Raw genomic sequence first — 446,190 nt, 5'->3', positions numbered from 1 at the left:
TGCGGGTGGGCGGCGTGCGCGAGGCGTCGTTGGGGCCAAGCGGCATGGTCGGGATCAAGACCGTGGCCGGGAAACCATCGCGCGCGGCGGCGAGCACGGCCATTTCCGCCTCGCGCTTGCTGCGCGCGTAGGGGCCGATGACGTCGTCGGGCGTCAGCTCCAGGCTTTCGTCCAGGTGGTCCGGCAGGGGGCGGCCGGCCCGTGGCACCAGCACGGTTTCCGAGGAGGTGTGGACGAAACGCTCGAGCGTGGGCGTGCAGCGCGCCGCATCCAGCACGGTCTGCGTGCCCCTGCGGTTCACGCGGTCGAAGGCCGTCTTGTCGCGTGCCCAGAGTTCCGGAATTGCGGCCAGATGGAAGACCCGCCGGACGCCGTTCAACGCTTGGCGGACCGCGCCCGGATCGGTGACCGAGCCGACGCAGCGTTCCACGTCCGCCGGCAGGTCGCGCGGAGCCTGCAGGTCCAGGATGCGCACCGGCCGCCCCGCCGCGCGCAGGGCGTTGACGACGTGCCGGCCGAGAAAGCCCGCGCCACCCGTGACGAGGTCCATCACGCCTCCGTTTCGGCCATGCGCGCGTAGCCCCAGTGGGCCCGGTGCCGGTCCCAGTGCGTGTTCACCGCCGCGATCGTTTCGACGGAAACCTCCCGCGTGCGCTTGCTGTAGCGCGCCACGTGGTCGAGGTGCCGCTGCGCCGCCGTCAGCATCGCCTCGCGGTCGGGCAGGGCGAGGCGGTCGGCGACGTGTGCCACGGTGTCGAGCGGCCGCGCTTCCAGCGACTCGAAATCGACCTGGACGAATTGATGCGCGGGCAGCCCGGTCGTGTCGGCGAGCAGCGCGTCCATCATCCGCGGGTAGGTTTCGTTGGTCACGTTGTCCACCGTGCCGGGCGGCGTGTCCTGCAGCGCCAGCATGTCCAGCAGGTCGGTGAACATGCGGCGGGTGGAACTGTACACGTGATACGGGTTGCGGACGATGTGCACGATCCGCGCGTCGGGCCAGATCTTCAACAGCTCGCCGACGTGGGCTGTGTGCGCGGGGTTCTTCACCAGCACGCGCCGACCGCCGGCCGCGATGGAGACCTTGTCGGTGTAGCAGTGTACGGCCCGACGCCAGCGCGCGCGCTCGGCCTCGCCGCAGCCGTCGAAGAACAACCCCGCACGCATATGATCCCGGAGCCGACTGGGAAAGTAGACGCCGTGGTAGTAGGACGGCTGCGTCATCGCGGCCAGGCCGATTTCGTCCTCCTGCGGCGCCGTCTCCGTCACCTCCATCGGGTCGATGTGGCGCTCCTGCGGGATCGCCCGGCGCAGCAACGGTCGCAGCGCGCGCCCCAGCAGCAGGAAGTCCCACGGCAGCCCCGCCGGAATGGGCGTGGCGTAGGTGAACGCCGGGCTACCGCTGAGCAGGTTGAAGAGGTGCGTGGTGCCCGAGCGCCAGTGCCCCAGGATGAACACGGGCGGCTCGCCGCTCGCGCGGCCCCGCATGGCCGCGGTGTAGGCGCGTTCGGCCAGCGAAACCGGCGTGCGCCCGAGCCCGGAGCCGATCATGCCCGCCGCGGCCGGCCAGTGGCGCGGCGCCGGCGGGCCGTTGGCGGCGAAGAGGTGCGCCAGCGTGGCTGGGTTTGCGCCGGTCAGCGGGTGGATGGGGCGCGTCATGGATCCGGGTCGACGAGGTCGGGCCGGCGCGATCGTGGCAGGCCGGGCGGGGTGCGCCAAGCAGTGCCCGGTCACACCGTCGTCATTGGCAGAAGGCCACCGTCCGCGGCATCCTTCGCGAACGACGCGCGAGGCAGGCATGATTCCCCTGCGGGAGTTGATTGCTGTACTGCCCTCGCGTTACGTGATCAAATGATTCCAAGGAGCGCGGGAATCGCGGTATCCCGCTCCGCGCTTCGCGTACGGCGGTCCGCCCGGTGGGCGCGCCGATGCCGCGCGGTGCGTCCGCCCGGCGGACCAACTGAGCAAGACTTGAGGAGGCGCCGTGTCCGTCCCGCTTCGCCAACAAGCCCGCGTGGCCGCGTACATCATGAAGAAGCGGCTGCAGGGCCAGAAGCGCTACCCGCTGGTGTTGATGCTGGAGCCGCTGTTCCAGTGCAATCTGGAATGCCCGGGCTGCGGCAAGATCCAATACCCCAAGGAGATTCTCAAGCAGCGCCTGTCCGCCAAGGAATGCGTCGAGGCGGCTGAGGAATGCGGCGCGCCGGTGGTGTCGATCCCGGGCGGCGAGCCGCTGATTCACAAGGAAATCGACACGATCGTGAACGAGCTGGTGAAGCGCAAGTACTACGTGTACCTCTGCACCAACGCCATGCTCTTGAAGAAAAAGCTTCACCTGTTCGAGCCTAGCCCCTATCTGAACTTCTCGGTTCATCTGGACGGGCTGAAGGACGAGCACGACCGCGCCGTGAACCAGGAAGGCGTCTTCGAGACGGCCACCGAGGCCATCCAGGAGGCGACGCGGCGCGGCTTCCGTTGCACGGTCAACGCGACGCTGTTCGACGACGCGACGGCCGAGCGCGTGTCCGAGTTCCTGGACTACGTCTCGACTCTCGGCATCGAGGGCGTGACCGTCTCGCCGGGCTTCGCCTACGAGAAGGCGCCGGATCAGGAAAACTTCCTCAACCGTGCGCGGACCAAGACGCTGTTCCGGGACATCTTCCGCCGCGGCAAAGGCAAGGGTTGGAAGCTGGCGCAGTCCAGCCTATTCCTGGACTTTCTGGCCGGCAACCAGGACTATCGCTGCACGCCGTGGAGCAACCCGACGCGCAACGTTTTCGGCTGGCAGCGGCCGTGCTACCTCCTCAACGAGGGCTACGCCGACTCCTTCAAGCAGCTGATGGAGGAAACGGACTGGGCCCTGTACGGGACGGGCAACTATGAGAAGTGCGCCAACTGCATGGCCCACGTCGGCTACGAGGGCACGGCCGTCGAGGACGCGGTGCGCAACCCGCTGAAGGCGCTGTGGGTGCGCCTGCGCGGCGTAAAGACCGAAGGGCCCATGGCGCCCGAGATCCCGTTGGATCAGGCTCGGCCGGCGGAGGATCATCTCATCGATCTGATCGAGAGCGAGGGGGTGCCTGCCCCCGACAAGAGCCGCGACGCCGGCCGGACCCAGGAGCGCGAGCCCGCTCAGGAGGCCGGCTAACCGCCCCGCACGGCGGCGGCGTCCGCGGGGCGTCCGCCGCCCTGTTGTGAGCCGCCGGCCGTTGTGTCGAGAGGGAGCCGCCGCATGGCATCCACGAGCACGACCCCGTTGCTCGACCGCGTCCACGATCCCGAGGATCTGCGCGGGCTGGCCGACGACGACCTGCGTCAGTTGGCCGACGAACTCCGCCAGGAGGTGATCGACGCGGTCTCGCACACCGGGGGGCATCTGGGCGCCGGGCTCGGCGTGGTCGAGCTGACGGTTGCGATCCACTACCTCTTCAACACGCCCAAGGACCGTTTGATCTGGGATGTCAGTCACCAGTGCTATCCGCACAAGGTGCTGACCGAGCGGCGCGACCGCATCCGCACGCTGCGCCAGGGCGGCGGGTTGTCCGGCTTCACCAGCCGCAAGGAAAGCGACTACGACCCCTTCGGGGCGGCGCACTCCTCCACATCGATCTCCGCCGGCCTCGGGTTCGCCGTGGCACGCGACCTGCGCGGCGGGGACGAGAACGTCGTCTGCGTCATCGGTGACGGCGCGATGTCCGCCGGCATGGCCTACGAGGCCATGAACAACGCCGGCGCCATGAACTCGCGCCTGATCGTCATCCTCAACGACAACGACATGTCCATCGCCCCGCCGGTGGGTGCGATGAGCGCCTATCTTTCGCGCACGATCTCCTCGCGCTCCTACCGCACGATGCGCAACGCCGCGCGCGAGCTGGCGGATCAGTTCCCGCGCGCCTTCTCCACGGCCGCGCGCCGGGCGGAGGAGTACGCCCGCGGGCTGCTGACGGGCGGCACGCTGTTCGAGGAGATGGGCTTCTACTACGTCGGCCCCATCGACGGGCACAACCTTGACCACCTGCTGCCGGTGCTGCGCAACGTGCGCGACGCCGAGGGCGGCGGTCCCATCCTGGTCCACTGCGTGACGCAGAAGGGCAAGGGCTACGCGCCCGCCGAGGGCTCGGCGGACAAGTACCACGGCGTCGCCAAGTTCGACGTCGTCACGGGCAAGCAGAGCAAGCCCACGCCCCAGGCGCCCCAGTTCACCAAGGTCTACGCCGAGAGCCTGATCCAGGAAGCCGAGGACGACGAACGCGTCGTCGCCGTCACCGCCGCCATGCCCGGCGGCACGGGCGTCGACAAGTTCACCGAGCGTTTCCCCGACCGCGGCTTCGACGTCGGCATCGCCGAGCAGCACGGCGTCACCTTCTGTGGCGGGCTCGCCGCGGCGGGGTATCGGCCGTTTGCAACGATTTATTCGACCTTTCTGCAGCGTGCGTACGACCAGATCGTCCACGACGTGGCGATCCAGCAGCTTCCGGTGCGCTTCGCCATCGACCGCGCCGGCATGGTCGGCGCCGACGGCGTGACTCACCAGGGCTCCTACGACATCACCTACCTGGGCACGCTGCCGGGCTTCGTGCTCATGGCCGCCGCCGACGAGGCGGAGTTGAAGCACATGGTGGCGACGGCCGCGAGCATCGACGACCGGCCCAGCGCGCTGCGGTATCCGCGCGGCGAGGGCTTCGGGGTAGAGATGCCGTCACGCGGCGAGCCGCTGGCGATCGGGAAGGGCCGCGTGCTGCGCGAGGGCAGCACAGTCGCGATCCTGTCGTACGGGACACGGCTGTACGAAGCGCTCTCGGCAGCCGATTCCCTGGAAGCGCGCGGCCTGTCGACCACGGTGGCGGACGCACGTTTCTGCAAGCCGCTCGACACCGAACTGGTGGAGCGCTTGGCGCGCCAGCACGACGTCCTCGTCACGGTCGAAGAAGGGGCGGTCGGCGGCTTTTCGGCGCACGTCCTCACGCACCTGGCGCGTGCCGGCATGCTGGATCGCGGCCTTGCGGTGCGGCCGATGACGCTGCCGGACGCGTTCATCGACCACGGCAAGCCGTACGAGCAGTACGAGGAAGCGGGGCTGAATGCGCACCACGTCGCCGCGCAGGCCCTTCAGGCCCTCGGCTATAGCGACGCCGACGCCGCGCTGCTGCGCTCCGTCAGCGCGTGACCGCTGAGGGCCGTTATCCCGAGCCCTCGCCGTCGCTGCGCATCTCGGCGATGCGGCTTTCGATGCGGTCCAGCAGCGCCTGGAAGCCCTTGCGCTCCAGCACGCTGGTGTACTCCGAGCGCTTGGTCGCCATCTCGGAGTACTTCCCGTCCAGATAGATGTCCACGGCCTGCCAGCCCGAATCGCCTTGCCGCGTGAGATACTCGATCGTCACCGTGTCGCCGTTCGCCTTGGTCAGCTGCGTTGGCACCAGGATGCTGTCGCGCGGGCCGGGGCGGGGATCGAGCACCTCGAAGCTTTCCCCGTTGTAGCCGTCGAAGCGTGCGGCGAAGGTTGCCACGCTCATGCGCGCGAAATGGTCGACGAGGGTGTCGCGCTGTTGCTCGTTGAACGTCTTCCAGTGCGAGCCCACCGCCAGGCGCGTCATGAAGGTGAAGTTGAAGGCCTCCTGCAGCACAGGCGAGAGCTTGTCGTAGCGGCCCTGGAACCCGAGGCTCCCGGCTTTCTGCATCGTTTCCAGAAGGGTGTCGGTCAACGTCCGGATGGGCGCGGTGGCGGCGTCCGGCACATCCGCCGCGGCGCGCGGCGCCGTGGGCGCGGTCACGGCAAGGAACGCGGCGGCAATGATCGCGAGCACAGCGCGGCGGCGCATGGGCGCTCTCCTCTGGACACGACTCAGGATGGGCCGGGGCCGCGCGCGACCCCGCCGAACACGGTAGTCGTAACATCGGTGACGCGGCGCGTGCGCACAAGATGCGGTGAACAGGTGAGGACATGACCGACTGGATGATGCGCACGTGCCCGGCGTGGCTGGGCGCCTGGGCCGCGTGGGTGCAGCGCTGGCGCTACGGCGTGCTGGCCGTGGCGGTGGTGCTGACGCTGGCCGCTGTGGTCGGCGTGCAGCGCAACCTCGGCATTTCCACCGACACCGTGGACATGATCTCGCCCGAGGAGCCCTTCCGCCAGCACGCCAAGGCCTTCAACGACGCCTTCCCGGGGCTCAACAACGCCATCCTCGCCGTGGTGGACGGCCCCACGCCCGAGGCCGCCGACATCGCCGCCGAACGTTTCGCCGACCGCATGCGCGGGGCCGAGAGCGTGCAGCAGGTCTACCAGCCGGCCGGCAGCTTCCTGCGCCAAAACGCTTTCCTCTTTCTCAAGCAGGACAAGCTTGGACGCGTGCTCGACCGCCTGGCGTCGGCGGAGCCCGTGCTGGCCGCACTCGCCGAGCAACCGAACATGGCCGGCTTGGCGGACATGCTGCGCCTCGCCGCCGAGCGGCGGGAGGAGTTGCCGCCGGACGCGCTGAGCGCGCTGCTCTCGGAAATGGCCGTGAGCACCGAGGCCATGGCCGAGGGCCGCCCGCGCAAGCTGTCGTGGCAGGCGCTCTTCGCGCCGGCGGACGGCGAGCAGCTGGCGCGCACCCAGCAGTTCGTGATCGTCCAGCCCGAGCTGGACTACGACCGCCTCAAGCCCGCCAGCGAGGCCATCGCCGCGGCGCGGGCCGCCCAGGCCGGCGTCAACGAGGGCGGCGCCGGTCGCGTGCGCCTGACCGGCGAGGCCGTGATCGAGCACCAGGAACTGATCACGGTGGAGTCCAGCGGCGTGCGCGCAGCCCTGCTGTCGCTCGTCGCGGTCGCCGCGATCCTTCTCATCGGCCTGCGCGCGCCCCGGCTGGTGACGTGCAGCCTGATCACGCTCGTCCTCGGGCTGATCTGGACAGCCGGGATCGCGGCCGTGGTCGTGGGCGAGCTGAACCTGATCTCCGTCGCCTTCGCGGTGCTCTTCCTCGGCCTGGGGATCGACTTCTGCATCCACTTCGCCCTGCGCTACCGGGAGGAGCGGCGCAACGGGACGGCCGCCACGATCGCCGCCACGGGGCGCGGCGTGGGCTGCGCGCTGCTTTTGAGCGCGGTGTGCGCGGCGCTCGGCTTCTTCTCCTTTCTGCCGACGGCGTATCGCGGCTTGGCGGAACTGGGGCTCATCGCCGGGATCGGGATGTTCGTGGCCGTGGGCGCCAGCCTGACGGTGCTGCCCGCGCTGCTGGCGGTATGGCGCCCGCGCCGCGGCTTCGGCGAGCCGCCGCACGTCGTGGCGAAGGAACGGCGGCTGGTCGCGAACCACGGCCGCAAGGTGCTGCTCGGCGCGCTGATCGTCGGCGTCGTCGGCCTGGTGCTGGCGTCGCGCACCACCTTCGACTTCAATCCAATGAACCTGCGCGATCCCGACGCGTCCTCCATCCAGGTTTTCAACGAGATCGCCGGCGACCCGGACACGACGCCCTACGTCGTCAACGTCCTGGCCGAGAGCCCGGACGCGGCGCAGCGGGTGGCCGAGCGCTTCCGCACGGCCGAGGGTTTCGGCCGGGTGCGCACGCTCGCCAGCTACGTGCCCGAGAACCAGGACGCCAAGCTCGCCGCCATCGAGGAAGCCAGCTTCTTCCTCGCCCCCCTCTTCGGGGCGCGGGGCGAGCGAAACCTGGAGCCGGCCGCGCGCCGCGACGCCTACCGCACGATCCGGGAGTCCCTGGCAACGCTCGCGGCCGGCGAGGACGCCAACGCCGAGGCCGCGCAGCGCGTCCTCACGGAACTGGACAGGCTCGGCGATCCGCCGGATCTGGCGGCGCTGAACGCGCGCTGGACCGATTATCTGCCGCGTACCCTGGACTTCGTGCGCGGCGCGCTCTCGGTGGAGGGTGTCGAGCGGGATGATCTTCCGGCCGATCTGGCCGAACGCTGGGTCAGTGCGGATGGCCAGGCCCGCGTGCAGGTGCAACCCGCCACCGCGCTCGAAGACAACGCGGCGCTGCGCGCGTTCGCGCAACGCGCCCTCGATGTGGACCCGCGCGCCACGGGCGCCCCCGTCATCATCCACGAGGCCTCGAACGCCGTGGTGGCGGCGTTCCGGCAGGCGACGACCTACGCGGTGATCGCCATCGTGCTGTTGCTGGCCGTGACACTGCGCCACCTGCCGGACGTCCTGCTGGCGCTCGCCCCGCTGGCGCTGGCATCGGTGCTGACGCTGGGGACGGCCGTGCTGGCCGGCATCGCGCTGAACTTCGCCAACGTGATCGTGCTGCCGCTGCTGCTCGGGCTTGGGGTGAGCAGCGGCATCCACCTCGTCCTGCGCGCGCGGCAGGTCGCGGCGATCGACCAGGTGTTCGCCACCTCAACGCCGCGCGCCGTGCTGCTGAGCGTGCTCACCACGCTGGCGTCCTTCGGCACGCTCGTCCTCTCCGACCACAAGGGCATGAGCAGCATGGGCGCGCTTTTGACCCTGGCGATCACCTTCATTCTGATCTCCGTCCTGGTCGTGCTGCCGTGCCTGATCGCGGCGGTCGCGCCGTATCACGCCCGGGGAACCGGCGTGCGGGCGGCGCGCAAGGACTGACCGGAGGACGGCATGCAGCTGTTCGGGGTGGCCCTCGTGGCCGTGGCCGCGCTGGCGTGGGCGGTGCTGCTGCTGGACCGGGGCGGCTTCTGGCGCCTGCGCGAATGGCTGCCCGAGCCGGCGGAACGGCGGACGTGGCCGGGCGTGGCCGTGCTCATCCCTGCCCGCAACGAGGGGGCGACGATCGCGGCGACCGTGGAGAGCGTGCTCGGCCAAGCCTACGCGGGCGAGCTGCACGCGATCGTCGTCGACGACCAGAGCGACGACGGCACGGCGGCGCAGGCGCGCCTGGGCGCCGAGCGGGCAGGGGCCGCGGGCCGACTTGCCGTGATCGGCGGCACCACGCCGCCGCCGGGCTGGACGGGCAAGCTGTGGGCGCTGGAGCAGGGCTGGGGCGCGCTCGACGAGACCGGCTGGCGGCCCGATTACCTCTGGCTCACCGACGCCGACATCACGCACGTCCACGACACCCTGGCGCGGCTGGTGACGAAGGCCGATGCGGACCGGCGCGATCTCGTCTCGCTCATGGTGCGGCTGTCCGCGGACGGCCCGTGGGCGAAGCTGGCGATCCCGGCGTTCATCTTCTTCTTCCGCAAGCTCTACCCCTTCGCCTGGGCCAACGATCCCAAGGCGCGCACGGCCGCCGCGGCGGGCGGCTGCGTGTTGCTGCGCCGGCGGGTGCTGGCGGCGGCGGGCGGCTTCGACGCCATCCACGACGCCCTGATCGACGACTGCGCCCTTGCGAGGGCCATCAAGCGCGCCGGCAGCGGGCGCATCTGGCTCGGCATGGCGGACCGATCGCACAGCCTGCGCCCCTACACCGCGCTCGGCGAGGTGTGGCACATGGTCGCGCGCACGGCCTACGCGCAGCTGCGCAACAATCCGTTGCTGCTCGCGGGCACGGTGACCGGCATGCTGACGCTCTACGTCGCGCCGCCGCTCGCTGCGCTGACGTGGCCGTGGCACGCGAACCCCGCGGCCGGTGCACTGGGATTGGCGGCCTGGCTGGCGTCAGCCGTGGCCTTTGCGCCGACGCTGCGGCACGACGGCCGCTCCCCGGCGCTTGCGCCGCTGCTGCCCGTGGCGGCGGCGGCCTATACGCTCATGACCCTGGATTCCGCCCGCCGCTACCATCTTGGACGTGGCGGCCTGTGGAAGGGCCGGGCGCAGGCGGCCAACACGCGCGCATCACAAGGCCGCGAGACCGGTCCGTCGGACTACTCCTGACGATCCCGGCTCTTGTGGGTGCTGCAAGCTTTTCTTAACGTTCCCCACGTTCTCGCGGCCGCGCGTTCACGGCGTGGTGCCGCCATTCCCCGGATCGCGACGACCCGGTCCCCACACGACGGAGACGAGCCTTCATGGACACACAGCGAGCCGACCACGCTACAGCGACCGTCCGCGAGGCGTCCGCGCACGCGCACGCAGCCGGCGCGGCGGGGGACCTGCTGAGCGAGGTGGACTCGCGGATCGAGCGCGCCGCGCAGGCCCTGCGCGAGCGCCAGAAGGCCGACGGCCACTGGATCTGGGAGTTCGAGGCCGACGCCACGATCCCCTCGGAATACATCCTGCTGCGCCACTTCCTGGGCGAGGAGGACGACGGCGAGACCGAGGCCAAGATCGGCCGCTACCTGCGCCGCATCCAGAAGTCGGACGGCGGCTGGCCGCTGTTCCAGGCGGGCTTCACCGACCTCTCGGCGACGGTGAAGGCGTATTACGCCCTCAAGATCATCGGTGACGATCCCGAGGCACCCCACATGCGCCGGGCGCGCGCGCACGTCCTGGCGCTGGGCGGCGCGGCCAAGGCGAACAACTTCACGCGCATCACGCTGGCGTTGTTCGGGCAGGTGCCGTGGCGGGGCGTGCCCACGATGCCGGCGGAGATCGCGCTGCTGCCGCGCTGGTTCCCCTTCCACATCGACAAGGTGTCCTACTGGTCGCGCACGGTGATCATGCCGCTGGCGATCCTGATGGCGCGCAAGCCGCTGGCGGCGAACCCGCGCGGCGTGCATATCCGCGAGCTCTTCACCACGCCGCCGGAGCAGGAAACCGACTACATCGACAACCCCACGGGCAGCACGATCGGGGACATCTTCGTCGCCGCCGACAAGCTGGTGAAGGTCATCGACCGCGCCATGCCGCGCCCCATCCGGCGCAAGGCCGAGCAGCGCGCCGTCGACTTCATCCGCCCGCGCCTGAACGGCGAGGACGGCCTGGGCGCGATCTTCCCGGCCATGGCGAACGCGGTCATGGCGTTCTCGGCTCTCGGCTATCCGGAGGATCATCCGGACCGCGTCACCGCGCGCCAGAGCATCGAAAAGCTGCTGCTCGACCGCGGCGAGGAGATGTACTGCCAGCCCTGCCTCTCGCCGGTCTGGGACACCGCGCTCACCGCCCACGCCATGATGGAGGCGAACGAGCCCGGCGCGCACGAGGCGGCGAAGGCGGCCTGCGACTGGCTGGCCGAGCGCGAGATCACCCACGTGAAGGGCGACTGGGCCGTGCGCAAGCCGGACCTTGAGCCCTCCGGCTGGGCGTTCCAGTACCGCAACGACTACTATCCGGACGTGGACGACACGGCCGTCGTGGGCATGCTGCTCGACCGCGTGGACCCGGACGCCTACGCCGAGCCCATCCGGCGCGCAACCACCTGGATCGAGGGCATGCAGAGCAGCAACGGCGGCTGGGGCGCCTTCGACGTCGACAACACCTACCACTACCTCAACCACATCCCGTTCTCGGACCACGGCGCGCTGCTGGACCCGCCGACCGCCGACGTCTCCGCGCGCTGCCTGGGGATGCTGGTGCAACTCGGCCACGAGCGCGGGCACCCGTCCGTCGATGCGGCGATTCAGTACCTGCTCAACGAGCAGGAAAAGGACGGCTCCTGGTACGGGCGCTGGGGCGTCAACTACGTCTACGGCACCTGGTCCGCGCTGAGCGCGCTCACCGCCGCCGGGCTGGAGCCCTCCCACCCGGCCATCCGCGACGGCGTCGCCTACCTCAAGGCCTCGCAGCGCGCCGACGGCGGCTGGGGCGAGGACTGCGCCACCTACTGGGACGAGGCCCGCGGCGAGTCCAAGGACAGCACCCCCTCGCAGACCGCGTGGGCCCTGCTCGGCCTCATGGCCGCCGGGGAGGTGGAGAGCGAAGCCGTCCACGAGGGCGTGCGCTTCCTGCTGCGCCAGCCCATGCAGGGGCCGAACTGGGAGGAGGTGCTTTGGACCGGCATCGGCTTCCCGCGCGTCTTCTACCTGAAGTACCACGGCTACAGCGCCTACTTCCCGCTGTGGGCGCTGGCGCGCTACCGCACGCTCATGCGCAGCAACACGCGCGCGCTCGGAACTGGCGTGTGAGGCAGCCGTGAGCCGCATCGCCGCCGTCACCGGGCTGGCGTCGGAGGCGGCGGTTCTGCGCGCTGCGGCGGAGAGGGGCGGCGTCGAGCTGACGGTGCGCCCCGCCGGCGCCGATCCCCAGCGAACGAGCGAGGTGGCCGCCGAGCTGCTGGCGCAATCGCCCGATCTGCTGGTCAGCTTCGGCCTTGCGGGCGCCTTGTCCGGCGCGCTGCGCTCCGGTGACGCGCTCCTGCCGGAAGCCGTCATCGACCCCGAGGGGACGCGCCGGCCGGTCGATGCCCGCTGGCACGCGGCCGTGGCGGCGGCGTGCGATCGGCCGCCGGTGAGCGGCGATATCGCCGGCGCCGACGCGGCCGTGACCACCCCGCAGGCGAAGCTGGCCCTGGGCGAGCGCACGGGCGCGGCGGCGGTGGACATGGAAAGCCACATCGTCGCCCGCGCGGTCGAGCGGGCCGGGGTGCCGTGGCTCGTGCTGCGCGCCGTCAGCGATCCGGCGAACCGGGCCGTGCCGCCCGCGTTGCTCGATCTGGTGCGGCCCGACGGCGGGGTGCGCTGGCAGGGTATTCCCCGCGCGCTGCTGCATCCGCTGGCGCTCCGGGCTTTGGCGCGCGACAGCCGCACGGCCCATGCCACGCTTAGCGCGTTGGCGGACGCCTTGATGCGCGCACCGCATCACCTGCGCGAATCCTGACCAACCCGATCCACTTGTTCCGGCTCGCGAAAAGGCACATATCGTCCACGGCAAGCGGGTTGCGCCCGGGCGCGCCCGCCGGACGAGGGAGCCGGCCGTGGAGACCCCTTTTCCCACCGCGATCCGTCACCGCCCGCACACCGCCGTCATCGGCGGCGGGGTGAACGGACTCGGCATTGCCTGGACGCTGGCGCGGGCCGGGTGCCGTGTGGACGTCTACGACGCCGGGGAGCCCGGCACCGCCGCGTCCTGGGCCGCGGCCGGGATGCTCGCCGCGGGCGCGGAAGCCGAGCCGGGCGAGGAAGCGCTGACGAACTTGGGCCGGCTGAGCCAGCGCCTGTGGCCCGACTTCGCCGAGGCGGTGCGCGCGGCCAGCGGCATCGATCCCGAATACCGCACCGACGGCCTGCTGATCGCGGCGATCACGCGCGACGAGGCCGAGCGCGTGCGCTGGAATTACCAGTACCAGCGCGAGCAGGGCATCCCCCTGGATTGGCTGACTGGGCCGCAGCTTCGCGAGCGCGAGCCGCACCTGACGCGCCACGTCCAGGGCGGGGTTGCCAGCCACGACGACCACCAGGTCAACAACCGCGCCCTGACGCGGGGGCTGCGCAAGGCCGCCGAAGCCGCCGGCGCGTGCGTGCATGCCAACACGCCGGTCGAGGCGGTCGTCACCGAGGGCGGCCGGGCCACCGGCGTCCGCGTGGGCGGCGAAACCGTGTCGGCGGACGCCGTGGTGCTCGCCGCCGGGGCGTGGAGCCACGGCGTCGCGGGCGTGCCCGAGGCCGCGCGCCCGCCGGTGCGCCCGGTGAAGGGGCAGATGCTCAGCCTGCGCATGGATCCCGAGGCGCCGCTGCTCCGCCACGTGCTCTGGGCGCCCACGGTCTACCTCGTGCCGCGGCGGGACGGCACCCTGGTGATCGGCGGCACGGTGGAGGAAAACGGCTTCGACACCACGATCACGGCCGGCGGGCTGTACGCCATCCTGCAGGCCGCCTGGCGCGCGGTGCCGGCGATCGAGGATCTGCCGGTGCAGGAAACCTGGGTCGGCTTCCGCCCCACCAGCCGCGACGACGCACCGATCCTGGGGCGGTCCAGCGTCGACGGCCTGTGGCTCGCCACGGGGCACCACCGCAACGGCATCCTGCTGGCGCCGCTGACGGCGCAGGCGGTGGCCGCCGAGATCCTGAGCGGCGAGCGCGTGCCCGAGCTGGCGCCCTTCGGGCCCGAGCGCTTTACGCGCGGCCGGCCGGCTGCGATGGAGGCAACATGAGCGCGAGCAGCAGCATCACGGTCAACGGCGAGGCGCGTGATCTCGCCGAGCGAGCCGTGCGCGAGATCGTGGAGCACGAAGGGCTGGACCCCGAGCGCCGCGGGCTGGCCGTGGCCGTCGACGGCGCGGTGGTGCCGCGTCGTGACTGGGCGACCACGCACGTGCCGGCGGGCGGGCAGGTGGAAATCGTCAAGCCCTTCGCGGGAGGCTGACCGGCCATGACGCAGCTCAATCCGACGCCGGAGGAGGCGGCGGAGGCGCCGCCTGCGGGCCTCACCATCGCCGGCTGTACGTTGGAGTCGCGTCTGCTCATCGGAACGTCCGGCTATCCCAACCGCCAGATCATGCTGGACGCCATCGAGGCCAGCGGCGCGGAACTCGTGACCGCCGCCATCCGGCGCATCTCGCTGGAGGGCTACGCCGAGAGCGTTCTGGACCTTCTGCGCCACAAGACCATCCTGCCCAACACGGCCGGCTGCGAGACCGCGCGCGACGCCGTGCTGACGGCGCAGCTCGCCCGCGAGGCGCTGGAGACGAACTGGGTCAAGCTGGAGGTCATTGGCGACCGCGAAACCCTCTACCCGGATGTCGAGCAGCTGGTGAAGGCGGCCGACGAGCTGGTGCGCGACGGCTTCGTGGTCCTGCCCTACACGACGGAGGATCCCGTCGTGGCCCAACGGTTGATCGACGCGGGTTGCGCGGCCGTGATGCCGCTGGGCTCGCCCATCGGCTCGGGGCAGGGCATCGCCAACCCCTGGGCGATCGAGTTGATCTGTTCGCGCAGCCCCGTGCCGGTGATCCTGGATGCCGGGATCGGAACCGCCTCGGACGCCGTGCAGGCGATGGAACTCGGGTGCGAGGGCGTGTTGCTGAACACCGCCGTTGCCAAGGCGCGCGAGCCGGTCCGCATGGCCCGGGCCATGCGCGCGGCCGTGGACGCGGGCGCCGACGCGCGCCGGGCAGGGCGGATGCCGAAGCAGGCGACGGCCGAGCCCTCCAGCCCGCAACTGGGACTGATCGGATCATGATCCTGCCGCGCCCCCGCCTGATGCTGATCACCGACCGCCACCAGGCGCGCCACGGTCTGGACGCGGCCGTCGAGGGCGCGCTGGAAGGCGGCTGCCGCTGGATCAGTGTCCGCGACCGCGACATGAGCAGCCGCGATCGCCGCAGCATGGCCCGGCGCATCGTCAAGCTGGCCCAGCGCTACGGCGCGGTGACGACGCTGCACGGCGACGTCGCCGGGGCGGAAGCCGCCCGCGCCGACGGCGTCCACGTGGGGCAGGGCACCTCGCCGGGGGCGGTCCGCGACATCCTGGGCGGCACCGCCTTTGTCGGCGCGTCCGTCCATTCCTGGGACGAGGCCGAGTACGCTCAGGCCCACGGCGCCGACTACGTGACCGTCAGCCCCGTCTTCGAAACCCGCAGCAAGCCCGGCTACGGTCCCGCGCTGGGACTCGACCTCCTGGAAGAGTTCTGCGACGCGCTCAGCACGCCGGTCGTGGCGCTGGGCGGCATTACCCCGGACAACGCGCGCGACTGCCTGGACGCGGGCGCGCAGGCCGTCGCCGTCATGGGCGAAATCATGCGCGCCGACGATCCGCGCGCGATAACGGCGCGCTACATCGAGGGGTTGCGGGTCGTGTGAACCGGACCCGGGGCAACCGGTGCGCCGTCTTCACGGCTTGTCAAGAAAGGCTTGCTTAACCTCGATATCATCCGTATATGCGGGTTCCACAGTAAAGAACCGGGTTGTTCAGAAAAACGACGCCGAAGGGGTGTAAAATTGACCATGCAGCGGCTGGATCAGCTCGAGGCGCAGTCCGTGTATATCCTGCGCGAGGCGTACGCGAACATTTCACCCCTCGGCATGCTGTGGTCGTTGGGGAAGGACTCCAACGTCATGGTCTGGCTGTGCAAGAAGGCGTTCGGCGGCCACGTTCCCTTCCCGGTGATCCACGTGGACACCGAAAAGAAGTTCCAGGCCATGTACGAGTTCCGCGACGGCTATTCGAAGGAATGGGGCCTGAACCTTCAGGTCTACACGTGCCCGCCGATCGAGGAGGTCGACCCGACGCTCCCGCACGCCGCGCGCTCGGCCGCGCGGAAGACGGAGGGCTTGAAGCGCCTGATCCGTGAGTACGGCTACCGCGGCATCATCGCCGGCATCCGCCGCGACGAGCAGGCCACGCGCGCGAAAGAGCGCGTCTTCTCGCCGCGCGACGAGAACATGCAGTGGGACTTCCGCGACCAGCCCCTGGAGTTCTGGGATCAGTTCAAGACGGACTTCCCGCCCGAGTCGCACGTGCGCATCCACCCCCTGATGAACTGGACGGAAGTGGACATCTGGCGCTACGTCCAGCGCGAGAACATCCCGGTGGTGCCGCTCTACTTCGCCAAGGACGGCTGGCGCTACCGCTCGCTGGGCGACCACGACATCACGCACCCGGTCCAGTCGGACGCCAGCTCGATCGAGGAGATCATCGCCGAGCTGGAGACGACGAAGGCGCCCGAGCGCGCCGGCCGCGCCATGGATCACGAAAGCGAAGACGCTTTCGAGCGTCTGCGCTCCGCCGGATATATGTAAGGAGGCCGCCACGATGGCGATCGCGCAGCCCAACGCGCCCTGGCAGGCCCGCGAATTGGCGAAACTGGTTTTCGTGGGCCACGTCGATCACGGGAAGTCGTCGCTGATCGGCCGGCTGCTCTACGACACGGACAGCCTTCCGGACGGCAAGTTCGAGGAGCTGAAGGCCATGAGCGAGCGGCGCGGCATGCCGCTCGAGTGGTCCTTCCTGCTGGACGCCTTCCAGGCCGAGCGCGATCAGGCGGTCACGATCGACACGACGCAGATCCAGTTCAGGACGGAGCAGCGCGACTACACGATCATCGACGCGCCGGGCCACAAAGAGTTCCTGAAGAACATGGTCACCGGCGCGGCGAACGCGGACGCGGCGGTGCTCGTGGTCGACGCGCGCGAGGGCGTGCAGGAGCAGACGCGCCGGCACGGCTACCTGCTGCACATCCTGGGCATCAAGCAGGTCGCCGTGGCCGTGAACAAGATGGATCTGGTGGACTTCGACGAGCAGCGCTTCGCCGAGGTCTCCCAGGAGGTCACGCACTACCTCAACAGCATCGGCGTCGATCCCACCTACATCGTGCCGATCTCGGCGCGCGACGGCGACAACATGGCCACGCGCTCCGAGCGCACGCCGTGGTACGACGGCAAGACGGTGCTGGACGCGCTGGACAGTTTCCACGTCCTGACCATCCCCACGGAGCAGCCGCTGCGCTTCCCCGTGCAGGACGTCTACAAGTTCGACGACCGCCGTCTGATCGCCGGGCGGATCGAATCCGGCATCCTGCGCCAGGGCGACACCCTGCTGTTCTCGCCGTCGAACAAGACGGTGCGCGTGCGCTCGATCGAGGCGTTCAACCGCGATCCAAACCCGGTGGAGGCGCGCGCCGGCGAGTCCGTGTCCATCACGCTGGACGAGCAGCTCTTCCTGGAGCGCGGCGAGATCGCCAGCCACGAGGACAATGCGCCCAAGCTCACCAACGTCTTCAAGGGGCGCATCTTCTGGTTCGGCCACGAGCCGCTGGAAGCCGGCAAGACGCTGAAGATGAAGCTGGCCACGCGCGAGGCCCGCGTGACGGTGCAGGCGATCGACAGCGTCATCGACACCGACACCCTGGCATCCAGGCCCGCCGAGCAGGTCGGGCGCAACCAGATCGCCGAGGTGGTCCTGCGCAGCAAACAGGTGCTGGCCGTGGACGAGTTCCACGACATCATGCGTACGGGCCGCTTCGTCCTCATCGACGGCTACGACGCGGTCGCCGGCGGCGTGCTCTCCATGGAGGGCTACCCTGACCAGCGCCGGGCGCTGCAGGTGAAGTCCACCAACGTCTACAGCGTCGAGCACCGCGTGCCCGCTGAGGCCCGGCACGAGCGCAACGGCCACATCGGCGGCGTGCTCTGGTTCACCGGGCTGTCCGGCGCGGGCAAGTCCACGCTGGCGATGGAGGTGGAGAACCACCTCTTCCGCAAGGGCTATCAGGTCTATGTGCTGGATGGCGACAACGTGCGCCGCGGGCTGAACGCGAACCTTGGCTTCTCGCCCGACGACCGCGCGGAAAACATCCGCCGGGTGGGCGAGGCCGCGGCGCTCTTCGCGGATGCCGGCTTCATCGTCATCACCTCCTTCATCTCGCCCTACCGGGCCGACCGCGAGCGCGCCCGGGCGGCGGGCCGTGGCCAATTCCACGAGATCTACGTCCACGCCGATCTCGAAACCTGCGAGAAGCGCGATCCCAAGGGGTTGTACCGCCGCGCCCGGGCCGGCGAGATCCAGGATTTCACGGGAATCCACGCGCCCTACGAGCATCCGGTCGATCCGGAGTTGGTTGTCGATACCACGGGCGAGGCTGTCGAGGCGTGCACGCAGCAGGTGCTGGACTACGTCGAGAGCAAGTTCTCGCTTCATCCGTCAAAGCGCGTCGAAGTCGTTTAAAGGTGTGATCAAATGAGACTGACCGGCCGTTGGGCTGGTCAGTCTTTTTTATTGCTATCCTGTTGGGTAACCCTACCGAATCCGTTTAGCTTGAACTGCCATAAGGGCGCTGGTAGCCTTCCTACCCGTTGATCGACGCGCCGCTGTCTTGCCGTGCGGCGTGCTCGGCGGACCATCCGGCGGCGGCGTGCCGCGTGTTCAACGGATCGGGGGGCCGGTGATGGTGCGGATTTCAGGCGGAGCGATCCGAAGCCGGCTGGACAGGACATTTCGCGATCGCACCCTGCTGCTCCGCGACAACGCCGGCATCCGCAGCCTCCACATCAGCGCGCGCGCCCAGAAGATCGCCGCGGGGTCGGTGTGTGCGTGCGCCCTGACGCTTGTTGCGGCCCTCGGGGGGATGGCCTGGCAGCACGAGGCGCTGGAAAGCCGCCAGGCGGAGATTGCGAGCCTGCGCGCCCAATACAGCGACCTTCAGGGCCGTATCGCGGGTTTGCGCGACACCGCCGACGACATCGTGGCCAACGCCGACATCGAAACGACGCAGGACGGGCAGCCCGACGGTGGCCCGGTCGCCGCCGTGCGCGACAACCTGACGGACCTTGCCGCCGCCAACCGCAAGCTGACGCAACGCATCGCCCGCGTTCGGGCGGGTGTTCGCGGCGCCGACGCGCGGGCCGAAGAACTGGCCGCGGAGCGCGACCGCCTGCGTCGGCAACTCGCCAACGCCGAGGCGGCGCTTGCCAAGGTCACCCGCCAGCGGGAAGAAGCGCGGCAAGCTCGCGCGGACCTGGGAACGGAATTGACCGCGCAGCGCGCGCACCGGCAGGCGGAGGCGGCGGGGCGCGCCCACGCGGAAGCGCACGCCGACCGGCTCACGGCGCGCTTGGACATGGCCCGCGACCGGGTTACGGCGCTGCGCGACGAACTCAAGGCGGTCGAGGCGCGCTTGACCGCGAGCCGCACGCGGCATCAGGCGCTCCTGGCCGAACGCGCGCGGCTGGCGGACAACGTGCGCGCGCTTGAGGGACGCCTGGGGCTGTCGTCCGGCGACGGCCGCAACCTCATGGCGCGCGTCAGCGCTGTCGCGAAGGCGCTGCGCGACGCGCAACAGGACAAGCGGTCCCTCGCCAGCACACGCAACAAGCTTCGCAAGCGCGTGGCCAGCCTGGAAAGCGAGCTGTCCAAGCTGCGCGAGCGTGATCTCGGCCTGTTCAAGCACTTTGCCGAGCGCACCGGCTCGGGGCTGACGCGCGTTCGCGAAACCGTGGCCATGACGGGCGTAGACGTGGACAAGCTCGTGCGCCGCGTGAAAACCGCGCACGCCGGCGCCAAGGGCGGTCCGCTGGTCAAGCTCGACGCACCGGTGAACGACCCGATCGCCAAGCACGCCAGCCGGCTGAGCCGCAAGATGCGCCGCATGCTGGCATTGCAGGAAGCGCTGGGCTCGATGCCGCTGACGGCGCCGGTGGAGTCGTACTGGATCAGCAGCTACTTCGGAAAGCGCCGCGATCCCTACACCGACGAGTGGGCCATGCACGAAGGCCTGGATTTGGCCGCGGATGCGGGCTCGGCCGTGAAGGCGACCGCGCCGGGCAAGGTGGTGTTCGCCGGGCACCGTGCCGGCTACGGCCGCATGGTCAAGGTTGACCACGGCCTGGGGCTGGTCACGGTGTACGGCCATCTCAAGGAGATCCGCGTGCAGCAAGGCGAGCGCGTCGGCCACCGTGAAAAGGTCGGCGAACTGGGCAACACCGGCCGCAGCACCGGGCCGCACGTTCACTACGAAGTGCGGATGGACGGCGATCCGGCGGACCCGATGAAGTTCCTGAAGGCGGGGAAGCATGTTTTCAAAGGGTAAGCCCGCGGCACACGAGCCGGCTCCGGCCGAGCGCTCCAGCCGCAAAGCCAGCGACGTCCCTTCGATCATCAGCCCGGACATGGCCGTTACCGGCAACCTGACGAGTTCCGGGGACATCCAGGTGGACGGCCGCGTCGACGGCGATGTCGAAGCCGCCAACCTGACGATCGGCGAACACGGCGCGATCGAAGGCACGATCCGGGCGCGGACGGTTCAGGTTCACGGCAGCGTGTCCGGCGAAATCCAGGCCAGCTCGGTTACGCTGGCGGCGACCGCCCGCATTCACGGCGACATCGTCCACGAGAGCCTGGCGATTGAGGCGGGGGCGTATCTCGACGGTCACTGTCGGCGCCGGGATACCAGCCAGCAGCAGCCGGCCGCCGCCAGTGCCGGCGACAGCGCCGCTGCGCGCCCCAAGGCCGGCAAGCGGTCGGGTGGCGCGTCTCAAGGAAGCCGGAGCGCGAACGGCGATAGCGGCAGCGGTCCGGGCGAGGAAGCGGCGACCACCGCCGACGGCGCCACGGGGACCGCCGCCGGATCGGCGAAGAGCGTCCAATAGGCGCCGCGTATACCGCGGTTAGGCGCCGGCGATGGTGTCGGCGTAGGCCCCCGCATCGACGTTGCCGCCGGACAGCACCACGCCGATGGTTCCGGCCGGCTGCCCAAGCTTGCCGGTCAAAGCCGCGGCCAGGGCCACGGCCCCGCTCGGCTCCACCACCAGCTTGAGCGAGGCGAAAGCCGTCCGGACGGCCGATCGGACCTCGGTGTCGCTGACCGCCAGCCCGCCGGCAAGGCGGGATTCGTTCACCGCGAACGTCAACGCACCCGGCGTGGGCGCGAGCAGCGCGTCGCAGATGGATGGCGGCGCATCCGCATTGGCGACGCGATGACCGGCTGCAAGCGAGCGGGCGTGGTCGTCGTGGCCCTCGGGCTCCACAGTGTAGACGGCCGTCGCGGGGCTTAGCGCCGAACAGGCGAGGGCGGCTCCCGCCGACAGCCCGCCGCCCCCGGCACAGACCAGCACGGTGTCCAGCCGCTCGCCGGCCGCCCGGGCTTGCTGGATCATCTCCAGGCCCACCGTTCCCTGACCGGCAATGATGGCCGGGTCGTCGTAGGGCTTCACCACCGTCGCCCCGCGCTCGGCGGCGATCTCTTCGGCGATGCGCTCCCGGCACTCGAAAAAGCGTTCGTACTGGCGGATCTCCGCGCCGTAGGCGCGCGTGCGCTCGACCTTTGTTTCCGGCGCGTCCGCGGGCATCACCACCACTGCGGGTATCCCGAGCAGCTGCGCCGCGTGGGCGACGCCCTGGGCGTGGTTGCCGGACGAGTAGGCCACGACGCCGCCGCGCGCGCCCGTCACGCCCAGTTCCGTCAGCCGATTGTAGGCGCCGCGAAACTTGAAGGAGCCGGTTCGCTGCAGCGTTTCCGGCTTGATCAGGACCTTGGCGCCCACCTCGGCATTCAGGGCCGGGTTGGTCAGCAGCGGCGTCCGCACCGCGGCCCCGTGCAGCCGTGCCGCGGCGAAAGCGACGTCGGTGTAGCTGGGCAGGCGGGCATGCGGCGCAGCGCTCATGCAGAGCTCCGTTTCCCGGCGCGGTGCGGTTACAGGCAGCAGGAGGTCCCGGCCTGCTGCTGAGGACCGGCCTGGGCGTCGCCCAGCAGAGTCGCGTGATCGAGGTCCAGTGCAACCCGCGTGGGCGCCCGGCGGTGCCGGTAGACCATCATGGATTCCATGACGCGCTGAACGTAGTTCCGCGTTTCTCCGTAGGGTATTTGCTCGATCCAGGTAACGGGGCTGATGAAGCCCGTGCGCGGGTCGCCGTAGCGGTGCAACCAGCGGTCCACGGCGGACGGTCCCGCGTTATAGGCCGCGATCGCCAGCATCACCGCGCCATCGTAGCGGGCGATCAGTTCATTCAGATAATGCCGGCCCAGGCGCATGTTGTAGTTGGGATTGCGGCGCAGACGCTGGCGGCTGAACGGCATGTCCAGCTCATCGGCCAGGGTTCGCGCGGTCGCCGGCATGAGCTGCATCATCCCGTAGGCGCCCGCCGGGCTGACGGCGTGGCTGTCGAAATTGCTCTCCTGACGCACCAGCGCGAGGATCGTGGCGCGGTGACCGGCTGTGCGCGGGGAACGGAGCGCTGGCAAGCGCGGGATGGGATAGAGATGGTCCGGCAGAATGATGCCCTCCCGCCGCGCGTCGCGGGCCACGCTCACCGCGAGGTCGCGCCGGTCGATGCTGCGCGCTAGGTCGGCGATGAGCTGGTAGGTGACGCTGTTGCCTGCCTGGGCGCTGAGGTGCTGGACGAAGCGATCGACCCGGCCGGCGTGCCCCATCCGCGCGAGCGTTCGCACGACCCGGACAAGTTCTCGTTTCGCGAAGGAGTCGCGGGCCTTCTCCCCCGGCTCCGGTCCCTCGGGCAGCGCCAGGAATAGGTTGTTGTCGAGCTTGGCCGCCGCAAGTTGGCCATAGTAGGTGGTCAGGTTGGTGGCCGCGGTTTCGTACCACCGCCGGGCGGTGCGCCGATTGGCTAGAGCTGCGGCCGCGCGTCCCGCCCAGTAGGCTGCCCGGGCGCGGCTGACAGGGGTGCTGACGCCTTCGTGAAGCGTGCGGAAGTGATCCAGCGCCTGCTCCGGCATGCGCAGAAACCGCAGCGCGACGAAGCCGGCGAGCCATTCCGCCTGGGCGAAGCCGATACCCTCGCTCATGCCGTGGTTGGCGGCCACGCGGTAGGCGTCGGAGTAGTGGCCTTTCTCCATGGCCTCGCGGACCGCCCAGTGCCGGACTTCCCACCAGCGGCGCGGGTGCGGCACGTTGGCGCGGGGAGGCAGGAGCAGCTCCATGGTGTCGGCGTAGCGGCCCTTCATGCGCCGCCAGCGGGCGCGCTCGAACACCAGGCCCGGATGGTCGCGTAGCTCCTCGGGAACCTTGTCGATGGCCTTATCCACGCCGTAGGCCATGCGCGCCAGCCGGATGCGCGCGATCGCCAAGCGCCGGTGCGGTTCCCCGACGCGCCAGAGCTGGTTCTCGGCCGCGTCGAGGTGACGCGTCCAGATCAGCCGGTCCAGGCGTTCGCGTTCCAACTCCTGGCTGAACAGCTTATGGTAGCGGTCGTGAAAGCGCTCGGCGTCGCCCTTGGGAAACGTCTCGTGCGACCAGGCACGGCGCAGCACGGCCTTGGCCTCGGCGGTTCGGCCCACGCTGCGCAGGGCGTCGGCATAGCGCTCGGCCCCGTAGGGACTGTATGGCTCGATGTCGCGGAAGAACCGCAGGACCTCGTCGTCCGGCAGGCTCGCCGGCATCACGCCTTCGGCGCGGTAGCGCAGGGTGTCGCGACCGGGCCAGTCGGGGTTGTCGCGCAGGAAGGCGCGGTAGGTGTCGAATACGCCGCCGCCCTGTTGCGCCAGCAGGACCCGCCACCGGATCGCCTTCCGGGCGAGCGGTGCGTCGAGGTGCCGGGCGATGCGGCGGGCGCGGTCGAAGGCGTAGGAATCGATGGCGCCGAACGCCATGCCCAGCTGAACGCGATCCGGCGCTTCGCGCGGCACGGGTGGCGCGGCGTGCGCGCCCGGTAGGCACGCCCCGAACAGCATGGCCGCGCAGAGGATGGGACGCATCCCCCCGCGGAGCACGGCGCCGATTCCCGCAACCGCCCCCGGCATCCCGTGGTCACTCCTACCCGGATCGTTTGACCAGGGTAAGCCTAGGGACTGAGCGTTAACAATCACTCAAGGGGACAGGCGGCTTGCCGCATGGGGACGGGACGGCTAGGACTGGCACCCAGTGCTGGGGTTCACAGGATCCGGGATGGAGACGGTCATGGCTGGGCCGATGTTTTCGGGCTCGTGCTGCGCGCTCATCACGCCGTTCCGCGACGGTCAGGTCGATGAGCGCGCCTTCCGCGAGTTCATCGAGTGGCAGATCGCGCAGGGCACGCAGGCGCTGATTCCGTGTGGCACGACGGGCGAGTCCCCGACGCTGAGCCACGAGGAGCACCGCCGCGTCACCGAAATCGCGATCGCCACGACGGGCGGGCGCGTGCCGGTGATCGCCGGGGCGGGCTCCAACAGCACCGAGGAGGCCATCGGGCTGACACAGCACGCCGCCCACGCGGGCGCGGACGCGGCGCTGGTGGTGGTCCCCTACTACAACAAGCCCAGCCAGGAAGGCATCTACCAGCACTTCAAGGCCGTTCACGACGCCGCCGACATCCCCATCATCATCTACAACATCCCCGGGCGCACGGTGGTCGAGATGACCTCCGAAACCCTGGGCCGGCTGGCGAAGCTGCCGCGCATCGTGGGCATGAAGGATTCCACCAAGGATCCCGTGCGCCCCCACGCCACGCGCGAGGTCGCCGGCGACGATTTCGCGCAGCTTTCCGGCGAGGACGGGACGGTGCTGCCCTTCCTGGCGATGGGCGGGCACGGGTGCATCTCGGTCTCCGCCAACGTGGCGCCGGCGCAACTCGCGGAGATGCACGCCGCCTGGCAGCGCGGCGACGTCGCCACCGCGCAGGCGATCAACGCGCGCCTGATGGCGCTGCACGACGCCATGTTCTGCGAGCCCAGCCCGGCGCCGGCGAAGTACGGCGCCAGCCTGCTGGGCCTGTGCTCGGCGGACGTGCGCCTGCCGATCGTGCCGTGCGGCGACGCGGCGAAGGCGCAGATCCGGCAGGCCATGCAGCACGCGGGGTTGATCGCCTGAGCCCGCCTGCGCACGTGGCGTCCCGGAAATGTGAGACGAGCCGCCGCGGAGGGCGATGGGCATGGCGCAGAAGAAAAAGAAGGACACCAAGCCGTTTACGGAGTTCGGCACCGTCGCCGTCAACCGCCGGGCGCGCTACGACTATTCGATCGAGGAGGAGATCGAAGCCGGCCTCGTGCTCCACGGCAGCGAAGTGAAGGCGCTGCGCGAGGGCAAGTGCTCGATCAAGGAGGCCTACGCCGCCGAAAAGCACGGCGAGCTGTGGCTGATGAACGCGCACATCGGCGAGTATTCGCCGGCGATGTTCAACCACAAACCGCGCCGGCAGCGGAAGCTGCTCATTCATCGGCGCGAGCTGAAGAACCTGCTGGGCCAGATCAACCAGAAGGGCTACACGCTCGTGCCAATGCAGGTTTACTTCAACAACCGCGGCTTGGCGAAGATCAAGCTCGGGCTGGCGCGCGGCAAGCGCAAGGTCGACAAGCGCGAGACGGAGAAGGAGCGCGACTGGCAGCGCCGCAAGCGCCAGGTCATCCGCGAGTACAGCTAATGGGCGGCGCGACGCTCACGCGGCATCCAGCAACCCCGAAAGCCGCGTGAGCACGTCCCGCAGCATCGCGGGCGTCATGCGCCCCGTGTTCACGTTGTAGCGCGAGCAGTGGTAGCAGTCCGCCAGGGTCAGCCCGTTCGGGAGGCTGTGCTCGCGTCCGTGGGCGAAGGGGTGGTGCGCCTTCACCAGCCCCTGCGTTCCCAGCACGGCGTCGTGGGCGACCTTGCCCAGCGCCAGGATGGCGCGCAGCCGGGGCAGGGCAGCAATCTCGCCCGCGAGGAAAGCGTTGCTGCACGTGCGGATTTCCGCCGCCGTCGGCTTGTTGTCGGGCGGCACACAGCGCACGGCGTTGGTCACGCGACAGCCATTCAGCCGCAAACCGTCGTCGGCGCGGGCGGCGTAGGTGCCGCGAGCGAAGCCGGTGTCGAGCAGGGCTTGATAGAGCACCTCGCCGGCGTAGTCCCCGGTGAAGGGGCGGCCGGTGCGGTTGGCGCCCTTGAGCCCCGGGGCGAGTCCGACCACGAGCAACCGCGCGTCCGTGCCGCCGAACGCGGGCACGGGGGCGTTCCAGAAGCTCGGATGCGCGGCCCGGTTGGTTTCCCGGAACGCCGCCAGCCGCGAACACTTGGCACAGGCCGCGGCCGGCTCCGGGGGTTCGGTGGCGGCCACGACGCTCAGCGATCGTCCTGCGGGGGCTCGCCCTCATCGGTTCGAGGGCGAGGGCGGCGTCCCTCGGACGCATTGGTGTGCACCCGCTCGATCTCGCCGCGCAGGTTGTCCAGGTCGATGAAGGTGTCGGCGGTGCGGCGCAGCTCGTCGGCGATCATGGGCGGCTGCGTGCGGATCGTGGAAATCACCGTGGTGCGCACGGCCTTTCGCTGCACCGCTTCGATCAGGCGGCGGAAGTCGCCGTCGCCGGAGAAGAGGACGACGTGGTCGAGGTAACTGGATATTTCGAGCATGTCGATCGCAAGCTCGATATCCATGTTGCCCTTGACTTTCTTGCGCCCGGTGTCGGAGTCGTGGAACGACTTCGTGGGCTTGGTGACCATCGTATAGCCGTTGTAGTCGAGCCAGTCGATCAACGGCCGGATGGGCGAGTATTCCTGGTCTTCCAGAAGGGCGGTGTAATAAAAGGCGCGAACCAAACGGGTTTCTTGAACGAACAAATCAAGCAATCGTTTGTAATCAATATCGAACCCGAGGGACCGGGCGGTGGCGTAAAGATTGGCGCCGTCGATGAAAAGCGCGGCCCGTTCTTCACGGTAGAAATGCCAATCCATGTTGAAACCTCTTGCGAAGGGTGCAGCAAACGCGTGATACCGGAGCAGACTGACCGGGGCGTTATCAATCCCGTGTAACGCAAGCGGACGGGTGAAGAAACCGCTTCCCACGAGTGGAGTGCCGAAACGTGGTGGTGATCGGGCTTGGCGCGAACCTGCCGTCGGCGCACGGCGGCCCGCGCGACACCCTGATGGTCGCGCTCGACCGGCTGGCCCGCCGGGGACTTCCCGTGGGGGCGCGCTCGCGCTGGTACCGCAGCGCGCCGGTGCCGCCGTCGGGGCAGCCGTGGTTCGTCAACGGCGTGGCGCAGCTGGACACCGCGTGGCCCGCCGGCGAGGTGCTGCGGGCGCTGCACGCGGTCGAGGCCGAGTTGGGGCGCGTGCGCTCCGACACCGAACGCTGGCCGCCGCGTGCCGTGGACCTCGACCTGCTGGACCACGACGGCGCCGTGACGGCGGAAGACGACTGGCCATGCCTGCCGCACCCGCGCCTGCACGAGCGCGCCTTCGTCCTGGCGCCGCTGGCCGAGCTGGCACCCGAGTGGCGGCACCCGGTGGGCGGGGGGACGGCGGCCGAGCTGTTGGCGTGCCTGCCGGGCGATCAAATCTGCGAGCCCGACGAGGCGGGTGCGCTGGACGCTTGAACAGTGGCCGCCACATCCCTATACAAGCACATCGCGCTGCGGCCCGTCCGCGGCGCGTCGGTCATGCTGTGCAGCCGCGCGCACGCCGATCCGGCGGCCGGCGCCGCTGCCAGCCCGGTTTTTCAGCACGGTCGAGGCATGGACACATGGCGCGCGTCACGGTCGAGGACTGCATTCTTCGTCTGCCCAATCGCTTCGAGCTGGTCATGATCGCCTCGCAGCGGGCGCGGGACCTCGCCAGCGGGGCGCCCCTGACGGTCGACCGCGACAACGACAAGAATCCCGTCGTGGCTCTGCGCGAGGTTGCGGCCAAGACGGTCAGCTTCGAGCAGCTCGAAGAGGAACTGATCCGCACGCAGCAGAAGTACCGCGTGCGCGATGAGGCCGACGAGGACCTGCCGGAGTTCGACGCCCTCGAGGGTGAGCCCGAGAGCGGCGAGAGTCCGGCTGCCCCTGCCGCGGCGGAGGCGGCGCCCGCAGCTGATGAGGCCGCCGCCGGCGACTCCGAGGAGGCGGCGTCGGCGAGCGTCAGCGAAGAGGGCGCCGAGTCCCTGGAGGAGCTGGCCGAGGCCGAAGCCGACGACGACGCCGAGGCCGGGCTCGGCGGCGAAGGGGAGGACTAGGCGTAACGCCTCCCCCGCCTTGGCGCAGCTTCCTGCCGACCGTACATTGTTGGTAGCGATGATTACACGCCATTGAACGGTCGGGTGGCGGCGCGCGCGCCATGATGCGGCAATTCGAACTGGTCGAGCGGGTCAAGGCCTACGACCCCCAGGCGGACGAGGACGCCCTGAACCGGGCCTACGTCTTCGCCATGAAGGCGCACGGCTCGCAGACGCGCGCGTCCGGCGACCCCTACTTTTCGCATCCCCTCGAGGTCGCCGGGATCCTCACGGATCTCAAGCTCGACACCAGTTCCATCATCACAGCGCTGCTCCACGACACCGTCGAGGACACCAACACCTCGATGGAGGACATCCGCAAGTCCTTCGGCGAGGACGTGGCGCGGCTCGTGGACGGCGTCACCAAGCTTTCGCGCCTGGAGCTGCAGTCGGAGCAGACGCGCCACGCCGAGAACTTCCGCAAGCTTCTGCTGGCGATGTCCGAGGACATTCGCGTGCTGCTGGTGAAGCTGGCGGACCGTCTGCACAACATGCACACGATCGGCTATATCGACTCGCTCGACAAACGCCGGCGCATCGCCAGCGAGACGATGGAGATCTACGCGCCGCTGGCCGAGCGCATCGGCATGCAGCGCTTCAAGGACGAGCTGGAGGATCTCGCCTTCCGCCAGCTGCACCCGGACGCACGCGAGTCGATCGTGCGCCGGCTGGAGTTCCTGCGTGAACGCGGCGGCGACATCGAGAACCAGATCGTCGAGGAGTTGCAGGCGGCGCTGCAGGCCGATGGTCTGCACGCCGAAGTCACGGGGCGCATGAAGACGCCCTATTCGATCTGGCGCAAGATGCAGCGCAAGAGCGTCGGGTTCGAGCAACTCTCGGACATCATGGCGTTCCGCGTGGTCGTGGACGACATCCACGATTGCTATCACGCGCTGGGCACGCTGCACGCGCGCTATCCGGTCGTGCCGGGGCGTTTCAAGGACTACATCTCGACGCCCAAGCCCAACGGCTACCGCTCGCTGCACACGGGCCTGATCGGGCCCAAGCGCCAGCGCATCGAGGTGCAGGTGCGCACGCGCGAGATGCACGAGATCGCCGAGTACGGCGTGGCCGCGCACTGGGTCTACAAGCAGGCGGACGAGGCGGTCGACGGGCGCCAGTACCGCTGGCTGCGCGAGCTCCTGGACATCCTCGACCACGCCTCCACGCCGGAGGAGTTCCTGGAACACACCAAGATGGAAATGTTCCAGGACCAGGTGTTCTGCTTCACACCCAAGGGCGATCTGATTTCGCTGCCGCGCGGGGCGACGCCGGTGGACTTCGCCTACGCCGTGCACTCCGAGGTCGGCGACACCTGCGTGGGCGCCAAGGTCAACGGCCGCATGGTTCCGCTGAAGACCTCGCTGGAGAACGGCGCCCAGGTGGAGATCATCACCTCCAAGGCCCAGACGCCCTCGCCGGACTGGGAAAAGTTCGTCGTCACCGGCAAGGCGCGGGCGCGCATCCGCCGCTTCGTGCGCGCCCGCGAACGCGAGCAGTACCAGGAGCTGGGCCGCCAGATCCTGCAGAAGACCTTCCGCCAGGATGGGCGAGAGTTCAGCGAAAAAGCGGTGGAACAGGCGCTCGGCAAGCTGCGGATGGAATCCGTGGCCGACGTCCAGGTTGCCGTCGGACGCGGCGAGCGCACGGCGCGCGAGGTGCTCAACGCTGTCTTCCCGAGCGAGAGCGAGGCCCAGGACGACAACGTCGTCCCCATCAGCCGCGGGCGGAAGAAGAGCGGCGGCGACAGCGCCATCCCCATCCGCGGCCTGATTCCCGGCATGGCGGTCCACTTCGCGCGCTGCTGCCACCCGCTGCCCGGTGAGCGCATCGTCGGCATCGTCACCACCGGCAAGGGCGTGACGGTGCACACGATCGACTGCGAGACGCTGGCCAACTTCCAGGATTCGCCGGAGCGCTGGGTGGATCTGGCCTGGGACGTCGAGGAAACGGGCCAGCCCTACACGGGGCGGCTGCACGTCATCGTCGCCAACGAGCCCGGCAGCCTGGGCTCGCTGTCCACGGTGATCGGCAAGAACAAGGCCAACATCTCCAACCTCAAGATCACCAACCGCTCGGTGGACTTCTTCGAGATGCTGGTCGACCTGGAGGTGACGAACGTGAAGCACCTCACCAACGTCATGGCCGCGCTGCGCGCGACTCCGGTGATCACCTCGGTGGAGCGGGCGCGCGGATGAAGGCCGGGGTGGGTTAGCGCATGCTGTTCAGCCGGCGCCATCGCGTAAGCCCGCTGCGCCGCGCGCGCGAGTTCGTGTGGCCGCGAAGCGGTGTGCGCCGGGCCGGCACCTATCTGGCCCACCGGGTGCGGCGTCTGCCCGGCACGCCCTACAGCATCGCCGCCGGGCTGGCGTGCGGCGCCGCGGTGTCCTTCACCCCCTTCATGGGGCTGCACTTTCTCCTGGGCGCGCTGCTGGCGCTGGCGATGCGCGGCAACATCGTCGCGTCGGCCATCGGCACGGCGACGGGCAACCCCTGGACCTTCCCCCTGATCTGGTCGTGGATCTACACCTTCGGCAACTTCCTGCTCGGCGCCTCGGCCACCCGGCATCTGCCGGCCGAGCTGACGCTGTCCTTCGTCTTCGAGCGGCCGCTGCACGTGCTCTACCCGATGGTGGTGGGCAGCGTGCCGTCCGCCGTCACGGCCTGGATCGTCGTGTTCGCGCCGTGTTACGTGGCGATCGCGCGGTATCGCGCGCATCGCCGCAACCGGCTCCGGAAGCGGGCGCGCCCCGCGGTGGCGCGGCGATTGGACTCTCGAGCGGCTGAAGGAGAGGGCTGATGGCGCGGCCGCTTCGCTTGGGCGTGAACATCGACCACGTGGCCACGCTGCGCAACGCGCGGGGCACGAGCTACCCGGATCCGGTCCGGGCCGCGCGGATCGCGGCGCAGGCGGGTGCGCAGAACATCACCGCCCACCTGCGCGAGGACCGCCGCCACATCGTCGACGACGACATCGCGCGATTGATGGACGAGGTCGAGCTGCCGCTGAACATGGAGATGGCGGCAACCGAGGAGATGCTGGCCATCGCCGCCCGCCACCGGCCCTACGCCGTTTGCCTCGTGCCCGAAAAGCGGGAAGAGCGCACGACCGAGGGTGGCCTGGACGTCGTGGGGCAGGCGAACAGCCTGCGCGAGGCCATCGCTCAGCTCAGCGCGGCGGGCTCGCGCGTGTCCCTCTTCATCGAGCCCGATTCCAAGCAGGTGCGCGAGGCGATGACGCTGGGTGCCTCGGCGGTGGAGCTGCACACCGGCGCCTACTGCGACGCGCGCCTGGCCGAGGGCGACGCGAACCGCGCGGAAGCCGAGTTGGACCGCATTCACGCCGCCGCCGAGGAAGCCGAGGAGCTCGGCGTGGAATGCCACGCCGGCCACGGCTTGACCTACGACACCGTCGGCGCCATCGCGGCCGTGCCCAACATCGTGGAGCTGAACATCGGCCACTTCCTGATCGGGGAGGCGGTGTTCACCGGCCTGGAAACCGCAATCCAGCGCATGCGCGCCGCCATGGACGCCGGCCGCGCCCGGGCGCCGGAGGCGGCGACGTGATTCTCGGCCTCGGCAACGACCTGGTGGACATCCGGCGGATCGAGCGCTCGCTGGAACGCTTCGGGCCGCGCTTCGTCCGGCGCGTCTTCACCGACCACGAGCAGGCACGCGCCGAAGGCCGTGCCAACCGCGCCGCGACCTACGCCAAGCGCTTCGCCGCCAAGGAAGCATGCTCCAAGGCGCTGGGAACGGGCGTGCCGCGTAACGGCGTCCATTGGCGCCACATGGGCGTGGTGAACCGGCCCACCGGCCAGCCCACCATGGACCTCTCGGGCGGCGCCGCCGAGCGCCTCGCGGCGATGACACCGGCCGGCATGACCGCCAGGATCGACGTAACGATCACGGACGAGTATCCGCAGGCGCAGGTGGTCGTGATCATCTCGGCTGTTCCCACCGGCAACGGACCAACGAACACATGAGCGACAAGACCAAGGCCGCTGCCAAGAGCAAGGGCGGTTTCTTCGATACCGTGAAGACCATCCTGATCGCGGTGGCGATCGCCCTGGTGATCCGGACGGTGGCGTACGAGCCCTTCTCCATCCCTTCCGGCTCGATGAAGCCGACGCTGCAGGTGGGCGACTACCTCTTCGTCTCGAAGTTCGCCTACGGCTACAGCCGCTTCTCCATGCCCTTCAGCCCGCCGGTGTTCGACGGCCGCATCCTGGCCGACGCGCCCGAGCGCGGCGACGTTGCGGTGTTCAAGCTGCCCTCGGACAATTCCACCGACTACATCAAGCGTGTCATCGGCCTGCCCGGCGACCGCATCCAAGTGCGCGAGGGCGTGCTGCACATCAATGGCGAAGCGGTGGAGCGCGAAAAGGTGCGCACCGAGGGCGACGGCCCGACCGCGGAGACGATCTACCGCGAGACCCTGCCGAACGGGCACACCCACCTGATCCGCGAGATGAGCGACCAAGCCTATTACGACAACACGCGGGTGTTCGAGGTGCCCGAGGGTCACTATTTCATGATGGGCGACAACCGGGACGCCAGCCAGGACAGCCGCGTGCTGTCCAAGGTCGGCTACGTGCCCTTCGAGAACCTGGTGGGCCGGGCGTCGTTCATCTTCTTCTCCTACGAGGAGAGCGTGGCACTGTGGGAGGTCTGGGCCTGGCCGACGGCGGTTCGCTTCGGACGCATGTTCAATGACATCGTCTGACGCAACGGTTGATCTGAGCGCGCTCGCCGAGCGCCTGGGCCACGCCTTCGCCGAGCCCACGCTGCTGCGCCAAGCGCTGACACACTCCAGCGCCGCCGGCAGCGCGCGCAGCGAAGTGGCGAGCTACGAGCGCCTGGAGTTCCTGGGCGACCGCGTGCTCGGCCTCATCGTGGCGGACATGCTGCTGGACGCCTTCCCGTCGGAGGCCGAGGGCGCGCTGGCCCGCCGCCACGCCTTCCTGGTCAGCCGCGATGCCCTCGCCGAGGTTGGGCGCGAGCTGGACCTGAGCCGTTTTCTGCGCGTCTCCAAGGGCGAGGCGGAGAGCGGCGGCCGCCACAACCCGGCGATGCTGGCGGATGTCTGTGAGGCCATCATCGGGGCCATCTACCGCGACGGCGGCCTGAACGCGGCGCGCGCCTTCGTCCAACGCCACTGGCAGCCGCTGCTGCGTCAGAACCGGCGTCCGCCGCAGGACGCCAAGACGGCGCTGCAGGAATGGGCCCAGGCGCGCGGCCTGCCGTTGCCAAGCTACCGCGAGGTCGGGCGCGAGGGGCCGTCGCACGAGCCGCGCTTCACCGTCGAGGCGGTGGTGCAGAACCACGACCCGGCCCGCGGCTCGGGCCGGTCCAAGCGCGCCGCCGAACACGACGCGGCGCAACGGCTTTTGACGCAGGTGCAGGGAGAGGACGCATGACCACGGGCGAGCCGGTCGCCATCCGGCACGAGCCGCCGCAGGACACTAGCCGCTGCGGCGTGGTGGCGCTGATCGGCGCGCCCAACGCGGGCAAGTCGACGCTGCTCAACGCGCTGGTGGGCGGCAAGGTGTCGATCGTCACGCACAAGGCGCAGACCACACGAACGCGCGTGCGCGGCGTCGCCATCGACGGCACGGCGCAGATCGTCTTCACCGACACGCCGGGGCTGCTGACCAACGCCAAGGGCGGTCTGGAAAAGGCGATGGTGACCGACGCCTGGGCGGTGGCCGAGGACGCCGACGTCATCCTGATGCTGCACGATGCCTCGCGCCGCAGCCTGGATGAGCAAACGCTGGCGACGGTCCGCGAGCTCAAGGCGCTGGGCAAGCCCTGCGTGCTGGCGCTGAACAAGATCGACCGCGTGCGCCGCGACAGCCTGCTGGCCCTCGCGCAGCGCTTCAACGACGAGGGCGTGTTCGAGCGCATCTACATGATATCGGCGGAAACCGGCGACGGCGTGGCCGATGTGCGCAGCGACCTCTCGCACCGCATGCCGGAAGCGCCCTGGCTCTACCCGGAAGACCAGCTTTCCGACCTGCCGATGCGCCTGCTCGCAGCCGAGGTCACGCGCGAAAAGCTCTTCCTGAACGTGCACGAGGAAGTGCCGTATTCCGTCACCGTCGACACCGACGCCTGGACGGCCTTCGACGACGGCAGCGTGCGCATCGACCAGACGATCTACGTTCAGCGCGAACAGCAGAAGCGCATCATCGTCGGGCGCGGCGGCGCGACCATTCGCGCCATCCGCACGGCCGCGCAGCGCGACCTGGAAGCCGAGCTGGAGCAGCGCGTGCACCTCGTTCTCTTCGTGAAAGTGCAGGACTGGCTGCGCAACTGGCAGCGGTTCGTGCGGATGGGCGGCACGGAAACCTGATCGCGACGCGATGACGCCGAGCTGTCCGCTGTGCGGGGGGCGTGATGGGCGCGTCTGGGCCCACGCGATGGGCGCCGCCTACCATCGGTGCGGCAGGTGTGCGCTGACCTTCCTCGACCCCGACCGTTGGCCGTCGCCCCAGGCGGAGCGGGCGCGCTACGAGGAACACGACAACCGCCCGGACGATCCGGGCTACCGCCGCTTTCTCGCCAAGCTGGCCGATCCGCTCGACGCCCGCCTGCCGCGCGGCAGCGAGGGGCTGGACTTTGGCTGCGGGCCGGGGCCCACGCTCTCCGGCATGCTCGAAGCGCGCGGCCACGTCGTGCGGGATTACGATCCCTTTTTCGTTCCCGATGAAGAGGCACTCGCGCGGACCTACGATTTCGTCACCTGCAGCGAGGTGATCGAGCACGTTCACGATCCCTGGTCCGTGTTGAGGCGCCTGCACGGCCTGCTCAGGCCCGGCGGTGTGCTGGGCGTGATGACCGGTATGGTCGACGACCGCGCCGATTTCGCCAACTGGTACTACGTCCGCGACCCCACGCACGTCTGCTTCTACCACCCGGCCACGATGGCCTGGATCGCCGAGCGCTTCGGCTGGGCGATGGAACGCCCGCGCTGGACGGTCACGCTCTTCCGCGTTTGACGGGTTCGAGCCGCCGGCTCCACACCAAATGCGAGAAATTTTTGGGCTTCTTTGTCCGTTGTTTACGCGTCGCGGTTAAACTCAGCGTCGTGAACGTGGCGAATCGAACGACGGGTGGGGACGATGACGGCGACGCAGGACGATCGGGGCATGCTCGCGCGCTTCAGCATCGGCAAGCGCCTGGGGGCGCTCGCGGCCGTGGCCTTGCTGGGCATGGTCGGCGCCATGACGGCCAGCCTGACCGATCTCTACGACAGCATGATGGCCGAGCGACGCGCCAAGGTGCGCCACATAACCCAGACCGCGCACGGCGTGCTGGAGCACTACCACGGGCTTGCGCGGGCCGGTGACATGCCGGTCGATCAGGCGAAGCAGGCCGCCCTCGATGCGCTGGCGGCGATGCGCTACGGCGATTCCGGCTACGTCTTCGTCGGCAACATGCAGGGCCAGATGGTGATGCATCCCATCAAGCCCGGCCTGACCGAGAAGGACGTGATCGACGTCACCGATCCCAACGGCAAACCGCTGTTCAAGGCGCTGCGCCGCAAGGCGCGCGCGGGCCACGGCATGGTCACCTACATGTGGCCGCAGCCGGGCCACGATGCGCCGCAGCCCAAGATAACCTACGTCAAAGGCTTCGAGCCGTGGGGCTGGTACGTGGCACATGGCATGTACGTGAACGATGTCGAGGCCGCCTACTGGAACAGCGCGTGGTGGCTCTTCGCCATCAGCGGGCTCACCGTCGCGGTCTTCGCCGCGATCGCCTGGCGCATTAACCGCAGCATCACTGTGCCCTTCGCCGCCGTCACCGACCGGTTGCGCCGGCTTGCCGACGGGGACACCGAGGTCGAGGTGCCCTACGCCGACGCCCGCGACGAGATCGGCGCGATCGCACAGAGCATGGACGCCTTCCGCCGCGCGGAGGTGGAGCGCAAGCAGGTGATCGCCGAGCAGGAAGCCGAGGCACGGCGCAAGGCCGAACGCTCGCAGGAAATCCTCGAAGCCACCCAAGCGTTCGAGAACAAGATCCACAACAGCCTGCAAACCCTGAAGGAGTCCGCGGACGACCTGACGGCCACGGCGCGCGAGATGGCGTCCACGGCCGGCACCGCCAGCGAGCAGAGCGCCAATGTGGCTTCCTCGGCGGCGCAGGCGGCGTCGAACGTGGAGACCGTGGCCTCGGCGACGGAGGAGCTTTCGTCTTCGGTGCAGGAGGTCAGCAGTCAGGTCGAAAAGACCTCGGGCATGGCGGAACAGGCGGACAGCCAGGCCCGCGACGCCATGCAGCGCGTGGAGGGGCTCCGCGACGGCACCAACCAGATCGGCGAGGTCGTCACGCTGATCCAGGACATCGCGGAGAAGACGAACCTGCTTGCCCTCAACGCCACGATCGAGGCCGCGCGCGCGGGCGAGGCCGGCAAGGGCTTCGCCGTCGTCGCCGACGAGGTCAAGACCCTGGCCAACCAGACCCAGAAGGCCACGGAGGACATTCGCCAAAAGATCGCGGAGATGCACGAGGGCGTCGCCAACACCGTGCCCGCGATGCAGGGCGTTGCCGAGATCATCCAGCAACTCAACGAGATCGCGGGCTCGGTTGCCTCCGCCAGCCAGCAGCAGAACAGCTCGGTGCAGGAGATCGCGCGCAACATTCACGAGGCATCCGACGGCACGCGCCACGTCTCGCAAAACGTCGAGGGGCTGAAAGAAGCGGCGGAGACCACGAGCGCATCGGCCGATCAGGTGAAGGATACGGCCGATCGCCTTGCCGGGCAGCGCGACGAGCTGCGCCGGGAGATCGAAAGCTTTCTCGAAACCGTGAAGGCGAGCTGACGGCCACGGCCACACCGCCGTCACGCGTGTGCAGCGCAATCTAAACGGGCCAAAAACGGCGGAAGAGCCACATTGTTTGGTAGGTGCAGCGCACAATGGAGGTTCGCCGTGGCTGAATCTCAGTTTCCCGACGGCGCGGTGGTCCGCCGGCTTTGGCCGCCCGAGCGCCCGCTGCTTGAGGCGCACCTCCTGCGCCTGGATGCGTGCGACCGCCGCATGCGCTTCTGCGCGCCGACGGGTGACGACGCCATTCGCCGCTATGTTCACGCCATCGATTGGATGAACAGCGACGTCGTCGGCTGCTTCCTCGATGGCGAACTGCGCGGCGCGGCGGAACTGGTCCGCATGCCGGGCGCGGCCGTAACCACGGCGGAGGCGTCAGTGAGCGTGGAGCGCGCGGTGCGCGGGCGCGGTCTGGGCACCGCGCTGGTGGGGCGGCTTCTGCTGATCGCGCGCAACCGCGTGGTGCGCCGGGTGGAAATGCTCTGCCTGGCCGAGAACGCCATGATGCGCCGCATCGCCCGTCGCCACGGCGGCGAGATCACCCACGACAACGGCCAGCTCGCCAGCCGCATCGCAACGCCGTGGCCGAGCCTCAGCTCGCTCCTCGAAGAAGCGACGGCGGAGAGCACGGCGCTGGCCCGCGTCGGCTTCGATCTCACGGCCCCGCGGCCGCAGGCCGACGCGGCGGAGGCCTGACCACACTGCTGGAACTTTCCGCTGCACAGCGCCATCTTGCGGGCATGATCGAGTGGCTCGACGAGGGCATCGTCCTCTCCACCCAGCCGCACGGCGAGGACGCGGCCATCGTCCACCTGCTGACCCGCGAGCACGGTAAGCACGCCGGGCTGGCGCGCGGCGCGCAGGGCAAGCGCAACCGCGCCACCTATCAGCCGGGCACGACGGTGCAGGCGCGCTGGCGCGGCCGGCTGGCCGAGCACCTGGGCGCCTACACCTGCGAGCCGCTGCACAGCCCCTTCGCCAACCTGCTGGAGATGCCGGACCGGCTGACGGCCCTGGCGTCGGCGATGGCGGTGGCCGACCGTGCGCTGCCCGAGCGCGAGGTGCACACGCCCATCTATGACGGCACGCAGGCGCTGATCGAGGCGCTGCACCACGACGCCTGGGCGGAAGCCTACGTGCAGTGGGAGGTGCAGGTGCTGCGCGAACTGGGCTTCGGGCTGGATCTGCGGCGCTGCGCCGGCGGCGGCAGCGGACGGCTTGTCTACGTCAGCCCGCGCTCGGGCCGCGCCGTCTCGGCAGACGCCGGCGAACCCTACAGCGCCAAGCTGCTGCCGCTGCCGGGGTTCCTCGCGGGATACGGCGGCGGCGGGCCGTGGGAGGTCGCGCAGGGCCTGCGGCTGACGGCGTTCTTCCTGGAGCGCCACATCCTCGAGCCCGCGGATCTCACCCTGCCGCCCGCGCGCGAACGGCTCGCGGCCACGATGCGCCGGCTCGCCGACGAGGGGTAAGACGATGGACGCGGCGGTGGCGCCCCGCTAGACCGGAGGCCCGAACAGCACGGAGCCGTTGATGACCGACCTGCTCGGCGAGGAGCCGGGCGGCGAGGTGCGCGACGTACGCCTCGCCGACGCGCTCGCGGACCGGTACCTCAGCTACGCCCTGTCCACGATCGTCTCGCGCTCGCTGCCCGACGTGCGCGACGGCCTGAAGCCGGTGCACCGCCGGCTGCTTTACGCCATGCGCCAGCTGCGCCTGCGCCCGGACCAGGGCTTCAAGAAGGCCGCGCGCGTGGTCGGTGACGTCATCGGTCAGTACCACCCGCACGGCGACCAGGCCGTCTACGACGCGCTCGTGCGCCTGGCGCAGGACTTCGCCCAGCGCTACCCGCTCGTCGAAGGGCAGGGGAACTTCGGCAACATCGACGGCGACAACCCCGCGGCCATGCGCTACACGGAAGCGCGCCTGACCGACGTGGCCATGGCGCTGCTGGAGGGGCTGGACGAGGACGCCGTCGACTTCCGTGCGACCTACGACGGCGAGGGGCAGGAGCCCGTGGTCCTGCCGGGCGGGTTCCCCAACCTGCTCGCCAACGGGGCTCACGGCATCGCCGTCGGCATGGCGACCAACATCCCGCCCCACAACGCGGGCGAGGTGCTGGACGCCGCGCGCCACCTGATCGCCGAGCCCGACGCCGCGATCGCCGATCTGGTCGCGCACATGCCGGGGCCGGACCTGCCCACCGGCGGCGTGCTGGTGGAATCGCGCGACACGCTGGTGGAGGCCTACGCGGCCGGGCGCGGCTCGCTGCGGCTGCGCGCGCGCTGGCACACCGAGACGTTCAAGGGCGGCACCTATCAGGTCGTCGTCACCGAGATGCCGTATCAGGTCGCCAAGGCGCGCGTGGTGGAAAAGATCGCGGACCTGATCGCCAACCGCAAGCTGCCGGCCGTGAACGACATCCGTGACGAGTCGGCGGACACAGTGCGCGTGGTGCTGGAGCCGCGCAGCCGCAACGTGGACGCGCAGGTGCTGATGGAGTCCGTGTTCAAGCAGACCGAGATGGAAACGCGGCTCGGCCTGAACATGAACGTGCTGGACAAGGACACCACGCCGCGCGTCATGGACCTCAAGGAGGTGCTGTCCGCCTTCCTCGACCACCAGCACACCGTGCTCGTGCGGCGCACGCGCCACCGGCTGGCCGAGATCGCGCGTCGGATCGAGGTGCTGGACGGCTATCTGGCCGCCTACCTGAACCTGGACGAGGTCATCCGCATCATCCGGGAGAACGACCAGCCACGTCCGGAGTTGATGCAGCGCTTCGAGCTGACCGAGGTGCAGGCGGACGCCATCCTGAACATGCGCCTGCGTGCCCTGCGCAAGCTGGAAGAGCAGAAGATCCGCGACGAGCGCGCCCAGCTGGAAACCGAGCAGGCCGACCTGCAAACGCTCATGGACAGCAGCGAGGCCCGCTGGACGCGCATCGACGGCAAGCTGGGCGAGATGCGGGCGCGTTTCGGCCCCGACACCGAGCTGGGCCGCCGCCGCAGCGAGGTCGCCGATCCGCCGGAGCCGGTGGAGGTGCCCACCGAGGCCGTGGTGTCGCGCGAGCCCATCACTGTACTCTTGAGCGCCAAGGGCTGGGTGCGCGCGCTCAAGGGGCACAGCGGGGACACCTCGGACGTGAAGGTCAAGGAGGGCGACCGCCACCGTTTCGCCGTGCACGCCCACACCACGGACAAACTGCTGATCCTCACCAACGACGGCCGCGTCTACACCCTGGGCGCCGACCGCCTGCCGGGCGGGCGCGGCTACGGCGAGCCGCTGAACCTCCTGCTCGACCTGCCGGACGCGGCGAACATCGTGACGATGCTGGTGTATCAGGGCGGGCGGAAGCTGCTGCTCGCCTGCGACGACGGGCGTGGCTTCGTGACCGGCGAGGACGGGCTCGTGGCGCAGAAGAAGGGCGGCAAGCAGGTGGTCGACCCGGCCGAGGGTGCGCGCGTGGTGCTGTGCCGCCCGGTGCCGGCGGACGCCGATCACCTGGCGCTGGCGAGCACGCAGCGGAAGCTGCTGGTGTTCCCGCTGTCGGAGGTGCCGGAGCGCAACAAGGGCCGTGGGCCGTTGCTGATGCGGCCGGGCAAGGGCGCGCTGGCCGATGCGTCCGCGTTCAACGCGGCCAACGGGCTGACGTGGACGACGAGCAGCGGCCGCACGCGCACCGTGACCGAGCTGGACGCGTGGCTGGGCCGGCGCGGGCAGACCGGCCGCCAGGTGCCGAGCGGCTTCCCGCGAAGCAACAACTTCGGATGACGGCCGGCGGGGCGATCACGCCCCGCCGTCAGCCGTCCCTATCAACGTTGTGCCAGGGCCGCTCCGGGTTGTTCCGATGCGGTCGCCTGCGTCTCCTGACAGACGTTTCCAGAGATTATCTTTATTCCAAGGATCGCCTTCGGTCGCGAGTGACGCAAACGCGTCGGATGGACGTCAACATCTGCTGACAGATGTTCCCAAAGATCATCTTTGGTTGTGAGTGTCCCGTTCGTCAGCAGCGGGACACCGGTGTCGAGTGACAGACGTTTCCAAAGGTCATCTTTGGTCATGAGTGTCCCATTCGTCAGCAGCGGTACACCGGTGTCGAGTGACAGACGTTTCCAAAGATCATCTTTGGTGGTTAGCTGCTGACGACGAAATCCGCTTCGCCGAACTCACGCTCGTAGTGGCGCTTTTGCAGCTCGGCCGCCTTGGCGACGTTCTGCATGAGCACGGAGACGGTCACCGGGCCGACACCGCCGGGGACGGGTGTGAGCCAGCCGGCGACATCGTAGCAGCTGTCGTGATCGGCGTCGCCGACGACCTTGGTGTTCCCCTGCTCGTCCTCGATCTGGTTGATGCCGATGTCGATCAGCGCCGATCCGGGCTTGATCATGTCGCCGGTAATGAGCTGCGGCTTGCCCACGGCCACGAACACGGCGTCCGCCCGCCGCGAGTGGACGGTGAGGTTGCGCGTCATGTGGTGGCACACCGTGACCGTCGCCCCCTCGGACATGAGCAGGAAAGCGATCGGTTTGCCCACGATGACGGAGTGGCCGACCACGACGACCTCCAGGCCCGGCAGGTTGAGGCCCGTGGACTTGAGCATCTCCACGGCGGCGACGGCGGTGCAGGGGCCGAGCACGAGGTCGTCGTAGACGATGTTGCCGATGGAGGAGGGGTGCATGCCCTCCACGTCCTTGAGCGGGTGGACGGCCGACTGCAGCTCCTTCATGGGCAGGTGGTCGGGGAGGGGCCGCTGCAGGATGATGCCCGTCACGCTCGGATCGGCGTTGAGGGCCTGGATCGTGGCGAGCAGCTCTTCGCGCGTGATGCTCTCGTCGTAGTAGCGGTCGTCGAATTCGATGCCGAGCTTGTCGGCGACCTTGCGCTGGTTGCGGATGTAGAGCTTGGCGGGCTCGGCGGCGCCGACCGCCAGCGAAACCAGGCGGGGCTGCCAGTTGGCCTCGCGCAGGCGTGCAATGCGCTTGGCGACGCCGTCGCGGATGCCCATCGCGACGCCGCGGCCGTCGATCAGTTTGTGGTCGGTCTTCGGATCCTGCTTGTGCGCGGTGGATGTCGACATCAGCGGCCTCCCCCAGGTTCGCGGATTGCGTGTCGTGGCCGGCCATACTCCGGCAGGTGGGCCCCGTTCAAGCGCGCCCACCTGCCGGCGCGTGTTCAGCCGTAGATGACGTTGGGCAGCCAGGTGGCGAGGCCGGGGAATACAGCCAGGAGTCCCAAGCCAATGAGCTGGATGATCACGAACGGCAGGGCACCCAGGTAGATCGACTTCGTGTGCACCTCCTCTGGCGCGACGCCGCGCAGGTAGAAGAGCGCGAATCCGAATGGCGGCGTCAGGAAGGAGGTCTGCAGGTTCACCGCCATCATGATGCCCAGCCACACGGGCGAGATGTCGCTTTGCAGCAGCACCGGCGCGACCATGGGCACCACGACGAAGGTGATCTCGATCCAGTCGAGGAAGAAGCCCAGGAAGAACATCACCACCATGACGATGAAGATGGCCGTGGGCAGGCCGCCCGGCATGTTGCTCAGCACGTGGTGGATCATCTCCTCGCCGCCGAAGCCGCGGAAGACGAGCGAGAACACTGTCGCGCCGATCAGGATCACGAACACCATGGCGCTGACCATCATGGTCGAGCGCATCGAGGAAACGAGCACGCCGCTGCGGTAGACCCGCAGGAGGGAGACGAGCATCCCCCAGGCGAGCACCGCGCACGCGAGCAGGGCGATGCCGATCGCGATCGCGTCGTCGACGGGGATGACGTCGCGTTTCACGCGCAGGTCCATTGTTCCGGACAGCACCAGCATCACGACCAGCGCCAGCGCCGCGTGGATGGGCGGGCGGCGGCCCCCGCGGTCGATGAAGGCCAGCACACGCGTGTGCAGCTTGCGGCCCGCCACGGGAGCGGAAACCTCGCCGAGTTCCACCTGGCGCACGCCCGCGAGCAGCGTCGCGCCGACGGCACCGACCGAGGCCGCTTCGGTCGGCGTGGCGATGCCCATCAGGATCGAGCCCAGCACCGCGACGATCAGCGCGACCGGCGGCACCAGCGCGCGCATGACCTTCCTGAACATGAACCAGCCTTCTTCCCCTTCCTCGCGGGGAACGGTCGGTGCGGCGTCCGGTTTCCAGAAGGCCACGGCGATGATGTAGGCGATGTAGAGGCTGACCAGCAGGAGGCCGGGAATGAGCGCGCCGGCGAAGAGGTCGCCGATCGAAACCGGCTCGGGCGACCAGTTGCCGACCGCGCGCTGGGCGTCGACGTAGGCGTTCGAGATCTGGACGCCCAGAATCACCAACACGATGGATGGCGGAATGATCTGGCCGAGCGTCCCCGAGGCGCTGATGGCGCCGCACGCCAGCTTGGGGTCATAACCGCGCTTGAGCATCGTGGGCAGCGACAGCAGGCCCATCGTGATGACCGTCGCGCCGATGATCCCGGTGGAAGCGGCCATGAGGGCGCCCACGACGGCGACCGAGATGCCGAGGCCACCGCGAAGGTTGCCGAAGAGCTTGCCCATCGTGTCGAGCAACTCCTCGGCTACGCGCGAGCGCTCCAGCATCACGCCCATGAAGATGAACAGTGGCACCGCAATCAGCACCACGCTGGTCATCGCGCCGCCGTAGATGCGCGAGGGCAGCGCGCCGAAGATCGAGGGGTCGAACGCGCCCAGAGCCAGACCGATGCCGGCCCAGACCAGGGCGACGCCCGCCAGCGTGAAGGCCACCGGAAAGCCGGCGATGAGCGTCCCGAAGATGGACAGAATCATCAGGACGTTAAGGGTGTCCCCGAGCGCCATGACCGCCCCTTACGCGTGTTCTGGTGTTGCCTGGCTGGAATCCGCGAGCGGCCGACCGAGCAGCCGCAACAAGGACCGCGCGGCCAGCGAAAGCGCTTGCAGCCCGACCAGGACCGCAAAGGCGAGAATCACGGTTTTGAGCAGGAAAACGGCCTGGATGCCGCTGGTTTCCTCCGAGCCTTCGAAACTGGCCCAGGCGTTCGCCACGTAGGGGTAGCTGTAGAGGAAGATCAGCACACAAACGGGGATCAGCAGAACGATGCTGCCCAGGAGATCCACCCACGCTTTGTGGCGCATCGCGGCCCCGCGATACAGGATGTCGACGCGCACGTGGCCGTCGTGCAGCAGCGTGTAGCCGGACCCGAGCATGAAGTTGAAAGCGTGCAGGTAGACGATCAGCTCCTGCAGCCACAGCGAGCCGACGCCGAAGACATACCGGAGGATGACGACGACGAACTGGACGAGGACCAGCAGGATCGTCAGCCACGCAGCCCCACGGCCCACGCCCTCGTTGAGCCGGTCAATACCCCGTACCAAGCTGGCGAGCGCGTTCACGTCAGCCCCCTCCCCGTCGGGCAGAGCCGGCCGGACCGCGCGGGACGATCCGGCCGGAATGCGTTTTTACGATTTTGTGTAGTCGAAAGGCAGGTCGCGGATGTTCATGTAGCCCTGGTCCGCGCGCTTGGACCATGCGACCGCCTTCTTGCGGAAATCCATGTAGCTCTCGTAGACGCGGCGCGTGATGTCGTCCTCCTTGGCCGTGTCGGCCATGACGTCACCGGCGGCCTCGCCGAGTTGCTTCATGATTTCGTCGGGCATCCTGTGCAGCTGGACGCCGTGCTCGTTGATGAGCGTCTGCAGGGCGTCGTTGTTGCGGGAGTTGAACTCGGCCAAGCTGTTGTTGTTCTCGGCCCCGCAGGCGGCCTCGATGATGGCCTTATCGCTTTCGGAGAAGCTGTCCCACACCTCTTTGTTGATGCCGCAGGACAGCGTCGTGCCGGGCTCGTGCATGCCGGGCCAGTAGTAGTGTTTGGTGATCTTGTAGAAGCCGAAGGCCAGGTCGTTCCAGGGGCCGACCCACTCGGTGGCGTCGATGTTGCCGGACTGCAGGGCCTGGAACAGCTCGCCGCCGGGCAGGTTCACGACCGAGGTGCCGATCTGGCGCAGGACCTCACCGCCGAGGCCGGGCATGCGGAACTTCAGGCCCTTCATGTCCTCAAGCGAGCTGATGGGCTCGCGGAACCAGCCCGCCATCTGAACGCCGGTGTTGGCGGCCATGAAGGGCTTAATGTTGAAGTCCGCGGCCAGCTCGTCCCAAAGCTCCTGACCGCCGCCGTGATGGATCCAGGAGTGCATCTCGGTGGCCGTGAAGCCGTAGGGGACGGCGGCGAAGAACGGGAACGCCTGGGACTTGCCCTGCCAATAGTACTCCGCGCCGTGGTACATCTGCGCCGTGTTGTTGCGCACCGCGTCGAAGGACTCGAACGCCGGCACCAGCTCGCCGGCGGCGAAGAGCTTCACGTTGATGCGGCCCTCGGACATCTTGGAGATGCGGTCGGCCAGCCGCTGCGCCGAGGTTCCCAGGCCCGGGAAGTTCTTGGGCCAGGTGGTAACCATTTTCAGCTCGCGCTTGTTCTGCGCGATCGCAGGCGCCGAGAAGCTGGACGCGGCCGCGGCGGCGCCGGCCACCGTGGCGGCACCGGTCCCCCGAAGAAACTTTCTCCGTTCCATGTCACCCTCCCGTTCGGAGTTGGTTTGCTTGTCATGCATCGAACGCATGGCAGGGTCAAACTTTGGGACAAGGCGCCGCACCGCACAACCCGTTGGGCGTGCGGAGCCGCATCGGGTCGCTTACAGCGCCGATCATAGCCTTGTGAGGCGTTCCGTATCGTCGCCGGAATGTGCACCACCGGGCGCCGGCGTGGTCAGCGGCTCCCAAGTCCCGTCGCGCAACAGCTCGATAGGCCGGAATCGGATCTTGTAAGCCATCTTGGGGGCCTGGGGCACCCAATAACCCAGGTACACGTTGCGCCCGTAGCCGTCCGCCGTGGCTCGGATCAGCCAGTCGATGACCGCGGTGCCCAGGCTGCGCCCCGGCTCCGAGGTGTCGTAGAAGCTGTAGACCGCCGAGGTGCCGTCATCCAGAAGGTCCACCACGCAGCCGGCCGCCAGGGTGCCGTCCGGCCGCCGGAACTCGGCCACGCGAGTCGTCACGGCGGAATCCTCCACCAGCGGCTCGTAGTCGGCGAAGGTCATGCGCGCCATGTCGCCGCCCGCGTGCCGGGCCTGAACGTAGCGGGTGAACAGCCGGTACTGCTCTTCCGTGGCCACGGGCGGCCGCAGACTCACGGCGAGGTCGGCATTCTTGCGCGCGATCCGGCGCAGCGACTTCGAGGGGGCGTAGGCGGGCGCGACCACCCGCACCGGGATGCACGCGCTGCACCCCCGGCAGGCGGGTCGGTAGGCGAAGAGGTGGCTGCGCCGGAATCCCGCCCGCGACAGCTCGCCGTACGCGGTGTTGGCGTCCGGCCCGTTCAGGTCGGTGATGACCTTGCGCTCGTTGCGATCCGGCAGGTACGGGCAGGGCGTTTCACGCAAGACCACAAACCGGCGCAGCACCGGCCGCTGGCCGGCCAACGGCAGCACGTGTCCAGGGATTGTGCGGCGCTCGGTCATCGTTCCCGTAGGGTGGCGCCGGCCCGGGGCCGGCGTCCAGAAGGTGTTTCGGCAGCCGGCAAGCGAGCCGCGGCCCCGCTTCCACCGGCGCGGTCGGCCAGCGTCAGGCCGCCGGATGACGCGGCGCGTGGCCGAAGAAGGCCTCGCCCAGTTCGCGCGAAACCGCGTTCAACTCCTGCTGGAGCCCGTCGAGGTATTCGTGCAGCCCGCGCCGGATGATGTCGGAAATCGTTTCGTTGTCCAGGCTCCGGCGCACGGCCTGAATGCGCTCGAGGGCCGCGGCCCCGTTTTCCAACTCGTAGCGCCGGCGCAGGTCGGCGATGTTGGCCTCGATGGCATCGACGTTGGCGGCGATGGAGCGTGGGAAGGTGCGGTGGAAGATCAGGAAGCCGGCCACGTCCGCCGCTGTCATGCCGCTGGGGTGCATGCGCCGGAAGGCGTGGTAGGCCGCCGCCGAGCGCAGCAGCGCGTTCCACTGGCTGACGTCCAGGGGCGAGCCCACGTGCTCCACGGACGGCAGCAGCAGGTGGTATTTGACGTCCAGCAGACGCGTGGTCTGGTCGGCACGCTCCACGGCGCGGCCCAGGCGGTAGAAGTGCCAGCCCTCGTCGCGGTAGAAGGTGCCTTCCGTGATGCCGGTGTGAGCCTGGCAGTTTTCCTTCACGAAGCCGCAGAACCGCGACAAGCGCGGCTCCGCGACCTCGCGCGAGGACATCTGGCGCAGGCGGTTGTAGAAGATGTTGAGCTGCGTCCACATCTCCGTGGAAATCAGCGGCCGCAGCATGCGGGCGTTGGAGCGCGCCTGGCCGATGTCGTTGAGGATCGAGGCCGGATTGCTGGCGTCCAGGGTGTAGAAGTGGATCACGGCCTCCGCCGTGGCCTCCTCGTGCGCGGCGAAGAAGCGCGGCTGGTCCGCGTAGATCTGCAGCACCGAGCGCCAGTTCTGATCGCCGCGGCTGTCGCGGGAGAAGGTTTCGTTGACGTCGAGGATGCGCGCAACGTCTTCCGCGCGCTCCACGTAGCGCGCCAGCCAGAAGATCGCGTCGGCGTAGCGGGCAAGCAGGTTACTCAAGAATCCAGGTGTCCTTCGATCCGCCGCCCTGGGAGGAATTGACGATCATCGAGCCGCGGCGCAGCGCCACGCGCGACAGCCCGCCCGGCAGCACCCAGGTGGCGCGGCCCGTCACCGCGAAGGGCCGCAGGTCCACGCGGCGCGGCTGAATGCCCTCCTCGGTCAGCGTCGGGCACACCGAGATGTTGACCATGGGCTGGCTGATGTAGGCGTGCGGCGTGTCCAAAAGGCGCTGGCGGCAGGCTTCCAGCTCCGCCGCCGAGGCGTGGGGGCCCATCGTGATGCCCTTGCCGCCGGCCTCGTTGACCGGCTTCACCACCAGTTTGTCCAGGTTGTCCAGGGTGTACTGCAGGCCTTCCCGCTCGCGGCAGATGTGGGTTTCCACATTCGGCAGAATGGGCTCTTCCCCGGTGTAGTAGCGGATGATTCGCGGCATGTAGGCGTAGACGGCCTTGTCGTCCGCCACGCCGGTGCCGACGGCGTTTGCCAGCGCCACGGTGCCCTTGGCGTAGCAGCGCATCAGCCCGCGCACACCCAGCAGGCTGTGCGGGTTGAAGGCGTCGGGGTCGAGGAAGTCGTCGTTGATGCGGCGGTAGATCACGTCCACGCGCTGCAGGCCGCGGATCGTCTTCATGTAGACGTGGTCGTCCTCGACCACGAGGTCGCGGCCTTCCACCAGCGGCACGCCCATCTCGCGCGCCAGGAAGATGTGCTCGAAGTAGGCGGAGTTGTACGTGCCCGGCGACAGCACCACCACGACCGGCTCTTCGATCCCGGCGGGCGCGATCTCGCCGAGCGCTTCGCGCAGGCGCTGGCCGTAGTTCGACACGGGCCGCACGGGCAGGGCGTTGATCAGGTCGGGGAAGCCCCGGAGCATCAGGTGGCGGTTCTCCACCACGTAGGAGACGCCCGACGGGTTGCGGCAGTTGTCCTCCAGCACGCGGAATTCGCCATCGTGCCCGCGCACGAGGTCGGTACCGTTGATGTGGACGTAGGTGCCGTGCGCGACGTCCAGCCCTTCCATTTCCGGGCGGTAGTTCTCGTTCCCCAGCACGAGGTCGCGCGGCAGCGTGCCGTCGTTGAGGATGTGCCGGTCGTGGTAGATGTCCCAGAGGAATGCGTTGATCGCGGTTTCGCGCTGGCGCACGCCGCGTTCGATCCGGTCCCAGTCGCCGGCCGTGATGATGCGGGGGATCACGTCGAACGGCAGGATGCGGTCGATGTGATCCTTTTCCGTCTGCACCGTGAAGGTGATGCCGAAGTTGTAGAGGTCCAGCTCGGCATCGCGCGCGCGTTCGCGCAGCGTTTCCAGGTCCATCCGGTTGATGCGGTCCAGGATGGCCGCCGTGTTGGCGCTCACGCTGGACTTGAGGCCCAGGAACTCGTCGTAGGCATCCCCCGGCTCGTAGTCGGCCAGGAGGCCATCCTCGAGAAGGGGATCGTGTCCGGATTCAGCCGTCTCGTTCGCCATGCCCCCGCCCGGTCTTGAAGGCGATTCCGTCGTATCGCCGGATCGTGCCGAGGCCCTCAACGACGTGCAAGCGAACATCGCCGCTCGGCGGGCTCCAGGCCCCCGGGCACGACCGATGATTCAGCCGCCGTCGGCGTCCTCGAACAGACTCGGCCCGCCGGGCTGCTGGCTTCCGTCCGGCGGCGTTTCGTCGCCGGCTGGCTCCCGGCCCTCGCCCGCGTTGGTGGCGCCATTTGTCGCCGCGCCGTTGGCCGGCGTGCTGACCGGGCCTTCCTCGGCCACGGTCTTGCGCTCCTGGCGGACGAGCAGGATGGAGATGCGGCGGTTGCGGGGATCCGTCGGATCGTCGGGCAGGAGCAGGTTCTGATCGGCCGCGCCCACGACCTGATCGATGCGGTCGGCCGTTATCCCCGCCTCCACGAGGATGCGGCGGGCGGCGTTGGCGCGCTCGCTGGACAGCTCCCAGTTGCTGTAGCCCGTGGCGCCGTCGCCGAAGCTCGTGGCGTCGGTATGGCCCTTGATCACGAGCGGGTTCGACGAGCCCGAGATGTTGTCGGCGATTTCCCGGAGCAGCGTGCGCGTCTTCTCGCGCGGCTCGGCGCTGCCCTGCTCGAACATCGTTTCCTCGATGCGGTCCATGATGCGGATGCGCAGGCCCTGATCCGTGCGCTCCAGCTCGACGTGCTCTTGCAGGTCCTGCAGGTCGGCGGACTGCTGGATGGCTTCCTTGATCTTCAGCTCTGCCTGCTTGAGCTGCTCCGCGCCCTGCTCGCCGCTGCCGCCGCCCTCGTCGCCTTCGCTCTGCGAGCCGCTCGTCGGCGGTGCCGCCGGAACCTGCATGTTCATGCCCACCGGCGCCGTGCGGCTGGTGAGGGCGCCGTCCTTGGCCGCGGTCTGGCCGCTCAGCACGCCGCCGCCCCCGCTGGTGCTGTCGCTGGCGCTGACGGGCGAGAAGTAGTCGGCGATGCCCGAGCGCTGCTCCTCCGTCGTGGCGTTCAGCAGCCACATCAACAGGAAGAAGGCCATCATGGCGGTCACGAAATCCGCATAGGCGACCTTCCAGGCGCCGCCGTGGCCTTCCTCTTCCCCGCCTCGCTTCTTTTTCTTGATGACGATGGGAGGCTGGTTGTCGTCTTTCTCGGCCATCTTGCGATTCCGAAACCGTGCACGCGCGCCCGCGCACTTTAGGGTGTGTGAGCGTTAACATCGCGTTGAGGTGCCCGCCGAAACCGTCAGGAATCGGAGCAGTCGCGCTCGCTGGCGGCGGCGCGGGGTGTGAACCAGAGATAATCAAAGGCGGGGGTTGCCGTCGTCGCCGGTAGGTAGGCGGCGGCGTCGGTCGTGTCCGCGCGGACCTCGCGGAAGGCAACCGTGACGACCCCGGTTTCGCCGCGCTGGCGCAGGTACCAGGGAACGCCCCAGTCCGCCCGCACGTGGCCGCTGCCAGCGATGAGCACGGCGCTGCCGGCGTCGTCCGCCGCGTTCAGCAGGGAATCCGCCAGGGTCGCGTCGCGCAGCCGCTGCATGGCGAGCATGGCATCGATGGCCGAGGCGGGCATCTGCCCGCAGTGCGCGGCTTCCAGGCGCTCGCGGAGACCCGCCGCCGACGGCTCCGGGAGCGGGGTGTCGAGTGCCAGGGACCGCCGCCGTTCAAGATCCAGGGCTGTCAGATCCTTGTGTGCCACAGCTGAGCGCTCCGCGCGGCCGGCGGCGCCCGCGTGCATCGGTAGGCCGTGGGCGAGTGCCGTTTCCGCTATGGGCTGATACAGTCGCCACGCCGGCCAGCCGCTGTCCGACCAGTCGAGGGCGTTGCCGAGCACAGCCGCGCGCGCACTCGGCTCGTGCTGGTAACGGCGAAGCACATCGTCCTGAGTTTGATCGATCATTTCCCAGATGACGGCGGGATGCTGACCTTGCGCCACAAGCGCCCGCAGCATCCACGCCTGCAAACGGTGGTGGTCGGGGTTGGTGTGCGTCTCGCCCAGCAGGACGAAGCGCGCGCCCGCGGTCCGCTCGATCAGCGTGGCCGGGGCGATGCGTTCGCCGGCCGCCACGTCGTGGATCGTGCCGACAAGGGGATGGCCGCGGCCTTGCTCGCTGCGCCATGCTTCCGGCAGCGGCGGCGGATCGCCCGCGCTGGCGGGCGCGGCGCCCACGAGGACGGCGAGGCAGAGCAGGAGGCGGGAGATGCGCGTCATCATCGGCCAACGATGGGCGCCGGGGCGTAGCCCGGCAAGGCGGGAGCGCAGCGCATGACCGACCCCCGCATGGGTGGCCGCTGCCTGGTCGATCAGTTCGTGGCCAACGGCGTCGAGCGCGTCTTCTGCGTGCCCGGGGAGAGCTATCTGGCCGCGCTCGACGCGCTCCACGACACGCCCGCCGTGGACCTCACCGTGGCGCGCCACGAAGGCGGCGCGGCGATGATGGCGGAGGCTCACGGCAAGCTCACCGGCCAGCCGGGCATCTGCTTCGTCACGCGCGGGCCGGGCGCGACGAACGCCGCGAGCGGCGTCCACGTGGCGCAGCAGGATGCCACGCCCCTGATCGTGCTGGTCGGGCAGGTGGCCCGGCGCCAGCGCGACCGCGGCGCGTTCCAGGATCTCGACATCTCGGCGCTTTACGGCGGCATGGCGAAGTGGACCGCCGAGGTCGACGACCCGCACCGCATTCCCGAGCTGTTCGCCCGCGCGGTGGCGACGGCCACCTCGGGCCGGCCCGGGCCCGTCGCGCTGGCGCTGCCGGAGGATGTGCTGACGGCCGCAACCGAGCGTCCGGACGTCCGCGCAACGCCGATGCAGCCCCCTGTGCCCGCGCCGGAAGCGATGACCGCCCTGCGCGAGCGGCTGGCGGCGGCCGAGCGGCCCATCGTGATCGCCGGCGGCCCGCACTGGAGCGAGCGCGCCCGCGCCGGTGCCGAAAAATTCGCGAAGGCCAACGATCTGCCGCTCGCCGTTGCCTTCCGTCGCCAGGACGCGGTGGACAACGACCACCCCTGCTACGCGGGCGAGTTGGGCCTCGCGCCCAATCCCGAACTGGCGCAGCGGGTGCGGGAGTCCGATCTCGTTCTGGCGGTGGGGACGGAGCTGGGCGATGTCACGACCGGCGGCCACGGCCTGATCGAATCGCCCGGGCCGCGGCAGACGCTCATCCACGTCCATCCGGCCGACGCTTGCCTTGGGCGCGTGCATCAGGCCGCGCTGGCGCTTCAGGCCGATCCGGCGTGCTTCTTCGACGCGGCCAATGCACTGGCGCCGATTGCCTCGCCGCCGTGGGCCGGGGCCGCCGAGGCCGCGCACGCCGCCTACCGGGACTGGATTCGGCCGCTGGCGGTGCCGGGCGAGGTGCAGCTCGGCGAGGCGCTGGCATGGCTGGCGGAGCGCCTTCCCGAGGACGCGGTCGTCACCAACGGCGCCGGCAACTATGCGGCCTTCGTGGGGCGCTACATGCGCTTCCGCCGCCACGGCACGCAGCTCGCGCCGACCTCGGGGTCGATGGGCTACGGCCTCCCGGCCGCCATCGCCGCCAAGCTCCACGCGCCGGATCGGCCCGTGATCGCGTTCGCCGGCGACGGCTGCTTCCAGATGACGGCGCAGGAGATGGTGGCCGCCGTCCAGGCGGGCGCGAGCGTGGTCGTGATCGTGGTGAACAACCGGATGCACGGCACCATCCGGATGCACCAGGAAAAGCACTATCCCGGCCGCCCGGTGGCGACCGACCTGCACACCCCGGATTTCGCCGCGCAGGCGCGGGCCCAGGGCGCGCACGCGGAAACGGTTACGGAAACGGGGCAGTTTGCGCCGGCGGTGGAGCGCGCCCTGGCGGCGGACGGCCCCACGCTGATCGAGGTGCGCACGGACCCGGAGGCGATCACGCCCCAGCGCAGCCTGAGCGCCATCCGCGCGGCCGCGCTGGGGCAGAAGGCTGGCGGTTAGCGGCCAGCGGTCAGTAGCTAGCGGTCAGTGGCTGCCTTCGCCACCCTCACCGCCTTCGCCGCCGTCGCCGCCTTCGCCGCCTTCACCGCCTTCGGCGGCGACGGGGCGGCCGCCGACGTAGAGGCCGCTCATGCTCAGCTCGATCTGCGAGACCGTGGCCGACACCTCGCCCGGCTCGGTCGGCGTGCTGTCGGGGCCGGTCGGGCTCGGGAACGCGGCCATGAGGGTCGCGAACTTCTCCAGCAGGCCGTCGAAGGCGTCGGCGTCGCGCCCGCGCAGCTCGCCGGCGGCGGTGCCGATCAGGTCGCGCGCCGTCCAGACGAAGCCGCGCGCGTCCTGGTATTCGGCGCGGTTGACGAGCTGGCGGTCCTGCACCGCAGCGGCGTATTCGGCGTTCGCCTTGCGCAGCAACGCTGTCGCCACGGACATGACGTAGTCCGGGTCCTGCTGCTTGATCGCCGGAATGCCGAGCTTCAGCTCGCTCAGCGCGTGGATGGCGCGGCCCCAGCCGGCGTGGATGGCCTCGGTGCCGGCGCCGTCCTCCATGCGCTCGACCAGTTCCTCGGCGGCGTCCTTCAGGTCGTCCGTGTCGAAGCCGTATTCGTCCAGCTCGTGGCCGATGTGGCCGTCCAGGTGCTCGACGACGTGCCCGGCGTGCGTCTTGGCCTGGTCGATGGCGCCCGCGTCGACGAGCTGCTTCGATACACGCAGGTGGCTCTCGAAGAAGAGGATGCGGTAGAGGTTCTTCTGGTCGTCGGGCAGGGCGGTGCCGCCTTCACCGCCTTCGCCGCCCTCGCCGCCGGCGCTGGCGAGCTGGATGGCGGCGGGCATCTCCCCGGCCGTGGCCGGGCTGCCGGTGTCGGCGGCGGCCGCCTGCGGGCCCGCGCCCGCCGCGAAGGCCGCGGCGCCGAGCCCGACCCAGAGTTTGACGCGGTTGTTGGCCATCGTGTCCTCCCGTGCTTGCTGCGCCCGTCATGGGCGGTCCCGCGAACCGTGCTATTGAGAATGAATTGCATCTGCAATAGAAGATCGCCGGTCAGGCCGCAAAAACGCGCGCAGCGAAGGGGGCAGCGCCGTGATCGTGTGCATCGCCGATGTCTTGTCCGCCGAGCAACTCGCCGAGGTGCGCGAGCTGCTGAGCCGCGGAACCTATGTGGACGGCAAGCAGACCGCCGGCTGGCACGCCCGGCTGGTCAAGGACAACAGCCAGCTCGCCGGCGGCGAGGTCGCCACCCGCGCGAGCGCCATCATCCACAACGCCCTGATGGAAAGCGCGGTGTTCCAGGCGGCGGTGCGCCCCCGCCACCTGCGCAGCATGCTGTTTTCCAGCTACAGTGGCGGGCAGACCTACGGCTCGCACGTGGACGACGCGCTCATGCGCACGGAATCCGGCACGATGCGCTCGGACGTTTCCATGACCGTCTTCCTCAGCGATCCGGCGAGCTACGAGGGCGGTGAGCTGGTGATCGAAGGGCCGGGCGGCGAGCAGACCTACAAGCTCGATGCCGGCTCGGTGATCACCTATCCCTCAACCACGCTGCACCACGTGGCGCCCGTGACCAGCGGCACGCGGGAGGTCGCGGTGTCGTGGGCGCAGAGCCTCGTGCGCGCGCCCGAGCACCGCGAGATCCTGTTCGACCTGGACACGGCGCGGCGCTCGCTTTTCCAGCGCGAGGGCAAATCCGCGGAGTTCGACCAGCTCTCCAAAAGCCACGCCAACCTGCTGCGGATGTGGGCCGAAACCTGACCGTATGTGGGGTCAAACCGGCCTTGACGGCACGCCCTGCGCGTGCTCACCTGCAAATGCAATTCGTTCGCAAGACTGAGGGATCGGCCGCCGTGCTCGTCTGTCTCTGCAACGCGCTTTCCGACAAGCATGTCCGTGCCTGTGCGGGGCAGTGCTCCGTGAGCGAAGTCTACCGCCAGTGCGGTTGTCAGCCCCAGTGCGGCAAGTGCGCCGGTGCCATCCGCGACATCCTGCGCGAGCACCAGCAGCCCGCGAACGCCGGCGGCGCGTTTCTGGAAGGCGCGGCCGCGCATCCCCCGTCCGAGGGGTAGCGCCCACAGCCCAAGTTTCCGCCCTTTTGGCTCAGCCCTCTCCGCTGGAGAGGCCGAACGTCTTGGGGTTCGGCGCCATCCGTGCTACGCCGTGCCTGGAACCACGGTGCACGAACACGCAGCGGTCAGAGGCATCTCCATGAAGGGCGACCAAAAAATCGTCGAATACCTGAACAAGTCGCTGAAGCGCGAGCTCACGGCGATCAATCAGTTCTTTCTGCATTCCCGGATGCTCCACGATTGGGGCGTCTCCAAGTTGGGAACGAAAGAATACAATGAAAGCATCGAGGAGATGAATCACGCCGATCGGCTGATCCAGCGGGTTCTTTTCCTGGAAGGTGTGCCGAACCTTCAGGATCTGGACAAGCTGATGATCGGTGAGAACGTGAAGGAAATCCTCGAACTCGATCTGAAGCTGGAATACAGCGCGCTGCCCGAGCTGCGCGAGGCCATTCCCTACGCCGAGAAGATTGGCGACTTCCCCAGCCGCGATCTCTTCCAGCAGATCCTGCGCGACGAGGAAGAGCACATCGATTATCTGGAAACCCAGCTCGACCTGCTGGAGCGCGTGGGCGTGGAACGCTACACGCAGCTCAATGCGGCCTCGGCGGACCAGGCCGAGTAAGCGCAGCTTTCACCGGACCGGCTACGCGACGTACGGCGCGGCGGGCTTCCAGCTCGCCGCGCCGTTTTTCGTTGCCGCCGCGGCGCACGCCGCCGCCGAAACCGGATGCCTCGGGTCATCATCCACTATTGCGAATGATTTGCAATTGCAGTAAAGACTCCCCCAGCACCGAAGCTGGCAGGGGAGGCGACCGTGACCGGGCTGTTTGCGGATCGGGACGTGAAGACGCTGAGCGCCGGGGCCCAGCTCACCCTCTGGTGCGTGCGCGTGTGGGTGCGCCACATGCACGAACGCGAGCCCGCGATGCCGTGCCTGCGGCGCGGCCTGGACCTCGCCGGCGTTCCGGATGGGCTGGAGGAGATTCACGCCGTGCTGGACCTCATCGGCCGCACGGCAGAGGGCAAGCTGTCGTTCGGCGGCTGCCGCTGCCGCCCGGTGACGGCGGATGAAAGCTGTGTCCTGGCAGCGATCCAGACGGCTCAGGCCGGGGACCGCGTAACGGCCACCCGTTACTTCGGGGCCTGGATGCCGCCGGTGGCGGCCCGCGATGCCGCGCTGCACGCGGCGCGCTTCGGACGGTGTCTGGATGCGGCGGAAATGCCCGTGGGCCTTGCCTGGGACCGCAGCCCGGCCCGACGGCGGCTGCATTGATCTTTGGCCCGTCGAGAGCCTTGCAAGTGAGTTGCAGTTGCACTATCCTGCGAATGGTTCGCAAGGAGGCTGGGCCATGAGCCAGACCACCATGCACGCCCCGGACCGCGCGAATGTGCAGGCGTCCGCGAAGAGCGACGGCCATCGCCGTGGCTGCTGCCGCGCCAGCCTTTTCGTCGCCGCGCGCGAGGTGTGCACCACGAACCGGACGATGTGCTTGGCCGTTGGCGCGATGACGGGGCTGGCGGCGCTTGTGGTGGCGCTGGCAGTCGGCGTGGACGTGATCGGGGCGGTCTGATCCACTCCTGCGCGCTGGCGGGGTTCAAACACCGCGCGCACCGGCTACGCCCTCACCAAAACGTGGATGCGAAGCGCCCGGCCTCCATTGGGCCGGGCGTTTGCGTGTGAGTTGACGTTACCGCTCGCGCGTGGCCGAAAAGCGGATCTTCGGGTTTTCTTCCTGGATGCGGTTCAGGTCGAAGAAGTTGCGCGCCATGTAGACGGGCGCGCCGTCGCGGTCCTCGGCGATGGCCGAACGGTTGCGGTCGATGAAGCGCTGCAGCTCGTCCTCGTCGTCCGCCGTCACCCAGCGGCAGGTGTCGAAGGGCGAGGGCTCGAAGCGCGCCTGCACCTTGTATTCCGTCTCGATGCGCTGGGCGAGCACATCCAGCTGCAACTGCCCCACCACGCCGACGATGTAGCTGGAATCCACCACCGGCCGGAACACCTGCGTCACGCCTTCCTCGGCCAGGTCGGTGAGGGCGCGCTGGAGGTGCTTGGCGCGCATGGGATCGGCCAGGCGCACGCGGCGCAGGATTTCCGGCGCGAAGTTGGGAATGCCGGTGAAGCGCAGGTCGCTGCGCTCGGAAAGCGTGTCGCCCACGCGCAGCGTGCCGTGGTTGGGAATGCCCAGGATGTCGCCGGGCCACGCCTCTTCGGCCAGGTCGCGGTCCTGGGCGAAGAACATGATGGGGTTGTGCACGGCCGTCGTCTTGCCGGTGCGCGGCTGCTTCAGCTTCATGCCGCGCTCGAAGCGGCCGGAGCACAGGCGGAAGTAGGCCACGCGGTCGCGGTGGTTGGGGTCCATGTTCGCCTGGACCTTGAAGACGAAGCCGCTGACCTTCTGGTTGGTCGGCTCCACGGGCGCGGGCTCGGCCGGCTGGGTGCGCGGCGGCGGCGCCATGCGGCCCAGGTTCCACAGCAGCTCCTCGACCCCGAACTCCTTGAGCGCGCTGCCGAAGAAAACGGGCGTCATCGTGCCGGCCCGGAAGGCCTCGGCGTCGAAGGCCGGGCAGGCCTCCTGCACCAGCTCGGCTTCCTCCAGGAACTGCTCGGCCTGATCCGCGGGCAGGCGCTCGGCGATCTCGGCGGGCTCGGCCTGGACGGGCTCGGGGTGCTCGCCGTGGCGTGCGTAGGGCAGGAAGCGCCGGCCGGCGAGGTCGTACATCCCCTGCAGGATGCCGCCCATGCCGACGGGCCAGCTCATGGGCGTGGCGTCGAGGGCCAGCGTTTCCTGGATCTCGTCCAGCAGCTGGAAGGCGTCCTGGCCTTCGCGGTCGATCTTGTTGATGAAGGTGACGATGGGGATGTCGCGCAGGCGGCAGACCTCGAACAGCTTGCGCGTCTGCGTCTCGATGCCGTTGGCGGCGTCCAGCACCATGATGGCCGCATCCACGGCCGTCAGCGTGCGGTAGGTGTCCTCGCTGAAGTCCTCGTGGCCCGGCGTGTCCAGCAGGTTGAAGGCGTGGCCGTCGTAGTCGAAGCGCATGACGGCCGTGGAGACTGAGATGCCGCGCTGCTGCTCGATCGACATCCAGTCCGAGCGCGTGCGCCGGCGCTCGCCGCGCGCCTTCACCTGACCGGCCAGGTGGATCGCGCCGCCCAGCAGCAGCAGCTTCTCGGTGAGCGTGGTCTTGCCGGCGTCCGGGTGGGAGATGATGGCGAAGGTGCGCCGACGCGCGACCTCGCGCTCAAGATCCGACCCGGCGCCGTCGTGCGAAACAGCGGCGTCCAACGGGCGCTCTCCGTCTTTTGGGAGTGTTCGGGCTGTCCCGCATATGGGCCGCCCGGCCGTGCGGCGCAAGAAATTGCCGCCCGCGCCGGGTTGTGTCTAGAGTCCGCGCGGGCGGGTGCTGCGACCGCGCCCCCGCCCCCGCCCCGTTTCCCCGGGACAACCCGTGCCGCCGCGGCCGTCCGCCCGTTTCGGGCGGGGGGCGGCGGTGCCATAGGATCGTAAGCATGACGGACCGAACCGACATCGACGCCGAGGCCATGCGGCAGCGCCTGGAAGAGCGCCGCGACGAGTTGAAGGCGCTCGCGGAAACCAACCAGGAAGCGCGCGACACCGTGGACCTGGACCCGGTGCGCGAGGGGCGCCTGGCGCGCATGGACTCGCTGCAAAAGCAGGCCATGTCCCAGGCAGCGGACCGGCGCCGCAAGCAGGAGCTGCAGCGCGTCGAAGCCGCCCTCCAGCGCATCGAGGAGGGCGACTACGGCTTCTGCGCCACCTGCGACGAACCCATCGGCAAGCGCCGGCTGGAGGTCGATCCGGCCGCGCCGCTGTGCATCCAGTGCGCGGAAAAGGCGGGCAGCTGACCGTGCTTTCGGGATACTGGCACGAATTCACCACGCGGGATTTCGCCGCGGTCGACGCGGATCGCACCGTGGCCGTCTTGCCCGTGGGCGCGATCGAACAGCACGGCCCGCACCTGCCGCTGAACACGGATGCGTGCATCAACGCCGGGATCGTGGCGCGCGCCTTCGACCACGTGCCCGACGACGCCGGGCTGGTGGTGCTGCCGGACCTGCAGGTCGGCGATAGCACGGAGCACACGGCCTTTCCGGGCACCATCTCCGCGCGCCCCGAGACGCTGATCCGGCTGTGGACCGAGATCGGGGAGAGCGTCGCCGCGGCGGGGATCGCCAAGCTGATCCTCTTCAACACCCACGGCGGCCAGCCCCAGGTGGCCGACATCGTGGCGCTCGACCTGCGCAAGCGCTGGGGCATGCTGGTCGCGGCGGCCAATCTCTCCGGCTTCGGGGTGCCGGACGGCGTCTTCGACGACGGCGAACTGAAGCACGGCATCCACGGCGGGGCGCTGGAAACCTCCATCATGCTGCACCTGCGCCCGGATCTCGTGCGCTGGGAGGAGGCGCGGGACTTCACGCCGCTGTCGCGCGAGATGGCCGAGAGCTACCGCTACCTGCGCCCGCACGGGAAGCTGGGCTTCGGCTGGATGGCGCAGGACCTGAACCCGGCCGGCGTGGTCGGCGACGCGACCCGCGCCGATCCCGACACCGGCCGCCGGATCGTCGAACACGTGGCGCAGGGGCTGGCGCAACTCGTCGCGGAAACCGCGCGGTTCCCCCTCAGCCGCTTGCGGGACGGGCCGGGCCCATGAGCGAGGCGGGCGCCAGCCGGATCGATCCCGAAACGGCCTGGCGCCTGCTGCGCGGGCTGCGCGAGCACGGGTGGGATGGCGGCCCGTGCGGGCTCGCGCTGGGGCCGGATGGCGCGGCGGCCGTGACCGGCCCGGACAGCGGCGATGTTCGCGTCGACGGCCAGTTCTGGCACGCGGCTGTCGATATCCATCCCGACGCCGCGCAGCTCTTCGACCTGCATCTGCCGCTGCTGTGCCGGGCTGCCGTCCACGGCGCGGTGACGGTTGGGCAACTGGGCCAGAGCCTCGACGGCCGCATCGCCACCGAGGGCGGCTCGGCGCAGGTCGTCAACGGCGCCGCGAACCTGGATCACCTGCACCGCCTGCGCGCGCTGGCGGACGCGGTGGTCGTGGGCGCTGGCACGGTGTGCGCCGACGACCCGCAGCTCACCACGCGGCGCGTTGCCGGACCCAACGCGGTCCGTGTCGTGCTCGACCCCAAGGGGCGCGTGCCCGCGCATCATGGCCTCTTCCGCGACGGCGCGGCGCCGACCCTGGTGCTCAGCGGCCGCGACGCGGGGCCGGCGGGCGCGGAGACGAAAACGCTGCCGGTCGGCGCCGAGGGGTTCGCCCCGCAAGCCGTGCTCGCCGCGCTGCATGCGCGTGGGCTGCGGCGGGTGTTGGTGGAGGGCGGCGGCGTGACGGTCTCTCGCTTTCTGGCGGCGGGGGCACTGGACCGCCTGCACGTCGGCGTCGCGCCCTTCTTTCTGGGCTCGGGCCACCCCGCGATCAGCCTGCCGCGCATCGACGACCTGAACGAGGCGCTGCGCCCCGGCGCCGTGCGCGTCCACGCCATGCCGCCGGACACGCTGTTCGACTGCGACCTCGTGAGGGAGGTGGGTTAACCGCCCGGCAGCGCCAGCACGTCCAGGTGTCCCACCTCGACCGAGCCGATCCCGGCCGCCAGCAGATCCATGCGGTGCGCCAGCCAGTCATGGATGGCCGCTTCGCGGTCGGGCGCGACGGCGCTCGCGGCCGAGGCCCAGCCGGCGTGCAGGTGCTGTTGCAGCTGCGCGTCGCCGGGGCCCAGGCGCCAGGGACTCGCCGCCGTTTCCACGCCGTAGCCGTGGCGCTCGAACGCGGCGACGGCGGCCTGGGGCGCATGCGGGCCCAGCGCGGGGCCGAAGCCCTTGTCGCGCTGCTGGTGCCGGTTGACCAGGGCGCGCACCTCGCCGTCCAGTTCAGCGACCGGCTCCCAGGCGAGCGTGCCATCCACCGAGAGCGTCAGCAGCGCGGCGGCCCCGCTTGCCGCGCATGCCGCCGCCAGCCGGTCGATCCAGGCCCCGGAGACGAGGTCCAGCAGCGCGGAGGCCGTGACCAGATCGGCGTCCGCCGGGACGGCATCGCGGGCGAGGTCGCGCGCTTCCGTCGCGATGCGGGCGCGAACGCCGTGGCCCTGGGCGAGTCGCCCGTCGTCGGCCAACTCCCAGCCGTGCGCCGCGAGGTGATCCGACACGGCGGCCAGGAGGTCCGCATCCGCGTCCACCAGCCGCCACGCCTGCGATCCGCCCAGGCGCGGGGCCAGGTAGCGCAGGTTGCTGCCCGTTCCGGCCGCCAGATCGATGATCGAAAGCGGCTCGCGGGCGGGCAGGGCGGTTTTCAGCAGGCGCTCCAGCACGGATGCCCTGGCGGCGCTGTCGGCGGGCTCGCGCAGGCGCAGCCACGCGGGGTCGAACGTGCTCATTCGGCGAAACCGCTCATGAGGTCACGCGGCTGAGTTCGTCGGCCAGCTTCGCCGCCGCTTCGGGCCAGGTGACGAGCCGGCCGCGCGCCTTCTTCGCCCCGTCCGCGAGCTGCTGGTAGAGGTGCGGTTCGTCCATCACGCGCGCCAGGGCGTTGTGCAGGTCGGCCACGTCGCCGGGTTCGGCGAGGATGCCCGCGCCGCTGGGCAGGGTGTGTTCCACCGCGCCGCCCGCTGTCGCCACGACGGGCAGGCCGTGCGCCACGGCCTCGGTGATGACCATGCCGTAGCCCTCGTGATGGGAGGGCAGCACGAAGAGGTCCACGTGCTGGTAGAGCGATTCCAGCACGCCCGCGTCCATCTCGCCGTGGAAGCGCACCCGGTCGTCCAGCTGCATGCGCGTGCACAGCCGCCGCAGCCCGGTGGCGTGGCGCGGGTCCTGGGTCTCGCTGCCGACGACGTCGAGCGTCCAGCGCCGGTCCGGCAACCCCGCCAGGGCGTTGAAGAGCACGTCGTGGCCCTTGCGCGGGATGAGGGCGCCGACCGTCAGCAGCCGCATGCCCGGTCCCTCCGAGCCCTCGGCCAGCGGCGCCGGGTCCACGCCGGGCGGGACGACGCCGATGTCCTCGCTGTCCAGGCCGTAGTCCAGCAGACTGTGCGCCGTGAAGGCGCTGGCGGCGATGACGCGCTTGCACTGGGCGAGGGCCGCGCGCTCGCTGCGCTGCAGGCGGTCGCGCGTCGCCGCGCTCAGGCCCGTTTCCGCCGCCAGCGGGTGGTGCACCAGCGCCACCAGCGACAGGCGCTCGCCGTGCTGGCGCGCGAGTTCCGGCAGCGCGCCGAGCGCCAGGCCGTCCACCACCACCAGCGCGCCGTCCGGCATGCCCGCGACCACGTCCTCGGCACCCCGAATGGCGGCCCCGTCGGCGAACGGCCAGCCGGGCGGCAGCTCGTGCACGGCGATGTCCCACCCCTGCGCGCGCAGCTCCCCGACCATGCGGCGGTCGTAGATGAACCCGCCGGTCCGGGTTTCCAGCGCGCCGGGGACGATGATGTGCAGATCGGCCATGCGGTCACGTCCCCGCCGTGAGCGGTCCTTCGTAGGACGCCGAGGCGATGTCGGATTCGTTCAGTGTCACGCGCAGCGCCGTCAGCGCGTGGCCGTCGCCGCCCAGCGCCCCGTCGCGGATGCGCGCGGCCAGGCGGTCGAACACGGCTTTCGCCAGCACCTCGGTCGTGGTGTTGCGGCCGGCGAAGGCGGGCTCGTCGTCCAGGTTGCGGAAGGTCAATCCCCCGACAACGCTTGAGAGCAGTTCACCCGCCGCCGCGATGTCGACGGCCACGCCGTCGGCGTTCAGATCGGGGCGCCAGAGCGTCACGTCCACGACGTAGGTGGCGCCGTGCAGGCGCTGGGCGGGCCCGAAGGCTTCGCCCTGAAAGCTGTGGGCGATCATCATGCGATCGCGCACGGTGACGGCGTACATCGGGGCCTCGCGGGTCGTTCGGGCGCGGCGGTCCGGGGTGTGGCGGGATCAACTCCCGTACACCACCCGGTGACACAGCACGCCGCTCGGCTGCTCGGCGAGCCGCGCCATCGCGGCGGGCAGGTCCGCGAACCGCGTTTCGCCCGTGATAAGTGCATCCAGCGCCGGGTCGTGCAAGAGGGCGATTGCCATTTCAAGCCGTTCACGGTGCGTCCGGCGCGCACGGCGGGCGGGACTGACGCTGCCGACCTGCGAGGAGACGAGCTGCAGGCGCTGGCTGTGAAACGCGCCGCCGAGGCCGGTGGGCACCGGCTCGGTCCCGTACCACGACAGCTCGACGACCGTGGCCTCGAAGCCGGCGGCGTCCAGCGCCGTCTGCAAGCCGGCGGCAGTTCCGCTGGCGTGAAAGATCAGGTCGCGCTTGCCGGGTGTGTCGGCAGGATGACTCAGCGGCACGCCGAGCGCATCGGCTGCCGGTTGCTTCGCCGGGTCGGGGTCGACGAGGGTGACGTCCACGCCCGGCATGGCGCGCAGGAAGGCGGCGCACAGGCAGCCCACGGTGCCGGCCCCAACCACAGCGACGCGGTCGCCCACGCGCGGCGCGCCGTCCCAGAGCGCGTTGACGGCGGTTTCGGCGTTCGCGGCCAGCACCGCGCGCGCGGCGGGCACCTCGGACGGCAACGGCACGACGGCCTCGCCCGGGACGACGTAGGTGTCCTGGTGCGGATGCAGGCAGAAGACGGTCTGCCCGAGTAGGTCGGGTTCCCCGGCCTCCACGACGCCGACGCTGGCGTAGCCGTACTTCACGGGAGCGGGGAAGTCGCCGGCCTGGAAGGGCGCGCGCATGCGCTCATGCTCGCCCTCGGGCACATGACCGCGGAAGACCAGGGTTTCGCTGCCCCGGCTGATGCCGGAATACAGCGCGCGCACGCGAACCTCGCCGGGGCCGGGCTCGCCCACGGTCTCCGACCGAATGGCGCCGGTGCCCGGCTCCGTTACCCAGAACGCGCGCGCCATGCCTGGACTCCTCTCGCTTGGTGCGCCGGGATGGCCGCCGGCCGTGACAGTTTCATCGCAGCCGTCCGCGTCAACTTTTTCGAAGTTCCAAATCCAGTTGGGGCGGACGCGCGTACACACCCTGTGCGGAGGGCATCGGCCCGATCGCGAACCGCTGCAACCCCCTCGTCCCGACACGGGATGCGACCATGACCGGTGCCCTCCGTTTCGTCCTCGGCGACCAGCTTTCCCACGCGGTGGCCAGCCTGCGCGACCTGGACCCGGCGCGCGACCGCGTGCTCATGGCGGAAGTGCTCGGGGAAGCCACCTACGTTCGCCACCATCCCAAGAAGATCGCCTTCGTCTTTTCGGCCATGCGCCACTTCGCGGCGGAACTGGCTGCCAATGGCGTTACCGTCATCTACGTCCGCCTCGACGATCCCGGTAACACCGGCAGCCTCTCCGGGGAGTTGGCGCGCGCCGTCGCCGCCGATCCGCCCGAACGCGTGGTGGTGACCGAGCCCGGCGAATGGCGGCTGTGGGACGCCATGCGCGGTTGGGAAGCTGAGCTCGGCGTTCCCGTCGAGGTCCGCGACGACGACCGCTTCTTCACCACGCCGCGCAGCTTCCGCGCCTGGGCCGAGGGGCGCAAGTCGGTGCGCATGGCGTCCTTCTACCAGCAGATGCGCAAGCGCACCGGTTTCCTCATGGATGCGGCCGGCGCACCGGAAGGCGGCAAGTACAGCTTCGATCCCGACAACCGCGAGCCCATCCCGGGCGAGGTCGCCTCGCCGCCGCGCCACACGGTCGAGCCCGACGCCGTCACGCGCGAGGTGCTCGACCTCGTCGCCGCGCGCTTCGGCCACCACTTCGGCACGCTGGACGGCTTCGACTTCGCCGTCACGGCGGGCGACGCGGAAGCCGCGCTGGAGCACTTCATCCAGCACGCGTTGCCGGGCTTCGGCACCTATCAGGACGCCATGCGCCACGGCGACCCGCTGCTGTTCCATTCGCGGCTGGCGGTCTACATGAACGCCGGGCTGCTCGATCCGCGCCACGTCTGCCGGCGCGCACAGGCGGCCTGGGAATCGGGCCACGCGCCGCTCAACGCCGTCGAGGGCTTCATCCGCCAGATCCTCGGCTGGCGCGAGTTCGTGCGCGGCATCTACTGGTGGCGCATGCCCGCCTACGCCGAGACCAACGCGCTGGACGCGCACCGGCGGCTGCCCGAGTTCTACTGGACGGGCGAGACGGACATGGTGTGCCTGCGCGACGCCATCGGGCAGACCCAGCGCGAAGCCTATGCGCACCATATCCAGCGCCTGATGGTGATGGGCAATTTCGCGCTGCTGGCCGGTGTCGAGCCCGCGCTGGTAAACGAATGGTACCTCGTGGTCTACGCCGACGCCTACGAATGGGTGGAGCTGCCGAACGTGCAGGGCATGACGCTCTTCGCCGACGGCGGCTTCCTGGCGACTAAGCCCTACGCGGCCAGCGGCAAGTACATCGACCGCATGTCGGATTACTGCCGCCACTGCCGCTACGACCCGAAGAAGCAGCTGACGGACGACGCGTGCCCCTTCAACGCGCTCTACTGGCACTTCATCGACCGCAACCAGGCCAGGCTGCGCGGCAACCCGCGCATGGCCTTTCCCGTGAAGACGCTCGACCGCATGGGGCCTGACAAGGTGGCGGCCCTGCGCGAGCATGCCGAGCGCTTCCTGAACGCGCTCACCTACGCGGAGCCCGGAGCATGGTAACGCCCGCGCCCGAGCAGGGCTGTGTCTGGATCACCGGCGCAAGCAGCGGCATCGGCCGCGAGCTTGCCCTGCGCATGGCCGCGCACGGCTGGATCGTCGCCGCCTCCGCGCGGCGCGAACAGGCGTTGGAGGAGCTGCGGCATGACTCTGGGGGCGCCGTTTACCCCTATCCCCTGGACGTCACCGACGGCGAGGCGCAGCGGGCCACGGTGGAGCGCATTGAGGCGGAGCTGGGGCCCATCGCGCTGGCCGTGCTCAACGCCGGGACGCACATCGAAACGCTCGCGACCGACATCCAGCCCGACGTTCACCGCAAGCTGATCGAGCTGAACTACCTGGCGGTGATCGACGGGCTGGCGGCGCTGGTGCCGCGCATGCGCGAGCGCGGGCAGGGCCGCATCGCCGTGGTCGCCTCCGTGGCCGGGTATCGCGGGCTCCCCTCGGCCGCCGGCTACAGCGCCAGCAAGGCCGCGGCCATCGCCGCCACGGAGTCCTACGCCGCGGAGCTGGCCGGAACCGGCGTCAGCCTGCAGGTGGTGAACCCGGGCTTCATCGAAACGCCGCTGACGGCGCGCAACACCTTCCCCATGCCCATGCTGATGCCGGTGGAGAAAGCCGCGGAAAAGCTGGAAAAGGGCCTGCTGTCGCGGCGCTTCGAGATCGTCTTCCCAGCGCTGTTCTGTTGGATCGTCAAGCTTTACCGCTGTCTGCCCTATATCCTCGCCATGCCCATCGCCCGGCGGATGCGGCGATGACCGGGAATACGGATATCATCGGGCGCTACCTGGCGCATTTCGCCCGGCTCACGCCCGAAAATCTGGACGAGCTGGACGCGGTGTGCGCGCCGGACGTGCGCTTCGTCGATCCCTTCAACGACGTCACCGGGATCAACGCCTTCAAGCACGTCCTCGCGGAGATGTTCGAGACGCTCGACGCACCGGCCTTCCGCATCGACGACCGCGCGGACGGGGCGCACGCGAGCTACGTGCGCTGGACCTTCACGGCGCGGCTCAAGGGCGGCAAATCGCTCACGATCGCGGGCATGAGCGAGCTGCACACCGACGCTGACGGTTCGGTTTCCGCGCACATCGACCACTGGGACGCCGCCGGGCAGCTCTACGAAAAGCTGCCGGTGGTGGGCGCGTTCATGCGCTGGCTGCGTCGCCGGGTGGCGGCGTGATCGCTGCGTCCGGCGGCGCGTCCGTGCGGGTGAAGAAGGTTACGGCCGTGCCGAGCGTGACGCCCATCTTGCTGACGGTGGCGCGGTTGAGCAGCACGCCCGCGTCCACCCGGATCATCCAGTCGTCGAAGGTGAGCGCCCAGGTGCGCCCGGCGATGGGCACGCGCAGCCGGTAGCTCAGGTGGACGGCGCCGGCCTCGGTGGTGCGGATGTCCGCCGTGCCCACGACGTCGCCCGCGCTGCCGCGGTAGACCCCGTCGGCCAGCTTTTCCACCACCCAGACGCGCTCGTCCGCGCCCGCGCCCAGGTCGTGAAAGCGTTCGGTCAGGGTGAGCGTTTGCGCGGCGTCGTCCCAGGCGCCGTGCACATCGGCGCGGAAGCGCTGGCGCGGTGTGCCGAAGCGGTCCTGGAACGCGCCCCAGGCGCGCGTCCAGCCGGTGAAGAAGTCCTCCAGCACCAGCCGAGTGGCCGCGGTCGCCGGCGCCGCGCTCATGCGGGCACCTCGCCGGTGTGGTCGAGGGCAAGCTGTTCCAGGTCGATGCGGCCGGTGTCGAACCCGGCCTCGCAGTAGGCCAGGTAGTACCGCCACGTGCGGCGAAAGCGCTCGTCGAAGCCCATCTCGGCGATGCGGGGCCAGGCGCGCTCGAACGCGGCGCGCCAGCGGCGCAGGGTTTCGGCGTAGTGCGCTCCGTAGCGGTGCCGGTCCGCGACCGCGAGTCCCGCGCGCTGCGCCTGCTCGGCGATCACGGCCGGCGCGGGTAGCATGCCGCCGGGGAAGATGGAGCGCTGGATGAAGTCCACACGCCGCCGGTACTGCGGAAACACCGCATCGGCGATGGTGATGGCCTGGAGCACCGCCCGGCCGCCGGCCGCGAGGCGGTCGCGCAGCGTGTGGAAGAAGGTGGGCCACCACGCTTCGCCGACGGCCTCGATCATCTCGATGGAGACGATGCGATCGAAGGTTCCCTCGGTGTCGCGGTAGTCGGTGAGCGTGACTTCGACGCGGTCATCCAGCCCGGCGCTCCGGACCCGCTCGCGCGCGGCCTCGTACTGCGCCTGGGAGATTGTGATCGCGGTGACGTGGCAGCCGATCTCGCCCGCCGCGTAGAGCGCGAAGCCGCCCCAGCCGCAGCCGATTTCCAGCACGCGGTGCTCCGGGCGCAGGTCCGCCAGCTCGGCGATGCGGCGATACTTCTCGCGCTGCGCGACGTCCAGCTCTTCGTCCGCCTGCGTGAAGACGGCGCTGGAGTAGGTCAGGCTGGCATCGAGCCAGGCGCTGTAGAAGGCGTTGCCCAGGTCGTAGTGGGCCGCGATGTTGCGGCGTGAGCCCGCGCGCGTGTTGGGCGTCAGACGGTGCACCAGCCGCGCCGGAAGCTGGACCCACGGGCGCTCCGCCAACGCCGGCGCCAGCGCGTCCTCGTTCGCCGCCGCCAGCGCCAGCAGGGCCGCCAGGTCCTGGCTCTCCACGTCGCCGTCGATGTAGGCGTCGGCGAAGCCCAGCGCGCCGCCCAGGAGCAGGCGGCGCAGGAAGCGAACGCGCTTCACCGTCAGTTCCGCCGACGGGCCGGGCTCGCGGCCCGCGAGCATGTGCGTGCGCCCGTCGGGCAGGGTCAGGCGCAGGCGCCCGCACCGCAGCCGTCGGGCCAGGCGCGGCAGCACGTGCAGCTGCGGCGCCGCCGCGATCCGGGGCAGCAGGCGGAGCTGAGGGCTGTCGTCAACGCTCATCGGCTGGCCTCGTCGCAGGGAGTCCCGGGATCGATCACGGAGACCGGCTCGCTCGGCGGGGCCGGCCGCCGATGGAAACTCGCGCCCTTGCGCCAGATGTGAAGGGCCTGCCAGTGGATCGCCGCCATCACCTTCGCCGTCATGGCGGGGGTGCGCGCCAGCACGCCCAGCAGCGCGCCGTCCGTGAGCGGCCGGCGGCGGCCCGTCTGCGTGGCCACCAGGGTGTCCTCGCCGTCCACCGCGTAGCGGATGGCCAGGCGCAGGCGCTCGCCCGGCTCGTGGACGCGAAAGGCGTAGTGGCCCGCGAGCGGCAGGAAGGGCGAGACGTGGAAACGCTTGGCGCAGCCCTGGCGCAGCGGCTCGCCGGGTGCCGGCTCCCCGGCCGGGATCAGGTAGGTGTGGTGGTCGCCGAAGGTGTTGGCGACGGCGTAGAGCACCGCGCGCAGCCCGCCGTCGCGGTGGTAGCAGAACCACACGGACAGCGGATTGAACACGTAGCCCCACATGCGCGGGAAGCACAGCAGCCGGATGGACCCGCCGTCGAGGTCGATCCCGGCGCGGGCGAGCTGCGCTTCCGCCCAGGGGCGCAGTGGCCCGCCGTCGCGCGGGCCGTGGTCGCGGTCGTGGACCGAGAAGACGTTGAAACGGTTGTGCGAGAACAGCCACAGCCGCCGGCTCAGCGCAGGCAGGTCGTCGATGTCGACGTAGAGCGAGGCCACGCGCGCCGTGAAGCGGTGGCGGAACGGGCGCAGCCGGTTGTGCATGATCCCGCCCGTGTAGAGCGCCGGGGTCGTCATGCTGCCGCTCGCTCCGTCGCTGCCTCGATGCGGTCGCGGGCCGGTGTGGCGTTCGCCGCCGCGGGGCTGACCTCGTTGACGCTGTCCGCCCACGGTGCCGGGCTGCCGAGCGCCCTGGCCACCGCCAGGCCCGATGCCAGGCCGTCCTCGTGGAAGCCGTAGCCGCAGTGCGCGCCGCACAGCCAGGTCCGGTTGCGCCCTTGGATCTCCGGCAATCGACGCTGTGCAGCCACGGCCGCGCCGTCCAGCACGGGATGGTGGTAGGTGGTGCGGGCGAAGACGGTCGCCGGGTCCGGCTCCGTGAGCGGATTGAGGCTGACGAAGATATCCGGGCGGGCGAGGTTCTGCAGGCTGTTCATCCAGTAGGTGACGGACACCTCGCGCTCGACGCCCTGCATCGGCGTGGCCATGTAATTCCAGCTCGACCATACGCGCCGACGCCGCGGCATGAGCGCCGGATCGGCGTGCACGATGGCCGTGTTGCGGGAATAGCGGAAGCCGCCGAGGATTTCGTGCTCGTCGCCGTCCGCGTCCGCGCCGAGCAGCGCCAGCGCCTGATCCGCATGCGTGGCGAAGACGACCTGATCGAAGTGCTCGTCCTGCGCGGCGGCGCTGTCGATGCGCACGCCGCTGGGTGTCCGCCGCACAGCGTGGACTGGGGTGTTCAAACGAACGCCGTCGCCCAGCTCGGTCAGGATGCGGTCGACGTACGCCCGACTGCCCCCGGTGACGGTGCGCCACTGCGGCCGGTCGCGGAATTGCAGCAGGCCGTGGTTGGCCAGAAAGGCGACGAAGCTTGCCGCCGGGAACGCGCGGATCGCCGCCGTGGGCGCCGACCAGATCGCCGCCGCCATCGGCAGCAGGTGGTCCTCGACGAAACCCCGGCTGTACCCCTTGCGGTCGAGGTAGTTGCCCAGCGGCTCGGCGTCGCCGTCCGGCGCGTCGAGCAGGCCGGGCGCCTCACGGTAAAAGCGGACGATGTCCGCGAGCATGCGCCAGTGGCCCGCGCGCAGGAGGTTCGCCGGCTGCGCGAAGAGGCCGCCGAGATGGCCGGCGTATTCGCGGCGCCGTCCGTCCAGGGATACGGCGAAGCTCATGGTGCTCGGCTCGGTCGCCACCCCCAGCGCGTCGAACAGGCGCATCAGGTTGGGGTAGGTGCGCGTGTTGTAGACGATGAAGCCGGTGTCGACGCCGCGCGGCCCATCCGGACCCGGTGCGTCCACGGTGTTCGCGTGCCCCCCGGCGCGGGATTGCGCTTCAAACAATGTGACACGGTGTATGCGGGACAGCGCCCAGGCCGCGCCCAAGCCGCTGATCCCGCTGCCCACGACGGCAATCTGCATGTGGTTCTCTCACAAAGGGCAAACGTTTGGTGAAGATACGTTTTGTGGACGTGGACGGATTACGCACGGCGGTCAAATTTTTTGGGCGCACCGGGTGATCCGGCGAGGGATCGTGCGCGTAAAGTTTGACCAAAGAGCGGGAAGGTGTGTCCGCCGATCGGGTTGTGAGCGGGGCGTGATGCGATCTACAAGGCAGTATGGATCGAACGGGCGCCGAGCCGACAACCTCATTCGCGGACCTCTTGGAAGCCGTGGCGCAGCGCCGCGACAAGCAGGCATTCGCCGCGCTGTTCAGCCATTTCGCGCCGCGGGTGAAAGCGTATCTGCGCCGCATGGGCGCGGACGATTCCCTGGCCGAAGAGCTTGCCCAGGACTGCCTGCTGACGGTGTGGCGGCGGGCGCACCTCTTCGACCGCCGGCAGGCAGGGGTGAGCACCTGGATCTTCACGATCGCGCGCAACAAACGCGTCGACGCGCTGCGCCGCGAGCGCTGGCCCAACGTGGACCCGGACGATCCCAGCTCACTGACGGACAAGAGCGCCAACGCGGACAGCGTTATCGAAGCCGCGCAGCGGGAAGGCCGGCTGCGGGAAGCGGTCGAGACCTTGCCACAGGAACAGGCAACGTTACTTCGTATGGCGTACTTTGACGAAAAGTCGCACAGCGCGATCGCCGCGGAGCTGGAGTTGCCGCTGGGAACCGTCAAGTCCCGGCTCCGCTTGGCCCTGGGGCGATTGAAAACCTGCTTGGAGGACATTCGCTGATGGCGCCGCATGCGCCGCCCGAAGAAATGCTGGTGGACTACGCGGCCGGGAACCTGGCCGAGCCGCTGGCGTTGCTCGTGGCGACCCACGCAAGCTTGAACCGCGAAAGCCGTCGCGAGGTCCAGCTCCTGGAGAGCGTGGGCGGGGCCATGCTCGAAACCCTGCCGCCCGCGGAGATGAGCGACGGCGCGTTGGACTCAGTGCTCGCGCAGATGGACGACACGGATGCCGGCGGCGATGGGGACGGTGCGTCGTCCAGCATGGTCGGCGAGGCCGCGCCGCCGTCCGGCGGTTCGGCGCCCACTCAGGTTCAGAATGACGGCGTGCCGGCGCCCTTGCGGCCCTACGTCGGCTCCGATCTGCATGCGCTTCCCTGGCGCGAGCGCGGCGGCAGCGTGGCGGAATACCGCTTCCTCGACGGCCGAAACGGCTATCGCACGCGGCTCATGCGCATCCGCGCCGGCTGCAAGGTGCCCAGCCACACCCACCGGGGCTGTGAATACACGCTGGTCATCGAGGGCGGCTTCAGTGACACGCAGGGTGACTATTTCCCGGGCGACGTCGCCGTCGCCGACGCGGACGTGACGCACCAGCCCGTGGCGTGGCCGGACCGGGACTGCATCTGCCTGACCGTGTTGGATGCGCCCGTGCGCATGACCGGCCCGATGGGCCGCATTCTCAACCTCTTCGTGGATTTCTGAACCGGAAACCGGCATTTTTTGGGCGCTCGTCGCCGTGCGCCGTGATCCAGCCACGATCACCCTGCGTAATAAGGGATACAAACCCACGAACCGCAGGATCACGGGCCATGACGGCGAGAGAGCTTTCCGACAGTCAGGCGGCCACCCAGCGCTACATCCGGGAGGCCATGAAGGCCCCGCTGCTCACGCGGGAACGCGAGCACGAACTGGCCATGCTCTGGGCCCACGACCAGGACCAGGACGCGCTGGACGAACTCGTCAACGCGCACGCCCGGCTGGTCGTCAGCCACGCCACGCAATATCGCGGATACGGCCTGAACATGTCGGACCTGTTGCAGGAGGGCAACCTGGGCCTGATGCAGGCCGCTGCGCGCTTCGATCCCGACCGCGAGGTGCGGTTCTCCACCTACGCGGTGTGGTGGATCCGGGCGGCCATTCAGGATTTCGTGCTGCGCAACTGGTCGATGGTGCGTCTGGGCACGACCACGCAGGAAAAGGCCCTCTTCTTCAACCTGCGCCGCCTGCGCGCCAAGATCGCTGGATCGGACCAGGGCATCTCCGACACGGATGCGCGGCAGCAAATCGCGGATCAGCTGAAGGTCCAGCTCGGCCAGGTCGAGAATATGGAGTCTCGCCTCTCGGCCCCCGACCAGTCGGCGAATGCGCCGTTGGGTGAGGACGGCAGTTCGGAGTGGCAGGACCTGCTGGTCGACGACGCCGCCTCGCCGGAGGAGGTGGCCCAGCGGAGCCACGACAGCTCGCTGCGCGAGCGCTGGCTCAACACGGCGCTGACCCACCTGCCGGCGCGCGAGCAGCACATCATTCGCCAGCGCCACCTCAAGGAGGAAAGCGTGACGCTTCAGGAGCTTGGCGAAGAGCTGGGCATCAGCAAGGAGCGCGTGCGACAGATCGAGCACCGCGCCCTACAGGAGTTGCGCAAGCGCGTGCTGGAAGGGGCGGAACAAGACCGCACACGCGCTCAGCGCGCTCCCGCATAACGTCCCCCTCTGTGCTGGCCTGAACGCGCCGGATCGGTTTCTCCCGATCCGGCGCTTTTCTGTCGCGGACACGATGGTGCCCGGCGCGAACGGTGCGCAGCCCGGCCGTTCCGCTCGTCGCCTACATCCCCCTACGGAGCCCGGGCGTTGGCGGAACCTGGGCGGGGCGGGCAGAGGGCGCCGTTCGCCGGCCTGGTCCAAGATCGACGGCGAAATCGTGACCCTCCTCTTGGCCGATACCGACCCTGTCGCGGGTGGTGCGTGCCCGCTTCCGGGGCATGGCAAAGAACCGCGCCGTGTGTAACAGTTTCGCTCCGAAAATCTCACAACCCGGTTCACGCGCGTTATGTCAGGCTACGGACTCCCGGTTTCGGCGCGGCAGTGTCGAGGGCATCCGGCCGAGCCGTTCCGTCGCCGGCGGCAACCGATACGGGAGCGAAGCGAGATGACCCTTGGCGCCAACGGCTCCGTGCTCTCCCAGGCAAAGTGGGCGTTCACGACCCGGCGGGTGGCGACTGCCGACGTGGCCGGCCTGGAAAGCGACCTGACGCGCGCCCGCTCGGGCGATCTCGTGCTGGCCCGCGTTGGATCGGTTGGCCAGCACAAGAACCTGCAACTGCGCACGGGCCGGATGGCGCAGCTCTACCGCGGCGATCTGGTGGTGGCGGCCTGCGGCGACCGGTATGCCCCCGATCAGTTCGAGGCCGTCGCCAGTCTCGACGGGGAAGGCGCGGATCTCGTGGCCGGCGGTGGCATCATCGGCCGGATGCGCCACGCCCACACGGACATGAGTGCGCCGACCTCGGTACGACCGCTGGGGCTGCTCACCCACGCGACCGGCAAGACCGTCAACGTCGCCAGCTATGGCTTGCCGTTCCGGCGGTCGCGCGCCCGTGTGCCGGTGATCGCCGTGGTCGGTTCGGCCATGAACGCCGGCAAGACGACGGTGGCGGCCTCCCTGATCCACGGGCTGAGCCGCGGCGGCCTGGCGGTGGGCGCGGCCAAGGTGACCGGGACCGGGGCGTCCAAGGATGTTCACGCCTTCGCCGACGCTGGCGCGCACCGCGTGCTGGATTTCACCGACGCCGGCATGGCCTCCACCTATCGCCAGTCCCCGGCCCGCATCGGGGCCGCCATGGAAAGTCTGGTGGCGCACCTGATCGCGGACGGGGCCGAGGCAGTGGTCATGGAAGTGGCCGACGGCGTCTATCAGGCGGAAACCGCCGCGCTCATGCGCCGGGCGGCGTTCCGGCGGCGCGTGGACGGCGTGGTGTTCGCGGCGACCGATGCGCTCGGTGCCGTCGCCGGCGATCAGGCGGTGCGGAGCTGCGGGCTGTCGATGCTGGCCATGTCGGGGCTGTTCACCAACGGGCCGCTGGCGAGCCAGGAAACCCAGACCGCGGTCGCCGCGCCCGTGAAGCCGACGAGCGAACTCCTCGACCCCGCCTGTGCGCTGCGCATCCTCGACGGTGGCCACAAGGTTCCGGGACCGGTGGAAAGCGCCGCGGCGGTCGAGCCCGAGGTCCGGATCGCCGCGAGCGAGGACCCCTCCGCCAACGCTGCCGGCGCCCCCGCATGAGCGCGCCGCCGCCCATCTTCACGCGCGGGCGCACGCGGCGGATCGCGGTGCTGGTTGGGCTTGCCTGGGTCGAGGCCGGGGCCGCGGCGGTGGTCGCCGCCGCCACGCGCAGCGTTTTCGACCATGTTGGCGGCAGCGGGGCGGGGCTTCCATGGTTGGCGCTCGCGGGGCTCGTCGCGGCCGGCGCGCTGACGGCCGGGCTGCGCGTCGCCGAGCGCGGGATCGGTGAGCACATCGGCCAGACGTACGCCGCCGACCTGCGCCGCCGGCTGTTCGCGCACATTGCCCGCCTGCCGGCGCGCACCCTGGCCCATCGCCGCAGCGGCTACCTGGCGATCCGCTATATCGGCGATCTGCGCGTCTTCAAGGTTTGGGTCAGCGAGGGGGTCGCGCGGCTGATCTCGGCGGGGTGCATGCTCCCGGTGATGCTGGGCCTGCTGGCGGTGATGAGCGTACCGCTGGCGTTGGCCGCCGCCGGGCCCCTGCTCGTGGCCGTGATCGTGATGGCGCTCGCTTCCCCGGCGTTGATCGCGCCCAACCGCGAGGTCCGCCAGGAGCGTGGCCGCATCGCCGCCGACATGAACGAGCGCATGCCGGTGGCGCCCGAGCTGCGCCTCATGGGGCGGCTGAATGCCGACTTGCGGCGGCTGAACGGGCGCATGCGGGCGTTGCGGACCGCGGCGGTGCGGCGCGCCGTGGCCATCGAAACCATCCGCGCGATCCCGGAATTGATCGGCGGCGCCGCCGTGGCCTGTGTGCTGGGCACCGCCATCGTGACGGATGCCCCGGTCGGCACCGCGGTCGGTGTGATGACCGCGTTGGGCCTGGCGACCACGCCGCTACGCGATCTTGCGCTGGTGTGCGACCGCTACCGCGCCTGGTCGGTGGCCCATCAGAAGGTGCACAAGTGGCTGACACTCCCGGCGCTGCCGGATCCGGCCGAGTCCGACGCGCCGACGCCGGAACCGGCGGCGCAGCCCGCCGCGCTCGCGTTCGAGGATGTCGAGGTGCCGGGCGCGCTCGACGAGCTGACAGCATCGGCTTCCGCCGGGGATCGGGTGGCTGTGGTAGGGCCCAACGGGGCGGGCAAGTCGACGCTGCTGGACCTCGCGGCGCGCCTGGACGACCCGGCGAGCGGGCACGTTCGGCTGGACGGCGCGGATTTGCGCCACGTCCCGCCCTCGCGGCGGGCGCGCGAGATCGCGCTGGTGCGCGCGGCGACGCCGATCCTGAAAGGCAGCCTGCGCGCCGCGCTGGCGGCTGCCTGTGCCGAGCGCCCCGACGACGACGCCATCGAAGCGGTCGCGCATGCGCACGGGCTCGCCGGCGTCCTGGACCGCCTGGGCGGGCTGGACGGCAAGCTCGCGGAAGGCGGGCGAAACCTCTCCGCCGGGGAACGGCGGCGCGTGCTGCTGGCGCGGGCGGCGCTGGCGCAGCCGCGGCTGCTGCTGTTGGACGAGGCCGACGACGCGCTCGATCCGGCCGGCCGTTCGGCGCTGCGAACGCTGCTGCGAACGACGCCGGCGACCGTCCTCATGGTCACGCACGACCGCGACGCCGCGCTCGCCGCGGACACCGTCTGGTTCGTCCGCGACGGCCGCGTGGTGGAGCATGGGGCGCCGCGCGCGCTGCTGGAGGCCGGCGGGCCGGCGGCGGCGATGTTGGGCGGTCCGCCGGCCGCGGCGGCGTGAGGCTGGATCGCGCGGGAGGCTGGCAGGCGCGGGGCCGCTTGCGTACAGTCCGGCCATGGTCGGCGAACGCGGACAGTTTCCGGATCTCCTGCGCGGATGGGTGTGGCTCGTCGGGGCGGGGCCGGGCGATCCCGGCCTGCTGACGCTGCTGGCCTATCATGCCCTCCAGCAGGCCGATGTCGTGGTCTACGACGCGCTCGTGGACGAAGGCGTGCTCGACCTCGTGCCGGCGGGCGTCGAGCTGGAGCACGCTGGCAAGCGCGGCGGCCGACCCTCGGCCAAGCAGCGCGACATCTCCTTGCGGCTGGTGCAGCACGCCCGCGCCGGCCGGCGCGTGGTGCGCCTGAAGGGCGGCGATCCGCTGGTCTTCGGACGTGGCGGTGAGGAAGCCCTGGCCCTCGCCGACACCGGCGTGCCCTTCCGCATCGTGCCGGGCATGACGGCCGGCCTGGGCGGGCTGGCCTACGCGGGGATTCCGCTCACGCACCGGGAAACCAACTCCGCCGTCACCTTCGTAACCGGCCACGACGTCGGCGGGGCGCTGCACACCAGCCTGGACTGGGACGCGCTCTGCCGCGCGCCCGTGCTCGTGGTCTACATGGGCATGAAGCACCTGGAGCCCATGTCGGAACGGCTGCGCGCGGGCGGCCGGCCGCCCGACGAGCCCGTGGCGATCGTCAGCCGCGCCACCACGCCGCGCCAGCACGTGCTGGAAACCACGCTGGTTGACGCGGCGGCCGACGTGACCGCCTCGGGGATCGAGCCGCCCGCCGTCATCGTCGTGGGCGAGGTGGTGCGCCTGCGCGCGGGACTCGACTGGCTGAACGCGCTGCACGGCCGCACCCTGGTGCCGGACCCGCTCGGCGAACGCGGGACGGGCTGAGGCCGGGCGTTCCTATTCGCCGTCGCGCTGGCGGCGCTCGGCCTCGCCGATGAAGGAGTCGGCGTGCAGGTTGTCCGCCGCGATGCCGAGTTCGGGCAGGCGCTGGAGGGCGGCTTCCACCATGGGCGGCGGCCCCGCCAGGTACGCCTTGGCGCGGCTCAGGTCCGGCAGGTCCGCCGCGACGGCATCGGGCACCATGCCCGTGCGGTGCGCCGTCGGCCCGCTGGGATGGGACAGCACGGGGATGAAGCGGAAGTTCGGGTGCCTGGCTTCCAGCGCCCGGAAGTGCTCGACGAGATAGAGGTCCGGTTCGTCCCGCACGCCCGCGTAAAGGGAGATCGGTTGCGTCATGCCGCGGGCGAGGGCTTCCTCGACGATCGCCTTCATGGGCGCGAGGCCGGAGCCGCCGCCGATGGCCACGATGGGGCCGCTGTGGTCCGTGCGCAGATAGGTCGCGCCGAACGGCCCGCGCACCGTCGCGCGCTCGCCCGGCTTGAGCGCCGTGGCGACGTAGTGGCTCGGCCCGCTGTTCATGTTGCGGATGTGGAACTCGAACTCGCTGGCCGATGGCCGGCTGGCGATGGAGTAGTCGCGCTCCGGCTGGTCGTCGAAGGCCACGCGCGCGTACTGCCCCGCCGTGTGGGTCAGCGGTTCCCCACCGTCGCGTGCGAGACGCACGACGTAGATGTCGCGCGCGGCCTGCTCCACGGCCGTGACGCGGCACACGATCGTGCGGGGCTCGGCCTGCCCGGGTGCGGGGGCCGTTTCGGGGCCGGACGGCATGGGCGGGTCCTGATCGGTGAAACCGGGTTCGGCGCGGAAGAGGGTGTGGCCAAGATGCCGGCGGATCAAGGCGCCGTGGACCAGCTTTCCGATGCCGGCGGGCCGCGCCGCCGCGATGACGGCCTTGTGAGTGCCGCCCGGCCTTTCTACGATCCTGCCACGATCGGCGTGTCCGATCGGGCCGGGACCCACGACGGCGGAAACCATGCTGAATGAGTGACACTTCCTCTTCGCGCGGGCCGGGCACCGGCCCCGACGCGGCGCCGCAGCCGGCGGCTCACGGCGCCTTTCCCACGGTGCGCCTGCGGCGCAACCGCAGCGAGCCCTGGACCCGCCGGCTGGTCGCGGAGACCCGCTTGACGCCGGCCGATCTGATGTGGCCGCTCTTCCTGGAAGACGGCACCGACGTGTGGCGCGAGGTGCCCTCGATGCCGGGCGTGCACCGGCTGTCGATCGAGCGCGCGGTGGACGCGGTCGCTCGCGCCCGCGATCTCGGCATTCCCGTGGTGGCGCTCTTCCCGCACGTCCCCTCGGAGCGCAAGACGGCCGACTGCGCCGAGGCGTGGAACCCCGACAACCTCGTCTGCCGCGCCGTGCGCGAGATCAAGCGCCAGGTCCCCGACATCGGCCTGATGTGCGACGTCGCGCTCGACCCCTACAACGCACTCGGTCACGACGGCCTGGTCGAGGACGGGCGCATCCCCAACGACGCCACGATCGACGCGCTGATCCGGCAGGCGCGCACGCTGGCGGACGCCGGCTGCGACATCATCGGCCCGTCCGACATGATGGACGGGCGCGTGGGGGCCATCCGGCGGGCGCTGGACGCCGCGGGGCACCAGGACGTGAAGATGATGGCGTATTCGGCCAAGTACGCCAGCGCCTTCTACGGCCCGTTCCGCGACGCCGTGGGCTCCGGCGGATTCCTCGCCGGGGACAAGAAGACCTATCAGATGGACCCGGCCAACACCGACGAGGCGCTGCGCGAGGTCGGCCTCGACCTGCAGGAAGGCGCCGACATGGTGATGGTGAAGCCGGGGATGCCGTACCTGGACGTCCTGCGGCGCGTGAAGGACGCGCACCGCGTGCCCACCTTCGCCTACCAGGTCAGCGGGGAGTACGCGATGATGAAGGCCGCCGTGGAGCGCGGCTGGCTGGACAACCGTCAGGTTGTGCTGGAGAGCCTGCTGGCCTTCAAGCGGGCCGGGGCCGACGGCGTGCTGACCTACGCCGCGGTCGAGGCCGCGGAATGGCTGCGCGAGCCCTGACCCTCAGGCCGACTTCCGGCCGCGCCGGCCGCCGCTGGCTTCCGGCAGCTCGATGTTGACCTCCAGCGTGGAGACGTCCTCGCCGCGGTCCACCTGCACCTGAACCTTGTCGTCGTCCACGGCGATGTATTTCTTGATCACGGCCATCAGGTCGCGCTGCAGCGCGGGCAGGTAGTCCGCCCCTTCGCGGCCGGCGCGCTCGTGGGCCAGCACCAGTTGCAGGCGCTCCTTCGCCTGGGGCGCGGAGGCCTGTTCCCGGCGGAACAGCTTGCTCAGCCTCATGCCGACCTCCGGAAGAGTCGCTGAAAGACGCCGCGCTTCTCGCGCTTCAGAAAGCGGTGCGGCACGTCCTCGCCCAGGAAGCGCGACACCGCGTCGCCGTAGGCGGCACCCGGCGTGCTGTCGTTGTCGAGGATGACGGGCTGGCCGATGTTGGACGCGCGCAGGACGGCCTGATCCTCCGGGATGACGCCGAGCAGTTCGATGGAGAGGATGTCCATCACATCGTCCACGGTCAGCATCTCGCCGCGCTCGACGCGGTCCAGGTCGTAGCGCGTGACCAGGAGATGCTCGCGCACCGGCTCCAGGTTTTCCTCGGCGCGCTTCGACTTGGACTGCAGGATGCCCAGGATGCGGTCGCTGTCGCGCACCGAAGACACCTCGGGGTTGGTGACGATCACCGCCTGGTCGGCGTGGTAAAGCGCCATGACCGCGCCGCGCTCGATACCGGCGGGGCTGTCGCAGACGATGTAGTCGAACTGCTCCTTCAGGGACTCCAGCACCCGGCCCACGCCGTCGGGCGTCAGCGCATCCTTGTCCCGCGTCTGGCTGGTGGGAAGGATGTAGAGGTTTTCCGAGCGCTTGTCCTTGATCAGCGCCTGGCTGAGCTTGGCGTCGCCGTTGATGACGTTGACGAAGTCGAACACGACCCGGCGCTCGCAGCCCATCACCAGGTCGAGATTGCGCAGGCCCACGTCGAAATCGATGACGACGGTGGCATAGCCCCGCTGGGCGAGGCCCGTGGCAAAGGCGGCAGCGGAGGTGGTCTTGCCCACACCGCCCTTGCCCGAGGTCATGACCACGACTTCGCTCACCAGCACGCCTCCTTCATGATCCGCGCACGGAGCGGGGAAGCGGCTCGACCTCAACCCGCTCGCCATTGAGATAGATCTGGACCGGCTGACCGATCAGGGATTCGTCGATGTCGTCGCGGACGAGGTAAGCGCCCGCGATGGACACCAGTTCGGCTTCCAGGCTCTGGCAGAAGATGCGCGCGCCGTGGTCGCCCCGCACGCCGGCGAGGGCGCGGCCGCGCAACGGGCCGTAGACGTGGATGTGGCCGTCCGCGATGAGTTCCGCGCCGACGCTCACGGGCGCCATGGCGACCAGGTCGCCGCGCGCGTGGATGCGTCGCCCCGAGCGGACGGGGGTGGTGACCAGCTCGGCCGGGCGGCCGTTGTCGTCCGCGCCGCTGTCCCCGCTCTCCTCGCCGCGCTCACGCTTCGGCTCGCGCCGGGCGTCGCGGCCTTCGGGATCGGCGCTGGTGGCGCGCCCGGGCCGCTGGCGGCCGGAACGCCAGGACGGGAAGGGGCACAACCCGGCCTGGAGCGCGGCCGTGTTCTGGGCCTCGCTGCCGTTCTGCACCCCCACGGCGACGAGGTTCAACTCGCGCAGCCGTGCGGCCAGCTTGCCGAGATCCAGGTTGGCGTCGTCCGAGACGTCGTCCAGGTCCAGCACGATGGGGGCGCTTTCGAAAAAGCTCGGCGCTTGGGCGATCTTGGCCCGCACCCCCTCGAGCGCGTCGCCCTCGGCGGGCACGTCCAGAATCATCATGGTAAACGTGCCGCCGCGCAGGCGCGCGGGCGCGCTCGCCGGAGCAGCCCGGCCGGCCGTGGAACGTTGCACGGGGTCCCCTGCCACTTTTCGCGATCTCCGCCCTGGGATGCGCTGCCGGCGGCAGCTGTGCGGCGCAGGTCACGCGTCCTTCGGGATTCGAGCGCACAACGTAACGGTGGTAACCCGGGCCGTCGAGCATGGTCCGCACCCATCGCCGAAGCGGGCCTGGTGCGCTAGATTCAGGGCGAATTCGGATGTTTGCGCACGGCCCACTGCGGGAGGCGAGCGATGGCGACGGCGACGTTTGGTGCGGGCTGTTTCTGGGGCGTCGAGGTCACCTTCCGTCGCACGCAGGGGGTGACCGACGCGGTCGTCGGCTACATGGGCGGCACGGTGCCGAACCCGACGTACGAACAGGTGTGCACCGGCCGCACGGGGCACGCCGAGGTGGTGCAGGTCAGCTACGACCCGGCAGTCGTCACCTACGATGCGCTGCTGGAGGTCTTCTGGGGCTGCCACGACCCCACGCAAGTCAATCGGCAGGGCCCAGACGTGGGGACGCAGTACCGCTCGGTGATCTTTTGCCACGATGACGATCAACGTGCGCGGGCCGAGGCATCCCGCGCCCGGCTGGATGAGTGGGGGGTGTACCGCGCGCCCATCGCCACCGCGATCGAACCGGCCGGCACCTTCTGGCCCGCGGAGCCCTACCACCAGCGCTACCTGGAAAAGCGGGGCTTGGCCGATCCCGTCGAGTGGCTTTAAGACGTGCGTGCGAGGAGCGGCCCGGCCACGCCCGCAAGTCGTGCCAAATTCAAGCATCTAAACGAGACGTTAACCGTGGGCTGTTTTCCTGCCTCACAGAATGAGCCATGCCCTGCGCTGGCTGGCGGCATGATGCGCCACGTCGGCGCGGGACCGTAGGGACACCACAGGGGGGAGCGGCGCCGTGAAACCCGCTTATCTCGAGACGATCGCGCTGATCGAGCGTCTGCACCGCCAGTGCATGGAACTCGTGAAGACGGAGCTGGACCGCCTCGGCGTTCGCGACCTCAACGCGGTCCAGGCCATGATCCTGTTCAACCTGGGGGATTCGCAGCTCACCGTCGGCGAGCTGACGCAGCGCGGCTACTACCTCGGCTCGAACGTGTCCTACAACGTCAAGAAGATGGTGGAGAACGGCTATCTCCACCAGGAGCGGTCGCCGCACGACAAGCGCGCCACGCACCTGCAGTGCTCCGAGAAGGGCATGGAGATCTGCAACCGGCTGGACGAGCTGTTCGACCGCCATGCCCGCGAGTTGGCGAACAGCGGCGTCGACGAAGGCGCGCTCGGCACCACCAACGACTCGTTGCAGCGCCTGGAAGGCTTCTGGGCGGCCGCGCGCGTCACCGGCGTAAGCTCCGTCGCGTAACGACCGGCGGCGCGTGATGACCGCGCCCGGCGGAGCGTCCGCCGGGCGCGCGGAATGTTACCCGAAGGCCGACCAGCCGGTTTGGGCGCGGCCCAGGATGAGGGCATGCACGTCGTGTGTGCCCTCGTAGGTGTTGACGGCCTCCAGGTTCACCATGTGCCGGATCACGTGATACTCGTCGGAGATGCCGTTGCCGCCGTGCATGTCGCGCGCCATTCGCGCGATCTCCAGCGCCTTGCCGCAGGCGTTTCTTTTCAACATCGACACGGCTTCGGGCGTGGCCTCACCGGCATCCATCAGGCGGCCGAGGCGGAGCGCGGCCTGCAAGCCGAGCGCAACCTCGGTCTGCATGTCGGCCAGCTTCTTCTGTATCAGTTGGGTCGCGGCCAGCGGCTTGCCGAACTGGTGGCGCTCGAGCGTGTAGGAGCGCGCGGCGTGCCAGCAGAACTCCGCCGCGCCCATGGCACCCCAGGCAAGGCCGTAGCGCGCCGAGGTGAGGCAGGAGAACGGGCCCTTCAGGCCCTGCACGTTCGGCAGGCGGTTTTCGGCGGGCACGAAGACGTCGTCCATGACGATCTCGCCCGTCGGCCAGGCCTTGAGCGCCGCCTTGCTTTCGATCTCCGGCGTCGACAGCCCCTCCATCCCGCGCTCCAGGATGAAGCCGTTGATGCGGTCCTCCGGGGCCGTCCGCGCCCAGACCACGCAGATGTCCGCGATGGGGGCCGAGGTGATCCAGGTCTTGGTGCCGCGCAGGCGGTAGCCGCCGTCCACCGGCTCCGCGCGCGTGCGCATTGATCCGGGATCCGAGCCCGCGTCCGGCTCCGTGAGGCCGAAACAGCCGATTCGCTCGCCGCTGGCGAGGCGGGGCAGGTGGGTCCGCCGCTGGTCCTCGCTGCCGAACTTGTAAATCGGGTGCATCACCAGCGAGGACTGCACGCTCAAGGCCGAGCGGTAGGCGGAATCGGCGGCCTCGATGGCGCGCGCGATCAGGCCCTGGGCGACGTAGCTAACACCGGCGCAGCCGTAGTCTGCGGGCAGGGCGGCACCGAGCAGGCCCAGCTCGCCCATCTCCGGCATGATGTCGCGGTGCGTGCGACCGTAGCGGTGCGCCTCGACGATGCGGGGGATCAGCTTGTCGCGCGCATAGCCCTGCGCCGTCTCCCAGACCATGCGCTCCTCTTCGGTGAGCTCGTCGGCGAGGCGCAGCGGATCGTCCCACGCGAAGGGCGGGCGGCTCTTCGTGCCGGCGGTCTCGCCGCTGGCCTGGTTGGCGTCGATCTGGCTCATGGCGCTTTCTCCGTTTTGGCGGCCGCGCGCGATGCTTTGGCGCGCCGGTGGCGGGGCGCATGCAATCAGGTTATCATCGCCCGCATGCGCGAGGGTGGCGTCATCATCGAGTTTATTCCACGCGGACGCTTCGTGAAGGTGTCGGCGATGGACGTGAAGACCCTGACCGAGGTGTGCATCGTCGGGGACGCGCAGCAGTCCGAGGACGAGCTGAAGCGGACGGCGAAGCAGAAGCTTCGCTATGTGCTGGACCGCGACCGCAAGCCCAGAGGCAGCGGCAAGGGCGGCATCGTGGTCTGACGGAACGCGCCGGCCGCTTGTCCACCCGACCCCGATGAGCTAGCTGTTGGCGGCATTCGCGCCGTGGTTCGTCAGGGGGATCGGATGATCGAGGTCCGCGACATCGTGAAGCGCTTCGGCGGGCTGGTGGCCGTGGACCACTGCTCGCTGACGGTGGGCAAGGGGACGATCACCGGCCTGATCGGACCGAACGGCGCCGGCAAGTCCACGCTGTTCAACATCGTGGCCGGCTTCCTCCAGCCGGACGATGGCAGCGTCCTGCTCGACGGCGAGGACGTGACGAGCGTCTCGCCGCACCGGCTCTTCCGCAAAGGCCTCGTGCGCACCTTCCAGATCCCGCACGAGCTCGCGCGCATGTCGGTGCTGGAAAACCTCATGCTCGTCCCAGCCGAGCAGTCCGGGGAAAACCTTTTCAACGCCTGGTTCCGGCCGGCGCGGACGCGCGGTGACGAGGCGCGGGTGCGCGAGCGCGCCGAGCAGGCGCTGGAAACGCTGCAGCTGACCCACGTGCGCCACGAGCTCGCGGGCAACCTTTCCGGTGGCCAGAAGAAGCTGCTGGAAATCGGGCGCACGATGATGACGGACGCCCGTGTCGTGCTGCTGGACGAGCCCGGCGCCGGCGTGAACCGCACGCTCATGGCCCAGCTCACCGACGTCATCCGCACGCTCAACCGCGAGCACGGCTACACCTTCTGCATCATCGAGCACGACATGGACATGATCGGGGAGCTGTGCGACCCGGTCATCTGCATGGCGCAGGGGCATGTGCTGGCCCAGGGCTCAATGGCCGAAATCCGCAGCAACGAAGCGGTGCTGGAAGCCTACTTCGGTGGCGGCGCCGCCACGGCGGCCGATGCGAGTGCCTGATTGCGTAATCGCATTGCGCGACCGGTCGTCTTTTAAATTTGACGAATATTCGATTCGAATAATGCTGCCGTGTGGTGTTCCGTAATCAAGTTATTTGTTTATTTTATTAACTTAATTTAAATCCGAATTTGCGTCCCTGGCGGTGTTTGCATCCGATGTCATCCGGAAACAGCCGGAATCGACAACAAAACACCGTCAGGGAGACTCCACATGACCACATCTCGCTTGTTCGCCGGTGTCGCCATGGCCGCCACCGTCACGGCGGTGGCTGCGACCCCGTCGGCAAAGGCCGCCACGATCGAGTTGACCACCGTCAATTGGGCGCCGTTCTACGGCGAGTCGCTCGAGAAGGGCGGACCCGTGGCGGCGCTGGCGAAAGCCGCCGCGAAGGAAGTCGGCCACACCGTGACCGTCGAGTTTCTGCCGTGGAAACGGGCCATGGCCATGGCCAAGCGCGGCGAGAAAGACGGCATGCTGGGCGCCTATTACACCGAGGAACGGGACAAGGCGTTTCACTTCACCGAGGAATCCTTCTACACGGTCAAAGTGGGCCTGATCGCCGACGAAAGCCTGGGCGTGACATCCTACGGGTCGCTCAAGGACCTCACGCAATATACCATCGGCTATCAGCAGGGCTGGGCCTATCCTGAAAAATTCGACAACGCCGACTTCCTGGAGAAGGATCCGGCGCCCAACCAGACCGCCAGCGTGAAGAAGCTGGTCCATGGCCGCGTCGACATGGTGGCCATGTCCCACGGCATCTTCCGCAACGAACTCGACAAGTTGCCGAACGCGAGCCTGGACGACTACGTCTTCCTGGAGCCGCTGCTGATGGAGGGCACGCTGCACATGGCGATCTCGAACAACGCCGAGAACGCGGCGCAGCTGGCTCGCGACCTCGACGCCGGACTCGAAGCCATCCGGGAAAACGGCACCTACGAGCGCATCATCTCCAAATACAACATGTGATTCCGTCGCGCCGGCGGGTCAGGCGGTTTGACCGCCGGCCCGCCATCGGCCAATCTCCGCCAGCCTCAATCGAAAGGGGTGCCCGCCGCCCGCGTGGGCACCCTTGTGATTCTTCGAAAGCAGCGCGGCGGACGGGCATGAGTTTGCTGACCGTTGACGGCCTGTATGCCGGGTACGGCGACGTGGACATCCTCAAGGGCGTGGATGTGCGCGTCGAGCCGGGCGAGATCGTGGTGCTGATCGGCCCCAACGGCGCCGGGAAGTCCACTGTGATGAAGGCGATCTTCGGGCTGATCCGCGTCTCCGGCGGCCGGATCGCCTATCGCGATCGCGATATCACGGGGCTGCGCCCGGATCAGGTCGTGCGCTCGGGCATCTGCTACGTGCCCCAGGAAAAGAACGTTTTCCCGACCCTGACGGTCGAGGAAAATCTGGAAATGGGCGCGTTCATCCGCAACGACGATTACAGCGCCGAACTCCAGCGCGTGTACGAGCTCTTCCCCGCCCTCTACGAGAAGCGGCGCCAGCCGGCGGGCGCGCTCTCGGGCGGCCAGCGGCAGATGGTGGCGATGGGCCGCGCGCTGATGCTCGATCCCGGCCTGGTGCTGATGGACGAGCCCACGGCCGGCCTGGCGCCAGCCATCGTCGACCTGATTTTCGAGAACATCCGCAAAATCAACGACCTCGGCGTGAGCATCCTGATGGTCGAGCAGAATGCCAAGCAGGCGCTGCGCATGTCCCATCGCGGCTACGTGCTCACGACGGGGCGCAACCGTCACACCGACAGCTCCGCCAACCTGCTCGCCGACCGCGAGGTGGCGGAGATGTTCCTGGGCGGCTGACGAGGGCAAACGGGCCGGCGATGACGGAATTTCTGCAGCTTACGGTCTACGGCCTCGTGCTCGGGAGCATCGTTTCCCTGGGCGCGATCGGGCTCTCGCTCGTCTACGGCATCCTGCGCTTTCCGCACTTCGCCCACGGCGATTACATCACCCTCGGCGCCTATCTCGCGCTGGCGGTGGTGCAGGGCGTGAGCGTGTCCACGCTGGTGGCGCTGCCCGTGGGCGTGGCCGGCACCGCGGCGACGGCCATCGCGATCGATCAGGTGCTCTACCGGCGGCTGCGCCGGGTGGCGCCGGTGATCCTGCTGATCGCATCGGTGGGCGTGGCGCTGATCCTGCGCAGCCTTATCCAGATCGTCTGGGGGCCGAGCAACCAAGTTTACGAAACCGGCATCACGATGCCCTACCGCGTGGGCGGGGTGAACGTCTCCCCCGACCACATCGTCATCTTCCTGGGCGCGATCGCGCTCATGGTGGCCCTCCACCTCTTCCTGCAGAAGACGAAGATGGGCAAGGCCATGCGCGCCATGAGCGACAACGCCGACCTGGCGCAGGTGACGGGCATCCGGGTGAACACCGTCATCATCTGGACCTGGATCATCGGCGGCGGGCTGGCCGCGGCGGCCGGGATCTTCCTGGGCATGGACACGCGCCTGCACCCGGTCATGGGCTGGCGCATCCTGCTGCCGGTGTTCGCCGCCGCCATCCTGGGCGGCATTGGCCGGCCCTACGGCGCCGTCGTCGGCGGGCTGATCATCGGGTTGGCGCAGGAGTATTCGACGATCGCCATCCCGCCGTCCTACAAGCCGGCGGTGGCGTTCGCGATCATGGTCATCATGCTGGTTGTGCGCCCGACGGGCCTGTTCGCTGGACGGAAGGCGTAAGATGGAAGGGATCATCGACTACGCCGTTTTCTCGCTGTGCCTCATCGGCATCTACGGGCTGCTCGCGCTCGGCCTGAACGTGCAGTGGGGCATGACGGGGCTGTTCAACATCGGGGTCGCGGCGTTCTTCGCCGTCGGGGCCTACACCAGCGGCATGCTAACCGCGCCGCCGAGCGAGGCGCACTGGGGCGGCTTCGGCCTGCCGATCCCGGTGGGCATGGTCGCCGCGATGGTGACGAGCGGCGTGCTCGCGGTGCTCGTGGGGCTGGTGACGCTCAAATTGCGGGCGGACTATCTGGCGATCGCCACGATCGGCATTGCCGAGATCATCCGCCTGGTGATGAAGACGGAAACCGAGATCACGGGCGGCGTTCGCGGTATGCCGGACATCCCGCGGCCGCTCGCCTGGATCGAGGGGGTGAGCTTCGAGGTCACCTTCCTGGTTATCATCGCCGTGGTCGTGGCGATCGTCTACGCCGCCCTGGAAGTGGCCCGCCGGGCCGCCTGGGGGCGCGTGCTGCGCAGCATCCGCGAGAACGAAGACAGCGCGTTGGCCGCCGGCAAGAACGTCATGGGCTTCCGCATTCAGGCCTTCGTCGTCGGCGCGGCCGTGATGGGGCTGGCCGGCGCGCTGTACGCGCACTTCATCTCCTTCATCAGCCCCGAAGCCTTCAAGCCCATGCTGGCGACCTTCCTGGTGTGGGTGATGCTGATCGCCGGCGGCAGCGGCAACAACAAGGGGGCGCTGCTGGGTGCGCTCGTTATCTGGGGAATCTGGTCGGCCAGTGAGATGGTCACGGGGCTGCTGCCCGGCGCGCTCGCGACCCAGGCCGGGGCCGTGCGCATCCTGCTGATCGGCGTGCTGCTGGAGATCATCCTGGTGACGCGGCCGGAAGGCATGCTCAGCGAGGCCGGCGAGCGCATGCGCGGCATCCGCAAGGAGTCCCGGCGCGAGAAGCGGTGAAGCCAGCTTCTCAGGCGATCAGCAGGACCAGGTACACGGTCAGCGCCCCGCCCAGGGGCGCGCCCACGAGCAACGCCAGCGCGATCAGCAGCCACTGGCCGATCCGGGCAGGCGGGGGCCATTTTGGGGCTCGCGTGGTGCGGCCGGCCGGCGCCGGCGCGTGAGACGACCGCGTCGCCGGCTGCACCGCGGCTATCTCGGTGGAGCCAGGGGAGGCCGAGCTGGTCGTCGGTCGTGGAATTTGTTCCGGCCCCGCGGCTTCCAGCAGCGTGTTCCGGTTCAATCGGCCGCTATCCGGCCACCAGGTCAGCGAGACGACCCGGCAGCGTCGGGGCTTGCTGCCCGAAGCCATGCGGATGGCGCAGGCCAGGGCGTCGTTGCGGTCCAGACAGAAGCCCTGAAGCAGCCAGTCGCCGTCGTCCAGTTCGACTTCGATCTCGTACATCAGCGCCGCCCCCGCTCGGCGCCGGATCGTGGGTCTGGTTTGCGCGCGTTGGCCGCCGTAAGCGCTTGCGCGATCCGTGTGCATGCGGAAGCGTGCCCGGAAGCTTTGTCTGGATCAACCTATAGCCTATTAAACGCATTTCGGATCGGCCCGCGCGGAACGGCGTCGGCGCGGGGCGCACCGGAAAAAGCCCGCGATCCCGAAGGACCGCGGGCTTGAGCCAAAAACCGGCCTGTCGGCGCCGGTTAGAGCTCGGGCTTGATGCGCTGGATCGTGGTGACCTCGGTGCCCTTGAAGCTCCACTGCTGGAAGATGCCGGGCACGTCGCCGTTCTCGTCGAAGTCGTGCGAGCCGGCGGCGCCGTCGTAGTTCACCTGCTCACCGTTCTTCAGCGCCGTCAGCGCCGCCTCCCACTCGCCGGGGCCGACCTCCTTGCCCGGCGGGTTGGCGACCTCGGAGAGGGCGTCGCGAACGGCCTCACCCTCGGTGGAGCCGGCTTTCTGCATCGCCAGCGCGAGCAGGTAGGCAGCGTCGTAGGCCGTGTCGATGAAGGGCTTCGGCGGCAACTCGCCGTAAGCGTCCTTGAACGCGCTTTCGAAGTGCGCCGCGCCCTCGCCCTTGGGGGCCGCGGGCACCGTGCCGAGGCTGTCGTCCAGATAGGTGCCGCCGATCTGCTTCGGCACCTCCGGCGCCTTCATGCCGTCGGTGAAGATGAATTTCTGGAACAGCCCCTGCTGCAGGCCCTGGCGGATGATGGTGGTGCCGTTCTGCGGATAGCCGATGAGCGCCAGCGCCTCGGCGCCGCCCTTCTTGGCCTCCGACAGCTCGCCACGGTAGGAAGCCTTGCCCTTCTCGTAGGGCAGGGAGGCCGGCACGGTACCGCCGCGTTTCTCGAACTGCTTCTTGAAGGTGTTGGCAAGGCCCTCGCCGTAGGCGTTGTTCACGTAGAGCGTGGACACGGACCGGTAGCCCTTGTCGTAGGCGAGGTTGCCGAGCACCCGGCCCTGAAGCGCGTCCGAGGGCACCGTGCGGAAGAGATAGCCGTTGTCCTCCAGCGTCGTGATCGTCGGTGAGGTGGAGGCGTTGGAGATTTGCGGCACGCCCTTGGAGCTGGTCACCGCGCGCGCCACGGAGATGGAAACGCCCGAAGACATCGCGCCGACGATGCCGGCCACGTTTTCCACGGAGACCAGCTTGTTCGCGGCGTCGACGCCGGCCTGGGGCGTGGTCTTGGTGTCGGCGAAGGCGGTCTTCAGGTCCTCACCGAGCACGCCGCCGGCGGCGTTGATCTCCTCGACCGCGAGCTGAAGGCCCTGCTTCGAGGTGGAGCCGTAGGCCTGCAGGTCGCCCGTCAGCGGGAAAAGCCCGCCGATCTTGACGTCCTGCGCCATCGCCGGGCTGGCTACGAGCGCCCCCGCCATGATCCCGGCGAGGGCGAGCCGCGGGGTGCTTGGCATGCTGTACCTCCCTTGCGTGCTTTCGCTTGTGGGTTAGTGCCTTGCTACTGTGGCAGCGACACGGCGGCAACGCCAGCGAACCCGCACGGGGTTGTCAGAAGGACTCCCGCACATGGGCGCGCCCGGCGGCTGGTTTCCCGTTGCTTCCACCGCCCGCGCCTGTTTAAACACCGTGACACCCGCGGGGAGTCGGCAAAGCCGGAAAGGGCCGGGAAGCGGACATGTCGGATCGTGTGGTCGCCATCGCCTCGGATCATGCCGGGTACCGACTGAAGCAGGAGCTCGCCGAGGAGCTCGGCAAGCTGGGGGCGCAGCCGCTGGACCTGGGTACCCACGATGAGGAGTCCGTGGACTACCCGGACTTCGGCCGGGCCATCGCGGAGGCGATCGAGAACGGACGCGCCGAGCGCGGCGTGCTGGTCTGCGGCACCGGCATCGGCATTTCCATCGCGGCCAACCGCAACCCGGCCGTGCGGGCGGCCCCGTGTCACGATGCCACGATCACGCGGCTTGCCCGGCAGCACAACGACGCCAACGTCCTGGCCCTCGGCGCCCGCACGATCGGGGCCGAAGTCGCGAAGGATTGCCTGCGGGTGTTCCTGGAAACACCTTTCGAGGGCGGACGCCACGAACGCCGCGTCGCGAAGCTGGGAAACGGGGCGGCAAGGACCTAGAGGGGACGACGGACGATGACGGCGGATGAGGCTCAGCAACCCGACGTGAGCGCCGACGGCTTCTTCACCACGCCGCTGGCGGAGCGCGACCCCGAGATCATGGGGTCGATCAACAAGGAACTCGGCCGGCAGCAGAACCAGATCGAGCTGATCGCGTCCGAGAACATCGTCTCGCGCGCGGTGCTGGAAGCCACCGGCAGTGTGCTGACGAACAAGTACGCCGAGGGCTACCCCGGCAAGCGCTACTACGGCGGCTGTGAGTTCGTCGACATCGCCGAGGAAAAGGCGATCGAGCGCGCCAAGCAGCTGTTCGACTGCGGCTACGCCAACGTGCAGCCGCACTCCGGCGCGCAGGCCAACCAGGCCGTGCTGCTGGCGCTCGCCAAGCCCGGCGACACCGTGATGGGCCTGTCGCTGTCCGCCGGCGGCCACCTGACGCACGGCGCCGCGCCGAACCTCTCCGGCAAGTGGTTCAACGCCGTCCAGTACGGCGTGCGCCAGGAAGACGGCCAGATCGACTTCGACGAGGTGCGCAAGCTCGCGCACGAGCACAAGCCGCGCATCATCATCACCGGCGGCTCGGCCTATCCGCGCTTCATCGACTTCCAGCGCTTCCGCGAGATCGCGGACGAGGTGGGTGCCATCTTCCAGGTGGACATGGCGCACTTCGCCGGGCTGGTCGCCGGCGGCGTGCACCCGAACCCGCTGGATCACTGCCACGTCGCGACGACCACGACGCACAAGACGCTGCGTGCGGCCCGTGGCGGCATGGTGCTGACCAACGACGCCGACATCGCCAAGAAGGTCAATTCGGCCGTCTTCCCGGGCCTGCAGGGCGGGCCGCTGATGCACAGCATCGCCGGCAAGGCCGTCGGCCTGGGCGAGGCGCTGACCCCCGAGTTCCGCGCCTACACCCAGCGCATCGTCGACAACGCCAAGACGCTGGCCGGCCGCCTGCAGGAGCACGGCTTGGAGATGGTCAGCGGCGGCACGGACACGCACGTCATCCTGGTCGACCTGCGCCCCAAGGGCCTGACCGGCAAGGCCGCCGAAGCGAGCCTCGACCGCGCGGGCATCACCTGCAACAAGAACGGCGTCCCCTTCGACCCGGAGAAGCCGACCGTGACCTCGGGCATCCGCCTGGGCACGCCGGCCGCCACCACGCGCGGCTTCGGGCCGGAGGAGTTCCGCCAGGTCGCCGATCTGATCGCGCGCGTGCTCGACGGCCTGCGCGACGATCCGGACAACATCGCCGAGACCGAGCGCGCGGTCCGCGACGACGTCCTGACGCTTTGCCGCCGCTTCCCCATTTACGGGCAGTAAGCGGGGCGGACGCCGGCCCGGAGACGAGGGTGAATGCGCTGCCCGTTCTGTAACGAAGACGACAGTCAGGTGAAGGACTCGCGGCCGACGGATGACGGCTACGCCATCCGTCGGCGGCGGGCCTGTCCGCACTGTGGCGCGCGCTTCACCACCTTCGAGCGCGTGCAGTTGCGCGAGTTGACGGTCGTCAAGGGAAACGAGCGGCGCGAGCCCTTCGACCGCGACAAAATCATGCGCTCCATGCTCATCGCGTTGCGCAAGCGGCCGGTGGATCAGGAGCGCCTGGAAGGCGAGGTCAACGCCATCGTCCGCCGGCTGGAAAGCCGGGGCGAGAGCGAAATCTCGTCCGACACCGTAGGGGGCATGGTGATGGAGGCGCTGGCACGGCTTGATCAGGTCGCCTACGTCCGCTTCGCCTCCGTCTACAAGAACTTCCACGAAGCCCGCGACTTCGAGACCTTCGTCGGATCCCTCGGTGACGAGTCCGAATCCCAGTGAAATCGACCGCGCCTGGATGGGCTCGGCCCTGGCGCTGGCGCAGCGCGCGCTCGGCCGGGTCGCGCCCAACCCGGCGGTGGGGTGTGTGCTCGTCCGCGACGGGCGCGCGATCGCGCGCGGCTGGACGCAGCCGGGCGGGCGACCGCACGCCGAGCAGGAAGCGCTGCGGCACGCCGGCTCGGATGCCGCGGGCGCGACCGCCTATGTCACGCTGGAACCGTGCGATCATCACGGCACAACGCCGCCCTGTAGCGAAGCCCTGATCGCGGCGGGGGTCAGCCGCTGCGTCGTCGCCATGCGCGATCCCGACGAGCGGGTCGCCGGCCACGGCATCGCGCGGCTGCGCGACGCCGGGATCGAGGTGGTCGAGGGCGTGCGCGATGCCGAGGCGGCGGCGCTCAACGCGGGCTACGTGCGCCATCGCCGCGAGGGACGGCCCGAGGTCACGCTCAAGCTCGCGACGACGCTGGACGGGCGCATCGCCACGCGCACCGGCGAGAGCCAGTGGATCACCGGGCCCGAGGCGCGTAGCCGCGCCCACCTGGAGCGCGCCCGTCACGACGCGGTGCTGGTCGGCAGCGGCACGGCGGCGCGCGACGACCCGCGCCTGACGGTGCGCCTGGGCGGCGGCGCGGCGCGGCAGCCGACCCGTGTGGTGTTGGACAGCCGCCTGCGCCTTCCGCTGACGCACGCGCTCGTGCGCGACGCCCATACCGTCCCGACGGTGGTGCTGACGCGCTGGGACGCGCCAAGCGACCGCACGGCCGCGCTCAACGACGCCGGCGTGAGCGTCGCCCACCTGGCCCCGGACGACGACGGCGAGGGCACCGGCGTTTCGCTCACCGGGGCGCTGGCGGCCCTGGGCAGCCGTGGCCTGACGCGCGTGCTCGTGGAAGGGGGTGGCCGGCTTGCCGGCGCCCTGATGCGCGCCGATCTGGTGGACCGCCTCATCTGGTTCCGGGCGCCCAGCCTCATCGGCGGCGACGGTGTGCCCGCCATCGCCGGGGCCGGGGTGACGGGACTCGACGCCGTGCCCACGTTCCGGCAAACGAGCACCATCCGGGTGGGCGGCGACACCATGGAAACCCACGAGCGCGTGCGGGAGTCGGGATGTTCACGGGCCTGATCAGCGATTGCGGCCGCATCCGCAAGGTTGCGCCCTCGGCGGACGGCAGCGGGCGGCGCATGGTCATCGAAACGGCCTGGGACACCGCCCGCATTGCGACCGGGGCGTCGATCGCCTGTTCGGGCGTCTGCCTGACGGCCGTGGAACTGGGGTCCGGCTGGTTCGCGGTGGACGTGTCCAGGGAAACGCTGGATTGCACGACGCTGGGCGCGTGGCGCGAGGGCACGCGCGTGAACCTGGAGCGCTCGCTGACCGCGGGCGATGAGCTGGGCGGGCATCTCGTGTCGGGCCACGTCGACGGTGTCGGCGAGGTGACGGCGCACACGCGTGAGGGCGACTCCTGGCGCACCACCATCGCCGTGCCGCCGCGCCTGATGGCGCTGATCGCGCCCAAGGGCTCGATCGCGGTCGACGGCGTGTCGCTCACGGTGAACGAGGTCGGCTCGGCCAGTTTCGGCGTGAACATCATCCCCCACACCGCCGCGGTGACCACCTTCGGGGCGCTGGCCGCCGGCGACCGGGTCAATCTGGAGATCGACATGCTGGCGCGCTACGTTGCCCGCCTTGTGGAGGCGCAATGGACGACGCGGCGGATCTAGCCTTCAGCGAGGTCAAGTCGCCCATCGAGGACATCATCGCGGACGCCCGCAACGGGCGCCTCTTCATCCTGGTGGACGACGAGGACCGCGAGAACGAGGGCGACCTGGTCATCCCGGCGCAGATGGCGACGCCGGCGGCCGTCAACTTCATGGCGAAGTACGGGCGCGGGCTGATCTGCCTGGCGCTGACGAACGACCGCGTGGGCGAGCTCGGCCTGCCCATGATGGCGCGGCAGAACCAGGCGCGCCACGGCACGGCCTTCACGGTCTCGATCGAGGCCCGCGAGGGCGTGAGCACGGGCATCTCCGCCCCGGACCGCGCCCACACCATCGCCACGGCCGTCGACCCGGAGAAGGGCGCCGGGGACATCGTCACGCCCGGCCACGTCTTCCCGCTGGCGGCGCGCGACGGCGGCGTGCTCGTGCGCGCGGGCCACACCGAGGCGGCGGTGGACGTGGCGCGGCTCGCCGGGCTCAACCCCTCGGGCGTGATCTGCGAGATCATGAATGACGACGGCTCGATGGCCCGGCGCGACGATCTGGTGAAGATGGCGCGCGCACACGGCCTGCGCATCGGCACGATCGCCGACCTGATCGCCTATCGCCGCCGCCACGACCGCATCGTGGAACGCCGTCTGGAGACGGATTTCGAGTCCGTGTTCGGCGGGCAGTTCCGCATGGCGCTGTATGTGAACACCGCCGCCTATGCCGAGCACCTGGCGCTGTGGAAGGGTGATCCGGCCGACGGCGAGCCCATGCCGGTGCGCATGCACGCCCTCAACGTCATGGACGACGTGCTGGGCGACGCCCAGGCCGGCAAGGTGGGCGAGGTGCAGGCGGCGATGCGCATGATCGGCGAGATGGGCCGCGGCGTTGTCGTGCTCATCCGCGAGCCCACGCCCACGGCGCTGTCCGACCGCATCCGCGCGCGCATGGGCGAGGGGCCGCGCACCCAGGCGGAGTTGCGCGACTACGGCGTGGGCGCGCAGATCCTGCTCGACCTGGGCGTGCGCGACATGGTGTTGCTGTCCAACACCCGGCGCACGGTCGTTGGGCTACAGGAAGGCTACGGCTTGCGCATCGTCGAGCAACGTCCCATTGAACGCCCCGAGAGCCTGCCCATCCGCACGAAGGGGGACGGATGACCGCGCCCCACATCCTTATCGCCGAGGCGCGCTACTACGAGGACGTCGGCGAGCATCTGCTTCAGGGCGCCATCGACACCATCGAGCGCGCCGGCGCCACCTGGGAGCACGTGCGCGTGCCCGGTGCCTTCGAACTGCCGGCCGCCGTGCAGATCGCCGTGCGCTCCCTCGACTTCTACGCCCTGCGCCGGCGCGCCGACGGCTACGTGACGCTGGGCTGCGTGATCCGGGGCGCGACCTCGCACTACGATCACGTCTGCGAGCAGACGACACGCAAGCTGCAGGATCTGGCCTGCCACTACACCTTGGCGCTGGGCTACGGCCTGCTTACGTGCGAAAACCACGAGCAGGCGCTGGAGCGCGCCCGCACGGACCGCCGCAACAAGGGCGGCGAGGCCGCGCAGGCCTGCCTCGACATGATCGAACTGAAGCGCGCCTATCACCTCTATCCGCGCTAGGAGATCCCGGCATGAGCGCCGCCAGCGCCCGACCGCACGCGCCCGACCGCCGCACGCAGGCCCGCTTGGCCGCCGTGCAGGCGCTGTATCAAGTCGAACTCGGAGAACTCGACCCCGGGACGGTGCTGCTGGATTTCCTGCAGAACCGTCTGCACGAGGACATGGAAGGGCTCAAGATCGGCCGCGTCGACCGCACGCTGTTCGGCCAGCTCGTCAACGGCGTGCCGGGGCGGCGTCGGGAGCTGGACGACATGGTGTGCGCCGTGCTCGATCCCGATTGGCCGCTCGACCGCCTGGAGACCGTGCTGCGCATCATCTTGGAATGTGGCGCCTACGAGCTCTCGGAGAACCAGGATGCGCCCGTCGGCGCCATCATCAACGAGTACGTCGAACTCGGCCGCGCCTTTTTCGACGGCGGTGAGGCCGGGCTCGTGAACGGCGTGCTCGACCGCCTGGCGCGCACGCTGCATCCCGAAACGGCGCGCGGCGGCGACGCGGCCGGGGATTTCGCCTGAGCCGGCCGTGTGGGACGAGTTCGACCTCATCGCCACGCATTTCGCGCCGCTGGCGCGCGATTCCGACGCCGCGCTGGGGCTGCGCGACGACGCCGCGCTGCTAACGCCGCCAACTGACGGCGATCTGGCGCTGACGCTCGACACCATCACCAGCGGCGTCCACTACCTTCCCGACGACCCCCCCGATCGCATCGCGCAGAAGCTGGTGCGTGTGAACCTCTCGGACTTGGCCGCGATGGGCGCGCGCCCGCTCGGCTATCTGCTGAGCACCGCGTTCGCGCGCGAGCTGGACGGCGCCTGGGTCGCCCGCTTCGCCGAGGGGCTGGGGCGGGACCAGGAAACCTACGGCATCGAGCTGCTGGGCGGCGACACCACGGCCATGCCGGGCCCGAGCTGCCTGACGCTCATCGCCGTTGGGGCGGTGCCGCGCGCGTCGGCGCTGCGGCGTTCCGGGGCTCGGGTCGGGGACTGGGTCTACGTCTCGGGGACGATCGGTGACGCGGCGCTCGGGCTGCGCGCGTGCCGCGGCGAGCTGTCGGGCGACGGCGCGGATTTGGCGGTGCTGTGTGATCGCTACCGCCTGCCACAGCCGCGTGTTGCTCTGGGCAGGGCCTTGCGCGAGCAGGGCCTCGCCACGGCCGCCGTCGATGTTTCCGACGGTCTGGTCGCGGATCTGGGGCACCTCGCGACGGCATCCGGCGTCGGGATCGTCATGGACGCCGAACATGTGCCGCTGAGTTCAGCGTCGCGCCGCGTGCTGGACACCGGGATGGCCACGCTGGCGGCGCTGTTCACCGGTGGCGATGACTACGAACTGGCCTTCACGGCGTCGCCTGAGCACGACTCCGAAGTCCGGGCGGCGGCCGAAGCGGCGGGCGTGACGATCGCGCGGATCGGGGCCGTGACCGACGGGCAGGACGTGGAGATGCGTGACCGGGCCGGTCAGCGGCTCTCGGTGGACGGTATGGGCTGGCGCCACCATTAACTTTTACGCGCAGTTTACCGAGACGGCGCACGCTGGCGCCGCATCCAACGGAGAGATCCGCGCCGCATGGCCCGTCTGCTTCTCATCCTGGCTCTTGTCGTGATGGCCGTTGCCGCCGGCGGTGGCGGTTGGTGGTTCGGCGTGCGCGGCGAGCCCGTCCCCTTTCTCGACAGCGGCTCGGACTCCGGGTCTGCAAAGAAAAAGCAGGCCTCGGACGACCCCGTTCAGTTCGTGGAGATGGACCCCATTTCCGTTCCGGTCATGGACGAAGGCCAAGTGGTCCGGATTTTGAGCGTCGTGGTGTCGGTGGAGGTGCGACAGGCGAGCACCGAGATTATCGACAGCCACGGCCGCGAGTTGCGCGATGCGTTCATCAAACAACTCCACGGCATGTACTCCCTCGACTACGTTCGGGAGCACGAGAACCGCGACAAGCTGGTGAAACAGCGGCTGACGCGCACCGCCAGGGACATCATCGGCCCGGCGGTGAAGGGGATCTTCTTCAAGGAAGTCAACCGGCGCGAGACGGCCGGATAGCGCCTCGAAAACCCGCGCGGGCACACCGGGTGCCCGCACAGGTGATACCGCACATTATTGCGGCCTGGGGGTGGTCGGCCCGCGGCCCGGACCCGGCGACGCACCGCCGCTCGACCCGGACTGATTGAATCGGCCCAGGTTCCCGATGAGCTGCTCGAAGACATTCAAGTCGCGGCCGGCCGTCGGTGTGATGTCGTCCACCGGGTCGATGGCGCGGCCGTCGGTCTTGGTGAGCACCTTCGTGTCGGCAACCGTGTTGTCGTCGCGGAAGGAAACCTTGAAGACGCGCCGCGTGACCACTTCCGGCTCGAAGAAGGCGATCTGCTTTTTCTCCGCGCCGATGTAATACCAGGTTTCATTCGCGAATGGGGCGCGCGTGGACGGCGCTCCCAGGACGTCGACGACATCGTTGCGCGTGTCTTTACCCGCGCGGATTTTGGCGATCTCGTCCTTCTCGGGCATGTTCCCGTGGACACGTTTGGGCGCCTCGCACCCGGCGGCTGCCAACGCCGTGCCCGCCACGAGAGCCCACGCCACCACGCGTGCCGTCCTGCCGCGCTGCACCATCGTTCGATCCTTGCCTTGGACGGAAACGACTTGATTATGCGCACGTGGTGGACCACTTCAAGCCCACTGCCGGGCAGAGCGACACGAGCACGCATGTTGGGACGGATGTTCCGGCGCAAGCAGCCGGAGGCGGACATGGCGCGGGCCCTGTACGACCGGGTGGTCGAGCAGGCGCGAGCACCCGTGTTCTACAGGGACCTGGGCGTTCCGGACACCCTGGACGGGCGTTTCGACGCCATCGTGCTGCATGCCACGCTGGTAATCCGCCGGCTCCAGCGCGCCGCCAACCCGCTGGCCGAACGCGGCCAGGCGCTTTTCGACACGCTCGTTGACGACATGGACCGCTCGTTGCGGGAAATGGGGGCGGGTGATCTCGGTGTCGCCCCGCGGGTGAAGCGCATGGCGCAGGGGTTCTACGGTCGCTTCGACGCCTACGGCCGGGCGCTGGACGGCGAGGGCGATCTGTGCGATGCGCTCGCGCGCAATCTGTATGGAACGGTCGCCACGCCGGACCCGCGCGCCCTTGAGCTAATGGCCGCGTACGTGCGCCGCGAGGCCGAGCGCCTCGACAGCATGCCGGATGATGCGTTCCAGGGCACCGCGCAGGTGTTCGGCGATCCGCCTGCGGTCGGCGCGGAAGTGGGCGGCGCCGTCGATTGACCGGCTTCGCGCCTGCCACGTACCGTTTCCTTCACGCCATCCTGCTGGAGGCTTGTGGCCAATGACACTCGCGCCCGATGGCACGACGGAATTCTCGCGTCCACTTCGCCTGGACCGCCTGTCCGCCGGCACGTTCGACGCGGATTACGAGGCGAGCGCGAGCGAAACCGCGGCGCTGGCAACACGGTTCGATCTGCCGGGCATCCAAAGCCTGTCGGGCTCGCTGCGCGTCCGTCGGCCCGGCAACGGGCCGCTGATCCGCGTGGAAGGCCGTGTGCGCGCCGAGGTGACCCAGGTTTGCGTGGTGACCCTGGAAGAGGTCGCCAACCGGATTGAAGAATCCTTCGTGCAGCTTTACACCACGGCGCCGCACCCGGAAGACAGCGAGGTGTTCGTCTCGCCGGACGACGAGGACACGCCCGAGCCACTGACCGGCAACAGCCTGGATCTGGGCGAAATCCTGGCCGAACAGCTCGCCCTGGCCCTGGACCCGTATCCGCGCGCGCCAGGTGCCGAGTTCGGCACCGCCAGCGCGGAAACCAGTCCGGACGAGGAGCGCAACCCCTTCGCGAAGTTGGCGGAGCTGCGGTGGCGCCACTGAGGGGTGCGCCGTGGAAGGCGCATCTGCTGGCCTTGTCGCAGCGGGTGTCTTCCTTTATCACGTCGGCTTCAATGCGGTCGCGAGGAAAACAGGAGCACACACCATGGCGGTCCCGAAGAAGAAGAAATCCAAGTCCCGCCGCGACAAGGGCCGCTCCCATCTGGGGCTGAAGGCGCCCGCCTATGTCGTGGATCAGGACAGCGGCGAGTATCGCCGTCCCCATCACATCGACCTCAAGACCGGCATGTATAAGGGTCGTGAGGTCATTGAGCCGAAAGACGATTCCTGACGCGACATCCGTGTCGTTTGAGGGCGGCGGCCGGAACGGAACCGGCCGCGCGACGGCGCGTGCGCGAGTTCAGGCCGTATCCTTCCTGGGTACGGTTTGTGCGCGCGCGTGCGCGTGGCCGGACCGGCCGAGCACGGCTGGCGAGCAAGCCATGGAGATCGGGCTGTGAGCGGGCGTCTCACGATCGCACTGGACGCCATGGGGGGAGACCACGCGCCGCGGATGGTGCTGCGCGGGGCCGACCTCGCCCGCAAGCGTCACCCCGATGTCGACTTCTTGATCTTCGGCCGCGAAAGCGAGGTCGGGCCGCGGCTCGACAAGATGAAGCGGCTCAAGCAGGTCACAACGCTCGTCCACTGTGACGATGTGGTCAGCGATTCGGAGAAGCCCTCGGCTGCCCTGCGTGGTAGCCGCGACGCCTCGATGCGGCGTGCCGTGGAGGCTGTGCGCGACGGCCGCGCCGGCGCGTGCGTGTCCGCCGGCAACACGGGCGCGCTGATGGCGATGTCGAAGCTCGTGCTCAAGATGCTGCCGGGCATCGAGCGCCCCGCCATCGCGTCCTTCTTCCCCACGCTGCGCGGTGAATCCGTGATGCTGGATCTGGGGGCGAACGTGCAGTGTTCGGCCCAGAACCTGGTCGATTTCGCGGTGATGGGGAATGTCTTCTGCCGCACGGTGCTTGGCACGGTTGAGCCCGCGACAGGGCTGATCAACGTGGGTTCGGAAGAGTTGAAGGGTCACGAAACCCTCTGGGCCGCGCGCGATCAACTCAACGAGTTGGATCTGCCCGGGCGCTTCTACGGCTTCATCGAAGGCGACGACATGGCGAAAGGCACGGTTGACGTCATCGTGACCGACGGCTTCACCGGCAATGTCGCCTTGAAGGCGAGTGAAGGAACCGCCAAGCTGGTCAGCGTCTACCTGCAACGGACGTTCAAAAGTTCGGTGTTCGCGCAGATCGGCTACCTCTTCGCACGGCGCGCCATGCAAAAACTCCGCCAGCGGACCGATCCCCGGCGCTACAACGGGGCCATCTTTCTGGGGTTGAACGGGATCACCGTGAAGAGCCACGGCGGTACGGATGCTGTCGGCTTCGCCAACGCGATCGACGTGGCCGTGGACATGGTCCGCGAGGACTTCCTGGAGCGGATCCGCTCGGATCTGGCCAGCATCGACCGCTCCGTTCCGGCGGCACAGGCGGCGGGGTAAAGCATGAAGCGCGCGCTGATGACGGGCTGCGGCGCCTATTTGCCGGAGCGCGTTCTAACCAACGACGAGATCGCGCAGCGCCTCGACACCTCGGATCAGTGGATCCGCCAGCGCACGGGCATCTGCGAGCGCCGCATCGCGGCAACGGGCGAGACGACGGCCGATCTGGGCACGACGGCCGCCCAGCGCGCGTTGGCTCAGGTCGGCATGACGGCCAACGACGTGGATCTCCTGGTCGTGGCCACCGCGACCCCGGATGAGACCTTCCCGGCGACGGCCACCCGGATTCAGGCGCGGCTGGGCATGACGCGCGGCGCGGCGTTTGACGTGCACGCGGTCTGCACGGGTTTTGTCTATGCGCTGGCCGTGGCGGACAACTTCATCAAGGTGGGGCAGGCGCGTACGGCCCTCGTCGTGGGCGCGGAGACGTTTTCCCGCATCCTCGATTGGGAGGACCGCGGCACCTGTGTGCTCTTCGGGGACGGGGCCGGCGCCGTCGTTTTGGAGGCGGTCGAGAACGGCGAGGCGGACGGCCGCGGCGTGCTTTCCACGCACCTGCATTCCGACGGTCGCCACCACGATGCCCTCTACGTGGACGGCGGCCCCTCGAGCACACAGACCGTTGGCCACCTGCGCATGGAAGGCCGTGAGGTGTTCCGCCACGCGGTTTCGCGCATGGCGGAGGTGATCGACGAAGCTCTGGACGCCAACGACCTGACCCCGGGCGACGTGGACTGGCTGGTGCCGCACCAGGCCAACATGCGCATCATCGAGGCCATGGGCCGGCGGCTGAACCTGCCGCCGGATCGCGTTGTTTCCACCGTGGACCGCCATGCCAACACCTCCGCGGCCTCCATCCCGCTGGCGTTGTGCGAAGCCGTGGACGACGGCCGCATCCAGCGCGGCGATCTGGTCCTCATGGAAGGCATGGGCGGCGGCTTCACCTGGGGCTCGGCGCTGGTCCGCTGGTAACGCTGTCGCCTAACCACGTATCCAAGCTCTCAAAATTGACGCGTGTGCCGGGGACCAGTAGCGTGCGGACGTCCACCGGCGAGGGGGTATGGGCCTATGGCGGAGGATACCGTCACGCGTGCCGATTTGACCGAGGCCGTGTATCAAGAGGTCGGGCTGAGCCGGAACGAGTCGGCGAAACTCGTCGAAGACGTTCTGGAAGAGATTTCCAGCGCGCTGCTGCGGGGGGAAACCGTGAAGATTTCCTCGTTCGGCAGCTTTGGCGTGCGCAACAAGGGACACCGCGTCGGCCGCAATCCCAAGACCGGCGAGGAAGTCCCGATTCAGCCCCGGAAAACGCTGGTCTTCCGGGCCTCGCACGTGCTCAAGAATCGCTTGAACGAGGTCCTGCGCGCACAACGCAGCGCTGGCTGAGCCAGCGGCTGAGACAGCAGGGGCACCCCGTCGCGATGGCAAGGCGCCGTGCAGGAAGCAAATCGGCCGCCGCGTTTCGCACAATCAGCGAGGTGGCGGAAGAGCTTCAGTTGCCCCAGCATGTGCTGCGGTTCTGGGAAACGAAGTTCGACGAGGTTCAGCCCCTGAAGCGGGGCGGTGGGCGGCGGTACTACCGGCCTGAGGACATCGATCTTCTCCGGCGGATTCGCGACCTCCTCTACAGCGACGGCTACACCATTAAGGATGTCCAACAGTTCCTTGAGGACGGCCAAATCGAGGTCCCGCGCAACCTTCGCCGCGCGCGCCAGGGCGGGCGCCCACAATCCGACCGCGGCCAGACCGCACAGGGTGACGGGGAAGGCGCATCCGGTGGAACGGATGCGTCGTCGGCGCCCGCCGAGCTGGACGCATCCCATCGTCACGAACTGGAACAGGTGCTTGCCGAGTTGACGGCGGCGCGCGACGAACTGCGTCGCGCTGGATTGGACGCTGGGGATTGAAGCCGCTCCCGGAGGTTTGTATATGGGCGGAGACGTAGCGGTGCGATTCACCGCTGAAGGTCGGTCGGAGCGTGGCGCAGCTTGGTAGCGCACTCGGCTGGGGGCCGAGAGGTCGCAGGTTCGAATCCTGCCGCTCCGACCATCTTTCTCCTGATATCCCGAGATTCTGCCGTGATTCCGGCGGCGCGACGGACCCGTTCTCGGCGCCTGGGCTAAGCGCTTGCTGACAGCGCGTCCAACGGGAAGTCCTGCTTGCCTGGCGTTTTACACGCAGTGAATCCGGGGCAGGCGGCGCAGGCCGGGATGTGTGCCCAGCCGTCGGTGGGCCATGGCCTGGACAGCTTTACGGTTGTGGTTGTCATGGCGGCCACGTTGACCCACCCTCGCCGGACAATCCGGGGGAGCCCGCGTATTCCGGGCTGAGAGTGTGCCGAAGGGCACTGACCCCTCGAACCTGACCAGGTTCATACCTGCGTAGGGAGCGTGACATGCCCGGTGTTTCGTCCGTCCTCGCGGCGGCACTGCTGGTTGCTGTGCTGGCCGCGTTCGCTTGGATCGGCCTGCGTGCCCGCCGGTCCCGCACCTCACTCGACGACTATCTCACAGCCCGCCACTCTCAGCCGGCGACGGCGCTGGGGCTGTCTTTTCTCGCCTCAGGAGCGGGGGCGTGGATTCTCTTCGCGCCGCCGGAAGTGGGAGCCTTCGTGGGCCCGCTCGGCATCGCCGGGTACGCCGTGGGGGCGGGCGCGCCCTTCCTGGTGTATGGGCTGGCCGGGCCCCGGTTGCGCCGCCTCGCGCCCAAGGGGCACGGGCTGACGACCTTCCTGCATGCGCGCTACGGCCCGGCGTTCCACGCCTATGCCGTGGCCCTCTCTGTGCTCTACATGCTGACCTTCGTGACCGCCGAGCTGACTGCGGCGGGCTCGGTGACGGCATTGCTGAGCGGTGTGCCGGCCTGGGTCGCCGTGGCGCTGGTCGCGGGCACGACGCTGCTTTACACGGCGAGCGGCGGTCTGCGCGCCAGCCTCCGCACGGATCGCTGGCAGGCTGTGGTGCTGGTGGTTCTGCTGCTGGCGGCCGCATTCGCCGGGGCGTCTGCGCTACCGGATGCGCCGGAACCGCGTGGTGCACAACTGGGCGGTTGGCACGCAGCTATCACGCTCGTGATCGCCGTGACGGCGGCCAACCTTTTCCACCAGGGCTACTGGCAGCGCGTGTGGTCGGCAGCCTCCGACCGTGCGTTGGTGCGTGGCGGCCTCTGGGGCGCATTGGTGTCGGTGCTGGTGATCGCGGTGACCGGAACCCTGGGGCTGCTGGCCGCGGGCGCCGGGCTGCCGCTGGGCGAGCCGCCGGCGCCGCTGTTCGCGCTCTTCGGGGCGGGGCCGGGCTGGCTGGGGCCGGTTGTGTTGGTGCTCGCGATCACGCTCGTCGCCTCGTCCGTGGATACCCTGGAAAGTGGCTTGGCCGCGCTGGTGGGGTCGGAGCGCCCGACCCTCTCGCTCGGTGCGGCGCGTTGGCTTACGGTGGCGTTGATGGTGCCGGCGATCGCCGTCGCACTGCAGGGCTACTCCGTGTTGCGCATCCTGCTGGTCGCGGACCTGCTGTGCGCCACGGCCGTGGTGCCGGCGTTGGCCGGTCTGGGTACGCGCTTGACCGGCGCCGGCGCGCTCGCGGCCGCGCTTGCGGGTGTGGCCGGCGGTGTCGGCGGCGCGCTGGTCCAGGATGGCACGCTGTTGGCGGTGACGTTTCCGGGCGGGGTGCCGACGCTCGGCCCCTTCCTCGGCGCGCTGCTCGCGTCCGCGGCCGTGGTCGCCGGCGGTGCCGTGTTCAGCAGCCGCCGTACCGATCCGGCTGCCGCAGGCGCTCGCGTGACACCACTGGAAACCGGCTAGGATCACGGCGAGCATGATGGACGCGGTCCCCCGAGCCCGGACGGCGGAGATTCGCAGCAAACGCTGCGGTCCTCCCCTTTCCGGGCACCTCTGGCGGTGCGCGAGGGCCGGGCGCACGATCGGTCGCCGCCCGGCGTGTTGGTGCAGGGCCGTCACCGTTTCAGCAGACGCCGTGGCATTTTGCGATGTCGGGCTCATTTCGGCGACCGAAAGAGGCGCCACGCTCATGCCGTCGAGACGTGGTTGGGGCGGCGGTTGTCTCCTAACCTCCGGGCATGGATCGAATTCGGAGAACAGCAAAACCATGGCGCTGGCTGAGCGGTATCCGGTTCTGCGTCCATCGGCACTGGGGCGGACGGCCGGGTCTCCCTGTTTCAGTCCTGTGCCTCGCACTGGCGCTGGCGTTGCCGCTTTCGGGTTTCGGTGCTGAACGAGGCGGTGGTGACATCGTACGGGTCGCGAGCGCCGTTGCGTTGGAGCGCGCGTTTGCTCGGGCGAGGAGTGGTGCCGAGATCGTCCTGGCGCCGGGCCGATACGGCACCGTCAGCCTGACGCGCAAAGCGTTCGACGACCCGATCGTCGTGCGCAGTCGCCAGCCCTGGTCCGCCGTTCTGACAACGCTGCGGCTCCGCGATGTTCACGGCGTCGAGATCCGCGGCGTCCGCATTGATGCCGCCGGACGGCCATCGGGTCGTTACGCCAAGCCCCGCAATGCCGCCATAGAGATCACTCGGTCCAGCCGGATCCGGCTCACGCAGAACCAGATCCGTGGGACGCCGGACGGCGATTTCGAAAACGACCGGATGGGGGTGTTCGTTTCCAAATCCACCAACATTCGGGTTGAGCGGAACGAGATCCACAATGTGCTGATCGGCGCGCGCTTTCGTGAAACCGACCATCTCAAGGTCGTTCGCAACAGCGTCTCAGACGTCGCCAAGGATGGGATGAATTTCGTCGGGGTTCGCCACGTATGTATCGCGAACAACTGGGTGTTTGCGACGCACCCGAACGAAGTTGCGCATACGGATTTCATCCAATTCTGGAACACCAAGTCGGACGTTCCGACATCGGACGTTATCCTTCGCGGCAATATCCTTTTTCAAAACAACGTTCATTCGACCCAAGCGCTGTTTATCGGTGATCCCCCGCCGTCCGGATACGCCCGTTTCACGATCGACCACAACGTCATCTACACGAGCGCATTTCACGGGATAACGGCGAGCGGTCTCAGGGATAGCTCGATAAACAACAACACGGTGATCACCTATCCGCGCTTGCAGTGGCGCGCACACATCAGCACCGAAGGCCAAAACCTGCGTGTGGCCGGGAACGTCACCACGGGACTTCGGCTCGGAACCGGCGTGACGGCAGGCGGAAACATGAAGGTCCAGTCCCGTGACTCCAACGCGGACGGCTACTACGGCGCTGTCTTCGCGGATGGGTTCGCCCGGTCGCGTGTTGTGCCCGATCTTCTTCTTCCGCCGGAAGGCGCTGCGGCGCCCCGAGCTACAAAGGCGGGCGCGACGACGCATTTGCAGGCCATGCTGGCCGGCGGGGCGTTACCAGGATGCGAGACCTCGTGACATGTGGAACCGGATCGTGTGGCGGCCATCAATCGTCAAGTTCGGATCGGCGCGGCGCCTGGGCGCAACGTATCTTTTTTCGGAACACTGAATGATTTGGAAATTCGTCGATTCAGCCAAGCGCGCAAACAAGTTCGATTTGCTACGAGCGGGCGGACGCTCGTTCATTACACATGCGGCCGCGGCGGCTTGCGGGCTCGCGATCAGTTTGTTGATCGCCCGACAATTCGGCGCCGAGGGGGCGGGCCTGTATGCGCTGGCCATGATGCTGACCGGTGTTCTCGGCGGTGTGGCCTCCCTGGGGCTCGACCTGGGAGCGGTCAAGATCTTCGCCCGCGACGAAAGCGGGGAGACCGCGCCGTGCGGTGCCGCGGTCCGACGCGCGATGGCGCTCGCGCTCGGGGTTGCCGTGCTGCTGGCGGCCGGATTGTGGGCTGGCGGCGGGTGGATCGGCGAGGCGGCCTTCAACAGCGCGGCCCTTGCGGCTGTCATGCCGCTTATTGCGCTCGGCGTCGTGTTCCGCGGCATGACCCATTTCTTCGCCGCGCTGGCCCGGGCGTGGCACTGGGTGGTCTGGCACAAGGTTCTGACCCAGCTGCTTTTCCGGGCGGTTTTGCTCGTCGCACTGCTTCTCGGCATTCCCGCGACGGCAAGCGGCGTGATCAGCGTGTTCACGGCGGCGCTGGGGCTCAGCGCGCTGGTCGGGGCGTTTGTCGTCTGGCGGTTCCTGACCGCAACGTCCGGCGGAATTGGGGAAACGTCCGGCGTTCGCGGCATGCTGGCGCTGTCGCTTCCACTGCTTGGCGTGGGACTGGCCAACCACGCCTCGGACTGGCTGTCGGTGCTTCTTGTCGGCGTCGCCACCGATGAGGCGACGGTCGGCGTTTTCCGGGTGTGCCTCCAACTGATCTGGATCCCGGGCATGATGCTGGCGGCGATCAACACCATACTGGCTCCCAAGGCGGCGTCCCTGAGCCGGGCCCAGCGGTTCGATGACCTCGCGGAGATGACGCGCTCGGCGACCGGCATTCTGGTGGTCGGCACAATCCCGTTCTTCGTCCTGTTTTTCGCAGTGCCGACCCTGCCGCTCGGGCTGTTCGGCCAGGCCTTCGAAGCCGGCGACGCGGCGCTGCGGATCCTGGCGGTGGGCCAGCTTCTGAACCTGGCCACCGGGCCCGTCGGCATGCTGCTGGCGATGATGGGGCGCGAGCGCGTGCTGCTGCTGATCGCGAGCTTCGAGATGGTGCTGCTCGTGATCCTCGGCCTCTGGCTCATTCCGATGCTCGGCCTCGAAGGCGCGGCCATCGCCACCTCGGTCACGCTGGCTGCGCGCAACATCGTCACCTGGGTGCTCGCCATCCGCCTTCTCGGTATCAACCCGGCGATGGGGCGCTATCGCGCGCCTTCAACATCTTGACCGACCAACATTCATCAGCAGTTTTCAGTTGATTTCCGACCCAGTCGGTTATTGAGTTCAGGCTTTTTGGGATCAGTCGCATTTCAAGAAGGGTATGCCAAATGGCATTCTCTTATTGCGAAAGCGACATGGCCTGGACTTTGTGCTCCGCGGTAGCGTCCGTGTGTCGACGAGGTGTCGTGGTTCGAGCGCTCGTGGAGCGCCTCGTCATACAGGGTGCAGGCCGTGAGCGATCTCAAGGGGCGACGGGCAACGGAACAGCCTATCCGCCAAGCGGGTCCCATTCCGGGGGCGCGGCTTCTGCGAACCGGCGCTGCCGCCGGGGAAATCGGCGTGGTCGGGCTCCTGGCCGCTGCGTTCGTCGTCGCCGTGCGCGACAGTTCGGGGCGAGCGCAGGTGGAACCGCTGTTCGCCACGATCTGTGCCGCTGTCGTCGTCCTGATCTACGTTCTGGCGGAGAGTCGGTCGGATCGCTCCACTTCGTCGCTGGCGGCGCTTCCTAAGGCGGCGCTGGCATGGACGCTGGCGGCGGTGACCGGTGCCGTTTTGCTCGCCGCAGCCAGCGGGGGCGCGGTCGCGCAACCGGCTTTCGTCGCGGGATCGTACGCCGCCGGCCTGGCGGCGGTGGTCGCCTATCGGGCGACCGTCACCGGCACAATTGGGGGCAGGGGGGACAGCAATCGGCTTCACGAGGCCCTTGCGGTCATTGCCTTTGACCAGCCGGATCGCGCCACGCTCTGGCTCCGCCGTGTCGAGGAGCGTGGACGGTCGCAGGGCGTGTACGTGAGCGCGTTCTGTGTACCCGGACGTACGGTGGCCGTCGGCGGCATCGCGTCGGCGGCGAGCGTGGCGGATCTGGCCGAGTTGCTCGCCCAACGGCCGGTGGATCGGGTTCTCGTTGTCGCACCGGGCATGACCGGGGCCGAGTTGACGGCGAACCTGCACGCCTTGCGCCGCATCGCGGTCGATGTGGATGTTGTCGCCAACGGGTACGACGATGTCTTTACCGATCGGCCGCTCGGCACGCTGGTCGGCATCCCCACGGTGCGCCTGCTCCGGCGCCCGTTGTCGGCGCAGCAGGCGACGGTCAAGCGGCTGGAGGATCTGGCGGTCTCCGCCGTGGCGCTTCTCCTCCTGGCACCGCTTATGGGCTTGATCGCGGTCGCGGTGCGCGCGGAGACGCCGGGCCCGGTGCTTTTCCGCCAGCACCGTCGCGGCGTCAATGGACAGCCGTTCCAGATCTGGAAGTTCCGGACGATGCATGCGCAGGCGTCGGCCGGTGGCGAAGAGGTCAAGCAGGCCGTGCGCGGCGATCCGCGCGTGACGCGCGTTGGCCGGTGGTTGCGCCGGACCAGCCTCGACGAACTTCCGCAGGTGTTCAACGTGCTGCACGGCGAGATGTCGATCGTGGGCCCGCGGCCCCATGCGATTCAGCACGACGAATGGTATGGAAGCCGCATTCCGGCCTACATCGAGCGCCACCGCATGAAGCCCGGAATCACGGGATGGGCGCAGGTCAACGGCCTGCGCGGGGAGACCGAAACGCTGGCGAAGATGCGCACCCGCGTGGCGCATGATATCTGGTACATGACCCACTGGTCGCTCGCGCTGGACCTCTGGATCCTGATCCGCACCGTCTTCGTGTTGGGCCACCGCAACGCATATTGACCCCATACCCCATTGGCATGAGTTCACTTCGGATGAATTGACAGCACACGCAATTCACCGGATCTTTGTTTCCACAGGGAATTCAGAGTGTGAACTCGCCTGTCCTTTAGGGGGATATCGTGGCCCAACCGAACCCGACGCAGAAACGTGGCTGGTGGCTCGTCGCTCTCGGCATGGGGCTGCTTCTCCCGTTGCCGGCGTATGCGCAGGACGATGGATCCGCGGCACAAGGAACCACGGCTTCGGGCGAGGCCACGGGGACGGAAAGCGGTCGCGCCGAGCGATTTCTGGAAGCGGGTCAAACCGTCCGGGACCGGTCCCGCCCCCGCGTGTCGCCTCGCGGCGGACGGCTCGGCGCATTCATGGTGTTTCCGTCGCTTGCGGTGACCGAAGCGTACGACGATAACATCTTTCGGCAGAACAACAACGAAGAAGACGACTTGATCACCTTCATCCGGCCGGAGATTTCGTTGAATTCGCTTTGGTCCCGGCATTCGCTGAACGTGACACTTCGAGGCGAGCAGACCCTGTACGCAGACAACACGGACGAGAACTACACGAACTTCTCCGCCCTGGCGGACGGCCAGATCGATATTCAGCGAAGCTCCAACATTTATGTCGAAGGCTCCTTCGAACGTTTGCACGAGGAACGCGACTCCCCGGAAGATGTTTTTGGTGAGGAGCCGACGGAGTACGACCGGACACGCGGCGTGCTCGGTATCGTCCACGAACTGAACACGATCACGCTGGACGTTCAGGGGAATGTCACGGATCTGAATTTCAAGGATGTCGATGCGCGCAACGCGGTCGGGGAGATCAACAACGACGACCGCGACCGCACGATATACGAGGCGGTCGGCGAGGTTTCCTTTTCCACGTCGCCGCGCTATGACCTCTTCGTGCGTGGATCGTACAACATCCGGGACTACGACGCGGCAGTCGACGATCGGGGCCGCGACCGAGATTCCGAGGGGTGGCGCGCCGCCGGGGGCGTGGATTTCGAGATCTCAGCGAAGACGTTCGGCAACATCTTCGCTGGATTCCAGTCGCAGGACTTCGACGGCCCCACGCTGAGCACGGTCGACGGGTTGGACTTCGGGGCGGAAGTGACCTGGAACGCCACGCAGTTGACCACCTTCAGTCTCGCCGTCGAGCGAGCCATCGAAGAAACGACCCGGCAGAACGCCAGTTCGCGGGTTCGCTCGGCGGTCTCGCTGTCGGCCGACCACGAACTCCTGCGCAATCTCCTCGTCGGCGTCGACGGCCTGTATCAGAAGGAGGATTTCGAGGGCGTGAACCGCGACGACGACCGGTTCGAGGCCGGCGCCTCGATCGACTACCTGTGGAACCGGCATCTCGACGCCAGCCTCAGCTACCGCTTCTCCAAGCGGGCCTCGACGCTCGACCGCGAAGACTTCACGGCCAACGTCGTGATGCTGACGCTTGAGGTGGCGCTGTAAGACCGGTCGTCACCGGCGCACGCATCACGCCACGAAGCTTCCGTAGAGAAGGCGGCCGGAGGCCACCAACAGGAAGATCCCGAAGAGGACGCGCAAGGCCGTTTGGGGAATGGTGTGGGCCACACGCGCGCCAAGTGGCGCGATCGTGACGGTGACCGGGGCGATGATGGCGAAGCCCAGCAGGTTCACGTAGCCCAGCGACAGCGGCGGTACACCCGGCGTCTGCCAGCCCGCGACGATAAAGCCCAGGGTTGCCGGAACGGCGATGAGGAAACCCACGGCGGAGGCAGTGGCGACAGCGTTCCGGGTGGGGTAGTTGCACAGGCGTAGCGTCGGCACCGTCAGCATCCCGCCGCCGATGCCCATCATCGTGGCGATCATGCCGATCACCGTCGCCATCAGGCTGCGCACGGGTTGGCCGGGCAGGCGGTCCACCAGCCGGGCTTCAGGCCGCACGACCGTCATCTGCAGCGCGATCCCGAGTGCCACCACGGCAAACACGGCCGTCAGCGTCGCCCCGGTGACGAGATCGGAAATGACGCTGCCGGCGACGGCACCGGCAATGATGGGGATCAGCCACTGCTTGAGCAGTTCCAGATCCACGGCGCCCCGACGATGGTGGGCCCGCGCCGAGCGAAAGCCGGTCGCCACGATCGTGGCCAGCGAGGTGCCCACGGCCACGTGCATGCGGACGTCGGCCGGCACCTCCAGCACGCTGAAGACCTGGTACAGCGCCGGCACAATGATGATGCCGCCGCCGATGCCGAGCAGCCCGGCGATGAAGCCCGCGCCGGCACCGGCCACGAGCAGCGCCCCGAGCATGACGAGCAGCTCGGTTAGCGGGGGAAGGGTTTCGATCATCATGACGCGCCGTGTGTAACGAACACGGGCGACGTGTTCCAGCCCGCGCGGCGAGCCGCGCTCACGACGCGGCCTTTTGATCCTCCCGATACCGGATCACCCGGTCGGTCGGCATGCGGATCTCGACGCGCGTGCCCGAGCCGGGCGTGCTGTCGATGGTCATCGTGCCCCCGTGCAGCTCGACCAGGGAGTTGACGAGCGGCAGGCCCAGCCCGGTGCCTTCGTACTTCCGGTTCATCGAGGTGTCGACTTGCGCAAAGGGCTGCATGATCCGGTCCAGGTCTTCCTTGGCGATGCCGATGCCGTTGTCTTGAACGGACAGTACCGGCTCTTGGCCCGCCCAGTCCACGCACACGCGGACCTCGCCTCCGCTTTCGGTGAACTTCACCGCGTTCGTCAGGAGGTTGAGCAGGATCTGCTTGAGCTTGCGCTGATCGGCGTAGAGGACCGGCGTTTGCTCCGGCATGGTTTCCGTGAGCTGAACACCGCTGTTGTCAGCGCGCGGCTTCACCATGGCGATGCTCTGGCGCACCGCGCTGCCCAGATTCACCTCGTCCTCATTCAGCTCCAGGTGCCCGGCTTCGGCCTTGGAGAGGTCCAGTAGATCGTTGATCAGCGCGAGCAGGTGCTGCCCGCTCTCGCGCACGTCCTTCGCATAGTCTTTGTAGCGGTGGTGCCCAAGTTCGCCCATCACCTCGTTTTCGAGCACCTCCGCGAAGCCGATGATGGCGTTCAAGGGCGTGCGGAGTTCGTGGCTCATGTTGGCAAGGAAGCCGGTCTTGGCCTTGTTCGCCGCTTCGGCGGCGTCGCGGGCGCGTGCCAACTCCGCCGTGCGTTCGGCAACGCGGCGTTCCAGGTGGTCGCGTGCTCGCCGCAGTTCGGTTTCGTAGCGCTGCTGGTGCGCCTGCATGCGGTTGAAGGCTTTGACCACGGCGCCGATTTCGTCGTTGCTGTCCCATTGCACGGCCTGACGGCCGCCGCGTTTCTCGGTGCGCGCGATGGAATTCAGCAGCCGCTGCAGGGGGATGCCGATCACCCAGCGATTCGCGAGGAGCGCGCTGACGATGGCGCTGAGCAACAGCAGCGCGGCCAGGACGCTTGCCCAAACGAGGCGTTCCGCCGCCGCGGCTTCCAGTCGCTTGTTGGTCAAGGCGACGGTGAACTGCCCGATCACGCGGCGCTCGTCGTGGCGCTCGTAGACGATGTCCTTGGACGCGACGAGGTGCGGCATCCGTGTGCGGTCGAACTCGCCCACCGCCGCCAGCATGTTGCCCATGTTGTCGTAGACGGCGGCGCCGCGGATGTCTGGGTCCGCGCCCGCCGCCGTGAGAATGAGGCGGATGCGCTCGTGATCCAGCGTCCAGAGCGACTCCTTCAGCACAGCCGACTGATTGTCCAGTATCCGCTGGAGCTTTTGCTGCAACTCGTGCCGGGCATGCGTGTAGGCGGTGTACTCGTACAGCCCGAAGAGCGTGAGCATCGCCACCACGATGAGCGGAATGTTGATGGCGAGAAAGTTGGCGCGGATCGACCGCAGGCGCGGCACGGGCATCGCCAGCCGCCGCAGCGCCCGGCGCGGATCAAAGCGCGCCATCACCGGTTCTGCCTGTTGCAGCGTGGGCGGAACCAATCACGCCTCCTGGCGCACGCGAAAATCGGCAAGACAGATCGTCCAACGCGCGAGATGAGCATCCAGAAGCCGGTTTGTCCATCCATGGCGACCGATCGCGTCCGCCGACCGTCACGGGCATCCATTCAGCCGGTCTCGCGTGCGGCGTTCTCGGCGTGAGCTCGTTCGACATCCCCCGGCCTTCCAAGCTCGAGCGGGTGGCAGGCAAAGCGAAGGCGGCGCCGCCACGCCATCGTATCACGAGCATCAGCGAAAGCCGTTAATAAAGCCTAAAATCTTAACGTGCTTCGAGTTTCCTTTGTTCCGCAAAAATCCGGACAGCCAGCCGAATTTGCCACACATTGGCCACAGCATGGTTGTATCCACGACCCGGTTGGGCCGTTATCCCGATCCCCATGCGAAACGAGAGCGAGAGGTTCGCGACGGTGTCTCACACGCCAACGTCCTCCTCGAAACAAGGCCCCACCGAGCCGCAGCCGCCCCGCCGGCTTCTTCCCGGTGTTCCGGCCCGAGCCGTCAACGCGCGCGGGGGCGTGAAAACCAGCGGGGCTGATCGTGCCCGTGCCGATGCTGGTGGCGACACGCCCATGGGCCAACTGGTGATCGGCCGCAGCGTTCGCTTCCGCGGCACCATCGACAACACCCGGCACGTCATCGTTCATGGCCGGGCCAACGCCACGTTGCCGTCCGGCAGCCTGGAGGTGGCCGAAGGCGGCCTGTTCACCGGCCGGGTCGATGTCGAGTTCGCCACCATCGCCGGCACGTTCGATGGAACCCTGACGGTGGCCGGCCGCCTGACGGTGGCCGCCACGGGGGTCGTCACCGGCACGGTCCGATATGATGAACTGGTGGTGGAGGCCGGCGGCGAGATCTCCGGCGATATTGCACGGACAAGCGCACCGGCGCAGGCTCCGCCACCGGCCGAGGCGGCCACGGAGGATCTGCAGAACGATCCACCGACGGCCGGACCGGCGGTCGACCGCGACCGCACGCCGGAACTCGTTTGATCCCGTGCCACAAGGGGTTGGGCGGGGATCCCGCATACCCAGGGGCTGAGCCGCGCATGAGCCTGATGACGGGCGTGGCCTGGACCGTGGCCACGGGAATGGGGCTGTACGGCCTCCTGGTCTCCGGCCTTCATCTCGGCCAACGTCGGCTGTTGTACCGGCCCAACCCCGAACCGCCCCGCCTGAGCGCGCCGTACGAGTCGATCGGGACGCGTACGGCCGACGGCGTGACGCTCCGCCACGCGCTTGCGTCCGCTGACTCGGCCGACTTTGGCGTGCTCGCCTGTCACGGCAACGCGGGCCATCTGGGTCACCGCCTGGACAAGTTCGCCCCCCTGCACGCTGCCGGCTGGAACGTCGCGGTCGTTGGCTACCGGGGGTTCGGCGGCAATCCCGGGCAACCGAGCGAGGCCGGCCTGATCGCCGACGCCGAAAGCGTGCTGGAGCGTCTGGCCGTCCTCGGCATCCCGCCCGAGCGCGTCGTCCTTTACGGCGAATCTCTGGGCACGGGCGTGGCGACCGCGCTGGCCGCCCGGCGCCCGGTAGCCGGCCTGGTCCTGGAAGGCGGCTTCACCGCGATCGCGGATGTGGCGCAGCGCCACTACTGGTACGTGCCGGCCCGGCGGCTGGTGCGGGACCGCTTCGAATCGCGGGCGCGCATCCGGACGGTGACGGCGCCGTTGCTCATGCTGCACGGCACCGCGGACAGCGTGGTGCCGCCGGACCTGGGCGAGCGGCTCTTCGCGGCGGCGAATGCGCCCAAAACGTGGCATTCCGTCCGCGGCGCGGGCCACACCGGGGTCTGGGACCAGGGCGGCCGCGAGGCGACGCTGCGCTTTCTGGCGCGCGTTGCCGGTGGGAACGCGTCCAGGGCGGCTCAGCCGGCGCTGGAGCGCGTGTAGGCGGCGAGCGCCTCGGCCGTATCCAGGTCGTGCAGGATGCCGGCGTCCGGCATCGCAACCTCGCGCACCGCCTCAGCGTGCGCGTGCAAGAGCGGCTTGGCGCCGACGTCGCCCTCGATCTCCAGCATCTCGGGCAGGAACCGCTTGGCGAACAGCACCGGGTTGCCCCGCTTGCCCTGCCAAGTTGGGACGCAGATGGCCGCCCCGTGGTCCGGTGCGAAAGCGGCCACGAGGCGGTCGATGACCGTGGCCGTCAAATCGGGCATGTCCGCCAGCACGACGACGACGCCGTCGATGTCCGGCGGCAGCGCCTTGACCCCTGTGCGCAGCGAGCTGGCCATGCCGCTGGCGTGGTCGGGGTTGTAGACGGTCGCGACCTCGGCGCCGTTCAGCGCAGCCTCGACGGCCTCGCGGTCGTGGCCGGTTACCACCGTGACCGGGTTCGCGTGCGAGGCGAGCACGGTATCCACGGTCCGGCGCACGAGCGGCGTGCCGTCGATCGCCGCGAGCAGCTTGTTGTGGTCGCCGGCCCGCCGGGATTGCCCGGCGGCGAGCACCAGCCCGGCGATGCGCGGCGGTGTTCGGGGGGCGCTCGTCGACGCGGGCGCCGCGTGGGTGCGCGGCAACGGCCGGCTGTGGATCTCCTTCAAGCGCCCACCGCTGCCCATGCGCGCGATTTCGGCCGAGGTCACGTCGAAGCCGGCGCACAGCCGCCACAGCACCCAGTCGTTGCCGCCGATGCGCGGCGAGCGCGCCGACCCCGGCATGCCGAGGACCGCCGCGCCCTCCAGGTACCCAAGCACCAGCAGGTTCCCCGGATCGACGGGCATGCCGAAGCGCTCGACCGTGCCGCCGGCTTGCTCGATCGCGGCGGGCAGGGTGTCGCGCCGGTCCACCGTCGCCGAGGCGCCCAGCATGAGGATGAGGTCGCAGCCGCGCCCGAGCAGGCGGGAGAGGGCGCCGGCCACGTCATCCGGCGTGTGCGCCGTCCGCTCTTCCGCGGCCAGCGTGCTGCCCAGCGACTCCAGGCGCGTGCGCACGGTTTCCGTGGTCTTGGCCAGCACCTTGTCCCGCGTACCGGGGAGGGTGGTCTGGACCAGCCCCGCCGACCGGGCCCGGAAGGGGGCGACGCGGAGCAGAGAAGGCGCTTGGGCCGCCGCCATCTCGGCCGCCTGGGCCACAGTGGCGGCGGGAACGGCGATGGGAATGATCTTGATCGTCGCCACGATTTGGCCGGCGCCGACGCGCGCGTACGGCTCCAGCGCGGCGATCGTGACCGCCTCGTCCACACCGTTCACGCGGTCCAGCGCGGTGCGGTCGTATACCAGCACGCCGTCGTGCTCGGCGAAGAGGTTCACGCGGCCGGTGGCGGCGGTGCTCGCGCTCATGTTGGCGCCCTGGCACGCCTCCGCCATGCGCCGCGCCGCCGCGTCCTCGTCCAGGTCGCCGTCCTCCAGGCGCGCAGCGATCACGGCGTTCACGCCCGCCGCGCGCAGCGCCACGACATCGGCGGCGGAAAGATGCCGGCCTTTCTTGAAGGTGGTGTCGCCGACCTGCTGACTGTGCGCGAGGATGGTTCCCTCGGCCTCGGCGACGGACACGGTGCCGAAGCGCATGGCTCAGTCCGCCGCGGCATCGGCCGAAGCGCGTTTTTCCAGCGGCGGCGCGCCGTGGAGCACCTGCGTCATCTGGGCAAGCGCGGCGATGGCGATTTCCGCGGGTGCCCGGCCGCCCAGTGGCAGGCCGAGCGGCCCGTGGATGCGGCGGAGCTGATCGTCGCTCAAGCCCTCGTCCGCCAGCCGTTCCAGGCGCTTGGCGTGCGTGCGCGTGGAACCGAGCGCGCCGATGTAGAAGGCCGGGCTCGCCAGCGCGGTCCTCAGGGCCGGGTCGTCCAGCTTGGGATCGTGGGTGAGCGTGATCACGGCCGTGCGCCGGTCCGGCTGGAGCGCTTGCAGGGCCTCGTCCGGCCAGTCGTGGCGCATGGCGACCCGGGGGAAGCGCGCGTCCGTGGCGAAGGCGCGCCGCGGGTCAACAACGGTTACCTCGTAGCCCGCGATCTGGGCCATGGGCGCCAGGGCCTGGGCGATGTGCACCGCCCCCACGACGACCAGCCGCAGCGGCGGGTTGAAGACCTCCACCATCAGGTGGTCGTTGGGATCGGGCAGGCGGCCGCTGCGGTCGCGCTGGATCGCATTCGCCACGGCATGCAGGGCCGGTGCCGACAGCATCAGGCTGCCCGCGACCACCTCGCCGTCGTCGTACACGGCGGCGTGGCCCGTCTCCAGGTCCGTGACCAGCGCCACAGGGCGCTTGTGCGCCCGCGCCTGCTGGAGCGTGTCGAGAACCGCGCGTTTCATGCCACCTTCTCGACCCAGACGTGGACCGTGCCGCCGCAGGCCAGGCCGACCTCCCAGGCGCGCTCGTCGCTGACGCCGAATTCCAGCAGCTTCGGCTGGCCGGTCTTCATGGCCTGCTTGGCCTCGTGCACGACGGCGCCCTCGATGCAGCCGCCCGAGACCGAGCCCACCATGTTGCCGGTCTCGTCGACCACCAGCTGACTTCCCGCCGGCCGCGGCGAGGACCCCCACGTGGAAACCACCGTGGCGCGCGCGACCGTTCGCCCCGCGTCCAGCCAGGCCTGGGCCGTGGCCAGCTCGTCGCCCTCGGGAAGGGCACTGTCCGTTACGCGATCATCGCCCGCCATGCCGCCATCCCGCTGGTCCGGTGCTCGATGGGCGCGCTAAGCACGTCCGCCAACTCGCTCAGGCTCGCCAAGTTGTGCACAGGCCGGAAGTCATCGACGTACGGCAGCATTGCCCTGGCTCCCAGGGATTTTGGTGCATACCCGGAATACCGCAAGAGCGGGTTGAGCCACAGCACGTGGCGCGCCGACTTGTGCAGCCGCTTCATCTCCGCGCGCAGGCCCTCGGCGTTGTCGCGGTCGAGGCCGTCGGTGATGAGCAGCACCACCGCGCCCTGGCCGAGCACGCGGCGCGCCCACAGGCGGTTGAAGGTGTGCAGGCAGTGCCCGATGCGCGTGCCGCCTTCCCAGTCAGTGACCGTGCTGCCCACCTTCGCCAGCGCTTCGTCGACGTCCTGATGGCGCAGGTGGTGGGTGATGTTCGTCAGTTCCGTGCCGAAGACGAAGCTGTGCACCCGGTCGCGGTCGCGCGTGACGGTGTGCATGAAGTGCAGCACCATGCGCGAGTACTGCGCCATGGAGCCCGAGATGTCGCAGATCATCACCAGCGGCGGCGGGCGGTGGCGCTGGCGCCGCCACTGCAGCGGGATGTCGTCGCGCCCGGCGCGCAGCGCGGCCCGCATGGTGCGCCGCAGGTCCGCCTGCCCCGGATGCTGGGCGGGGCGGTGGCGGCGCGTGCGAATGGGCCGGACGGGCAGGCGGAAGCGGGCAATGGCACGCTTCGCGTCCTCGATCTCGGCACGCCCCATGGACTCGAAATCCATGGTGCGCAGCACCGCCTCGCGCGACCAGGTTTCGGCCGCGTCGATCTCGATCTCTTCCCGTTCCTCGCGCGCGGTGTCGCGCTCGCTGCCCGATGAGAGGGCTTCCGCCAGCCGCCGGGCGATCTCGCGCCGGTCCTGGTTCTCTTCGGCGCCGCCGGGCGTTTCCGGCAGGACCAGTTGGCGCAGGCGGTCCAGCAGGCGCGGGTTGCGCCAGAACACCTGGAAGGCCTGATCGAAGAGCGCGTGTTCCTCGCGCCGGTTCACGAAGACGGCGTGCAGCGCCCAGTAGAGGTCGTCGCGCCGGTCGATACCGACGGCCCGCATGGCATCCACGGCCTGCAGCACGCGCCCGGGCCCGACGGGCAGGCCGGCCGCGCGCAGCGTGCGCGCGAACAGCATCAGGTTCTCGACCAGGCGGCCGTCGCTGCCGGCCGGCTCGGGGGTGCGGTTGTTGTGCGCCGTGGCCGTCACCGGGCGCTCCCCGCGATCAGGAGGCCGAGCGCGCGGCCTGGCTGGTCAGTTCCTGCTTGACCTCGTCCAGGATGCGCCGGGCCTCGCTGCCTTCGATCTTGGCGATATCGTCCTGGTATTTCAGCAGGGTGCCGAGGGTGTCGTCGATCGCCTCGGGGGTAAGCGCGACCTTGTCGAGCTGGGTGAGGGCGTCGGCCCAGTCCAGCGTCTCCGCCACGCCGGGCTGCTTGTAGAGGTCCATGCCGCGCAGCTTCTGCACGAAGGCGACCACCTGCTGCGACAGTTCCGCGGGGGCCCCCGGCGCCTTCACGCGCAGGATGTCCAGCTCGCGGTCCGCCGCGGGGTAGGGCACCCAGTGGTAATAGCAGCGGCGCTTGAGGGCGTCGTGGATCTCACGCGTGCGGTTGGAGGTGATGATGACGATCGGCGGTTCCGGCGCCTTGATCGTGCCCAGTTCCGGGATCGTCACCTGATAGTCGGCCAGCACCTCCAGCAGATAGGCCTCGAAGGGTTCGTCCGTGCGGTCCAGCTCGTCGATCAGCAGCACGGGCGGGCCGGCCATGTCCGGCTTAAGGGCGCGCAGGACGGGGCGTTCGATCAGGAAGCGCTCATCGAAGATGTCGGCGGCGAGCTGCTCCCGGTCGCGGTCGCCCACGGCTTCCGACATGCGGATTTCCATCATCTGCCTCGGGTAGTTCCACTCGTAGACCGCGGAGGCGACGTCGAGGCCCTCGTAGCACTGCAGGCGCACGAGCGTGCGCCCGAGGGTCGCGGCGAGCACCTTGGCGATCTCGGTCTTGCCCGTGCCGGCCTCGCCTTCGAGGAAGAGCGGCCGGCCCAGCGTGAGCGAGAGGTAGAGGACGGTCGCCAGACTGCGGTCGGCGACGTACTGGCCGTCCTTCAAGAGCTCCTGGGTGGCGTCGACGGACTGGGGCAGCGTGCGCGTCATCCGGCCCTCGTTTCGCGGTTGGCCGCGTGTGGCATCCGCGGCGACCACGGCGCCTTTGCTCGTCGGGACGCGGTCGCATCGCCGGCTTGCGGCTCACAAGCCGGCATCGGCGCTACTTCTGGACGTAGCTGCCGTCCGGCTTCTTGAAGTAGGTGCCGTCGGGCGCCCGCTCCACGATCTGTTCGGCGTAGACCTTGCCGACCGCCTCCGGCGCGACGCCCTGGTTCTTGGCGCGTTCCTGGTAGATCTGGCGGCGTTTGGCGTTGACCTGGTCGACCACCTGCTTGGCGCCGCTGGGTGGGTCGTCCACCCGGATCTCCACGTAGCCGTCGTAGCGCTCGGCGATCACGCCCTGGGCGCGCAGGCTGTCCAGCGACGGCGTTCCAGCCACCGGCGCAGCGACCGCTGCCAGCAGCACGGCCGGAACGAGAGCCAAAAGATGACGGCGCACCAACATCCTGGATGCGATCCTTCAAAAGATGTCCGGGTTCTTTTCGATGTCCTGCTCGGCCTTTTCTTCCAGCTTCACGCGCACCTCGGCATCCAGCTTCACGTTGAGGTTGATCGTGATGGGCTCCTCGGGCGCTTGCATGCGCACCGTTGGCTGGCACGCCGCCGATGCCAGACCCAGCGCCAGGGCGATCAGGATGGATGCACGAGTCACGCCGGCCAGCCTCCATAACCGCTACGGAAGGATGCGCCCGCCGCCCGAACACGGCAAGGGGGAGCGGTCATTGCACGGAGATCGCGTTGTTCAGCAAGTCCGCCGACAGCGCGCGCCCGCGCCGGAGCGCTTCGAGGAGTGGGCGCATGTCGCCCGAGATGTTGACGTTGAAGCGGAAGGGATAGCCGTCGAGCACGTCGGGATTCCGCCCCCCAAGCGTCACGGTCGCTTTCATCTCTCCGGGCGTCGGCCGGTTAACGCCAATCGATAGAACATCGTACTGGAAATTCTCCAGGGCCCGCAGCATGAGCGTGACATGCTCGCCGCCGGCGGCCTTGAGGCTTTCCGCCGCGCCGAGGCGTACACGAAGCTGGCCCGGTCCGGTCGCCCTGAGCGTGCCGTCGTCCACCAGCGCCGCACCGTCTTCGACACGGACTGGGATCGTGCCGACCAGGTTTCCGGTGCCACTGATATCCTCGACGCCGATTTCCTCGATCAGCTTGCTCAGCGACATGCCGCTGATGTGGACCGGCGCGTCCACGCGGGTCGCGCTCTGGGTCCAGACGATGTTGCGAAGCGACACCTCGCCCTCGGCGAGCTTTCCAGTGGCTTCGGCCACATGAACGATCGGCTTGCCGTTGGCCGCGGCATCCAGGCGCACGCGGGCTTCCACGTCGGCGAGCGGCAACGCGGCCGTGATCGTGTCGGCGGTAACGGTTTGCACCCCGGCGGTGCGTGGCGGGACCAGGCTGTCCAGCGCAAGGGTGCCGTTGAGGTTGCTGATCGTGCAGAAGGGCAGAGTGGCGTCGAGCCCGTCGATGGCGAGTTCGCCCGTGCTGGACAGGCCGTTCGCGCCCAGGCTGAGCGTCGCCGCCGGCGTCAGCGTGCCGGAAACCTTGGTCGCGTCGGCGAGCAGCGGGCTGAGCGCGGCCGGCTGCAGGCCGCCCGGCGCGAAGCGGATGGGCGTAGGGGGCACGCGGAGCCGCCCCGTCCCCGTGGCCGGGTCGAAGCGGCCTTCGACCGGCACCTCCAGGGTCGCGTCCGCAAAGGATACGGCGCCGTCCAAGCGGTACGCGCCCTCGCTCGCTGTCACCGCTGCATTGATGCTCAGGGGCTTGAACGCCGGCGTTGCCGCCGTGTGGCGGAGCGATGCGACGGTAAGGTCGCCGCGTGGCGCGGCCCCGGGCGGCATCGCCACGGTGCCGGAGATTCCGCGCGCGGCCAGTGCGGCGCCCGGTACCGTGGCCGAAGCGTCGGACACGGCCCCGTCCAGCCGCAGACCGCTGCCTGTTTGCGCCACCGAAACCGTGATGCGGCCGCCGTTGGTCCGGATGGTGTCGCCGATCCGGATCGTTCCGGGCCGCGTGACGGCGCTGACGCGCACGCCCGCCGGACTCAGCGCGGCTGAGGCGTCCGGCACAGCGATGCGCTCGGGCATCGCCACGGAAACCCCGCCCGGCGCCGTGACCTCGACGAGGTGTAACCAACCGGGCGCGCGCAGCGCGATTTCCGCGTCGTCGCCGCCGGCAAAGCGCGCGGTCAGCGGGGCCTTCATCCGGATGTCGCGCGCGCTTGCTTCGCCGATCCGCGCCGATGCCGCCGTCGCGGAAAGCGTGCCCCTCGCGGTGTACGTGCCCGATGTGAGCGCCGCGGTCCCGCGATACGTGGCGGTGTTCACGGCGCCCCACGGCAGCGGCAGGCCCGTGGCCGTGAGCGTCACGGGATCGGCTTTGGCCCGGCGCAGGCCCAGGTCGGCGTCCAGCATGGCCACCGCGTCGACCCCGCCGGCCAGACCGCCGGTGGTCCCGATCTCACCCCTTGCCGCCGCGGCCGCATCCAGCCGCCACCCGGCCGCCACCGGCCGCACCCGCAGCAGCGGCGCCCCGGCTTCGCGCGGGGTAATCTCGGTGCGGGTCTTCGTCGTGAAGAGGCGGGCAAGCTCGTCCGGCAGCCCGAGCCGTTCCCAGGCTGCAGCGCGCCCGCCTTCGGTACGGAGCGTGATCGGATCGGGCGCTGTGATGCGCAGCTCGCCGTCCGTGGCGTGCGCGGCCAGTGTTCCCGAAGCGGTGAGCCCCTCGGCATAGGGCTCGCTCGTGGCGTCGCGCAGTTTGGCCGTGATTTCCAGCTGGCCGGTATCGGGGATGCGCCGCTCGGGCCCGGTCAAGGTTTGGAGGGCCGGCAGCCGCCCCTCGTGTCGGAGCCGAAGCGAAAACCGGCCGGTTGGGATCGCCAGGGCGTTCCGCCACGCCACCGGGAGCGTCGCCAAGTCGGCGTTGATGGCCCCGTCCAGTTGGCCGCTGGGTTCCGTGGCGAGGTCGGTCAACGTGCCCTCCAGCCGGGCTTGGGCGAAGCGTTCGCGTGCGTTCGCCTCGAAGGTGACGGCCAAGCCATTCTCGGGGCGCAGCTGGCCCTGGAACTGAACGGGAATGTCCGGCGTGCCGGGAACCTGAACCACGATCCTGGCATCGCGGAGCGCGATGCGCGGCAGGCTGTGGGACCAGGCGCCATCTCCGGTCTCCGTCTCCGTCGCGGTCGTGGCACCCGTCGAGCGCGGAAGCCACGGCGAGCGGTCGCCGCTCAGCGGATCGACCGTGGCGCGCAAGCCCCTGATTTCGAGTGATTTTAGTGTCCCGTGCAGCAGGTCGTTCGCGGTAAACGTGGCGCTGATCCGCTCGGCCTGCGGTGCGCCGGAGCCCAGGTCCACGTCCGTCACCACCACGTGGGACAGGCTGAGCCGTTTGACGGCGAAGTCGGCCTTGCCAAAACCCTGCGCGGCGAGCCAGCGCGTGCCGGCGACCTCGGCGAGTTGCGTGCGCCAGATGACAGCGCTGACAACGAGCACCGCCAGGATCAGGACAACGCCGGCAAGCGTGCGCGCGAGGTGCCGCATCGGGGACAAACCCGGTTCGCGTAGGATGGCGCAAGCATGGGTGGGCGTGGGCGGCAAAGCAAACGCCCGGGACGGCGGACCGCCCCGGGCGTCGGGAAAATGGTTTTGCCCCGGTTTTTAGCCCGCGGCCTGCACTGCGCGGCGGGCCATGACAGTCACGAGGTGGGCCCGGTACTCGGCGCTGGCGTGCAGGTCGGTGTTCAGCTCGTCCGCGCTGACGCGGATGCCGTCCACTGCCTCCGGCTTCCACGCCGAGGCGAGCGCCTGCTCCATCTCCGGCACACGGAAGACGCACGGGCCGGCGCCCGTGACGGCCACGCGCGTGCCCTGGGGCCCGCTGCTGACGAAGGTGCCGACGATAGCGTAGCGCGAGGCGGGGTTGTGGAACTTCCGGTAGCCCGCTTTCTCCGGCACGGGGAAGACCACCTGCGTGACGATCTCCCCGTCTTCCAGCGCCGTCTCGAACAACTCCTCGAAGAAGTCGTCCGCCGCGACCTCGCGCTGGTTCGTGCGCACCGTGGCGCCCAGGCCGACGATCGCGGCCGGATAGTCGGCGGCCGGGTCGTTGTTGGCGATGGACCCGCCGATCGTGCCACGGTTGCGCACCTGGGCGTCCCCGATCTGGCCGGCAAGCTCCGCCAAAGCCGGAATTTTTGAACGCACGGTCGCGTCCGAGGCGACCTCGTTGTGGGTGGTCATGGCGCCCACGACCACGCTGTTGCCCTCGGTGCTGACGCCCTTCAGCCCTGGAATACCGCTGAGGTCGATCACGGATGTGGGCGCCGCGAGGCGCTGCTTCATCGTGGGCAGCAGCGTCATCCCGCCGGCGATGAGCGAGGCGTCTTCCTCGCTGCTCAGCAGCTTGGCCGCTTCCTCGAGGCTGCCGGGCTTGTGGTAGTCGAATTCGTACATGGCGCCGCCTCCTTATTGAGCCGCCTGCTGCAGCCGGCGCTGGGCCGTCCGCCAGACCTTTTCCCGCGTCGCCGGCATGGAGATCTCGTCCGTGCCGAGCGCATCCGTGATGGCGTTCATGAGCGCCGCCGGGGCCGCGATCGTGCCGGCTTCGCCGCAGCCCTTGGCGCCCAAGGGATTGTGCGGGCAGGGCGTTTCGATCATGCCGATGCGGAAGGACGGCAGATCGTCCGCGCGCGGCATGCAGTAGTCCTGGTAGGAGCCGGTGACGAGCTGACCGTCGGCGTCGTAGACACCTTCCTCCATCAGCGCCTGGCCGACGCCCTGGGCGATGCCGCCGTGGATCTGTCCCTCGACAACCATCGGGTTGATGACGGTGCCGAAGTCGTCGACGGCCACCCAGTCCGCGATCTCGGTGTCGCCCGTGTCGGGGTCGATCTCCACCTCGGCAACGTGCACCCCGGCCGGGTAGGTGAAGTTGGACGGATCGTAGAAGGCCGTCTCGTCCAGGCCGGGTTCGACGCCCTCGGGGTAGTTGTGCGGCACGTAGGCGGCGAAGGCGATCTCGCCGATGGACTTGGCCTTGTCCGTGCCCGCCACGCGGAAGCTGCCGCGGTCGAACTCGATGTCGTCCACGGACGCTTCGAGCAGATGGGCGGCGATCTTCTTGCCCTTGTCGACCACCTTGTCACAGGCGCGCGAGATCGCGGAGCCGCCCACGGCCAGGGAGCGCGAGCCGTAGGTGCCCATGCCCATCGGGATACGGCCGGTGTCGCCGTGGACGATGTCCACGTTCTCCACCGGCAGGCCGAAGCGCTCGGCGACCACCTGGGCGAAGGTCGTCTCGTGGCCCTGGCCGTGGCTGTGCGAGCCCGTGAACACCGAGACCGTGCCGGTGGCGTTGAAGCGCACCTGGGCGGACTCCCACAGGCCCACGCCGGCGCCGAGCTGCCCGACCACCTGCGAGGGAGCGAGCCCGCACGCCTCGATGTAGGCGGAAAAGCCGATGCCGCGTAGCTTGCCGCGCTTTTCGGAGTCCTGCCGGCGCCGATCGAAGTTGGCGTAGTCGATCATGCGCAGGGCTTCGTCCAGACCCTTTTCGTAGTTGCCGCTGTCGTAGGTCAGCGCCACCGGCGTCTGGTAGGGGAACTGGTCGGGCTGGACGAAGTTGCGCCGGCGGATCTCCGCCGGGTCCATGCCGAGATCCCGCGCCGCCCGCTCGACGATGCGCTCGACCACGTAGGTGGCCTCCGGGCGCCCGGCGCCCCGGTAGGCGTCCACCGGCGCGGTGTTGGTGAACACCCCGCGCACGTTGCAGTGGATCGCGGGCGTCGTGTACTGGCCAGCCAACAGCGTGGCGTAGAGGTAGGTCGGGATCGAGGTGGCGAAGTTGGACAGATAGGCGCCCAGGTTGGCGATCGTGTCCACCTTCAGCCCCAGGAAGTGGCCCTGCTCGTCCAGCGCCAGCTCCGCGTGGGTGACGTGGTCGCGCCCGTGCGCGTCGGCGGCGAAGCTTTCCCCGCGCTGGGCCGTCCACTTGATGGGCTTGCCGCCCAGCTTCTTGGACGCCCAGACGCAGGTCGTCTCCTCGGGATAGGCGTAGATCTTGGAACCGAAGCCCCCGCCGACGTCGGGCGAGTGGACGCGCAGCTTGTGCTCGGGGATGCCGAGCACGAAGGCGGACAGGATGAGCCGCTCCAGATGAGGGTTCTGGCTGGTGGTGGTAAGGTTGTATTCGTCCGTGCCCGGATCGTACTCGGCGAGGCAGGCGCGCGGCTCGATGGCGTTGGGGATGCAGCGGTTGTTGCGCAGGTCCAGCTTCGTGACGTGGTGGGCCTGCTGGAACGCCTGCGCGGTCGCCGCCTGGTCGCCCAGCTCCCAGTCGTAGCAGAGGTTGTCGGCCGCGTCGTCGTGGACGGCGGGCGCGCCCTCGAGCGCCTTGGCCGGGTCGACGTTTGCCTCCAGCGGCTCCGTCTCCACCTCGACCAGTTCGGCGGCGTCGCGCGCCTGGCTGTAGGTTTTGGCGATAACCACCGCCACGTGGTCGCCGACGTAGCGCACCTTGTCGCGCGCCAGGGGATAGTGGGCAGGGGCCTTGTTCGGGTTGCCGTGCTTGTCCGTGACCACCCAGCCGCAGGGCAGAGAGCCCACGCCGTCGGCTTCCTGATCCTTGCCCGTGAAGATCGCCACGACGCCCGGCTCGTTCCGCGCCTCCTCGGTGTGGATGGCGGCGATGCGGGCGTGCGGCTGCTCGGCGCGCACGAAGACTGCGTAGACCTGACCGGCGCGGTTGAAGTCGTCGGTGTAGCGCCCGGTGCCGGTCAGGAAGCGGTTGTCTTCCTTGCGCAGAACGGTCGTGCCACTGTCCGGCATGGCGTCACCCCCTCATCTCCCGGGCCGCGTGTTGAACGGCTTTCACGATGTTGTGATAGCCGGTGCAGCGGCAGATGTTGCCTTCGAGCCAGGAACGGACGGTGGCCTCGTCCGGATCGCCCGTCCGGTTCACCAGGTCGATGGCGCTCATCACCATGCCGGGCGTGCAGAAGCCGCACTGCAGGCCGTGGTGTTCCTTGAACGCCGCTTGCATGGGGTGAAGCTCGCCGTTCTCGGCCAACCCCTCGATCGTCGTGATCTCGCAGCCGTCGGCCTGAAGGGCCAGCATCGTGCACGCCTTGGCCGAGACGCCGTCCACGTGGATGACGCAGGCGCCGCACTGGCTGGTGTCGCAGCCGACGTGCGTGCCGGTCAGGCCCAAGTCTTCGCGCAGAAAATCGGTGAGCAGCGTGCGCGCTTCGACCTCGCGCGTTACCTGCTCCCCGTTCACGGTCATGGTCACCTCGGGCATCGATCTCTCCCTGTCGATCGCCGTGTCGGGAATGCACGGGCGGCGCGGCGTTGCCGGATCTTTGGTCGTTCGTGGGGTGTCCCGGTTCTTCGCCGCCGATGCTGCCGGTGGAATGTTGTGGCCGCGGGGCTAGCCCGGTCAACCGCGCTCACGCCGGGGAATGCGCGTCTTTACGCGCTCAGGATCGCAAGGAGAATCACGATCAGGGCGATGAGACCCGGAACCCAGATCTTCGGGTCCAAGCCGCGCCGATTTTCGGGCGCTGCGCTCGGCTCCTGGGCGGGCTGGGACTCCGATCCCGGCTGCGTGGTGCCGCCCGCCGTTTCCGCCACGGTTTCCGCGGCTTCCTGCGGGGCTTGCGACTGCGCGCGGGCCGTGGTGCCGGCGCCGGCGGTTGCCTCCGCTTCCGGGGACGGGGCGGCAGTCTCGCCTGCGGGCGCCGCAGCCGGCGCTTCCCCGGTGGCCGGCGGCTCGGTCGCTTCGGCTGCCGGGGCGGTTTCCGCTTGCGGTTGCTCGGCTTCGGCCGCGGTTTCCGCCGCCTGGGCGGCGCCCACTTTCTCGGTGAAGCTGTCGAAGAACTGCTTGGCGTACTTGTTGGCCGTGGACTGGATCAGGCGCTGGCCCACCTGGGCCAGCTTGCCGCCCACCTGCGCGTCAACGGTGTAGCGCAGGATCGTCTCGCCGCCGTCTTCTTCCAGCGAGACCCGGGCCGAGCCCTTGGCGAATCCCGCCGCACCGCCGGAGCCCTGGCCGGAGATGGTGTAGCTTTCCGGCGGGTTGAGGTCGGACAGCGTCACCGTGCCCGAGAAGGTGCTGTTCACCGGCCCGACCTTGGCCTTCACCTTCGCCGCGAAGCTGTTCTCGTCGCTCTTTTCGATGGACTGGCAGCCCGGGATGCACTGCTTGAGAATCTCGGGATCGTTGAGCGCTTCCCAAACGCGCTCGCGCGGCGCGGCGATGCGCTGCTCGCCCGTCATTTCCATGGCGGCGTCCTCCCTGACTGCTGCTCGCCCCCGCGAAAACCGCGGCCATCCTTGGTCGGTCTAATGATGGCGCGGACCGGCGGCAACCGCGGGGCTGCGAACAACTTGCATGCCCCGTCCGGGGGGCCATAAGGTGCGCGCCCGATAACCGCGACCGTGCGGACGCGCCGCTGGTGCGAGCCCGGGTCTCCTCAGGTTCCATCCTTGGGTGCCAAGCGCCATGATGCTGCCCGCCGTTCTTTCCGGTTTCGTGCTCGGCGCGTTCGCGCCCACCATCCTGCGCACGCTGGGTGAGCGCGCGTCGTGGCTGCTGGGGCTGCTGCCGGCGGCGCTCTTCGTTTACTTCCTGAGCTTCCTGCCGGCGGTGGCGGCCGGAGAAACCCTCCGCTTCGCCACGCCCTGGGTGCCGGCGATCGGGGTGTCGCTCTCCTTCTTCGTGGACGGGCTGGCGCTGCTGTTCGCGCTGCTGATCAGCGGCATCGGCACCTTCGTCGTCATCTACACGGGCGCCTACCTTCACGGCGACCGGCAGATGGGGCGCTTCTACCTCTACCTGCTCAGCTTCATGGCGGCGATGCTGGGCGTGGTGCTCGCGGACAACATCATCACGCTCTTTGTGTTTTGGGAGCTGACGTCGCTCACATCCTTCCTGCTGATCGGCTACAACCACAGCGAGGGACCCTCGCGCCGGGCGGCCATGCAGGCGCTGGTCGTGACGGGCGCCGGCGGGCTGGCGCTGCTGGCCGGGCTGCTCATCATGAGCGCCGTGGCCGGCGGCAGCATGGCGCTGTCGGACCTCAACCAGGCCGGCGAGGTGCTGCGCGAGAGCCCGATGTACGCCGCGATGACGGTGCTGGTGCTGCTGGGGGCGTTTTCGAAGTCGGCGCAGGTGCCGCTGCACTTCTGGCTGCCCAACGCGATGGAGGCGCCCACGCCGGTCAGCGCCTACCTCCACAGCTCCACGATGGTGAAGGCGGGGGTCTACCTGCTGGCGCGGCTGAGCCCGTCGCTGGGCGGCACGGCGCTGTGGTTCGACGCGCTTGTCATCTTCGGCGGCGCCACGATGCTGACAGGCGCGGTGCTGGCGCTGAGTCAGACCGACCTCAAGCGCATCCTGGCGTATTCGACGGTCGCGGGCCTGGGCACACTGGTGATGCTGATCGGCATCGGCACGCCGCTGGCCTACAAGGCTGCCGCCGCGTTCCTCATCACGCACGCGCTCTACAAGGGCGGGCTGTTCCTGATTGCGGGCACCGTGGACCACGAGGCCGGCACGCGCGATGTCCGCGCGCTCGGCGGGCTCCGCTCGGCCATGCCGATCAGCTTCGCGGCGGCGGTGCTGGCGGGCCTGTCGATGTCGGGGATCATCCCCTTCATCGGCTTTATCGCCAAGGAGGTGATGTACGAGGGCGCGCTGCACACAAACGGCATCGTCGCGCTGGCCGCCGTGCTCGGGAATGCGCTGACCGTCGCCGCCGCCGGGCTGGTGGTGGTCCGGCCCTTCTTCGGCGCGCAGCCCGACCTGCCCAAGCATCCGCACGAGGGGCCGCCGGCGCTCACCATGGGCGGGCTGACGCTCGCCGTCCTGGGCTTCCTGGCGGGCATCTTCCATCCCGTCACCTCGGCGACCTTCGTCTTTCCGATGATGCAGAGCCTCAGCGAAGCCCCGCTGGAGCACGGCGCCGGTCACCTCTACTTGTGGCACGGCATCACCTGGCCACTGGTTTTGAGCGTCGTGACGCTGGCCATCGGCATCACCACCTATCTAACCTGGGACCGGGTGCATGCCGGCATCACAGGTGCGCTGCGGAGAATCGGCTGGGGCCCGGACCGCGGCTACGATCAGGCCGTCGCCGGGCTGGAACGGTTCGCCGCGATCCAGACGCGCGTCCAGCAAACCGGCTATCTGCGCCAGTACCTCTGGGTGTCGTTCGCCGTGATCGTGGCCGGTGTCGCCGGGTCGTTGCTGACGCTCGGCGGCGGGCCCGGGGCGTTCGCGTGGCCGGCGGGTGAGCTGATGGAGTGGTTGGCGCTGGCCCTCCTGATCGCCGGGGCACTGGTCACGACCGTGGTGCGCAGCCGTGTGGCCGCCGTGGCGGCACTCGGGCTCGTCGGCTATGCGGTGGCGCTGATCTTCCTGCTTTTCTCGGCGCCCGACCTCGCGTTCACGCAGTTCATGGTGGAGACGCTGACGGTCGTGATCCTGGTGCTCGTGCTCATGCGCGTGCCGCTGGAGGTGACGGCGTTCCGCCGGCGCGCGGGGCACATGCGCGACGCGGCGCTGTCCCTGGCCGTGGGTGCCACGGTGACGGTGCTGCTGCTCGCGGTCGTGCAGACGCCGCTGGATCTGCGGCTTAGCGAGTACTTCGCGGAAACCTCGGTGCCGGAGGCGCACGGGCACAACATCGTCAACGTCATCCTCGTCGACTTCCGCGCGCTCGACACCCTGGGCGAGATCTTCGTCGTGACGGTCGCGGGGCTGTCCACGGCCGCGCTGCTGGGGATGCTCAAGCGCCGCCGGCGCGGCGGGGAGGAAGCCGGCTGATGCATTCCATCATCCTCCACACCGCCACGCGCCTGCTGATGAGCCTGATTCTGATGTTCTCGGTGTACATCCTGTTCCGCGGGCACAATCAGCCGGGCGGTGGCTTCATCGCCGGCCTGATCGCGGCGAGTGCGGTGATCCTCTACTCCGTGGCGTTCGGGCCGCAGTGGGCGCGGGATGCGCTGCGCGTGCCGGCGCTCTCCATCGCCGGGTTCGGGCTATTCGTCGCGGCGCTGTCGGGTGTGCTCTCGCTGATCGGCGGCGAGCCATTCCTGACCGGGCTGTGGTACGAACCGCACCTGGGCCTGAGCATGCACGTCGCGCTGTCCACGCCGCTCATGTTCGACATCGGGGTGTACCTGGTCGTCGTGGGCGCGTTGACGGCGATCGCGCTGGAACTGGAAGAGGCCTCGGCGTGACCATGGAGCCTGTGCTCGCAATCGCGATCGGCATTCTCGTGGCGTGTGCGGTCTTCCTGCTGCTGGCGCGCGATCTGGTGCGCGTGCTGCTCGGGATCGCCATCTTCTCGAACGCCGTCAATCTGGTGATCTTCACCGCCGGCGGGCTGACGCGCAACGCGCCGCCGCTGGTGCCGGACGGACTCAAGGAGCCCGCCGGGCCGGTGGCGAACCCGCTGCCGCAGGCGCTGATCCTCACGGCCATCGTGATCGGTTTCAGCCTGCTGGCGTTCGCGCTGGTGCTGACGTACCGCGCCTATGCTTCGATGGGCACCGTCGACGTCGATGCCATGCGCGAAGCCGAGCCGCCCTACGCCGATCAGAGCCCACCCTCCGGCGCCGCCGGTCAGGAACGCGCCCGAGGGGCGGACGTGCGTGCCGAGCAGCGGGAGGCGGCGCAATGACGTGGCTGCTGATCTGGCCGATCGCCGTTCCCGTGCTGACGGCGGCCCTGTGTCTTGTCGCCTGGTCGTCGGGCCGGGCGCAGCGCTGGATTTCGCTCGTCGGCATGCTGGCGCTCGTGGCGGGAACGCTGCTGCTGTTGCAGGGCGTCCTCAGCGGCGGTGTCGCATCCGTCCAGATGGGCGGCTGGGCCGCGCCCTTTGGTATCACGCTGGTCGCCGACACCCTCAGCGCGGCGCTGGTGTTCGTCACCGCCGTGATCGGGCTGGGCGTGGCGGTCTACGCGCTCACCGACCTGGACCCGGGGCGCGAGGTCTTCGGCTTCCATCCCCTGTTCCACGCGCTGCTGACGGGCGTGGGCGGCTCCTTCCTGACGGGCGACATCTTCAACCTCTACGTCTGGTTCGAGGTGATGGTGATCGCCTCGTTCGGCCTCATGGCCCTGGGCGGCGAGCGCCGGCAGGTCGACGGCGCGGTGAAGTACGTCGTGCTCAACCTCGTGGCCACGGCCACGCTGCTCGGCGCCATCGCGCTGCTCTACGGCGTCACCGGCACGCTGAACATGGCCGATCTTGGGCGCACCGTCGCGGACCACCAGGCGCCCGCGCGCATCGCGGTGATCGCCACGTTGTTCCTGATCGCCTTCGGCATGAAGGCGGCGGTGTTCCCGCTCTACTTCTGGCTGCCGGCGAGCTATCACACGCCGGCCGCCGCGGTGTCGGCGGTGTTCGCGGCGCTGCTGACCAAGGTGGGCGTCTACGCCGTGGTGCGCACCTTCACGCTGATCTTCACTGTGGGCGAGAGCTACACGAACGCCCTCATCCTCGTGATCGCCGTGCTGACGATGCTGACCGGCGTGCTGGGCGCGATCGCGCAGACCGAGGTGCGGCGCGTGTTGTCCTTCAACCTCGTCAGCGGCATCGGGGTGATCCTGGCCGGCGTGGGGCTGGACACCCAGGCGGGGCTGACGGGCGCGCTGGTCTACACGCTGCATCACATCGTGGTCATGGCGGCGCTCTTCATGGCCGCCGGCGTGATCGAGCGCGCAACCGGCACCGGCAACCTGAACCGGCTCGGCAGCCTGTACCTGGAGCGGCCGTGGCTGGCGGTGATCTTCTTCGTCGCGGCGATGTCGCTTGCCGGGGTGCCGCCGCTGTCGGGCTTCTGGCCCAAGGTGCTGCTCGTGCAGGCAAGTTTGGATGCGGATGCCTTCATCATCGCCGCGGCCGTGCTCGTGACCGGGCTTCTGACGCTGTATTCCATGGCGAAGGTCTGGGCGCTCGGCTTCTGGCGCAACCGCCCGGCGCCGGGCGAGGCCCCGGGACCCGTCTCCGGGGGCGGGCAGGTGGCGATGTCCGCCGTCCCGTTGGCTGTGATGGCGCTGCTGACTGTCCTGATCGGGCTGTGGGCGCAGCCCGTGGTCGGCGTGGCGCAGCGATCGGCGGGGGAGCTCATGGCGCCATCCGACTACATCGGCGCCGTCCTGGGGCAGGCGACGTGACCGGGCGCGGGAGGCGAGACATGGACAGCCGGATCGAACAGCCGCCCCTGCGCAGGCAGCCCGTCAACCTGTTTGTCCTGCACGCAATCCTGACCCTGGCGTGGGTGCTGGTGACCGGCACGCTGAGCGGGCTGAACCTCGTGATCGGCTATGTCCTGGCGGGCATTGCGCTGTGGATTCCGCGCGGGCTGTGGGGGGACACCTTGTACTTCGCGCGCTTCCGGCGCGTGCTGTCGCTGGCCGGGACCTTCATCTACGAACTGGTGGTCTCTGCGATCCAGGTTCTGCAGCTCGTTTACACGCCGCGCCTGCAATTCCAGTCGGGAATCATCGCCGTGCCGCTGGATGCGCGTGACGATCTGGAGATCATGGTCTTCGCCAACCTGATCTCGCTGACGCCCGGCACCTTGAGCATGGACGTCTCGGACGACCGCGAGACGCTTTACGTCCACTCCATGGCCATCGAAGATCCCGAAGCGGACAAGCACGACCTCAAACGCACCTTCGAGGACCGGATCCGCGAGGCGTTCGAATGAGCCCATTCTTCGGCAGCAACGGCTTTCTGGGCATCGCGGTCGCGATCTCCCTGGTCCTCGTGGTCGCGGCCCTGTTGCTGACCCTGGTCCGTCTCGTGCGTGGACCGAGCCTGGCGGACCGCGTCGTGGCGCTGGACATGCTGGCGATCCTGGCCATCGGCTTCATCGCGCTGCGCGTCCTGGCCACCGGCGAGACGCTTTATCTCGAAATCGCCATCGCCTTGGGACTGGTGGCATTCCTGGCGACCGTCTTCTTCGCGCGCCTGATCGAGCGGCGCGGCGGTGAGCTGGACCACGGCTACGACAGCCTCGGTGGCCGCGACGGAGGGCGCGAGGGATGAGCCTGATCGCGGAGATCCTGGCCGGGTTGGCCGCGATGACCGGCGCGGTTTTCGTCTTCAGTGCCGCGCTGGGCCTCGTGCGCATGCCCGACGTCTACCTGCGCATGCACGCGGCGACGAAGGCGGGAACGCTCGGCTCCGGCCTCGTGCTCGTGGGCGTCGCCGTCTGGTCCGGCGAACCGGGGGTGGTCCTGCGCGCGCTGGCCGCCATCCTCTTCCTGATCATGACGGCGCCGGTGGCCGCGCACCTGCTCGGCCGGGCCGCGTACATTTCCGGCGTACCGCTGTGGCGCGGCACCTCGATCGACGAGCTGCGCGGCCGATATCAAGGGTCGGAGCACCGGCTGCGCTCGCGGCCGCGCGACAACGACGACGCGTGAGCGGGCCGGGCGCTGGGCCAGGCCGAAGGTTGCAGCTGAGGGAAAACGCGAGGGACGGTGAGCGCGCCGCAGTTCATCGCCAGCGAGATTTACCGGCATTCCAGCTACGGCCGGAAGCACCCGCTGGCCATTCCGCGCGTATCGAGCTGCCTCGACCTGTGCCGCAGCCTCGGCTGGCTGCCGGATGCGGTCTATCACGACAGTCCGCGGGCCACGCCTGCCGAACTGGCCCGCTTCCACGATCCCGCCTACATCGCTGCCGTGCAGGCGGCGGAACGTACGCAACAGGTCTCGGACGCCGTGAAGATGCGCCATCACCTGGGCGCGCGTGGCAACCCCGTTTTTCCCGAGATCTTCCGGCGGCCCGCCACTGCCTGCGGCGGATCGTTGCATGCCGCGTCGCTGCTGCTGGCCGGTGTGCGATGCGTCTACAGCCCGGCCGGCGGCACACACCACGGGAGGCCCGACCGGGCAAGCGGCTTCTGTTATTTCAACGATCCCGTTTTGGCGCTGCAGGCGCTGTTGGACGGCGGGCTGACGCAGATCGTCTACCTGGACATCGACGCGCATCACGGCGACGGCGTCCAGGATGCGTTCGCCGAGGACGACCGTGTGCTCACGGTTTCTGTCCACGAGGTCGGGCGCTGGCCAATGACGCGGAACAGCCGCGATCCCGCCGCCAGCGGCGGTCCTGCCGACCGGGCCGGCGGCATGGCGCGGAACATCCCGGTCCCGGCGGGGTTTAACGACAGCGAGATGGCCTACGTGTGTGAAGCTGGACTCATTCCGTTGGTGGAATGGTTCGAGCCGGAGGCCGTGGTGGTGCAGGGCGGCAGCGACGCCGTCGCCGAGGACCCGCTGTCCGGCCTGATGCTGTCGAACACCGCGCTGTGGAGCGTGGTCGCAGCCGTGAAACGCTTGGCGCCGCGGCTGTTGTGCCTGGGTGGCGGCGGCTACAATCCGTGGTCCGTGGCACGCTGCTGGACGGGGATGTGGGCTGTGCTGAACGATCTGGAGGTGCCGCGCCGCCTGCCGCCGGAGAGCGAACGGCTGTTGCGGGGGCTGGAATGGCGCCACAGCTGGGTGCGCCGGGCGGATGCTGGCTGGTTCACCACGCTGGCGGACGCGCCGCGCCATGGGCCCGTGCGCGAGGACGTTCGTGCCGCGGTGCGGGCCGCAATGGCGCCGTGACGGGCGGGTCGGCCGTTCTTGCTGCGATGCTCAGCGTTGTTGGCGGCCTCTTGCTCGCCGTCTCGACCCCGCAACCGCTTCAGGCGCAGGGTGCGCCCAAGTTTCCGACGGACAGCCTCACCATCGTCGCGGCCCCGGACGAGCGTCACACCTTCACGGTCGAGGTTGCGCGCACCGAGGATCAGCGAGCGTGGGGGCTGATGTACCGGCGCGAGCTGGCGCGCGACCACGGGATGCTCTTCGTCTACCCGCGGGTGCGCCGCGTGGCCATGTGGATGAAGAACACCTTCATTTCGCTCGATATGCTGTTCATTGGGCCGGATGGGCGCATCCGCCGCATTCACCGCGACGCCGAGCCGGAATCGCGGGCCAGCATCCGCTCCGGCAAGCCCGTGAAGGCGGTCCTGGAAGTGCGCGCCGGAACGGCCGCTCGCCTCGGCCTCGAGCCCGGGGACCGTGTGCGGCACCCGGTTTTCGGTGGCGGCGGTTAGCGTTTGCGCGCCAGCGTCAGGCCGTCGCCGATCGGCGTCATGGCGAGGGTGACGCGGTCGTCCTCCCCGAGCTTGGCATTGAACGCGCGGATGGCTTCGGTGGCCGTATCGGTTTTGGCCGGATCGACCACCGAGCCGCCCCAGAGGGTGTTGTCCGCCAGGATCAGGCCGCCGGGACGCAGCAGCTGTAGGCAGCGCTCGTAGTAGGCTTGGTACCTTTCCTTGTCGGCATCGATGAAGGCGAGATCGTGGGCGCCGGCCTGGCCGTCGTCCAGCAGCGCGTCGAGGGTTTCCAGGGCCGGCGCGATGCGCAGCTCGACGCGGTCGTCGACGCCCGCTTGCCGCCACGCGCGCTGGCCAATCGCCGTCGCCTCGGGATCGACGTCGCAGGCCAGGATTTGCCCATCCGACGGCATCGCCAGCGCCATCCAGAGTGTCGAATAACCCGTGAACGTACCGATCTCGATGACGCTGCGCGCGCCCATCAGTTCGACAAGGAGGTGCATGACCTGACCCTGTTCGGGCGCGATCTGCATGTGCGCGTCGGACCGCGCCGCCGTCTCTTCGCGTAGCCGTGCCAGAACCTCCGTCTCGCGCGAGCCGACCCGGTGGACATACGCCGTGAGCGCGTCGTCGAGCCCGATGGAGCGCGTCGACATGCTATCCTCCGTGTGCTGTGGGAGGCAGCCTAGAAACGCGCGCGCTGAAGCCGCAAGCGCCACATCTTGCCGGGCACCGTGCCGGTTTAGTATGCACGGAGCCAGCGCGGGGCGTAGCTCAGTCTGGCAGAGCACCTGCTTTGGGAGCAGGAGGCCGCAGGTTCGAATCCTGCCGCCCCGACCAGCACATGCGCTCCACAGCACGGGAATGGCGCCGCCATGCAGGCCCGCATCTATCAGCTGCCGAAGTCCGCGACACAGTCCGGCAAGGCCCGCACCGACCACTGGGTTCTCGAGTTCGAGCCCGAGCACAAACGCGAGGTCGAGCCGCTCATGGGCTGGACGACCAGTTCCGATACGCAGACGCAGGTGCGGCTGTTTTTCCCGAGCAAGGAAGACGCGATCCGTCACTGCGAGCGCGAGGGCTACATGTACTCCGTGGAACCGGAACGCCGCCGCACGGTGAAACCCAAGTGGTACGGGGACAATTTCACCTACGGCCGTTTGGGGATGTGGACCCACTAACGCCCGCTGCGATTGTGCGCCCATAGCTCAACAGGATAGAGCGCGGGACTTCTAATCCCGGGGTTGGAGGTTCAAGTCCTCCTGGGCGCACCACCTCCGCTGGGTCATTTCAAGCGGCCTTCTTATTTGGCTTATTCGCCAAATTCGCGGTATCCGGTCGATTGGGCGCGATGGCGCTTGGTGAGGCGGAGCAGTCAACGTCGCGCGGTCAAGCCGCCACGAATCGCCACCTTGCTGGACGGCGCGCGTTTGGTTTTTTTATCGGAACAAACGAATTGCTATAGCATTTATTACACGAAAAATTTTAAATCGAATAAGTTAAAAACGCCATTCCCGTTTCTCTGTGATCCATCCCTTTGTGGGATACGGCCAATCCTGATCCCTTCCCTATATTACCGGAAGAGCGCTATGTTGATCGAATTAAGCCTAAAAAGGCGAGGAATGTCGTTCGGAAAATCCAAAAATTGCTGCCAATGAGAACAACCATATTTGCCGCACATTCTCTATGCTGCTCATCTGGGCGGTGAAGTTGGCGCGCTCGCCGGATGCGGCGACACCGTGCGGTCCAGTGGCTCCAGGTCCGCCGCCAATGGCATCGCACGTTCGCGATGCAAGCGGAGGTAACAGTGCCCGCGAGCACCCAGGGAACGGCACCGCAACTGCGCGCGGCGGTCATCAGCGCTGATCCCGACTTGGCGAAAGAGGTTGCCTTCGCCGTGGAACGCGGGCCGCAGTGTACTGCTGAAAGCTACGATGGCATTTCTGCGTTCTTCGAGCGCAGCGGCGGAAGCTACGATGTCGTGCTCGCGGATCCGGAGAGTTTGCGAAGTCTCTCCGAAGAAAAGTTCCAGTGGCTGAGCCGCGGCCACACGGTCGTTCTCATGGTTCCGGAAGCGGACATCGCGCGGGTTCCCCGGCTGATCGAGCAGGTGGACGCAATCCTCGTGCGGGACCGGCAGCTCGAGGTGGCCGGGGCGGTGATCTATCTGGCTCACCATGGCTACGCCGTGATGCCGCGCGGCGCGTCGGCCGTGCCGGTTGCCGACGCCCTGCGTCTGCGCCTGATCCATCATCTGACATCGCGCGAAATGGCGATCCTGGCGCTGCTGGGGCAGGGGGCCGACAACCGGACGATTTCTTCCATGCTCGGGATTTCAGAGGCCAGCGTGAAGGGGCATCTGCGCTCACTCTTCCGAAAGCTCCACGTTCGCAATCGGACGGAGGCTGCGATTCTCTACACACACATGGCCGACAAGGTGCCCCGGTACGAGCGTTGAGGCGTTGGGCCCGATCATGGCTGCCGCTCGTCTTCAGGCGAAACGCCGTAGTGCAGGGCCCAGATCGCTGCTTGCGTCCGGTTGCGGGCATCGATTTTGCGCATGATGCTCTTGAGATGGACTTTGACCGTGGACTCGGTGAGGTCCAGACGGTTGGCGATTTGCTTATTGGACCAACCTGCCGACAGGCATCGCAGGATGTCTTGCTCCCGATTCGATAGCCGCGCAGCGGCGGGGGTTGGCCCGGTATGGGGCCGCGGACCAGCCGTGGCCGTGTGCATCACGGACGCCAGCAACTGGGTCGGGAAGATCCGCTGACCCAGCGTGGCCAGATTGAGGCTCGGAATCAGCGCTGCCCCCGAGATCGTCTTCAGAATGCAGCCGTCGGCGCCGGCATTGAAACACGGATAGAGAAGCTCGCCTTGCCGAGCTGTGGCCAGCACAACCAGGAACGCACCGCCCGTGACCTGGCGCAACGCGCTGAAGGTCTCCGCGACATCCTCGGGAAGGGCGTTCGCATCGATCATGAGCAGCGATTTGGGATTCTGACCGTCTTTGGTGGCACGGTAAAAGGACTCCAAGTCTGAGTGTTCCCCAGCCACAAAAAACCGTGAGCCGGCGAGAATTCGCGCTGTCCCGTCCCGTGAGAGGCGGTCGGCATCGATGATATGCGTGTGTATTGTCGTTTCGATCTGGGCATCCTGCGGAAGCTGGACCATGTGCATCGTTTTTGATCCTCGCGTTGGAGCATGGTCATCTGATGCCAGTTAAGTGCCGCGGCTAACGTTGAGCCCGCACGCGTCACGCCCCTGGTGGTTTATGAGCATACTGCGGGTTCCACCAATGATACGAGCATAAAATTTGGGTAATGCGTTTTTTCCGAAAACGGGATGACGTTTTCGAGAAATGCGCTCCGTGAACGATGACCAGAATAGGTATTTTTGGGAACATCCTGTCATTCTTTGTGTTCGGACCTGTCTGGCTAAGATTAGAAGGCTCATTTGGAGCCTTCCAAACAAAAGCAGCTTCGGTGTCTCAGCCAAACGCAGCCCGGAGGTGGTATGAATGGACAGCTTTTGTCCGCATGGCGGCCTAACGACGATGGTATCGCCCCCTTTTTCGACCTGAGTGCCTTTCGTTTGGAAAGAGTTATCCGTATCAAGGTCATGCAGGCATCCCGCCATCTGCGGCGAGCCTGACGAAGGAGAGGTGCGCGATGATGACGAAGTGGTTCAAGAACTGGTTGGATCTGCTTTTCTGGTGGCTGCCGAAAACACCGGACGCGCCGGGCGAACAGCACAGCGCGCGAACGGAATCGCAAGCGCCCGGCCAGGCGCACGAGGCGGAACCCGCTGCACCCGCGACCGAGGCGGGTGATGACTTGACAGCCATCAAAGGAATCGGCCCCGCCACGCAGGAAAAGCTGCAAGCGCACGGTGTCTCGCGTTTCGCCGACCTGGCGGCGGCCGATCCCGGGCAGTTGACCGCTCAACTGCGAAAGGACCAACCGGGCATCTCCGAAAAGCGTGTCCGGGGATGGATCGACGCGGCGCGCGCTCGCACTGCCGGGGAACAAGGCCGTTAAGCGCTAATGAGCGCAGGGTGTTTGCGTGCCTGCGGACCGGTCGCGGAGTCGCGCAGCCGGGCCATGTTGTGCGGGACCGACCCGGGTAGGTGTTTCGGTCGCGAACCGGGCGTACGCGCTTATTCCGATGTGTAGCTCCGAAACACGGCGGCGTCTGCAATAATCTCCCCCCGCAATCGCGGGCCATCGGGGTGCTCTCCCGGTTCGAACCATCGCGGGAGGTTTTGGACGGCCGGGCCAACGGCCGTTCCGCCCAAGGTGAGTGCCGGCAGTCCGATGAACACAGCCTTGTTCCGGCTCCCGCTCGGGATGCCGCCGACCTGGGTGGGCCAATGACACGGGCATTCTCGCGTACACACGCTGCCGCCGACGCGTGCGGGACCTGTGCCGCGGTTGACCGGCCCCCATTTCCCGGGATGTCGGAGACGGAACGGGCCGCCCTGGACCCGAGCCGGAAGCCCGCCCGGGGGTATGGGGCAGGGGCGCTCCTCTTCAGCGAGAACGAACCCTGCACCGAGATCTTTCAGGTCCGTGAGGGATGGGCGCTGACCTCGCGACTGCTGGCCGATGGGCGGCGCCAGGTGATCGACATCTTCTTGCCCGGGGACGTACTCGGGCTTTTCCCGCACGCACGGGCCACGATGCCGTGTGCCGCGGAAGCGGTGACGCCGGTGTCCGTGTGGGTCTTCGACCACGCACGCCTCTTGACGTGCCTGACAGCGTCACCGCGCATGAGCCGCCACGCCCTCTCGCTCTTCGCCGGCCACAATGCCGCGCTGAGCGAACACCTCGTCAACATCGGCCGGCGCACGGCGATCGAGCGGGTTGCCGCGTTCCTCCTGGAGCTCTTCGACCGCTCCCAGCGCGCCGGACTGACCGATGGGCCCGTGTGCCCGTGTCCGCTGACACAAACAGACATCGGTGACGCCCTGGGCCTGAGCAATGTCCATGTCAGCCGCACGCTCACGCGCTTGCGTCAGGCGGGCATTGCCCGGGTGGCGAACGGGACGCTGCATCTCCTGGATCGCCCCCGGCTGCACGCCCTGTACAACAGCTGACCCCTTTGACCCGCGGGCGGCGCGTTTCGGGTAGGCCGCCCGCAGTACGCCGAAAGACAGGTTTCGTTTCCCTCGAAATTGGTGCATCACCGACATAACGAGGGACTGCTGACCGATATCAAAAACCACAAGCGGTCAGGAACCTGTCGACCGACCAAACACAAGACAGGGGTCCGTCTGAATGGGCGGCAAACGGGGCGCCGGTCATCCGCACGACGTCGCCGTGACAGGCGGTGCGCAACGGGGAGGTTGTCCAGATGCACGCCCAGGATGCCGACGCCGCGCCGGCCTGCCGATCGCTCACGGAGAGCGCCATTCGGGAAAGCGTGAAGCAGCGCTTCCGGGCCGCGAAGCTCCCATACTTCCGCATTAAGGAAATCGAACTCGTCGACGACCAGGTGGCTCGCGTGCATCTCGTCGGCCAGTCTGGCGCAACGGCGCTGTGGCTCACGGTGGACCGAATAACCGGACATATCCGCCAGTACCGTTAAAGGCCATCGCTGACGAATGGCGGCCGTGTCACGCGATGCCAGGGCGCCGAGAGGATCGCTGAAAAGTGCAGCCAAGACGCGCGCATAATCCATATTATGCTAAAACTTTGGTCGCTGAGGGTGGCGGATTGCACCGGCCGCAGGCGGTTTTGGTCGACGGCCGTTGCGCCGAAGAGCTATATGCGCGGCGATGCGACTGTGGCTAGGTTGACGGCCATTCGGTTCGGCACCAGGAGCAAGCCGGATGGTATCCGTTACGTCGCTGGCGATCCCTGAGATCAAAGAGGTTGTTCCACGGATTTTCGCGGATAGCCGCGGCTTCTTCTCGGAAGTGTTCAACGCCGCCAGGCTGGAAGCACACGGCATCGAGGCCGGATTCGTGCAGGAAAATCACTCGCTGTCCCGAACGGCCGGCACGGTCCGCGGGCTCCACTTCCAGATCCCACCTTACGCGCAGGCGAAACTGGTCCGCGTGGTGCGTGGCCGGCTTTTGGATGTTGCCGTCGATCTGCGGTCCGGCGCACCCACGTTCGGCCAGCACGTAAGCCATACCCTGAGCACCGACGCCTGGAATCAGCTCTTCATCCCGGAAGGCTTCGCGCACGGGTTCTGCACGCTGACCGACGATACCGAAGTCGTGTACCTCGTTACCGCCGGATACGCGCCGGAGCACGAGCGCGGCGTGCGCTGGGACGACCCGGACCTCGCGATCAATTGGCCCGTTCGCGGCGACAATGCGGTTCTGTCGGACAAGGACCGCAGCTATCCGCGTTTGCGGGATCTGCCACATTTCTTCACCTGAGCCACGGACACGGTGGTCCCGACCATGACCTCGACATCCGCCATCCTCGTCGTGGGTCGCAACGGTCAGCTCGCCCGGGAACTCGAGCGCACGGCGCGATATCGGGGGCGTGCGCTCGCCATCCTCGGCCGGGACCAGGCGGACGTGACGGACGCCACAGCAATTTCCGAAGTGGTCGCCGCCATCAATCCGAAGGTGGTGATCAACGCCGCGGCGTACACGGCCGTGGATCAGGCCGAGAGCGAGCCGACGGCCGCGTTCCGGCTCAACGACGATGGCGTGGTTCATCTCGCAAACGCGTGCCGCGACGTGAATGCTGCCTTGATCCACGTTTCCACGGACTATGTCTTCGACGGTCGGAAACGCGCACCTTACACGGAACAGGACGAAGTTTCGCCAATTAACGTCTACGGCCAAAGCAAGGCGGCCGGCGAAGCAGCGCTGCGCAGCATCCTGGCGCAGCATGTGATCCTGCGCACCTCGTGGCTGTACAGCGCGTTCGGCCACAACTTCGTGAAGACGATGCTGCGGGTCGGTGCGGAGCGCCGTGAGCTCCGAATCGTCACCGATCAATATGGGAACCCGACGGCCGCGCACGATCTCGCGGCCGCCTGCCTCGACATTGCGGACCGTCTAATGAATGGGCCGAACAACACCCTGTACGGCACGTTTCACTGCACCGGCAGCGGCTGGACGTCGTGGTACGGCTTGGCAGAACACGTCTTTGCGGTCGCGGAACGGACGCAACCCGGGCGCGCCATCCCGACGCTGGAACCCGTGACGACCGACCAATGGCCGACGGCCGCGGCGCGGCCGCAATTCGCCCGTCTCTCGTGCGACCGCCTCTCCGCCATGTACGGCATCACGGTGCCGCCATGGCAGGACAGCCTCGCCCGTGTCGTCACGGAGCTCCTCGACAGCGGCTGGTGATCCAGCCCGACTTGGCGGGATCTCGTATCAAGCGGACGGGCTGACTGCGTGATTCCGCCCGATATCGGCCCGGTTGCCGGCCCCAGTTCCGACACGATCGCCTGCAGTTTCAGCGATTTTCAACAGATGGGCGCCGTAGCCGGATTTCGCCTGCCGAGCGCCGAGGTCGCGCAATGCGTCGGCGCTGATGCGGTCAGCACGGTACGCGGCTTCCTCGACGCAGCCGATTTTTCCGCCGTCTTCCCGTTCCAGGGCCCGGATGTGCGAGGCCGCAGCCAACATCGCGTCGTGCGTGCCGGCGTCGATCCAGCTGTCCGGCGTTTCGAGCCGATGGACCGTCAGTTCCCCGCGGTCCAGATACCACGCGTTCAGGTCCGTGATTTCCAGCTCGCCGCGGCCCGACGGCGTCAGGTTCGCCGCTACCTCGCTCGCGCGAGAGTCGTAGACGTAAACGCCCGTCACGGCCCAATTCGAAGGCGCCGGATCAGGTTTTTCCACGAGTTCCAGCGGCCGACCCTGGGCATCGAGCGTGACCACCCCGTAACGTTCGGGGGACCGCACCCACGTGGCCACCACGTGGCCGCCGGGCTTGCCGGCGGCGGCGCGAAGGTGTGCCGGAAGATCGGGGTCGAGGAAGATGTTGTCCCCCAACATCACGGTCGCGCCCTCGCCGTTCAGATGCGGCCGCGCAACGATAAGGGCGTGGGCGATGCCTTTGGGTTCCGCCTGCACGGCGAAGCGGATTCTGATGCCGAGATGGCGGCCGTCGCCGAGCAGCTGCTCGAACCGCGCCTGATCCTCCGGCCGCACGACCAGTAGGATGTCGTCGATCCCGGCGGCAATGAGGGTGCTGAGCGGATAATAGATGAGCGGCTTGTCGTAGACGGGCAGCAACTGCTTGTTCACCGCAAGGGTGGCCGGATACAGCCGCGTGCCGCTCCCGCCGGCGACGATGACGCCCTTCATGCCACGCTCCCTCGATCGTTCAGCTTGCGGCCTGCCCGAGGCGTTCGCCCGCGTAGCGGTTCGTGCGGATGTCCCGCCACCAGGTTCCCTGCCCCAGGTACCAGCGCACGGTCTCGTGGAGGCCAGCGTCGAAGCCGTGTTCCGGCTGCCAGCCGAGGTCTGTCCGGATGCGCGCGGGATCCACCGCGTAGCGGAGATCGTGGCCGGGCCGGTCCACCACGAAGGTGATTTGGTTCGCGTAGCCGTGGCCGTCCGCTCGGGGTTCGAGCTCGTCCAAGCTGCTGCAGATCGCCCGAACCACGTCGAGATTGCGCAGCGGCCCCGAGGCCCCGATATTGTAGTGCGATCCGGGCTCGGCGCGCGTCGCGGCGAGCACAAGCGCGCGCACGTGGTCGTCGACGTGCAGCCAGTCCCGCCGGTTCTCGCCCGTCCCATAAACGGGTAGCGCCTCGCCGGACAGCGCCTTGGTGACCATCAGCGGGATCAGCTTTTCCGGGAACTGCCACGGTCCGTAGCAGTTCGAGCAGTTCGTGATCACGGTGGGCAGCCCGTAGGTGCGATTCCACGCCCGCACGAGGTGGTCGGCGGCTGCCTTGCTCGCGGCGTACGGGGAATTGGGCGCGTACGGCGTGTCCTCGCTCGCGAGGTACCCCGCCGGCATGGAGCCGTAGACCTCATCCGTGGACACCTGGTGGAAGCGGAACGCGGCCCGCGACGCGGCCGGCAGGTGGTGCCAGTGGGTCAACGCCACGTCCAAAAGGGTCTGAGTCCCAAGAATGTTCGTTCGCGAGAACGCCATCGGCGCGTCGATCGAGCGATCGACGTGGCTTTCCGCTGCCAGGTTGATGACGATATCGGGGGGATGCCGCCGGAAAATCTCGCGCATCCGCTCCGCGTCCGCGATGTCGCCACGCGCGAACACATACCTGGGCGATGCGGTAACCGCTTCCACGGCGTCCGGGTTCGCGGCGTAGGTCAGCTTGTCGACGTTTACCACGGCGTGAGAAGTATCCGTGATGAGGTGCCTGACCAGCGCCGAACCGATGAACCCCATGCCGCCAGTTACCAGGATGCGCATATGCAAGCCCCTTTGACTTCGTGCGGAAGGAAGCACTCGCACCTCGTCATGGTCACGTGATCCGCCGAGTCCCGGTCCACGATTCCGGATTTCGTGGTACGCGATCACCGGCAAATCATCCATCGCCCTTGTGTGTTCGGTGAAAACAAAAAAAGCCTACCCTCTATGACGTATTCATGACCCGACCGAGACGGAAGTTCATTCCATTTTTACTGTTGCTTTAGTGTTCTTAAAGAAAGACGATGATTGCTGGGTTCAATAGGAAAAAATTTGCAATATGAGGCGCTTCAAAAGCGATCGCGTCTCGTTGTTACAGGGTGTCTGCCGAGGGTCGTTGTTTCAAAAATCCAAATCTCCGGAACATCTGATCAATCGATGCGACGGATTGGGCGGTGGAGTCAGCAAGGTGAACAGCATCTTTTCACCGGAAGGTGTGCGGGGCACAGCGAACCGTGACCCGCTCACCGCCTCGGGTGTCGTCAAACTGGCCATGGCTGCGATCGCTCACATGGTCCGCGACCATGACGGCGTGACGGTCGTTGTCGGTCGCGACACGCGACTGTCGGGCGGCATGCTCGAACAGGCACTGGCGGCCGGCTTCATGGCTGTCGGGGCGCGCGTGAAGCTGTTGGGGCCGGTGCCCTACGGCGCTGTTGCGCTGGAGACGCGTGTGTCCTGCGCCAGCCTTGGCGTGATGGTTTCGGGTGGCGACGAGATGTACTCCATCAACGGGCTTGCCTTCGTGAATGCGGAGGGGCGGCCCATCCGTGCTGCCGAACAGGCCGCGATCGAGGCCGGCTTGGCCGATGGCGATCACGAGATGGGCATTTCGTCTGCCGAGTTGGGCAGCATCGACGTCCATCCCGCGCCGACCGCCGCGTACGACGCGGCGCTTCGCGCCCTCCTGCCACCCGGGATCGGGCTGGACGGCATGCGCGTGGTCCTGGATGGAGCGCACGGCGCGGCCTGTGCCATTGCCCCGACCCTGCTGCGCAGCCTCGGCGCCGAGGTTGTCGAACTCGGCTGTCAGCCCAACGGCAGGAACATCAATCGCGGCGTTGGCGTGGAAGCCCCGTGGACCCTCCAGGATGCCGTAACCGCGCACCGGGCGGACGTAGGCGTGGCCATCGGTGGCGACGGACAGCGGGCGCTTGTGGTTGACGAAACGGGCGAGCTCGCCGAACCCGATGAACTGTTCGCCGTGATCGCAGCGTTCGCGCGTGATCACGGCCATTTGACCCGTCCGGCCGCCGTCGGTTGCGACAAGGCCAACATCGGCCTGGAGCGCTGGTTGCAAGCCAATGGCCTCGGGTTGATCCGCACTTCGGCGGAGCCACCCCACCTGCCGCATACGCTCTGGACGAGCGACTGCGGCCTGGCGGCCAGCACCTCGGGTCACTACATTCTGCGCGACCACGTTCCGGTCGCGGACGGGCTGATGGCCGCTCTGGTGGCGCTCGCCCGGCTGGCCGAAGCGCGGTGTCCGGCGAGCACCCTGCTCCACCCCTTCGAAATGGTGCCCCAACACGAGGTTTACGTTCCGGCGGACCCCGCCGTGCTGGAACTGGACGCGACGCGTGGCGTAATTGCCCGTGTCCGCGCGGCACTGGGAGCCAGCGGCCGGCTGCTCGTCGCCCCCGCCTTGGCCAACAGTCACGTGCGCGTCGTCATTGAGGCCGACGACGGGGGCCGCGTGGATGCGCTGATCTCACAGCTTGTGGCGGGCCTGCGCAGCGCGATGGGCCGGGACAGGGCCAAGCCGCCGAACCCGGCGTTGCGGTGAGCACGCCTCAGCTGACGACGCTGCGAACCTGGGGGTGAAGGTCCAAATCCGCGAGCGTACGGCGCACCTCGTCGAGGTAGAGCGGGTTCATGACCAGCACAACGTCCGGATCGAGGCGTTGAAGCTGGTCCGGCGCGACGATTTCGTGGCCGCTTTCCGGGATGTATTTGCCCTGCTTGTGCGGGTTGACGTCCACCACGGCGCGGATGCTGCGGCTTTCCGGGCGCGTTAAATTCAGGAAGGTCACGCTCTTGGACCCTGCACCCCAGACGACCACAGTGCCGGACGCGCTCGCGAGTTCGAGGCTCTCGCGCCAGCTAGCGATCATCCGGTCCAGATGGCCTTGAAAAGCTGCCACGTCCGCCCGTGTCGGCGCTTCCCCACGGACCAGCCCCGGGGCCGCGTCCTCGGCCGGCCCGACCAGAGCCGACAGGAACTGCCCGCCGAAGGTCGCCTCGACCCAGTATGTCGACAGGCCACGTCGGGCCAGCAGCATCCGGAGCGAGCGTTCACAAAAGTACCAGACGTGCTCGTAGATCAGGTCCCAGATGGCCCCGTGGCGAACTGTCACAAGCCCGTTCGGAACCTCGATGTACAAGCACGATCGGGGAGTCTTCAGCGCATCCGCGAGGAGGTCGACAAATGCCGCGGGGTCGTCGACGTGCTCCAGCACGTGCTGGCAGATCACGAGATCGCCTCGGCTGCGCGGGTAGCTCTCCGGGCTGAAGTAGTCGCGAACGAACGTGACCCGATCCGTTGCACCGGGGTCGTCGGCCAGGGGCGCACTTGGATCGAAGCCCAGCCCGGTATTGGCGCCGGCCTTGCAGATCTCTTGCAAAAAATCGCCGCGCCCGCAGCCGACCTCGAGGACGTCTTTACCCCGCAGATCGCAGTCCGCAATCAGCCGTTCGGCCAAGCGGGTGGCGTAGTCTTGAAAGCGCGGTGACCAGTGAAGCGAATTCTCGTAGACCCCTTCATAGGTCATGCGGCGGGCGTCGAACGCCCGGTTGAAAACGTGGCCGCAGTCGCCGCACGCGACCAGCTCCAGAGTCCCGGTCGGGCTTTCGAGGGCTTCGCGTTGGCTCTCGAGCAGGACATTGCAGTGCGTGGGCACGCCGGTGATCGTTGCCATGCCCTGAATGGTTTGCGAAGAACAAATTGGGCACGACTCCATAATCCACAACTCCGCCATTTCTTCACGTTGGCGCGAAGTGCGTCACTGGGATCAGTTCCGCTGTGTGGCCGCGATGTGCCAGTTCGTCGCGGATCTCCGGCATGTAGATCGGGTTCATGACGACGATCTGGTCGGGCCGGATTCGGTCCAGTGCTTCCGGGGTCATGACGGGGCACGCGGACTGGGGAAGATATGTGCCGGCCTTTCGCGGGTTGACGTCGAACGCACACGTCACGTCTTGGTGGGCGCCGATGCTGGTGAGGAAGGCGACGGCCTTCGACCCGCCGCCCCAGAGCGCCGTGCGCAGCCCTTGCGCGCCCGACGCGTCGAACCAAGTCCGCCACGCCGCGATCTGGCGCGCACACCGCTCCGCAAAGCCGCGCAGGTCGGGAAGTTGGTCGCTCGCGGATGCCGGCGTCGTTGCGTCGCTGGATGGACTTGGCGTCGGCCGTGCTTCAATCATGAGGTACTGGCCATCGTATTCGACCCGGCTGGCCTGAACCTCGAAGCCGGCCGCCTCGAACAGGCGCACGAGCGCCGGCTGTGTGAAGTACGAGCAATGCTCGTAATAGACGTCCCAGAACGCTCCTTCGTCGACAATCCGTTGAAAATCAGGGACTTGGAAGAAAACGCCCGTGTCCGGCCTGTCGCCGATCGCCCGCCGTACCATGTGCACGAAATCGAAGGTATCCGGGATGTGTTCCAGAGTCTGCTTGCAGCACACGAAGTCGGCACCGATGGTGCCGCTTGCTTCGGTGAAGAAGTCGGCGACGGCGTGGACCGTATTTCCCGCCACCACCTGTGTCGCCGGACCGCGATAGGCGGGGTCGAAGCCGTAGACCGGGTTGGCCCCGTGGTGCGCCAGGATGTGGAGGAATTCCCCCTGCCCGCACCCGATTTCGAGCACGCTGCGACCGGCCAGATCGTGGCGTGAAACCAAATCCTCCGCCAGACGCTCGTGGAAGGTGTTGAACGTCGGCGAAAAGCTCTGGCTTGCTTCGTAGTCCGCGCCGTAGCGTTCGAGTGCCGGATCGAAGGCCGTGTTGGTGACGAAACCGCAGGTGCCGCAGGCCGCAAGGCGTATGGTCCCCGTGGGAAAGGCCTGCGCTTCCACCGGATCGCGCAACAGGATCATGCTGTGGATCGGTACATCCCGCAACTCGTAGATCGGCGTCATGCCGCTGTCGCCGCAGTTCGGACAGGAATCCGGCCGGTTTTTCGCATGCCCGTCCTGGCGCCCGCCGTACACGTCCGGGTTGTGGTCCACCGTCTCCATCCCCATGCCAACAAACCCTTCGATCATGGCACGCGAGCAGCTTTTTGCATCACGCGCGGGAACGTCCCGGTGCGTCAGGCGATCGCCGGCGCGTTGACGAGGCGCGGCTCCGGCAGCGGCACGATGAACTGACCGCCTACGTCGAGGTACTGTCGTTGCTGGGCGATGATCTCGTCCGCGAAGTTCCACGCCAGGATCAGCGTGTAGTCCGGGCGGTCCGTCACCAGGCAGTCCGGTTTCCGGATCGGCAGATGATTGCCGCCCGTGTACAGGCCCTGTTTGTGCGGACTGAGGTCCACGATGTAGTCGAGATGGCGGCCGTCGATGCCGCAGAAATTCATCAAGGTCGTGGCCTTGGCAGCCGCCCCGTAGCCGACGATCCGGCGCCCTTCCGCCTTGATGCCGTCGAGCAGCGTCATGAGCTGCCGGCGCAGGTTTTCTGTGCGCGCGGCGAAATCGGTGAAGTACGCCAGCGTGGTGATGCCGCGCGTCCGCTCCCACCGCAGGAGATCGGTGACAGAGGTGTCGGGGCGTTCGGTGTGTTCCACGAAGAGCCGGAGCGAACCGCCGTGGATCTCGGTGCGGTCGACATGGTTCAGGTACAGGCCGTGCCGACGGAACAGTTGGTCGAGCGCCGTGACCGTGAAGTAGCACAAATGCTGGTGGTAGATCGTGTCGAATTCCAGCTTGTCGACCAGGTCGACGGCGTAGGGAACCTCGATGACGGCCTGCCCGTCCGGCTTCAGCAGAGTTCGGATTCCGGCCACGAAGCCGTTCAGGTCCGGCACATGGGCCAACACGTTGTTGGCGAGGATGATGTCGGCCCGAAGACCTTCCTCGTCGCGCAGGCTCTTGGCCAAGCCCTGAGTAAAAAACGTGGTGCGCGTGGGGATGCCCGCCCCCTGAGCTGCCCTGGCGGGGCCGTCGGCCGGGTCGATGCCCAGCACCGGGATGCCGGCCCGGTGGAAGTGGCGAAGCATGTAGCCGTCGTTGCTGGCCAGCTCGACGACGAGCGAATTGGCGTCGAGCCGCCGGTCCTCGATGATCGCCTCGGCGCTGGCTTGAAAATGCGCGAGCAGCGTGGGCGACACGGAGGAGTAGTAGGGGTAGTCGCGGCAGAAAAGTTCTTCGGGGGGCACCGAATGAGTCAGCTGCATCAGTGAGCAGGCGGAACAGAGCACGACGTCCAGCGGCGCCGTGGGCTCGGGCTCGTGGCACTGTTCCGGCGTCAGCAGGCGATCAGCCAGCGGGCTGTCTCCCAGCGACAGGATTTCGTGCAGCGGGCCTGTCCCGCACGACCGGCACGTCACCTCCGTTGTCGCCATTCCCAACCCCTTTTTGAACAATCCATGCGCAGGGCCCTGCGACCCGGCGCCTTAGCCGGCCGCCCATGGCAGGGTCATTGCAAAGCTTCGGCGTACCCGCGCTGGAGCCGCAGGCTCGGGTCGACCCGCCCGTCCCGCATGAGCTTTTTCAGGTAGTGGATCCGGCTGTAGCGCTCGCCTTCGAACTCTTCGAGCTTTAGGCCCACGCGGCGATAGGTTTCGTACAGTTCGGCAATGCCGTCGCGCACGCTCCAGACGGGCTCGAAACCCGTGGTGCGGGTCAGCTTGCCGGGATCGACACGGTAACAGCGGGCATCCGCCTGCGCGCCCTCGGCCAGGGTGACCTGCGCGTTCGGGACGATCTCGGCGACCGCCTGGGCGATGTCGCGGATTTGCAGATTGTCTGCGGCGCGCGCCACGTTGAACGCTTCATTGTGAACCACTTCGCGACGCTCTTCGACGACGCGCGCGAACGCGGTGGCAACGTCGCGGACGTGGACCACCGGCCGCCATGGCGTGCCGTCGCTCTTCAGATGCACGTCACCCGTGGTGAAGGCCCAGGCCGTGAGGTTGTTCACCACCAGGTCGAAGCGGATCCGCGGCGCCACGCCGTACACCGTGGCGTTGCGCAGGAACGTGGGACTGAAGGACTCGTCCGCCATCGCGCCCACGTCGCGCTCGACCGCCACCTTGGAGCTGCCGTAGGGGGTCACCGGATTGAAGGGGCTCGTCTCGTCCAGAAGATCTGCGCCGCTGGCGCCGTAGGTGCTGCAGGACGACGAGAACACGAAACGCGGCACCCCGGCGGTCTTGGCGATGCGCGCCAGCCGCACCGAAGCCGCGTGGTTAATAGCCGCGGTCAACGTGGGGTCGAGATCGCCGAGGGGGTCGTTCGACAGTCCCGCCAAGTGGATGACGGCGTCGAAGCCGTCGACGTCCTGCGGGCAAACATCCCGGATGTCCCGGTCGATGGTGGGGACGCTGACCGCCGGCTCCAGGTATGTGCAATCCCGGAACAAGCCGCAATCCAGCCCGACGACGCTGTGTCCCCGCTCCAGCAGCATCGGAACCAGGACGCCGCCGATATAGCCTTCGTGCCCCGTCACCAAGATCCGCATGGCATCATTCCCAAATCTTCCACGGCGCCTGATTGCTTTCCCACAAGCGCTCGAGGATGTGTTTTTCCCGAAGCGTATCCATGCACTGCCAAAACGAGTCGTGCTTGTACGCCATCAGTTGCCCGTCACGAGCCAGGTTTTGCAGCGGCTCGTGTTCGAACATCGTGTAGTCGCCGGGGATGTACTCCAGCACCCCTGGTTCGAGGACGAAGAAGGCGCCGTTGATCCAGCCTTCGCGCGCCTGCGTCTTCTCCTCGAATGCTGTCACCTCGTTGCCGTTGAATTCCATGTAGCCGTAGCGTGCCGGCGGACGAACCGCCGTCACCGTCGCGAGCCGACCGTGGGACCGGTGGAAGGCCAACAGCTTGTCCAGATCGACATCGGCCACCCCGTCCCCCCACGTCAGCATGAAGGTTTCATTGCCAAGATACGGTGCCAGACGCTTGATTCGCCCGCCCGTCAGGGTCTTTTGGCCCGTGTCGACGAGTTCCACGACCCAATCGAATGTGCTTCGGCGCGTGTGTTCGATCGATCCCGTCTCGAAATCCAATTTAACGTTTGCGTTGTTTTTGCAATAATGTTCCATGTATTCTTTTATATAGTCACCCTTGTAGCCAAGAGCGACGATGAATTCCTTGAAATTGTAGTGATAGTAATGGCGCATGATGTGCCAAAGAATGGGGTGGCCGCCGATCTCCACCATCGGCTTCGGCTTCACCTTCGTCTCTTCCGCCAGGCGTGTACCCGCACCGCCTGCCAGGATCACAACCTTCATGGCCCTACCCTATCGCTGACGTCTCTAAATCCGGTGTATGCTCATTGCCGCAAATGCTGAACTGCACGAGCGGTGAATGGCCGGGGCAAAATGGCTGTAATCCCGAGGCATCAGGCGGTGATTAGCCTCTATTGAATTATGTCAAAAGAAAACCTCCTACGTCGTTTGGACCCGTTATGGGCGTGACTGTTTTTGTATACATTTCCGTTTGTAAAAATTGCGATTAACCGGGCGATATGGGGTCGGGCATGCGATTTGGGTCTCGGATGGAACGCAGCTGCGGAAAGCCCCGTGCGGTCATCGTGTCCCCGCGCGGATTGACCCATCAGTTGTCGCGCTGCTGCAGCTATGAGTTCGAAGACGCGGTTGCCGCGATGGAGGACGCTGATCTTTACACGCCTGTCCACACGCGCTCGTCCCGCTTCCTGGAGAAGCTGCGCAATCGCTTGGCGGATGGTACCGCCGCCTACCGTCTCGTTCCGACGGGAACGGCGATTGAAATCGAGCGCAATTACGAGATCGGGTTTTTCCTCGTGCAGTTCGCCCGCGATCTCGTAAGCTTCGACATGATCCGCCGATGGCGCCAGCGTACGCGGATCGCGGTGTGCGTGATCGAAGAACTCTGGGCTGCGGATATTGAACGTTTTCGGCACAAGCTGAAAAGGCTTCAGGCGTTCGATCATGTTTTTTGTGGCTGCGCTGGAAGCGTGGCGCGTCTGTCTGCGGCGATCGGGCGGCCCGTGCATTACTTGCCGCCGGGGGTGGACGCGCTGAAATTCGCGCCAAACCGCGACGACAACCTTCGCGCCATTGACGTGTGCGCGATCGGGCGCCAATCACGCGAAACCCATCGGGCGCTGGTTCAGCTATCCCGCGAAGCCGGGCTTTATTATCACCACGACACCCTGGTCGGCCCGTTCACGGCGCGTGAGCCGAGCGAGCACCGGCGGCTGCTGGCGAACACGATCAAACACAGCCGCTATTTTCTGGCGAACACCGCGAAGATCGATCAGGCCCACGAAACCCAGCATCAGGCCGAAGTTGGATTCCGCTTCTTCGAAGGCATGGCCGGCGGGGCTGTCCTGTTGGGAACGCCGCCGAAAACGCCGGTTTTCGACGAGCTGTTCGATTGGCCGGATGCGGTGATCGAGATCCCGTTCCATCATTCCGGTATTGGCGAAACGCTTGCCGAGCTCGACCGGCAGCCGGAGCGCTTGACGCGGATCCGCCGTGACAACCTGACGGGCATTCTGCGCAGGCACGACTGGCTGTATCGCTGGCGAAGGATCCTTGAGCACGCCGGCCTACCCGAGACGCGTCAGATGGCCTTGCGGGAGCGCGAGCTGGAGCGCCTCAAGCAGCGCATCGTGTCCACGGCCGGCGCGCCCACGCGGCCGAACGGCCTCCAGACCGTCATCGGATCGAACCACAGTGTCACACCCGCCAAGACGTGACCTTGTCCCCGAACGGGCACACGCCCAGCGGAGTGGGCGTGAGGACGTGGGGCGATTCACGCCAAGACGCTACGGCCGCGTTGCTGCGATCCGCCGCACGCGTTGCGAGGTGTCACGAACGAGGGTCGTCGATCAGCACGTTCGGTTGGGCGAGCGCGTGCAGCGCGTCGAGATCGGTGATCGCCACTTCCTTGCCGCGAACCACGGCACCGTGATCTCGGATGGTCGACAGACTGCGGGACAGGTTCTCGCGGGTCATGCCGAGCAGTGAGGCCAGGGTGGCCTTGTCGAGAGTCAAGTGAAAACGGTCGGCGTCCCCGTGCTCCGCACGTAAGCGCAGGAGATAGTTGGCAATTCGCTCGTTGGCAGGGCGCAGCTTCTGGTCCTTCACCGTCTTGACCATCGTGCGGAAGCCGCGCGCCAGTTCGTCGATCATCGCGCTCGCAAACGCGGCGTCCGCGCCGATGAGGTCCTGGATCACGGTGGCCGGAATGATGAGCACGCGCGAGGTTTCCAGGGTGCGCGCGGACATCAGGTTGACCTGGTCGCGCACGACCGCGGCCAGGATGAACGCCGTGACCGGTTCGAAGACGGCCACCGTCGTCCGCCGGCCGGCATGGGTGCTGCTCATTTCCACGCGCCCCTCGACGATCACGCAGAGCGTATCGGCCGGCTGCCCCTCTTCCAGCAGCACCGTTTCGCGCGGAAATCGCTGCATGAAGCTGGCTGTCACCAGCGTGTCGAAACTGTCGGATGCCATCGTGGCGAAGACCGGCAGGCGCCGGACCGCCTCAATGTCGTCGGTTCGAATCATGGCGCCGCCCCATTTCCTTAACAGCCAAACTGTTCAGGTTTGTGATATATGTCAATCGGATAAGTAAAAAAAGTCATATATGAAAATGATTCCTGTGTATTATCCGAATAAAGAAAATCCTATACATTTGTGGTATTTATGAAATTTCAATTCCGTTTGACTCAGATCATACGCTTGCGCCCCAATTCTCCGTAGCGCTCGTGGCGATAAGGGGTGCGCGCACCCCGGTTCATTCCTGGGAACGGCGCAAGGACCGCACCGATGAACACCTTGGACGGGGTCACCCCCAAGCAACAATATCGGGCACTTGGGTTGAGCACGCTGGGGTTCACGATCTGTTTCGCAGTCTGGACGATCTTTTCCATCATCGGCGTGCAAATCAAGGAAGACCTGGGCCTGTCGGAAACCCAGTTTGGCATCCTGGTCGCCACGCCGGTGCTGACGGGGTCGATCAGTCGTATCTTCCTGGGTGTGTGGACGGAGCAGTTCGGCGGCCGCCTCGTCTTCACCATCCAAATGCTCACGACGGCTGTGTGCACTTGGCTCCTGTCGATGGTGGAGACCTACTTGGTCTTCCTCGTCGCGGCCCTGGGCGTTGGGCTGGCCGGCGGCTCCTTCATTGTCGGCATCGCCTACACCTCGAAATGGTTTGAGAAGGGACGCCAGGGCACGGCGCTGGGCATCTTCGGCGCGGGCAACGTCGGCGCCGCCGTAACCAACTTCGGCGCGCCCTTCCTCGTGGTCGCGCTGGGCTGGGAGCAGACGGCGCAGGTCTACGCCGTGGTGCTCGCCATTATGGGCGTTGCCTTCTTTATCTTCGCCAAAGAGGACCCGACGACCATCGCGCGGCGAAGGGGAGAAGGTTCCACGGCCTCGACGATGATGCAGCTGGAGCCGTTGAAGTACATCCAGGTGTGGCGCTTCGCCACGTACTACTTCTTCGTCTTCGGCGGCTTCGTCGCGCTCGCCTCCTACCTGCCGCGCTACTACACGGGCGCGTACGACACCTCGCTGGCGCTGGCGGGCACGCTCGCCGCCGTGTATTCGCTCCCCGCCTCGGTTTTCCGCGCTCTGGGCGGGTGGATGTCCGACCGCTGGGGCGCGCGGGCGGTGATGTACCTCACCTTCATCGTCTCGCTCGTCTGTCTCTTCCTCATGAGCTATCCGCAGACGCAGTACGTCGTGCAGGGCGTGGACGGGCCGATCCGCTTCAGCTTCGGCGTGCCGCTGTGGATGTTCGTCGCGCTGAGTGTGGTGCTCGGCTTCGTGATGTCGCTCGGCAAGGCGGCCGTCTACAAGCACATCCCCGTCTACTACCCGGACCACGTCGGGTCCGTGGGCGGCCTCGTGGGCATGATCGGCGGCCTGGGCGGCTTCGTCCTCCCCATCGCCTTCGGCGGCCTGATCGACGTGACGGGCGTTTGGACCTCCGCCTTCCAGCTGATGTTCATCATCGTCGCCGTCAGCTTCGTGTGGATGCACGTCGCCATCCGCCTCATGGAGCGGCGCAAGTACCCGCAGCTCGCCAAGGAAACGCAGCTCTCCGACCTGCCGGACCAGCCCGTGCGCGTGCGCCGGGCCGGAGAGCGCGGCACGAGCGGTAAGACCGGCTCCAACACCACCCAACCCGCCCGCTGACGGCGCCACGAGAACGGAAAGACGTCCATCATGACCAACGCAACGAGCCACGCGGTTCCCAAGGGCGGCCAGGTGCTCACCGACTGGCGGCCGGACGACGAGCAGTTCTGGGAGGACGCCGGCTACAAGGTCGCCCAGCGCAACCTCTGGATCTCCATTCCCTGCCTGTTGCTGGCGTTCTGTGTCTGGCTGGTGTGGAGCGTCGTGGTCGCCAAGCTCGGCGCGATCGGCTTCAACTACACCACCAACCAGCTCTTCTGGCTCAGCTCGCTGCCGGGGCTCTCCGGGGCCACGCTGCGCATCTTCTACAGCTTCATGGTGCCCATCTTCGGCGGCCGGCGCTGGACGGCGATTTCCACGGCCTCGCTGCTGATCCCGGCCGTGGGGATCGGGATCGCCGTCCAGAACCCGGACACGCCCTACTGGGTGTTCCTGGTGCTGGCACTGTTGTGCGGCTTCGGCGGCGGGAACTTCGCCTCGTCGATGGCCAACATCTCCTTTTTCTTCCCGCGCAAGTCGAAGGGCAACGCCCTCGCCCTCAACGCCGGCCTGGGCAACGCGGGCGTCAGCGTCATGCAGCTGATCGTGCCCATCGTCATCACCTTCTCGGTTTTCGGCAGCCTTGGCGGCCCACCGCAGGAGGTGTCCGAGGGCGGCAAGATCTGGCTGCAGAACGCCGGCTTCATCTGGGTGCCCTTTCTGGTGATCGCCACGATCGCCGCCTGGTTCGGCATGAACGACATCGCCAGCGCGCGCGCGTCCTTCTCGGATCAGGCGGTGATCTTCCGGCGCAAGCACAACTGGATCATGTGCGTGCTCTACACCGGCACGTTCGGCTCCTTCATCGGCTATTCGGCCGGCTTCCCACTGCTGGCGACCAACCAGTTCCCCGACGTGGGTGCGCTGCAGTACGTCTTCCTGGGCCCGCTGGTGGGCGCACTCAGCCGCGCGGCGACGGGCTGGATCTCCGACAAGTTCGGCGGCGGGCGCGTCACGCTTTGGACCTTCGTGGTGATGATCGCCGCCGTCCTGGGTGTGCTCTTCTTCCTGGGCATCCGCGAGCAGCCCGGCGCCTTCTGGGGCTTCTTCGCGATGTTCATGATCCTCTTCTTCGCCACGGGCGTGGGCAACGCCTCCACCTTTCAGATGATCCCCGTGATCTTCCGCAAGGAAGTGCCACGGCTGATGCCCGACACGAGCGCGGCGGAGCAGACGCGCGAGGCGGAGCGGGAAAGCGCCGCCACGATCGGCTTCACCTCCGCGATCGCTGCCTACGGTGCCTTCGTCATCCCCAAGGCCTACGGCACGTCGATCGAGTACACGGGCGGCGCCGAGCCGGCGCTCTACCTCTTCATCGCCTTTTACGCGGTGTGCACGGCCCTGACGTGGTGGTTCTACACCCGCCGCAACGCCGAGATCCGCTGCTGAGCCCGCGACCTGGAGACTCCTGATGAGCCACTTTCTCGACCGGCTGACCTTCTTCCGCAAGAACGTGGGCCAGTTTTCCGACGGCCACGGGATCGTCACCAACGAGGACCGCTCGTGGGAGGACGGATACCGCAACCGTTGGCAGCACGACAAGGTCGTGCGTTCCACCCACGGTGTAAACTGCACCGGATCGTGCTCGTGGAAGATCCACGTGAAGGGCGGGATCGTTACCTGGGAGACGCAGCAGACGGACTACCCACGCACGCGCCCGGACATGCCCAACCACGAACCGCGCGGTTGCTCCCGCGGGGCGAGCTATTCCTGGTACATCTACTCGGGCAACCGCCTGAAGTACCCCATGATGCGCCAGCAGCTCGTGGCGCTGTGGCGCGAGGCGCGCAAGACGCACAGCCCCGTAGCTGCGTGGAAGTCGATCGTCGAGGACCCGGAAAAGGCGCAGTCCTACAAACAGCGCCGCGGCCTTGGCGGCTTCGTGCGCGTGGACTGGGACGAGGCGACCGAGCTGGTGGCGGCAGCCAACGCTTACACCGTCCGGTCTTACGGGCCGGACCGCGTGGCGGGCTTCTCGCCCATCCCGGCGATGTCGATGCTCTCCTACGCGGCGGGCACGCGCTACCTCTCGCTGCTCGGCGGGACGTGCCTGTCCTTCTACGACTGGTACTGCGACCTGCCGCCGTCCTCGCCGCAGACCTGGGGCGAGCAGACCGACGTGCCCGAGAGCGCGGACTGGTACAACGCGGGCTTCCTGCTGATCTGGGGCTCCAACGTGCCGCAGACGCGCACGCCCGACGCGCACTTCTACACCGAAGCGCGCTACAAGGGCGCCAAGAGCGTCGTCATCACGCCGGACTACTCGGAAGCCTCGAAGTTCGGCGACCTCTGGCTCTCGCCCAAGCAGGGCACGGACGCCGCGCTGGGCATGGCGATGGGCCACGTCATCCTGCGCGAATTCCACCTGGATCGGCAGTCCGACTACTTCCAGGACTACTGCCGGCGCTACACCGACTTCCCCAAGCTGGTGCGCCTGGACCCGCAGGGCGACGGCTACACGGGCGGGCGCCTGCTTCGCGCGAGCGACTTCGCCGATGCGCTGGGCGAGCAGGAGAATGCCGACTGGAAGACGGTCGCGTACGACCGCAAGACGGGCGAGATCGTGGTTCCGCGCGGCTCCATCGGCTTCCGCTGGAGTTCGGACGGCCACTGGAACCTGGAGGAGAAGGACGGCCGGGACCGCGACGTCGAGCTGCGCCTGACCACGCTGCACGACCGCGACCACAGCGCGCCCGTGCGCTTCCCCTACTTCGGCGACCGCCACCACGATTACTTCACCGGCACGGATCACGACGAGGTGCTCACGCGCCAGGTGCCGGTGAAGCGCGTCACCCTGGCCGACGGCACGGAAACGCTCGTCACCACCGTCTTCGACCTCTTCGCCGCCAACTACGGCGTGGACCGCGGCCTGGGCGGCGAGAACGCCGCGACCTCCTATGACGACGACGTGCCCTACACCCCGGCGTGGCAGGAACAGGTCACGGGCGTGCCGCGCAAGCGCGTGATCGAGGTGGCGCGCGCCTTCGCCAAGAACGCCGACCGCACCGAGGGCCGCTCGATGGTCATCCTCGGGGCGGGCCTGAACCACTGGTACCACCAGGACATGATCTACCGCAGCATCATCAATCTGTTGGTGATGTGCGGCACGGTCGGCAAGTCGGGCGGCGGCTGGTCGCACTACGTCGGCCAGGAAAAGGTGCGCCCGCAGACGGGTTGGGCGGCCGTGGCCTTCGCGCTGGACTGGCACCGCCCGCCGCGGCACATGAACGGCACCAGCTTCTTCTACGCCCATACCAATCAGTGGCGGTACGAGAAGCTGCCGGTGTCCGAGCTGCTGTCACCCACCGCGCCCGAGGGCGAGTGGAACCGCGACAGCCTGATCGACTACAACGTCCGCGCCGAGCGCATGGGCTGGCTGCCGTCGGCGCCGCAGCTCAACCGCAACCCGCTGAACGTGGCGCGCGAGGCCAGGGACGCGGGTACCGATCCCGTCTCCCACGTCGTGGACAAGCTGACGCGCGGCGACCTGGGCTTCGCCTGCGAGGACCCGGACCACCCCAACAACTTCCCGCGCAATCTCTTCGTCTGGCGCTCCAACCTGCTGGGCTCCAGCGGCAAGGGCCACGAATACTTCCTCAAGCACCTGCTGGGCACGACGCACGGGCTTCAGGGCAAGGATCTGGGCCATACGGGCGAGCAGAAACCGCGCGAGGTCGCCTGGCACGAGGAGGCGCCGGAAGGCAAGCTGGATCTGCTGTGCACGCTCGACTTCCGCATGTGCACGACCTGCCTCTATTCCGACGTCGTGCTGCCCACGGCCACGTGGTACGAGAAGTCGGACCTCAACACCTCCGACATGCACCCCTTCGTCCATCCGCTGAACCCGGCAGTGGACCCGGTGTGGGAAAGCCGCACGGACTGGGACATCTACAAGTCGATCGCCGCCAAGTTCTCCGAGGTGGCGCCGGAGGTGCTGGGCAAGGAGCAGGACATCGTCCTCAGCCCGCTCCAGCACGATTCCCCCGCCGAACTGGGCCAGCCCAAGGACGTGAAGGAGTGGCACAAGGGCGAGTGCGAGGCCCAGCCGGGCGTGACGATGCCCGCCATCAAGGTCGTCGAGCGCGACTATCCCAACGTCTACGCGCGCTTCACCTCCGTCGGGCCGCTGATGGACCAGCTCGGCAACGGCGGCAAGGGCCTGTCCTGGGACACGAACGAGGAGATCGACTACCTGCGCAAGCTCAACGGCAGCGTGCGCAAGGGGCCCACGGCGGGCCGGCCGGTGATGGAAACCGACCGGCAGGCCTGCGACACCGTGCTCTCGCTGGCCCCGGAGACAAACGGCGGGGTCGCGGCGAAAGCGTGGCACGACCTGGAAAAGCGCACGGGCCGCGAGCACGCCCACCTCGCCGACGGGCGCGAGGAGGAGCATATCCAGCTCCACGACATCACGGCGCAGCCGCGCAAAATCATCTCCTCGCCCATCTGGTCCGGCGTTGAAAGCGAGAAGGTCAGCTACAACGGCAGCTACACGAACGTCCACGAGATGATCCCGTGGCGCACGCTCAGCGGGCGGCAACAGCTCTACCAGGATCATCCCTGGATGCGGGCGTTCGGCGAAGCCCTGTGCGTCTATAAGCCGCCGGTGGACACCAAGACGATCGCGCCGGTCCAGGGCACGCACGACAACGGGCACGGCGAAATCGTGCTCAACTTCATCACGCCGCACCAGAAGTGGGGCATCCACTCAACCTACACCGACAACCTCTTGATGCTCACGCTCTCGCGCGGCGGGCCCATCGTGTGGATTTCCGAGCGCGACGCCCAGAAGGTGGGCATCGAGGACAACGACTGGATCGAGGCCTACAACGCCAACGGGGCGCTGACGGCGCGCGCGGTGGTCTCCCAGCGCGTCAAGGAGGGCATGGTGCTCATGTACCACGCCCAGGAGAAGATCGTGAACGTGCCGGGCTCCGAGCTTACGGGCACGCGCGGCGGCATCCACAACTCCGTTACGCGTGCGGTCGTGAAGCCGACGCACATGATCGGCGGCTACGCCCAGCTCAGCTACTTCTTCAACTATTACGGCACGGTGGGCTCCAACCGCGACGAATTCATCGTCGTGCGCAAGATGGCGACCGTGGACTGGCTGGAAGATCCGGAAAGCACGAAACAATACCAGTCCGCCGGCCACGTCCAATCGGGCGCGTGAAGGGAGAGTATCGATGCGTGTGCGCGCGCAAATCGGCAAGGTCCTCAATCTGGACAAGTGCATCGGCTGTCACACCTGCTCGGTGACCTGCAAGAACGTGTGGACCAGCCGCGAGGGCATGGAATACGCGTGGTTCAACAACGTCGAGACCAAGCCCGGCATCGGCTATCCCAAGGACTGGGAGAACCAGGACCGCTGGAAGGGCGGCTGGCGGCGCAAGAAGAACGGCAAGCTGGAGCCGCGTCTGGGCGCGAAGTGGCGCATCCTCGCCAAGATCTTTGCCAACCCCGACCTGCCGGAGATCGACGACTACTACGAGCCCTTCACCTTCGACTACGAGCACCTGCACACCGCCCCGGACATGCAGGCGCCGCCCACCGCGCGCCCGCGCTCGCTCATCTCCGGCCAGCGCATGAACGACATCGAATGGGGGCCGAACTGGGAGGAAATCCTGGGCGGTGAATTCGCCAAGCGCTCGCAGGACTACAACTTCCAGGACGTCGAAAAGGACATCTACGGGCAGTTCGAAAACACCTTCATGATGTACCTGCCCCGGCTGTGCGAGCACTGCCTCAATCCGTCCTGCGTCGCCGTCTGCCCGTCCGGCGCGATCTACAAGCGCGAGGAGGACGGCATCGTCCTCATCGACCAGGACAAGTGCCGCGGCTGGCGGATGTGCATTTCCGGCTGCCCGTACAAGAAAATCTATTACAACTGGTCCACGGGCAAATCCGAGAAGTGCACCTTCTGCTATCCGCGCATCGAGGCGGGCCAGCCCACGGTGTGCTCGGAGACCTGCGTCGGGCGCATCCGCTACCTGGGCGTGATGCTCTACGACGCCGACAAGATCGAGGAGGCCGCGAGCAAGGCCGATGAGCAGGACCTCTACCAGGCCCAGCTCGACGTCTTCCTCGACCCCTTCGATCCCGACGTCCAGGCCGCCGCCAAGCGCGACGGGATTTCCGAGTCCTGGATCGAGGCGGCCAAGCACTCCCCGGTGTGGAAGATGGCAATGGAGTGGAAGGTCGCCTTCCCGCTCCACCCCGAGTACCGGACGCTGCCCATGGTCTGGTACGTGCCGCCGCTTTCGCCGGTGCAGCAGGCCGCGGAGGACGGCGACCTGCCGCTGGACGAGGGCATGCCGGACGTGCGCCAGCTCCGCATCCCCGTGCGCTACCTCTCCAACATGCTCACCGCCGGCTGGGACGAGCCCATCGTCACCGCCCTGGAGCGCATGCTTGCCATGCGCCAGTACATGCGCAGCCAGACGGTGGAGGGCGTGATCGACGAGGGCGCGGCGGAGCGCGTCGGCCTGACCGGGAACGAGATCGAAGAGATGTACCGGATCATGGCCATCGCCAACTACGAGGACCGCTTCGTCATCCCCACCAGCCACCGCGAAACCGACGAGGACGCGGAGCAGCTGCGCGGCGGCTGCGGCTTCTCCTTCGGCCACGGCTGTTCGGGCACGCCCTCCAGCCCGAAGGAGAGCGTCAACCTCTTCGCCATGGCGAAGAGTCCGGGCACCTGAGGGGGCGCGTCATGTACACCTGTGCCGCGCTCGCCGCGCTTTTGAACTACCCCACGGCCGAGCTACAGCAGGCCGTGCGGGACGGCGAAATCGCCCGCGCCCTGCGGCGGGAGGGGCTGGTGCCCCGCCGCCAGCGCGAGGCCCTGAAGCCGCTGCTGGACGAACTGGCCACCTGGGACCTGCTCGACCTGCAATCGCGCTACGTCGCGCTCTTCGACCGCAGCCGGGCGCGCTCGCTGCATCTTTTCGAGCACGTCCACGGCGAGTCCCGCGACCGCGGCGAGGCGATGGTCCAGCTCCAGCAGATGTACGCGCAGGCGGGCCTCGAACTCGCCGCCAAGGAGCTGCCCGACTACCTGCCGCTGTACCTGGAGTATTGCTCCGTCCTCGCGCCCGAGGAGGCGTGTCAGCGCCTGAGCCAGCCCATCCACGTCATCGCCGGCATCCGCTCGCGGCTGAAGGAACGCGGCTCCAGCTACGCGCCCGTGTTCGAGGCGCTTGAGGCGTTGTCCGCGCAGCCGGCGGACGCCGCGTCCCTGGAGCAGATCCTCAAGGAAGGCGACGACGAGCCGGACGACACCGAACGCCTGGACCGCGAGTGGGCCGAGGACCCCGTGTCCTTCGGTCCCGACGCACCCGGCACGGGCGGCAACAGCTGCGGGCGCATCAAGCAGATCGCCGAGCGCGTGGCCGCCGCCACCACCGGCAAACAGGCCCACCACGCCGATCGGGAGACGCCGCAATGACGAGCGACATCCACACCCTGCTGTTCGGCTACTTCCCCTACATCGCCGTGGCGGTGCTGGTGGTCGGCAGCATTATGCGCTTCAACACGGACCAGTTCGCCTGGCGCAGCGGCTCCAGCCAGCTCCTGCGGCGCAAGCAGCTGCGCTGGGGCAGCAACCTCTTCCACGTGGGCATCCTCATCATCTTCCTCGGCCACCTCTTCGGGTTGCTCGTGCCCATCGAGGTCTACGACTTCCTCGGGATCGGCCACACCTTCAAGCAGCTCTTCGCGATGACGCTCGGCGGCATCGCCGGGCTGATGGCGCTGGTCGGCGCGACGCTGCTGCTCAACCGGCGCCTGACCGACCCGCGCATCCGCCGCCAGACGCAGTGGGCGGACCTGGCGATCCTGGTGCTGCTCTACGTCCAGCTTTTGCTGGGCATGCTCACCATCCCCTTCTCCGCCCAGCACCTCGACGGCGCCATGATGGTCGTCTTCATGGAGTGGGCGCAGGGCATCCTCACCTTCCAGGACGGCCTGGGGCAGATGATCGTGCCGGCGCCGCTGGTGTTCAAAATCCACCTGACGCTGGGGCTGCTGATTTTCCTGGTCTTCCCCTTCACGCGCCTGGTGCACGCCATTTCGGCGCCTGTCTGGTTCCTGGGGCGCACCGGCTATCAGATCGTGCGAAGCCGGCACCCCAAGGGCCGCCGCGGCACCGCCACGCGCACGGCCCGGCCCATGAGCTGAACGGAGGCTGCCATGTCGATCACCGTCGAGGGCCGCGAGATCAGCGAAGAGGCGATCGCGACCGAAACCCAGAACCACCCGGCGGAGACGCTCTCGGACGCGCGGGCGCAGGCGGCCGAGGCCCTGGTCGTGCGCGAACTGCTGCTCGCCGAAGCCGAGCGCCAGGGTCTCGTGCCCGAGCCGCAGCCGCTGGCGGACGGCAAGCGCGAGACCGACGAGGACGCCCTGATCCGCCAGCTTCTCGCGCGCGAGATCGCCGTGCCGGAGCTGGATGAGACGATGCTGCGGCGCTACTACGACAACAACCGCGGCAAATTCCGCACGCCGGACACCTACCGCGCGGCGCACATCTTCTTCCCGGCGCCGCCCGGCGACACCGAAGTCCGGACCCAGGCCGAAATCCAGGCCAACGAAGCGATCGCCGAGCTGCAAACCGAGCCGGATCGCTTCGCCGAGCTGGCACGGGCGCGCTCGCACTGTACGTCTGCTTCGGACGGCGGCGACCTGGGATGGGTCGCGCGCGGGCAGACGGTCAGCGAGTTCGAGAGCTTCCTGGACGCCTTGGAGCCGGGGCAGCTCTGCCCCGCCCCCGTGCCGACCCGCTACGGCATCCATGTCGTGCGCCTGGACGACCGGCGCAGCGGCGAGGATCTGGCCTTCGAGGCGGTGCGTGAGCGCATCGCCCACTACCTGCGCAGCCAGTCGTGGAACCGGGCCGTCGCACAGTACATCTCCATCCTGGCCGGCCGCGCGGACATCCGCGGCCTGGACATTGCCGCCGCGTCCAGTCCGCTGGTGCAGTAATCGGGGAGGCCGTCATGCATCTGGGACGACTGCTGGATTCCGTGGAGTGCGCCGACCCCATCGAGCTGCTTGGCGAGCGCTTCGACCTCGTCACCGTGGCGCGGGCGCGCCACGCCGCCGACGCCGCGGGGGAGAGCCTGCCCGCCTACGCCCAGCTCGCCGTGCGCCAGTTCGTTGTGAGCGCGGACGAGGAAGCCTGGGCCCAGGTGGTCGGCCGCATGCAGGACGGCGAGTCGCCCGAAGGCGCCTGCCTGGAGGCCATGCTGCGCCACCGGCTGGACGGCTAGAGCACCGTGCGTGAAATCGTGTTGGCGGAGAAAGCCGGAAACCTCAGCATAGGTTCGTGTTTTTCCGGTGCGAGCAGTTTCAGCGCCTGCGGCGCTCAGTGGCCTGTCGGCCGCTTGCGTGCTGCCAGCACGCGAGCCTTCCGGCTGTCCACGCACGAGCAAGCAGAATCACCCCCGGGACGGCCACGGCGGCGTGGGCATAGGGAAAAGGTGATTCTGCTCTACGGCGAGCTGCTCTATCCGGAGGGTCTGCGTATGTCGCGGCCTGCGTTGGTGCCGTTTGAGCACGGCGTCCCGTCGTTGTTCCGACTCGGTGCGCTCTGTCCGGCGGCCGCGGCAGCGTTCGGCCTCGTGATGGCGATGGCCACGGGTTGGACCCGAGCCCAGCTTTACTGGCCCTCTCGCCAGGTGCGTCGATCGCCGCATTTGGTGGATACGCCCTGATCTACATGCCCGTGCTGGTGACGGCGGGTGCCGAATAGGACGATCCCTTCCCGCAATCTGACGACACCTCGCCCACCGGCCAAGATCCACTGATCCCGGAAAGCAGGGCAACGTTTTTCTGGGGGTGTCGCAGCCGTGGTATTTGCCGTCTCGCCCCGGAGCAGCAAGGCGCACCCTTGGTCCAGCGAGCGCCCGGAGCAAAGAAAGTGGTGTCCCCAGCGGGATTCGAACCCGCGTCGCCGCCTTGAAAGAGCGGAGTCCTAGGCCACTAGACGATGGGGACACCGGCTGTCGCCATGACGGGAACTAACGGAGACGGCGGCGTGTTTCAAGGGGAGCGGCCTAGCTTCCCGACGTCGCGACGTCGTCGACGATCAGCTGCACGCCGTTGCGGCCCGCCCACCGGTCCAAACGCAACTTTCCCGCGACGTGAACCGTGCCGCCGCGTGTGTTCAGAAGCGCCTGCCCGACCGGCTCGTCGACGGCGCGGAACGCGATGGCCTTCAGGCGCGCCCCCGTCTCGTCCGTGAGCGTGCAGCGCACGTGGTTGCCGCCCACCACGTCGGCTCCCACCACGCGCGCGTCGGCGACGGCGAATCGCGGCTCCGGGTTGCCCGTGCCGTACGGGCCGAGGTCCTCGAGCGCGCGCACGGTGTCGAGCGTGGCGCCCCGCGGGCGCACCGTGCCGTCCAGCGACATCGAGGGCACATAGCCGCTGGCCGCGAGCGCGCTGCTGAGTCGCTCCGTCAGGAAATCCTGGGCGGCCCGGAGCTTGTCGGCGGAAACCGATAGTCCGGCCGCCATGGGGTGGCCGCCGCCGGCGTCCAGCACACCGGCCTGCCGGGCCGCGATGACCGCTGCGCCGAGGTCCACGCCCGGTACCGAGCGGCCGGACCCCTGCCCGCGTCCCTCCTCGTCGAACGCCACCACAATGGCCGGGCGCTGATAGCGTTCCACCAGCCGGCTGGCGACGATGCCGATGACCCCCGGGTGCCAGCCCGAGCCGGCGACGAGCACCAGGCCCGGCGGCAGCGCGTCCGCCTGATCGACCTGCGCCATCGCGGCGTCGAGGACGGCGGACTCCATCTCCTTGCGCTCGGTGTTCAGGCGGTCCAGCTCGCCCGCGATCTCGGCTGCCTCGCCGGGACGGTCCGTGGACAGCAGTCGAGCGCCCATGTCCGCGCGCCCGATGCGGCCCCCCGCGTTGATGCGCGGACCCAGCACGAAGCCGCAGTGAAACGGCGTGGGCCGCTCGTCCAGCCGCGCCAGATCGCCCAGCGCCGCCAGTCCGGGATTGCCGCGGCGCGCCGCCACGTCCAGCCCGCGCGCCACGAGCGCCCGGTTGACCCCTGTGAGCGGCACGACGTCGGCGACGGTGCCAAGCGCCACCAGATCCAACCAGCGGCGCAGATCCGGTTCCGGCCGGCTCGCCCCGTAGAACCCGGCCTGTCGCAGCGCGCGGTTGAGCGCGACCACCGTGAGGAAGGTCACACCGACGGCTGCGAGCTGGCCGTGTGCGCCGGACTCGTCGAGCCGGTTCGGGTTCACAACCGCAACGGCCGGCGGCAGGTGCGGCTCGGCCTGGTGGTGATCCACGACGATCGTGTCGACGCCGAGCCGCTGGGCGTGCTGGAGGGGTTCGAACGCCGTGATGCCGCAGTCGAGGCAGACGATCAGGCTGTGCCCCTCATTGTGCAGCGTTTCGACGGCGGCTTCGTTGGGACCGTAGCCTTCGGCGATGCGGTCGGGCACGTAGATGCGGGGCGTGAGCCCGACATGGCGCAGGAAGCGGTTCAGCAGTGCCGCGGAGGTGGCACCGTCCACGTCGTAGTCGGCGAAGAGCGCCACGGACTCGCCGCGCTGTGCGGCCTCGACCAGCCGCGCGGCGGCGCGATCCATGTCCTGAAAGCCGGCGGGATCGGGCAGGTCGCTGCGCAGCGAGGGGTTCAGGAAATTCTCGGCCTCCGCGAGCCCGACGCCCCGGCCCGCCATGACGCGCCCGACCAGCTCGGACACCCCGAGGCGCTGCGCCAGGGCACGGGCGAGCCGGTCGTCGTCGCCGCGCGCATACCAGCGCTTGCCAGAAACCGAGCGTTCGACCCCCAGAACCGCGGGGCGCTCAGACGCGACCGCTTCCGACATGCCGGTCAGGCGTTCACGTGCGACCAGATCTTGCGGCGCAGATCGTGTTCGGCCCGGATGTGGCGCACCGTGCCGGTGGCCGCGCGCATGACCACGGACTCCGTGCTGGCGCGCTGGCCGTCCCAATGCACGCCGTGCACCATATTGCCGTCGGTAACGCCGGTCGCCGTGAAGATGACGTCGCCGCTGACCATGTCCGGCAGCTCGTACTTGCGGTCGAAGTCGGTGATGCCCCAGCGCTCGGCCCGCGCGCGCTCGTCGTCGTCGCGGAACACCAGCCGGCCCTGCATCTGCCCCCCGATGCAGGCGAGCGCCGAGGCCGCCAGCACGCCCTCCGGCGCGCCGCCGGTGCCGATGTACATGTCCACCGAGCCGGCAAAGCGCGTCGTGGCGATGACGCCGGCGACGTCGCCGTCCTTGATCAACATGGCGCGGGCGCCGACACGGCGGATGGTGTCGATGATCTCGCTGTGCCGCGGCCGGTCGAGCACGCAGACGCTCAGGTCTTCCACCCGCTTGCCCTTGGCCTCGGCCAGCGCCTTCAGGTTGGCTTCCAGGTCGGCGTCCAGATCGACCACGCCGGCCGGTAGGTCGCCGCCCACGGCGATCTTCTGCATGTAGGTGTCGGGCGCGTTCAGGATCGTGCCCTGCGGCGCCAGCGCCAGGACAGCGAGCGCGTTCGCGCCGCCCTTGGCCGTGATCGTGGTGCCTTCGAGCGGATCCAGGGCGATGTCCACGCCGGGGCCGCCGGCGCCCACCTGCTCGCCGATGTAGAGCATGGGCGCCTTGTCGCGCTCGCCCTCGCCGATCACCACCGTGCCGTCGATGGCGACCTCGTTGAGCGCGTCGCGCATGGCGTTCACGGCCATCTGGTCCGCGGCCTTCTCGTCGCCGCGCCCGGTCAGGCGCGAGGTGGCGAGGGCGGCGTGCTCGCACACGCGAACGGCATCGAGAGCAAGGTTGCGGTCGAGCGTCGCGCTGTCGGCCATGGCTGGCAGTCCTCTGTTGAACGCGCGGTCGTGTGTGCGGGAGCCGTGACGGCTGTCAGGGATTCTCGATCCGGATCAGGCGCGGCGCCTCCAGCACGGCATCGAGTTGCTCAATCGCCTTCAGCGCCCGCATCATGCCCGCCTCGCGGGTTTCGTGCGTGGTGATGACGATCGGCACCGGCTCGCCCGAGGGGCCGCGGCCGCGCTGAACCATGGATTCCACCGAGATCGCCTCGTCGCGCAGTGCCGCTGTGATCTCCGTTAGCACACCGGGCCGGTCCAGGCACATCAGGCGGAGATAGTAGCCACCCTGGTGCTCGTGCATGCCGCGCGAGGCCAACGGATGCAGGTTCGAGGCGGGCACGGCGAAGGTCGGCAGGTTCGTGCCGCGCGCGATGTCCATGATGTCCGCGACCACGGCCGACGCTGTCGGCCCGGCGCCGGCGCCCGCGCCCTCGGTGAGGATGTTGCCGACGAAGTCGCCTTCGGCGACGACGGCGTTGTTCACGCCCTCGACGTTCGCGATGGGCGCGCTCTTGGGCACCATGCAGGGGTGGACGCGCTGCTCGATGCCGCCGTCGGCCCGGCGCGCGATGCCGAGCAGTTTGATGCGGTAGCCCAGCTCTTCGGCGTAGTTGATGTCGAGCGCGCTCACCTCGCGGATGCCCTCGACGTGGATGCCCTCGTAGTCGACCCGGGTGTTGAAGGCGAGCGCGGTGAGGATCGCGAGCTTGTGCGCGGCGTCGATCCCGTCGACGTCCAGGCTGGGATCGGCCTCGGCGTAGCCGAGCTTCTGGGTGTCGGCGAGCACCTCGCCGAATTCCCGGCCCGTCTCGCGCATCGTCGTCAGGATGTAGTTGGAGCTGCCGTTGAGGATGCCGTAGATCGCCTCGACGGCATTGCCGGCGAGGCCCTCGCGCACCGTCTTGATGGCGGGAATGCCGCCGCACACGGCTGCCTCGCACGCCAGCACGGCGCCCGATTCCTCGGCGCGGCCGGCCAGCTCCGTGCCCGCATGGGCGAGCATGGCCTTGTTGGCGGTGACGACGTGCTTGCCGTGGGCGAGCGCGGTTTCCACGACATCCTTCGCCACACCGGCCTCGCCGCCGATCAACTCGACGACGACGTCGATCTCGGGGTCGCTGGCCATGGCGGTCGGGTCGTCGAACCAGCGCACGGCGGAGAGGTCGACTCCCCGCTCCTTGCGCCGGTCGCGCGCGGACACGGCCGTAACCATCGCGGGCCGGCCGCAGCGGTCGGCGATGAGTTCGTGATGGCGCTCCAGGACCGTCAGCGTGCCGGTTCCCACCACGCCGAGACCGGCCACGCCGATGCGCAGCGGTTCACTCACAGGGCCACCTTCCTGTCTTTCTGGGACTGGCCGTCGGCCCGTGTCTGGTAGCCCAGTTCACGGCGCATGAAAAGTTTGATGTTGCGGACGGCCTGGCGCGTGCGGTGCTTGTTCTCCACGAGGGCGAGGCGGACGTAGTTGTCGCCGTACTCGCCGAAGCCGACGCCCGGGCTGACCGCGACGTTCGCCTGCTCCAGCAGGTACTTCGAAAAGGCCAGCGAGCCCATGTGGCGGAACGGCTCGGGAATGGGCGCCCAGGCGAACATCGATGCCGGCGGTGCCTTGACCGGCCAGCCCGCGGCGTTGAGCCCATTGATCAGCAGGTCGCGGCGGGCGCGATAGCGCTCGCGCATCTCGTCCAGGCAGTCCTGCGGACCGTTCAGCGCCGCCGTCGCCGCGACCTGGATGGGTGTGAAGGCGCCGTAGTCCACGTACGACTTCACGCGGCCCAGCGCGTTGATCAACTTCTCGTTGCCGGCGCAGAAGCCGACGCGCCAGCCGGGCATGGAGTAGCTCTTCGACAGCGAGGAGAACTCGACGGCCACCTCGCGCGCGCCAGGGATCTGCAGGATCGACGGCGGCGGGTCCACGTCGAAGTAGACCTCGGCGTAGGCGACGTCGGAAATGATGTAGATGCCGTGGTGGCGGCAGAACTCCACCACCTCGCCGTAGAAGTCCAGATCGACCGTGCGCGCCGTCGGGTTGTTCGGGAAGTTGAGCACCACCGCCAACGGCTTGGGCACGGAATGCCGCACGGCGCGCTTCATCTGCTCCATGAACGCGCGGCGGAAGGCCGCCTCGTCGTCGTCGAACCCGGCGACCGGCAGCGCCCGCACGGCCGCTCCGGCGATGATGAAGCCGAAGGCGTGAATGGGATAGCTTGGGTTCGGCACCAGCAGGACGTCGCCCGGGCTGGTGATCGCCTGGGCCAGGTTCGCCAACCCTTCCTTGGAGCCGATGTTGACGATGATCTCGCGCTCCGGGTCCAGCTCGACCCCGAACCGGCGTTGGTAATACGCCGCTTGGGCCCGGCGCAGGCCGGGGATGCCGCGCGAGTTGGAATACCCGTGAACGTTCGGGTTCTGCACCGACTCCGTCAGTTTGTCGATGATGTGCTGGGGCGGCGGTTGGTCGGGATTGCCCATCCCGAAGTCGACAACGTCCTCGCCGCGCCGGCGTGCGTTCGCTTTCAGCGCGTTCACCTCGGCGAACACATAGGGCGGAAGGCGCTTGATCCGGTGAAACTCGTTTTCCATGGCTGCCGCATCGTTGTCTGCGAATGGGACCGGGGGCGCTCAAGCCGCGATCGCGGGGGCACGCGAATCAGCGCGACGCTCGGAGATAGATCTCAGCGCGCCGGTTGCCCGCCTGCCCGCTCGGCATGAACTCGTGATACAGCGGATCGCGGTCGCCGCGCGCCTGGACGCGGATGGCGTCCGCGCCCACCCCCATGGCCACGAGCGCGTTCGCCACGGTTTCCGCCCGTTTGATCGACATGTCGAAGTTGGCGATCCGGTGGTCGATCGGGCTGAGCGTGCGCGTGAAGCTGCTGGAGTGCCCGACCACGCGCAGACGGCGCCCGGTGCGCTCCTGGATCGTGGCGACCTTTCGCAGCACGCGCCGGTCGCGGCCGTCGAGCCCCGCTTGGCCGTGGCCGAACTGGATGACGGCGATGCGCCGCACCTCGCCCCGGCCCGTGGCATCGCCGCTCGGCTGGTCGTCGCCGGCATCGTCCGCTGTCCCGGCGGGGACCTGAACCGGCTGCCCCTCCCGGCTGGGCGCCATCTGGGGGATTTCGTCCCGGTTGATCTCGATGCGCTCGTCCGCCGGGTCGCCACCTTGAGCCTGTGCAAGCTGCACCGCGCCCGGCGTATCGCCGGCGGGCGCGCGACGCGCGCCCTGCCCGGCTGCGCCGGTCTTCTCATCGCCGGCCGGTTTGCCTTGCAGCTCGTCGATCAGGCGCTGGCGCTCGGCGCGGCGGCTGGGCCGGCGCGGCGGGCCGTCGGGCACCGTCGACAAACGCGGGTACGCCGCCTCGGCCGCATCGCCCTCGAGCTGTACACGCTCGGGCGTGACGTCGTCGCCCACCAGGGCGTTCGTGCAGCCGGTCAGAAGCAGCCCCAGCGGCAAAACGACCGCCGCAACACCGCCCGGGACGCGCCAGCCGTGAGCCGGTCGCGGGCGTTCGGACGCAGATATGGGCGTGTGCTCAACCACCGTGCTACGGTTTCGATCCCAAGGTGTTCAACGACCTGATGTGGAGCGGCCTGCCCCGCTCGCGCTGACGGGCTTGCACCAAAGGTGCCGACCCGTATTATGTGCACCGCACAATTCGCGGGATACGCGCCCGCCACGGGACCGGCAGCCCGGCTGATGCAGTCCGAGTTGAAACCATAAGGATGGGATCATGGCAGAGCAACAGGGCGGATCGAACGAGAGCCCGGAGATGCCCGATGCCGCCGAGTTGGCCCGGACAATGGCCAACATCGCTACCAAGAGCCAGGAACTGGCGCGGAACTTTCTTTCGCGCGAAAAGCTGAGTTCACCGCTTGAAGGCGTCGATCCGTTCACGATCGCGAACGCCTACGCCGAACTCGGCCGCCAGGCGGCGCAAAACCCGGAAAAGGTGGTCGAGGCCCAGTTCCAGTTCTGGCAGCAGGCCGTCAACCTCTGGGGCGTGACCGCGAAGCGCATGCTGGGCGGTGAGCGCGAGTCGGTGGTGGAACCCGATCCCAGCGACCGCCGCTTCAAGGACGAGTCCTGGGCCGAGAACCCGATGTTTGACCATATCAAGCAGTCCTACCTGCTCTCGGCGCAGTGGCTGTTGGACACAGTCAACGACATCGAAGGGCTCGACCAGCAGACCGCCAAGAAAGTCGATTTCTACACGCGGCAGTTCGTCGACGCGCTCTCGCCCTCCAACTTCATGATGACCAACCCTGAGGTCCTGCGCACGACCGTGGAAACCGGCGGCCAGAACCTCCTCGACGGGCTGGAGAATCTGCTCCAGGACATGGAGCAGGGCCGCATCAGCCAGACCGACTACGATGCCTTCGAGGTCGGCACCAACTTGGCCGTCACGCCGGGTAAGGTGATCTACCAGAACGAGCTGATGCAGCTCATCCAGTATTCGCCGAGCACCGAGGAAGTCTACAAGACGCCGCTGCTGATTATCCCGCCGTGGATCAACAAGTATTATATTCTCGATCTGCGGGAGAAGAACTCCTATGTGAAGTGGTGCGTCGACCAGGGCTATACCGTCTTCATGATTTCCTGGGTCAATCCGGACGAAAAACTTGCCCAGAAATCCTTCGAGGACTACATGCGCGAGGGGCCGCTGGCGGCGCTCGACGTGGTCGAAGAGGTCACGGGCGAAAAGCAGACCAACGTGATCGGCTACTGCCTGGGCGGCACGCTGTTGGCCTGCACCCTCTCTTACCTGGACCAGCACGGGCAGAGTGACCGCGTGAAGGCGTCCACCTTCTTCACGACGATGGTGGACTTTAGCGAGGCCGGCGAGCTGGAGGTCTTCATCGACGAAGAGCAGATCCAGGCCCTGGAAAACAAAATGGCGGAACAGGGCTATCTGGAAGGCTCCGCGATGGCGACGACCTTCAACATGCTGCGCGCCAACGACCTGATCTGGTCGTTCGTGGTGAACAACTACCTGCTCGGCAAGGAGCCCTTCCCCTTCGACCTGCTATACTGGAACTCCGATTCCACGCGCATGCCCGCGGCGATGCACAGCTTCTATCTCCGCAAGATGTACCTGGAGAACAAGCTGATCGAGCCGGGCGGAATCGAGCTGCTTGATACGCCGATCGACCTGCGCGCGATCAACCAGCCGTCCTTCGTCCTTGCCACGAAGGAAGACCACATCGCGCCGTGGAAGTCGGGCTACGCCCTGACCCAGCACCTCAAGGGCTCGGTGCGCTTCGTGTTGGCGGCATCGGGGCATATCGCGGGCGTCGTGAACCCGCCGGCCAAGCAGAAATACTGCTACTGGACCAACGCGAAGAACCCGAAGGACCCGGACACCTGGCTGAAGAACGCCACGGAGCACAAGGGCTCCTGGTGGCCGGAGTGGCACAGTTGGTGCACCAAGACGGTCGGGACCGAGACGGTTACCGCGCGCCAGCCCGGCGGCGGCGTTTACACGCCGATCGAGGATGCACCGGGTTCGTACGTGAAGATGAAGGGCCAGTCCTGACGACTTCACGCGGCACGACCGGTCGCGTCGGCCGCCGACAGCCCGGCTGTCGGCGGCTTTTTCTTGCCGAGGGGGCTTACAGCCCTTCCGTCAGGTAGGCATCCGCCAAGTGCGCGTAGTGCCGGGCTTGGTAGGGCATGTTGGCGCGCTCCTCGGCCGTGAGGTCGCGCATCTTCTTGGCGGGGCTACCGCCCCACAATTCGCCGGCGGGAACGCGCTTGTTCGGCGTGACGAGCGCGCCCGCGGCAACCATGGCGCCGCCTTCCACCACCGCGCCGTCCATGACCGTCGCGCGCATGCCGACAAAGCCGCCGCTTTCGATCGTGCAGGCGTGGATAAGCGCCATGTGCCCGATGGTGACGTCATTGCCGATCCAGGTCGGCTCCCCGCCCCCGGTTTCCCGGTAATCGCCGTGGGGGTCGTGGTTCACGTGGATGACGGTGCCGTCCTGCACGTTCGTGCGCGCGCCGATCCGGATGCGGTTGACGTCGCCGCGGATGACGCAGCCGTACCAGACCGAGCCTTGCTCACCGATTTCCACATCGCCGATGACGACGGCATTCTCGGCGATGAACGCATCCGTCGCCACCTTCGGGGCCATGCCCTTGAAAGGCAGCACATAACCGCTCATGGCGCGCTCCGCGATCCGTGTGGCCGGCCGAGCCGTTTCGGCGTTCGACGGGGATCAGGGGAACATCGGCTGAAGCTCGAGGCCACGGGTTTCGTGCAGTGCGAGCATGACGTTCATGTTCTGGATCGCCTGCCCGCTGGAGCCCTTGGCGAGGTTGTCGATGGCCGCGACCACGACCGCGCGGCCCGGCAGCCGGTCGGGGAACACGCCGATCTCGGCCATGTTGGAGCCGCGGACGTTGCGCGTCGCCGGCGTGGCCCCTTCGGGCAGCACGCGCACGAAGGGCTCGGCATCGTAGCGCTCGCCGAGCACGCGGCGCACATCGCCGGCCGTCGCATCGCCCGCCAGCCGGACGTGACAGGTCACCAGCTCGCCGCGGTTCATGGGGATGAGATGCGGCGTGAAGTTTACGCGCACGTCCGCGCCCGCGGCCAGGCTGAGTTCCTGCTCCATTTCCGGCGCGTGACGGTGCTTGCCGACGCCGTAGGGGTGGATGCCCTCGCCCACCTCGGCAAACAGCAGCCCTTGGGTCACCTTGCGGCCCGCGCCCGTGACCCCCGACTTGGCATCGATGATGAGATCACCCGGCTCGACCGTGCCCGCGTCGAGCAGTGGCGAAAGCGCGAGCAGCGCAGCCGTGGGGTAGCAGCCGGGGCACGCGACCAGACCGGCGTGCCCGATCGCGGTACGGTTCAGTTCCGTCAGGCCGTAGACCGCGTCGCGCTGACGCTCCGGCGCTTGGTGCGCCTTGCCGTACCAGGCGGCGTACGTGTCGACATCGCGCAGCCGGAAGTCCGCGGAGAGGTCCACGACCTTCAGCCCCGCCGGCATCTGCGCGACGATTGCCTGACTCGTCCCGTGCGGTAGGGCGCAAAACGCGACATCCAGCGCGGACCAGTCGGCTTCCTCCCAGGTCACCAGGTCCGGCAGGTCCATGCTGCGCAGGTGCGGATACACCGCGTGCATGGGCTGGCCGGCCTGCTGATTGGCAGTGAGCACGCGAATCTGTGCGTCCGGGTGCCCGGCGAGCAGGCGCACCAGCTCGGCGCCCGTGTAGCCGCTTGCTCCCAGGATGCCGATGCGGATGGGATCGCTCATGCTCGCCTCCCTCGTCGGCTGCACGCCGATGGTCTCATAAAAACGGGGCTCGCCCCGGCCGAGCGAGCCCCCTGGAGAGTCCAGCTTCGTCTTGCCCGGCTATCAGCGCTTGGAGAACTGGAAGCTGCGGCGCGCCTTGGTGCGGCCGTACTTCTTGCGCTCCACGCGGCGGGCATCGCGCGTGAGATAACCACCCTGCTTGAGCACCGGCCGCAGGCTCGGCTCGTAGCGCGACAGCGCCTTCGCCACGCCGTGCCGGATGGCGCCGGCCTGCCCGGACAGGCCGCCGCCCGTCACGGTGCAGTAGACGTCGAACTCGTTGTCGCGGCCCGCGGCACGAAACGGCTGGCCGATCATCATCCGCAGCACCGGGCGGACGAAGTAGTTCTCCAGCGTCTTGCCGTTCACCTGCATCTGCCCGGAGCCGGGCTTGATCCAGACGCGGGCCACGGCCTGCTTGCGCTTGCCCGTGGCGTAAGACCGGCCGAAGTCGTCGATTTGCGGCTCGGGCAGCGCGCCGGCCTCGGGCTCCTGGGCTTCGGCGGCGCCGCCGAGCTCGGAGAGATCGGAAAGGGTCTGCTCGTCCTGCGCCATGGGGTTACGCGCTCCGGCGGTTCTTGCGGTTCATCGCCCCGACGTCGAGGGGCTCCGGCTGCTGCGCGTGGTGGGGGTGCTCCGGCCCCGCGTAGACGCGCAGATTGCGCATCTGCGTCTCGCCCAGCGGCCCCTTGGGGATCATGCGCTGGATGGCCTTCTTGACCACGCGCTCGGGGTAGCGGCCGCTCAGGATCTCATCGGCCGACCGGTCCTTGATCCCGCCGGGATGGCCGGTGTGCCAATAGTAGATCTTGTTGGTGCGCTTCTTTCCGGTCAGCTTGACCTTGTCGGCGTTGACGACGATGACGTTGTCGCCGCAGTCGATGTGCGGGGTGAAGGTCGGCTTGTGCTTGCCGCGAAGGACACTCGCCACCTTCGCCGCCAGCCGCCCAAGGACAACGTCCTCGGCGTCGACAACGTACCACGTCTTCTCGACATCGGCCGGTTTGGCGGAATAGGTCTTCATCTGCAGCCGTCCGGTCCTGACTGATGGGATCGTTTTGGGATCGCGTACGTGGCCGCTGGACAGCGCCTGCCGCCGTGAAGCTGACGACGCCTGCCCTCGGACACAGCGGCGGCCCAAGCGACCGCCGCCCGCGAAGTAGGCGCCTATCTATGGCATCCCGCGGACCGTGTCAACAGCTACCGGCCCGAAAAAACGCCGTAAGATGAGCGCCTTAACAGTGGGGTATTATTTTACCGCTTGATCGTGCCACGGGAGATGTTCACCCTTCCGTCCTGGTTTCGCTGTCGATCCAGTCCAGGAACTGGGCGTTGCCCGCGCGCACCGGGATCGCCAGGACCGCGGGGCAGTCGTAGGTGTGCCGGTCTTTTACGAACGCGATGACCTGGTCGACGAGGTCGTCGCGCGTCTTGGCGATCAGGACCGCCTCGGCGTCCTCCTGAACCTCGCCGTCCCACCAGAAGATCGGGACCATGCTCGGGAAGACGTTGGCGCAGGCGGCGAGATGGGCTTCCACGAGGCCGCGGCCGAGACGCTTGGCTTCCTCGGCGTCACCGGCCGTGACGTAGACAAGACTGTAGCTCATCGGTTCCTCCGTCGTGTTGGTGTCTCCGGCGGCTTAAGGGCGCCTCATGTGCGGACGGCTTGCCTTGCGTGCCTGCCCGAAGCGCGGCGCATCGTCGACCGCGATGCACCACATGCGCGAAGTTTCGAAGCAAAGACACGCAGCAAGTATTGTTCGTTCGTGGTGATTGCCGTATCCTGCCGCGACCAAGGACTTTTTCACTGCGAACGAACATGCAGCAGCATGTGACCGATTCTTTGTAGAATCTTTACAGACAAGACATAAGCCGGAAGCCGTGTCGATCAGCGTAACGGAACCAACATGGAAGCGGATCGGGGCGACCAGGCGGAGGACCCCTCGCCGTCCGCGAATCCGGGCGCGCGCGCAACCGGGCCGGACCGGCGCGGCATGATGGGCGTCCAGGCCCGACTGCTGCTGGCGTTTGGCCTCGTTGCCGGCCTCACGGTTCTGGCGGGCGGGATCGGTTGGTGGTCGTACACGCGCGTTGGCGATTCCGTGGACACGGTTGCCCAGACTCACATCCCGCGTATGCAGGCCGCCTCGCAGGTAGCGCGGCACAGCGCAGCGCTGTCGGCCGCTGCCCCGGTTCTGGCCGGCGCGGATAGCCAGACCGAGCGGCGCAAGGCGCTGGAGCGGCTCAACACCCGGACGGACGAAATCAAGAGCCAGCTTTCGCATCTGCACGCGGACGCGGAAGCCACGGCCGCGGTTCGCAGCCAAGTGGAGCGGCTGAGTTCCACGGTCGCAACACTGAACACGGCCGTTGAGCACCGTCTTGAGGCCCGCGACGAGGTCGACGAGGCCGTCGACACCATCCGCACGCGGCATCGAGAGCTGCTCACGGCGCTGGAACCGCGCGCGAAGCAAGCCAAGTCGGCCCTGCTGGAGGGGTCTGGGCGCGCCAGCCGCAAGAGCTCCGAGGCGCTGCAGGCCCTCGTTCAGGAAAATCTCGGCGAATTGCGGGATCTCCTGGTCCTGATCGCCGACGCCAACCGTGTGATGGCGCTGCTCGGGCTCGTCCAGGGCGCCGAGTTTCCGGCCGCGCTCAACCCCGTCAAGCGGGATCTGGCTGTCGCCGCCAAGCAGATGCGCGAGCAACTCGACGTCGTGCCGCGCGGCGGCGACACCCGCATGATCCGCGTGGCCGCGGACATGCTCGTGGGCGCGTCGGTGGGTGACAACAACGTCGTCGCGCTGAAGAAACAGGCGCTGGACGGGGCCGAGGGCGCCGACGACAAGCTCAAACAGAAGCTGAACACCGCGCGGCGCATGCATTCCACGTTGTTGAACAACGTGAACACCCTGGCCGACGCGGCCGAAAACACCTTCAAGACCAAGGCGCAACGCCTGGCCACGGGCAACGCCGACCGCATCTCCAAGCTCGTCGATCAGGAGATGGCGCGGCTCGGTGCCGTGCTGCGCATCCATTCCGCGGGCAATCGCGCGGCCGGTCTGTTGGCCACGGCCGCCAACGTGGACTCGGTCGGCGCGCTCAAAACGCTCAACATGCGTTTTTCGAGCGCGGTTGCGACCTTGCGGGAAAACATGGGCGCGTTGGAGGACGGGGCGTCGCAAGCGGCCATCAAGCAACGCGTCGACGCGCTGATCGGCATGGGGACGGGCGGCCGGAACCTCTTCGATCTCCGGCGCGAGCAGCTCGATGCGGCGGCGAAGGCGAACCGGGCACTGGACCAGGCACGCGAGGTGACGGGAACGCTCTCCGAGCGCGTCGATGCGGTCGTCGCCGCCAACCGGGCGGACGTGCGCGAGGATGTCCGCTCCGTCAGTTCCGCGTTCTACCAGGGTCGCGTCGCGCTGGCGCTCGTTGCGGCGGCCAGTCTGTTGACGGTCGCCGCCGTCGGCTACTTCTACGTGAACCGAAACCTGTGTGCGCGCCTGAAGCGGTTGGCGCGCGCCACGCGCTCGATCGCCTGGGGGCGGCGCAACGCCGTGATCGACGTGGGCGGCGACGACGAGATCGGCGAGATGGCGGATGCACTCGCAACGTTCCGGGAGGGGCTGGACGCCAAGGACCGCGCCGAAGAAGCCAGCCGGGCCAAGTCCCAGTTTCTCGCCACCATCAGTCACGAGCTTCGCACACCGTTGAACGCCGTGATCGGCTACGCCGAGATGATGTCGATGGGGGTGCTCGGGCCGCTGGGCAACGAGCGCTATGCCGAGTACGCGGAAGATATCCGGCGCAGCGGCGTTCACCTGCGAGATCTGCTCCAGGACCTGATCGACCTGTCGCGCATCGAGTCCGGCAATTACGAGCCCACCATCGAGGAGGTCGATCTCAGCACCGTGGCCCAGGAAGCGGCCACCATGCTGGAGATGCGTGCGCGCGAAAAGGGGTTGCAACTGAAAGTAGATACCGAAGAGGCGGTGTCGATCTGTGCCGATGCCCGGGCGATCCGGCAGATCGTGCTCAATCTCCTCGCCAACGCCGTGAAGTACACGGATCGCGGCAGCGTGTCGCTGGATGTCCACACGGACCGCGGCGGCGCCTACATCCGCATCAGCGACACGGGACCGGGCATTCCGGAGGAATTGAAAGGTCGGCTGTTCGAGCCCTTCGTCCAGCAGGACAGCCGCGTGCGCCGCGAGGATTCCGAAAGCACGGGGCTCGGCTTGTCCCTTTCGCACCGCCTGGCCACGGCGCTGGGCGCCAACCTCGAGATCGACAGCCGGCCGGACGTGGGCACGACGGTGGACGTGCGATTCCCGCCCGACCTCTTCCCCACGGAAGCCGGCTGCACCGAGGCGCACGGAGCCAAGCTGCCCGCGCTTGCCGACCAGCAGGACGATCCGGCCGCCTGACCGTCAGGCCGCGAGCTCCGCTGGCACGGCGACACCGCTGCGTGTCAGCTGATCGCTCACCGCAGCTTTGAGCCGCTCCAGCGCATCAGCATCCCAGCCCTCGCAGCGCGCCACGAGAACGTCCTGCGTGTTGGATGCGCGCAGCAACCACCAGCCATCGGCCGTGTCCACGCGCACCCCGTCGATGGCTGTGACCTGCGCGCCGGCTTCCGCCAGGCGCTGTTCCGCCTCGGCGATGGCCGCCCACTTCCGCGACCCGTCGCAGGGGATGCGGATTTCCGGGGTGTTGGCCACGGCCGGAAGGCTGTCCTTGAAGGCGGCAAGGTCCTGGTCCGTTCGGGCGAGGATGTCCAGCACGCGCACAGCTGCATAGAGGCCGTCGTCGAAGCCGTACCAGCGGTCGGCGAAGAAGAGATGCGCGCTCATCTCGCCCGCGAACGGTGCGGACCGACGGCGCATCTCCGCCTTCACCAGCGAATGGCCGGTCCGGCCCATCACGGGCTCACCGCCGGCTTCCGCGATTCCGTCGAACAGCACCCGACTGGCTTTTACGTCCGCGATAATGGGGGCGCCCGGCCGGTCGGCCAGGATATCGCGGGCGATCAGCAGCATGATCTCGTCGCCCCAGAGCACGCGGCCCTGCCGGTCGACCACGCCGAGCCGGTCTCCGTCGCCGTCGAAGGCGAAGCCGAGATCGCACCCGCGCTCCTGCACCGTGGCGCGCAGCTGCTCCAGGTTCTCGGGGACGGTCGGGTCCGGGTGATGCGCCGGAAAGCGGCCGTCTACTTCCCCGTTGATGACATGGTGCTCCCCCGGCAAGCCCGCGAGCACCTCGGCGAGGACAGCCCCTGTGGCGCCATTGCCGGGATCCCACGCGACGCGGAGCCCGCCCCGTCCGGGCGCATCGGCAAGCACGCGCGCCACGTAGCGATCGTGAACCGGCATTGCGTGCCGCTGGCCGCTACCGTCGGTGTACGCGCCTTCCGCCGCGATGCGGCCGAGTTCCTGGATGGCGTCGCCGTGCAGGGTTTCCAGCCCGCGCATGAGCTTGAAGCCGTTGTGCTCGGGCGGGTTGTGGGACCCGGTGACCTGGATGCCGCCGTCCGCCTCGGTCTCGTGTACGGCGAAGTAGAGCATCGGCGTCGGGCCGCGCCCAATGTCGAGCACGTCGACGCCGCCGGCGCACAGCCCGTCCGCGACCGCCGCCGCGAGGTCCGGCGACGACAGGCGACCGTCGTAACCCAGCGCCACGCGCGCGCCGCCCTCGCGGCGGATCGTGGTGGCGAAGGCGCGGCCGAGCGCGCGAGCATCCCCCGTGGTCAGCGTCTCGCCCACGATTCCGCGCACGTCATAGGCACGCAGGATGCTCGGGTCCAGCCGGTGGGCGGTGCCCATCTCGTTCACGTCGTTCATGCCGACACCGTTTGCTTGAGCGCGTGGCGGGCCATTTCGGCGCGGGCCGCGGCGGCCGTGTCGGGATGTTCAAGTGCCACGGCCAGGAACGCCTGGACGAAGCCGGCCTTGCTGCCGCAGTCGTAGCGGTGTCCGCTGAAACGCACGCCGTGGAGTGGTGTTTGTGGCAAGGTGCGCGCGATGGCATCGGTCAACTGGATTTCACCGCCCGCGCCGGCCGGCTGGTCGGCCAGCGCGCGCATGACACCCGGATCGAGCACGTAGCGCCCGACCACCCCCAGCCGGGACGGCGCGACCTCGGGGGCCGGCTTTTCCACGACGCCCTGGGAGGCTGCCACCGTGCCGTCGTCGGCGGTGACGTCGAGGATCCCGTACCGGCTTGTGGCCTCGGCAGCCACCTCCTCAACGCTGACCACGTTGCCGCCCAGCCGGTCGTGGACGGCGACAAGCTCACTGAGGCACGGCGGCTCGCCCAGGATGAGGTCGTCGGGGAGCATCACCGCGAAGGGCTCGTCGCCGACAACGCGATGCGCGCACCACACGGCGTGGCCGAGCCCCAGCTTTCTCGCCTGGCGGACGCTGATGATTTCGCCGCCGCGATCGGCGTGCCGGTTCGTTTGCTCAAGGGTCTCCGTTTTGCCCGCCTTTGAGAGCGCGTCTTCGAGTTCCGGCGCGCGATCGAAGTGGTCAACCACGGCGGACCCGCCCTGCCCCGTCACGAGGACGATGCGCTCCATGCCGGCGGCACGCGCTTCGGCCACGGTGTGCTCGATCAGCGGCCGGTCCACGACCGGCAGCATTTCCTTCGGAATCGCTTTGGCGGCCGGAAGCATGCGGGTTCCCAACCCCGCGACGGGGATGACGGCGGTGCGTACCCGAGCCATGCGCGCTCTCCCTGATGGCTTCTTCGATCCGGTCTTGCCACAGCGAGAGCGCGGTTCACAACGCCGCCTGGAAGGTACTCCATTGGACCGCTCGGCGGTCGAATGGGTAAGGACAGGCCGGCGGCCAGCGGATCAGAAGCTGCGCGACACGCTGCCCCGCCGGCGGCTCGCGGGTTCGGCGTTCGCCGCATCGGACTGGGGCTTGGTTGCCTGCCCGTCTTGCCCCCGCGTGCCGTCAAAGGCCGCACTCCAGTCGGAGGCCGTTTGGCCATCGATATAATTTGTGTCGGCAAGCGCCTGAATCGCCTGACTCATCGTGCGCATGCCAGCTTGCTGGCCCAGCTCCATGCTCTGATGCAGCTGCGGGATCTTGCCCTCGCGGATCTGGTTGCGCACGGCCGAGGTCCCCAGCATCACCTCCATCGCGGCCGCGCGGCCGCCTCCCTGCGCGGGCAGGAGGCGCTGGGTCACCACGGCCGTCAGCGCCGTGGAGAGCATGGAGCGGATCAGCTCCTTCTCCTGACCTGGGAAGACGTCGAGGATACGGTCGATTGCCTGCGGCGCCGTGGGCGTGTGCATCGACGCCAGCACCAGCTGCCCTGTTTCGGCCGCCGTCAGCGCCAGCGAGATCGTTTCAAGATCGCGCATCTCCCCAACCAGCACGACGTCGGGGTCCTCGCGCAAAGCCCCGCGCAGCGCCGTATGGAAGGAGGCCGTGTGTCGGCCGACCTCGCGCTGATTGATGAGGCTTTCCTTATGCGGGTGCACGTATTCGATGGGGTCTTCGATGGTGATGATGTGCTGGCGGCGGGAGGTGTTGATGCGATCGATGAGCGCCGCGAGCGTCGTCGACTTGCCCGAACCGGTCGGCCCCGTCACCAGGATCAGCCCGCTTTCCCGCTCGCCCAGGTCGCGCACCACGGCCGGCGCCGGCAGGTCCTCCAGGGGTGGCGGCGCCGTGGGCAGGCGCCGGATCGCCAGCGCCGAGCCGTTGAGGGTTTGATATGCGTTGATGCGGTAGCGCTCGCCGTCGTTGAGCGTTCGGGCGAAGTCCATGTCGGTGTCCTCGCCCAGCACGTTGCCGCTTCCCGCGGCGAGCAGGCTTTCGCGCACACCGCGCACCGCCGACTCGTCGAGCGCCGGATGGTCCATCGGCTCCAGGCGGCCCTCGAGGCGCATCAGGGGCCGGTGGCCGGCGGCGATGTGGATGTCGCTGACGCCGCTGGTCCGCGCCCGTTCCAGCAGGAGGTCCAGGACGTTGTTGCCGGTGCTCATCGCCTTTCCTCCACCGTGCCCGTTCAGGCGGCGCGCCCGCGCCCCAGTCGCAACCAGCCGGCCGGGCCGTCGGGCACGAGCCCGGCGTCGCGTACCGCCCGGCGGGCGTGGCGGCGGGTAACCCGCGGGCTGTCCGCCGCGTAGGCAGCCAGGAGCGCGCGGTCCGCAACCAGATTGATGGCACGCGGGATACCACCCGCCGCTTTAACAAGCACTTTCATCGCGCCGCGCGTGAAGACATCGTTGGGGGCGACACGGCTGCGCTGTTGCACGCGGTAGCGGATGTAGCGAACCCCGGCCCGGGTATCGAACGGCTTCGTGGTGAAGCTGAAGGTGATGCGCTGGCGGATCTGGCGCATGCCGTACTCGTCCACGAGGCGGTCGAGTTCCGGCTGGCCGAAGAGGACCACTTGCAACAGCTTGGCCTCGTCGGTTTCCAGGTTCGAGAGCAGACGGATCGTCTCCAGCCCCTTGCGCCCCAGTGCCTGCGCCTCATCCACGACGAGGATGGGCCGGCGTCCCGCCGCGTGCTCCTGCATCAGGTGGTTGGACAGCAGCGGAAAGATATCGTCGTCGGTGGCCGGGTTCAGCCCGAATTCGCGCGCGACGCCGCGCATCGTGGCGTGGTAGCCGGCCTGCGGCAGCGCCAGGAAGGCCACGCATTCACCCTCCTCGCTGAAGCTGGTCATCAACAGGCGGCAGAGCAGGGTTTTCCCGGTGCCGACCTCCCCGGACACCTTCACGATCGGCTCGCCCCGCTGGACCGCGAACCGGGCGGACTCCAGGACGTGCTGGTGCTGGTCGGGGAAGAACAGCCCCCGGTTCGGGGTCAGCGTGAACGGCCAGCCCGTGAAGCCGAAGTGGTCCAGATAGGGCATGGATCACCTGCTCAAGTACCGCAGACGCCGTCGCACCGCGCTCGCCGCGACGCCGGCATCCTGCAGGGCGCTCGCGCCGGCTTGAAGAACCCGGCGATAGGCGTTGGCGGCGCGCTGGCGGTTGCCGGCTCGATCGTGCAGCACCGCCAGGTCGTAGCGGTAGCGCACGCTGGACGGCGCCAGCGCCACGGCCCGCTGCATCGCCTGCGCCGCAGCGGCTGCTTTGCCCGCGCGGAGGTGTGTGCGGGCGATGCGGGCGTGGACGCGCGCAACATTCGGATGCGCTTCCCGAACCCGCTCCAGCCGCTTCAGGGCCTGCTCCGGCGGTCCCAGGCCCGCAAGGTTGATCAGGTTGCGCAGGGCACGCTGATTGCCGGGCTCCACCTTCAGTAGCTTGCGGTAGGTCGTCCGGGCCTCGGCCGTATCGCCCATGCGCTGCTGGGCGAGCGCCAGCCCGAGCAGCGCGTCCGGCCTGTTCGGCGACTCACCCAGTACGCGGCGGAACAGCCGGGCGGCTTCCCCGGGCGCGCCGGTTCGCAGGGCGCGCGCTGCTTGGCGGTGGGTGGCGGTGATCGTCGGCGCGTCGATGCGGCGCGTCGTGCTGACTGTCGGTTCACCTGATCTCGGTTCGCCCGCGCCCGCTTCGTCGGGCACCGTGTCCTTGGCGCGGTCCGCGGACAGGCTTTCTCCTGCACTGCGATCCGGCGAGGTGTTCCGGTCGCTGCTGCCGTCCTGCTTGCCGGGCAGCGTCATCGTCCCGTCGGGGACCAGCCGCGTGGGTTCCCTGGCATCGCTGCTGGTGCCGGGGCCGTCGGTGTCGCGGTCGCCGGCGTTGCGGCCGCTCGCCTCGCCGTCCGTGACCGTGACCTGAATGGCGTCGGCGTTCCGGTCGTCACCACGCGTCGCCGTGGTGTCCGCCGCCTCCCCGGTCCCGCTGCTCGGGGTGCCGCCGTCCGGCGGCCCGTCGCTGGCCATGGCCTCGATGGTCTCGACCAGCCGCGCCGAGGGTTGGGCGGGCGTCACCGTCGTTTTGCCAGCGACGTTCAGAGCGATCGCCGGTGACTGCACCACCCTGGCGTCGGCAACTTCGGCCCCTGCCTGCCCCTGATCCGCAAGGGCCGACCGAACGGCGCCGGCAACGCCGGCGGACTTGGATGCCTCGCTGTCGCCGGGGCGCGCCAGGACCCGGCGGACGTGGTCCGGCAACGGGCGCGGTTCCGGGCGATCCAAAGCCCTGAAATCGATGGCCGGGGGGTCCGGCCGGGGCGCAATCGCCAGGACCACGCCGGTCTGGTCACGAACCACCTCGGCGACGGGCGCCAGCCAAGCGCGCACGTCGCGCGGTTGCGGCAGCGGCGCATTCGTCTGGGTCAAAGCCAGGCCGGTCCCCGCAGCGGAGCCAAGAAGGGTCAGGCCGAGTAGTTTGAAAGGGCCGAGCCGCCGGTGGCCCCGGTGGTCCGCCGCCGCACGCAGATAGCTCTGAACCTGATCTTGGCTGATATCGGGGCCGACGGCCGGACCGGCCTCATCCTCGCCGTTGCCCCGGCTGTGGGACGCGGCGACTTCGCTTGCGCCGGGCGCAGCCTTCTTGTGCCGCGATTTCCGCAGCGCTGCGTGGATCACGCTCATCGTTGCGCTTCACCGATCGCTGTCCCACAACCGAAGCGAGGAATGGTCTTACCCTGGGTCACCCGTATATACCAAATTCGAAGGGATTAACTTCCGCCTAACCACAGGCATGCAACCCCGATCCGGCCGCGAAGAAGCCTACCCCTGGTGGCGGCCGAACCACGACAGGACGTGAACGATGCTCAGCGATTCCGCGCGCCGACGCCGCGATCCGCGCGCCTCCCGTCGAGCGGCGGTCGCGCTGATGTGCGCTGCGGGCCTCGCGCTCGCCGGCTGCAATCAGATTCCGGATGACGAGCACGACAAAGGCGTGGACAAGAGTCGCGAGCAGTTCAAGCAGCTTCTCGAAAATCCCCCGCCGGTCCCGGACGAGCGCGGCCGGCAACGCAGCGCCCCGGCGGTGCCCGAGCTTTCCCCGGCCGAGCCAGAGGCGGACACGCCGGAGCTGTTTCCCAACCCGCGCGTCAGCGTGTCCGTAACCGAAAAGGTTCCCATCAAGGACGTGCTGTTCCAGCTGGCACAGCAGGCCGGCGTGGACATTCAGATCGACCCGCGGATCACGGGCGGGATCATCTTTTCGGCCAACGACACCCCCTTCCTGAAGGTGGTCGAGCGCATCAGTCGGCAGGCGGGCCTGCGCTACAGCGTGAAGGACAACGTGGTTCGTGTGCGCGTTGATACGCCGTACATGAAAACCTACAACATTTCCTACATCACGCAGACGCGCGAAACCCAGAGCCAGGTGTCGATCTCGACGCAGCTGTCCACCGGCGCCGTTGGCGAAGGCGGGGCCCAGGGTGGGGACACCTCGTCCAGCACGACGATATCCGGCGAGGCATCGTCGAACGTCTATGCGCAACTGGAAACCGGGCTGCGCACCGTGCTGGCGAACACGGCCCCGCGCGGGCTGCGTCAGCAGCAACAGGGCGAGGGCAGCCCCGTCGTCATCACGCCGCAAAGCGGAACGCTGAGCGTCTTCGGCACGTCCAAGCAGCACGAGGCGGTGCAGAGCTATCTGCGCCGCGTCCGCCGCGCCATTTCCGCCCAGGTGCTGATTCAGGCGAAGATCATCGAAGTGGACCTGAACCGGACCTTTCAGAGCGGGATCAACTGGAACGCCGTGGCGGACCAGCTCACGGCGAGCGTGAACTTCAGCAACCTCGCCACCTCGGCCGCCGGCACCGCCACGTCGGGCCTGTCGACGCTCACCTTCAACGGTGACAACTTCAACGCGGTTCTCAACCTGCTGGGCCAATTCGGCACGACACGCACGCTCTCCAGCCCGCGTGTGACGGTGCTCAACAACCAGAGCGCCATCCTCAAGGTCGCCGAGAACGAGGTCTTCTTCGAGCTGGACGCCGAGGAGGAAGAAGACGAGGAAACCAACCAAACCACTCTGGAGGTGGACAGCGAAATCCGCACGGTGCCCGTCGGCCTCGTCATGAACGTTCGCCCGGCCATCGATCTGCGGGAGAACCGCGTGACGCTGACGCTGCGGCCGACGGTTTCGCGCGTGGACCGCTTCGTCGAGGATCCCGCGGTCGCCATCATCTCCGAACGCCTGACCGGCACCGGGACTGACATCACCTCCCAGATCCCGGTCGTGGAGACGCGCGAGATCGACAGCGTTCTCGACATGAGATCCGGCCAGACGGCGATCATGGGTGGGCTCATGCAGGAACGCACCTCGAACGAGGATTCCGGCGTTCCGGGCCTGTCGCAGATCCCCTGGATCGGGCGCGCGTTCAAGCAGCGAAACGAAAACACCGACATGGTGGAACTCGTCATCCTGCTGAACGCGCAGATCGTGCGGAACGCGCGTCCGGACGCCGCCGACAGCCGGATTTATCAGGACTACACGCGCGATCCCCGGCGCATCCCCATGCCGGGCTCGGGGAGCGGTTCGCGGCAATGACCCTGCCCTACCTCCTGCTGAGCGCGCTTCGGGATCGCCTGGTGGCGGCGATGGCCATGGGGCTGGTGGCGATCTGGCTCGTGGCGGCGTTCGCGGGCGGCACCTCCATCGCCGAAGAGGGCGCCGCCGCGAGCGTGTTCGCCGCCTTTGGTGCGCGGCTTCTGGTGATCGGCGGGCTGGTGCTGTTCGTGGCGCTGCAGGTCCGGCGGCTCTCGGAGTCCGGCGAACTCCATCTGCTGCTGGCCACGCCGGTTTCGCGCGGGCGCTTCGTGGTCCAGGCGTGGGCCGGATTCGCCACGCTGGCGGTTGGCTTCGCCCTGGCCGCCGGGGCGATCGCGGGTGTCGCGGGGTGGCCGCCGGCCCAGCCCGCGGGTCTGGCTGTCTGGACGGCCACGCTGGCGCTCGAGGGCATCGTGATGGCGGCGCTGGCGTTGTTCGTGGCGCTCGGGCTGCGCGGCGTGATCGCGGGCGTGCTCGTTGCGCTCGGTCTGTACGTCGTGGCGCGCATGATGGGCGTGCTGCTGGCCATTGCGAACTCGAAGTTCGCCCCGACGGACGGCTGGATGGGGCAGTTGGTCGACGTGCTGGGCCTGCTGCTGCCCCGGCTGGATCTGTTGGCGCAGAGCCGGTGGCTGGTTCACGGCCTGGAATCGCCTTACACCATTGGGATCGCCGCCGCACAGGCCGCCGTCTATACGGCGGCGTTGGTCGCGGCCGTGGTATTCGACGCGCAGGGACAGTCGCTTTGACGGTGCGGGCGGCCGCGCTTGCCGTGGTGGTGCTGGGACTCGGCGCCTCGGCGCTGCTCGGCGCGCACCTCGATGAGCGCGAGCCCCGGGGTGACGTCGTTCCGGCGCCACCCTCGCCGTTGGCGCTGCGGGCACAGGCGCTGGGGGACGGCCAGTTCGCCTTTCGCGCGCGCAGCCTTCAGCTGCAGCATCTGGGCAATCTCGGCGGGCGCGTCGTGCCCTACAAGGCGATGGATTACGGCCGCCTGGAGGAATGGTTCCGCACCCTCGACCGGCTGGACGCGCGCTCGGATGTCGTCCCCATGAGCGCCGCCCTGCTCTATTCCGGCACGCAGACGCCGCCCGACGTGCGCCACATCGTCGCCTATCTCGCCGACCACGTGCGCCGCGCGCCGGGGCGCGAGTGGCGCTGGATGACGCACGCCATCTATCTGGCCCGGTTTCGGCTGGAGGACTCCGAGCTGGCGCTGGACCTGGCGCGGGAGCTGGCCGCCTTCGAGGCCGGGGGCATTCCGGCGTGGGCGCGCAACCTGCGCGTCCTGGTGCTGGCGGACATGGGCCGGACGGAGGCTGCCCGCGCGCTCGTGCGCAAGCTCGTCCAGGCGGAGGGGATGCCGCGGGCCGAGCGGCGCTGGCTGCGCTACTACCTGAAGCGCGAACTCCAGGCGGACACGAGCCCCCTCCGGCGGTGAGCGAACGGCATGGCGTGGGACGCAATCGCGACGGGTGTGCGGCTGGCGGGGGCCATCCACGCGGTGCTGCTGGGCGCATACGCCGTGCTAGCGCTGCGACCGCGCGCGCGTGCCGTCGTGCCGGCGGTGTACGCCGCATGCCTGCTGGGGGCCCTGCTGGTGCCCGTTCTCGGCTCGGGGCCGGCGGGCGCGCTGGCGGCGGCGTTGTGGCTGGCGCTGCCGGCGGCGACCTATCTGCTCGTGCTGCAAGTGGTCACGCAAGCGCCGCCGCAGCGGCGCCATCTGGCGGTCCTGGTCGTGCCCGTGGTGGCCCTGCCCGGTGTCGTGCTGCGGGGAAACGGGGTCACTGCGTTCGCGTTCGCGAACCTGGCTGTGCCGGTTCAGCCGGCGCTGCACCTTTACGCCGTGATCACGGGCGCGGGCGTGCTGGCGCTGGTGCTGATCACGGCTCGCCGGCAGCTTCGTGCGTTGGCTGCGAGACGGGCTGAGCGCCCGCGCTATGCGCTCGCGGTGGCCATCCTCGGCGTGCAGGCGGTGGCGCTCGGAGTCGGCCTGCTGGCCCTGAGCGAGCTGGTGCCGCAGGGCCGCGCCAATCTCGCGGCGGCGCTGGTGCAGGTGACGATGCTCTACCTCGTCGGCTCGGCGCTGTTCCGCCTGCCCGTCTCGACCGTGGAGGAGGCGCCGGAAGCCGATGAGCCGGCCGGGAATGGCGCCGGCGCCACGCCAGAACCGCAGGCGGAACCGCTGTCGAGCTGCGAAGAAGAATTGCTGCGTGAGGCCCGGACGCGCATGGCCGAGGAGGCGCTGTATCGCGCGCCCGGCCTGAGCCGCCGCGATCTGGCCGAGAACCTGGGCGTGCCGGAGCACCAGGTGACGCGCATCCTCAACGTGGGCCTTGGGCAGAGCTTCACGCAGTTCGTCAACGGCTACCGCATCGCCGAGGCACAAACGCTGCTGACCGGCAGCGACCTGCAGATCACCGAGATCGCCTTCCGCGTCGGCTTCAACAGCCTCGCCACCTTCAATCGGGCTTTTAAGGAGGGCACCGGGATGACGCCGCGGGCGTATCGGCAAACAGCGGCACAGGCGGCTAGCGTCACTGTATAAAGGGGTTGCTGGTCGCCGGGAACCTCAAAACAAGAACGCCAGAGCGCACCGGCCGTCGCTGGCGTATCCGCTCTGGGTTTCGTCATCCCGGCATCCTCCATCCGAGCTGCTCGATCCGCCGAGCATGTCGCCCGATGTGGCGCGGCCATCGTCGACCTTTGCGTCCAGGCTCGCTGCATCGCGAGAGGACAGGATGGGCTTGTCGTTGGCCTGACTGCTCAGATCGTTGGCCGTGCCGACCATCATCAAGAGGTCGTTGGGCCGCTCGGTATCGAGGAAATTTTGCGTGTCGATGCCGTGTTTGATCGTAAAAACACCATCGAACGAGGTACGAAACGCTGTATCGGCGGTAATACCATTTTCGTTGAGAGCGTTCGCCTGGGTTTCCAGAATTCCCTGCGTGCCCAGATGAACCCAGAACTGTACGGCCTCGTCATTAGCAGAGCCGAGGCGGCAATCGCCCGCTGCACCGTCGGCGCAACGTATCCGGCCGTCGCCGTTTCCACCGGTCGGCGGGTTGTCGAGCGGGGTGGTGTCGAGGATGCCAACCTCTTCGAAATCGCCCGGCAAGGCGCGGAACTTTTCCTGAAATGTGAATGTGGCCGTGCGCACCCGATTGGCGTCGGTTTGGATGCTGTTCAGCTGGGCGCTGGTGATCAATTCCTCGCCGCGCAAAACGCCGCCGACGATCAGCCCGATGATCAGGAGAACGACCGCCAACTCCACCAGCGTAAAGCCGCGCTGACGGTCGAGCCCGCGTTGTCTGTTGAAAAGGCTGATCGTTGGCATCGAACCAATACACCGCCGCTCGTACGTATTGTGGGCTCGGAGCCCCATCAACGACCGCTTCGGCGGCTAGATGATGTGGCTCCGAGCATTTGGAAGGTGACCTTACAGACGCATCGCGAGGCCACAGTCCCCATTGCTATCTACGTCATAGTCGCCGTTGCCGCCGACGCAGCTGCCGCCAGACGCGCCGCCCCGCACGTTGCCGGCATCCGCGTTGCCGTCGTCCATCTTGCGGTCGAGCTGCGCGGCGCCTTCGGGGTCCAAGACGCCGACATCGTGGGATGTCACGTTGCCGGCATCGTTGGCCCCGCCAGTCGCCAGCACGAACCAGGGATCGCGGTTGGAGATGTTGCCCGCGAACGCACCTGGGGCACCCTGACCGATGCTGTAGAACCCGCCGACAGCGGCTTCGAAGGCATTGGCGCCAGACAAGCCGTTCCCGGCGATATCGTCCGCGTCGACACCATCCAACAGGCCTGACGCGCCGAGATGGGCCCAGAACTGATTGCCTTCGTCACCCGCTGTCCCCACGCGGCTGCCATCGATCCGGCCATTTTCGTTGCCATCGTCGAGAGCGTTGTTGAGGCCGCTCTGATCGATCAGGCCCGCGTCCGAGAAGTCTCCTGGCAGCGCCTGGAAGCGGTCGCGGAAGGTATTGGTTGCCGTGCGAATTTGGTTAGTTTCGGTCTGGACCGAGTTCAACTGGGCGCTCGTGATCAGCTCCTGCCCGCGCAGGATGCCGCCGACGATCAGACCGATGATGAGAAGAACCACGGCCAGCTCCACCAGCGTGAAGCCGCCCTGGCTGGTGCGTTTGCGGACAGTCATACGCTCCCTCCTGTCGCGTCGCGGCCGGGCCGTTACCCTGCCGCGCATGTACCACTAGCCCGAATGTGGTTCCTCGCGGGCGTGCGCGCTCCTCAATTCGCGGAACGCACAAAAAATCTGGTCCAGGTTAAGGGGTGTACGTGTGCATACGGCGGGCGTACAGCCTACGAGCCGCCGCCATCGTCATCGAGGCATTTACCGCAGCGATCGTTCAACGCGCCGCGGCGGAGAAAGCGCACCTGATCGTCGAACTCATCCTCGCGATCCACGCTCGGTCCCGCCTTGTAGGAACTGGCGTGGAACGTGGCCGGCGTGCCGCCGTCGCCGTCCACGTTGTCTTGCTCATCCTGCGAACTTCCGCCAACCCCCGGAACGTGCGTCCCGTTAATCGTGTGGGCGCCCAAACCGTTGGCGCCGTGGCTCACCAATACAAACGCGACCGCATCATCCGCACCGGTCACGCTCGCGATTTCGGCATCGCGATCCGGCAGGTTCGGAAAGTAGCTAATGCGCCGATCCCACCCATCCAGTGCCTTGGTGGGTTGGAGGCCGAGCTCGGCCCATGGCAGAACCGCGTTTTCCGGATCGATGGTGCAATTATCCGAAGTGGCAGCGGTCTGCTCCGTAGAGCCGTCTTCCGAACGCAGACCGACCGTCCCATCCGCCGGACACGGCAGCTTCCCCTTCCGGGTGGCATAGCGCACCAGGGCGCGTTCCGCCGCCGCCAATCTCTCCGCGGTCACCGCGCGGTCGCTGGTGTCGGCCGCGGTGCGGCGCTGCACGGCCTCGGTGGCGAGCTTCAGGCTGCCGAACAGCGCGATCACCGTCGCCAGCGCCACCAGCGCCACACCGCTTTGTTGGTCCCGGCGGGTCGTCACGGGGCGATCCACTCCCAATTCGGGGCTATCCGACCATTGTACCTTTTTTGTGGGTCACGCTCGACACGCGTAAGCTGCACGGGCGCGATGTCGAGCCGACACGCGCGCCGAACGGGAGGCCGCCCCATGATCTGGAAACGCGCGATCCTCGCCGCCGCCGTGGCCGTCAGCACCTCCCCGGCCCTGGCGCAGAGCGGCGAGCGCGTCTGGGACGTGACGCGGCAGTGCTGGCGGCCCGCCGAGCAGCAGACCTGCGGCGCGTCCTGGGACGCGGGCAGCGAAACGCTGAAGACCGGCGGCAACGGCTCGGCTGGGGGTGGAAACGGAAGCGCGCAAGCCGCCTCGGTGTCGGCGCCGAACGAACCGGACTCGCCCACCGTCGAGTCGCCCGAGTCGGCGCAAACCGGCCAGACCGGCAATCAGGCCAACGACCCGGCCGAGGCGGTCGCGGAAAAGGCGGCGCAACGCGCGGATCAGCTCCGCAGCCTGATGGAGTCGGGGCAGTCGCTCCAGAACGCGCTGGACAGCCTGCGCGAAGCCGCCGGCCAGGGCGGCGGGTCCGAATCGCCGTGAGCGTGGCCGCTGTCGTCCAGGCGCTGGTGGTCTTCGCGGCCGGGGCGTGCCTGGGCAGCTTCGCCGGGCTGGTGGCGCACCGTCTGCCGCGCGACGAGCCGTGGCTGACCGGCCGGTCGGCGTGCCCGGCCTGCGGGCGGACGCTGCGGGCGCGCGAGCTGATCCCCATCGTCTCCTGGCTGCTGGCGCGCGGGCGCTGCCGGCACTGCGGCGCGGCCATTCCCGTGCGCGATCTGGCGATCGAGGTGCTGACCGGCGCGGCCGTGCTGGCGGCGTGGCTCGCCTTCGGGCCGCACGCGGCGACGCTCTGCCTCGCGGTGCTGGCGACGGCGCTGGCGGTGATCGTGGCGGTGGATCTGGACTGGCTGATCGTGCCGGACGAGATGGTGGCGCTCGCCGCCGGAACGGGGCTGGCGTGGCGCGGCGTGACCGACGGCGCGTTTCTGCCGGCCGTCCTCGCCGCCGCCGGCCTGGGGCTGATGGCGCTGGCGCTGCGGTGGGTTTTCACGAAGTGGCGCGGCGTGGAGGCGCTGGGGCTGGGCGACGTGAAGCTGATGGCCGTGGCGGGCGTGTGGCTGCCGGTCGGCGCGTTGGCGCATTTCCTTGTGGCCGCTGGCGTGGCCGGGATCGCGCTCGGGCTGGCGTGGCGAGCGGCCGGGCGCGGGGCGCAGTTTCCCTTCGGCCCCGGCCTCGCCGTGGGGCTTTACGGTATTCTCTTGGCCTTGGGTTCCGGGCTTTTGCCCTGGCCCGCGATGCACGGATTTTAACGTTTTCTTGGATGGTCGCGCGTAGATTGGAGAGCATGACCCGTCGCCCCGACCATGTCGCGCGGCGCGGCTTCAGCCTGCTGGAGCTGGCGATCGCGCTCGCCATCATCGGCCTGCTGGCCGGCGGGACGATGCAACTCGTCACCGCGTTTTCGGCCGAGCAGCGCCTGGACGTGACGCGCCAGCGCCTGAAGGCCGTGGAACAGGCGCTGGTGCGCTACGCCTCCCGCCACGGCCGCCTGCCCTGCCCGCGCGATGCCTCGGCGATGACGGTTGCGTCGGTTGACGACGGGATCGTCTCGGCTGGTTTTGGTGGTGGTGATCCGGGTCGAATCCAGCTTGCCGAAGGTAAGACAAGCGATAACACGATTGACATCAGCGAAACACTGGACAACAGCGACCCCGTTTCTGTGGAGATGAGCATCACGCTTTCCAATCCGGGGGACAACAAACCGAAAACTGGAACGAAGACTTTTCAAGTTGATGGCACCGGTGACGCATCGAGCATCGCGAGTGAAATCGGAGATGCGATTGAAAGTGCGGGCGGTTCCGCCTTCTCCAAAATCGACGACGTTGACGAAAATGGGACCACCCTTACGCTAAATCCAACGGGAAACTGGTCGCTTAGCTCCTCCAGTTGCGACAGCGGCGACGGCGCGGTGACCTGCGACGGACCCGGTGGGGGTGGCTCTACAGGCACCAGTATGACAATTGCAAATGGTAGCGACCCGTCGGGCACGGACCCGAATTGGAACGACGCCGCTGCTGCGTGCACGCGGGGCAGCGCGTATGCCGGTGTTCCCTATCGCCAGCTCGGCATACAAAAGAGCGCAGCACTGGACGGCTGGAACCGGCAGATCACCTATGTCGTGTTCGACGGCGATGCGGGCATGACACGGCAGAATGGCTTGAACCTCAGCTTGGCGGTAGCGGCTGAAGATAGCGACCCTGGCAAGAAAGATACCAGCTTAACGAAAAGCGGCCTTGGTTCACCAACACTGCAAACGGACTATTTGCCGTTCCTGCAAAAATGGCTCACGGCAGACGCCGATTTGACGGATAGCAATCAAAACCCCGACGAGGCGGTGGGCCTGCGCGTGAGCACAGACGAGGCGGATACCGGGCCGTACAGTCTCGATCCCGTCCAAGGCGGTGGCGCCGCCTTCGTGCTCATCAGCCACGGCCCGAACGGCGTGGGCGCCTTCACGCGCAATGGTTCGCAGATCGTCGATGGTGGGGTCGCGTTCGGCGACGGCGAGGAAACCAACCGCGACACGGCGGAACGGCTCGCGAACGGGTCGGCCGATTCCGAAGACATCGACGATCGCACCTTCATCGACCGCGCCCGCAACGAAAGCGAGAGCGGCGAGCACTACGACGACATCGTGCGCGCGATGAGCGTCCACGAACTGGCGCGCCGCGCGGGCTGGACGCCGCTCGCCGGGCGGTAGCTTTATACCGCCGAGGTGATGAAGTCATCGACCCCAACCCCCTCTGTCAGCTCCCCCGCCCCTGCCAGGGCTACGGGGTTCACGGATTGTCACTCGGAAGTGTGGCGGCTCAACCCAAACCGTCACCACCCGCTCATCGCCACCGGGCCCCGATCCGGTGGTCAAGCGGGTGGTCTCACCCGGTTCGGTTTTTCCCGGCGCCATCGGGGAGGTCGAGGAGGGTGGGGTCACCCGGTCAAGCCGGGTGACGACGAGCAGTGGCTACCTGACACACAATAAAGATGTGTGAATCCCGTAGCCCTGCCAAGGGAAGGGGTAGACGGGTTTGGGGCGATAGCCCGAAACCCAGAGGGGGATGGGGCTATGCTCTCGGAGCTGATGCCTTGATTGGCTCGCTGGCATTATAAGTGACGAGGCTCGCACTTCCCCTCGCGGCCATGCTGCTTATCCCCGCTCGGGCGCGCCGCCGCCGATGGCGCTGAGGAAGGCCTGTTCCAGATCGCCGCCGTGCTCGGCGCGCAGGCTCGCGGGCGCGCCTGTGAACGCCAGCCCGCCGCTGTCCACGATCCCGATGCGGTCGCACAGCGCGTCCACGTCCGCGAGGATATGGGAACTCAAAACGATGGTGGTCCCGGCCACCCGCCGCGCCAGCACCAACTCCTTGAGCCGGCGGCGCGCCAGGGGATCGAGCCCGCGCGTCGGCTCGTCCAGGATCAGCAGCGGCCGCTCGCTGAGGAAGGTCGCGATCAGCCCCAGCTTCTGCCCCATCCCCTTGGAATAGGTCGCCACGCGCCGGTCCAGCGCCGCGGGGTCGAGCGCCAGGGCTTCCGCCATGCGGTCCGCGTCGGCGCGGCGCCAGCGCACGCCGTGATGGCCGAGGATGAGGCGCACCCACTCGCGCCCCTTGAGCGTGGGCGACGGCAGCACCTGTTCGGGCAGGAACGCCAGGTGCCGCCGGCTGGCCGGCCGCGTGTGCGCCTCCCCGAACAGCGCGATGCGCCCGCGCGCCGCCGGCACGAGGTCCAGGATCGTCTTGATGAGCGTGGTCTTGCCCGCGCCGTTCAGCCCCACGAGCCCGAAGATCTCGCCCTCGCCGACGCCGAAACTGACGTCCGAGAGCACGCTGTGCCGCTTGTAGCCCGTGGCGAGGCTGTCCACGGCCAGGGCCTGTGTTTCACCCATCGGCGGCTCTCCCGTCGGCGTCGCTCGAGGTGTCGGTGCGCACGGCCTCATTCTGTCTTTCTCCTGAAGGAGAAAGGACCCTGACGCGATTCCGCTGATACGATCCCCATTCGCCGTGGGTTTCGTTCCTTAAGCACGCGTCTCACCCATCGGCAGCCCCCGAGGTGCCGGTCCGCGCCGCGCCGTCCACGACCTTCCCGCGCGCGGGGATGAAGGTCTGGCGTGGGCGCAGCGTGAAGCGATAGCTGCGCTGCCCGCCGGGCCGCCAGCGCAGCGTTACCGAGCGGTTCGTCACACGCTCGACGGTGAAGCCGCGCGGCGCCCGCCCCGGCGTGAAGCGCTTGCCGTCCAGCCAGAACGTCCAGGTGCCCGGCCCCAGGTAGACCAGGGCGTCGAGCTGCACCGGCCCTGGCGGCGGCGCGGGGTCGGCCGGCTCGCTCGCGCCGTTGCTGGTCGGCGTCGTGTTTTCCAGCGCGAGCGCGGGTTTTTGCGGCGCTTGATCAGCGGCATCCCCGCCTTCGGTCTCGGCTGTCTGTTCAACCAAAATGGCGCGCAGCCGCTCCGCCTCCGCCGCCGTCAAGAGCACGCGCGGCGTGCCGAAGCGCTGATTTAGCGCGTCGCGGTCCTGGGCTGCCGCCGTCGCGGGTACCGCCGCCAGGGCCGCTGCCGCGAGGATGGCCCCTGTCCGCAGCCTAGCCATCCGCGCCGTCCTCCTGCGGGAAGGCCAGCCGCACCCAGGCCAGGGAAAGCGTGGCGCTCACGACGTTGGGCCGCCCGTTCGCGGCAAGATCGGCGGGCGCGTCGGCCAGATCGCGCGCAAGCACGCGCTGCATGCTCCCCTGCCGCAGCACGACGTAGCCGGGAAGCTGGTCCCGCAGCTTGTCCAGAAAGGCGAAGATGTCCTGGTCGAAGCTCGCCTGCACCTGGATGTCGAGCGGTGTCGCCGCCAGCGCCGGGCCGTCGTCACCGCGGCCCAGTGGCGCCCGCCGCGCCGCGGCGAAGGTGTAGTCCACGCTGTTGAGGTCGGTCTCGACCGCCAGCTGTTCCAGCAGGTCCCCGGCGGCGAGCCGGTCCTGCGGCGCCAGGAAGCCGGCTTCGCGCGCCGCCCGGTGGCTGTCGCGGTGGGCGCGCACGAAGTCGAGGCCGGCGCGCTTGCGGCGGATCTTGCCCACCTTGTCGGCGGTGTCGCGTTCGACCTGGGCGATGCGGCGATCCAGCCGCTCCAGGCGTGCCGTCAGCTCGCTTGTCGCAAGCGTCACCGCGGCCAGCACCAGAACGAGGCTGCCGACCGGAACCGCCAGCCGGCGGATCAGGCGCGTGGCTTCCGTGCGCGTCATTGGTCCGGCCCCGTTACCACGTAGGTGCCGGTGACGTCCGTGGGGGCGCCGGCGCCGTTGGTGCTGGTCAGGCCCGCGCTGCCCGCGAGCTGCCCGGACTCGTCCGTTTCGAAGGGCGGTTCGCGCAGGGCCACCGCGTAGCCCGGCAGCCGCTGCGTCAGGCGGCGCGTCAGCTCGCGGTAGCGGCGCATGATGGCGCGGCGGTCCGCAGGCGGCTGGCGCAGTCGGACGGTGGCCGTGAGCGCGCCCTGCCCTGCTTCGTTCACGGCAAGCTCGCCGCGCGGTGGGCGTGTAGGGTTCCGGCCGACCGTGGCGGCTGCGCGCTCCACCAGCGGCTCATTGGCCTCGGCGGCGACCTGGAACTGCAGGTCGGTCACGATCATGCCCGTCGGCAAGGCCTGCGCCAGCCCCCTGAGCTGGTCGGCATACATTGGCGTCGTTCGGGCGAGCGCCGCGCGGCCGCGCACGGTCGCGATGAAGCGCGGCAACCGCACGTCCCGTTCCGCCAGTTTGCGGTCCAGGTCCTGGAGCGTGGCGGTTCGCCGCTGGTTCTCGGCACGGGCGTCGGCCAGCGCCCCGGTGCGGTGCCGCAGGTCCAGCACTAGCATCCCGTCGTAGACCAGGCCGGCAATCAGCGCCGCTGCCGTCGCCGCAGCGATCGGCTTCGGCGCCATGCTGATCAGCCGCGCGCGGCGCAGCGGCGGCGGCTCCAAGTGCAGCTCCGGCCAACGCTGGCGGGCGAACCAGTCCGCGACCAGGGAGTCGGTGAAGGCGTCCTCGGCGTACTGCCGTCCGTCGAGGCCCAGCGCATCGGCGAACTGGGCAGGGCTGAGCGTGCGCACCTCGCGGATGCGCATGCGCCGGGCGTTGAGCTGCTCGCCGACCTCTTCCGGCACGACGACGACGAGTTCCAGCCGATCCGCATCGGTGAAAGAAAGCCGGCGCAGGTAGCTCATCGTCGAGCGGAACTCGCCCTCGATGGTGTCGACCTCGTCGGCGACGTCGGCGTCCGCCTCCTGGTTCGGCGTGAGGCGCGTGAACACCAGCTCGCCGTTGTAGAAAACGAGCTGGCGGTAGCCGCTCGCGCGGTGGCGCAGGACCAGAACCTCCCACACGGCCTGGGCGGCCGAGGTGGTCATGACCGCGCGCACCAGCCGGTGCGCCTCCATGGGCAGGAGCGACAGCCCGGCCACGGGGTTGCGGGCGCCGGCCACCGCGTCGGTCCAGGTGCGCAGCTCCTCGGTGTCGGGCAGCCCGACGAGCATGTGCGTTTCCTGGCCGCGGCCGCCGCCTTCGTTACTGAGCGCGGGGCGCGCTAGCCGGACGTGGCTGGTGATCGTCCCCGCCTCGAAGGTCTGGCGGAGCTTGCGCGCCAGGATTTTGCGGCGGTCCAGCGGGTTCAGGCGCGGGAGCTGTGCTTCGCGGTAGTGCTGCTCCAGCACGTCAAGCAGGATGGAAACCGGTGCCTTCGGGTCTTCGTGGAGAAAGGCGTGCAGCTCCTGAACCCCTTGGGCGTCCGCCGCCGGCACGTAGATGCGGTTGGCGAGACGCCCGCGCGCGAAGCGCACGAAGACCGCACCGTCGTTGCCCACAATGCCGACGACGCGCCGGCCGGCGCTGCCGCGCGCGAAGCTGCCGATCCACCGGCGAAGCTGAACGAGGCTGGGCACGGCGGCCATTGAGGTCCTCCGCCCTCAGATCGGCATCTTGGAGAAGCTGTCGTACATCGGCCCCAGGACCGCGAGCACGATCCAGGCCAGCAGGGCGCCGATGACGAGCGTCAGGGTCGGCTGGACCGAGTCCACGAGCTGCTGAACCGCGTCGCGCACGTCGCGGTCGTAAAAGCCGCTGACACTTTCCAGGGCCTTGTCCAGACTGCCGGCCTGCTCGCCCACGCGCACCATGCGGACCACCATGTCGGGAAACTCGCCCGTTTCGCGCAGGGCGTCCGTCAGGGTCGAGCCCTGCTCCACCCGCGTCCGGGCATCCGCCAGCGAATTCGCCAAGGCGCGGTTGACGACCACCCCGCGCGCGGTTTCGAGGCATTCCAGGATGCCGACGCCGCTTTTGTACATGATGGTGAAGAAGTGGGCGAAGCGGGACATGGCGATCTTGCGCAGCGTCACCCCGATCACCGGCAGGCGCAGCATGAGTTGGTCGATGGCGGTGGCGATGCGGTGGTCCCGGCGGTAGCCCAGCACGAACAGCATCACGGTCACGGACGGCACCAGGAGGATCAGCCACCAGAAGGCCTGCACGAAGTCGGAGGTGGCCATGAGCGCGCGCGTCATCAGCGGCAGCTCGATCTGCATGTTCGTCAGGAACGCCTGAAGCTGGGGCACCAGAAAGATCATCATCGCGCCCGCCAGCGCGATCGTCGTTACCAGCGTGAACGCTGGGTAACGCGCGGCGGCGCGGATGCGCTTGTTCATCTCGTCGCTCCAGCGCAGGTGCTGGGCGAGATGGTTGAAGGCGTTCTCCAGATCGCCGCTTCGCTCGCCCGCGCTGATCACCCCGACGAAGAGGGTGTCGAAGGTCTCCGGGTGGTTGGCGAACGCGCCGGAAAGCACGATGCCGTTGCCGAGGTCGCGCGCCACGTCGCTGAGCACGTCGCGCAGTTTGTCGGAACTCGTTGAATCGCGGATATCCTGCACCGCATCCAGCACGGGCACGCCGGCGCGGATCAGCTCCTCCATATCGATGCAGAACTCGATAAGCTCGCGCGTGCGCACGCGCTGCGGCAGGAAGGACCGGCCGCCGCCCCGGCCGCTGATGCGGCGGGAATCGATGAGTTCGTAACCCAGCTCCTCGACGTGCTGGTCGAGATCGGCCTCGCTCGCCGCGGCGAGCTTGCCCGTGACCTTGCGGCCGGTGTCCGAGATGGCGCGGTAGCGGAAGGTCGGCATGGGAGCGCTTCGTTCCGGTGTTCCCGTTCGTTGCCAGAATTGAGCCAGCTGCGATGCGTGCCCTTTTTCTCCAGCCGCGAGCCGATTCACGCGGGCGCAAACGGAACCAACCCGAACGGCTTCGGAACCCGCTCACAAAGTGATCGAGCTTTGGTACCGTTTGGCTGCGATCTGCTCTAGAGCCTGTCGATCAAGTTCACGGTCTTGATCACTTCTTCGACGCTGGTTTCGCCGTTGCGCACCTTCGTCAGCCCGCTTTCGGCGAGCGAGACGAAGCCGTTTTCGCTGGCGGCCTGCATGATTTCGCGCCGTGTCGCCCCCTTCGCCATCAACTCGTCGATCTCGTCGGAGAACGGCAGGGTTTCGACCACGGCCGTGCGGCCCGCGTAGCCCGTGTTGTTGCAGTGTTCACAACCCACGGGCTCGTAGACTGTCGGCGGGGCCTCGGGGTCGGCGCGAAGCACGCTGCACTCCTTGGCCGTCGCCGGGCGCGGGCGTTTGCACTGCTCGCACAGCGTGCGCAACAGGCGCTGGGCCAGCACGCCGATGACGTTGCCGGCCAGCATGTTGGCGGAGAGGCCGAAGTCCAGCAGGCGGTTCACGGCCCCCACCGCGTCGTTGGTGTGCAGCGTGGTGAAGACTTTGTGGCCCGTCATGGCCGCGCGCAGGGCCATGTTGGCGGTGTCTTCGTCGCGCACCTCGCCGATGAAGACGATGTCGGGGTCCTGGCGCAGGATGGAGCGGACGCCCTCGCCGAAGCTCATGCGCTCGCCCACGTGCGACTGTCGGATGACCGGCAGCTCGTACTCCACCGGCTCCTCCAGCGTCATGATGTTGGCGTCCATCGTGTTGAGGTAGTTGAGCAGCGAATACAGCGTCGTCGTCTTGCCGGAGCCCGTCGGCCCCGTCACCACGATGATGCCCTCGGGCCGCAGGGCCATCTTTTTGATCTGGCGGATGCGCTCCGCCTCGTAGCCCAGGCTTTCCAGCGATCGCAGGGACTTCGCCTTGTCCAGGATGCGCAGGACGATGTTCTCGCCGTAAACCGTGGGATGGCTGGCCACGCGGAAGTCGACCTCGCGACCGGCTACCTGGAAGGTAAAGCGGCCGTCCTGCGGCTGGCGCGATTCCGCGATGTTCATCCCCGACATAATCTTCAGCCGGACGCTGAGCGCCGACCAGAACTGCTTGTGGAACGCCTTGCCCGGCGTCATCACGCCGTCGATGCGGTAGCGCAGGCGCACGAAGAGGTTTTCCGGCTCCAGGTGGATGTCGGAGGCGCCGCGTTTCACCGCGTCCAGGATGATCGCGTTGGCCAGACGGACCGTCGGGTTGATGAAGCCTTCCTCGCCCGTTTGGACGGAGGCCTGTTCCGCGCCCGCCTCCTCGATCTCCTGCAACACGCTGTCGATCGTCATCTCGTAGCCGAAGTAAGCGTCGATCGCCTCCGAGATCTCGGAGCGCGACGCAACCATCGGCACGATTTCACGATCGCGCGGGAAATAGCGGCGCAGCTGGTCGATGGCGACGACGTCGTAGATGTCCGCCATGGCGACCTGGACGGAATCCTCGTCCATCGCCACCGGCAGAACGGCATACTTGTGCGCGACAGACTTGGGGATTTTTTTGACGATCTCGGTGTCGAGGACGGTGTTCTTAAGGGAGAAGCGCGAAAAGCCGGAGCTTTCCGCCAACGTCGCCGCAAGCGTGACGTCCGTGATGAAGCCCAGATTGACCAGCGCCTCGCCCAGCATCGTGCCGGTGCGCTTCTGCTCGCGCAGCGCCACCTCGAGCTGGTCCGGCGCGATCACGCCCTCCTGAATCAGCCGTTCCCCAAGCTTCACCGTACGCTGCGAAGTTCCCGCCGCCGGGGCGGTGGTGCTCTGGGTGCTGTCGTCGGATTGGGTCGTGTCTTCCCGCAGGAACTCGTTCATAGGGCCGTCCAACAACCGCGTGCGTGGGGAATCCCACCATATCTACCACGGATGAGAGGATGGCCGCGAAACGCCAACACGTCGTTAAGATTGATCGAATTCGCGTGAGTTGCGTGGACCGCCCGGACGCAAGCCCGGCGCCCGGCCCCATCGATCAGGGGAGCGCCAAGCCGCCGGGGCCGTGCCGGTTGATTGCGCCCTTGCGTGCGTCAAGCGGCTGACACCAGCGAAACCGACGCTTGTCCCGACGCGTCCGGCTCGGTCGGCAAACGCGATGTCCCGCGCGACGGGCTACAGGCCTCGCACCCCGCCGTTCATGAGGCGTGCACGCGCGAAGTCGACTGCCCCCATCAGGGCCGGCGGGCTGTGCCGGCAGAACTGCCAAGTTGCACTGCAGGCATTGGCAATGCGCAGGTCTTTGGCGTGACGGACGATTTCGATTGGTATCCACTGCCCGAAAAGCCGTGACCATGTTTTTCGCCCAATCGATTGATCGGCGATACGTATAGGATCGTCGCCGATGACGTCGCGCTGGCTGTCGATAACATCCAGCGTGGCTTTAAGTATTCTGCTGACGCCGTAACTGCTCTGACCCCTATGTTGCCGATACTCCATCGTCACAGCATTGTGGCAATACCCGTCGGTCAACCGGCATATGCGGAAATAAAAATCCAAGTCTTCGGCATACCTGATTTTGGGGTCAAAGCCGCCGACTGCTGTAACAAGCTCCCGTGGAAAAAGCGCAACGCCGGGAGGACCAACAGAGGCACCACGCAACAACGTGCGATATGTGAGGCTTGGTGACCGGGGCGGTTGAAGTCTGATGGCCTTGCCATCCACGGTGATTCGTCGGAAGCGGCCAAAAACAAATGGTGCATGTTGGGCCGATCCCCATGCCGCGGCCACAGCATGCTCAATCGCCGTTTGGATGGCGTCGGGTAAGAGCCGGTCGTCACCGTCCAGAAAGACGATGTAATCCCCGTGGCTCGCCGCGAAGCCGGTATTGCGCGCTGCTGCTGACCCGCGGTTGGTCTGTCGGATTACGCGCACGCCGTCGATTTGTTCGGCCAAGTGTGCGCTGTCATCCGTCGATCCGTCGTCGACAACGATCATTTCGATCGGTGCATAGGACTGATCGAGGATGCTCTGGATTGCTTCGGGAAGGTAGTCAGCCTGATTGAAGCACGGAACAATGACGGAGATCAAGGGACTGGACATGCACACGCTCATCGTCATTTTTGGGGCCGACCATGGCTCGGCCTCGGCTTCACGACAATCTGCCTTTCAGATTTCGACCGCCCGCTTTGACCATCGTGAGAGCGGTCGTTGACGGCAAATGCGCATGCGGAGATGCCCGGAAGAAGGGTGGCCGGTCGGTTCTTTTGCCGATGAGCGGTCGTGAACCAACGAAAAGCGGGCCCACAACTCGCCTGTGGGCCCGCAAGATGCTCGGCTTTACGGCCTGGTTCGGTTACGCGAACGCGAGGCTGTCCACGCCGAAGGCACCTTCGAAGGTGCTCGTGTCGGCGATGCCGCCGTCGGCCTCAGCACTGATGCCCGTGACGGTGACACCCACTTCGCCGACGGCAAGGCTGACAGAGCCGTCGCCACCATCCGCGTTACTGACCACGACGTCGTCTTCCGTGACCCCGTCCGTGAAGAGCAGCTGATCGTCAGCCGAGAAATCGGTGATCTCAACGTCGGTTTGCTGCTGGCCGAAGACGAAGCGGTCGTCACCGCCGTTCCCGGCGATCGTCCCGTCCTGGTTGCCGTCGATGTTCTCGCCGGCCGAGGTCCCAGTTTGCACCGGCGCCGGGCCGCCCTGGGAGGGCATCGCCGGCATGGCGTCGTCGCCGGAGACCTCACTGCCGTCGAGGTTGACCTCGGAGCGGTCGAAGTCGGATCCGACGGCCTGGCCACCCAGCGTCAGTTCGACGCCGTTGTCGGTCAGGCCGATGTCGGCGTTCGCCATGCCGTCGCCGAAAACGATCTCGGTTTCGGCGTTCAGCGACACGTCGGCCCGCGTGTCGCCGTTGACGAACGACAGCGTGTTGCCGCCGGAGGTCAAGTCGTAGTCGGCAAAGTCGCCGGCCAGCTCGATGCTATCGCCGTCGTTGGCGCCGAACTGCACGTGTGCGCCCTCGCCGACGTTCACGGTTTCGGGCGCGCTGGTACCCCGCACTTGGGCATCGAACGGCACCTCGACCGTCTGATCTTCGCCGCCCAGCATCAGGACGTTCGACGGGCCTTCGGCTTCGCCGGGATCGGCGGGCGCATCGTCATCCGGGGCGGACGACTCGCCGTCGGCGCCGTCCTGGGTGCCGCCATCATCGCTGGTGCCCCCGTCCCCGGTCTCGGCGGTGTCGTCCTGGGACCCGCCGTCGCTGTTGCCGAGGTTGCTCACCTCGTCTTGGGTGAGCGCGCGGGTGAACAGCTTCGTGCTGGCAATGGTGCCGTCGAAGCCCTCTTGAATGACGTCGGCGCTTTCGTTGCCGCTCGCCCACTGATTGGCGCCGATCACCATGGGCTCGGCGTTGTTCGCCATGCCGCCGCCGTAGCCCGCGCTGTCGGCCAACTCGCCATTAACGTAGAGCTGCATGCCGTCGTTGCCGAAGGTCAGCGCCATGGTGTTCGTCTCGCCGGCGGACACGGCCTTGGAGGCCACGACTTCGTGGGACGCACTATCGCTCTGCAGGCGGACCTCGATCGACCCATCAACCAAGCGCACCGTCAGGTGCCCGCCATTGTCGAAGCCGGTCGAGTCCTTGGAGAATAGCCCCTGAGCCCCGGACGCGCTGTCCGGCGTGAAGGTCATCGCCAGGGTGCCTTCCTCGGTCGCGAACGCGGGATCGTGCGGCACGACCACGGCAGAGCCGGTGGAGCCGTCAAAGGTACGCTCGCCCAGCTCGTAGGCCACGCCGTCGCCCGTCTGCCCACCGTCGGTCGTCTCATCGCCGCCAGTGCTGCCGCCGTCCGTGGAACCGGAATCGCTCCCGTCGGTCGAGCCGCCGTCGCTGGAGCTGTCGTCCGTGGTCGTATCGTCGCTCGAGGTTGTGTCGTCCGCGTTGCCGTCGGTCGCGCTGCCATCCTCGACGCGCCCGCCGACGTTCGCCCCGTTTGCGATCTCCTGCAGCCGTTCCTCGGCGCCCATGCCGGAGCCGAAGTCGACCTTGCTGCCTGCGACCGGCATCAGGTCTTCGACCGAGATGCCCGAATTGTCGAAGGCGTTCTGGAAAAGGTCGCCGTAATAGTTTTCGCCGTTCGGGTCTGTATATTGGACAACGAGATTTCCACTCGCGTCGTCCGCGCCCGACTTGTTTCGAAAACCGGTTGTCACGTTGTTTTTGAGTTCGATGTTGTCGCCACTCGGGCGAATTGTCGCGTCCCAATCTACACCCGGGGCCGTCAACACAGTGTTGTTGCTGACACTGCTGTTTTGCAGGTTTGCCCCAGTAATGCCGTGGACGTGGCTTGTGTAGATGAGGTTATCTTCGATCGTGAAGTTCTGATAACCACCAGACGGCGGGTCGCCGATGAACATGCCCTGTGTCTGGAATTCATTGCCCTGAAGAAGGGCGTTTCCGCGAATGGTAACGTCCGACGATTTCATGTCCGTCTGGATGTTCCAGAACTGGATGAAGTCCGTGTGCGCGGATTCCTCCACAGGGTGCATGTCGCGGACGAGATTGTTTTCGACCAGGACGTCTTGGACGCCGACGAAGTTCAACCCGTCTTTCTGCATGTCGTGGACGTTGTTCTCACGCACCGTCAGATCCGTGGTCTCACGGAACTTGGCACCCTTGAAAAAGTTGTGCATCTCATTGTTTGACACGTTGATCGAGCTTGAATTCTCGACCTTCATGCCGAGTTCGTCGTTCGTGAAGTTGCCATCAACCGAACCTTTGAGTTCGGAGTTGACGATGTCGATGTCGTCGCTGTTGCGGATCCAGACGGCACGGTCCTGGTTGCCGTTCGGGACATGAACCGTGACGTCCGACAGCGTCATGCCGCTGGAGCCCGACATGTCGATGTGGTTGAACGTGGCGCCCAGCTGCTCCTGCGAGGTAATCGTTACCTTCTCGGAGAAGTTGAAACCGCTGAGATCCACACTTCCGTAGTTCCCCGAAGCGAGCTCGATGGTCTCGCCGCCGCTTGTGCTGTTGAGCGCCGACCGGAGCTCACTGCCGTTGGAAACTGTGATCGCCATTGACGTTCCTCCCGTATCGGGGAAGGCTCGGCGCTAAAGACGCACACCCCCTTTGGCGCCGTGCTTGAAGACGACGGCGTGCGGGGCGGTCGCGGCCGCCGGGGTTGGTGCCGAAATTGCCGGAGGGCCGTCGGTGCAACCTGCACGTGTTTCTGTGCAGAGCGCGTGCCGGTGGTCCTCACCGTTTCACTGAGGGACGGTTATGCTGCGCCGATGCCTGTCATCCCGAGGTTCCCTCGATCTCTGCTCAGCCCCGCTGCCCGTCCGATCCGCGTGCGGCACGTCTGCGTCTTTCGGTCGGGCGTTCATCTTTCGGGGTAATGCCTTCGAGCCAAGGTGTATCGAAAGAGGTGTGGCGATCGTGTGACACGCGAATATCGTTTGTCGGTATTCGGTTTCTCGGGAACCAAGAGACAGGTGAATCTTTAAGATTTCGTTTTCCGTATGCTTGGCGACAATATGGTTATTGGCTATTTTGACGTTAAAAATAATAATGCGATTTTGAAAATCCGGTTACGCCACCCCCCTTCCCGAGGCGCGTGGCAGACGAATCGGCCCGGTTCGTGCCCGGCTGAGTGTTCAGTTGGGCGGGTAATGGTGAATCGGTCAGGATTACCGTGCTGAGCGATGTCGACGCGCACGGGACAGCGGATCGCCCGGGCGCCGGCAACGGGCCGGTGAACCGGAACGGTGAATGGGGGATTCGGAGAGCTGTCGGAAGCATCGGGCTGGGATAGATGCCCCCCGCGAAAGGGTGTGTGCCTTCCGCGCAAACGGTCACTTTTAACGGAAAGCGGCTTCGCGCCTGAGCCGGCCGAATCAGGGGAACGGGCTGGGGGTTGGAGAGGCTAGACAGGATGAGCGGACGGCCGTACCTGCCATGCGTGGCGATGGTGGCGCCGGAGGCGCGAACGTGTGGGTGCACCGTTCGGGGAGGCGCTGTTTCCGCGTTATGGTAATCTTGGCTAGGTTGCCGAGTTGAGCCGATCCGAGCGACCGTAGATGTCGGCGAAGCGTTCGATGTCGTCCTCGCCGAGATAGGCCCCGATCTGAACCTCGATCAGGTCCAGTGGCTCCTCCCCGGGGTTGGCAAGCCGATGCACGGCGCCCAGCGGGATGGAGGTCGTCTGGTTCGTGTCCAGGTGGAAAACCGCATCGTCGCAGGTCACTTCGGCCACGCCGCGCACCACGACCCAGTGTTCGGCGCGGTGCCGGTGTCGCTGGAGCGAGAGGACCTGCCCCGCTTCGACCCGGATGTGTTTGACCTGAAAGCCGTCACCCCAGTGGACGCTGCGAAAGCTCCCCCAGGGACGGAAGACGGCCGAGCGCTCCATGGAGTCCGCGCTGGAAAGGCCCTTGATGCGCGCGCTGACGCCGGCGTGCGGTGTGTCCTTACCAACCATGGCGAGTTTCCTCCTGGTGCAGCTACAAACGGGCTTCGCGGGTGGTTTCGTCCCGCGCCCAGCGCTCGACCAGTGCGTAGCGGCGCGCGCGCCAGCGGGCCGCAACAGTGACCGCGGCATAGACCAGGGCGTCTACGGCGGCAGGGCTTGCCAGCATGCGCGTCCACCTCGGCCAGAACGATGCGACGGGCGCCGGTGGCGGCAGACGGCCTTCGCGGGTCATCAGCCGGGCCCCTCGGAGAGCCCGGCTCCGGGTGCGCACCAGCGCCCTGAGGGTTGCCGGCGGGAAGACGCGCACCGACGCCGCGTCGGTCCAGACGGCGCCGTCAAACAGCTGCCGGCGCACGTATTCATCGTCGGCGATCACGTCTGGAAACGTGCCCAGGTCAGCGCGACCGGCGGGACTGAGCGCGTAGGCGTAGGAGACGCGGGTTTCATTGTAGGGATTGCGCCGCCACGCCCGGAGGTGGGCCCGGACGAGGCTTTGCGCATGATCCGTCGCGTAGATCACCCGTGGCTGAACAACCGTGACGCCGGGCTTCGATGCTTCGCTGGCCAGCGCGATGGCGCCGGAACCGGTGAGCACGACATCGGCATCGGCGATGATCGTGATGTCCGCCTCCGCTTCCCGCAGCCCCCGGTTGATGGCTGCTGTCTTGCTCGGTGTCGGGATCTCGACGACCCGAACGCCCGGGTGCGTTGCCCTGGCCCGGTCCGCCGTGTCATCGGCGCAGCCGTTGCAGACGACAATCACCTCGATTGGTGCATCATGGTCCGTCAGCGCAGTCAGGAGCCGCCCGATGACCGCCGTCTCGTTGTAGGCGGGCACGATGACACTACAGATCGGCTTTCGATCGTTCATGGCTGGGGCGCCTTCAACCAGTCGTTGATCCGGTCGGAGATCCGCTCGCCGCTAACCGGGGGTAACGTCCGTCTCGGGATGAGCTGCGACCAGGCCGTGTTGAGGAGACGGGCCAGTTGCTCACTGTCCCGGGCGGCAGCCAGCGACAACTCCTCGCCGAGCCGGTTCACCGTCGCGATCTGATGATCCGTCCGGTGTTCGCCCAGGGCATGGGCTCGTGGCATCACCACCAGGGGCTTTTCCCGTGCCCAGCACGCCAGGACTGTCCCGATGCCGGCGTGACTGACCACCAGGTCGGCTTTGTCGAATGTACGGGCGAATGCAGGGCCGTCGAGAAACGGCACTGAGGGAAACGGGGGCGCGGCCGTGGACGCCCCGACCTGGGCGAAGATTTCGTGGTCCGCATGCTTGCGATGCCATGCCGCGACCGCCGATACCAGCCGGTCGAATGGGAGCTGCGTGCCGACGGTGACGAAGATCATGCCTGTTCTCCGAAGACCGTTCCGGCGTACTCGATCCCGTCGATGTCGCTGAGATGCGGCCACTGCGTGAAGGTTCTGGCGCCGAGGCGAACCGCGATCCGGCCAGAGCGCGACAACGCCTCCGCATTGGCAATGCTGTCGATGAAAATGGCCGGAATTCCGTGCAATCGCGCGATCCCGACCGCCGCGGCGCCGGGAGCTGCTCCCGTGGTGACGAGGTAATCGGGACGTTCGCGGCGCACGATGCGCCACAACACCCATGCGCATCGCGCCAGGTCGACGGGACGGGATGCATTGGCGTCTGGAATGCGGTGAACAGGGTCGTCCGTCACGTCACTCGGCGCGAGTGTCGTGGCATAGACAACAGGCACGTCCAGATTGGTGGTGATCGCCCGAAGTTGGGCCCAGTGCCCGCCGCCCGACGCGACGGCAAGAATCCGGTCCGTTTGCCTCGTCCGCGCCTGCAGATCTCGCCGTGCCCAGGGGGGCGCAGGCCTTGTGGCAAGAGAGTCGCAATCCTCGCGGTGCGTCGTGGCCATCGTTTCCCCGCCACCCGGGCTGCATCCAGTCGACCGGGCTGAGTCCGGACGCTTCTGATCGAGCGTCATTTCTGCTCTGGTCTGAGCCTGCGCATTTAGCGCGGAACCGGCAATTGGAGCATTGGCGGCAATCTGAAAGGGAAAGGGCATTTGCACAATCGTCATAAAAACGAAAAAGGAGGTATAGATAATAAATACAACAACCCGTCATCTATATCTTTTTTCATGTTCCGCAAAATTTGAAAACTACATTTTCATTATGAGGAAGGTGGCCGGCATGTGGTTAAAGGGGTTTTGGTAGACGCTTTGGATAGGGCGCTAACCTGAACGCACAATACCAATCCGGATTTCTTTCACCTTATAATCAGGGCAGTCGTCGAGCGGTCCGCGTTGGCGAGAGTGGGATGACGCTTGAAGTCGACGGCAAGCAGACGGCTGCCGTCGAGATCGCAGTGTCCGCCTCCAAAGGCATCATCCGCCAAACGGGACCCTTCGAATACGACACCGACTTGCGCAACGGAGGTATCGATGCGTCTGGTGATTGCGCTCGTCGCCGCGGCCCTGCTTGCGACGGCGCAGAGTCCTGTGGCGGCGGGATCCGGAAATGGTCAAGCGGCACCCGAGAGTAACGCCTACACCCTCGGCCCCGGTGATCGGATCGATTTGCGGGTGTTCGGCCACGACGATATATCCGGGGAATATCAGGTCGACGGATCGGGCGCGATATCTGTCCCGCTTGCCGGTAAGGTCAACGTTAAGAACATGACCGTAAGTGCAGCGGAAAAGGCCGTCAAAGATGCCCTGCAGCCGGATTATCTGGTTGATCCGAGCATCAGCATGGAGATCCTCAACTACCGGCCGTTCTACATTCTTGGCGAAGTGCGGAAACCGGGAAGCTACGATTATGTCAGCGGGCTGACGGTGGTCGAAGCCGTGGCCCTTGCGGGTGGCTACACCTACCGCGCCGACAAGGACGACGTAACGGTCGTGCGCGCCGACGATCCCAAAAACAAGGAACGCGAGGTGAGCCAGGACGCCCGCATCATGCCTGGCGACAAAATCCATGTGCCCGAGCGCTTTTTCTAGAACCGGATGCGAGCGGGTGGCGCCGCCGCCTGCCGGATCCGCTCCCGTTTTTTTGGTGCGCGGGCATGATGCGCGCCCCGGCGCGAAGACGGACCGCATCATGTCCGGGCGGTTTCAGGTGGTAAGGACCCTGCGATGAACGACGACCGCGACCTTCCGTTGCCCAGCCCCGACCGGCGCGGCTACCCGTCGACGCGCCTGCAAGGACCGTCCCAACCGGAAACCGAGACGGGAGACATCGACCTTCGTGCGATCTTCCAGACGTTGTGGCGCCGCAAATTCTACATCCTGATTCCGGTTATCATCGCCGCGGGCCTTTCGGCCTATGTGGCGAGCCAGATGCAGCCCACTTACAAGGCGTTCGCTGATATTCTCATCGACCCACGCGAGAAGCAGGTCGTGAGCTTCGAGGACGTCGTCGGCGAGATGAGCGGCGATGCGGCGACGATCACGACGGAAATGGCGGTCATTACGTCGCGCAAACTCGGGCACCAGGTCGTCGACCAGCTGAATCTCGCCGAAAATCCGAACTTCAGCGGCAAGTCGTTTAGCCAGAACCTCGTCAATTCCACCGGCCTGAAGGAGGTGTTCACCGCGGGGGTAACGGCGTGGAACGAGCTGGTCGGGGAAGGCCACGGCTTGGCCATCGCGAACGCGGCCCAGGAGGCGCCCGCAGCCGATGAGACGGAAAAGCCCACCCACAGTGACCTTGTCGACAGCCTGATCAAATCGCTCGAGGTGTCTCAGGTCGCGGGCAGCTCGTTCTCGGAAGGACACTCGCGGGTTATCCGCGTGTCGGCGGAGGCCACCTCGCCTGAGTTGGCTAAACGGATCGCGAACACCACGACCGAAATCTACCTCGAGGAACAGCTTGCGTCGAAGCGTGAGGCTGCCACCAGGGCCCAGGACTGGCTACAGCAGCGGGTGGAGGAATACCGCAAGAAGGTGGAAAAAGCCGAGCGTGAGGTGGCGGAATACCGGCGGGAGGCCGGGCTGATCGAAGCCGACGAGCGCACGGTCACGGGCGAACACCTTGGCCAGCTCAACAACAAGCTCGCCGAGGTGCGCACGCAGATCGCGGAAAAACAGGCCGAGCTTCAGGAAATCGAGCAGCGTTATGGCAACCGCGGGCTGGATGGCGCCATCGAGGTTATTTCGTCCGACCTGATCGGTGAGTTGCGCAGCCAGGAAGCGAGTCTCAAGCGGCGGCTGGCGGAACTTTCGACCGAGTACGGCTCCAAGCATCCGAAGATGGTCAACCTGCGGGCCGAACTGAAGGACACGCAGGAACGCATTCACGAAGAGGTCAAGAACCGGCTGGCGGCCTTGCGCAACGACGTGAATGTGCTCAAGGCACGCGAACGCTCGCTGACTGAGCAGCTTCAAACCGTCGAGGGCGATACGGCCGGCCTGAACAGCAAGCAGGTTGAACTGCGCGCGCTCGAACGCGAGGCGGAGGCGAACCGCACGATCTTCAAGACCTTCCTCTCGCGCCTGAAGGAGACGTCCGCGCGCCAGTCCCTGCAACAGCCCGACGCGCGGGTGATTTCTCGCGCCGATGAGCCCTCCGATCCCTCCGGGCCGAGCGGTAAGCTCCTCGTTGTCGGGGCCTCGGGCCTTACGTTCGCGTTTGCCTGCGCGTTCGTCCTGCTCGCCGAGCAGTTCGACACGACCGTTCGCAGTCCCGAGCAGGTCGAGAACGCCATGGGTGTCACGACCCTGTCGCTGGTGCCGAAGCTGCCCCGGTTGGCGCGGATGTCGCTGGACCCGGTGTTCTATTGCACGAGATATCCAAGATCGACGTTCAGCGAGGCCGTCCGCAACATCTACGCGGCGGCGGTGCTGCTCGACCGCGAGAACCCGCCGCGCACGCTGGTGTTTACCTCGTGCGCACCGGGGGACGGGAAGAGCACCCTCTCTGCCAGCGTGGCCCGGTTGCTCGCAAGCTACGGCTACAAGGTGCTGCTGGTGGACGCGGACCTGCGCAAGCCGCGCCAACACGGTGTCTTCGGCTTCCACTCGCGCCCCGGCCTGACGGAACTCCTGCGCGGCGACGTGAGCCCGGCGGCGTGCGTTCAGACCGAGGAGGCGTCGGGGCTGGACGTCATCACCGCCGGCGCGACCGCGGAGCGCGAGCCCGGGCTGTTCACAATGAAGCGCACGCAGCCCCTGATGGAGCTGTTCAAGGAGCATTACGAGATCGTGATCCTGGACTGCCCGCCCGTTTCCGGGCTGTGCGACACCCGCGTGGTCAGTGCCCTGGCCGACAAAACGGTGCTGGTGGCCAAGTGGGGCGAGACACGGCGCGAGGTCATCCGCAACAACCTGGTGCGGTTGGCGGAGACGGGCGGCGACATCGCCGGAATCGTGCTCAACATGGTCGATCTGCGCAAATACGGCCAGTACGACTACGCTGACTCCGTGGGCTATGACCGCCGCCTGATCACAGGTGATCGCAGTCGCGTCTAGCGCCCTTTCCACTGCACGCGGCAGTTCACGCACGCTGCCGCAGCCGTCGGGTGCGCGACCAATCCATCGGTCGCGCACCCGTTTCGTTCAAAAAAGGAACCGCAGCTCGCCGGGCGTATCGTCGTCCGCATGGACTGGTTTGAGCCGAGCGCGGTGTCCCCTCTCGCACGGGCGTCGCGAAACCGGGGCTGATCGGTCCAAGCCCCGGACCGAGCCGAAACGTTGTCTCCCCCCTCGTAAACGCGTGTACGCGTCGGCAGCCGGTGCACCCGCCTTGGGATCGACGCTGCCTCGGCGCGGGCCGGACAGCGTGACCATCCGCGTCGGCCGGGTGCCGTTATCGCGCCCCTCAAATCATGGGAAAACTTGCTTCTGCCTGAAGTCGTGTTCACGGACGGCGCGCATCGGCAACGCGTTGCTGGGAACGCTCGGGTCAGGTTTCGCCGCCTGTTTTTCCTCTGTCCGGGTGATACATGTTTATGTATCCGGGTAATATGAAATTTTGGTTCAATCTCATATGGTCGATGTGATGATGTAATCCGGAACGGAAATGTTGTTGGAAAAGAATAATGAGTTCGTGAAAGACGCTATCCAATTGGTTTTGGTTTTATTCTGGATATTCAAAATGGAAAAGGGGGCTCAGTATCACGATGGTATCAGCGGCGAATGTGGACTACTATGAGCGCAACACCCTCGGCTTTCGGCTTCGGCAAAGGCGGTTCGCCCAGTTTCGCCGTCTTCTGGAGCAAGTCTACGATGAACGTGGACAGGTAAACATTCTGGACATGGGCGGAACCGGAACGTATTGGCGGATCGCTGGCAGCACGCTCACCGATTACAATTGCCATGTACACTTGGTGAATCCCGATTTGACAGAGGTACCGGCGCATCCCAACTTCCGCCTGGAGCGCCGTGACGCTCGGGATCTGCGGCACCTGCCCGATCAGGCATTCGACGTCGTTCATTCCAACTCGGTCATCGAACACGTTGGCGGCTGGCAGGACATGCGCAGCTTTGCCCGGGAAGTGAGACGGTTGGCGCCTCGTTATTTCGTGCAGACGCCCAACTTCTGGTTCCCCGTCGAACCCCACTTTCGGGCCCCGCTGTTCCACTGGTTGCCGGAGCAGCTTCGCGCGCGAGCCCTGCAACACATCCACCTCGGGTTTGCGGACCAGAAACAGGCCGACATGGATGAAGCCATGTGCCGGGTCCACGGCGTGTGCCTCTTGGACAAGGCACAGATGGCCACGCTATTCCCCGATGCTCGAATTGAAACGGAAACCTTTGCCCTGCTCACGAAATCGCTGATCGCAGTCCGCGACGGCCTGTCGTGAACAACCATGCTCACTTTCTGTTCGCGTGAGAGGGGGCTGCTGTGCCCTCAGCCGTGCTCGCACTCCAGGGCGCGGTCAGGCGAGGTTCCATTCGCGGCGCTTGGGCGTACCTTTGTTGGCGTGCGCGCGCCGACGCCATTTCGGGCAGTCGGACCATTTGCACACCGCATCCGAGCAGGAAGAACCAGTATACGTAAATGTTGTGCCAGAAGTGCACGGTTGTCGCGACGACCCCCGTCGCCAGCAGGGTCACCACCAGCCCACGAACGAGCTGCTGGTGCTCCGGGGGAAGCTGCAAGCGATCCAGCCGTTCCAGATCGGCAATGACCAGGATGAACGCAAGCAGCAGCACGGCCAGCGCGATCACCCCGAACTCGATCCCCACATAGAGCCAAAGGCTGTCGATGCTGTCGGTGAAGTATTGCGGCTTGTCGTGTGGCAAGAGGCCGACGCCCAAAAGCGGACGAGCGGCCATGTTGTCGAGCCCGATTTCCCACTGCCACAGCCGGTTCATGCCCGTCTGCGGTTCGATCGTAAACCCCTGAATGATATACAAAAGCGGGTTCTTCCCGATCATCCCCCAGACAGCGCCAAACACGGCGCCGCCCCCGACGATCAGGCCGGTGAACTTGCGCGTCATTCCCATGCTGAGCTGGCGCCAGAAAATGAGCAGCAGCTGAACCACAATCGCCAGATACGGCGCGCTGGACAGCGAGAGCATGGCCGAAAACGCGACGCTTCCCATCAGAAACAGGCGCTTGTTGGGCGTTGGCGCGTAGAGGTACCAGGTCAGCCCGATCGCGCTGGAACAGAACATGCCGTACAGGATGGGGTGGTCGAAGGTGGTCAGCGCGCGCGTGAAGCCCAGGCGCTGCTCATAGGGCAGGCTTTCCGGGTTTCCGAATATGGCGCCGAGCGTTTCGCGTATGAATAAATGGCCGAGCACGGCCTCCGGAAGGGCCAGCACCCACAACGCCGCCGCCACCACGACGATCCAGCTGAACGCGCGCTTGAAGTGGTGCGGCCGCAACATCAGGGTGCGCGCACAGAAATACGGCACCAGTGTTTCCATCGCCATAACGCCGCCGGATTCCAGCCCATTCTTGAGCCCCTGGTTGGCGATGACGCTGGCCGGGATCCACAGGGCGTAGATCACGACAAGCGTGTCCGGCAGGGCCGGACGCCACCGCAACAGGCGCATCAACACCAGCGGCAGCAGCGCGATCAGGATCAAGCGGTACGGCGTCAGACGCAGGCCGCCCAGGTAGATGGAGATGTCTTCCGGGATCAGCAGCGTGCAAAGCAGCAGCAGCGTGATGGCGCTAACCCGCAGGCTCATCAACTCGATCCGGCTCCGGCAGCGATCGAACGATTCCGCGTGTGGCGGACGCTTCCCCACACCTCCCGCCAGCAGGCTTGCGCGGCCTGTGCGCGGGTAACGCCCAGCGCCCGCGCCGTTCGCGATGCCAAGTAGCGGCTGTAGGGCCACGCCAGCAGCAAGCGTTCCTGGCGCGCCGCGGCGCGCGGCGGCGCGTGTTTGCGCACGAGCTGCACCTTGGCCGTCAGCAGGCGGCTCATCTTGCCGGCCTTCACTGGCTCGGAACTGCCGCCCGTGTGGATGACGGTCGCATCCGGCGTGAGCCGGGGATGGTAGCCGAGCTGCGCCGCGCGCAAGCAGAGGTCCGCATCCTCGCCGTAGACGAAGAAGCGCTCGTCGAAGCCGCCCAGGTGGTCCCAGAGATCGCGGCCGATGAGCAGAAAGCACCCCGTGACCACCTCCACGGGCCGCTCGTCACCGCGCGACCAGCCCCCATAGCCTTCCCGATTGAGCAGGGGATTGTTGTGAAACAGCCGGTCCAGCGCCGCGACGCGGCAGAGGAGCGACCACGTCGTCATCATCCGCCAGCACGAGCCTGGATTCAGGGAGCCGTCGGGCTGGACGGTGCGCGCCCCCACGATCCCGGCGCCCGGATGACGGCCGGCGCACGCCAGCGCGCCCTGGATGGCCCCCGGCAGAACCACGACGTCGGGGTTGATCAGCAGCAGATGACGACCGCTCGCCCGTTCAGCTGCAAGGTTGCAGGCGGCGCCGAAGCCAAGATTGCGGGACGGTGTCAGCACCGTGGTGGACGGGTCGACCACCTCGCCGACCCCGTCGGTGTGCGAGTTGTCCACAACGAGGATCTCGTGCTCGATCGGTCCGATCGTGTCGGCAATGCTGCGAACGCATTTGCGCACGTAATCCCGGGTGAAGTAGTTGACGATGATGATGCTGACCGTCGTCATCCTGGCACCCGTTCCGCTGTGGCTGGCATCGCCGTGTGGCCGCGGCCCGTCCGGCTTCACCGAACTCCGAGGTCGGGGACATTCCCGTTGATTTCGCGCAATAGAACAGGATGCCCGCGCCGTTCATTGTTCGGGCGTGGCGACAGAAGTCCATGCTTCGAACGGTCAGCCGGCTCGGCGTTCCGGGGTATCCTGTCCATGGAGGCACAGACCCGGTCGGGCGATCGGCCGCTGACCGGCGCGCATCTCGCTCAGCTGGTGCCGGTCATTCGCCGCGCTGCTGCACTGGCGACACGGTCGACACCCGGGGAGCGGGCCGCGGGAAGCTGGTCGGCCGCAAACCATGCCGTCTCGTCGACGTCACTGGCCGCCCGGCCCTCGCCGGCCGTCCAACGCGTCAGGACCGCAATGAGGACGTAATGGTGGGCGGCTGTCTGCGGGTCGATGACGTCGACGGCGTCGATCACCGCGACCGGATCGGCGGTGACGCCGGTTTCTTCGCGCAGCTCGCGCACAGCCGCGTCCATCATCGGTTCACCGAATTCGATCTTGCCGCCCGGAAAACCCCAGAGATGCGCCTGTGGCGGCTTGGCGCGGCGGGCCAGCAGCACACGGCCCGCCCGCCAGACGACCGCCAGCACGGCCGGTGTGGGCGTGCCGCTCGCCGTCATCGGTTTTCAGTCCAGTCGGGAAATCGGACCGCCATCCGCCGGCACCTCAAATTCGAGGCCATCCACGCCCGGTTCCACGCCCGGCGGGCAGTTGGCCGCGAGATCGGCATAGTCGAGCGTGTGGTTCATGTGGGTCAGGATGGCCTGCTGCGGTTGCACGCGCCGGACCCAGCTCAGCGTGCGGTCGAAGTGGGCGTGGCTGGGATGCGCGGCGTAGCGCAGACAATCCACGACCCAGACGGAAATGCCGTCCAGGGCCGCGAAGCCGTTTTCCGGGACCGTGTGGGCGTCCGGGGAATAGCCGATGGGCCCGATGCGGTACCCCAGGGTCGTGATCGGGCCGTGCTGCTGCTCGAACGCCACGCACGACAAGCCCGCCACCTCGAATGGCGTGTCCAGCGGGATCTCCCGCGCGTCCAGCAGGGCGGAATACAGCGCCCCGGTGGTGTGGGCGGCCTCGAAGGCGTAACCGAAGCGCTGGCGCAGGTTGGCCAGGGTTTCGCCGTCGCCGTAGGCGGGGATGGGATGATCGCGCGTGTAGACCAGCGGCCGCAGATCGTCGAGACCGTGGCAGTGATCGGCGTGGCTGTGCGTGAACAGCACGGCGTCCACCTTCGTGACCCGCGCGTCGAGCAGTTGCTCGCGCAGGTCCGGCGAGGTGTCCACGAGGATCGTGACCCCCTCGTGCTCGATCAGGATGGACGGCCGCCGGCGCCGATTGCGCGGGTCGCCCGGATCGCACGCGCCCCAGATGCCGCCGACGAGCGGCACCCCGCCGGAGCCACCGCACCCGAGCACGCGCAGCTTCATGCCGCCCGGTCCAGGCGCGCCGCGCTGAACAGCCGGAAGAAGTTCTCGGTGGTCAGGGCCTCGAAGTCCGCGATCTCGTAGCCCAGGTGCTCGGCCAGATAGTCGGCCGTGTGGCGCGTGTAGGCCGGCTCGTTGGGCTTGCCGCGCTTGGGCACGGGCGCGAGGAAGGGCGCGTCCGTCTCCACCAGCAGCTTATCGCGCGGCACGTCCTGCGCGATCGCCCGCAGCTCCTGGGACTTCTTGAAGGTCACGATGCCCGAGAAGGAAAGGTAGAAGCCGAGGTCGAGCGCGGCTTCCGCCAAACCGCGCCCCGAGGAAAAGCAGTGCATGACGCAGCCGTACGGGCCGCCGCGCTCGTACTCGTCGCGCAGGATGTGGGCCACGTCATCATCCGCGTCGCGGGCGTGGACGATCAGCGGCAGGCCCGTGCGCTGCGCCGCGCGGATGTGTTGGCGGAAGCTGGTCTGCTGCGCCTCGCGCGGCGAGGCGTCGTAGTAGTAGTCCAGGCCGCTCTCCCCGATGCCGACGACCAGCGGGTCGTTGGCCGCCAGCTCGATCAGGCTCTCGGGATCGGTCAGCCCCGCCTCCCCGGCATCGTGGGGATGCACGCCCACGCCGCACCAGACGTTCGGATAGCGCTCGGCGATGGGGCGCACGGTGTCATAGCGCGCCGGGGTCGTGGCGATCGTCACCATGCCCGCGATGCCCGCGCTTTTGGCGCGCGTCATCGCGTCGTCGAGATCCGTGTTGTTCGCCACCATGTCCAGGTGGCAGTGGGAATCGATCAACATGGCGTCCGTGTCCGTCCGCGTGATCGGGGCCCGTCAGGCCTTCTGTTCCTCGGCCTCCACGTAGCGCGGGAACACGCCCTTCGGTTTCGGAATGGCGCGCCCCGGCTGCAGGCGCTGCTCCAAGTCCGCAAAGGTGCGCTCGTCGCGCGGCTGGTCCATCTGGTCCAGAAGCTGCGCCGGCCCGTTCGGCATGAAGGGCTGCGTCAGGATCGCCAGCCGGCGGATCACCTCGGCAGCGACGTAGAGCACTGTCCGCATGCGCGCGCGGTCCGTCTTGCGCAGGATCCACGGTGCGGTGTGCTCCATGTAGCGGTTCGCTTCGCCGACGACCTCCCAGATCGCCTCAAGCGCGGTGTGGAAGGACTGCGTCGAAAGGCTCGCCCGCACGCGGTCCAGCAGGGCCGCGGACGAATTGAGCAGCGCCTCGTCGGCGGCCATGAGCCGGCCGGGCTCCGGCACGGCGCCCTCGCAGTTCTTGTGGATCATGGACAGCACGCGCTGGCCCAGATTGCCGAAGTCGTTGGCCAGGTCGTTGTTGATGCGGCCCACGATGGCGCGGTGCGAGAAGTCGCCGTCGTTGCCGAACGGCACCTCGCGCAGCATGAAGTAGCGGACCTGATCCAGGCCGTACTGCTCGATGATGTCGTAGGGATCGATGACGTTGCCCAGCGACTTCGAGATCTTCTGGCCCTCGTTCGTCCACCAGCCGTGGGCGTAGACGCGCTTGGGCGGCTCCACGCCCGCGGCCATGAGGAAGGCCGGCCAGTAGATGGCGTGGAAGCGCAGGATGTCCTTGCCCACCATGTGCAGGTCGGCGGGCCAGAACGCCCGGAACAGCTCGCTTTCCGTCTCCGGATAGCCGACGGCCGTGATGTAGTTCGTCAGCGCATCCAGCCAGACGTACATGATGTGGTCCGGGTCGTCCGGCACCGGGATGCCCCAGGAGAAGGTCGTGCGCGAGATCGAAAGGTCGCGCAGCCCGCTCTTGACGAAGCTGATGACCTCGTTGCGCCGCGCCTCCGGGCCGATGAAGTCCGGGTTGCGCTGGTACAGGTCCAGCAGGCGGTCCTGCCACTCGGACAGGCGGAAGAAGTAGCTGGGTTCCTCCACCCAGTCCGCGACCGCGCCGGAGGGGGCGTACATCTGCCCGTCCTCGCCGCGGGTCAGCTCGTCCTCGCTGTAGAACGCCTCGTCGCGCACGGCGTACCAGCCGGCGTAGGCGCCAAGGTAGATCTGCCCGTTGTCCTTCAGCCGCTGCCACAGCGCCTGCGCGGAGCGCACGTGGCGCGCTTCCGTGGTGCGGATGAAGTCGTCGTTGGAGAACTGCCAGCTCGCGGACAGCTCGCGGAAGTTCTGCGACATGCGGTCGGTGAAGGCCTGCGGCGCCATGCCCTGGGCCTGCGCCGAACGCTCGACCTTCTGGCCGTGTTCGTCCGTGCCGGTCAGGAAGATCACCCGCCGCCCGTCGAGCCGCATGAAGCGCGCCAGCACATCGCAGGCCAGCGTCGTGTAGACGTGACCGATGTGGGGATTGTCGTTCACGTAATAGATGGGCGTGGTGATGAAGTATGCCGGCTTCTCGAACTCGGCCCCATCCGTCATCAAGCTGTCCTCTTGTCGGCCGACTGACCGCCCGAGCCGCGCGATGCCGCTTCCACCTCCAACAGCGCGCTCAGGAATACCTGGCGCTTGTCGAGGTTGCTGGTCTCGGCACGGTCGAACAAGCGGGCGGCCTTGTCCCACACATCCAGCCAGTCTTCAAGGTGGGCGCGCCCGGCCAATGCCTGCAAGGCCGCCCCCTCGCCCGTCACCAGCTCGTCCCCGGCGGTGCCGGTCGCGCCCGTGCGGATGACCCGGCCCAGCCACTGCCGCAACAAGCCCGCGGCCACCGCGAAGGTCGCGTGGTCGGCGGCCAACCGGTCGGCCAGATCCGGCAGCGCGCCCGGCTCGCCGTTCGGCAGCGTGCCCAGCGTGGCCACGATCTCGCGGTAGATGCGGCCCGCGTGCATCTCCGCCAGGGTCTGGGCCCGGCCGGGCGCGCCGTCGCTCAGCCGCGCGACCAGCTCGGCTTCGGGCGCCGAGAGCTCGGGCAGATGCCCGCGCACGATGTCCGCCGTCTGCGCTGCCGACAATGGCGCCAGCCGGATGGGCGTGCAGCGGGAGCGGATGGTGTCGTGCAGGCGCGCGGGCTGATGGCTGATCAGGAAGAAAAGCACCCGCCCCGGCGGTTCTTCCAGGTCCTTGAGCAGCGCGTTGGCGGCGCTGGCGTTGAGCGCGTCGGCCGGGTCCACCACGACGATGCGCCAGGGCGAGCGCGCGCTCTGCATGGCGCAGAAGCGGCTGGCGCGCCGGGCCTCGTCCACCTTGATGACGGCCTGCGTGCCCTGCCCCGCCTCCGGCGGCTCCAGCGCCAGCAGGTCCGGGTGTTCGCCATGCGCGATCTGGACCGCGCCGTCCGAACCGGCGGGGTCTCCGGCCGCGAGAATGTGGCGCGCCAGCCGGTAGACGAAGGTGGCCTTGCCGACACCGTCCGGCCCGCTCACCAGCCGCGCGTGCGGAAAGCGGCCGCGGTTCCACGCCGTCAGGGCGTCTTCGAACGCGGCGTCGTGGCCGATCAGGGCCTCGGTTTCGCGGGGATGCGCGACCATGCGGTCCTCAGTGCGACAGGCCGAACCGATCGTTCACCGCCGCGACCACGTGGCGGTGCACCGTTTCTGCGTCCGCCCGAGCGTCGATGACGCGGCAGCGGTCCGGCTCCGCCGCGGCGATTTCCAGAAAGCCCGCGCGCACGCGTTCGTGGAAGGCCATTGGCAGCGTTTCGTAGGGATTTTCCTCACCGCGCGCCCGCGTGCGCGTCAGGCCCACGTCGGGCGGCACGTCCAGCACGAGCGTGAGGTGCGGGCCGGTTCCGCCCGTGGCATGACCGCTCGCCTGCCGGAGAAAGGACGTGTCCAGCGCGTGCCCGTACCCCTGGTAGGCGACCGTGGAGTCCGCGAAGCGGTCGCTTACAACCCAGGTTCCGGCCGCGAGCGCGGGCGCGATCGCGGTGCGCACGTGCTCCGCCCGCGCGGCGCAGTGCAGGAAGGCCTCCCCCGCCGGCGACCACGTGTGCGTGCCGTCCACGAGCAGCCCGCGCACCGCTTCCGAGGCGGGACAGCCGCCCGGTTCGCGGGTGGCCAGCACGTCCATGCCGCGCGCGCGCAGCCACTCGGCGAGGCGCCGCACTTGGAGACTCTTGCCCGCGCCCTCGCCGCCTTCGAATGTGATGAACGCGCCGGCTGTCATGCCGCGTTACTTGGTCTCCGGTGTCGGCGGCCCGAAGAGCAGGAACTGGAGGCCGCCCGCCAGGCGTCCCACGGGCCCGAGTTGGTCGACGCTGCGCGCGGCCACCAGCGGGATCGTCGTGGTGTCCTTATCCGGCGCCTCCAGGCGCAGCGTGGCCAGCCGCTCGCCCTTCTCGACCGGCGCGGGGACGGGGCTGTCGTAGATCACCGTGGCGGTCAACTCCTCGCGCTTGTCACGCGGCAGCGTCATCTTCACGTCCTTCCGCGTGACCAGCGGCACGCTGCCTTCGGTGCCGAGCCAGAGGCGCGCCTTTTCCACCGTTTCGCCCTTGGCGAAAAGCGTGTAGGTGCCGAACTCGCGGAAGCCCCACTTCAGCAGACGGGCGGCCTCATTCTCGCGGCCCGATGGCCGGTCCAACCCCGCGACGACGACAATCAGCCGACGCCCGTCGCGCTCGGCCGAGGCCGTCAGGCCGTAGCCAGCGTTCTGCGTGTGGCCCGTCTTGAGGCCGTCCACACCCATGCCGCGGCCCAGCAGCGGATTGCGGTTGAACTGCCGGATGCCGTTCCAGGAGAACTCCCGCTGGCTGAAGAACTCGTACAGCTTCGGGAAGTCCTCGATGATGTGCCGTGCGATCTGGGCCAAGCCGCGAACGGTGACGCGGTGATCCGGGTCGGGCCAACCGGTGGCGTTCTGAAAAGTGGACTTGTCGACGCCAATTTCACGCGCCTTGCGCGTCATCAGCTGGGCAAAGGCCTCCTCCGTGCCCGCGACACCCTCGGCCAGCGCGATCGAGGCGTCGTTGCCGGACTGGACGATCATGCCCTTGAGGAGGTTCTCGACCGAGACCTCGTTGCCCACCTCGACGAACATCTTGGAGCCGCCCTTGCGCCAGGCCTTCTCCGAGATGGTGAAGGTGTCGTCCAGGCTCAGGTCGCCGTTGCGGATGCGGTCGAAGACCACATAGGCCGTCATCATCTTGCTCATGGACGCCGGCGGGATGCGCCGGTCCGGATGCTTGGCGTAGAGCACCTCACCCGTCGTGTGGTCGAGGACGATCGCTTCCTCGGCCTTCGTCTCCAGCGCACGCGCGGCCGGCTGGCCGAGGGTGAGCGCGGCGGCGAGAACGGTCAGCGCAAGCCAGGAACGGCGTAGCATCATCTCGGCTGGACTCCATCATCACGTCACGGCCATCACGTCACGGCGCGCTCGCTTTCCGTGGCACGCGAGCACGCCAAGAATATGACGGCACCAGGGACTCTTTCCACGAAGGTTTGGGTGCGAACCAAGCGGAAAGAGGCCCATCTCATTCATGTTCGGGTAAATTTTCCGCCCAAGGCGTACCACCTTGACAGAATTCACCCTAGCGGATCACGACCTCGGCCGTGGGCACCCCGGCCCCAGCCAGTTGGTCCAGCAAGCGGTTAACGGCCGACACGCCACCGAGCGGGCCGAAGCGCACCCGGTAAAAGCGCTGCCCGTCGATCACGGCCTCCGCAATGAAGGGCTCGCCGAGGCGCTCCAGGCGGCCGCGAATCCGTTCCGCGTTGGCTTCCCGCACGAACGCGCCCGCCTGCACGAACAGATCGGCCGCCGCCAGGTTGTCGGGGCGCTCGGTGCCGTCGCTCCAGGCCTTGACCGAGAGCGTGCGGCCCTGATCTCCGGCTGCGCCGGTCCGGACGGCATCCGGCGCCGTGGAGGCCCGCTGCACGTCGAGATCGGTGTTCGCGGCCGCCCCGCTCCCGGTCGAGCCGTCCGTCGTTCCATTTGTCGCGCCGCCGCCTTCCGTGGAGCCGCCGCCGTCGCCGCCCGAGACGACGCCGGGCTCCGCCGCGGCGACGCGCGTGCCGCCCTCGCGTTGTTTCGCGGCAGCGGCCATGCGCCGGCTTTCGTCTTCCAGCACCTCCACGCGAACGCGGGTGGTGCCCTCGTCCTTGAAGCCGAGCAGCCGCGCGGCGCGGCGTGTCACGTCGAGAATGCGGTCGCGGGCGAAGGGGCCGCGGTCGTTCACGCGCAGCTTCACCACCCGGCCGTTCTCCAGGTTGGTGACCCGCACCATGCTGGGCAGCGGCAGCGTGCGGTGCGCCGCCGTCAGCTTGGTGCTGTCGAAGATTTCGCCGTTGGCCGTGCGCCGGCCGTCGAACTTGCGACCGTACCAGGAGGCGATGCCCGTCTCGGTGTGGTCGTAGTCGACGTGCGGTTCGTACCACTTGCCGTTGATCTTGTACGGCACACCCACCTTGTAGGTGCCGCCGGTCACGGTTTCGGCGCTTCCGCCCGGCACGTTGCCTTCGACGCGCGTCTCCGCCGGCCGCTCGGGCCCGGCGCAGGCGGCCAGCACGATCCCGGCGCCCAGCATGCCGACGAGAGTGCGCGGTCCTGGCCGCATCAGCCGCTCCGAAACGGTCGCGATCCTCATCCGGAACGATAAGCCGGGGTGGCGGCGGCGCGCAATCGGGATTACCCCTTCCGGTCGGCGATGCGCGCTTCGAGCTGCTTCAACAACGCCGGCGAGGCATAGCCGTCGGCGGGATAGCCGTTCGCGGCCTGGAAGCGGCGGATGGCCGCGCGGGTGCTTTCACCCGGTACGCCGTCAACCGGCCCCGCCTCGTGCCCCAGCTTGTTCAGCAGGGTCTGGATGCGCTCGACCTCATCGAAGGAAACCGCACCCGAGTCGGCGTCCCGGCCCGTTTGCAGCTTCGGCATCCCGGCGATGCGGTCGGCCAGATGCCCCACCGCGACGCCGTACTTGATCGAGCGGTTCCACGAGAGGATGTGGCGGAAGTTCTCGTAGACCAGGAAGGCCGGGCCCTCGTGGCCCTGCGGCAGCACGATCGACCCCTGCCAGCCGTCGGGTGTGGGCAGCGGATCGCCGTTCGCTTTGCGCACGCCCATCTCCGCCCAGGTGTCGAGCGGCTTTTTCACGTCCAGCTGCGCCTGCTTCCAGGGGAAATCTCCCGGCAGCCGCACCTCGCGACCCCAGCGCTCGTCGCCTTCCCAGCCCATGTCGCTGAGGTAGTTGGCCCCCGAGGCGAAGACGTCGTGCAGGTCGCCCCAGATATCCTTGCGGCCGTCGCCGTCGGCATCGACAGCATGGCGTGTGAAGGTGGAGGGCAGAAACTGCAGGTGGCCGGTCGCCCCGGCCCAGGAGCCCGTGAACGAGCCGGGCTCGACGTGGCCTTCGTCCACCATCTCCAGCGCGTGGAAAAGCTGCGTGCGGAAGAAGGCGCTGCGCCGGTCGTCGTGCGCCAGCGTGGCAACGGAGCCGATCACCGGGAAGTCGCCCAGATAGCTGCCGAATCCGGTTTCCATGCCCCAGAAGGCGACGAGGAAGCGCGGCTGAACGCCGTGCTCGCGCTGGACCGCGTTCAGCAGCTCGCGGTGCTTGTCGAGCAGCTTCCGGCCCTTTTCCACGCGTCCCGGCGTGACGCGGTCGTCCATGTAGGACCAGAAGGTGCGGATGAACTCGGGCTGGCTGCGGTCCAGCTCGATCACGCGCTCAATCGGGCTCAGGCCCGAAAGCGTCTTATCCAGCGTGGCCTTGGCGATGCCCTGCTCGCGTGCTTCCGCACGCACCCCGTCGAGCCAGGCCTTGAAATTGTCCTGCTGAGCGGTGGCCGGCGTGGCCGCCACGGTCGCGGCGAGTCCAAGGACACTCGCCAGCGTTCGCATTCCGCGCATGCGCGTTTTGCCTCGTCGCTGCTGCTCCGTCGATCGCGGGAGCCTAGCATTGCACCTTCGGGGCGCCAGCCCGTTTTCGTGTCCTCCGCCGCAGGACGTGAGGGATGGACGGCCCGTGCCCGGCCTTGCTAAAGGTCGGATCGTTCTCGCGCGGAGGGGTGGCAGAGCGGTCGAATGCACCGGTCTTGAAAACCGGAGAGGGTTGCACCCTCCGTGGGTTCGAATCCCACCCCCTCCGCCAGAAACGCTGGCGCCTTTCATCGGGTCTTTTCGCCACCGCTTCCCGTGAAGAGCGACACCTGACGCGTTGAATCGTGCAGCTGATGTAGGCGCGACGCGTTCGCCAGCGGGCAATGCGTCGCGTGCCAAACAGCGGCGGTTTGCGACCCTGGGGCCGCGAAACCGCCGTACGAAACACCGCGATCAGTACGTCAGCACCGTGCGGATACCCTCGCCGCGCTCCATCATCTCGAAGCCTTCGTTGATGTTCTCGAAGGGCATGACCTTCGTGATCATCGTGTCGATGTCGATCAGGCCTTCCATGTACCAGTCGACGATCTTGGGCACGTCGGTGCGGCCCCTGGCGCCGCCGAAGGCGGTGCCCGTCCAGTGCCGGCCGGTAACCATCTGAACCGGGCGGGTAGAGACCTCTTCGCCCGCGCCGGCAACGCCGACGATCACGGACATGCCCCAGCCCTTGTGGGCGGACTCCAGCGCCTGGCGCATCAGCGCCGTGGAGCCGACGCATTCGAAAGTGTAGTCGCCGCCGCCCTTGGTCAGCTCGACCAGGTACTTGGTCAGATCGCCGTCGATCTCGTTGGGGTTGACGAAGTCGGTCATCCCGAACTTCTCGCCCCAGGCCTTCTTGTCGTTGTTGATGTCCACGCCGACGATCTGGCGCGCGCCAACCATGCGGGCGCCCTGGATGACGTTCAGGCCGATCCCGCCGAGGCCGAAGACGATCACGCGCGCGCCCGGCTCCATCTTCGCGGTGTTCACCACCGCGCCGATACCCGTGGTGACGCCGCAGCCCACGTAGCAGACCTTGTCGAAGGGCGCGTCCTCGCGGATCTTCGCCACCGCGATCTCGGGCAGCACGGTGTAGTTCGAGAAGGTCGAGGTGCCCATGAAGTGGTGCACCATCGAGCCGTCCTTGAGCGAGAAGCGCGAGGTGCCGTCGGGCATCACGCCCTGCCCCTGCGTCTCGCGGATGGCCTGGCACAGGTTCGTCTTGGGGTTGAGGCAGTACTCGCACTCCCGGCACTCGGGCACGTAGAGCGGGATGACGTGGTCGCCCGGCTTCACGTCCTTCACGCCCGGCCCGACGTCCTGAACCACGCCGGCGCCTTCGTGGCCGAAGATCGCCGGGAACTTGCCCTCGGGATCGCGGCCCGAGAGCACGAAGGCATCGGTGTGGCAGATGCCGGTCGCCTTGTTCTCGACCAGCACCTCACCCTCCTTCGGGCCCTCCAGATGCACCGTCTCGATCGACAGCGGCTTATTGGGCTCGAAGGCAACGGCTGCGCGTACGTCCATGACAAAGCTCCCTGATGCAGCAAACGGCGATGGTGGGCCGTGGTCTCCCCCGCGGCTCAGCCCGTCAGGCCGCGATAATGATGGTTGAGGTGGTCTTCAACGAACGTCTGAATGAAGTAGTATGAGTGGTCGTAGCCGGGCTGCATGCGCGTTTGCGCCGGCTGGCCGGCTTCCTGGCAGGCCTTGCTGAAGATCTCCGGGCGCAGCTCGCGGCTCAGGAACTGGTCGTCATCCCCCTGATCGATCAGGATGTTTGCGCCCGAGGGCTGCTGCTTGACCAGCTCCGTGGCGTCGTACGCGCGCCAAACGTCCCGGTCCGCGCCCAGGTAGTTGCTGAACGCCTTTTCGCCCCACGGCACCTGCATGGGCGCAGAGACCGGAGCGAAGGCGGAAACCGTGCGGAACAGCCCAGGATTGCGCAGATGCAGCGTCAGCGCGCCGTGGCCGCCCATGGAGTGGCCGAAGATGCCCTGGCGGCCCGTGTCGACGCTGAAATTCTCGGCGATAACATGCTGAAGGTCCCGCGTGATGTAGGTCGCCATGTTGTAGTGGGACGACCACGGCGTCTGCGTGGCGTCCAGGTAGAAGCCGGCGCCCGTGCCGAAGTCGTAGGCGTCGTCCTCGCCCGGCAGGCCGCAACCGCGCGGGCTGGTGTCCGGCATGACCAGGGTGATGCCGAGCTTCGCGGCCACACGCTGCGCGCCCGCCTTGATCGTGAAGGTCTCGGGCGTGCACGTCAGGCCCGCCAGATAGGTGAGCATCGGCGTTTTCACGCCGTCGAGCGCCTGCGGCGGCTCATAGACGGCGAAGCTCATCGTGCACTGCGTCGCCTCGGACCAGTGGCGGTAAAAGCCCTGCATTCCCTCGAAGCAGCGTTGCCGGCTGACGGTTTCGACCATCTGGCTCTCCAATCCTGCGTCGTGGCTTTCGTTATGTGCCGGTATGGCTGGCGACAGGCCGCACGAGGGTGCCGCCGCTCATCGCCGGACGCCTGCCCAGAGGCGACATCGCGGTTTGCATGAGCGCACGGCGGACCGGCGCGCAGCCCGCCAGCGCCCGCACGCCCAAGTGCCGCGCCGCCCGCAGGGCCGGGTTGCGCGTCATCACCGCGCGGTTCAGTGCGTCCACCCCCGCGACGCGCGCGACGACATCGGGCCGGCGGCGCCGCTCGTAGCCGCGCAGAATCGCGTGCGCCCCGATGTCCTGGCCGTTGCGGCGCGCTTCGGCAAGCGCTTCCGTCAGCACGGCCACGTCGGTCAGCCCCAGGTTAAGGCCCTGCGCGCCGATGGGCGGCAGGCCGTGCGCCGCCTCCCCGATCAGCGCGACGCGGTGCCCGGCGTAGGCATCGGCCAGCAGGGTCGTCACCGGGTAGGTTCCGACCCGGCCGATGTCCTCGATCCTGCCCAGCGTGCCGTGGAGGCGCTCGGCAAAGATGCGGCGGAAGCTGGCGCGATCGAGCTGCGAGAAGGTTTCGGCGGCGCGCTCGCGCTCCACCCAGACGACGCTCGAAGCGTTGCCGCGCATGGGCACCAGCACCAGCGGCCCCTGTGGGCGGTGAAATTCCGTGGAAATGCCCTCGTGCGCGCGGCTGTGGGCGACGGAAAAGGCCATCGCCGTCTGCCCGTAGGCCCAGGCGCGCGCCGCGATCCCGGCGGCGTCGCGCGTCATGGATTTCTTGCCGTCGGCGCCGATGACGAGCGTGGCGTGGATTTCCCGCCCATCCGAAAGCGTGGCCTCGGCGTGCGGGCCGGCGAAGCGCAGCTCTTCGACCGTGCGGCCGCTGAGGTGCTCGGCGTTCGGCAATTCCGCGAGGCGCGCGATCAGGGCCTGGCGCAGCGTGGCGTTCGGGACGTTCCAGCCGAAGGGGCCGCCGCCCGGCAGGTCGCGGGACTCGAACGTGGCGGCGTGCTTCGGGCCGCCGGGGCCGTCGTCCACGATCCGCATGGTCCACAGTCCGGCCGAGACATCCGTGCAGGCGTCCCAAGCTCCAACCGCGCTCAGCGTGCGCACGGCGTCGGGGAAGAGCGCGGTGGTGCGGCCGTCCAACCTCGGCGCCGCCGCCATGTCCGCGGGCGCCGGATCGACGCAGCCCACCTCGAAGCCCGCGCCGGCCAGCGCCGCCGTGGCCGCCAGCCCTGTGATGCCGCCGCCGATCACCAGGATGTCCGTTGCCGTCATGCGCCCTCCCCGTGCCCGGTTGCCGCAGGCAAGATGGACGTGTGGGACACCCCGATCCAGGTCTGCGCGTATTGCAGGCTGCGGCCGGTGCCCGCAGGCTCATGGTGCAGCCGAGACGCGCCCACCGAACAAGAACCAATCAGGCAGGTGACGTGTGACGTTTTCCGGCCACGCCCCGCCCCGCAATCCGCGCCCGTCGCAGCCGCCCGTGAACCTGCCGCGCGCGGTGGGCTATCTGATCGCCATCAACGCCGCAGTGTTTGCGCTGCAGAACGTCGTGCCCTGGCGCTGGGCGAACTGGATCGTCACGCACCTCGGCTTCGTGCCCATGCGCTACGCCGGCGGGCCGGCCGAATGGGACCTCTGGGCCTACGTCGGCCCCATCACCCACCAATTCCTGCACGGCGGCGTGGTCCACATCCTGGTGAACATGGTGATGCTCGCCGCGTTCGGGAGCGGCGTGGCGCGCACCCTGGGCAGCCGCCGCATGCTGGTGATGTACCTGATTTCGGGCCTGGCCGGCGCCCTGGCGCACTGGTTCGTCTACCCGATGGACAGCGCGCCGGTCGTGGGCGCATCGGGCGCGATCAGCGGCCTGTTCGGGATGGTGCTGCGCCTACTGGCCCGGCATCCGCACGGCGGTGGGCTGTCGCGGATCTGGCCCGTGGCGCTGATCTGGGTGGGGATCGCCGTGTTCACCGGGATCGGCGGCATGCCCGGCGCCGGCGACGCCCGCGTGGCGTGGGCGGCGCACCTCGGCGGGTTCGCGGTGGGCTTTCTGGCCTTCGATCTCGCCCTGATCGGCTTCAAGCCGTGGCGGGTGAAGTAGCACAGACCGTCGGCCAATCCCGCGCGACATGCGCCGCGACCGGCCGCCGTGTCAGCGCGAGGAATCGGCCCAGGAGCGTTCCACCGCTTGCTGGTCCTGGATTTCCGTCAACTCCTTGCCGATGAAGTCGCGCAGGCTGACGATGCCGACGACCTTGTTGTTTTCCTTCACCGGGAGGTGGCGGAAGCCCTTGTCCTGCATCGTCTTCAGGGCGTCCACGGCCTTCATGTCCGGATCGGCCGTCTCGATCTGCGCGGTCATGACATCGGCGACGGAGGTCGACTTCGGGTCCAGCCCGGCGCCGACAACGCGCTTCACCAGATCGCGCTCGGTGAAGATGCCTTCCAGCTTGCTTCCGTTCATCACCAGGACGGCGCCCGCGTCGGTGCGCATCATGATGCGCGTGGCCTCGACGACATTGCTGCCGCCGTCGACGCTGACGGGCCGGTTGCCGCCCAGAATGTCCCGCAGCACACGCTCGCTCATCCGCTCGTCCTCCCCTTGCACGGCCTCTTTACGGAATCTTACCGGTTTCGCCGAAGTAGCCGCAAACGTTGCGATACCGCGGGCCTTCGTGCAAACATCTTTGTAATGGACCGGACAGTCCAAAAATCGGGGACGCACCATCGCGCGGCCCGGCCAACGCACGGAGGCAGCATGCACCTGGACATCTTTTCCGACCCGATCTGCCCCTGGTGCCTGATCGGCAAGCGGCGCCTCGAACGCGCGCTGGCGGAGCGCCCGGAGCCCGAGTTGACGATCCGTTGGCGAGCCTTCCAGCTCAACCCGGACATGCCGCGCGCGGGCATGGACCGCACGGACTACGTGGTCCGCAAGTTCGGCAGCATGGACAACGCCAATCGTGTCTACGACGCCGTAAAGGCTGCGGCCGCCGAGGAGGGCATTCCGCTCGCGCTCGACCGCATTCAGCGCACGCCCAACACGCTGCCCGCGCACCAGCTGATCCACCTCGCCGGGGAGCGAGGCGTGCAGGACACGGTCGTGGAGGATCTCTTCCAGGCCTACTTCATGCGCGGCGAGGACGTCGGCGAGCAGGACGTGTTGCTGGCCGCGGCGCGGCGGGCTGGCATGGACGAGGATGTGGTTCGGGACGCGTTGGATCGGGAAAACGCGCTCGAGATCGTGCAGGCCGAGGACCAGGAAGCGCGCTCGGCCGGTATCCAGGGCATCCCCACCTTCATCCTCAATGGCGAATACGCGCTGTCCGGCGCGCAGGAGCCCAAGGTCCTCCACAACCTCTTCGACGTCGGTCGCACGGGCTCCACGGAAGGCGTAGCCGCGTCGTAAACGCCTTGGCCGGCGGCGCGGGCGATGCTGCCATGGCGGTGCCATGCCGGATGATCTCCCTGCCCGGCTGACGGGGCTTGCCACGACCGTTCCGCCGCACGTGCTCGACCAGGCGGCCGTGCGCGCGGCGGCTGCCGAGATGCTTGCCGGCGGCGCGGCCGATACGGACCGCTTGCTCACGGTTTTCGACAGCGCGGGGATCGAGCGCCGTTTCGCCACGCGCCCGCTGAATGTCCTGCGCCAACCGAGCGGCTGGCGCGAGCGCAGTGCGCACTACGAAGCAGCGGCGCTGGCGCTGATCGAGACGGCGGCGAAGCGGGCCCTGGCGGACGCCGGCCTTGGGGCGGGCGAGATCGACGCCATCGCCGTCGTGTCCACCACGGGCATCGCCACCCCCAGCCTGGACGCGCGGCTGATGAACCGCCTGGCGTTCCGGCCCGATGTCGAGTGTCTACCCGTCTTCGGGCTGGGGTGCGCCGGCGGCGTGCTGGGACTCGGCCGCGCCGCGGCGCTCGCCCGGGCGGTGCCGGCCCGGCGCGTGCTGCTGCTGGTGGTGGAGCTGTGCACGCACACCTTCCGCCCCGACGACGCCAGCAAGAGCAACCTCGTGGCGGCGGCGCTGTTCGGCGACGGCGCGGCGGGCGCGGTGGTGAGCACGCACCCGGACGATGCCGGGCCCGCGATCACCGGCTGGGGCGAGCACACCTGGCCGGACAGCCTGGACGTCATGGGCTGGCGCGTGGCGGACGACGGGCTGGCCGTGGTCTTCGACCGCGCCATCCCGTCCTTCGTTCGCAGCGATTTCGGCCCGGTGCTCGATGCTTTCCTGGCGCGGAACGGCTTGGCGCGGGGCGACCTGGCCGGGCTGGCGTGCCATCCCGGTGGCCGGAAGGTGATCGAGGCCCTGGAAGCGGTGCTCGGCGTGACGCCGGGCGGAATGACGGCGGCGCGCGAGGTGTTGCGCCAGCACGGCAACATGTCCGCGCCAACGGCCCTTTTCGTGCTGCGTGACCTCATCACCCACGGACCACCCGACGGACCCATCCTCGCCAGCGCCCTCGGCCCCGGTTTCACCGCTGGGTTCGCCCTGCTCCACCCGGAGAGCGCGGCGTGATCGGGCTGGCGCAGGCGGTGGCCGGGCTCGTCGCGGTCCAGCGCCTCGCCGAGCTGGCGTACAGCCGCGCCAACGAACGTCGTCTCCGCCACCAGGGCGGGCGCGAGCACGGCGCCGGCCACTATCCGCTGCTGGTGGGGCTGCACGCGGCGTGGCTGGCGGCGATCGCGGTCACGGTCCCACCGGACGCGCCCGTCTCGATTCCACTGCTGGCGGTGTTCGTAGCGCTCCAGGGCGCGCGCGTGTGGATCATCGCCAGCCTGGGGGCGCGCTGGACGACTCGTGTGCTTGTCGTGCCGGGGGAAAAGCTGGTCAGCCGCGGCGCGTACCGCTGGCTGCGGCACCCGAACTACGCGGTCGTGGCGGCGGAAATCGCGGTGCTGCCGGCCGCCTTCAATGCCTGGGAAATCGCTATCCCGTTCGGGATTGCCAATCTCGCCGTGCTCGGTTGGCGCATCCGTGTCGAAGAGAACGCGTTACAGCGGTAACGGGGAAGGATAACGGGAACAGGGAAGGAAAGTGGTGCGGCTGGGGAGACTCGAACTCCCACGGGCTTACGCCCACATGCACCTGAAGCATGCGCGTCTACCAATTCCGCCACAGCCGCACGGGCGGTATGTCGTCGCTCTTTCCTTCGTCACCCGGCGAGTGGTGCGGCTGGCAGGACTTGAACCTGCACGGGGTTACCCCCACAGCGCCCTCAACGCTGCGCGTCTACCAGTTCCGCCACAGCCGCACCGGTATTCGGCACAACGGTGAAGGTCGGCCGTGCCGCCATTTCACCTCTCGCCGTGCACCGGGCGATGTAAGGAAAGGCGTCGTTTTGTGCAAGGGCCTTCCGCCCCCTGCCGAGACGGGCATGTATCGCACCGCGCGCCGGGGATCAAGGGGGCGTGGGCGCTTGCCGTGCGCGGTTCGCCGTGCTTCCGTCCGGGGGCGACACACAAACCCTTGGAGTTGTCATGCGCACGGGCATCATTGCCCTCGCCTTCGTGGTCGTGCTCGGCGCCGTTTCCGCCCTGGTGGCCGATTCCTGGCTCGCCATGGGAGGCGTCAGCATGGGGTGGACCGGGATCGTGGCGATGATCGTCGGGATTCTGCTGACGCTCGGCCTAGGAATCGGCCTCATGGCCCTGTCTTTCTATTCGAATCGCAGCGGCCACGACGCCGAGGTGGACGCCTATCATCGCGAGCAGGGCGGCCCGGTGCGTCCCGATCAGCGCGATTCGTAAGCGCGTGGGGCGGGCCGCGTGACCGATTCCGGGTGCGCAAGCGGCCACCCGATTCCCGCTGTGGCCGTGCCCAGGGCGGTGGCGCAGCACTGGCTGTGGCACGACGTGCTGGCGCCGTATCTGCGCCGGGTTCCGCCGGACGATCCGGCGCCTGACGGCCGAATCACGAACGGTGTTGACCCTCCGCCGGACGCGCCGGCGATTTCCCTGGCGGCGCTCGCGCATCCGCCTACGCGCGACGCTTTCCTGTCGGCCGTGTTCGCCAACCGGCGCCTGCGCGCTGCCCGGATCGAGCGCCAAGCCGACCTTCAGGCGCTGCACGCGCGCGAGAAGTACCTGATCATGGCGCACGCGCCGGAAACCTATCGCCGCGTCGGCAAGCTGATCGCCGGCCCGGCCGAAGCCCCGTTGTCGGCGCTGGCGGAGCGGTACTGCCAGGCCGTCTGGGGGGGTCTCCTGGTCCCGGCGCGCCGCGGCCGGCACGCAAGCGCGCTGGAGCACATGGCGGGCTACTTCAAACGCGGCCTGCCCGAGCCGGCACGGGCGCGCATGCACGCCGCCATCGCCGACTTCCGCGCCGGCCTGGCACCCCTGACCGACCCCCTGGCGCGGATTCGAGGGGCGGCGGCGACCACGGGAATGGTCTACATCGCTCAGCAGACCTATCTGGCGCCCTACCCCATTCCGCTGATGCTGCGCACGTGGCTTTAAAGCGAGCGGCCGAAGCGCCCGGCCACGAAGCGCACGACGGCGTAGACCGCGAGTCCGGCGAGTACGACCAGGGCAATCACGGCAAGGATCTTCAGGATCTCCCACCCGAGCAGCACGGGCCAGAATGCCATGACGACGTAGACGAATGCCTCGTTCCAGGCGACGTCGCCGTAGGCGATCAGGTGAAACGCCAAGCCGGTGGCGGCATAGAACAGCAACGCCACCAACGCCCCGATGCCGCGCGGGTCCAGCATGCCCGACCTGTCCTCCTCGTCGCGCTTGTGAGCCGGTTTGTGCCAGACCGTCGCGGCTTTCGCGATCCCTCGCGGGCGGCGCGCGCATGCTTCCACGCGCCGCACCCCCGCGAAGCGCCAGGGAATGTGACCCGTACCACCCTTGATCGAGCATCCCGTCGTGGCGTTTCATCCCCCAATCGCGTGACCAAGGGGGTGTGGGTGGCGCGCTTCAGGACGACTCCTCGGATCGGACCCGGCACGGCGGTGCTGGTTGCCTTTTTGGCCGGGCTCGCCGGCTGCACGGTGCCGGAAGACGCCGAAGAGCGCCGCACCTTGCCGGCGGACGCCATTGCGACGGACACCGCCGACAAGGCCGCGGATGCCGGTCAGGCCGCCGAGGGCGAGGACCTCGGCGACGACACGGAAACCGAAACCCTGGAGGAGCCGGAAGTCTATACCGGCTCCGGCGAGTTCGTGGGCGAGACGCGCACGCGTGCCGAAGCCGGGCAGACGGCTGGCGGCTACACGCTCAACTTCGTCGGGGCGGACCTGCGTGAGGTCGTCGACGCCGTGCTCGGCGAAGCGCTTGGTGTGAATTACAGCATTCACAGCGATGTCGGCGGCGCCGTGACGGCGCGCACCACACGCCCGCTGACTCGCGAGCAGGTCGTCCCGGCGCTCGAGGACGTGCTGGCGATGAACGGCGCCGCGGTCGTCGAGAAAGGCGGCATGTATCACATCGTGCCGCTGGAAGACGCGCGGGTACCTCCGCCCATCGGGCCGGGCGACACGGGTGCGTCCAGCTACGGCACGCACATCATCCCCGTGAACTACGTCTCCGCCGCCGCGCTGAAGGACAATCTCGACGAATTCGTCACCCCTGGCCGGACGCTGCGCGTGGACCGCGCGCGCAACCTGCTGCTCTTCGTGGGGCCCGGCAGCGAAGCCGGCGATCTCGCGGAGATGGTCGATCTTTTCGACGTGGACTGGATGAAGGGCAAGTCCTTCGCGCTGCTGCCGCTGGACAGCGCCGCGCCCAAGCGCGTCGTCACCGAGCTGCGCTCGGTCTTCGGCCGGCAGCAGGGCAGCGACGGCACGGATGTGCTGCAGGACGTGATCCGCTTCATGCCGATCCAGCGCATGAACGCGGTGCTCGTCATCACCAAACAGCGCGGCTACCTGGAGCGCGCGCGCACCTGGGTCGAGCGGCTGGACCGGGGCGTGGCCCAGCAGGAACGCAAGCTCTTCGTCTACGACGTGGACAATGCCCGCGCCCAGGATCTCGCCCGCGTGCTCGGGCAGATGTTCAGCGTGCAGGTGTCCAGCGGCTCGCGGCAGCAGCAGGGAACCGTCGCGCCGGGCCGGCAGTCCGTCTCGCTGTCCAGCCGCGGCAATCAGAGCGGAACCGGAACCGGCACCACCGGTTCGGGAAGCGGCGCCGGCACCAGAGGCAACAATTCCAGCACCGCGAACACGAACGGTTCGGACAGCGGTTCCACGACCGGCACGGGCACCAGCGGGACCGGCGACAGCTCGCTCGGCGGCGCCGATGGCGGCGGGGGCAGTGCATTCGGCGGCCGGCAGCGCGGCGGTCAGGTCACCGCCCAGGGCGGCCCGCCCGTCCAGCTCGGCAATGGGCGACAGCCCCGGATCATCGCGGACACGCGCAACAACGCCCTGCTCGTTCTGGCCACGGGCGAGCAGTACCAGATGATCCGCTCCACGCTGGACCGACTGGATCAGGTACCGTTGCAGGTGGTGATCGAAGCGACGATCGCCGAGGTTCGGCTCGAAGACGAGCTGCAGTACGGACTGCGCTTCTTCTTCGAGGACGACTCCGGCAGCACCACCGGCAACGTCACCTTCAGCGACCTGAGCAGCGGCGGGGTCGCGCAGAGCTTCCCGGGCTTCTCCTTCCTGCTCGAGAGCGGGGACACGCGCAGCGTTCTCAACGCCTTGAGCGACGTGAGCGATGTCAACGTCATCTCCTCGCCGCACCTGATGGTGCTGAACAACCAGTCGGCCCGCATCCAGGTCGGCGACGAGGTGCCCGTCGCCACGCGCAGCGCCCAGTCCACGACCGACCCGGACGCGCCCGTGGTCAATCAGATCGAGTTCCGCAATACCGGCACCATCCTGGAAGTCAGCCCGCATGTGAACGAAAGCGGGCTGGTGACGCTGGATATCCGGCAGGAGGTGTCGGATGTCACGCAGACAACCACGTCCGGCCTGAACTCGCCGACCATCCAGCAGCGCGAGATCACCAGCAACGTCGCGGTGCAGAGCGGTCAGACGATCGCGCTCGGCGGCCTGATCGAGGACAGCCGGGACCGCAGCGAAGTCGGCGTGCCGCTGCTCAAGGACATCCCGTACGTCGGCAACGCCTTCAAGAATGTCACGGTGACGAAGAGCCGAACCGAGCTGCTGGTGCTGCTGACGCCGCGGGTCGTCCACGATCAGCAGGAAGCCGACCAAGTTACGCGCGAACTCCGGCGGCGTCTGGAGGGCGTGAAGATGTTCAGGAAAAAAGCCCCGAACCAGGGGACGCCGTCCGACGCCGCGAGCCAATCCGGCGCGAGCAGCACCCAGCAGCCGTAGGGCGCGCCCGGCGTTTGCCTGCGTTGACGCCCTGCGCGCCCGCGCGTGATCCTTCCGCCCGGCCAAGGAGACGGGAGCACGCCATGCAGGTTCTTTCCGCCGCCGTGGTGGACGCGGCGCTCACCTACGACGCCCTCGTGCCCGCGCTGCGGAACGCCTTCCAGGGCGACGCCAGCGCGCCGCCGCGCCATCATCACGGCATCCCGGTGCCCGGTGGGACGGAGGCGACGCTTTTGCTGATGCCCGCGTGGGAGCAGGGCACGTACGTGGGCGTGAAGGTGGCCACGGTCTTCCCCGACAACCCCGGCCGGAACCTGCCCTCCGTCCAGGCGACCTACCTGTTGCACGACGGCGCCACGGGCACGCCCGTGTGCCAGCTTGCGGGCCAGCCCATGACCAACCGGCGCACCGCGGGCGCATCGGCGCTGGCCGCCGACTACCTCGCCCGCGACGATGCTTCGCGGCTGCTCATGGTGGGCACAGGGGCCATGGCGCCGGAGCTGGTCGACGCCCACGCCAGCGTCCGTCCCATCCGCGAGGTGCGCGTCTGGGGCCGCACCCCGGAAAAATCCCGGCGCCTCGCCGCGGAGCTGAGCGCGCGGGGCTATGCGGCGGAGGCCGTGGAAACCCTGGACGCCGAGACCGTCGGCTGGGCGGACGTGGTCAGTTGCGCCACGATGGCCGTCGAGCCGCCGCTGCACGGCGAGTGGCTGCGCCCCGGTCAGCACGTCGATCTCGTCGGCGCGTTCAAGCCCACGATGCGGGAAACCGACGACCGTGCGGTGCAGCGGGCGCGCGTCTTCTGCGACACCTACGACGGCGCGCTGAGCGAGGGCGGCGACCTGGTTCAGCCGCTACAGGACGGTGTCATCACGCGCCACGACGTGCTCGCCGACCTCTACATGCTGACGCGCGGGCAGCACCCCGGCCGGCGCAGCGGCGAGGAGATCACGCTGTTCAAGTCCGTCGGGACGGCGCTCGAGGACCTTGCTGCCGCCGTGCTCGCCTACGAGCGCGCCGGCGAGGGCTGAGCCATGCGCGTGGCCGTGGTCGGCGCGGGCATCGTCGGGCTGTCGGCGGCGCGCACTCTTGCCGCGGCCGGTCACAGCGTGACGGTGTTCGAGCAGGGGCCGGTGCCCAATCCCCTCGCCTCCTCCGTCGACCGCAGCCGCCTGATCCGCCACGCCTACGCGGACCTCCCCGGCTACGCGGCGATGGTGGACGATGCCTACGCGGCCTGGGAGCGGCTTTGGGCCGATTTGGGCGTGCGCCACCACGTGGAGATGGGGACGCTGCTGTTGGCCCGGCCCGGCTCGAGCTGGGCGACGGACTGCGCCGAAACGCTCGCGTGGCTCAACCGCCCCGCGATGCCGCTCTCGCTGGACAAGGCGGCGGCGCGCTACCCTCCCCTGTCGCTCGACGGAGTCGGCGAGGCGTATCTCGCCGATACCGGCGGCGTGCTGCACGCGGAACGCATCGTCCGCGATCTGGGCCATCACGTGGCGCGGCTTGGCGGAACGGTGCGCGCGGAAACGCCTGTCGCCCGCGCGGACCCCGAAGCCGGCACGGTGATCCTGGCCGACGGCACGCGGCACGAAGCCGACTGGGTGCTGGTGGCGGCCGGCCCCTGGACGGGCCGACTGGCGCCCGAGCTGGCCGATCGCGTCACGCCCTCTCGCCAGCTCGTCTGCACCCTGGATCTGCCGGCGGATCAACGCCCCGCCTGGGACGGCATGCCCATCGTGCTGGACATCGGGCCGGAATCGGGGACGTACGCGGTGCCGCCGGTCCTCGGCGAGCCGCTGAAGGTGGGCGACCACAGCTTCACGCTGGAAGGCGAGCCGGACCGCGACCGCGAGCCCACGCGGGCCGAGCTGACCGCGCTGATCGAGCACGTCCGTGCCCGCGTGCCGGGTGTCGCCGATTGCGGCGTTCGGGAGGGGCGTACCTGCTTCTACACCGTGGCGCCCGACTCGCGCTTCATCGCCGAGCCTGCGGCCAGAGGCCTCGTGTTGGCCGGGTTTTCCGGGCACGGTTTCAAGTTCGGCCCGCTCATCGGAGAGCGCCTGCGGGCCGTCGCCGACGGCGACTACGCGGCGGGTGCGTTCGCCACCTGGCTTGCGGGCCATGCGCCCGACACACCGATGTGAAACTCGCATCCCGGCGGTGCCCGGAACGCCGCCGGCAGCACCGCCGAGTGCGGAAATCCGAAGCTATTGGGCGGTGTAGCCGCCGTCGATCACCAGCTCGGTGCCGGTGACGAACTTCGATTCGTCCGAGGCGAGGTAGAGCACGCCGTAGGCGATGTCGTACGGCTCGCCCAAGTGGCCCAGCGCGTGCTTGGACTCCAGGTCCTTCTTGGCCTCGTCCGGATCGTCCTGCGACTTGACGAAGCCCCGCACCATCTTCGTCCAGATGAAGCCCGGATGGACGGTGTTCACGCGGATGCCCAGGCCCTGTTGCGCGCAGTGCAGGGCCGACGACTTGGACAGCCCGATCACACCCGACTTGCTGGCGTTGTAGGCGGTCAGGCGCGAGTCGCCCACGAGGCCCTCGATCGAGGACATGTTGACGATCGAGCCGCCGCCGCTCTCCTTCATGGCCTGGATGGCGTAGCGCGTGCCCAGGAAAACGCCGTCCAGGTTGGCGTTCATGACGAAGCGCCAGTCCTCGAGCGTCGTCTCCTCGACGTTCTTGGGAATGCCGACGCCGGCGTTGTTCACCAGGATGTCCAGCCGTCCGTGATCGGTGAGCACCTTGTCCATCAGCGCTTGCCAGTCCGACTCGCTGGACACGTCGGCCTCGACGAACGTGGTGCCGCGGCCGATGCGCTGGGCCACCTCCTGACCCTTGTCGGCCTTGATGTCGGTGATGACGACGGTCGCGCCTTCGCTGGCGAGCAGCTCCGCGGTCGCCTCGCCGATCCCGGTGCCGCCGCCGGTGACGATGGCGACCTTGTCCTGAACCCGTGCCATGAATCCTCCTCTCGCTGGCGACCACCGCGAGCCACACGGCCGCGCGCGGTCCCGTCATTGAGCCTGTGGTGCGATGCCTCCCCGCAGCAGGACGCGCGCGGTTCCCGGCCGCGCATCCGGTTGCGGCCCGCAAGCCTCTCTGGCGATCGACACGGCACACCGCCGCGGTCCGGCGCAGCCAAACCACCGCATGCCGTTAAAAGCGCACGACCCACCGCGCCGCCGCGGCGGCCGTGGCCGTGTTCAACCCTGTGGTCGTCTTGGGGGATCTGCGACGAGAGAGACGGGCGACGGGACGCGGTTCACCACGTGCGAAGCGAGAGCCGGCTGTTCCACCGGCCCGGGTGCGTGTCCGCCGCGGCACGCCGGCACGTCCCGGATCGGCGAGCTGCGCCCAGCCCGCTCGTTCCGGCCGGTCCGTTGTGCACCGCGTCCAACCCATCGTGCGCCTGCTCGACCCCTTCTGGTGCCATCGCAGGAACACGCGGACGGTATTCCCTGGTTCGACAGCACTTTTTGCAGCGCACCCAATACCACGGAAGAGAGCCCGTGTGAATGCTGCACTGCAATAACATAATCGAGGTCAAGCTGTGATCGCGCGACGCTTGCTTCAGGATGCGTCAGCTTGGGCGGCACCTGAGGTTTTCGTGTCGGGCCGGGCGGTTTGCTCGCCCGACGCTGGGCCGCCAGCGGGTTCGGTGCATTCGAGGCCCGATTCAACGGCCAGCTTCGTCAGCTTGGCGGCCTCGTCCAGATAGGCCTGGAGGAACCGCTGCGTGAAGTCGAGCTGGATGTAAAAGAGGTTCATGGGGTTCCGGCACGAACAGATCTGGTCGAACGTTTCCAGATCGGTGCGCCAGCGATCGCCCGTGAAGTCCGTCAATTCGCGGCTGATTCGCGACACGCCGTCCAGCCACGCGGCGCCGATTCGGCCGTTGGTTTCCAGCGCCTTCTGCACGGAGGACGCGACATCGGTTTCGATTGTGCTGGCGTCGCTCAAATGTGCTTGCGGATCGTGTTGCGCCATCGTGTCACCTCGCTGGCTCGCCGCGGAACACCCGTCCACGCTGACAGTAAATGAGCTCCGTCCGCCGCGGGCATTGATTTGCATCAAAACTAAGCCCGGGCCGGTACGCTCCAAGGGGGCTGGGCCAGGAAAAGCCGCTCCGATCTTCCGGCGGCGTGGCGCCGTCAGGAGGCGAGTCGGCGCATCCCAACGTTCTTGGACTGGTAGTAGTTGGCGAGCGCCTCCTGGCCCTTCTCGCGGCCGAAGCCGGACTTGCCCATGCCGCCGAAGGGCGTTTCCACCCCGCCCACGTACCAGTCGTTGACGTAGACCTGCCCGGCCACGAGGCGCTCGGCCGCCCAGGTGGCGCGGTCGAGGTCGCCGGTGAACACGCCGGCGGCGAGGCCGTATTTCGTGCCGTTGGCGATGCGGATGGCCTCATCCGGCTCGTTGTAGGTCATCACCGACAGAACCGGCCCGAACACCTCCTCCTGCGCGATGCGCATCTCCGGGTCGACGTCGGCGTAGACCGTGGGCGGCATGAAGTGGCCCGCCCGGTCCGCCAGGCGGCGGCCGCCCGTGACCTCGCGCGCGCCCTGCTGCGCCGCGGACAGGCAGTGGCCCTCGACCTCGGCCAGATGCTCGCCGGAAATCAGCGGGGTCACGCCGTTGTCCTCGATGCCGGGACCGATGCTCAGCCCCTCGCTCATGGCCTTGATGCGGTCGATAACCTCGTCGCGGATCTGCCGCGGCACGAGCAGGCGCGACATGGCGTTGCAGACCTGGCCCGAGTTCATCGTGATGCCCCAGCTCGTGCTGGTGGTCAGGTTGTCCAGGTCGGCGTCCGGGAAGACGATGCCGGCGGACTTGCCGCCCAGCTCCATGACGGTGGGCACGACGGTGTCGGCCGCCGCGCGCATGATGGCCTGCCCCGTCTCGACGGAGCCCGTGAACACGATCTGGTTGACGTCCGGGTGCGCGGACAGCGCGGCGCCCGCGTCCTCGCCGTAGCCGCAGACGATGTTCACCGCGCCCGTGGGCACGCCCAGCTCCGCGCACGCCTCGGCGATGAAGGTGACCGCGAGCGGATCCTGTTCCGGGGACTTGATGACGCAGGCATTGCCGGCCGCCAGCGCGGGCGCCAGCGAGCGCGCCGCCATCTCCAGCGGGAAGTTCCAGGGCACGATGTGGGCGGAAACGCCGTAGGGCACCGGGATGGTGTAGTCCACATAGCCGTTGCCCAGCGGGATGTAGCGGCCCTCGATCTTGTCGGCGAGTCCGCCGTAATACTCGAAGTAGCGGGCGGCGCCGTCGACCTCGCCGCGTGCGAGCGAGAGGCTCTTGCCGCTGTCCAGGCAGACGACGCGGGCAATTTCCTCGCGCCGGCGGCGCAGGACGCGGCCGATGTCCGTGACCACGCGGGCACGCTCGGCCGGGTGCATGTCCTGAAGCACGCGGCTGTCGGTGCACGCACGAGCCGCCTGCACGGCCTGGTCGACGACCTCGGGCGTGGCGCGCGCGATGTCCGCCAGGCGCTCACCGGTGGCGGGATTTTCCACGGGAATGCGGGCGCCGTCCGGGCCGTCACGCCATTCACCGGCGATGTGGTTCTGCCAGACGGGCTTGAGCTCAGCGTCAGCGGTCATGGGTCTCCCCTCGCCTTCGGGCAGCCGTGTGGTTCGCGTCGGGCGGAAGCCCGCACGCTCGCGGCCCGAATTGCAAGAGGCTGGCGCAGCACATCGGCGTTGCGATGAGGCGGACCGGCGAGCGCGGTGCCTGGCCCGAACGCTCAGGGTTCGTGGACGTAGGTGCCGGGTGCGTCGGCGATCGGCGGATAGCCTTCGGCCGGGGCGCCCATGGCCGGCGGTTTGCTCCAGCCGCTGGACCGCGCCAGCAGCCAGTCCCGCCAAGCCGGCCACCAGGAGCCGTCGTGGCGCTCGGCCTGCTCGCGCCAGCCGTCCGGCTCCAGATAGGACGCGTGCGCGGGCCGTGTGGCGATGCTGTACGACCGGCGCGGGTGCCCGGGTTCGCTGACGATGGCGCCGTTGTGGCCGCCGCTGCTGAGGACGAAGGTGACCGGCGTGTCTGCCAACAGGTGCAGCTTGTAGACGGACCGCCAGGGGGCGATGTGATCCTTTTCGCTGGCGACCGCGAAGATGGGCGGGTCGATGTTGGTCATCGTCACTGCCCCGCCCTCGATCGTGTAGCGGCCCTCCGCGAAGGCGTTCTGCAGGTAGAACGTGCGCAGATATTCCGAGTGCATGCGGTACGGCAGCCGGGTGCCGTCGGCGTTCCAGGCCATGAGGTCGATCATGCGCTCGCGCTCGCCCATGAAGTACGCGCGGACGAAATGCGACCAGACCAGGTCGTTGGAGCGCAGCAGCTGGAACGCGCCCTTCATCTGCTTGGGGTCCAGGTAGCCCTGGTCCCACATCATGTCCTCGAGGAAGGACACCTGGCTCTCGTCGACGAAGAGGCCGAGTTCACCAGGGTTGGTGAAGTCCGTCTGCGCGGCAAAGAGCGTTAGCGAGGCGAAGGGCTCCTCGCCGTCGCGGCCCATGTGGGCGGCGGCCGTGGCCAGCAGCGTGCCGCCGATGCAATAGCCGACGGCGTGAATCTGCCGCTCCGGCACGATCGTCTGCATGGCCTTCAGGGCTTCGAGAAGGCCGAGCGTGCGGTAGTCGTCGAAGCCGATGTTCCAGTCGTCTTTCGTTGGGTTCTTCCAGGAAATGCAAAAGACGGTGAATCCCTGGGCGACGAGCCACCGGATCAGCGAGTTGTGGGGCGAGAGGTCGAGCACGTAGTACTTCATGATCCAGGCCGGGACGATCAGCACGGGCTCCGTCGCCACGGAGTCCGTTTGCGGCGTGTACTGGATCAGTTCCATCAATGCGTTGCGGAAAACGACCTTGCCGGGCGTGACGGCGAGGTCGCGGCCGATCTCGTACGTCTCCGCCCCCACCGGCGGTTCGCCGGCGAGATAGCGGTTCACGTCCTCCAGGAGGTTCAGGTGGCCGTGGACGAAGTTCGTGCCGCCGTCCCGCACGGTCTTCTCGATCACTTCCGGGTTGGTGGCCGGAAAGTTGCCGGGTTGCACCACGTCCAGCAGCTGCCGCGTGGCGAACTCGACGATGTCCTCGTGGTGCTGGCGTACGCCGCGCACCTCGGTGCTGGCGTTGTGCCACCACTGCTGCGTGAGCAGGAACGCCTGGTGGATCGCGTTGAAGGGAAAGACCTGCCAGGCATCTGCCTCGAAACGCCTGTCCTGGGACAGCGGTTCGATGCAGCGGGGGCATTCGTGACCGCCCGGCGCGTGCGGCAGCCACGCCGCGTAGCGCACGCTCTTGCGGTGCGCTTTGTGCAGCAGTTGCAGCTGCTTGCCGGGCGCAGTGGCGAGATGCGCCCACCAGTCGGCGTACGCCTGCGCCAGCGCCGCCGGGGAGACGCCGCCCGTCATCCGCCCAAGCATCGCCCGCGTCAGGCGGTCGAAAGTAATCAGGTGCTGAGGTTCGTCAGGGGGAAGCGGATCAGGGATGCCGCTCGCGGGCTCCCGCTCCCCAGCCGAGGTGTGGCCCCCGCGATCCCCGGAATTGCTGGTTTCACCAGCGGCTGCCCACGCCGGGGCGTCCCACGAGTCGTCTCCCACGGACATGCCGCGCCATCCTCGCGCCGGCCGGCACGGAACCGTCGTCGTGGCCCCATGCGGTCACCGCATGACGGCGGATCGGCGCGGGAGCGGCATTAACACGCGTCAACGTGACACGGCCGCGTGCGGATAACAGCGGAGTTAGAGCAGATCGCCGTAAAGTGGAATCACTCGCGTGATTCCACTTGCTCGTGCGTGAATCTGCTCGCGCTGGAAAACAAGAACCTAGCGTGAGGGTTCAAGCTTTCTCGGCAAATATGATGTCACGCACGATGCTCTAAAACGGGATGTCGTCGTCCATGTCGTCGCCGCCGCCGGGCCCCGGCGCGGGCTCGCTGGTGTCCATGGCGCCCACGCGCTCCTGGCGCTCGCCGCCCGGTGCGGGGGCGCCGCCGCCACCACCGCCTTGGCGGCCGTCCAGCATCGTCAGCACGCCCTGGAAGCGCTGCAGCACGACCTCGGTGGTGTAGCGGTCCTGGCCGTCCTGACCCTGCCACTTGCGCGTCTGCAGCTTGCCCTCGACGTAGACCTTGGAGCCCTTGCGCAGGTAACGTTCGGCCAGATCGACGAGCTTGTCGTCGAACAGCACCACGCGGTGCCATTCGGTGCGCTCGCGCCGTTCCCCGCTCTGCTTGTCGGTCCACTGCTCGGACGTGGCGACGGACATGTTGGCGAGGCGCTGGCCGTTGGCGGTCTGGCGCACCTCGGGATCGCGGCCCAGGTTGCCGACGAGGATGACTTTGTTGACGGTGCCGGCCATAAACTCAGATGTCCTTCTCGGCGCTTGGCGACGGTGAATCGATGCCGCGCAAGCCTAGCGGCGGCGGCCCGCTTGGGCCATATCCTTTGTCCACGTGCCTCACCCACCCGCGGGACAGCGGAACGCAATGACCGCATCCACTGGAACGACTGCCGAGGGCGCCGACGCCACCGGCGCCCAGCCCGACGCGCCCGTGCTGCATGTTCGCGGTGCGCGCGAGCACAACCTCCGCAACGTCGAGGTGGTGCTGCCCCGGAACAAGATGATCGTGTTCACTGGTGTCAGCGGCTCGGGCAAGTCCTCGCTGGCCTTCGACACGATCTACGCGGAGGGCCAGCGGCGCTACGTGGAGTCCCTCTCCGCCTACGCGCGGCAGTTCCTGGAGCTGACGCAGAAGCCGGACGTGGATTCCATCGAAGGGCTGTCGCCCGCGATCTCCATCGAGCAGAAGGCGGCGTCGAAGAACCCGCGCTCCACCGTGGGCACGGTCACGGAAATCTACGACTACATGCGCCTGCTCTGGGCGCGCGTGGGCACGCCCTATTCCCCCTACACGGGCGAACCGATCGAGAGCCAGACCGTGAGCCAGATGGTGGACCGCGTGATGGCGATGCCCGAGCGCACGCGGCTCTACCTCATGGCGCCGATCGTTCGCGGCCGGTTCGGCGAGTACAAGAAGGAGCTTGCCGACCTGCAGAAGCGCGGCTTCCAGCGCGTGAAGATCGACGGCGAAGTCCATGAGCTGGACGACGTTCCGGCGTTGGACAAGAAAAAGAAGCACGACATCGAGGTGGTCGTCGACCGCGTCGTCGTGCGCGAGGGCATGGAAAAGCGCCTCGCGGACTCCTTCGAAACCGCGCTGCAACTCGGCGACGACCTTGCCTTCACTGAGAACGCGGACACCGGCGAGCGCACCACCTTCTCTGCCAAGTTCGCCTGCCCGGTTTCCGGCTTCACGCTGCCGGAGATCGAGCCGCGCATGTTCTCCTTCAACAACCCCTTCGGCGCGTGTCCGAGCTGCGACGGCCTGGGCGCCACGCTGAGCATCGATCCGGCGCTTGTGGTGGACGAGCGCAAATCCCTGCGCGACGGCGCGATCGTGCCGTGGGCGGGCTCCGCCTCGCCCTTCTACAAGCAGACGTTGGACAGCCTGGCACGGCATTTCGGCGTGTCGGTGAAGACGCCGTGGCAGGACCTGCCGGAGCAGGTGCGCATCGCCATCCTCTACGGCTCGGGCGAGGAGCAGATCACGCTGCGCTACGACGACGGCCTGCGGAACTACGAGACCAAGCGGGCCTTCGAGGGGATCGTTCCGAACCTGGAACGGCGCTACCGCGAAACCGACAGCGACGCCGTGCGCGAGGACATCGGCCGTTACATGGCGAGCACCCCGTGCGAGTCGTGCCACGGCCACCGCCTCAAGCCCGAGTCCCTGTGCGTGAAGATCAAGGGCGAGCACATCGGCCACGTCGCCGAGCGCGCCATCGGCGAGCTTGGCGGCTGGTTCGACGGCGTGCTGGATCACCTGCGCCCGCGCGACGTCGAGATCGCCCGGCGCATCGTGAAGGAGATCCGCGAGCGCCTGACCTTCCTCAGCGACGTGGGCCTGGAATACCTCACGCTCTCGCGCGCCTCGGCGACGCTGTCGGGCGGCGAAAGCCAGCGCATCCGCCTCGCCTCGCAGATCGGGTCCGGGCTGACGGGCGTGCTCTACGTCCTCGACGAGCCGAGCATCGGCCTGCACCAGCGCGACAACGACCGGCTGCTGGGAACGCTCGAACGTCTGCGCGATCTGGGGAACACCGTGGTCGTCGTGGAGCACGACGAGGAGTTCATCCGCGCCGCCGACCACGTCGTGGACATGGGCCCCGGCGCGGGCGTGCAGGGCGGTCACGTCGTCGCCCAGGGCACGCCCACCCAGGTCATGCAGAGCACCGAGAGCCTGACCGCGCAGTACCTCACCGGGTTCCAGCAGATTTCCCTGCCCGGCAAGCGGCGCAAGGGCCGTCCGGGCGGCGAGCGGCTGCGGGTCGTGGGCGCGCGCGAGCACAACCTCCACAACGTCACGGCGGACGTTCCGCTGGGCACCTTCACGGCCGTCACGGGTGTCTCCGGCTCGGGCAAGTCGTCCCTGATCAACGACACCCTCTACCGCGCGCTGGCGCGGCAGGTTATGGGCGCCCGCGCCGCCCCGGGCGAGCACGACCGCGTCGAGGGCATGGAGCTGCTGGACAAGGTCATCGACATCGACCAGTCGCCCATCGGCCGCACGCCGCGCTCCAACCCCGCCACCTACACGGGCGCCTTCACGCCCATCCGCGAGTGGTTCGCCGGCCTGCCGGAAGCTCAGGCGCGCGGCTACAAGGCGGGACGCTTCTCCTTCAACGTGAAGGGCGGGCGCTGCGAGGCCTGCCAGGGCGACGGCCTCATCAAGATCGAGATGCACTTCCTGCCCGACGTTCACGTCGTCTGCGACGAATGCAAGGGCAAGCGCTACAACCGCGAAACCCTGGAGGTCACCTTCCGCGGCAAGTCCATCGCCGACGTGCTGGAGATGACGGTGGACGAGGGCGTGGAGTTCTTCCAGGCGGTCCCGGCGATCCGCAACAAGCTGCAAACGCTGCAACAGGTGGGTCTGGGCTACATCAAGGTCGGTCAGCCGGCGACGACGCTGTCCGGCGGCGAGGCCCAGCGTGTCAAGCTGGCGCGCGAGCTGTCCAAGCGGGCCACGGGGCGGACGCTCTACATCCTGGACGAGCCCACCACCGGCCTGCACTTCGACGACGTGCGCAAGCTGCTGCACGTCCTTCACGCGCTGGTGGATCAGGGCAACACCGTGGTCGTGATCGAGCACAACCTGGAGGTCATCAAGACCGCCGACTGGCTGCTCGACCTCGGCCCCGAGGGCGGCGACAAGGGCGGCCGGATCGTCGCCGCCGGCTCGCCGGAGGACGTCGCGGCCGTGCCGGAGAGCCACACGGGCCGCTATCTCGCCAGCTATCTGCACAGCCACCACGGCGCCGCCCGCAAGCGCGCCTAGGGCATGATGAGGTAGGGCTGCATCAATCCGGGCTCTAAGTCATGCCCGCACACGAATGCCATCGGGGGCGATGAGGCTCGTAGGATTGTTCTTCGACGTTTCATCGCGCCCTGAATCGCTCCTTGTTCGCCCCCGGGCGCACGGCTATCTGCGAGGCCATGAGCATGAACCCGGTCCACATCATCGGCGGCGGCCTGGCCGGCAGCGAAGCGGCGTGGCAGCTCGCCCGGCGCGGCGTTCCCGTCGTGCTGCACGAAATGCGTCCCGAGCACACGACGAACGCGCACGAAACGGATCAGCTCGCCGAGCTGGTGTGCTCCAACTCGCTGCGCTCGGACGATGCCACGAACAACGCCGTGGGCGTGCTGCACGAGGAGATGCGGCGCTGCGGCAGCCTCGTTATGGCCGCGGCGGACGACGCCAAGCTGCCCGCGGGCGGCGCGCTGGCCGTCGACCGGCACCGCTTCGCCGGCGCGATCACCGAAGCCATCGACCACGAGCCGCTGATCGAGGTGCGGCGCGAGGCCGTGGACGGCATGCCACCCGAGGACTGGGACAACGTCATCGTCGCGACGGGCCCCCTCACCTCGCCCGGCCTGACCGAAGCGATCCAGGACCTGACCGGTGAGGGCTATCTGTCCTTCTTCGATGCCATCGCGCCCATCGTCTACAAGGACAGCATCAACTTCGACATCGCCTGGTTCCAGTCGCGCTACGACAAGCCGGGTCCCGGCGGCGGCACGGGGGACTACATCAACTGCCCGCTGGACCAGGAAACTTACGAAGCCTTCATCACGGCGATGCTCGAAGCGGAGCAGACCCAGTTCAAGACCTGGGAGACCGAGACGCCCTACTTCGAGGGCTGCCTGCCCGCCGAGGTCATGGCCGAGCGCGGCATCGAAACCCTGCGCTTCGGGCCAATGAAGCCGGTGGGGCTGACGGACCCGCGCACGGGCGAACGCCCCTATGCCGTGGTGCAGCTGCGTCAGGACAACGCGCTGGGCACGCTCTACAACCTGGTCGGTTTCCAGACGAAGATCCGCAAGAAGCAGCAGGTCGAGGTCTTCCGCATGATCCCGGGCCTGGAGAACGCGGAGTTCGCGCGCCTGGGCGGCCTGCACCGCAACACCTTCATCAACTCGCCCAAGCTGCTCGACGGCTTGCTGCGGCTGAAGGCCTGCCCGCGCCTGCGCTTCGCGGGGCAGATCACGGGCGTCGAGGGCTACGTGGAGAGCGCCGCCATCGGCCTGCTCACCGGCCGCTTCGCGGCGTCGGAGCGTCGCGGCGAAGCTGTCGCGCCGCCGCCCGACACCACGACCCTGGGCGCGCTGCTCAACCACATCACGGGCGGGGCGAGCGACGACACCTTCCAGCCCATGAACATCAACTTCGGGCTGTTGCCGCCGATCAAGCAGGACAACGGCAAGCCGGTGAAGCGCAAGGAGCGCAAACCAGCTCAGTCCGCCCGCGCCCTGCGCGACATCGATGCCTGGCTGAACACAGAGCCGACGCCCGAAGCGGCGGCCTGATCCGGGTCAGAACCGGCCGCGCGCCGCGGCCCAGGCGAGGCGCATGGGCCGGCCCGGCTGCGGGCGCTGGACCTCGGGGGCGAAGGGATCGTGCTCGTGGCGCTTGAGCAGCGCCAGGTAGCGCCGCGCCAGCGTCGCCGGGAGCAGCGCCGGCACCGCGTCGCGCGGCACGCGGCGGCGCAGGGCTTCCGCTTCGCGCAGGTGATCTTCGGCCCGCTCGGTCACTTGGCGCACGACCGGCTGCACTTCCGCCGGCTCGCGCAGCTCGAAGAGGTCGTGGACGTCCAGCCCGGCCTGCCACGTCAGGTTCCCCGGCAGCATCAGGCGGCGCTGTGCGGCGTGGAAGGGCACCGCGCGCGCGATCCCCGTCAGCGCCCAGGCCACGCCCACGTGCCGGCCCGCGCGCATGCTGGCGTCGTCGTGCGCGCCCAGCACCTCAAGCGCGAGCTGCACGAGCGTGGCGGAGGTTTCCTCGGCGTAGCGCGTCAGGTGGTCCAGGGTTTCCGGCGGATCGTCGTCCAGGTCGGTTTCGCGCGCGTCCAGCAGCCGCTCGAAGGCTTGGCGCGTCAGGCCGTGGCGCTGCACCGCGCCGGCCAGCGCTTCGGCGACCTCGTGTTTCCGCGGCTCGCCCGCGTAGAGGTCGTCCAGCCCCTCGCGCCACCACTGGATGCGGATCTGTCCGGCCATGGGCTCGGTGACGATCTCCGCCACCTTGGCGATCTCGTGGTTGAAGGCGTAGAGCGCGAACAGATCCTCGCGCGCGGCCGCCGGCGCGAAGAGGCAGGTGAGGTAGCGGTCGTGGTCGAAGCGGCGGACCTGCTCGCCGCAATACGACAGGCGGGGATCGGAACTGGCGGTCATGGCGACCCGTATATGGCGTCGGGATGGCCGGGCGTGAACCCGTGCGCCGCAGTTTCAGGGGGGTCGGCGCCGGGCTCGCTTCACCTGGGAGAAACGCCCCTTGGAACGGCCTGCACCCGCGATCGATCTTTCGAATTGTCCACAGCAGAGGATGGTGCCCCCCGGTTAACAGCCGCCCATGACTGCCTATTTTGGGGGTGGCTGCTGTCACAACAGCCGAGCGGACACCGGAACGCGTGTGAAACACCAAGAAGGAGGGCATCGCCATGGCCTTCGCGCTTCCCGACCTGCCGTACCACTACGACGCGCTTGAGCCGTACATGTCGGCCGAGACGCTGCAGTTCCACCACGATAAGCACCACAACGGTTACGTCACGACGCTGAACAGCCTCATCGAGGGCACGGACCTGGAGAACGCCGAGCTGGAGGATATTGTCCGCCAGACCTACACCGACAGCAACCGTGCCAAGATCTTCAACATGGCCTCGCAGCACTGGAACCACACGCTGTTCTGGCCGTGCATGCGTCAGAATGGCGGCGCCGAGAACCTGGGCGTGCCGGGCGAGTTGAAGCAGGCCATCGAGGGCGCCTTCGGCAGCTGGGAGCAGTTCCGCGAGACCTTCGTGACCACCGCCGCCGGGCAATTCGGCAGCGGCTGGGCCTGGCTGGTCCAGGAGCACGGCCAGCTCCGCATCACCTCCACGCCCAACGGCGTGAACCCGCTGTGCTTCGACGGCCAGCACGCCCTGCTCGGCTGCGACGTCTGGGAGCACAGCTACTACCTGGACTACCGCAACCGCCGTCCGGACTACGTGCGCGCCTTCATCGACCATCTGGTCGACTGGGAGTACGTGGCCAGCCGGATGCAGGGCTGAGCGGTTCCCAGGCGGGGCGGCCCATGGGCCGCCCCGTTTTCTTTGCGGGACTGTTGTTTCGCAACGATGCCGCGCCCTGGCAGTGTGCCCGGTTTACACGGCGATCAGCGCCGCGGCGACCTTGCGCTCTTCCGCCAGCAGCACGTTATAGGTTCGGCACGCCGGGCCCGTCGCCATGGCCTCGATGACGATGCCCTCGGCCCGCAAGGGCTCGTACAGCTTGCGCGTAACCAGTTCCGTGCGCTCCCCGCAGCCGATCAGCAACAGGTCGACGCTCCCGGCGGCCTCGCGGACGGGCTGCAACTGCTCCAGCGTCATCTCCTCGAAGGCCGTGACCGGCCACGCCACCGTCTGCTCCGGAAAAACGATGACGGAACCCTCGTAGACCTCGCCGCCCACGCGGAAGCGGCGGTCGCCGTAGCCCTCGATGATCTGCCGGCCCTCCGGCACGTAGGGCGTCACGTCCATGCTGTCCCCTCTCCAGCGGCGGGCGCCGCGCGCATTGGGGTTACGAGGAGCTGCCGGCGGCCTTCGCCTGTTGCTTGGCCGTCTCGTCCTCCTCCTGCACGAGCGTGCTCGGGGACAGCCGCATCTGCAACAGCAGCGGCACCGCCACCCCGATGGAGGAGAAGGTCCCGATCAGCACGCCCCAGATCAGCGCCCAGGTGAAGCTTCGGATCACCGCACCGCCGAAGATCGCCAGCGCGATCAGCGCGACCAGCGTGGTGGTGGAGGTCAGCACCGTGCGCGTGACCGTGCTGTTCACCGCGATGTTGAGCAGCTCGGGCATGGGCTTGCGCTTGTAGCGGCGCACCGTCTCGCGCACGCGGTCGAAGACCACGACGGTGTCATTGATCGAATACCCGGCGATCGTCAGCACCGCCGCCACGGTACCCAGATTGAACTGCAGCTGCGTGATCGAGAAGAAGCCGATCGTCGTGACCACGTCGTGGATCAGCGCGGCCAGCCCCGCCACGGCGAACTGCCACTCGAAGCGGAACCAGATGTAGGCCGCCATCGCCAGCAGCGCCAGCCCCGTGGCCATCATGCCGGCCTGCTTCAGCTCTTCGCCCACCTGGGGGCCGACGAACTCGGTGCGCTCGTAGCTCGTGACCTGGGGCTGGAGATGCTCTTTAACTCGTTCGATGGCGGCGTTCTGGGCTTCTTCCCCGCCGGCCTGCTCCTGGATGCGGATCAGGACGGTGTGCGCCTCACCGAAGCGCTGAATGTTGGTGTCGCCCAGGTCGAGTTCGGCCAGGCTGTCGCGCATGCCGGCCAAGGTCGTTTCCGGCGTCGTCTGCGCCTGGATGACGATGCCGCCGCGGAAGTCCACGCCGAGGTTGAGGCCGAACGCCCCGAAGGCGATGGCGGAGACGACGATGAGCGCCGCGGCGAGCGCCAGGGTCAGGCGCCGCAGGCTCACGAAGTTCAGCGACGGGGCGACCGGAACGTTGCGGATCAGCGCCATTGCGGTTCCTCTCGCGGCCTCAGATTGGCAGCGCCTGCGGACGCCGGCGCCGCAGCCAGAACGCGACCATGGACCGGGTCAGCATGATGGCCGTGAACATCGAGGTGACGACGCCGATGGACAGCGTCACGGCGAAGCCCCGGACCGGCCCCGAGCCGAAGTAGTACAGCAGCAGCGCGGCGATCAGCGTGGTGATGTTGGCATCCAGGATCGTGGTCATGGCGCGGCGATAGCCCGCGTCGATGGCGGACACCGGGCCGCGGTAGTTGCGCGCTTCCTCGCGGATGCGCTCGAAGATCAGCACGTTCGCGTCCACCGCCATGCCCAGCGTGAGCACGATCCCCGCGATACCGGGGAGCGTCAGCGTCGCCTGTAACAGCGAGAGCGCCCCCATGATCAGCATCAGGTTCACCAGCAGCCCGATGCAGGTCAGCGTGCCGAAAAAGCCGTAGATAGCTGCCATGAAGGCCATCACCGCCACCAGGGCGACCACGCTGGCGATTTTGCCCGCCTGCACGGAATCGGCGCCCATGCTCGGGCCGACCGTGCGCTCCTGCAGGATGCGCAACGGCGCCGGCAGCGCGCCCGCACGAAGCAGCAGCGCCAGGTCGCGGGCTTCCTGTGTGGTGAAATCGCCGGAGATCACGCCCTGTCCGCCCAGGATCGGCTCGCGGATGACCGGCGCGGAGATCACCTTTTCGTCCAGCACGATGGCGAAGGGTTCGCCGACATTCTCCTTCGTCGCTTCGGCGAAGCGACGGCCGCCGACCGCGTTGAAGCTGAAGGAGACGACGGGCTGACCCTGCTGGAAGCTCGGCTGGGCGTCGGTCAGGTTCTCACCCGAGACCATCGCCCGCTTTTCCACCACGTAGCGGCGGACGGGCTGGTCGTTCGGCCCGGTTTCCGACGAGGGCAGCACCCGCACGCTGGGCGGAATATCCTGGGCGTTCGGGCTGATGTCCTGGCGGACCAGGTGGAACGTCAGCTTCGCCGTCTTACCCAGGATGTCCTTCATGCGCTCGGGATCGTTGATCCCGGGCAACTGCACGATGATGCGCTGCTCGCCCTGACGCTGGATCGTGGGCTCGCGCACGCCTGTCTGGTCGATGCGGCGCCGGATGACCTCGATGGACTGCTGGACGGTCGAGCTCACGCGTTCACGGCGCGCGGTCTCCGTCAGCTCCAGCGTGCCCTGGCCGTCCTCGAGCTGCAGGCGCAGGGAATCGCCGATGTCCTGCAGCGCCTCGCGCGCGGCCCCGGCCTTGCCGGGATCGCGCAGCTCGAAGGACACGGCGCCGTCGCTGACGCCGAGCGCGCGGTACCCGATGCGCTCCTGGCGCAGGCTGCGGCGCACCTCTTCCACGACGCCCTGGAGGTACTGTTCCAGCGACTCCTTGGCCTTCACCTCCAGCAGCAGGTGCGAACCGCCCTGAAGGTCAAGGCCCAGGTTGATCTGCTTGTGCGGCAGCCAGTCGGGGAGCTGCTGGGCGCGCTTTTCGCTGACGAGGTTGGGCGCGGCGAACAGCGCCCCGGCAAGCACCACCAGGGCGATGACCACCGTTTGCCAGCGGGGAATGTGCAGCATGTCGAGGGCGTCCGTGGTGCGGTCGCGTGTGGGCGGGTCGGGAGATAGCCGGCTGCGCTAGCTGGATTTGTCGTCGCCGCGGCCGCCGCCGAGGAGCTTGCTCATAACGCCCTTGCCCGTGTCGCCGGCATCGTTGGCGGCCTGCTTGTCGCCGCCGCCACCCTGCTCGCCTTCGGCGGGCTGGCTCTTGGAGAGCACCTGCTGGACGTTGCTCTTCACAACGCGCACGCGAACGCCCTCGGCGATCTCGACCTGAGCCTCGGTGTCGCTGACGATCTTGGTCACTTGGCCGACGATGCCGCCGCCGGTGACGACGCGGTCGCCGCGGCGCAGGTTCTCGACCATCTGGCGGTGTTCCTTCATCCGCTTCTGCTGCGGGCGGATGAGCAGGAAGTAGAAGACGATAAAGATCAGGATCAGGGGCAAGAGGGCCATGATGTCGAAGCCGCCTTGCCCCCCGCCTGCCGCCTGGGCGTACGCCGGGCTGATGAACATGGATCCTCGCTGCGCGCCTGTGGATCATCTGGGCGGGGCGGCGCGACTATAACGGTGCGCCGCGGCTTTGCAAGCGCCGGGCGGGCCCGCGTGCCGCCCACTTCGTTGACCGCGCACCGGGTGCTGCCTAGATTTCGCGCCGTCATGACCGAGCGCCCGAACAGCCCCGGCTCTGCCCTTCGCCGCATCGCCGACGCCCTGGAGCGGCTCGCGCCCGCGCCGCGGCAGCAGCCGTCCCTGGCCGACGCCGACGCCTTCGTCTGGGACGGCGATGACCAGCGACTGGTGCCGGTCGAGCGCGTCAACCGCCTGGACATGGCGCTGCTCACCGGGATCGACCGCCAGGCCGAGCAGCTGCGCGCCAACACGGAACGCTTCGCCCGCGGCCTGCCGGCCAACAACGCCCTGCTCTGGGGCGCGCGCGGGATGGGCAAGTCCTCGCTGGTCAAGGCCGTGCATGGCCATGTCGTCGAGCAGGCCGGGCGCGACGGGTTCGACCGGCCCGCCCTGGTGGAGATCCACCGCGAGGATATCCCCAGCTTGCCGCGACTGCTGGGCGAGCTGCGACAGGCCGGGCGCACCTGCATCCTGTTCTGCGACGACCTGAGCTTCGAGGCGGGCGACACCAGCTACAAGTCGCTCAAAACGGTCTTGGAAGGTGGGCTGGAAGGCCGGCCCGCCAACGTGCTCTTCTACGCCACCTCGAACCGTCGGCACCTCATGCCGCGCGAGCGCGGCGACATGGATGGCGGTGACCGCATCAACGCGGGCGAGACCGGCGACGAAACCATCAGCCTGTCCGACCGTTTCGGCCTGTGGCTGGGCTTCCACGGCTGCGATCAGGCCACCTACCTGCGCATGGTCGAGGGCTACGCCGACCACTTCGCCCTGCCGGTCGACCGCGACACGCTCCACGAGGAAGCCAAGGAGTGGGCGCTGACACGCGGCGCCCGCAACGGTCGCGTGGCCTGGCAGTTCATTCAGGACCTCGCCGGGCGCCTGGGCCAGTCGCTCGGGTAGTGGACAGACGGCCGTGGGGCGGCCGACGCTCCGCCCTACCGGGCCTCCACCAGGCGCAGGACCAGCCCGACCACCGCGAGCAGCAGCACCAATGCGGCCTCGGGATAGAGCGGCGTGGCGTAGAGCCCGCACCATAGCCCTGAAGCGGCTTGCTGGGCGGACTCCGCCTCCACCGTCCGGATCAAGAGTCCGTCTTGCGGCAGCCCGCACGCCGTGCGCAGCGCCGGCCGCGCCATCGCCATGGCGGGTGGAACCAGCGCGCCCGTTCCGAGGACGACGTCGCCGGCTAAGGAACAATCCAGCACGGCGCTGACGAACCAGGCCACCGCCATGGAAACCACCAGCGCCACAGCCGCGACGAGCGTGGCGTCGGCGCTCGCCCGTAGCGGGACCGCCGGGAGCACGACGTCGAGTAGCACCGCGGTCTGAAACGCCACGCCCAGCAAGATGGCCAGCCGTGCGACCAAAATCAGGCCGGCCGAGGTCTGCCGGCTCATCCCCCGTCAGCCCGCGCTCGTGCCGCTGCGTGAGGCGCGGGTGGTCGCCATGACTTCCTGCGGGTCGATGGCCTGGCTTCCCTTGCGGACCTCGAAGTGCAGCTGCGGGCGGGAAACGTTGCCGCTGCTCCCCACCCGGGCCAGCGGCTGGCCGCGTTCGACGCGGTCTCCGCGGTCCACGATAATGGCGGCGGCATGAGCGTAGGCGGTGATCCAGCCGTCCGCGTGCTTGACCAGCACCAGCTTGCCGAAGCCTTTGAGGTCGTCGCCCACGTAGGCGACGACGCCGTTGGCCGCGGCGCGAATGGCGGTGCCGCTGGGCGCGGCAATGTTGACGCCGTCGTTGTGCAACCCGTTGTTCTGCGGGCCGTAGTCCGCGATCACCTCGCCCTTGACGGGCCACAGGAAGCTGCCCGCCGAGCGCGCGGGCGGGTCCGAGACCGGTGCGGCACTGCGATCCGCATCCGCCGCCGCCTGCCGGGTCTCGGCCTCGCGGCCCTCGTCGCGGCGTTGCCGGCGCGCGATCGCGCGCGGTTTCTCATCGGGGATGGGAACCGTGACGCGTGCTTCCGGCTCGGCGCTGGCGCGGACAACGTCGCCGCCACCGCCCGAGTCCGAGGTTTCGCGGTCCGCGGTCCCGGTTTCGGGCTTGCGGTCCGCATCCCCACGCACCGTCTCGCGTTCGCGTTGCCGCGTCTCCGCCACACGGGTCGCATCGCCATCGGGAACGGTGAGCACGTCACCGGGATGAATGAGGTACGGCGGCCCGATGTCGTTGCGCCGGGCGAGCGCGTTCATGTCGACGCCGAACCGCCGGGAAATGCTGTACAGCGTGTCGCCGCGCTGAACGACATAGCGCTCGGGCACCGGGATGCGAAGTTCCTGGCCGATGCGCAGGTCGTAGGGCGGCGAGAGGTCGTTGGCGTCGATGACCGCGCGGATGGAAACGCCGTAGCGGCGCGCGATGCCGTAGACCGTCTGGCCCTTCCGGACCGTATGCACACCCGGCTCGCCGGCTTCGGTGCCGCCCCGGACCGTTTGCCCCGACGCGTTGCCGGCCTGACCGGCGCTGCGCCGGGGTTCCCCGCCCTGCCCGTACTCCACGGGAGCCGGCCCGCCGGAGCGCGAGCATGCGGCCACGGCCAGCCCGGCCGCGAGGAGACAAGCTGCCGTCCGGCCCGGATGGGCCTCTGCCAGGCGCCGTTCGCGCATCAGCCCCGCCCTTGATCGGCCCGTCAGCTCCGCTCGTGGTCGGCCCGGTCCGCGCTCCCGTCCGTGGTGCTGATCAGCGGCACGAACCGCACCTGCCCCAGCCGCTCTTCCGTGAACCGGCCCGTGTCCGTGTCGCGCGTCAGCCGCACCAATTCCTGCCCGCCTTCCGGCGTCGTCACCGGGGTGACCATGACGCCGCCAGGATCGAGCTGATCGGCCAGACGCGACGGCACGCCGGAGGCCGCCGCGGTCACCAGGATTCGCGGAAACGGTGCCTGTTCCGGCCAGCCCTGCCAACCATCCCCGATCCGGCTCGTCACATTGTGGCAGCGGAGCCGCGTCAGCCGCTCGCGAGCAAGACGCAACAGGCTGCGATCCTGCTCGACGGTGTACACCCGACGGGTGAGGTGGGCGAGGATGGCCGTCTGGTAGCCGGAGCCGGTGCCGACTTCGAGCACCTTCATGCGCCTGGTCGGCGCCAGCGCGTCCGTCATCGTCGCGACGACGTCCGGCCGGCTCACGGTCTGCCCGTGGCCGATCGGCAGCGCCCGGTTCTCGTAGGCTTGGTCCTGGAACGCCTCGGGCACGAAGGCTTCACGAGGCACCTGTGCCATGGCCGAGAGAACGCCGCTGTCCGCAATCCCGGCCTCGCGCACCACCGTCGCCAAGCGCAGCTTGCGCCCGTGCGGAGTCACGCGAAGGCCTCGCGCAGCCGATCCAGGAGGTCGCGTTCCGTCAGGTCCAGGTGCAGCGGAGTGACCGCGATCCAGCCGTCGGCCACGGCCGTCAGGTCGGTGTTGCCGATGCGGCAGGCGTCGCCCGCATAATCCCCGATCCAGACGTACGGCCGGCCGCCGGGGTCGAAGCCCTCCACGACGCCGGCGTCGAGGTCGCGCCGCCCCTGCGGGCAGACCCGCACCCCCGCAACTTCGCCCGCCGCCCGGTCGGGGAAGTTCACGTTGACCAGCGAATCGGCGAGGAAACCGGTCTCGGCGACACGCCGGATAACCTCGGCGGCGTGGCGCTCCGCCGTTTCCCAATGGAAGCGATGGTCGCCGCTGTGCGCCTGCGAGAGCGCGATCGCCGGAAGGCCGAGAAGCGCCGCCTCCATGGCGGCGGCGACCGTCCCTGAATAGGTCACGTCCTCGCCCAGGTTGCTGCCCTGGTTCACGCCGGACAGCACCAGGTCGGGCGGATGCGCCTTGAGCACCTTGCGCGCCGCGACGACGACGCAGTCGGTCGGCGTCCCGTCAACGGCATAACGGCGCGTGTCCAGGTGGCGCAGCCGCAGCGGCCGGCGGACGGTCAGCGAATGGCTCGTCGCCGACTGCTCCATCTCCGGCGCCACGGTCCAGACGTCGCTGCTGAGCTGGCCGGCGATGCGCTCCAGCACCTGCAGCCCCGGCGCGTTGATGCCGTCGTCGTTCGTGACCAGGATGCGCGGGTGCGACAAATCGAGCGGGCGTGGATCAGCCATCGGGCGAGATGACCTCCGCGCCGCCCATGTAGGGCCGGAGGGCGGCCGGCACGGCGATGCTGCCGTCGGCCTGCTGGTGGTTCTCCACCACCGCGATCAACGCCCGGCCCACGGCGACGCCCGAGCCGTTGAGCGTGTGCACGGGCGCCGTGGCCTTTTCCCCGGCCGCGCGGAAGCGCGCCTGCATGCGCAGCGCCTGGAACGGGCCGCAGTTCGAGCAGCTCGAAATCTCGCGGTACAGCTCCTGGCCGGGCAGCCAGACCTCGATGTCGTAGGTCTTGCGGGCGGCGAAGCCCATGTCGCCGGCCGAAAGCGCGACCACGCGGTAGGGGATCTCGAGCCGCTGGAGGATGTCCTCGGCGCAGCCCGTCATGCGCTCCAGCTCGTCCCAGGAGCGGTCGGGGTGCGTGACGGAAACCAGCTCCACCTTTTCGAACTGGTGCTGGCGCAGCATGCCGCGCGTGTCCTTGCCGGCGGCACCGGCCTCGGCGCGGAAGCACGGCGTCAGCGCGGTGTAGCGCTGTGGCAGATCCTCCGCGTGCAGGATCTTGTCGGCGGCCAGGTTGGCGAGCGGCACCTCCGCCGTCGGGATCAGCCAGTAGCCCTCGGTCGTCTGGAAAAGATCCTCGCCGAACTTGGGCAGCTGCCCAGTGCCGTAGAGCGTCTTGCTGTTGACGAGGAAGGGCGGCACCACCTCCTCGTAGCCGTTCTCGGTGACGTGCACGTCGATCATGAACTGGGCGATGGCGCGGTGCAGGCGCGCCAGCCCGCCGCGCAGGACGACGAAGCGCGAGCCCGCCAGCTTTGCCGCATCCTCGAAGTCCATCATGGCTAGGCTCTCGCCCAGCTCGAAGTGCTGGCGCGGCGTGAAGCCGAAGCGGTCCGTGTCGCCCCAGCTGCGCACGACGACGTTGGCGCTCTCGTCCTCGCCGTCCGGCACGTCGTCGGCGGGTGCGTTGGGAAGGCCGGAGAGCACTTCCTCCAGCTCACGCGCGAGCTGGCGCTCGCGCTCCTCCGTTTCCGAGAGCGACTGCTTGAGCTGCGAGACTTCCTGCTTGAGCGCCTCGGCCCCGGCGTCGTCGCCGGCCTGCTTCTTCTGCCCGATCTCTTTGGAGGCCGCGTTGCGCCGGCTCTGCATCTCCTGAAGCTGGGTCTGCGCCTCCCGCCGGCGGGCATCCAGATCCAGCACCGTGGCCGATTGCGGCTCCAGCCCCCGGCGGCGCATGGCGCGGTCGAACGCGTCCGGGTTTTCGCGGATCCACTTCAGATCGAACATGACAGGCCCGTCGTTTGGTCTCGCGGTGTGCTGACCCGATCTTATAGGCGGTGCCCGGCGGAGCGTCCATGCCGCCGCGTCAGGCGCGAGGGCCGTGTCAGCCCTCGCCCTCATCGTCGTCCGTCGCCTCGGCCCGCATCTGAGCCTCTTCCTGGGCACGGCGCTTCTCGACGAGGTGGGCCGTCCACACCGAAACCTCGTAGAGCGCGATGATGGGCAGCGCGAGTGCGATCTGGCTCAACGGGTCCGGCGGCGTGAAAATGGCCGCGGCGATGAAGACGCCGACGATCGCGTACTTGCGCTTCTCCGCCATGCCCTTCGACGTCGCCATGCCGGTGCGCGCCATGAGGGTCATCAGCACCGGCAGCTGGAAGCACAGCCCGAAGGCGAAGATGAGCTTCATCACCAGGCCAAGGTATTCGTTGACCTTGGCTTCCAGCTCGATCGGCAGATTGCCCGAGCTCGCCGACTGCACCTCGAAGGAGAGGAAGAATTCCCAGGCCAGCGGGAAGACGCCAAAGTACGCCAGGGACGCGCCCAGCAGAAAGAGTGCCGGCGAGGCGATCAGGAAGGGCGCCATCACGCGGCGTTCGTTGCGATACAGCCCGGGCGCCATGAACAGCCACAGCTGCGTGAGGAAGACGGGACAGGTGACGAAGGCGGCGAAGAAGAAGGCAACCTTGACGTAGGTGAAGAATACCTCCGTCAGGTCGGTGAAGATCATGCGCCGCTGATCCTCGCCCATCATGCCTTTCTGCAGGAGGATGTCGGCGAGCGGCGCGGTCAGGAAGCGGTACAGCTCCTGCGAGAAATAGAAGGCCACGAAGAAGGCCACGAAGAGCGCGACGACGGAATACAGCAACCGCTGGCGCAACTCGATCAGGTGATCGAGCAGCGGCATCTGCTTCTGATCGTAGGTGTCGTCTGCCACGCCGTCGGGCCTCTTCGTTGTTCGCTTGTTAGCTGTTGCCTGTCGACCTGTCGGCGCCGCGTGTCTCCTGGTGCTCCGTGGCCGGGCCCGTCGGTTCCGCGGTTACGCTGCTGGACCCGTTGCCCGAGGTCGGACCGGGCCCGGTGTCGGCGCCGGCGGCATCGCCGCGCCCGGTGGAGCCGGTTTCCGACGCCTCGCCGTCGCCGCGGGCCGAGCGCTCCACCTCCTCCGCCGTCCCCCGCACCGACTTGTCGGGGTCGACCAGGTTCTCGATCTCTTGGTTGGTGTTGAACTTTCGCGCGCGCTGGGCGGTTTCCTTCACGTCCTCCAATCCCTCTTCCTCGACCATCTTCTCGAGGTTGGACTGGAAATCGCGCATGATCCCGCGCGCCTGCCGGACATACCGCCCGACAGTCCGCATTACCTTGGGCAAGTCACGGGGACCGATGACGACGAGCGCCAACAAGGCGACCATCGCCATCTCGGACCATCCGAGGTCCAGCATGTCGGGTAGAACCCAGCTTAAGCAGGATGAAGGAACCGCGCGCGGCCGTTAGCCGTTGGCGGCCGTGCGGTCACCGGTTTCCTGGTCGGCCTTGCTGCTCGACGACGCCTTGGCGGAACCGCCGTCCTCGATGGCCTTGGGCGATTCCTCGCCTTCTTCTTCTTCGGACTTGTCGCTGTCCTTCAGGCCCTTGCGGAACGCGGTAATCCCGCTGCCCATGTCGCGCATGAGCTTCGGAATCTTGCCACCGCCGCCGAACAGCAGCAGCACCACGGCGAGGATGATGAGCCAGTGCCACAGACTGAACGCACCCATTTCGGGCTCTCCCTAAAACCGAACGGTGTATCTCTTTCCTGGCCGGGACTATCGCAGAAAGGCCCGGTGCCCGCAACGTCCGGCAAAATCGTGCGGCTTTTCGGCGCCATGGCCGTCCGCGCGGATGTCACGCCCGCCGGCCCCGCCGCGGCCGCCGCGCGGCCCATAGGAGACGCAGCAAAAACACCGCTGGACAGGCGTTTACGCCGCATCTTCGTGGGCCGGGAAGACGAATGCCTGATAGGGGTCGATGTCGATTTCCACGCAGGTGTTCTCCGGCGGCAGGAATCGGCCCGGCACACGCGCATGGACGTGCGGTCCCGCACGATCGGCCTGAATCGATCCCGAGTCAGCGGGGTTGTCCAGCACCAGGTGGACGACGGAACTCCGCCCCAGCAGCCGGGATGCCAAAACGCGCCCGGTGCGGGCGCCGGATGCGGCGTCGCCGTCCACCGGGTGCAGCCGCACGGCTTCCGGGCGTACCAGCACGTTGGCGGGCGCCCCCTCCGGCAGGCGCCCGGCGTCCAGCTCGCCGAGCGGCGTGCTCACGCGGCCCTGGCGAACGACGCCGTGCAAGCGGTTGATGTCCCCGAAAAAAGCGGCCACGAACTCGTTCGCGGGGGCGGCGTAGAGCTGCGCCGGCGTGCCCATCTGCACGATCCGCCCGCCGCGCATGAGGACGACCCGGTCGGCCATGAACATGGCCTCTTCGGGGTCGTGCGTGACCATGAGCGTCGCCGTCCCGGTCTGCTTGAGGATGTGCAGCGTCTCGTCACGAACTTGGTGGCGCAGCGTGACGTCCAGGCCCGAAAACGGCTCGTCCATCAGCATGACCCGCGGGCGCGGCGCCAATGCCCGTGCCACCGCCACCCGCTGCTGCTGCCCGCCAGAGAGCATGTGCGGGTGCGCGTCCGCCAACTCGGCCATACCAACCTGCCGCAGCACGGCCATGGCGCGCTCACGCCGGCGCCGGCGCGGCAGCTTCCGCAGCCCGAACGCGACGTTGTCCACCACGGTCAGGTGGGGGAAGAGCGCGTAGTCCTGGAACACCAGCCCCACGCTGCGGGCTTCCGGCGGTGTGTCTTGGTCCGCGTCGGCCACCACCTCGCCGTCGAGCAGCACCCGTCCGGCCTGGAGCGGTTCCAGGCCTGCCGCGATGCGAAGGGCGGTGGTTTTGCCACATCCCGATGGGCCGAGCAGGCAGACGAGCTCACCCGCTTCCACGCCGATCGAAAGGCTATCGAGCGCGCGGGTGCTGCCGAAGTCGTGCGTGACGTTCTCGAGGGTCAGGATATCCATGGAACCGATGGCAACGGTAAAGCGGGCTGGCACCATTCAGGGCACGCGGCCGCCGGATGGGCTCCGACGCCGCCATGCCCTAGATGAGTCGCGCGGATAACGGGTTCAACCGCACAGGGCCCTGCTGGCCGCGCGTCAGTCCCCGGCGGCGCCCGCGTCGCGATCCCCCTCGCCGTGCGCCGGCACCTCCGCAAGTTCGCCATGGTCGCTCAGCACCGCGGAAGCTGGGCGACGGTCCAGCAAACCGGCGTCCTGAAGCTCCGCAGCGTTGGGCAGGTCGGCCAGGCTCGCCAGCCCGAAATGGTCGAGGAAGGCGCGCGTCGTGCCCCAGGTCATGGGCCGGCCGGGGGCTTCGCGCCGGCCGCGCGGTTGGACCCACCCCGCCTCCACGAGCACGTCCAGCGTTCCCTTGCTGAGGCTGACGCCGCGCACGGTTTCGACCTCCGCCCGCGTGATGGGTTGTTGATAGGCGATGATCGCCAGCGTCTCCACGGCTGCGCGAGAGAGCTTGCGCTGCTGTTCGCCGCCGTCGCGCAGGACGTCCGCCAGGTCGGCGGCCGTGCGGAACGCCCACGCCTTGCCGACGCGCTGAAGCTGAACGCCCCGGCCCTCGTAGCGGCTTTGCAGCTCCGCCAGCAGCGTCGCCACCGCCACGTTGGACTGGAGGTAGTGGGCAAGCTCGCGCTCGCTGCGCGGCTCCGCCGAAGCGAACAGCAGCGCTTCCAGCACACGCAGATCGCGCTCGCGAACTTCGCTCATGCCGCCTCCCCCGTCGCCGAACGCGTCAACGGGCGCACGTAGACCCGTTCGAAGGGCGCATCCTGTCGCACGTCCAGCCGCCCTTCGCGCGCCAGTTCCAGGCTGGCCGCCATTGTGCTCGCCACGGCGGAGCGCTGCGCCACGCGGGATTCGGCCGCCGGCGGCAGGATGGTTTCCAGCGCCTGCCATGTGTGCAGTCGGGCCAGCACCGCTTCCAGATGCTGGCGCGCCGTCTCCACGGCATAGAGGTTCGTGGGGTCTACGCGCAGCGGTGCCCCCGCTTCGCGTCGCTGAAGCTGGCGGGCGTAAGCGCGCAGCAATTCCGTCAGCGAACAGCTGTACGTGACTGAAACGTCCGGCTCTTCGGTGGAGGGCTCGCCGCGCGGAAACATCTGCTGACCGAGTTGCGGCCGGCCCAGCAGGGCTTCGCCCGCCTGCCGCATGGCCTGTAGGCGCCGCAGTTGGAAGCGCAGCGCTTCGGCCATCTCCTCGCCGTCGCCCTCGTCGTCCTCCGTCGTCTCGGCCGCGCGCTGCGGCGCGAGAAGCCGCGCTTTCAGAAGGATGAGCCACGCCGCCATGACCAGGTAGTCGCCGGCCAGGTCGAGGCGCCGGCGCCGCGCGTCCTGCACGAAGGCCAGATACTGATTGGCCAGCGCCAGGACGGAAATGCGGGTGATGTCGACCTTCTGCTTGCGGGCGAGATGCAGCAGGACGTCGATCGGGCCTTCGAAGCCGTCGAGCTCCAGGACGAGCTGGCCGTCACCCGCCTCCCCGTCGCGCGAATCCTCTTCGAACAGCTCGCCGTCGGCCATGGGGCTCCGTTGCGCGGTGGTTCCGTCACATCGTGGTCAGAAGCGCGTCCAGTTCGCGCCGGGCAGCCTCGATATCGAAAGCGCCCCTGTCCGCCTGTGCGCGCCTGTGCGATTCTGCGGCGTGCAAACGGGTTTGCGTCCGCCCGCTGATCCCGTCGCACGCGGCCAGCACCTGCCGCACCTCATCCGGATGACCGCTACAGTGAAGCACGAGATCGCAGCCCGCGGCCAGGGCCGCCCCGGCGCGCGCCCCCAGGTCGCCGGCCAGCGCGGCCATGCCCAGGTCGTCGGAGACGAGCACGCCGTCGAACCCGATGCGCTCGCGGATCGCGCCGCCAATGGCGGCCGCGGAGGTCGTGGTGGGCCGCTCCGGGTCGACGGCGTCGAAGACCGCGTGCGCCGTCATCGCCCACGGCAGCTCGTTGAGCCGGCGGAACGGCTCGAAATCCGCGGCCGCCAGCGCGGCGAGGTCCGCGGGAATCCGCGGGAGCGCGTGGTGGCTGTCCACCCGCGCCCGGCCGTGGCCGGGGATGTGCTTCATCACCGGGGCGACGCCGGCCGCCAGGAGTCCCGCCGCCGTGGCGCGGCCGAGGGCCGTCACGACCTCGGGCTCGCGGGCGAAGGCGCGGTCGCCGATGACCGGATCGGCGTCCGGCGCCGGGCAATCCAGCACCGGCAGGGTGTTCACCGTGATCCCGAGGCCGATCAGATCCGCGCCGATCACGCGGCCGTTCAGCCACGCCGCGCGGCGGGCCGCGGCCGGATCGAAAGCCGCCAGCGCGCCGAATCGCGCGGCGGCCGGCGGCACGGTCCAGTGCGGCTGCGTCAGGCGGGCGACCCGGCCGCCCTCCTGGTCGATCAGCACCGGCGCGTCGGCGCGGCCGACGCTGTCGCGCAGCGCGTCCACGAGCGCGCGGACCTGCTCCGGGTGCTCGCAGTTGCGGCGGAAGAGGATGAAGCCGGCCGGGTCGGTTTCGGCGAAGAGCGCCCGTTCCTCGGGCGTGAGCGCGGTCCCGGCGCAGCCGACGATGGCGGCCCGGGGCGCCATCAGCGCCGCTCCACGACGAAGCAGCCCTGCCCGTCGGCCTTCAATCGCGAACAGACCGACTCGGCGGCGCCCCGGCTGGCGAAGGGGCCGCCGCGAACGCGCCAGAAGACGCCGCGGTCTTCCAGGTCGGCGCGCTGAAGCAGCAGCCGCAGCTCGCCCAGGACCTCGGGGTGCGCGTCCCGCACGCGTTGCCAGACGGCGCGGGCCTCCGCCTTCTCGCGCAAGGCCGCCACCTGGACGGCGAAGGCGCCGCCGGTGCGGTCCGTTGCCGTCTCCGGGGTTTGCGCGGCCGTCGCGGTGTCGGCGGATTCCTCGGGGGCGTCGCGGCCAAGGCCGCCCGGTTTGCGATCGGGCGTCGGCGGTGCGCCGGCCGCCTCCGCAGCATCGTCCGCCGCTGGGGCCGTCCCGGCGTCCGCCGCCACGGCCGCCCAGTCGACGGCCGGTCGCTGTGGCTCCGGTGCTGCCTCCAGCACTTCCTCGCCGCCGTTCCGGTTAAGCAGCAGGGTGTCCTGGTAGGGAACGGTGGCGCCGCCGGGGTCTTCCGGGCGCACCTTGATCGGCCCGTCCGGGGGGCGCACGACCGGCGCCCCGGCGTGCTGCAGATGCCCGCCGGGCCCGCCGCTGTTGAGATAGGCGTAGCCGATCACGCCGGCACTGCCGCCGACCAGAATGACGACCACCGCCGCCTTGAGGACCGGGGCGCCGCGCTCGCGGTGCTCGAACGCGGCGTGGGGTTCGGCGGGCTCGCCCGCCGCGGGCTCGATGACACGCAGATCGCGCCGGTCCCGATCGGGCGGCGGCGTGTCCGCGGGCATTACCGCAGCTCCGTCACCGGGGTCACGCCCATGATCTCGAGCCCGGACGCGATGACCTGCTGCACGCCGCGCACCAGCGCCAACCGGGCGCGCGTCAACTCCATGTCATCCGGTTGCAGGAAGCGCAGCGTGGCGTCGTCCTTGCCCTTGGTCCAAAAGCCGTGGAAGGCGGCCGCCAGATCGTGCAGGTAGAAGGCCACGCGGTGCGGCTCGTAGGTTTCCGCCGCCCCCTCGATGAGCCGCGGCCAGCCCGCCAGGAAGCGGATCAGCTCGATCTCTTCCGGCTGGCGCAGGCGGTGCAGCTCCACCTCCGCCAATGAGGCTCCGTCGAGCGCGACGTCGGCCAGCTCACGCTCGGCGTGGCCCAGCACGGAATGGCAGCGGGCGTGGGCGTACTGCACGTAGAAGACGGGGTTGTCCTTGCTCTGCTCCACGACCTTTTCCAGGTCGAAGTCCAGCGCCGCGTCGTTCTTGCGGGTAAGCATCGTGAAGCGGATCACGTCCTTGCCCACCTCGTCGAGGATCTCGCGCAGCGTGACGAAGGTGCCGGCGCGCTTGGACATCTTCACCGGCTCGCCGCCGCGCAGCAGCTTGACGACGCGGCACAGCAGGATGTGGAAGCGCGCCTCGTCGTTGGTGACCGCGCGCACGGCCGCCTTCATGCGGGTGACGTGGCCGCCGTGGTCCTCGCCCAGCACGTCGACCAGCGTGCCGTGGCCGCGCCGGTACTTGTCCAGGTGGTAGGCGATGTCGACGGCGAAGTAGGTCCAGGAGCCGTCGCTCTTCTTCAGCGGCCGGTCCTGGTCGTCGCCGTAGTCGCTGGCGCGGAACAGCGTCTGCGGCGTGGGTTCCCAGTCCTCCGGCGTCTTGCCCTTGGGCGCGGGCAGCGTGCCCTCGTAGATCAAGCCGCGTTGGTCGAGCGTTTCCAGCACCGCATCCACGGCGCCGTTCTCGACCAGCGCGCGCTCGGAGGTGAAGCGATCCTGCCGCACGCCCAGCGCGGCCAGATCCTCGCGGATCCAGGCCATGAGGTGGTCGATGGCGAACTGCCGCACGACCGGCAGCCACTCGGACTCCGGCGCATTCAGCCACTTGTCGCCGTCGCGCTCGGCCAACGCCTCGCCGACCGCGCAGAGGTACTGCCCCGGATAAAGGCCGGCGGGGATCTCCGCGATCGCCTCGCCCAGCGCTTCGCGGTAGCGCAGATAGGCGGAGCGCGCCAGCGTATCGACCTGCGCGCCCCCGTCGTTGATGTAATACTCGCGCGTGACGGTGTAGCCGGCGGCTTCCAGCAGGCTCGCGGTGGCGTCCCCGACCACGGCGCCGCGAGCGTGGCCGACCGTGAGGGGGCCGGTCGGGTTGGCCGAGACGTATTCGACGTTGACCGTCCGGCCCCAGCCCATGTCGCTGGTGCCCCAGCCGGCGCCGGCGCGCAGCACGCGCGCGAGCATGTCGTGCCAGAAACCGTGGGCCAGGCGCATGTTCACGAAGCCCGGCCCGGCGACCCCGGCCTCGGCCACCTCGGCCAGGGCGCCCAGGCGCGCGGCCAGCAGCTCGCCGATGTCGCGCGGCTTCATCCCGGCCGGCTTGGCGAGCACGAGGGCGGCATTCGTGGCGATGTCGCCGTGCGCGGGATCGCGCGGCGGCTCCACCTTGACGTTCTCGGTGGGGAGATCGGCCGGCAGCTCGCCCGCTTCGGCCAGCGCGGCGATCTCCTGACACACCCGGTCGCGGAAGGTTGTGTAGAGGTTCATTCAGGCCGGTTCATCGATGTCGAAGAGCTTGCGGTAATCCTGCAGCGCGTACCGATCGGTCATGCCCGCGATGTAGTCGGCCACCAAGCGCTTGCGCCCGGTCGCATCCAGGCCTTCGGCGCGCTGCCGCCATTCGGGGGGCAAGCATTCGGGCCGCTCCAGGTAGGCGCCGAAGAGCTCGCTCACCACACGGCGGACCTTCGCCGTCATGCGGTTGACTTTGTAGTGCCGGTACATGCGCTGGAACAGGAAGTTCTTCAGCGCGCGGTCGTTTTGGCGCATGCCGTCGGAAAACGCAACCACGGGCGCATCCGCGTGGCGAACCGCCTCCACGGAGCGCGGCGCCAACCGGTCCAGGCGGGCCGAGGTTTCGGCGAGCGCGTCCCCCACCATCTGGTCGATCAGGCGGCGCACGGCCTCGTGGATGCGCCGACTCGTCTCCACCGTCGGGTGCTCCCGCTGCACCGCGTCGAACACCGGGCCGACGAGCGGCAGGTCGCGCAGGTCGTCGATCGTGAACAGCCCGGCGCGCAGGCCGTCGTCGATGTCGTGGTTGTTGTAGGCGATGTCGTCGGCCAGCGCCGCCACCTGTGCCTCTGGGCCGGGCTGCGTCGCCAGCTCCAGATCGAAGAGCTCGCAGAAGCGCGCGATCGACGCCGGCGGCGAGGCCACCGGGCCGTTGTGCTTCACGATACCCTCCAGGGCTTCCCAGCTCAGGTTGAGCCCGTCGAAGCCGGGGTAGCGGTGTTCCAGCTCCGTCACGATGCGGAAGGTCTGCTCGTTGTGGTCGAAGCCGCCGAGGTCGGTGAGCACCTCGCTGAGCGCGTCCTCGCCCGCGTGCCCGAAGGGCGTGTGGCCCAGGTCGTGCGCCAGGGCCACGGCTTCCGCGAGATCCTCGTTGAGCCCCAGATAGCGGCTGATCGAGCGCGCGATCTGGGCGACTTCCAGCGAGTGTGTCAGCCGCGTGCGGAAGTAGTCGCCTTCGTGATAGACGAAGACCTGCGTTTTGTACTGCAATCGCCGGAAGGCGCGCGCATGGACGATGCGGTCGCGGTCGCGCTGGAAGGCGGTGCGGCTGGCACTGGGTGTCTCCGCGATCAGCCGCCCGCGCGAACGCGCCGGATCGCTGGCGTAGGGCGCGAGTTGGGATGCGGGGTCGCCGGCGGCCATGGCGCGGAGCCTAGGGCATGACCCGCCCGGCCGCAACGCAGCCGGCAAATTGACACGGCCCGCGCCCGACCGCATATACGACCCTGGGACATTGCGACAAACGGAGGGATCCGTGGCTGACTCCACTCAGGTCGAGATCGACGCCGCGGACGGCGCCGCAACCGGCGCCACCGGCCTGCTCATCAGCGACAATGCCGCCAAGCAGATTGCCAAGCTGCGCGAGCAGGAAGGCGATCAGGCGTTGATGCTGCGCGTTTCCGTCGGCGGCGGCGGCTGCTCCGGCTTCCAATACAGCTTCGACTTCGACCGCACGGTCAACGACGACGACCGCACCTTCCACAACGGCGATGTGACCGTGGTGGTGGACGAGGTGTCGCTGGAGCTGCTGGCGGGTTCGCAGATCGACTACAAGCAGGAGCTGATCGGCTCCTACTTCGAGATCAACAACCCGAACGCGTCCAGCTCCTGCGGCTGTGGCTCGTCCTTCTCCATCTGACCGGCGGGCGGCGCGCCCTGCCCCAGCAGCGAGGTTCCGACGCCGATGGCCGACCGGCTTGCCATCGCCACGTGGAACGTGAACTCCATCAAGCAGCGGATCGGCCACCTCACCGCCTGGGTGCGCACGGCGCAGCCGGACATCGTGCTGTTGCAGGAGCTCAAGGCCACGGCCGACTCCTTCCCCGAGTTCGACGTGCAGGCGGCCGGCTACACCGCCGCCGTCGTGGGGCAGAAGAGCTACAACGGCGTCGCCGTTCTCTCGCGCGACACCATCGAGACGCAGCTCACCGCCCTGCCGGGAGACGAGGACGACAGCCAGGCGCGCTACCTTGAGGTCCGCACCTGCGGTGTGCGGGTCGCCTCGCTCTACCTGCCCAACGGGAATCCGGTCGACAGCCCAAAGTACAGCTACAAGCTCGGCTGGATGGACCGCCTCGCCGCGCGCACGGACGAGCTGCTGGCGGGCGAAGAACCGGTGATCCTGGGCGGCGACTACAACTGCGCGCCCACCGACGACGACGTTTACGATCCCGAAGGCTTCGCCGACGACGCGCTGTGCCGCCTGGAGACGCGGCGGCGCTTCCGCGCGCTGGAATATCGCGGCATGACCGAGGCGTGGCGCGCCCTGCACGGCGAAAAGCACGTCTACAGCTACTGGGATTACGGCGCGGCCTTCCACAACGACGACGGCCTGCGCATCGACCATTTCCTGCTGTCGCCGCAGGCGGCGGACCGCCTGGAAAGCTGCGAGATTGACACCACGCCGCGCGGATGGGAGCGCGCCTCGGACCATACGCCCGTGGTCTGCACCCTGGCCGCGTAGGTAGAAACGGCCGGGCCGCGCCATGCCCTTCATCCCCATCGGCGACAGCAACCCGCGCATCACGATCGCGCACCCCTACGTAACCTGGGGCCTGATCGGCGCGTGCGTGCTGGTGTTCGTCCTGCACGCCGGCATGGGATCGCGCGAGGGCCACCTTTTTGCCCTGCAATACGGCCTGATCCCCGCCACGCTGACCGGGGACGCCGCGCTCGCCCCCGAAATCGCGGCCATCCCGTCGTGGGCCACCGTCGCGACGTCGATGTTCCTGCATGGCGGGGTCATGCACCTGATCATGAACATGCTGTTCCTCGGCATCTTCGGCGACAACGTTGAAGACGCCATGGGGCACACGCGCTTCGTGATCTTCTACCTGCTCTGCGGCGCGGTTGCGGGTGGGGCGCACGTGGCCGTCCTGCCCGGTTCGACGGAACCCATGATCGGGGCCAGCGGCGCCGTGTCGGGCGTGTTGGGCGCCTATCTCATCCTCCACCCCCGCGCGTCGGTGACGATCTTGTTCGGCTTCCTGCCGCTGGTGCTGCCGGCGTGGCTGCTGCTGGGCATCTGGATCACCTTCCAGGTGGTTTCCGCCCTCGGCGGGACCGGCGGCGGCGTGGCGTGGTGGGCGCACGTCGGCGGTTTCGCGGCGGGGGTCGTGCTGGTCTTCGCCTTCCGCCGACGGACCCTACCGCTCTCGCGCGGGGCCTATCCCCAAGGCATCCGCATGCGCCGGCCGCCGCGGTAATGTCTTCCCTCCCCTGCCGGTCGCATGGGTATACCACGCCCGCATTGTCTGATGCCGCCGGCTCAGGCACCGTCCTGGGCTTGTACAGGCCCGCTCCGGCCAACCGTGGCGGTCGTGGACACCGCACGGACCACACAAAAACCAGCCGGGCCGGAGCTTGCAGGGGGGCGAAGATGGTCGGGAGCCGTTGGGGCGCACGCCTGCTGACGGTCTTAGCGGTCATGGTGGCAGCGGCTGCGGGTGCGACGCTGCCGGTTCGTGCCGAGAGCGAGCCGATCGTGCTGGCGGTGGTGGGGCCGATGTCGGGCGACGATGCCGCCAGCGGCCGTGCCATCCGGGACGCCGCGAAGCTCTACGCCAGCCAGGTCAATGCGCGCGGCGGCATCAATGGGCGCAAGGTCCGCATCAAGACCTTCGACAACCAGCACGACACCTCCCTCGCCCGCCAGCGCGCGCGGCAGATCGCGACCGAGAGCAACGCCGTCGCCGCGATCGGCCACTACTACAGCTCCAACTCCATCGCCGCCGGCGACATCTACGCCGAGCACGGCATCCCGGTCGTCACCGGCAGCGCCACGGCCCCGGGCGTGACCCGCGACAATCCCTGGTACTACCGCGTGATCGCGGACAACTCCATGAAGGGGCGGCTGACCGCGCAGTACCTGCGCAGCTTCATGGACGTCGACACCGTCCATATCGCCTACGAAGAGGACGCCTACGGCCGCACGCTCCATTCCTCGCTGCGCGAGATGGCGCCCAAGGTCGGCATCGAGGTCGGCAAGCGCTGGGGGATCGATTCCAAGCACGACGACGTGCGCGCCCGCGTCGACACGATCGCCGAAAAGCTGGCCGACGCGGGCGACGACGAGGCCATCTTCCTCGGCCTGCTGGACAAGCAGTCGGCCATGCTGGTCAAGGCGCTGCGGGATGCGGGCAGCGGCGTGAAGATCCTCGGCGGCGATTCCGTCGGCCTCGGCACCTTCCCCGACGAGATGGCGGCGATGACCGAGAGCGAGGACGCCGCCGCCGACTACATCGAGGGTATCCACGCCACGACCTACTTCATCCCGGACGTCGGGAACCGCGCAGCGCGGCGCTTCGTGGATACCTTCGAAAAACGTTACGGCCGCAAGCCCGACGCGCTGGCGGCCACCTACTACGACGCCACCGCCATCGCGCTGGAAGCCTACCGGCGCGCCGAGCCCAGCGGCGACTTGCCCGACCGGCGCGCGGCCGTGCGCGAAAGTCTGGCGCGTTTCGACGGGCCTGCGGAGGCCTTCCACGGCGTTACGGGCACGATCCGCTTCGACGAGCAGGGCAACGCGGTGCGCTCCGCGCCCTTCGGCGTGTACCGCCAGGGCAAACTGATTTCCGCGGCCGGTCAACTCACGCCCGTGGGCAACCCCGAGGCGGTCCTGAACCTTCAGGATCAGATCAAGAGCGGCGACATCGTCCGCGTCGGCGATCAGCTCCTTTACGAGACGGCCGTGGTCTACACGGGCCTGGACCTCAACAGCATCACCGCCATCGACCAGCAGACCGGAACGTTCCAGGCCGATTTCTACATCTGGTTCCGCCACACGGCGCCGCTCGACTACGACAAGATCGTGTTCCCCAACGCGGTGGACAGCGTGAAGCTGGGGGAGAAGCCGCTGATGTCCGGCATGACGGAGAGCGGCTACTATTCGGCCTACCGTGTGGTGGCGACCTTCGAGCACGACTTCGAGTTCCAGGCTTACCCTTTCGACCAGCAGAAGTTGAAAATCCGCATCCGCCACCAGGATAAGCCGCTGGAAAAGCTGATCTTCGTGGCGGACGAGATCGGCATGAACCCGGAAAAGAATCCCGGTTCGGAGGGGCTGGCCGTCAACAGCGGTCCGCGCCTGGGCGACAGCGAGTGGCACCTGCGCGACGTGCTCGTCTACTCCAACGTGCGCAAAACGGAATCGACGCTCGGCAACCCGCGCACGATCGCCGCCGCCAGCAACCAGAGCCTGAGCTTTTCGCGCTTCAACGTGCAGACCGAGGTCGCGCGGAACAGCAACAGCTACCTGCTCAAGAACATGGTGCCGCTGACGCTGTTCGTGCTCGTGGGCTACTGCACGATGTTCATCCGGCCCGAGGGCCCGCCCTTTGCCGCGCGCGTGACCGTGGGCGTGACGGCGCTGCTGACCACGGTGTTCTACAGCCAGCGCTCGCAGTCCGACCTGCCCGACATCGGTTACCTGGTTGCGATCGACTACATCTACTACGCCGTCTATCTCTACTTCCTCTACGCCATCGCGATGACGGTGGCGGAACACGTCTTCATCATGCGCGACCGTAAGGAACGCGCCATGCGCATGAGCGCCTTCAGCAAGCGCTTCATGCCGGTGATGATTCTGGGGATCGGCGGGCTCGCCCTGGCCCTCTACGCCTGACCGCGGCGGGCGTCGCGGTCGCGCGCCGTGGGCGCGCCCAGATACGTCGGGCCGTCGGGACCGAGGCGGACGCCCGAGCGCAGATGGCGGTAGGTGAGCCGCGCCGGGTCCGCCGGGTTGAGGCCCGGCGCGGCGATGACGAGGACATGGGCCGCGAGCGGCTCGAAATCGGCGCGGAAGTGTACTGACGACTTGAGCGCAACGATGCCGAAGGCGGCGGGGTCGAGCCCCAGGTGCTGGAACAGCCCGCGGTCCGCCGCCTGGATGCGGCTGGAGCCGAGGATCACGCGCACGCCCGACCCGGCGATCCGCACCACGGCCATCGGCCCCAGGGCCATCCGTGCACCCGCGTAGAATGGGCCGATGCCGGTGACGCGGCCGTCGCCCAACCCCTCGACGATCACCTCCGCCTCGAAGGGCGTGTCGCCGGCCACGCCGGACCGCCCGCCGAGCGCGACAGTGAAGCGCCCGCCGGACCCATGGTTGTGCGCAGTCGCGGCCGCATCGGGGTCGATCAGGACGGCGACGATGGCGTCGGCGGCGTTCTGATCCACCAGTTCGCGCAGCACGCCTGTGGTGTCGCCGCTTCCCCCGGCGCCCGGATTGTCCTGCGTGTCCGCCAGGACGACCGGACCCTGACCGGAGTCCGCACGGTCGATCGCGGCGGCCACGCCGTCGCGCACGGATAGCACCGACTGGGCGAACGCGGATTCCCGCTCGCCGACATCTGCCGCGAGCTGCCCTGCGGCGCGCTCCGCGGCCTCCGCGGTGTGGGCGTGGGCAACCACCGCCGGGCCGGCGTCGGGCACGTCGGCCAGCGGAAAGCCGCAGGTGAAGGACAGCGCCGTCAGATCGTCGTCGGCCGTTTCGAGTGCGGCCAGACGCTCGTAGACGCTCTTGGCCGGCTCGGCGCCCGTGTGGCCGGAGAGGACCGGGATCAGGAAGGGAATCTGCGTGAACGCCGTTTCGCGGCGTTCGCCCCGCCACAGCCGGTCGAGGAAACGCGCCGTTCGCGCGCCCGTGTCCGCCATGTCCACGTGGGGATAGGTCCGGTAGGCGATCAGGCCGTCGGCGTGTTCCACCATGGCGGCGGAAACATTGGCGTGCAGGTCCAGGCTGGCGACGAGCGGCAAATCGTTGCCGATGAGGGCGCGCACCTGCTGCAGGATGAGTCCCTCGCCGTCGCCGTGCCGCTCGGTGACCATGGCGCCGTGGAGGTCGAGATAGACGCCGTCGATTCCGACCTGCTCCGACAAGCCTTCCAGGATGTGGTTCAGGATCGTGGCGAAGGCGTCCGCGGTCACCAGGCCGCCCGGCGGCGCGGCGGCCCACGTCAGCGGCAGAACCTCGTGGCCTTGGGCTTCTGTTTCCGCCAGGAACCCGGCGACGGGAAGGTTCCGGCCGCGCACGGCCGGTTCCAGCTCGGCGCCGCTCACCATGCCGGGCCATGCCCCCGGTGTGGTGAAGGCGTCGAGATCCGTTGGCTGCGGCACGAAGGTGTTGGTTTCGTGCACGAAACCGCCGACGGCGATGCGCGCCATCACGCCTCCCGGCCGTCACGGACGGCCGTGTCCGGGCCGGGGGGAGCACCCCGCCGGCCCGGACGCCCTGGGGTGCGCGGACCCGTCAAATGTCCGCGTAGGTGTGCGTTTCGGCCGTAGCGCCGGGGTGCGTGATCGCGCCCTTCTCCGCGCTGCCCACGGTCTGGGCGTACTTCCACAGCGCGCCGGTCTGGTAGTTGGTGCGCCGCGGCGACCATTCCGCGTAGCGGCGCTTCAGCTCCTCGTCGGACAGCTCGACGTCCAGGCGCTCGGCGCCCGAGCTGGCGTCGATGGAGATGATGTCGCCGTCCTTCAAAAGCCCGATGGGCCCGCCGACCGCGGCCTCCGGCCCGACGTGGCCGATGCACAGCCCGCGCGTGGCGCCGGAGAAGCGGCCATCGGTGATGAGCGCGACCTTCTTGCCCATGCCCTGGCCGTAGATCGCCGCCGTGGTCGCCAGCATCTCGCGCATGCCGGGGCCGCCGCGCGGGCCTTCGTAGCGGATGACGATGACGTCGCCCTCCTGGTAGGCGCCGCGCTTCACCGCGTCGAAGGCCTCTTCCTCGCTGTCGAAGCAGCGGGCGGTGCCGCGGAACTGGTGGTGGTCCAGCCCGGCGACCTTCAGGATCGCGCCCTCGGGCGCCAGGTTGCCGCGCAGCCCGGCGACGCCGCCCGTGTTGGAGAGCGGCTTGCTGGTGGTGCGGACCACGTCCTGGTCCTCGGGAAAGGTGACGTCGGCCAGGTCGTCGCCGATCGAACGCCCGGTGACGGTCTTGCAGTCGCCGTGCAGGTAGCCCCCCTCGTGCAGGGCCTTCATCAGCACCGGGATGCCGCCGATCTCGAACAGATCCTTGGCGACGTAGCGCCCGGCGGGCTTGAGGTCGGCGATGTAGGGCGTTTCCCGGAAGATGCGCGCGACGTCGTGGAGGTCGAACTCGATCCCGGCCTCGCTCGCCATGGCTGGCAGGTGAAGCGCCGCGTTGGTGGAGCCGCCCGAGGCCGCGACGACCCGCGCCGCATTCTCCAGCGCCTCGCGCGTGACGATGTCACGCGGGCGCAGTTGGTCGCTGATCCGGTTCATGATGAAGCGGCCGGAGGCGTCGGCGTACTGGTCACGCGACTCGTAGGGGGCCGGGGCGCCGGCCGAGCCCGGAAGCGCCAGGCCGATCGCTTCGGAGACGCAGGCCATGGTGTTCGCGGTGAACTGCCCGCCGCAGGAACCGGCGGACGGGCACGCCACGCATTCCAGGTCGTGCAGCTCCTTGTCGCTCATGCGCCCGGCGGCGTGCGAGCCCACGGCCTCGAAGACCTCCTGGATGGTGACGTCCTTGCCCTTGTAGCGGCCCGGCAGGATCGTGCCGCCGTACATGAAGACCGCAGGCACGTTGAGCCGCAGCATCGCCATCATCATGCCCGGCAGCGACTTGTCGCAGCCCGCGATGCCGAGCAGCGCGTCGTAGCAATGGCCGCGCATCGTCAGCTCGATGGAGTCCACGATGGCCTCGCGGCTCACCAGCGAGGAGCGCATGCCCTCGTGGCCCATGGCGATGCCGTCGGTGACCGTGATCGTGGTGAACTCGCGCGGCGTGCCGCCGGCCTCGCTCACGCCCGTCTTGGCCGCCTTGGCCTGGCGCGAGAGCGAGATGTTGCAGGGCGCCGCCTCGTTCCAGCAGGTCGCAACCCCGACGAAGGGCTGCTGGATCTCGCTGTCGGTGAGCCCCATCGCGTGATAAAACGCCCGGGCGGGCGCCCGGTTGGGGCCCTCGGTCACGTGGCGGCTGGGCAGCTTCGATTTGTCGAACCGCGATTTGGTGTCCTGCGACATGACGGCCTGTCTCTCCCGCACATCGGTCGTTTGTGGTTTCCGCGTGCAAGCATAGCGGCCCAGCATGGCCGGCTCCAACGCTTTCTCCCCACGCGAGCAGCGGAGAACCGCGATGCAGCTTCCCGACTGGCCCGTCCAGCGCATCCACACCGACGCGGCGGAGATCAACTGCCGCATCGCCGGCAGCGGTCCCCCGCTGGTGCTTCTGCACGGCTTTCCGCAGACCGGGCTGCACTGGCGCAAGCTCGCGCCCGCCCTGGCCGAGCGGCACACCGTGATCGTGCCGGACCTGCGTGGCTACGGCGACAGCCGCGGCCCCGGGGCCGATCCCGCCCACAGCGGGCACGCCAAGCGCGCCATGGCCACCGACGTCGTGCGCATCCTGGACGCGCTGGGCTACGGCTCGGCGCAGATCGCCGGGCACGACCGCGGCGGGCGCGTGGCCTACCGCCTGGCGCTCGACCACCCCGAGCGCGTGGACCGGTTGGCGCTCTTGAGCATCCTGCCGACGCTGGAGATGTGCGAACGCCTGACGGCCGAAAGCGCCCTCACCGCCTACCACTGGTTTTTCCTGGCCCAGGCGGCGCCCTTCCCAGAAACGGTCCTGGGCGCGAAGCCGGATTTCTTCCTCGACTGGACCATCGGCAGCTGGCTGGGGGAGCCGGACGCGATCGAGGAAACGGCCATGGACGCGTACCGCGCCGCTTTCCGCGATCCCGACGTGATCCAGGCCGCGTGCGAGGACTACCGGGCGGGGCTGACGCTGGATCTGGCGCACGACCGCGCCGACCGGGACGCCGGCAAGCTCATCACCTGCCCGACCCACGTCATCTGGGGCAGCGAGGGGATCGCCGCGCGCACCGCCGATCCGCTGGACATCTGGAAGGGCTGGGCGCTGGACGTGGCCGCCACGCCCCTGCCCTGCGGCCATTTCCCCGCCGAAGAACGGCCACAGGAGACGCTGGACGCCCTGTGGCAGTTCTTCGCGGCGAGCTGATCAGAGCGCGATGAGACGACGCGGGATCGTCCGGCGAGCCTCATCGCGCTCTATCTCATTCATGTGAGGGCATGATTCAGAGCCCGGACCGGGCCGGTCCGACCTCATCATGCCCTACCCGGTCAGCCGCTCCAGCGCAGTGGCCAGCTTCTCGCGGGCCGTCGCGGCCTGCTCGCGGCGCTCACGCTGTTCCGCGACGACCTCGGCGGGCGCCTTCTGCAGGAACTGCTCGTTGGCCAGCTTCTTGTCGAGCTTTTCGAGGTCGGTGTCGATCTTCTCGATTTCCTTGGTCAGGCGCGCGTGCTCGCGGTCGATGTCGATGATGCCTTCCAGCGGCATGTAGGCCGTGTGGCCGTCGATGAGGAACTGTGCCGAGCCCTTGGGCGGCCCGGCCTCGCTGGCCTCGATCGTCTCCAGCCGCGCCATGCGCCGGATCAGCTCGGCATGGGTTTCCAGCCGCGCGCGCGTCTCCGCGCCCGGCGCCTGCACGCGCACGGTCACGGCGCTCTTGTTGGGCACGTTCATCTCGCCGCGCACGGTGCGGATGGCGCCGATGACCTCGGTGAGCCAGTCGACCTCGCCCTCGGCATCGGCGTCGATCAGCGCCTCGCCCAGCCGCGGCCACGCGCCGGTGATGAGGCGATTGCCCTCGCCGCCGCCGAAGTGCTCCCAGAGCTCCTCGGTGATGAAGGGCATGAAGGGATGCAGGAGGTGCAGGAGCTGCTGCATCACCCAGGCGGCCGTGGCGCGCGTTTCCGCCGCCGCGGCCTCGTCGTCGCCGCTGAGGACCGGCTTCGCGAACTCCACGTACCAGTCGCAGAACTGGTGCCAGGTGAACTGATAGACCGCGCCCGCGGCCTCGTTGAACTTGTAGCCCTCAAGGCCCGCATCCACGGCCTGCGCGGTGCGCGCCGTCTTGGCGATGACCCAGCGGTTGATGCGCAGCTTCGCCTGCTGCGGATCGAAGGCCGGGTCCGGCGCCACGTCGTACATCTGGCAGAAGCGCGCGGCGTTCCACAGCTTGGTGGCGAAGTTGCGGTAGCCCTCCACGCGGTCCTCGGAGAGCTTGACGTCGCGGCCCTGCGCGGACAGCGCGATCAGTGTGAAGCGCAGCGCGTCCGCGCCGAAGCGCTCGATCAGGTCTAGGGGATCGATGATGTTCCCCTTGGACTTGGACATCTTCTGCCCGGCGGCATCGCGCACCAGCGCGTGGATGTAGACCGTCTTGAACGGCACGTCCCGGCGGAAGTGCAGGCCCATCATCATCATCCGGGCGACCCAGAAGAAGATGATGTCGAAGGCCGTCACCAGCACGTCGGTCGGGTAGTAGCGCTGAAGCTCCGGCGTCTCCTCCGGCCAGCCCAGCGTCGAGAAGGGCCACAGGCCGCTGGAGAACCAGGTGTCCAGCACGTCCGCGTCCCGGCGCAGGAGCACCAACTCGCCGGCCTCGGCCCGGCGCTGCTGATCGTCCGTCGGGGTGTCGTCGATGCCGAGCGCCACAGCCGGCACGCCGTAGTGGCGTTTCGCCGCGGCCGCCGCCTCGTCATCGGTCATCTCGACGAAGACGTCGCCGTCGCGCCCGTACCAGGCCGGGATCTGGTGGCCCCAGGCGATCTGCCGGGAGATGCACCAGGGCTGGATGTTCTCCATCCAGTGCAGGTAGGTCTTCTCCCACTCCACCGGCACGAAGCGGGTGCTGCCGTCCTTCACGGCCGCGATCGCGGGCTGCGCCAGCGTGGGGGCGTCGACGTACCACTGGTCCGTCAGCCACGGCTCGATCGCCACGTTGGAGCGGTCGCCGTGCGGCACGGTGTGCCGGTGATCCTCGATCTGGGCGACCAGCCCCTCGGCCTCCAGGTCGGCGACCACGCGCTCACGCGCCGCGTAGCGGTCGAGGCCCTGGTAGACCTCGGGCGCGTTCGCGTTGATGCACGCGTCGGCGTCGAGGATGTTGATGACGTCGAGGTCGTTGCGCCGGCCCACCTCGAAGTCGTTGAAGTCGTGGGCGGGCGTGATCTTCACGGCGCCGCTGCCCGTCTCCGGGTCCGCCCAGGTGTCCGCGACGATGGGAATGCGGCGACCCACCAGCGGCAGGATGACGTGCTTGCCGACGAGGTGCTGGTAGCGTTCGTCTTCCGGGTGCACGGCCACGCCCGTGTCACCCAGCATCGTTTCCGGGCGCGTCGTGGCGACCGTCAGCGTGACGCCGTCCCCGCCTTCCACCGGGTAGCGGAAGTGCCACAGCTTGCCGTCGACCTCCTCCTGGTTCACCTCCAGGTCGGAGACGGCGGTGTGCAGCTTGGGGTCCCAGTTGACGAGGCGCTGATCGCGGTAGATCAGCCCTTCCTTGTAGAGCGTGACGAAGGCCTGCCGCACGGCGTGGGCCAGACCGTCGTCCATCGTGAAGCGCTCGCGCGACCAGTCGGCGGAGGCGCCGAGCTTGGCGAGCTGCTTGGTGATGAAGCCGCCGGACTGCTCCTTGAACGCCCAGACGTGATCCAGGAATTCCTGGCGCGTCAGGGGCTCGGGCTGGATGCCTTCGGACACGAGTTTGCGCTCGACGACCGACTGCGTGGCGATGCCGGCGTGATCCGTGCCGGGCTGCCACAGGGCATCGTAGCCCTGCATGCGCTTGTGCCGGATCAGGGTGTCCTGAAGCGTGAACGTCAGGGCATGGCCCATGTGCAGGCTGCCCGTCACGTTCGGCGGCGGCATCATAATCGTGTAGGGCGTCTCGTCACTGTCGGGGTGACAGGCGAAGGCCCCGTCCTCGCGCCAGATGCGCTGAAACTTCGCTTCGATGTCCGACGGCCGGTACGTCTTGTCCAACATGCCTCGATCACGCCTTTCGCTAGGGCATCGTCCGTCAAATTGTGTTAGCCGAAAAAGCTGGAAACCTCACGCTAGGTTCCTGTTTTTCCTGTGCGAGCAGATTCACGCACGAGCAAGCGGAATCACGCCGGGGCTGCCACGGTGATGAGGGCGTGACACCCTGAATAAGCTGATTCCGCTTTACGGCGATCTGCTCTAACGCCTGGGCAGGCGCAACCTAGCCAATACGGCGATCAAGGCAAGGCCGTCAGGCGGATTCGCCGCCGCTGCGCTCGTCCTCGGCCAACCCTTCGGCGCGCACGGCCATGCGGCGTACTTCCTCGCGGACGATGCGCTCGACGAGGCTGGGCAGGTTTTCGTCCAGCCACGCCTGGAGCTGCGGGCGCAGGGCGTCGCGGACGAGGTTTTCCAGAATGCGGTCCGCGTCCGATTGCGGGCGGTCGTCGTCGAAGTCGCGGCTGTGGGCGGCCTTGGCGAGCTCGGTCAGCGCGGCCGTGGCCTGCTCCTGCACCGCCTCGGACGTGACGTTTTCGCGCATGGCCGCCTCCTGCTGCGATGCCGGAGAGGGGTGATCCGTCTCGGGTTCGGGGGTTGCCGGGGAGTCCGGCGTGTCGTCCGTCGGCGCGGCCATCATGGCGTCGATCTCGTCGCCGGCATCCGCTTCGGCGGCTTCCTCCGACGGCTCGGGCTCGGCCGCGACCTCGTCGGCCGCCATGGAGTCCGCACGTGTTGCGTCGTCCCCGTCATCCCCGAGTTGCGCCTCTTGGGCGGCGTCGTCATCCGCGTCCTCGAGGGGCTCGGCATCCGTGGGCGCTTCGGGCTCGTCGAGCTCCGGCGCCTCGCCTTCGTCGTCTTCCATCGCCGCCTGAGCGGCCGCAGCCAGGGCCTCCTGCGGCGACTTCGGCACGTCGTCCTGTTCCGGTTCGGGCTCGGCCACGGGTGTCCCCTCGGCAGAGTCCGCATCGGCGTCGGATGCCGCCTCCGGGTCATTCTCGAGGGACTCGGCGGCTTCTTGCCCACCGGCGTCGGCCGACGTTTCGCCGGGTTCGACCTCGTCGGTCAGTTCCAGCACATCGTCGTCGCCGTCGTCCCCGGGACCCCCGCCGTCGTCCTGCGCACTCCGGCTCGAGTCCGATGTCTCGTCCTCGGAAATGATCTGGCGGATGGAGGTAAGGATTTCCTCCATCGAAGGTTCGCCGCCGCCCTGCCGCTGATCGCTCATGTGTCAACTCGTTCCGGATCGACCGTCACGTCCGGAGCAACCCTGCGGGCAAAGACGCTGGCTTTGCAAGCTTCGCTCAGGAGTCGCCGTCCCGTCCCGGGACGCTCAATCCGAAAATGCGGTCATCCACGGCCTGATAGCGCGCCTCGGCGGGATACGGATCGACATCGAGGCCGACGAAGCCAGGATTGAGGTCGCCAACGGCCGCGAGCACACGGTAGCTGGCGACGACCAGATCCCGGCGCGCCCGCACAAGGTCGACCTGGGCGTTCAGCAGCTCCTGCTCCTGGTCCAGCACGTCGAGGACTGTGCGTTCGCCCACTCGGTTCTCCTCGGTCACGCCTTCGAGCGCGATTTCCGCCGTCTCCACCTGCTTTTGCCGGGAATCGATGCGCGAGCGCGCGGCCTGAAGGTCTTCCCATGCGCTAATGGCTTCCTGCTTGGCCGTGCGGCGCTCCGACGCCAGTTCGAGCTGTCGCTGGCTGGCGGTCTGCTTGGCCTCCCGCACCCGGCTGGACACCGCGCCCTGCTGGTAGAGCGGCACTGTCAGCCGGGCCAGGAGCTCAGCAGTGTCCGTTTCCGACATTTCCCCGGTTTGGCGCTGCGAGCGGCTCACGCTTCCCACCAGCTGGACCTGCGGCAGCAGCTCGCCGACGATCTCGCGCACCTGCTTGCGCGCCGCCTGCTCGGCGAAACCGGCGGCCTGCACGGTCGGGTTCTCGGCGCGCGCCTTGGCGACGATGTCGGTGCGTGTGGCCGGCAACTTCTCCGGCGCGTCGGGCAGCGTCAGATCTTCGGGCTGGCTGCCGATAACTTCGGCGTAGGTCGCGCGGCTGGCTTCCAGATCGCCGCGCGCCGCTGTGCGGTCCGCGATGGCGCGCGCCAAGCGCGATTCCGCCTGCGCCACGTCGGTGCGCGTCACCTCGCCGACCTCGAAGCGCTGACGGGTCGCCTTCAAGCGTTCGCGCAGGACCTCGACGTTGTTCCTGTTCAACCGAAGGACCGCCTGGTCGCGCCAGACGTCCATGTAGGCCTGGACGGCGCGCAGCAGAACGTCCTGGGCCGTGCTCGCAAGCCGGTTGCGCTCGGCACGCACCTGGTTCTTCGCCCGCTCGGTGGCCGCGACCGTCGAACCTCCCTGGTACACGGGCTGTTCCACACGGAGCTCCCCGGTGCGCGGGTTCGTCGTCTCGGAGGTGGATTCGAACGCGCTGGTCGCGGCGCGACGCTGGACTCCGCCGGAGATGTTTACCCGCACGTCCGGCCGCCAGCCCGAGCGCGCCTGAGGCACCTGCTCGTTGGTCGCTTCCAGCTGACGGCGGGCCGCCTGGAGGTTCGGGTTGGTGCGGTAGGTCTGTTCCATCGCCTCCTTCAGGCTCGTCGCCCAGCCGGTTTCGGGGATGCCGAGAACCGCGACAAGGGCGGCGGACACCAGGAGCGATGCGGTGCGATCGCGCGTGTTCGACATGATGGATGCAAATCTGCACCTATCTAACCAGCCGTCAAGCACCGCGCGATCCGCTTGGCCGAAGGGTGATACCGCCTTGAGCCAAGCCACGCTAGAAAACGAACCCCGGCGCCTTTTCGAAGCCCGGCAGAGTCGGGGTGGCGGCATCGAAGATATGGCGCCGGCCGAAGGCGTCGGCGAAGCGTTCGACCAGGACCGCCTTGCCCATCCCGGCGCCGCTGCGCTCCACGGTGACGAGCCGGCCGCCGTCGGCCAGTTGCCCGGTGATGCCGGCGGGAATCTCCTCAACCGCGCCGTTGATCAGGATGACGTTGTAGGGTGCCTGTTTGGGGTAGCCCTCCGTCAGGCTCCCGCGCACGATCACGCTGTTGTCGATGGACAACGCCGCCAGCGCGCTTTCCGCTTGGCTGGCCAACTCGGCGTCGCTTTCCAGGCCCACGACCGTGGCTGCCAGATGCGCGGCGATGGCGCAGGCGTACCCCGTGCCGGCGCCGATGACCAGCACCACGTCCCCGGGCTCGATCGCCGCCGTCTGCAGCAGGCGGGCCAGCACCATCGGCTCCATCATGTAGCGGCTCGGCGCGATCTTGAGGTCCTCGTCCACGTAGGTGATCGACCGCAGCGCCTCGGGGACGAAGCGCTCGCGCGGGACCGTTTCGAAGGCGTCGAGCAGCTGCTCGTCGCTCACCCGGTTGGGGCGGAGCTGGCTTTCCACCATGTTCAGACGCGCGGTTTCGAAATCCGGCATGATTGTCCTCGCCCGGGCCGCTGGTCCAACGGGGCGCAGCCGTCCTGGGGCGCGCCGCCGACTGTTCGCGTTATAGGGGTCAGCGGGCGCACAGACAATCGAGCCCTCTTTACCCTCGCGGCCAAGGCCCTTACATCGGGGTCACGCTGGCGGACGTAAGGCCCGGTGGCAGAGTGGCTATGCAGCGGACTGCAAATCCGCCTACGTCGGTTCAATTCCGGCCCGGGCCTCCACCCGTTTTCCCCGATAACCGCGCGTCGCGGTTCCTCAGTGCTCGGGAAGCATCAGCGGTTCACTCAGCCGGATGATCTCGTCCGTGTCGTCGCTGCGGCGCACGTGGACGGTTTCGAGGCCGCCGGCGCCTTCAACGACATCCACTGTCTTCGGCTGGCGAATGATATGATCGAGATCCGGCCCGGTGATGTAGAGCGTGTCGCTCCCCGGCTCGTAAGTGATGCCGGTCAACTCGATCCAGTTGGCTTCGATTTGGTCGCCCAGAGCGAGTGAGGCGACCTCGATTTGGACCCGGCGCCCGTGCAGGGTCCGGGATACCCGGTCGAAAAAGCGTTCATATTCGTCCCTGGGCAACGTGCGCGTCGCCATGGATGCCTCCGCTCCGCCGTCTGGCCGGACCCGCCGGGTCGGCGCCCGCGGGCGCTGACTTCGCCTTCGAAAGTTCCGAGTCTGCGGAAGACGACTTGTCCGGCTCAAGAGCGCAAGCGGACAGGTGCCCTCACACACGCTGCAGGCAGGACATGATCATCGTCACGCCGTCCGCCGGGGTGCCCAGCGGCAGGTCGACCACCTCGTAGCCCACGTGCTCGCGGCTCTGTTGGTACAGATTGCTCTGTGCCGCCAGCGGAGCCTGTTGGGTCACCACCTGTTCAAAGCGGGCGTGCGCGTGCCCCGCTATCGCGCCCAGGCTTTCGTGGTCCACCCATTTGCCGGTGGGGTCGAGCCGGAATACCTCCACAAGTTCCGTGCCGAACAAGCGGAAGCGGAACCGCAGCTCGGGTTGCTGGAACACGTCGATCAGCGCGAGATGGCCGAGGAGACCCGGAACCTCCAGCGGATCGATGTCCGTCCGCGCTGGAAACGCGCCGCCGGCCGGGGTTTTCGCGCGCCAGTACGCAATGGCCTCCGCGACCTTGGGGGCGCTGACCTCGCTCAGAAGCAGATCGCGCGAACTGTCGACGCTATGCGTCGTCATCCAATCCCGCTGTCACCGCGCAACAACTTTATGTTGGTAGGTTTGCGGTCGAACGCACGTCAAGGCTTTCGCGGCCAGCCCGACGTGCGACTCGGTTGCGGTGCCGGTCCGCCACGCCATCCCCCGGCCGCATACGCCGAATGAACGTCTTATTGGCGAAAAATCGGGCCACACAGGGTTTGAACGCCCCGGATCGCTTTGCTATACGACCGCACATCAGCGGCGGCGAGCCCGCCGGACACCTGATCCCCGGTAGCTCAGTGGTAGAGCGAGCGGCTGTTAACCGCTAGGTCGGTGGTTCGAATCCGCCCCGGGGAGCCACACGACGGCCCGCGCCCATGCCGGCGCGGGCCGTTTTCGTTTGCGCAACGGGCGTATGCACCCAAACCGCGGCCGCGCCCGTCTTACCTTGCCGGCGAATCAGGTGTCGCGGCTGGCGGAGATTTCCTCCTGCCGTGCGCGGCGCATTTGCCGGAAATTCAGAAACGCCTCGGCATCGGCTTTTTCCGTAAACGCAAAACGCACTTCGTGCCCGTGGCCGGGGATGTAGGGCCCGTGCACGAGCCGCCACAGTCCCTCGCACTCGCGTTCGCACCAGGCAATTTCCGCAGTCCGCATGGATTCGTACCGGCGCATGTCCGGACTGTATCCACAAAACACCGTGTAGGGCGTTGTGGTGGTCTCGGTTCGCCGCGTCGCCGAAGGGCGGCCCGAATCAGCGGGACGATGCCGGATGGTCGCGGCGCCGGCCGTCGCGCCCCGCACCGGGGTGACGGTCGCGCCACCCGGTTGCGCGACTTTAGGCAGGTTGAGCGTCATGGGTGCCAGCTCCCTTTCCGTTCCGCGATTCTGCGGTGCACGATAGTCTAGCTGGCACGCCCGCGTCGCGACAGGCCCCGGCGGCGTTCCCGACGCGTCGCGCGAGCGCTGTGCTGGCCCTGTCATTGCCGTCTCTGACGCGTATACTCCCCCGTATGGGGAAGATCGTGGCCGTGGCGAACCTGAAAGGCGGGACCGGCAAGACCACCGTGGCCGTGAACGTGGCGGGCGCCCTCGCCCGGCGGCACGACGTGGTGCTGGTCGACGCCGATCCGCAGCAGGCCGCCACCGCCTGGACGCGCGGCGCCGACAACCGGGTCCGCGCCCGTCGGCACGTCATGGAGTCCGGGGGCGAAGGCGGCGACGGCGCGAGCGACGCCGGCTGCCGCCGCTGGATCGAGGCGGTGCGCGGGGCCGCCCATTCCGCGGACTACGTCGTCGTCGACCTGCCGCCACGCTTGAGCGCCGTGGTCGCGGCGGCTTTCGCCCTGGCGGAGGTGGTGATTGTGCCGGTCACACCCGGCGGGGCCGAAATGCGGGCCACGCGGCGCACCACCGCCATGATCGCCCGCGCCCGCGCGGCGCGTGACGGCAGCCGGCCCGACTGCATTCTTGTGCCCAACCGCGTGGACCGCCGAACGGCGGTGGGACGCGCGCTGGACAGCCACTTGCGCGAGCTCGGCGAAGCCGTCGGCCCGGTGCTGCGCCAACGCGCCGTGCACATGAGCTCCTTCGACGCCGGCGCGTGGGTGGGCGCCCATGCACCCGATTCCGAGGCCATGGGCGAGATCGAGGCGCTGGTGAAATACCTGCGCAACCGCCCCGATCAGCAGCCCGCGCCGCCCGAGGCATCCGGGGCGCCCGCGTCGGAGCTGTCGAGTTCGCTGTAGACGCGGGTTTCGCTGGTCAGCGTCCGGTGGACCGGACACTTGTCCGCGATCGTCAGCAGGCGCTCGCGCTGGGAATCCGACAGATCGCCGTAAACCGCGATGCGGCGCCGGATGACGTCGACGTGACCCGTCTCGCTCTTGCAGTCCGCGCAGTCCTTGGCATGGATGCGGCTGTGCGAGAGGCGCACCTGGACGTTTTCCAGCGGCAGGCTTTTGCGCTCGGCGTACATGCGCAGCGTCATCGAGGTGCATGCGCCCAGCGCGCCCAGCAGATAGCCGTAGGGCGACGGCCCCGTTTCGGTGCCGCCCACGGCCTTCGGCTCGTCCGCGGGCAACCGGTGCCCCTCGGCGAAGATGACGTTGGCCAGCCCGCCGCCGTCGGCCTCGCGGACCACCACGTCATCGTGATCAGCTTCCGGTTCTGCGGCGGGCGCTTCGCTGGCGATGTGGCGGTCCGCCCAGGCACCGAGCACGCGTGCCACGTACTGCGCGTCCGCGCGGCCGGAGAGCAGATGATCCGCGTCGTCCAGCGAGACGAAGCTCTTGGGGTGTTTCGCCGAGGTGAAGATCGTCGAGGCGTTCTCGATCCCCACCACATTGTCGATGGGACTGTGGAACACCATCAGCGCCGCGCGCGAGGCCGAGAGAATCCGTTCCAGGCCGTGATCGCCCAGGTCGTCCAGGAAGTGCTTGCGCACCCGGAACGAGCGCCCGCCGAGCGTCACCGTGGCCTCGCCGTGTTCGCTCACCTCGTCCCGTTTTTCGCCCAGGAGATGCTGGACGTGGGCGGGATCGGCCGGTGCGCCGATGGTGGCGATGGCCCGCGCCGAGGGAATCCGGGGCGAGGCGGCAATCACGGCGGCCCCACCCAGGCTGTGGCCGATCAGGAGTTGCGGCGCATCGTACGTTGATTCCAGATGGTTCGCCGCCACTACCAGATCGTCGACGTTGGCCGAGAAGTTGGTGTTGGCGAACTCGCCCTCGCTGTGGCCCAGCCCAGTGAAATCGAAGCGCAGCACGGCGATTCCCGTTTCCGCCAGCGTGCGCGCGATGCGCTGGGCGGCCGGGATGTCCTTGCCGCAAGTGAAGCAATGCGCGAAGAGCGCGTAGGCGCACGGCGTCTGCGTGGGTCGATCCAGCCGCGCGGCCAGCTGCTCGCCCTGCCCGCCCGTGAAGGTGATGCGCTCGCTGACGATCGTCATCGTGGCTGCTCCTCAAAACGCACGGCCCGGAACCGGGACGGTGGACGCGCGGGCCGCGATGGCGCAATCCATCCCGGCATCCAGGCTCACCTGACGCGCGCGAGGAGTCGAGCATGGCCAACGGCCCGCGCCTTACGCAGACGGACGTGCCGTCCGACGTGGAGATCGTTTCGGCGGAAACGCCCTATGACGGCTACTTCCGCATCGACCGCTACCAGTTGCGCCACCGCCTGCACGACGGTGGCTGGAGCGGCACGATGACGCGCGAGGTTTTCGAGCGCGGCCACGCGGTTGCCGTGCTTCCCTACGATCCCGTGCGCGAGAGCGTCGTCCTGCTGCGCCAGTTCCGCGTGCCCGCCCTCGCCGCCGGCAAGGCCGCGTGGCAGACGGAGGTGGTCGCCGGCATCATCGAGGCGGGCGAAGATCCCGAAGCCGTCGCCCGGCGCGAGACGGTGGAGGAATGCGGGCTGGAAGCCCGCGATCTCCGGCTTATCCATCACTATCTCGTCAGCCCCGGTGGCACGACCGAGACCGTGCGGCTTTACGCCGCCGTCGTGGACAGCACGCACGCGGGCGGCACCCACGGCGTCGCCGCCGAGCACGAGGACATCGAGGCCGTCGCCGTGGGGTTCGAACAAGCGCAGGCGATGCTGGCCGACGGCACGATCGACAACGCCCCGGCGATCATCGCCCTGCAGTGGCTGGCCCTGAACCGCGAAAGCCTGCGCCGGCGCCACGGGATCACGTGATCGCGCGCCCGCTTGTTCGGGTGGACACCGGGGGCTAGGGTTCAGAGCGCAAACGCGATCGGCAACCAGGGACATGGGCCAATCATGCAGGTCCGCGACGGCTTCGTCGGCACGGTCGGCACCACGCCGCTCATCCGCCTCAACCGCGTCTCCGAGGAGACCGGCTGCGAGATCTACGGCAAGGCGGAATTCCTCAACCCGGGCGGGTCCGTGAAGGACCGCGCGGCCTGGGCGATCATCAAGGACGCGGAGGAGCGCGGCAAGCTGCGCCCCGGCGGCGTCGTGGTCGAGGGCACCGCCGGCAACACCGGCATCGGCCTGGCGCTCGTCGGCAACGCGCGCGGCTACCGCACCGTGATCGTCATCCCGGAGACGCAGAGCCAGGAAAAGAAGGACATGCTGCGCATCTGCGGCGCGGAACTCCGGGAGGTTCCGGCGGTTCCCTACCGCGATCCCAACAACTACGTGCACGTTTCCGGCCGGCTGGCCGAGGAACTGGCGGCAAGCGACCCGAACGGCGCGATTTGGGCGCAGCAGTTCGACAACACCGCCAACCGCCAGGGCCACTACGAAACGACCGGCCAGGAGATCTGGGAGCAGACCGACGGCGGCGTGGACGGCTTCATCTGCGCGGTCGGCACCGGCGGCACGCTGGCGGGCGTGGCGCACGCCCTGCGCGAGAAGAACCCGAACGTGAAGATCGGCCTCGCCGACCCACCGGGCGCGGCCCTGTACAGCTACTACACGACGGGCGAGCTGAAGGCCGAGGGCAGTTCCATCTCCGAGGGCATCGGCCAGGGCCGCATCACCGGCAACCTGGAGGGGCTGACGGTCGACCATCCCTTCCAGATCCCGGACGAGGAGAGCCTGCCCGTTACCTACGATCTGCTGGAGCACGGCGGCCTGCTGCTGGGCGCGTCCAGCGGCGTGAACGTCGCGGGCGCGATGCGCATGGCGCGCGAGATGGGCCCCGGCCACACCATCGTGACCATCCTCTGCGACTGGGGCACGCGCTACACCAGCAAGCTCTTCAATCCCGCCTTCCTGCACGACAAGGGCCTGCCCGCCCCACGCTGGCTGGAGCAGGCCGGGACATGACGGCGCAGCCGGCCTTCCGCGCGGATGCCCACGCCGACCGCTGCACGGCCGAGGTCGTCAGCGTCGGCGAAGACGGCATCCGCTTGAGCGACACCGTCTTCTACCCCGAAGGCGGCGGGCAGCCGGGGGACACGGGCTGGCTGACGTGGGACGGCGGCACCACGGTCATCCGCGACGCCAGGAAGGCCGACGGCCCGGACACGGTGCTGCACGTGCCGGACGCAGAGCAGCCGCTGCCGCCCGAGGGCGCGGCGGTCACGGCCATCATCGACTGGCCGCGCCGCCACCGCCTGATGCGGATGCACACGGCGCTGCACCTGCTGTGCAGCGTGATCGACGGCGACGTGACGGGCGGCCAGATCGGTGCGGACAAGAGCCGGCTGGACTTCAACATCGGCAGCCAACACCCAGACAAGGAGGCGTTGAGCGAGGCGCTCAACCGGCTCGTGGCGGAAGACCATCCGGTTCGGGTTCGCAGCATTGCGGCGGACGAGCTTGCAGCGCAGTCGGAGCTGGTGCGCACGATGTCGGTCCAGCCGCCCACCAGCGGCGGCACGGTACGCCTGGTCGAGATCGAGGGCGTCGACCTTCAGCCCTGCGGCGGCACCCACGTGGCCTCGACCGGCGAAATTGGGCCGCTGCGCGTGGGCAAGGTGGAGAGCAAGGGCCGACAGAACCGGCGCATCAACATCCATCTGGCCGAGGAGTGAGCGTGACTGCCGGCGAGCCCTTCGTCACCACGGCCTGGCTGCACGAGCGCCTCGGCGCGCCGGACCTGCGCGTGGTCGACGGCAGCTTCTACCTGCCCACCGAGGGCACCTCGGCGCAGGCCGGCTTCGAAGCGGCGCACATCCCCGGTGCGGTCCGCTTCGACGTGGACGCAATTGCTGATCCCGACACCGACCTGCCCCACATGCTGCCGCAGGCGCCGCAGTTCGCCGAGCAGGTGGGCGCGCTCGGCATCGGCGACGACACGCGCGTCGTCGTCTACGACCAGCAGGGCACCAAGACGGCCGCGCGCGTCTGGTGGATGCTGCGCGCTTTCGGGCACGAGGCGGTGTGGATCCTCGACGGCGGCCTGCCCACCTGGCGGGCGGACAAGCGGCCCGGCGAAACGGGGCCCGGCGAAACGCCCGCCCCGACGACCTTCACCGCGCGCTTCCAGCCCGAGTGGGTGCGCGGGCTGGCGGACGTCCGCGCGGCGGTGGAGCGCGGCGACCCGGCCATCGCCGATGCGCGGCCCGGCTCCAGGTTCCGCGGTGAGGCGGCCGAGCCGCGCCCGAATTGCGCCAGCGGCCACATGCCCGGCGCCCGCACCGTGCCGGTCACCGAGCTGAGCGATCCCGAAACCGGGCGCATGAAGTCCGCGGCGCAGCTCGCGGCGCTGTTCGAACAGGCCGGCTTGGCCCCCGAGCGCCCCACGATCACCACCTGCGGCTCGGGCATCACCGCGTCCACCCTGGCGGCGGCGCTGGTGCGCGCGGGCTGGCGCGAGGTGGCCGTCTACGACGGCTCCTGGGCCGAATGGGGCACGCGCGACGACACGCCGGTGGCCGTCGGGCCGGCGGATGCAGCGAAGGACACCAACGCATGACGCAGGACACGGGCACGGACCTCGCCATCCGGCACGCGGCGCCAGCGGACGCCGGCGCGCTCGACCGCCTGTGGGACTTGGCCGGTGTCGCCGATCCGTCGGAGCCGGCGGAAACGGTTCTTGCGCGAACCGGCGGCCAGACGGCCATCTTTCTCGGCGAGAGCGCGGGCGAGATCGTGGCCAGCGCGGTTGTCTCGGTTACGGGCGCGCACGGCTGGCTGGAGCACGTCTGCGTTCACCCCGGCTCACGCCGGCGCGGCTACGGCCGGCAACTGGTTCGGGCGGCGGAAATCTGGCTGTCCGAGCAGGGTGCCGGCGAAGCGCGCGCGGTGCTGGATGTGCCTTTCACCGAGGCCATGCCGTTCGCCCACGCGCTCGGCTACGGGCAGCAGGCCGCGGCGCTCATGGCGCGCTCGCTGACCGCGCGGGCCGGCGCGAACCAGGGCACGGACGCCGACGACGCGCTGCTGCAGGCGACCATCACCCATCTGGAGATGAGGCATCCGCCCACGCACCCGCCGCCGCACGCGCCGGCCGGCAAGCGGGTCGCGCTCATGCGGGCGGAGCGGCCGACGGTGTCCTTCTATCGCTTTCTCTACAACACCGTGGGCGAGCAGTGGCTGTGGTGGGAGCGCCGCACGCTCAGCGACGACGTGCTGGCCCGCATCATTCAGGACGAGCGGTCGGAGATCTACGTGCTCTACGTCGACGGTTCGCCCGCCGGGTTCGCCGAGCTGGAGCACTGGCGCCCGCCCATGGTGAACCTCGCCTACATCGGGCTGCTGCCGGAATACATCGGCCAGGGCTTCGGGCGCTACCTGTTGGGCAATGTCATCGACCTCGCCTGGCAGAACGAGATCTCGAAGCTTACCGTCTCGACCAACACCCTGGATCACCATCGCGCCATCTCGCTCTACCAGCGCATGGGCTTTGAGCCGGTGAGCCAGGAGGTGTGGACGATGCACGACCCGCGCGTGGTCGGCCTGATCCCCGCGTCCTGATCGCGCATCCCATCTCAGCAGCAGTGAAGCATGACGACGTCTTCAGACAGCCGCCGCGGCACCGACACCAAACTCGGCCATCTGGGCCGCGAGCCGCAGCGCTTCGACGGCGCTGTGAACCCGCCCGTCTACCACGTCTCCACGGTCCTGGCGCCGGACCTGGACACCTACGAAGCCGGCGGTCGGCGCCGTTACGAGCACGGGGAGATGGTCTACGGGCGCTACGGCACGCCCACGCACCACGCCCTGGAATCGGCGCTGAGCGAGCTTGAAGGGGCGGCCGACACCGTGATCCTGCCGTCCGGGCTGGCGGCGATCACCTGCGCCCTCTTCGCCGTGGTGCGGACCGGCGATCACGTGCTGGTCACGGACAGTGCCTACGGTCCCACCCGCGGTTTCTGCACGGGCCTGCTGCAGCGCATGGGCGTCAGCACGACCTTCTACGATCCCACGATCGATCCCGAGGGGCTGGCGGCGCTGATCCGGCCCGAAACGAAGGCGATGGTGCTGGAAGCGCCCGGGTCGATGACCTTCGAGGTGCAGGACGTCCCGGCGCTGGCGCAGCGCGCCAAAGCCGCCGGGCTGTGCGTGCTCATGGACAACACCTGGGCAACGCCGCTCTTCTTTCAGCCGATCGCCCACGGCGTCGATCTGTCCATCCAGGCGGCGACGAAGTACATCGTCGGCCACGCGGATGCCATGCTGGGGGCCGTGAGCGCGAGCGATGCCTGGGCGCGCACGCTGCGCAGCACGATGTACGAACTCGGCATGTCGGCCGGGCCGGACGACGTCTATCTGGGCATGCGCGGGCTGCGCACGCTCGGCGTTCGCCTGCGCCAGCACTGGCGCAACGCGCTGACCGTGGCGGAATGGCTGCGGGACCGCCCGGAGGTGGCGCAGGTTCTCTACCCCGCCTTGCCTGACGCGCCCGGCCACGAGGTGTGGAAGCGCGACTTCGCCGGCGCCAGCGGGCTGTTCGGTGTGGTGCTCGCCGAGCCGTATAGCCGCGACGCGATCGCGGCCATGCTCGATGGCATGTCGCTGTTCGGGATCGGCTCCAGCTGGGGCGGCTACGAAAGCCTCATGATCGCCTGCTACCCCGAAAAAGCCCGCACCGCGACGACCTGGGACGCGCCAGGGCCGCTGCTGCGCCTGCACATCGGCCTGGAAGACCCGGCGGACCTGATCGCGGATCTGGAGGCCGGCTTCGCGCGGCTGACCGCCGGCGGCTGACGGAGCCCGTCACGCGCCCCCGCTGGCCATGCGCTGGCGCCAGATGCGGATCGTGAACGGGTTCTCGCGTGAGCGGCGCTGGAACTCGACCACGGCTTCCCTCGCGAACACCGCGCCGTCCGGCCCGTGTGCCCGGGCGACGATCGCGTAGCTATCTGCCGGCGTCGCGGCGAAGGCGGGACCGCTGGGCGGCGTGGGCGGGTCCGTCGCCGGGGCCTGCCTGCGCGCTTCGACGTAGGCGCGGGCCCGGTCCGGCTTCACACCCGGCAGCGCGGCCAGCGTGGCTGCGGAGGCGACGCGCGGATCGACGGTGGGCGCACCGCTGACGACAGTGACGTGCGGGCGCAGTCGGCGAACCATGCGGTGATCGATGCCGAGCACCTGCGCGATCTCGGCCACGCTCTCGAACGGGCTGTTCTTGGGGCCGTAGGGCAAGCCGGCCTGGCGGTAGGCGCGCCCCTCGCCACCGCCCGGGCGCGGGTCGTCGTCCGAGTCCCGGAAGTCGGCTAGCCGCGCGGCGAGGACCCGGGCCCGCTCCCGCTCGGCGCCGAGCTGCTGGAACAGCCCGGCCAAGATGTCCGTGCCGACAATGTTCAGGTCGAGTTTGCCGGTTTCGTCGCGCACGCGCAGCGTCACATCGACCGGCTGTCCCTGCCCGTTTGCTTGAAACCGCCACCGGAACGGGCGCCCGTCCACCGGCACCGCACGGCGCGTTCGCGGCAAGCTGTCGTTCGTCGCCTGCCGGCCGTCGAGCAGTTGGTGAATCGCCCAGTGCACGGCGGCGTTGGCGGCGGTTTCGGCCTCGGCGGCGGCGACGCGGTTCTGCGTCGCCAGCGCCTGCGTGCGCGTTTCCGAAAGGAAGCTGGCCGCCATCAGCGCCAGCAGCGTGACCATCCACAACACGATCACCAGCGCGATGCCGCGCTGGTCGGCCATCCGGTCGGGTGAAGCTCGCCGCCGCATGGGCGTGATCGCACCACGTACGCCGCGCACAAAAAAGCCCCGGCGCGCACGCGAGGGCGGACTGGTCGAGCGAAAGAAAGCGCCGGCGCGACAAGCGCCGGGGCGGGTTGGCCCACCAGAAGAAAGCCCCGGCGCGACAAGCGCCGGGGCGGGTTGGCCCACCAGAAGAAAGCCCCGGCGCGACAAGCGCCGGGGCCCATCGTCACGCGGAAAGCCGCATGCGCGTTAGGAGCCGTCCATCTCGTAGGACTGCAGCTTGCCGTCCTTGTAGATCACGCGCTGATAGCTTTCCTTCTTCTGCATGCCGTTCTCGTCCACGGCCTTGTCGCCGGTAACGCCCTGGTAGTCCTGCGAAACCTTGTGCAGGGCCTCGGCGATCTCATCCGGGTTGGTGGAGCCCGCCTCGTCGATCGCCAGCATGGCCAGCATCGCGGCGTCGTAGGCATAGCCGCCGAAGGCAGTCAGCGGCTCTTCGCCATAGGCTTCCTCGTACGCGTCGGCGTACTGTTCCTGGTAGAAGTCACCCGACACGCCGACCTTCAGGCCCTTGATGCCCTCGGCGACCTCCGGGATGTCGCTGACCTCCGTGGACCACATCGTGGGATAGTCCGCGTACCACCCCTGGGGCATGTCCTTGCCCAGTTCGTGCATCTGGCGAAGGATCAGCTTGGACTCCGTGCCGTAGGCCGTGAAGAAGCCGGCTTCCGGCCCGGGCGCGAAGACCTGGTTGATCTCGGGCCGATAGTCGTTCTTGTTCAACTCGTAGCGGACCGTGGAGACGCAGTCGCCCTTGAACTTGTTCTTGAGCGTCTTGCAGGCGTTGATCTCCAGGCCGGTGCCGAAGGGATTGTTCGGCGTGATCGAGCCGAACTTCTTGGCCCCGCTGTCCTCGACGGCGAAGCGCGCCAGCGCCGCGCCCATCAGGTCGTCCAGGCCAATGGCGTTGAACATGTACTTGCCGATGTCGCGGAGCTTCGGCGAGGTCGAGCCGACCGAGATCTGGACGGTCTCGTTGGCATTGGTGAACTGCCCCGTCGGCACCGAGATGCCGCTGGAGAACTCACCGACCACGACCGGAACGTCGTCGACGTTCACCAGCTTGCGCGTGGCGTCCATTGCGGAGGCGGGACGGCTTTCCGTGTTTTCCACGATCACGTTCACGTCGCCGCCCATCAGGCCGGGGCCGATCTCGCGCGCGCCGTCCTCCATGGGCACGTCATAGCCGTTGTTGACGCGCTTCACGGCCAGTTCCATGCCGCGCTTCATGTCCTTGCCCTGCACGGCGTTGGTGCCGGTCAACGAAGTGATCTGGCCCAGCGTCACGCCCTCGGCCGAAGCCGGCGTCGCGGCGAAGGCGGCGGCCATCACCGTGGCGATCGCCGTGCCTGTAAGCGTCTTCCCGTTCTTCATCGAACGCCTCCCTTTCCTATGGTCGTGCCGCCGGTCATCCGTCTTGCCGGCGGTCGGCGCGGCGCGATGACCCGAAGGCCGGATCGGCCGCGTCATTCCGCTTCGGTGGCGTGCTGCGCGTCCGCCGCGCCACCGAGGTACGCATCGCGGATCTTTTCGTTGTGCAGGATGCTGTCGGCGCGATCCTCCAGCGCGTTCTTGCCGTCCACGAGCACGTAGCCGCGGTGCGAGATCCGCAGGGAATTCTCCGCTTCTTGCTCCACGATGACAATCGTGCGGCCCTGCGCGTTGATGCGTTTGACCGTGTCGAAGACCTCGTCCGCCATCTGCGGCGACAGCGCCGCCGAGGGCTCGTCCAGCATCAACAGCTCGGGCTCGGTCATCAGCGCGCGGGCCATGGCGAGCATCTGGCGCTCGCCGCCGCTCATCGTGCGCACGCGCTGCTTGCGCCGCTCCGCCAGCCGCGGGAAGGACTCGTACTGGCGCTCCATGCGCGCGCCGACCTCGCCCTTGGACAGGACGTAGCCGCCCATGCGCAGGTTTTCCTCCACCGTCAGCGAGGGAAAGACGTTGTCCAGCTGCGGCACGTAGGCGATGCCTTCCAGCACGCGCTGGTCCGGGCGCAGCGTCGAGACGTCCTTGCCCTTGAACCGGATCGAACCGGCGGTGGGGTGAAGATACCCCATCACGGCCTTGAGCAGCGTCGATTTGCCGGCGCCGTTGGGGCCGATGATGGTGATGACCTCCCGCTCGTCCGCGTGCATCTGCACGTCGTGGAGGATCTGGGTGTCACCGTACCCGCACGTAATGTGATCGACGTCGAGAAGCGCCATGGTTCCTCCCTCACGCGCCGGCTTCTTCGCGCGTCCGACGGCCCAGGTAGGCCTTCAGGACCTCTTCGCGCTGCAGGGTTTCCCTGGTCGCCCCCGAAGCCAGCACCCGCCCGGCATCGAGCACGTGGATGGTGTCGCAGAGCTGGCGGACGACCTGCATGTTGTGCTCGATAATGAGGAAGTTCTGCCCCTGGCGCTGCAGCTTGCGGATGACCTCGACGATGTCCTCGATCAGCCGCGGGTTCACGCCGGCTACGGGTTCGTCCAGCAGGATCAGCTTGGGCCGGAGCATGAGCGCCTGCCCCAGCATGAGCAGCTTCTTTTGCCCACCGGAGAGACTCCCGGCCGGGGTGTCCACCTGATGGTCCAGCTTGACCAGTTTCAGGATGTCCCAGGCGCGGTCCAGACTCTCTTCCTCCTGTTCGCGGATGCGGCCGATCCGCAGGACGGTGCTGAGGATGTTCTCGCCCACTTGGTTCTGCGGCGCGAGCAGCATGTTTTCCATCACCGTCATGTGCTGCGGATTCAGGCTCGCCTGGAAGGTCCGGCACAGCCCCTTGCGCGAGACCTTGTCGGGCGACAGGCCGTCGATGCGTTCCCCGTCGAAGACCACCTGTCCGTCGTCGGGCTGCGCAAAGCCCGTGATCACGTTGAACAGCGTGGTCTTGCCGGACCCGTTCGGCCCGATCAGCCCGAACACCCGGCCGGCGTGCACCTCCATCGACACGCCGTCGAGGGCCGTCAGCCCGCCGAACCGCTTGTGGATGTCGTCAACCCTGAGAAGGGCTTGTTCGGACATGCTCTCGGCCCTCCGTTTTCTTGGCCGTTCCCGCGTAGCGCCGCGAGCGCTCGGGCACGAGCCCGCGCGGCATGTAGTGGATGACCAGGATGATGAGCACCCCGATGACGATCATGCGCAGCGAGCCGACGGTGTCGGCATCCAGTGGCACCACGCCCGCGACGAAGCGCGTGGAGTTGTAGATCGCCTGCACGATCAGCGCGCCCACGAGCGCGCCGACGTAGTTCCCGGCGCCGCCCAGGATCACCATCGCCCAGACCAGGAAGGTCTCCAGCGGGAGGAAGTACGTCGGATCGATGAAGGCGTTGAAGTGGGCGTAGAGCGCGCCCGCCAGGCCGGCCACGGCGCCGCCCAGCGCCATGGCCCGGATGCGCAGATTGCCCACGTTCTTGCCCAGCGCCAGCGGCACCTCGTCGCCCTCGCGCATGGCCTTGAGGACGCGGCCGAAGGGCATGCGCAGCAGCCACATCAACGCGACCAAGGCCGCGGCCACCAGCACGGCCGTGAGGCCCAGGTAGAACCAGCCGAACGCCTCGGAACTGAGCGAGTCCTTGAGCGGCTGCGGAATGCCGCTGAACCCGTACGGCCCGCCCTGGTAGGTGCCGCCGATCGTCTCGTTCTTGAAGATCAGGCGCACGATCTCCGCCGCCGCGAGCGTCGAGATCGCCCAGTAGTCCTGCTGCAGGTGCGCTGTGGGCAGCGCGATCAACGCGCCGAAGGCCGCCGCGGCCAGCATGCCGCCGATGAAGCCGACCACGTAGCCCGTTCCCACGACCATCACGAGGATGGTCGAGATGTAGGCGCCCAGCATGAAGAAGGCGATGTGGCCCAGGTTCACCAAACCGGTGATCCCGTACTGCAGGTTCAGGCTGAGGCTGAGGATGCCCCAGATCCCGACGATCGTGAGCAGGTAGACGAGATAATCGATCATTTGGACCTCCTGCCCACCAGGCCCTGGGGACGCAACAAGAGGATCAGGATCAGGAACGCGAACGGGATGGCGGGCTTATAGCTGGACGGCATGAAGACGAAGCCGTCGTTCGCCACGCCGAGTGCGCTGTACAGCCAACTGAAATTGATCGCCAAGCCGACGTTCTCGGCGAAGCCGATGATGACGGCGCCGAGGATCGCGCCGTAGGGCGAGCCGATCCCGCCCAGGATGGCCGCGCAGAACACCGGGATGATGATGCCGAAGCCCATCATCGGCGCGATCTGGGTGTCCAGGCCCAGGAAGATGCCGCCCAGCCCCGCGAAGGCGCTGCCGATGAACCACACCCAGCGAATGACGCGCTCGGTGTGGATGCCGCTGGCTTGTGCCAGGTTGGCGTTGTCGGCCGCGGCGCGCATGGCGATGCCGAGCTTGGTGTACGTGAGCAGGCCGTGGAAGATGGCCAGGCAGGCCAGCGCTGCGAGGATGATGACCACCTGGATGGGCGTTACCGTCCCGCCCAGGATGTGCAGCGGCTCCATGAGTCCCGTCGGATAGGACTTCGGCGAGGGTCCCCAGAACATGCGCAGGATCTGGCGGATCACCAAGCCCGCCGCGAACGCCGCGATCATGAGCATGATGGGCGAGCGGTCCCGCAGTTTCGCAAACACGATGCGGTCCGTCGCGATTCCGGCCAGCCCCGCCACGATCACGGCCAGGATGGCCGAAAACCACAGCGGCAAACCGATCGACACGGTGCCGAAAAGCGCCAGATACGCCCCCAGCGGAGCGAATTCTACGTGCGAAAAATTCGGAAACCGCAGCACCGAATAAACCATCGTGAGGCCGACCGCCAGCAGGGCGATCTCGGAACTGCGCACAAGACTGTCAAAGATGATCTGCATGGCGCGAAAGCGTCCCTTCCCTACGCCCCCTGATTGTTGAACGGGTCTTGCACCGGGCGCGGGGCCCGCGCGGATGGGCAGTCGCGTTAATCTGGACAAAGCCTTGTCCACGTACACCAGAAGCGTCAATCCGTTCTGGCACACATTTCATTGTGCAATGCAGCACAACGATTCAGCCGGTCAATCTAACCCGTTGGAAAAACCCGATGGAAGACGCGGGATGCCGGCTCGGTGACCAACGCCGCCGTGCAGTATCGCGCTCACATTCACGGCCACACGCCGGCGACGTTACCGGTATCGGCGATTCCGCGCCCGCACAGGGCGGGATAGAGACAGGCTTCTTTGGAGACGATCGAACGACGCGCTGGTGAGCCGGGGAGGACTCGAACCTCCGACCCAGTGATTAAAAGTCACTTGCTCTGCCAACTGAGCTACCGGCTCACACCGCAGGCGAAAAATAAGCGCTGCGGCGAAACGGGGTCAACACGGATCGCGCCTGCCACGCTGCGGTCAGTCGCGCGCCGTGCGCCCCGCGAAATCCCCCGGCGCGGTCGAGTTGCGGAAACGGTCGGTGACCGCCCGCGCCACGTTGGGACTGACGAAGCTGGAGATGTCGCCTTGCAGGGCAGCGATTTCCTTCACGAAGCGGGCGGAGATGAACTGCTGCCGCTCCGAGGCGGTGAGGAAAACCGTCTCGACGTTCGGGTCCATGCGCGTGTTCATGCACGCCATCTGGAACTCGTATTCGAAGTCCGATACCGCCCGCAGGCCGCGCAGGATCACACTCGCCCCCATCTCGTGGACGAAATGGATCAAGAGATTGTCGAAGGCCCGGACCTCGACCTCGGCCCCGTTGGTGTTCAGAGAGTCGAGCTCCTGCTGGACCAGCTCCACCCGCTCCTGCACCGAAAAAAGGGGCGACTTGCCCGCGTTTTCCGCCACGCCGACGACCATGCGGTCCACCACCTTCGTCGCACGGTGGATGATGTCCGTATGGCCGTGGGTGATGGGGTCGAAGGTTCCCGGATAGACCCCGACCAGCGGCGCGTTGCGTGTCATGATTCCGCTCCGTCGCCCCCGGACTGACTCGCCTGCTCGGCCTCGTCCCCGGACGCCGCTTCCTCGATGTCGTCCTCGGCGAGCCGGGCCACCGAGACCACGCGCTCGCCCTGCTGAACGCGCAGCAGCCGCACGCCGCGCGTGTTGCGGCCGGCGATGCGGATGCCGTCGACGGGGCACCGAATCAGCTGGCCGCCGTCGGTCACCACCATGACCTGGTCCCGCAGCGAGGCCGGGAAAGCCGCCACGACGTAGCGCTGCTCGCCGCTGCGGCCCAGGTCCATGCTCGTAATGCCCTGCCCACCCCGATTGGTGATGCGGTACTCGTAGGCGGAGGTCAGCTTGCCGAGCCCGTTGTCGGAGACGGAGAGGATCAGCTCCTCGTTGGCTTCCAGCTCCGCGACCCGCTGCGGCGTGATGTCACGCGCATCGGCCCGATCCGACGCCCCGCGGCCGTGGGCCGCAACGTGGCGAAGGTAGGCCTCGCGCTCGCTCTGACTCACCTCGACGTGGCGCAGCACCGACATCGAGATCACGGTGTCCTCGGGCGCCAGGCGGATGCCGCGCACGCCCGTGGAGTCCCGGCCCTTAAAGACGCGCACGTCGCTGACGCAGAAGCGCAGCGCCTTGCCGCCCGCGGTGGCGAGCAGGATGTCGGACTCCGCGTCGCACACCCGCGCGGAGACAAGGTCGTCGCCGCTGTCCAGCTTCATGGCGATCTTGCCGTTCGCCTTCACGTTGACGAAGTCGGACAGCCGGTTGCGGCGCACGTTCCCGCGCGCCGTCGCCAGCATGACGTACATCTCGTCCCACGCCGACTCGTCCTCCGGCAGCGGCGTGCAGGTCGAGATCGTCTCGCCGTCTTCCAGCGGCAGCAGGTTCACGAAGTGCTTGCCGCGCGATGCGGGCGTGCCCGTGGGCAGGCGGTGCACCTTCAGCTTGTAGACCATGCCGGCGGAGGAGAAGAAGAGCACCGGCGTGTGCGTGTCGCAGACGAAGACCTGGTCGACGAAGTCCTCCTCGCGCGTCGCCATGCCGGAGCGCCCTTTGCCGCCGCGATTCTGCGCCCGGTAGGAGGACAGCGGCACGCGCTTCACATAGCCCCGGTGGGAGACGGTGACGACCATCTCCTCGCGGGGAATCAGCGCCTCGTCGTCGTGCTCGGCCTCCGCCATCTCGATGGCGGTGCGGCGCTCGCCGCCGTAGCGCTGGCGCAGCTCCACCAGCTCGCCGCGCAGCACCTCCAGCAGCTTCGCGCGCGAGCCCAGGATATCCAGGTATTCCTGAATCTTGGCGACGATGTCGCGCAGCTCGCCGTCGATCTTCTCCCGCTCCAGCCCGGTCAGGCGGTGCAGGCGCAGGTCGAGGATGGCCTTCGCCTGCTCCGGCGAGAGCTGGTAGCGGCCGTCCGCGTCGACCTGACCGCCGGGCTCGTCGATCACGCGGATCAACTCGGCGACGTCGCCCGCCGGCCACGGCCCGGCCATCAGCTCCGCCTTGGCGGTCTCGGGGTTGGGCGCGTTGCGGATGGTCCGAATGACCGGATCCAGGTTCGCCACCGCGATCGCCAGCCCGACGAGGGTGTGAGCGCGCTCCCGGGCGCGGGCGAGCAGATAGGCCGTGCGCCGCGTGATGACCTCTTCGCGGAAGCGGATGAAGGCGGCGATGACATCCTTGAGCGACAGCATCTCCGGCCGGCCGCCCGTCAACGCCAGCATGTTCACGCCGAAGGTCGTCTGCAGCGGCGTGTGCTTGAACAGCTGGTTGAGGACGACGTCGGGTTGCGCGCTCTTGTGGCAGACGATGACGATGCGCAGGCCTTCGCGGTCGCTTTCGTCGCGCAGGTCGGTGATGCCCTCGACGCCCTTGTCGCGCACCAGCTCGGCGATGCGCTCGACCAGCCGCGCCTTGTTCACCTGATAGGGAAGCTCCGTCACCACGATGGCGGTGCGGTCGCTGCCCGCGTCCTCGAAGTGTGTGCGCGCCCGCACCAGCACCGAGCCGCGGCCCGTGTGGTAGGCGTCGCGCACGCCCTTGTGGCCCACGACGACGCCGCCGGTCGGGAAGTCCGGGCCCGGCACGATCTCCATGAACTGGTTCACGTCGAGATCGGGGTCGTCGACGTAGGCGCAGCAGGCGTCCAGCACCTCGCCCAGGTTGTGCGGCGGGATGTTGGTGGCCATGCCCACCGCGATGCCGCCGGCCCCGTTCACCAGGATGTTGGGGAAACGCGCCGGCAGGACGGTGGGCTCGCGCGTGGTTTCGTCGTAGTTGTCCTGGAAGTCGACCGTGTCGCGGTCGATGTCCTCCAGCAGCGCATCGCTGGCGACGCGCGCCAAGCGGGCCTCGGTATACCGCATGGCCGCCGGCGGGTCGCCGTCCATCGAGCCGAAGTTGCCCTGCCCATCCACGAGCGGCAGGCGCATGGAGAAGCTCTGCGCCATGCGCACCATGGCGTCGTAGATCGCGGCGTCGCCGTGGGGGTGGTACTGACCCATGACGTCGCCGACAATGCGCGCCGACTTGCGGTAGGGGCGGTTGTGGTCGTAGCCGCCCACCTTCATCGCGTACAGGATGCGACGGTGGACCGGCTTCAGCCCGTCGCGGACGTCGGGAAGCGCGCGCGAAACGATCACGCTCATGGCGTAGTCGAGGTAGGAGCGGCGCATCTCCTCCTCGATCGTGACCGGCGCGATGTCGGGATGATCGGGCGGTGTCGGGGTGTTCGCCATGTCGATCCGTGTGTGCTGGAGGCTCTGGTCGAGCGTGCGGGCGGCTCAGCGAGCGCGCGACAACCCGCGAAGCCCGCAGCATGCACGCGCGTCTACACCAGCAAAAGTGTTACAACGCGATAGCAGATTTTGCACCTGCGAACAACGCTCGCGCCGCTCACCCAGGCCAGTTAACGAATTGTTGTTTCCGTCCGCGCCACGCTGCGCGCGGCCACGGAAGGTAGCGCACGTGTTATGGGGCGTGAAGCGAGCACGCAACGGCCAAAGGCGGCATCGCCGCAGCAGTGGGATGCGGTGGTCGGGCGCGAAGATCGGTGCCTCAAGCCCAACGCCAACCGCTATCGCGTCACCGCGCGCAACGCCCCGCGCGCCGCGCTCCATGCGCTGCAGCGCCACGGCGTGCGGCTCACCGACGCGCTGGCCGGTGACACCCATATAGCACTCTTCCGCCCCGATTCCACCGAGGCCCCGCTCGCGGTCTTCGCCATTGCGGGGGAACCGGGCTCGCCCGCGCTGCGCGTGCGCTACGCGCGCCTGCTGCCGGAAACCGCGTCGCCCTATCTCACGGGCGGACCGCTGGATTCCCAGGCCGTCGACGAGGAGGTTCCCCGCCTTGCCCGGCGGCGCGCGGAGACGCGGCTGGGCGCGAGCGGCCTCCGCGAGGTGCTGAGCGAGCGCTTCTGGGGCCGCGAAATCAGCCTCTACACCGGAACCGCGCTCGTTCTCGCCGCGTTGGGCTTCCCCATGACGCCGGGCGTGTTCGTCGTGGGCGGCGTGCTGTTGCTGCTTCAGGGCTCGATCCGGCTGGCCGTGCGGGAATGGCGGCTCGGTCGCGCCAAGCGCCGGCTGCTGCACGATCCGGCCGTTCAGGACGACCTGCGCGAAGCCGCCGCACGCGCGATCTTCGTGCGCACGCACGACCTGAGGGCCGGCGGCGAGCGCCCGAGAGTCGTGCGCGGCACGGCCATCGTGCCCGACATCCGCCGGACGGTTCCCCTCGACCTGCTGGTGGACGAGGACGCCCGCCTCGCCGCGGGCGGCCTGACCCCCGCAGTGAATGCCGGTGAAGCGACGCCCGCCGAGCCGACGGACCTGGAAAGCCTCGCGCCGTCGCAGAACACGCTCACGGTCGTCTTCCGCCGGCCCAAGACGCACATCGAGCCCACCGATTCCGCCGACCACCCCGAACCGGCCGCCGACGGCGAGGACAAGCCGGATCTGGACGAAATCGGCAAGGCCGCGCGCGTTCCCGCGAAGGTGGACTTGGAAGACCTCGGCTCGCGGCACCGCGACAATGGTAGCGCTGGCGGGGACGAAGAAGAGGACGTCGAGGTCATCGACGCCGAGCTGGTCGATCCCGACCCCGGCGCCGAGGCCGGCGGACCGGGGCGCGGATAGCTGCATTCGGGCGTTGCCGCGGGTGGCGGTTGATCGGTCTCGCGTGGCGGCTATCCTCCCCGCACCATGCATGATCGCACCGCCCAATCCAGCGGCATCGACCGGCTCGTCCAGGTGATGGCGCGCCTGCGGGACCCGGACTCCGGCTGCCCGTGGGACATCGAGCAGACCTTCGACACCATCGCGCCCTACACCATCGAAGAGGCACACGAGGTCGCCGAAGCCATCCGCAACGGCGACATGGACGAGTTGCGCGACGAGCTTGGCGACCTGCTGCTCCAGGTCGTCTACCACGCGCGCATCGCCGAGGAAGACGGCCACTTCGACTTCGAGACGGTCGCCAACCACGTCGCCGACAAGATGATCCAGCGCCATCCGCACGTCTTCGGCAACGACGTGGTGACGACGGCCGAAGCCCAGTCGGTCAACTGGGAAGCCCAGAAAGCCCGCGAACGCGCCGAGCGCGCGGCGAAATACGGCCGCGAGCCGAGCGCGCTGGAGGGCATCGCGCTCGGCTTCCCCGCGCTCATGCGCGCCTGGAAGCTGCAGAAGCGCGCGGCGCGCGTCGGCTTCGACTGGTCGGACGCGCGGGCCGTGCTGGACAAGGTGGACGAGGAGCTGGCCGAAGTGCGCGCCGAGATCGACGCGGGCACGGGCCACGACCGCCTGCAGGACGAGCTGGGCGACCTGCTCTTCACCGTGGCCAATCTTGCGCGCAAACTGGGCGTCGACCCCGAGGGGGCGCTGCGCGAAACCAACGCCAAGTTCGAGCGCCGGTTCCGCGGCGTGGAGCAGCGCCTGGCGCGCGAGGGCCGTGACCCCGCCGATCAGGCGCTCGACGATCTGGAAGCCCACTGGAAGGCCGTGAAGCACGCCGAACGGGCCGGCGGCGCGGCGGACGACAGCGACGGATCCCAGTCAGCATGACCATGTCGGAGACAGCATGACCATGGACGAGCAGCGCATCGACCCCGCCACGCTCACCGTCCTGGTGACGGGCGCCACCTCCGGCTTCGGCGAAGCCACCGCCCGCCGCTTCGCCCACGCGGGCGCGCGCGTGATCGCCGCCGGCCGGCGCAAGGAGCGCCTGGACGAGCTGGCCGAAGAGCTCGGCACGGATCAGGTCATGCCGCTCCAGCTGGACGTGCGCGACCGCGAGGCGGTGTTCAGCGCGCTGGCGGACCTGCCGGACAGCGTGGACGTCCTGGTCAACAACGCCGGGCTGGCGCTCGGGTTGGAAGGTGCGGCCGACGCCGACCTGGACGACTGGGAAACCATGGTCGACACGAACTGCAAGGGCCTGATGTACTGCTCTCGGGCCCTGCTTCCGGGCATGCGGGAACGCGACCGCGGCCACATCTTCAACCTCGGCTCCATCGCCGGCAGCTACCCCTACCCCGGCGGCAACGTCTACGGCGCGTCCAAGGCCTTCGCCCACCAGTTCTCGCTGAATCTGCGCGCGGATCTGCTGGGCTCGCACGTGCGCGTGACCAGCATCGAACCCGGTCAGGCGCACACCGAGTTCTCGCTCGTCCGCTTCAAGGGCGACAGCGAAAAAGCCGAAAAAGCCTACGAAGGGTTCGATCCGCTGACGGGCGATGACGTGGCGGAAACCATCTTCTGGGCGGCCACCCTGCCCTGGCACGTCAACATCAACCGCCTGGAAGTGATGCCCACGATGCAGGCGTTCGGCCCGCTGCGCTTTCACCGGGAAAGCTGACCGGCCGTTACGCCTCGTTGGTCGCCGGCGCGTCGCCGAAGAGCGTCGCGTAAACCCGCGACCACGTTGCCTCATTGGCCGCGAGCAGCAGGCCATTGGTGCGCGGCGCGCCGGGGCTGTACGGGAGGCCGTCCAGCAGGCGCGCCACTCCGCCCGCTTCGGTCAGGATAAGCGCGCCCGGCGCATGATCCCACGGCTCCAGCTTGGTGAACAGGCCGTAATCCTGCTCGCCGCGCGCCAGCATTACGTATTCAGCGCCGGCGCAGCGCTGGCTCTTCACCACGCCCAGGTGATTGCGGCCGTGGTTGACCTGACGCTGGATCCCGCGGTTCCCGTGGCTGCCCACGTGCAGCGTTCCGCGCAGCGCAAGGGGATCGGCGGGCGGCGTAGCGACCTGCAGGCGCTCGCCGTTCAGCCAGGCGCCGCCACCCCGTTCGGCCGAGGCCGTCCAGCCCGCGATGGGGTCGTGGATCCACGCGGCCAGCGTCTCCCCACCTTCCACCAGCGCCACCATGACGGCGAAGGGCGTGCGCCCGTGGGCGAAGTTGCCCGTGCCGTCCACGGGGTCGATGACCCAGACCGGCCGGTGTTCCTGCAGCACGTCGAGCACGCCGCGGTCGCGCGCGGCCGCCTCTTCGCCGACGCAGACGGAATCCGGCACCAGCGCCGTCAGCGCCGCTTCCAGGCGTTCCTCCGCGGCTTCATCCGCGATCGTGACGAGATCGCCGGGCTTTTTCTGGCGCACCTCGCCGTGGCTCAGCGCCCGGAAGCGGGGCGTAATCTCGCGTGCCGCGACATCGGCGATCAGCTTGCGGACGGTTTCGGGATCGAGGTGCATGGTTGCCCATAAGGTGGGAGGACCGGCGCGCATGAGAAAGGGGCCGCGACGCGCGTCGCGGCCCCAAACGGACATGCCAGCAAGCGGGCGGGTGGCTTAGAAGCCCATGCCACCCATGCCGCCCATGCCGCCCATGCCGCCAGCGGCACCGGCGCCCTGGCTCTCGCCGCCCTTCTCCTCGGGGATCTCGGCGATCATGGCCTCGGTGGTGATCACCAGGCCGGCGACCGAGGCGGCGTCCTGCAGCGCCGTGCGCACGACCTTGGTCGGGTCGATGACGCCGGCGTTGATCAGGTTGGTGTACTCGCCGTTGTAGGCGTTGAAGCCGTAGTCCTTGTTGTCCTGCTCCAGCAGCTTGCCGGCGATCACGGAGCCGTCGTAGCCGGCGTTCTCCGCGATCTGGCGCACCGGGGACTGGAGCGCGCGGCGGACGATGTCCACACCAACGGTCTGGTCCTCGTTCTCGCCGGTGACGCCCTCGAGCGCCTTGGTCGAGTACAGCAGCGCCGTGCCGCCACCGGGCACGATGCCCTCCTCGACGGCCGCGCGCGTGGCGTGCATGGCGTCGTCCACGCGGTCCTTGCGCTCCTTGACCTCGACCTCGGTGGCGCCGCCGACCTTGATGACGGCCACGCCGCCCGCGAGCTTCGCCAGGCGCTCCTGGAGCTTCTCGCGGTCGTAGTCGGAGGAGGTCTCCTCGATCTGCGCGCGGATCTGCTTGGAGCGCTCCTCGATCTCGGCCTTCTTGCCGGAGCCGCCGACGATCGTGGTCTCGTCCTTGGAGATCGAGACGCGCTTGGCCTCGCCGAGCATGTCGAGCGTGACGTTCTCCAGCTTCACGCCCAGCTCGTCGGAGACCACCTGGCCGCCGGTGAGGATGGCGATGTCCTCGAGCATGGCCTTGCGGCGATCGCCGAAGCCGGGCGCCTTCACGGCCGCGACCTTGAGGCCGCCGCGCAGCTTGTTGACCACCAGCGTGGCCAGCGCCTCACCCTCGACGTCCTCCGCGATCATGAGCAGCGGACGGCCGGCCTGCACGACGCTCTCGAGCAGCGGCAGCACGGGCTGCAGGCTGCTCATCTTCTTCTCGTGCAGCAGGATGTAGGGGTTCTCGAGCTCGCAGAGCATCTTCTCGCTGTCGGTCACGAAGTACGGCGAGAGATACCCGCGGTCGAACTGCATGCCCTCGACGACGTCCAGCTCGGTCTCCAGGGACTTGCCCTCTTCGACCGTGATGACGCCGTCCTTGCCGACCTTCTCCATGGCGTCGGAGAGCATGCGGCCGATTTCGGTGTCGCCGTTGGCGGAGATCGTGCCGATCTGGGAGATCTCCTCGCTCGTGGAGACCTCGCGGGAACGCGAGCGGATGTCCTCGGTGACCTTTTCGACGGCCTTGTCGATGCCGCGCTTCAGGTCCATCGGGTTCATGCCGGCCGCGACGGCCTTGGCGCCCTCGCGCACGATGGCGCGGGCCAGGATGGTCGCGGTCGTGGTGCCGTCACCGGCGACGTCGCTGGTCTTGGACGACACCTCGCGCACCATCTGCGCGCCCATGTTCTCGAACTTGTCCTGAAGCTCGACTTCCTTGGCGACGGTGACGCCGTCCTTCGTGGAGCGCGGCGAGCCGAAGGACTTGTCGAGCACGACGTTGCGGCCCTTGGGACCGAGCGTGACCTTCAGGGCGTCGGCCAGGGTATCGACGCCGCGCAGCATGCGCTGGCGAGCGTCCTGGCTGAAACGAATATCTTTGGCAGCCATGGTCCGTGCTCCTCCTTGTTACTCGATGACGCCCATGACGTCGCTCTCACGCATCACGAGGACGGTCTTGCCGTCGAGCGTGAGCTCCGTGCCGGCCCACTTGCTGTACAGCACGGTGTCGCCTTCCTTGATGTCGAGCGTGATGCGCTCGCCGCTGTCGCTCTTGCGGCCCGGCCCGACGGCGAGAACCTTCCCCTGATTGGGCTTTTCCTTCGCCGTGTCCGGAATGATGATCCCGCCGGCCGTTGTGTCTTCTTCCTCGATCGGCTCGACGGCGATCCGATCCTGGAGAGGCCTGATGCTCATGCCTCGATCCCCGATTTGTCTGTGACTGTTCTGCGCGCTGCTAGAGCAGACCGCGGTAAATCGGAATCACTTGCGTGATTCCGATTGCTCCTGCGTGAACCGGCCGACAGGCCGGTGAGCGCCGCAGGCGCTGAAACTGCTCGCTCTGGAAAAGCAGAATTTTATCTGCATGTTTCCAGCTTTCTCAGCGAACACGATTTCTCGCATAATGCTCTAAGCCGCACTTGGCTGTTCTGGCGAAGCGCCTTCGAGACGCCTTCAAGCGCGCCTCCGGCGCTGTTAGCACTCCCCCTCGGCGAGTGCTAGCCTGCATATAGCCATCGCCATCCCGGCCGTCAACACGGGGGCGCTCTGCGAAATCGGGCTCAGTTTTCGGCGGCGATGTGGGCAGCGTGGCGCTCTTGGAAGCGGGACACGTCCGCCGGGTCGAGGCTGACCCGCATGTGGGCGTGGCTCTCGTCGTCACGCCGGTCGAGCACGTGGCCGCGCTTGTACAGCCACGCCAAGGCCGCCCCGTCGGTCAGCGGCACGCGCACGGCCAGGCGGCGGTAATGGCTCGTCAGGTGCTTTTCCACCGCCTTGAGGAGCGCCTCGCAGCCCTCCCCGCTTTCGGCGGAGCACGGCACCATGGTCTCGGTGCGCGCGGCCTGTTGGCGCAGCGTGGCGAGGTCGTCGGCCGCCAACAGGTCGATCTTGTTGCAGGCTTCCACGAGGCCGGCGTCGACCGCCTCGCCCACGCCCAGATCGCGCAGCACGCCCTCGACGTCCGCTTTCTGCGCCTCGCTTTCGGGGTGGGCGATGTCGCGGACGTGGACGATCACGTCGGCTTCCAGCACCTCTTCCAGCGTGGCGCGGAAAGCCGCGACGAGCTGCGTGGGCAGGTCGGAGATGAAGCCGACGGTGTCGGAGAGGATGACGTCCTGGCCGCCGCTGGGCAGGCGCACGGCGCGCATCGTCGGGTCGAGCGTGGCGAACAGCATGTCGTGTTCGGGCACGTGCGCCGCGCTCAGGCGGTTGAAGAGCGTCGACTTGCCGGCGTTGGTGTAGCCGACGAGCGCGACCACGGGATACGGCACCTCGCGCCGCTGTTCGCGGTGCAGGTCGCGCGTCTTGCGCACTTCGCTCAAGTCGTGGCGCAGCCGGGCGATGCGGTCGTCGATGATGCGCCGGTCCATCTCGATCTGGCGCTCACCGGGACCGCCCATGAAGCCGTAGCCGCCGCGCTGGCGCTCCAGGTGGGTCCAGGAGCGCACGAGGCGCGAGCGCTGATACGTCAATGAGGCCAGCTCGACCTGGAGGCGGCCTTCCTTGGTGCGGGCGCGCGCGCCGAAGATTTCCAGGATCAGGCCGGTACGGTCGATGACCTTGCAGCCCCATGCGTTTTCCAGGTTGCGCTGCTGCACGGGGCTGAGGTCGCCGTCGACGACGGCGATGCCGATCTCGTCGTCCGTCACGCGCTCGGCGATGCGCTCGACCGCGCCGCGGCCGAACAGCATCCCGGCGTTCGGCTTGTCCACGCGCACGGCGTAGGCGTCCACGATCGTCAGGTCGATCGCTTCGGCGAGGCCGCGCGCTTCGGCCACTCGGGCTTCGACACTCCGCCGGCCGGGACCGCGTCCCCGGACGTCCGGATGGATCACCAGGGCGCGGCCGTTGCTGGCCCGGCGGCTGTACGTGCGGCCGGGGACCGCGAAGTCGAAGCCGCTGCGCGCGGAACCGTTCTCGCTCACGTCAGGCTTCCGCCTCCTCCTTCTGCGTTTCCCAGAGCTGGATCGGCTGGGAGGGCATCACCGTCGAGATCGCGTGCTTGTACACGAGCTGGGAATATTGGTCCCGCCGGAGGAGCACGGAGAAGTTGTCGAACCAGGTAACGATACCCTGAAGCTTGACACCGTTCACGAGAAACACCGTGACCGGAACCTTGTGCTTGCGGATGTGGTTGAGAAACACATCCTGAACATTCTGACTTTTTTCTGCCGCCATCGTGGTCACCGTTTTGTTTTCTTGTTGTCCAAGCTCGCTTTGGCACCGCCGTCATGGCACCGGCCGGCACCCGCGACCGTTTTGCCCGGCCATCGAGGCCGCCCCCACGATGTCGCCCCGCACAAGCTTCGGATCAAGCCCGTTCGGGCCAAATGGGCGCATCGTCCAGCCACCGGCGCATCGCCTCGCAGCCGTCGAAGTACAGCTCGGGCGGGGCGTCAGCGAATTCGTCCGCCCCCGGCGGTTCGGCGCGCACGAGCACCGGGGTGCAACCGGCCACCCGGCCGGCCTGAAGGTCGATGTCGGTGTCGCCGGCCAGCCAAACGGTGGCGTCCGGCCCGCCGTCATCCGGAATGGCCGCGCGCACGGCTTCGATTGCGGGCTTGTCGCGCGCCGCGTCACCGGCGCCAACAACGCGCGTGAAGTGCGTGTCCCAGCCCAGCCAGCCGACCTCGCGGCGCAGGTGCTCGCCGCGCTTGTTGCTCAGCACCCCGGCGGCGATGCCGCGCTCGGTGAGCGCCGCCAGCAGCGCGCCCGCGCCCGGAAGCGGCTCAAGGCCCGCCTCCGCCTCGGCTTCGAAAGCCTCGTAGAAGACCGCTTCCGCCTCGTCTGCACGCTCGCCGAACAGCGCCGGGAAGCCGTCGCGCACGGAATGGCGCAGACGGGCCTGGGTTTCCGCCATGGACCACGGCTCGCGCCCCATGGCCGTGAGCGTGGCGCACAAGGCCCGATGCAGGATGACCCAGCTGTCGACCAGGGTGTTGTCCCAGTCGAAGATGACCGCGCGCGGCAGCGGGGGATCAACTCGCGGCAAAGCGGTCCGCACCCTCGCCCTGCTCGACCACGTGCTGGGTGTAAGCTTGCCGCAGCGCGGTGGTCAGGATGCCGGCGCGGCCGTTGCCGATGATCCGCTCGTCGATCCGGGTCACGGGCATGACGTACTGCGTGCTGGCGGTGATGAAGGCCTCGCGCGCGGTGTAGGCCTCATCCAGCGTGAACGGCCGGATTTCCAGGCGGTAGCCCAAGTCCTCGATCACCCGCTGGAGCGACAGCCGCGTGATGCCGCTCAGAATGTCGGTGTCCAGCTGGCGCGTCACCACCGTGCCCTCGTGCGTGACGATCCAGGCGTTCGAGGCCGCCGCCTCGGTGACGTAGCCCTCGTCGTCGATCTGGAACGCCTCGGCGCACCCCTGGCTCGCCGCCAGTTCCTTGGCCAGCACGTTGGGCAGCAGCGAGATCGACTTGATGTCGCAGCGCGCCCACCGCTGATCCGGCGTGGACACGACCGAGATCCCGCGCTCGATGGCTTCCTCGCTCGGCACCGGGAGTTGGCGCGTCGTCATCACCAGCGCCGGCCGCGGGGCGGGCTTCGGGAAGGGGTGCGAGCGGGGCGCCACGCCGCGCGTGACCTGCATGTACAGGAAGCCGTTGGTCAGCGCGTTGCGCCGCATGAGCTCGTGCGCGATCAGGCGCATGGACGCGCGGCTCACCGGCATGGCGATGCTGAGTTCGCCCAGCGAGTATTCCAGCCGGTCCAGATGCAGCGCTTCGTCCACCACCCGGCCGCGGTGGACGGGGATGACCTCGTAAACGCCGTCGGCGAACTGATACCCGCGATCCTCGATGTGGACCGCGGCCTGCTTGTGCGGCGCGAAGCGGCCGTTCACATAGGCGTAGCGCGGCATGCGCGACTGCCTCCCGGCGGTTCTTCCTGGGGCAAAGATGGGTGGGCGGGCCGGTCAGAAAAACTCCAGCTTCACGGAGAAGAGGCGTTCCACCTTCTTCACCGAGGGCGTGGTGGCGAAGATGATCACGCGGTCGCCCGGCCGGATGACCGTCTGCCCGCGCGGGATGATGACCTTTTCCCCGCGCACGACGGCGCCGATCATGACGCCGCTGGGCAGGCTGGCATCGCGAATGGGCACGCCGACCAGGCTGGAGGTCTCCAGCGCCTCGGCCTCGACCAGCTCGCCGAAGCCGTCGGACAGCGAGTGCACCGAGCGGATGCGCCCGCGCCGGACGAACTGGAGGATGCTGGAAACCGTGATGGCGCGCGGGCTGACGACGGTGTCGATCCCCAGGCTGCTCACCAGCGGCCCGTAGGAGGTCTTGTTCACCAGCGTCACCGCGCGGCGGCAGCCGTAGCGCTTGGCGAGCAGCGAGGAGAGGATGTTGACCTCGTCGTCGTTGGAAACGGCGACAATGCCCTCCGCCTTCCGGGCGTTGGCCTCCTCCAGGATCTCGGTGTCCAGCGCGCTGCCGTGGATGACCACGGTGCGGTCCAGGGCTTCGGCCGCGCGTTCGGCGCGCTCCTTGTCGCTTTCGATCATCTTGAGGCTGACGTGCGGGCTGTCGCGCTCCACGCGCTTGGCGAGGTTGAGCCCCACGTTGCCGCCGCCGACGAGGACGATGCGCCGGGCTTCCTGCTCCTCGTGCCCGAAGGCGGCCATCGCCCGGCGCAGATGCGACGTCTCGGCGACGAAGTAGACGTCGTCGCCCAGCTTCAGCTCGTCGTCCGCGGTGGGGACGATGCCCTTCTCGCCGCGCCGCACGCCCACGATGACGATGTGCAGGTCCGGAAACATCGCCGTGAGCTGGCGCAGCGGTGTGTTCAGGATGGGCGTGTTCTCGGTGCAGTGCACGCCGATCAGGCTGACCTTCCCGTCCGCCAGCGGGATGACGTCGAACGCGCCGGGGATCTGAAGCCGCCGCGAGATCGCCCGCGCCACCTCGATCTCCGGGGAGATGATGTGGTCGATGGGCATGTTGTCGCGCGAGAACAGCTCCGACCACTCGGAGGCCAGATAGCTCTGGTGGCGGATGCGCGCGATCTTGGTGGGGACATCGAAGATGGAGTGGCAGATCTGGCAGGCGACCATGTTCACTTCGTCGGCCTGCGTCACGGCCACCACCATGTCGGCGTCCCGCGCCCCCGCTTCGTCGAGCACGTCGGGGTGCGAGGCGAAGCCGACCAGCCCCTTCACGTCGAGGGAGTCCGTGATCTTGTGGACGAGTTCCGGCGAACGGTCGATGACCGTCACGTCGGCGTTCTCGCCGGAGAGGTAGCGGGCGATGTTGGAGCCCACCTGCCCCGCGCCGCAGACGATGACCTTCATGGCGCGCGTCCCTTGGCCGATGCGGCGCGCAGCCTACTCGCGCTCGGCCGTGGTCGAAATCCCCAGCGAGCGCAGCTTGCGGTGCAGGGCCGAGCGCTCCATGCCCACGAAGGCGGCGGTGCGCGAGATGTTGCCGCCGAAGCGCATCATCTGCGCCTCCAGGTACTGGCGCTCGAAGACCTCGCGCGCCTCGCGCAGCGGCAGCGCCATGATCTCGCTGTCGCCGTTGGTGCGCAGTGCCGCCGGTGCCTCCGCACCGATGTCGGGGGGCAGCATGTCGGCGCGGACGGGATCGGTGGCGTCGCCCGGCGCCATGATGAGCAGCCAGTCGATGATGTTGCGCAGCTGGCGCACGTTGCCCGGCCAGTCGTAGGCCTGGAGCGCGGCCATGGCGTCGTCGTCCAGGCGCCGCTCGGGCAGCCCGGCGGACTCCGCCGCGCGGGCCATGAAGTGCCGGACGAGCAGCGGGATATCCTCGCGGCGCTCGCGCAATGGCGGCACGCGCAACGGCACCACGTTCAGGCGGTAGTAGAGGTCCTGGCGGAAGCTGCCCTCCGCCATCAGCTGGTCGAGATCGCGGTTGCTGGAGGCGATGACGCGCACGTCCGCTTCCATCGCCCGGCCGCCGCCCACGCGCGTGAAGCGCTGGTCCTGCAGAACGCGCACGATCTTGCCCTGGGTTTCCAGGGGCATGTCGGCCACTTCGTCCAGCACCAGCGTGCCGCCGTGGGCGCGCTCGAAGGTGCCGGGCTTGGCGCCCTCGTCGTCGCGCGCACCGGCCGCCACGCCGAACAGCTCGCTTTCCAGGCGGTCGGGGTGCATGACGGCGCAGTTCAGCACCACGAACGGGCCGCCCGAGCGCCGCGAGCGGTGGTGCAGCATGCGCGCGGCGACCTCCTTGCCCGCGCCCGGCGGGCCGGAGATGAGGACGCGGCTGCCCGTGGGCGCCACCTTGTCGATGTTCTGGCGCAGGTGCTGGACGGGCTGCGACTGCCCCAGGAGTTCCGCCTCCTGCCCCGCGCGCAGGCGCAGCTCGGCGTTTTCCCGCCGCAGCACGCCGGTCTCCGCGGCGCGGTCCACGCATACGACCAGCCGGTCGCTCTGGAACGGCTTTTCGATGAAATCGTGGGCGCCGTTCTGGATGGCGCGCACGGCGCTTTCGATCGTCCCGTGGCCGGAAATCATAACCACGGGGATGTAGGGGTCCGTCGCCCTGATCGTCTCCAGCAACGCCAACCCGTCCTGGGCCGAGTTCTCCAGCCAGATGTCCAGCAGGACAACGCTCGGGGTGCGGGCGTACAGGGCCGAGAGCGTCTCCTCGCTGTTCGCCGCCCCGCGGCAGACGTAGCCCTCGTCCTCGAGCACGCCCGCGATCATCAGGCGGATGTCCGCTTCGTCGTCCACGATCAGGACGTCATGCGCCATGACGCGCTATCCTCCCTGATGTCATCTGCCGGGCGGTCACGCGGTCGCCGCCGCATCCGTGTCGGTGGCGGTGGCAGTCCGACCGCCGGCCGGCTCGTCGGCCTGGGCCGCGAATGTCAGGCGCACGATGGCACCGCCGCCGGGCCGGTTCTGAACCGAGACCGAGCCGCCGTGGTCTTCCATGATCTTCTGCACGATCGCAAGCCCGAGGCCGGTGCCCTTGTCGCGCGTGGTCACGTAGGGTTCGGTCAGCCGGCCGCGCTCCCCGCCCGGCAGGCCGCAGCCGTTGTCCAGCACCTCCACGATCGGCAAACCGTCATCCGTGTCCACGCGCACTGTGACCTCGCCCGGCGCCAGCGAGTCCGCGTCGCCCTGCCGGCTCTCGATCGCGTCCACGGCGTTCTGGAGCAGGTTCGTCAGCGCGCGGCTCACCTGCTGCCGGTCGCAGCGCAGCCGCACGCCTTCCGCCGCGTAGGCGCGGTCGAAGGTGACGGCCGGGCTCGCCGTCGCCTGGAGGAAGACGGCCTCTTCGGCGACGCCGGCGAGGTCGACCTCCTTCATGTGCGGGTCGGGCATGCGGGCGAAGGAGGAGAATTCGTCGACCATCTGCCGGATGTCGCCGACGTGGCGGACGATCGTCTCCGTGCAGGTCTGGAAGGTTTCGGGATCGTCGTCGATCTGCTTGAGGTACCGGCGTTTGAGGCGCTCGGCCGAAAGCTGGATGGGTGTCAGCGGGTTCTTGATCTCGTGGGCGATGCGGCGGGCGATGTCGACCCACGCGGCCTTGCGCTGGGCGGCCAGCAGGTCGGTGATCTCGTCGAAGGTGACGACGTAGCCCGTCGTCAGCCCACCTTCCTGCTCCACGGTAACGCGCGCCAGCAGCGTGCGGCTGTGACCGTCCTCGCCGGTGAACTGGATCTGGTCCTGCGCACCGTGGCGCGGGCGCCGCTCGGCGACCGCCACGAGGCGCGCGATCCCCGGTGCGACCTCGTCGAGCCGCTGACCCACCAACTCCGTCTTGTCCGCGCCCAGCATCTCGCACGCGGTGCGGTTGGGCAGGTCGATCCGCCCATCGGCATCCAGGCCGACCACACCCGCGGTGACGCCGGCCAGCACCGCCTCGGTGAAGCGCCGCCGTTCGTCAAGCTGGCGGTTGGCCGCAACCAGCGCCTCCTGCTGGCTTTGCAGCTGGTCGGTCATGCGGTTGAAGGCCGTCGTCAGCGACTGGAGTTCGTCGTTCGTCGCCGGCGGCGTTGCGCGGGCCGTCAGGTCGCCGGCGCGCACGTTGTCGGTGGCGCGCATCAGCCCGCCGATCGGCCGGGTGAGGTGGTTCGCCACACTCAGTCCCACCCAGACCGCGGCCATCAGCAACAGCAGCGCCACCACCATGAAGATCAGGGCGAAGGTGATCTGGATGTCGGAGCGCTTGCCCTGGAGTTGATCGTACAGCCGCACCGCCCCCTGGGTGCGGTCCATGTGCTCCAACACCTTCGGATCGATCAGGCGGCCGATGTAGAGGTATGCGTTGGAGAGCGTGTCCAGCTGCACCAGCGCGCGCACGCGGTCGTCCGTTTCGGCCGTCAGCGTCACCACCTCGCCCTGGCGCGCGCGCTGCATCGCCCAGGTTGGGATGTTGCCGCTAAAGTCGAGCAGCAGGCTCAATCCCGCCTTGGCGATCACCCGGCCGGAGGTGTGGAACACCACCGCCTCGGTCAGCGAGCGCACGCTGGCCTGCTGCGCCAGCAGGCGTTCGAATTGCCCCTGATTGTAGAGCAGCGTGGCCCCCTGCCGGTCGATGCGGTCGGCCATCGCCAGGGCGTCCGTGCGGATGGTCTGGCGGTGCTCCTGCACGTAGGCCTCGGCAACCTGCAGGGATTCCTGGATCGCCGTGCTCACGCGCTCGCTGAACCAGCCCTGCAGGCCGAAATTGAAGAAGACGACCGAGAACACCGCCAGGATGATGGCGGGTGTGACGGCGATCAGGGAAAACAGCCCCACCAGCCGTGTATGCAGCCGCGCCCCGGCACGCCCGCGCCGCCGCGCGATCCACACGGCGACCAGCCGGCGCGCGATCAGGACGCCCAGGCCGAGCAGGAAGAAGAGATCCAGGTTGAGCAGCAACAGCATCATCTTCGGGCTGACGGTGCCCGGAAAGTTGCCGCTCATGGCCGCCAGGGTGGCGAAGCCGCTGCTCACGCCGCCGATGAGGAACGCCAGCGCCAAGTGGCGTTCCAGGTTGACGCGGTTCGCCCAGGCGGCGACGCGCGCCCAGCGTCGGGGCGGAACCGGGGCCTCTTGGGCGTCCGTGCTCATGCTGTCGCCCGGATCAGGTGGTTGCGCGATCTCCCAACGGCCGTCCGAAGGGGTGGCGCCAGTGTGCCACCTTGGACTGTGGCAGCAAGGCCACACTTCGGGTTTGCACGGTTTCGGGTGATCACCGCGTGGCGTCGCCGGGTTCGATGTCCAGTTCGCGAATCTTCTTGCGCAGGGTGTTGCGGTTCAGCCCCAACAGCTTTGCCGTTCGGAGCTGGTTGCCCCCCATGGTTTCCAGCGCCAGGGAAATCAGCGGGCGCTCCACCTCGCGGATGACGCGGTCGTAGACGCCGGCGGCGGGAAGTCCGTCGCCGTGGGCGTCGAAGTAGGCGCGCAGGTGCGCGTCCACGGCGTCGGCCAGCGACTGCGCCCCGGCCGGCTGCCGGCTCGCCCCATCACCCCGGTCGGATTCCACGTCCGCCAGCTCGCTCTGAATGGTCGAGGCGCCGATGACGTCGTCGCTGCACAGCGCGCACAGGCGGCGGACGAGGTTTTCCAACTCGCGCACGTTGCCGGGCCAGGAGTGCGCGCGCAGGCTTTCCAGCGCTTCCGGCGCCATGGACTTGCGCGGCAGGCCCTCGCGCTCGCAGCGGTTCAGGAAATGGCGCACAAGATCGGGGATGTCCTCGATCCGCTCGCGCAGCGCCGGCAGGCGCAGCGGCACGACGTTGAGGCGGTAGTAGAGGTCCTCGCGGAAGCGGCCCGCGCGGACGAGCTCGCCCAGATCCTGGTGCGTGGCGGCAACGATGCGGCTGTCGGCCTTGAGCGGCGTGCGGCCGCCGACCGTGGTGTACTCGCCCTCCTGCAACACGCGCAGCAGCCGCGTCTGGGCTTCCATCGGCATGTCGCCGATCTCGTCCAGGAAGAGGGTGCCGCCGCTGGCCTGTTCGAAGCGCCCCGCCTGCCGGTGGGTTGCGCCGGTGAAGGCGCCCTTCTCGTGGCCGAAGAGCTCGCTCTCGATCAGCTCGCGCGGGATCGCCGCCATGTTCACGGCCACGAAGGGGCCCTCGCGGCGCTTGCCGTAATCGTGCAGCGCGCGGGCCACCAACTCCTTCCCCGTGCCGGACTCGCCGTTGATCATCACGGTCAGCTCGGTGCCGACGAGCCGCGCCAGCACGCGGTAGACGTCCTGCATCGCCGGCGAGCGCCCGATGAGCGGCATCTGCTCGTCCTCGTCGGGCGCGCCCGCCGCGGGCTCCTCCGCACCGCCGCGCGCCGCGGGCGCCAAGCCGCGTTCCACGACCTCGACGACCTCCTGAAGGTCGAAGGGCTTGGGCAGGTACTCGAAGGCGCCGCGCTCGGTCGCGCGCACGGCCGTCAGCAGGGTGTTGCGCGCGCTGGTGACGACCACGGGCAGGTCCGGGCGCAGCTCCTTCACACGCGGGATCAGGTCGAGGCCGTTTTCGTCCGGCATGACCACGTCGGTGATGACGAGATCGCCCTCGCCCCCCTCGATCCAGGACCACAGCGTTCGGGTCTGGCCCGTGGTGCGCACGGCGTAGCCGGCGCGCTGAAGCGCCTGGTCCAGAACGGTGCGAATGCCGCGGTCGTCGTCGGCGACCAGGATGGTGACCTCGCTCACCGTGCCTCCTCGTCCGTCGTCGTGGGCAGCATGATGCGGAAAGCCGTGCCGCGCGGGCCGGTGTCGTACTCGATCACCCCGCCGTGGTCCTCCACCACCTTCGCCACCAGCGCCAGCCCGAGCCCGCGGCTGCCCGTCTTCGTGGAGACGAAGGGGTCGAAGAGGTGGCGTTGCAGGTCGGCGGGGATGCCCGGCCCGTCGTCGGTCAGGGTGACGACCAGCGGCAGATCGACACGCCGGCCGCCGCCGGGCACGGCCAGCCGGATGCCGTGCTGGTAGCGTGTTTCCAGGGTCAGCGTGCCGCCGTCATCGCCGACCGCCTCGGCGGCGTTCTTCGCCAGGTTCAGCAAGGCCTGGATCAGCAGGTTGCGGTTGCCGAGCACCGGCGGCAGCGAGGGGTCGTAGGCTTCCCGGATGGTCAGGTTCGCGCCCACGCCCGCCTGGGCCACTTGCTTCACGTGGTCGAGGACTTCGTGGATGTTCACGGGGCCGCGCTCGATCGGCCGCTCGTCGGAAAAGATCTCCATCTCCGAGAGCACGGTGACGATGCGGTCGGCCTCCTCGCGGATCAGCCCCGTGAGGCGGCGGTCGTCCTCGCCGGCGGTCTGCTCGAGAAGCTGCGCTGCGCCCCGGATGCCGCTGAGCGGGTTCTTCACTTCGTGCGCCAACAGCGCCGCCATGGCCGTGACCGAGCGCGCCGCGTTGCGGTGGACGAGTTGGCGGTCCAGCTTGTGCGCCATCGTGCGCTCGCGCAGCGTCAGCGTGACGTGGCCGGGCAGCTCGGGCACGGGCGCGGCGTGGACCGAGGCGTTGCGGGCCGCCAGGCGCGGCGATTCCAGCACCACGTCGTCCTGGCTGACGGTCTGACCACCGTCGCGCGCCTGAGCCACAAGCGTGTGGATGGGGCTGTCGCCGGGAATCAGGGCCGTCAGCGCCCGCCCGCCGAGCGCCGTCCGGCTGACGCCGAAGAGCTGTTCGGCAGCGATGTTGACCTCGACGAGGCGGCCCTCGCCGTCCAGCACCACCACTGCGTCAGGCAAGGCGTTGAGGACGGCGTTGCTGGCCTCGCCGGACAGGGATGACGCGGGTTTGGACCCGGACATGAAAGCGCTTCGACCTCGACCAGGTGGTGTGTGCGCGGTTTTTGTGCAGGCACCGCGGGCTGCCTGTCAAATGGGCACCCTGGAGCAATTTGCCAGCGCCAATGGCGACTCTTGGCGGCGGGCGCGGCGAGGCATAACCTCCGCGCGCACCGGCAGGAAGCGGGCGAAAGGACCAGCGTATCGTGGCGGGCGTGATCGCAATCGTCGTGGCGGCCGGCCGGGGCACCCGCGCCGGCGGCGACCGGCCCAAGCAGTACGTTCCGGTGGCGGGACAGCCGCTGCTGCGCCACACCCTGGCGCATCTGGCCGCGCACCCGCGCATCGACGCCATCCTGCCCGTAATCCATCCCAAGGACCGGGAAACCTTTGCCGCGGTGGCCGAGGGGATCGACGTCCTGACGCCCGTCGACGGCGGCGCCAGCCGGCAGGACTCCGTGCACCGCGGGCTGGAAGCGCTTGCCGACCGAGATCCCGACGCCGTGCTCATCCACGACGGCGCTCGCCCCTTCCCTGACACGGCGCTGATCGATCGAGTCCTGGCGGCGCTGGATACCCAGGCGGGCGCGATTCCGGCGCTGCCCGTCAGCGATACCCTCAAGCGCGCCGAAGATCGGCGCATCGTGGAAACCGTGCCGCGCGGCGATCTGTGGCGGGCGCAGACCCCCCAGGGCTTCCGCTATCCCGAGATCCTCGACGCGCACCGCGCTGCCACCGATCCGAGCGCCAGCGACGACGCCGCCCTGGCGGAGCGCGCCGGCTATGAACTGACCGTGGTCGACGGCTCGACGGAGAACATCAAGGTGACCACCCGCGACGACATCCACCGCGTCGAACGCTGGCTGGCCGGCGGCACGGAAACGCGCACGGGCAGCGGCTTCGATGTGCATGCCTTCGGCGACGGAGCCGGCCCCGTAAGGCTGTGCGGCGTGGACGTGCCAAGCGAACGCGGCCTCGCCGGGCATTCGGACGCAGACGTGGGGCTGCACGTCCTGGTGGACGCGCTGCTGGGCGCCATCGGCGCCGGAGACATCGGCGAGCACTTCCCGCCCAGCGACGACCGCTGGAAGGGCGCGGACTCGGCCGCCTTCGTGGCGCACGCGCTGGAGCTGGTGCGCGAGCGCGGCGGCGCGATCGTCAACGTCGACATCACGCTGATCTGCGAGCGCCCCAAGGTCGGCCCTCACCGCGCGCCCATGCGCGAGCGCGTCGCCGGCTTGCTCGGCCTCGCCAGCGAACGCGTGAGCGTGAAGGCGACCACCACCGAAAAGCTCGGCTTCGTGGGACGGCGCGAGGGCATCGCCGCACAGGCCGTCGCCACCGTGCGCGTGCCCGCCGCTTGATGGCGCGGCCCGCGACCCTTTCCCCCATCGGCCTGATCGCGACCTGGTTCGGCAGCGGACTTCTGCCCACGATGCCGGGCACCTGGGGCTCGCTGGCCACGCTGCCGCCGGCCGCGCTGCTTGCGTGGGGCCTGGGGGCGTGGGGACCGGCCCTGCTCGCCGTGGCCGCGACCGCGCTCGGGGTGTGGGCCGGCGGGCGCTACGCCGGGGCGGCCGGTGAACACGACCCCGGCGAGGTGGTCATCGACGAAGTGGCCGGTCAGGCCGCCGTCCTCGCGGCCGTGCCGTTAACGCCCCTGGGGTACGCGCTCGGCTTTGCCGCCTTCCGGGTGGCGGATACCCTAAAACCGTGGCCGCTGCGCCGGCTGGAACGCCTGCCCGGCGGCTGGGGCATCATGGCCGACGACCTGGGCGCGGGCGTCTATGCCGGTGTCGCGGCGGCGCTCGGTGTGTGGCTGATCGGAGGCGGCGGATGGTGACGGACATGGCGCGTGAGCGCGCGGGGCTGGTGCTGGCCGCCTGCCGGGCGCGCGGCTGGGCGCTCGGCACGGCGGAAAGCTGCACGGGCGGGCTGGTCAGCGCCGCGCTGACGGCCGTGCCCGGTGCCTCGGCCGTGATGGAGCGCGGCCTCGTCACCTATACCAACGCCGCCAAGATGGACCTGCTGGACGTGCCGGCGGCAACGCTCGAAACGCACGGCGCGGTCAGTGCCCCCGTGGCCGAGGCCATGGCCGCCGGGCTGCTGGCGCGCGCCCCGGTGCAGGCGGCCGTGTCCGTCACCGGCATCGCGGGACCGAACGGCGGCACGCCGCTGAAGCCCGTGGGGCTGGTCTACGTGGGCGCCGCGACCACGGCCGCCGGGGCGACCCACCGGCGCACGATCTTCGCCGGCGACCGCGACACCGTGCGCTCGCGCAGCGTCGCGGTGGCGCTGGACCTGCTGCTCGACCTGGTGGCGTGAGCGGTTCCATGGCCCAGTCCGACGCCCCCATGCCCGCCCGCCTGCCCGTCCGCGGCAGCGACCTGTTGCTCATCCTGATCCTCACGCTGGGCGGGGCGCGGGTGCTGCTGCCGCTGCTGGCGGGCGCGCTCCTGCCGGGCGGCACGGCCGGCGGCGCCGGATTTGGCGGGATCATGGCGATCCTGGCGATCCAGCTCGGCTTCATGGCCGCGGTCGCCTACGCCGTGGTGGTGCACCTGCGCGGAACGAGCTGGCAGCAGCTTGGCTTCGTGCCGCTCACACCCGGGTGGGCCGGACGATCATTCGTCATCACGCTGGCGAGCTTGCCGGTTCTGGTCCTGGTTGGCTGGGCGCAGCGCGAGTTCGCCGGGGACGGCTTCCGCAATCCGCAACTCGACGTGATCCTGCCCGACAGCTTTTCCACGGCGGCGTTCCTCGCAACGCTCGTCATCACGGCCGTGGTGGCGCCGCTGGTGGAGGAAACGATCTTCCGCGGCGTGCTTTACCGCTGGCTGCGCGAGCGGCTGGGCGTGCCGCTGGGCATGGGGGTGAGCGCGGGCGCGTTCGCGTTGCTGCACGGAATCCCGGCGCTGATCCCGGGCATCTTTGTGCTCGGCCTGATTCTGGCGTGGGTGTACGAGCGCGCCAACTCCATCTGGGCACCCATCATCGTCCACGGCACCTACAACGGCCTCGTGACGCTGACGCTCTACCTGGCGCTGATGCAGGGGGTGAAGCCGGCGGCGGGCTGAACCTCACGCCCGCGGCTGCGCCGGCGCGGCGCCCGTCGGGTCTTCCCCGTACAGCTCGACCGCCCGCGCCTCGAAAGCGCGCACCATGCGCCGCACCGCCTCGTTGAACAGCGGCTCCATCATGCGCTGCAGAAAGCGGGTGCGGAACTCGAAGTCGATGTAGAAGTCGATCAGGCAGCCGTCGCCGTTCTGGTAGAACTGCCAGTGGTTGTTCAGATAGCGGAAGGGCCCGTCGAGGTAACGCACGTCGATCCGCCCGGACTCGCGGTTCAGCGTCACCTCGCTTGTAAACTTCTCGCGGATCATCTTGAAGCCGACCACGAGGTCCGCGACGATGACCGGTCCGCGCCGGCGGCGGATGCGGGCGTTCGTGCACCAGGGCAGGAACTCGGGATACCGCTCCACGTCCGCCACCAGGTCGAACATCTGGGTCGGCGAGTGCGGCAGCACACGCTGCTCGGCGTGAGTCGGCATCCGGGGTGTCTCCGCGCCTGTGCGTTTATTCGGCGGCGGCCTGCTGAGCCTTGCGGGCTTCGCGCAGGCGCTCGAAGTCCTCGTCCGCATGGTAGGACGAGCGCGTCATGGGCGACGCCGACACCATCAGGAAGCCCTTGTTGTAGGCCCGCTTTTCCAGCGTCTGGAACTCGTCCGGCGGGACGAAGCGGTCGACCGGATGGTGCTTGGCGCTGGGCTGGAGATATTGCCCGACGGTGAGAAAGTCCACCCGTGCGCTGCGCAGATCATCCATGACCTGCAGGACTTCGTCCTTCGTCTCCCCCAGCCCGACCATCATGCCGGACTTGGTGAACATCTCCGGGTCCATCTCCTTCACCCGGTCCAGCAGGCGCAGCGAGGCGTAGTAGCGCGAGCCGGGACGAACCGGCACGTAGAGGCGCGGCACCGTCTCCACGTTGTGGTTGAAGACGTCCGGCTGCGCCTCGACGACCTTCTCCACGGCCTTGTCCTTGCGCAGGAAGTCGGGCGTGAGCACCTCGATCGAGGTTTCCGGCGTGGCGTGGCGGATGGCGCGGATCACCTGGGCGAAGTGGCCGGCCCCGCCGTCCGGCAGATCGTCGCGGTCCACCGAGGTGATGACGACGTGCCGCAGGCCGAGCTGCGCCACCGCGTCGGCGACGCGCTTGGGCTCGAAGACGTCCAGCGGTTCGGGCTTGCCCGTGGCGACGTTGCAGAAAGTGCACGCGCGCGTGCAGGTGTCGCCCATGATCATCATCGTGGCGTGCTTTTTCGCCCAGCACTCGCCGATGTTGGGGCAGCCCGCCTCCTCGCACACCGTGTGGAGGTTGTTGTCGCGGATGATCTTGCGGGTTTCGTGGTAGTCCTTGGAAACCGGCGCTTTGACGCGGATCCAGTCCGGCTTGCGCTGGACCGGGTTGTCGGGCTTGTGCGCCTTTTCCGGGTGGCGCGGGCGGTTCTCGGTGTCGGCCACGCTCATGACGACCTTCCAGGTTTCAGGTCAGACGTGGATGGGGCGCCCGAAGGCGTCAAGCACGGACTCGTGCATCATCTCGCTCAAGGTGGGGTGCGGGAAGATGGTGTGCATGAGTTCGGTTTCCGTGCTCTCCAGGGTGCGGGCGATGCCGTAGCCCTGGATCAGCTCGGTGACTTCCGCGCCGATCATGTGCGCCCCGAGCAGGGCGCCGGTGGCCTCGTCGAAAACCGTCTTCACCATGCCCTCGGCCTCGCCGAGCGCCAGCGCCTTGCCGTTGGCTTGGTAGGGGAAGCGGCCGACCTTGACGCTGTGTCCGCGCGCCTTCGCGCCCTCTTCCGTGAGGCCGACGCTGGCGACCTGCGGGCGGCAGTAGGTGCAGGCCGGGACGTTCTCGGTGTCCACGGGGTGAACGTCGTTCACGCCGGCGATCTTTTCCACGCAGGTCACGCCCTCGTGGCTGGCCTTGTGCGCCAGCCAGGGCGGCCCAACCACGTCGCCGATGGCGTATACGCCGGGCTCGCCCGTGCGCTGCCATTCGTCCACGACGATGTGGTTCTTCTCCACCTGAACGCCGGTGTTCTCCAGGCCGATGTTCTCCGAGTTGCCGACGATGCCGACGGCGAGCACAACGTTCTCCACGTCGAGCGTCTGCGTTTCACCCTTGCCGGTCTCCACCGTGGCGCGAGCGCCGTTCTTCCCCGTTTCGACGCCCGTGACCTTCGCGCCCGTGTGGATCGTGATGCCCTTCTTCTCGAAGCTCTTGCGCGCGAAGTCCGAGATCTCGGGGTCCTCCACCGGCAGGACGCGGTCCATGACCTCTACCACGGTCACGTCGACGCCCATGTCGTTGTAGAAGGACGCGAACTCCATCCCGATGGCGCCCGAGCCGATCACCAGCAGGCTCTTCGGCATCTTTTTGGGCACCATGGCTTCCTTGTAGGTCCACACCACGTCGCCGTCGGGTTCGACGTTGGGCAGCGTGCGGGCGCGCGCCCCGGTTGCGAGGATGATGTGCTGGGCCGTCAGGTCCTGGACGTGCTTGCCGTCCTTCTCCACCGACAGCTTGCCCTTGCCGGCCAGCTTGGCGTGGCCGTCGATGACGTCGATCTTGTTCTTCTTCATCAGGTGCTGGACGCCGCTGGTCAGCTTTTTCGCGGTGTCGCGGCTGTACTTCACGATCTTGGCGGTGTCGAAGCTGACCTCCTTCGCCGAGAAACCATACTTGTCCAGGTCGTGCAGCAGGTGGTTGATCTCGGAGATGCGCAGCAGCGCCTTGGTCGGGATGCAGCCCCAGTTCAGGCAGATCCCGCCCATGTGCTCGCGCTCAACCACGGCCGTCTTGAAGCCGAGTTGGCTGGCCCGGATGGCGGCGACGTAGCCGCCGGGGCCCCCGCCCACCACCACGAGATCGTAGCTGCTCGCCGCCATCGCGCGTCTCCGATCTGTTTTAGAGCAACATGCTCAGGGGATCTTCCAGCAGCGTCTTCACCGCGTCCAGGAAGCGGGCCCCGATCGCGCCGTCGACCACCCGGTGATCCACGGAGAGCGTGGCCGTCATCATCGTCGCCACGGACAGCGCGCCGTCCTTCACCACCGGGCGTTGCTCGCTCTTGCCCACGGCCAGGATGCAGGCCTGCGGCGGGTTGATGATGGCGTGGAACTGGTCGATCCCGAACATGCCCAGGTTCGTCAGGGAGAAGGTGCCGCCCTGGTATTCCTCGGGGGTGAGCTTGCCGTCGCGCGCCCGCTTGGCCAGGTCCTTCATCTCGCGGCTGATCGCGGCGAGGCCCTTGGTTTCGGCCTGCTTGACCACGGGTGTGATGAGGCCGTCCGGGATTGCCACGGCCACCGAGACGTCGGCGTGCTGGAAGCGCAGCGCCGTGCTGCCGTTGTAGGCCGTGTTCGCCTCCGGCACCTGCCTGAGCGACAGCGCGCACGCGCGGATGAGGAAGTCGTTGACGGAGAGCTTGTAATCCTCGCCCCGCTGCTCGGCACGCCCGTTCAGCTCCTTCCGCACGCGCAGCAGCTCGTCCATCTCGATGTCGACCGTGAGATAGAAGTGCGGCACCTCCTGCTTGCTCTCGCTCATGCGCTTGGCGATCGTCCTGCGCATCTGGGAGAGCGGAACTTCCTCGTAGGCCTGGCCGAGCAGGTCCGCCTGCTCCTTGGCCTTCGGCGCCGGAGCGGCCGGCTTCTCCGGCGCGGCGGCCGGGGCCGGCTTGTCCGCGGGCTTTTCGGCCGCCTTTTCCGGGGCGGGCGCGCCCACGCCCTTTTCGATCGCCGCCTCCACGTCGGCGCGCACGATGCGCCCGTGCGGACCGCTGCCGGAGAGCTGCGTCAGGTCGATGCCGCTCTGCTTGGCAATGCGGCGGGCCAGCGGCGAAGCGAAGACGCGATTACCCTCGGTGTCCTTGGGGGCGGGCGGCGCCGGGGGCGCTTCGTCGGCCACGGCCGTCCCACCGCGCGTTGCGGGCGCGCCGGCGGCCCCGTCCCCGCCCGACGCCGTGCTCTCGGCTGGCGCCGTCTCGGCCGGTTCGGGCGACCCGCCGCCATCGCCGCCACCACCGGTCCCGGCCTGCTCGACCGCGCTGGCGTCCTCGCCCTCTTCGAGCAGGATGGCGATGGGCTCGTTGACCTTGACGCCCTCGGTTCCCGCGTCGACCAGGATCTTGCCGACGGTGCCTTCCTCGACGGCCTCGACCTCCATCGTGGCCTTGTCGGTCTCGATCTCGGCCACGACGTCGCCGTTGTTCACCTCGTCGCCTTCCTTGACGTGCCAGCGGGCGAGCGTGCCCTCGGTCATCGTCGGCGACAGGGCCGGCATCAGGATGTTGATCGACATGGCGGCAGCCTCTTCTGCGCGGGCGCGTCTGGATCAGGCGCGATAGCACACGCGCTTGGCGGCGGTGGCAACGTCCGCGACGCTCGGCACGGCGAGCTTTTCCAGGTTCGCGGCGTAGGGCTGGGGCACGTCCTTCGAACACACGCGCAGCACCGGCGCGTCCAGATAGTCGAAGGCGTGCTCCATGCAGATCGCGGACATCTCGGCGGCGGTGCCGGCGAAGGGCCAGCCTTCCTCGCACGCCACCACACGGTTGGTCTTCTTCACCGAGGCGAGCAGCGTGTCGGCATCGAACGGCCGGATGGTGCGCATGTCCACGACCTCGGCCTGGATGCCCTCCTCGCTGGCGAGCTGCTCGGCGGCCTGGAGCGCGCGGCCGACCATGACGGAATGCGCGACGATCGTGACGTCACTGCCCTCGCGGCGGACCTTCGCCTTCCCGATCGGCACCGTCCAGTCGTCGGTGTCCGGAATCTCGAAGGTTTCGCCGTAGACCAGCTCGTTTTCCAGGAAGACGACCGGGTTCGGGTCGCGGATGGCCGCCTTGAGCAGCCCCTTGTAGTCCGCGCCGTGATACGGCGAGACGACCTTCAGCCCCGGCACGTTGCCGTACCAGTTGGCGTATTCCTGGCTGTGCTGCGCCGCGACGCGCGAGGCCGGCCCGTTGGGACCGCGGAAGACGATGGGGCAGTTGATCTGCCCGCCGGACATGTAGAGCTTCTTGCCGGCGGAGTTGATGATCTGATCCATCGCCTGCATGGCGAAATTCCAGGTCATGAACTCCACGATCGGGCGCAGGCCGTAGAAGGCCGCGCCGATGCCCACGCCGGCGAAGCCGTGCTCGGTGATGGGCGTGTCGACCACGCGGCGCCGGCCGAACTCGTCCAGCATGCCGACCGTGACCTTGTAGGCGCCCTCGTAGTCGGCGACCTCCTCGCCCATGAGGTAGACGCGGTCGTCGCTGCGCATCTCCTCCGCCATGGCGTCGCGCAGCGCTTCGCGGACCGTCTGGTTCTTGGTCGGCCCGGTCCACGCCTGCTCCTCGACGTAATCGGCGAAGGAGGTGCGGTACTGCTCGTCCACCGTGGCGCCGAGGCGTAGGTTGCCGTCGGCATCGTAGATGCCCTTCGGGACGTGCTCGCGCGCGGTGGCCGGCGGCGGCGCGCTCGTCGCGCCATCCCCCGTCGACGGCCCGCTGCTGGCCGCCGGTTCGGGCGCCGGCGCTTCTTCGGCGGAGGCTTCCGCCGGCGCGCTCTCGCCGCCGAGCTTGGCGCGCGCCGCGCGCTCGGCCGCGTCGAGGTCGGCCTCGCTGTCGCCTTCCCCCAGCAGGATGGCGATGGGCGCGTTCACAGGAACGCTCTCGGTCCCGCCCTCGACGAGGATGCGGCCGAGCGTGCCTTCGTCGACGGCCTCGACCTCCATCGTCGCCTTGTCGGTTTCGATTTCGGCCAGGACGTCGCCGTTGTTGACCGTGTCGCCCTCTTGTTTGTGCCAGCGCGCCAGAGTGCCTTCGGTCATGGTCGGCGAAAGCGCTGGCATCAGCACTTCAATGGGCATCGGCCTCTCCCTCACAGGCGGCGGGCGATCGTGTCAGTGCGCGCCGGGGCCGGCGCACGGTTCGGTTGATGCGCACCGAGCGGCGCGCGGGGGGAGCGTCGGTCAGCCGGGCAGAACCACGTCCGAGAACAACTCTTCCGGATCGGGCTCCTCGCTGTTCTGGGCGAACTCGGCGGCTTCCGAGACGTGGTCCTTGATCTCGCGGTCGAGCTGCTTGAGCTCGTCTTCTTCGACGCCGCAGTGCGTCTCCAGGACCTCGCGCAGCTGCAGCAGCGGATCGCGCTCCTGGCGCATGTGCTGCACCTCCTCGCGCGAGCGGTACTTCGCCGGGTCGGACATGGAGTGGCCGCGGTAGCGGTAGGTCTGCATCTCCAGGATGTACGGGCCGTTGCCGTTGCGCACGAACTCGGCGGCGCGCTGGGCGGCCTCCATCACCGAGAGCACGTGCATGCCGTCGACCGGCTCGCCGGGGATGTTGAAGGATTTGCCGCGCGTATAGAGTTCCGTGGTGGACGAGGCGCGCTCGACGCTCGTGCCCATGCCGTACTTGTTGTTCTCGATGATGTAGAGCACGGGGAGCTGCCACAGCTCCGCCATGTTGAAGGACTCGTAGACCTGCCCCTGGTTGATGGCGCCGTCGCCCAGATAGGTGGGGCAGATGTTGTCCTGGCGGTTGTACTTCAGCGCGAAGGCGACACCCGTGCCGACGGGGACCTGCGCGCCGACGATGCCGTGCCCGCCGTAGAAGTCCTTTTCCACGGAGAACATGTGCATCGAGCCGCCCTTGCCCTTGGAATAGCCGGCCTCGCGGCCCGTCAGCTCGGCCATGACGCGCCGGGCCTCCATGCCGCTGGCCAGCATGTGGCCGTGGCAGCGGTAGGAGGCGACGACCGGATCGTCCTCGCGCGTCACCGCCTTCACGCCGGAAACGACGGCTTCCTGCCCGATGTAGAGGTGGCAAAACCCACCGATGAGCCCCATGCCGTAGAGCTGGCCGGCTTTCTCCTCGAACCGGCGGATGAGCAGCATCTCGCGGTAGAGTTCGAGCAGCCGGTCCTTGGACAGCCCGAACGTGGGATCGCTTTCGAGACCGGAGCCGCCGCCCGTCTGGCCCCGGCTGTCCGTGCCGGCCGCCTTGGTTTCGGCGGCCTTGTTCGATGCGGCGCTCGATCCGCCCTTCTTGGTCGCCATGTCGTCCCCTGTCCTCGGGCCGTGGGGGTGTGGGCCCCGTGGAATCCGGTGCCCGGCGGGCGTGCGGGATCGCGTACTGAGCCGCTTATCGCGCGATGCACCGGGGCGAAAGCGTAGGGTGTTCCCGGGGGCGTTTCAAGCAAGACGCGCCGGCCACCCGGCACAGGTTCGGGCTTCGAAGAAAACCACCAAACAGTTACGGCTGCTCGCCGCCGCCAGCGGGATCGCCGTGGTCGAGCAGCACCACGACCTCGTCGGGGCGCGCGAAGTTGAGCACGCGCCGCGCCTGTTCTTCCAGCATGTCCGGGTTCAGTGTGCCCGGCTTGAGCAGCTCGATCCGGTGGGCCAGCCGCTCGCGCTGCTCGACCAGCTCGGCCCGGGTCTGCTTGGCCGCCGCCAGGCGGTCCTGAAGATGGACGTAGGCCAGCAGCCCGCCCCGGCCGTGCAGCGCGTGCAGCAGGAAGAAAGCGATCACCCCCGCCACCGCGAGATGCGGCGCCAACGGTCGCGCCCGGCGAAGGATGTCGCGTGCCCCGGCCATGGGTGAAACGAATCACCCGAGTCCGGCCACGTCAACGCGCGGCGACGATCCGGCTGCGCCCGGCGTAGGCTCCGGCGAGGTCCAGATCCTCGGCAATGCGGAGCAACTGGTTGTACTTGGCGACACGGTCCGAGCGCGACAGCGCCCCGGTCTTGATCTGCCCGCAGCCCGTGGCGACGGCGAGATCGGCGATCGTGGTGTCCTCCGTCTCGCCCGAGCGGTGCGACATCACGGCCGAATAGCCGGCCTTCTGGGCCATGCGCACGGCATCCAGCGTCTGCGTCAGCGTGCCGATCTGGTTGACCTTGATGAGGATGGAATTGGCGATGCCGTCTTCGATCCCACGCTTCAGGCGGTCCGGGTTGGTGACGAAGAGGTCGTCGCCCACGAGCTGGCAGCGGTCGCCCAGCTTCTCGGTGAGCACGCGCCAGCCGTCCCAGTCGTCCTCGCCCATGCCGTCCTCGATGGAGACGATGGGCCGGTTCGCCACCATCTCGGCCAGCCGGTCGGCCAGCTCGCTCGCGCCGTAGCTCGCGCCCTCGCCCGGCAGGTGGTACTGGCCGTCCTGCACCAGCTCGCTGGCCGCGCAGTCCAGCGCCAGCGCGACATCCCTGCCGGGTGTGTAGCCGGCGGCCTGGATGGCGCTTTCCAGACGGTCCAGGGCTTCCTCGGTGGACTTGAGCGCCGGGGCAAAGCCGCCCTCATCGCCCACGTTCACCGAGTGACCGTCGCGCTGCAGGTCGGCCTTGAGCGCGGTGGTCACCTCCGCGCCCCAGCGCAGCGCCTCGCCCATGTCCGGCGCGCCCACGGGCACGATCATGAATTCCTGGAAATCCAGGGCGTTATCGGCGTGCGCACCGCCGTTGAGGATGTTCATCATCGGCGTGGGCAGCGTGCGCGCCGCCACCCCGCCGATGTAGCTGTAGAAGGGCACGCCGGCCTCGCTCGCCGCCGCCTTGGCCACGGCCAGGCTGGTGCCGAGGATGGCGTTGGCGCCCAGACGGCCCTTGTTGGGCGTGCCGTCCAGCTCGCACAGCGTGGTGTCGATCTTGACCTGCTCGCGCGCCTCGAAGCCGGCGAGCGTGTCCAGGATCTCGTGGTTCACGCTCTGCACCGCGTGTTGCACACCCTTGCCGGCGTAGCGGGCCTTGTCGCCGTCGCGAAGCTCCACGGCCTCATGCTGGCCGGTGGAGGCACCCGAGGGCACGGCCGCGCGGCCGAAAGCGCCGCTTTCCAGGCGCACGTCCACTTCCACGGTGGGCCGGCCGCGGGAATCCAGGATCTCGCGACCGCGGATATCGGTGATGCCGCTCATCTTCGGCCTCTGACGCTGCTGACTGGGGATGGGCTCAGGTGATGCGCACGGGGTGGTCTTTGGCGACGCGGTCGAGCGCAAGCAGGGTGTTCAGGATTTCCGGCAGGGCGTTGACCGCCACCATGTTGGGGCCGTCGGAGGGTGCGTGGTCCGGATCTTCGTGCGTTTCCATGAAGACCGCGGCGACGCCCACCGCGACGGCCGCCCGCGCCAGGACGGGAACGAACTCGCGCTGGCCGCCGGAACTGGTGCCCTGCCCGCCCGGTTGCTGGACGGAATGGGTGGCGTCGAAAACGACGGGGCAGCCGGTCTGCTCGGCCATGATGGGCAGGCCGCGCATGTCGCTGACCAGGGTGTTGTAGCCGAAGCTGACCCCGCGCTCGCAGACCATGACGTTGGCGTTGCCGGTGCTGCGGACCTTGTCCACGACGTTCGCCATGTCCCACGGCGCGAGGAACTGGCCCTTCTTGATGTTGACCGGCCGGCCGGTTTCACCGGCGGCGAGCAGCAGGTCCGTCTGGCGCGAGAGGAAGGCCGGGATCTGGAGCACGTCCACGGCCTCGGCGACGGGCGCGCACTGCTCCGGCAGATGAACGTCGGTGAGCACGAGGCAGCCGGTGCGCTCGCGCACCTCGGCCAGGACCGGCAACCCCTCTTTCATGCCCAGGCCGCGGTCGCTCTCCGCGCGCGAGCGGTTCGCCTTGTCGAACGAAGTCTTGTAGATGAGGTTCACGCCGAGCGTGTCCGCGACCTCGCGCAGCGCGTGGCTCATCTCCAGCGCGTGCTCGCGGCTTTCCAGCGCGCACGGCCCCGCGATCAGCGTCAGCGGGCGCGTGTTGCCCACGGTGTGGGGGCCGAGCTGGATGTCCGCCATAGCGATCCCCCGCGCCGGGTGCGCTCACATCAGCCGCGACTGCTCGATCGCCGCGCGGATGAAGGCGGTGAACAGGGGGTGCGGCGCGAACGGCTTGGACGTCAGCTCGGGGTGGAACTGAACGCCCACGAACCAGGGATGGTCCGGGATTTCCACGATCTCCGGCAATTCCCCGTCGGGCGACATGCCGGAGAAGAGCATGCCCGCGCTTTCCAGGGTGTCGCGGTAGTTGACGTTCAGCTCGTAACGGTGGCGGTGACGCTCGACGATCTCGGTGGCGCCGTAGATCTCGGCCACGCGGCTGCCCGGCGTGAGCTTCGCGGTGTAGCCGCCCAGGCGCATCGTGCCGCCCTTGTCGGAATGCACCGTGCGCCGCTCGACGACCTCGCCGCGCATCCACTCCGTCAGCAGCCCCACCACGGGGTCGTTGCACGGCCCCAGTTCGGTCGAACCGGCCTCGGGCAGCCCGGCGAGGTTCCGCGCGGCCTCGACCACGGCCATCTGCATGCCGAAGCAAATGCCGAAGTACGGCACCTTGCGCACGCGGGCGAAATGGGCCGCCGCCACCTTGCCCTCGGCGCCGCGCTCGCCGAAGCCACCCGGCACGAGGATGGCGTGCACGTCCTCCAGGTGCGTGGCGGCGTCGTCGCGCTCGAAGATCTCGGCGTCCAGCCAGCGCACGTTCACGCGCACGTTGTTGGCGATTCCAGCGTGAACAAGCGCCTCCGCCAGGGACTTGTAGCTGTCCAGCAGGCTCGTGTACTTGCCGACCACACCGATCGTGATCGCCCCGTCCGGGTGGCGCACACGGTCGAGCACGCGGTCCCACATGGCCAGGTCGGGCGCGGCCGTGGCGTCCAGGCCGAAGTGGCCGCACACCTGGGTGTCCAGCCCCTCCTCGTGATAGCTGCGCGGCACGGCGTAGATGCTGTCCACGTCGCGCGCCTCGATCACCGAGGGCTCGTGGATGTTGCAGAAGAGCGCGATCTTGCGCCGCGCGTCCCGGCCCAGCGGCTCCTCGGAGCGGCACACCACCACGTCGGGTTGGATGCCGACGCCGAGCAACTCCTTCACGGAGTGCTGCGTGGGCTTCGTCTTCAGCTCGCCAGCGGAAGCGATGTAGGGCACCAGCGTGACGTGCAGGAAGAGGCTGCGGGCGCTGCCCAGTTCGTTGCCGAGCTGGCGGATCGCCTCCAGGAACGGCAGCCCCTCGATGTCGCCGACCGTCCCGCCGATTTCGCAGATGACGAAGTCCTCGTCCTCGACGTCGGCGTGGATGAAGGCCTTGATGGCGTCGGTGACGTGGGGAATGACCTGCACCGTCGCCCCAAGGTAATCGCCGCGGCGCTCGCGGCTCAGCACCTTGGAGTAGATCTGCCCCGTCGTGACGTTGTCGGTGCTGCGCGACGGCACGCCCGTGAAGCGCTCGTAGTGCCCCAGGTCGAGGTCGGTTTCCGCCCCGTCTTCGGTGACGTAGACCTCGCCATGCTGGTACGGGCTCATCGTGCCCGGATCGATGTTCAGGTAGGGGTCGAGCTTGCGCAGGCGCACCTTGTAGCCGCGCGCCTGCAGCAGACTGCCGAGCGACGCGGCGCACAGCCCCTTGCCCAGCGAGGACACGACCCCGCCCGTGATGAAGATAAAGCGCGTCATGCGGCCTTCACCCGCAGCTCACTCGTCACCTGTTGATGGCTCCGCCCGGCGCGCGCTCGGCGCGGCTTACTCGACCGGAACCTCGGGCTGATCGGACGACGGCTGGCCGTCGCCGGACGCGCCCGACGCCTCGCCATCGGCGGCCGGCGCCTCCTGCGTCTGCGCGCCGCTGCCGGACTCGGCGGGCACCTCTTCCAGCACCGAGGACGCCTCGTTGCCGCCCGCGAAAATCGTCAGGGCGATCGAGGTGGCCATGAAGCACGCCGCCAGCACGGCCGTCGCGCGGGTGAGCACCGTGGCCGCGCCACGGCTCGACATCAGCGCGCCCAGGCCGCCGCCGGCGCCGCCGCCACCACCGCCGCCGCCGAGGCCGCCGAGGCCACCCTCGCTCGGCTGCAGCAGGACGATGATGATCATCGCGATGGCGATCAGCAGGTGGATCACCAGCAGGACGGTGGTCATGATGGATAACCGTTTCGCCAGAGGATCGTTTCGAGGCCGGTTCGTTCCGCGCCCGCATCGTTCCGCCGGCGAAACAGCGTTCGCTCGGCAGGACGCACGCCGACGCGGCCGCGCAGGTTGTAGCGGTTCACGCGGCCGTTTTCCAGGGGGCATCGCCCCGAGATGACAGGGCGGCGCCGGCAGCCGGCGCCAAGGCTCAGGAATCCGGGCAGCTTCGGCCGATGGACCAGAACCGCTCCACGCTCAAGCTTGCCGCACCGACCAGCAGGCCGTCCACCCCGTCGATCCGCCAAAGCTCGGCCGCGTTGGCGGGCTTCACGGAGCCGCCGTAGAGCAGCCGGATGCGTTCGGCCGTCGCGCTGTCGAAGCGGCGGGCGAGAACCTCGCGGATGGACGCGAGCGCCGCGGCGATCTCGTCCGAGGTCGGAGTCAGGCCCGTGCCGATGGCCCACACCGGCTCGTAGGCGACGGCCAGGCCGGCGACCGGCTGCTCGGGCACGCTCGTCTCCACCTGGCGCGCGAGCACCGCCTCGGTCTCGCCGGCCTCGCGCTGGCTCTGCGTCTCGCCGACGCAGACGATGGGCGCGATTCCCGACGCCTGCGCGGCCTCCGCCTTGGCGCGCACGACCTCGTCGGTTTCCCCGTGGTCGCGCCGGCGCTCCGAGTGGCCCACGATCGCGTAGGCGCAGCCCATGTCGGCCAGCATGGGCGCGGCCACGTCGCCGGTGTGCGGCCCGCTGGGCGCGCTGTGGCAGTCCTGGGCGCCGACGGCGATGTACGAGCCCTGGATGGCGCCCGCCACGGTGCCGATCAGCGGGAACGGCGGGCAGATCGCCCACTCGCAGCCGCCCTCGCCGCTCGCCAGGCGCGCGGCCAGATCCCGGGCGAGCGCCGTGGCCTCGGCGCGGTGCCCGTTCATTTTCCAGTTGCCCGCAAGAAGCTTGCGTCGCACGACGTTCCTCCCGAGCGTTAACGGGCGCTCAGCACACGCATGCTGGTGACGGCCGTCAAGCGCCCTTCCTTGCCCGCGCGGTCCCGCCTTTCTAGGATGCACGCCCTGCCTTCGCCGTCGCCAGCAAAGAGCGCTTATCCATGAGTAACTTCCGCCGGCTCATCGTCCGCGGCGCCACCCTTGCGCTGTTCGGTGTCCTGATCGCCAGCTTCGCGCTGTGGGGAATCGGCGACATCTTCCGCTCCGGCGGCGGCGGCCGTGTCGTCGCGACCGTCGGCGACGAAGAGGTCACCGCGGCCGAGTTCCAGCGCCAGTTGCGCCGGCAGATCAACCAGCTGCGCCAGCGCATGGGCGGCCAGTTCGACATGGAGATGGCGCGGCAGATGGGGGTGATCGAGCGGATCACGCGCCAGGCCGTCACGCGCGCGCTCTTCAACGCGGAGGCCGCGGAGCTTGGCCTCGCCGTGGGCGACGAGGACGTGGCCAAGCGCATCCGCCAGCAACAGGTTTTCCAGTCCGGCGGCAACTTCAACCGTGAGCGCTTCCAGCGCGTGCTGCAGCAGGGCGGGCTGTCGGAGGCGCAGTACGTCGAGCAGGTGCGCGGGCAGCTCAAGCGCCGTGCCATTTCCGACGTCATCTCCGCGGGCGTCGCTGTTCCCGACATCATGGCGGAGAGCGAGTACCGCTACCGCAACCAGGCGCGCGTGGCGCGCTACCTGACGCTGGCGACGGACAGCTTCGAGGTCGCAGAGCCGACCGCCGACGAGCTCAAGGCGTATTATGAGGAGCACGGCGACGCCTTCACGGCGCCGGCCTACCGCGAGTTGACCTACATCCACGCGGCGCCGGCCGACATCACCGAACGCGTCAAGGTAAGCGACGCCGCCATCGAGCGCGCCTACGCGGAGCGCAAGGATCGCTATTCCCAGCCGGCCCAGCGCCGCGTGCGCCAGATCGTCTTCGACGACGAAGAGACGGCGCGGCGGGCGCTCGGCCTGCTGATGCAGGGGCGGACGCTCGAGGCGGTGTCGCGGGAGATCAAGGGCGGCGCCCCCGCCAAGCTGGGCATGGTCACCAAGGACGAGCTGCCGGACGGCCTCGCCGGGCCGGTGTTCGAGCTCAAGGAAGGCCGCGTCACCGAGCCCGTCCAGACCAGCCTGGGCTGGCATCTGGCCCAGGTGACCGAGGTGCAGCCCGCCACCACGAAGAGCCTCGCCGAGGTGCGCGACGAGATTCGCGCCGATCTCGCCCGCGACAAGGCCGCCGACCGCCTGATCAGCATGGCCAACGACATGCGCGATGCTCTCGCCGGCGGCGCGCCCCTCAAGGAGGTGGCGCAGCAGTTCGGTTTCGAACTGCGGCGGATCCCGGCCGTGGACCAGCAAGGGCGCAACCGCGACGGCGAACAGATCAAAGGTCTGCCCGCGCCGAACCAGTTCCTCCAGGTCGCGTTCAACACCACGCAGGGCCAGCGCAGCCTGCTGGAGGAAACGGACCAGGGCGGCTACTTCGTGCTGCGCGTGGACAGCGTCACGCCCTCGCAGCGCCGCCCCTTCGACGCGGTGAAGGACAAGGTTCGCCGCCGTGTGCTCGCGGAGCGCCGCGCCCAGGCCGCCGAGGAAGCCGCCAAGTCCATGGTCGAGCGGGTCAACGGCGGCGCGGCGCTCGCCGGTCTCGCCGCGGATCGGGGGGTTCGCGTGCGGACGTCCACGGCGCTGACCCGAACGGACAACGAGAACGCGCCCGCTGTGGAAAAGGCGCTCACCGACAAACTGTTCGCCAAGGACCAGGGCAAGGCGTTCATGCGCGCGCTCGACGGCCGTGTCGCCGTGGCAACGGTCAGCGAGGTGCGCGAGGCGGACCCGCAAGCCAGCCCGTCCGCCCTGGAATCGCTGCGGCAGGAGCTCGGGCGCGGCCTGCGCTCGGATCTCTTCGCCCAGTTCGCCGACAGCCTGCGCCAGCGCCACACCGTGCGCGTGAACCAGGGCGCCATCGACCAGATCGTCAGCCAGGTGCGGTGACGCGATGGAGGTCATGCCCAGCTTCGACACCTTCGCCGCCGCCTATCGGGCAGGCACGCCGCAGGTGGTGCACACGAGCCTCGTCGCCGACCTGGAAACACCGGTGTCGGCCTTCCTCAAGCTGGCCGACGGGCAGACCAACGCCTTCCTGTTCGAATCCGTGGAAGGCGGCGCGCACATCGGCCGTTACTCCTTCATTTGCCTGAAGCCGGACATCGTCTGGCGCTGTCACGGGGAACGCGCGGAGATCAACCGCTCGGCTCGCCACGACGCGGACGCCTTCGAGCTGCTGGACAGCAATCCGCTGGACAGTCTGCGCGCGCTGATCGCCGAGTCCGCCATCGAGCTGCCGGCGGACGCGCCGCCGATGGCGTCCTCGCTGATCGGCTATATGGGCTACGACACCGTCCGCCTTGCCGAAAACATCCCGGACACCAATCCCGACGTGCTGGGCGTGCCCGACGGGATGTTCGTGCGCCCCACGGTGACGGCGGTGTTCGACCGGCTGGCGGACAAGATCACCGTCTTTACGCCGGTCTACCCGCGCGCAGACCTCAGCGCGACGGAAGCTTGGGCCATTGCGCGCGAGCGTCTGGCGGACACCGTCAATGACTTCGAGCGCTCCCTGCCCTACCGGCATGAGCGCAGCGAGGCGGTCGCGCCGCTGCCCGAGCCCACGAGCAACATGGACCGCGCGGCCTTCCACGAGATGATCGAGACGGCGAAGCGCTACATTGCCGCTGGGGACATCTATCAGGTGGTCCCCTCGCAGCGCTTCCGGCTGCCGTTCGAGCTGCCGCCCTTCAACCTCTACCGCGCGCTGCGGCGGCTCAACCCCTCACCCTTCCTCTTCTACGCGCACTTGGACGATTTCGCGCTCGTCGGCTCCAGCCCGGAGATCCTGGTGCGCCTGCGCGGCGACACCGTCACGATCCGGCCCATCGCCGGCACGCGCAAGCGCGGCAGCACGCCCGAAGAAGATCGCGTGCTGGCCGAGGACCTGCTGTCGGACCCGAAGGAGTTGTCCGAGCACCTGATGCTGCTCGACCTGGGCCGCAACGACGTGGGCCGCGTGGCGGGCACGGGCAGCGTGCAGGTCACCGAGCAGATGGTGATCGAAACCTACAGCCACGTGCTCCACATCGTCTCCAACGTCGAGGGCAAGCTGGCCGAGGGCTGCGACGCCATGAACGCGCTCATGGCAGGATTTCCTGCAGGCACCGTGTCCGGCGCGCCCAAGGTGCGCGCGATGGAGATCATCGACGAGCTGGAACCGGAGCGCCGCGGGCCCTACGGCGGCGCCGTGGGCTACTTCGGCGCCAACGGCGACATGGACACCTGCATCGCCCTGCGCACCGCGCTGGTGAAGGACGGCACGATGTACGTCCAGGCCGGCGGCGGCGTCGTTTCGGACAGCGATCCGGAAAGCGAGTATCAGGAAAGCTGCAACAAGGCTCGGGCGCTGATCCGGGCCGCCGAGGAAGCGGTCCGCTTCGCCGGTCGGGGGCGCTGAAGTCTTCCGCCGTTACTCCGGCAGGGCGGCCACATTCCGGCGGTCGGCCCCCTGAACGACCGCGCTGATCGGCACCAAAGCGACGCCGCGCTCGCGCGCTTCCGGAAGCCAATCGGCCAGCACCGAGATCGTCACGTCGTAGGGGTGGCCGATCGCCACGGCGCTGCCGTCCCGCCGGGCGAGTGCTTCCAGCTCGCGCAACTGCTCGCGGATCGCGCCGGGGTCCTTGACGTTATCCAGGAAGACGTCGCGCTCGGTGTGCGGCACGCTCGCGCCCTTCGCCGCCTCGATGGCCTTGGTCTCGGCGGTGGTGCGCGAGTCCAGGAACAACAGGCCACGGTCGTCCAGCTCCGCCATCAGCCGCCGCATCGTGCGTCCGTCGGCCGTGGCGGCACTGCCCATGTGGTTGTTGATGCCCACGTAGCCGGACAGCCGGTCCAGCCCCCACGCCAGGTTCGCCCGGATGGCATCGCCGCTCATCGCGCGCGTCAGCGCATGCGGGCCCGGGTCCACGGACGCGCTTGACGGCTGCATGGGCACATGCGCCATGACCTCGTGCCCGGCTCGGCGGGCCGAAGCAGTCAACGCGTGCAAATCGTCGGTCTCGGCGTAGGTCAGAAAGGACAGCGTGATCGGGGACGGCAGGTCGATGGCGTCCCGCGTGGCGTCCACCTCCAGCCCCATGTCGTCGAGGACGATGGCGATGCGCGGCTTGTCGCCCGCGTCCGCCGGCATGGCGGCGGCATTGTGCTGCCATCGCTCGGCTTCGGGCTCGCGCGCCTCGGCGGATTTTTCGTCGGGCGCGCGCTCGGGCTTGACCCCCGCGGTCCGGCGCTCGCGGTCATCGCTCCCGACGCCACCGTCGACGGATGGTGACGCCTCTTTGTCCGGGCCGTTCGGCGCCTGACTGTACGAACCACCGCCGTCCGGCGTGCTGCGTTGGGCCGTCCGCGTAACCTCCGCCGGGTCGGGATGCAGCGCGAAACCGCCGACCGTGCCCACCGCGGCGCCGGCGACGAAGAGGCTCGCGCCCAGCGCCATCAGGCGGCCCGTACGCTGCGCGCCGCCGGGACGCCGCGTCTTGGTGCTCGACCGCCGCCCGGGTCGATTGGCGCGGGACCGGTTCGTCCGCGACTTGCGCTGCGCCATCCTGTTCAGCCCCCTCGGAACGGGCTGTAGTATGGCAAGGTCGCCCGCGTTACGAAACCGCGGGGTCGTGATGGCGGGCTCCGGCAGGTTCGGCCCGGTCGCCGTCGTCCCCGCCCGCGGATTCGCCGGCGAGGTCCGCCAGGATGGGGCATTCCGGGCGCTCGTCGCCGTGGCAGCGCGCCGCGAGGTGCTCCAGCGTTCCCCGCATTTCCCGAAGCTCGGCGATGCGGCGGTCGATCTCCTCGATCTGCGCGCGGGCGAGCGCCTTCACGTCGGCGCTCTTGCGGTCCCGGTCGCGCCACAGCCCCAGCAACTCCCCCACCTGCTTCACCGGAAAACCCAGGCTGCGGGCGCGCTGGATGAATTGCAGCGTGTGGACCGCCTGGTCATCGTAGATGCGATAGCCGGCGGCCGTGCGCCGCGTGGGCGCGATCAGGCCGATGGTTTCGTAGTACCGGATCGTCTTCGCCGGCACGCCGGAGCGCTTCGCCGCCTCCCCGATGTGCATCGCGCTCACGCCTCCCTGGATTGGGTGTCGCGGTTCAGCAAAAGCGAGTTCGTTGCCACCGACACCGAGGACAGCGCCATGGCCGCGCCCGCGATCACCGGGCTGAGCAGCCCCGCCGCCGCCACCGGGATGGCCACGGTGTTGTAGACGAAGGCCCAGAAGAGGTTCTGGCGGATCTTGCCGTAGGTGCGGCGGCTGACGCCGATGGCGCGCGGGACGAGGCGCGGGTCGCCGCGCATCAGCGCGATGCCGGCGCTCTGCAGGGCCACGTCGGTGCCGCCGCCCATGGCGATGCCGACATCCGCCGCCGCCAGCGCGGGCGCGTCGTTGATGCCGTCGCCGACCATGGCGACCACCTCGCCGTTGCGGCGCAGCCGCTTCACCTCATCCACCTTGCCGTCGGGCAGCACGCCCGCCAGCACCCGCTCGATCCCGAGTTCCCGCGCGACCGCCTCGGCGGTGCGCTGGGTGTCGCCGCTCAGCATCACCGGTGTCAGGCCCAGGTCCTTGATCGCCGCGACGGCTTCGGCCGCGCCGTCCTTGAGCGCGTCGCCCACGCCCAGAAGGCCGAGCAGCTTTCGGTCACCGCCCTCGCCGGCCTCGCCGACCCAGATCGTCGACCAGCCCCGATCGCCGTGCTGCTGCGCCGTGGCCTCGCCGGCTTCGGTGGGAACGCCGTACGCCGCCATCTGCGCGGCATTGCCGAGCACGAGCGTCCGGCCCTCGACGCGGGCGACGATGCCCTTCCCAGCGGTGGTGGTGACCGTTTCCGGCGCGCCCGGCGTGATCCCGGCATCGCGCGCGTACGCCACGACGGCGCTCGCGAGCGGGTGCGTGCTCTCCTGCTCCGCCGAGGCGGCCAGGCGCAGCAGGGTGTCGCGCTCAGCGTCCACCGGCTCGACGGCGCGGACGGACGGGCGGCCCTCGGTGAGCGTGCCCGTCTTGTCGAAGATCACCGTGGTCACGCCGCGCGCCGCTTCCAGCGAGGCCGCATCGCGGATCAGCACACCGTTCCGCGCGGCCACGCCCGTGCCGACCATCACCGCCGTCGGCGTCGCCAACCCGAGCGCGCAGGGGCACGCGATCACGAGCACCGCCACGGCGTTGAGCAACGCGACCTCGGCGCCGGCCCCGGCAATGGCCCAACCGGCTCCGGTCACGACGGCAACCGCGATGACGGCGGGGACGAAGACGCTCGCCACGCGGTCCACCAGCCGCTGCACCGGCGGCTTGGACGCTTGCGCGGCCCGGACCAGGTCGATGATGCGGTCCAGCGTGGTGCCCGCGCCCACGGCCGTGGCCTCGATGCGCAACAGGCCGTCGTTGTTGATGGAGCCGGCGACGACCGCATCGCCCGCCGCCTTTGCCACCGGCTTGCTCTCGCCCGTGACGAGGCTTTCGTCGGCGTGGCTCTCGCCGTCGCGCACGACACCGTCGACGGGCACGCGCTCGCCGGCGCGCACGAGGACGAGATCGCCGAGCGCCACATCGTCCACGCGGATGGTTTGGGTTTCGCCGTCGCGCACGACGCGCACGGTGTCCGGCCGCAGGGCCGCCAGCGCGGCGACGGCGGCACCGGCCCGCTGTGTGGCGCGGGTTTCCAGAATACGCCCCAGCAGGACGAGCGTGACCACGGCCGCGGCGGCCTCGTAGTACAGCCCGCCGCCGGCGCCCCAGGCGATCATGGCGTCGCCGAGCGTCACGGTGTGGAAGAGGCTCAAGCCGAAGGCGGCGGAGGTGCCGAGCGCCACCAGGGTGTCCATGTTCACCGAGCGGCGCTTCAGCTCCTTCCACGTCGTGCGGTAGAAGCGCCAGCCCGCGCCCACCTGCACCGGCAGCGCCAGCGCCAGCTGCAGCAGCGGCGGCAGGTGCCCCGGAATCCCGACGAGCGGGAACAGCATCTGTGCCATCAGCGGCAGCGTCAGCAGCGCCGCCCCCGCGAACAGCAGCCACTCCGTCCACGCGCCGCTGTCCTCGCGGGCGGCGGCCGACGCCGCGCTGCCGGTGCTCCCGGCGGGCTTGGCGTCGTAGCCGGCCTCGCGAACCGCGCTCGTCAGCTGCTCGGGCGTGACGGAGGGGGCGGCCTCGACCCGCGCCGACTTGCTCGCGAGGTTCACCGAAGCCCGCCGCACGCCCGGAACCTCGCTCAGCGCCGTCTCGATGCGGTTCACGCAGGAGGCGCACGACATGCCCTGGACCGTCAGCTCGTGCACGCCCTGGGCGACACGGGCCGCGTGCGCGCCGGATCGGGGCGCTTCTGCCGGCGCGTCGGCGGTCACCGCCGGGGCTTCCGCGCCCGCGTCGCCGACGCTATAGCCCGCCTCGCGCACGGCCGCCTCCAGGGCATCCCGCGCGGGACCGGCGCCGTCGGGCTCGATCCGCGCCACGCCCTCGGTGTGATCGACGCGCACCGAGGCGACGCCCGGCACCTCGGCGAGGTGGCGCTGGACGGTCTTGGCGCACCCGCCGCACGACATGCCCTGGACGGGCAGCGTCAGGGGCTGGCGCGGGGCGGGGGCTGCTTCGCTGGCTGCACTCATGGGCCACATCCTTCCATGCTGACCGGCAGGTGGGGATTCCAGCCACTGGAAGGTCAAGGCAGCGCGGTGTTTTTCGCCGCGTCCGGGAGTGCTATATCCCGAGCAGACACGCACGGCCCGGCGCGGTGATGGCATGTTCCTGCTGATCGACAACTACGACAGTTTCGTCTACAACCTTTATCACTACCTGGGTGATCTGGGTGCGGGCGTCGAGGTCCACCGCAACGACGCCATCACGGTGGACGGCATTCTCGCCAAGGCGCCCGAGGGCATCGTGCTCTCGCCCGGCCCGTGCGATCCCGACCGCGCCGGCATCTGCCTAGACCTCATCCGCGCTGCGGCGGGCCGTATTCCCATCCTGGGCGTGTGCCTGGGCCATCAGGCCATCGGGCAGGCCTTCGGCGGCCATGTTGGTCGCGCGGGCGTGCCCATGCACGGCAAGGTCAGCACCATCCGCCACACCGGCGAGGGCGTCTTCGCCGGCCTGCCCTCGCCGCTGGAGGCCACGCGCTATCACTCCCTGATCGTGGCGCGCGACGGCTTTCCGGACGAGACGCTGCAGATCACCGCGGAGACGGACGACGGCATCATCATGGGCCTGCAGCACCGCCGGCTGCCCATGCACGGCGTGCAATTCCACCCCGAGAGCATCGCCTCGCAGCACGGCCACGACATCCTGCGCAACTTCCTCACCATCGCGCGCGGAACCCCGGACACGGAGACGGCGGCGTGACCACCGACCCCGAAGCCCTGAAACCCATCCTCGCCCGTGTGGCCGAGGGCCACCCGCTCATCGAGGACGAGGCCGAGCAGGCCTTCACCACGATGATGACCGGCGCCGCCACGAACGCCCAGATGGGCGGTCTGCTCATGGGCATGCGCGTGCGCGGCGAGACGATCGCGGAGATCACGGGCGCGGCGCGGGCCATGCGCGCGCAGATGACCACGATCGACGCGCCCGAGGGCGCCATCGACACCTGCGGGACCGGCGGCGACGGCGCGGGCACCTACAACGTCTCCACGGCGGCGGCGGTCGTGGCCGCGGCGGCCGGCGTGCCGGTGGCCAAGCACGGCAACCGCGCGCAGTCGTCCTCGACCGGTGCAGCGGACGTGCTGGAGGCGCTGGGCGTCACGGTCGACGCCGGGCCGGCGCGCATGGAACAGGCCCTGCGCGAGATCGGGACCTGCTTCCTGCTGGCGCCCGCGCACCACGGCGCCATGCGCCACGTCGCGCCCGTGCGCAAGGAGCTGGGCACGCGCACCATCTTCAACCTGCTCGGGCCGCTGTCGAACCCCGCCAAGGTGCGGCGGCAGGTGCTCGGCGTGTTCTCGCGCGACTGGGTGGAGCCGCTGGCGCACGTGCTGCGCCGCCTGGGCCATCAGCGCGCCTGGGTGGTGCACGGCCTGGACGGCCTGGACGAGCTGTCGACCACCGGCCCGAGCCTCGTCGCCGAGCTCAAGGACGGCGAGGTCCACACCTTCGAGGTGACGCCGGAGGACGCGGGCCTGCGGCGCGAAAGCCTTGACCGGCTGCGCGGTGGCGACGCCGAAACGAATGCGCGCGCCATCCGCGCCATGCTCGCCGGCGAGGACGGCCCGTTGCGGGATATCGTGCTCATGGCCGCGGGCGCGGGGCTGGTGGTCGCCGACCGCGCGGCCGACCTGCGCGAGGGCGTCGCCATCGCGGCGGATGCCGTGGACAGCGGCCGCGCCGCCAAGCTGCTGGACGACTTCGCCGCCTTCACGGAACGGGGCTGAGATGTCCCACGTGCTGGAGCGCATCTGCGCCGACAAGCGCGAGACGGTCGCCGCCCGCAAGGCCGAGCGCCCGCTGGCGGCCGTCGAGGACGCGGCCCGGCAGGCGAGTGCGCCGCGCGGCTTCATGCGGGCCCTGGCCAACGCAGACACGGCGGGCGCATTCGCACTCATCTGCGAGATCAAGAAAGCCTCGCCGTCCAAGGGCCTGATCCGCGGGGATTTCGACCCGGCGACGCTGGCGCGCGCCTACGCCGAAGGCGGGGCGAGCTGCCTTTCGGTGCTGACGGACGCGCCCTACTTCCAGGGCGACGACGACCACCTGGTCGCCGCGCGCGCCGCCGTCGAGCTGCCGGTGCTGCGCAAGGACTTCATGCTCGATCCCTACCAGATCGCGGAGTCCCGCGCGCTCGGCGCCGACTGCGTGCTGCTCATCATGGCCGCGCTCAGCGACGCCCAGGCGCGCGAGCTGGCCCAGGCCGCGCGCGGCTGGGGCATGGACGTGCTTGCGGAGGTGCACGACGGCGAGGAGCTGGAGCGCGCGCTGGCACTGGACACCCAGCTCATCGGCATCAACAACCGCGATCTCAAGACCTTGCGGGTCGATACCGAGACGACGCGGGCGCTGGCCCCGCACGTGCCGGCGGACCGGCTGGTGGTGTGCGAGAGCGGCCTGCGCGCCCACACCGACCTTGTCGCCATGCGCGAGGAGGGGGCGCGCGCCTTCCTGATCGGCGAGCACCTGATGCAGCACGGCGACGTCGCGGCCGCGACCCGGACGATCATGGGCCGCGACCCCGCGGCCGAGCCCGGAGCGGCGGAATGAGCGGCGGCTTCAGCCACCTCGACGAGCAGGGCAGCGCCCGCATGGTGGACGTGGGCGCGAAGGCCACGACCCAGCGCACGGCCACCGCCAAGGGCCGCGTGCACATGGCCCGCGACACGGTGGAGGCGATCCGCGCAGGCGGCGTGGAAAAGGGCGACGTCATCTCGGTGGCACGCCTCGCCGGCATCATGGGCGCCAAGCGCACGGCCGAGCTGATCCCGCTGTGCCATCCCCTGCCCCTGTCCTCGGCGGACGTGGACCTGCACCTCGCCGAGGACGCGGACGCCGTGGAGATCACGGCCACCTGTCGCATCGCCGCCCAGACCGGTGTGGAGATGGAAGCGCTGACGGCCGTGTCCGTGGCCGCGCTGACCATCTACGACATGTGCAAGGCGGTGGATAAGGGCATGCGCATCGGCGACATCCGGCTGGTGCACAAAAGCGGCGGCAAATCGGGAACTTACGAGGCGGCGTGATGCTTTCGGTCGCGGACGCGCGGACGCGCATTCTGGCCGGGCTGCGCCCCTGCCCTTCGGAAACCGTGAGCGTGGCGGACGGGCTTGGCCGCGTGCTGGCCACCGACGTGCACGCGCGCGTTGACCAGCCGCCGCGCGCCGTCTCCGCGATGGACGGCTACGCCGTGCGCAGCGCCGACGTCGCCGAAACGCCGGCGGAGCTGCGCATCGTGGCGGAGGTGCCGGCGGGCTCGAACCGCGACACGCCGCTGGCCCCCGGCGAGGCGGTGCGCATCTTCACCGGCGCGCCGGTGCCGCCGGAAGCGGATGCCATCGTCATTCAGGAAAACGCCGCGCGCGAGGGCGATCGGGTCACGGTCCACACCGGCAGCCCCGCCGGGAAGTGGGTGCGCCCCGCCGGCCTCGACTTCGCCCGGGGCGAGCGCGGCCTTGCGGCGGGGCGGCGCCTGACAGCCCGCGACGTCAGCCTCGCGGCGGCGATGAACCATCCCTGGCTGTCGGTGCACCGCCGGCCGCGCGTGGCCATCCTGGCGACCGGCGACGAGGTGGTGCTGCCGGGCGAGCCGCTGGGCGCCAACCAGATCGTCAGCTCCAACAGCATGGGCCTCGCGGCCTTCGTGCGCGCCCGCGGCGGGGAGCCGGTGAACCTGGGCATCGCCCGCGACGACCCGGATGCGCTCGGCGCGCACCTGGACGCGGCGCAGGGCTGCGACCTGCTGGTGACGATCGGCGGCGCCTCCGTGGGCGAACACGACCACGTCCACAGCGTCCTCGCCGCCAAGGGCGCCGAGATGGCCTTCTGGAAGATCGCCATGCGCCCCGGCAAGCCGTTGATGTTCTCGTCCCTTGCGGGCCTGCCCGTCGTCGGCCTGCCCGGCAATCCCGTTTCCGTGCTGGTGTGCGCGCACATCTTCCTGCGGCCGGCCCTGGACGTGCTGGCCGGCCTGGGCGCGAGCGAGCCGCCGTCGGTGCAGGCCGCACTGGGCGCGCCGCTGGACGCGAACGGCGAGCGCACCGACCACCTGCGCGCTGAGCTTCACCGGGATGACACGGGCGCCCTCGTCGCCACGCCCTTCGCGAGACAGGACAGCTCGATGCTGTCGCGGCTGGCCGCGGCCGACGGCCTGATCGTCCGCGCGCCGCACGCGCCGGCCGCCGAGACCGGCGAGACGGTGACGGTCCTGCCCCTGGACGACGGCCCGGGCGCCGTATGAGCCACGCCCGCGTGCTTGACCCGGCGGGGGAACCAAACTAGAACAGTGCGCGTGGGTTTTTGATTTGTTCCAACCGCTGCTCGACCGGCACCGCGCCCGCGGGGATGGTCGCTTTACCTGGGTGGCCCGCCATGCTCACACGCAAGCAGCACGAACTGCTCGTCTTCATTCAGCGCCGCCTGAACGAGAACGGGGTGTCGCCCTCCTTCGATGAGATGAAGGAGGCGCTGGGGCTCAAGTCCAAGTCCGGCATCCACCGCCTGATCAGCGGGCTGGAGGAACGCGGCTTTATCCGCCGCCTGCCCCACCGCGCACGCGCACTGGAGATCCTACGCGGCCCCGACAGCGGCCCCACGGGCGCAACGACGGCCAATGCGTCCAACAGCAACGTCGTCGCGCCGGACTTCCGCCTCGCCCGCACGCGCGCCGCCGGCGGCGAGCAGCGCGGCAGCAACCTCGTCAACCTGCCGCTCTACGGCCGCATCGCCGCCGGAACGCCCATCGAAGCACTGCGCGACGAGTCGGCCTTCGTGGACGTGCCGCCCGCGCTGCTGTCGAAGGGCGAGCACTACTGCCTGGAGGTCGAGGGCGAGTCCATGGTGGACGCCGGCATCTTCGACGGCGACACCGTGGTGATCGAGCGCTGCGACGCCGCCGAGAACGGCAGCATCATCGTCGCCCTGGTGGACGGCGAGGAGGTCACGCTTAAGCGCCTGCGGCGCAAGGGCCACGCCATCGCGCTGGAGCCCGCCAACCCCGCCTTCGAAACCCGCATCTTCCCGCCCGACCGCGTGGCCATCCAGGGCCGGCTTGTGGCCCTGCTGCGCCAGTACTGACCCCCTTACCGTCGCAGACGGAGCTCATTCGCGGTTGGGCCAGCGCACCCAGGGCCGTCGCCCGCGCGCGCCGCGCACCGAGGTCACCTCGGCCGTGCCGTCGGTGAAGCGGACGACGTGCGCGCCCTCACGCCACAGGTCGAAGCGGTCGATCACGATGCGCGGGTGGCGGCACTGCTTGTCGGGAACCGGCTCGGTGCTGACCAGCACGGTGGCGCGCGCGCAATCCGTTCGCAGCGCGCGCTGATCGCGCACGAGGGCGACGACCGCGCCGCCCGGCCGGCGCTGGATGCAGCCGAGGGGATCGCAGCGCACGCGCGCCACCGGGTCCCGGTTCCCACCGCTCGGCAGCGCGCGGGCCTTGGTCAGCCCGGCGCTGTGTAGCCAGACCTCCGTGGTGTAGCTGTCCGCGTCGTGTTCGGACAGCCACAGACGGCCCGCGCTTCCCCGCACGGCCATCACGTACCCGTCCCGGCCGACCAACACGTCCGGCGGCGCGGTGTGCAGAAGGCTTGCCGCCCCCAGGACGATGGGCACCAGGCCCAGGCGGCGCCAGCGCGCCGTCCACAGGCAGAGCCACAGGCCGCCGGCGACGGTCAGCACGAAGCCCCACGTCGGCGGCGTCGGCAGGTGCACGACGGCGTGGGGCCAGCCCGCGATGCGCTCGGCCACCGCCAGAACGGCCTCGATGCCCCACGTCATGGGCGTCAGCGCCAGCCCCTCCGCCCCGAACGGCATCAGCGCGAACGCGCCGAGTGCCAGCGGCATGATCCAGAACGCCGCCAGCGGCACGGCCGCGAGGTTCGCCACCACGCCGTAGATCGCCAGGCGGTTGAAGTGGGCCACGGTGAAGGGCGCGGTCGCGAGGGTCGCGACGATCGTCGTGAGGACGACGCCGCCGAGGTAGGCGATCACCTTCGCCGGCACGGAGTCGCCGGCCATCCCTGCCGGCCGGCGGTCGCGCAGGGTTTCGTAGCAAGCGATCAGGGACACCGTGGCGGCGAAGGAAAGCTGAAAGCTCACGCCCACCAGACTCTCGGGATGAACGAGAAGCAGCCCGGACGCTGCCACGGCGGCCACACGCATGGTAATCGCGCGCCGGTTCAGGGCCACCGCGACCAGCACCAGCGCCGCCATGACGAAGGCGCGCACCGTCGGCACCGTGAAGCCGGTGAGCGCCAGATAGCCCGCCGCCGCGGTCGCGGCCGAGACGGCGGCGGTCGTCTTCAGCGGCACGCGCAGCGCGACCGGCGGAACAGCCGCGCCGGCGAGGCGGACCAGGAAGAACACAAGCCCTGCGACGAGGCCCACGTGCAGGCCCGATATCGCCAGCAGGTGCGCCAGGCCGGCATCGCGCAGGTCTTGGCGCACCGGCTCGGGGATGGCGCCGCGCTTGCCCGTCATCAGCGCCGCGGCGACGCCGCCGGCCGGTCCGGGGGCGGCTTCGCGCACGCGGCTGACGACGCGGTCGCGGAGGCGTTCGGCGGACGTGAGCCAGCCACCGCCCGCGCCCGGGTCCAGCACGTCGGGGCGGCCCAGCGCGTACCCCACGGCCCCGAGGCGGTCGAAATAGGCGCGCCGCGGGAAGTCGAACGCCGACGGCAGCGGCGGCGACGGCGGTGGATGCAGCACCGCCTTCATGCGCACGCGCTCGCCGGGGAGCACTGCATCGCCGCCGTGCCGCACGGTTACGCGCACGCGCGCCGGCGTCCTATCCGGCGCCAGCTCGTCGACCGCCGGGTTCGCGAGGGTCAGCCGAACGGCACTGTCGTGCGGTTCGCGCGCGATCACGCGGCCGGACACGGCCGTGGGGCCGGTTTCCTCGCTGAGAACCGGCGCGGCCACGGCGTGCGTGCGGAGTTGCGCCGCCGTGAACCCGCTCGCCGCCGCCACCATGAGCACGGCCGGCAGCACGGCGGTCGACGCGCTGCGCCCGGAAACCGCCACCCACGCGGCGAGCAGCAGGGCGCTGCCGCCGGCCCACCACGGCGGTTCCACCGGCAACGCGAAGTAGAGCGCCACGCCGGCCCCGAGCGCAACGGGGAGCCACAGCACCCAGCGCGGCCGGTCCGCCAGGACATCCGCGTGAGCGCGCGCAAGCAGCGCGCGCAGGCGGATCGCCGCCCGGCTGCGCAGCCGCACCCCGGTTTCCACGGCCGCGTCCTGCCACATGCATGGCGCGATGCCACGTCACGGCCTTCCCGTCTACGGCGTGACTGGGCTCGGCCGGCATTGCGACCGTGGCCGGGTTGGGTCGCATGTGCTAGACGGCCCACGCCATTGCCCCACACTCGATCCACACTACGCAGCGCAAAAGGCGGAGCCAGGCATGACGGTCGTGACGCGGTTCGCACCCTCCCCCACCGGGATGCTGCACATCGGCGGGGCCCGAACGGCTCTGTTCAACTGGCTGTTCGCGCGCCATCACGGCGGCAGCTTCCTGCTGCGCATCGAGGACACGGACCGGGAGCGCTCCACGCCCGAGGCCATCCAGGCGATTCTGGACGGCCTGCACTGGCTGGGGCTGACCTGGGACGAGCCGGAAATGTACCAGTCGGAGCGCGCCGAGCGGCACGCCCGGGTCGCCTATGAGCTGCTGGAAGCCGGCCACGCCTATCGCTGTTACGCCAGCAAGGCCGAACTGGAAGCGATGCGCGAAAAGGCGCGCGCCGAGGGTCGGCCCATCCGCTACGACGGCCGCTGGCGCGACCACGACCCCGCCGACGCCCCCGCCGACGTGACGCCGTGCATCCGCATCAAGATGCCGCAGGACGGGGAAACCGTCATCCACGACCGCGTGCAGGGCCGCGTCACCGTGCCCAACGCGCAGCTGGACGACATGGTCATCCTGCGCGCCGACGGCACGCCCACCTACAACCTCTCCGTGGTGGTGGACGATCACGACATGGGCGTCACCCACGTGGTGCGCGGCGACGACCACCTCACCAACGCCTTCCGCCAGACCCAGGTCTACCGCGCGCTGGGCTGGGCGGAGCCGGAGTTCGCCCACATCCCGCTGATCCACGGCCCGGACGGCGCCAAGATGTCCAAGCGTCACGGCGCGGTCAGCGTGTCCGCCTACCGCGAGCAAGGCTATCTGCCGGAGGCGCTGCGGAACTATCTGCTGCGCCTGGGCTGGGGCCACGGCGACCGCGAGATCGTGCCCACCGATGAAGCCATCCAGCTGTTCAGCCTGGAGGGTGTCGGCAAGTCCGCGGCGCGCTTCGACTTCGACAAGCTCAAGTCCTTCAACGCACACTACCTCCGCGAGGCCGACGACACCCGGCTGGCCCACCTCGTGGCACCGCACCTCGCCGAGCACATCGGCCGGGAGCTGACGCAGGTGGAGGTGGAAACGCTCCAGCGCGCCATGCCGGGCCTCAAGCAGCGCGCGAAGACGCTCCTTGACCTCGCCGAGAGCGCGGTATTCTACTTGAAGCGTCCGGAAAGTTTGACACAGAAGGCGGCCAAGCAGCTCGACGATGGAGCGCGCGACCGCCTGCACCGGCTCGCCGAGCGCATTCGGGACCTCACCGCCTGGGACGAGGAAACGCTTGAGTTCACGGTTCGCGAGTTCGCCGAACAGGAGGACTGCAAGCTCGGCAAGGTCGCGCAGCCGCTGCGGGCGGCGCTTACCGGCACCACGGTCTCGCCCGGGATCTTCGAGGTCATGGTGGTGCTCGGGCGCACGGAAACGCTGGCACGCATCGACGCGGCGGCCGCGCCCGATCCAGCCGATCCCGCGTCGTAAGGTCGTTCGAGCCCGCGTTGCGTGCACCGCAGCATAGCACTAGGCTGCCGGGGTCCGAGACCAACCTCCGAGCAATCAGGCTTAAGGAACACGCTTATGAGTGACGACAAGGAGGGCTCGCAGGAGCACACGGCCACGCTGGCGGACAACGTTACCGGCGACAGCGTCGAGATGCCGGTGCTGCACGGCACCATGGGTCCGCGCGCCATCGATGTGCGCCAGCTGTACAAGAACACCGGCGCCTTCACCTACGATCCGGGGTTCACCTCGACGGCCAGTTGCTCGTCCAACATCACCTACATCGACGGCGAGAACGGCCGCCTCTACCACCGCGGCTACTCCATCGAGGATCTCGCCGAGAACTGCGACTTCATGGAGGTCTGCTATCTGCTGCTGCACGGCGAACTGCCGACGCGCGGCGAAAAAGCGGACTTCGAAAGCTCCATCACATACCATACGATGCTGCACGAGCAGATGCTCTACTTCTTCCGCGGCTTCCGCCGCGATGCGCATCCCATGGCGGTGATGGTCGGCGCGGTCGGGGCGCTGTCGGCTTTCTACCATGACTCGACCGACATCACGGACCCGCACCAGCGCATGGTCGCCTCGCACCGGCTCATCTCGAAGATGAGCACGATCGCGGCCATGGCCTACAAGTTCTCCGTCGGCCAGCCCTTCATCTATCCCCGCAACGATCTCTCGTTCTCGGAAAACTTCCTCTACATGACCTTCGCGGTCCCGACGGAGGAATACAAGCTGAGCCCCGTGCTCGCGCGGGCGATGGACCGCATCTTCATCCTGCACGCCGATCACGAGCAGAACGCCTCCACCTCCACGGTGCGGCTCGCCGGTTCCTCCGGGGCCAACCCCTTCGCCTGCATCGCGGCGGGCATCGCCAGCCTCTGGGGCCCCGCCCACGGCGGCGCGAACCAGGCCGTGCTGGAAATGCTGGAGCAGATCGGCAGCAAGGACCGCGTGCCGGAGTTCCTGGAACGCGCGAAGGACAAGAACGATCCCTTCCGCCTCATGGGCTTCGGTCACCGCGTCTACAAGAACTACGACCCGCGAGCCGCGGTGCTGCGCCAATCCGCCCACGACGTCCTGGACGAACTGGGCAAGCGCGACGATCCGCTGCTCGATCTGGCGATGGAGATGGAGCGGATCGCGCTCGAGGACGAGTACTTCGTTGAGCGCAAGCTCTTCCCGAACGTCGACTTCTATTCGGGCATCATCCTGAAAGCCATGGGCTTCCCGATGTCGATGTTCACCGTGCTCTTCGCCGTGGCGCGCACGGTGGGCTGGGTCGCCCAGTGGAAGGAGATGGTCGAGGACCCGAACCAGCGCATCAGCCGGCCGCGTCAGATCTACACCGGCTACGGTCCGCGCGACTTCATCCCGGTCGATCAGCGCGAATAGCGCCGCCAAGCAAAGCGGGGGCGGTCTGGGCCGCCCCCGCTTCTCCTCACCGCGATCATACGTGGACCCTGGATTTTCCCCGGCCGTGCCGACCGGTTGTGGGCTGCGTGGTCTTACGCGTCGTCGCGGATCATCGCGGAGTAGGTCGCCTGGGCAACGGACACGCCGTCCACGCGCGCATCCGCCTTGAACTTCCAGACATTGCCGCGGTTGCGCAGCTTTTCGACGTGAACGTACACGGTGTCGCCCGGATACACGGGCCGACGGAAGCGCGTTTCGTCGATCGACATGAAGTAGACGAGCTTCCCCGCCGCCTCACCTTCCAGCGTCTCCACGACCAGGACCGCAGCCGTCTGGGCCATGGATTCCACCAGCAGAACGCCGGGCATCACGGGCTCGCGCGGAAAATGGCCCTGAAAGAACGGTTCGTTGATGGAGACGTTCTTGATCCCGATGGCCGAGACGTTCTTGTAGATCTCACGCACCCGGTCGACCATCAGGAAGGGGTAGCGATGCGGGATCATCTCCATGACCCGCATGATGTCCGCCGTCGACGCCTCGCTCACCGCATCCGTCTGGTCGTCCGCCATGCCTGCCTTCCGTCCTTCGCCATCGGGCCCGCGTTCCCCACGATGAACGCGCCGCGCCCGGTCTAAACCTTGCCTGTCGAGGCGCCCTACTGCTGCTTGCTCTTTTCGATCTTGTCCAGATCGACCGTCTTGAGCTGGTTATTGAGCTTTTCCAGAGCCGCCTGGGTGATCTCCATTTGACGCCGCACGAGGAGCACGGCGCTCTTGTTCACCACCATATCAAGGTTTTTCTCTTCCGCCATCTTGCTGGTGATCTGGACCAGCTTCTCTTTCACGCGGTTCATCGCGCGGTTGTACAGCTGCTGCAGACCCTTCTTGCGCGACTGCACATCGCCCTGGATCTGCTGAATCCGCTGCTCCAGCTTCTTCTTCTTTTGCTGATACGCTTCAGACGAGAGCACGGAGCGCTGCTGCTGGAGTTGCTGGTTGGCCTTCCGGATCTGCTGTTCCTTCTGGCTAAGCTGATTCTGATAGCTCGAGCGCCGCTCGCTGATCTGGTCCTGGATCGACTGAACCGCCTTGGACTGCTCCATGATCTTCTGCGCGTCCAGGACGGCGATGGTCGGCGACGTCATCTCGTCCGTCTGCGCCGCAGCCGGATCCGGGCTGGCAGCTGCCGTCCCGGCAGCCACAAGCGCCGCGATTGCACAAAGCCGGAGGGAGCGGGGCATGGCGTCTTTCCTCACGCGCAAACTAGAACTGCGTGCCAAAACCGAACTGGAAGACTTCCGTCTCATCGAAGTCCTCCTTGATCACCGGGAAGCCGAGATCGATGTCGAGCGGCCCCAGGGGCGAGCGCCAACTGAAGCCTGTCCCCACAGCCAAACGCGGACTTGAACTGTCGCGTGTTTGTAGGTTGGCATTGCTCGGATTGTCCACCCCCCAGGCGGCGCCGACGTCGCTCCACACGCGCCCCTCGATGTTGAAGCGGTCCGGCAAGCCGAGCGGGAACCGGAGTTCCACCGTTCCCGCGTAGAACTGCTTGGCGCCGAGCGCATCGTCGGTGTTCAGGTCGCGCGGTCCCACGCCGGCCGGCTGAAAGCCGCGAATGGACGAGCTGCCGACGAAGAAGCGATCCAGAATGCTCGTCTCCTTGCCCAGGCCGGCGATGTGCCCGCCTTCCGCGCCGAGGTGCAGCGTCAATCCCTCGGTGATCGGCGTGAAGACGTCGGCGCTGACCTCGTTCTTTGCGAAGCGTTCGGATCCGCCGAGCCCGGCGAAGGTGTTGGTGAGCGACAGCTTGAAGCCTTCGGTCGGGTTGAGCCGGTTGTCACGGCGGTCGTAGGAGAGGGTGTGCGAGAGGCTGGAGCGCGTCGTCGACCCTTCCTCGAGCTGCAACACAAGGGATTCGTCATCGTCGACGTCGGACAGCTCGCGCTCGGAGAAGCGGTACCGCCAGGATTGTCGCCAGGGTCCGATGATGCTGTAGCCCGTGCGCAGCGCGCCGCCCGTTCGGTCTTCCTCGAAGTCCAACTCGTCCTGGTCCGTCTCCGTGCGGAAGAGGTCGAACCCGGCCGAGAGGTCACGTCCCAGGAAGTACGGCTCGGTAAAGCTGAGGTCGATGCGCTGCGTCTCGAACGACAGCGAGAAGTTGAGCTGCAGGTCCTGGCCTTTGCCGAGCAGATTGCGCTCACGCAACTGCACGTTGCCGAGCAAGCCGGAATCCGTGGAAACGCCCGCGCCGAAACTGAGGCTGCCGGTCGACCGCTCTTCGACCTTGACGTCGACAACCGTCCGGCTCGGCGACGAGCCTTCTTTCTTGTCAACTTCGACCGACTTGAAGAAGCCGAGGTTGTTGATGCGCTGGCGGGCGCGGCGGATCTTGGAGGCGTTGAAGGCGTCGCCTTCCACGATCTCGAATTCCCGCCGGATGACGCGGTCGAGGGTGCGCACGTTGCCCGTAATGTTGATCCGCTCAATGAAGACCCGCGGCGCTTCCTCGATCGTGTAGGTCAGCTTGATGCGATTCTTGTCAGGCAGGCGCTCGACGTTGGGTTGAATGTCCACGAAGGCGAAGCCCTGGTTGCCCGCAGCGGTGGTCATGCGGTCAACGGTGTCTTGAACCTTGGAGGCGTTGTACCAGTCGCCTTCCTTGGTGTTCAGCACCTTGCGGAGCGACTTCGGTGTCAGATCGTCGATCTGGGAATCGATCGTGACGGACTCGATTTTGTAGCGCGGCCCTTCATCCACGCTGAAGGTCAGGATGAAGCCCTTGCGGTCCGGCGTCATCTCGGAGATGACCGAGTCCACCTGGAAATCTGCGTAGCCGTTGTTCAGGTAGAAGCGCCGAAGCTTTTGCCGGTCGAAATTGATCCGGTTGGGATCGTAGGTGTCGTTGGTCGCGAACAGGCGGTACCACGCCGCCTCGGTCGTCACGATGGCGTCGCGCAGCTCCCCGTCGTCGAACGCCCGATTGCCCAGGAAGTTGATGCCGCGAACCTTGGTCTCCGGCCCTTCGTTGATCTCGAAGACCAGATCGACGCGGTTCTGTTCCAGTTCGATGATCTTCGGGCTGATCTCGGCCCCAAAGCGCCCGTTCCGGCGATAGACGCGGCGGATGCGTTCCAGGTCGTTCTTGACCTTGGTGCGGGTGAAGACGACGCGCGGCCGCAGCTCGACCTGCTGGCGCAGCGTCTTGTCGTCCACCTCGTCGTTTCCTTCGAACGCGATCCGGTTGATGATCGGGTTCTCGTCGATCTCGACGATCAGCCGGTCGCCGTCGCGGCGCAGCCGCACATCGCTGAACAGCCCGGTGTCGAAGAGCTCTTTCAGCGTCTGGTTGAGCGCGCCGCGATCGAAGGGGTCGCCCGGATCGACGGTGAGGTAGGACCGCACCGTCGCAGGTTCGATGCGGCGTGTGCCGCGGATCTCGATCTCGTCGATGGTGCCGCCCGACTGGATGGTTTGCGCGGCAGCCGGTCCGATCATCCCGACCAGGGCCACGATCACCAAAGCCATACGGGCGACGCGTGCAGCGAGTCGCCGGCCGAGCACCACTGTTCCGTCTCGCCGTGCTGTGCAGCTAGATCGGGTGACAAGCGACCCGGGCGGGGGTTCCGCGTCAGCCGAACGAGGTCAGCTGAACCAGGTCGTTCCAGGTCACGAAGACCAGAAGGGTCAATACCAAAGCGAGACCGATACGGAAACCGTATTCTTGCGCCCGCTCCCCGAGCGGCCGCCCGCGCACCGCCTCGATCGCGTAGAACAGCAGGTGGCCACCATCCAGCATCGGAATGGGGAAGAGGTTCACCAGCCCCAGATTGATCGAGAGCACGGCCATGAACCACACGAGGTTGGTGAGGCCGGTGTCCGCCACCTCGCCCGACATCTGGGCGATCTTCACGGGCCCGCCGAGCTGGTCGGCGCTGCGCTCTCCCACGATGATCTGGCCGACGGCCTGAAGTGTTGCGCCCGTGATTCGCACGGTCTGCTGGCCGGCCTCCCACACGGCGGACGCCGGATCGTAGCGCTTGTAGGCCACTTCGGAGCCGGTGACGCCGAGCAGGCCGATCGTGTGGGTGTTGCCGAACCGATCCTCGACCGTCCGCGTCTCGGGGGTGACCTGAAGGGGCACGCGCTCGCCCTCGCGCTGGACCACGATGCGCAGTTGGTCGTCGGGGTTCAGGCGCACGATGCGCTGGACGTCCTCGAAGCGCTCGATCTCCGTGCCGTCGATCGCGACGAAGCGGTCGCCCGCCTGGACGCCGGCCTGCGCGGCGGCGCTGCCCTCCTGGACCTCACCGACCACGGCCGGGGTGTAGGGCTGCCCGTGCAGCGCGAAGACAGCGCCCAGCGCCACCACAGCGAAGACAAAGTTCGCGATCGGCCCTGCGGCGACGACGGCTGCGCGCTGATGCAGGCGCTTGAAGGGGAACGCGACCTTGCGCTCGTCCGCGGTGAACTCGCGCTCCGCATCCGGCTGGCTGGAGGCGTTGGCATCCCCGAACATCTTCACGTAGCCGCCGAGCGGCACGGCGCTGAACTTCCAGCGGGTCCCCGCCCGATCCGTGATGCCCACGATCTCCGGCCCGAAGCCGATGGAGAAGGTTTCCACCCGAACGCCCACGCGCCGGGCGACCCAGTAGTGGCCGAACTCGTGCACGAACACGAGGACCGTCAGCACGATCAGGAAGGGGATGAGGTAGTTGCCGAGAATGTCCATGCCGGTAGCCCCGCGAAGCGTCGGTGAAGCGGATCAGGCGGACGCCCGCGCGCGGCGCGCCAGGGACCGGGTCAACGCCCGGGCTTCGCGGTCCGCCTCCTCGACGTCGTCCAGCCCGGCGATGGGCCCGATGCCGCACCGATCGAGCACCGCTTCGACGGTCTCGGGAACGCCCAGGAAGCCGATCTCGCCGTCGAGGAACGCTTGAACGGCCACTTCGTTGGCCGCATTCAACATAGTTGGGGCGCGGCCGGCGCGGCGCAATGCCTCGCGCGCCAGGCCAAGCGCGGGAAAGCGCGCGTCGTCGGGGGCCTCGAAGGTGAGCTGGCCGATGCTCGCGAGGTCCGCATGCTCCACCGGCCCGGCCATGCGGCCCGGCCAGGCCAGGGTGTGCGCGATGGGCGTGCGCATGTCCGGCAGCCCCAGCTGCGCCAGCGTGGAGCCGTCCCGGTAGGCCACCATGCTGTGGATGATCGACTGTGGATGGACGAGCACGTCGATGCGCTCTTCGGGAATCTGGAAGAGGTGGTGGGCCTCGATCAGCTCCAGCCCCTTGTTCATCATCGTGGCGGAATCCACGGAGATCTTGGCGCCCATCGACCAGTTGGGATGGGCGACGGCCTGCTCCGGCGTGGCGCGTTCCAGGACCTCGCGCGAGGTCTGCCGGAAGGGCCCGCCCGAGGCCGTGAGGATGAGGCGGCTGACGTCCGACCGGCGCTCCCCGTCCAACACCTGAAAAATGGCGTTGTGCTCGGAGTCGACGGGCAGCAACGTGGCCCCGTGGCGGGCGACCTCGTTCATCACCAGCTCCCCGGCGCACACCAGCGTCTCCTTGTTCGCCAGCGCGACCGTCACCCCGCGCCGGATCGCGGCAAGCGCCGGCGCGAGCCCCGCCGACCCGACGATGGCCGCCATCACCCACTCGGCGGGGCGGTCCGCCGCCTCCACGAGCGCTTGATCCCCCGCGCCCACGGCGATGTCCGTGTCCGCCAGCGCCTCCTTGAGCGCCGCGTAGCGGTCGGGATCGGCGACGGCGGCATAGCGGGCGCCGAACTCGCGCGCCAGCGCTGCAAGCTGCTCGACGTTGCCGCCGGCGGTCAGGGCCTCGACGCGAAAGGCTTCCGGATGGCGGCGCACCAGATCGAGCGTGCTGCTGCCGATCGACCCCGTTGCGCCCAGCACCGAAATGGTCCGCGGTTCGTTCCACTCGCTCGGCATCGCGGTGGAGGCGTCCTGCTCATCCGGCTGCGTCATGCCTGAGTCCCCAGCAGAAGGTGGAGTGCGGCCACCGCCAGGATGACCGCCAGCAAACCGTCCGTACGGTCGAGGATTCCGCCGTGGCCCGGAATGACGACCCCGGAATCCTTGACGTGAAAGTAGCGCTTCCACGCGGACTCCAGCAAATCCCCGCCCTGCTCCACGACGGCCAGACCGGCGCCCATCGCGGCCGCCGCCGGAAGACTCGTCAGCCAAGGCACCTCCCCCAGCACGGGGAAAGCCGCCACCGACGCGGCGGACAGCACGGCCGCACCGCCCATGCCGCCGAGCAGGCCCGCCCACGTCTTGTTGGGACTCAGATGCGGCGCCAGGCGCCACCCGCCGAGCGCGCGCCCGGCGACGAAGGCGCCGACGTCCGTGGCCCAGACCAGCACCAGCAGCCAGATCAGGAGCGCGCCGCCGATATCCGGGTGCTGGCGCAGCCAGATCGCCGCCGCACAGGCGATGGCCACGTAGGCGAAAGCCGATGCCGTAACCAGCCCGGCACGCCCCCGCAGGATGAGCCCCGCAAGCGCGCCCCCCGCAGCGGCAACGACGAACACGGCCGGCCAAGTGGTCGTAACCGCGAAGATGACGACCAGGGAGATCGCGGCTACGGCTATCGGCACCGCCACCGGGCGATCCGCCCCGCCGGCGGTGTCGGTGAGTTCGCCGGCCATTGCCATCGCAGCCAACAGCACCAACGCGGCGGTGGGCAGCGGCCCCGCATAGATGACGAGCAGCACGAGCGGCGCCAGGACGACGCCGCTGATCACGCGCTTGCGCAGCGAGCCGGATTTAGCGGGTTTCGAGGGTTGCGCCATACCGTCGGTCGCGCTGGCGGAAATCGTCGATGATGCGGGCGATGTCGTCACGCGTGAAATCGGGCCACAGCTTGTCCAGGAACATCAGCTCGCTGTACGCGCACTGCCAAAGCAGGAAATTGCTCAAGCGCTTCTCCCCGCTGGTGCGCAGCACCACGTCAGGATCGGGCACGTCCGGGGCGAACAGCTCGTGGGCGAACACCGTCTCGTCGATGGCGGCGGGATCGATCTCGCTGGCCGCGGCACGTTCCGCCAACCGCCGCGCGGCGCCCACGATTTCCTGCCGCCCGCCATAGTTGATGGCCACCGTGAGCGTCAGCCGCGTGTTGCTCGCAGTCTGCCGCTCACCCTCCGCGATGAGGTCGACGATGTCGCGCGACAGCCGGGTACGGTCGCCGATGACCCGCATGCGCACGTCGTTGCGGTGGAGTTCATCGATCTCCGCCCGCAGATAGCGGCGCAGCAGCCGCATCAGCTCGTCGATCTCGGCCGCCGGCCGCCGCCAGTTCTCGGCTGAGAATCCGAACACCGTCAGGTGCTGGATGCCGTGCTCGGCAGCGCCCTCCACCGCTTCGCGCAGCGCCTCAGCGCCCTGGCGGTGCCCGGCCGTTCGCGGAAGTCCGCGCGCCCGCGCCCACCGGCCGTTGCCGTCCATGATAATGGCGAGGTGCCGCGGGACGGACCCTGGCGACCGGACGCCGCCTGCCGACATCGTCAGACCTGCATGATCTCGTTTTCCTTGGTCTCCAGAAGGTCGTCGACCTGCTTGATGTGGTCGTCCGTCATCTTCTGGAGCTTGTCGCTGGCGCGCTTGGCCTCGTCCTCCGACAGCTCGCCGGACTTCTGCTGCTTCTTCAGCGCGTCCATGCCCTCGCGGCGGACGTTGCGGATCGCCACCCGCGCCTGCTCGGCATACTTGCTCGCAATCTTGGAGAGTTCTTGACGTCGTTCCTGGCTGAGCTCGGGAATGGGCACGCGGATCGTCTGCCCCTCGGTCTGCGGGTTGAGGCCCAGCCCGGAATCGCGGATGCCCTTCTCCACGTTCGTCACAATCGAGCGATCCCACACCATCACCGAGAGCATGCGCGGCTCGGGCACGCTGATGGTGCCGACCTGGTTGATGGGCATCTCCGTGCCGTAGGCCTTGACCGTCACGGGCTCCAGCAGCCCGGCGTGCGCCCGGCCGGTACGCAGGCCCTTGAACTCGCGCTTGAGCGTTTCCACAGCGCCGTCCATCCGGCGTTGGATGTCGTCGAAGTCTGCTTCCTCGCTCACGGTTGGCCCCTCTGTTCCGCTTCGTGGTCGCCGTCGACGATGGTGTAGTAGCCGTCGCCCTGCAGGATGTCGGGAAAGCCACCGGCACGTGCAATGGAAAAAACGATAATGGGAATGTGGTTTTCCCGCGCCAGCGAAATGGCCGAATGATCCATCACACCCAGGTCCTGGGTGAGCACGTCCATGAAGGTCAGCCGCCGGTAGCGCACGGCGTGCGCCTCGCGCGCCGGGTCCGCGCTGTACACGCCATCGACCTTCGTGCCCTTGAACAGCGCCTGGCAGCCCATTTCCGAAGCGCGCAACGCCGCGGCGCTGTCGGTCGTGAAGAAGGGGTTGCCGGTGCCGGCCGCGAAGATCACCACCCGGTTCTTTTCCATGTGCCGCAATGCGCGGCGCCGGATGTACGGCTCGGACACCGTGTCCATGGGGATGGCGGACTGAACGCGTGTTGCCACGCCGAGGTCTTCCAGGGCGTTCTGCATGGCCAGCGCGTTCATGACCGTGGCCAGCATGCCCATGTAGTCGGCGGTGGCGCGCTCCATGCCGCCCGCAGCGGCGGCCATGCCGCGGAAGATGTTGCCGCCGCCCACCACGAGGCAAACCTGTACGCCCAGGTCGTGTGCGGCCTTCACGTCATGAGCGATACGGCTCACGGCGTCGGCGCTGAGGCCGTACGGCTCGTCGCCCATGAGGGATTCGCCGGAGATCTTGAGCAGGACGCGCGTGTAAACCGGGCAGCCGGCCATCCAGTCCCCCACTCTCCGACGCGCGGCGCGGCCGGAACCGCGCGATTCACGGTCGCCGGCCGTCACCCGGCCGGCTCGAAGCGATGAAACCCATCCGCCGGCACCGGGGCCGGCGGATGGGCGGATCGCTCGCGCGAGACGCGTGTTACGCGCTCGCGGCGGACTCTTCCTCGCTTTCGCTCTCGGCGCCCTCGCCCAGCGAGAAACGCACGAAGCCGGCGACCTTCACCTCGGTGCCGAGGTCGTCGCTGGCCTTCTTGATTACGTCGCGGACGCGGCTCTCGCCGTCGACGACGAAGAGCTGGTCCAAGAGCGCGATTTCCTCGTAGAACTTGCGCAGCCGGCCCTCGACCATCTTCTCGATGATGTTCTCGGGCTTGCCGCTATCGCGCGCCTGCTGCTCCAGCACGCGGCGCTCACGCTCCACAACGGCCGGGTCGATGTCCGCCTGGCTCACGGCGTTCGGCTGGGCCGCCGCCACGTGCATGGCCAGCTGCTTCGCCAGCCCTTCCAGCTTCTCGGACTCGACGTCGGCCTCCAGCGCCACGAGCACCCCGATCTTGCCCAGGTTGGGCGCGAGCTGGTTGTGCACGTAGGCGGAAACCGCGCCGCGATCGACCGACAGGGCAGCCGAGCGCGAGAGCTTCATGTTCTCGCCGATCGTGGCGATGGTCTGGGTGAGCTCTTCCTCGACCGTCCGCCCGGTCTCCGGGTAAATCGTCTGCTTGAGCGTCTCCAGGTCGCCGCCGGCGCTCAGGGCCAGCTCGGTCACCTTGCCCACGAAGTCCTGGAAGGTCTCGTTGCGGGCCACGAAGTCGGTCTCGGCGTTGACCTCGACGATGGCGCCGCTGGTGCCCGCCGTGTGCACGCCGATGAGGCCGTCCGCCGCCGTGCGGCCCGCCTTCTTGGCCGCCTGCGACAGGCCCTTCTGACGCAGCCAGTCGACGGCTGCCTCGATGTCGCCCTCGGTATCCGCCAGGGCCTTCTTGCAGTCCATCATCCCGGCGCCGGTTCGCTCGCGAAGTTGCTTGACCAGCGCCGCGCTGACATCAGCCATGGTTCGTCGTCCCCTCGTTGTCCTCGTCGTCCCTCAGGTGTCTCAGCGCGGCCGATCAGGCGTTGCTCGCCTCGGCGCTCTCGGCGGACTCGCCCTCGCCGGCGGACGCGGCGGCCTCGTCGGCCGCGTCCGTCTCGTCGTCGGTGTCCGGAACCTGCTCGCCGGCTTCCTCGGACTCGCCGAGGTCGGCGCCGGTGGCGGACAGCTCGGCCTGGATGCCGTCGAGCACGGCGTCCGCAACCAGCTGACAGTACATATTGACCGCGCGAATGGCGTCGTCATTGCCCGGGATGGGGTAATCCACACCCTTCGGGTTGGAGTTGGAATCCAGCACCGCGACGACCGGGATGCCGAGCTTCTGCGCCTCCTTGATGGCGAGATGCTCCTTGTTCGTGTCGATCACGAACATGACGTCCGGCAGGCCGCCCATGTCCTTGATGCCGCCGAGCGCGCGGTCGAGCTTGTCGCGCTCGCGGCGAAGGTTGAGCGTCTCCTTCTTCGTCAGGCCGGTGCCGCCCTCTTCCAGAATCTCTTCCAGCTGGCGCAGGCGCTTGATGGAGTGGCTGATCGTGCGCCAGTTGGTCAGCATGCCACCGAGCCAGCGGTGGTTGACGTAGTACTGGCCGCAGCGCGTGGCCGCTTCCGCCACGTACTCGCTGGCCTGGCGCTTCGTGCCCACCATGAGCACGCGGCCGCCGTTGGCGACGGTGCCGCGGATGAACTCGAGCGCGCGCGAAAGCTGCGGAACGGTCTGCTGGAGATCGATGATGTGGATGCCGTTGCGCTCGCCGTAGAGGTACGGCGACATCATCGGGTTCCAGCGGCGGGTGGTGTGGCCGAAGTGGACGCCAGCCTCCAGCAGCTGGCGCATCGTGAAGGTCGGGAGCGCCATCTTAACCTCGTCTCTCCGGTTGGACCTCCGCGGGCCGGGAATCCGCGCCGCGCGCGGACACCGGACGCCCCGGCATCGCCGCCGGGCTGGCCCGCGTGTGGGATTTCGGGTTCACGCGGGGAATACGCCCTGTCGCCCCGGAACGCAAGGCCGTTGGCCGGGGTGGACTCACACCGGGTGAAACGGTCGGGCGAGGCCCTAGCTCGGGAGGGTTAAACGTCCTCCAGCTCGACCCCCGCAACCCCCTTGAGCGCCTGCCGCGCCGCCGCCGTCAGGCGGTAGCCGCCGGGCAGTTTCATCTCCACCTCGCGCCCGTCGTCCAGGTCGACGACGACGGACACGCGCCCCCGGCCCTTCTGATCGCGGTCGAGCACGCTCTTGAGCTGGGTGAGCGCGCCGGAATCGCGCAAGTGCACCCGCAGCCCCGCGGCGGCCTCGGCCACCGCGTGGTCGAGGTCCGTGACCTCGACAGCGGACAGGCGCAGCTCCTCGGAATCCTGGCGCACCTCCACGGTCATCAGCACGGGCTGGCCCACCACCAGCAGCTCGCGCGCCTGCGCCAGGGCTTCGGAGAAGATGACGATCTCCTTGATGCCCGTCTTGTCGGACACCTGGACGAACGCGAACTTGTTGCCGCTGTTCTTGGCGCGGCGCTCCTGCTTGCCCACGACCATGCCGGCGATCTTCTTGCGCCCCGGATCGCGGCGCATGGCGCGCGGCAGGTCGGCGAAGCGCGTGACGCCCAGGCGCTCCAGGCTGCGGCCGTAGGCGTCCATCGGGTGCGCCGAGAGGTAGAAGCCGATGGCCTCGTGCTCGTGGCGCAGCCGGTCCATGGTCGGCCAGTCAGGAACCTCGGGAAGCTCCACGCGCGGGGCGCTGGCCGGCCCCTCGCCGAACAGGCTGACCTGGGAGTCGTGGCGCGCGTCGCTCGCCGCCGCGGCATGGCGGACCAGGGTGTCGGCGCCCTTGTAGACCTGTTGCCGGTTGCCGCAGAGGGAGTCGAACGCGCCGGCACAGGCCAGCATCTCCATCTGCTTCTTGTTGACCAGCTTGGTGTCCAGGCGCGAGGCAAGATCGGTCAGGTCGGCGAAGGCGCCGTTGGCCTCGCGCTCGGCCACCAGCGTCCTCATCGCGGCGTGCCCGACGTTGCGCAGGGCACCCAGCGCGTAGCGGATGGCGCGCGTGCCGTCGGCCATGACCTCGACGCTGAAGTCCGCCTCGGAGCGGTTGATGTCCGGCGGCAGCAGCGGAATGCCCAGGCGCTCCAGCTCCTGGCGGAAGACGTCGAGCTTTTCCGTGCTGACCATGTCGTAGGTCATCAAGGCCGCCATGAACTCCACCGGGTAGTTCGCCTTCAGGAACCCGGTCTGGTAGGCGATCATGGCGTAGGCGGCGGCGTGGCTCTTGTTGAAGCCGTAGCCGGCGAACTTGGCGACCTGATCGAAGATGCGGTCCGCCTGGCTGCGGTCGACGCCGCGTTCCACCGCGCCCTCGACGAACTTCTCGCGCTGGGCGTCCATTTCGGACTGGATCTTCTTGCCCATGGCGCGCCGCAGCAGATCGGCGGCGCCCAGGGAGTAGCCCGCAAGCTCCTGGGCCGCCTGCATCACCTGCTCCTGGTAGATCATGATCCCGAAGGTTTCCTTCAGGATCCCCTCCAGGTTGGGGTGCAGGTAGTCGATCTCCTCCTCGCCGTGCTTGCGCGAGATGAAGGAGGGGATGTTGTCCATCGGCCCCGGCCGGTAGAGGGCGACGACGGCGATCATCTCCTCGAAGCGGTCGGGGCGCAGGCGGCGCAGCACGTCGCGCATGCCGCCCGATTCAAGCTGGAAGACGCCCACCGTCTCGCCGCGGGCGATCATGGCGTAGGTGGCTTCGTCGTCGAGCGGGATGGTGGAGAGGTTCAGCTCGATCCCGCGCTCGGCGAGCAGCGCGCACGCGCGCGCCATGACGGACAGCGTCTTGAGGCCCAGGAAGTCGAACTTGACCAGGCCGGCCTTCTCGACGTCCTTCATGTTGAACTGCGTCACCGGCATGTCGGCGCGCGGATCGCGGTACAGCGGGATCAGCGCGTCCAGCGGCCGGTCGCCAATGACCACACCGGCGGCGTGGGTGGAGGCGTGGCGGTACAGCCCCTCCAGCTTGAGCGCGATGTCGATCAGCCGGCGCACCTGCTCGTCGCTGTCGCGCCATTCCTGAAGCTGCGGCTCGCTGTCGATGGCCTCCTGCAGCGTGACCGGATTGGCCGGGCTCTGCGGCACCAGCTTGCAGATGCGGTCCACCTGCCCGAACGGCATCTCCAGCACGCGGCCCACGTCGCGCAGCGCGGCGCGCGCCTGGAGCTTTCCGAAGGTGATGATCTGGGCGACGTGCTCGTGGCCGTACTTCTCCTGAACGTAGGCGATCACCTCGTCACGCCGGTCCTGACAGAAGTCCACGTCGAAGTCCGGCATGTTGACGCGTTCGGGGTTCATGAACCGCTCGAACAGGAGGTTCCAGGCGAGCGGGTCCAGATCCGTGATCAAGAGCGCCCAGGCCACCAGCGAGCCCGCGCCGGAGCCGCGCCCCGGCCCCACGGGAATATCCCGGTTCTTCGCCCACTGGATGAAGTCGGCGACGATCAGGAAGTAGCCCGGAAAGCCCATGTTCTCGATGACGTCGAGCTCGTGCTGCAGCCGGTGCCAGTACGGCTCCGCCGCGCGCTCGCGCGCGTCCGCGTCCATGTCCGCGGTGTAGACGTGGGTTTCCAGGCGGTCGCGCAGGCCCTGCTCGGCCGTCTCGCGCAGCACCTCGATCTCGCTGCGCCCGTCGCCGATGGCGCTGGGCAGCATGGGATCGATGGGCTCGGGGAAGTGGTGGCAACGCTGCGCCACCACGAGGGTGTTGTCCACGGCCTCCGGCAGGTCCTCGAACAGCTGGCGCATGGCGCCGGCCGGCTTGAAGCCGTGATCGGGGGTGAGCTTGCGCCGGTTGTCCTGGCTGAGGTACGCGCCCTCGGCGATGCACAGCAGCGCCTCGTGGGCCTCGTGCATGCCCTCGTCCGGGAAGAAGGCCTCGTTCGTCGCGACGAGCGGCACCTCGGTGTCGTAGGCGAGCTGGACCATGCGGTCCTCGATCGCCTCTTCCGTGGCGAGGCCGTGGCGCTGGACCTCGACGTAGAGGCGGCCGGGAAAGATCCCGATCAGGCGCTCCAGGCTCTCGCGCGCCTGCTCGTCCTTGTTCTCCGCCAGCAGGCGGCCGACGGGCCCGCTCGGCCCGCCCGAGAGGCACAGCAGCCCCTCGGCGTTCGCCGCGAGCTTGTCCCAGGAGATGTGCGGCGTCTCCCCGCTGGGCGTTTCCAGGAAGGCGCGGCTGACCAGATGGATCAGGTTCTGATAGCCGGTTTCGTCCTGCACCAGCAGCACGAGCTGGTCGGGCGCGGCGTCGGCGCCGGTGCCGTTGCGGGCGCTGCCCTCGGGGCGCGCGACCGCGAGCTGGCAGCCCACGACCGGCTGCACGCCCTGCTTCTTGGCGGTCTGGGCGAATTCCAGAACACCGAAGAGGTTGTTGGTGTCCGTCATGGCGACGGCCGGCATGCCGTGCTGACGGCACAGCTCGACCAACTCGGGGACCTTGATGGCGCCCTCGGACAGGGAATACGCCGAGTGAACGCGCAGGTGGACGAAATCCGCGTGGCTCATGGCCGGGACCGTGGCCCCGGCCCCCGAGTCCACACAACAGGGATGCGCCGGCGAGTGGCTAGCGCATGACATCATGTTTGCTGACCGAGCCGGAAGCCTCTGGATAAGCGCCTGTTTTTCCGGTGGGAGCAGTTTCAGCGCCTGCGGCGCTCACCGGCCTGTCGGCCGCTTCACGCACGATAAAACGGAACCGCGCACGTGGTTCCGTTTTACGCCGATCCGCTCTAGCGGTACGTCATCTCGCGGATCTGGAGCGCCCCGCCGCCGCGCGTGAGGCGCATGCGGTGGCCGTTGACGATGCGGGTGCCGTGGACGATGACCTCGCGCACCTGATCCGGGGTGAAGCCGAACATCTTGCCCATCTTGAGCGCCGCGCGCCGAGGCACCTGCGTCAGGTTCATCTCGATCGCCACGACCTCGGCCGTGCTGTCGCCGCGGTCGTCCGGCTTCACGTCCTTGCTGAGGATGATCTCGAAGGCACTATTGTCGAACGATGCGGCGTCGCTCGGCACCGCGTGGTACCAGCAACCCCAGTCCCGCGTGCCCGCGATCAGGCCCCAGCGGCACTGGTAGACCGCGCCCACGGCGACCTTGCTTTCGCCCAGCGTCGGGATGTGGGTGTAGGTCTTGTCGACCTCGATGGGCTCCGCCGCGTGCACCCGCGCGCCCGTCAGAACCACGGCCGCGGCTAGGCCCATGACCAGCCACCGGACGGACATCGCGGCCTCCTGCTTAGGTCCGATCCCGGCCCGAGTCGTACGCGACCCATCACGAATTTCAAGGAAACCCGAGGCGACTGACGCGATGCGTGCAGCACGCCGGCTAGGCCGGCGAGACGTGCCCGTCGACGATGCGCAGCGTGCGGTCCATGCGCGCGGCGAGGTCGAAGTTGTGCGTCGCCACCAGGGCCGCCAGGCCCGCATCGCGCGCAAGCCCTTGGAGCAGATCGAACACGCGGTCGGAGGTGTGGGGATCGAGGTTCCCCGTGGGCTCGTCGGCCAGCAGCAGGTCCGGCCGGTTGACAAGGGCGCGCGCGATGGCGACCCGCTGCGCCTCGCCGCCCGAGAGGCGCGCCGGGCGGTGATCGGCGCGCTCGCTCAGTCCGACCTGCTCCAGCAACTCGAGTGCCCGCGACCGCGCCTCGCGCCGGCCGCTGCCCGCGATCATCTGCGGCAGGATCAGGTTCTCGGCCGCCGAAAACTCGGGCAGCAGGTGGTGATGCTGGTAGACGAAGCCGAGCGCGGTGCGGCGCAGGCGGGTGCGCGCGCCGTCGTTGAGCTGCGAACCGTCCGCGCCGGCGATGCGGATGCGCCCGGTGTCGGGGCGTTCCAGCAGCCCGGCGATGTGCATCAGCGTGGATTTGCCCGAGCCGGACGGCCCCACGAGGGCGACGAACTCCCCCGGCTGGACCGTGAGCGCGGCGTCATCCAGCACCGTCAGGCGGTTCTCGCCTTGCCGGAACTCCTTGTGCACCCCATCGATGTGCAGCGCGGGCTCACTCATAGCGCAGGGCCTCGACCGGATCGAGCCGCGCGGCGCGCCAGGCGGGATAGACCGTCGCCAGCAGCGAGAGCGCCAGCGCCATGACGACGACGGCCGCCGTCTCGCCGCTGTCCACCTTCGCCGGCAGGTTGGAGAGGAAGTAGATCTCCTCCGCGAACAGCTTGGCGCCGGTCAGCCCCTCCAGCCACTGCCGGATGGTTTCGATGTTCTTGGCGAACGCCAGGCCGAGGCCGAAGCCGACGGCGGTGCCGATCACCCCGATGCTCGCGCCCGATAGCATGAAGATGCGCATGACCATCCCGCGCGTGGCGCCCATCGTGCGCAGGATGGCGATGTCCGCGCCCTTGTCCTTCACCAGCATGATCTGGCCGGAGATGATGTTGAACGCGGCGACGAGGATGATGAGCGTGAGGATGAGGAACATCACGTTGCGCTCGACCTCGATCGCGTTGAAGAAGCTGGCGTTCGCCCGCTTCCAATCGACGACGTGATAGCCGGCGCCGAGCGTGCGCACGATGTCCCGCCGCGCCGCCGCGACCTCATCGGGATTGCGGACGAACACCTCGATGGCGTTCACGCCCTCGCCCGTCTTGAAGAACTTTTGCGCTGCGTCCAGCGGCATGTAGATGAAGCGGCTGTCGTATTCGTACATGCCCACGTCGAAGAGCCCGCCGACGCGGAAGCTCTTCACGCGCGGCACTGTGCCCATCACCGTGGTTTCGCCGCGCGGGCTGACGAGCGTGATCTGACCCCCCTCGCCCAGCCGGAGGCTGCGCGCGAGATCGCTGCCGACCAGCGCGCCGCGTCCCTCGAACGCGTCGAGGTTGCCGCGCACGACGTTGCCGGCGATCAGCGGGCGCTCTTCGAGGTTGTCCCGCGTCATGCCGCGCACCACGGCGCCCGTGGCCTGACCGTCGTGGGTCGCCATGATGTCGCCGTGGACCTGGGGGTGCACGCGCGTCACGCCGTCCAGCCCGCGCAGCCGCTCCGCGAGCGTGCGGTAGTCCGAAATGGTGTCGCCGGCCGGGTAGACGGTGACGTGGCCCTGCACGCCCAGGATGCGGTCGAGCAGGTCGGCGCGGAAGCCGTTCATCACCGCCATGACGATGATGAGCGTCGCCACGCCCAGCGCGATGCCCACGAGCGAAAAGCCCGCGATCACGGAGACGAAGCCTTCCTGGCGGCGGGCGCGCAGGTAGCGGAACGCCACCGTGCGCTCGAAGGCGCCGAAGATCATGGGGTTACGCCAACGCGTCGACGAGATATTGGTGGGCCGGAAAAGCCCCATCCCCCTCTGGTCTGCGCGCTGATGCGCGCAGCCCGTCTCCCCCTTCCCCTTCCGTGGGGAAGGGGGAGACCATAGAGGGGGTTGGGGCGACCTTCTTCATCGCCTTACGCAACGGCGAGCTTGCCGACCACGCTGTCGGGCGAGACGTCCTGGCGCTCGCCGGTGGCGCGGTGCTTCAACTCCACGTGGCCGCTCTTTACGCCCTTGGGCCCGACGATCACCTGCCACGGCAGGCCGATCAGATCCATCTGCGCGAATTTGGCGCCGGCGCTCTCGGGCGTGTCGTCGTGCAGCACGGAAACGCCCGCCTCCTGCAGGCGGCGCTCCAAGTCCTCGGCGGCCTGGGTACAACTCTCGTCCGACGGCTTCACGTTGATCAGCCCGACCGTGAAGGGCGCCACGGGCTCCGGCCAGACGATGCCGCTGTCGTCGTGGAAGGCCTCGATGATCGCGCCCACGACGCGCGAAACGCCGATGCCGTAGGAGCCCATGTGCACGGGCACCGTCTCGCCGTCGCGCGTGGAGATCGTGGCGTCCAGCGGCTCGGAGTACTTCGTGCCGAAGTAGAAGATGTGGCCGACCTCGATGCCGCGGCGCTGCACCTGTTTCTCAGCCGGCACCATGCGGTCGAATTCCTCGGGCTCGTGCCGGTCGTCGGTGCGGCAGTACTGCGAGGTCACGTAGTCGAAGATCTGGCCGTAGTCCTCGACGCTGTTCTGCACGCTGCCGAGCACGTCGAACTTCAGCAAATCGTCCGGGCAGTAGATCTCCGTCTCGCCCGTGTCGGCGAGGACGCAGAACTCGTGGCTGGTGCTGCCGCCGATCGGCCCCGTCTCGGCCTCGACCGGGATCGCCTGAAGTCCCATCCGCGCGAAGGTGCGCAGATAGGTCACGAACATCAGGCGATAGGCGCGCATGGCGCTTTCGTAGTCGATGTCGAAGGAGTAGCCGTCCTTCATCAGGAACTCGCGCCCGCGCATGACGCCGAAGCGCGGGCGGATCTCGTCGCGGAACTTCCACTGGATCTGGTAGAGGTTCTGCGGCACGTCGCGGTAGCTCTTCGCGCCGTGCTTGAAGATCTCGGTGATCTGCTCCTCGTGCGTGGGGCCGTAGAGCATCTCGCGGTCGTGCCGGTCGCGGATGCGCAGCATCTCCTTGCCGTAGTCCTCGTACCGGCCCGACTGACGCCACAGATCGGCGGACTGGATCGTGGGCATCAGCACTTCCTGCGAGCCCACGCGGTCCTGCTCCTCGCGCACGATCCGCTCGATGTTCTTGAGCACCGCATAGCCCAGGGGCAGCCAATTGTAGATGCCGGCGCTCGCCTGGCGGATCATGCCGGCGCGCAGCATCAGGCGGTGCGAAACCACCTGCGCCTCGGCGGGGGTTTCCTTCAGCGTGGGCAGGAAATACTGCGACAGGCGCATGGCACACCTTCGGCGTCGAGCGGGAACATGAGGGTGCGACGCGCGGCTTACACCGCGCGCGGGAGCGCGGGCACTCTATGGAAGCGGGTATGGGCTGTCCATGCCGCGGCGGCGCCTGCCGGCGTCAGGGCGTGCCGGTGCCGAAGCGCTCCTGGCAGCGTTCGGCCAACTCGTGCTGCGCGCGGCTGGTGATGGGGCGGCCGTTGAAGCTCGCGCGGCCGGTTTCGAGGTCCACGGCGACCGTGCCGACCTCGGCATCGGCGGTGAAGCCGGCGCCTTCCACGGGCACGGCGGGGCCGTCGGCCGACCCCTCGCCCTCGCCGGAGGGCGTGCCCGTTTCGAACAGCTCGACCTCGATCGGGATCGTGATCGTCTTCGGCAGCTTCAGGTCGTGGCCCCCGCCCAGCTCGGCGGGCGTCACCTCATTGCCGTGGACGTCCACCCCGCCCTCGTAGGCGACGTCCGCCGCCGGGTCGTGCTTGACAAGCTGCGCGCAGGTTTCCTTCGTCACGGTTACCGTGCGCTCGCCCGCGTCCGTGAGCGCCGGCGCGACTACGAGCCCGACTGCCAGGAGTGCCGCTTCGTACCGCATCGCCGCCAAGGCTACCGCCTTTCCGCCCGCGCGGACCAGGCCAAACGTGAACCCCAGTTCAAACGTGGGAAGCCGCCATGCTCGACCGCTTCTTCGGCCTTTCCGCCAACGGCACGACCGTGCGGCGCGAACTCCTCGGCGGGGCCACCACCTTCCTGACGATGGCCTACATCGTCGTGGTGAACCCGGCGATCCTGGCGGATGCGGGCATGGACTTCGGCGCCGTCTTCGTCGCCACCTGCGTCGCGGCGGCGATCGGCGCGTTGATCATGGGGCTGTACGCCAACTATCCCTTCGGGCTGGCGCCGGGCATGGGCCTGAACGCCTACTTCGCCTATTCGGTCGTCGGCGGGCTGGGCTTTTCCTGGCAAACGGCGCTGGGCGCGGTCTTCGTTTCCGGCGTGATCTTCCTGGTGCTGTCGATCCTTCCCGTGCGCGAATGGATCATCAACGCCATCCCGCGCAACCTGAAGGTCGCGATCTCGGCCGGAATCGGGCTGTTCCTGGGGCTGATCGGGCTCCAGAACGCGGGCGTGGTGGTCAACGACGAGGCCACGCTGGTCGCGCTCGGCGACCTGACGGCCGCGACGACGATCCTGGCGGGCGCGGGCTTCGCGCTCATGGTCGCGCTGGACGCGCGCGGCGTGCCGGGCGCGGTGCTCATCGGCATGCTGGGGATCAGCGCCGTGGGCCTGACGCTCGGCCTCTCGGCCTTTCAGGGCATCGCCGCCGTGCCGCCGGACCCCATGCCCACGCTGGGCCAGCTGGACATCGCGGGCGCGTTTCAGGCCGGCCTGATCACGATCATCTTCGCGTTTCTCTTCGTCGACCTCTTCGACAGCGCGGGCACGCTCGTCGGGCTGTCGCACCGCGCGGGGCTGCTGGCGCCCGACGGCACCCTGCCCCGCCTCAAGCGCGCGCTGATCGCGGACTCCACGGCCACGGTCGCGGGCGCGGCGCTCGGCACCTCGACGGTGACCAGCTACATCGAGAGCGCGACGGGGATCAAAGCCGGCGGGCGCACGGGCCTGACGGCCGTGGTCATCGGCGGGCTCTTCCTGCTGACGCTCTTCCTGGCGCCGCTGGCAAAGTCGGTGCCGAGCTACGCGACGGCCCCGGCGCTGGTGTTCGTGGCCTGCCTGATGGCCCGCGGCCTGGGCGAGATGGAATGGGAGGAGCCGACGGAATACGGCCCGGCCGTGGTGACGGCGCTGGGGATGCCGCTGACCTATTCGATTGCCGACGGCATCGGGCTGGGCTTCGTCACCTACGCGGCGGCGAAGTTGCTGGCCGGGCGGTTCCGCGACCTCTCCCCGGCCGTGCTGCTGATCGCGGTGCTCTTCGCCGCGCGCTTCGCCTTCCTGGAACTTGGATGACGGGTCACTCGTCGTATTGCGACCACGCCTCTTCCGGCGTCATGTCGCTGACGATCAGCATGTCGGACTGGATGACGCCGTAGGCGCCCAGCCACAGCACGGCCGCGAGGGCGGTTGTCACCAGGGCCTTGAGCCCCAGGCGCGGGCGCGCGGGCGCGCTTTCGGCGTGGCCCTCCTCCGGCTTCGTGGGCGGCTTGTTGCCCCACGGCAATACCAGGAAGAGCACCAACCACCACAGCAGCACGTAAAGCAGCACGCCCGTCAGCCAGCTCATCACCTCACGCCTCTTCCAGTTCGATCAGCGTGCCCTGGAAGTCCTTGGGATGCAGGAAAAGCACGGGCTTGCCGTGCGCGCCGGTCTTCGGCTCGCCGTCGCCGAGCACGCGCGCACCCTGCTCGCGGAGCTGATCCGCCGCCGCGCGGATGTCCGCCACTTCGTAGCAGACGTGGTGGATGCCCCCGTTCGGATTCTTCTGCAGGAACCCCGCAATCGGCGACTCCTCGCCCCGCGGCTCCAGCAGCTCCACCCGCGTGTTGGCGAGGTCGACGAAGACCACAGTGACGCCGTGGTCCGGCTGCGGCAGCGGCTCGGACACGCTGGCGCCGAGCGCATCGCGGTACTGCGCCGTCGCCGCGTCCAGGTCCGGCACGGCGATGGCAACGTGGTTCAGGCGGCCGATCATGCGGCCCTCCGTTTCCTGCTCCCGAGCGCGTCTCACCCCAGGCGCACGAGGTGCACGTCCGTCATGGGCTTGCGGCCCGTGATGCGCTGGAGCGTGCGCCGCACGGCCAGCCGCGCCGTTTCGCGCAGGGAGCCGTCGTTCACCCGCTCCCGCCGCGGCAGGCGCTGCACCGCGCGCTCCACCGCGTCCAGCACCGCGTCCGCCATTTCCGCACCCTCCTCGGTGTCCGGCACGAGGCCGTAGATGGAGAGCTGCGGATCGCCCTCGATGTGGCCGTCCGGGTCCACCGCGAGGGTGAGCACGGCCGCGCCCTGGAAGCCGAGCTTGCGGCGCTCGCGCACGGGCCCGCGGTCGATGGGGCTGAGCAGCTCGCCGTCGACCGCGATGCGGCCGACCAGGACCCGGTCAACCACCTCGCACGGGTCGGGCGCGAGGCGGATGCACTGCCCGTCCGCGGGCACGCGCCGCTGCGCCACGCCGCAGGCTCGCGCGATGCGCTCGTGCGCCAGAAGATGGCGAAGCTCGCCGTGCATCGGAACCGCGACCTGGGGCCGCACCCAGTCGTACAGCTGGCGCAACTCGTCCTGGCAGGGATGGCCGGAGACGTGGACGAAGTGATCCTCCTCCGTCAGCACGTCGATGCCGCGCAGCATCAGCTGGTTCTGCACGCCGTGGATGGCTTTCTCGTTGCCGGGGATCATGCGCGAGGAAAAGATCACCGCGTCCCCGGACTCCAGCTCCGCCCAGGGGTGGTTGTCGTGCGCGATGCGCGACAGCGCCGACCGCGCCTCTCCCTGGCTGCCCGTGACGAGCAGCAGCAGCTGATCGCGCGGCACGGAGTCGATCTCGCGCTCGTCCAAGAGCGGCGGCAGATCCTGAAGATAGCCCACATCCTGGGCGGCGCGGACGATCGTGTGCATCGCCCGCCCAACGAGCGCCAGCCGCCGGCCGCTGGCTTCCGCCGCCTTGGCGACGGACTCCAGCCGGGCGGCGTTGGTGGCGAAGCAGGTCACGGCCACGCGCTGCGTCAGCCCCTCGATCAGGTTCACGAGGCTCTCGCGCACCGCGGCCTCGGAGCCGCTGTGCCCCGGCGTCAGCGCGTTCGTGGAATCGCCGACGAGGGCGCGCACGTTTTCGTCGCCAAGCGCGGCCAGGCGGTCGCGGTCGAAGGGCGCGCCCACCAGCGGCTCGGGGTCCAGCTTCCAGTCGCCCGTGTGGACCGTCGTGCCCGCGTCCGTGCGCAGCACCAGCATGTTCGCTTCGGGCACGGAGTGCGTGACCGTGACGAACTCCAGGTCGTATGGCCCCACCTGGAAGCGGCCGCCCTGCGGAATCTCGATCAGTTCGACCGCGTCCGCGATTCCGAACTCCGCGAACTTGCGCCGCAGCACCGCCGCGGTGAAGGGCGTGGCGTAGACGGGCGCGCGCAGCCGCTCCCAGAGGTAGGGCAGCGCGCCCAGGTGGTCCTCGTGGGCGTGGGTGATGACGATGCCCGCCAGCTCGTCGCGGCGCTCGGCGATAAAGCCGGGATCGGGCAGCAGAATGTCCACGCCCGGCAGGCGCTCGTCGGCGAAGCTGATGCCGAGGTCGACGAGCAGCCAGGACCCGGCGTGGCCGTAGAGATAGGCGTTCTGGCCCACCTCACCGGTGCCGCCGAGGGGCAGGAAGTAGAGATCGTCGCGGCCGGGTTGAAGCGTCATGATCACGTTTTCGAGCCTGCGGCTGGCGTGGCGCGGTTGCGCGCATGGATTTGGCAAAGGCCGTCCAGCGTCAGCATCGCGTCCACGTGGTGAATGCGCGGCGTTTCATCGACGAAGAGCGGCGCCAGCCCCCCGGTCGCGACGACCGTGGGCGCGGCGCCGTGGGCGTCTTCCATGCGCGCCAGGATGCCTTCGATCAAGCCCATATAGCCCCAGAAGACGCCGGACTCCATGGCCGACACCGTGTTGGTGCCGATCACCCGGTCGGGGCGGCGGACTTGAATGTGCGGCAGGCGGGCGGTGGCGGCGTAGAGCGCGTCCACCGAGCAGTCGATGCCGGGCGCGATGACGCCGCCCTCGTAGCCGCCGTCGGCGCCAACCATGTCGAAGGTGGTGGCAGTGCCGAAGTCGACGACGATCAGCGGGCCGCCGTAGCGCGCGTGGCCGGCGACCGCGTTGGCCAGACGGTCCGCGCCGAGTTGGTCCGGCCGGTCGACGCGCACGGGCACGCCGGTTCGCACATCGGGATCGCCAACGACGAGCGGCTCGCCGCCGAAGTAGACGCGGCACAGGCGCCGCAGCTCGCGGCTCACAGCGGGCACGACCGTCGCGACCACCGTCCCGTCGATGTCATGCGGCCCAAGGCCGTTCAGCGCCATCAGCTCGGTGAGCCAGACGGCATACTCATCGGCCGTGCGCTCCGCGTGGGTGGCCGCCCGCCAGGAAGCCCGCCAATCCGTGCCGTCGTGGACCGCGAAGACGATGTTCGTGTTGCCGCAGTCGATGGCGAGCAGCATGGCGGCAGGTTAGCCGATGAGCGCGACATCGCCCACCGTCAGGCGCCGTTTGTCCCCGTCCCAGGTTTCCATGACGAGCGCGCCGTCCTCGCCCAGCCCCTGATAGGTGCCGACGACCGTCTCGTCCGGCAGGTTGACCTGCAGCCGCTCGCCCATGGGGTGGCACCGTTGCATCCAGGCCGCGCGGATGGGCGCGAAACCCGCCCGCTTCCACGTTCGCCACCATGGCTCGAATTCGCCGGCGAAGCGGGCGAGCAGGTCCGCCGCGCCGATCTCGACGCCCGCATCGCGCAGCGTGGTGGCCGGGTGCTGGGCATCCGCCGGCGCGGCCGCGACGTTAACGCCCACGCCGAGGACCAGCTTTTCCGCCTCCGGCACCCACTCGGCCAGCATGCCGGCCAGCTTGCGGCCGTCGAGCAGGACGTCATTGGGCCACTTCAGGATCACGGTATGGTCGTTCGGCACGAGCCCGTCCAGCGCGTCCGAGAGCGCCAGCGCCGCCACGAAGGTGGTCTGCGCCGCCGCCTCCAGTGAGCTGTCCATCACGAGGGACAGGTAGAGGTTGCCGCGCGGGCTGCTCCAGGTGCGGCCCAGCCGGCCGCGCCCCGCGCGCTGCTCGCGCGCCCAGACCAGCGTGCCTTCTTCCGCGCCCTCGCGGGCCAGCGCGCGGGCCTCGTCGTTGGTGCTCTCGACCGCGTCGCGCTCGACGAGAGTTAAGCCGTCGGGAAGCTCGGGCCCCGTCATGATGCCTCCTCACCCGCCGACCAGCGCCGCCGCGGCCATGCGGGCGCCGCCGATGACCGGGCTCGGGAAGATGAAGAACAGCAGCACGAGCGCGCCGGAAACGCCCATCACCAGGTTCATCTCACGCCCGAACGGCGTGTCGAACGCCTCCGCCGGCTGGTCGAAGTACATCAGCTTGACGATGCGAAGGTAATAGAAGGCCGCCACGACGCTGGAGAGCACGCCGACCACGGCCAGCGTGACCAGCCCGGCCTCGATCGCGGCCATGAAAACGTAGAACTTGGCGAAGAACCCGGCAAGCGGCGGAATGCCGGCCATGGAGAACATGAAGATCGCCATCGCCAGCGCCATCATGGGATGCGTGCGCGACAACCCCTTCAGGTCGTCGATGTTCTCCACCATGCGCTCTTTGTGGCGCATGCACAGGATCACCGCGAAGGTGCCCAGGTTGGTGATCAGGTAGATCGCCATGTAGATGCCGAGCCCGCGCAGCCCGGCCTCGGTACCGGCCGCCAGGCCGACCAGCGCGTAGCCCACGTGGCCGATGGAGGAGTAGGCCATCAGCCGCTTGATGTTCGTCTGGTTGATGGCTGCAAGGGCGCCCAGGATCATCGAGAGCAGCGACACGGCGACGACGATCTGCTGCCACTGTCCCACGAGGTCGGCGAACGGGCCCATCATCACGCGCGCCAGCAGCGCGATGGCCGCGACCTTGGGGGCGGAGGCGAAGAAGGCCGTCACGGCCGTGGGCGCGCCCTCATAGACGTCGGGCGTCCACATGTGGAACGGAACGGCGCCCACCTTGAACGCGAGGCCGGCGGCGATGAACACCAACCCGACCACGACGCCCACGGACGGCACGCCGCCCGTTGCCTGAATCTCCGAAAAGACGCTGGCGAGGTCGCCGAAGGTGGTGGAGCCGGCGAAGCCGTACACGAGCGAAGCGCCGTACAGCAGCATGCCCGAGGACAGCGCACCCAGGATGAAGTACTTCAGGCCCGACTCCGTAGAGCGTACGGTGTCCCGGCGGAAGGCCGCCATGACGTACAGCGACAGGCTCTGCAGCTCCAGGCCCACGTACAGCGCGATCAGGTCGTTCGCCGAGACCATCAGCAGCATGCCGACCGTGGCGAACAACATGAGCACCGGGAACTCGAACCGGGCCATGTTCTCGCGCTCGATGTAGCGGTACGCCATCACCAGCGATACCCCGGCTCCGATCAGGATCAACGCCTTCATGAAGGTCGCGAAGCCGTCGCGCACGAACAGCCCGGAGAACGCCACGGTGTGATCGGCGGGACCGAGCCAGAGCAGCGCCAGGGTTCCCACCACAGCCGCCACCGAGAGCGAAACGACCAAGCCCGTCGCGTCCCGGCCGCGGAACACGCCCACCATCAGGAGGACGATCGCGGCGAGCACGAGGAAGAGTTCCGGAACGATCGCGGCAACGTCTGCGGTCATGCCTGCCTCGGGTGTCATGGTTCGTCTCGCCTTATTGGCCCGGCCAGAGCATCGCCAGGCTGGTCCCCTCGGACTGCGCCAGGCTCTCCTCGTAGTGCCCGATCAGCTCCTGAACCGACGCGTTCATGACGTCGAGGAAGCTCACCGGGTAGATGCCCATCCACAGGACCAGCAGGATCAGCGGCGCGAAGTAGGCCCGCTCGTGCCAGTGCAGGTCCATCAGGCTGCGCAGATGCTCCTTCGTCAGCGCGCCGAAGATCACCTGACGGTAGAGATACAGCATGTAGGCGGCGCCCAGGACCATGCCGCTGGCGATTAGGAGCGCGACCCAGGTGTTCACCTGGAAGGCGCCGAGGATCACCAGGAACTCCCCGACGAAGCCGGAGGTGCCCGGCAGCCCCACGCTTGCCAGCATAAACACCATGAACACCAGCGCGTAGCGCGGCATCTGGGTCGCCAGCCCGCCATAGGCGTCGATGCGCCGCGTGTGCAGGCGGTGATAGATCACCCCCACCACCAGGAAGAGCGCGGCGGAGACGATGCCGTGGCTAAGCATCTGGTAGATGGCGCCCTGGATGCCCTGAGTCGTCGCCGTGAAGATGCCGGCCGTGACGAAGCCCATGTGCGCGATCGAGGAGTAGGCGATCAGCTTCTTCATGTCCTCCTGCGCCAGCGCCACCAGCGAGGTGTAGATCACCGCCACGATGGACAGCGTGAACACCAGCGGCGCGAAGAACGCGGAGGCCTCGGGCAGCATGGGCAGCGAGAAGCGCAGGAACCCGTAGCCGCCCATCTTCAAGAGCACGCCCGCCAGAATGACGGAGCCGGCCGTCGGCGCCTCGACGTGGGCGTCGGGCAGCCAGGTGTGCACCGGCCACATCGGCACCTTCACCGCGAAGGACGCGAAGAAGGCTAGCCACAGCCACATCTGCAGCTCGGGCGAGAGGCCCGCGCCCTCCGTGTAGAGCACCGCGATGTCGGTCGTGCCCGTCTTGAAGTAGATCGTCAGGATCGCCAGCAGCATCAGGACGGAGCCGGCGAGCGTGTAGAGGAAGAACTTGAAGGCGGAGTACACGCGCCGGGAGCCGCCCCAGACCCCGATGATCAGGAACATCGGGATCAGCACGCCCTCGAAGAACATGTAGAAGGTGACGAAGTCGAGGGCGCAGAACATCCCGACCATCATGGTTTCCAGCACCAGGAACGCGACCATGTATTCGCGCACCCGGTGATGAATGGCGTCCCAGCTCGCCAGGACGCAGATGGGGATGAGCAGCGTCGACAGCAGGACGAACATCACCGAGATGCCGTCCACACCCATGTGGTAGGCGATGTCGAACGCCGGGATCCACTCGGACTTCTCGACGAACTGGAACTCGGCCGTCCCGCGCTCGAAGCCGAACCAGACGAACAGCGACAGCGCGAAGGTGATCAGCGAGGTCCAGAGCGCGACGTAGCGCGCGTTGCGTGCCACCACCTCGTCGTCGCCGCGGATCGTCAGGATGAACCCGGCGCCCACAAGCGGCAGGAAGGTGATGAGGGAAAGAAGTGGCCAGCCGTGCATCACCCTACCCGATCTGCGTCATCATGTACCAAGTCACCAGCGCCACCACGCCGATCAGCATGGCGAAGGCGTAGTGGTAGACGTAGCCGGTTTGGAGTTGGCTCGCCCGACGGGCCAGGCCGCGCGCCACAGACGACACGCCGTTCGGCCCCAGGCCGTCGATCACGGCGATGTCACCCGCACGCCAGAGCCCGTTGCCAAGCGCCCACGCGGGCCGCACGAACACCAGGTCGTACAGCTCGTCGAAGTACCACTTGTTGTAGAGGAAGGCGTGCACCGGGCGCAGGCGCGACGCCAGGGCCGCCGGCAGCTCGGGCCGCGCGATGTACATCACGTAGGCCACCGCGATGCCGCCGACCGAGACCACGAGCGGCAGGAGCTTCACCCAAAGCGGCACGTGATGCGCCGCCTTGATCGCCTCGTGGCCCAGGATAGAGCCGCTCCAGAAGTGCTCGAAGCCGTGCCCGACGAAGGCGCTGTAGCCCAGCCAGCCGGCCAGCACGGCGCCCACCGCCAGGGCCATCAGCGGCAGCGTCATGACCTTGGGGGATTCGTGCACGTGCTTCATCGTCTCGGCGCTGGCGCGCGGCTTGCCGTGGAAGGTCATGAACAGGAGGCGCCAGCTATAGAACGCCGTCATGCCCGCGGCGATCACGCCCAGCCAGAAGGCGAGCTGGCCGGTCCCGCTGTGTGCGGCGTAGGCGGCCTCCAGGATCATGTCCTTTGAGAAGAAGCCGGCGAACGGCGGAATCCCCGCCAGCGCGAGGCTGCCGATCCACATCACCGCGTAGGTGATCGGGAGCATGCGCCAGATGCCGCCCATCTTCCGCATGTCGTGCTCCTCGTCCATGGCGTGGAGCACGGATCCGGCGCCCATGAAGAGCAGCGCCTTGAAGAAAGCGTGCGTCATCAGGTGGAAGATAGCCGCACCGTAGGCGGAGACGCCGACCGCGAACATCATGTAGCCGAGCTGGCTGCACGTGGAGTAGGCGATTACGCGCTTCAGGTCGTTCTGCACCATCCCGACCGAGGCGGCGAAGAAGGCCGTTAGGGCGCCGATGATGGTGATGACGGCAAGCGCCGTCGGCGCCTGCTCCAGGATCGGCGAGACGCGCGCCAGCATGAAGACGCCGGCCGTCACCATTGTCGCCGCGTGAATGAGCGCGGAAACGGGCGTCGGGCCCTCCATGGCGTCCGGCAGCCACGTGTGCAGACCGAGCTGCGCCGACTTCCCCATCGCCCCAATGAACAGCAGAATGGAAATGATCGTCAGCGCCGGCGCCTCGATGCCGAGGAAGGAGAAGCCAGTGTCGGCCATCTCCGGCGCCGCGGCGAAGACCTGATCGAAGCTGGTCGTCTGGAAGACGAAGAAGGTGGCCGCGATCCCGAGCGCGAAACCGATGTCGCCCACGCGGTTCACCAGGAAAGCCTTGATGGCCGCGGCGTTCGCGCTCGGCTTTTGGTACCAGAAGCCGATCAGCAGATAAGAAGCGAGGCCCACGCCTTCCCAGCCGAAGAAGAGCTGAAGGAAGTTGTCGGCCGTCACCAGCATCAGCATGAAGAAGGTGAACAGCGAGATGTAGCTGAAGAACCGCTGGATCGACGCGTCGTGCTCCATATAGCCGATGGAGTAGACGTGGATCAGCGCCGAGATGACCGTCACCGTGGCGAGCATCACGGCGCTGAGCGTGTCCATGCGGATCGCCCAGCTCAGTTCCAGATCGCCGCTGGCGAACCAGGTGAACAGCTCGGTCGTGCGCGCGTTGTCGTAGAGCGCGACGTCGACGAACACGATCACCGACAGCACGGCGGAGACGATCAGCAGCCCGCAGGTCACGAGCTGCGAGCCGCGGTCCCCCAGGACCCCGCCGAACAAACCGGCCAGCGCCGCCCCGATCAGGGGCAGAAAGACGGCAACGACCTCCATGCTGACCTCAGCCCCTCATCGAGTTGATGTCTTCGACTTCGATCGTGCCCTGGTTCCGGAAGTAGATCACCAGGATGGCGAGCCCGATCGCCGCTTCCGCGGCCGCCACCGTCAGCACGAACATCGCGAACACCTGGCCGACCAGGTCCTGCAGATGGACCGAAAAGGCGACCAGATTGATGTTCACCGACAGCAGCATCAGCTCCAGCGACATCAGAATGACGATCACGTTCTTCCGGTTCAGGAAGATGCCGAAGACGCCGAGCGTGAACAGGATCGCCGCGACGGTGAGGTAGTGCCCCAGGCCGATGTCCAGCATCACACACCGCTCCCGCTGCGCACCTTCTTGAGTTCCACGGCCTGCTCGCGCGGGCGCATGTTCTGCGTGTACACCCGCTGGCGCTGAACGCCCGGGCGCCGGCGCAGCGTGAGCACGATCGCGCCCACCATGGCGACCAGCAGCACGAGCCCGGCCGCCTGGAACAGGTAGATGTACTTGGTGTAGATTACCCGGCCGAGCGCCGCGGTGTTCGAGATCTCATCGGCCGGCGGAATGGGCACCTGGGCCGCCGCGCCGGCCTGGGGCGCGAACGCCCAGCCGCCGAGCACCATCAGCAATTCCGCCAGCAGCACCAGCCCGATGAGCGCGCCGATCGGCAGATACTGCAGGAAGCCCTCCCGCATGCGCGCGATGTTGATGTCCAACATCATCACCACGAACAGGAAGAGCACTGTGACCGCCCCCAGATAGACGACGATCAGCAGCATGCCGAGGAACTCGGCTCCGATGAGGATGAACAGCGCCGCCGCGTTGAAGAACGCCAGGATCAGGAACAGCACGGAGTGCACGGGATTGCGCGCGGAAATCACCATGACCGCGCTGGCAAGCATGATGGCAGCGAACAGGTAGAAGCAGATGGCCTGGATGATCATGCCGGCCCCATGGCAGTCAGTGTCCCCTCAAGCCAGCGGCCCGGATGCCTCGGGCCGCCGCGCCTCGTCGCCTCTCTAGCGGTACGGCGCTTCCAATGCCAACCGCGTGGCGATCTCCTGCTCCCAGCGGTCGCCGTTCTGGAGCAGCTTTTCCTTGTTGTAGAAGAGTTCCTCGCGCGTCTCCGCGGCGAACTCGAAGTTCGGGCCCTCGACGATCGCATCCACCGGGCAGGCTTCCTCGCACAGCCCGCAGTAGATGCACTTCGTCATGTCGATGTCGTAGCGCGTCGTCCGGCGGCTGCCGTCTTCGCGCGGCTCGGCCTCGATCGTGATGGCGAGCGCCGGGCAGATCGCCTCGCACAGCTTGCACGCGATGCAGCGCTCCTCGCCGTTCGGGTAGCGGCGCAGCGCGTGCTCCCCGCGGAAGCGGGAACTGAGCGGCCCCTTCTCGTAGGGGTAGTTGAGCGTGACCTTGGGCTTGAAGAGATACCGAAGGGTCAGCGCCAAGCCACTCACAATCTCACCGAGCACGAGCGAGCGCGCGTAGCGGTCGAGCACGGGCATGAATCTTACGCTCCTTGGCGATGCGCCGGGACGGCGGCGCGTCCGGACTCCGGCACCGTGCGATGCCGGACTGTACGCGTGCGCCCCCGCGGTTCAAGGCCTGGCGCGGGCATGGACCGGCCGATCATGCCGGCAGCCATCCGAAGCTCACCAGCACGCCGGCCGTCAGCACCACCCAGAACAGCGAGAACGGCAGGAACACCTTCCAGCCCAGCCGCATGAGCTGGTCGTAGCGGTACCGCGGCAGCGTCGCGCGCACCCAGATGAAGAGGAACATGACGACGGCGATCTTCAGGGCCAGCCAGACCGCGCCGGGCAGCCAAGTGAACGGCGCCACGTCGATCGGGGGCATCCAGCCGCCCAGGAAAAGCACCGAGGTCATGCCGCTCAGCAGCAGCATGTTCGCGTACTCGCCCAGGAAGAAGAGCGCGAACACGATCGAGGAGTACTCGACGAAGTAGCCCGCCACCAGCTCGGACTCGCCCTCCGGCAGGTCGAACGGCGTGCGGTTCGTCTCCGCCAGGATGGAGATGAAGAAGACCACCAGCATGGGCAGCAGCGGGACGGCGAACCAGATCGTCTTCTGCGCCTGGACGATCTCGGTCAGGTTCAGCGAGCCGGCGCACAGCGCTACACTGATGATCACGAAGCCCATCGAGACTTCATAGGACACCATCTGCGCGGCCGAGCGCAGGCTGCCCAGGAAGGCGTACTTCGAGTTCGACGCCCACCCGGCCATGATGATGCCGTACACGCCGAGCGAGGAGATGGCGAAGAGGTAGAGAACGCCGACGTTGATGTCGGCGATCACCATGTTCGGCCCGAACGGGATCACAGCCCAGGCGACCAGGGCCAGCACGAACGTGATGACCGGCGCCGCCAGGAAGACCACGCGGTTCGCGCCCGCGGGCAGCACCGTTTCCTTGAAGACCATTTTCACGCCGTCGGCGATGGGCTGAAGCAGCCCGAACGGCCCCACCACGTTGGGGCCGCGGCGCAGCTGCATCCCGCCGATCACGCGGCGCTCGGCGTAGGTGGTGTAGGCAACCGCCAGCAGCAGCGGCACCAGCACGGCCACGATCTGCAGGACGATGAAGATCGCCGGCCAGAGATACCCTGTCCACAGCTCAGCCATGGGTGCCCGTCGCCTTCTGGTTGGCCGTCATGAAGGTGGCGGTACAGCGCGCCATCGTTTCCGAGTTCCGGCTGATGGGATCGGTCATGTAGAAGTTGTCGACGGGCGCGGTGAAGGGATCGCTGCCCATCCTGCCGTCGCTGCCGAAGCTTCGCCACTCGGCCGGCTGCGGCTGGTCGACCGCGGCGAAGGTCTTGGACGCCTCGATCAGCTTCTGGCGCACTTGCCCCAGGTTGTCGTACGGCAGCGCCCCACGTCCGGTGTACTCGGACAGCGCGCGCAGGATCGTCCAGTCCTCGCGCGCCTCCCCCGGCGGCTGTGCCGCCAGCCGAGCCAACTGCACGCGCCCCTCGGTGTTGACGTAGGTGGCGTTCTTCTCGGTGTAGGCCGCACCCGGCAGGATGACGTCCGCGGCGTGCGCGCCGGCGTCGCCGTGATGACCCTGATAGATCACGAAAGCCTTGCCCAGGCGGTCGGGATCGATTTCGTCCGCGCCCAGCAGGTAAACGACGTCCAATTCGCCCGTTTCGGCCGCTTGCAGCATGCCGTTGACGTCGCGGCCGCCCTCGCCCGGCACGAAGCCAAGGTCGAGCCCGCCGACCCGGCCGGCGGCGGTGTGCAGCACGTTGAAGCCGTTCCAGTCCTCGCGGACCATGCCAAAGTCTTCGGCCAACTGCCGAACCTGCCCGAGAATTTCGGCGCCGTCGGGCCGCGCCAGCGCGCCCTGCCCGAGGATGACCATGGGCTTCTCGGCGGTCTTCAGCACCTCGGCGAAGCTGTGGCGCCCTGCGGCGACCTCCTTCAGCGTGTCCGGCCCGGCCCCCAGGTGGTCGATCTGGAAGGTCAGGTCCACGGGCTCACCGATGACGCCCACGCGGAAGCCACCCTGCAGGAACCGCTTGCGCAGGCGTGCGTTGATCATCGCCGCTTCGCGGCGCGGGTTGGAGCCGACGACGAGGCAGGCGTCGGCGTCCTCGATTCCGGCGATCGTCGTGTTGAAGATGTAGCCGGCCCGCGCCGACGGATCGAGCTTCGCCCCGTCCTGGCGGCAATCCAGGTTCGGAGAGCCCAGCGAGCCCATGAGATCCTTCAACGCCAGCATGGACTCCGCGTCGCACAGGTCGCCGGCGATGGCGCCCACGCGCTCCGGCTGGGTCTCCGTGAGCTTCTTGGCGACGGCCTGGAGCGCCTCGTCCCAGCTCACCTCTTCCAGCCGGCCGCGGCGGTTGCGCACGTACGGCCGGTCCAGGCGCTGACGGCGCAGGCCGTCACAGGCGTGGCGCGTCTTGTCGTCGATCCACTCTTCGTTGATGTCCTCGTGCAGGCGCGGCAGCACCCGCATGACGTCGCGTCCGCGCGTGTCCACGCGGATGTTGGCGCCCACCGCGTCCATCACGTCGATGGTGGGCGTCTTGCGCAACTCCCACGGGCGCGCGGAGAAGGCATAGGGCTTGGAGGTGAGCGCCCCCACCGGACAGATGTCGACCAGATTGCCCGAGAGCTCGCTGGTGATCGCGCGCTCCAGCGTGGTGATCTCCATCTCCTCGCCGCGCCCGAGCGCGCCGATCTCCTCCACGCCCGCGACCTCGGCGGCGAAGCGGATGCAGCGGGTGCAGTGGATGCAGCGGGTCATGATCGTTTTGATCAGCGGACCCATCTCCTTCTCCGGCACCGCGCGCTTGTTTTCCAGGTAGCGCGAGCGGTCGAAGCCGTAGGCCATCGCCTGGTCCTGCAGATCGCACTCGCCACCCTGATCGCAGATCGGGCAGTCGAGCGGATGGTTGATCAGCAGGAACTCCATCACCCCGCGCCGCGCCTTGCGGGTTTTCTCGCTGTCCGTCCAGATCTTCATGCCGTCCTTGGCCGGCATGTGGCAGGACGCGATCGGCTTGGGCGAGCGCTCCATCTCCACGAGGCACATACGGCAGTTGCCGGCCACCGACAGGCGCTCGTGATAGCAGAAGCGCGGAATTTCGTGCCCCGCCAGCTCGCACGCCTGGAGGACGTTGATGCCCTCCGGAACGTCGACGTCCCGGCCGTTGATCGTGAGCGTCGGCATGGCCTCTCCCTATTCCGCCGCCGCACGGATGCCGGGGCGGCTGCGCTCGCGCGAGGCGCTGACGACGCGCCGCTCCAGCTCGGGGTGGAAGTGCCGCAGCAACCCCTGGACGGGCCACGCCGCGGCGTCGCCGAGCGCGCAGATCGTGTGGCCCTCGACCTCTTTTGTCACGTCCCAGAGGTGCTGGATTTCGCTGACGCCCGCCTCGCCGTCGAGCATCCGGCCGAGCACGCGGTACATCCAGCCGGTGCCCTCGCGGCAGGGCGTGCACTGCCCGCAGCTCTCGTGCTTGTAGAAGAGCGCGATGCGCTTGATCGCCGCCAGCAGGTCCACGGACTTGTCCATGACGATGACGGCGGCCGTCCCGAGCCCGCTGCGCGCCTCGGAGAGCGAGTCGAAGTCCATGAGGACGTCGTCGCACACCGACTTAGGGATCATCGGCACCGAGGACCCGCCGGGGATCACGGCCTGGAGATTGTCCCAGCCGCCGCGCACGCCGCCGGCGTGGCGCTCGATGAGCTCCTTCAGCGGAATGCTCAGCGATTCCTCGACGTTGCACGGGTTGTTCACGTTGCCGGAAATGCAGAACAGCTTCGTGCCCGTGTTCTTAGGCCGGCCGTGGCCGCGCCACCAGTCGACGCCGCGGCGCATGATCTCCGGCACCACCGCGATCGTCTCGACGTTGTTGACCGTGGTGGGACAGCCCCACAGCCCCGCCTGCGCCGGAAACGGTGGCTTCATGCGGGGCATGCCCTTCTTGCCTTCCAGGCTCTCCAGCAGCGCCGTTTCCTCGCCGCAGATGTAGGCGCCGGCGCCGCGGTGCAGGTAGATGTCGAAGGGCCAGCCGGACTTGCAGGCGTCCGGGCCGATCAGCCCGGCCTCGTAGGCCTCGTCGATGGCGTGCTGAAGGTGCTCCGCCTCCAGCCAGAACTCACCGCGGATGTAGATGTAGGCCGCGTTGGCCCCCATCGCGAACCCGGACACCAGGCAGCCTTCCAGCAGCCGGTGCGGGTCGTTGCGCATGATCTCCCGGTCCTTGCAGGTGCCGGGCTCGGACTCGTCCGCGTTGACCACGAGATACTGCGGCCGGCCGTCGCCCTCGCGCGGCATGAAGCCCCACTTCATGCCCGCGGGGAAGCCGGCGCCCCCGCGCCCGCGCAGCTCCGCGTCCTTGACGCGCTGCAGCAGGGTTTCGCGGCCAAGCTCGACGATCTTCTTCGTCCCGGACCACACGCCCCGTTTCCGGGCCCCTGCCAGCTTCCAGTCGTGGAAGCCGTAAAGGTTGGTGAAGATGCGGTCCTTGTCGGCCAGCGCCATCAGGTATCTCCGCCGCTCTGCTCGCCGCTTTCGGCCTGTTCGCGCGCGATCCGGACCTCCGCCGGCTCGGCCTCGGCCCCCTCGCGGAATGGGTAGTCCGGATGACCGGCTTCGTCGACCTCAGTGAGCGTCGTCGGCCCCGTGGCCGGCTCCGAGGTCACGCGCCCGGCCTGCGAGCCGCGCTGCACGGGCCGTCCGGCGCGCAGATCGTCGATGACCTTTTCCAGCCGGTCCGGCGTGAGGTCCTCGCAGTACCAGTCGTTGATCTGGACCATCGGGGCGTTACAGCAAGCGCCCAGGCATTCGACCTCGCGCACCGAGAACAAGCCGTCCTCGGTGACCTCACCCAGGTCCACGCCGAGCTTGCGCTTGAGCATCTCCGTCAGGTCGTCGGCGCCGCGCACCATGCAGGGCGTCGTGCGGCACACTTGGATGAAGTACTGCCCAGGGTACTCGTGATTGAACATCGAGTAGAAGTGCGCGACCTCGTGCACGCGCACCGGTGCCATCTCCAGCACTTGGGCGACGTACTCGATCGCCGAATGCGTGAGGTAGCCGCCCAGCTTGCGCTGGCAGATCCACAGCAACGGCAGCACCGCGCTGGCCTTGTGGTGCGGCGGATACTTCGCCAGATGCTTTTCGGCCTCCGCCCACTCTTCGTCCGTGAAGGCGAAGTTGCCCGGCTCGGGCTGGCGGTGGGTGCTGACCTTGGGATGCGTGGTCACGCTCATCGATCGATCTCACCGAACACGACGTCGACGGAGCCCAGAATGGCGACGCTGTCCGCCAGCATGTAGCCGCGGCACATGTAGTCCATCGCCTGCAGGTGCGTAAAACCGGGCGCGCGGATGTGACACTTGTAGGGCCGGTTGCTGCCGTCCGCCACCAGGTAGACGCCGAACTCGCCTTTCGGGGCCTCCACGGCGGTGTAGGTTTCCCCCGGCGGCACGTGGAAACCCTCCGTGTAGAGCTTGAAGTGATGGATGAGCGCCTCCATCGAGCGCTTCATCTCGGAGCGCGGCGGCGGCGTCACCTTCTGGTCGTCGGCCCGCACCGGACCCTCGGGCATCTTGTCCAGGCACTGCCGGATGATGCGCAGCGACTGCCGGATTTCCTCCACGCGGATCAGGTAGCGGTCGAAGCAGTCGCCGTTTTTGCCCACCGGGATGTCGAAGTCCAGCTCGTCGTAAACCTCGTAGGGCTGGGCCTTGCGCAGATCCCACGGCACGCCGCTGGCGCGCAGCATCGGGCCGGAGAAGCCCCAGTCCAGCGCGTCCTCCTCGCTGACGTTGCCGATGTCGACGGAGCGCTGGCGGTAGATGCGGTTTTCGGTGAGCAGGTCCTCGATATCGTCGAGCACCTGCGGGAAGCGTTCGCAGAACGCCGCGATGTCATCGGCGAGGCCCGCCGGGATGTCGCGCGTCACGCCGCCGGGGCGGAAGTAGCCGGCGTGCATGCGCGCGCCCGAAGCGCGCTCGTAGAACTCCATGAGCTTCTCGCGCTCCTCGAACGCCCACAGCATGGGCGACATCGCCCCCACATCGAACGCGTAGGTCGTCACGTTCAGCAGGTGGTTGAGGATGCGCGTGATCTCCGCGAACAGCACGCGGATGAACTTGCAGCGGCGCGGCACCTCCACGCCCAACAGCGTCTCGGTCGCCAGCGCGAAGGCGTGCTCCTGCGCCATCGGCGAGACGTAGTCCAGGCGGTCGAAGTAGTGCACCGCCTGCAGGTAGGTCTTGTACTCGATCAGCTTTTCAGTGCCGCGGTGCAGCAGGCCGATGTGCGGGTCGACGCGCTCGATCGTCTCCCCGTCCATCTCCATGACCATGCGCAGAACCCCGTGGGCCGCCGGATGCTGCGGCCCGAAGTTCAGCGTCATCGGCTTGATGGTGGATTCCGCCATGTCAGTTCGTCCCGCTCTCGCCCTCGGCCTTTTCGTCGCCGGGCAGGTGCAGCATGCCTTCCCACGGGCTCATGAAGTCGAAGTGCCGGAATTCCTGCGGCAGCTTCACCGGCTCGTAGACCACGCGCTTCTCGTCCTCGTCGTAGCGCACCTCCACGAAGCCGGTCAGCGGGAAGTCCTTGCGCAGGGGATGGCCCTCGAAGCCGTAGTCGGTGAGGATGCGGCGCAGGTCCGGGTGGTTGGCGAAGAAGACGCCGTAGAGGTCCCAGACCTCGCGCTCGTACCAGCCGGCCGCGCTGTACACGCCCGTAACCGATTCCACGGGCGTCTCCTCGCCCGCCGGCAGTTTCACGCGCACGCGCTGATTGTGCTTCAGCGACAGCAGCTGGTAGACGACCTCGAAGCGTTCCGCGCGTTCGGGGTAATCGACCCCGGTGATGTCCATGAGCTGCTTGAAGTGGCAGTTCTGATCGTCGCGCAGGAAAGTCAACGCCTGCACGATCGACTCGCGCTGGACCCAGACCGTCAGCTGGCCGAAGCGCACGGCCGTCGAGGTGACCGCGTTCGGCAGCGACGAGGCGATATACTCTCCCAGGTCCGCGAGCGTCTCGGCGTCAGCCATCGTGTGTTCCTCGGCCAGGCGTTCGGGCGCGCGCCGCTTACTGGCGCTCCAGATGGGCTTCCCGGCGGATCTTCTTCTGCAGCTGAAGCACGCCGTAGAGCAGCGCCTCCGCGGTGGGCGGGCAGCCCGGCACGTAGATGTCCACCGGAATGATGCGGTCGCAACCCCGCACCACCGAGTAGGAGTAGTGGTAGTAGCCGCCCCCGTTGGCGCACGAGCCCATGGAGATGACCCAGCGCGGTTCGGCCATCTGGTCGTATACCTTCCGCAGCGCCGGCGCCATCTTGTTGCACACCGTGCCCGCCACGATCATGACGTCGGATTGTCGCGGGCTCGCCATGAAGACTGAGCCGAAGCGGTCCAGATCGTAGCGGCTGTTGGCCGTGTGCATCATTTCCACGGCGCAGCACGCCAGACCGAACGTCATGGGCCACAGCGAGCCGGAGCGCGCCCAGGCGGCCAACTTATCGACCTGCGAGACGACGAAGCCCTTGTCGCTGATCTCGTCGTCCAGCGCCTGCATCGCGTCATAGCTCTCAAGCGCGGCGGGCTGCGGCTGATCGCGGCGCGCGTACATGTCGCTTACTCCCACTCCAGGGCGCCTTTCTTCCACTCATAAATAAAGCCGACGGTGAGAATGGCCAGAAAGATCACCATCGACCAGAAGCCGAACACACCGGTCTCCGGCAGCGCGACGGCCCAGGGGAAGAGGAAGGCCACCTCGAGATCGAAAATGATGAACAGGATCGCCACGAGGTAAAAGCGTACGTCGAAGCGGCTGCGCGCGTCGTCGAAGGCCTCGAAGCCGCACTCGTACGCGGACAGCTTCTCGGGATCCGGCCGCTGCCGCGCCAGGACCTGGGACGCCAGCAGGAGAACCACCGACAGCCCGATCGCCACGCCGAAGAAGATCAGGATCGGCAGGTATTCCAACAACAGGCTTTCCATGACCTCACCGCCCTCGCTGCTTGGCGCGCGGCCGTCGGCGCACCCTCGTACGCCGCCCGGCTGAGCGCCGCGACAGCATGGGGAAACCGAGCGCACAAAACAACCATGCCCGGCTTAAGGATGCTGCAGCGCGAAGAAATATCGCAGCAGTCCAATCAGACCAAAGGCAAGTCGGATGGAATTTGTGGAAAAGACCGGAAAGTGCCGGACGGGGTGGCGGGAGTGACGGGACTCGAACCCGCGGCCTCTGGCGTGACAGGCCAGCGCTCTAACCTGCTGAGCTACACCCCCGCAAACCCCGTCGCGAGGCACATCGCTATGTACGAACCAGCGGATCACCTGTCAAGGAGCCGAAATCCCGCCGGTTCCAGCGGCCGCGGCCGTGCGCCGCCCGCCGCTGAGACGGGGTTTGGCGCATCCGCCCCCGTCTTGTCCACCCCTTTTTTCGCTCCACCGCCAAGCCGCGAGCGGCGGCAGGAACGAAACCCGAACACTTCGTACGAGCGCCGCGGGCCAAGCCTACGTGGTGGGCGGTGCAGGGATCGAACCTGCGACCTCTCGGGTGTAAACCGAGCGCTCTGACCGCTGAGCTAACCGCCCGTGCGGCACCGATCGGACAAAGATTCGAAAAAGGGCGGACAACCAAGGGCGGGAATCGGTCAGTTCACCGCATCCTTCAGGGCTTTCCCCGCCTTGAACTTCGGCTGCTTCGTTTCCGGAATCTCAATCGTCTCCCCGGTGCGCGGGTTGCGACCTTCCGAGGCCGCGCGGGTGCTGACGGAGAAGGTCCCGAAGCCGACGAGACGCACCTCGTCCCCCTGCTTCAACGAATCGGTGATCTCGTCGAAGACGCTGTCCACTGCCTTTGCGGTATCCGCCTTCGTAAGACCCGTCTTTTTGGAGACAGCGTCAATCAGCTCGTTTTTGTTCACGTCGAAACCCCCCAGTTCCATTTCGGGCGCACAGCCCGACTGTTAACGACCCATTAAACGAGCGATCAAAGTGTAGATTCGCCGTTCGGGCCGGTCAATGTCTACCTCTTCCGAGAAAATCGGGCCACCGCACATCGTGGCCCCCTACCCTAGCTGGCGGTGTTGGCGCCCGCATAGCGGTCCGCGTAGATGTAAAGCGGCTTCGATCGGCCTTCGACCACTTCCCGGTTGATAACCATCTCTTCCACACCATCGAGGCCGGGCAACTCGAACATCGCGTCCAAGAGAATGTGTTCGAGAATCGACCGCAGGCCGCGCGCGCCGGTGTTCCGCGCCAGCGCCAACTCTGCCACCGCGCGCAGCGCGTCGTCCGTGAACTCGAGGTTCACCTGCTCCATCTCGAACAGGCGCTGGTACTGTTTCACCAGCGCGTTTTTCGGCTTGGTCAGGATGTCGACCAGGGCTTCGATGTCGAGATCGGCGAGCGTCGCCACCACCGGAACGCGGCCCACGAACTCCGGGATCAACCCGTACTTCAGCAGGTCTTCGGACTCCACGTCCTTCAGGATTTCGCCCGTCTGACGCTCCTCAGGCGCGCGCACGTCCGCCCCGAACCCCACCGAGGACCCCTGTCGCCGACTGGAGACGAAAGACTCGAGCCCGGCAAAAGCGCCGCCGCAGACGAACAGGATGTTGGAGGTGTCCACCTGCAGAAATTCCTGCTGTGGGTGCTTGCGCCCGCCCTGCGGGGGAACGGACGCGACGGTGCCCTCCATGATCTTCAGCAGCGCCTGCTGGACGCCCTCACCGGACACGTCGCGCGTGATCGAGGGGTTGTCCGACTTGCGCGCCACTTTGTCGATTTCGTCGATATAGACGATCCCCCGCTGCGCGCGCTCGACGTTGTAGTCCGCGGCCTGCAGCAGCTTCAGGACGATATTCTCCACGTCCTCGCCGACGTAGCCCGCTTCCGTGAGCGTCGTCGCGTCCGCCATCGTAAAGGGAACATCCAGAATCCGGGCGAGCGTCTGCGCCAGCAGCGTCTTGCCGCAGCCCGTGGGCCCAATTAGGAGGATGTTGGATTTCGACAGTTCCACGTCGCTCGTCTGCGTGGCGTGGGCGAGGCGTTTGTAATGGTTGTGCACCGCCACGGACAGAACGCGTTTGGCGTGCAGCTGCCCGATCACGTAGTCATCGAGCGTCCGGCAAATGTCCTGAGGCGTGGGAACGCCGCTGCGCGAGACCGGGGCCGTCTCGGCCGTCTCGTCCCTGATGATGTCCAGACACAGGTCAACGCACTCGTCGCAGATGAACACCGTCGGACCGGCGATCAACTTGCGGACGTCATGCTGGCTTTTCCCGCAGAAGGAGCACGTCAGCTCGGTCTTCGACTCGCCCGATCCGTTTCGTGTCATCAGCCTCGCACGCAAACACCGTCGGCCAGCTAGCTGCGGCAACCGACCCCGCGAAGCGCCTGGCCCGGGATCGCGGACGCCGCGGCGCCGGCACGACCGGAAACAGCGCTACCAATGGCGAAATGGTAGCGGTGCACAAGCTTTCGACACAACGAAAAACCGGGCCAGCCGCCTGACCCGGTGCCCACATGTCCGCCCCGGCACCGCGAACGGCGCCGGGGCGGACACGCGATCGACAGACCCGTTCAGCCGCGCTCGCCGCTGGGCGCCGGCCGGTGCTCCACCACGGCGTCGATGAGGCCGAACTCCTTGGCGTCCTCGCCCGTCATGAACTTGTCGCGCTCCATCGCCTGCTCGACGACCTTGAGCGGCTGGCCCGTGTGGTGCGCGTAAATCTCGTTGAGCCGCTGGCGCGTGGCCAGGATCTCGCGGGCGTGGATCTCGATGTCGGTGGCCTGGCCCTCGAAGCCGCCGGAGGGCTGGTGGATCATAATCTTGGAGTTGGGCAGCGCGAAGCGCTTGCCCTTGGCGCCCGCCATGGACAGCAGGGACCCGGCGGACGCGGCCTGCCCCACCACGACCGTCGACACGTCCGGGCGGATGTACTGCATCGTGTCGTAGACCGCCAAGCCGGAGGAGACCACGCCGCCCGGCGAGTTGATGTAGAAGGAGATATCCTTGTTGGGATTTTCCGATTCCAGATACAGCAACTGGGCGCAGATCAGGCTGGCAACACTGTCGTTGATCGGCCCCGTCAGGAAGACGATCCGCTCCTTCAGAAGCCGGGAATAGATGTCGTAGGATCGCTCGCCCCGGTTGGTCTGCTCGACCACCATGGGGACCAGCGTGTTCATCTCCATATCTGACGCACTCATGGCCTGCTGCCCCGTTTCCATGGCTCCGGGCAAGACCGGCGGTGCCGCGGCGGCGGGCCGCGGTCCCCTCGCCGGCCGTTCATGCCCGCTGTCGCTTTCGATCGGACCGGGTGGCCGCCTGCACGGGTCCGCGCAAGCGGGCTCACCGTCCGATCGGCGCGTTTCGGGCCGCGCCCCGTCGCGGCTGGCGGACGCAACGTTCTGCGCCCGTTACGCCGACTCGCTCTCGTCGCTGTCGCCGAGCTCCTTGTGGAGCTGGTCCGGCGTGACTTCACGCTCGGAGACATTGGCGCGCTCGAGGATGAAGTCGATGGTCTTTTCCTCGTAAAGCGGGGCGCGCAGCTGCTGCACGGCGTCGGGGTTGTTCTGATAGTACTCGAACACCTCGCGCTCGTGGCCGCGGTGGCGCTGCACCTCTTCCAGCACCGCCTTGTTCAGCTCGTCCTGGCTGACCTCGACATTGTTCTCGCGGCCCACCTCGGAGAGCAGGAGCCCCAGGCGCACGCGGCGCTCGGCGATCTGGCGATAGTCCGCCTTGAGCTCGTCCTCGCTCTTTTCGGCGTCCTCGGCGTCGAGCTTGCCCTGCTCGCGGTCCTGCTCGATCTGCTTCCAGATCTGGTCGAACTCCTGCTCGACCATGGACGGCGGCACGTCAAAGGTGTGGTTTTCCGCCAGCTTGTCGAGCAACTCACGCTTGGTGCGCTGGCGCGCGAGCTGGTCGTACTCCTGCTGAAGCTGCTCGCGCACGCTCTGGCGCAGCGCGTCCAGGCTCTCCGAGCCCAGTTTCTGGGCCAGCTCCTCGTTGACTTCCGCCGGCTCGGGCTCGCGGATCTCCTTCACCGTGACGGTGAAGACGGCTTCCTTCCCGGCGAACTGCTCGTTGCCGATGTCCTCGGGGAAGGTGATCCGGACCTCGCGCTCCTCGCCCTGGCTGGCGCCGACGAGCTGCTCCTCGAAAGTGCCGATCATCTGGCCGGCGCCGAGCTCGACGTACTGGTCCTCACCGGACAGCGCGGGATGCTCCTCGCCGTCGACCTGGCCGCGGAAGTCGATCACCACGACGTCGCCGTTCTGGGCCGGCCGGTCCTCGCTGATCGGGTTGTTGCCCTTGTACTGCTCGGCGAGCCGTTCCAGCGCCTGATCGACCTCGCTGTCCGGGATGGAGACTTTCAGCCGCTCCAGCTCGAGCTGCGTAAAGTCCATCGGCTCGATCTCGGGCAGCAGCTCCATGTCCATCGTGTACTCGAGGTCCTGCCCTTCCTCGAAGGACTGCACCTCGATCTGCGGCTGGCCGGCGGGCTGAACGCCCTGCTCCTGCAGCGCCTGCTGCGAGGTCTCGTTGACCGCCTTCTCCAGCACCTCGCCCTGAACGGCGCGGCCGAAGCGCTGCCGCAGGAGGCTGATCGGCGCCTTGCCCTTGCGAAAGCCCGGAATCTGAGCTTCCTGGCCGAGTTCGTTCAGGCGGTCCTGAATTCGCTGATCGATGTCGTTCTTGTCGACGACGACCTTGTATTGCCGCTTCAAGCCGTCGGCGTGCGTCTCGGTGACCTGCATGGCCAACTCGGCCCCTTCGTCTTGGTCGCGCGTTCGGGTGATGGTGCGGCGTGCGGCTCTGCGGCCGGCAAGCGCGCCTGCCCTGGTGCGGGCGGAGGGACTCGAACCCTCACGGGATTGTCCCACTGGTACCTAAAACCAGCGCGTCTACCAGTTCCGCCACGCCCGCGGACGCCGGTGCGGAGGCGTCGTGTATCGCATAGCTTGCACCGACGCAACATCTCCTGGGGAGCCCGTTTGCCCTGACCGATCGGTCAGATCGCGTTTGTGGCGAATTTGGCGAATGTGCTTGAAAAAGCCCGCGCGGACCAGCGGGCCGCAACCCGGTCGCCGCGGGCAAAAGGTGCGTGGCCGTCAGGCCTCGATCGGCTGGCCGTAGCGCTCCGCGAAGCTGTGCACGTTGAGCATCCGCTCCTCGTCGACGAAGGGCACGTCGCCGCGGCAGATGTTTACGTGGAAGCGCACGTGCTGAATGCCCTGCAGATCGTGATCCACCGACAGCACGCGCGCGGTTTCGATCACGTCGTTGCCCGAGCGGCGTCGGTAGACGGCGCCTTCCGTGATGGGCGCACGCCGCTGGCGGCGGCCGAGAATGTCCAAACGGAGTGGTGCCAGCATCGCGCGACCTCCTCATGCCGGTCGGGGCATGGCGTCCCGCCACAGCAGCCGAAAGCAACCGGGCCGGAACCATGCATGCCGGGATACGATGTCGCACGCAGCGTAAACACGCGGTTAACCGGCCTGACGGCCATGCCGTTTCGGGAGCGAACCGGGCTGACGGCGCGCCAACGCCTGCAAGGCCCCCGGTAGCCGCGGCGGGAGGTCGCTGGCGATCAGGCCGGGGCCGAAGCCCTGCGCCGCCTGCCCGTGCAGCCACACACCCGCGCATGCGGCCTCGAAGCCCGGCAGGCCCTGCGCCAGCGCGCCCAGCACGATGCCCGACAGCACGTCGCCGGCACCGCCCGTTGCCAGTTCCGGCGGCGCGTTGGCGTTGATCGCGGCGCGGCCGTCCGGGGCGGCGATCACGGTGTCCGAGCCCTTGAGAACGACCACCGCGCCGGTCTCCGCGGCTGCCGCGCGGGCGCGGGTGAGCTTGTCGCCGTCGAGCTCGGGGAACAGACGGCGGAACTCGCCCTCGTGCGGCGTCAACACGGCCGTTCCCGCGCGTTCGGCGGCGATGGCCTCGCGGCGGCCTTCGAACACCGTCAGCGCGTCGGCGTCGAGCACCACGCTGCGGCCGCTCGCCAGCAGCGCCCGGGCCCGGGCTTCCGTCGTCTGGGTGACCCCGGCGCCGGGGCCGAGAAGCAGCGCGTTGCGGCGCGCGTCGGCCAGGATGTCGGCGGCCGCGGCCTCGGCCTCGAGCGGCACGGTGATGAGGCTGGCCGATTCCGCCGCGTACACCGGCAGGGCTTCGCGCGGCGCGGCGACGCTCACCAGGCCCGCCCCCGCGCGAAGCGCCGCATGGGCGGCCAGCCGGCCGGCACCGGTGGTCGTGGCGCCGCCGAACACCACGGCGTGGCCGTAGCGGTACTTGTGCGCCGCGCGCTCGCGCCAGGGCCAGTGCGCGCCCCACACGGCCGGGTCGTTCGCCACCGTCTGCGGCGCGATGGCATCGAGCACATGCTCGGGAATGCCGATGTCCGCCAGCTCCACCTCGCCGCACAGTTCGGCGCCGGGCAGCAGCAGATGGCCCGGCTTCTTGCGGAAGAAGGTGGTGGTGGCAAAGGCGCGCACGGCCGTATCGCCGAGCACGCTGCCGTCGTCGCCCCGGACGCCGCTGGGCACGTCGACCGCGACCGTCGGCAGGCCGCGCCGGTTAACCTCCGCCACGACCGCTTGCGGCGCCCCCTCGAGCGGCCGCGTCAGCCCCGCCCCGAAGAGCGCGTCGACCACGGCGTCGGCATCGGCCAGCACGTCGGGGCTGAGATCTTCGACCGTCCCGTCCCACAGACCCGCGTGGTGCGCGGCATCGCCCTTGAGTTTGCTCGTCTCACCAAGCAGCGCCACGCGCACGTGCCAGCCCATCGCGCGCAGATGGCGGGCCGCACCGAAGCCGTCGCCCCCGTTGTTGCCGGGCCCGCACACCACCGTGACCCGTCCGCGCGGCACGCGCCCGTCGAGCGTGTGGGCGACCGCCCGGCCCGCGTTTTCCATGAGGGTCACACCCGACACGCCGCCGTCCATGGCGGCGCGGTCGGCGCGGTACATCTGATCGGTGGTCAGCAACTCACAGCGCGCGCGCATCGCCAGGCCCCCGTCGGCGGCGAATCACCGTCTTCGCCGAACGATAACCGGCATGGCCCGAACGCGGCCACGTCAGTAGCGGAAGCCGTGCATGCGGCGGCTGGGCTTGCGGCGCACAGGGCCGTCGCCCGGGGGCTCCAGATCGTCGGGGATCTCGGGCAGCTCCTCGTCGCGCGGCACGGCCAACTCGCCCAGGCGGCGCACCCGCTCCTCGGTATCCGGGTGCGTGCGCAGCAGCGAGGGTTCCTTGATGGTGCCGCTGCGGCCGAGGAGGGTTTCCCAGTGGCGCCGTTGCTGTGCCTCCATCTTCTGGAGTGCGCTGGCAATCCCCTCCGGATCGCCTGTGAGGTAGGCCGCGCTGACGTCGGCGTCGTACTCCCGCGCCCGCGACAGCCCGAGCTGGAGCAGCAGGCTCACCATGGGCGCGACCGCCAGCAGCGCGATCGGCGGCCACGGGATCGCCACGTTCTCCTCCATGATGTACGGCAGGTTGATGGCGATCAGCAGCATCGCCACGAGCGCCATCGTTCGCGTCGCCTTGGTGACGAAATCCGCCAGCGCCATGAGCTGCAGATCGCCGTGGGCCACATGGCTCAGCTCGTGCGCCAGTACGCCCGAGAGCTCGCGCCCCGTCAGCCCGCGAAGCAGCCCGTCGCTGACGGCGACGCTGACCTCTTCGCGCCCGCCCACCGTGAACGCGAGCATCAGCCGGCTGGGAATGTAGAACAGCCGGACGTCGCGCCGCAGGTCCAGCCGGTCGCGCAACTCGTCCGTGAGGTCGTAAAGCAGCGGCACTTGCCGCCGACTGAGGGGCGATGCCGCGTAGATCTGGAGCATCACCCGCTGGGACAGCCGCGGGCCGATGGCGAACATCACGGTCGCCAGAAGAACGATCCAGACCAGCCCGTACGGTCCAGCGAAAAACCATCCGACGGCCGCCACCAGGGCCACCATGGCCGCGATCAGGACGATGGCGTGCCACGTGTTCCGGCGCCGATTGGCTTCGATGCGCTCAGTGTCGATGGTGAAGCGTGGCGGCATACCTGTTCAGGTGGCCACACTGCGGCGGGAAACAAGGCGCCGATCACACGTCCGGGCGGTGGACCTGGCAGAAGGCGCCGTCCTTCTTGGCCTTCATGGCGCGGCAAATGTCCTTGGCCGCCGTCTTGTCCGCATAGGGACCGGCCAGCACGCGGAAGAAGGTGCCCTGCTCGTCCAGCTGGATCTTCTGGTAGTGGACGTCGGCGCTGCTGAGGATCTGCGGGAACTGCTCGCGCATGTTGGACCAGTGCTTGGCCGCGCCCTTGCGGGTCTGCAGCGAACCGAGCCAGACGCGCACCCCATCCTTCGGGTTCTTCGCCGTCCCATCCTGGCCGTCAGCATCACTGCCGCCGTCCTCGGCCACCGCCTCGGTGGTGGCTGCCTGGGGTTCCGCCGTCCCATTGGTATCGCCACCGGTTGAAGTCTCGGCGGTGTCATCTGCGCTTGCCTGCTGCGTCTGCGCCGGCTCGCTCGACGCGATGCCGCCGTCGGCCTCTCCGTTCCCGGCTGTGTTAGCCTCTATCGCCGCTGCCTGCTCCACCGACGGCTCGCCGTCGTCGCCGGACTCGCCGGTCGCCGTACCATTGCTCGGCGTCTCGGCCTGCCCGGGCGAGCCACTGGCGGCTTCCGTCGCCGTTCCGTTGACAGTGTCCTCGCTGGCGTCGTCAGCGCCGGGGGTAACCGTTTCGCCGCCTTCGGTTTGTGCGTGCGCCTGCTGCTGCGGGCCGTCCTGACTTTGCGACAACCCTTCTTCCGTGCTGGCGATGACCGCATCGGCCGAGTCCGCGGCCTCCGTCGCGCGATCTGCCGTCGTGGCGTTGCCCTCCGTGCCGTTGCCCTCCGTGCCGTTGCCGTTGGCGGTGCTGCTGGGCGAGCCACTCGCCGTCCGGCTGGTGTCGGTCGAGCTGTCAGCCGTCCGCACGGACTCGATCTCGCTTGGCGTCACGCCTTCCTTGCGCAGGCTGGCCGCCATCTTTGCGGCCTTGGTGTAGTCCTGGTTCTGGGCGCGGGTGTACCAGGCGAGCGCCTTGCCCTCGTTCTTCGGCACCGCAATGCCCAGGCGGTACATCTGCCCGAGCGCGTACTGCGCGTTGGGCAGCCCGCTGCGGGCCGCCTTGCGGAACCAGTCGAGCGCCGCGGCCTGATCCTCGGCCACGCCGCGCCCGCGGTAGTAGGCCAGCCCCAGGTTGAACTGCGCCATCAGGTGCCCGGCTTTCGCGGCCTGCTTCCACAGCCTGACCGCCTTGGCGCGGTCCTGTTGCACGCCGTTGCCCTGCGCGTACAGCAGCGCGAGGTTGTTCTGCGCCCCGGGATGGCCCTGATCGGCGGCTTTCGTGTACCAGCGCGCGGCCGCTTTCAGGTCCGGCTTGCCCTGCGCCCCGCGCTCGTGGATGACGCCGAGGCCATATTGGGCGCGGACCTTGCCGTCTTCGGCCAGCGGCTTCCAGGCCTCGCGCGCTCGGACGTAGTCCCCGGCCTGAAAGGCGCGATACCCTTCCGCGTACGGGCCCGCCGCGGCCGGCCGGGCCAGCGGGGCGGCCATCACGATGGCAACGACGGCGGTGACCAGGTGCGCTCGCATGGTTGGATTCCGCTGGGCTTGCTGCACGCCGGGCCTGTCGGCGCGACGGGCCGGAAGGATAAGCACGACGGCCCAACAAAGTGTTAATGACCGCTGCCCCAATGTGAAAACCTGCCGTCTTGAACCCGCCGCCGGGTTTTGCCACGTGTTGCTTGGAGTTCGTTGCCACAACACAACGGGAGGTGCGTGCCATGGCGGACGAGGATGTCGACAAGCTCCGCAGCGAAGTTAGCCAGCTGCGCGAGGATCTCAGCAACGTCGCGGACAGCGTGAAGGACCTGGCGGCGAGCCGCGGGGAGTCCGCCTACGCCCGGCTGCGCGAGTCCGCGGGGTCCGCGCGCGAGCGCGCCATCCAGGCGGAGCGCGCGCTAGAGACCCAGGTCGAGGCCCGCCCCCTGGTCAGCGTGCTCGCAGCCTTTGCCGGCGGTCTGATCACGGGCCTGCTGCTGCAGTCCCGCCGGTAAGCCGTGCGGGACAGCACATCCGCAGTCGCGATCGGGACAGGATAACCGCCGGGGCGCGGCGCGCGCTCCGGCGGCTTCCCGCATTTTCCGCCACGCCACGGCCCTGTACCCCCGGCCCCTGGGCCATCAGCAGCACACGGGAGCGCCCGCCATGGTCGATCGGCTGACGCACGTCCTGCTCGGGCTGACGTTCGCGCTGCTCGGCGTGTTGGTGGGGCTCGGCGGCATCGGGCTGCTCGCGGCGGCGCTCTACCAGGTCCTCGCTGGCATGGTTCCACCGGCTGCCGCCGCGGCGATCCTCGGCGTTCTCGCCCTGATCCTGATGGCCATTCTCTTCCTGCTCGCGCGCGCGTTCACGGCGCCGCGCAAGCCGGCAAAGCCCAGCAGCGCCGGCGGTGACGACATCGGCACGCTTCTCGCCCTTTTCAGGGACTTGCAGCCCACGCTTCGCAAACATGCGCCGGCCGTGGCTGGCGGCGCGTTCGCGGCCGGTGTGGTGCTCGGCATCAGTCCCCGGGCACGCAAGGCGCTCTGGGACCTTATCACAAAAACCAAGTGACCGGATTGGCCGCGCTTTTGCGCGCTTCCGCGGCCGTGGCAACCTCTCCCACAGCTGTTGCTCGCGGTCAGGAACCGAGCTTTCGCGAGAATGGCAATCGGCGAGGAAAAAGGTGGGGTGGACGGAGGGATTCGAACCCTCGACCTCACGGACCACAACCGTGCGCTCTGACCGGCTGAGCTACGCCCACCACCGAACCGGTGGTGCAGCACGTAACCACCGGCGCACCGCCCGTCAAGAATTCGTTCTCCCCTGAAAGCCATGCGCCGTGTTGATGCCACTTGATCGCGCCCCGCACGGCAGGCATCACCTGTAGCAGCACCGATGGCTGCACGCCCGCTCGGCACCCTGCTTAAAACATGAGCAGGCCCGACCGGTCGCACGGCGACGCCCAGGCGCCAAAGTCGCGGCACACGGCGGATTGTCCCGCTTGGCACGCTGCTTGCTGCTCCTGAGCACAGCCATGCACGCCGCGCCGGTGACGTCCGGCCCGTGGTGCACGGGAAGCGGACCGCGCCGCTGGCGCTTCACGCACGCAAACGAGGGCGGATCCGAGCGATGAAAAAGGTCGAAGCGATCATTAAGCCCTTCAAGCTCGACGAAGTGAAGGATGCCCTCCACGAAGTCGGCATCAAGGGCATCACCGTGATCGAGGCCAAGGGTTTCGGCCGGCAGAAGGGTCACACGGAACTCTACCGTGGTGCGGAGTACGTCGTGGACTTCCTGCCGAAGGTGAAGGTCGAGGTGGTTCTCGACGACGCGCTCGTCGAGCGCACGGTCGAAGCCATCCAGCAGGCCGCCCAGACGGGCCGCATCGGCGATGGCAAGATCTTCGTTTCCACCATCGACGATGCGGTGCGCATCCGCACCGGCGATCGCGGCCCGGACGCGGTCTGACCAACCACCGGCAGCCCGCGCCCGGACCGTCCGGGGCGGCCGGCGATGGCGGCATTCCGCCGCCGGCCTCCCGGCAGCCGCAGGGCCGACAGCCGTTCACCCCTTCACGACAGCGGACGGGCCCGGGTCCATCCGCTGTCCACGTCTGAAAGAACCACGCGAGCCAAGACGGGGACGACCATGAGCAGTCTCGAACAAGTCCAACAAATGATTAAGGACAACGACGTCCAGTACGTCGACCTGCGGTTCACCGATCCGCGCGGCAAGTGGATGCACCTTTCGCTGCACAGCAGCCAGATCGACGAGGATACCCTCGAAGAGGGCATCATGTTCGACGGCTCCTCGATCGAGGGCTGGAAGGTCATCAACGAGTCGGACATGAACATCCAGCCCGACCTGAGCACCGCGACGATGGATCCCTTCGCGGCGCAGCCGCAGCTGATCCTCTTCTGCGACGTGCTGGAGCCGAGCACCGGCCAGCCGTACGAGCGCGATCCGCGCACCACGGCCAAGAACGCCGAAGCCTACCTGCGCCAGACCGGCCTTGGTGACAAGGCGGTCTTCGGGCCGGAGCCGGAGTTCTTCGTCTTCGACAACGTCCGCTTCGGCACCGAGATGCACAAGTGCTTCTACGAGTTCCAGTCCGAGGAAGGCCCGTACATGTCGGGCGCGGACTTCGAGGGCGGCAACCTGGGCCACCGTCCGCGCGTGAAGGGCGGCTACTTCCCGGTTCCGCCGGTGGACGCGGGCACCGACCTGCGCGCCGAGATGACGACCGTGATGGAGGAGATGGGCCTGGAGGTGCAGAAGCACCACCACGAGGTCGCCCCCTCCCAGCACGAGCTGGGCGTGAACTTCGACACGCTCGTGCGCTGCGCCGACAACATGCAGATCTACAAGTACGTCGTGCACAACGTTGCGCACGCCTACGGCAAGACGGCGACCTTCATGCCCAAGCCCGTCTTCGGTGACAACGGCTCGGGCATGCACGTCCATCAGTCCGTGTGGAAGGACAGCAAGCCCACGTTCGCGGGCGAGCAGTACGCCGGCCTGAGCGAAACCGCGCTCCACTACATCGGCGGCCTCATCAAGCACGCCCGCGCGCTCAACGCCTTCACCAACCCGACGACCAACAGCTACAAGCGCCTGGTCCCGGGCTTCGAGGCGCCGGTGCTGCTGGCCTACTCGGGCCGCAACCGCTCGGCCGCGTGCCGCATCCCGCACAGCAACTCGCCGAAGTCCAAGCGCGTCGAGGTCCGCTTCCCGGATCCGTCCGCCAACCCCTACCTGGCGTTCTCGGCGATGCTGATGGCCGGCCTGGACGGCATCCGCAACAAGATCCACCCGGGCGAGGCCATGGACAAGAACCTCTACGACCTGCCGCCGGAAGAGCTGCAGGGCGTGCCGAACGTCGCCGGCTCGCTGCGGCAGGCGCTGGAAGCCCTGGAGCAGGATCACGACTTCCTGACGCAGGGCGACGTCTTCACCAAGAGCCAGATCGAGGGCTACCTGGAGCTCAAGTGGGAGGAGGTCACGAACTTCGAGACCAGCCCCCACCCGATTGAGTTCCACATGTACTACAGCGTGTAAGCGCCCCGCTTACTGCGCGTTTTTCGGGGGCCGCGCCCACATCGCGCGGCCCCGTTTTTATGCGCCCCGGGCGCATTTTCCGCGAACGCCGTTTGTTGCGGTGCGCGCGGGAGCACCGTACGTTCGCGCGCATGGTCGCACCCGACGATTCCCAGCCCGAACTGGCCTACAGCGCCGCCGACATCGAGGTTCTGGAAGGCCTGGAGCCCGTGCGCCGTCACCCCGGCATGTACGTCGGCGGAACGGACGAGCGCGCCCTGCACCACCTCGTCGCCGAGGTGCTGGACAACGCCATGGACGAGGCCGTGGCCGGCCACGCCTCGCGCATCGAGCTGTCCGTGGCGCCCGGCAACGTCGTGACGATCCACGACAACGGCCGCGGCATCCCCACGGACCCGCACCCCAAGGCGCCCGAGCGCTCGGCGCTGGAAGTGATTCTCACCACCCTGCACGCTGGCGCGAAGTTCGACGCCAAGGCCTACGCCACGGCGGGCGGCCTGCACGGCGTGGGTATCTCCGTGGTGAACGCGCTCGCCAGCGAGCTGACCGTCGAGGTGGCGCGCAACCGCCGTCTCTACCGTCAGACCTTCCGCCGCGGCACGCCCGTGACGGGGCTGGAGGAGGTGGGCAGCGCGCCCAACCGGCGCGGCACGACGATCACCTTCGTGCCCGACGCCGAGATCTTCCATCACGCCCATTTCCGCCCGGCCACGCTCTACCGCATGGCGCGGGCCAAGGCCTACCTCTACGCCGGCGTGGAGATCCGCTGGCGCTGCGCCGGCGAGCTGCTGACGGAAACCGACGCGGCCACCTGCCCCGACAGCGCCGACCTCTACTACCCCGGCGGCCTGCGCGACGCGCTCACCGCGCAGATCGGCGACCGCGAGACGCTGACGGCGGAGCCGTTGGCCGGGCGCGCCGAGCTGCCCGACGGCCAGGGCAGCGTGGAGTGGGCCATCGCCTGGCCGCGCGACGAGGAAGGCTTCGCCAGCTCCTACTGCAACACCGTGCCCACGCCGCAGGGCGGCACGCACGAGACCGGGCTGCGCAACGCCCTGGTGCGCGGGCTGAAGACCTACGGCGAGATCGCGAACGTCAAGAAGGCCGGCAACATCACGGCCGAGGACGCGCTCGGCGGCGCCTGCGTGTTGCTGTCGCTCTTCATCCCCAACCCGGAATTCCAGGGCCAGACCAAGGAGCGGCTGGCGTCCTCGCACGCGACGAAGCTGGTCGAGCAGGCGGTGAAGGACCACGTCGATCACTGGCTCGCGGCCCGGCCGGAGCGCAGCCGCGCCCTGCTGGAGCGCATCGTCGAGCGCAGCGAGGAGCGCCAGCGCCGGCGCAAGGAGCGCGAGCAGAAGCGCCAGAACGCCTCCCGCAAGCCCCGGCTTTCCGGCAAGCTTTCGGACTGCAGCCGCTCGCGCCGGGACGGCACCGAGATCTTCCTGGTCGAGGGCGATTCCGCCGGCGGCTCGGCGAAGCAGGCGCGCGACCGCGAAACCCAGGCGGTATTGCCGCTCAAGGGCAAGATCCTGAACGTGGAGAGCGCCTCGGGCGACAAGCGCCGCGCCAACCAGGAAGTGAACGACATCACCCAAGCGCTCGGCTGCGGCACGCGGGGCCAGTGCGACCCGGAAAAGCTGCGCTACGAGCGCGTCATCGTGATGTGCGACGCCGACGTGGACGGCGCCCACATCGCCTCGCTGCTGATGACCTTCTTCTACCGCGAGATGGAACCGCTGGTGCGCGCGGGCCGGCTGTACCTGGCGCAGCCGCCGCTCTACCGCCTGAGCGACGGCAAGACGGTGATGTACGCCCGCGACGAGGCGCACAAGGACGAGCTGCTGGCCGAGCGGTTCAAAAAGCCCGACTCCGTCGAGGTCAGCCGCTTCAAGGGCCTGGGCGAGATGCCGCCGCAGCAGCTGCGCGCCACCACGATGTCGCCGGAGGGCCGCACGCTGCTGCGCGTCACCATCGCCGACCACAGCTCGCCCGATCCCAGCGGCGACGCCTCGGAAACCGAACAGCTCGTGGGCCGGCTGATGGGCCGCAGCCCGGAGGCGCGCTTCACCTTCATCCAGGACCGCGCCCGCTTCGTGGAGAGCGACACGCTGGACGTGTGAGCCAGGCCCTGCCCTGACGGTGTGAGGCGGCCGGCCGGGCCTATCCCGTCAGCCACCCGCGCAGGGCGTTGGTGACGGCGGCGGGCCGCTCCAGCGGGGCCAGGTGGCCGGCGCGCGCCAGCACGACGAGGTCGGCGTCGGGGATCCGCTCGGCCATGAATTCGTGCTCGACCACAGGGGTCAGCGCGTCGTTGCGGCCGCACACCACGAGCGTCGGCTTGTCGATCGCGGGCAGCAGCGGCCGGCTGTCGGGCCGGTGCATGATCGCCGTTTGCTGGCGGATGAAGGCCTCGCGCCCCACGCGCTGCGCCATGCCGGTGACGGTTTGCGTGAGCGTCTCGTCGTTGAGGTTCGCTTCGTCCAGCAGCGCCGGCAGCAGGCGCGGCGTGACGCCCTTGAACTTGCCGGTGCGCGCCAGCCGCACAAAGCCCTGGCGGCGCTGCGTCTCCGCCGGGCTGTCCAGGCTCGCGCGCGTATCGATCAGGGCCAGGCGCGTGATGCGCTCGGGCTGCTGGCGCAGCATCTCGAAGGCGACGTAGCCGCCCATCGACAAACCGGCGAGCGCGAAGCGATCCGGAGCTTGGGCGAGCGTGGCCGCGGCCATGTCGGCGACGGTGTCGTGGCGCGTCAGGTCGGCCACCTGCGGCGCAGCGATGTCGGCCAGTCCCGCGACTTGATGCGACCACAGGGCCGCGTCGTTGAGCAGGCCGGGCAGAAAAACGATGGGCGTCATGGTCCCCGATGGCTGGTTCACGGATGGCAGTGGTGGGAAAACACCTCGCACAGCCGAGCACGGCAACCACCGGCGCGCAACACCGACGCGCCGTATGGCCGCGGGCACGCGGCTTTTCAGCCGGGATGTGCGGTCATCCGCGTGTAATTGACACGGGTGGTTGACCCTTTATCCTCCCGACCACATTTTCCGCTTAGTCTCGCATCCCGTTCGCGTACGCCGATCGGATGGCAAGTCCCACGCGGGAACGTTTGGACGATACCGGACTGATATGAACGGATCGCCCATGCGGTCGGCGGCGATCAACAGAAAGGGCGCACGAACCGGCGCATGACATTCGAGGAACTGGGGCTCAGCGACGAGCTTCTCCGGGCGCTTTCCGATTCCGGCTATACCGAGCCGACGCCCATCCAGCAGCAGGCCATCCCGCACGTTCTGCGCGGGCGCGACATCCTGGGCTGCGCCCAGACGGGCACCGGCAAGACCGCTTCCTTCACGCTGCCCATGATCGACGTGCTGGCCGAGGGGCGGGCCAAGGCGCGCATGCCGCGCTCGCTGATCCTGGCCCCCACGCGCGAACTGGCCGCGCAGGTGGCGGAAAGCTTCGACAAGTACGGCCAGAACCACAAGCTCAGCAAGGCGCTGCTGATCGGCGGCACCTCCATCAGCGAGCAGGAAAAGAAGCTCAACCGCGGCGTCGACGTGCTGATCGCCACCCCGGGCCGCCTGCTCGACCTTTTCGATCGCGGGCGCATCCTGCTCGCCGACGTGAAAATCCTCGTCATCGACGAGTCCGACCGCATGCTCGACATGGGCTTCATCCCGGACATCGAGCGGCTGGTCAAACTGCTTCCGCCCATCAAGCAGACGCTGATGTTCTCGGCCACGATGCCGAAGGAAATCCGGAAGCTGGCCGAGCGATTCCTGATCAATCCCAAGGAGGTGTCGGTGACCCCGCCCGCCTCGGCGGCCGAGACGGTGACGCAGGGCCTCATCCGCTGCCCCGGTCAGCACAAGCGCAAGGCCCTGAACAGCCTGCTGGACAGCGAACAGCCCGAGCGCGGGCTGATCTTCTGCAACCGCAAGCGCGACGTGGGCTCGCTGGCGCAGGCGCTGAAGAAGCGCGAGCTGTCCGTCGACGAGCTGCACGGCGACATGGATCAGGGCTCGCGCATGGAGGCGCTGGAGCGCTTCCGCCAGGGGCACAGCAAGCTGCTGGTGTGCTCCGACGTCGCCGCGCGCGGGCTGGACATCCCGGATTGCAGCCACGTCCTGAACTACGACGTGCCCAACAACGCCGAGGACTACGTCCACCGCATCGGCCGCACGGGCCGCGCCGGCCGCTCGGGCAAGGCGTTCATGCTGGCCACCCCGGCCGACGCCAAGACCCTGGCGACGATCGAAAAGACGCTCGGCGGCGAGATCCCGCCGGTTGAGCTGGCCGACGTGCGTGTGCTCGGCCGCGACGAGGTCGAGGGCCCCATCCAGAGCGACGGCGCCAAGACCAAGGACGCGGACGCGGGCAAGCAGAAGGACGGCGGCAAGAGCAGCAAGCGCCGCCGCAGCCGCCGCCGCAAGCAGCAACCCGAGACCGCCGAGGCGGACACCCAGCAGACCGGCGAGCCGGAAGCCGCGGCCACGGCTCAGACCGACGGTGCAGGCGAGCCCGCGCCGGCGGAGGCCGCGTCCGTCGAGGCCTCGCAACCGGCGGACACGGCCGGCGAGCAGCGCGCTGCGGCGGCGGCGCGGGACGCGGCGCCGGCCGCCGCCGAGGCGAATGCCGAAACCGACACCGCCGCGCAAGCCGACGGCGAGGACAAGGCCAAGGCCGGCAGCCGAAGCCGCCGCACGCGCGGCGGTCGCCGTCGGCGCACCAAGGGCCGTCAGCAGCAGGCGGACGGCGGCGACACGGCTGAAGCCGCGGCGCAGCCCGTCGAGGCGGACAGCGAGCCCGCGCAGGCGGCGAACGGACAGCCCGAGGACGGGGACGCCCAGCCGGCCGAGCGCGAGGCCAAGGCGCAGGACAAGCCGGACACGACTCAGGACAAGCCGGACAAGGCCGCCAAGGGCAAGGGCAAGGGCGGCAAGACCGCCAAGTCGGCGCCGCAGCAGCCGGGGTCCACGCTGCCCGAGCGTCAGCGGGAATCCAAAGTGGGTGAGCAGGTGCCGAACGGCCGCAAGTCCAAGCCCTTCGGCGATCACACGCCGGCCTTCCTGCTCAAGCCGGTGCCCGAGTCCGCAACGCTGTAATACCCGCGAGCCAATGAAATCATACGCTGCGAGAGCATAGCCCCATCCCCTGCTGGGTTTCGGACTGACGCCCGAAAACCCATCTCCCGCTTTGCCTCTGTAAGGGGGACAGGCGAGCTTCGCTCGCCTCGCGCGCCGCAGGCGCGCCACACGCAGTGGCACGCCTGTGGCGTGCAAGGGGGAGATAATAGAGGGGGTTAGGGTCGATGATTTCATCAACTCGACGGTATAAAATCCCGGTGTGACGCCCGGGGGCGGCCCGCGCTCCGCCGCGGGGCGGCCATTCCCGCCATACCGGCCCTCGCCACCGGAACGCCATGACGCGGCTGCGCGCTGCCCTGCCCTTCGCCGCGTTCTATGCGGCCGTGTTTCTCGCGCTCGGTATCTTCCTGCCGTTCTGGCCGGTCTATCTGGACCATCGCGGCCTCTCGCCGGCGGCCATCGGCACGCTGATGGCGCTGGGCACCTGGGCCAAGAGCGCGGCCAACCCCGTCGCCGGACATCTCGCCGACCGCCTGGGCCGCCGCCGCGGCGTGATCGCCGGTTTGGCCGCACTCGCCGCCATCGGGGCCGTCGCCGTTCAAAGCGCCACGGGCTTCTGGCCCATCCTGGTTTGCCACCTGCTGCTGTTCGCGAGCTTCCAGGCCGTCATCCCGCTCGGCGAGAGCCAGACGATGGCCGCGGTGGCGGCGGGCGGGCTCGATTACGGACGGCTGCGGCTGTGGGGTTCGCTGGCCTTCATCGCCGGAGTGCTCGGGATCGGCGAAAGCCTCGCGGGCCATGGGCCCGACCTGATCCCGGTAGCTGTGCTGCTCGCCTTTGTCGCGATCGTCCTGGCGGCGCCGGTGCTGCCACCGGCGGAGCGGCCCGCCGACCGCAGCCGGCGCGCGCCGGTTACCGCCCTGCTCCGCGACCGGCAGTACCTTGCCTTCCTGGCTGCCGGCGCGTGCCTTCAGGCCAGCCACGCCGCCTACTACGCGTTTTCCGCCGTGCACTGGAAAGCCGCCGGGATCGCGCCACCCGTCGTCGCGTGGCTGTGGACGGAAGGGGTGGTGGCCGAGATCCTGCTCTTCGCCGTCGGCGGCGCCGCCGTGGCGCGGCTGGGTCCGCGCGGGCTGTTGCTGGCAGCGGGGGTGGGCGGCCTCGCGCGCTGGACCACCCTCGCGGCGACGACCAGCGTACCCGCGCTGGCGGCGGTGCAGTGGCTGCACGGGCTGACCTTCGGCGCGGCCCACCTGGGCGCGATGTACTTCCTCACCCGCCATGCGCCGGCGGGCCTGCAGACCACCGCCCAGGGCGTCTACGCCGCCGTCTCGGGTGGGCTCGCCATGGGGCTGATGACCCTGACGGCCGGCTGGGTGTACGACCTTGCCGGGGGCACGGCCTTCCTCCTGGCCGCCGGCACCAGCGGCGCGGCCCTCGCGATCACGCTGGCGGCGGTCCGCAACCCCCACCCAGTCTAGGCTTGATTTCTGCGCCACAGCCTTTATGTGGTGATACCAGACGAGATCGCTCTGGATTTCACAGCCCAGGCTATCGAGGCCGCGCGATGTTCCGACTCAACCGCCTGACGGACTACGCGGTGGTGGTCATGTCGCAGCTGGGTCCGCCCGACGGTGCGTTGCAAAGCGCGCAACGCATCGCGCGGTCCACCGGCGTGCCGCTGCCCACGGTCGCGAAGGTGCTCAACACGCTCACGCGCGAGGGCATCGTGGACTCCCACCGCGGTGCCGCCGGCGGCTACGCGCTGACGCGGCCCGCCGCCGAGATATCCGTCGCCGAGATCGTGCAGGCGCTTGAAGGGCCGATCGCCCTAACCGCCTGCGTGGACACCGCGCCGGGCTGCTGCGAGGCGGAGGGAATCTGCCCCATGCGCGGGGCCTGGAACAAGGTGAATCGGGCCATCCACGACGCGCTGACGCAGGTCAGCCTCGCGGAAATGATCGAGGACTCGGTGCCCTCGCTGTCCGGGTCCGACGACGACCACGCCACGGTCACCGCCGGTCAAGCCGGCTGACGCCGCGGCCACACGGATCGACAAGCGCCAACGTGCGGGCCTCGCGCACCGCGCGACAATCGGGAGAGACACAATGGCTGCCACGGCTGACACGGTCGAGCAGGTCCAGGAGGTCACGAGCCAGAAGTACAAGTACGGCTTCGTGACCGAGATCGACGAGGAGCGTCCCCCGAAGGGCCTCAACGAGGACATCATCCGGTTCATTTCCCAGAAGAAGGGCGAGCCGGAGTGGATGCTGGAGTGGCGCCTGAAGGCGTTCCGGCACTGGCTGTCGATGAAGCACCCGTCCTGGCAGAAGGTCAACGTGCCGCCCATCGACTTCCAGGACGCCTACTACTACGCCGCGCCCAAGGGCCAGGACAACGCGCCGCAGAGCCTGGACGAGGTCGATCCCAAGCTTCTGGAGACCTACGAGAAGCTGGGCATCCCGCTGCGCGAGCAGGAGATGCTGGCCGGGGTCGCCGTGGACGCGGTGTTCGACAGCGTCTCGGTCGCCACGACCTACAAGCAGAAGCTGGAAGAGCACGGGATCATCTTCTGCTCCATCTCGGAGGCCATTCAGAGCCATCCCGAGCTGGTAAAGAAGTACCTGGGCAGCGTCGTGCCCTACTCGGACAACTTCTTCGCCACGCTGAACAGCGCGGTCTTCACCGACGGCTCCTTCGTCTACGTGCCGCCGGGGGTGAAGTGCCCCATGGAGCTGTCCACCTACTTCCGCATCAACGCGGAAAACACCGGACAGTTCGAGCGCACGCTCATCATCGCCGACGAGGGCAGCTACGTCAGCTACCTGGAGGGCTGCACCGCGCCCCAGCGTGACGAGAGCCAGCTGCACGCCGCCGTGGTTGAGCTGGTCGCCCTCGGCGACGCCGAGATCAAGTACTCCACGGTGCAGAACTGGTACCCTGGTGACGAGGACGGCCAGGGCGGCATCTACAACTTCGTCACCAAGCGCGGCGCCTGCCGGGGCGACAAATCCAAGATCTCGTGGACCCAGGTGGAGACGGGATCGGCCATCACCTGGAAGTACCCGAGTTGCATCCTGCAGGGCGACAACTCGGTGGGCGAGTTCTACTCCATCGCCATCACCAACAACCATCAGCAGGCCGACACCGGCACGAAGATGATCCACCTTGGCAAGAACACCAAGTCGCGGATCGTCTCCAAGGGCATCTCGGCCGGCAAGGCGGACCAGACCTACCGCGGCCTGGTGCGCGTCTCGCCCAAGGCGGCGAACGCCCACAACTTCACGCAGTGCGACAGCCTGCTGATCGGCGACACCTGCGGCGCGCACACCGTGCCCTACATCGAGAGCCGCAACCGCAGCGCCCGCGTGGAGCACGAGGCCACGACCTCGAAGATCAGCGAGGACCAGCTCTTCTACTGCCGCCAGCGCGGCCTTTCCGAGGAGCAGGCCGTCGCCCTCGTGGTCAACGGCTTCGCCCGCGAGGTGCTGCAGCAGCTTCCCATGGAGTTCGCCGTCGAGGCGCAGAAGCTGGTCGGCATCTCGCTGGAGGGCAGCGTCGGCTAACGCGCCGGCACCGGCCACCGAACACACACGCGCGCTTCCGGGGCCGCACGGGCTCGCGGGGGCGCGCGTCCGAAAAAAAACCGGACACACGACGGAGAGATCGAGGACGCCATGGCGCTGTTGGAAATCAAGGACCTGCACGCCGAGGTCGAGGGCACGGAGATTCTGCGCGGCGTCAACCTGTCGCTGAACGCGGGCGAGGTGCACGCGATCATGGGCCCGAACGGCTCGGGCAAGTCGACGCTCGCGCACGTGCTCACGGGCCGTGAGGGCTACGAGGTCACTCAGGGCGAGGTGCTGTTCAACGGGCAGAACGTGCTGGAAATGGAGCCCGAGGAGCGCGCCGCCGTCGGCCTCTTCCTCGCCTTCCAGTACCCCATCGAGATCCCGGGCGTGACCATGACCACCTTCCTCAAGGAGGCGGTCAACGCCGTGCAGAAGGCGCGCGGCGGCAAGGAAGTCGACCCCATGCAGTTCACCAAGCAGATGCGCCAGCGCTGCGACGAGCTGGGCATCCCGCACGACATGCTGCGGCGCTCGGTGAACACCGGCTTCTCCGGCGGCGAGAAGAAGCGCGCCGAGGTGCTGCAAATGGCGGCCCTGGAGCCGACGCTGGCCGTGCTGGACGAGACGGACAGCGGCCTGGACATCGACGCCCTGCGCACGGTCGCGGACGGCGTGAACACCCTGCGCTCGCCCGAGCGCTCGATGCTGATGATCACGCACTACCAGCGCCTGCTCAACTACGTCGTGCCGGACTACGTGCACGTCATGGTCAAGGGCCAGGTGGTGAAGACGGGCGACAAGGAGCTGGCGCTGCGCCTGGAGGAAGAGGGCTACGCGCAGTTCGAGCGCCAGGCCGCGTAACCGTGATCCCCGCCGGCCAACGGGAGCCGAGACGACGATGAGCGAGAGCCTTCAGCAACCCTTCAGCGAGCAGTTCGACGCGCTGTCGAACGCGCGCGCCCTGCCCGGCCACGACCTGCCGTGGCTGACGGCGCTGCGCCGCGCCGGCATCGAGCGCTTCCGCGAGCTGGGCTTCCCCACGCCCAAGGTGGAATCCTGGAAGTACACCAACCTGCGCCCGCTGGAGCGCACCGTTTTCCACCCGGCGACGGACTACACCGCGGGCGTGGAGATCGACGCCGTGCCCAGCCTGATCGGCGAGAAGGCGGGCCACCGCGCGGTCTTCGTCAACGGCCGCTTCCGCGCGGAGTTGTCGCGGCTGGGCCGCCTGCCCGACGGCGCCGAGGTGATGGGCCTGCAGCAGGCGCTGGAAACCGACCCGGCCTTCGTCGAGCGGCACTTCGGCCAAATCGCCGAGAAGCACGAGGACCAGCCCTTCTACCACCTCAACACCGCCTTCACGCGCGACGGCCTGGTGCTGCGCGTCCGCGAGGGCGCGAAGGTCAACGAGCCCATCGAGGTGGTGTCTCTCGCGGCGTCGGGTGAGGAGGCGCTGGCCTACCACCCGCGCAACCTGCTCGTGATGGAGCCCGGCAGCGAGGCCACGCTGGTCGAGCACCACGTGGGCGTGTCCGCCGGCACCACCTTCGCCAACAGCGTCACCGAGTTCTACGTGGACCGCGGCGCAAAGCTGCACCACTACAAGCTGCAGGGCGAGAACGAGGACGCCTTCCACGTCCACACGCTGCACGGCCGCGTGCAGGAGAACGGCTTCTACGACGGCTTCGGGCTGTCGATCGGCGGCAAGCTGTCGCGCAACGAGCTGCACGTCCGCCTGGAGGGCTCGCACGCCGACGCGCGCCTGAACGGCGGCTACCTGCAGCACGGCAAGCAGCACTGCGACAACACCACGCTGATCGAGCACACCGTGCCCGACACCTGGTGCCGCGAGATCTTCAAGGGCGCGCTGTCCGGCAAGAGCCGCGCGGTCTTCCAGGGCAAGCTGCACGTCCATCCCGACGCGCAGCGGACCGACGGCAACCAGCTCTCCCGCGCGCTCCTGCTCTCGGACGAGTGCGAGATCGACGCCAAGCCGGAGCTGGAGATCTATGCGGACGACGTGGTGTGCAGCCACGGCTCCACGGCGGGCGCGCTGGACCGGGACGCGCTCTTCTACCTGCGCAGCCGCGGCATTCCCTACGGCGCGGCCCGGCGCATGCTGGTGGAGTCCTTCCTGGCGGAGGTCGTGCAGGAGATGACCAACGACCACCTGCGCGAGGCCTTCATGCACCAGGTCCGCGACTGGCTGAACCGCACCCCGGCGTGAGGGAGCGCATGAGCGCGATGAGCGAGGCATCCGACACCCTGGCCCGACACGGCGAGACGGGCGCGGTCGGCCTGGACGTGGCGCGTGTGCGCGCGGACTTCCCGGTCCTGCACCAGCGCGTGCACGGCAAGCCGCTCGCCTACCTGGACAACGCCGCGTCCAGCCAGAAGCCCAAGCCGGTCGTCGACGCCATGACGGCGGTGTACGAGCAGTACTATTCCAACGTGCATCGCGGCGTGCACCAGCTTAGCCAGCGGTCGACGGATGCCTTCGAGGCAGCGCGCAACAAGGTCGCGGGCTTCATCAACGCCGCGCGCAGCGAGGAAATCGTCTTCACGCGCGGCGCCACCGAGGCCCTCAACCTCGTGGCCAGCAGCTACGGCCGCCGCTTCTGCCAGGAAGGCGACGAGGTGGTGCTCACCCACCTGGAGCACCACTCCAACATCGTGCCCTGGCAGCTGCTGCGCGACGAGAAGGGCGTGCAGCTCAAGGTCGCACCCATCGGCGACGACGGCAGCGTCACGGCGCAGGACGTCATCGACCTGATCGGCCCGCGCACGAAGATCGTGGCGATCAGCCAGGTCTCCAACGCGCTCGGCACGGTCGTGCCCGTGCAGGAGATCGCGGCGGCGGCGCACGCCCAGGGCGCGGTCGTGGTGGTGGACGGCTGCCAGGCCGTGCCGCACCAGCCGGTGGACGTGCAGGCCCTCGGCGCGGACTTCTACGCCTTCTCCGGGCACAAGATGTACGGGCCGACGGGCATCGGCGCGCTCTACGGCCGCTACGACCTGCTCACCGAGATGCCGCCCTACCAGGGCGGCGGCGAGATGATCGCCAGCGTGACCTTCGAGCAGTCCACCTGGAAGAAGCCGCCCCACAAGTTCGAGGCGGGCACGCCCGCCATCGTCGAGGTCATCGGCCTGGGCGCGGCGGTGGACTACCTGGCCGAGCTGGGCATGGCGAACGTCGCCGCGCATGAGGCCGAGCTGCTGGCCTACGCCACGCAGCGCCTGGACGCTATCGAGGGCCTGCGCATCCATGGCCGCGCGCCGGAGAAGGCGGGCATCCTCTCCTTCACGATGGACCAGGCGCACGCCCACGACGTGGGCACGATCGTGGACCGGGCCGGGGTGGCGATCCGCGCCGGGCACCACTGCGCCCAGCCCGCGATGGAGCGCTTCGGCATCAGTTCGACGGTCCGCGCCTCGCTCGGCATCTACAACACCCACGAGGAAATCGACCAGCTCGCGGACGCGCTCGGGGTGGTGAAGGAGATTTTCGGCTGATGATGGACGAACTGCGCGAGCTGTATCAGGAAGTCATCCTCGATCACGGCAAGAACCCGCGCAACTTCGGCTCGCTCGACGACGCCAACCACATGGCGCACGGCCACAACCCGATGTGCGGGGACACGCTCGTGATCTACCTGCACACGGACGGCGACGGGCGCATCGGCGACGTCAGCTTCCGCGGTCAGGGCTGCGCCATCTCGCTGGCGTCCGCCTCGATGATGACGGAGATCGTCAAGGGCAAGAGCGTGGCCGAGGTGGAAAAGCTCTTCCACGCCTTCCACGAGATGTGCACCCACGACGATCCCGACATCCCCGAGGACGTGGACAAGGACGCCCTGGAGCAGCTCCAGGTCCTCTCGGGCGTTCGCGAGTTCCCCACCCGGGTCAAGTGCGCCACCCTGGCCTGGCACACCCTGGATGCCGCCGCGCACGACCAGGGCGAGATTTCGACCGAGTAGGTCGCGATCAGACAACGCGCCGCACGCTGCGGCAGGAGGACGACGATGGATCCCGTCTTTGGCATGCCGACCGACCCCGAGGAGACCGAGGGCTCCCAGGCGACGGCCGGCGAAGCACTCACCGACACCAGCCAGATCGCGGACGACGATCGCGTGATCGCCGCGCTGCGCGAGGTCTACGATCCCGAAATTCCGGTGAACCTTTACGACCTCGGCCTGATTTACGACATGGCGATTCAGGACAACGGCGACGTCAATGTCCTGATGACACTGACCACGCCCGCCTGCCCCGTGGCCGCGGAAATGCCGCAGCAGGTCGCGGACGCCGTGTCCACCGTCCCCGGCACCGGCAAGGTCACGGTCACGCTGACCTGGGAGCCGCCGTGGACGATGGAAAAGATGAGCGAGGACGCGAAATTGGCCCTCGGGCTCGGGTGAAGGAAAAACCCCCACGCGTCCTGGTGTTGGGCCGTCGCGGCACACGCGTTAGACTGCATTATGGCCGTGCGCCGGCCACGCCGATTTGAGGAAAGGGACACACCGATGATGAGTCCGGCCCTGGTCACGCTGACCGACAACGCCGCGAACCGCATGAAGGAGCTCATCGCCCAGAGCGACGAGCCCGTGCAGGCGCTCCGCGTGGGTGTGCGCACCAAGGGCTGTTCCGGGCTCAGCTACCATTTCGAGTACGCCCACGAAAAGCGCGAGAACGAGGACGAGATCGAGGACAAGGGCGTGAAGATTTACCTGGAGCCCTCCTCGATCATGTTCCTCTTCGGTGCGCAGATCGACTATCAGGAAGGGCGCATCGAAAGCGGCTTCGTCTTCAACAACCCCAACGAAAAGGGCCGCTGCGGCTGCGGCGAAAGCTTCACCATATAGCTTGGAAGCTATCGGCGTCAGTCACGAGACTTCGGTGAGGCCATCCGCGATATCGCGCTGGTCGAATAAATGCCCCGACGTCCTCTCCGTCGAGCTTGGAAGCTATCGGCGCCTGTCGCGCCACGTCGGTCGAAAGCATCAGCGCCACGCAAGTCGCGGCGAGCGCGGGGACTCCTATCCGATGGTAGCTTGAAAGATACCGGCGTTTGTCACGCTGCGTCGGTGAGGCCATCCGCGATATCGCGCTGGTCGAATATACGTTTCGGTGGTCTCGCCACCGAGCTTGGAAGCTATCGGCGTCCCGTCACGGGCGGTACACTCCGCGCATGGCCGATCCCACGCGCATCCTCATCATCCAGGGCCATCCCGATCCGGCGGGCGGACACTACGGCCACGCGCTGGCCCACGCCTACGCCGAGGGCGCGGAAGCCGGCGGCCACACGGTCGAACGGGTGGCGGTCGCCGAGCTGGATTTCCCACTCGTCCGCTCACAGCAGGATTTCACCGAAACAGAGCCACCGGCCGCCATCGCCGGCGCCCAGGCGGCCGTCGAGCGGGCACAGCACATCGTCCTGATCTATCCGCTCTGGCTCGGGACGATGCCGGCGCTGCTCAAGGGCTTTCTGGAACAGGTCTTCCGCCCCGGCTTCGCGTTTTCCTACGAGAAGAAGGGCTTTCCCAACGGCCGTCTGACCGGCCGCTCGGCCCGCGTCGTCGTCACGATGGGCATGCCGGCCTTCGCCTACCGCTGGTGGTTCGGCGCGCACAGCCTGCGCAGCCTGGAGCGCAACATCCTCAAGTTCTGCGGCATCGGCCCCGTGCGCGACAGCCTCGTCGGCAGCGTCGACAGCGCCGCCGCCCACCGCGAAAAGTGGCTCGCCCGCATGCGCGGGCTCGGCCGCGCGGCGCGGTAAGCTGGCGAGGTTACGCTGCTGCCGCTGCCACAACCCGGCTTTCCGGCAGGTACAGGGTCACGGCGGTCCCGACGCCTTCCTCACTTTGCAACTCCAGATCGCCGTCGTGCATCAGGGCCAGCTTTCGGCTCACCGCCAGCCCGATGCCCGTGCCCTGCTTGCGGTGGTAACGGGCGTTTTCGCCTTGCCTGAACGGCTCGAAGATGCTGTCCAGATCCGCCTGCGCGATCCCCGTGCCCGTGTCACGCACCGTGATCGATACAGGGCCGTCGGCCGTGGCCTCGACGCTCACGCGGCCACCTTCGGGCGTGTATTTCACGGCGTTGGTCAGCAGGTTCAACAGGATCTGGCGGAGCGCACGCTCGTCCGCGCACACCCGAAAGCCGTCGGTTACGTGGTTGGCGAGCGCCAGCCCCTTGGCGTTGGCCTTGGGGCGGGCGATCGCGACGGCTTGCTGCACCACCTCGGCAATCGGCACGTCCCGCTCGTTCAACTCGTAGCGCCCGACCTCGATTTTGGAGAGGTCGAGGACGTCGTTCACCAGCTCCAGCAGGTGCTCGCCGCTGGCACGGATGTCGCGCACGTAGTCGCGGTACTGCGGTTGGCCCAGCGGCCCCATCAGTTCCTGCTCCATGATCTCGGCATAACCGATCACGGCATTGAGCGGCGTGCGCAGTTCGTGGCTCATTGACGCCAGGAAGTCGGACTTGGCCGCGTTGGCCCGCTCGGCTTCGTCGCGGGCGCGGGTGCGTTCCTCCAGGCTGTTTTCCAGTTCTCGCTGATACCACGCCAGGCGCTGGGCCGTGCGCTGACGCAAGCGCGCGAACACAACCAGCCCCGCGATGATCATGAGCAGCAGCACCCCGATCACTGTCGCCGCAAGAACCAGATAGGGGTGGGTGTCCCACACCCGCTCAGGCTCGTTGACGCGGATGGTGTCCTCGGGAAGCGCCGCAGGATCGATGCCGTAGCGATCCAAGAGCGTGTAATCGAAGATGACGCGGTTGGGACTTTCAGTTTGAACCGGGATCTCGCTTGGGGCGGTGCCCTGGAGAATCCGGCCGGCCATGTGGCCGGCAACACGCCCCTGCACCCGGTGGCTCACCACCCGGCCGCCCAGCAGGCCCTCACCGATGCCCTTGCGCCAGAGGTAATACACGGGAGCGTCGGTGTGGCTGACGATCGCGTCCAGGCTTCGCTCGAAGCTGCGCGTTTGCCCGCTTTCGTCCTGAAACGCGGACAGCAGCAACAGGTCGCTCTCCGGCGGCAGCGCCGCCAAGCGGCGCTCGAACTCGGCAAACGTCATCTCCGCCAGTGAAATGACCTTCAGCTCGATGGCGGGGATGTCCGCTACCACCGTGCGCAGCCGCTCCAGCAACGCGCGGCCCGTCGTGCTGGCGTCGCTGATCACATGGACCGCCCCGTCTTGCGCTGTCAGCCGACGCATCAGGCGCAAGGTGCCGGCCATGGAGCTGGACTCCACAACCCCTGTGACGCCGGGGTTCGATTGCTGGCGCCGCGCGAGGTCGCGGTCGTTGACACCCAGGAACACGATCGGGGTTTCCGCGAACATGCCCTTTTGCTCGGCCAGCGCGAACGTCAGGGCGTTGTCGTCCGCGGCGATGACGAGGTCGTATTCGGGGGCGTTGGCGAGCTTGTAGCGAAGGCGGCTGCGGAACTCGGCGACGTTGCGCTGCTCGGGAAAGCGCTTCGTGTCCATGAACTCGACGTCGAGCTGATAGGCGTGTTCGCCCAGCCCGGCTTTCGCGAGGCCCGCCCGAACGCCTTCGATCTGGTCGTCAACGTGCGAGAAGGTGGGGTGATAGGCGCTCAGCAAAAGCACCCGTTTCCCCTCCGCCTGCACCGGCGCAGCGATCACGAGCACCGCGAGCGCCACCAGCACGGTTGCCGCGGCAGAGGCGGTTCGGGCGATCAGGCGCATGGTTCGCGGCGTCAAACGTGTCGGTCGCAATTCGCTGTATCTGGCAAGCACGCCAAAATTTGTACCCTATTCGGGTAGCCGTCGAAACCCGCGGCCCATTCAAACACCGATGGAACCACGGCGGCCGATATCGGCCTGGTGCCGGGCACCCGCATTGATGGCGTTCTCACGGGATTAAACGGCCCACCGTTTTCGGCAGCCGATATGGGCCTGGAGTCCGAAACGCCCGCATTGATGGCGTTCGGACGGGATTAAACGGCCCACCGTTTTCGGCAGCCGATATGGGCCTGGAGTCCGAAACGCCCGCATTGATGGCGTTCGGACGGGATTAAACGGCCCACCGTTTACCCGGATCGCAAATATCGAACGGCGACGTCGCGTTCGAAGAGGTAGAGGAGCACGCGCAGCGCCTGCCCGCGCTCGCCCTGAAGCTCCGGGTCGCGGTGGAGGACGAGCTGGCTGTCGTCGCGAGCTACGGCGAGCAGGTCCTCGTGCGCGCCCGGATCGGCCACGCGGAACTCGGGGAAGCCGCTCTGGCGCGTGCCCAGCACCTCGCCGGCCCCGCGCAGGCGCATGTCTTCCTCCGCGATTTGGAAGCCGTCGTCCGTCTCGCGCATGATGCGCAGGCGTCCCCGCGCCGTTTCGCCGAGCGGTCCTTGGTACAGCAGGACGCAGGTGCTGCGGGCCGAACCCCGCCCGATGCGGCCGCGCAACTGATGAAGCTGCGCCAGCCCGAAGCGCTCAGCGTGCTCGATCACCATCAGGGTCGCGGCGGGCACGTCCACGCCGACCTCGATCACCGTCGTGGCGACCAGCAGGTCCACGTCGCCGTCGCGGAAGGCCGCCATGACGCGCTCTTTCTCGGCACTCTTCATGCGGCCGTGGACGAGGCCGACGCGCCCGCCGAAGCGCTCCTTCAGCACCGCATAGCGCTCTTCCGCCGCCGAAACGTCGGTCTGCTCGCTCTCCTCCACCAGCGGGCACACCCAGAAGACCTTGCTGCCCTGGTCCATGGCGCGGGCGACGCCGTCGACCACCTCCGAAATGCGGTCCAGGGAGACGGTGCGCGTGTCCACCGGCTGCCGGCCCGCGGGTTTTTCCGTGATGCGCGAGGCCTCCATGTCGCCGTAGGAGGTCAGCAGCAGCGTGCGCGGGATGGGCGTGGCGGTCATCACGAGCACGTCGACGCCCTTCCCCTTCGCCTGGAGCGACATGCGCTGGTGCACACCGAAGCGGTGCTGCTCGTCGATGACCGCCAGCCCGAGGTCGTGAAATTCCACGGACTGCTGGAAGAGCGCGTGCGTGCCCACGGCGATGCCGGCGGCGCCGGTTCGCAGCTTTTCCACCGCCTGCTGGCGCGCGGCGCGGGTGTCCTTGCCGGTGAGCAGCAGCGTCTCAACGCCCGCCGCTTCCGCCATGGGCTGGATCGTGGCGAAGTGCTGGCGCGCGAGCACCTCCGTCGGCGCCATGACGGCGGCCTGACAGCCGGCTTCCACCGCCGCCAGCATGGCCTGGACGGCCACGACCGTCTTGCCGCTGCCCACGTCGCCCTGGAGCAGCCGCAGCATGCGGTGCGGCGCGGCCATGTCGGCCAGCACCTCGTGCACCGCCTCGCGCTGGCTGCCCGTCAGCTCGAAGGGCAGCGCCGCGAGCGCCTTCGCGCGCAGGTGCCCGTCGCCCTGGATCGCCCGGCCCTTCAGGCGCGTCTGCTGGCGGCGCACGAGGGCGAGCGCGAGCTGGTTGGCCAGGAATTCGTCGTAAGCCAACCGCCGCCGGGCGGGCGTGTCGGGTTGCAGGTCGGCCTCGCGTTGCGGCGCGTGCGAGGCCTCGACGGCGTCGCGCCACACGGGCCAGCCCTCGCGCTCGCGGTGCGCGGGGTCAAGCCATTCCGGCAGGTCGGGCGTGCGCGACAGCGCCGCGCGGATGGCCTTGCGAACCACCTTCAGCACCAGCCCGGCGGTGAGCGGATACACCGGCTCCACGCCCTGCACCTCGCCGCGCTGCTCGGGCGGGACGACGTGGTCGGGGTGCTGGATCTGCACCCGGCCCTGGTAGTGCGAGACCTTGCCGCTGACCACGCGCCACTCGCCCACCGGCAGGAGGCGCGTGAGGTGGTCGCCCTTCACGTTGAAGAACACCAGCTCCAGCACGCCGGTGTCGTCCATGCACATGACGCGGTAGGGCGCGCGCTGGGAGCGCGGCGGGCGGTGGTCCTCGACGCGCACCGTCAGCGTGGCGACGCGGCCGTCCTCGGCCTCGCGCACGCTGGGGGCGTGGCTGCGGTCGATGACGCCCGTGGGCAGCAGCCACAACAGATCCACCACACGCTCGCCGGCGAGCTTCGCGAACGCCTTGGCGTTGCGCGGCCCGACGCCCTTGAGCGTGGTGATCCCGGCGAACAGCGGATTGAGGATCTGCGGGCGCAGGGCTGCTCCCTCCCCGTCTCGCGGCGTCCCGCGATCCCATAGCAGGCACGCGCCGCCACCCCAAGCCGTGACAGCTGGGGCAGGTTCGCTTATATCCAGACAGCACAGGGGAGACAGGCCGATGACCGGCAGCGACCTCGAGACGCGGCGCAAGCGCGCCTATTTCATGAGCTGGCACCGCGGCACGCGGGAGATGGACCTGCTGATCGGCACCTTCGCCGACCGCCACCTCGCCAGCTTGACCCCCGAGCAACTGGAACGCTACGAGGCGCTTCTCCAGGTGCCGGACGCCACGCTTTACGCCTGGATCACCGGCCTGGAAGATCCCACGCCCGAGCACGACACGGACCTGCTGCGGTGGCTGTGCAATCAACGGATCGACCCCGTGAACGGGTGAACGCGCTCGCGCGCGCCTTCGACGAGGGCGGGCGCTGGGTGATCGCGCGCGCGCCCGAAGGCTACGATGCCTGGCTGCTGGCGGAGGCGGCGGCCGCCCGCGAGGGCGCGCCGGTGCTCCACGTGGCGCGCGACGACGCCCGCATGAGCCGCATCCACGAGGCGCTGGCGTTCTTCGCGCCGGACGTCGAGGTGGTGCAGGTCCCGGCGTGGGACTGCCTGCCCTACGACCGCGTCAGCCCGCACCGCGACGTCGTCGCCGAGCGCGTCGACACCCTCACCCGCCTGCAAAGCGAAGCCGGGCCGCAAGCCGGCCGCATCGTGCTCACCACGGTCAACGCGCTGGTGCAGCGGCTGGCCCCGCGCGAGGCGCTGACCGAGCGGGTCATGCACCTGGGCCTGGGCGATCAGTGCGATCCCGAGCGCCTGACGCAGTTCTTCGCCGCCAACGGCTACGTGCGCAGCGACACCGTCGGCGAGGCCGGGGAATACGCCATCCGCGGCGGCATCGTGGACGTCTTTCCGCCGGGGCGCGCGGAGCCGCTGCGCCTGGACTTCTTCGGCGACGAGCTGGAGACGATCCGCACCTTCGATCCGCTGTCCCAGCGCACCTCGGGCGAGCTGACGGACTTCACGCTCAAGCCCGTCAGCGAGGTCGTGCTCAACGACGACACCATCCAACGCTTCCGCACGCGCTACCGCGAGTTCTTCGGCCAGCCGGCCAAGGACGACACCCTCTACCTCGCGGTCAGCGAGGGCCGGCCGTACGCGGGCATGGAGCACTGGCTGCCGCTGTTCTACGACCGGCTGGACACCCTGCTCGACTACCTGCCCGAGCACACGCCGGTGAGCCTGGACCGCCAGGCCGAAGAGCTGCGCGACCAGCGCCTGGAAACCATCGGGGAGTTCTACGAGGCGCGGCGCACCGTGCAGCGCGGTGGCGAGCTGGATGCCGGCACCTACAATCCGCTGCCGCCGCAACTGCTCTACCTGACGGCGGAGGACTGGGACGCCGCACTGGACGACGGGCGCGGGGTGGCCTCGCTCTCGCCCTTCGCCGCACCGTCCACCGCCCCGCACATCCTGGATTCCGGCGGCGCGCCGGGCCACGACTTCACGGCCGCGCGCAAGAAGGGCGAGGAAGGCGAGCCCTACCTCACCCTCCAGACCACGATCCGCCAGGACCAGCAGGCGGGCCGCCGCGTCGCCATCGCGGGCTACACCCAGGGCTCGCGCGAGCGCCTGCGCAGCGTGCTCACCGATCACGGCCTGGCGAAGCTGGCGCCGGTGGAGACCTGGGCGGAGGCGCGGGAGCTGCCGGCGGACGCCGTGGCGCTGGTCACGCTCAGCCTGGAGCACGGCTTCGTCGGCGACCACGCCTCGGTGATTTCCGAGCAGGACATCCTGGGCGAGCGCATCGCCCGCCCGGCGCGGCGCAAGCGCAAGGCGGACAACTTCCTCACCGACGTCTCCACGCTGCACGACGGCGATCTGGTCGTGCACGCGGAGCACGGCATCGGGCGCTACGACGGCCTGGTGAACCTGGAGGTCGGGGGCGCGCCCCACGACATGCTCAAGGTCACCTACGCCGGCGACGACCGTCTCTTCGTGCCGGTGGAGAGCCTGGAGGTGCTGTCCCGCTACGGCTCCGAGGACGCGGGCGTCCAGCTGGACAAGCTCGGCCAGGGCAACTGGCAGGCGCGCAAGGCCAAGGTCAAAGAGCGCGTCAAGGAGATCGCCGACCAGCTGCTGCGCATCGCCGCCGAGCGCCAGGTGCGCACGTTGGAGCCCATGGAGATCCCGACGGCCGCCTACGACGAGTTCTGCGCCCGCTTCCCCTACGCCGAGACGGACGACCAGCTCCAGGCCATCGAGGACACGCTCGGCGACATGACCGCCGGCAAGCCCATGGACCGCCTGATCTGCGGCGACGTGGGCTTCGGCAAGACGGAGGTGGCGCTGCGCGCGGCCTTCGTGGCGGCGATGAACGGCAAGCAGGTGGCCGTGATCTGCCCCACCACGCTTCTGGCGCGCCAGCACCACGACACCTTCAAGTCCCGCTTTTCCGGCTATCCGCTGGAGGTGAAGCAGCTCTCGCGGATGGTCTCGCAGAACGAGCAGACCAAGGTGAAGCGCGGGCTGCGCGACGGCACCGTGGACGTCGTCGTGGGCACGCACGCGCTGCTCAACAAGAGCGTGGACTTCCGCGACCTGGGCCTCGTCATCGTGGACGAGGAACAGCACTTCGGCGTCAAGCAGAAGGAAAAGCTGAAGGAGTTCCGCGGCGACCTGCACGTTCTGACGCTCACCGCGACGCCCATCCCGCGCACGCTGCAACTGTCGCTGTCCGGCGTGCGCGAGCTGTCCGTGATCTCGCAGCCGCCGGTGGACCGGCTGGCCGTGCGCACCTTCGTCCTGCCCTTCGACGGCGTGGTGGTGCGCGAGGCCATCCTGCGCGAACACTGGCGCGGCGGGCAGACCTTCTACGTCGCCCCGCGCATCTCGGACCTCGACGAACTTTACGAGCGGATTTCCAAGCTGGTGCCGGAGGTCACGGTTGCCGTCGCGCACGGGCGCATGAGCGCGCGCGAGCTGGAAACCATCATGACGGACTTCTACGAGGGCCGCATCGACGTGCTGCTGTCCACGCACATCATCGAAAGCGGCCTGGACGTGCCCACCGCGAACACGCTGCTCGTCCACCGGGCGGACATGTACGGGCTGGCGCAGCTCTACCAGCTTCGCGGGCGCATCGGCCGCTCCAAGCTGCGCGGCTACGCCTACCTCACGCTCAAGCCCAACGCCAAACTGACGGACGCGGCCGAAAAGCGCCTGCACGTCATGCAGCAGCTCGACCACCTGGGCGCGGGCTTCACGCTCGCCAGCCACGACCTCGACATCCGCGGCGCCGGCAACCTGCTGGGCGAGGAGCAGTCGGGCCACGTCAAGGAAGTGGGCGTGGAACTCTACCAGCAGATGCTGGAAGAGGCCGTGTCCGAGGCCAAGGGCACCGCCAAGGCGGAGGCCGAGCAGGGCTTCACGCCGCAGATCAACGTCGGCACCTCGGTGATGATCCCGGATCACTACGTGCCGGACCTGAACGTGCGGCTCAGCCTCTACCGGCGCATCGCGCATCTGGTGGACCAAAGCGAGATCGACGCCTTCGCCAGCGAGCTGATCGACCGCTTCGGCCCGCTGCCCGGCGAGGTGGAGAACCTGCTGGAAGTGGTGGCGATCAAGCAGCTCTGCCGCGACTGCAACGTGGAAAAGATCGACGCCGGGCACAAAGGCGCCGTGCTCGCCTTCCACAACGACACCTTCCCCAACCCCGGCGGGCTGGTGGACTTCGTCAAGCAGGAGGTGGGCACCGTCCACCTGCGCCCGGAGGACCAGAAGCTGGTCTACCGCCGCCGCTGGGACGAGCCGCAGGAGCGCATCAAGGGCATCCACCAGCTGCTGAACAAGCTGGCCAAGATCGCCAAGCAAGAGGCAGCGGCATAGAGCATCGTGCGTGAAATCGTGTTTGCCGAGAAAGTTGGAAATCTCACGCTAGGCTCCTGTTTTTCCAGTGCGAGCAGATTCACGCACGAGCAAGCAGAATCACGCGGGTGATTCTGCTTTACGGCGATCTGCTCTAGTCACGCTCGACGGTGAGGGTGTAGACTGCTGCTTCGGGCAGCCAAGGCGGGCGATTGGACGATGCCGGACGAACGCCTGTACGAGACCGACTTCTACACCTGGACGCAGCAGCAGGCCGAACGCCTGCGATCGCTGCGGGGGCGCAACCATCTCGACACGCAGCATCTCGCCGACGAGGTCGCGGACTTGGGCAAGCGGGAATTGCGGGAGCTGCGCGCGCATCTGCGCCAGCTTCTGGTCCACCTGTGCAAGCTGGCCGGCAGCCCGGCGGACGCGCCGCGCGCGCACTGGATCGTCGAGGCGCGCGAACACCAGGATCAGGCGCGCGACGCCTATTCGCCCGGCCTGCGCCAGCACGTCGATCTCGACGCGCTGTGGGCCACGGCGCTGACGAACGCGAACACCCTTATGGCGGAACACGGCGAAGCCGGTTTGCCGCGCGACCTCGCCTGCCCCTTTGCCCTCGACGATCTGCTGGCCGCCGATTTCAGCGTCGAGGCGGCGGAACGCACGGTGCGCGAGAAGCTCTAAAACCCGAGGTTCTCGCGGTCGCAGCCGCGCAGGTCGGCGCCGTCGAAGCGCGCGTCCGTGGCGTCCACGCGGTAGAACGCGCCCTTGATCGCCAGCGCCTGCGTGCGCGCGGCGCGCAGGTTGGCGTGGCTCAGGTTCGCCTCCACCAGCTTGGCCCCGCGCAGATCGGCCTGGTGCAGATTGGCGCTGGTCAGATCGGCGCGCGAGAGATCCGCCATCGCCAGTTCGGCGCGCGCGAGGTCCGCATCCGCGAGCTTCGCGTCGGACAGATCGGCCATGGCGAGGTGCGCGCCCGTCATGTCCAGCCCGCGCAGGTCGCGGCCCGCCAGGTTGGCCCGGTGCCCGCGCTCGCCGTTGGAATTCAGCCAGGTTTCGTGGGCCGCGAGGATGTCGGCCACGGCCACCGCATCGGCCTCGTCGCCGCGCTCGTCAAGCTTCGCTTCCCAGAACAGCCCGGACTGCCGCACGTGCTCGTCCATCACGGCACCGCGCACGTCCGTGTCCTGCAGCCGCGCCCCGTCGAAGCGCGCGCCCTCCAGGTTCGCCGCGGCGAGATCGGCGTTGGAGAGGTCGCAGCCCTCAAGGTTCGCACCGGTCAACCGCGCCGACTGCATGACGCATTGCACCAGGGTCGCCTGGCTGAAGTTCGCTTGGCGCAGATCGGTTTCGCTGAAATCGGCGCGCATGGCCTGTGACTCGCCCAGGCGCGCCCAGGTCATGCGCGCGCGACGCGCGCTGAGCTTGGCCGCCATGGCGGGAATGACGTCGGCGTCGGCGGCGTGTTCCAGGTCGCGGTAGCTACCGCCGTCCGACACGGCGATGCGCGCCGGGCGGATGTCGCAGTCCACGGCGCTGGCGTCGTTCAACTGTGCCGCGCGCAGGGAGGCGCCGCGCAGGTCGGCCCGGTCCAACACCGCGCTGTCCAGCACACAGGCGCGCAGATCGGCCATGAAGAGGGATGAGCCCCTGAAGGTGGCGCCGCGCGCGTTGCACTTGCGCAGGACCGCGCCCGTCAGCTCGGCGTGGGAGAGGTCGAGCCCTTCCAGGTCGAAGCCGCGCAGGTCGGTGAACGACAGATCGGCGCGCCGTCCGCCCGCGCGGCCCGCGAGGTACAAACCGTGGCGCCGGACGATCTCCCGCACCTCGTCGAGCGTGGGGACGTACCAGTCGCCGTCCGTTCGAGCGTGCTCCCGTACCGCCATGCGGGCCTCCCTGGCCTGCGGCACCGCGCTGCCTGCCACACAGTGCCTCCACGGCAATACCAACACCGGGGAACGCCGCGCGCAACGGTTGGGACGACGAAAACACGCCGATCGTCAACCGATCGTGATGAACCCTGAGCCGCGCACACCAAGCGAGTGCAGGCGCCAGCGCGGCACCTACCCCCGTGCCGCCTCCAGGGCCTGGGCCAGATCGGCCTTGATGTCGTCGATGTGTTCCAGGCCGATGGACAGGCGCACGTAGCCCGGCGAGGTGCCGGTGGCGAGCTGTTCCTCCTCGGAAAGCTGGGAGTGCGTCGTCGTCGCCGGATGGATGGCGAGGGAGCGCGCATCGCCGATGTTGGCGACGTGGTAGAACAGCTTGAGCTGCTCAATGAACTTGCGGCCGGCCGCCGCGCCGTCCTTCAGCTCGAAGCCGAGCAGGCCGCCATAGCCGCCGCGCAGGTGCATGTCCGCGCGTTCGCGGAACTTGGGCTCCTGGTGCGTGGGATAGATCACGCGCGAGACGGCCGGGTGCTCGGCCAGATAGTCCGCCACCTGCCGCGCGTTCTCCGAGTGCGTGCGCATGCGCAGCGGCAGCGTCTCCAGCCCTTGAATGAAGAGAAACGCATTGAAGGGGCTCATGGCGCAGCCGAGGTCGCGCAGCAGCGTCGTGCGCGCCTTGAGCGCGTAGGCGATGGGGCCGAGCGGCTTCGCCGCCTCGGTCCACACCGCGCCGTGGTAGCTCGGGTCCGGCTGGTTGAGCAGCGGGATGCGCTCGGGATGCTGCTCCCACGGGAAATTCCCGCCGTCGATGATCATCCCGCCGATCGAGGTGCCGTGGCCCCCGATGTACTTCGTGGTGGAGTAGACGACGACCGCCGCCCCGTGCTCCAGCGGCTTGCACAGCACCGGCGCGGCCGTGTTGTCCACGATCAGGGGGATGCCCATCTCGCGCCCGATCGCCGCGACCTCCGAGATCGGGAAGACCTGCAGCTTCGGGTTGGGCAGCGTCTCCGCGTACCAGGCGCGCGTCTTCTCGTCCGAGGCGCGGCGGAACGCCTCCGGATCGGCCGGATCGACGAAGCGCACCTCGATGCCCTGCTGCGGCAGGGTGTGGTTGAAGAGGTTCCAGGTGCCGCCGTAGAGGTCCGTCGAGGAGACGACGTTGTCGCCGGCCCGCGCGATGTTCTGGATGCTGAGCGTCGAGGCCGCCTGCCCCGACGACACCGCGAGCCCGGCCGCGCCGCCTTCCAGCGCGGCGATGCGCTTTTCCAGGATGTCGTTCGTGGGGTTCATGATCCGGGTGTAGATGTTCCCCGGCTCTTCCAGCGCGAACAGGCGGCGCGCGTGCTCCGTGTCCTCGAACTGATAGCTGGTGGTCTGGTAGATCGGCGGCGCCACCGCCCCCGTCGCGGGATCGTGGTCGAAGCCCGCGTGCAGGCAGATCGTCTCGGGATGGGGATTGTCGCTGGCGGTCATGGGGGCCTCCGTGTGGGCTCGCCGATCGTCGAACGTGGGCGCGCAGTTTGCCGGGATGACCGGCGCGCGCCAAGGCTGTTGCCCGAATTCGGTTACAGATCGGCCAGAAAGGCGGCGATGCGGCGGTCGTGCCAGGGGTCGCCGTCCCCGGCGGCGTGAAAGCCGACGTGCCCGCCGCCCGGAGTCAAAACTGGCGTCAGGTTCGGATTGGCGTCCCAATGCACGCGTTCGTACGGCCCAACCGGAATCCAGGGATCGTCGGCGGCGTGGATCAGCAGCAGCGGCAGCGGGACGGCCGGCAGGAAGCGCTCGCCGCTGCACCGGGCATAGTAGTCCCAGCAGTCGCCGAAGCCGAAGCGCGGCGCGATGAAGCCGTCGTCGAAGTCGGCCGGCGTGCGCGCGCGGTCGATGGCCGCGCGCTCGGCGTCGGAGATCTCGGCCGGAGGTGCCAGGGCTTCCCGCTTCATCAGCGTCAGCAACCACCAGCGATACGGCGCGTTGCGCAGGCGGTTGAAGCGCCGTGTCGTCGCGGCGAGGTCGATGGGCGCGGACACTGTCGCCGCGGCGCGGATGGGCAGCTCGCGGCCCGCCTCCGCCAGCAGCTTGATCAGCAGGTTGCCGCCCAGGGAATAGCCGACGACCACGACCCCGGTTCGCGCGATCGCCGGCTGCCGCTGAATCAAGGCCCGCAGCGCCGCCGCCGGGTCCTCGCTGCGCCCCGCGTGGTAGTGCCCGGCGCAGTGCGGGCGCGAGGGCCAGCTTCCCCGCAGGTTCAGGCGCAGAACGGGATGCCCCTGCGAGAGCCAAAACCGCGTGCTGGCGCGGACGTAGGCGGAATCCTCGCAGCCGCACAGCCCGTGGATCAGCACCACCGGCGGCGCGTGGCCGATCCGCTCGCCCGCGTGCAAGGCCGCCGCCAGCCAGTCGCCGCCCTGCACCGGCAGCCACAGCCGCGCTTCCGGCCAGGACGAGAGGTCCACGCGCGGGCGCACGACCGCGTTGCGCACGGTCTGCAAATCGCCCGTCCACCAGGGCGGACGCGGGCGGAAGCTGTCGATGCCGTCGGATGGTGCCCGCATCAGCCGCGCGCGGTCAGCCAGTCGGCGACCGGCCGGATCTGCGCGTCCGACAGCAGCGGCGGCGCGTGCCCGGTGTCCGGCACGGTCACGACCTCGGCACCCGGCCCGCGGGTCGTCATTTCCTCGGCCGTGTCGGCCGTCAGCAGATCGCTCTCCGCCCCGCGCACCACGAGCACGGGACACGCGATGGCATCCCACACCTGCCAAAGGTCAACGTCGGCAAGCGCGTCCGGATCCTGGAAGGCGGCGCCAATGCGCGGATCGTAGTGCAGGCGGTAGCCGCCCGCGCCGTCCGGGCGCACGCAGTGCCGGGTGAGATGACGCCAGTGACCGTCCGGCAGATCGCCGAAGGGCGCGCTCACCCGCCGCAGGTAGGCCACGGCGGCATCAAAGTCGGAGAAACTCGGGTCCGTGCCCACGTACTCGCCGATGCGCAGCAGCGCCTCGCGCGGGATGAAGGGCCCGACGTCGTTCAGGACCAGCCGGCGGATGGGCGTGCCCGGCTGCGCCGCCATCAGCATGCCCAGGATGCCGCCCATCGAGGTGCCCACCCAGTCCACGCCGTCGGCGCCGGCGCGCGCGATCACTGCCGTCAGGTCGGCCATGTGCTGCTGGTAGGTGTAGGCCTCCGCCGAGGCCAGCCAGTCGCTGCGCCCGCGCCCGGCCACGTCGGGGCAGAGCACGCGGCGGTTGGGCGCCAGCGCCTCCGCCAGCGCGTCGAAGTCGCGCCCCGTGCGCGTCAGGCCGTGAACGCAGACGCACGCCGGGCTGTCGGCCTCGCCCCAGTCGGCGTAAGCGAGCCGGTGGAACCCGGCCGTGGACAAGCCCAGCACGTGGTCCAGGCGCGGCACCGTTTGCGTTACCATCGCGATCTCTCCTCACTGCGAGGATATGGCACCGCACGCTTCGCCGCCAACGCGGCGGAGGATCACGAACAGGGCGGCGGGTCGCCCACCTCGACGAAGGTGCAGGGGTCGAAGCCGTTGAAGCGCGAGGCCAGGGCGTTCGAATACGCGCCCATGCAGTCGATCTCGATCCAGTCGCCCGTGGCGATGTCGGCGGGCAGCTCGAAGGCTTCCGGGATCATGTCGACGGAATCGCAGGTCGGCCCCGCGATCTCGTACACCTGGGTTTCCGCCGCGGGCGCCGGGCCGGTGGGCCGCACCACGCGCGCCGGCGGGCGCAGGCCGACGATCGAGACCTCGCCCAGGCTGCCGAAGACGCCGTCGTTGATGTAGAGCCGCCGGCCCGCACGCAGGTGCACCTGAACCAGCAGCGACATCCCCTGCGCCACGATCGCCCGGCCCGGCTCGGCCATGATGCGGCAGTCCCCCGGCAGATCAAGGCCGTCCAGCGCGCTGCGAACCGCGTCGGCGAAATCGGCCAGGGGCGGCGTCGCGCTGCCGTAGGGCGCGGGGAAACCGCCGCCGATGTCGACGCAGGCCGGGCGCACCCCGGCCTCGCTGATCACCGACCCCACCTGATCGAGCGCGCGCGTGTACGCGGCGGGCGAGCGGCACTGCGAGCCCACGTGGAAGGCGATGCCGGGCCGCATGCCGTGCTCGGCGACCAGGCGCATCAGCCGCGCCGCCTCGCCGGGCGCGGCGCCGAACTTGCCGGAGAGGTCCATCTCCGCCTCGGTGCCGGGCGTGGCGATGCGCACGGCCACGGTCGTCGCCGCCGGGTCCGGGATCTCGGCGGCGATCTTCACCACCTCCTCGGCGTGATCGGCGGACACCACGCGCACGCCGTAGTCGCGCGCGGCCGTGGCGATGGCCCCCGGCGGCTTCACCGGGTTCATGTAGCAGGCCTCGTTGCCGCGCGAGAGGCCCATGACCTGCGCGATCTCGGGCAGCGAGGCGGCGTCGAACGACCGCACCCCGGCCTCGGACACGGCGGAGAGGACGCGCGGGTGCGGGTTGCACTTCATGGCATAGAGCGTGTCGCCCGGCATGTGGGCCACGAAATGCCGCGCCGCCGCATCGATGACGTGCGGGCGCAGGCAGTACACGGGATAGGCGGGCTGGAGCGCGCGCACCACGGCGTCGGCGTCGTCGAAGCGCTCACGGTCGAGCAGGGTCTGCATGACACCTCCAGCGGCGTGCCGCGGCCGAACACGAAACGGGTCCCGGCAGGCTCGCCCTGCCCTGATCGCGCTGCGCAAGCGGGGATGAAAGCCGTGTCTCAACCGCACGCACGCCGGTGTGTCAAGATGCGCGCGACAACCGGCTTGACGGCGCGCCCGCCAGGCGCCGCCCTGCCCCGGACGGGTTCCGACTCACGCCGATACCTGGAGACGCCGACGTGCGAGCTGTTTTGCGCTGGACCGGGCGGATCGCCGCCGCGGTCCTGATCCTGGCCGTGATCGCGGGCGCGGCCGGCTACGGCTATCTGCGCCAATCCTTGCCGCAAACCAGCGGGGAGATCGACATCGCGGCCGTGGACGCGCCCGTGACCGTCACGCGCGACGACCACGGCATCCCCACGATAGCGGCCGACTCGCGTCGGGACGCCCATGCGGCGCTGGGCTTCCTGCACGCCCAGGACCGGCTGATGCAGCTCGCCATGGTGCGCCGGGTGGCCCACGGCAAGCTGTCGGAACTCGCCGGCGCGGGCACGCTGCGCATCGACAAGCTGATGCGCATCCTTGGCTTCCGCGAGTTGGCGAAGAAGCAGCTCCAGCACCTCAGCGAGCCGACGCGCGCGGCGCTCGACGCCTACGCCGACGGCGTCAACGCCTTCCTGGCGCGCGACCCCGTGCTGCCGCCGGTGTTGCAGGTGGTGGGCGAGCCCGAGCCGTGGACGGCCGCCGACAGCCTGGCGTGGCTGCACATCATGCAGCTCCAGCTCTCCGGCAACTGGCGCGAGGAGATCACCAACGCCCGGCTGGCCGACCGGCTGTCGCCGTCGCAAATCGACACCCTGCGCCCCTCCTACCCCGAAACCGCGGCGACCACGATCCTGTCCTCGCTGGACCTGCCGCTGGGCGAGCTGGCGAGCCTGCTGCCGAAGGGGGCCACGGACGTTTCCGCCTCCAACGCCTGGGCCGTGGACGGCACGCGCACGGCCGGCGGCGGGCCGATGCTGGCGAACGATCCGCACCTGCGCCTGCAAACGCCGGGGTACTGGTACCTGGCGCGCATCGAAACGCCGGAAATGACCCTCGTGGGCGCGACCTCGCCCGGCATCCCTTTCCACGTCGCCGGGCGCAACCAGCACCTCGCCTGGGGCCTGACGACGACGCACAGCGACACCCAGGACCTCTTCATCGAAAAGCTCGCGCCGCAGAACCGGGACCGCTACCGCGTGCCCGGCGGCACCCGCGCCTTCGAAACGCGCACCGAGCACATCGCCGTTCGCGGCGAGGACGAGCCCGTGACCGTCGAGGTGCGCCGCTCCCGCCACGGCCCCGTGATCTCCGACGCCGTGCCCGAGGCCGGCGCGGCCACCCGCCCGCGCTCCGTGCTGGCGCTGGCTTGGCCGGCGCTGCGGCCCGACGACCGCACGCTCGACGCCATCCGAAGCGTCAATGCCGCGAGCAGTGTCGATGCGGCGTTGACGGCCCTGGACCACGCGGGCGCGCCGCAACAGAACATCTTCCTGGCCGACGACGCCGGCAATATCGCCGTCACGGCCCCGGCGCGCGTGCCGGTGCGCAAGAACGGCAACGGCATGCTGCCCATTCCGGGGTGGGAACAGGGCCGCGGGTGGGAGCGTTTCATCCCGCGCGATGCCCTGCCGCAAAGCGTGAACCCGGAGCGCGGCCGCCTCGTCAACGCGAACAACCGCTTGGTTGCCGACGCCTACCCCTACAGCTTGGCCGCGCACTGGCCGCCACCGGACCGGGCCGAGCGCATCGGCCGCCTGCTCGACCGCGCCGAGCGGCCGCTGACACTCGACGCGATGGAGGCCATCCAGCTCGATACCATGGGCGCGGCGCCACGCCTGCTGCGCGACCGCCTGCTGCGGCTGGCGCCGGCGAGCGGGGAAACCGCCCCGGCCCTGGACATCCTGCGCCAGTGGGACGGCGGGATGGCGACCGACACGGCGGCGCCGCTGATCTTCACGGCGTGGCTGGACATGTTGAACCGCGCCCTCTTCGCGGAGCCGCTGGGTCCGCTGTTCACGGACTTCGCCCGGCCCGAGCCGCGCCGCCTGCGCCGCGCGCTCGCCGGCGCCGGCGGTTGGTGCCGCGATGCCGCGCCCGAGGACACGGCCGGGCCGTGCGCCCGCGTCGCGGGACAAGCGCTGGAAACCGCGCTCACCAGGCTTGAAGACCGCTTCGGCGGCGACGTTCGGTCGTGGCGGTGGGGCGACGCGCACCGCACCACACTCCCCCACACCCTGCTGTCGCGTGTGCCGGTGCTCGGCGGGCTGCTGCACCCGGATCTGGCGACGCCGGGCGGCGACGAGACGGTCAACCGCGGCGGCATGCGCTACAGCGCGGCCTTCGGCGAACGCTACGAACACGTTCACGGGGCGGGCCTGCGCAGCCTGCACGACCTGAGCCGCCCGCCGGGCAGTTCGCGCTTCATGATTGCCGGCGGCCAGTCCAGCAACCCGCTTTCGCCCCACTACATGGACCTGGCTCGCCCCTGGCGCGACGGAAAGTATTTAAAGCTTGTCGGCGACAGCAAAGCGTCGGACCGCACATTGCGGCTTCTTCCCGCGCACCATTCGCCCGAGCGATAGCCGCGGCGGTCACGCGGCGCGTATCGCAGCAAGCCACAAACGCGCAGGGAGAGTCGCCATCATGAGCGTTGCCGAAGTCGCCACGGACGTGGGCTGCACCCTGGACGACATCCGGGCCGCAGCCGAGACCCTCGAGGGCAACGTGGTGCGCACGCCCCTGATCCCCGCCTCGCGGCTGTCCGCGATGCTCGGGTGCGAGGTCTACCTGAAGCTGGAAAACCAGCAGTACACCGGCTCCTTCAAGGACCGCGGGTCCTACGTGAAGCTGGTCTCGCTGTCGGACGAGCAGAAGAAGACCGGCGTGATCGCCAAGTCGGCCGGCAACCACGCCCAGGGCGTCGCCTACCACGCCCAGCGCCTGGGCATCCCGGCCACGATCGTCATGCCCACCTCCGCGCCCTTCAGCAAGGTGGAGCGCACGCGCGACTTCGGCGCCCGCGTCATCCAGTACGGCGACACCATCGACGAGGCCGGCGAGAAGGCCCAGGAGCTGATGGACGCCGAGGGCCTGACCTACGTTCACCCCTACGACGACCCGAAGACGCTCGCCGGCCAGGGCACGATCGGCCTGGAGATGATGGCGGATCAGCCGGAGCTGGACACCATCATCGCGCCCATCGGCGGCGGCGGTGTCCTTTCGGGCACGTCCATCGCCGCCAAGTCGCTGAACCCCGAGGTGGAGATGATCGGCGTCGAGGCCGAGCTCTTCCCCTCGATGTACCAGCACATCCACGGCCTGCCGGCGACCTCGGGCGGCGTCAGCCTCGCCGACGGCATCGCCGTGAAGAAGCCGGGTGAGCTGACGACCAAGGTCATCCGCAACCTCGTCAGCCAGATCGAGCTGGTGGACGAGGCCAGCATCGAGGGCGGCGTCTCCACGCTGTCCGAGTATCAGAAGACGGTCGCCGAGGGCGCGGGCGCGGCGCCGCTGGCCGCGCTGTCGAAGAACCGCGAGCGCCTGGCCGGCCGCAAGGTCGGGCTCGTCATCTGCGGCGGCAACATCGACACCCGCATCCTGGCCTCGGTGCTGATGCGCGGGCTGGTGCGCGACGGCCGTTTGGTGCGCCTGCGCATCGACATCACCGACGCGCCGGGCGTGCTGGCGCGCCTCTCGGGCCTCATCGGCGACACCGGCGGCAACATCGTGGAGATCTACCACCAGCGCCTCTTCCACGACGTGCCCGTGCGCAAGGCGGAGATCGACGCCGTGGTGGAGACGCGCAACAGCACGCACGTCCGCGAGATCGTCTCCGCCCTCGAGGGCGGCGGCTTCCACACCCGCGTGCTGTCCAGCATCTCCGCGGACGGCCCGTCGCTGCCGTAACCACGACGCGGCAACCGCCGAACGCATTGGGGCCGCGGGCCATTGCCCGCGGCCCCTTTTTCGTGCGCGGCTCCGTCCGCGCCGGCGTCAGGCCGCTCGCAGACTGCTCAAGAGCTCGCTCGTTTTGTCCCGCAGCGTCTGGGCCTGCTTGTTGATGTCGTCGGCGCTGGACAGGACTTCGCTGGCGGTGGATTCCGTGGTGTCGGCGGCTTGGGTCACCTCGCCGATGGTGTTGGTGACCTCCTGCGCGCCGGCCGAGGCTTCCTCGATGTTGCGCGCGATCTCCTGGGTGGAGGCGGTCTGCTCCTCCATCGCCGAGGCGATCGAGGACGCCGTCTCGTCGATCTGCTTGACGCTGGAAGCGATGCGCTCGATCGCCGTCACCGCCTCGCTGGTCTCGCTCTGCACCTTGTTGATGCGCGCGGAGATGTCCTCGGTCGCCTTCTGCG

The 446,190-nt window shown here is 68.6% G+C and carries 411 protein-coding genes, 14 tRNA genes, 1 pseudogene and 1 riboswitch (1 of these 427 only partly in view); of the genes and pseudogenes, 190 read left to right on the top strand and 236 right to left on the bottom strand.

The genetic code is table 11. The annotated features are described in order from the left end of the window. On the bottom strand, window positions 1-550 hold the 5' portion of the coding sequence (locus tag BLQ43_RS05110; RefSeq protein ID WP_090019034.1) for an NAD-dependent epimerase/dehydratase family protein. It extends 428 nt beyond the left edge of the window; only the first 550 of its 978 coding nucleotides appear in the window; it begins with the start codon at window positions 548-550; the stop codon falls past the left edge of the window. Further along, on the bottom strand, window positions 550-1,656 hold the full coding sequence (locus tag BLQ43_RS05105; protein WP_176758527.1) for a sulfotransferase family protein: 1,107 nt from the start codon (window positions 1,654-1,656) through the stop codon (window positions 550-552). The genes BLQ43_RS05110 and BLQ43_RS05105 overlap by 1 nt, the downstream gene beginning before the upstream one ends. A 325-nt stretch (window positions 1,657-1,981) precedes the next feature. Here BLQ43_RS05105 and hpnH point away from each other — a divergent pair, with 325 nt between their 5' ends. Then, the gene (gene hpnH, locus BLQ43_RS05100) at window positions 1,982-3,145 is read left to right on the top strand and encodes an adenosyl-hopene transferase HpnH (RefSeq protein ID WP_090019032.1); all 1,164 of its coding nucleotides are present in this window, start codon (window positions 1,982-1,984) and stop codon (window positions 3,143-3,145) included. Window positions 3,146-3,229: 84 nt separating this feature from the next. After that, a complete protein-coding gene (gene dxs, locus BLQ43_RS05095; RefSeq protein ID WP_090019031.1) occupies window positions 3,230-5,164 on the top strand; it encodes a 1-deoxy-D-xylulose-5-phosphate synthase in 1,935 nt (644 codons plus the stop codon). Between the two features lie 13 nt (window positions 5,165-5,177). Here the strand turns inward: dxs and BLQ43_RS05090 are convergent, their stop codons facing one another. After that, window positions 5,178-5,816 carry an ABC transporter substrate-binding protein gene (locus tag BLQ43_RS05090; protein WP_090019030.1) on the bottom strand — a complete coding sequence of 213 codons (639 nt, stop codon included), beginning with the start codon at window positions 5,814-5,816 and terminating at the stop codon, window positions 5,178-5,180. Window positions 5,817-5,938: 122 nt separating this feature from the next. Here BLQ43_RS05090 and BLQ43_RS05085 point away from each other — a divergent pair, with 122 nt between their 5' ends. From BLQ43_RS05085 to BLQ43_RS05030, 12 genes are all read left to right on the top strand, one after another. Then, window positions 5,939-8,554 carry an MMPL family transporter gene (locus BLQ43_RS05085; RefSeq protein ID WP_090019029.1) on the top strand — a complete coding sequence of 872 codons (2,616 nt, stop codon included), beginning with the start codon at window positions 5,939-5,941 and terminating at the stop codon, window positions 8,552-8,554. 12 nt (window positions 8,555-8,566) lie between these two features. Further along, window positions 8,567-9,781 carry a glycosyltransferase gene (locus tag BLQ43_RS05080; protein WP_090019028.1) on the top strand — a complete coding sequence of 405 codons (1,215 nt, stop codon included), beginning with the start codon at window positions 8,567-8,569 and terminating at the stop codon, window positions 9,779-9,781. Window positions 9,782-9,915: 134 nt separating this feature from the next. Further along, on the top strand, window positions 9,916-11,910 hold the full coding sequence (shc, locus tag BLQ43_RS05075; RefSeq protein WP_090019027.1) for a squalene--hopene cyclase: 1,995 nt from the start codon (window positions 9,916-9,918) through the stop codon (window positions 11,908-11,910). A gap of 7 nt (window positions 11,911-11,917) precedes the next feature. After that, window positions 11,918-12,601, top strand: coding sequence for a phosphorylase family protein (locus BLQ43_RS05070; RefSeq protein ID WP_176758526.1), 684 nt, complete (start codon window positions 11,918-11,920; stop codon window positions 12,599-12,601). 97 nt (window positions 12,602-12,698) lie between these two features. After that, the gene (gene thiO, locus BLQ43_RS05065; RefSeq protein WP_218119124.1) at window positions 12,699-13,874 is read left to right on the top strand and encodes a glycine oxidase ThiO; all 1,176 of its coding nucleotides are present in this window, start codon (window positions 12,699-12,701) and stop codon (window positions 13,872-13,874) included. After that, window positions 13,871-14,086 carry a sulfur carrier protein ThiS gene (thiS, locus tag BLQ43_RS05060; protein WP_090019025.1) on the top strand — a complete coding sequence of 72 codons (216 nt, stop codon included), beginning with the start codon at window positions 13,871-13,873 and terminating at the stop codon, window positions 14,084-14,086. The genes thiO and thiS overlap by 4 nt, the downstream gene beginning before the upstream one ends. Window positions 14,087-14,092: 6 nt before the next feature. Continuing rightward, on the top strand, window positions 14,093-14,902 hold the full coding sequence (locus BLQ43_RS05055) for a thiazole synthase (RefSeq protein WP_090019024.1): 810 nt from the start codon (window positions 14,093-14,095) through the stop codon (window positions 14,900-14,902). Beyond that, the gene (locus BLQ43_RS05050; protein WP_245659452.1) at window positions 14,899-15,522 is read left to right on the top strand and encodes a thiamine phosphate synthase; all 624 of its coding nucleotides are present in this window, start codon (window positions 14,899-14,901) and stop codon (window positions 15,520-15,522) included. The genes BLQ43_RS05055 and BLQ43_RS05050 overlap by 4 nt, the downstream gene beginning before the upstream one ends. Before the next feature lie 144 nt (window positions 15,523-15,666). Beyond that, window positions 15,667-16,461 (top strand): sulfate adenylyltransferase subunit CysD, encoded by a 795-nt coding sequence (gene cysD, locus BLQ43_RS05045; protein WP_090019023.1) that lies wholly within the window; start codon window positions 15,667-15,669, stop codon window positions 16,459-16,461. Window positions 16,462-16,474: 13 nt separating this feature from the next. Then, entirely contained in the window at window positions 16,475-18,385 is a 1,911-nt protein-coding gene (cysC, locus tag BLQ43_RS05040) for an adenylyl-sulfate kinase (protein WP_090019022.1), read from the top strand. 400 nt (window positions 18,386-18,785) lie between these two features. Continuing rightward, entirely contained in the window at window positions 18,786-20,246 is a 1,461-nt protein-coding gene (locus BLQ43_RS05035; RefSeq protein WP_176758525.1) for a M23 family metallopeptidase, read from the top strand. Beyond that, window positions 20,230-20,805, top strand: coding sequence for a bactofilin family protein (locus tag BLQ43_RS05030; RefSeq protein WP_090019020.1), 576 nt, complete (start codon window positions 20,230-20,232; stop codon window positions 20,803-20,805). Before BLQ43_RS05035 ends, BLQ43_RS05030 begins: the two co-directional genes overlap by 17 nt. Window positions 20,806-20,823: 18 nt before the next feature. Here BLQ43_RS05030 and BLQ43_RS05025 read toward each other — a convergent pair whose 3' ends face one another. Further along, window positions 20,824-21,819, bottom strand: a complete 996-nt coding sequence (locus BLQ43_RS05025) for a threonine ammonia-lyase (RefSeq protein WP_090019019.1) — start codon at window positions 21,817-21,819, stop codon at window positions 20,824-20,826. A gap of 29 nt (window positions 21,820-21,848) precedes the next feature. After that, entirely contained in the window at window positions 21,849-23,912 is a 2,064-nt protein-coding gene (locus BLQ43_RS05020; protein ID WP_090019018.1) for a lytic transglycosylase domain-containing protein, read from the bottom strand. Between the two features lie 169 nt (window positions 23,913-24,081). Here BLQ43_RS05020 and dapA point away from each other — a divergent pair, with 169 nt between their 5' ends. Next, window positions 24,082-24,957 (top strand): 4-hydroxy-tetrahydrodipicolinate synthase, encoded by an 876-nt coding sequence (gene dapA, locus BLQ43_RS05015; protein ID WP_090019140.1) that lies wholly within the window; start codon window positions 24,082-24,084, stop codon window positions 24,955-24,957. A gap of 61 nt (window positions 24,958-25,018) precedes the next feature. Next, on the top strand, window positions 25,019-25,507 hold the full coding sequence (smpB, locus tag BLQ43_RS05010) for an SsrA-binding protein SmpB (RefSeq protein WP_218119123.1): 489 nt from the start codon (window positions 25,019-25,021) through the stop codon (window positions 25,505-25,507). Between the two features lie 15 nt (window positions 25,508-25,522). On the opposite strand, the gene BLQ43_RS05005 is transcribed toward smpB, so the two are convergent. Both BLQ43_RS05005 and BLQ43_RS05000 read right to left on the bottom strand, forming a co-directional pair. Continuing rightward, entirely contained in the window at window positions 25,523-26,176 is a 654-nt protein-coding gene (locus tag BLQ43_RS05005) for a uracil-DNA glycosylase (RefSeq protein WP_090019016.1), read from the bottom strand. Window positions 26,177-26,181: 5 nt separating this feature from the next. Continuing rightward, window positions 26,182-26,790: a LabA-like NYN domain-containing protein gene (locus BLQ43_RS05000; protein ID WP_090019015.1), complete on the bottom strand. Its 609-nt coding sequence runs from the start codon at window positions 26,788-26,790 to the stop codon at window positions 26,182-26,184. Between the two features lie 128 nt (window positions 26,791-26,918). Here BLQ43_RS05000 and folK point away from each other — a divergent pair, with 128 nt between their 5' ends. From folK to parC, 14 genes are all read left to right on the top strand, one after another. After that, on the top strand, window positions 26,919-27,434 hold the full coding sequence (gene folK / locus BLQ43_RS04995) for a 2-amino-4-hydroxy-6-hydroxymethyldihydropteridine diphosphokinase (protein ID WP_090019014.1): 516 nt from the start codon (window positions 26,919-26,921) through the stop codon (window positions 27,432-27,434). A gap of 146 nt (window positions 27,435-27,580) precedes the next feature. Beyond that, the gene (gene rpoZ / locus BLQ43_RS04990; protein ID WP_090019013.1) at window positions 27,581-28,057 is read left to right on the top strand and encodes a DNA-directed RNA polymerase subunit omega; all 477 of its coding nucleotides are present in this window, start codon (window positions 27,581-27,583) and stop codon (window positions 28,055-28,057) included. A 101-nt stretch (window positions 28,058-28,158) separates the two neighbouring features. Then, window positions 28,159-30,294, top strand: coding sequence for a RelA/SpoT family protein (locus BLQ43_RS04985; protein ID WP_090019012.1), 2,136 nt, complete (start codon window positions 28,159-28,161; stop codon window positions 30,292-30,294). A gap of 20 nt (window positions 30,295-30,314) precedes the next feature. Continuing rightward, window positions 30,315-30,896 (top strand): DUF2062 domain-containing protein, encoded by a 582-nt coding sequence (locus tag BLQ43_RS04980; protein WP_218119122.1) that lies wholly within the window; start codon window positions 30,315-30,317, stop codon window positions 30,894-30,896. Next, entirely contained in the window at window positions 30,896-31,663 is a 768-nt protein-coding gene (locus BLQ43_RS04975; RefSeq protein ID WP_090019011.1) for a pyridoxine 5'-phosphate synthase, read from the top strand. The genes BLQ43_RS04980 and BLQ43_RS04975 overlap by 1 nt, the downstream gene beginning before the upstream one ends. After that, window positions 31,660-32,082, top strand: a complete 423-nt coding sequence (gene acpS / locus BLQ43_RS04970; RefSeq protein ID WP_090019010.1) for a holo-ACP synthase — start codon at window positions 31,660-31,662, stop codon at window positions 32,080-32,082. Before BLQ43_RS04975 ends, acpS begins: the two co-directional genes overlap by 4 nt. Beyond that, window positions 32,079-32,822, top strand: coding sequence for a signal peptidase I (gene lepB / locus BLQ43_RS04965; RefSeq protein ID WP_090019009.1), 744 nt, complete (start codon window positions 32,079-32,081; stop codon window positions 32,820-32,822). The genes acpS and lepB overlap by 4 nt, the downstream gene beginning before the upstream one ends. Further along, window positions 32,809-33,516: a ribonuclease III gene (gene rnc / locus BLQ43_RS04960; protein WP_090019008.1), complete on the top strand. Its 708-nt coding sequence runs from the start codon at window positions 32,809-32,811 to the stop codon at window positions 33,514-33,516. The genes lepB and rnc overlap by 14 nt, the downstream gene beginning before the upstream one ends. Beyond that, on the top strand, window positions 33,513-34,451 hold the full coding sequence (gene era, locus BLQ43_RS04955; protein ID WP_090019007.1) for a GTPase Era: 939 nt from the start codon (window positions 33,513-33,515) through the stop codon (window positions 34,449-34,451). Before rnc ends, era begins: the two co-directional genes overlap by 4 nt. 10 nt (window positions 34,452-34,461) lie before the next feature. Next, window positions 34,462-35,097, top strand: coding sequence for a class I SAM-dependent methyltransferase (locus BLQ43_RS04950; RefSeq protein WP_090019006.1), 636 nt, complete (start codon window positions 34,462-34,464; stop codon window positions 35,095-35,097). Window positions 35,098-35,220: 123 nt separating this feature from the next. After that, the gene (locus BLQ43_RS04945) at window positions 35,221-36,927 is read left to right on the top strand and encodes a methyl-accepting chemotaxis protein (protein ID WP_090019005.1); all 1,707 of its coding nucleotides are present in this window, start codon (window positions 35,221-35,223) and stop codon (window positions 36,925-36,927) included. A gap of 108 nt (window positions 36,928-37,035) precedes the next feature. Further along, window positions 37,036-37,626, top strand: a complete 591-nt coding sequence (locus tag BLQ43_RS04940; protein ID WP_143006161.1) for a GNAT family N-acetyltransferase — start codon at window positions 37,036-37,038, stop codon at window positions 37,624-37,626. Window positions 37,627-37,670: 44 nt separating this feature from the next. Further along, entirely contained in the window at window positions 37,671-38,399 is a 729-nt protein-coding gene (gene recO, locus BLQ43_RS04935) for a DNA repair protein RecO (RefSeq protein WP_176758524.1), read from the top strand. A 61-nt stretch (window positions 38,400-38,460) separates the two neighbouring features. Continuing rightward, window positions 38,461-40,701 carry a DNA topoisomerase IV subunit A gene (gene parC / locus BLQ43_RS04930; protein WP_090019003.1) on the top strand — a complete coding sequence of 747 codons (2,241 nt, stop codon included), beginning with the start codon at window positions 38,461-38,463 and terminating at the stop codon, window positions 40,699-40,701. Between the two features lie 361 nt (window positions 40,702-41,062). On the opposite strand, the gene BLQ43_RS04925 is transcribed toward parC, so the two are convergent. The 9 genes from BLQ43_RS04925 to BLQ43_RS04885 form a co-directional block, all read right to left on the bottom strand. Continuing rightward, window positions 41,063-42,007 (bottom strand): bifunctional 5,10-methylenetetrahydrofolate dehydrogenase/5,10-methenyltetrahydrofolate cyclohydrolase, encoded by a 945-nt coding sequence (locus tag BLQ43_RS04925; protein ID WP_090019002.1) that lies wholly within the window; start codon window positions 42,005-42,007, stop codon window positions 41,063-41,065. Between the two features lie 95 nt (window positions 42,008-42,102). Further along, the gene (locus BLQ43_RS04920) at window positions 42,103-43,746 is read right to left on the bottom strand and encodes a TRAP transporter large permease (protein ID WP_090019001.1); all 1,644 of its coding nucleotides are present in this window, start codon (window positions 43,744-43,746) and stop codon (window positions 42,103-42,105) included. Window positions 43,747-43,755: 9 nt separating this feature from the next. Next, window positions 43,756-44,301, bottom strand: coding sequence for a TRAP transporter small permease subunit (locus BLQ43_RS04915; protein ID WP_090019000.1), 546 nt, complete (start codon window positions 44,299-44,301; stop codon window positions 43,756-43,758). A gap of 66 nt (window positions 44,302-44,367) precedes the next feature. Then, window positions 44,368-45,477: a TRAP transporter substrate-binding protein gene (locus BLQ43_RS04910; RefSeq protein WP_090019137.1), complete on the bottom strand. Its 1,110-nt coding sequence runs from the start codon at window positions 45,475-45,477 to the stop codon at window positions 44,368-44,370. 132 nt (window positions 45,478-45,609) lie between these two features. After that, window positions 45,610-46,422: an arginyltransferase gene (locus BLQ43_RS04905; protein ID WP_090018999.1), complete on the bottom strand. Its 813-nt coding sequence runs from the start codon at window positions 46,420-46,422 to the stop codon at window positions 45,610-45,612. Window positions 46,423-46,525: 103 nt separating this feature from the next. Continuing rightward, the gene (locus BLQ43_RS04900; protein WP_090018998.1) at window positions 46,526-47,494 is read right to left on the bottom strand and encodes an alpha-E domain-containing protein; all 969 of its coding nucleotides are present in this window, start codon (window positions 47,492-47,494) and stop codon (window positions 46,526-46,528) included. Further along, window positions 47,487-48,965 carry a circularly permuted type 2 ATP-grasp protein gene (locus BLQ43_RS04895; protein ID WP_090018997.1) on the bottom strand — a complete coding sequence of 493 codons (1,479 nt, stop codon included), beginning with the start codon at window positions 48,963-48,965 and terminating at the stop codon, window positions 47,487-47,489. Before BLQ43_RS04895 ends, BLQ43_RS04900 begins: the two co-directional genes overlap by 8 nt. 120 nt (window positions 48,966-49,085) lie before the next feature. Beyond that, window positions 49,086-50,111, bottom strand: a complete 1,026-nt coding sequence (locus BLQ43_RS04890; protein WP_090018996.1) for a flagellar motor protein MotB — start codon at window positions 50,109-50,111, stop codon at window positions 49,086-49,088. Window positions 50,112-50,197: 86 nt separating this feature from the next. Then, a complete protein-coding gene (locus tag BLQ43_RS04885) occupies window positions 50,198-51,163 on the bottom strand; it encodes a ChaN family lipoprotein (RefSeq protein WP_176758523.1) in 966 nt (321 codons plus the stop codon). 54 nt (window positions 51,164-51,217) lie between these two features. On the opposite strand from BLQ43_RS04885, the gene BLQ43_RS04880 reads away from it, so the two are divergent. Then, the gene (locus BLQ43_RS04880; RefSeq protein ID WP_090018994.1) at window positions 51,218-52,897 is read left to right on the top strand and encodes a thiamine pyrophosphate-binding protein; all 1,680 of its coding nucleotides are present in this window, start codon (window positions 51,218-51,220) and stop codon (window positions 52,895-52,897) included. Window positions 52,898-52,921: 24 nt separating this feature from the next. Here BLQ43_RS04880 and BLQ43_RS04875 read toward each other — a convergent pair whose 3' ends face one another. Then, complete coding sequence (locus BLQ43_RS04875; protein WP_090018993.1) at window positions 52,922-53,842, bottom strand: 4-helix bundle domain-containing protein; 921 nt, start codon at window positions 53,840-53,842, stop codon at window positions 52,922-52,924. A gap of 130 nt (window positions 53,843-53,972) precedes the next feature. Between BLQ43_RS04875 and BLQ43_RS04870 the strand changes: the two genes are divergently transcribed. The 5 genes from BLQ43_RS04870 (at window position 53,973) to BLQ43_RS04850 (ending at window position 56,529) form a co-directional block, all read left to right on the top strand. Next, entirely contained in the window at window positions 53,973-54,644 is a 672-nt protein-coding gene (locus tag BLQ43_RS04870; protein WP_090018992.1) for a Fe2+-dependent dioxygenase, read from the top strand. A 158-nt stretch (window positions 54,645-54,802) separates the two neighbouring features. Further along, window positions 54,803-54,955 carry a (2Fe-2S)-binding protein gene (locus BLQ43_RS04865; protein WP_218119121.1) on the top strand — a complete coding sequence of 51 codons (153 nt, stop codon included), beginning with the start codon at window positions 54,803-54,805 and terminating at the stop codon, window positions 54,953-54,955. Window positions 54,956-55,094: 139 nt separating this feature from the next. Beyond that, entirely contained in the window at window positions 55,095-55,580 is a 486-nt protein-coding gene (bfr, locus tag BLQ43_RS04860) for a bacterioferritin (RefSeq protein ID WP_090018990.1), read from the top strand. Between the two features lie 192 nt (window positions 55,581-55,772). Beyond that, window positions 55,773-56,231: a hypothetical protein gene (locus BLQ43_RS04855; protein ID WP_143006160.1), complete on the top strand. Its 459-nt coding sequence runs from the start codon at window positions 55,773-55,775 to the stop codon at window positions 56,229-56,231. 76 nt (window positions 56,232-56,307) lie between these two features. After that, window positions 56,308-56,529: a hypothetical protein gene (locus tag BLQ43_RS04850; RefSeq protein ID WP_090018988.1), complete on the top strand. Its 222-nt coding sequence runs from the start codon at window positions 56,308-56,310 to the stop codon at window positions 56,527-56,529. A 117-nt stretch (window positions 56,530-56,646) separates the two neighbouring features. On the opposite strand, the gene BLQ43_RS04845 is transcribed toward BLQ43_RS04850, so the two are convergent. Next, entirely contained in the window at window positions 56,647-58,245 is a 1,599-nt protein-coding gene (locus tag BLQ43_RS04845) for a peptide chain release factor 3 (protein ID WP_090018987.1), read from the bottom strand. A 224-nt stretch (window positions 58,246-58,469) separates the two neighbouring features. On the opposite strand from BLQ43_RS04845, the gene BLQ43_RS04840 reads away from it, so the two are divergent. From BLQ43_RS04840 to BLQ43_RS04830, 3 genes are read left to right on the top strand one after another with little or no spacing between them, the layout of a single operon-like run. Continuing rightward, window positions 58,470-58,826, top strand: coding sequence for a TraR/DksA family transcriptional regulator (locus BLQ43_RS04840; protein ID WP_090018986.1), 357 nt, complete (start codon window positions 58,470-58,472; stop codon window positions 58,824-58,826). Next, entirely contained in the window at window positions 58,793-59,632 is an 840-nt protein-coding gene (locus BLQ43_RS04835; RefSeq protein WP_342670360.1) for a creatininase family protein, read from the top strand. Before BLQ43_RS04840 ends, BLQ43_RS04835 begins: the two co-directional genes overlap by 34 nt. Continuing rightward, complete coding sequence (locus BLQ43_RS04830) at window positions 59,629-60,516, top strand: RibD family protein (protein WP_090018985.1); 888 nt, start codon at window positions 59,629-59,631, stop codon at window positions 60,514-60,516. The genes BLQ43_RS04835 and BLQ43_RS04830 overlap by 4 nt, the downstream gene beginning before the upstream one ends. On the opposite strand, the gene BLQ43_RS04825 is transcribed toward BLQ43_RS04830, so the two are convergent. Genes BLQ43_RS04825 through BLQ43_RS04810 form a run of 4 tightly spaced genes read right to left on the bottom strand, consistent with a single transcriptional unit; the run spans window position 60,513 to window position 63,850 of the window. Beyond that, entirely contained in the window at window positions 60,513-61,355 is an 843-nt protein-coding gene (locus BLQ43_RS04825) for a hypothetical protein (protein ID WP_090018984.1), read from the bottom strand. The genes BLQ43_RS04830 and BLQ43_RS04825 overlap by 4 nt on opposite strands. A gap of 13 nt (window positions 61,356-61,368) precedes the next feature. Continuing rightward, window positions 61,369-62,418 carry a glycosyltransferase family 4 protein gene (locus tag BLQ43_RS04820; RefSeq protein WP_090018983.1) on the bottom strand — a complete coding sequence of 350 codons (1,050 nt, stop codon included), beginning with the start codon at window positions 62,416-62,418 and terminating at the stop codon, window positions 61,369-61,371. 4 nt (window positions 62,419-62,422) lie between these two features. After that, entirely contained in the window at window positions 62,423-62,833 is a 411-nt protein-coding gene (locus tag BLQ43_RS04815) for a 6-pyruvoyl trahydropterin synthase family protein (protein ID WP_090018982.1), read from the bottom strand. A 48-nt stretch (window positions 62,834-62,881) separates the two neighbouring features. Beyond that, window positions 62,882-63,850 (bottom strand): zinc-dependent alcohol dehydrogenase, encoded by a 969-nt coding sequence (locus tag BLQ43_RS04810; protein ID WP_090018981.1) that lies wholly within the window; start codon window positions 63,848-63,850, stop codon window positions 62,882-62,884. A 188-nt stretch (window positions 63,851-64,038) separates the two neighbouring features. On the opposite strand from BLQ43_RS04810, the gene BLQ43_RS04805 reads away from it, so the two are divergent. Genes BLQ43_RS04805 through BLQ43_RS04795 form a run of 3 tightly spaced genes read left to right on the top strand, consistent with a single transcriptional unit; the run spans window position 64,039 to window position 66,769 of the window. After that, window positions 64,039-65,589 (top strand): cryptochrome/photolyase family protein, encoded by a 1,551-nt coding sequence (locus tag BLQ43_RS04805; protein ID WP_090018980.1) that lies wholly within the window; start codon window positions 64,039-64,041, stop codon window positions 65,587-65,589. Further along, the gene (locus BLQ43_RS04800) at window positions 65,583-66,344 is read left to right on the top strand and encodes an SDR family NAD(P)-dependent oxidoreductase (RefSeq protein WP_090018979.1); all 762 of its coding nucleotides are present in this window, start codon (window positions 65,583-65,585) and stop codon (window positions 66,342-66,344) included. Before BLQ43_RS04805 ends, BLQ43_RS04800 begins: the two co-directional genes overlap by 7 nt. Next, a complete protein-coding gene (locus tag BLQ43_RS04795; protein ID WP_090018978.1) occupies window positions 66,341-66,769 on the top strand; it encodes a nuclear transport factor 2 family protein in 429 nt (142 codons plus the stop codon). Before BLQ43_RS04800 ends, BLQ43_RS04795 begins: the two co-directional genes overlap by 4 nt. On the opposite strand, the gene BLQ43_RS04790 is transcribed toward BLQ43_RS04795, so the two are convergent. From BLQ43_RS04790 to BLQ43_RS04775, 4 genes are read right to left on the bottom strand one after another with little or no spacing between them, the layout of a single operon-like run. Continuing rightward, window positions 66,735-67,262 (bottom strand): DUF3833 family protein, encoded by a 528-nt coding sequence (locus BLQ43_RS04790; protein ID WP_090018977.1) that lies wholly within the window; start codon window positions 67,260-67,262, stop codon window positions 66,735-66,737. The genes BLQ43_RS04795 and BLQ43_RS04790 overlap by 35 nt on opposite strands. Continuing rightward, on the bottom strand, window positions 67,259-68,494 hold the full coding sequence (locus BLQ43_RS04785; protein WP_090018976.1) for an SAM-dependent methyltransferase: 1,236 nt from the start codon (window positions 68,492-68,494) through the stop codon (window positions 67,259-67,261). The genes BLQ43_RS04790 and BLQ43_RS04785 overlap by 4 nt, the downstream gene beginning before the upstream one ends. Beyond that, window positions 68,491-69,291, bottom strand: a complete 801-nt coding sequence (locus BLQ43_RS04780) for a DUF1365 domain-containing protein (RefSeq protein WP_090018975.1) — start codon at window positions 69,289-69,291, stop codon at window positions 68,491-68,493. Before BLQ43_RS04780 ends, BLQ43_RS04785 begins: the two co-directional genes overlap by 4 nt. After that, window positions 69,288-70,634: an NAD(P)/FAD-dependent oxidoreductase gene (locus tag BLQ43_RS04775; RefSeq protein WP_090018974.1), complete on the bottom strand. Its 1,347-nt coding sequence runs from the start codon at window positions 70,632-70,634 to the stop codon at window positions 69,288-69,290. The genes BLQ43_RS04780 and BLQ43_RS04775 overlap by 4 nt, the downstream gene beginning before the upstream one ends. Before the next feature lie 197 nt (window positions 70,635-70,831). Here BLQ43_RS04775 and BLQ43_RS04770 point away from each other — a divergent pair, with 197 nt between their 5' ends. From BLQ43_RS04770 to cobA, 6 genes are all read left to right on the top strand, one after another. Next, window positions 70,832-71,398 carry a sigma-70 family RNA polymerase sigma factor gene (locus BLQ43_RS04770; protein ID WP_090018973.1) on the top strand — a complete coding sequence of 189 codons (567 nt, stop codon included), beginning with the start codon at window positions 70,832-70,834 and terminating at the stop codon, window positions 71,396-71,398. Next, window positions 71,398-72,099, top strand: a complete 702-nt coding sequence (locus BLQ43_RS04765) for a ChrR family anti-sigma-E factor (protein ID WP_090018972.1) — start codon at window positions 71,398-71,400, stop codon at window positions 72,097-72,099. Before BLQ43_RS04770 ends, BLQ43_RS04765 begins: the two co-directional genes overlap by 1 nt. 107 nt (window positions 72,100-72,206) lie before the next feature. Beyond that, window positions 72,207-73,097 (top strand): RNA polymerase factor sigma-32, encoded by an 891-nt coding sequence (locus BLQ43_RS04760; RefSeq protein ID WP_090018971.1) that lies wholly within the window; start codon window positions 72,207-72,209, stop codon window positions 73,095-73,097. A gap of 445 nt (window positions 73,098-73,542) precedes the next feature. Then, window positions 73,543-74,676 carry a hypothetical protein gene (locus BLQ43_RS04755; RefSeq protein ID WP_090018970.1) on the top strand — a complete coding sequence of 378 codons (1,134 nt, stop codon included), beginning with the start codon at window positions 73,543-73,545 and terminating at the stop codon, window positions 74,674-74,676. Next, window positions 74,673-76,367 (top strand): ATP-binding cassette domain-containing protein, encoded by a 1,695-nt coding sequence (locus BLQ43_RS04750; RefSeq protein ID WP_090018969.1) that lies wholly within the window; start codon window positions 74,673-74,675, stop codon window positions 76,365-76,367. The genes BLQ43_RS04755 and BLQ43_RS04750 overlap by 4 nt, the downstream gene beginning before the upstream one ends. A gap of 55 nt (window positions 76,368-76,422) precedes the next feature. Then, a complete protein-coding gene (cobA, locus tag BLQ43_RS04745; protein ID WP_090018968.1) occupies window positions 76,423-77,250 on the top strand; it encodes a uroporphyrinogen-III C-methyltransferase in 828 nt (275 codons plus the stop codon). Between the two features lie 12 nt (window positions 77,251-77,262). On the opposite strand, the gene BLQ43_RS04740 is transcribed toward cobA, so the two are convergent. After that, window positions 77,263-78,033: an NAD(P)H-flavin reductase gene (locus tag BLQ43_RS04740; protein WP_176758522.1), complete on the bottom strand. Its 771-nt coding sequence runs from the start codon at window positions 78,031-78,033 to the stop codon at window positions 77,263-77,265. Between the two features lie 212 nt (window positions 78,034-78,245). Between BLQ43_RS04740 and hemB the strand changes: the two genes are divergently transcribed. Then, window positions 78,246-79,301: a porphobilinogen synthase gene (gene hemB, locus BLQ43_RS04735; RefSeq protein ID WP_090018966.1), complete on the top strand. Its 1,056-nt coding sequence runs from the start codon at window positions 78,246-78,248 to the stop codon at window positions 79,299-79,301. Window positions 79,302-79,304: 3 nt separating this feature from the next. Here the strand turns inward: hemB and minE are convergent, their stop codons facing one another. Genes minE through minC form a run of 3 tightly spaced genes read right to left on the bottom strand, consistent with a single transcriptional unit; the run spans window position 79,305 to window position 81,206 of the window. Next, window positions 79,305-79,583, bottom strand: coding sequence for a cell division topological specificity factor MinE (gene minE / locus BLQ43_RS04730; protein WP_090018965.1), 279 nt, complete (start codon window positions 79,581-79,583; stop codon window positions 79,305-79,307). Further along, window positions 79,580-80,395, bottom strand: a complete 816-nt coding sequence (gene minD / locus BLQ43_RS04725; RefSeq protein ID WP_090019135.1) for a septum site-determining protein MinD — start codon at window positions 80,393-80,395, stop codon at window positions 79,580-79,582. Before minD ends, minE begins: the two co-directional genes overlap by 4 nt. Window positions 80,396-80,408: 13 nt before the next feature. Then, window positions 80,409-81,206 (bottom strand): septum site-determining protein MinC, encoded by a 798-nt coding sequence (gene minC / locus BLQ43_RS04720; protein WP_281217559.1) that lies wholly within the window; start codon window positions 81,204-81,206, stop codon window positions 80,409-80,411. A gap of 219 nt (window positions 81,207-81,425) precedes the next feature. Between minC and msrA the strand changes: the two genes are divergently transcribed. Beyond that, window positions 81,426-81,902, top strand: a complete 477-nt coding sequence (gene msrA, locus BLQ43_RS04715) for a peptide-methionine (S)-S-oxide reductase MsrA (protein WP_090018963.1) — start codon at window positions 81,426-81,428, stop codon at window positions 81,900-81,902. A gap of 184 nt (window positions 81,903-82,086) precedes the next feature. Continuing rightward, window positions 82,087-82,551: a MarR family winged helix-turn-helix transcriptional regulator gene (locus tag BLQ43_RS04710; RefSeq protein ID WP_090018962.1), complete on the top strand. Its 465-nt coding sequence runs from the start codon at window positions 82,087-82,089 to the stop codon at window positions 82,549-82,551. A gap of 57 nt (window positions 82,552-82,608) precedes the next feature. On the opposite strand, the gene BLQ43_RS04705 is transcribed toward BLQ43_RS04710, so the two are convergent. After that, window positions 82,609-83,838, bottom strand: coding sequence for an acyl-CoA dehydrogenase (locus BLQ43_RS04705; protein ID WP_090018961.1), 1,230 nt, complete (start codon window positions 83,836-83,838; stop codon window positions 82,609-82,611). 84 nt (window positions 83,839-83,922) lie between these two features. On the opposite strand from BLQ43_RS04705, the gene BLQ43_RS04700 reads away from it, so the two are divergent. From BLQ43_RS04700 to BLQ43_RS04675, 6 genes are all read left to right on the top strand, one after another. Beyond that, on the top strand, window positions 83,923-84,138 hold the full coding sequence (locus tag BLQ43_RS04700) for a DUF6898 family protein (protein WP_090018960.1): 216 nt from the start codon (window positions 83,923-83,925) through the stop codon (window positions 84,136-84,138). A gap of 84 nt (window positions 84,139-84,222) precedes the next feature. Then, a complete protein-coding gene (locus BLQ43_RS04695) occupies window positions 84,223-85,005 on the top strand; it encodes an ABC transporter ATP-binding protein (protein ID WP_090018959.1) in 783 nt (260 codons plus the stop codon). Window positions 85,006-85,215: 210 nt separating this feature from the next. Further along, on the top strand, window positions 85,216-85,974 hold the full coding sequence (locus BLQ43_RS04690; protein ID WP_090018958.1) for a substrate-binding periplasmic protein: 759 nt from the start codon (window positions 85,216-85,218) through the stop codon (window positions 85,972-85,974). A gap of 137 nt (window positions 85,975-86,111) precedes the next feature. Next, the gene (locus tag BLQ43_RS04685; protein WP_090018957.1) at window positions 86,112-86,816 is read left to right on the top strand and encodes an ABC transporter ATP-binding protein; all 705 of its coding nucleotides are present in this window, start codon (window positions 86,112-86,114) and stop codon (window positions 86,814-86,816) included. 20 nt (window positions 86,817-86,836) lie between these two features. Then, the gene (locus BLQ43_RS04680) at window positions 86,837-87,700 is read left to right on the top strand and encodes a branched-chain amino acid ABC transporter permease (protein WP_090018956.1); all 864 of its coding nucleotides are present in this window, start codon (window positions 86,837-86,839) and stop codon (window positions 87,698-87,700) included. A 1-nt stretch (window position 87,701) separates the two neighbouring features. Continuing rightward, window positions 87,702-88,664, top strand: coding sequence for a branched-chain amino acid ABC transporter permease (locus BLQ43_RS04675; protein ID WP_176758521.1), 963 nt, complete (start codon window positions 87,702-87,704; stop codon window positions 88,662-88,664). 10 nt (window positions 88,665-88,674) lie between these two features. Here the strand turns inward: BLQ43_RS04675 and BLQ43_RS04670 are convergent, their stop codons facing one another. After that, window positions 88,675-89,109 (bottom strand): hypothetical protein, encoded by a 435-nt coding sequence (locus tag BLQ43_RS04670; protein ID WP_090018955.1) that lies wholly within the window; start codon window positions 89,107-89,109, stop codon window positions 88,675-88,677. A 245-nt stretch (window positions 89,110-89,354) separates the two neighbouring features. Further along, on the bottom strand, window positions 89,355-90,566 hold the full coding sequence (locus BLQ43_RS04665) for an ABC transporter substrate-binding protein (protein WP_090018954.1): 1,212 nt from the start codon (window positions 90,564-90,566) through the stop codon (window positions 89,355-89,357). Window positions 90,567-90,787: 221 nt separating this feature from the next. Between BLQ43_RS04665 and rpiB the strand changes: the two genes are divergently transcribed. The 10 genes from rpiB (at window position 90,788) to BLQ43_RS04615 (ending at window position 98,426) form a co-directional block, all read left to right on the top strand. Then, on the top strand, window positions 90,788-91,240 hold the full coding sequence (gene rpiB / locus BLQ43_RS04660) for a ribose 5-phosphate isomerase B (RefSeq protein WP_090018953.1): 453 nt from the start codon (window positions 90,788-90,790) through the stop codon (window positions 91,238-91,240). Window positions 91,241-91,255: 15 nt separating this feature from the next. Then, complete coding sequence (gene glyA, locus BLQ43_RS04655; protein ID WP_090018952.1) at window positions 91,256-92,563, top strand: serine hydroxymethyltransferase; 1,308 nt, start codon at window positions 91,256-91,258, stop codon at window positions 92,561-92,563. A gap of 33 nt (window positions 92,564-92,596) precedes the next feature. Next, on the top strand, window positions 92,597-93,061 hold the full coding sequence (gene nrdR / locus BLQ43_RS04650) for a transcriptional regulator NrdR (protein WP_090018951.1): 465 nt from the start codon (window positions 92,597-92,599) through the stop codon (window positions 93,059-93,061). Beyond that, entirely contained in the window at window positions 93,039-94,187 is a 1,149-nt protein-coding gene (ribD, locus tag BLQ43_RS04645) for a bifunctional diaminohydroxyphosphoribosylaminopyrimidine deaminase/5-amino-6-(5-phosphoribosylamino)uracil reductase RibD (RefSeq protein ID WP_245659448.1), read from the top strand. The genes nrdR and ribD overlap by 23 nt, the downstream gene beginning before the upstream one ends. Continuing rightward, window positions 94,172-94,786, top strand: coding sequence for a riboflavin synthase (locus BLQ43_RS04640; RefSeq protein WP_090018949.1), 615 nt, complete (start codon window positions 94,172-94,174; stop codon window positions 94,784-94,786). Before ribD ends, BLQ43_RS04640 begins: the two co-directional genes overlap by 16 nt. Beyond that, window positions 94,765-95,931, top strand: a complete 1,167-nt coding sequence (gene ribB, locus BLQ43_RS04635; protein WP_090018948.1) for a 3,4-dihydroxy-2-butanone-4-phosphate synthase — start codon at window positions 94,765-94,767, stop codon at window positions 95,929-95,931. Before BLQ43_RS04640 ends, ribB begins: the two co-directional genes overlap by 22 nt. Next, a complete protein-coding gene (ribH, locus tag BLQ43_RS04630) occupies window positions 95,928-96,389 on the top strand; it encodes a 6,7-dimethyl-8-ribityllumazine synthase (protein WP_090018947.1) in 462 nt (153 codons plus the stop codon). The genes ribB and ribH overlap by 4 nt, the downstream gene beginning before the upstream one ends. A gap of 11 nt (window positions 96,390-96,400) precedes the next feature. Further along, a complete protein-coding gene (nusB, locus tag BLQ43_RS04625; protein ID WP_090018946.1) occupies window positions 96,401-96,904 on the top strand; it encodes a transcription antitermination factor NusB in 504 nt (167 codons plus the stop codon). 7 nt (window positions 96,905-96,911) lie between these two features. After that, entirely contained in the window at window positions 96,912-97,889 is a 978-nt protein-coding gene (gene thiL, locus BLQ43_RS04620; RefSeq protein WP_245659446.1) for a thiamine-phosphate kinase, read from the top strand. A gap of 66 nt (window positions 97,890-97,955) precedes the next feature. Next, window positions 97,956-98,426, top strand: coding sequence for a flagellar basal body-associated FliL family protein (locus tag BLQ43_RS04615; protein WP_090018944.1), 471 nt, complete (start codon window positions 97,956-97,958; stop codon window positions 98,424-98,426). A gap of 54 nt (window positions 98,427-98,480) precedes the next feature. On the opposite strand, the gene BLQ43_RS04610 is transcribed toward BLQ43_RS04615, so the two are convergent. Beyond that, window positions 98,481-98,993: an outer membrane protein assembly factor BamE gene (locus tag BLQ43_RS04610; protein WP_090018943.1), complete on the bottom strand. Its 513-nt coding sequence runs from the start codon at window positions 98,991-98,993 to the stop codon at window positions 98,481-98,483. 135 nt (window positions 98,994-99,128) lie between these two features. Between BLQ43_RS04610 and BLQ43_RS04605 the strand changes: the two genes are divergently transcribed. From BLQ43_RS04605 to BLQ43_RS04545, 13 genes are all read left to right on the top strand, one after another. Beyond that, window positions 99,129-99,653 carry a ubiquinol-cytochrome C chaperone family protein gene (locus tag BLQ43_RS04605; RefSeq protein WP_218119119.1) on the top strand — a complete coding sequence of 175 codons (525 nt, stop codon included), beginning with the start codon at window positions 99,129-99,131 and terminating at the stop codon, window positions 99,651-99,653. Window positions 99,654-99,714: 61 nt separating this feature from the next. After that, complete coding sequence (locus tag BLQ43_RS04600) at window positions 99,715-100,254, top strand: YceD family protein (RefSeq protein ID WP_176758520.1); 540 nt, start codon at window positions 99,715-99,717, stop codon at window positions 100,252-100,254. Between the two features lie 103 nt (window positions 100,255-100,357). Further along, window positions 100,358-100,543 carry a 50S ribosomal protein L32 gene (rpmF, locus tag BLQ43_RS04595; RefSeq protein ID WP_090018940.1) on the top strand — a complete coding sequence of 62 codons (186 nt, stop codon included), beginning with the start codon at window positions 100,358-100,360 and terminating at the stop codon, window positions 100,541-100,543. A gap of 165 nt (window positions 100,544-100,708) precedes the next feature. Continuing rightward, the gene (plsX, locus tag BLQ43_RS04590; RefSeq protein WP_090018939.1) at window positions 100,709-101,752 is read left to right on the top strand and encodes a phosphate acyltransferase PlsX; all 1,044 of its coding nucleotides are present in this window, start codon (window positions 100,709-100,711) and stop codon (window positions 101,750-101,752) included. A 3-nt stretch (window positions 101,753-101,755) separates the two neighbouring features. Beyond that, window positions 101,756-102,724 carry a beta-ketoacyl-ACP synthase III gene (locus BLQ43_RS04585; RefSeq protein ID WP_090018938.1) on the top strand — a complete coding sequence of 323 codons (969 nt, stop codon included), beginning with the start codon at window positions 101,756-101,758 and terminating at the stop codon, window positions 102,722-102,724. A 96-nt stretch (window positions 102,725-102,820) separates the two neighbouring features. Then, entirely contained in the window at window positions 102,821-103,138 is a 318-nt protein-coding gene (locus tag BLQ43_RS04580; protein ID WP_090018937.1) for an integration host factor subunit alpha, read from the top strand. A gap of 92 nt (window positions 103,139-103,230) precedes the next feature. Then, window positions 103,231-103,659: a MerR family transcriptional regulator gene (locus BLQ43_RS04575; RefSeq protein WP_342670359.1), complete on the top strand. Its 429-nt coding sequence runs from the start codon at window positions 103,231-103,233 to the stop codon at window positions 103,657-103,659. Window positions 103,660-103,724: 65 nt separating this feature from the next. Beyond that, window positions 103,725-103,801 (top strand) — tRNA-Pro (locus BLQ43_RS04570). A 245-nt stretch (window positions 103,802-104,046) separates the two neighbouring features. Then, window positions 104,047-104,157, top strand: a riboswitch (TPP riboswitch). Then, window positions 104,148-105,551 (top strand): sodium:solute symporter family transporter, encoded by a 1,404-nt coding sequence (locus BLQ43_RS04565; protein WP_090019133.1) that lies wholly within the window; start codon window positions 104,148-104,150, stop codon window positions 105,549-105,551. It overlaps the preceding riboswitch by 10 nt. Window positions 105,552-106,024: 473 nt before the next feature. Continuing rightward, entirely contained in the window at window positions 106,025-107,134 is a 1,110-nt protein-coding gene (locus BLQ43_RS04560; RefSeq protein WP_176758519.1) for a right-handed parallel beta-helix repeat-containing protein, read from the top strand. Between the two features lie 91 nt (window positions 107,135-107,225). Next, window positions 107,226-108,551, top strand: coding sequence for an oligosaccharide flippase family protein (locus BLQ43_RS04555; protein ID WP_090018934.1), 1,326 nt, complete (start codon window positions 107,226-107,228; stop codon window positions 108,549-108,551). 225 nt (window positions 108,552-108,776) lie between these two features. After that, complete coding sequence (locus BLQ43_RS04550) at window positions 108,777-110,219, top strand: exopolysaccharide biosynthesis polyprenyl glycosylphosphotransferase (RefSeq protein ID WP_176758518.1); 1,443 nt, start codon at window positions 108,777-108,779, stop codon at window positions 110,217-110,219. Window positions 110,220-110,338: 119 nt separating this feature from the next. Next, window positions 110,339-111,679 (top strand): outer membrane beta-barrel protein, encoded by a 1,341-nt coding sequence (locus tag BLQ43_RS04545; protein ID WP_143006159.1) that lies wholly within the window; start codon window positions 110,339-110,341, stop codon window positions 111,677-111,679. A 24-nt stretch (window positions 111,680-111,703) separates the two neighbouring features. Here the strand turns inward: BLQ43_RS04545 and BLQ43_RS04540 are convergent, their stop codons facing one another. Both BLQ43_RS04540 and BLQ43_RS04535 read right to left on the bottom strand, forming a co-directional pair. Beyond that, entirely contained in the window at window positions 111,704-112,540 is an 837-nt protein-coding gene (locus BLQ43_RS04540; protein WP_090019132.1) for a sulfite exporter TauE/SafE family protein, read from the bottom strand. 61 nt (window positions 112,541-112,601) lie between these two features. Beyond that, window positions 112,602-114,134 carry a sensor histidine kinase gene (locus BLQ43_RS04535; RefSeq protein WP_090018931.1) on the bottom strand — a complete coding sequence of 511 codons (1,533 nt, stop codon included), beginning with the start codon at window positions 114,132-114,134 and terminating at the stop codon, window positions 112,602-112,604. 623 nt (window positions 114,135-114,757) lie between these two features. Here BLQ43_RS04535 and BLQ43_RS04530 point away from each other — a divergent pair. Next, the gene (locus BLQ43_RS04530) at window positions 114,758-115,177 is read left to right on the top strand and encodes a bactofilin family protein (RefSeq protein ID WP_176758517.1); all 420 of its coding nucleotides are present in this window, start codon (window positions 114,758-114,760) and stop codon (window positions 115,175-115,177) included. Window positions 115,178-115,233: 56 nt separating this feature from the next. Next, window positions 115,234-116,079, top strand: coding sequence for an alpha/beta hydrolase (locus BLQ43_RS04525; RefSeq protein ID WP_090018929.1), 846 nt, complete (start codon window positions 115,234-115,236; stop codon window positions 116,077-116,079). On the opposite strand, the gene BLQ43_RS04520 is transcribed toward BLQ43_RS04525, so the two are convergent. The 12 genes from BLQ43_RS04520 to BLQ43_RS04465 form a co-directional block, all read right to left on the bottom strand. Then, a complete protein-coding gene (locus tag BLQ43_RS04520; RefSeq protein ID WP_090018928.1) occupies window positions 116,055-117,695 on the bottom strand; it encodes an NTP transferase domain-containing protein in 1,641 nt (546 codons plus the stop codon). The genes BLQ43_RS04525 and BLQ43_RS04520 overlap by 25 nt on opposite strands. A 3-nt stretch (window positions 117,696-117,698) precedes the next feature. Then, window positions 117,699-118,436 carry an XdhC family protein gene (locus BLQ43_RS04515; RefSeq protein WP_090018927.1) on the bottom strand — a complete coding sequence of 246 codons (738 nt, stop codon included), beginning with the start codon at window positions 118,434-118,436 and terminating at the stop codon, window positions 117,699-117,701. Further along, the gene (locus tag BLQ43_RS04510; protein ID WP_090018926.1) at window positions 118,433-118,783 is read right to left on the bottom strand and encodes an XdhC family protein; all 351 of its coding nucleotides are present in this window, start codon (window positions 118,781-118,783) and stop codon (window positions 118,433-118,435) included. The genes BLQ43_RS04515 and BLQ43_RS04510 overlap by 4 nt, the downstream gene beginning before the upstream one ends. Then, a complete protein-coding gene (locus tag BLQ43_RS04505) occupies window positions 118,762-120,015 on the bottom strand; it encodes a vWA domain-containing protein (protein ID WP_245659442.1) in 1,254 nt (417 codons plus the stop codon). The genes BLQ43_RS04510 and BLQ43_RS04505 overlap by 22 nt, the downstream gene beginning before the upstream one ends. A gap of 16 nt (window positions 120,016-120,031) precedes the next feature. Beyond that, on the bottom strand, window positions 120,032-120,964 hold the full coding sequence (locus BLQ43_RS04500) for an AAA family ATPase (RefSeq protein ID WP_090018925.1): 933 nt from the start codon (window positions 120,962-120,964) through the stop codon (window positions 120,032-120,034). Between the two features lie 112 nt (window positions 120,965-121,076). Further along, window positions 121,077-121,421, bottom strand: coding sequence for a YdbL family probable chaperone protein (locus BLQ43_RS04495; RefSeq protein WP_090018924.1), 345 nt, complete (start codon window positions 121,419-121,421; stop codon window positions 121,077-121,079). A gap of 15 nt (window positions 121,422-121,436) precedes the next feature. Further along, entirely contained in the window at window positions 121,437-121,628 is a 192-nt protein-coding gene (locus tag BLQ43_RS14820; protein WP_245659441.1) for a YnbE family lipoprotein, read from the bottom strand. 67 nt (window positions 121,629-121,695) lie between these two features. Continuing rightward, window positions 121,696-124,518, bottom strand: a complete 2,823-nt coding sequence (locus BLQ43_RS04485) for an intermembrane phospholipid transport protein YdbH family protein (protein ID WP_090018923.1) — start codon at window positions 124,516-124,518, stop codon at window positions 121,696-121,698. 117 nt (window positions 124,519-124,635) lie between these two features. Continuing rightward, window positions 124,636-125,430, bottom strand: a complete 795-nt coding sequence (locus BLQ43_RS04480; RefSeq protein ID WP_090018922.1) for an FAD binding domain-containing protein — start codon at window positions 125,428-125,430, stop codon at window positions 124,636-124,638. 12 nt (window positions 125,431-125,442) lie between these two features. Next, window positions 125,443-127,803, bottom strand: coding sequence for a xanthine dehydrogenase family protein molybdopterin-binding subunit (locus tag BLQ43_RS04475; protein WP_090018921.1), 2,361 nt, complete (start codon window positions 127,801-127,803; stop codon window positions 125,443-125,445). A gap of 4 nt (window positions 127,804-127,807) precedes the next feature. Then, complete coding sequence (locus BLQ43_RS04470; protein ID WP_090018920.1) at window positions 127,808-128,275, bottom strand: (2Fe-2S)-binding protein; 468 nt, start codon at window positions 128,273-128,275, stop codon at window positions 127,808-127,810. A 170-nt stretch (window positions 128,276-128,445) separates the two neighbouring features. Then, complete coding sequence (locus tag BLQ43_RS04465; RefSeq protein ID WP_090018919.1) at window positions 128,446-129,258, bottom strand: SRPBCC family protein; 813 nt, start codon at window positions 129,256-129,258, stop codon at window positions 128,446-128,448. 220 nt (window positions 129,259-129,478) lie between these two features. On the opposite strand from BLQ43_RS04465, the gene BLQ43_RS04460 reads away from it, so the two are divergent. Genes BLQ43_RS04460 through BLQ43_RS04420 form a run of 9 tightly spaced genes read left to right on the top strand, consistent with a single transcriptional unit; the run spans window position 129,479 to window position 137,103 of the window. After that, window positions 129,479-131,803, top strand: a complete 2,325-nt coding sequence (locus tag BLQ43_RS04460) for a putative monovalent cation/H+ antiporter subunit A (RefSeq protein ID WP_218119118.1) — start codon at window positions 129,479-129,481, stop codon at window positions 131,801-131,803. Beyond that, complete coding sequence (locus BLQ43_RS04455; RefSeq protein WP_090018918.1) at window positions 131,803-132,222, top strand: Na+/H+ antiporter subunit B; 420 nt, start codon at window positions 131,803-131,805, stop codon at window positions 132,220-132,222. The genes BLQ43_RS04460 and BLQ43_RS04455 overlap by 1 nt, the downstream gene beginning before the upstream one ends. 2 nt (window positions 132,223-132,224) lie before the next feature. Continuing rightward, window positions 132,225-132,665 carry a Na+/H+ antiporter subunit C gene (locus tag BLQ43_RS04450; protein WP_090018917.1) on the top strand — a complete coding sequence of 147 codons (441 nt, stop codon included), beginning with the start codon at window positions 132,225-132,227 and terminating at the stop codon, window positions 132,663-132,665. Further along, window positions 132,662-134,164, top strand: coding sequence for a Na+/H+ antiporter subunit D (locus BLQ43_RS04445; protein ID WP_090018916.1), 1,503 nt, complete (start codon window positions 132,662-132,664; stop codon window positions 134,162-134,164). The genes BLQ43_RS04450 and BLQ43_RS04445 overlap by 4 nt, the downstream gene beginning before the upstream one ends. Window positions 134,165-134,184: 20 nt before the next feature. After that, entirely contained in the window at window positions 134,185-134,700 is a 516-nt protein-coding gene (locus tag BLQ43_RS04440) for a Na+/H+ antiporter subunit E (protein ID WP_090018915.1), read from the top strand. Continuing rightward, window positions 134,697-135,041: a monovalent cation/H+ antiporter complex subunit F gene (locus BLQ43_RS04435; protein ID WP_090018914.1), complete on the top strand. Its 345-nt coding sequence runs from the start codon at window positions 134,697-134,699 to the stop codon at window positions 135,039-135,041. The genes BLQ43_RS04440 and BLQ43_RS04435 overlap by 4 nt, the downstream gene beginning before the upstream one ends. Beyond that, window positions 135,038-135,421, top strand: a complete 384-nt coding sequence (mnhG, locus tag BLQ43_RS04430; protein WP_218119117.1) for a monovalent cation/H(+) antiporter subunit G — start codon at window positions 135,038-135,040, stop codon at window positions 135,419-135,421. The genes BLQ43_RS04435 and mnhG overlap by 4 nt, the downstream gene beginning before the upstream one ends. A 57-nt stretch (window positions 135,422-135,478) precedes the next feature. Beyond that, window positions 135,479-136,612: an acetoin utilization protein AcuC gene (locus BLQ43_RS04425; RefSeq protein ID WP_090018913.1), complete on the top strand. Its 1,134-nt coding sequence runs from the start codon at window positions 135,479-135,481 to the stop codon at window positions 136,610-136,612. Between the two features lie 26 nt (window positions 136,613-136,638). Next, window positions 136,639-137,103 carry a DUF192 domain-containing protein gene (locus BLQ43_RS04420; RefSeq protein ID WP_090018912.1) on the top strand — a complete coding sequence of 155 codons (465 nt, stop codon included), beginning with the start codon at window positions 136,639-136,641 and terminating at the stop codon, window positions 137,101-137,103. On the opposite strand, the gene BLQ43_RS04415 is transcribed toward BLQ43_RS04420, so the two are convergent. Beyond that, window positions 137,100-137,762, bottom strand: a complete 663-nt coding sequence (locus tag BLQ43_RS04415; protein WP_090018911.1) for an O-methyltransferase — start codon at window positions 137,760-137,762, stop codon at window positions 137,100-137,102. The two genes, BLQ43_RS04420 and BLQ43_RS04415, sit on opposite strands and share 4 nt — an antisense overlap. Before the next feature lie 107 nt (window positions 137,763-137,869). Between BLQ43_RS04415 and BLQ43_RS04410 the strand changes: the two genes are divergently transcribed. The 4 genes from BLQ43_RS04410 to BLQ43_RS04395 all read left to right on the top strand — a co-directional run bounded on the left by BLQ43_RS04410 (window position 137,870) and on the right by BLQ43_RS04395 (window position 139,564). Then, window positions 137,870-137,946, top strand: a tRNA-Pro gene (locus BLQ43_RS04410). Window positions 137,947-137,981: 35 nt separating this feature from the next. Further along, window positions 137,982-138,287: an ETC complex I subunit gene (locus BLQ43_RS04405; protein WP_090018910.1), complete on the top strand. Its 306-nt coding sequence runs from the start codon at window positions 137,982-137,984 to the stop codon at window positions 138,285-138,287. A 16-nt stretch (window positions 138,288-138,303) separates the two neighbouring features. Next, window positions 138,304-138,380 (top strand) — tRNA-Arg (locus BLQ43_RS04400). Between the two features lie 533 nt (window positions 138,381-138,913). Continuing rightward, a complete protein-coding gene (locus tag BLQ43_RS04395; protein ID WP_176758516.1) occupies window positions 138,914-139,564 on the top strand; it encodes a response regulator transcription factor in 651 nt (216 codons plus the stop codon). 14 nt (window positions 139,565-139,578) lie between these two features. Here the strand turns inward: BLQ43_RS04395 and BLQ43_RS04390 are convergent, their stop codons facing one another. Then, a complete protein-coding gene (locus BLQ43_RS04390; RefSeq protein WP_090018908.1) occupies window positions 139,579-140,289 on the bottom strand; it encodes a LuxR C-terminal-related transcriptional regulator in 711 nt (236 codons plus the stop codon). Between the two features lie 491 nt (window positions 140,290-140,780). Between BLQ43_RS04390 and BLQ43_RS04385 the strand changes: the two genes are divergently transcribed. The 5 genes from BLQ43_RS04385 (at window position 140,781) to rfbD (ending at window position 144,430) form a co-directional block, all read left to right on the top strand. Further along, window positions 140,781-141,149, top strand: a complete 369-nt coding sequence (locus BLQ43_RS04385) for a helix-hairpin-helix domain-containing protein (protein ID WP_090018907.1) — start codon at window positions 140,781-140,783, stop codon at window positions 141,147-141,149. A 416-nt stretch (window positions 141,150-141,565) separates the two neighbouring features. Further along, window positions 141,566-142,207, top strand: a complete 642-nt coding sequence (locus tag BLQ43_RS04380) for a Crp/Fnr family transcriptional regulator (protein ID WP_176758515.1) — start codon at window positions 141,566-141,568, stop codon at window positions 142,205-142,207. A 257-nt stretch (window positions 142,208-142,464) separates the two neighbouring features. Further along, window positions 142,465-142,698: a hypothetical protein gene (locus BLQ43_RS04375; protein WP_143006158.1), complete on the top strand. Its 234-nt coding sequence runs from the start codon at window positions 142,465-142,467 to the stop codon at window positions 142,696-142,698. A gap of 244 nt (window positions 142,699-142,942) precedes the next feature. After that, window positions 142,943-143,500, top strand: a complete 558-nt coding sequence (gene rfbC / locus BLQ43_RS04370; RefSeq protein WP_090018904.1) for a dTDP-4-dehydrorhamnose 3,5-epimerase — start codon at window positions 142,943-142,945, stop codon at window positions 143,498-143,500. A 24-nt stretch (window positions 143,501-143,524) separates the two neighbouring features. Beyond that, window positions 143,525-144,430: a dTDP-4-dehydrorhamnose reductase gene (gene rfbD / locus BLQ43_RS04365; protein ID WP_090018903.1), complete on the top strand. Its 906-nt coding sequence runs from the start codon at window positions 143,525-143,527 to the stop codon at window positions 144,428-144,430. A gap of 27 nt (window positions 144,431-144,457) precedes the next feature. On the opposite strand, the gene BLQ43_RS04360 is transcribed toward rfbD, so the two are convergent. Both BLQ43_RS04360 and rfbB read right to left on the bottom strand, forming a co-directional pair. After that, window positions 144,458-145,396 (bottom strand): sugar nucleotidyltransferase, encoded by a 939-nt coding sequence (locus tag BLQ43_RS04360; protein ID WP_090018902.1) that lies wholly within the window; start codon window positions 145,394-145,396, stop codon window positions 144,458-144,460. Window positions 145,397-145,415: 19 nt separating this feature from the next. Further along, window positions 145,416-146,474, bottom strand: a complete 1,059-nt coding sequence (gene rfbB / locus BLQ43_RS04355) for a dTDP-glucose 4,6-dehydratase (protein ID WP_090018901.1) — start codon at window positions 146,472-146,474, stop codon at window positions 145,416-145,418. A gap of 277 nt (window positions 146,475-146,751) precedes the next feature. Here rfbB and BLQ43_RS04350 point away from each other — a divergent pair, with 277 nt between their 5' ends. Then, complete coding sequence (locus tag BLQ43_RS04350) at window positions 146,752-148,257, top strand: phosphohexomutase domain-containing protein (protein WP_090018900.1); 1,506 nt, start codon at window positions 146,752-146,754, stop codon at window positions 148,255-148,257. 7 nt (window positions 148,258-148,264) lie between these two features. Here the strand turns inward: BLQ43_RS04350 and BLQ43_RS04345 are convergent, their stop codons facing one another. The 5 genes from BLQ43_RS04345 to rfbF all read right to left on the bottom strand — a co-directional run bounded on the left by BLQ43_RS04345 (window position 148,265) and on the right by rfbF (window position 153,925). After that, window positions 148,265-149,389 (bottom strand): class I SAM-dependent methyltransferase, encoded by a 1,125-nt coding sequence (locus tag BLQ43_RS04345; protein WP_176758514.1) that lies wholly within the window; start codon window positions 149,387-149,389, stop codon window positions 148,265-148,267. A gap of 64 nt (window positions 149,390-149,453) precedes the next feature. Beyond that, window positions 149,454-150,734 (bottom strand): class I SAM-dependent methyltransferase, encoded by a 1,281-nt coding sequence (locus BLQ43_RS04340; RefSeq protein ID WP_090018898.1) that lies wholly within the window; start codon window positions 150,732-150,734, stop codon window positions 149,454-149,456. Between the two features lie 47 nt (window positions 150,735-150,781). Then, entirely contained in the window at window positions 150,782-152,032 is a 1,251-nt protein-coding gene (locus tag BLQ43_RS04335; RefSeq protein ID WP_090018897.1) for a class I SAM-dependent methyltransferase, read from the bottom strand. 74 nt (window positions 152,033-152,106) lie between these two features. Beyond that, a complete protein-coding gene (locus BLQ43_RS04330; RefSeq protein ID WP_090018896.1) occupies window positions 152,107-153,150 on the bottom strand; it encodes an NAD-dependent epimerase/dehydratase family protein in 1,044 nt (347 codons plus the stop codon). 4 nt (window positions 153,151-153,154) lie between these two features. Next, window positions 153,155-153,925: a glucose-1-phosphate cytidylyltransferase gene (gene rfbF / locus BLQ43_RS04325; RefSeq protein WP_090018895.1), complete on the bottom strand. Its 771-nt coding sequence runs from the start codon at window positions 153,923-153,925 to the stop codon at window positions 153,155-153,157. A gap of 266 nt (window positions 153,926-154,191) precedes the next feature. Here rfbF and BLQ43_RS04320 point away from each other — a divergent pair, with 266 nt between their 5' ends. Next, window positions 154,192-155,379, top strand: a complete 1,188-nt coding sequence (locus BLQ43_RS04320; RefSeq protein WP_176758513.1) for a glycosyltransferase family protein — start codon at window positions 154,192-154,194, stop codon at window positions 155,377-155,379. A 112-nt stretch (window positions 155,380-155,491) separates the two neighbouring features. On the opposite strand, the gene BLQ43_RS04315 is transcribed toward BLQ43_RS04320, so the two are convergent. Beyond that, on the bottom strand, window positions 155,492-156,193 hold the full coding sequence (locus tag BLQ43_RS04315) for a helix-turn-helix domain-containing protein (RefSeq protein ID WP_218119116.1): 702 nt from the start codon (window positions 156,191-156,193) through the stop codon (window positions 155,492-155,494). 261 nt (window positions 156,194-156,454) lie between these two features. On the opposite strand from BLQ43_RS04315, the gene BLQ43_RS14940 reads away from it, so the two are divergent. The 9 genes from BLQ43_RS14940 to BLQ43_RS14285 all read left to right on the top strand — a co-directional run bounded on the left by BLQ43_RS14940 (window position 156,455) and on the right by BLQ43_RS14285 (window position 167,586). After that, window positions 156,455-157,831: an MFS transporter gene (locus BLQ43_RS14940; protein WP_218119115.1), complete on the top strand. Its 1,377-nt coding sequence runs from the start codon at window positions 156,455-156,457 to the stop codon at window positions 157,829-157,831. Between the two features lie 30 nt (window positions 157,832-157,861). After that, window positions 157,862-159,259, top strand: a complete 1,398-nt coding sequence (locus tag BLQ43_RS14935; protein ID WP_218119114.1) for a NarK family nitrate/nitrite MFS transporter — start codon at window positions 157,862-157,864, stop codon at window positions 159,257-159,259. Between the two features lie 22 nt (window positions 159,260-159,281). Then, entirely contained in the window at window positions 159,282-163,043 is a 3,762-nt protein-coding gene (locus tag BLQ43_RS04305; protein ID WP_090018893.1) for a nitrate reductase subunit alpha, read from the top strand. A gap of 13 nt (window positions 163,044-163,056) precedes the next feature. Then, complete coding sequence (gene narH, locus BLQ43_RS04300) at window positions 163,057-164,574, top strand: nitrate reductase subunit beta (protein WP_090018892.1); 1,518 nt, start codon at window positions 163,057-163,059, stop codon at window positions 164,572-164,574. Between the two features lie 11 nt (window positions 164,575-164,585). Next, entirely contained in the window at window positions 164,586-165,320 is a 735-nt protein-coding gene (gene narJ / locus BLQ43_RS04295; RefSeq protein WP_090018891.1) for a nitrate reductase molybdenum cofactor assembly chaperone, read from the top strand. Further along, a complete protein-coding gene (narI, locus tag BLQ43_RS04290) occupies window positions 165,317-166,051 on the top strand; it encodes a respiratory nitrate reductase subunit gamma (RefSeq protein ID WP_090018890.1) in 735 nt (244 codons plus the stop codon). The genes narJ and narI overlap by 4 nt, the downstream gene beginning before the upstream one ends. Before the next feature lie 12 nt (window positions 166,052-166,063). After that, window positions 166,064-166,855 carry a peptidylprolyl isomerase gene (locus tag BLQ43_RS04285; RefSeq protein WP_090018889.1) on the top strand — a complete coding sequence of 264 codons (792 nt, stop codon included), beginning with the start codon at window positions 166,064-166,066 and terminating at the stop codon, window positions 166,853-166,855. Between the two features lie 14 nt (window positions 166,856-166,869). After that, window positions 166,870-167,142 carry a hypothetical protein gene (locus BLQ43_RS04280; protein WP_090018888.1) on the top strand — a complete coding sequence of 91 codons (273 nt, stop codon included), beginning with the start codon at window positions 166,870-166,872 and terminating at the stop codon, window positions 167,140-167,142. 210 nt (window positions 167,143-167,352) lie between these two features. Next, window positions 167,353-167,586 (top strand): hypothetical protein, encoded by a 234-nt coding sequence (locus BLQ43_RS14285; protein ID WP_143006157.1) that lies wholly within the window; start codon window positions 167,353-167,355, stop codon window positions 167,584-167,586. A 207-nt stretch (window positions 167,587-167,793) separates the two neighbouring features. Here BLQ43_RS14285 and BLQ43_RS04275 read toward each other — a convergent pair. The 6 genes from BLQ43_RS04275 to BLQ43_RS04250 all read right to left on the bottom strand — a co-directional run bounded on the left by BLQ43_RS04275 (window position 167,794) and on the right by BLQ43_RS04250 (window position 174,198). Continuing rightward, a tRNA-Glu gene (locus tag BLQ43_RS04275) sits at window positions 167,794-167,869 on the bottom strand. Window positions 167,870-167,928: 59 nt separating this feature from the next. Further along, complete coding sequence (gene recJ, locus BLQ43_RS04270; protein ID WP_090018887.1) at window positions 167,929-169,728, bottom strand: single-stranded-DNA-specific exonuclease RecJ; 1,800 nt, start codon at window positions 169,726-169,728, stop codon at window positions 167,929-167,931. Window positions 169,729-169,733: 5 nt separating this feature from the next. After that, window positions 169,734-170,717, bottom strand: a complete 984-nt coding sequence (glpX, locus tag BLQ43_RS04265; protein WP_090018886.1) for a class II fructose-bisphosphatase — start codon at window positions 170,715-170,717, stop codon at window positions 169,734-169,736. A 55-nt stretch (window positions 170,718-170,772) separates the two neighbouring features. Next, window positions 170,773-172,068 carry a homoserine dehydrogenase gene (locus BLQ43_RS04260; RefSeq protein WP_090018885.1) on the bottom strand — a complete coding sequence of 432 codons (1,296 nt, stop codon included), beginning with the start codon at window positions 172,066-172,068 and terminating at the stop codon, window positions 170,773-170,775. Continuing rightward, window positions 172,065-173,324: an LL-diaminopimelate aminotransferase gene (locus BLQ43_RS04255; RefSeq protein WP_090018884.1), complete on the bottom strand. Its 1,260-nt coding sequence runs from the start codon at window positions 173,322-173,324 to the stop codon at window positions 172,065-172,067. The genes BLQ43_RS04260 and BLQ43_RS04255 overlap by 4 nt, the downstream gene beginning before the upstream one ends. Window positions 173,325-173,391: 67 nt before the next feature. Next, window positions 173,392-174,198, bottom strand: coding sequence for an OmpA family protein (locus BLQ43_RS04250; protein ID WP_090018883.1), 807 nt, complete (start codon window positions 174,196-174,198; stop codon window positions 173,392-173,394). A gap of 277 nt (window positions 174,199-174,475) precedes the next feature. On the opposite strand from BLQ43_RS04250, the gene BLQ43_RS04245 reads away from it, so the two are divergent. Further along, entirely contained in the window at window positions 174,476-176,278 is a 1,803-nt protein-coding gene (locus tag BLQ43_RS04245; RefSeq protein ID WP_090018882.1) for a PHA/PHB synthase family protein, read from the top strand. Window positions 176,279-176,354: 76 nt separating this feature from the next. Here the strand turns inward: BLQ43_RS04245 and BLQ43_RS04240 are convergent, their stop codons facing one another. The 5 genes from BLQ43_RS04240 to cutA form a co-directional block, all read right to left on the bottom strand. After that, on the bottom strand, window positions 176,355-176,909 hold the full coding sequence (locus BLQ43_RS04240) for a gamma carbonic anhydrase family protein (RefSeq protein WP_090018881.1): 555 nt from the start codon (window positions 176,907-176,909) through the stop codon (window positions 176,355-176,357). A gap of 54 nt (window positions 176,910-176,963) precedes the next feature. Next, window positions 176,964-178,007: an N-acetyl-gamma-glutamyl-phosphate reductase gene (gene argC / locus BLQ43_RS04235; protein ID WP_090018880.1), complete on the bottom strand. Its 1,044-nt coding sequence runs from the start codon at window positions 178,005-178,007 to the stop codon at window positions 176,964-176,966. A gap of 102 nt (window positions 178,008-178,109) precedes the next feature. Continuing rightward, window positions 178,110-178,601, bottom strand: a complete 492-nt coding sequence (gene rpsI, locus BLQ43_RS04230) for a 30S ribosomal protein S9 (protein WP_090018879.1) — start codon at window positions 178,599-178,601, stop codon at window positions 178,110-178,112. Between the two features lie 4 nt (window positions 178,602-178,605). Then, window positions 178,606-179,070 (bottom strand): 50S ribosomal protein L13, encoded by a 465-nt coding sequence (gene rplM / locus BLQ43_RS04225; RefSeq protein ID WP_090018878.1) that lies wholly within the window; start codon window positions 179,068-179,070, stop codon window positions 178,606-178,608. Between the two features lie 259 nt (window positions 179,071-179,329). After that, a complete protein-coding gene (gene cutA / locus BLQ43_RS04220) occupies window positions 179,330-179,653 on the bottom strand; it encodes a divalent-cation tolerance protein CutA (protein ID WP_090018877.1) in 324 nt (107 codons plus the stop codon). Between the two features lie 300 nt (window positions 179,654-179,953). Here cutA and BLQ43_RS04215 point away from each other — a divergent pair, with 300 nt between their 5' ends. After that, the gene (locus tag BLQ43_RS04215) at window positions 179,954-182,473 is read left to right on the top strand and encodes an ATP-binding protein (protein WP_090018876.1); all 2,520 of its coding nucleotides are present in this window, start codon (window positions 179,954-179,956) and stop codon (window positions 182,471-182,473) included. Window positions 182,474-182,476: 3 nt separating this feature from the next. Here the strand turns inward: BLQ43_RS04215 and pgmG are convergent, their stop codons facing one another. The 5 genes from pgmG to BLQ43_RS04190 all read right to left on the bottom strand — a co-directional run bounded on the left by pgmG (window position 182,477) and on the right by BLQ43_RS04190 (window position 188,552). Further along, complete coding sequence (gene pgmG, locus BLQ43_RS04210) at window positions 182,477-183,886, bottom strand: phosphoglucomutase/phosphomannomutase PgmG (RefSeq protein WP_218119113.1); 1,410 nt, start codon at window positions 183,884-183,886, stop codon at window positions 182,477-182,479. Beyond that, window positions 183,883-184,770, bottom strand: coding sequence for a UTP--glucose-1-phosphate uridylyltransferase (locus BLQ43_RS04205; protein WP_090018875.1), 888 nt, complete (start codon window positions 184,768-184,770; stop codon window positions 183,883-183,885). Before BLQ43_RS04205 ends, pgmG begins: the two co-directional genes overlap by 4 nt. Before the next feature lie 132 nt (window positions 184,771-184,902). Next, the gene (locus BLQ43_RS04200; protein WP_090018874.1) at window positions 184,903-186,045 is read right to left on the bottom strand and encodes a type IV pilus twitching motility protein PilT; all 1,143 of its coding nucleotides are present in this window, start codon (window positions 186,043-186,045) and stop codon (window positions 184,903-184,905) included. A gap of 23 nt (window positions 186,046-186,068) precedes the next feature. Then, entirely contained in the window at window positions 186,069-186,923 is an 855-nt protein-coding gene (locus BLQ43_RS04195; protein ID WP_090018873.1) for an ExeA family protein, read from the bottom strand. Between the two features lie 3 nt (window positions 186,924-186,926). After that, the gene (locus tag BLQ43_RS04190; RefSeq protein ID WP_090018872.1) at window positions 186,927-188,552 is read right to left on the bottom strand and encodes a tetratricopeptide repeat protein; all 1,626 of its coding nucleotides are present in this window, start codon (window positions 188,550-188,552) and stop codon (window positions 186,927-186,929) included. 244 nt (window positions 188,553-188,796) lie between these two features. Between BLQ43_RS04190 and BLQ43_RS04185 the strand changes: the two genes are divergently transcribed. From BLQ43_RS04185 to BLQ43_RS04170, 4 genes are read left to right on the top strand one after another with little or no spacing between them, the layout of a single operon-like run. Continuing rightward, entirely contained in the window at window positions 188,797-190,467 is a 1,671-nt protein-coding gene (locus tag BLQ43_RS04185) for a secretin GspD/PilQ domain-containing protein (RefSeq protein ID WP_176758512.1), read from the top strand. Beyond that, window positions 190,464-191,216: a hypothetical protein gene (locus tag BLQ43_RS04180; protein ID WP_090018870.1), complete on the top strand. Its 753-nt coding sequence runs from the start codon at window positions 190,464-190,466 to the stop codon at window positions 191,214-191,216. Before BLQ43_RS04185 ends, BLQ43_RS04180 begins: the two co-directional genes overlap by 4 nt. Further along, window positions 191,213-191,908: a hypothetical protein gene (locus BLQ43_RS04175; RefSeq protein ID WP_143006156.1), complete on the top strand. Its 696-nt coding sequence runs from the start codon at window positions 191,213-191,215 to the stop codon at window positions 191,906-191,908. Before BLQ43_RS04180 ends, BLQ43_RS04175 begins: the two co-directional genes overlap by 4 nt. Window positions 191,909-191,917: 9 nt before the next feature. Next, the gene (locus BLQ43_RS04170; protein WP_090018868.1) at window positions 191,918-193,015 is read left to right on the top strand and encodes a helix-turn-helix domain-containing protein; all 1,098 of its coding nucleotides are present in this window, start codon (window positions 191,918-191,920) and stop codon (window positions 193,013-193,015) included. A gap of 24 nt (window positions 193,016-193,039) precedes the next feature. Here BLQ43_RS04170 and BLQ43_RS04165 read toward each other — a convergent pair whose 3' ends face one another. The 3 genes from BLQ43_RS04165 to BLQ43_RS04155 all read right to left on the bottom strand — a co-directional run bounded on the left by BLQ43_RS04165 (window position 193,040) and on the right by BLQ43_RS04155 (window position 195,510). Next, window positions 193,040-193,804 (bottom strand): type II secretion system protein, encoded by a 765-nt coding sequence (locus BLQ43_RS04165; protein ID WP_176758511.1) that lies wholly within the window; start codon window positions 193,802-193,804, stop codon window positions 193,040-193,042. Window positions 193,805-193,906: 102 nt separating this feature from the next. After that, on the bottom strand, window positions 193,907-194,632 hold the full coding sequence (locus tag BLQ43_RS04160) for a type II secretion system protein (protein WP_176758510.1): 726 nt from the start codon (window positions 194,630-194,632) through the stop codon (window positions 193,907-193,909). Window positions 194,633-194,796: 164 nt separating this feature from the next. Further along, window positions 194,797-195,510, bottom strand: a complete 714-nt coding sequence (locus BLQ43_RS04155; RefSeq protein WP_143006155.1) for a hypothetical protein — start codon at window positions 195,508-195,510, stop codon at window positions 194,797-194,799. 126 nt (window positions 195,511-195,636) lie between these two features. On the opposite strand from BLQ43_RS04155, the gene BLQ43_RS14280 reads away from it, so the two are divergent. The 3 genes from BLQ43_RS14280 to BLQ43_RS04145 are packed head-to-tail and all read left to right on the top strand — an operon-like array spanning window position 195,637 to window position 198,301. Further along, window positions 195,637-196,083, top strand: coding sequence for a hypothetical protein (locus tag BLQ43_RS14280; RefSeq protein WP_143006154.1), 447 nt, complete (start codon window positions 195,637-195,639; stop codon window positions 196,081-196,083). Further along, window positions 196,080-196,850 (top strand): prepilin peptidase, encoded by a 771-nt coding sequence (locus BLQ43_RS14275; protein ID WP_143006153.1) that lies wholly within the window; start codon window positions 196,080-196,082, stop codon window positions 196,848-196,850. The genes BLQ43_RS14280 and BLQ43_RS14275 overlap by 4 nt, the downstream gene beginning before the upstream one ends. 35 nt (window positions 196,851-196,885) lie before the next feature. Further along, a complete protein-coding gene (locus BLQ43_RS04145; RefSeq protein ID WP_176758509.1) occupies window positions 196,886-198,301 on the top strand; it encodes a prepilin-type N-terminal cleavage/methylation domain-containing protein in 1,416 nt (471 codons plus the stop codon). A gap of 444 nt (window positions 198,302-198,745) precedes the next feature. Here the strand turns inward: BLQ43_RS04145 and BLQ43_RS04140 are convergent, their stop codons facing one another. From BLQ43_RS04140 to BLQ43_RS14265, 12 genes are all read right to left on the bottom strand, one after another. Then, a complete protein-coding gene (locus BLQ43_RS04140) occupies window positions 198,746-199,483 on the bottom strand; it encodes an ABC transporter ATP-binding protein (protein WP_176758508.1) in 738 nt (245 codons plus the stop codon). Between the two features lie 142 nt (window positions 199,484-199,625). Beyond that, window positions 199,626-200,183: a hypothetical protein gene (locus BLQ43_RS04135; protein ID WP_143006152.1), complete on the bottom strand. Its 558-nt coding sequence runs from the start codon at window positions 200,181-200,183 to the stop codon at window positions 199,626-199,628. Further along, a complete protein-coding gene (locus BLQ43_RS04130) occupies window positions 200,176-200,820 on the bottom strand; it encodes a hypothetical protein (protein WP_090018860.1) in 645 nt (214 codons plus the stop codon). Before BLQ43_RS04130 ends, BLQ43_RS04135 begins: the two co-directional genes overlap by 8 nt. Further along, the gene (locus BLQ43_RS04125) at window positions 200,817-202,499 is read right to left on the bottom strand and encodes a hypothetical protein (RefSeq protein ID WP_090018859.1); all 1,683 of its coding nucleotides are present in this window, start codon (window positions 202,497-202,499) and stop codon (window positions 200,817-200,819) included. The genes BLQ43_RS04130 and BLQ43_RS04125 overlap by 4 nt, the downstream gene beginning before the upstream one ends. Window positions 202,500-202,514: 15 nt before the next feature. Then, window positions 202,515-203,726, bottom strand: coding sequence for a type II secretion system F family protein (locus tag BLQ43_RS04120; protein WP_090018858.1), 1,212 nt, complete (start codon window positions 203,724-203,726; stop codon window positions 202,515-202,517). Window positions 203,727-203,902: 176 nt separating this feature from the next. Then, window positions 203,903-205,660 carry a GspE/PulE family protein gene (locus BLQ43_RS04115; protein ID WP_218119112.1) on the bottom strand — a complete coding sequence of 586 codons (1,758 nt, stop codon included), beginning with the start codon at window positions 205,658-205,660 and terminating at the stop codon, window positions 203,903-203,905. 291 nt (window positions 205,661-205,951) lie between these two features. Continuing rightward, on the bottom strand, window positions 205,952-206,878 hold the full coding sequence (locus tag BLQ43_RS04110; RefSeq protein ID WP_176758507.1) for a glycosyltransferase family 2 protein: 927 nt from the start codon (window positions 206,876-206,878) through the stop codon (window positions 205,952-205,954). 253 nt (window positions 206,879-207,131) lie between these two features. After that, entirely contained in the window at window positions 207,132-209,867 is a 2,736-nt protein-coding gene (locus BLQ43_RS04105) for a LamG domain-containing protein (RefSeq protein WP_090018856.1), read from the bottom strand. Window positions 209,868-210,832: 965 nt separating this feature from the next. Then, window positions 210,833-211,270, bottom strand: coding sequence for a phosphomannose isomerase type II C-terminal cupin domain (locus BLQ43_RS04100; RefSeq protein ID WP_245659440.1), 438 nt, complete (start codon window positions 211,268-211,270; stop codon window positions 210,833-210,835). Between the two features lie 22 nt (window positions 211,271-211,292). Beyond that, window positions 211,293-212,132 (bottom strand): glycosyltransferase family 2 protein, encoded by an 840-nt coding sequence (locus tag BLQ43_RS04095; RefSeq protein WP_090018854.1) that lies wholly within the window; start codon window positions 212,130-212,132, stop codon window positions 211,293-211,295. Next, complete coding sequence (locus BLQ43_RS14270) at window positions 212,129-212,614, bottom strand: glycosyltransferase (RefSeq protein ID WP_143006151.1); 486 nt, start codon at window positions 212,612-212,614, stop codon at window positions 212,129-212,131. Before BLQ43_RS14270 ends, BLQ43_RS04095 begins: the two co-directional genes overlap by 4 nt. Further along, the gene (locus BLQ43_RS14265; RefSeq protein ID WP_176758506.1) at window positions 212,611-213,153 is read right to left on the bottom strand and encodes a glycosyltransferase family protein; all 543 of its coding nucleotides are present in this window, start codon (window positions 213,151-213,153) and stop codon (window positions 212,611-212,613) included. The genes BLQ43_RS14270 and BLQ43_RS14265 overlap by 4 nt, the downstream gene beginning before the upstream one ends. Before the next feature lie 528 nt (window positions 213,154-213,681). Here BLQ43_RS14265 and BLQ43_RS04085 point away from each other — a divergent pair. The 3 genes from BLQ43_RS04085 to BLQ43_RS04075 all read left to right on the top strand — a co-directional run bounded on the left by BLQ43_RS04085 (window position 213,682) and on the right by BLQ43_RS04075 (window position 218,042). Then, the gene (locus BLQ43_RS04085) at window positions 213,682-214,239 is read left to right on the top strand and encodes a polysaccharide biosynthesis/export family protein (RefSeq protein ID WP_090018852.1); all 558 of its coding nucleotides are present in this window, start codon (window positions 213,682-213,684) and stop codon (window positions 214,237-214,239) included. Window positions 214,240-214,374: 135 nt separating this feature from the next. After that, complete coding sequence (locus BLQ43_RS04080; RefSeq protein WP_090018851.1) at window positions 214,375-216,708, top strand: GumC family protein; 2,334 nt, start codon at window positions 214,375-214,377, stop codon at window positions 216,706-216,708. 668 nt (window positions 216,709-217,376) lie between these two features. Further along, window positions 217,377-218,042 carry a class I SAM-dependent methyltransferase gene (locus BLQ43_RS04075; RefSeq protein ID WP_176758505.1) on the top strand — a complete coding sequence of 222 codons (666 nt, stop codon included), beginning with the start codon at window positions 217,377-217,379 and terminating at the stop codon, window positions 218,040-218,042. A 10-nt stretch (window positions 218,043-218,052) separates the two neighbouring features. On the opposite strand, the gene BLQ43_RS04070 is transcribed toward BLQ43_RS04075, so the two are convergent. The 11 genes from BLQ43_RS04070 to BLQ43_RS04020 form a co-directional block, all read right to left on the bottom strand. Continuing rightward, window positions 218,053-219,381 (bottom strand): O-antigen ligase family protein, encoded by a 1,329-nt coding sequence (locus BLQ43_RS04070; protein ID WP_090018849.1) that lies wholly within the window; start codon window positions 219,379-219,381, stop codon window positions 218,053-218,055. Continuing rightward, window positions 219,381-220,388: a glycosyltransferase family 2 protein gene (locus BLQ43_RS04065; protein ID WP_143006149.1), complete on the bottom strand. Its 1,008-nt coding sequence runs from the start codon at window positions 220,386-220,388 to the stop codon at window positions 219,381-219,383. Before BLQ43_RS04065 ends, BLQ43_RS04070 begins: the two co-directional genes overlap by 1 nt. Window positions 220,389-220,579: 191 nt before the next feature. Then, window positions 220,580-220,999: an NUDIX hydrolase gene (locus BLQ43_RS04060; RefSeq protein WP_090018847.1), complete on the bottom strand. Its 420-nt coding sequence runs from the start codon at window positions 220,997-220,999 to the stop codon at window positions 220,580-220,582. Between the two features lie 6 nt (window positions 221,000-221,005). Beyond that, a complete protein-coding gene (locus tag BLQ43_RS04055) occupies window positions 221,006-221,809 on the bottom strand; it encodes an MBL fold metallo-hydrolase (RefSeq protein ID WP_090018846.1) in 804 nt (267 codons plus the stop codon). Then, on the bottom strand, window positions 221,806-222,600 hold the full coding sequence (locus BLQ43_RS04050) for a TatD family hydrolase (RefSeq protein WP_090018845.1): 795 nt from the start codon (window positions 222,598-222,600) through the stop codon (window positions 221,806-221,808). Before BLQ43_RS04050 ends, BLQ43_RS04055 begins: the two co-directional genes overlap by 4 nt. Window positions 222,601-222,633: 33 nt before the next feature. Beyond that, on the bottom strand, window positions 222,634-224,202 hold the full coding sequence (gene metG, locus BLQ43_RS04045; protein WP_090018844.1) for a methionine--tRNA ligase: 1,569 nt from the start codon (window positions 224,200-224,202) through the stop codon (window positions 222,634-222,636). Further along, window positions 224,202-225,248, bottom strand: a complete 1,047-nt coding sequence (locus tag BLQ43_RS04040) for a DNA polymerase III subunit delta' (RefSeq protein WP_090018843.1) — start codon at window positions 225,246-225,248, stop codon at window positions 224,202-224,204. The genes metG and BLQ43_RS04040 overlap by 1 nt, the downstream gene beginning before the upstream one ends. 7 nt (window positions 225,249-225,255) lie before the next feature. Beyond that, window positions 225,256-225,885: a dTMP kinase gene (gene tmk / locus BLQ43_RS04035; protein WP_090018842.1), complete on the bottom strand. Its 630-nt coding sequence runs from the start codon at window positions 225,883-225,885 to the stop codon at window positions 225,256-225,258. Between the two features lie 6 nt (window positions 225,886-225,891). Continuing rightward, entirely contained in the window at window positions 225,892-227,046 is a 1,155-nt protein-coding gene (locus BLQ43_RS04030) for a D-alanyl-D-alanine carboxypeptidase family protein (RefSeq protein ID WP_218119111.1), read from the bottom strand. A gap of 202 nt (window positions 227,047-227,248) precedes the next feature. Continuing rightward, window positions 227,249-228,274: a septal ring lytic transglycosylase RlpA family protein gene (locus tag BLQ43_RS14880; protein WP_218119110.1), complete on the bottom strand. Its 1,026-nt coding sequence runs from the start codon at window positions 228,272-228,274 to the stop codon at window positions 227,249-227,251. Window positions 228,275-228,345: 71 nt separating this feature from the next. Beyond that, window positions 228,346-229,566 carry a lytic murein transglycosylase gene (locus BLQ43_RS04020; RefSeq protein ID WP_090018840.1) on the bottom strand — a complete coding sequence of 407 codons (1,221 nt, stop codon included), beginning with the start codon at window positions 229,564-229,566 and terminating at the stop codon, window positions 228,346-228,348. 152 nt (window positions 229,567-229,718) lie between these two features. Here BLQ43_RS04020 and BLQ43_RS04015 point away from each other — a divergent pair. Then, window positions 229,719-229,807: transfer RNA gene (locus BLQ43_RS04015), tRNA-Ser, on the top strand. Window positions 229,808-229,989: 182 nt separating this feature from the next. Here BLQ43_RS04015 and BLQ43_RS04010 read toward each other — a convergent pair. Genes BLQ43_RS04010 through BLQ43_RS04000 form a run of 3 tightly spaced genes read right to left on the bottom strand, consistent with a single transcriptional unit; the run spans window position 229,990 to window position 233,280 of the window. Continuing rightward, window positions 229,990-231,102 carry an S-(hydroxymethyl)glutathione dehydrogenase/class III alcohol dehydrogenase gene (locus BLQ43_RS04010; RefSeq protein WP_090018839.1) on the bottom strand — a complete coding sequence of 371 codons (1,113 nt, stop codon included), beginning with the start codon at window positions 231,100-231,102 and terminating at the stop codon, window positions 229,990-229,992. A gap of 56 nt (window positions 231,103-231,158) precedes the next feature. After that, window positions 231,159-232,001: an S-formylglutathione hydrolase gene (fghA, locus tag BLQ43_RS04005; RefSeq protein ID WP_090018838.1), complete on the bottom strand. Its 843-nt coding sequence runs from the start codon at window positions 231,999-232,001 to the stop codon at window positions 231,159-231,161. Window positions 232,002-232,032: 31 nt separating this feature from the next. Beyond that, window positions 232,033-233,280, bottom strand: coding sequence for an FAD-dependent monooxygenase (locus tag BLQ43_RS04000; RefSeq protein WP_090018837.1), 1,248 nt, complete (start codon window positions 233,278-233,280; stop codon window positions 232,033-232,035). A 208-nt stretch (window positions 233,281-233,488) separates the two neighbouring features. Here BLQ43_RS04000 and BLQ43_RS03995 point away from each other — a divergent pair, with 208 nt between their 5' ends. Next, window positions 233,489-234,109 carry a rhomboid family intramembrane serine protease gene (locus tag BLQ43_RS03995; RefSeq protein ID WP_143006148.1) on the top strand — a complete coding sequence of 207 codons (621 nt, stop codon included), beginning with the start codon at window positions 233,489-233,491 and terminating at the stop codon, window positions 234,107-234,109. A 51-nt stretch (window positions 234,110-234,160) separates the two neighbouring features. Here the strand turns inward: BLQ43_RS03995 and BLQ43_RS03990 are convergent, their stop codons facing one another. Then, a complete protein-coding gene (locus BLQ43_RS03990) occupies window positions 234,161-234,595 on the bottom strand; it encodes a CBS domain-containing protein (RefSeq protein ID WP_176758504.1) in 435 nt (144 codons plus the stop codon). A gap of 171 nt (window positions 234,596-234,766) precedes the next feature. On the opposite strand from BLQ43_RS03990, the gene BLQ43_RS03985 reads away from it, so the two are divergent. From BLQ43_RS03985 to BLQ43_RS03975, 3 genes are read left to right on the top strand one after another with little or no spacing between them, the layout of a single operon-like run. After that, on the top strand, window positions 234,767-235,417 hold the full coding sequence (locus BLQ43_RS03985; protein WP_090018834.1) for a DsbA family oxidoreductase: 651 nt from the start codon (window positions 234,767-234,769) through the stop codon (window positions 235,415-235,417). Window positions 235,418-235,460: 43 nt separating this feature from the next. After that, window positions 235,461-236,531 (top strand): type III polyketide synthase, encoded by a 1,071-nt coding sequence (locus tag BLQ43_RS03980; protein WP_090018833.1) that lies wholly within the window; start codon window positions 235,461-235,463, stop codon window positions 236,529-236,531. Beyond that, on the top strand, window positions 236,528-237,019 hold the full coding sequence (locus BLQ43_RS03975; RefSeq protein WP_245659439.1) for an isoprenylcysteine carboxyl methyltransferase family protein: 492 nt from the start codon (window positions 236,528-236,530) through the stop codon (window positions 237,017-237,019). The genes BLQ43_RS03980 and BLQ43_RS03975 overlap by 4 nt, the downstream gene beginning before the upstream one ends. A 32-nt stretch (window positions 237,020-237,051) precedes the next feature. On the opposite strand, the gene BLQ43_RS03970 is transcribed toward BLQ43_RS03975, so the two are convergent. Continuing rightward, a tRNA-Leu gene (locus BLQ43_RS03970) sits at window positions 237,052-237,138 on the bottom strand. A 42-nt stretch (window positions 237,139-237,180) separates the two neighbouring features. Further along, a tRNA-Leu gene (locus tag BLQ43_RS03965) sits at window positions 237,181-237,267 on the bottom strand. A gap of 226 nt (window positions 237,268-237,493) precedes the next feature. Here BLQ43_RS03965 and BLQ43_RS03960 point away from each other — a divergent pair. Then, a complete protein-coding gene (locus tag BLQ43_RS03960; protein ID WP_090018832.1) occupies window positions 237,494-237,763 on the top strand; it encodes a hypothetical protein in 270 nt (89 codons plus the stop codon). 18 nt (window positions 237,764-237,781) lie between these two features. Further along, a complete protein-coding gene (locus BLQ43_RS03955) occupies window positions 237,782-238,474 on the top strand; it encodes a DUF1722 domain-containing protein (RefSeq protein WP_143006146.1) in 693 nt (230 codons plus the stop codon). Here the strand turns inward: BLQ43_RS03955 and BLQ43_RS14260 are convergent. Then, complete coding sequence (locus BLQ43_RS14260; RefSeq protein WP_143006145.1) at window positions 238,471-238,728, bottom strand: hypothetical protein; 258 nt, start codon at window positions 238,726-238,728, stop codon at window positions 238,471-238,473. The genes BLQ43_RS03955 and BLQ43_RS14260 overlap by 4 nt on opposite strands. 246 nt (window positions 238,729-238,974) lie before the next feature. Here BLQ43_RS14260 and gspD point away from each other — a divergent pair, with 246 nt between their 5' ends. The 3 genes from gspD to BLQ43_RS03940 all read left to right on the top strand — a co-directional run bounded on the left by gspD (window position 238,975) and on the right by BLQ43_RS03940 (window position 243,458). Continuing rightward, entirely contained in the window at window positions 238,975-241,308 is a 2,334-nt protein-coding gene (gspD, locus tag BLQ43_RS03950; protein ID WP_143006144.1) for a type II secretion system secretin GspD, read from the top strand. Between the two features lie 83 nt (window positions 241,309-241,391). Next, complete coding sequence (gene lhpI / locus BLQ43_RS03945; RefSeq protein WP_090018829.1) at window positions 241,392-242,339, top strand: bifunctional Delta(1)-pyrroline-2-carboxylate/Delta(1)-piperideine-2-carboxylate reductase; 948 nt, start codon at window positions 241,392-241,394, stop codon at window positions 242,337-242,339. 3 nt (window positions 242,340-242,342) lie between these two features. Further along, the gene (locus BLQ43_RS03940) at window positions 242,343-243,458 is read left to right on the top strand and encodes an NAD(P)/FAD-dependent oxidoreductase (protein WP_090018828.1); all 1,116 of its coding nucleotides are present in this window, start codon (window positions 242,343-242,345) and stop codon (window positions 243,456-243,458) included. Between the two features lie 63 nt (window positions 243,459-243,521). Here the strand turns inward: BLQ43_RS03940 and BLQ43_RS03935 are convergent, their stop codons facing one another. The 5 genes from BLQ43_RS03935 to ssb form a co-directional block, all read right to left on the bottom strand. Continuing rightward, the gene (locus BLQ43_RS03935) at window positions 243,522-244,283 is read right to left on the bottom strand and encodes a glucose 1-dehydrogenase (RefSeq protein WP_090018827.1); all 762 of its coding nucleotides are present in this window, start codon (window positions 244,281-244,283) and stop codon (window positions 243,522-243,524) included. Between the two features lie 610 nt (window positions 244,284-244,893). After that, window positions 244,894-245,310, bottom strand: coding sequence for a phasin family protein (locus tag BLQ43_RS03930; RefSeq protein ID WP_176758503.1), 417 nt, complete (start codon window positions 245,308-245,310; stop codon window positions 244,894-244,896). Window positions 245,311-245,474: 164 nt separating this feature from the next. Next, window positions 245,475-246,935, bottom strand: a complete 1,461-nt coding sequence (locus tag BLQ43_RS03925; protein WP_090018825.1) for an aldehyde dehydrogenase family protein — start codon at window positions 246,933-246,935, stop codon at window positions 245,475-245,477. Between the two features lie 143 nt (window positions 246,936-247,078). Next, window positions 247,079-248,941, bottom strand: a complete 1,863-nt coding sequence (locus tag BLQ43_RS03920; RefSeq protein WP_090018824.1) for a PHA/PHB synthase family protein — start codon at window positions 248,939-248,941, stop codon at window positions 247,079-247,081. Window positions 248,942-249,212: 271 nt separating this feature from the next. Next, window positions 249,213-249,695 carry a single-stranded DNA-binding protein gene (ssb, locus tag BLQ43_RS03915; RefSeq protein WP_090018823.1) on the bottom strand — a complete coding sequence of 161 codons (483 nt, stop codon included), beginning with the start codon at window positions 249,693-249,695 and terminating at the stop codon, window positions 249,213-249,215. Window positions 249,696-249,822: 127 nt separating this feature from the next. Between ssb and uvrA the strand changes: the two genes are divergently transcribed. Further along, entirely contained in the window at window positions 249,823-252,735 is a 2,913-nt protein-coding gene (gene uvrA / locus BLQ43_RS03910) for an excinuclease ABC subunit UvrA (protein WP_090018822.1), read from the top strand. Between the two features lie 158 nt (window positions 252,736-252,893). Then, window positions 252,894-254,264: a methylenetetrahydrofolate--tRNA-(uracil(54)-C(5))-methyltransferase (FADH(2)-oxidizing) TrmFO gene (gene trmFO, locus BLQ43_RS03905; RefSeq protein ID WP_090018821.1), complete on the top strand. Its 1,371-nt coding sequence runs from the start codon at window positions 252,894-252,896 to the stop codon at window positions 254,262-254,264. 6 nt (window positions 254,265-254,270) lie between these two features. On the opposite strand, the gene BLQ43_RS03900 is transcribed toward trmFO, so the two are convergent. Next, a complete protein-coding gene (locus BLQ43_RS03900) occupies window positions 254,271-255,125 on the bottom strand; it encodes a phytoene/squalene synthase family protein (protein WP_090018820.1) in 855 nt (284 codons plus the stop codon). A 266-nt stretch (window positions 255,126-255,391) separates the two neighbouring features. Here BLQ43_RS03900 and BLQ43_RS03895 point away from each other — a divergent pair, with 266 nt between their 5' ends. Next, window positions 255,392-256,000, top strand: a complete 609-nt coding sequence (locus BLQ43_RS03895; RefSeq protein ID WP_090018819.1) for a superoxide dismutase — start codon at window positions 255,392-255,394, stop codon at window positions 255,998-256,000. Between the two features lie 93 nt (window positions 256,001-256,093). Here the strand turns inward: BLQ43_RS03895 and BLQ43_RS03890 are convergent, their stop codons facing one another. From BLQ43_RS03890 to yajC, 4 genes are read right to left on the bottom strand one after another with little or no spacing between them, the layout of a single operon-like run. Continuing rightward, a complete protein-coding gene (locus tag BLQ43_RS03890; protein WP_090018818.1) occupies window positions 256,094-256,468 on the bottom strand; it encodes an Mth938-like domain-containing protein in 375 nt (124 codons plus the stop codon). 40 nt (window positions 256,469-256,508) lie between these two features. After that, a complete protein-coding gene (gene secF, locus BLQ43_RS14805) occupies window positions 256,509-257,468 on the bottom strand; it encodes a protein translocase subunit SecF (RefSeq protein WP_090018817.1) in 960 nt (319 codons plus the stop codon). 19 nt (window positions 257,469-257,487) lie between these two features. Further along, window positions 257,488-259,053 (bottom strand): protein translocase subunit SecD, encoded by a 1,566-nt coding sequence (gene secD / locus BLQ43_RS14800; RefSeq protein ID WP_090018816.1) that lies wholly within the window; start codon window positions 259,051-259,053, stop codon window positions 257,488-257,490. A gap of 57 nt (window positions 259,054-259,110) precedes the next feature. Next, the gene (gene yajC, locus BLQ43_RS03875; RefSeq protein ID WP_090018815.1) at window positions 259,111-259,548 is read right to left on the bottom strand and encodes a preprotein translocase subunit YajC; all 438 of its coding nucleotides are present in this window, start codon (window positions 259,546-259,548) and stop codon (window positions 259,111-259,113) included. Window positions 259,549-259,692: 144 nt separating this feature from the next. On the opposite strand from yajC, the gene BLQ43_RS03870 reads away from it, so the two are divergent. Beyond that, a complete protein-coding gene (locus BLQ43_RS03870) occupies window positions 259,693-260,568 on the top strand; it encodes an ATP-binding protein (RefSeq protein WP_090018814.1) in 876 nt (291 codons plus the stop codon). A gap of 35 nt (window positions 260,569-260,603) precedes the next feature. On the opposite strand, the gene BLQ43_RS03865 is transcribed toward BLQ43_RS03870, so the two are convergent. From BLQ43_RS03865 to BLQ43_RS03795, 15 genes are all read right to left on the bottom strand, one after another. Next, window positions 260,604-261,065, bottom strand: coding sequence for a hypothetical protein (locus BLQ43_RS03865; RefSeq protein WP_090018813.1), 462 nt, complete (start codon window positions 261,063-261,065; stop codon window positions 260,604-260,606). A gap of 6 nt (window positions 261,066-261,071) precedes the next feature. Further along, on the bottom strand, window positions 261,072-262,277 hold the full coding sequence (locus BLQ43_RS03860) for a LysM peptidoglycan-binding domain-containing M23 family metallopeptidase (protein WP_090018812.1): 1,206 nt from the start codon (window positions 262,275-262,277) through the stop codon (window positions 261,072-261,074). Window positions 262,278-262,300: 23 nt separating this feature from the next. Further along, window positions 262,301-262,972, bottom strand: coding sequence for a protein-L-isoaspartate(D-aspartate) O-methyltransferase (locus BLQ43_RS03855; RefSeq protein WP_090018811.1), 672 nt, complete (start codon window positions 262,970-262,972; stop codon window positions 262,301-262,303). Further along, window positions 262,969-263,754: a 5'/3'-nucleotidase SurE gene (surE, locus tag BLQ43_RS03850; protein ID WP_090018810.1), complete on the bottom strand. Its 786-nt coding sequence runs from the start codon at window positions 263,752-263,754 to the stop codon at window positions 262,969-262,971. Before surE ends, BLQ43_RS03855 begins: the two co-directional genes overlap by 4 nt. Beyond that, window positions 263,747-265,030 carry a serine--tRNA ligase gene (serS, locus tag BLQ43_RS03845; RefSeq protein WP_090018809.1) on the bottom strand — a complete coding sequence of 428 codons (1,284 nt, stop codon included), beginning with the start codon at window positions 265,028-265,030 and terminating at the stop codon, window positions 263,747-263,749. Before serS ends, surE begins: the two co-directional genes overlap by 8 nt. Before the next feature lie 97 nt (window positions 265,031-265,127). Then, the gene (gene tatC, locus BLQ43_RS03840; RefSeq protein WP_245659437.1) at window positions 265,128-265,961 is read right to left on the bottom strand and encodes a twin-arginine translocase subunit TatC; all 834 of its coding nucleotides are present in this window, start codon (window positions 265,959-265,961) and stop codon (window positions 265,128-265,130) included. A gap of 28 nt (window positions 265,962-265,989) precedes the next feature. Then, complete coding sequence (tatB, locus tag BLQ43_RS03835; protein WP_090018808.1) at window positions 265,990-266,466, bottom strand: Sec-independent protein translocase protein TatB; 477 nt, start codon at window positions 266,464-266,466, stop codon at window positions 265,990-265,992. Window positions 266,467-266,514: 48 nt separating this feature from the next. Beyond that, window positions 266,515-266,781 carry a twin-arginine translocase TatA/TatE family subunit gene (tatA, locus tag BLQ43_RS03830; protein WP_090018807.1) on the bottom strand — a complete coding sequence of 89 codons (267 nt, stop codon included), beginning with the start codon at window positions 266,779-266,781 and terminating at the stop codon, window positions 266,515-266,517. A 201-nt stretch (window positions 266,782-266,982) separates the two neighbouring features. Further along, window positions 266,983-268,080: an ABC transporter ATP-binding protein gene (locus BLQ43_RS03825; protein ID WP_218119109.1), complete on the bottom strand. Its 1,098-nt coding sequence runs from the start codon at window positions 268,078-268,080 to the stop codon at window positions 266,983-266,985. A gap of 135 nt (window positions 268,081-268,215) precedes the next feature. After that, window positions 268,216-268,839, bottom strand: a complete 624-nt coding sequence (scpB, locus tag BLQ43_RS03820; protein WP_090018805.1) for an SMC-Scp complex subunit ScpB — start codon at window positions 268,837-268,839, stop codon at window positions 268,216-268,218. After that, window positions 268,836-269,651 (bottom strand): segregation and condensation protein A, encoded by an 816-nt coding sequence (locus BLQ43_RS03815; RefSeq protein ID WP_090018804.1) that lies wholly within the window; start codon window positions 269,649-269,651, stop codon window positions 268,836-268,838. Before BLQ43_RS03815 ends, scpB begins: the two co-directional genes overlap by 4 nt. Before the next feature lie 25 nt (window positions 269,652-269,676). Then, on the bottom strand, window positions 269,677-270,699 hold the full coding sequence (nagZ, locus tag BLQ43_RS03810; RefSeq protein WP_090018803.1) for a beta-N-acetylhexosaminidase: 1,023 nt from the start codon (window positions 270,697-270,699) through the stop codon (window positions 269,677-269,679). Then, on the bottom strand, window positions 270,699-271,514 hold the full coding sequence (locus tag BLQ43_RS03805) for an SPOR domain-containing protein (protein WP_090018802.1): 816 nt from the start codon (window positions 271,512-271,514) through the stop codon (window positions 270,699-270,701). Before BLQ43_RS03805 ends, nagZ begins: the two co-directional genes overlap by 1 nt. After that, on the bottom strand, window positions 271,514-273,268 hold the full coding sequence (gene argS / locus BLQ43_RS03800) for an arginine--tRNA ligase (protein WP_090018801.1): 1,755 nt from the start codon (window positions 273,266-273,268) through the stop codon (window positions 271,514-271,516). The genes BLQ43_RS03805 and argS overlap by 1 nt, the downstream gene beginning before the upstream one ends. Next, entirely contained in the window at window positions 273,269-274,438 is a 1,170-nt protein-coding gene (locus BLQ43_RS03795; RefSeq protein WP_090018800.1) for a deoxyguanosinetriphosphate triphosphohydrolase, read from the bottom strand. It abuts the gene before it with no gap. 112 nt (window positions 274,439-274,550) lie between these two features. On the opposite strand from BLQ43_RS03795, the gene erpA reads away from it, so the two are divergent. The 4 genes from erpA (at window position 274,551) to BLQ43_RS03775 (ending at window position 278,921) form a co-directional block, all read left to right on the top strand. Further along, on the top strand, window positions 274,551-274,934 hold the full coding sequence (erpA, locus tag BLQ43_RS03790) for an iron-sulfur cluster insertion protein ErpA (RefSeq protein ID WP_245659436.1): 384 nt from the start codon (window positions 274,551-274,553) through the stop codon (window positions 274,932-274,934). A gap of 45 nt (window positions 274,935-274,979) precedes the next feature. Further along, window positions 274,980-275,759, top strand: a complete 780-nt coding sequence (locus BLQ43_RS03785) for an exodeoxyribonuclease III (protein WP_090018798.1) — start codon at window positions 274,980-274,982, stop codon at window positions 275,757-275,759. A 22-nt stretch (window positions 275,760-275,781) separates the two neighbouring features. Continuing rightward, entirely contained in the window at window positions 275,782-276,501 is a 720-nt protein-coding gene (locus BLQ43_RS03780; RefSeq protein WP_090018797.1) for a rhomboid family intramembrane serine protease, read from the top strand. 173 nt (window positions 276,502-276,674) lie between these two features. Then, complete coding sequence (locus BLQ43_RS03775) at window positions 276,675-278,921, top strand: ABC transporter substrate-binding protein (protein WP_176758502.1); 2,247 nt, start codon at window positions 276,675-276,677, stop codon at window positions 278,919-278,921. Here BLQ43_RS03775 and BLQ43_RS03770 read toward each other — a convergent pair. Both BLQ43_RS03770 and ilvD read right to left on the bottom strand, forming a co-directional pair. Continuing rightward, window positions 278,912-280,462: a M81 family metallopeptidase gene (locus tag BLQ43_RS03770; RefSeq protein ID WP_090018795.1), complete on the bottom strand. Its 1,551-nt coding sequence runs from the start codon at window positions 280,460-280,462 to the stop codon at window positions 278,912-278,914. The genes BLQ43_RS03775 and BLQ43_RS03770 overlap by 10 nt on opposite strands. An 85-nt stretch (window positions 280,463-280,547) precedes the next feature. Beyond that, window positions 280,548-282,287, bottom strand: a complete 1,740-nt coding sequence (gene ilvD / locus BLQ43_RS03765; RefSeq protein WP_090018794.1) for a dihydroxy-acid dehydratase — start codon at window positions 282,285-282,287, stop codon at window positions 280,548-280,550. 112 nt (window positions 282,288-282,399) lie between these two features. Between ilvD and BLQ43_RS03760 the strand changes: the two genes are divergently transcribed. Beyond that, complete coding sequence (locus BLQ43_RS03760) at window positions 282,400-283,284, top strand: alpha/beta fold hydrolase (protein WP_090018793.1); 885 nt, start codon at window positions 282,400-282,402, stop codon at window positions 283,282-283,284. Between the two features lie 114 nt (window positions 283,285-283,398). On the opposite strand, the gene BLQ43_RS03755 is transcribed toward BLQ43_RS03760, so the two are convergent. The 4 genes from BLQ43_RS03755 to BLQ43_RS03740 form a co-directional block, all read right to left on the bottom strand. After that, window positions 283,399-286,116, bottom strand: a complete 2,718-nt coding sequence (locus BLQ43_RS03755; protein ID WP_090018792.1) for a valine--tRNA ligase — start codon at window positions 286,114-286,116, stop codon at window positions 283,399-283,401. A 247-nt stretch (window positions 286,117-286,363) separates the two neighbouring features. Continuing rightward, on the bottom strand, window positions 286,364-287,338 hold the full coding sequence (locus BLQ43_RS14530) for a DUF2497 domain-containing protein (RefSeq protein ID WP_176758501.1): 975 nt from the start codon (window positions 287,336-287,338) through the stop codon (window positions 286,364-286,366). 76 nt (window positions 287,339-287,414) lie between these two features. Continuing rightward, the gene (locus BLQ43_RS03745) at window positions 287,415-288,770 is read right to left on the bottom strand and encodes a TolC family outer membrane protein (protein WP_176758500.1); all 1,356 of its coding nucleotides are present in this window, start codon (window positions 288,768-288,770) and stop codon (window positions 287,415-287,417) included. Between the two features lie 127 nt (window positions 288,771-288,897). Then, the gene (locus BLQ43_RS03740; protein ID WP_090018790.1) at window positions 288,898-289,554 is read right to left on the bottom strand and encodes a protein-L-isoaspartate O-methyltransferase family protein; all 657 of its coding nucleotides are present in this window, start codon (window positions 289,552-289,554) and stop codon (window positions 288,898-288,900) included. A 159-nt stretch (window positions 289,555-289,713) separates the two neighbouring features. Here BLQ43_RS03740 and BLQ43_RS03735 point away from each other — a divergent pair. Further along, window positions 289,714-289,787 (top strand) — tRNA-Cys (locus BLQ43_RS03735). A 34-nt stretch (window positions 289,788-289,821) separates the two neighbouring features. On the opposite strand, the gene BLQ43_RS03730 is transcribed toward BLQ43_RS03735, so the two are convergent. Further along, the gene (locus BLQ43_RS03730; protein WP_090018789.1) at window positions 289,822-290,157 is read right to left on the bottom strand and encodes a DUF5335 family protein; all 336 of its coding nucleotides are present in this window, start codon (window positions 290,155-290,157) and stop codon (window positions 289,822-289,824) included. A gap of 130 nt (window positions 290,158-290,287) precedes the next feature. Next, a complete protein-coding gene (locus tag BLQ43_RS03725) occupies window positions 290,288-290,764 on the bottom strand; it encodes a PAS domain-containing protein (RefSeq protein WP_090018788.1) in 477 nt (158 codons plus the stop codon). Between the two features lie 246 nt (window positions 290,765-291,010). On the opposite strand from BLQ43_RS03725, the gene BLQ43_RS03720 reads away from it, so the two are divergent. Then, window positions 291,011-291,085, top strand: a tRNA-Asn gene (locus BLQ43_RS03720). A 99-nt stretch (window positions 291,086-291,184) separates the two neighbouring features. Here the strand turns inward: BLQ43_RS03720 and BLQ43_RS14250 are convergent. Further along, the gene (locus BLQ43_RS14250) at window positions 291,185-291,583 is read right to left on the bottom strand and encodes a hypothetical protein (protein ID WP_143006143.1); all 399 of its coding nucleotides are present in this window, start codon (window positions 291,581-291,583) and stop codon (window positions 291,185-291,187) included. Between the two features lie 173 nt (window positions 291,584-291,756). Between BLQ43_RS14250 and BLQ43_RS03710 the strand changes: the two genes are divergently transcribed. Then, window positions 291,757-292,473 carry an AAA family ATPase gene (locus BLQ43_RS03710; protein ID WP_176758499.1) on the top strand — a complete coding sequence of 239 codons (717 nt, stop codon included), beginning with the start codon at window positions 291,757-291,759 and terminating at the stop codon, window positions 292,471-292,473. Here the strand turns inward: BLQ43_RS03710 and BLQ43_RS03705 are convergent. Further along, window positions 292,410-293,675, bottom strand: coding sequence for a bifunctional alpha/beta hydrolase/OsmC family protein (locus BLQ43_RS03705; protein WP_090018785.1), 1,266 nt, complete (start codon window positions 293,673-293,675; stop codon window positions 292,410-292,412). The genes BLQ43_RS03710 and BLQ43_RS03705 overlap by 64 nt on opposite strands. A gap of 113 nt (window positions 293,676-293,788) precedes the next feature. On the opposite strand from BLQ43_RS03705, the gene BLQ43_RS03700 reads away from it, so the two are divergent. The 6 genes from BLQ43_RS03700 to metC all read left to right on the top strand — a co-directional run bounded on the left by BLQ43_RS03700 (window position 293,789) and on the right by metC (window position 299,350). Next, window positions 293,789-294,424 carry an NUDIX domain-containing protein gene (locus BLQ43_RS03700; RefSeq protein WP_090018784.1) on the top strand — a complete coding sequence of 212 codons (636 nt, stop codon included), beginning with the start codon at window positions 293,789-293,791 and terminating at the stop codon, window positions 294,422-294,424. Between the two features lie 84 nt (window positions 294,425-294,508). Further along, complete coding sequence (locus tag BLQ43_RS03695; protein ID WP_090018783.1) at window positions 294,509-295,522, top strand: cysteine synthase A; 1,014 nt, start codon at window positions 294,509-294,511, stop codon at window positions 295,520-295,522. Beyond that, complete coding sequence (locus BLQ43_RS03690) at window positions 295,519-296,232, top strand: alanyl-tRNA editing protein (protein ID WP_090018782.1); 714 nt, start codon at window positions 295,519-295,521, stop codon at window positions 296,230-296,232. Before BLQ43_RS03695 ends, BLQ43_RS03690 begins: the two co-directional genes overlap by 4 nt. 2 nt (window positions 296,233-296,234) lie before the next feature. Then, window positions 296,235-297,116, top strand: a complete 882-nt coding sequence (gene sseA / locus BLQ43_RS03685) for a 3-mercaptopyruvate sulfurtransferase (RefSeq protein ID WP_218119108.1) — start codon at window positions 296,235-296,237, stop codon at window positions 297,114-297,116. After that, window positions 297,113-298,117, top strand: a complete 1,005-nt coding sequence (locus BLQ43_RS03680; RefSeq protein WP_176758498.1) for a GNAT family N-acetyltransferase — start codon at window positions 297,113-297,115, stop codon at window positions 298,115-298,117. Before sseA ends, BLQ43_RS03680 begins: the two co-directional genes overlap by 4 nt. Window positions 298,118-298,147: 30 nt before the next feature. After that, a complete protein-coding gene (metC, locus tag BLQ43_RS03675; RefSeq protein WP_090018779.1) occupies window positions 298,148-299,350 on the top strand; it encodes a cystathionine beta-lyase in 1,203 nt (400 codons plus the stop codon). A gap of 9 nt (window positions 299,351-299,359) precedes the next feature. On the opposite strand, the gene BLQ43_RS03670 is transcribed toward metC, so the two are convergent. The 9 genes from BLQ43_RS03670 to gyrA all read right to left on the bottom strand — a co-directional run bounded on the left by BLQ43_RS03670 (window position 299,360) and on the right by gyrA (window position 308,979). Beyond that, entirely contained in the window at window positions 299,360-300,286 is a 927-nt protein-coding gene (locus BLQ43_RS03670) for a type II secretion system minor pseudopilin (protein ID WP_176758497.1), read from the bottom strand. A gap of 252 nt (window positions 300,287-300,538) precedes the next feature. Next, entirely contained in the window at window positions 300,539-301,723 is a 1,185-nt protein-coding gene (locus BLQ43_RS03665; RefSeq protein WP_176758496.1) for an ABC transporter substrate-binding protein, read from the bottom strand. Window positions 301,724-301,815: 92 nt separating this feature from the next. Then, window positions 301,816-302,556, bottom strand: a complete 741-nt coding sequence (locus BLQ43_RS03660; protein ID WP_090018776.1) for an ABC transporter ATP-binding protein — start codon at window positions 302,554-302,556, stop codon at window positions 301,816-301,818. 10 nt (window positions 302,557-302,566) lie between these two features. Further along, window positions 302,567-303,355, bottom strand: a complete 789-nt coding sequence (locus BLQ43_RS03655) for an ABC transporter ATP-binding protein (protein WP_090018775.1) — start codon at window positions 303,353-303,355, stop codon at window positions 302,567-302,569. After that, a complete protein-coding gene (locus BLQ43_RS03650) occupies window positions 303,327-304,286 on the bottom strand; it encodes a branched-chain amino acid ABC transporter permease (RefSeq protein ID WP_090018774.1) in 960 nt (319 codons plus the stop codon). The genes BLQ43_RS03655 and BLQ43_RS03650 overlap by 29 nt, the downstream gene beginning before the upstream one ends. Next, window positions 304,283-305,305 carry a branched-chain amino acid ABC transporter permease gene (locus BLQ43_RS03645; RefSeq protein ID WP_143006142.1) on the bottom strand — a complete coding sequence of 341 codons (1,023 nt, stop codon included), beginning with the start codon at window positions 305,303-305,305 and terminating at the stop codon, window positions 304,283-304,285. Before BLQ43_RS03645 ends, BLQ43_RS03650 begins: the two co-directional genes overlap by 4 nt. 248 nt (window positions 305,306-305,553) lie before the next feature. Further along, a tRNA-Lys gene (locus tag BLQ43_RS03640) sits at window positions 305,554-305,629 on the bottom strand. 69 nt (window positions 305,630-305,698) lie between these two features. Further along, window positions 305,699-306,247: a pantetheine-phosphate adenylyltransferase gene (gene coaD / locus BLQ43_RS03635; RefSeq protein ID WP_090018772.1), complete on the bottom strand. Its 549-nt coding sequence runs from the start codon at window positions 306,245-306,247 to the stop codon at window positions 305,699-305,701. Beyond that, the gene (gene gyrA, locus BLQ43_RS03630; protein WP_090018771.1) at window positions 306,244-308,979 is read right to left on the bottom strand and encodes a DNA gyrase subunit A; all 2,736 of its coding nucleotides are present in this window, start codon (window positions 308,977-308,979) and stop codon (window positions 306,244-306,246) included. Before gyrA ends, coaD begins: the two co-directional genes overlap by 4 nt. A 294-nt stretch (window positions 308,980-309,273) precedes the next feature. Here gyrA and BLQ43_RS03625 point away from each other — a divergent pair, with 294 nt between their 5' ends. From BLQ43_RS03625 to BLQ43_RS03615, 3 genes are all read left to right on the top strand, one after another. After that, the gene (locus BLQ43_RS03625; protein WP_090018770.1) at window positions 309,274-310,377 is read left to right on the top strand and encodes a hypothetical protein; all 1,104 of its coding nucleotides are present in this window, start codon (window positions 309,274-309,276) and stop codon (window positions 310,375-310,377) included. Window positions 310,378-310,443: 66 nt separating this feature from the next. Then, window positions 310,444-311,304 (top strand): nucleoside triphosphate pyrophosphohydrolase, encoded by an 861-nt coding sequence (gene mazG, locus BLQ43_RS03620; protein WP_090018769.1) that lies wholly within the window; start codon window positions 310,444-310,446, stop codon window positions 311,302-311,304. A gap of 16 nt (window positions 311,305-311,320) precedes the next feature. Further along, entirely contained in the window at window positions 311,321-312,097 is a 777-nt protein-coding gene (locus BLQ43_RS03615; RefSeq protein ID WP_245659435.1) for an SDR family oxidoreductase, read from the top strand. Between the two features lie 7 nt (window positions 312,098-312,104). Here the strand turns inward: BLQ43_RS03615 and BLQ43_RS03610 are convergent, their stop codons facing one another. The 12 genes from BLQ43_RS03610 to BLQ43_RS03555 form a co-directional block, all read right to left on the bottom strand. Next, window positions 312,105-312,935: an inositol monophosphatase family protein gene (locus tag BLQ43_RS03610; protein ID WP_090018768.1), complete on the bottom strand. Its 831-nt coding sequence runs from the start codon at window positions 312,933-312,935 to the stop codon at window positions 312,105-312,107. A 96-nt stretch (window positions 312,936-313,031) separates the two neighbouring features. Then, window positions 313,032-314,693, bottom strand: coding sequence for a chaperonin GroEL (gene groL, locus BLQ43_RS03605; RefSeq protein WP_090018767.1), 1,662 nt, complete (start codon window positions 314,691-314,693; stop codon window positions 313,032-313,034). Window positions 314,694-314,711: 18 nt separating this feature from the next. Further along, entirely contained in the window at window positions 314,712-314,999 is a 288-nt protein-coding gene (locus BLQ43_RS03600; protein WP_090018766.1) for a co-chaperone GroES, read from the bottom strand. Between the two features lie 365 nt (window positions 315,000-315,364). After that, window positions 315,365-316,729 carry a GTPase HflX gene (gene hflX, locus BLQ43_RS03595; RefSeq protein ID WP_245659434.1) on the bottom strand — a complete coding sequence of 455 codons (1,365 nt, stop codon included), beginning with the start codon at window positions 316,727-316,729 and terminating at the stop codon, window positions 315,365-315,367. Window position 316,730: 1 nt separating this feature from the next. After that, entirely contained in the window at window positions 316,731-316,982 is a 252-nt protein-coding gene (gene hfq / locus BLQ43_RS03590) for an RNA chaperone Hfq (protein ID WP_090018765.1), read from the bottom strand. A 133-nt stretch (window positions 316,983-317,115) separates the two neighbouring features. Next, window positions 317,116-317,796: an HAD family hydrolase gene (locus BLQ43_RS03585; protein ID WP_090018764.1), complete on the bottom strand. Its 681-nt coding sequence runs from the start codon at window positions 317,794-317,796 to the stop codon at window positions 317,116-317,118. After that, window positions 317,783-318,667, bottom strand: a complete 885-nt coding sequence (locus tag BLQ43_RS03580; protein ID WP_090018763.1) for a D-amino-acid transaminase — start codon at window positions 318,665-318,667, stop codon at window positions 317,783-317,785. The genes BLQ43_RS03585 and BLQ43_RS03580 overlap by 14 nt, the downstream gene beginning before the upstream one ends. A gap of 54 nt (window positions 318,668-318,721) precedes the next feature. Then, the gene (gene trkA, locus BLQ43_RS03575) at window positions 318,722-320,119 is read right to left on the bottom strand and encodes a Trk system potassium transporter TrkA (protein ID WP_281217561.1); all 1,398 of its coding nucleotides are present in this window, start codon (window positions 320,117-320,119) and stop codon (window positions 318,722-318,724) included. Window positions 320,120-320,131: 12 nt separating this feature from the next. After that, window positions 320,132-321,523: a nitrogen assimilation response regulator NtrX gene (ntrX, locus tag BLQ43_RS03570; RefSeq protein WP_090018761.1), complete on the bottom strand. Its 1,392-nt coding sequence runs from the start codon at window positions 321,521-321,523 to the stop codon at window positions 320,132-320,134. Window positions 321,524-321,559: 36 nt separating this feature from the next. Next, complete coding sequence (locus tag BLQ43_RS03565) at window positions 321,560-323,836, bottom strand: sensor histidine kinase NtrY-like (protein ID WP_090018760.1); 2,277 nt, start codon at window positions 323,834-323,836, stop codon at window positions 321,560-321,562. A 121-nt stretch (window positions 323,837-323,957) separates the two neighbouring features. Next, window positions 323,958-325,418, bottom strand: coding sequence for a nitrogen regulation protein NR(I) (ntrC, locus tag BLQ43_RS03560; protein ID WP_090018759.1), 1,461 nt, complete (start codon window positions 325,416-325,418; stop codon window positions 323,958-323,960). Next, on the bottom strand, window positions 325,415-326,521 hold the full coding sequence (locus tag BLQ43_RS03555; protein WP_090018758.1) for a two-component system sensor histidine kinase NtrB: 1,107 nt from the start codon (window positions 326,519-326,521) through the stop codon (window positions 325,415-325,417). The genes ntrC and BLQ43_RS03555 overlap by 4 nt, the downstream gene beginning before the upstream one ends. Before the next feature lie 182 nt (window positions 326,522-326,703). Here BLQ43_RS03555 and BLQ43_RS03550 point away from each other — a divergent pair, with 182 nt between their 5' ends. Genes BLQ43_RS03550 through BLQ43_RS03535 form a run of 4 tightly spaced genes read left to right on the top strand, consistent with a single transcriptional unit; the run spans window position 326,704 to window position 329,574 of the window. After that, window positions 326,704-327,861, top strand: coding sequence for a bifunctional 2-C-methyl-D-erythritol 4-phosphate cytidylyltransferase/2-C-methyl-D-erythritol 2,4-cyclodiphosphate synthase (locus BLQ43_RS03550; protein ID WP_090018757.1), 1,158 nt, complete (start codon window positions 326,704-326,706; stop codon window positions 327,859-327,861). After that, complete coding sequence (locus tag BLQ43_RS03545; RefSeq protein ID WP_090018756.1) at window positions 327,861-328,340, top strand: phosphatidylglycerophosphatase A family protein; 480 nt, start codon at window positions 327,861-327,863, stop codon at window positions 328,338-328,340. Before BLQ43_RS03550 ends, BLQ43_RS03545 begins: the two co-directional genes overlap by 1 nt. 5 nt (window positions 328,341-328,345) lie before the next feature. Continuing rightward, window positions 328,346-328,822 carry a CinA family protein gene (locus tag BLQ43_RS03540; protein ID WP_245659433.1) on the top strand — a complete coding sequence of 159 codons (477 nt, stop codon included), beginning with the start codon at window positions 328,346-328,348 and terminating at the stop codon, window positions 328,820-328,822. 8 nt (window positions 328,823-328,830) lie between these two features. After that, window positions 328,831-329,574 carry a CPBP family intramembrane glutamic endopeptidase gene (locus tag BLQ43_RS03535; RefSeq protein WP_090018754.1) on the top strand — a complete coding sequence of 248 codons (744 nt, stop codon included), beginning with the start codon at window positions 328,831-328,833 and terminating at the stop codon, window positions 329,572-329,574. A gap of 3 nt (window positions 329,575-329,577) precedes the next feature. Here the strand turns inward: BLQ43_RS03535 and BLQ43_RS03530 are convergent, their stop codons facing one another. The 12 genes from BLQ43_RS03530 to tpiA form a co-directional block, all read right to left on the bottom strand. Further along, window positions 329,578-330,048, bottom strand: a complete 471-nt coding sequence (locus BLQ43_RS03530; RefSeq protein ID WP_090018753.1) for a type II toxin-antitoxin system RatA family toxin — start codon at window positions 330,046-330,048, stop codon at window positions 329,578-329,580. A gap of 25 nt (window positions 330,049-330,073) precedes the next feature. Next, entirely contained in the window at window positions 330,074-331,027 is a 954-nt protein-coding gene (lipA, locus tag BLQ43_RS03525; RefSeq protein ID WP_090018752.1) for a lipoyl synthase, read from the bottom strand. Between the two features lie 21 nt (window positions 331,028-331,048). After that, a complete protein-coding gene (lpdA, locus tag BLQ43_RS03520) occupies window positions 331,049-332,452 on the bottom strand; it encodes a dihydrolipoyl dehydrogenase (RefSeq protein WP_090018751.1) in 1,404 nt (467 codons plus the stop codon). Between the two features lie 19 nt (window positions 332,453-332,471). Beyond that, window positions 332,472-333,866: a pyruvate dehydrogenase complex dihydrolipoamide acetyltransferase gene (locus tag BLQ43_RS03515; protein ID WP_090018750.1), complete on the bottom strand. Its 1,395-nt coding sequence runs from the start codon at window positions 333,864-333,866 to the stop codon at window positions 332,472-332,474. Window positions 333,867-333,899: 33 nt separating this feature from the next. Further along, window positions 333,900-335,423, bottom strand: a complete 1,524-nt coding sequence (locus BLQ43_RS03510) for a pyruvate dehydrogenase complex E1 component subunit beta (protein WP_090018749.1) — start codon at window positions 335,421-335,423, stop codon at window positions 333,900-333,902. 102 nt (window positions 335,424-335,525) lie between these two features. Then, window positions 335,526-336,614 (bottom strand): pyruvate dehydrogenase (acetyl-transferring) E1 component subunit alpha, encoded by a 1,089-nt coding sequence (gene pdhA, locus BLQ43_RS03505; RefSeq protein ID WP_090018748.1) that lies wholly within the window; start codon window positions 336,612-336,614, stop codon window positions 335,526-335,528. Window positions 336,615-336,810: 196 nt separating this feature from the next. After that, entirely contained in the window at window positions 336,811-337,155 is a 345-nt protein-coding gene (locus BLQ43_RS03500) for an FtsB family cell division protein (protein ID WP_090018747.1), read from the bottom strand. A gap of 31 nt (window positions 337,156-337,186) precedes the next feature. Then, window positions 337,187-338,470, bottom strand: coding sequence for a phosphopyruvate hydratase (gene eno, locus BLQ43_RS03495; protein WP_090018746.1), 1,284 nt, complete (start codon window positions 338,468-338,470; stop codon window positions 337,187-337,189). 34 nt (window positions 338,471-338,504) lie between these two features. Continuing rightward, the gene (kdsA, locus tag BLQ43_RS03490) at window positions 338,505-339,344 is read right to left on the bottom strand and encodes a 3-deoxy-8-phosphooctulonate synthase (RefSeq protein WP_090018745.1); all 840 of its coding nucleotides are present in this window, start codon (window positions 339,342-339,344) and stop codon (window positions 338,505-338,507) included. Window positions 339,345-339,368: 24 nt separating this feature from the next. Then, window positions 339,369-340,997, bottom strand: coding sequence for a CTP synthase (gene pyrG, locus BLQ43_RS03485; protein WP_090018744.1), 1,629 nt, complete (start codon window positions 340,995-340,997; stop codon window positions 339,369-339,371). Window positions 340,998-341,063: 66 nt separating this feature from the next. Continuing rightward, entirely contained in the window at window positions 341,064-341,459 is a 396-nt protein-coding gene (gene secG, locus BLQ43_RS03480; RefSeq protein WP_090018743.1) for a preprotein translocase subunit SecG, read from the bottom strand. Window positions 341,460-341,655: 196 nt separating this feature from the next. Continuing rightward, window positions 341,656-342,411, bottom strand: a complete 756-nt coding sequence (tpiA, locus tag BLQ43_RS03475; protein ID WP_281217556.1) for a triose-phosphate isomerase — start codon at window positions 342,409-342,411, stop codon at window positions 341,656-341,658. A 140-nt stretch (window positions 342,412-342,551) separates the two neighbouring features. Between tpiA and BLQ43_RS03470 the strand changes: the two genes are divergently transcribed. Continuing rightward, window positions 342,552-344,432, top strand: a complete 1,881-nt coding sequence (locus tag BLQ43_RS03470) for a SurA N-terminal domain-containing protein (RefSeq protein ID WP_090018741.1) — start codon at window positions 342,552-342,554, stop codon at window positions 344,430-344,432. 4 nt (window positions 344,433-344,436) lie between these two features. Next, window positions 344,437-345,945: an anthranilate synthase component I gene (gene trpE, locus BLQ43_RS03465; RefSeq protein WP_090018740.1), complete on the top strand. Its 1,509-nt coding sequence runs from the start codon at window positions 344,437-344,439 to the stop codon at window positions 345,943-345,945. 12 nt (window positions 345,946-345,957) lie between these two features. On the opposite strand, the gene BLQ43_RS03460 is transcribed toward trpE, so the two are convergent. The 3 genes from BLQ43_RS03460 to BLQ43_RS03450 form a co-directional block, all read right to left on the bottom strand. Further along, a complete protein-coding gene (locus BLQ43_RS03460) occupies window positions 345,958-346,986 on the bottom strand; it encodes a divergent polysaccharide deacetylase family protein (protein ID WP_176758495.1) in 1,029 nt (342 codons plus the stop codon). A gap of 157 nt (window positions 346,987-347,143) precedes the next feature. Further along, a complete protein-coding gene (gene cueR, locus BLQ43_RS03455) occupies window positions 347,144-347,602 on the bottom strand; it encodes a Cu(I)-responsive transcriptional regulator (protein ID WP_090018738.1) in 459 nt (152 codons plus the stop codon). A gap of 5 nt (window positions 347,603-347,607) precedes the next feature. After that, a complete protein-coding gene (locus tag BLQ43_RS03450; RefSeq protein ID WP_090018737.1) occupies window positions 347,608-350,142 on the bottom strand; it encodes a heavy metal translocating P-type ATPase in 2,535 nt (844 codons plus the stop codon). A 133-nt stretch (window positions 350,143-350,275) separates the two neighbouring features. On the opposite strand from BLQ43_RS03450, the gene BLQ43_RS03445 reads away from it, so the two are divergent. From BLQ43_RS03445 to lexA, 6 genes are all read left to right on the top strand, one after another. After that, complete coding sequence (locus tag BLQ43_RS03445; RefSeq protein ID WP_090018736.1) at window positions 350,276-350,875, top strand: anthranilate synthase component II; 600 nt, start codon at window positions 350,276-350,278, stop codon at window positions 350,873-350,875. Beyond that, on the top strand, window positions 350,872-351,900 hold the full coding sequence (gene trpD, locus BLQ43_RS03440) for an anthranilate phosphoribosyltransferase (protein WP_090018735.1): 1,029 nt from the start codon (window positions 350,872-350,874) through the stop codon (window positions 351,898-351,900). Before BLQ43_RS03445 ends, trpD begins: the two co-directional genes overlap by 4 nt. A gap of 1 nt (window position 351,901) precedes the next feature. After that, window positions 351,902-352,723, top strand: a complete 822-nt coding sequence (gene trpC / locus BLQ43_RS03435) for an indole-3-glycerol phosphate synthase TrpC (RefSeq protein ID WP_090018734.1) — start codon at window positions 351,902-351,904, stop codon at window positions 352,721-352,723. Further along, the gene (moaC, locus tag BLQ43_RS03430; RefSeq protein WP_090018733.1) at window positions 352,720-353,199 is read left to right on the top strand and encodes a cyclic pyranopterin monophosphate synthase MoaC; all 480 of its coding nucleotides are present in this window, start codon (window positions 352,720-352,722) and stop codon (window positions 353,197-353,199) included. The genes trpC and moaC overlap by 4 nt, the downstream gene beginning before the upstream one ends. Continuing rightward, on the top strand, window positions 353,199-354,413 hold the full coding sequence (locus tag BLQ43_RS03425) for a molybdopterin molybdotransferase MoeA (RefSeq protein ID WP_090018732.1): 1,215 nt from the start codon (window positions 353,199-353,201) through the stop codon (window positions 354,411-354,413). Before moaC ends, BLQ43_RS03425 begins: the two co-directional genes overlap by 1 nt. Window positions 354,414-354,544: 131 nt before the next feature. Then, window positions 354,545-355,249, top strand: coding sequence for a transcriptional repressor LexA (lexA, locus tag BLQ43_RS03420; RefSeq protein WP_090018731.1), 705 nt, complete (start codon window positions 354,545-354,547; stop codon window positions 355,247-355,249). A gap of 24 nt (window positions 355,250-355,273) precedes the next feature. Here lexA and BLQ43_RS03415 read toward each other — a convergent pair whose 3' ends face one another. Beyond that, window positions 355,274-357,421: a ComEC/Rec2 family competence protein gene (locus BLQ43_RS03415; RefSeq protein WP_090018730.1), complete on the bottom strand. Its 2,148-nt coding sequence runs from the start codon at window positions 357,419-357,421 to the stop codon at window positions 355,274-355,276. 157 nt (window positions 357,422-357,578) lie between these two features. Here BLQ43_RS03415 and gltX point away from each other — a divergent pair, with 157 nt between their 5' ends. Continuing rightward, entirely contained in the window at window positions 357,579-359,000 is a 1,422-nt protein-coding gene (gltX, locus tag BLQ43_RS03410) for a glutamate--tRNA ligase (protein WP_090018729.1), read from the top strand. A gap of 96 nt (window positions 359,001-359,096) precedes the next feature. After that, entirely contained in the window at window positions 359,097-360,416 is a 1,320-nt protein-coding gene (gltA, locus tag BLQ43_RS03405; RefSeq protein WP_090018728.1) for a citrate synthase, read from the top strand. Window positions 360,417-360,529: 113 nt separating this feature from the next. Here the strand turns inward: gltA and fabZ are convergent, their stop codons facing one another. The 17 genes from fabZ to BLQ43_RS03320 form a co-directional block, all read right to left on the bottom strand. Continuing rightward, window positions 360,530-361,006 (bottom strand): 3-hydroxyacyl-ACP dehydratase FabZ, encoded by a 477-nt coding sequence (gene fabZ, locus BLQ43_RS03400; protein WP_090018727.1) that lies wholly within the window; start codon window positions 361,004-361,006, stop codon window positions 360,530-360,532. Window positions 361,007-361,092: 86 nt separating this feature from the next. Then, on the bottom strand, window positions 361,093-361,677 hold the full coding sequence (locus tag BLQ43_RS03395) for an OmpH/Skp family outer membrane protein (RefSeq protein ID WP_176758494.1): 585 nt from the start codon (window positions 361,675-361,677) through the stop codon (window positions 361,093-361,095). Between the two features lie 22 nt (window positions 361,678-361,699). Continuing rightward, window positions 361,700-363,964 (bottom strand): outer membrane protein assembly factor BamA, encoded by a 2,265-nt coding sequence (bamA, locus tag BLQ43_RS03390; RefSeq protein ID WP_090018725.1) that lies wholly within the window; start codon window positions 363,962-363,964, stop codon window positions 361,700-361,702. 103 nt (window positions 363,965-364,067) lie between these two features. Continuing rightward, complete coding sequence (rseP, locus tag BLQ43_RS03385; RefSeq protein WP_090018724.1) at window positions 364,068-365,168, bottom strand: RIP metalloprotease RseP; 1,101 nt, start codon at window positions 365,166-365,168, stop codon at window positions 364,068-364,070. A 33-nt stretch (window positions 365,169-365,201) separates the two neighbouring features. Then, entirely contained in the window at window positions 365,202-366,422 is a 1,221-nt protein-coding gene (locus tag BLQ43_RS03380) for a 1-deoxy-D-xylulose-5-phosphate reductoisomerase (protein WP_437123468.1), read from the bottom strand. Beyond that, window positions 366,419-367,300 carry a phosphatidate cytidylyltransferase gene (locus tag BLQ43_RS03375; RefSeq protein ID WP_143006141.1) on the bottom strand — a complete coding sequence of 294 codons (882 nt, stop codon included), beginning with the start codon at window positions 367,298-367,300 and terminating at the stop codon, window positions 366,419-366,421. Before BLQ43_RS03375 ends, BLQ43_RS03380 begins: the two co-directional genes overlap by 4 nt. Further along, window positions 367,224-367,904: a polyprenyl diphosphate synthase gene (gene uppS / locus BLQ43_RS03370; protein WP_245659432.1), complete on the bottom strand. Its 681-nt coding sequence runs from the start codon at window positions 367,902-367,904 to the stop codon at window positions 367,224-367,226. Before uppS ends, BLQ43_RS03375 begins: the two co-directional genes overlap by 77 nt. 59 nt (window positions 367,905-367,963) lie before the next feature. Beyond that, window positions 367,964-368,485 carry a ribosome recycling factor gene (gene frr, locus BLQ43_RS03365; RefSeq protein ID WP_437123470.1) on the bottom strand — a complete coding sequence of 174 codons (522 nt, stop codon included), beginning with the start codon at window positions 368,483-368,485 and terminating at the stop codon, window positions 367,964-367,966. A gap of 35 nt (window positions 368,486-368,520) precedes the next feature. Beyond that, complete coding sequence (gene pyrH, locus BLQ43_RS03360; protein WP_090018720.1) at window positions 368,521-369,270, bottom strand: UMP kinase; 750 nt, start codon at window positions 369,268-369,270, stop codon at window positions 368,521-368,523. Window positions 369,271-369,415: 145 nt separating this feature from the next. After that, window positions 369,416-370,327, bottom strand: coding sequence for a translation elongation factor Ts (tsf, locus tag BLQ43_RS03355; protein WP_090018719.1), 912 nt, complete (start codon window positions 370,325-370,327; stop codon window positions 369,416-369,418). A 55-nt stretch (window positions 370,328-370,382) separates the two neighbouring features. Further along, the gene (gene rpsB / locus BLQ43_RS03350; protein ID WP_090018718.1) at window positions 370,383-371,219 is read right to left on the bottom strand and encodes a 30S ribosomal protein S2; all 837 of its coding nucleotides are present in this window, start codon (window positions 371,217-371,219) and stop codon (window positions 370,383-370,385) included. A 212-nt stretch (window positions 371,220-371,431) separates the two neighbouring features. After that, entirely contained in the window at window positions 371,432-374,899 is a 3,468-nt protein-coding gene (gene dnaE / locus BLQ43_RS03345; protein ID WP_090018717.1) for a DNA polymerase III subunit alpha, read from the bottom strand. 224 nt (window positions 374,900-375,123) lie between these two features. Next, window positions 375,124-375,618: a hypothetical protein gene (locus tag BLQ43_RS03340; protein ID WP_090018716.1), complete on the bottom strand. Its 495-nt coding sequence runs from the start codon at window positions 375,616-375,618 to the stop codon at window positions 375,124-375,126. A 103-nt stretch (window positions 375,619-375,721) separates the two neighbouring features. Then, window positions 375,722-376,402 (bottom strand): ABC transporter ATP-binding protein, encoded by a 681-nt coding sequence (locus BLQ43_RS03335; protein ID WP_090018715.1) that lies wholly within the window; start codon window positions 376,400-376,402, stop codon window positions 375,722-375,724. Next, window positions 376,395-377,639 (bottom strand): lipoprotein-releasing ABC transporter permease subunit, encoded by a 1,245-nt coding sequence (locus BLQ43_RS03330; protein WP_090018714.1) that lies wholly within the window; start codon window positions 377,637-377,639, stop codon window positions 376,395-376,397. Before BLQ43_RS03330 ends, BLQ43_RS03335 begins: the two co-directional genes overlap by 8 nt. 155 nt (window positions 377,640-377,794) lie before the next feature. Beyond that, on the bottom strand, window positions 377,795-379,117 hold the full coding sequence (proS, locus tag BLQ43_RS03325) for a proline--tRNA ligase (RefSeq protein WP_090018713.1): 1,323 nt from the start codon (window positions 379,115-379,117) through the stop codon (window positions 377,795-377,797). Window positions 379,118-379,241: 124 nt separating this feature from the next. Then, window positions 379,242-379,718 carry a hypothetical protein gene (locus BLQ43_RS03320; protein ID WP_090018712.1) on the bottom strand — a complete coding sequence of 159 codons (477 nt, stop codon included), beginning with the start codon at window positions 379,716-379,718 and terminating at the stop codon, window positions 379,242-379,244. Window positions 379,719-379,786: 68 nt separating this feature from the next. On the opposite strand from BLQ43_RS03320, the gene BLQ43_RS03315 reads away from it, so the two are divergent. Continuing rightward, on the top strand, window positions 379,787-381,085 hold the full coding sequence (locus BLQ43_RS03315; protein WP_090018711.1) for an NCS2 family permease: 1,299 nt from the start codon (window positions 379,787-379,789) through the stop codon (window positions 381,083-381,085). Between the two features lie 4 nt (window positions 381,086-381,089). Here BLQ43_RS03315 and BLQ43_RS03310 read toward each other — a convergent pair whose 3' ends face one another. The 30 genes from BLQ43_RS03310 to BLQ43_RS03165 all read right to left on the bottom strand — a co-directional run bounded on the left by BLQ43_RS03310 (window position 381,090) and on the right by BLQ43_RS03165 (window position 409,088). Then, on the bottom strand, window positions 381,090-381,359 hold the full coding sequence (locus tag BLQ43_RS03310; protein WP_090018710.1) for a DUF1467 family protein: 270 nt from the start codon (window positions 381,357-381,359) through the stop codon (window positions 381,090-381,092). Window positions 381,360-381,363: 4 nt separating this feature from the next. Continuing rightward, a complete protein-coding gene (mce, locus tag BLQ43_RS03305; RefSeq protein ID WP_090018709.1) occupies window positions 381,364-381,768 on the bottom strand; it encodes a methylmalonyl-CoA epimerase in 405 nt (134 codons plus the stop codon). Between the two features lie 32 nt (window positions 381,769-381,800). Continuing rightward, entirely contained in the window at window positions 381,801-383,468 is a 1,668-nt protein-coding gene (locus BLQ43_RS03300) for a ribonuclease J (RefSeq protein ID WP_090018708.1), read from the bottom strand. A gap of 2 nt (window positions 383,469-383,470) precedes the next feature. Beyond that, window positions 383,471-384,265, bottom strand: coding sequence for a type III pantothenate kinase (locus BLQ43_RS03295; RefSeq protein WP_090018707.1), 795 nt, complete (start codon window positions 384,263-384,265; stop codon window positions 383,471-383,473). Window positions 384,266-384,274: 9 nt separating this feature from the next. After that, window positions 384,275-385,009, bottom strand: a complete 735-nt coding sequence (locus tag BLQ43_RS03290; RefSeq protein ID WP_090018706.1) for a biotin--[acetyl-CoA-carboxylase] ligase — start codon at window positions 385,007-385,009, stop codon at window positions 384,275-384,277. 9 nt (window positions 385,010-385,018) lie between these two features. Then, window positions 385,019-386,470, bottom strand: coding sequence for an NADH-quinone oxidoreductase subunit NuoN (gene nuoN, locus BLQ43_RS03285; RefSeq protein ID WP_090018705.1), 1,452 nt, complete (start codon window positions 386,468-386,470; stop codon window positions 385,019-385,021). Window positions 386,471-386,501: 31 nt separating this feature from the next. Beyond that, entirely contained in the window at window positions 386,502-388,034 is a 1,533-nt protein-coding gene (locus BLQ43_RS03280; RefSeq protein ID WP_090018704.1) for an NADH-quinone oxidoreductase subunit M, read from the bottom strand. 4 nt (window positions 388,035-388,038) lie between these two features. Beyond that, window positions 388,039-389,961, bottom strand: a complete 1,923-nt coding sequence (gene nuoL / locus BLQ43_RS03275; protein ID WP_090018703.1) for an NADH-quinone oxidoreductase subunit L — start codon at window positions 389,959-389,961, stop codon at window positions 388,039-388,041. Between the two features lie 7 nt (window positions 389,962-389,968). Next, the gene (gene nuoK, locus BLQ43_RS03270) at window positions 389,969-390,277 is read right to left on the bottom strand and encodes an NADH-quinone oxidoreductase subunit NuoK (protein WP_090019117.1); all 309 of its coding nucleotides are present in this window, start codon (window positions 390,275-390,277) and stop codon (window positions 389,969-389,971) included. A 2-nt stretch (window positions 390,278-390,279) separates the two neighbouring features. Beyond that, window positions 390,280-390,894, bottom strand: a complete 615-nt coding sequence (locus tag BLQ43_RS03265) for an NADH-quinone oxidoreductase subunit J (protein WP_090018702.1) — start codon at window positions 390,892-390,894, stop codon at window positions 390,280-390,282. 75 nt (window positions 390,895-390,969) lie between these two features. After that, entirely contained in the window at window positions 390,970-391,458 is a 489-nt protein-coding gene (gene nuoI / locus BLQ43_RS03260) for an NADH-quinone oxidoreductase subunit NuoI (protein ID WP_090018701.1), read from the bottom strand. Window positions 391,459-391,582: 124 nt separating this feature from the next. Next, window positions 391,583-392,593, bottom strand: a complete 1,011-nt coding sequence (gene nuoH / locus BLQ43_RS03255) for an NADH-quinone oxidoreductase subunit NuoH (RefSeq protein WP_090018700.1) — start codon at window positions 392,591-392,593, stop codon at window positions 391,583-391,585. Beyond that, window positions 392,586-394,652 carry an NADH-quinone oxidoreductase subunit NuoG gene (gene nuoG / locus BLQ43_RS03250; RefSeq protein ID WP_090018699.1) on the bottom strand — a complete coding sequence of 689 codons (2,067 nt, stop codon included), beginning with the start codon at window positions 394,650-394,652 and terminating at the stop codon, window positions 392,586-392,588. Before nuoG ends, nuoH begins: the two co-directional genes overlap by 8 nt. Before the next feature lie 9 nt (window positions 394,653-394,661). Then, window positions 394,662-395,969, bottom strand: coding sequence for an NADH-quinone oxidoreductase subunit NuoF (gene nuoF / locus BLQ43_RS03245; RefSeq protein WP_090018698.1), 1,308 nt, complete (start codon window positions 395,967-395,969; stop codon window positions 394,662-394,664). Continuing rightward, window positions 395,969-396,700, bottom strand: a complete 732-nt coding sequence (locus tag BLQ43_RS03240) for an NADH-quinone oxidoreductase subunit NuoE family protein (protein ID WP_090018697.1) — start codon at window positions 396,698-396,700, stop codon at window positions 395,969-395,971. Before BLQ43_RS03240 ends, nuoF begins: the two co-directional genes overlap by 1 nt. Then, window positions 396,697-397,875 (bottom strand): NADH-quinone oxidoreductase subunit D, encoded by a 1,179-nt coding sequence (locus tag BLQ43_RS03235; RefSeq protein WP_090018696.1) that lies wholly within the window; start codon window positions 397,873-397,875, stop codon window positions 396,697-396,699. Before BLQ43_RS03235 ends, BLQ43_RS03240 begins: the two co-directional genes overlap by 4 nt. 1 nt (window position 397,876) lies before the next feature. Next, on the bottom strand, window positions 397,877-398,497 hold the full coding sequence (locus tag BLQ43_RS03230; RefSeq protein WP_090018695.1) for an NADH-quinone oxidoreductase subunit C: 621 nt from the start codon (window positions 398,495-398,497) through the stop codon (window positions 397,877-397,879). Window positions 398,498-398,534: 37 nt separating this feature from the next. After that, complete coding sequence (locus tag BLQ43_RS03225) at window positions 398,535-399,020, bottom strand: NuoB/complex I 20 kDa subunit family protein (RefSeq protein WP_218119131.1); 486 nt, start codon at window positions 399,018-399,020, stop codon at window positions 398,535-398,537. A 59-nt stretch (window positions 399,021-399,079) separates the two neighbouring features. After that, window positions 399,080-399,445, bottom strand: a complete 366-nt coding sequence (locus tag BLQ43_RS03220) for an NADH-quinone oxidoreductase subunit A (RefSeq protein WP_090018693.1) — start codon at window positions 399,443-399,445, stop codon at window positions 399,080-399,082. Between the two features lie 214 nt (window positions 399,446-399,659). Then, window positions 399,660-399,736, bottom strand: a tRNA-Asp gene (locus BLQ43_RS03215). Between the two features lie 233 nt (window positions 399,737-399,969). After that, window positions 399,970-400,045, bottom strand: a tRNA-Val gene (locus BLQ43_RS03210). Window positions 400,046-400,104: 59 nt separating this feature from the next. Then, a complete protein-coding gene (locus BLQ43_RS03205) occupies window positions 400,105-400,377 on the bottom strand; it encodes an HU family DNA-binding protein (RefSeq protein ID WP_090019116.1) in 273 nt (90 codons plus the stop codon). 149 nt (window positions 400,378-400,526) lie between these two features. Further along, on the bottom strand, window positions 400,527-401,792 hold the full coding sequence (gene clpX, locus BLQ43_RS03200; protein ID WP_090018692.1) for an ATP-dependent Clp protease ATP-binding subunit ClpX: 1,266 nt from the start codon (window positions 401,790-401,792) through the stop codon (window positions 400,527-400,529). Window positions 401,793-402,037: 245 nt separating this feature from the next. After that, window positions 402,038-402,667: an ATP-dependent Clp protease proteolytic subunit gene (locus tag BLQ43_RS03195; protein ID WP_090019115.1), complete on the bottom strand. Its 630-nt coding sequence runs from the start codon at window positions 402,665-402,667 to the stop codon at window positions 402,038-402,040. 210 nt (window positions 402,668-402,877) lie between these two features. After that, window positions 402,878-404,221: a trigger factor gene (gene tig / locus BLQ43_RS03190; RefSeq protein WP_090018691.1), complete on the bottom strand. Its 1,344-nt coding sequence runs from the start codon at window positions 404,219-404,221 to the stop codon at window positions 402,878-402,880. An 83-nt stretch (window positions 404,222-404,304) separates the two neighbouring features. Next, a tRNA-Leu gene (locus tag BLQ43_RS03185) sits at window positions 404,305-404,390 on the bottom strand. A gap of 185 nt (window positions 404,391-404,575) precedes the next feature. Next, complete coding sequence (locus tag BLQ43_RS03180) at window positions 404,576-404,839, bottom strand: hypothetical protein (protein ID WP_143006140.1); 264 nt, start codon at window positions 404,837-404,839, stop codon at window positions 404,576-404,578. A 114-nt stretch (window positions 404,840-404,953) separates the two neighbouring features. After that, the gene (locus BLQ43_RS03175) at window positions 404,954-406,465 is read right to left on the bottom strand and encodes an NAD(P)H-hydrate dehydratase (RefSeq protein ID WP_090018689.1); all 1,512 of its coding nucleotides are present in this window, start codon (window positions 406,463-406,465) and stop codon (window positions 404,954-404,956) included. A 72-nt stretch (window positions 406,466-406,537) separates the two neighbouring features. Beyond that, entirely contained in the window at window positions 406,538-407,506 is a 969-nt protein-coding gene (locus tag BLQ43_RS03170) for a zinc metalloprotease HtpX (protein WP_090018688.1), read from the bottom strand. A gap of 43 nt (window positions 407,507-407,549) precedes the next feature. Beyond that, window positions 407,550-409,088, bottom strand: a complete 1,539-nt coding sequence (locus BLQ43_RS03165) for an SPOR domain-containing protein (protein WP_090018687.1) — start codon at window positions 409,086-409,088, stop codon at window positions 407,550-407,552. Window positions 409,089-409,279: 191 nt separating this feature from the next. On the opposite strand from BLQ43_RS03165, the gene BLQ43_RS03160 reads away from it, so the two are divergent. Both BLQ43_RS03160 and BLQ43_RS03155 read left to right on the top strand, forming a co-directional pair. Beyond that, window positions 409,280-409,552: a hypothetical protein gene (locus BLQ43_RS03160; protein ID WP_090018686.1), complete on the top strand. Its 273-nt coding sequence runs from the start codon at window positions 409,280-409,282 to the stop codon at window positions 409,550-409,552. A gap of 151 nt (window positions 409,553-409,703) precedes the next feature. After that, window positions 409,704-410,111 carry a hypothetical protein gene (locus tag BLQ43_RS03155; RefSeq protein WP_090018685.1) on the top strand — a complete coding sequence of 136 codons (408 nt, stop codon included), beginning with the start codon at window positions 409,704-409,706 and terminating at the stop codon, window positions 410,109-410,111. A gap of 113 nt (window positions 410,112-410,224) precedes the next feature. Here the strand turns inward: BLQ43_RS03155 and BLQ43_RS03150 are convergent. Further along, window positions 410,225-410,301: transfer RNA gene (locus tag BLQ43_RS03150), tRNA-His, on the bottom strand. 368 nt (window positions 410,302-410,669) lie between these two features. Here BLQ43_RS03150 and BLQ43_RS03145 point away from each other — a divergent pair. From BLQ43_RS03145 to parE, 3 genes are all read left to right on the top strand, one after another. Further along, the gene (locus BLQ43_RS03145; protein ID WP_090018684.1) at window positions 410,670-411,008 is read left to right on the top strand and encodes a P-II family nitrogen regulator; all 339 of its coding nucleotides are present in this window, start codon (window positions 410,670-410,672) and stop codon (window positions 411,006-411,008) included. 180 nt (window positions 411,009-411,188) lie between these two features. Continuing rightward, on the top strand, window positions 411,189-412,598 hold the full coding sequence (gene glnA, locus BLQ43_RS03140) for a type I glutamate--ammonia ligase (RefSeq protein WP_090018683.1): 1,410 nt from the start codon (window positions 411,189-411,191) through the stop codon (window positions 412,596-412,598). A gap of 131 nt (window positions 412,599-412,729) precedes the next feature. Then, window positions 412,730-414,721: a DNA topoisomerase IV subunit B gene (gene parE, locus BLQ43_RS03135; RefSeq protein WP_090018682.1), complete on the top strand. Its 1,992-nt coding sequence runs from the start codon at window positions 412,730-412,732 to the stop codon at window positions 414,719-414,721. A gap of 40 nt (window positions 414,722-414,761) precedes the next feature. On the opposite strand, the gene BLQ43_RS03130 is transcribed toward parE, so the two are convergent. Next, a complete protein-coding gene (locus BLQ43_RS03130) occupies window positions 414,762-415,454 on the bottom strand; it encodes an alpha/beta fold hydrolase (protein WP_090018681.1) in 693 nt (230 codons plus the stop codon). Window positions 415,455-415,784: 330 nt separating this feature from the next. On the opposite strand from BLQ43_RS03130, the gene BLQ43_RS03125 reads away from it, so the two are divergent. The 11 genes from BLQ43_RS03125 (at window position 415,785) to BLQ43_RS03075 (ending at window position 427,031) form a co-directional block, all read left to right on the top strand. Next, a complete protein-coding gene (locus BLQ43_RS03125; RefSeq protein WP_090018680.1) occupies window positions 415,785-417,704 on the top strand; it encodes a DEAD/DEAH box helicase in 1,920 nt (639 codons plus the stop codon). Window positions 417,705-418,021: 317 nt separating this feature from the next. Then, on the top strand, window positions 418,022-419,167 hold the full coding sequence (locus tag BLQ43_RS03120; RefSeq protein WP_090018679.1) for an MFS transporter: 1,146 nt from the start codon (window positions 418,022-418,024) through the stop codon (window positions 419,165-419,167). Window positions 419,168-419,253: 86 nt separating this feature from the next. Beyond that, the gene (locus BLQ43_RS03115; RefSeq protein ID WP_090018678.1) at window positions 419,254-419,721 is read left to right on the top strand and encodes an SUF system Fe-S cluster assembly regulator; all 468 of its coding nucleotides are present in this window, start codon (window positions 419,254-419,256) and stop codon (window positions 419,719-419,721) included. A gap of 73 nt (window positions 419,722-419,794) precedes the next feature. After that, window positions 419,795-421,252, top strand: a complete 1,458-nt coding sequence (gene sufB / locus BLQ43_RS03110; RefSeq protein ID WP_090018677.1) for a Fe-S cluster assembly protein SufB — start codon at window positions 419,795-419,797, stop codon at window positions 421,250-421,252. A gap of 111 nt (window positions 421,253-421,363) precedes the next feature. Beyond that, window positions 421,364-422,119 (top strand): Fe-S cluster assembly ATPase SufC, encoded by a 756-nt coding sequence (sufC, locus tag BLQ43_RS03105; protein WP_090018676.1) that lies wholly within the window; start codon window positions 421,364-421,366, stop codon window positions 422,117-422,119. A 37-nt stretch (window positions 422,120-422,156) separates the two neighbouring features. Further along, window positions 422,157-423,485, top strand: a complete 1,329-nt coding sequence (sufD, locus tag BLQ43_RS03100) for a Fe-S cluster assembly protein SufD (RefSeq protein WP_090018675.1) — start codon at window positions 422,157-422,159, stop codon at window positions 423,483-423,485. Window positions 423,486-423,502: 17 nt separating this feature from the next. Continuing rightward, entirely contained in the window at window positions 423,503-424,771 is a 1,269-nt protein-coding gene (locus tag BLQ43_RS03095; RefSeq protein ID WP_090019114.1) for a cysteine desulfurase, read from the top strand. After that, a complete protein-coding gene (gene sufU / locus BLQ43_RS03090) occupies window positions 424,771-425,235 on the top strand; it encodes a Fe-S cluster assembly sulfur transfer protein SufU (protein ID WP_176758493.1) in 465 nt (154 codons plus the stop codon). Before BLQ43_RS03095 ends, sufU begins: the two co-directional genes overlap by 1 nt. Before the next feature lie 45 nt (window positions 425,236-425,280). Next, window positions 425,281-425,673, top strand: coding sequence for an SUF system Fe-S cluster assembly protein (locus tag BLQ43_RS03085; protein WP_090018674.1), 393 nt, complete (start codon window positions 425,281-425,283; stop codon window positions 425,671-425,673). Window positions 425,674-425,778: 105 nt separating this feature from the next. Next, complete coding sequence (locus BLQ43_RS03080; RefSeq protein WP_245659431.1) at window positions 425,779-426,117, top strand: HesB/IscA family protein; 339 nt, start codon at window positions 425,779-425,781, stop codon at window positions 426,115-426,117. Between the two features lie 326 nt (window positions 426,118-426,443). Next, complete coding sequence (locus BLQ43_RS03075) at window positions 426,444-427,031, top strand: NAD(P)H-dependent oxidoreductase (RefSeq protein WP_090018673.1); 588 nt, start codon at window positions 426,444-426,446, stop codon at window positions 427,029-427,031. 10 nt (window positions 427,032-427,041) lie between these two features. Here the strand turns inward: BLQ43_RS03075 and BLQ43_RS03070 are convergent, their stop codons facing one another. Together BLQ43_RS03070 and recG are read right to left on the bottom strand one after the other, a co-directional pair. Then, window positions 427,042-428,973, bottom strand: coding sequence for a sensor histidine kinase (locus BLQ43_RS03070; protein ID WP_090018672.1), 1,932 nt, complete (start codon window positions 428,971-428,973; stop codon window positions 427,042-427,044). A 344-nt stretch (window positions 428,974-429,317) separates the two neighbouring features. Next, complete coding sequence (gene recG, locus BLQ43_RS03065) at window positions 429,318-431,399, bottom strand: ATP-dependent DNA helicase RecG (RefSeq protein ID WP_090019111.1); 2,082 nt, start codon at window positions 431,397-431,399, stop codon at window positions 429,318-429,320. 121 nt (window positions 431,400-431,520) lie between these two features. Here recG and BLQ43_RS03060 point away from each other — a divergent pair, with 121 nt between their 5' ends. From BLQ43_RS03060 to BLQ43_RS03050, 3 genes are all read left to right on the top strand, one after another. Further along, window positions 431,521-431,796, top strand: coding sequence for an FAD assembly factor SdhE (locus BLQ43_RS03060; RefSeq protein WP_090018671.1), 276 nt, complete (start codon window positions 431,521-431,523; stop codon window positions 431,794-431,796). Next, window positions 431,793-435,296, top strand: coding sequence for a transcription-repair coupling factor (gene mfd, locus BLQ43_RS03055; protein WP_090018670.1), 3,504 nt, complete (start codon window positions 431,793-431,795; stop codon window positions 435,294-435,296). The genes BLQ43_RS03060 and mfd overlap by 4 nt, the downstream gene beginning before the upstream one ends. A gap of 198 nt (window positions 435,297-435,494) precedes the next feature. Then, a complete protein-coding gene (locus BLQ43_RS03050) occupies window positions 435,495-435,965 on the top strand; it encodes a DUF29 domain-containing protein (RefSeq protein WP_090018669.1) in 471 nt (156 codons plus the stop codon). Here BLQ43_RS03050 and BLQ43_RS03045 read toward each other — a convergent pair. The 5 genes from BLQ43_RS03045 to BLQ43_RS03025 form a co-directional block, all read right to left on the bottom strand. After that, window positions 435,962-437,167: a pentapeptide repeat-containing protein gene (locus BLQ43_RS03045; protein WP_090018668.1), complete on the bottom strand. Its 1,206-nt coding sequence runs from the start codon at window positions 437,165-437,167 to the stop codon at window positions 435,962-435,964. The two genes, BLQ43_RS03050 and BLQ43_RS03045, sit on opposite strands and share 4 nt — an antisense overlap. 177 nt (window positions 437,168-437,344) lie before the next feature. Then, window positions 437,345-438,646 carry an O-acetylhomoserine aminocarboxypropyltransferase/cysteine synthase family protein gene (locus tag BLQ43_RS03040; protein ID WP_090018667.1) on the bottom strand — a complete coding sequence of 434 codons (1,302 nt, stop codon included), beginning with the start codon at window positions 438,644-438,646 and terminating at the stop codon, window positions 437,345-437,347. A gap of 92 nt (window positions 438,647-438,738) precedes the next feature. After that, window positions 438,739-439,725 carry a YheT family hydrolase gene (locus BLQ43_RS03035; protein ID WP_090018666.1) on the bottom strand — a complete coding sequence of 329 codons (987 nt, stop codon included), beginning with the start codon at window positions 439,723-439,725 and terminating at the stop codon, window positions 438,739-438,741. Then, entirely contained in the window at window positions 439,725-440,591 is an 867-nt protein-coding gene (locus tag BLQ43_RS03030) for an alpha/beta fold hydrolase (RefSeq protein WP_090018665.1), read from the bottom strand. Before BLQ43_RS03030 ends, BLQ43_RS03035 begins: the two co-directional genes overlap by 1 nt. 62 nt (window positions 440,592-440,653) lie before the next feature. Next, a complete protein-coding gene (locus BLQ43_RS03025) occupies window positions 440,654-441,811 on the bottom strand; it encodes a type III PLP-dependent enzyme (RefSeq protein ID WP_090018664.1) in 1,158 nt (385 codons plus the stop codon). A 218-nt stretch (window positions 441,812-442,029) separates the two neighbouring features. Here BLQ43_RS03025 and BLQ43_RS03020 point away from each other — a divergent pair, with 218 nt between their 5' ends. Next, window positions 442,030-444,417: a penicillin acylase family protein gene (locus BLQ43_RS03020; RefSeq protein ID WP_176758492.1), complete on the top strand. Its 2,388-nt coding sequence runs from the start codon at window positions 442,030-442,032 to the stop codon at window positions 444,415-444,417. Between the two features lie 61 nt (window positions 444,418-444,478). Continuing rightward, on the top strand, window positions 444,479-445,741 hold the full coding sequence (locus BLQ43_RS03015) for a threonine ammonia-lyase (RefSeq protein WP_218119105.1): 1,263 nt from the start codon (window positions 444,479-444,481) through the stop codon (window positions 445,739-445,741). A gap of 87 nt (window positions 445,742-445,828) precedes the next feature. On the opposite strand, the pseudogene BLQ43_RS14525 reads toward BLQ43_RS03015, so the two are convergent. Continuing rightward, a pseudogene (locus BLQ43_RS14525) lies at window positions 445,829-446,190 on the bottom strand (methyl-accepting chemotaxis protein); the annotation flags it as partial.

The sequence above is a fragment of the Limimonas halophila genome, from assembly GCF_900100655.1.
Lineage (GTDB): Bacteria > Pseudomonadota > Alphaproteobacteria > Kiloniellales > Rhodovibrionaceae > Limimonas > Limimonas halophila.
The sequence above is the reverse complement of the archived record's forward strand: the minus strand, read 5'-3'. Positions and strand labels throughout refer to the sequence as shown.

What these genes read in the sequence shown, in the direction of transcription:
- tmk (WP_090018842.1), bottom strand. Translation starts at nt 225,885, where the DNA reads ATGACAGCCGGCGCGTTCATCACATTCGAAGGCGGCGAGGGCGCGGGC.
- BLQ43_RS03040 (WP_090018667.1), bottom strand. Translation starts at nt 438,646, where the DNA reads ATGACCGCCAGCGACAATCCCCATCCCGAGACGATCTGCCTGCACGCG.
- BLQ43_RS03330 (WP_090018714.1), bottom strand. Translation starts at nt 377,639, where the DNA reads ATGATCTTCGGCGCCTTCGAGCGCACGGTGGCGTTCCGCTACCTGCGC.
- BLQ43_RS04050 (WP_090018845.1), bottom strand. Translation starts at nt 222,600, where the DNA reads ATGTTGATCGATTCCCACTGCCACCTGGACATGGTGGCGAACAACACG.
- BLQ43_RS03380 (WP_437123468.1), bottom strand. Translation starts at nt 366,422, where the DNA reads ATGACGCAGCCGGATGAGCAGGACGCCTCCACCGCGATGCCGAGCGAG.
- BLQ43_RS03700 (WP_090018784.1), top strand. Translation starts at nt 293,789, where the DNA reads ATGGCCAACGGCCCGCGCCTTACGCAGACGGACGTGCCGTCCGACGTG.
- BLQ43_RS04100 (WP_245659440.1), bottom strand. Translation starts at nt 211,270, where the DNA reads ATGGTTGGTAAGGACACACCGCACGCCGGCGTCAGCGCGCGCATCAAG.
- eno (WP_090018746.1), bottom strand. Translation starts at nt 338,470, where the DNA reads ATGAGCGGCATCACCGATATCCGCGGTCGCGAGATCCTGGATTCCCGC.
- sufC (WP_090018676.1), top strand. Translation starts at nt 421,364, where the DNA reads ATGGCGCTGTTGGAAATCAAGGACCTGCACGCCGAGGTCGAGGGCACG.
- BLQ43_RS04555 (WP_090018934.1), top strand. Translation starts at nt 107,226, where the DNA reads ATGATTTGGAAATTCGTCGATTCAGCCAAGCGCGCAAACAAGTTCGAT.
- BLQ43_RS03755 (WP_090018792.1), bottom strand. Translation starts at nt 286,116, where the DNA reads ATGTTGGACAAGACGTACCGGCCGTCGGACATCGAAGCGAAGTTTCAG.
- BLQ43_RS04085 (WP_090018852.1), top strand. Translation starts at nt 213,682, where the DNA reads ATGCGTCTGGTGATTGCGCTCGTCGCCGCGGCCCTGCTTGCGACGGCG.
- rfbB (WP_090018901.1), bottom strand. Translation starts at nt 146,474, where the DNA reads ATGCGCATCCTGGTAACTGGCGGCATGGGGTTCATCGGTTCGGCGCTG.
- BLQ43_RS03180 (WP_143006140.1), bottom strand. Translation starts at nt 404,839, where the DNA reads ATGCTGGCACCACTCCGTTTGGACATTCTCGGCCGCCGCCAGCGGCGT.
- cobA (WP_090018968.1), top strand. Translation starts at nt 76,423, where the DNA reads ATGGTCGGCGAACGCGGACAGTTTCCGGATCTCCTGCGCGGATGGGTG.
- BLQ43_RS04975 (WP_090019011.1), top strand. Translation starts at nt 30,896, where the DNA reads ATGGCGCGGCCGCTTCGCTTGGGCGTGAACATCGACCACGTGGCCACG.
- BLQ43_RS04670 (WP_090018955.1), bottom strand. Translation starts at nt 89,109, where the DNA reads ATGTACGAGATCGAAGTCGAACTGGACGACGGCGACTGGCTGCTTCAG.
- BLQ43_RS05035 (WP_176758525.1), top strand. Translation starts at nt 18,786, where the DNA reads ATGGCCTGGCAGCACGAGGCGCTGGAAAGCCGCCAGGCGGAGATTGCG.
- lipA (WP_090018752.1), bottom strand. Translation starts at nt 331,027, where the DNA reads ATGAGCGTGGCCGACACCGAGAACCGCCCGCGCCACCCGGAAAAGGCG.
- BLQ43_RS03980 (WP_090018833.1), top strand. Translation starts at nt 235,461, where the DNA reads ATGCCGGATGATCTCCCTGCCCGGCTGACGGGGCTTGCCACGACCGTT.
- BLQ43_RS04980 (WP_218119122.1), top strand. Translation starts at nt 30,315, where the DNA reads ATGCTGTTCAGCCGGCGCCATCGCGTAAGCCCGCTGCGCCGCGCGCGC.
- rpsB (WP_090018718.1), bottom strand. Translation starts at nt 371,219, where the DNA reads ATGGCGCTCCCGACCTTCACGATGCGCCAGCTGCTGGAGGCTGGCGTC.
- msrA (WP_090018963.1), top strand. Translation starts at nt 81,426, where the DNA reads ATGGCGACGGCGACGTTTGGTGCGGGCTGTTTCTGGGGCGTCGAGGTC.
- BLQ43_RS03460 (WP_176758495.1), bottom strand. Translation starts at nt 346,986, where the DNA reads ATGGCGCTGGGCGCGAGCCTCTTCGTCGCCGGCGCCGCGGTGGGCACG.
- cysC (WP_090019022.1), top strand. Translation starts at nt 16,475, where the DNA reads ATGGCGATCGCGCAGCCCAACGCGCCCTGGCAGGCCCGCGAATTGGCG.
- BLQ43_RS03785 (WP_090018798.1), top strand. Translation starts at nt 274,980, where the DNA reads ATGGCCGACCGGCTTGCCATCGCCACGTGGAACGTGAACTCCATCAAG.
- BLQ43_RS14265 (WP_176758506.1), bottom strand. Translation starts at nt 213,153, where the DNA reads ATGGCCACGACGCACCGCGAGGATTGCGACTCTCTTGCCACAAGGCCT.
- BLQ43_RS04125 (WP_090018859.1), bottom strand. Translation starts at nt 202,499, where the DNA reads ATGGCCGCCGTGCCCAGCCTCGTTCAGCTTCGCCGGTGGATCGGCAGC.
- BLQ43_RS04680 (WP_090018956.1), top strand. Translation starts at nt 86,837, where the DNA reads ATGACGGAATTTCTGCAGCTTACGGTCTACGGCCTCGTGCTCGGGAGC.
- BLQ43_RS04455 (WP_090018918.1), top strand. Translation starts at nt 131,803, where the DNA reads ATGCATTCCATCATCCTCCACACCGCCACGCGCCTGCTGATGAGCCTG.
- thiS (WP_090019025.1), top strand. Translation starts at nt 13,871, where the DNA reads ATGAGCGCGAGCAGCAGCATCACGGTCAACGGCGAGGCGCGTGATCTC.
- gltA (WP_090018728.1), top strand. Translation starts at nt 359,097, where the DNA reads ATGAGTGACGACAAGGAGGGCTCGCAGGAGCACACGGCCACGCTGGCG.
- BLQ43_RS03290 (WP_090018706.1), bottom strand. Translation starts at nt 385,009, where the DNA reads ATGACGGGGCCCGAGCTTCCCGACGGCTTAACTCTCGTCGAGCGCGAC.
- BLQ43_RS04515 (WP_090018927.1), bottom strand. Translation starts at nt 118,436, where the DNA reads ATGAAACGCGCGGTTCTCGACACGCTCCAGCAGGCGCGGGCGCACAAG.
- cueR (WP_090018738.1), bottom strand. Translation starts at nt 347,602, where the DNA reads ATGCACATCGGGGAGGCGGCGAAGCGCTCCGGCGTGCCGGCGAAGACG.
- BLQ43_RS04780 (WP_090018975.1), bottom strand. Translation starts at nt 69,291, where the DNA reads ATGACGACCCCGGCGCTCTACACGGGCGGGATCATGCACAACCGGCTG.
- BLQ43_RS04540 (WP_090019132.1), bottom strand. Translation starts at nt 112,540, where the DNA reads ATGATCGAAACCCTTCCCCCGCTAACCGAGCTGCTCGTCATGCTCGGG.
- minE (WP_090018965.1), bottom strand. Translation starts at nt 79,583, where the DNA reads ATGAGGCTGAGCAAGCTGTTCCGCCGGGAACAGGCCTCCGCGCCCCAG.
- recO (WP_176758524.1), top strand. Translation starts at nt 37,671, where the DNA reads ATGATCGAGTGGCTCGACGAGGGCATCGTCCTCTCCACCCAGCCGCAC.
- metG (WP_090018844.1), bottom strand. Translation starts at nt 224,202, where the DNA reads ATGACGGATGGGGCCGAGTTCGAGAAGCCGGCATACTTCATCACCACG.
- BLQ43_RS04450 (WP_090018917.1), top strand. Translation starts at nt 132,225, where the DNA reads ATGGAGCCTGTGCTCGCAATCGCGATCGGCATTCTCGTGGCGTGTGCG.
- BLQ43_RS04040 (WP_090018843.1), bottom strand. Translation starts at nt 225,248, where the DNA reads ATGGTCGCGCATCCCCGCGAAACCGAGGCCCTGATCGGCCACGACGCC.
- BLQ43_RS04215 (WP_090018876.1), top strand. Translation starts at nt 179,954, where the DNA reads ATGGAAGCGGATCGGGGCGACCAGGCGGAGGACCCCTCGCCGTCCGCG.
- BLQ43_RS04165 (WP_176758511.1), bottom strand. Translation starts at nt 193,804, where the DNA reads ATGCCAACGATCAGCCTTTTCAACAGACAACGCGGGCTCGACCGTCAG.
- tatA (WP_090018807.1), bottom strand. Translation starts at nt 266,781, where the DNA reads ATGGGTGCGTTCAGTCTGTGGCACTGGCTCATCATCCTCGCCGTGGTG.
- dnaE (WP_090018717.1), bottom strand. Translation starts at nt 374,899, where the DNA reads ATGAGCCACGCGGATTTCGTCCACCTGCGCGTTCACTCGGCGTATTCC.
- smpB (WP_218119123.1), top strand. Translation starts at nt 25,019, where the DNA reads ATGGCGCAGAAGAAAAAGAAGGACACCAAGCCGTTTACGGAGTTCGGC.
- BLQ43_RS04130 (WP_090018860.1), bottom strand. Translation starts at nt 200,820, where the DNA reads ATGACGCGCACGGAAGCCACGCGCCTGATCCGCCGGCTGGCGGTTCCG.
- BLQ43_RS04105 (WP_090018856.1), bottom strand. Translation starts at nt 209,867, where the DNA reads ATGGCGATCACAGTTTCCAACGGCAGTGAGCTCCGGTCGGCGCTCAAC.
- BLQ43_RS03615 (WP_245659435.1), top strand. Translation starts at nt 311,321, where the DNA reads ATGACCATGGACGAGCAGCGCATCGACCCCGCCACGCTCACCGTCCTG.
- BLQ43_RS04675 (WP_176758521.1), top strand. Translation starts at nt 87,702, where the DNA reads ATGGAAGGGATCATCGACTACGCCGTTTTCTCGCTGTGCCTCATCGGC.
- frr (WP_437123470.1), bottom strand. Translation starts at nt 368,485, where the DNA reads ATGGACGGCGCTGTGGAAACGCTCAAGCGCGAGTTCAAGGGCCTGCGT.
- nusB (WP_090018946.1), top strand. Translation starts at nt 96,401, where the DNA reads ATGAGCGCCGCCAGCGCCCGACCGCACGCGCCCGACCGCCGCACGCAG.
- BLQ43_RS04120 (WP_090018858.1), bottom strand. Translation starts at nt 203,726, where the DNA reads ATGCCGACCTTCCGCTACCGCGCCATCTCGGACACCGGCCGCAAGGTC.
- BLQ43_RS03540 (WP_245659433.1), top strand. Translation starts at nt 328,346, where the DNA reads ATGGCGCGTGAGCGCGCGGGGCTGGTGCTGGCCGCCTGCCGGGCGCGC.
- BLQ43_RS03985 (WP_090018834.1), top strand. Translation starts at nt 234,767, where the DNA reads ATGCACCTGGACATCTTTTCCGACCCGATCTGCCCCTGGTGCCTGATC.
- parE (WP_090018682.1), top strand. Translation starts at nt 412,730, where the DNA reads ATGGTCGCACCCGACGATTCCCAGCCCGAACTGGCCTACAGCGCCGCC.
- BLQ43_RS04805 (WP_090018980.1), top strand. Translation starts at nt 64,039, where the DNA reads ATGACCGGTGCCCTCCGTTTCGTCCTCGGCGACCAGCTTTCCCACGCG.
- BLQ43_RS04740 (WP_176758522.1), bottom strand. Translation starts at nt 78,033, where the DNA reads ATGCCGTCCGGCCCCGAAACGGCCCCCGCACCCGGGCAGGCCGAGCCC.
- BLQ43_RS03395 (WP_176758494.1), bottom strand. Translation starts at nt 361,677, where the DNA reads ATGCCCCGCTCCCTCCGGCTTTGTGCAATCGCGGCGCTTGTGGCTGCC.
- nuoL (WP_090018703.1), bottom strand. Translation starts at nt 389,961, where the DNA reads ATGGAGGTCGTTGCCGTCTTTCTGCCCCTGATCGGGGCGGCGCTGGCC.
- tig (WP_090018691.1), bottom strand. Translation starts at nt 404,221, where the DNA reads ATGCAGGTCACCGAGACGCACGCCGACGGCTTGAAGCGGCAATACAAG.
- BLQ43_RS04460 (WP_218119118.1), top strand. Translation starts at nt 129,479, where the DNA reads ATGATGCTGCCCGCCGTTCTTTCCGGTTTCGTGCTCGGCGCGTTCGCG.
- BLQ43_RS04790 (WP_090018977.1), bottom strand. Translation starts at nt 67,262, where the DNA reads ATGAGCGCGGCGCCGGCGACCGCGGCCACTCGGCTGGTGCTGGAGGAC.
- narJ (WP_090018891.1), top strand. Translation starts at nt 164,586, where the DNA reads ATGTACACCTGTGCCGCGCTCGCCGCGCTTTTGAACTACCCCACGGCC.
- nagZ (WP_090018803.1), bottom strand. Translation starts at nt 270,699, where the DNA reads ATGGCGCCCCGGGCCGCCATCGTCGGCTGCGCCGGGACCGCGCTCACG.
- BLQ43_RS03600 (WP_090018766.1), bottom strand. Translation starts at nt 314,999, where the DNA reads ATGAGCATCAGGCCTCTCCAGGATCGGATCGCCGTCGAGCCGATCGAG.
- rfbC (WP_090018904.1), top strand. Translation starts at nt 142,943, where the DNA reads ATGGTATCCGTTACGTCGCTGGCGATCCCTGAGATCAAAGAGGTTGTT.
- BLQ43_RS04690 (WP_090018958.1), top strand. Translation starts at nt 85,216, where the DNA reads ATGACCACATCTCGCTTGTTCGCCGGTGTCGCCATGGCCGCCACCGTC.
- BLQ43_RS03770 (WP_090018795.1), bottom strand. Translation starts at nt 280,462, where the DNA reads ATGGCGCGCATCGCCGTCGGCGGTTTCGTGCACGAAACCAACACCTTC.
- BLQ43_RS04380 (WP_176758515.1), top strand. Translation starts at nt 141,566, where the DNA reads ATGTCGGAGACGGAACGGGCCGCCCTGGACCCGAGCCGGAAGCCCGCC.
- BLQ43_RS03725 (WP_090018788.1), bottom strand. Translation starts at nt 290,764, where the DNA reads ATGACGACGCATAGCGTCGACAGTTCGCGCGATCTGCTTCTGAGCGAG.
- BLQ43_RS03510 (WP_090018749.1), bottom strand. Translation starts at nt 335,423, where the DNA reads ATGCCCATTGAAGTGCTGATGCCAGCGCTTTCGCCGACCATGACCGAA.
- BLQ43_RS03295 (WP_090018707.1), bottom strand. Translation starts at nt 384,265, where the DNA reads ATGCTGCTCGCCATCGACTGCGGCAACACGAACATCGTCTTCGCGGTC.
- hfq (WP_090018765.1), bottom strand. Translation starts at nt 316,982, where the DNA reads ATGGCGGCAGAAAAAAGTCAGAATGTTCAGGATGTGTTTCTCAACCAC.
- BLQ43_RS03425 (WP_090018732.1), top strand. Translation starts at nt 353,199, where the DNA reads ATGCTTTCGGTCGCGGACGCGCGGACGCGCATTCTGGCCGGGCTGCGC.
- BLQ43_RS04070 (WP_090018849.1), bottom strand. Translation starts at nt 219,381, where the DNA reads ATGAGCCTGCGGGTTAGCGCCATCACGCTGCTGCTGCTTTGCACGCTG.
- BLQ43_RS04335 (WP_090018897.1), bottom strand. Translation starts at nt 152,032, where the DNA reads ATGGCGACAACGGAGGTGACGTGCCGGTCGTGCGGGACAGGCCCGCTG.
- BLQ43_RS04445 (WP_090018916.1), top strand. Translation starts at nt 132,662, where the DNA reads ATGACGTGGCTGCTGATCTGGCCGATCGCCGTTCCCGTGCTGACGGCG.
- BLQ43_RS03705 (WP_090018785.1), bottom strand. Translation starts at nt 293,675, where the DNA reads ATGACGATCGTCAGCGAGCGCATCACCTTCACGGGCGGGCAGGGCGAG.
- fabZ (WP_090018727.1), bottom strand. Translation starts at nt 361,006, where the DNA reads ATGGCGGACGACCAGACGGATGCGGTGAGCGAGGCGTCGACGGCGGAC.
- BLQ43_RS03130 (WP_090018681.1), bottom strand. Translation starts at nt 415,454, where the DNA reads ATGACGCCCATCGTTTTTCTGCCCGGCCTGCTCAACGACGCGGCCCTG.
- trmFO (WP_090018821.1), top strand. Translation starts at nt 252,894, where the DNA reads ATGAGCATGAACCCGGTCCACATCATCGGCGGCGGCCTGGCCGGCAGC.
- nuoG (WP_090018699.1), bottom strand. Translation starts at nt 394,652, where the DNA reads ATGCCGACGCTCACGATCAACGGCCGGGACGTCGACGTTCCGGAGGGC.
- BLQ43_RS04700 (WP_090018960.1), top strand. Translation starts at nt 83,923, where the DNA reads ATGCGCGAGGGTGGCGTCATCATCGAGTTTATTCCACGCGGACGCTTC.
- BLQ43_RS14280 (WP_143006154.1), top strand. Translation starts at nt 195,637, where the DNA reads ATGATCTGGAAACGCGCGATCCTCGCCGCCGCCGTGGCCGTCAGCACC.
- parC (WP_090019003.1), top strand. Translation starts at nt 38,461, where the DNA reads ATGACCGACCTGCTCGGCGAGGAGCCGGGCGGCGAGGTGCGCGACGTA.
- BLQ43_RS04895 (WP_090018997.1), bottom strand. Translation starts at nt 48,965, where the DNA reads ATGGCGAACGAGACGGCTGAATCCGGACACGATCCCCTTCTCGAGGAT.
- BLQ43_RS03960 (WP_090018832.1), top strand. Translation starts at nt 237,494, where the DNA reads ATGCGCACGGGCATCATTGCCCTCGCCTTCGTGGTCGTGCTCGGCGCC.
- BLQ43_RS03125 (WP_090018680.1), top strand. Translation starts at nt 415,785, where the DNA reads ATGACATTCGAGGAACTGGGGCTCAGCGACGAGCTTCTCCGGGCGCTT.
- BLQ43_RS04795 (WP_090018978.1), top strand. Translation starts at nt 66,341, where the DNA reads ATGACCGGGAATACGGATATCATCGGGCGCTACCTGGCGCATTTCGCC.
- moaC (WP_090018733.1), top strand. Translation starts at nt 352,720, where the DNA reads ATGAGCGGCGGCTTCAGCCACCTCGACGAGCAGGGCAGCGCCCGCATG.
- BLQ43_RS03070 (WP_090018672.1), bottom strand. Translation starts at nt 428,973, where the DNA reads ATGCGCCTGATCGCCCGAACCGCCTCTGCCGCGGCAACCGTGCTGGTG.
- tsf (WP_090018719.1), bottom strand. Translation starts at nt 370,327, where the DNA reads ATGGCTGATGTCAGCGCGGCGCTGGTCAAGCAACTTCGCGAGCGAACC.
- BLQ43_RS03035 (WP_090018666.1), bottom strand. Translation starts at nt 439,725, where the DNA reads ATGCGGGCACCATCCGACGGCATCGACAGCTTCCGCCCGCGTCCGCCC.
- BLQ43_RS04135 (WP_143006152.1), bottom strand. Translation starts at nt 200,183, where the DNA reads ATGGCTAGGCTGCGGACAGGGGCCATCCTCGCGGCAGCGGCCCTGGCG.
- BLQ43_RS03060 (WP_090018671.1), top strand. Translation starts at nt 431,521, where the DNA reads ATGACCGGCAGCGACCTCGAGACGCGGCGCAAGCGCGCCTATTTCATG.
- BLQ43_RS04195 (WP_090018873.1), bottom strand. Translation starts at nt 186,923, where the DNA reads ATGCCCTATCTGGACCACTTCGGCTTCACGGGCTGGCCGTTCACGCTG.
- coaD (WP_090018772.1), bottom strand. Translation starts at nt 306,247, where the DNA reads ATGACACGCAACGCGCCGCTGGTCGGGGTCTATCCGGGAACCTTCGAC.
- BLQ43_RS04360 (WP_090018902.1), bottom strand. Translation starts at nt 145,396, where the DNA reads ATGAAGGGCGTCATCGTCGCCGGCGGGAGCGGCACGCGGCTGTATCCG.
- glpX (WP_090018886.1), bottom strand. Translation starts at nt 170,717, where the DNA reads ATGGCCGACAGCGCGACGCTCGACCGCAACCTTGCTCTCGATGCCGTT.
- metC (WP_090018779.1), top strand. Translation starts at nt 298,148, where the DNA reads ATGACGACGTCTTCAGACAGCCGCCGCGGCACCGACACCAAACTCGGC.
- shc (WP_090019027.1), top strand. Translation starts at nt 9,916, where the DNA reads ATGGACACACAGCGAGCCGACCACGCTACAGCGACCGTCCGCGAGGCG.
- BLQ43_RS04695 (WP_090018959.1), top strand. Translation starts at nt 84,223, where the DNA reads ATGATCGAGGTCCGCGACATCGTGAAGCGCTTCGGCGGGCTGGTGGCC.
- scpB (WP_090018805.1), bottom strand. Translation starts at nt 268,839, where the DNA reads ATGAGCGAAGTTCGCGAGCGCGATCTGCGTGTGCTGGAAGCGCTGCTG.
- BLQ43_RS03815 (WP_090018804.1), bottom strand. Translation starts at nt 269,651, where the DNA reads ATGGCCGACGGCGAGCTGTTCGAAGAGGATTCGCGCGACGGGGAGGCG.
- BLQ43_RS03775 (WP_176758502.1), top strand. Translation starts at nt 276,675, where the DNA reads ATGGTCGGGAGCCGTTGGGGCGCACGCCTGCTGACGGTCTTAGCGGTC.
- BLQ43_RS04180 (WP_090018870.1), top strand. Translation starts at nt 190,464, where the DNA reads ATGACCCTGCCCTACCTCCTGCTGAGCGCGCTTCGGGATCGCCTGGTG.
- BLQ43_RS04095 (WP_090018854.1), bottom strand. Translation starts at nt 212,132, where the DNA reads ATGAACGATCGAAAGCCGATCTGTAGTGTCATCGTGCCCGCCTACAAC.
- rnc (WP_090019008.1), top strand. Translation starts at nt 32,809, where the DNA reads ATGACATCGTCTGACGCAACGGTTGATCTGAGCGCGCTCGCCGAGCGC.
- era (WP_090019007.1), top strand. Translation starts at nt 33,513, where the DNA reads ATGACCACGGGCGAGCCGGTCGCCATCCGGCACGAGCCGCCGCAGGAC.
- BLQ43_RS03545 (WP_090018756.1), top strand. Translation starts at nt 327,861, where the DNA reads ATGGCGCGGCCCGCGACCCTTTCCCCCATCGGCCTGATCGCGACCTGG.
- BLQ43_RS04520 (WP_090018928.1), bottom strand. Translation starts at nt 117,695, where the DNA reads ATGCGCTTCGGCACCGTGTCCGTCGCCGAGGCCGAGGGAACCATCCTC.
- BLQ43_RS04890 (WP_090018996.1), bottom strand. Translation starts at nt 50,111, where the DNA reads ATGGCCGAGAAAGACGACAACCAGCCTCCCATCGTCATCAAGAAAAAG.
- BLQ43_RS03340 (WP_090018716.1), bottom strand. Translation starts at nt 375,618, where the DNA reads ATGTCCGTCCGGTGGCTGGTCATGGGCCTAGCCGCGGCCGTGGTTCTG.
- BLQ43_RS04390 (WP_090018908.1), bottom strand. Translation starts at nt 140,289, where the DNA reads ATGCACATGGTCCAGCTTCCGCAGGATGCCCAGATCGAAACGACAATA.
- BLQ43_RS03690 (WP_090018782.1), top strand. Translation starts at nt 295,519, where the DNA reads ATGACGGCGCAGCCGGCCTTCCGCGCGGATGCCCACGCCGACCGCTGC.
- BLQ43_RS03235 (WP_090018696.1), bottom strand. Translation starts at nt 397,875, where the DNA reads ATGGCGGAATCCACCATCAAGCCGATGACGCTGAACTTCGGGCCGCAG.
- narH (WP_090018892.1), top strand. Translation starts at nt 163,057, where the DNA reads ATGCGTGTGCGCGCGCAAATCGGCAAGGTCCTCAATCTGGACAAGTGC.
- BLQ43_RS03115 (WP_090018678.1), top strand. Translation starts at nt 419,254, where the DNA reads ATGTTCCGACTCAACCGCCTGACGGACTACGCGGTGGTGGTCATGTCG.
- BLQ43_RS03080 (WP_245659431.1), top strand. Translation starts at nt 425,779, where the DNA reads ATGATGAGTCCGGCCCTGGTCACGCTGACCGACAACGCCGCGAACCGC.
- BLQ43_RS04055 (WP_090018846.1), bottom strand. Translation starts at nt 221,809, where the DNA reads ATGAAGCTGCGCGTGCTCGGGTGCGGTGGCTCCGGCGGGGTGCCGCTC.
- BLQ43_RS04985 (WP_090019012.1), top strand. Translation starts at nt 28,159, where the DNA reads ATGATGCGGCAATTCGAACTGGTCGAGCGGGTCAAGGCCTACGACCCC.
- BLQ43_RS04000 (WP_090018837.1), bottom strand. Translation starts at nt 233,280, where the DNA reads ATGACGGCAACGGACATCCTGGTGATCGGCGGCGGCATCACAGGGCTG.
- narI (WP_090018890.1), top strand. Translation starts at nt 165,317, where the DNA reads ATGACGAGCGACATCCACACCCTGCTGTTCGGCTACTTCCCCTACATC.
- BLQ43_RS03310 (WP_090018710.1), bottom strand. Translation starts at nt 381,359, where the DNA reads ATGAGCTGGCTGACGGGCGTGCTGCTTTACGTGCTGCTGTGGTGGTTG.
- BLQ43_RS04875 (WP_090018993.1), bottom strand. Translation starts at nt 53,842, where the DNA reads ATGGCCAACAACCGCGTCAAACTCTGGGTCGGGCTCGGCGCCGCGGCC.
- mazG (WP_090018769.1), top strand. Translation starts at nt 310,444, where the DNA reads ATGCATGATCGCACCGCCCAATCCAGCGGCATCGACCGGCTCGTCCAG.
- BLQ43_RS03900 (WP_090018820.1), bottom strand. Translation starts at nt 255,125, where the DNA reads ATGACCGCCAGTTCCGATCCCCGCCTGTCGTATTGCGGCGAGCAGGTC.
- pyrH (WP_090018720.1), bottom strand. Translation starts at nt 369,270, where the DNA reads ATGGCCGGCTGCCCGGTTTACACGCGCGTCCTGCTCAAGATCTCCGGC.
- BLQ43_RS04485 (WP_090018923.1), bottom strand. Translation starts at nt 124,518, where the DNA reads ATGCGGCACCTCGCGCGCACGCTTGCCGGCGTTGTCCTGATCCTGGCG.
- BLQ43_RS04945 (WP_090019005.1), top strand. Translation starts at nt 35,221, where the DNA reads ATGACGGCGACGCAGGACGATCGGGGCATGCTCGCGCGCTTCAGCATC.
- rpmF (WP_090018940.1), top strand. Translation starts at nt 100,358, where the DNA reads ATGGCGGTCCCGAAGAAGAAGAAATCCAAGTCCCGCCGCGACAAGGGC.
- glyA (WP_090018952.1), top strand. Translation starts at nt 91,256, where the DNA reads ATGACGGCGGATGAGGCTCAGCAACCCGACGTGAGCGCCGACGGCTTC.
- BLQ43_RS04925 (WP_090019002.1), bottom strand. Translation starts at nt 42,007, where the DNA reads ATGTCGACATCCACCGCGCACAAGCAGGATCCGAAGACCGACCACAAA.
- BLQ43_RS04475 (WP_090018921.1), bottom strand. Translation starts at nt 127,803, where the DNA reads ATGCCGGACAGTGGCACGACCGTTCTGCGCAAGGAAGACAACCGCTTC.
- rpiB (WP_090018953.1), top strand. Translation starts at nt 90,788, where the DNA reads ATGTCGGATCGTGTGGTCGCCATCGCCTCGGATCATGCCGGGTACCGA.
- BLQ43_RS03030 (WP_090018665.1), bottom strand. Translation starts at nt 440,591, where the DNA reads ATGGTAACGCAAACGGTGCCGCGCCTGGACCACGTGCTGGGCTTGTCC.
- BLQ43_RS04440 (WP_090018915.1), top strand. Translation starts at nt 134,185, where the DNA reads ATGGACAGCCGGATCGAACAGCCGCCCCTGCGCAGGCAGCCCGTCAAC.
- BLQ43_RS03740 (WP_090018790.1), bottom strand. Translation starts at nt 289,554, where the DNA reads ATGCCGGATTTCGAAACCGCGCGTCTGAACATGGTGGAAAGCCAGCTC.
- BLQ43_RS14270 (WP_143006151.1), bottom strand. Translation starts at nt 212,614, where the DNA reads ATGATCTTCGTCACCGTCGGCACGCAGCTCCCATTCGACCGGCTGGTA.
- BLQ43_RS03220 (WP_090018693.1), bottom strand. Translation starts at nt 399,445, where the DNA reads ATGGAAAGCCTGTTGTTGGAATACCTGCCGATCCTGATCTTCTTCGGC.
- BLQ43_RS04610 (WP_090018943.1), bottom strand. Translation starts at nt 98,993, where the DNA reads ATGGTGCAGCGCGGCAGGACGGCACGCGTGGTGGCGTGGGCTCTCGTG.
- BLQ43_RS04110 (WP_176758507.1), bottom strand. Translation starts at nt 206,878, where the DNA reads ATGTCCAGTCCCTTGATCTCCGTCATTGTTCCGTGCTTCAATCAGGCT.
- rpoZ (WP_090019013.1), top strand. Translation starts at nt 27,581, where the DNA reads ATGGCGCGCGTCACGGTCGAGGACTGCATTCTTCGTCTGCCCAATCGC.
- BLQ43_RS03935 (WP_090018827.1), bottom strand. Translation starts at nt 244,283, where the DNA reads ATGGCACGGGTTCAGGACAAGGTCGCCATCGTCACCGGCGGCGGCACC.
- fghA (WP_090018838.1), bottom strand. Translation starts at nt 232,001, where the DNA reads ATGGTCGAAACCGTCAGCCGGCAACGCTGCTTCGAGGGAATGCAGGGC.
- BLQ43_RS04190 (WP_090018872.1), bottom strand. Translation starts at nt 188,552, where the DNA reads ATGAGCGTGATCCACGCAGCGCTGCGGAAATCGCGGCACAAGAAGGCT.
- BLQ43_RS04330 (WP_090018896.1), bottom strand. Translation starts at nt 153,150, where the DNA reads ATGCGGATCTTGGTGACGGGGCACGAAGGCTATATCGGCGGCGTCCTG.
- BLQ43_RS04305 (WP_090018893.1), top strand. Translation starts at nt 159,282, where the DNA reads ATGAGCCACTTTCTCGACCGGCTGACCTTCTTCCGCAAGAACGTGGGC.
- BLQ43_RS04565 (WP_090019133.1), top strand. Translation starts at nt 104,148, where the DNA reads ATGCCCGGTGTTTCGTCCGTCCTCGCGGCGGCACTGCTGGTTGCTGTG.
- rplM (WP_090018878.1), bottom strand. Translation starts at nt 179,070, where the DNA reads ATGAAGACCTATTCCGCCAAACCGGCCGATGTCGAGAAGACGTGGTAC.
- BLQ43_RS14530 (WP_176758501.1), bottom strand. Translation starts at nt 287,338, where the DNA reads ATGAGCGATCAGCGGCAGGGCGGCGGCGAACCTTCGATGGAGGAAATC.
- BLQ43_RS04585 (WP_090018938.1), top strand. Translation starts at nt 101,756, where the DNA reads ATGAAGCGCGCGCTGATGACGGGCTGCGGCGCCTATTTGCCGGAGCGC.
- BLQ43_RS04950 (WP_090019006.1), top strand. Translation starts at nt 34,462, where the DNA reads ATGACGCCGAGCTGTCCGCTGTGCGGGGGGCGTGATGGGCGCGTCTGG.
- BLQ43_RS05090 (WP_090019030.1), bottom strand. Translation starts at nt 5,816, where the DNA reads ATGCGCCGCCGCGCTGTGCTCGCGATCATTGCCGCCGCGTTCCTTGCC.
- BLQ43_RS03160 (WP_090018686.1), top strand. Translation starts at nt 409,280, where the DNA reads ATGGCGGACGAGGATGTCGACAAGCTCCGCAGCGAAGTTAGCCAGCTG.
- BLQ43_RS03500 (WP_090018747.1), bottom strand. Translation starts at nt 337,155, where the DNA reads ATGGCCGGGGCACGCGACATCCTTCGCCGGGCGCGACCGTTGGCGCCG.
- BLQ43_RS03165 (WP_090018687.1), bottom strand. Translation starts at nt 409,088, where the DNA reads ATGCGAGCGCACCTGGTCACCGCCGTCGTTGCCATCGTGATGGCCGCC.
- BLQ43_RS03895 (WP_090018819.1), top strand. Translation starts at nt 255,392, where the DNA reads ATGGCCTTCGCGCTTCCCGACCTGCCGTACCACTACGACGCGCTTGAG.
- BLQ43_RS05025 (WP_090019019.1), bottom strand. Translation starts at nt 21,819, where the DNA reads ATGAGCGCTGCGCCGCATGCCCGCCTGCCCAGCTACACCGACGTCGCT.
- BLQ43_RS03565 (WP_090018760.1), bottom strand. Translation starts at nt 323,836, where the DNA reads ATGAGCACGGACGCCCAAGAGGCCCCGGTTCCGCCCCGACGCTGGGCG.
- BLQ43_RS03195 (WP_090019115.1), bottom strand. Translation starts at nt 402,667, where the DNA reads ATGAGTGCGTCAGATATGGAGATGAACACGCTGGTCCCCATGGTGGTC.
- BLQ43_RS03085 (WP_090018674.1), top strand. Translation starts at nt 425,281, where the DNA reads ATGGATCCCGTCTTTGGCATGCCGACCGACCCCGAGGAGACCGAGGGC.
- glnA (WP_090018683.1), top strand. Translation starts at nt 411,189, where the DNA reads ATGAGCAGTCTCGAACAAGTCCAACAAATGATTAAGGACAACGACGTC.
- BLQ43_RS04170 (WP_090018868.1), top strand. Translation starts at nt 191,918, where the DNA reads ATGGCGTGGGACGCAATCGCGACGGGTGTGCGGCTGGCGGGGGCCATC.
- BLQ43_RS04770 (WP_090018973.1), top strand. Translation starts at nt 70,832, where the DNA reads ATGGATCGAACGGGCGCCGAGCCGACAACCTCATTCGCGGACCTCTTG.
- BLQ43_RS03230 (WP_090018695.1), bottom strand. Translation starts at nt 398,497, where the DNA reads ATGGCTGACGCCGAGACGCTCGCGGACCTGGGAGAGTATATCGCCTCG.
- lepB (WP_090019009.1), top strand. Translation starts at nt 32,079, where the DNA reads ATGAGCGACAAGACCAAGGCCGCTGCCAAGAGCAAGGGCGGTTTCTTC.
- BLQ43_RS04375 (WP_143006158.1), top strand. Translation starts at nt 142,465, where the DNA reads ATGCACGCCCAGGATGCCGACGCCGCGCCGGCCTGCCGATCGCTCACG.
- BLQ43_RS03555 (WP_090018758.1), bottom strand. Translation starts at nt 326,521, where the DNA reads ATGTCCGGGTCCAAACCCGCGTCATCCCTGTCCGGCGAGGCCAGCAAC.
- BLQ43_RS14260 (WP_143006145.1), bottom strand. Translation starts at nt 238,728, where the DNA reads ATGCTGGACCCGCGCGGCATCGGGGCGTTGGTGGCGTTGCTGTTCTAT.
- pyrG (WP_090018744.1), bottom strand. Translation starts at nt 340,997, where the DNA reads ATGACGCGCTTTATCTTCATCACGGGCGGGGTCGTGTCCTCGCTGGGC.
- cutA (WP_090018877.1), bottom strand. Translation starts at nt 179,653, where the DNA reads ATGAGCTACAGTCTTGTCTACGTCACGGCCGGTGACGCCGAGGAAGCC.
- BLQ43_RS03665 (WP_176758496.1), bottom strand. Translation starts at nt 301,723, where the DNA reads ATGAAGAACGGGAAGACGCTTACAGGCACGGCGATCGCCACGGTGATG.
- BLQ43_RS04760 (WP_090018971.1), top strand. Translation starts at nt 72,207, where the DNA reads ATGACGGCGAGAGAGCTTTCCGACAGTCAGGCGGCCACCCAGCGCTAC.
- BLQ43_RS03170 (WP_090018688.1), bottom strand. Translation starts at nt 407,506, where the DNA reads ATGCCGCCACGCTTCACCATCGACACTGAGCGCATCGAAGCCAATCGG.
- BLQ43_RS03650 (WP_090018774.1), bottom strand. Translation starts at nt 304,286, where the DNA reads ATGATCGATTATCTCGTCTACCTGCTCACGATCGTCGGGATCTGGGGC.
- BLQ43_RS03535 (WP_090018754.1), top strand. Translation starts at nt 328,831, where the DNA reads ATGGCCCAGTCCGACGCCCCCATGCCCGCCCGCCTGCCCGTCCGCGGC.
- hemB (WP_090018966.1), top strand. Translation starts at nt 78,246, where the DNA reads ATGAGTGACACTTCCTCTTCGCGCGGGCCGGGCACCGGCCCCGACGCG.
- BLQ43_RS03730 (WP_090018789.1), bottom strand. Translation starts at nt 290,157, where the DNA reads ATGGCGACGCGCACGTTGCCCAGGGACGAATATGAACGCTTTTTCGAC.
- BLQ43_RS04480 (WP_090018922.1), bottom strand. Translation starts at nt 125,430, where the DNA reads ATGTACGAATTCGACTACCACAAGCCCGGCAGCCTCGAGGAAGCGGCC.
- BLQ43_RS04920 (WP_090019001.1), bottom strand. Translation starts at nt 43,746, where the DNA reads ATGGCGCTCGGGGACACCCTTAACGTCCTGATGATTCTGTCCATCTTC.
- BLQ43_RS04285 (WP_090018889.1), top strand. Translation starts at nt 166,064, where the DNA reads ATGTCGATCACCGTCGAGGGCCGCGAGATCAGCGAAGAGGCGATCGCG.
- BLQ43_RS04880 (WP_090018994.1), top strand. Translation starts at nt 51,218, where the DNA reads ATGACCGACCCCCGCATGGGTGGCCGCTGCCTGGTCGATCAGTTCGTG.
- uppS (WP_245659432.1), bottom strand. Translation starts at nt 367,904, where the DNA reads ATGGACGGCAACGGCCGGTGGGCGCGGGCGCGCGGACTTCCGCGAACG.
- BLQ43_RS04600 (WP_176758520.1), top strand. Translation starts at nt 99,715, where the DNA reads ATGACACTCGCGCCCGATGGCACGACGGAATTCTCGCGTCCACTTCGC.
- ssb (WP_090018823.1), bottom strand. Translation starts at nt 249,695, where the DNA reads ATGGCCGGCACCGTCAACAAAGTCATCCTCGTCGGCAACCTGGGCCGC.
- BLQ43_RS03415 (WP_090018730.1), bottom strand. Translation starts at nt 357,421, where the DNA reads ATGTGGCAGGACGCGGCCGTGGAAACCGGGGTGCGGCTGCGCAGCCGG.
- BLQ43_RS04850 (WP_090018988.1), top strand. Translation starts at nt 56,308, where the DNA reads ATGAGCCAGACCACCATGCACGCCCCGGACCGCGCGAATGTGCAGGCG.
- nuoN (WP_090018705.1), bottom strand. Translation starts at nt 386,470, where the DNA reads ATGACCGCAGACGTTGCCGCGATCGTTCCGGAACTCTTCCTCGTGCTC.
- BLQ43_RS05085 (WP_090019029.1), top strand. Translation starts at nt 5,939, where the DNA reads ATGACCGACTGGATGATGCGCACGTGCCCGGCGTGGCTGGGCGCCTGG.
- BLQ43_RS04605 (WP_218119119.1), top strand. Translation starts at nt 99,129, where the DNA reads ATGGCGCGGGCCCTGTACGACCGGGTGGTCGAGCAGGCGCGAGCACCC.
- BLQ43_RS03940 (WP_090018828.1), top strand. Translation starts at nt 242,343, where the DNA reads ATGCGCGTGGCCGTGGTCGGCGCGGGCATCGTCGGGCTGTCGGCGGCG.
- BLQ43_RS03155 (WP_090018685.1), top strand. Translation starts at nt 409,704, where the DNA reads ATGGTCGATCGGCTGACGCACGTCCTGCTCGGGCTGACGTTCGCGCTG.
- BLQ43_RS04315 (WP_218119116.1), bottom strand. Translation starts at nt 156,193, where the DNA reads ATGATTCGAACCGACGACATTGAGGCGGTCCGGCGCCTGCCGGTCTTC.
- BLQ43_RS04255 (WP_090018884.1), bottom strand. Translation starts at nt 173,324, where the DNA reads ATGGAAAACGAGTTTCACCGGATCAAGCGCCTTCCGCCCTATGTGTTC.
- sufU (WP_176758493.1), top strand. Translation starts at nt 424,771, where the DNA reads ATGATGGACGAACTGCGCGAGCTGTATCAGGAAGTCATCCTCGATCAC.
- cysD (WP_090019023.1), top strand. Translation starts at nt 15,667, where the DNA reads ATGCAGCGGCTGGATCAGCTCGAGGCGCAGTCCGTGTATATCCTGCGC.
- yajC (WP_090018815.1), bottom strand. Translation starts at nt 259,548, where the DNA reads ATGTTCATCAGCCCGGCGTACGCCCAGGCGGCAGGCGGGGGGCAAGGC.
- BLQ43_RS03175 (WP_090018689.1), bottom strand. Translation starts at nt 406,465, where the DNA reads ATGCGCGCGCGCTGTGAGTTGCTGACCACCGATCAGATGTACCGCGCC.
- gyrA (WP_090018771.1), bottom strand. Translation starts at nt 308,979, where the DNA reads ATGGCGAACACCCCGACACCGCCCGATCATCCCGACATCGCGCCGGTC.
- BLQ43_RS04020 (WP_090018840.1), bottom strand. Translation starts at nt 229,566, where the DNA reads ATGCGCGGAATGCGAACGCTGGCGAGTGTCCTTGGACTCGCCGCGACC.
- BLQ43_RS03780 (WP_090018797.1), top strand. Translation starts at nt 275,782, where the DNA reads ATGCCCTTCATCCCCATCGGCGACAGCAACCCGCGCATCACGATCGCG.
- ribH (WP_090018947.1), top strand. Translation starts at nt 95,928, where the DNA reads ATGACCGCGCCCCACATCCTTATCGCCGAGGCGCGCTACTACGAGGAC.
- BLQ43_RS04705 (WP_090018961.1), bottom strand. Translation starts at nt 83,838, where the DNA reads ATGAGCCAGATCGACGCCAACCAGGCCAGCGGCGAGACCGCCGGCACG.
- BLQ43_RS03240 (WP_090018697.1), bottom strand. Translation starts at nt 396,700, where the DNA reads ATGAGCGTGACCACGCATCCCAAGGTCAGCACCCACCGCCAGCCCGAG.
- dapA (WP_090019140.1), top strand. Translation starts at nt 24,082, where the DNA reads ATGTTTTCGGGCTCGTGCTGCGCGCTCATCACGCCGTTCCGCGACGGT.
- BLQ43_RS04910 (WP_090019137.1), bottom strand. Translation starts at nt 45,477, where the DNA reads ATGGAACGGAGAAAGTTTCTTCGGGGGACCGGTGCCGCCACGGTGGCC.
- secF (WP_090018817.1), bottom strand. Translation starts at nt 257,468, where the DNA reads ATGGCGCTGATCCGCAACGTTCCGGTCGCCCCGTCGCTGAACTTCGTG.
- BLQ43_RS03680 (WP_176758498.1), top strand. Translation starts at nt 297,113, where the DNA reads ATGACGCAGGACACGGGCACGGACCTCGCCATCCGGCACGCGGCGCCA.
- BLQ43_RS04830 (WP_090018985.1), top strand. Translation starts at nt 59,629, where the DNA reads ATGAGCGAGGCGGGCGCCAGCCGGATCGATCCCGAAACGGCCTGGCGC.
- BLQ43_RS03050 (WP_090018669.1), top strand. Translation starts at nt 435,495, where the DNA reads ATGCCGGACGAACGCCTGTACGAGACCGACTTCTACACCTGGACGCAG.
- BLQ43_RS03860 (WP_090018812.1), bottom strand. Translation starts at nt 262,277, where the DNA reads ATGCGCGAACGGCGCCTGGCAGAGGCCCATCCGGGCCGGACGGCAGCT.
- BLQ43_RS03145 (WP_090018684.1), top strand. Translation starts at nt 410,670, where the DNA reads ATGAAAAAGGTCGAAGCGATCATTAAGCCCTTCAAGCTCGACGAAGTG.
- BLQ43_RS03890 (WP_090018818.1), bottom strand. Translation starts at nt 256,468, where the DNA reads ATGGACGTGACGCCCTACGTGCCGGAGGGCCGGCAGATCATCGAGGGC.
- BLQ43_RS03670 (WP_176758497.1), bottom strand. Translation starts at nt 300,286, where the DNA reads ATGGCCGACCAGCGCGGCATCGCGCTGGTGATCGTGTTGTGGATGGTC.
- BLQ43_RS14250 (WP_143006143.1), bottom strand. Translation starts at nt 291,583, where the DNA reads ATGACGCTCAACCTGCCTAAAGTCGCGCAACCGGGTGGCGCGACCGTC.
- BLQ43_RS03095 (WP_090019114.1), top strand. Translation starts at nt 423,503, where the DNA reads ATGAGCGAGGCATCCGACACCCTGGCCCGACACGGCGAGACGGGCGCG.
- BLQ43_RS04885 (WP_176758523.1), bottom strand. Translation starts at nt 51,163, where the DNA reads ATGACGCGCATCTCCCGCCTCCTGCTCTGCCTCGCCGTCCTCGTGGGC.
- BLQ43_RS04280 (WP_090018888.1), top strand. Translation starts at nt 166,870, where the DNA reads ATGCATCTGGGACGACTGCTGGATTCCGTGGAGTGCGCCGACCCCATC.
- BLQ43_RS04115 (WP_218119112.1), bottom strand. Translation starts at nt 205,660, where the DNA reads ATGAACGAGTTCCTGCGGGAAGACACGACCCAATCCGACGACAGCACC.
- BLQ43_RS03865 (WP_090018813.1), bottom strand. Translation starts at nt 261,065, where the DNA reads ATGAGCCGGCAGACCTCGGCCGGCCTGATTTTGGTCGCACGGCTGGCC.
- BLQ43_RS05020 (WP_090019018.1), bottom strand. Translation starts at nt 23,912, where the DNA reads ATGCCGGGGGCGGTTGCGGGAATCGGCGCCGTGCTCCGCGGGGGGATG.
- lpdA (WP_090018751.1), bottom strand. Translation starts at nt 332,452, where the DNA reads ATGGCGGCGAGCAGCTACGATCTCGTGGTGGTGGGCGGGGGCCCCGGC.
- BLQ43_RS04815 (WP_090018982.1), bottom strand. Translation starts at nt 62,833, where the DNA reads ATGTACGCCGTCACCGTGCGCGATCGCATGATGATCGCCCACAGCTTT.
- BLQ43_RS03925 (WP_090018825.1), bottom strand. Translation starts at nt 246,935, where the DNA reads ATGACCGCTGACGCTGAGCTCAAGCCCGTCTGGCAGAACCACATCGCC.
- BLQ43_RS03445 (WP_090018736.1), top strand. Translation starts at nt 350,276, where the DNA reads ATGTTCCTGCTGATCGACAACTACGACAGTTTCGTCTACAACCTTTAT.
- BLQ43_RS04145 (WP_176758509.1), top strand. Translation starts at nt 196,886, where the DNA reads ATGACCCGTCGCCCCGACCATGTCGCGCGGCGCGGCTTCAGCCTGCTG.
- nuoI (WP_090018701.1), bottom strand. Translation starts at nt 391,458, where the DNA reads ATGCCCGTGCTCGACCGCTACGCGCGCTCGCTCGTGCTCGGTGAGATT.
- bamA (WP_090018725.1), bottom strand. Translation starts at nt 363,964, where the DNA reads ATGGCTTTGGTGATCGTGGCCCTGGTCGGGATGATCGGACCGGCTGCC.
- nrdR (WP_090018951.1), top strand. Translation starts at nt 92,597, where the DNA reads ATGCGCTGCCCGTTCTGTAACGAAGACGACAGTCAGGTGAAGGACTCG.
- rfbD (WP_090018903.1), top strand. Translation starts at nt 143,525, where the DNA reads ATGACCTCGACATCCGCCATCCTCGTCGTGGGTCGCAACGGTCAGCTC.
- surE (WP_090018810.1), bottom strand. Translation starts at nt 263,754, where the DNA reads ATGGCTGATCCACGCCCGCTCGATTTGTCGCACCCGCGCATCCTGGTC.
- BLQ43_RS14940 (WP_218119115.1), top strand. Translation starts at nt 156,455, where the DNA reads ATGAACACCTTGGACGGGGTCACCCCCAAGCAACAATATCGGGCACTT.
- BLQ43_RS04785 (WP_090018976.1), bottom strand. Translation starts at nt 68,494, where the DNA reads ATGAGCGTTGACGACAGCCCTCAGCTCCGCCTGCTGCCCCGGATCGCG.
- mnhG (WP_218119117.1), top strand. Translation starts at nt 135,038, where the DNA reads ATGAGCCTGATCGCGGAGATCCTGGCCGGGTTGGCCGCGATGACCGGC.
- rseP (WP_090018724.1), bottom strand. Translation starts at nt 365,168, where the DNA reads ATGGACATTCTCGGCAACTACCTCATCCCCTTCCTGATCGTGCTGACG.
- gltX (WP_090018729.1), top strand. Translation starts at nt 357,579, where the DNA reads ATGACGGTCGTGACGCGGTTCGCACCCTCCCCCACCGGGATGCTGCAC.
- BLQ43_RS04435 (WP_090018914.1), top strand. Translation starts at nt 134,697, where the DNA reads ATGAGCCCATTCTTCGGCAGCAACGGCTTTCTGGGCATCGCGGTCGCG.
- BLQ43_RS04160 (WP_176758510.1), bottom strand. Translation starts at nt 194,632, where the DNA reads ATGACTGTCCGCAAACGCACCAGCCAGGGCGGCTTCACGCTGGTGGAG.
- BLQ43_RS05105 (WP_176758527.1), bottom strand. Translation starts at nt 1,656, where the DNA reads ATGACGCGCCCCATCCACCCGCTGACCGGCGCAAACCCAGCCACGCTG.
- BLQ43_RS03610 (WP_090018768.1), bottom strand. Translation starts at nt 312,935, where the DNA reads ATGCACCTCGATCCCGAAACCGTCCGCAAGCTGATCGCCGATGTCGCG.
- pdhA (WP_090018748.1), bottom strand. Translation starts at nt 336,614, where the DNA reads ATGGCGACCAAGAAGGGCGGATCGAGCGCCGCATCGAACAAGGCCGCC.
- BLQ43_RS03025 (WP_090018664.1), bottom strand. Translation starts at nt 441,811, where the DNA reads ATGCAGACCCTGCTCGACCGTGAGCGCTTCGACGACGCCGACGCCGTG.
- tatB (WP_090018808.1), bottom strand. Translation starts at nt 266,466, where the DNA reads ATGCTGGACCTCGGATGGTCCGAGATGGCGATGGTCGCCTTGTTGGCG.
- BLQ43_RS04465 (WP_090018919.1), bottom strand. Translation starts at nt 129,258, where the DNA reads ATGGAAATGACGGGCGAGCAGCGCATCGCCGCGCCGCGCGAGCGCGTT.
- sufB (WP_090018677.1), top strand. Translation starts at nt 419,795, where the DNA reads ATGGCTGCCACGGCTGACACGGTCGAGCAGGTCCAGGAGGTCACGAGC.
- dxs (WP_090019031.1), top strand. Translation starts at nt 3,230, where the DNA reads ATGGCATCCACGAGCACGACCCCGTTGCTCGACCGCGTCCACGATCCC.
- BLQ43_RS04765 (WP_090018972.1), top strand. Translation starts at nt 71,398, where the DNA reads ATGGCGCCGCATGCGCCGCCCGAAGAAATGCTGGTGGACTACGCGGCC.
- BLQ43_RS04810 (WP_090018981.1), bottom strand. Translation starts at nt 63,850, where the DNA reads ATGGCGCGCGCGTTCTGGGTAACGGAGCCGGGCACCGGCGCCATTCGG.
- BLQ43_RS04800 (WP_090018979.1), top strand. Translation starts at nt 65,583, where the DNA reads ATGGTAACGCCCGCGCCCGAGCAGGGCTGTGTCTGGATCACCGGCGCA.
- ribB (WP_090018948.1), top strand. Translation starts at nt 94,765, where the DNA reads ATGGACGACGCGGCGGATCTAGCCTTCAGCGAGGTCAAGTCGCCCATC.
- BLQ43_RS03315 (WP_090018711.1), top strand. Translation starts at nt 379,787, where the DNA reads ATGCTCGACCGCTTCTTCGGCCTTTCCGCCAACGGCACGACCGTGCGG.
- trpE (WP_090018740.1), top strand. Translation starts at nt 344,437, where the DNA reads ATGGAGGTCATGCCCAGCTTCGACACCTTCGCCGCCGCCTATCGGGCA.
- BLQ43_RS04415 (WP_090018911.1), bottom strand. Translation starts at nt 137,762, where the DNA reads ATGTCGACGCGCTCCATCGGGCTCGACGACGCGCTCACGGCGTATGTC.
- BLQ43_RS03695 (WP_090018783.1), top strand. Translation starts at nt 294,509, where the DNA reads ATGCAGGTCCGCGACGGCTTCGTCGGCACGGTCGGCACCACGCCGCTC.
- BLQ43_RS04240 (WP_090018881.1), bottom strand. Translation starts at nt 176,909, where the DNA reads ATGAGCGGTTATGTGCTGCCTTTCAAGGGCATGGCCCCGAAGGTGGCG.
- nuoF (WP_090018698.1), bottom strand. Translation starts at nt 395,969, where the DNA reads ATGGCGCTGGCCGACAAGGACCGCATCTTCACCAACCTTTACGGCTTC.
- BLQ43_RS04385 (WP_090018907.1), top strand. Translation starts at nt 140,781, where the DNA reads ATGATGACGAAGTGGTTCAAGAACTGGTTGGATCTGCTTTTCTGGTGG.
- BLQ43_RS03300 (WP_090018708.1), bottom strand. Translation starts at nt 383,468, where the DNA reads ATGACGCTTCAACCCGGCCGCGACGATCTCTACTTCCTGCCCCTCGGC.
- bfr (WP_090018990.1), top strand. Translation starts at nt 55,095, where the DNA reads ATGAAGGGCGACCAAAAAATCGTCGAATACCTGAACAAGTCGCTGAAG.
- BLQ43_RS05055 (WP_090019024.1), top strand. Translation starts at nt 14,093, where the DNA reads ATGACGCAGCTCAATCCGACGCCGGAGGAGGCGGCGGAGGCGCCGCCT.
- BLQ43_RS03580 (WP_090018763.1), bottom strand. Translation starts at nt 318,667, where the DNA reads ATGCCGCGCTACGCCTATGTGAACGGCCGCTTCGCGCCGCACAAGCAG.
- lhpI (WP_090018829.1), top strand. Translation starts at nt 241,392, where the DNA reads ATGCAGGTTCTTTCCGCCGCCGTGGTGGACGCGGCGCTCACCTACGAC.
- BLQ43_RS03825 (WP_218119109.1), bottom strand. Translation starts at nt 268,080, where the DNA reads ATGGATATCCTGACCCTCGAGAACGTCACGCACGACTTCGGCAGCACC.
- BLQ43_RS04500 (WP_090018925.1), bottom strand. Translation starts at nt 120,964, where the DNA reads ATGACGCGCACGCTGCCCCAGTCCGTCGACGCCACCCAGGAGCTCTTG.
- mce (WP_090018709.1), bottom strand. Translation starts at nt 381,768, where the DNA reads ATGATCGGCCGCCTGAACCACGTTGCCATCGCCGTGCCGGACCTGGAC.
- BLQ43_RS04345 (WP_176758514.1), bottom strand. Translation starts at nt 149,389, where the DNA reads ATGGCAACGATCACCGGCGTGCCCACGCACTGCAATGTCCTGCTCGAG.
- trpC (WP_090018734.1), top strand. Translation starts at nt 351,902, where the DNA reads ATGTCCCACGTGCTGGAGCGCATCTGCGCCGACAAGCGCGAGACGGTC.
- BLQ43_RS04775 (WP_090018974.1), bottom strand. Translation starts at nt 70,634, where the DNA reads ATGCAGATTGCCGTCGTGGGCAGCGGGATCAGCGGCTTGGGCGCGGCC.
- BLQ43_RS04820 (WP_090018983.1), bottom strand. Translation starts at nt 62,418, where the DNA reads ATGGCCGATCTGCACATCATCGTCCCCGGCGCGCTGGAAACCCGGACC.
- argC (WP_090018880.1), bottom strand. Translation starts at nt 178,007, where the DNA reads ATGAGCGATCCCATCCGCATCGGCATCCTGGGAGCAAGCGGCTACACG.
- BLQ43_RS04495 (WP_090018924.1), bottom strand. Translation starts at nt 121,421, where the DNA reads ATGTTGGTGCGCCGTCATCTTTTGGCTCTCGTTCCGGCCGTGCTGCTG.
- BLQ43_RS03120 (WP_090018679.1), top strand. Translation starts at nt 418,022, where the DNA reads ATGACGCGGCTGCGCGCTGCCCTGCCCTTCGCCGCGTTCTATGCGGCC.
- BLQ43_RS03655 (WP_090018775.1), bottom strand. Translation starts at nt 303,355, where the DNA reads ATGTCCGAACAAGCCCTTCTCAGGGTTGACGACATCCACAAGCGGTTC.
- sufD (WP_090018675.1), top strand. Translation starts at nt 422,157, where the DNA reads ATGAGCGAGAGCCTTCAGCAACCCTTCAGCGAGCAGTTCGACGCGCTG.
- ntrX (WP_090018761.1), bottom strand. Translation starts at nt 321,523, where the DNA reads ATGGCGCATGACGTCCTGATCGTGGACGACGAAGCGGACATCCGCCTG.
- BLQ43_RS04665 (WP_090018954.1), bottom strand. Translation starts at nt 90,566, where the DNA reads ATGCCAAGCACCCCGCGGCTCGCCCTCGCCGGGATCATGGCGGGGGCG.
- secG (WP_090018743.1), bottom strand. Translation starts at nt 341,459, where the DNA reads ATGACCACCGTCCTGCTGGTGATCCACCTGCTGATCGCCATCGCGATG.
- BLQ43_RS04825 (WP_090018984.1), bottom strand. Translation starts at nt 61,355, where the DNA reads ATGAGCACGTTCGACCCCGCGTGGCTGCGCCTGCGCGAGCCCGCCGAC.
- BLQ43_RS03265 (WP_090018702.1), bottom strand. Translation starts at nt 390,894, where the DNA reads ATGATCATCCAGGCCATCTGCTTCTACCTGTTCGCTGCCATCATGCTT.
- rpsI (WP_090018879.1), bottom strand. Translation starts at nt 178,601, where the DNA reads ATGGCGCAGGACGAGCAGACCCTTTCCGATCTCTCCGAGCTCGGCGGC.
- BLQ43_RS04060 (WP_090018847.1), bottom strand. Translation starts at nt 220,999, where the DNA reads ATGACGGCGAGCGGCACGCCCACACCGGCCGTGCTGGCGGTCGTCTGG.
- BLQ43_RS04470 (WP_090018920.1), bottom strand. Translation starts at nt 128,275, where the DNA reads ATGCCCGAGGTGACCATGACCGTGAACGGGGAGCAGGTAACGCGCGAG.
- serS (WP_090018809.1), bottom strand. Translation starts at nt 265,030, where the DNA reads ATGTTCGATCTGAAGTGGATCCGCGAAAACCCGGACGCGTTCGACCGC.
- BLQ43_RS03530 (WP_090018753.1), bottom strand. Translation starts at nt 330,048, where the DNA reads ATGCCGACTCACGCCGAGCAGCGTGTGCTGCCGCACTCGCCGACCCAG.
- BLQ43_RS04750 (WP_090018969.1), top strand. Translation starts at nt 74,673, where the DNA reads ATGAGCGCGCCGCCGCCCATCTTCACGCGCGGGCGCACGCGGCGGATC.
- BLQ43_RS04535 (WP_090018931.1), bottom strand. Translation starts at nt 114,134, where the DNA reads ATGGCGCGCTTTGATCCGCGCCGGGCGCTGCGGCGGCTGGCGATGCCC.
- BLQ43_RS03920 (WP_090018824.1), bottom strand. Translation starts at nt 248,941, where the DNA reads ATGTCCGTGGGAGACGACTCGTGGGACGCCCCGGCGTGGGCAGCCGCT.
- BLQ43_RS04245 (WP_090018882.1), top strand. Translation starts at nt 174,476, where the DNA reads ATGGCAGAGCAACAGGGCGGATCGAACGAGAGCCCGGAGATGCCCGAT.
- BLQ43_RS03870 (WP_090018814.1), top strand. Translation starts at nt 259,693, where the DNA reads ATGACCGAGCGCCCGAACAGCCCCGGCTCTGCCCTTCGCCGCATCGCC.
- BLQ43_RS03660 (WP_090018776.1), bottom strand. Translation starts at nt 302,556, where the DNA reads ATGGCGCTTCTCGACGTCGATCACATTACGTGCGGGTACGGTGACACC.
- BLQ43_RS04200 (WP_090018874.1), bottom strand. Translation starts at nt 186,045, where the DNA reads ATGAGCACCGGCAACAACGTCCTGGACCTCCTGCTGGAACGGGCGCGG.
- BLQ43_RS04755 (WP_090018970.1), top strand. Translation starts at nt 73,543, where the DNA reads ATGACCCTTGGCGCCAACGGCTCCGTGCTCTCCCAGGCAAAGTGGGCG.
- BLQ43_RS04640 (WP_090018949.1), top strand. Translation starts at nt 94,172, where the DNA reads ATGTTCACGGGCCTGATCAGCGATTGCGGCCGCATCCGCAAGGTTGCG.
- BLQ43_RS04905 (WP_090018999.1), bottom strand. Translation starts at nt 46,422, where the DNA reads ATGACCGAGCGCCGCACAATCCCTGGACACGTGCTGCCGTTGGCCGGC.
- BLQ43_RS04185 (WP_176758512.1), top strand. Translation starts at nt 188,797, where the DNA reads ATGTGCGCTGCGGGCCTCGCGCTCGCCGGCTGCAATCAGATTCCGGAT.
- BLQ43_RS04525 (WP_090018929.1), top strand. Translation starts at nt 115,234, where the DNA reads ATGAGCCTGATGACGGGCGTGGCCTGGACCGTGGCCACGGGAATGGGG.
- proS (WP_090018713.1), bottom strand. Translation starts at nt 379,117, where the DNA reads ATGCGCCTGTCGCAGTATTTCCTGCCCACGCTGAAGGAAACCCCCGCC.
- lexA (WP_090018731.1), top strand. Translation starts at nt 354,545, where the DNA reads ATGCTCACACGCAAGCAGCACGAACTGCTCGTCTTCATTCAGCGCCGC.
- BLQ43_RS04580 (WP_090018937.1), top strand. Translation starts at nt 102,821, where the DNA reads ATGGCGGAGGATACCGTCACGCGTGCCGATTTGACCGAGGCCGTGTAT.
- BLQ43_RS03280 (WP_090018704.1), bottom strand. Translation starts at nt 388,034, where the DNA reads ATGCACGGCTGGCCACTTCTTTCCCTCATCACCTTCCTGCCGCTTGTG.
- BLQ43_RS05030 (WP_090019020.1), top strand. Translation starts at nt 20,230, where the DNA reads ATGTTTTCAAAGGGTAAGCCCGCGGCACACGAGCCGGCTCCGGCCGAG.
- BLQ43_RS03225 (WP_218119131.1), bottom strand. Translation starts at nt 399,020, where the DNA reads ATGCAGGCGCTGGACGACGAGATCAGCGACAAGGGCTTCGTCGTCTCG.
- secD (WP_090018816.1), bottom strand. Translation starts at nt 259,053, where the DNA reads ATGCTGCACATTCCCCGCTGGCAAACGGTGGTCATCGCCCTGGTGGTG.
- BLQ43_RS03075 (WP_090018673.1), top strand. Translation starts at nt 426,444, where the DNA reads ATGGCCGATCCCACGCGCATCCTCATCATCCAGGGCCATCCCGATCCG.
- BLQ43_RS04405 (WP_090018910.1), top strand. Translation starts at nt 137,982, where the DNA reads ATGCAGGCCCGCATCTATCAGCTGCCGAAGTCCGCGACACAGTCCGGC.
- BLQ43_RS03515 (WP_090018750.1), bottom strand. Translation starts at nt 333,866, where the DNA reads ATGTCGATCAACATCCTGATGCCGGCCCTGTCGCCGACGATGACCGAG.
- BLQ43_RS04205 (WP_090018875.1), bottom strand. Translation starts at nt 184,770, where the DNA reads ATGGCTCGGGTACGCACCGCCGTCATCCCCGTCGCGGGGTTGGGAACC.
- BLQ43_RS03015 (WP_218119105.1), top strand. Translation starts at nt 444,479, where the DNA reads ATGAGCGTTGCCGAAGTCGCCACGGACGTGGGCTGCACCCTGGACGAC.
- argS (WP_090018801.1), bottom strand. Translation starts at nt 273,268, where the DNA reads ATGAACCTCTACACAACCTTCCGCGACCGGGTGTGTCAGGAGATCGCC.
- BLQ43_RS05080 (WP_090019028.1), top strand. Translation starts at nt 8,567, where the DNA reads ATGCAGCTGTTCGGGGTGGCCCTCGTGGCCGTGGCCGCGCTGGCGTGG.
- BLQ43_RS03930 (WP_176758503.1), bottom strand. Translation starts at nt 245,310, where the DNA reads ATGGCGCAACACGATCCGCAAGCACATTTGAGCGACGCCAGCACAATC.
- BLQ43_RS14880 (WP_218119110.1), bottom strand. Translation starts at nt 228,274, where the DNA reads ATGCGGCCAGGACCGCGCACTCTCGTCGGCATGCTGGGCGCCGGGATC.
- BLQ43_RS04080 (WP_090018851.1), top strand. Translation starts at nt 214,375, where the DNA reads ATGAACGACGACCGCGACCTTCCGTTGCCCAGCCCCGACCGGCGCGGC.
- ilvD (WP_090018794.1), bottom strand. Translation starts at nt 282,287, where the DNA reads ATGTCGCAGGACACCAAATCGCGGTTCGACAAATCGAAGCTGCCCAGC.
- BLQ43_RS04615 (WP_090018944.1), top strand. Translation starts at nt 97,956, where the DNA reads ATGGCCCGTCTGCTTCTCATCCTGGCTCTTGTCGTGATGGCCGTTGCC.
- BLQ43_RS03990 (WP_176758504.1), bottom strand. Translation starts at nt 234,595, where the DNA reads ATGAGCGAGCGTGTGCTGCGGGACATTCTGGGCGGCAACCGGCCCGTC.
- BLQ43_RS04510 (WP_090018926.1), bottom strand. Translation starts at nt 118,783, where the DNA reads ATGGCGGGCGATGATCGCGTAACGGACAGTGCCCTTCCCGAGGGCGAC.
- BLQ43_RS03795 (WP_090018800.1), bottom strand. Translation starts at nt 274,438, where the DNA reads ATGGCCGCCGGCGACCCCGCATCCCAACTCGCGCCCTACGCCAGCGAT.
- nuoH (WP_090018700.1), bottom strand. Translation starts at nt 392,593, where the DNA reads ATGGCTGAGCTGTGGACAGGGTATCTCTGGCCGGCGATCTTCATCGTC.
- BLQ43_RS04340 (WP_090018898.1), bottom strand. Translation starts at nt 150,734, where the DNA reads ATGATCGAAGGGTTTGTTGGCATGGGGATGGAGACGGTGGACCACAAC.
- BLQ43_RS04685 (WP_090018957.1), top strand. Translation starts at nt 86,112, where the DNA reads ATGAGTTTGCTGACCGTTGACGGCCTGTATGCCGGGTACGGCGACGTG.
- uvrA (WP_090018822.1), top strand. Translation starts at nt 249,823, where the DNA reads ATGACCGCATCCACTGGAACGACTGCCGAGGGCGCCGACGCCACCGGC.
- BLQ43_RS04350 (WP_090018900.1), top strand. Translation starts at nt 146,752, where the DNA reads ATGAGGCGCTTCAAAAGCGATCGCGTCTCGTTGTTACAGGGTGTCTGC.
- recJ (WP_090018887.1), bottom strand. Translation starts at nt 169,728, where the DNA reads ATGTCGGAAGCGGTCGCGTCTGAGCGCCCCGCGGTTCTGGGGGTCGAA.
- BLQ43_RS04420 (WP_090018912.1), top strand. Translation starts at nt 136,639, where the DNA reads ATGCTCAGCGTTGTTGGCGGCCTCTTGCTCGCCGTCTCGACCCCGCAA.
- BLQ43_RS04840 (WP_090018986.1), top strand. Translation starts at nt 58,470, where the DNA reads ATGACGGACCGAACCGACATCGACGCCGAGGCCATGCGGCAGCGCCTG.
- BLQ43_RS04320 (WP_176758513.1), top strand. Translation starts at nt 154,192, where the DNA reads ATGGAACGCAGCTGCGGAAAGCCCCGTGCGGTCATCGTGTCCCCGCGC.
- BLQ43_RS03805 (WP_090018802.1), bottom strand. Translation starts at nt 271,514, where the DNA reads ATGCCCGCGGACACGCCGCCGCCCGATCGGGACCGGCGCGATCTGCGT.
- BLQ43_RS04010 (WP_090018839.1), bottom strand. Translation starts at nt 231,102, where the DNA reads ATGGACGTACGCGCAGCCGTTGCCTTCGAGCCCAATAAGCCGCTGTCG.
- BLQ43_RS03450 (WP_090018737.1), bottom strand. Translation starts at nt 350,142, where the DNA reads ATGAGTGCAGCCAGCGAAGCAGCCCCCGCCCCGCGCCAGCCCCTGACG.
- BLQ43_RS03335 (WP_090018715.1), bottom strand. Translation starts at nt 376,402, where the DNA reads ATGAGTGAGCCCGCGCTGCACATCGATGGGGTGCACAAGGAGTTCCGG.
- BLQ43_RS05000 (WP_090019015.1), bottom strand. Translation starts at nt 26,790, where the DNA reads ATGGATTGGCATTTCTACCGTGAAGAACGGGCCGCGCTTTTCATCGAC.
- groL (WP_090018767.1), bottom strand. Translation starts at nt 314,693, where the DNA reads ATGGCTGCCAAAGATATTCGTTTCAGCCAGGACGCTCGCCAGCGCATG.
- BLQ43_RS04530 (WP_176758517.1), top strand. Translation starts at nt 114,758, where the DNA reads ATGGGCCAACTGGTGATCGGCCGCAGCGTTCGCTTCCGCGGCACCATC.
- rfbF (WP_090018895.1), bottom strand. Translation starts at nt 153,925, where the DNA reads ATGAAGGTTGTGATCCTGGCAGGCGGTGCGGGTACACGCCTGGCGGAA.
- BLQ43_RS04030 (WP_218119111.1), bottom strand. Translation starts at nt 227,046, where the DNA reads ATGATGCTACGCCGTTCCTGGCTTGCGCTGACCGTTCTCGCCGCCGCG.
- BLQ43_RS03045 (WP_090018668.1), bottom strand. Translation starts at nt 437,167, where the DNA reads ATGGCGGTACGGGAGCACGCTCGAACGGACGGCGACTGGTACGTCCCC.
- BLQ43_RS03760 (WP_090018793.1), top strand. Translation starts at nt 282,400, where the DNA reads ATGCAGCTTCCCGACTGGCCCGTCCAGCGCATCCACACCGACGCGGCG.
- BLQ43_RS03470 (WP_090018741.1), top strand. Translation starts at nt 342,552, where the DNA reads ATGAGTAACTTCCGCCGGCTCATCGTCCGCGGCGCCACCCTTGCGCTG.
- BLQ43_RS05050 (WP_245659452.1), top strand. Translation starts at nt 14,899, where the DNA reads ATGATCCTGCCGCGCCCCCGCCTGATGCTGATCACCGACCGCCACCAG.
- pgmG (WP_218119113.1), bottom strand. Translation starts at nt 183,886, where the DNA reads ATGAACGACGTGAACGAGATGGGCACCGCCCACCGGCTGGACCCGAGC.
- BLQ43_RS04140 (WP_176758508.1), bottom strand. Translation starts at nt 199,483, where the DNA reads ATGGGTGAAACACAGGCCCTGGCCGTGGACAGCCTCGCCACGGGCTAC.
- kdsA (WP_090018745.1), bottom strand. Translation starts at nt 339,344, where the DNA reads ATGGCGGACATCCAGCTCGGCCCCCACACCGTGGGCAACACGCGCCCG.
- clpX (WP_090018692.1), bottom strand. Translation starts at nt 401,792, where the DNA reads ATGACACGAAACGGATCGGGCGAGTCGAAGACCGAGCTGACGTGCTCC.
- BLQ43_RS14935 (WP_218119114.1), top strand. Translation starts at nt 157,862, where the DNA reads ATGACCAACGCAACGAGCCACGCGGTTCCCAAGGGCGGCCAGGTGCTC.